General features: G+C 39.8%; 294 protein-coding genes, 4 tRNA genes, 2 other RNA genes and 6 pseudogenes (2 of these 306 cut by a window edge). 166 read left to right on the plus strand and 140 right to left on the minus strand.

Features of this window, described 5'->3' with window-relative positions:
- A protein-coding gene (locus tag QZL88_RS14910; RefSeq protein ID WP_296942350.1) for a GNAT family N-acetyltransferase crosses the window boundary here: on the minus strand, nt 1–12 show its 5' portion. Its footprint begins 255 nt before the window's first position; 12 of the gene's 267 nt are visible here — the first part of the coding sequence; its start codon is at nt 10–12; its stop codon lies beyond the left edge, outside the window.
- A gap of 201 nt (nt 13–213) precedes the next feature.
- Here QZL88_RS14910 and QZL88_RS14915 point away from each other — a divergent pair.
- Nucleotides 214–441 (plus strand): annotated as a pseudogene (locus QZL88_RS14915) (DUF4372 domain-containing protein); the annotation flags it as partial.
- 235 nt (nt 442–676) lie between these two features.
- Here the strand turns inward: QZL88_RS14915 and mobV are convergent.
- The 8 genes from mobV to QZL88_RS14955 all read right to left on the minus strand — a co-directional run bounded on the left by mobV (nt 677) and on the right by QZL88_RS14955 (nt 10,784).
- Entirely contained in the window at nt 677–2,095 is a 1,419-nt protein-coding gene (gene mobV, locus QZL88_RS14920; RefSeq protein ID WP_296942352.1) for a MobV family relaxase, read from the minus strand.
- Between the two features lie 202 nt (nt 2,096–2,297).
- Nucleotides 2,298–3,209 (minus strand): toprim domain-containing protein, encoded by a 912-nt coding sequence (locus QZL88_RS14925; RefSeq protein WP_296942354.1) that lies wholly within the window; start codon nt 3,207–3,209, stop codon nt 2,298–2,300.
- Between the two features lie 231 nt (nt 3,210–3,440).
- Nucleotides 3,441–4,643 carry a primase-helicase family protein gene (locus QZL88_RS14930; RefSeq protein WP_296942356.1) on the minus strand — a complete coding sequence of 401 codons (1,203 nt, stop codon included), beginning with the start codon at nt 4,641–4,643 and terminating at the stop codon, nt 3,441–3,443.
- Between the two features lie 12 nt (nt 4,644–4,655).
- Nucleotides 4,656–4,994, minus strand: coding sequence for a helix-turn-helix domain-containing protein (locus tag QZL88_RS14935; RefSeq protein ID WP_296942358.1), 339 nt, complete (start codon nt 4,992–4,994; stop codon nt 4,656–4,658).
- 278 nt (nt 4,995–5,272) lie between these two features.
- Nucleotides 5,273–5,689, minus strand: a complete 417-nt coding sequence (locus QZL88_RS14940) for a hypothetical protein (RefSeq protein ID WP_296942361.1) — start codon at nt 5,687–5,689, stop codon at nt 5,273–5,275.
- A 17-nt stretch (nt 5,690–5,706) separates the two neighbouring features.
- Entirely contained in the window at nt 5,707–7,203 is a 1,497-nt protein-coding gene (locus QZL88_RS14945) for an RNA-binding domain-containing protein (RefSeq protein WP_296942363.1), read from the minus strand.
- Nucleotides 7,204–7,235: 32 nt separating this feature from the next.
- Nucleotides 7,236–8,468 (minus strand): site-specific integrase, encoded by a 1,233-nt coding sequence (locus QZL88_RS14950; RefSeq protein ID WP_296942365.1) that lies wholly within the window; start codon nt 8,466–8,468, stop codon nt 7,236–7,238.
- A 453-nt stretch (nt 8,469–8,921) separates the two neighbouring features.
- Nucleotides 8,922–10,784 carry an alpha-L-fucosidase gene (locus tag QZL88_RS14955; RefSeq protein WP_296942367.1) on the minus strand — a complete coding sequence of 621 codons (1,863 nt, stop codon included), beginning with the start codon at nt 10,782–10,784 and terminating at the stop codon, nt 8,922–8,924.
- Between the two features lie 1,118 nt (nt 10,785–11,902).
- Here QZL88_RS14955 and QZL88_RS14960 point away from each other — a divergent pair.
- The 11 genes from QZL88_RS14960 to QZL88_RS15010 all read left to right on the plus strand — a co-directional run bounded on the left by QZL88_RS14960 (nt 11,903) and on the right by QZL88_RS15010 (nt 23,312).
- Complete coding sequence (locus QZL88_RS14960; RefSeq protein ID WP_296942369.1) at nt 11,903–12,982, plus strand: substrate-binding domain-containing protein; 1,080 nt, start codon at nt 11,903–11,905, stop codon at nt 12,980–12,982.
- Nucleotides 12,983–13,080: 98 nt separating this feature from the next.
- The gene (locus QZL88_RS14965; protein ID WP_296942371.1) at nt 13,081–13,896 is read left to right on the plus strand and encodes an SDR family oxidoreductase; all 816 of its coding nucleotides are present in this window, start codon (nt 13,081–13,083) and stop codon (nt 13,894–13,896) included.
- A gap of 89 nt (nt 13,897–13,985) precedes the next feature.
- Nucleotides 13,986–15,161, plus strand: coding sequence for a mannonate dehydratase (gene uxuA / locus QZL88_RS14970; RefSeq protein ID WP_296942373.1), 1,176 nt, complete (start codon nt 13,986–13,988; stop codon nt 15,159–15,161).
- Nucleotides 15,162–15,255: 94 nt separating this feature from the next.
- The gene (gene uxaC / locus QZL88_RS14975) at nt 15,256–16,662 is read left to right on the plus strand and encodes a glucuronate isomerase (protein WP_296942374.1); all 1,407 of its coding nucleotides are present in this window, start codon (nt 15,256–15,258) and stop codon (nt 16,660–16,662) included.
- 110 nt (nt 16,663–16,772) lie between these two features.
- The gene (gene kduI / locus QZL88_RS14980) at nt 16,773–17,615 is read left to right on the plus strand and encodes a 5-dehydro-4-deoxy-D-glucuronate isomerase (protein ID WP_296942376.1); all 843 of its coding nucleotides are present in this window, start codon (nt 16,773–16,775) and stop codon (nt 17,613–17,615) included.
- A 27-nt stretch (nt 17,616–17,642) separates the two neighbouring features.
- Nucleotides 17,643–18,794: a DUF4861 domain-containing protein gene (locus QZL88_RS14985; protein ID WP_296942378.1), complete on the plus strand. Its 1,152-nt coding sequence runs from the start codon at nt 17,643–17,645 to the stop codon at nt 18,792–18,794.
- A gap of 19 nt (nt 18,795–18,813) precedes the next feature.
- Nucleotides 18,814–19,851, plus strand: coding sequence for a sugar kinase (locus QZL88_RS14990; protein ID WP_296942380.1), 1,038 nt, complete (start codon nt 18,814–18,816; stop codon nt 19,849–19,851).
- Nucleotides 19,852–19,939: 88 nt separating this feature from the next.
- A complete protein-coding gene (locus QZL88_RS14995) occupies nt 19,940–20,734 on the plus strand; it encodes a gluconate 5-dehydrogenase (RefSeq protein WP_296942382.1) in 795 nt (264 codons plus the stop codon).
- Between the two features lie 33 nt (nt 20,735–20,767).
- Entirely contained in the window at nt 20,768–21,136 is a 369-nt protein-coding gene (locus QZL88_RS15000; RefSeq protein WP_296942384.1) for a four helix bundle protein, read from the plus strand.
- 55 nt (nt 21,137–21,191) lie between these two features.
- On the plus strand, nt 21,192–21,860 hold the full coding sequence (locus tag QZL88_RS15005; RefSeq protein WP_296942386.1) for a bifunctional 4-hydroxy-2-oxoglutarate aldolase/2-dehydro-3-deoxy-phosphogluconate aldolase: 669 nt from the start codon (nt 21,192–21,194) through the stop codon (nt 21,858–21,860).
- A gap of 21 nt (nt 21,861–21,881) precedes the next feature.
- Entirely contained in the window at nt 21,882–23,312 is a 1,431-nt protein-coding gene (locus QZL88_RS15010) for an MFS transporter (RefSeq protein WP_296942388.1), read from the plus strand.
- A 93-nt stretch (nt 23,313–23,405) separates the two neighbouring features.
- Here QZL88_RS15010 and xylE read toward each other — a convergent pair whose 3' ends face one another.
- The 9 genes from xylE to proS all read right to left on the minus strand — a co-directional run bounded on the left by xylE (nt 23,406) and on the right by proS (nt 34,333).
- Nucleotides 23,406–24,962 (minus strand): D-xylose transporter XylE, encoded by a 1,557-nt coding sequence (xylE, locus tag QZL88_RS15015; RefSeq protein ID WP_296942389.1) that lies wholly within the window; start codon nt 24,960–24,962, stop codon nt 23,406–23,408.
- 86 nt (nt 24,963–25,048) lie between these two features.
- Nucleotides 25,049–26,377 (minus strand): xylose isomerase, encoded by a 1,329-nt coding sequence (xylA, locus tag QZL88_RS15020; protein WP_296942391.1) that lies wholly within the window; start codon nt 26,375–26,377, stop codon nt 25,049–25,051.
- 43 nt (nt 26,378–26,420) lie between these two features.
- Nucleotides 26,421–27,836, minus strand: coding sequence for a glycoside hydrolase family 30 protein (locus QZL88_RS15025; RefSeq protein ID WP_296942393.1), 1,416 nt, complete (start codon nt 27,834–27,836; stop codon nt 26,421–26,423).
- Between the two features lie 124 nt (nt 27,837–27,960).
- The gene (locus QZL88_RS15030; protein ID WP_296942396.1) at nt 27,961–29,439 is read right to left on the minus strand and encodes an FGGY family carbohydrate kinase; all 1,479 of its coding nucleotides are present in this window, start codon (nt 29,437–29,439) and stop codon (nt 27,961–27,963) included.
- An 80-nt stretch (nt 29,440–29,519) separates the two neighbouring features.
- Complete coding sequence (locus QZL88_RS15035; protein ID WP_296942398.1) at nt 29,520–30,236, minus strand: NUDIX domain-containing protein; 717 nt, start codon at nt 30,234–30,236, stop codon at nt 29,520–29,522.
- Nucleotides 30,237–30,484: 248 nt separating this feature from the next.
- On the minus strand, nt 30,485–31,327 hold the full coding sequence (locus QZL88_RS15040) for a patatin family protein (protein WP_296942400.1): 843 nt from the start codon (nt 31,325–31,327) through the stop codon (nt 30,485–30,487).
- A gap of 126 nt (nt 31,328–31,453) precedes the next feature.
- Nucleotides 31,454–31,900, minus strand: coding sequence for a DUF3836 domain-containing protein (locus QZL88_RS15045; protein ID WP_296942402.1), 447 nt, complete (start codon nt 31,898–31,900; stop codon nt 31,454–31,456).
- Nucleotides 31,901–32,202: 302 nt separating this feature from the next.
- Nucleotides 32,203–32,607 carry a DUF3836 domain-containing protein gene (locus QZL88_RS15050; protein ID WP_296945091.1) on the minus strand — a complete coding sequence of 135 codons (405 nt, stop codon included), beginning with the start codon at nt 32,605–32,607 and terminating at the stop codon, nt 32,203–32,205.
- A gap of 244 nt (nt 32,608–32,851) precedes the next feature.
- Nucleotides 32,852–34,333: a proline--tRNA ligase gene (proS, locus tag QZL88_RS15055; protein ID WP_296942404.1), complete on the minus strand. Its 1,482-nt coding sequence runs from the start codon at nt 34,331–34,333 to the stop codon at nt 32,852–32,854.
- A 1,021-nt stretch (nt 34,334–35,354) separates the two neighbouring features.
- On the opposite strand from proS, the gene QZL88_RS15060 reads away from it, so the two are divergent.
- Nucleotides 35,355–37,256 (plus strand): family 43 glycosylhydrolase, encoded by a 1,902-nt coding sequence (locus QZL88_RS15060; RefSeq protein ID WP_296942406.1) that lies wholly within the window; start codon nt 35,355–35,357, stop codon nt 37,254–37,256.
- A 182-nt stretch (nt 37,257–37,438) separates the two neighbouring features.
- Here QZL88_RS15060 and QZL88_RS15065 read toward each other — a convergent pair whose 3' ends face one another.
- Nucleotides 37,439–41,506, minus strand: a complete 4,068-nt coding sequence (locus QZL88_RS15065; protein ID WP_296942408.1) for a hybrid sensor histidine kinase/response regulator transcription factor — start codon at nt 41,504–41,506, stop codon at nt 37,439–37,441.
- 281 nt (nt 41,507–41,787) lie between these two features.
- On the opposite strand from QZL88_RS15065, the gene QZL88_RS15070 reads away from it, so the two are divergent.
- The 10 genes from QZL88_RS15070 to queF all read left to right on the plus strand — a co-directional run bounded on the left by QZL88_RS15070 (nt 41,788) and on the right by queF (nt 58,100).
- Nucleotides 41,788–44,892 (plus strand): glycoside hydrolase family 2 TIM barrel-domain containing protein, encoded by a 3,105-nt coding sequence (locus tag QZL88_RS15070; RefSeq protein ID WP_296942411.1) that lies wholly within the window; start codon nt 41,788–41,790, stop codon nt 44,890–44,892.
- A gap of 287 nt (nt 44,893–45,179) precedes the next feature.
- Entirely contained in the window at nt 45,180–46,235 is a 1,056-nt protein-coding gene (locus QZL88_RS15075) for a glycoside hydrolase family 88 protein (protein WP_296945093.1), read from the plus strand.
- A gap of 11 nt (nt 46,236–46,246) precedes the next feature.
- A complete protein-coding gene (locus QZL88_RS15080; protein ID WP_296942413.1) occupies nt 46,247–47,503 on the plus strand; it encodes a DUF2264 domain-containing protein in 1,257 nt (418 codons plus the stop codon).
- A 294-nt stretch (nt 47,504–47,797) separates the two neighbouring features.
- Complete coding sequence (locus tag QZL88_RS15085) at nt 47,798–47,980, plus strand: hypothetical protein (protein WP_296942415.1); 183 nt, start codon at nt 47,798–47,800, stop codon at nt 47,978–47,980.
- A gap of 124 nt (nt 47,981–48,104) precedes the next feature.
- A complete protein-coding gene (locus tag QZL88_RS15090) occupies nt 48,105–51,410 on the plus strand; it encodes a SusC/RagA family TonB-linked outer membrane protein (protein WP_296942416.1) in 3,306 nt (1,101 codons plus the stop codon).
- A gap of 13 nt (nt 51,411–51,423) precedes the next feature.
- Nucleotides 51,424–53,427, plus strand: coding sequence for a RagB/SusD family nutrient uptake outer membrane protein (locus QZL88_RS15095; protein ID WP_296942417.1), 2,004 nt, complete (start codon nt 51,424–51,426; stop codon nt 53,425–53,427).
- Between the two features lie 80 nt (nt 53,428–53,507).
- Nucleotides 53,508–55,472, plus strand: a complete 1,965-nt coding sequence (locus tag QZL88_RS15100) for a family 43 glycosylhydrolase (RefSeq protein ID WP_296942419.1) — start codon at nt 53,508–53,510, stop codon at nt 55,470–55,472.
- Nucleotides 55,473–55,493: 21 nt separating this feature from the next.
- Nucleotides 55,494–56,786, plus strand: a complete 1,293-nt coding sequence (locus QZL88_RS15105) for a BNR repeat-containing protein (protein ID WP_296942421.1) — start codon at nt 55,494–55,496, stop codon at nt 56,784–56,786.
- A gap of 190 nt (nt 56,787–56,976) precedes the next feature.
- Nucleotides 56,977–57,633, plus strand: a complete 657-nt coding sequence (gene queC, locus QZL88_RS15110; protein WP_296942423.1) for a 7-cyano-7-deazaguanine synthase QueC — start codon at nt 56,977–56,979, stop codon at nt 57,631–57,633.
- Nucleotides 57,633–58,100, plus strand: coding sequence for a preQ(1) synthase (gene queF / locus QZL88_RS15115; RefSeq protein ID WP_006799893.1), 468 nt, complete (start codon nt 57,633–57,635; stop codon nt 58,098–58,100). Before queC ends, queF begins: the two co-directional genes overlap by 1 nt.
- A 68-nt stretch (nt 58,101–58,168) precedes the next feature.
- Here queF and QZL88_RS15120 read toward each other — a convergent pair whose 3' ends face one another.
- From QZL88_RS15120 to QZL88_RS15130, 3 genes are all read right to left on the minus strand, one after another.
- A complete protein-coding gene (locus QZL88_RS15120; protein ID WP_296942425.1) occupies nt 58,169–59,542 on the minus strand; it encodes an MATE family efflux transporter in 1,374 nt (457 codons plus the stop codon).
- A 26-nt stretch (nt 59,543–59,568) separates the two neighbouring features.
- A complete protein-coding gene (locus QZL88_RS15125; protein ID WP_296942426.1) occupies nt 59,569–60,888 on the minus strand; it encodes a YihY/virulence factor BrkB family protein in 1,320 nt (439 codons plus the stop codon).
- A 346-nt stretch (nt 60,889–61,234) separates the two neighbouring features.
- On the minus strand, nt 61,235–61,909 hold the full coding sequence (locus QZL88_RS15130; RefSeq protein ID WP_296942428.1) for a phBC6A51 family helix-turn-helix protein: 675 nt from the start codon (nt 61,907–61,909) through the stop codon (nt 61,235–61,237).
- Nucleotides 61,910–62,052: 143 nt separating this feature from the next.
- On the opposite strand from QZL88_RS15130, the gene QZL88_RS15135 reads away from it, so the two are divergent.
- Both QZL88_RS15135 and QZL88_RS15140 read left to right on the plus strand, forming a co-directional pair.
- The gene (locus QZL88_RS15135) at nt 62,053–62,547 is read left to right on the plus strand and encodes a hypothetical protein (RefSeq protein WP_296942430.1); all 495 of its coding nucleotides are present in this window, start codon (nt 62,053–62,055) and stop codon (nt 62,545–62,547) included.
- Between the two features lie 99 nt (nt 62,548–62,646).
- A complete protein-coding gene (locus QZL88_RS15140) occupies nt 62,647–63,270 on the plus strand; it encodes an energy transducer TonB (RefSeq protein ID WP_296942432.1) in 624 nt (207 codons plus the stop codon).
- Nucleotides 63,271–63,273: 3 nt separating this feature from the next.
- On the opposite strand, the gene rnpB is transcribed toward QZL88_RS15140, so the two are convergent.
- Nucleotides 63,274–63,633, minus strand: an RNA gene (gene rnpB / locus QZL88_RS15145) — RNase P RNA component class A.
- Nucleotides 63,634–63,789: 156 nt separating this feature from the next.
- Between rnpB and QZL88_RS15150 the strand changes: the two genes are divergently transcribed.
- The 4 genes from QZL88_RS15150 to ung all read left to right on the plus strand — a co-directional run bounded on the left by QZL88_RS15150 (nt 63,790) and on the right by ung (nt 67,155).
- Nucleotides 63,790–64,101, plus strand: a complete 312-nt coding sequence (locus QZL88_RS15150; RefSeq protein ID WP_296942434.1) for a hypothetical protein — start codon at nt 63,790–63,792, stop codon at nt 64,099–64,101.
- A gap of 198 nt (nt 64,102–64,299) precedes the next feature.
- Nucleotides 64,300–64,980, plus strand: a complete 681-nt coding sequence (locus QZL88_RS15155; RefSeq protein ID WP_296942436.1) for a response regulator transcription factor — start codon at nt 64,300–64,302, stop codon at nt 64,978–64,980.
- Nucleotides 64,977–66,254: a HAMP domain-containing sensor histidine kinase gene (locus QZL88_RS15160; RefSeq protein ID WP_296942438.1), complete on the plus strand. Its 1,278-nt coding sequence runs from the start codon at nt 64,977–64,979 to the stop codon at nt 66,252–66,254. The genes QZL88_RS15155 and QZL88_RS15160 overlap by 4 nt, the downstream gene beginning before the upstream one ends.
- Before the next feature lie 238 nt (nt 66,255–66,492).
- Nucleotides 66,493–67,155 (plus strand): uracil-DNA glycosylase, encoded by a 663-nt coding sequence (gene ung, locus QZL88_RS15165; RefSeq protein WP_296942440.1) that lies wholly within the window; start codon nt 66,493–66,495, stop codon nt 67,153–67,155.
- A 276-nt stretch (nt 67,156–67,431) separates the two neighbouring features.
- Here the strand turns inward: ung and QZL88_RS15170 are convergent, their stop codons facing one another.
- From QZL88_RS15170 to QZL88_RS15220, 11 genes are all read right to left on the minus strand, one after another.
- A complete protein-coding gene (locus tag QZL88_RS15170) occupies nt 67,432–69,699 on the minus strand; it encodes a GH92 family glycosyl hydrolase (protein WP_296942442.1) in 2,268 nt (755 codons plus the stop codon).
- Between the two features lie 297 nt (nt 69,700–69,996).
- The gene (locus QZL88_RS15175) at nt 69,997–71,694 is read right to left on the minus strand and encodes a hypothetical protein (RefSeq protein WP_296942444.1); all 1,698 of its coding nucleotides are present in this window, start codon (nt 71,692–71,694) and stop codon (nt 69,997–69,999) included.
- A gap of 120 nt (nt 71,695–71,814) precedes the next feature.
- Nucleotides 71,815–73,401: a RagB/SusD family nutrient uptake outer membrane protein gene (locus QZL88_RS15180; protein WP_296942447.1), complete on the minus strand. Its 1,587-nt coding sequence runs from the start codon at nt 73,399–73,401 to the stop codon at nt 71,815–71,817.
- 26 nt (nt 73,402–73,427) lie between these two features.
- Complete coding sequence (locus QZL88_RS15185) at nt 73,428–76,763, minus strand: TonB-dependent receptor (protein ID WP_296942449.1); 3,336 nt, start codon at nt 76,761–76,763, stop codon at nt 73,428–73,430.
- Nucleotides 76,764–77,125: 362 nt separating this feature from the next.
- Complete coding sequence (locus QZL88_RS15190) at nt 77,126–78,091, minus strand: FecR domain-containing protein (protein WP_296942451.1); 966 nt, start codon at nt 78,089–78,091, stop codon at nt 77,126–77,128.
- A gap of 81 nt (nt 78,092–78,172) precedes the next feature.
- Complete coding sequence (locus QZL88_RS15195) at nt 78,173–78,736, minus strand: RNA polymerase sigma-70 factor (protein ID WP_296942453.1); 564 nt, start codon at nt 78,734–78,736, stop codon at nt 78,173–78,175.
- A gap of 151 nt (nt 78,737–78,887) precedes the next feature.
- Nucleotides 78,888–79,202 (minus strand): hypothetical protein, encoded by a 315-nt coding sequence (locus tag QZL88_RS15200; protein WP_296942455.1) that lies wholly within the window; start codon nt 79,200–79,202, stop codon nt 78,888–78,890.
- A gap of 249 nt (nt 79,203–79,451) precedes the next feature.
- Nucleotides 79,452–80,474 carry a peptidoglycan DD-metalloendopeptidase family protein gene (locus QZL88_RS15205; RefSeq protein WP_296942457.1) on the minus strand — a complete coding sequence of 341 codons (1,023 nt, stop codon included), beginning with the start codon at nt 80,472–80,474 and terminating at the stop codon, nt 79,452–79,454.
- 8 nt (nt 80,475–80,482) lie between these two features.
- Nucleotides 80,483–80,944: a nucleoside-diphosphate kinase gene (gene ndk / locus QZL88_RS15210; protein ID WP_296942459.1), complete on the minus strand. Its 462-nt coding sequence runs from the start codon at nt 80,942–80,944 to the stop codon at nt 80,483–80,485.
- A 409-nt stretch (nt 80,945–81,353) separates the two neighbouring features.
- Nucleotides 81,354–82,661 carry a solute carrier family 23 protein gene (locus QZL88_RS15215; protein WP_296942461.1) on the minus strand — a complete coding sequence of 436 codons (1,308 nt, stop codon included), beginning with the start codon at nt 82,659–82,661 and terminating at the stop codon, nt 81,354–81,356.
- 437 nt (nt 82,662–83,098) lie between these two features.
- Entirely contained in the window at nt 83,099–83,410 is a 312-nt protein-coding gene (locus QZL88_RS15220; protein ID WP_296942463.1) for a hypothetical protein, read from the minus strand.
- 442 nt (nt 83,411–83,852) lie between these two features.
- Here QZL88_RS15220 and QZL88_RS15225 point away from each other — a divergent pair, with 442 nt between their 5' ends.
- The 7 genes from QZL88_RS15225 (at nt 83,853) to mazG (ending at nt 92,219) form a co-directional block, all read left to right on the plus strand.
- A complete protein-coding gene (locus QZL88_RS15225; protein WP_296942465.1) occupies nt 83,853–84,395 on the plus strand; it encodes a hypothetical protein in 543 nt (180 codons plus the stop codon).
- On the plus strand, nt 84,334–85,242 hold the full coding sequence (locus QZL88_RS15230; RefSeq protein WP_296942467.1) for an Mfa1 family fimbria major subunit: 909 nt from the start codon (nt 84,334–84,336) through the stop codon (nt 85,240–85,242). Before QZL88_RS15225 ends, QZL88_RS15230 begins: the two co-directional genes overlap by 62 nt.
- 84 nt (nt 85,243–85,326) lie before the next feature.
- Nucleotides 85,327–86,259, plus strand: a complete 933-nt coding sequence (locus QZL88_RS15235; RefSeq protein ID WP_296942469.1) for a FimB/Mfa2 family fimbrial subunit — start codon at nt 85,327–85,329, stop codon at nt 86,257–86,259.
- Nucleotides 86,260–86,278: 19 nt separating this feature from the next.
- The gene (locus tag QZL88_RS15240) at nt 86,279–88,066 is read left to right on the plus strand and encodes a fimbrial protein (protein WP_296942471.1); all 1,788 of its coding nucleotides are present in this window, start codon (nt 86,279–86,281) and stop codon (nt 88,064–88,066) included.
- A 7-nt stretch (nt 88,067–88,073) separates the two neighbouring features.
- On the plus strand, nt 88,074–89,057 hold the full coding sequence (locus tag QZL88_RS15245) for a hypothetical protein (RefSeq protein WP_296942473.1): 984 nt from the start codon (nt 88,074–88,076) through the stop codon (nt 89,055–89,057).
- 295 nt (nt 89,058–89,352) lie between these two features.
- On the plus strand, nt 89,353–91,380 hold the full coding sequence (locus QZL88_RS15250) for a cytochrome c biogenesis protein CcdA (RefSeq protein ID WP_296942475.1): 2,028 nt from the start codon (nt 89,353–89,355) through the stop codon (nt 91,378–91,380).
- Nucleotides 91,381–91,436: 56 nt separating this feature from the next.
- A complete protein-coding gene (mazG, locus tag QZL88_RS15255) occupies nt 91,437–92,219 on the plus strand; it encodes a nucleoside triphosphate pyrophosphohydrolase (RefSeq protein ID WP_296942477.1) in 783 nt (260 codons plus the stop codon).
- Between the two features lie 56 nt (nt 92,220–92,275).
- Here the strand turns inward: mazG and QZL88_RS15260 are convergent, their stop codons facing one another.
- The 9 genes from QZL88_RS15260 to QZL88_RS15300 all read right to left on the minus strand — a co-directional run bounded on the left by QZL88_RS15260 (nt 92,276) and on the right by QZL88_RS15300 (nt 98,621).
- A complete protein-coding gene (locus tag QZL88_RS15260; RefSeq protein ID WP_296942479.1) occupies nt 92,276–92,857 on the minus strand; it encodes a hypothetical protein in 582 nt (193 codons plus the stop codon).
- 135 nt (nt 92,858–92,992) lie between these two features.
- Nucleotides 92,993–94,468: a hypothetical protein gene (locus QZL88_RS15265; RefSeq protein ID WP_296942481.1), complete on the minus strand. Its 1,476-nt coding sequence runs from the start codon at nt 94,466–94,468 to the stop codon at nt 92,993–92,995.
- Between the two features lie 382 nt (nt 94,469–94,850).
- A complete protein-coding gene (locus tag QZL88_RS15270) occupies nt 94,851–95,687 on the minus strand; it encodes a hypothetical protein (RefSeq protein WP_296942483.1) in 837 nt (278 codons plus the stop codon).
- 13 nt (nt 95,688–95,700) lie between these two features.
- On the minus strand, nt 95,701–96,183 hold the full coding sequence (locus QZL88_RS15275) for a hypothetical protein (protein WP_296942485.1): 483 nt from the start codon (nt 96,181–96,183) through the stop codon (nt 95,701–95,703).
- Between the two features lie 11 nt (nt 96,184–96,194).
- Nucleotides 96,195–96,620: a hypothetical protein gene (locus QZL88_RS15280; RefSeq protein ID WP_296942487.1), complete on the minus strand. Its 426-nt coding sequence runs from the start codon at nt 96,618–96,620 to the stop codon at nt 96,195–96,197.
- A 4-nt stretch (nt 96,621–96,624) separates the two neighbouring features.
- Nucleotides 96,625–97,125, minus strand: coding sequence for a sigma-70 family RNA polymerase sigma factor (locus tag QZL88_RS15285; protein ID WP_296942489.1), 501 nt, complete (start codon nt 97,123–97,125; stop codon nt 96,625–96,627).
- Nucleotides 97,126–97,421: 296 nt separating this feature from the next.
- The gene (locus QZL88_RS15290; protein WP_296942491.1) at nt 97,422–97,988 is read right to left on the minus strand and encodes an RNA polymerase sigma factor; all 567 of its coding nucleotides are present in this window, start codon (nt 97,986–97,988) and stop codon (nt 97,422–97,424) included.
- Between the two features lie 6 nt (nt 97,989–97,994).
- The gene (locus QZL88_RS15295) at nt 97,995–98,378 is read right to left on the minus strand and encodes a hypothetical protein (RefSeq protein ID WP_296942493.1); all 384 of its coding nucleotides are present in this window, start codon (nt 98,376–98,378) and stop codon (nt 97,995–97,997) included.
- Between the two features lie 21 nt (nt 98,379–98,399).
- A complete protein-coding gene (locus tag QZL88_RS15300) occupies nt 98,400–98,621 on the minus strand; it encodes a 4Fe-4S binding protein (RefSeq protein WP_296942495.1) in 222 nt (73 codons plus the stop codon).
- Between the two features lie 417 nt (nt 98,622–99,038).
- Between QZL88_RS15300 and QZL88_RS15305 the strand changes: the two genes are divergently transcribed.
- Entirely contained in the window at nt 99,039–102,545 is a 3,507-nt protein-coding gene (locus tag QZL88_RS15305; protein ID WP_296942498.1) for a bifunctional proline dehydrogenase/L-glutamate gamma-semialdehyde dehydrogenase, read from the plus strand.
- 122 nt (nt 102,546–102,667) lie between these two features.
- On the plus strand, nt 102,668–103,573 hold the full coding sequence (locus QZL88_RS15310) for a nucleotidyltransferase (protein ID WP_296942500.1): 906 nt from the start codon (nt 102,668–102,670) through the stop codon (nt 103,571–103,573).
- Nucleotides 103,574–103,658: 85 nt separating this feature from the next.
- Here the strand turns inward: QZL88_RS15310 and QZL88_RS15315 are convergent, their stop codons facing one another.
- The 7 genes from QZL88_RS15315 to QZL88_RS15345 all read right to left on the minus strand — a co-directional run bounded on the left by QZL88_RS15315 (nt 103,659) and on the right by QZL88_RS15345 (nt 111,443).
- Nucleotides 103,659–104,096: a PepSY-like domain-containing protein gene (locus tag QZL88_RS15315; RefSeq protein ID WP_296942502.1), complete on the minus strand. Its 438-nt coding sequence runs from the start codon at nt 104,094–104,096 to the stop codon at nt 103,659–103,661.
- Nucleotides 104,097–104,204: 108 nt separating this feature from the next.
- Nucleotides 104,205–105,125 (minus strand): hypothetical protein, encoded by a 921-nt coding sequence (locus QZL88_RS15320; RefSeq protein ID WP_296942504.1) that lies wholly within the window; start codon nt 105,123–105,125, stop codon nt 104,205–104,207.
- 237 nt (nt 105,126–105,362) lie between these two features.
- Nucleotides 105,363–106,691, minus strand: coding sequence for a TolC family protein (locus QZL88_RS15325; protein ID WP_296942506.1), 1,329 nt, complete (start codon nt 106,689–106,691; stop codon nt 105,363–105,365).
- A 9-nt stretch (nt 106,692–106,700) separates the two neighbouring features.
- The gene (locus QZL88_RS15330; protein WP_296942508.1) at nt 106,701–107,825 is read right to left on the minus strand and encodes an efflux RND transporter periplasmic adaptor subunit; all 1,125 of its coding nucleotides are present in this window, start codon (nt 107,823–107,825) and stop codon (nt 106,701–106,703) included.
- A 199-nt stretch (nt 107,826–108,024) separates the two neighbouring features.
- Nucleotides 108,025–109,281 (minus strand): ABC transporter permease, encoded by a 1,257-nt coding sequence (locus tag QZL88_RS15335; protein WP_296942510.1) that lies wholly within the window; start codon nt 109,279–109,281, stop codon nt 108,025–108,027.
- A 104-nt stretch (nt 109,282–109,385) separates the two neighbouring features.
- Nucleotides 109,386–110,642, minus strand: a complete 1,257-nt coding sequence (locus QZL88_RS15340; protein WP_296942513.1) for an ABC transporter permease — start codon at nt 110,640–110,642, stop codon at nt 109,386–109,388.
- 105 nt (nt 110,643–110,747) lie between these two features.
- The gene (locus QZL88_RS15345) at nt 110,748–111,443 is read right to left on the minus strand and encodes an ABC transporter ATP-binding protein (RefSeq protein ID WP_296942515.1); all 696 of its coding nucleotides are present in this window, start codon (nt 111,441–111,443) and stop codon (nt 110,748–110,750) included.
- Between the two features lie 478 nt (nt 111,444–111,921).
- Between QZL88_RS15345 and QZL88_RS15350 the strand changes: the two genes are divergently transcribed.
- Nucleotides 111,922–113,388: a PCMD domain-containing protein gene (locus QZL88_RS15350; protein WP_296942517.1), complete on the plus strand. Its 1,467-nt coding sequence runs from the start codon at nt 111,922–111,924 to the stop codon at nt 113,386–113,388.
- Nucleotides 113,389–113,459: 71 nt separating this feature from the next.
- Here the strand turns inward: QZL88_RS15350 and QZL88_RS15355 are convergent, their stop codons facing one another.
- The 3 genes from QZL88_RS15355 to QZL88_RS15365 all read right to left on the minus strand — a co-directional run bounded on the left by QZL88_RS15355 (nt 113,460) and on the right by QZL88_RS15365 (nt 118,099).
- A complete protein-coding gene (locus tag QZL88_RS15355; RefSeq protein WP_296942519.1) occupies nt 113,460–114,653 on the minus strand; it encodes a pyridoxal phosphate-dependent aminotransferase in 1,194 nt (397 codons plus the stop codon).
- Between the two features lie 36 nt (nt 114,654–114,689).
- Nucleotides 114,690–115,907: a bifunctional 3,4-dihydroxy-2-butanone-4-phosphate synthase/GTP cyclohydrolase II gene (locus QZL88_RS15360; protein WP_296942521.1), complete on the minus strand. Its 1,218-nt coding sequence runs from the start codon at nt 115,905–115,907 to the stop codon at nt 114,690–114,692.
- Nucleotides 115,908–116,035: 128 nt separating this feature from the next.
- The gene (locus QZL88_RS15365; RefSeq protein ID WP_296942523.1) at nt 116,036–118,099 is read right to left on the minus strand and encodes an LptF/LptG family permease; all 2,064 of its coding nucleotides are present in this window, start codon (nt 118,097–118,099) and stop codon (nt 116,036–116,038) included.
- Between the two features lie 379 nt (nt 118,100–118,478).
- On the opposite strand from QZL88_RS15365, the gene QZL88_RS15370 reads away from it, so the two are divergent.
- Nucleotides 118,479–118,552, plus strand: a tRNA-Met gene (locus QZL88_RS15370).
- 341 nt (nt 118,553–118,893) lie between these two features.
- Here QZL88_RS15370 and QZL88_RS15375 read toward each other — a convergent pair.
- Nucleotides 118,894–119,193, minus strand: a complete 300-nt coding sequence (locus tag QZL88_RS15375) for a helix-turn-helix domain-containing protein (protein WP_296942525.1) — start codon at nt 119,191–119,193, stop codon at nt 118,894–118,896.
- 590 nt (nt 119,194–119,783) lie between these two features.
- Here QZL88_RS15375 and istA point away from each other — a divergent pair.
- Nucleotides 119,784–121,304: an IS21 family transposase gene (gene istA, locus QZL88_RS15380; protein ID WP_296938926.1), complete on the plus strand. Its 1,521-nt coding sequence runs from the start codon at nt 119,784–119,786 to the stop codon at nt 121,302–121,304.
- Between the two features lie 22 nt (nt 121,305–121,326).
- A complete protein-coding gene (istB, locus tag QZL88_RS15385; RefSeq protein WP_296938925.1) occupies nt 121,327–122,073 on the plus strand; it encodes an IS21-like element helper ATPase IstB in 747 nt (248 codons plus the stop codon).
- Between the two features lie 117 nt (nt 122,074–122,190).
- Here the strand turns inward: istB and QZL88_RS15390 are convergent, their stop codons facing one another.
- The gene (locus QZL88_RS15390) at nt 122,191–124,710 is read right to left on the minus strand and encodes a SusC/RagA family TonB-linked outer membrane protein (protein ID WP_363927650.1); all 2,520 of its coding nucleotides are present in this window, start codon (nt 124,708–124,710) and stop codon (nt 122,191–122,193) included.
- A gap of 528 nt (nt 124,711–125,238) precedes the next feature.
- On the opposite strand from QZL88_RS15390, the gene QZL88_RS15395 reads away from it, so the two are divergent.
- The 8 genes from QZL88_RS15395 to QZL88_RS15430 all read left to right on the plus strand — a co-directional run bounded on the left by QZL88_RS15395 (nt 125,239) and on the right by QZL88_RS15430 (nt 142,360).
- Nucleotides 125,239–125,907, plus strand: a complete 669-nt coding sequence (locus QZL88_RS15395; RefSeq protein ID WP_296942527.1) for a helix-turn-helix domain-containing protein — start codon at nt 125,239–125,241, stop codon at nt 125,905–125,907.
- A gap of 240 nt (nt 125,908–126,147) precedes the next feature.
- The gene (locus QZL88_RS15400; RefSeq protein WP_296942529.1) at nt 126,148–128,874 is read left to right on the plus strand and encodes a two-component regulator propeller domain-containing protein; all 2,727 of its coding nucleotides are present in this window, start codon (nt 126,148–126,150) and stop codon (nt 128,872–128,874) included.
- A 303-nt stretch (nt 128,875–129,177) separates the two neighbouring features.
- Nucleotides 129,178–131,727, plus strand: a complete 2,550-nt coding sequence (locus tag QZL88_RS15405) for a hypothetical protein (RefSeq protein ID WP_296942531.1) — start codon at nt 129,178–129,180, stop codon at nt 131,725–131,727.
- A 184-nt stretch (nt 131,728–131,911) separates the two neighbouring features.
- Nucleotides 131,912–134,182: a GH92 family glycosyl hydrolase gene (locus QZL88_RS15410; RefSeq protein WP_296942533.1), complete on the plus strand. Its 2,271-nt coding sequence runs from the start codon at nt 131,912–131,914 to the stop codon at nt 134,180–134,182.
- A 29-nt stretch (nt 134,183–134,211) separates the two neighbouring features.
- Nucleotides 134,212–135,855 carry a glycoside hydrolase family 76 protein gene (locus tag QZL88_RS15415; protein ID WP_296942535.1) on the plus strand — a complete coding sequence of 548 codons (1,644 nt, stop codon included), beginning with the start codon at nt 134,212–134,214 and terminating at the stop codon, nt 135,853–135,855.
- A gap of 23 nt (nt 135,856–135,878) precedes the next feature.
- A complete protein-coding gene (locus QZL88_RS15420; protein WP_296942537.1) occupies nt 135,879–138,995 on the plus strand; it encodes a TonB-dependent receptor in 3,117 nt (1,038 codons plus the stop codon).
- Between the two features lie 11 nt (nt 138,996–139,006).
- Nucleotides 139,007–140,914, plus strand: coding sequence for a RagB/SusD family nutrient uptake outer membrane protein (locus QZL88_RS15425; protein ID WP_296942539.1), 1,908 nt, complete (start codon nt 139,007–139,009; stop codon nt 140,912–140,914).
- Between the two features lie 33 nt (nt 140,915–140,947).
- Nucleotides 140,948–142,360 (plus strand): DUF4972 domain-containing protein, encoded by a 1,413-nt coding sequence (locus QZL88_RS15430; protein WP_296942541.1) that lies wholly within the window; start codon nt 140,948–140,950, stop codon nt 142,358–142,360.
- A 138-nt stretch (nt 142,361–142,498) separates the two neighbouring features.
- Here QZL88_RS15430 and QZL88_RS15435 read toward each other — a convergent pair whose 3' ends face one another.
- Complete coding sequence (locus tag QZL88_RS15435) at nt 142,499–145,231, minus strand: substrate-binding domain-containing protein (RefSeq protein WP_296942542.1); 2,733 nt, start codon at nt 145,229–145,231, stop codon at nt 142,499–142,501.
- Nucleotides 145,232–145,534: 303 nt separating this feature from the next.
- Here QZL88_RS15435 and QZL88_RS15440 point away from each other — a divergent pair, with 303 nt between their 5' ends.
- The 21 genes from QZL88_RS15440 (at nt 145,535) to QZL88_RS15540 (ending at nt 181,078) form a co-directional block, all read left to right on the plus strand.
- A complete protein-coding gene (locus QZL88_RS15440) occupies nt 145,535–147,181 on the plus strand; it encodes a GH32 C-terminal domain-containing protein (protein ID WP_296942544.1) in 1,647 nt (548 codons plus the stop codon).
- A 127-nt stretch (nt 147,182–147,308) separates the two neighbouring features.
- Nucleotides 147,309–148,646 carry a sugar porter family MFS transporter gene (locus QZL88_RS15445; RefSeq protein WP_296942546.1) on the plus strand — a complete coding sequence of 446 codons (1,338 nt, stop codon included), beginning with the start codon at nt 147,309–147,311 and terminating at the stop codon, nt 148,644–148,646.
- An 11-nt stretch (nt 148,647–148,657) separates the two neighbouring features.
- The gene (locus QZL88_RS15450; RefSeq protein ID WP_296942548.1) at nt 148,658–149,509 is read left to right on the plus strand and encodes a carbohydrate kinase; all 852 of its coding nucleotides are present in this window, start codon (nt 148,658–148,660) and stop codon (nt 149,507–149,509) included.
- Nucleotides 149,510–149,539: 30 nt separating this feature from the next.
- Nucleotides 149,540–151,633, plus strand: a complete 2,094-nt coding sequence (locus QZL88_RS15455; RefSeq protein ID WP_296942551.1) for a glycoside hydrolase family 172 protein — start codon at nt 149,540–149,542, stop codon at nt 151,631–151,633.
- Nucleotides 151,634–151,858: 225 nt separating this feature from the next.
- Entirely contained in the window at nt 151,859–153,130 is a 1,272-nt protein-coding gene (locus tag QZL88_RS15460) for an IPT/TIG domain-containing protein (protein WP_296942553.1), read from the plus strand.
- Nucleotides 153,131–153,178: 48 nt separating this feature from the next.
- Nucleotides 153,179–156,253 (plus strand): TonB-dependent receptor, encoded by a 3,075-nt coding sequence (locus QZL88_RS15465; RefSeq protein ID WP_296942555.1) that lies wholly within the window; start codon nt 153,179–153,181, stop codon nt 156,251–156,253.
- Between the two features lie 13 nt (nt 156,254–156,266).
- Nucleotides 156,267–158,252, plus strand: a complete 1,986-nt coding sequence (locus QZL88_RS15470) for a RagB/SusD family nutrient uptake outer membrane protein (RefSeq protein WP_296942558.1) — start codon at nt 156,267–156,269, stop codon at nt 158,250–158,252.
- A 24-nt stretch (nt 158,253–158,276) separates the two neighbouring features.
- Nucleotides 158,277–159,185: a DUF4361 domain-containing protein gene (locus QZL88_RS15475; protein WP_296942560.1), complete on the plus strand. Its 909-nt coding sequence runs from the start codon at nt 158,277–158,279 to the stop codon at nt 159,183–159,185.
- A gap of 618 nt (nt 159,186–159,803) precedes the next feature.
- The gene (locus QZL88_RS15480; RefSeq protein ID WP_296942562.1) at nt 159,804–160,412 is read left to right on the plus strand and encodes an RNA polymerase sigma-70 factor; all 609 of its coding nucleotides are present in this window, start codon (nt 159,804–159,806) and stop codon (nt 160,410–160,412) included.
- A gap of 51 nt (nt 160,413–160,463) precedes the next feature.
- Nucleotides 160,464–161,507 (plus strand): FecR family protein, encoded by a 1,044-nt coding sequence (locus QZL88_RS15485; RefSeq protein ID WP_296942564.1) that lies wholly within the window; start codon nt 160,464–160,466, stop codon nt 161,505–161,507.
- Between the two features lie 170 nt (nt 161,508–161,677).
- Nucleotides 161,678–165,031 (plus strand): TonB-dependent receptor, encoded by a 3,354-nt coding sequence (locus QZL88_RS15490; protein WP_296942566.1) that lies wholly within the window; start codon nt 161,678–161,680, stop codon nt 165,029–165,031.
- A gap of 14 nt (nt 165,032–165,045) precedes the next feature.
- Complete coding sequence (locus tag QZL88_RS15495; protein WP_296942568.1) at nt 165,046–166,827, plus strand: RagB/SusD family nutrient uptake outer membrane protein; 1,782 nt, start codon at nt 165,046–165,048, stop codon at nt 166,825–166,827.
- A gap of 21 nt (nt 166,828–166,848) precedes the next feature.
- Nucleotides 166,849–167,625 carry an endonuclease/exonuclease/phosphatase family protein gene (locus tag QZL88_RS15500; RefSeq protein WP_296942570.1) on the plus strand — a complete coding sequence of 259 codons (777 nt, stop codon included), beginning with the start codon at nt 166,849–166,851 and terminating at the stop codon, nt 167,623–167,625.
- Nucleotides 167,626–167,632: 7 nt separating this feature from the next.
- Nucleotides 167,633–168,421, plus strand: a complete 789-nt coding sequence (locus QZL88_RS15505; RefSeq protein ID WP_296942572.1) for a hypothetical protein — start codon at nt 167,633–167,635, stop codon at nt 168,419–168,421.
- A gap of 8 nt (nt 168,422–168,429) precedes the next feature.
- Nucleotides 168,430–169,221 (plus strand): endonuclease/exonuclease/phosphatase family protein, encoded by a 792-nt coding sequence (locus QZL88_RS15510; RefSeq protein ID WP_296942574.1) that lies wholly within the window; start codon nt 168,430–168,432, stop codon nt 169,219–169,221.
- A gap of 19 nt (nt 169,222–169,240) precedes the next feature.
- Entirely contained in the window at nt 169,241–170,818 is a 1,578-nt protein-coding gene (locus tag QZL88_RS15515) for a hypothetical protein (protein ID WP_296942576.1), read from the plus strand.
- Between the two features lie 274 nt (nt 170,819–171,092).
- Nucleotides 171,093–172,349 (plus strand): Gfo/Idh/MocA family oxidoreductase, encoded by a 1,257-nt coding sequence (locus QZL88_RS15520; RefSeq protein ID WP_296942578.1) that lies wholly within the window; start codon nt 171,093–171,095, stop codon nt 172,347–172,349.
- A 24-nt stretch (nt 172,350–172,373) separates the two neighbouring features.
- A complete protein-coding gene (locus QZL88_RS15525) occupies nt 172,374–175,181 on the plus strand; it encodes a family 16 glycoside hydrolase (RefSeq protein ID WP_296942581.1) in 2,808 nt (935 codons plus the stop codon).
- A 7-nt stretch (nt 175,182–175,188) separates the two neighbouring features.
- A complete protein-coding gene (locus QZL88_RS15530) occupies nt 175,189–176,481 on the plus strand; it encodes an SLC13 family permease (protein WP_296942583.1) in 1,293 nt (430 codons plus the stop codon).
- Between the two features lie 879 nt (nt 176,482–177,360).
- Nucleotides 177,361–178,509 (plus strand): glycerate kinase, encoded by a 1,149-nt coding sequence (locus tag QZL88_RS15535; protein ID WP_296942585.1) that lies wholly within the window; start codon nt 177,361–177,363, stop codon nt 178,507–178,509.
- A 541-nt stretch (nt 178,510–179,050) separates the two neighbouring features.
- Nucleotides 179,051–181,078, plus strand: coding sequence for a glycoside hydrolase family 97 protein (locus QZL88_RS15540; RefSeq protein WP_296942587.1), 2,028 nt, complete (start codon nt 179,051–179,053; stop codon nt 181,076–181,078).
- A gap of 47 nt (nt 181,079–181,125) precedes the next feature.
- On the opposite strand, the gene QZL88_RS15545 is transcribed toward QZL88_RS15540, so the two are convergent.
- Together QZL88_RS15545 and QZL88_RS15550 are read right to left on the minus strand one after the other, a co-directional pair.
- Nucleotides 181,126–183,195, minus strand: coding sequence for a UvrD-helicase domain-containing protein (locus tag QZL88_RS15545; protein WP_296942589.1), 2,070 nt, complete (start codon nt 183,193–183,195; stop codon nt 181,126–181,128).
- A gap of 198 nt (nt 183,196–183,393) precedes the next feature.
- The gene (locus tag QZL88_RS15550; RefSeq protein ID WP_296942591.1) at nt 183,394–184,158 is read right to left on the minus strand and encodes a LuxR C-terminal-related transcriptional regulator; all 765 of its coding nucleotides are present in this window, start codon (nt 184,156–184,158) and stop codon (nt 183,394–183,396) included.
- 708 nt (nt 184,159–184,866) lie between these two features.
- On the opposite strand from QZL88_RS15550, the gene QZL88_RS15555 reads away from it, so the two are divergent.
- From QZL88_RS15555 to ccsA, 7 genes are all read left to right on the plus strand, one after another.
- The gene (locus tag QZL88_RS15555) at nt 184,867–186,168 is read left to right on the plus strand and encodes a hypothetical protein (protein ID WP_296942593.1); all 1,302 of its coding nucleotides are present in this window, start codon (nt 184,867–184,869) and stop codon (nt 186,166–186,168) included.
- Nucleotides 186,169–186,224: 56 nt separating this feature from the next.
- A complete protein-coding gene (locus QZL88_RS15560; RefSeq protein WP_296942595.1) occupies nt 186,225–187,385 on the plus strand; it encodes an imelysin family protein in 1,161 nt (386 codons plus the stop codon).
- Between the two features lie 130 nt (nt 187,386–187,515).
- Nucleotides 187,516–188,904: a di-heme oxidoredictase family protein gene (locus QZL88_RS15565; RefSeq protein WP_296945095.1), complete on the plus strand. Its 1,389-nt coding sequence runs from the start codon at nt 187,516–187,518 to the stop codon at nt 188,902–188,904.
- A gap of 25 nt (nt 188,905–188,929) precedes the next feature.
- A complete protein-coding gene (locus tag QZL88_RS15570) occupies nt 188,930–190,150 on the plus strand; it encodes a porin (RefSeq protein WP_296942597.1) in 1,221 nt (406 codons plus the stop codon).
- 11 nt (nt 190,151–190,161) lie between these two features.
- Entirely contained in the window at nt 190,162–190,887 is a 726-nt protein-coding gene (locus QZL88_RS15575) for a hypothetical protein (RefSeq protein ID WP_296942599.1), read from the plus strand.
- Between the two features lie 12 nt (nt 190,888–190,899).
- Nucleotides 190,900–192,045, plus strand: coding sequence for a Rid family hydrolase (locus QZL88_RS15580; RefSeq protein WP_296942601.1), 1,146 nt, complete (start codon nt 190,900–190,902; stop codon nt 192,043–192,045).
- Between the two features lie 9 nt (nt 192,046–192,054).
- Complete coding sequence (ccsA, locus tag QZL88_RS15585) at nt 192,055–194,427, plus strand: cytochrome c biogenesis protein CcsA (protein WP_296942603.1); 2,373 nt, start codon at nt 192,055–192,057, stop codon at nt 194,425–194,427.
- Nucleotides 194,428–194,536: 109 nt separating this feature from the next.
- Here ccsA and QZL88_RS15590 read toward each other — a convergent pair whose 3' ends face one another.
- Both QZL88_RS15590 and QZL88_RS15595 read right to left on the minus strand, forming a co-directional pair.
- Nucleotides 194,537–199,039 (minus strand): hypothetical protein, encoded by a 4,503-nt coding sequence (locus tag QZL88_RS15590; RefSeq protein WP_296942605.1) that lies wholly within the window; start codon nt 199,037–199,039, stop codon nt 194,537–194,539.
- Between the two features lie 93 nt (nt 199,040–199,132).
- The gene (locus tag QZL88_RS15595) at nt 199,133–199,807 is read right to left on the minus strand and encodes a hypothetical protein (protein ID WP_296942607.1); all 675 of its coding nucleotides are present in this window, start codon (nt 199,805–199,807) and stop codon (nt 199,133–199,135) included.
- A 513-nt stretch (nt 199,808–200,320) separates the two neighbouring features.
- Between QZL88_RS15595 and ssrA the strand changes: the two genes are divergently transcribed.
- Nucleotides 200,321–200,717: a transfer-messenger RNA gene (gene ssrA, locus QZL88_RS15600) on the plus strand.
- Between the two features lie 195 nt (nt 200,718–200,912).
- On the opposite strand, the gene QZL88_RS15605 is transcribed toward ssrA, so the two are convergent.
- The 14 genes from QZL88_RS15605 to QZL88_RS15670 all read right to left on the minus strand — a co-directional run bounded on the left by QZL88_RS15605 (nt 200,913) and on the right by QZL88_RS15670 (nt 225,883).
- Nucleotides 200,913–201,707 carry an endonuclease/exonuclease/phosphatase family protein gene (locus QZL88_RS15605; protein WP_296942609.1) on the minus strand — a complete coding sequence of 265 codons (795 nt, stop codon included), beginning with the start codon at nt 201,705–201,707 and terminating at the stop codon, nt 200,913–200,915.
- Nucleotides 201,708–201,866: 159 nt separating this feature from the next.
- On the minus strand, nt 201,867–203,543 hold the full coding sequence (locus tag QZL88_RS15610; protein ID WP_296942611.1) for a hypothetical protein: 1,677 nt from the start codon (nt 203,541–203,543) through the stop codon (nt 201,867–201,869).
- A 25-nt stretch (nt 203,544–203,568) separates the two neighbouring features.
- Nucleotides 203,569–204,552, minus strand: a complete 984-nt coding sequence (locus QZL88_RS15615; RefSeq protein WP_296942613.1) for a DUF4466 family protein — start codon at nt 204,550–204,552, stop codon at nt 203,569–203,571.
- Nucleotides 204,553–204,572: 20 nt separating this feature from the next.
- Nucleotides 204,573–204,977 carry a hypothetical protein gene (locus QZL88_RS15620; RefSeq protein WP_296942616.1) on the minus strand — a complete coding sequence of 135 codons (405 nt, stop codon included), beginning with the start codon at nt 204,975–204,977 and terminating at the stop codon, nt 204,573–204,575.
- A 109-nt stretch (nt 204,978–205,086) separates the two neighbouring features.
- Nucleotides 205,087–206,823, minus strand: coding sequence for a RagB/SusD family nutrient uptake outer membrane protein (locus QZL88_RS15625; protein WP_296942618.1), 1,737 nt, complete (start codon nt 206,821–206,823; stop codon nt 205,087–205,089).
- Nucleotides 206,824–206,837: 14 nt separating this feature from the next.
- Nucleotides 206,838–209,963: a TonB-dependent receptor gene (locus QZL88_RS15630; RefSeq protein WP_296942620.1), complete on the minus strand. Its 3,126-nt coding sequence runs from the start codon at nt 209,961–209,963 to the stop codon at nt 206,838–206,840.
- A gap of 141 nt (nt 209,964–210,104) precedes the next feature.
- Nucleotides 210,105–212,063 carry a glycoside hydrolase family 97 protein gene (locus tag QZL88_RS15635; RefSeq protein WP_296942622.1) on the minus strand — a complete coding sequence of 653 codons (1,959 nt, stop codon included), beginning with the start codon at nt 212,061–212,063 and terminating at the stop codon, nt 210,105–210,107.
- A gap of 571 nt (nt 212,064–212,634) precedes the next feature.
- Nucleotides 212,635–213,633: an aldose epimerase family protein gene (locus tag QZL88_RS15640; RefSeq protein ID WP_296942624.1), complete on the minus strand. Its 999-nt coding sequence runs from the start codon at nt 213,631–213,633 to the stop codon at nt 212,635–212,637.
- Between the two features lie 92 nt (nt 213,634–213,725).
- On the minus strand, nt 213,726–217,067 hold the full coding sequence (locus QZL88_RS15645) for a DUF5107 domain-containing protein (RefSeq protein ID WP_296942626.1): 3,342 nt from the start codon (nt 217,065–217,067) through the stop codon (nt 213,726–213,728).
- Nucleotides 217,068–217,215: 148 nt separating this feature from the next.
- Entirely contained in the window at nt 217,216–219,357 is a 2,142-nt protein-coding gene (locus QZL88_RS15650) for a TIM-barrel domain-containing protein (protein ID WP_296942629.1), read from the minus strand.
- 14 nt (nt 219,358–219,371) lie between these two features.
- A complete protein-coding gene (locus QZL88_RS15655) occupies nt 219,372–221,282 on the minus strand; it encodes a heparinase II/III family protein (RefSeq protein WP_296942631.1) in 1,911 nt (636 codons plus the stop codon).
- Nucleotides 221,283–221,401: 119 nt separating this feature from the next.
- A complete protein-coding gene (locus QZL88_RS15660) occupies nt 221,402–222,598 on the minus strand; it encodes a glycoside hydrolase family 88 protein (protein ID WP_296942633.1) in 1,197 nt (398 codons plus the stop codon).
- A 7-nt stretch (nt 222,599–222,605) separates the two neighbouring features.
- Nucleotides 222,606–224,471, minus strand: a complete 1,866-nt coding sequence (locus tag QZL88_RS15665; RefSeq protein ID WP_296942635.1) for a glycoside hydrolase family 97 protein — start codon at nt 224,469–224,471, stop codon at nt 222,606–222,608.
- A gap of 35 nt (nt 224,472–224,506) precedes the next feature.
- Nucleotides 224,507–225,883, minus strand: a complete 1,377-nt coding sequence (locus QZL88_RS15670; protein WP_296942637.1) for a sugar porter family MFS transporter — start codon at nt 225,881–225,883, stop codon at nt 224,507–224,509.
- Between the two features lie 146 nt (nt 225,884–226,029).
- Between QZL88_RS15670 and QZL88_RS15675 the strand changes: the two genes are divergently transcribed.
- Together QZL88_RS15675 and QZL88_RS15680 are read left to right on the plus strand one after the other, a co-directional pair.
- Nucleotides 226,030–226,935 carry an AraC family transcriptional regulator gene (locus QZL88_RS15675; RefSeq protein WP_296942639.1) on the plus strand — a complete coding sequence of 302 codons (906 nt, stop codon included), beginning with the start codon at nt 226,030–226,032 and terminating at the stop codon, nt 226,933–226,935.
- 76 nt (nt 226,936–227,011) lie between these two features.
- Nucleotides 227,012–227,200 carry a hypothetical protein gene (locus QZL88_RS15680; RefSeq protein ID WP_296942641.1) on the plus strand — a complete coding sequence of 63 codons (189 nt, stop codon included), beginning with the start codon at nt 227,012–227,014 and terminating at the stop codon, nt 227,198–227,200.
- An 88-nt stretch (nt 227,201–227,288) separates the two neighbouring features.
- On the opposite strand, the gene QZL88_RS15685 is transcribed toward QZL88_RS15680, so the two are convergent.
- Genes QZL88_RS15685 through QZL88_RS15695 form a run of 3 tightly spaced genes read right to left on the minus strand, consistent with a single transcriptional unit; the run spans nt 227,289 to nt 230,200 of the window.
- The gene (locus QZL88_RS15685) at nt 227,289–228,758 is read right to left on the minus strand and encodes a DUF3868 domain-containing protein (RefSeq protein WP_296942643.1); all 1,470 of its coding nucleotides are present in this window, start codon (nt 228,756–228,758) and stop codon (nt 227,289–227,291) included.
- Between the two features lie 13 nt (nt 228,759–228,771).
- Nucleotides 228,772–229,326 (minus strand): DUF3575 domain-containing protein, encoded by a 555-nt coding sequence (locus tag QZL88_RS15690; protein WP_296942645.1) that lies wholly within the window; start codon nt 229,324–229,326, stop codon nt 228,772–228,774.
- Nucleotides 229,327–229,357: 31 nt separating this feature from the next.
- Nucleotides 229,358–230,200, minus strand: coding sequence for a hypothetical protein (locus tag QZL88_RS15695; RefSeq protein ID WP_296942647.1), 843 nt, complete (start codon nt 230,198–230,200; stop codon nt 229,358–229,360).
- Between the two features lie 564 nt (nt 230,201–230,764).
- Between QZL88_RS15695 and ltrA the strand changes: the two genes are divergently transcribed.
- Entirely contained in the window at nt 230,765–232,447 is a 1,683-nt protein-coding gene (gene ltrA, locus QZL88_RS15700) for a group II intron reverse transcriptase/maturase (RefSeq protein ID WP_296937713.1), read from the plus strand.
- Nucleotides 232,431–232,550: pseudogene (locus QZL88_RS15705) on the plus strand (conjugal transfer protein TraI); the annotation flags it as partial. The gene ltrA and the pseudogene QZL88_RS15705, both read left to right, overlap by 17 nt.
- Here QZL88_RS15705 and QZL88_RS15710 read toward each other — a convergent pair.
- From QZL88_RS15710 to QZL88_RS15745, 8 genes and pseudogenes are all read right to left on the minus strand, one after another.
- The gene (locus QZL88_RS15710; protein ID WP_296942649.1) at nt 232,533–233,318 is read right to left on the minus strand and encodes a hypothetical protein; all 786 of its coding nucleotides are present in this window, start codon (nt 233,316–233,318) and stop codon (nt 232,533–232,535) included. The pseudogene QZL88_RS15705 and the gene QZL88_RS15710 sit on opposite strands and share 18 nt — an antisense overlap.
- A 22-nt stretch (nt 233,319–233,340) precedes the next feature.
- Nucleotides 233,341–234,384: a hypothetical protein gene (locus tag QZL88_RS15715; RefSeq protein ID WP_296942651.1), complete on the minus strand. Its 1,044-nt coding sequence runs from the start codon at nt 234,382–234,384 to the stop codon at nt 233,341–233,343.
- 73 nt (nt 234,385–234,457) lie between these two features.
- Nucleotides 234,458–235,051, minus strand: a pseudogene (locus QZL88_RS15720) (hypothetical protein); the annotation flags it as partial.
- 503 nt (nt 235,052–235,554) lie between these two features.
- On the minus strand, nt 235,555–236,613 hold the full coding sequence (locus QZL88_RS15725; RefSeq protein ID WP_296942653.1) for a FimB/Mfa2 family fimbrial subunit: 1,059 nt from the start codon (nt 236,611–236,613) through the stop codon (nt 235,555–235,557).
- Nucleotides 236,614–236,672: 59 nt separating this feature from the next.
- On the minus strand, nt 236,673–237,092 hold the full coding sequence (locus QZL88_RS15730) for a hypothetical protein (RefSeq protein ID WP_296942656.1): 420 nt from the start codon (nt 237,090–237,092) through the stop codon (nt 236,673–236,675).
- A gap of 38 nt (nt 237,093–237,130) precedes the next feature.
- Complete coding sequence (locus QZL88_RS15735) at nt 237,131–237,550, minus strand: hypothetical protein (RefSeq protein WP_296942658.1); 420 nt, start codon at nt 237,548–237,550, stop codon at nt 237,131–237,133.
- A gap of 508 nt (nt 237,551–238,058) precedes the next feature.
- Nucleotides 238,059–238,850, minus strand: a complete 792-nt coding sequence (locus tag QZL88_RS15740) for a TetR/AcrR family transcriptional regulator (protein ID WP_296942660.1) — start codon at nt 238,848–238,850, stop codon at nt 238,059–238,061.
- Nucleotides 238,851–239,180: 330 nt separating this feature from the next.
- Entirely contained in the window at nt 239,181–243,206 is a 4,026-nt protein-coding gene (locus QZL88_RS15745) for a hybrid sensor histidine kinase/response regulator transcription factor (protein WP_296942662.1), read from the minus strand.
- A gap of 275 nt (nt 243,207–243,481) precedes the next feature.
- Between QZL88_RS15745 and QZL88_RS15750 the strand changes: the two genes are divergently transcribed.
- From QZL88_RS15750 to QZL88_RS15820, 15 genes and pseudogenes are all read left to right on the plus strand, one after another.
- Nucleotides 243,482–244,438 carry a glycoside hydrolase family 43 protein gene (locus QZL88_RS15750; RefSeq protein WP_296942664.1) on the plus strand — a complete coding sequence of 319 codons (957 nt, stop codon included), beginning with the start codon at nt 243,482–243,484 and terminating at the stop codon, nt 244,436–244,438.
- Between the two features lie 689 nt (nt 244,439–245,127).
- Nucleotides 245,128–248,340 carry a SusC/RagA family TonB-linked outer membrane protein gene (locus QZL88_RS15755; protein WP_296942666.1) on the plus strand — a complete coding sequence of 1,071 codons (3,213 nt, stop codon included), beginning with the start codon at nt 245,128–245,130 and terminating at the stop codon, nt 248,338–248,340.
- Between the two features lie 19 nt (nt 248,341–248,359).
- A complete protein-coding gene (locus QZL88_RS15760) occupies nt 248,360–250,363 on the plus strand; it encodes a RagB/SusD family nutrient uptake outer membrane protein (RefSeq protein ID WP_296942668.1) in 2,004 nt (667 codons plus the stop codon).
- A gap of 94 nt (nt 250,364–250,457) precedes the next feature.
- Nucleotides 250,458–251,612: a glycoside hydrolase family 88 protein gene (locus QZL88_RS15765; RefSeq protein WP_296942670.1), complete on the plus strand. Its 1,155-nt coding sequence runs from the start codon at nt 250,458–250,460 to the stop codon at nt 251,610–251,612.
- Nucleotides 251,613–251,695: 83 nt separating this feature from the next.
- Entirely contained in the window at nt 251,696–252,976 is a 1,281-nt protein-coding gene (locus QZL88_RS15770) for a Gfo/Idh/MocA family oxidoreductase (RefSeq protein ID WP_296942672.1), read from the plus strand.
- 19 nt (nt 252,977–252,995) lie between these two features.
- Nucleotides 252,996–253,238, plus strand: coding sequence for a hypothetical protein (locus QZL88_RS15775; protein WP_296942675.1), 243 nt, complete (start codon nt 252,996–252,998; stop codon nt 253,236–253,238).
- Between the two features lie 10 nt (nt 253,239–253,248).
- The gene (locus tag QZL88_RS15780) at nt 253,249–254,079 is read left to right on the plus strand and encodes an FAD:protein FMN transferase (RefSeq protein ID WP_296942677.1); all 831 of its coding nucleotides are present in this window, start codon (nt 253,249–253,251) and stop codon (nt 254,077–254,079) included.
- Nucleotides 254,080–254,119: 40 nt separating this feature from the next.
- Nucleotides 254,120–255,547, plus strand: a complete 1,428-nt coding sequence (locus tag QZL88_RS15785) for a Gfo/Idh/MocA family oxidoreductase (protein WP_296942679.1) — start codon at nt 254,120–254,122, stop codon at nt 255,545–255,547.
- Nucleotides 255,548–255,742: 195 nt separating this feature from the next.
- Nucleotides 255,743–256,393, plus strand: a pseudogene (locus QZL88_RS15790) (DUF1080 domain-containing protein); the annotation flags it as partial.
- Nucleotides 256,394–257,055: 662 nt separating this feature from the next.
- Nucleotides 257,056–259,071 carry a hypothetical protein gene (locus tag QZL88_RS15795; RefSeq protein WP_296942681.1) on the plus strand — a complete coding sequence of 672 codons (2,016 nt, stop codon included), beginning with the start codon at nt 257,056–257,058 and terminating at the stop codon, nt 259,069–259,071.
- Between the two features lie 412 nt (nt 259,072–259,483).
- On the plus strand, nt 259,484–260,125 hold the full coding sequence (locus tag QZL88_RS15800; protein ID WP_296942683.1) for a hypothetical protein: 642 nt from the start codon (nt 259,484–259,486) through the stop codon (nt 260,123–260,125).
- The gene (locus QZL88_RS15805; RefSeq protein ID WP_296942685.1) at nt 260,122–260,838 is read left to right on the plus strand and encodes a hypothetical protein; all 717 of its coding nucleotides are present in this window, start codon (nt 260,122–260,124) and stop codon (nt 260,836–260,838) included. Before QZL88_RS15800 ends, QZL88_RS15805 begins: the two co-directional genes overlap by 4 nt.
- Before the next feature lie 27 nt (nt 260,839–260,865).
- Entirely contained in the window at nt 260,866–262,401 is a 1,536-nt protein-coding gene (locus tag QZL88_RS15810) for a PKD domain-containing protein (RefSeq protein ID WP_296942687.1), read from the plus strand.
- Nucleotides 262,402–262,414: 13 nt separating this feature from the next.
- On the plus strand, nt 262,415–263,203 hold the full coding sequence (locus QZL88_RS15815; protein ID WP_296942689.1) for a hypothetical protein: 789 nt from the start codon (nt 262,415–262,417) through the stop codon (nt 263,201–263,203).
- Nucleotides 263,204–263,205: 2 nt separating this feature from the next.
- Nucleotides 263,206–264,687 carry a PKD domain-containing protein gene (locus QZL88_RS15820; RefSeq protein WP_296942691.1) on the plus strand — a complete coding sequence of 494 codons (1,482 nt, stop codon included), beginning with the start codon at nt 263,206–263,208 and terminating at the stop codon, nt 264,685–264,687.
- 89 nt (nt 264,688–264,776) lie between these two features.
- Here QZL88_RS15820 and QZL88_RS15825 read toward each other — a convergent pair whose 3' ends face one another.
- Nucleotides 264,777–265,799, minus strand: coding sequence for a FecR domain-containing protein (locus tag QZL88_RS15825; RefSeq protein WP_296945097.1), 1,023 nt, complete (start codon nt 265,797–265,799; stop codon nt 264,777–264,779).
- A gap of 72 nt (nt 265,800–265,871) precedes the next feature.
- Nucleotides 265,872–266,450: an RNA polymerase sigma-70 factor gene (locus QZL88_RS15830; RefSeq protein ID WP_296942693.1), complete on the minus strand. Its 579-nt coding sequence runs from the start codon at nt 266,448–266,450 to the stop codon at nt 265,872–265,874.
- A 470-nt stretch (nt 266,451–266,920) separates the two neighbouring features.
- On the opposite strand from QZL88_RS15830, the gene QZL88_RS15835 reads away from it, so the two are divergent.
- From QZL88_RS15835 to QZL88_RS15920, 18 genes are all read left to right on the plus strand, one after another.
- Entirely contained in the window at nt 266,921–270,289 is a 3,369-nt protein-coding gene (locus QZL88_RS15835) for a SusC/RagA family TonB-linked outer membrane protein (RefSeq protein WP_296942695.1), read from the plus strand.
- A 24-nt stretch (nt 270,290–270,313) separates the two neighbouring features.
- Nucleotides 270,314–271,957, plus strand: a complete 1,644-nt coding sequence (locus QZL88_RS15840; protein ID WP_296942697.1) for a RagB/SusD family nutrient uptake outer membrane protein — start codon at nt 270,314–270,316, stop codon at nt 271,955–271,957.
- Nucleotides 271,958–272,002: 45 nt separating this feature from the next.
- Complete coding sequence (locus QZL88_RS15845) at nt 272,003–272,995, plus strand: glycosyl hydrolase family 32 (RefSeq protein WP_296942700.1); 993 nt, start codon at nt 272,003–272,005, stop codon at nt 272,993–272,995.
- Between the two features lie 28 nt (nt 272,996–273,023).
- On the plus strand, nt 273,024–275,111 hold the full coding sequence (locus QZL88_RS15850) for a beta-galactosidase (protein WP_296945099.1): 2,088 nt from the start codon (nt 273,024–273,026) through the stop codon (nt 275,109–275,111).
- A gap of 32 nt (nt 275,112–275,143) precedes the next feature.
- Nucleotides 275,144–276,529 carry a DUF5125 domain-containing protein gene (locus QZL88_RS15855; protein ID WP_296942702.1) on the plus strand — a complete coding sequence of 462 codons (1,386 nt, stop codon included), beginning with the start codon at nt 275,144–275,146 and terminating at the stop codon, nt 276,527–276,529.
- Between the two features lie 385 nt (nt 276,530–276,914).
- A complete protein-coding gene (locus QZL88_RS15860) occupies nt 276,915–277,118 on the plus strand; it encodes a hypothetical protein (protein ID WP_296942704.1) in 204 nt (67 codons plus the stop codon).
- Nucleotides 277,119–277,710: 592 nt separating this feature from the next.
- Nucleotides 277,711–278,646: a hypothetical protein gene (locus tag QZL88_RS15865; protein WP_296942706.1), complete on the plus strand. Its 936-nt coding sequence runs from the start codon at nt 277,711–277,713 to the stop codon at nt 278,644–278,646.
- Between the two features lie 85 nt (nt 278,647–278,731).
- A complete protein-coding gene (locus QZL88_RS15870; RefSeq protein ID WP_296942708.1) occupies nt 278,732–281,917 on the plus strand; it encodes a TonB-dependent receptor in 3,186 nt (1,061 codons plus the stop codon).
- 128 nt (nt 281,918–282,045) lie between these two features.
- Nucleotides 282,046–283,527 carry a RagB/SusD family nutrient uptake outer membrane protein gene (locus QZL88_RS15875; RefSeq protein ID WP_296942712.1) on the plus strand — a complete coding sequence of 494 codons (1,482 nt, stop codon included), beginning with the start codon at nt 282,046–282,048 and terminating at the stop codon, nt 283,525–283,527.
- A gap of 2 nt (nt 283,528–283,529) precedes the next feature.
- Nucleotides 283,530–284,516: a TlpA disulfide reductase family protein gene (locus tag QZL88_RS15880; protein WP_296942714.1), complete on the plus strand. Its 987-nt coding sequence runs from the start codon at nt 283,530–283,532 to the stop codon at nt 284,514–284,516.
- 18 nt (nt 284,517–284,534) lie between these two features.
- On the plus strand, nt 284,535–287,078 hold the full coding sequence (locus tag QZL88_RS15885; protein ID WP_296942716.1) for a M14 family zinc carboxypeptidase: 2,544 nt from the start codon (nt 284,535–284,537) through the stop codon (nt 287,076–287,078).
- A gap of 41 nt (nt 287,079–287,119) precedes the next feature.
- Complete coding sequence (locus tag QZL88_RS15890) at nt 287,120–288,577, plus strand: amidohydrolase (protein ID WP_296942718.1); 1,458 nt, start codon at nt 287,120–287,122, stop codon at nt 288,575–288,577.
- Between the two features lie 49 nt (nt 288,578–288,626).
- Nucleotides 288,627–289,808 (plus strand): cation:dicarboxylase symporter family transporter, encoded by a 1,182-nt coding sequence (locus QZL88_RS15895; RefSeq protein ID WP_296942720.1) that lies wholly within the window; start codon nt 288,627–288,629, stop codon nt 289,806–289,808.
- A 416-nt stretch (nt 289,809–290,224) separates the two neighbouring features.
- Nucleotides 290,225–293,329 (plus strand): TonB-dependent receptor, encoded by a 3,105-nt coding sequence (locus QZL88_RS15900; RefSeq protein ID WP_296942722.1) that lies wholly within the window; start codon nt 290,225–290,227, stop codon nt 293,327–293,329.
- 34 nt (nt 293,330–293,363) lie between these two features.
- Nucleotides 293,364–294,911: a RagB/SusD family nutrient uptake outer membrane protein gene (locus tag QZL88_RS15905; protein WP_296942724.1), complete on the plus strand. Its 1,548-nt coding sequence runs from the start codon at nt 293,364–293,366 to the stop codon at nt 294,909–294,911.
- A 37-nt stretch (nt 294,912–294,948) separates the two neighbouring features.
- Nucleotides 294,949–296,205, plus strand: a complete 1,257-nt coding sequence (locus tag QZL88_RS15910) for an OsmC family protein (protein WP_296942726.1) — start codon at nt 294,949–294,951, stop codon at nt 296,203–296,205.
- Nucleotides 296,206–296,279: 74 nt separating this feature from the next.
- On the plus strand, nt 296,280–298,325 hold the full coding sequence (locus QZL88_RS15915; RefSeq protein WP_296942728.1) for a S9 family peptidase: 2,046 nt from the start codon (nt 296,280–296,282) through the stop codon (nt 298,323–298,325).
- A 132-nt stretch (nt 298,326–298,457) separates the two neighbouring features.
- Nucleotides 298,458–299,672 (plus strand): PLP-dependent aspartate aminotransferase family protein, encoded by a 1,215-nt coding sequence (locus QZL88_RS15920; protein WP_296942730.1) that lies wholly within the window; start codon nt 298,458–298,460, stop codon nt 299,670–299,672.
- Between the two features lie 255 nt (nt 299,673–299,927).
- Here the strand turns inward: QZL88_RS15920 and QZL88_RS15925 are convergent, their stop codons facing one another.
- From QZL88_RS15925 to QZL88_RS15945, 5 genes are all read right to left on the minus strand, one after another.
- Entirely contained in the window at nt 299,928–301,223 is a 1,296-nt protein-coding gene (locus tag QZL88_RS15925) for a histidine-type phosphatase (protein WP_296942732.1), read from the minus strand.
- Between the two features lie 35 nt (nt 301,224–301,258).
- Nucleotides 301,259–302,668: a glycosyl hydrolase family 28 protein gene (locus QZL88_RS15930; protein WP_296942733.1), complete on the minus strand. Its 1,410-nt coding sequence runs from the start codon at nt 302,666–302,668 to the stop codon at nt 301,259–301,261.
- 21 nt (nt 302,669–302,689) lie between these two features.
- On the minus strand, nt 302,690–304,144 hold the full coding sequence (locus QZL88_RS15935; RefSeq protein ID WP_296942734.1) for a glycoside hydrolase family 28 protein: 1,455 nt from the start codon (nt 304,142–304,144) through the stop codon (nt 302,690–302,692).
- 21 nt (nt 304,145–304,165) lie between these two features.
- A complete protein-coding gene (locus QZL88_RS15940) occupies nt 304,166–306,496 on the minus strand; it encodes a GH92 family glycosyl hydrolase (RefSeq protein ID WP_296942735.1) in 2,331 nt (776 codons plus the stop codon).
- Nucleotides 306,497–306,833: 337 nt separating this feature from the next.
- The gene (locus QZL88_RS15945) at nt 306,834–311,009 is read right to left on the minus strand and encodes a two-component regulator propeller domain-containing protein (protein ID WP_296942736.1); all 4,176 of its coding nucleotides are present in this window, start codon (nt 311,007–311,009) and stop codon (nt 306,834–306,836) included.
- A gap of 474 nt (nt 311,010–311,483) precedes the next feature.
- On the opposite strand from QZL88_RS15945, the gene QZL88_RS15950 reads away from it, so the two are divergent.
- On the plus strand, nt 311,484–314,555 hold the full coding sequence (locus tag QZL88_RS15950; protein WP_296942738.1) for a TonB-dependent receptor: 3,072 nt from the start codon (nt 311,484–311,486) through the stop codon (nt 314,553–314,555).
- A 12-nt stretch (nt 314,556–314,567) separates the two neighbouring features.
- The gene (locus tag QZL88_RS15955; RefSeq protein ID WP_296942739.1) at nt 314,568–316,172 is read left to right on the plus strand and encodes a RagB/SusD family nutrient uptake outer membrane protein; all 1,605 of its coding nucleotides are present in this window, start codon (nt 314,568–314,570) and stop codon (nt 316,170–316,172) included.
- A gap of 284 nt (nt 316,173–316,456) precedes the next feature.
- On the opposite strand, the gene QZL88_RS15960 is transcribed toward QZL88_RS15955, so the two are convergent.
- Complete coding sequence (locus tag QZL88_RS15960; RefSeq protein ID WP_296942740.1) at nt 316,457–316,759, minus strand: hypothetical protein; 303 nt, start codon at nt 316,757–316,759, stop codon at nt 316,457–316,459.
- Between the two features lie 228 nt (nt 316,760–316,987).
- Between QZL88_RS15960 and QZL88_RS15965 the strand changes: the two genes are divergently transcribed.
- Nucleotides 316,988–318,175 carry an anaerobic sulfatase-maturation protein gene (locus QZL88_RS15965; protein WP_296945101.1) on the plus strand — a complete coding sequence of 396 codons (1,188 nt, stop codon included), beginning with the start codon at nt 316,988–316,990 and terminating at the stop codon, nt 318,173–318,175.
- Between the two features lie 244 nt (nt 318,176–318,419).
- Here the strand turns inward: QZL88_RS15965 and QZL88_RS15970 are convergent.
- Nucleotides 318,420–318,492 (minus strand) — tRNA-Lys (locus QZL88_RS15970).
- Nucleotides 318,493–318,700: 208 nt separating this feature from the next.
- On the opposite strand from QZL88_RS15970, the gene QZL88_RS15975 reads away from it, so the two are divergent.
- The 5 genes from QZL88_RS15975 to QZL88_RS15995 all read left to right on the plus strand — a co-directional run bounded on the left by QZL88_RS15975 (nt 318,701) and on the right by QZL88_RS15995 (nt 328,796).
- Complete coding sequence (locus QZL88_RS15975) at nt 318,701–321,571, plus strand: sugar-binding domain-containing protein (protein WP_296942741.1); 2,871 nt, start codon at nt 318,701–318,703, stop codon at nt 321,569–321,571.
- 4 nt (nt 321,572–321,575) lie between these two features.
- Nucleotides 321,576–324,362: a glycosyl hydrolase gene (locus QZL88_RS15980; protein WP_296942742.1), complete on the plus strand. Its 2,787-nt coding sequence runs from the start codon at nt 321,576–321,578 to the stop codon at nt 324,360–324,362.
- Nucleotides 324,359–326,431, plus strand: a complete 2,073-nt coding sequence (locus QZL88_RS15985; protein WP_296942743.1) for a beta-galactosidase — start codon at nt 324,359–324,361, stop codon at nt 326,429–326,431. Before QZL88_RS15980 ends, QZL88_RS15985 begins: the two co-directional genes overlap by 4 nt.
- Nucleotides 326,432–326,464: 33 nt before the next feature.
- Nucleotides 326,465–327,217, plus strand: coding sequence for a rhamnogalacturonan acetylesterase (locus QZL88_RS15990; protein WP_296942744.1), 753 nt, complete (start codon nt 326,465–326,467; stop codon nt 327,215–327,217).
- Nucleotides 327,218–327,845: 628 nt separating this feature from the next.
- Complete coding sequence (locus QZL88_RS15995) at nt 327,846–328,796, plus strand: glycoside hydrolase family 43 protein (protein WP_296942746.1); 951 nt, start codon at nt 327,846–327,848, stop codon at nt 328,794–328,796.
- A 300-nt stretch (nt 328,797–329,096) separates the two neighbouring features.
- Here the strand turns inward: QZL88_RS15995 and QZL88_RS16000 are convergent, their stop codons facing one another.
- Nucleotides 329,097–333,422 (minus strand): two-component regulator propeller domain-containing protein, encoded by a 4,326-nt coding sequence (locus QZL88_RS16000; RefSeq protein WP_296942748.1) that lies wholly within the window; start codon nt 333,420–333,422, stop codon nt 329,097–329,099.
- A 410-nt stretch (nt 333,423–333,832) separates the two neighbouring features.
- Here QZL88_RS16000 and QZL88_RS16005 point away from each other — a divergent pair, with 410 nt between their 5' ends.
- The 14 genes and pseudogenes from QZL88_RS16005 (at nt 333,833) to QZL88_RS16070 (ending at nt 353,502) form a co-directional block, all read left to right on the plus strand.
- Nucleotides 333,833–336,913 (plus strand): TonB-dependent receptor, encoded by a 3,081-nt coding sequence (locus QZL88_RS16005; protein WP_296945104.1) that lies wholly within the window; start codon nt 333,833–333,835, stop codon nt 336,911–336,913.
- 18 nt (nt 336,914–336,931) lie between these two features.
- A complete protein-coding gene (locus tag QZL88_RS16010; RefSeq protein ID WP_296942750.1) occupies nt 336,932–338,998 on the plus strand; it encodes a RagB/SusD family nutrient uptake outer membrane protein in 2,067 nt (688 codons plus the stop codon).
- A 91-nt stretch (nt 338,999–339,089) separates the two neighbouring features.
- Nucleotides 339,090–341,120 carry a rhamnogalacturonan lyase gene (locus QZL88_RS16015; protein ID WP_296942752.1) on the plus strand — a complete coding sequence of 677 codons (2,031 nt, stop codon included), beginning with the start codon at nt 339,090–339,092 and terminating at the stop codon, nt 341,118–341,120.
- Nucleotides 341,120–342,349 carry an oligogalacturonate lyase family protein gene (locus tag QZL88_RS16020; RefSeq protein ID WP_296942755.1) on the plus strand — a complete coding sequence of 410 codons (1,230 nt, stop codon included), beginning with the start codon at nt 341,120–341,122 and terminating at the stop codon, nt 342,347–342,349. Before QZL88_RS16015 ends, QZL88_RS16020 begins: the two co-directional genes overlap by 1 nt.
- An 88-nt stretch (nt 342,350–342,437) precedes the next feature.
- Nucleotides 342,438–343,835, plus strand: a pseudogene (locus tag QZL88_RS16025) (glycoside hydrolase family 88 protein); the annotation flags it as partial.
- Nucleotides 343,836–343,892: 57 nt separating this feature from the next.
- Nucleotides 343,893–344,591, plus strand: a complete 699-nt coding sequence (locus tag QZL88_RS16030; protein WP_296945107.1) for a rhamnogalacturonan acetylesterase — start codon at nt 343,893–343,895, stop codon at nt 344,589–344,591.
- Nucleotides 344,588–345,133, plus strand: coding sequence for a hypothetical protein (locus tag QZL88_RS16035; protein WP_296942757.1), 546 nt, complete (start codon nt 344,588–344,590; stop codon nt 345,131–345,133). Before QZL88_RS16030 ends, QZL88_RS16035 begins: the two co-directional genes overlap by 4 nt.
- 3 nt (nt 345,134–345,136) lie before the next feature.
- A complete protein-coding gene (locus QZL88_RS16040; RefSeq protein ID WP_296942759.1) occupies nt 345,137–345,601 on the plus strand; it encodes a hypothetical protein in 465 nt (154 codons plus the stop codon).
- 96 nt (nt 345,602–345,697) lie between these two features.
- Entirely contained in the window at nt 345,698–346,012 is a 315-nt protein-coding gene (rhaM, locus tag QZL88_RS16045) for an L-rhamnose mutarotase (RefSeq protein WP_296942761.1), read from the plus strand.
- A 12-nt stretch (nt 346,013–346,024) separates the two neighbouring features.
- Nucleotides 346,025–347,293, plus strand: coding sequence for a rhamnogalacturonan acetylesterase (locus tag QZL88_RS16050; RefSeq protein WP_296942763.1), 1,269 nt, complete (start codon nt 346,025–346,027; stop codon nt 347,291–347,293).
- A 25-nt stretch (nt 347,294–347,318) separates the two neighbouring features.
- Nucleotides 347,319–348,581 (plus strand): glycoside hydrolase family 88 protein, encoded by a 1,263-nt coding sequence (locus QZL88_RS16055; RefSeq protein ID WP_296942765.1) that lies wholly within the window; start codon nt 347,319–347,321, stop codon nt 348,579–348,581.
- A 508-nt stretch (nt 348,582–349,089) separates the two neighbouring features.
- Nucleotides 349,090–351,189 (plus strand): DUF4450 domain-containing protein, encoded by a 2,100-nt coding sequence (locus QZL88_RS16060; RefSeq protein ID WP_296942766.1) that lies wholly within the window; start codon nt 349,090–349,092, stop codon nt 351,187–351,189.
- Between the two features lies 1 nt (nt 351,190).
- Nucleotides 351,191–352,015, plus strand: coding sequence for a hypothetical protein (locus QZL88_RS16065; RefSeq protein ID WP_296942769.1), 825 nt, complete (start codon nt 351,191–351,193; stop codon nt 352,013–352,015).
- Nucleotides 352,016–352,020: 5 nt separating this feature from the next.
- Entirely contained in the window at nt 352,021–353,502 is a 1,482-nt protein-coding gene (locus QZL88_RS16070) for a glycoside hydrolase family 28 protein (protein WP_296942771.1), read from the plus strand.
- Here the strand turns inward: QZL88_RS16070 and QZL88_RS16075 are convergent.
- The 11 genes from QZL88_RS16075 to QZL88_RS16125 form a co-directional block, all read right to left on the minus strand.
- Nucleotides 353,499–354,500 (minus strand): alpha/beta hydrolase, encoded by a 1,002-nt coding sequence (locus tag QZL88_RS16075; RefSeq protein WP_296942773.1) that lies wholly within the window; start codon nt 354,498–354,500, stop codon nt 353,499–353,501. The two genes, QZL88_RS16070 and QZL88_RS16075, sit on opposite strands and share 4 nt — an antisense overlap.
- Before the next feature lie 90 nt (nt 354,501–354,590).
- Nucleotides 354,591–356,222: a glycoside hydrolase 43 family protein gene (locus QZL88_RS16080; protein ID WP_296942775.1), complete on the minus strand. Its 1,632-nt coding sequence runs from the start codon at nt 356,220–356,222 to the stop codon at nt 354,591–354,593.
- Nucleotides 356,222–357,001: a rhamnogalacturonan acetylesterase gene (locus QZL88_RS16085; RefSeq protein ID WP_296942777.1), complete on the minus strand. Its 780-nt coding sequence runs from the start codon at nt 356,999–357,001 to the stop codon at nt 356,222–356,224. Before QZL88_RS16085 ends, QZL88_RS16080 begins: the two co-directional genes overlap by 1 nt.
- Nucleotides 357,002–357,008: 7 nt before the next feature.
- Nucleotides 357,009–358,559: a glycoside hydrolase family 28 protein gene (locus QZL88_RS16090; protein ID WP_296942780.1), complete on the minus strand. Its 1,551-nt coding sequence runs from the start codon at nt 358,557–358,559 to the stop codon at nt 357,009–357,011.
- Nucleotides 358,560–358,571: 12 nt separating this feature from the next.
- Nucleotides 358,572–359,522, minus strand: a complete 951-nt coding sequence (locus QZL88_RS16095; RefSeq protein WP_296942782.1) for a pectinesterase family protein — start codon at nt 359,520–359,522, stop codon at nt 358,572–358,574.
- 9 nt (nt 359,523–359,531) lie between these two features.
- Entirely contained in the window at nt 359,532–360,905 is a 1,374-nt protein-coding gene (locus QZL88_RS16100) for a pectate lyase (RefSeq protein ID WP_296942784.1), read from the minus strand.
- 8 nt (nt 360,906–360,913) lie between these two features.
- Complete coding sequence (locus tag QZL88_RS16105; RefSeq protein WP_296942786.1) at nt 360,914–362,080, minus strand: glycoside hydrolase family 88 protein; 1,167 nt, start codon at nt 362,078–362,080, stop codon at nt 360,914–360,916.
- Between the two features lie 9 nt (nt 362,081–362,089).
- Nucleotides 362,090–363,706: a glycoside hydrolase family 28 protein gene (locus tag QZL88_RS16110; protein WP_296945110.1), complete on the minus strand. Its 1,617-nt coding sequence runs from the start codon at nt 363,704–363,706 to the stop codon at nt 362,090–362,092.
- A gap of 208 nt (nt 363,707–363,914) precedes the next feature.
- A complete protein-coding gene (locus tag QZL88_RS16115) occupies nt 363,915–365,468 on the minus strand; it encodes a DUF5123 domain-containing protein (RefSeq protein WP_296942788.1) in 1,554 nt (517 codons plus the stop codon).
- 26 nt (nt 365,469–365,494) lie between these two features.
- Nucleotides 365,495–367,273: a RagB/SusD family nutrient uptake outer membrane protein gene (locus QZL88_RS16120; protein WP_296942790.1), complete on the minus strand. Its 1,779-nt coding sequence runs from the start codon at nt 367,271–367,273 to the stop codon at nt 365,495–365,497.
- 21 nt (nt 367,274–367,294) lie between these two features.
- Nucleotides 367,295–370,504 (minus strand): TonB-dependent receptor, encoded by a 3,210-nt coding sequence (locus QZL88_RS16125; RefSeq protein ID WP_296942791.1) that lies wholly within the window; start codon nt 370,502–370,504, stop codon nt 367,295–367,297.
- 390 nt (nt 370,505–370,894) lie between these two features.
- Between QZL88_RS16125 and QZL88_RS16130 the strand changes: the two genes are divergently transcribed.
- The 6 genes from QZL88_RS16130 to QZL88_RS16155 all read left to right on the plus strand — a co-directional run bounded on the left by QZL88_RS16130 (nt 370,895) and on the right by QZL88_RS16155 (nt 380,535).
- Nucleotides 370,895–375,316: a hybrid sensor histidine kinase/response regulator transcription factor gene (locus tag QZL88_RS16130; RefSeq protein WP_296942794.1), complete on the plus strand. Its 4,422-nt coding sequence runs from the start codon at nt 370,895–370,897 to the stop codon at nt 375,314–375,316.
- A gap of 143 nt (nt 375,317–375,459) precedes the next feature.
- Nucleotides 375,460–376,683 (plus strand): DUF4861 family protein, encoded by a 1,224-nt coding sequence (locus QZL88_RS16135; RefSeq protein ID WP_296942796.1) that lies wholly within the window; start codon nt 375,460–375,462, stop codon nt 376,681–376,683.
- A 26-nt stretch (nt 376,684–376,709) separates the two neighbouring features.
- Nucleotides 376,710–378,152: a tagaturonate reductase gene (locus tag QZL88_RS16140; RefSeq protein ID WP_296942798.1), complete on the plus strand. Its 1,443-nt coding sequence runs from the start codon at nt 376,710–376,712 to the stop codon at nt 378,150–378,152.
- A 13-nt stretch (nt 378,153–378,165) separates the two neighbouring features.
- On the plus strand, nt 378,166–378,528 hold the full coding sequence (locus tag QZL88_RS16145) for a nuclear transport factor 2 family protein (protein WP_296942800.1): 363 nt from the start codon (nt 378,166–378,168) through the stop codon (nt 378,526–378,528).
- 38 nt (nt 378,529–378,566) lie between these two features.
- Nucleotides 378,567–378,986 (plus strand): HIT family protein, encoded by a 420-nt coding sequence (locus QZL88_RS16150; RefSeq protein ID WP_296942802.1) that lies wholly within the window; start codon nt 378,567–378,569, stop codon nt 378,984–378,986.
- A gap of 61 nt (nt 378,987–379,047) precedes the next feature.
- A complete protein-coding gene (locus QZL88_RS16155) occupies nt 379,048–380,535 on the plus strand; it encodes an altronate dehydratase family protein (RefSeq protein ID WP_296942804.1) in 1,488 nt (495 codons plus the stop codon).
- Between the two features lie 144 nt (nt 380,536–380,679).
- Here the strand turns inward: QZL88_RS16155 and QZL88_RS16160 are convergent, their stop codons facing one another.
- From QZL88_RS16160 to QZL88_RS16255, 20 genes and pseudogenes are all read right to left on the minus strand, one after another.
- Nucleotides 380,680–382,122 (minus strand): transglutaminase domain-containing protein, encoded by a 1,443-nt coding sequence (locus tag QZL88_RS16160; protein ID WP_296942806.1) that lies wholly within the window; start codon nt 382,120–382,122, stop codon nt 380,680–380,682.
- Between the two features lie 774 nt (nt 382,123–382,896).
- Nucleotides 382,897–384,042, minus strand: a complete 1,146-nt coding sequence (locus tag QZL88_RS16165) for a dipeptide epimerase (protein ID WP_296942808.1) — start codon at nt 384,040–384,042, stop codon at nt 382,897–382,899.
- Between the two features lie 128 nt (nt 384,043–384,170).
- Nucleotides 384,171–385,376: a C40 family peptidase gene (locus QZL88_RS16170; protein ID WP_296942810.1), complete on the minus strand. Its 1,206-nt coding sequence runs from the start codon at nt 385,374–385,376 to the stop codon at nt 384,171–384,173.
- 239 nt (nt 385,377–385,615) lie between these two features.
- The gene (locus QZL88_RS16175) at nt 385,616–388,621 is read right to left on the minus strand and encodes a xanthan lyase (RefSeq protein ID WP_296942811.1); all 3,006 of its coding nucleotides are present in this window, start codon (nt 388,619–388,621) and stop codon (nt 385,616–385,618) included.
- Between the two features lie 22 nt (nt 388,622–388,643).
- Nucleotides 388,644–390,515: a PQQ-binding-like beta-propeller repeat protein gene (locus tag QZL88_RS16180; RefSeq protein WP_296942812.1), complete on the minus strand. Its 1,872-nt coding sequence runs from the start codon at nt 390,513–390,515 to the stop codon at nt 388,644–388,646.
- 15 nt (nt 390,516–390,530) lie between these two features.
- Nucleotides 390,531–391,715: pseudogene (locus QZL88_RS16185) on the minus strand (serine hydrolase); the annotation flags it as partial.
- A gap of 235 nt (nt 391,716–391,950) precedes the next feature.
- Nucleotides 391,951–392,772, minus strand: a complete 822-nt coding sequence (gene murQ / locus QZL88_RS16190) for an N-acetylmuramic acid 6-phosphate etherase (RefSeq protein ID WP_296942813.1) — start codon at nt 392,770–392,772, stop codon at nt 391,951–391,953.
- Nucleotides 392,773–392,813: 41 nt separating this feature from the next.
- Entirely contained in the window at nt 392,814–393,677 is an 864-nt protein-coding gene (locus QZL88_RS16195) for an ATPase (RefSeq protein WP_296942815.1), read from the minus strand.
- A 36-nt stretch (nt 393,678–393,713) separates the two neighbouring features.
- On the minus strand, nt 393,714–395,177 hold the full coding sequence (locus tag QZL88_RS16200) for a sodium:solute symporter (protein ID WP_296942817.1): 1,464 nt from the start codon (nt 395,175–395,177) through the stop codon (nt 393,714–393,716).
- Between the two features lie 43 nt (nt 395,178–395,220).
- Nucleotides 395,221–396,387, minus strand: a complete 1,167-nt coding sequence (locus QZL88_RS16205) for a DUF1343 domain-containing protein (protein WP_296942819.1) — start codon at nt 396,385–396,387, stop codon at nt 395,221–395,223.
- Nucleotides 396,388–396,525: 138 nt separating this feature from the next.
- Entirely contained in the window at nt 396,526–398,349 is a 1,824-nt protein-coding gene (locus QZL88_RS16210; protein WP_296942821.1) for a SusD/RagB family nutrient-binding outer membrane lipoprotein, read from the minus strand.
- A gap of 46 nt (nt 398,350–398,395) precedes the next feature.
- On the minus strand, nt 398,396–401,632 hold the full coding sequence (locus QZL88_RS16215; protein ID WP_296942822.1) for a SusC/RagA family TonB-linked outer membrane protein: 3,237 nt from the start codon (nt 401,630–401,632) through the stop codon (nt 398,396–398,398).
- Between the two features lie 637 nt (nt 401,633–402,269).
- Nucleotides 402,270–404,144, minus strand: coding sequence for a RagB/SusD family nutrient uptake outer membrane protein (locus tag QZL88_RS16220; protein WP_296942823.1), 1,875 nt, complete (start codon nt 404,142–404,144; stop codon nt 402,270–402,272).
- Between the two features lie 113 nt (nt 404,145–404,257).
- Nucleotides 404,258–407,599 carry a TonB-dependent receptor gene (locus QZL88_RS16225; protein WP_296942824.1) on the minus strand — a complete coding sequence of 1,114 codons (3,342 nt, stop codon included), beginning with the start codon at nt 407,597–407,599 and terminating at the stop codon, nt 404,258–404,260.
- Between the two features lie 381 nt (nt 407,600–407,980).
- Complete coding sequence (locus tag QZL88_RS16230; RefSeq protein ID WP_296942825.1) at nt 407,981–408,826, minus strand: hypothetical protein; 846 nt, start codon at nt 408,824–408,826, stop codon at nt 407,981–407,983.
- Between the two features lie 296 nt (nt 408,827–409,122).
- The gene (locus QZL88_RS16235; protein ID WP_296942826.1) at nt 409,123–410,424 is read right to left on the minus strand and encodes an NAD(P)/FAD-dependent oxidoreductase; all 1,302 of its coding nucleotides are present in this window, start codon (nt 410,422–410,424) and stop codon (nt 409,123–409,125) included.
- A 104-nt stretch (nt 410,425–410,528) separates the two neighbouring features.
- Nucleotides 410,529–411,209, minus strand: coding sequence for a DedA family protein (locus QZL88_RS16240; RefSeq protein ID WP_006799833.1), 681 nt, complete (start codon nt 411,207–411,209; stop codon nt 410,529–410,531).
- Nucleotides 411,210–411,276: 67 nt separating this feature from the next.
- Nucleotides 411,277–411,819: a DJ-1 family glyoxalase III gene (locus QZL88_RS16245; RefSeq protein ID WP_296942827.1), complete on the minus strand. Its 543-nt coding sequence runs from the start codon at nt 411,817–411,819 to the stop codon at nt 411,277–411,279.
- A gap of 6 nt (nt 411,820–411,825) precedes the next feature.
- Nucleotides 411,826–412,668, minus strand: a complete 843-nt coding sequence (locus tag QZL88_RS16250) for an energy transducer TonB (protein WP_296942828.1) — start codon at nt 412,666–412,668, stop codon at nt 411,826–411,828.
- Nucleotides 412,669–412,692: 24 nt separating this feature from the next.
- Complete coding sequence (locus QZL88_RS16255) at nt 412,693–413,427, minus strand: pyridoxine 5'-phosphate synthase (RefSeq protein WP_044216017.1); 735 nt, start codon at nt 413,425–413,427, stop codon at nt 412,693–412,695.
- A gap of 458 nt (nt 413,428–413,885) precedes the next feature.
- Between QZL88_RS16255 and QZL88_RS16260 the strand changes: the two genes are divergently transcribed.
- The gene (locus QZL88_RS16260) at nt 413,886–414,755 is read left to right on the plus strand and encodes an NAD kinase (protein ID WP_296942829.1); all 870 of its coding nucleotides are present in this window, start codon (nt 413,886–413,888) and stop codon (nt 414,753–414,755) included.
- Nucleotides 414,756–415,006: 251 nt separating this feature from the next.
- On the opposite strand, the gene QZL88_RS16265 is transcribed toward QZL88_RS16260, so the two are convergent.
- The 6 genes from QZL88_RS16265 to QZL88_RS16290 all read right to left on the minus strand — a co-directional run bounded on the left by QZL88_RS16265 (nt 415,007) and on the right by QZL88_RS16290 (nt 421,498).
- Nucleotides 415,007–415,543: a DUF4251 domain-containing protein gene (locus QZL88_RS16265; RefSeq protein WP_296942830.1), complete on the minus strand. Its 537-nt coding sequence runs from the start codon at nt 415,541–415,543 to the stop codon at nt 415,007–415,009.
- A gap of 97 nt (nt 415,544–415,640) precedes the next feature.
- Entirely contained in the window at nt 415,641–416,993 is a 1,353-nt protein-coding gene (gene lpdA / locus QZL88_RS16270) for a dihydrolipoyl dehydrogenase (RefSeq protein ID WP_296942831.1), read from the minus strand.
- Nucleotides 416,994–417,034: 41 nt separating this feature from the next.
- Complete coding sequence (locus QZL88_RS16275; protein WP_296942832.1) at nt 417,035–418,252, minus strand: carcinine hydrolase/isopenicillin-N N-acyltransferase family protein; 1,218 nt, start codon at nt 418,250–418,252, stop codon at nt 417,035–417,037.
- Nucleotides 418,253–418,739: 487 nt separating this feature from the next.
- Entirely contained in the window at nt 418,740–419,459 is a 720-nt protein-coding gene (locus QZL88_RS16280) for a phBC6A51 family helix-turn-helix protein (RefSeq protein WP_296942833.1), read from the minus strand.
- A gap of 290 nt (nt 419,460–419,749) precedes the next feature.
- Complete coding sequence (locus tag QZL88_RS16285) at nt 419,750–420,508, minus strand: SDR family oxidoreductase (protein WP_296942834.1); 759 nt, start codon at nt 420,506–420,508, stop codon at nt 419,750–419,752.
- A gap of 12 nt (nt 420,509–420,520) precedes the next feature.
- Nucleotides 420,521–421,498 (minus strand): adenosine kinase, encoded by a 978-nt coding sequence (locus QZL88_RS16290; RefSeq protein WP_296942835.1) that lies wholly within the window; start codon nt 421,496–421,498, stop codon nt 420,521–420,523.
- An 81-nt stretch (nt 421,499–421,579) separates the two neighbouring features.
- Here QZL88_RS16290 and QZL88_RS16295 point away from each other — a divergent pair.
- Together QZL88_RS16295 and QZL88_RS16300 are read left to right on the plus strand one after the other, a co-directional pair.
- Nucleotides 421,580–421,653: transfer RNA gene (locus QZL88_RS16295), tRNA-Asn, on the plus strand.
- A 35-nt stretch (nt 421,654–421,688) separates the two neighbouring features.
- Nucleotides 421,689–421,762 (plus strand) — tRNA-Asn (locus QZL88_RS16300).
- A gap of 171 nt (nt 421,763–421,933) precedes the next feature.
- Here the strand turns inward: QZL88_RS16300 and QZL88_RS16305 are convergent.
- From QZL88_RS16305 to QZL88_RS16320, 4 genes are all read right to left on the minus strand, one after another.
- The gene (locus tag QZL88_RS16305; protein WP_296942836.1) at nt 421,934–423,202 is read right to left on the minus strand and encodes a histidine-type phosphatase; all 1,269 of its coding nucleotides are present in this window, start codon (nt 423,200–423,202) and stop codon (nt 421,934–421,936) included.
- A 101-nt stretch (nt 423,203–423,303) separates the two neighbouring features.
- Complete coding sequence (locus QZL88_RS16310) at nt 423,304–424,989, minus strand: RagB/SusD family nutrient uptake outer membrane protein (protein WP_296942837.1); 1,686 nt, start codon at nt 424,987–424,989, stop codon at nt 423,304–423,306.
- Between the two features lie 132 nt (nt 424,990–425,121).
- Nucleotides 425,122–428,061, minus strand: coding sequence for a TonB-dependent receptor (locus QZL88_RS16315; RefSeq protein WP_296942838.1), 2,940 nt, complete (start codon nt 428,059–428,061; stop codon nt 425,122–425,124).
- A 259-nt stretch (nt 428,062–428,320) separates the two neighbouring features.
- Nucleotides 428,321–429,940, minus strand: coding sequence for a DUF6377 domain-containing protein (locus QZL88_RS16320; protein ID WP_296942839.1), 1,620 nt, complete (start codon nt 429,938–429,940; stop codon nt 428,321–428,323).
- Nucleotides 429,941–430,362: 422 nt separating this feature from the next.
- On the opposite strand from QZL88_RS16320, the gene QZL88_RS16325 reads away from it, so the two are divergent.
- The 12 genes from QZL88_RS16325 to QZL88_RS16380 all read left to right on the plus strand — a co-directional run bounded on the left by QZL88_RS16325 (nt 430,363) and on the right by QZL88_RS16380 (nt 448,385).
- The gene (locus QZL88_RS16325) at nt 430,363–431,841 is read left to right on the plus strand and encodes a hypothetical protein (protein ID WP_296942840.1); all 1,479 of its coding nucleotides are present in this window, start codon (nt 430,363–430,365) and stop codon (nt 431,839–431,841) included.
- A gap of 672 nt (nt 431,842–432,513) precedes the next feature.
- Nucleotides 432,514–435,720, plus strand: a complete 3,207-nt coding sequence (locus QZL88_RS16330) for a TonB-dependent receptor (protein WP_296942841.1) — start codon at nt 432,514–432,516, stop codon at nt 435,718–435,720.
- An 11-nt stretch (nt 435,721–435,731) separates the two neighbouring features.
- Nucleotides 435,732–437,651 (plus strand): RagB/SusD family nutrient uptake outer membrane protein, encoded by a 1,920-nt coding sequence (locus QZL88_RS16335; protein WP_296942843.1) that lies wholly within the window; start codon nt 435,732–435,734, stop codon nt 437,649–437,651.
- A gap of 25 nt (nt 437,652–437,676) precedes the next feature.
- Nucleotides 437,677–438,810 (plus strand): SusF/SusE family outer membrane protein, encoded by a 1,134-nt coding sequence (locus tag QZL88_RS16340; RefSeq protein WP_296942845.1) that lies wholly within the window; start codon nt 437,677–437,679, stop codon nt 438,808–438,810.
- 6 nt (nt 438,811–438,816) lie between these two features.
- Nucleotides 438,817–440,376, plus strand: a complete 1,560-nt coding sequence (locus QZL88_RS16345; protein ID WP_296942847.1) for a SusE domain-containing protein — start codon at nt 438,817–438,819, stop codon at nt 440,374–440,376.
- A gap of 24 nt (nt 440,377–440,400) precedes the next feature.
- Nucleotides 440,401–441,510, plus strand: a complete 1,110-nt coding sequence (locus QZL88_RS16350; RefSeq protein ID WP_296942849.1) for a SusF/SusE family outer membrane protein — start codon at nt 440,401–440,403, stop codon at nt 441,508–441,510.
- 75 nt (nt 441,511–441,585) lie between these two features.
- Complete coding sequence (locus QZL88_RS16355; protein WP_296945115.1) at nt 441,586–442,254, plus strand: DUF1080 domain-containing protein; 669 nt, start codon at nt 441,586–441,588, stop codon at nt 442,252–442,254.
- Between the two features lie 17 nt (nt 442,255–442,271).
- Nucleotides 442,272–443,579 (plus strand): Gfo/Idh/MocA family oxidoreductase, encoded by a 1,308-nt coding sequence (locus QZL88_RS16360; protein WP_296942851.1) that lies wholly within the window; start codon nt 442,272–442,274, stop codon nt 443,577–443,579.
- 95 nt (nt 443,580–443,674) lie between these two features.
- Nucleotides 443,675–445,309 carry a glycoside hydrolase gene (locus QZL88_RS16365; protein ID WP_296942853.1) on the plus strand — a complete coding sequence of 545 codons (1,635 nt, stop codon included), beginning with the start codon at nt 443,675–443,677 and terminating at the stop codon, nt 445,307–445,309.
- A 51-nt stretch (nt 445,310–445,360) separates the two neighbouring features.
- Nucleotides 445,361–446,281, plus strand: coding sequence for a ribokinase (gene rbsK, locus QZL88_RS16370; RefSeq protein WP_296942856.1), 921 nt, complete (start codon nt 445,361–445,363; stop codon nt 446,279–446,281).
- A 6-nt stretch (nt 446,282–446,287) separates the two neighbouring features.
- On the plus strand, nt 446,288–447,298 hold the full coding sequence (locus tag QZL88_RS16375; RefSeq protein ID WP_296942858.1) for a GRP family sugar transporter: 1,011 nt from the start codon (nt 446,288–446,290) through the stop codon (nt 447,296–447,298).
- A 37-nt stretch (nt 447,299–447,335) separates the two neighbouring features.
- The gene (locus tag QZL88_RS16380; protein ID WP_296942861.1) at nt 447,336–448,385 is read left to right on the plus strand and encodes a nucleoside hydrolase; all 1,050 of its coding nucleotides are present in this window, start codon (nt 447,336–447,338) and stop codon (nt 448,383–448,385) included.
- Between the two features lie 127 nt (nt 448,386–448,512).
- On the opposite strand, the gene QZL88_RS16385 is transcribed toward QZL88_RS16380, so the two are convergent.
- From QZL88_RS16385 to QZL88_RS16400, 4 genes are all read right to left on the minus strand, one after another.
- Nucleotides 448,513–449,523, minus strand: a complete 1,011-nt coding sequence (locus QZL88_RS16385; RefSeq protein WP_296942863.1) for a Gfo/Idh/MocA family oxidoreductase — start codon at nt 449,521–449,523, stop codon at nt 448,513–448,515.
- Nucleotides 449,524–449,580: 57 nt separating this feature from the next.
- Complete coding sequence (locus QZL88_RS16390; RefSeq protein WP_296942866.1) at nt 449,581–450,339, minus strand: glucosamine-6-phosphate deaminase; 759 nt, start codon at nt 450,337–450,339, stop codon at nt 449,581–449,583.
- The gene (gene nagA, locus QZL88_RS16395; protein WP_296942868.1) at nt 450,336–451,541 is read right to left on the minus strand and encodes an N-acetylglucosamine-6-phosphate deacetylase; all 1,206 of its coding nucleotides are present in this window, start codon (nt 451,539–451,541) and stop codon (nt 450,336–450,338) included. Before nagA ends, QZL88_RS16390 begins: the two co-directional genes overlap by 4 nt.
- Before the next feature lie 601 nt (nt 451,542–452,142).
- The gene (locus tag QZL88_RS16400; RefSeq protein WP_296942870.1) at nt 452,143–453,297 is read right to left on the minus strand and encodes a DNA-binding transcriptional regulator; all 1,155 of its coding nucleotides are present in this window, start codon (nt 453,295–453,297) and stop codon (nt 452,143–452,145) included.
- 870 nt (nt 453,298–454,167) lie between these two features.
- Between QZL88_RS16400 and QZL88_RS16405 the strand changes: the two genes are divergently transcribed.
- The 7 genes in view from QZL88_RS16405 to QZL88_RS16435 are tightly spaced (at most 58 nt apart) and all read left to right on the plus strand, a layout consistent with a single transcriptional unit that may run on beyond the window.
- Nucleotides 454,168–455,508, plus strand: a complete 1,341-nt coding sequence (locus QZL88_RS16405; RefSeq protein WP_296942872.1) for a Gfo/Idh/MocA family oxidoreductase — start codon at nt 454,168–454,170, stop codon at nt 455,506–455,508.
- Between the two features lie 58 nt (nt 455,509–455,566).
- Complete coding sequence (locus QZL88_RS16410; protein ID WP_296942874.1) at nt 455,567–456,901, plus strand: sugar MFS transporter; 1,335 nt, start codon at nt 455,567–455,569, stop codon at nt 456,899–456,901.
- A 1-nt stretch (nt 456,902) separates the two neighbouring features.
- Complete coding sequence (locus QZL88_RS16415) at nt 456,903–458,306, plus strand: putative oxidoreductase C-terminal domain-containing protein (protein WP_296942877.1); 1,404 nt, start codon at nt 456,903–456,905, stop codon at nt 458,304–458,306.
- 38 nt (nt 458,307–458,344) lie between these two features.
- A complete protein-coding gene (locus QZL88_RS16420) occupies nt 458,345–459,649 on the plus strand; it encodes a Gfo/Idh/MocA family oxidoreductase (protein WP_296942879.1) in 1,305 nt (434 codons plus the stop codon).
- Nucleotides 459,650–459,660: 11 nt separating this feature from the next.
- A complete protein-coding gene (locus tag QZL88_RS16425) occupies nt 459,661–459,927 on the plus strand; it encodes a hypothetical protein (protein WP_296942881.1) in 267 nt (88 codons plus the stop codon).
- Nucleotides 459,924–461,117 (plus strand): hypothetical protein, encoded by a 1,194-nt coding sequence (locus tag QZL88_RS16430; RefSeq protein ID WP_296942883.1) that lies wholly within the window; start codon nt 459,924–459,926, stop codon nt 461,115–461,117. The genes QZL88_RS16425 and QZL88_RS16430 overlap by 4 nt, the downstream gene beginning before the upstream one ends.
- Before the next feature lie 19 nt (nt 461,118–461,136).
- Nucleotides 461,137–461,373: the beginning of an epimerase gene (locus QZL88_RS16435; RefSeq protein WP_296942885.1), read on the plus strand. 792 nt of this gene lie beyond the right edge of the window; the window shows 237 of its 1,029 coding nt (coding positions 1–237); the start codon lies at nt 461,137–461,139; its stop codon lies beyond the right edge, outside the window.

Here is a 461,373-nt window from a genome sequence, read left to right on the forward strand (position 1 = left end):
ATGCTCAATCATATTTTCCTGTTCATCGCCCAAGAGTAATAAACCAAAAACTCTTTCTTATTTTCCGAGATTTGTTTAATAGTCATTTTCATTGCTGTCCCATTAAAATCTAAAATCGCTCTTTGATATATTTGAAATTTAGTTAGTTACATCGGTTTTTTCGAGCACGACGATTTCAATTTATACGTTCGTAGCTGATAATAATCGGCTGCGATGAATAAAGATAAATATGTGTTTGCTCAATTAATCTCATTTCTGAATGAAGATAAATTTAGGCGTATAGTCAACAAGTATCAGGGTAATCGTTATGTAAAACACTTCACTTGTTGGAATCAACTGCTTGCCTTGATGTTTGGTCAACTATCCAATCGTGTAAGTCTTCGAGATTTGATTGTCGCTCTTACTGCTCACCATTCCAAGTGTTATCATTTAGAAATGGGTAATGGCGGTACAGGCAATGGTACAGCTAAGTAAGGAGAATTATTCAATTAATTATTAATCACTAATATAAACGACAATCGTTATCAACTACTGAGATGTAATTTCTAACTTGTATCAATAAAAACGACGGCTTTACCTGCTGAATACATTGGTAATTAGCCGTCGTTTTTTATTATTTTACACAAACTGCTTTCAGCTTCAGATAATTATAAAGTTATTGAGGATGTGCTTGTGTTTAGTTTAACTTGCGGGTATTAGTTTTCTGATTGATATTAATTCCGATACTCTGCTGAAACTCCCTGTACTTCTGTCTGAACCAGTTGGTATCACTCACCTCGTCAATGGTAAGTTGCAGACGGTCTTTTTCTGTCGGGTGCGGCTTTATTTCCGCTATGGATCGCTCCGTTTCAAAATTCCGTTTGTATTCGGCAGAATATAGTTTTCCTTTAAATCCTACCGGCTTCATATCCAGTATCATTTTTGTTAGTTCATCTGAAAATCCTAAATGGTTGCAGAGATTTTCGATACGCAGCAATTCTTTGACTTTTGGGAATAAGTCATGGATTTTAGCCAGTTCATCCTTTAGTTTGTCAACAATGGTTTGATGCTCCTTTTGTATGGTCTGCATGTCATGCGTTAGCTTGTTGACTTCCTTTGTCAAGTGGTCTTTATCGGTTTTCAGTGCTTCTATCTCCTGTTGCTGCCGTTTGACTTTGGATGTACCCACCAATGAGCCTATTCCCTCCATGATAGTAGAACCTACATCGGCGGCTTTACTTTTCAGTTCCTCGGTTTTGAGCTGCCCTTTTACCTGATTAAGGGTATCTTCGGTATCTTTCAGGTCCAATTCCTTTTGCACTTTGAGTTTATCGGCTTGTTCGTATTGCTCTTTTGCCTCCTGCTCCTGCTGTTTAAGTTGTTCAATACTTAATCTTTTGGCATCTTCCATAGCAAGAAGTAAACCTATGTTTTCCTGTATATTCTCACATTTAAGGGATTGCTCGCGATAAAATTCTGTTAAGGTTATATGCCGCGCATCCGAACCTTTTATTCCGCGCTGCAAATCGTACTTTGCCATCGCTTCGGCGTAACCGTCCTGATAGGCTGTCAGTTTATCCCGCGCCATCACATCATCAGCGCAAAGGCGTGGCTGGTTTGCGTCTTTCTTCCTATACTTCTTTTTTGTTGGTTGCTCGGGCCGCTCCTTATTGGTTTTCTTTTTTCGCCGTTCTCCCTGAACAATAGGAACAACAGAAGCATGAATGTGGGGCGTAGTTTCATCCATGTGTAGGGTGGCGGCTACCAGATTCTCTTCACCGTATGTCTTTTTTAGCCAGTCGATATTATCTCTGCACCATTCATCCAATCGTCCTTCCGATTCAATCCGTTGCATATCTTCCTGACTGCCGGAAAGCATGATGCGAATTACCTGCACCTGGTTTTTCCCTACTTTACGTTTTAGTCCGGCTGTTTCTATTCTGTGACGGATAGCTTCTGTGCGGTCGGCTACTTCATCAGGAAGTTCAACCAGCTCCCTGTTCAGATGCGTCCGGGTTGGATCTGCATTCGAGGGTATTACATTACGCTTGATGTGGTCTGTCATCGCTGCTTCATTTCCGGGCGATTTATCTAAATGGAGAACAACATATCCCATGATTATTTATATTAAAAGTTGTTTGAAATTTTACTTGATAGTCGCTTTAGCGACTGCGGTCGCAAGAACGCTCGGGAGGATTCCAAAGGGGGAAAACCTTTGGCTTATTGGGGAATTTTTAGTGCAGATTTATCGGAGCGTGAAGAAAATTCCCTAATAAGCTATGGCTTTTTCAAAAGCCTGTTAGCGTAGCTGACGAAAATCACATTCTGAAACCTCGCAAAGGTTTACGGGGTAGCTGCGATTTGGGGAGTTGCTTCACTTGTTTCGTTGCAACCAAATAGTCGTTCAGGTCTTTGTATTTGGCATAGCTTGCAGACTGATCCTGTACGAATTTACAGACTGCCCTAATTTCGTCGGTCGCTTTTCTTCCTGCTTCATCGTTATCCAGATATATGTATATTTTCGGATAAGATTGGGTAAACTTCAACGCTTTGGACAGATTGCCCACTGAGTTAAGGACTATAACATTTTGCTTTGCCGTTTGGATATTTTTCAAGGTCAGGAAAGAAAGGTAGTCAATAAAGCCTTCGAATACCAAACAGGCTTCTTTATCTTCCGACCGATGGATAGTAATATCTTTCGAGGTGCAACCTTTGAAATATTTATTGCGTAGCTCATAACCATTTGAATTATTTTCAAAACCAATGGCAAAATATTCTTTGTTATTAGCTGAATAGTGTATTTCTCGACAATGCTGCTTGGCAATGTCTATATTTATGCTTCGTTCTTTTAGATAATCAATCAGGGCAGAATTAGATAAAGAACCTACATTTAAAATATTGATACCATGAAAAGAAAAAGAATTTTGCTGACGTACTGTTGTATTGACGTGCTGATTTACTGAAGTCAAGCTATACTTTTTTAGCTCATTAATGGCCTGAGTAAACGGACAATTATTTATCCGCATCACAAGGTCTATCATTGTTCCGCCTTCGTTACTACCGAAATCTATCCAAAGGTTTTTATTATAATCTACCTTCATACTGGCATCTTTATCTTCCCTGAATGGGGAATGATACATTCCGTAATAGCCTCTGTCCTTTACTGGATGTATTCCTTTGTTTGCCAAATAGGCTTTTATTGAGATTTTATTTAACTCTCTTATATCCATGATTATACGTTTTTTAGATTGTTTTTTCTTTCAAGGTAAATACCGGAGAAAGCCTTGTTATTTTGTAAGATTGTAAGAAAATAAGGGTAAGGGCAATTGAATCAATCGCTTATACGTATTACATTTTTCTTACAGTATTTGAGATATGTAAGAACTGTTAGTTTGTCAGAGATTTGTAAGTATTTTGTAAGAAGTATAGAGTGTTAGTAATATATTACTTAGCTTCTTTTTCTAACATTCCAACATTAATCTGTCTAACAGTTCCTTACTTATGGTATATATCCTCGATGTTTTTTTCTTTTCAAGGATTTCATCATCAAATGCTATGTAGTAGGCAGTATAGTAGGTTGGAGCTTCCGGCTGTAACTCCCATTTGTTTTGCAATATCTTCCGGATTTGCCCACCTTCTGTCTTTAGTTGCCTTAATGCCAGCATATTAATTATGTTTCCTATGCAAAACCGAAATTTGTCGAGTTCCTTTATCTGCATTATTTCGGATACGATATTCAGTATTTCGATTTCTACTTTGCTACGGTTATACAGGATAATCTTCCGTAATGCATCTGTTACAAGTAATTCGTGCCTGAACCACATTCGGGATTCGCTCTTTGTTGATAGTTCCCGATGTTGCAAATAATACAGGAATTGAGGCATCTCGGATTTAAGCAAGTCTAATATCCGATTGTTCTCTTTTTCCAATGAATTTACCTTGCGCACCCAATAGCGTGTTTCTCCCTGATCAATGATAATAGGATTGTTTTCGTTATTGGAGCAAAGGATAAACTTGGCAAAGAACTCCACTTCGCTACGGTCTTTTCCTTTGGCTTCGGCTTTATAGGAGATTGCAGTACTCAGGTTCTTTATCCGTTCCGAATCTTCCCTGCGGTCTAATAATACTTCATCAACAGCAACAATCAATTTATTTGCCCAATCAGAATTAAATTGACTACGGAAATCTTCATTGGTATTGAAAGTCATATTCCCAGCAAAGATGGCTTTGAGGAAATTAAGGAAGGTAGTCTTTCCTGTATTGCGTTCCTTCGATACCAATAACAGGATTGGAAGCCTTGTCAAAGGTTTTAGGTAAAGCAATTGGAGATAATCCAACCCTAGTTCTATCTGTTCGCCAAAGATATGGGTAAGGAAATTCAATATAACGGGACATTCTCCGGATTGGGGTAAATAATTGACCGGATCGTATTGGTTCAGAAACTTACCGATACTTCGCTGATAATTGACATGGCCGGGAACGGAGCAAAAGCCATCGAACTTTTCTATTTGTGAAATAAAGTCTTTAGAATGGTCTTGGCGGAGTGTATCGTAATTCCAGACCCGGCGTTCCTCTATAAAGTCCCCGCTCATTAACGGGCGTTTGACTATCTTATAGAGAGTGGTGCCGACTCGAAGATATTTTTCTTCTATTTCTTCTTTCATGACAAACTTCCTTTACCTTTTACGCCTTGCACTACGCGCAAGTGTTAAAGTTATCTCCGCACTATTATCTTTCGGCTTGGTCTGACTTTCAGCCCATGAAAGAATATCTTTCCGGGAGAAAACCAGTTTCTGCCCAAACTTGCGGCAGGGTATATTACCTGATGCGGTAAGTTTATACAATTTGGCTTTTGACATGGGATAGCCGTATTCACTAAGTAAGGCGAGAGTCTTTGTTAGTGTGAGCGTATCAATTTCAACTTTAACCTCCTGCTTTGCAGAAAATAGTTTGGAGACTTCTTCTTGCACAATACTGCGAAGTTTATCTTCTTCGGCTACGATAATATTAGTCATAATCTTTGTGATTTTAAATGAAACAATAGGCTATCGTCATAGCCGGAAATTGTTCGAACAGCACAAAGATATAAACAGGGATATCTATTTATAAAATACTTAATTACTTAACATTAGGTGGACAAGAGGCGACATAGACAGACAAATCATACCAACCCGAAGACAGGCTAAGGACAATAGAAAGATACTTTTAGGACAATCGAAGACAATTGATGGACAGTTGCCTGCCATTGCTTCGTTGTGTTAAGTAATTAATTGGGGATAGTATTTTTTTGTATTTATTTCTCGGAATGGGCGTTTTTGTATTCCTGAAGTTCTTTTAATACGGTATCCGTATTAAAGGTTTCGGTATGCTTTAAGTATTTTGACTGCAAGGGAGTGATAAAGCCTTTGTTTATCCATCCGGTTAAAGTTTGACGAGATATGCCGAGCATTTTGGCTAATTGTATCCGGCTTATAAATTGCTCATTCTGAAATGTTTTTATAAAGTTTTTATTGGCAGTAACGTATCTTTTAAGATGGGTTATTGCTTTATCTACATCTTTAATACTAGCTTCAAAACTATCATAAACGGTAAGGGTTAAGGAAGAAAGGTCTTTATCGGCATAATCGGGGTGCTCTTTCAGTTCTTTGAGTAAGAGCGGATAGATATTCAACTTCGTTATATCAATAATATTCTTCTTCCGGCGCGCCATAGATATAAAATTTCTTCTTACGATAAATAAGAATTTTCCTTAAGAAAATATTTGCCTGTTTTCGCTGCTCCCTTATACTCTATCAAACCTATGTCCTTGAGTATTTTTAAATACCGATCAACCGATGCGGATGATTTATTAATCCGAAAAATTATTTCTTTTGCAGCAATTCCTCCTTTATTATCATTAATAACTCGTAATGTATCTACAACAGCACTAAGAATAGTATCACTTAATTTGTCTATTATGCCTTTATTTACAGCATCATTTACAGCATCATTTACAGCATCATTTACAGCATCATTCGATTTAATAATACTCCCTTGGGCAGATATATGATTATTTTTGACAAGAGGAATTATCATTCGGAAAATATCACCTTCTATAAAACTGGCCTCTCCTCCACTTGTGTATTCTTTAACAAGTTTGGAAACATTAAGTACTCCAGAACCAAGTTCTTCTACTCTTCCCAATTGAATGAAAAATTTGGCGATTGTCGGGTTTTTAGGAAATGGAGCAAAATTTGTGGGGTCAATTTTTCCGTGTCCTCTCGGATTGTTGGCATTTTCCGTTTCAACCCGATCCGAAAATATAGTAAATTTGCATGGATAAGCGTTTGTATATTCACGATGTACTATTAAGTTAGCAACAACCTCCCTAAATATTGTGGTTCGCAAACTTATCCGTTGTGCACCTAACATATAAAACTTATCCGGTAAGTGTTTTGCAACAAAATCCATTAAATCGTCATAGGCTTCAATAAGGTTTGTCTGAATATATTCCCTGTCATCATAACGTTCAATATTTTCAACCCTTACCATTGCATCTATTTTATAGTGAGGGATGATTTGTCGGATAACTTCGTCTTTTCCGAACAATAGTGCAGCTGCAAGCGTATATCCTTCCTGGCCGGTTTGATAGTCTTTTTTCCAAAGTCCGGAAATTTCTAACATTTGCTTGTCGTTTAATGCTAACCAAGGGTGATCCGGATTATTACTTTTTATCAGGTTTCTTACTTTCGGAAATAATTCCGGTTTGAAATCTTCGAAACTTAATGCCGGATATATAATGCTTTCTGTATAATAATTTCGTTTTCTATTGTGCAACTCTGCTATTTGATGGGGCTGAGTTACCCTAAAATCACCATCATTACTCCTGTCATATATAATTCCGGCTGACTTGTGTACTTGCGAACTGGATGGGACTTGAATATGAATAATCCATTTTTCGTCAACTTGATATTCCTGCGGAAATAATATAAATGGAGGTTCAAGTTTTTGCGGATTATTAGACAGATTCGTTAAATTGGTCATTATGGCGGGAAGAGAATTCTCCTCAATCCCAGTAACTTCCCCATTATCCGCTACTCCAAGTAAGATATCACCACCTTCACGATTCAGCATCGCGCATATTGACTCAAATAGATTTTTAGGCAAATCATTTTTTGCTTCTTTGAATTCAAGACGTATATTTTCTTTGTTTTTTAGTAAATCTTTTATCCGTTCTATATTCATGGTTATTTTCTTCCTTTTAGTAATACAGATAATTATTCTTCAAAGTTAGTAAGAAATGCGGCATTTTTTATCCTTTCTTCTTTTTCAAAGGATGCTAAATAATTTTCAGTAGTCTTGATATCGCTATGTCCTAAACTCTCTGATATATAGGCGATGTTAGCTCCACTTCGTTTTAATACACTGGCATATGAATGCCTTGCAGTATATGTGCTCAGACCTGAAATACCAATTGCTTCTCCTATTTTTCGTAAGCGTTTATTTATCCTATGGGTCACATCTTGTATTTTTCTTTTTTGCTCTAAAGGAGTTTCCTCTCCTGTCAAGAAGGGAAAGATATAATTATTCGGATTATTATTTGAATTTCCCCATTTGGAAATGATTTGCTTCATTTCGGAAGTGATTAAAGCCTCTATTTCTTTTTTCTCTTTGGAAGTGTGGATTGTTTTAGAACGATAGAAATGTATTTCATCACCATCGATATTAGAATACTTTAACTTTAGCATATCATTGACATTGATGCCATTGCATAAATAAGAGAAGAACCATAGATCTCGATATCGTTCTGTTGCTTCTGTTCCATCAGAATAAGTAATAATTAGCTTTATCTGAGCCAGGGATAAAGCTAGTTTTCTTCCTTTGCCTGATGGTACTTCGTACTTACCTCTCCCAAATGGATATTGAGCTTCTTTAATTATTCCGATAGATTTAGCCTCATTAAAAATTGCTCTAATACATCGGATGTACATTGATATTGTAGTGTAACTTTTTCCTTCATCCAACATTGCTTTTTCATATTTCTTTAACCAATCAATAGTTACTGACTCAAAAGACAGATTATTCCCTGCATATTTTTCCAAATGTTTGTAGGCGCAAGTGTACACATCTGAATTTCCAATATTGCCAGATTCCAGAAGCATTTCTATCTTGGTTTTAAATGCGGCATTAACTGAGTCTCCCGTGCATCTTCCTAAATAAATATTTAAAGCATCAAAAGAAAAGTTGCCATTCTCTGATAATAGACGCACTGCATTTTCAATTTTATCAAAAGAATTTTTAATATCTGACCGGATAGAAATGAGATTTTTGCTTTTAGTTTCATGCAACTTTTCCCAATCGGCATGAGTTAATTCTTTCCCTGTCGGATAATATCTTTGTTTTCTATTGTGAACAACTTGTATCTTTATAGGGTATAAACCAGACTGTTTTGGCCGTCTATTGTCAAAAGTAGTTAGTATTGAAATGCCGTCTTTAGCGTATTTAAACATGGTTTTTCGAATTCTGCATGCAAATTTATTGTACATGCAATTTGCATGCAAATATAGCGATTTAAAGAAAATAATCAAATATTATAAGATAATTAAGTTTTAATAAATGATTGATAATCAGTAAACGTATAAACATTTATTAAAAGAAGAAAACAGGAGAAACGCTTTTCATTATGCTTTGGGAGCAGGGGGTCCCAGGTTCGAATCCTGGTATCCCGACAAGATAAGCTAGTAATCACTGATTATTAGCTTATTTTTTATACATATATATAATTTTGTATAGCATATTCTTTTTTTAGACCAATCATTCGCCGGAATTACCTTGCTTTTTATTATCTGTTATTCTCATTTTATTAAGTTTATTTATATTATGAGTTTATTTGTTACCTATACCATATAATATTTGCGCTACTGTACAGCAGAAAATTATATTCTGAAATCTTTCAATATCAACTAGAGGATAACATCAATTGTACAGTAAGTATATCCATCATCATTACTCTCAGTTAATACTATAGGTTCTATTTTTATAAATTTTGCACGAACAGCTGTCGGAAACAAAACTTCCTGAGTCATCGGATTGTTCTTAATGTTATTAAATATACCGTTGGTAATAACAGTTTTCCACTCCATCCCGTTAAAGCTATAGTAACAATTATATCTTTGAATTGTGCCTTTCTGTCCGGATATATCCGGTGTAAACTTCAATCCTCGGATTAAGCTCTCTCTATCCATTTCAATAATAATGGGCTTTTCCTTCTTTTCTGTATAAAGAATTGTCCCGTCTTTCTTCTTTGTAGTAACAATATCTTTCGATGGCTTGATGACAAATTTCACATCTTTTCTACTAGTTTGTTTTTCTCCTTCGGCTATAGATGAAATATTTTCAGGGGCATTGTATACCTCCAGATTATTGAGTAATGGTTCGGCCAAAGATTTGGAAATGTCGATCTTTATCTTTGAAGACGAAACCTGAGGTGTGCATAAGATTCTTTTATATCCTATTGTCGTGGCACTGGTTAAATCATTCCATATCTGCTCCTTGTCGTTCCAGTATTTTACGTCAAATTCAGCTATTCTTTGTCCGAGGGCTATATATTCTTGCAGTAATATTCTATTAAACACGACTGTTTTCCCGAAGTCAACTTCTATCGAGGCTGTTTTTATACCATCATCAGTTGCCCAATATGTACTTTTGTCTCCATCGAACAGGTTCGAGGTCGAATATTTATCCGAATTTCCTCGGGTATTACTTGCAGTGGCTTTCACATCTTTAGCAAGATTTATTTTAAGAGCCTTCTCCCGCGCTTCTTTAAATTCCATGAGGCGAATCGAATCGTTTGCATGTATTTGTCCTCTTCTGTCAGGTGGAACATTAAGGAGCAGGTTGCCGTTTCTTCCTACCGATGAGTAATATATATCCATCAGGTGAGATACAGATTTTACCTTGTCGTCTGTAGCCGGGCTGTAGAACCAACCGGGACGGATAGATACATCTACTTCGGCAGGGATCCAGTCTTTACCATCAGGCAATCCTTCGTTCAGTGTTTTTATATCCGGAGCATTTGCTCCGGGAGTGTATCCCTCTGCATTTATCATCGACCAGTTTGTTTCACCGGCATATCCTCTCTCATTTCCGACCCAGCGGCATCCGGGACCCACATCACTGAATATTATGGCATGCGGATGCTTTTCGAAAACTGTTTTGTGGAACAGGTCCCAATCATATACCTGTTTGGATGTTCCATCATTTGCACCATCGAACCATTGTTCGAATATATCACCATAGTTGGAATGTACTTCGTTCAGGGTATTTGCAAATATCTGATTATACTCAGGGGTATTGTAAGCCGGATGATTCTGATCCCATGGAGAAAGATAAACACCTAAAAGTAATCCGTATTTTTTGCACGATTCGGCCAAATCCTTTAAGATGTCACCTTTTCCATCTTTCCATTTGCTTTCACGTACTGTGTGGGTGCTGTATTCACTTGGCCACAGGCAAAAACCATCATGGTGTTTGGCGGTTATTATGATTGCTTTCATTCCTGCCGCTTTAGCTGTAGCAGCCCATTGGTCTGTATTTAGGTTGGTAGGATTGAATACTTCAGGGCTTTCCTTCCCGTCTCCCCATTCTACATCAGTAAAGGTATTCGGGCCAAAGTGGATAAACATATAATATTCCAGCTCTTGCCATTTTAGCTGTTGCTCGGTAGGTAATGCCCCATAAGCCGTAGGCTCTTTTACTTCGGTTTTGCAGGAAAATAAAGTGATCAATACAAGCATGATGCTCATTAATCCGGTCTTCTTTTTCATTTCTATGTGTCTTAAATGGTTATGAATAAAGCTTATAATAATATCGTTTTTTAAGGGTATTTAAATTAAGAACTTTGGGTCTTGTAATTCTTGCAAAGCCTCAAAAGGTAACACTTTTCATAGTAAGCATAGAATAACTAATACCTCCTTTACCTGTAACTGTTCTTAAACAAAGGTAACAGTTTTCAGTGAACAGTTAGTCGTCATCAGACAATAGTATTCTCTCACCCAGATGCTAAGGTTTAAAAAAGTAACAAAAGTAACAGCTTTTGCATTATTTTGTAGGGGGCGGAATATCTTCCGCCCCCTACAGTTTTCCCCAAAAAGTAACAAAGGTAACACGGAAAACAATTAATAATTAAGAATGAATAATTAGCTTGTCATGCTGAGTGGAGCGAAGCATCTCGTCAGTTATCAGTTAACAACTTGTATCTCGTGTCTTGTCTACTCGTATCTCATATAACTTTCAACTTAGTACTTAAAACTTGCTACTTCTTAAAAGGTAACAAAGGTAACACATATACCAGTCATCAGTTAACAACTTGTATCTCGTGTCTTGTCTACTCGTATCTCATATAACTTTTAAAACTTATTACTTTTTACCCTCTCTGTAGCCTCCCCTCGGGGAGAAACAACGTTCGACGGAACGAAGTGTAGTCAATGGAGGGGCCATCAATCTTTCAAAGAACTAATAGCTATCAGCTAACGGCTAAAAGCTATACATATAGATAAAGCAATATAAAGAAAGTAATACTCTTTTTTTACATCTAATTTGTATTGAATTTGGTCAGGGTTTCTCAGACTTCATATCATCATGATAGTATAAACTTACTTTGATTCCTCTCTTTGGGGGCAAATCTCTTCGGAATGCGATATTTTGGCTCTCGATATAACAAAAAGTAAAAAAAGAAGCATGCTACTGTATTATTGAATATACAGACATTAAAATATGCCCTACAACATATTCTTCTTTCCGTAAATATCTTAATATGTTAAATGTAAACGTTTTAATGTATTTTGTAAAAAATATGTGTGCGCACACATATTGTGTAATTAATAAAAATACTTACTTTTGTAAAAATGTGTGTGCGCACACAATTAAGTTCTTTCTGCAAAAAATGAAAAAAGATAATAGTAATATACGAATTGTAGATATCGCTAAACTTGCAGGTGTCTCAACGGGTACTGTAGACCGTGTTCTGCATAATAGGGGACGAGTGTCGGAAGAAAAACGTATCAAAGTAGAAGCTATTCTGAAAGAAATTAATTACGAGCCTAATCTGGTAGCACGTTTTCTTGCATCGAAACGTAGTTATAAGTTCGCCGTTATCGCACCCACCTATTCGGAAGGCGATTATTGGGAGCTTGTTTGCGACGGTATAAATCGTGCAGGAGATGAGATGAGGAAATTCAATATTAGTGTCGAATATTTTCATTTCAACCAGTACGACCGTTTTTCTTTTCTGAAAGCAGCTGACAAGTTTAAAGAAAAAGATTTTGATGGTGTGCTGCTGGCCACTCTTTTCGGTGAACTGGTTGTAAACCTGTCCAAAGAACTCGATGAAAAAGGCATTCCATATATATACATTGATTCGGACATTCAAAAACAAAAAGACCTCGCATACTTTGGCGGCGATTCCTTAGGTAGTGGAAATATAGCCGCAAAACTACTCCTGAAGGAAATTGGTCTCGATGCCGATATTTTCATCGCGCATGTACGATTCAAGTATAAAGAGATATCTGTGCAAATGAAAACCCGCGAACAAGGTTTTATGAAGTGCCTTTCCCAGTCTGATTATAAAGGTAAGATACATCATGTCGAAATCGATCCGGACAACCATCCTGCCGGACTGGAAAAACTTGAGGACATCCTTTCTCAAAGCGATACTCTGGTCGGCGGCATAGTATTAAACTCCCGGATATATGAACTGATCGCCCTTCTGGAAAAAGCTAAACCGGCTTTACGCGAAAGAGTCCGGTTGGTGGGCCATGATGCCATAGAACGTAACATAAGGGCACTCAAAAACGGACAGATTTCATTTATCCTTTCTCAACGCCCCGAATTGCAGGGATATGATGCTATCAAGGCATTGGCAAATTATTTTCTGTTTAAACAAGAACCGGAGAAAACCAACTTTATGCCTATAGATATACTCATAAAAGAAAATGTAGATTATTATAACAACTATAAATTATAAACATGAAACGAAACATGATTTTTATAAAATCTCCAAAATCAGCGATAACAAAAATCATGTGAGTTCCATATGGCAACTAAAATTAAAATTATTATCATATGAAAAACAGCTTGTTCAATATCGACGGAAAAGTAGTCCTCATCACAGGAGGATATGGCATTTTAGGTTCGCAGATGTCAGAATATCTGGCATCGGAAGGAGCTAAAATAGTTATACTTGGTCGTTCGAAAGAAAAAGGTGAGGCTTTGGCCGCTAAGATTAAAGCCAAAGGAGACGAAGCAATGTTCCTTGTATCAGATGCCATGAATGAAGAAAATCTGGTGCAAAACAGAGAGGAAATACTTAAAGCATATGGAAAGATCGATGTACTTATAAATGCTGCCGGAGGAAATATGCCGGGAGCAACCATTCCTCCGGACAAAACAATATTCGATGTCAAGGTAGATGCATTCAAAGATGTAATCGATCTTAACCTCTTCGGTACGGTTATCCCTACCCTTGTATTTGCAAAAGCAATGGTAGACAATGGGAAAGGAAATATAATAAATATAGCATCCATGTCATCTTTCCGCCCGCTGACCCGTGTTATGGGTTACGGTGTGGCAAAATCGGCTGTGGCCAATTTTACAGAATACATGGCAGGGGAATTGTCCACGAAATTCGGTGAAGGCTTCCGCGTAAATGCTTTGGCGCCCGGTTTCTTTATCACAGAGCAAAACAGAAACCTGATGCTCAATCCCGATGGTTCATATACCGACCGTGCAAAATCGGTTATCGCACACACGCCATTCCGCCGCTTTGGTGAATCGGAAGAACTTCTGGGGGCTATCCATTATCTGGTAAGTGATGCTTCCAGTTTTGTGAATGGTTCGATACTGGTTGTCGACGGAGGATTTAATACATTCTCAATCTAATTAGCGAATTAGCATATTCGGGAATTTGATAATTATTTCTATAAGAATTTGCTAATCTGCATATTTACTAATTTACGAATTGTTTATATATGATATTAAGTGAACAAACATGGCGCTGGTACGGGCCAAACGACCCTGTATCATTAGCAGATATAAGACAGGCCGGAGCAACCGGTATTGTAAATGCGCTACACCACATCAAAAACGGTGAAGTATGGACTGTCGAAGAAATACAAAAACGCAAAGACATTATTGAAAAGGCCGGACTGACCTGGTCTGTGGTAGAAAGTATTCCTGTACACGAACATATCAAGACACAGGAAGGAAACTACAAAGAATATATTGAAAATTACAAGGAAAGCATCCGTAATCTGGCAAAGTGCGGAGTGAAGATCATCACATACAACTTTATGCCGGTACTAGACTGGACACGGACCGATTTGGCTTATACCATGCCCGACGGGTCTAAGGCCCTGCGTTTCGAGCGTGCTGCGTTTATGGCCTTCGAGTTATTCATACTGAAACGTCCGGGTGCGGAAAAAGAATATTCAGCCGGAGATATCGCTAAAGCGAAAGCTCGCTATGAAAGCATGTCTCAGGAAGAAAAAGACCTTTTGGTACGTAATATGATAGCCGGACTGCCGGGTGCTGAAGAGAGTTTTACACTTCAGGAATTTCAGGCTCAACTCGACAGATATAACGGTATAGATGCGGAGACATTAAGGAAAAACCTGATATACTTTGTTAGTCAGATCGCACCTGTAGCCGATGAAGTGGATGCCGTTCTTGCTATTCACCCCGACGATCCGCCCTATCCGATCCTCGGTCTTCCTCGTATATTAAGCACCGAATCGGATTTTAATAAACTGGTAGAGGCCGTACCAAACAAATCGAACGGGCTATGCTTCTGCACAGGCTCATTCGGTGTAAGAGCTGATAATGACCTGCCGAACATGATAAAACGTCTTGGTGACAGGATAAACTTTGTTCATCTGCGCTCTACCCAACGCGACAGGGAAGGTAATTTCTACGAAGCAAACCATCTGGAAGGCGATGTGGATATGTACAGCGTAATGAAAGGATTTCTGGAAGTACAGCAAAAACGCAACATTTCCATCCCTTTCCGTCCCGACCACGGACATCAGATGATCGACGACCTGAACAAAAAAACAAATCCGGGTTACTCCTGTATCGGCCGTCTAAGAGGATTGGCCGAACTCAGGGGACTGGAATTGGGTATAGCAAAAACATTATATATAATATAAATAATAGATTTTAGCTACTAGCTGTTAGCCATTAGCCTATTAATGATGGCTAAAAGCTAAAAGCTAACGGCTAAAAGCTAAAAGCTTCTTCATCATGAAACAATTTTTAGACGATAACTTCGTATTACAAAACGAAACGGCAGAATATCTGTATCATCAGCATGCAAAACATCTGCCTATTATAGATTATCACTGCCATCTGGACCCGAAGCTGGTTGCTGAAGATTATCAGTTCGACAATCTGGGTGAAATATGGCTGGGCGGCGACCATTACAAATGGCGTGCAATGCGTACCAACGGTGTGGATGAACGCTACTGCACAGGAAAAGATACCACCGATTGGGAAAAGTTTGAGAAATGGGCAGAAACCGTGCCTTATACAATGCGTAATCCGCTCTACCACTGGACGCATCTGGAACTGAAAACAGCATTCGGTGTAACAAAAATATTAAAACCCGAAACAGCTAAAGAGATTTTTGACGAATGTACTGCCAAACTGCGCACTCCTCAATTCTCGGCTCGCGGACTGATGAAGCACTACAACGTGGAGGCTGTTTGTACGACAGACGACCCTATCGATTCGCTTCAATATCATCTGGCTTTAAAGAATGAGGGATTCTCTATCAAGGTGCTTCCTACATGGCGTCCCGATAAGGCTATGGCCGTTGAGATACCCGATGTATTCAGAGGGTATGTAGAGAAACTATCGGAAGTATCGGGCGTGGCTATCAGCAATTTTAGCGACCTGATTACTGCATTGCGCAAACGTCACGACTTCTTCGCCGGTGTAGGCTGTAAACTATCCGACCACGGTATCGAAGAATTCTATGCCGAAGATTATACACAAAGCGAAATCGATGCCATTTTCAATAAAGTATATGGAGGCAAAGAACTTACACACGAAGAAATCATCAAGTTTAAGTCCGCTATGCTTGTCGAAGGTGCGATCATGGACTGGGAAAAAGGGTGGACACAACAGTTCCACTATGGTGCAATCCGCAACAATAACACACGCCTGTTTAAACAATTAGGCCCTGATACAGGTTTTGATTCTATCGGGGACTTCACAATCGCAAAAGCCATGTCGAAATTCCTCAATAGGCTGGATACAGACAACAAACTGGCGAAAACAATCATCTACAATCTGAATCCACGCGACAATGATCTGATTGCTACCATGATAGGAAACTTTCAGGATGGTTCGGTTGCCGGAAAGATACAATTCGGTTCGGGATGGTGGTTCCTCGATCAGAAAACAGGGATGGAAGCGCAGATGAACTCATTGTCTAACTTAGGATTGCTTAGCCGCTTTGTAGGTATGTTGACCGACTCGCGCAGCTTCCTGTCATATCCGCGTCACGAATATTTCCGCCGCATCTTGTGTAATCTGATAGGAACAGATGTAGAACAAGGTTTACTGCCTTCATCCGAACTGGATTTTCTGGGTAAACTGGTCGAAAATGTATCATACTATAATGCGAAGGAATTTTTTAAATTTTAAACCTGTAGACAAGTTAACGAGTAGACAAGATACAAGTTATAATATCTTTGAGAATACAACTTGTTTACTCGTATCTCGTTCACTTGTCAACTAAAAAATATTAAAACAATATGAAAACAGTAATTGAAGAACGTTGGGGAACACATCCCGACGACGTAAAACATTACGACACCGCGCAATTGCGTAAAGAGTTTCTGGTAGAAAAATTATTTGAAGCCGACAGTGTATTAATGACTTATACACACAACGACCGCCTGATCATCGGCGGAGCCTTGCCTGTAAAAGAGGCTCTGAAACTGGAAACAGTAGACCTTATCCGTTCTGAATATTTCTGTGAACGCCGCGAACTGGGTATTATCTGTATCGAAGGTGAAGGCGTGGTTACAGTGGATGGAAAAGATTATAGTATGGGATTCAAGGATGCAGTATATGTAGGGCGTGGCTCCAGAGAAGTTATCTTCAAAAGCAATGATGCTGCCAAACCTGCAAAATATTACTTCGCATCTTCTCCTGCACATAAAGAATACCCTACTGCTCAGATCACATCAGCTATGCGCCGTACAAGGGATCTCGGTGTGCCTGCCACATCTAACGAACGTTTGCTGAACCAGATTATATTGAGCGAAATTGTTCCTTGCTGTCAGTTACAGATGGGTATGACCGAAATTAAGGAAGGAAGTGTTTGGAACACAATGCCTCCTCATACCCACTCGCGCCGTATGGAAGCATATTTCTATTTCAAAGTACCTGCACAGCAGGCTGTATGCCACTTTATGGGGCAACCTCAGGAAACGCGCCATATCTTTATGGGTGATGAGCAGGCTGTTATTTCCCCGTCATGGTCTATCCATTCGGCAGCAGGAACCAGTAACTATACGTTCATCTGGGCTATGTGTGGTGAAAATCTCGATTATGACGATATGGATACCTTCACTGCTGATAAACTGCGTTAAGCCATATATTATCAAAAAATAAATAATATGAAAAAAATATTTAGTTTCTTTCTTTCCGTTATATTTCTTTTCTCTTGTTCCTCAAACAAGGAAATGAATATAACAGTAGAAAATACAAGCGACTTTGATCGTGTAGCCGATGTGGTAGAAATCCCGTTAGACAGCATAAAAGCGAAAGTAACATTGACTGATAGTGCTGTTTATGTAGTAAAAAATAGTGCCGGAGAGATTATCCCGTCTCAGATAACATATGATAGAAAACTTATCTTCCAGCCGGAACTAAAGGCCAAAGAGTCAAAAAGTTTTGTTATCACTACCGATATAAACCAGGCTTATGAAGCAAAAACATATGGCCGCTTTATCACTGAGCGTAAAGACGACTTTGCATGGGAAAACGACCGTGTGGCATTCCGTATCTATGGTCCTGCTCTGATAGAATCAGACGGTCCGAGCAATGGTATCGATGCATGGTACAAGCGTACAAACAACCTGATTATCGACAAATGGTATAAAGCCGACCTCGCCGGAGAAGCATCATATCACGAAGACCATGGCGAAGGACAGGACGACTACAAAGTGGGGCGTACACTGGGCGCAGGAGCAATGGCTCCGTATGTGAATGATAAATTGTGGCTAAACGAAAACTTTGCTTCACAAGAATTATTGGATAATGGCCCTCTTCGTACAACATTCAAGCTGACATACAAAAATTTGGATGTAGATGGAAAATCCGTAGCTGAAAACCGGACTATCTCAATCGATGCAGGTTCTCAATTTTCTAAGATTGTGCAGGCTTATACTATAAAAGAGCCTATGACGGTAGCAGCCGGAATAGTAAAGAGAGAGAAAAACGATTCTATTATCTCTTCAGATAAATATGTCGTGTATGCCGAACCTAAGAGTGATATGGTAGACAATGTATATCTGGCATTGGTTTTACCTCAGGGAATAGATAAATCAATTGTCGACACATACACCGTTGACAATCCAAAAACAAAGAAGAAAGACACATATTCGCATGTACTGGCAATAACTACCCAGCAACCACACATCCCTGTAATTTATTACAGTGGCTACGGATGGTCTAAATTCGGGTTTGCGACAGTTACCGATTTCGAAAACTATGTGAAAGAATTCTCAGAAGGGTTGAATAATCCGCTAGTTGTAACATATAAATAGATAAATTCCAAAACACACTATGAAGAAAGTAGTAACATTCGGTGAAATTATGTTGCGTCTTGCAACTCCCGGATACCAGAGATTTATACAATCTAATAATTTGAACGCCACATTCGGTGGTGGTGAGGCTAATGTGGCCGTATCGCTATCTAATTACGGTATTCCTACCGATTTTGTAACTCGTCTGCCGAAAAACGACATCGCAGAATGGTGTATTTCCGACCTTCGTAAATACAATGTTGGCGTAAATAATATCATCCGTGGCGGCGACCGCGTAGGTATCTATTTCCTAGAAACGGGAGCTGTAGCACGTGCATCGAAAGTAGTTTATGACAGAGCCAATTCAGCCATTGCCGACATCAAGCCGGGGATGGTAGACTGGAAAGAAGTATTCAAAGACGCGCAATGGTTTCACTGGACAGGTATCACTCCTGCTATTTCGCAGGGTGCAGCAGACGCATGTCTGGAAGCTATCAAGGTAGCGAACGAAATGGGAGTAACTGTTTCCACAGACCTCAACTATCGTAAGAACTTATGGAAGTACGGCAAAACCGTATCGGAAGTTATGCCTGCACTGGTAGAAGGTTGTGATGTGATACTGGGCAATGAAGAGGATGCAGAGAAAGTATTCGGCATCAAACCGGAAGGCTTCGATGTAGCTCATACAGGCGGAGAAGTGAATGCCGCTGAGTTTGAGTCGGTATGTACACAAATGATGAAACGCTTCCCTCGCGCCAAGAAAGTGATTATCACACTTCGCGGTTCTATCAATGCAAATCATAATACATGGGGAGGATGCCTGTATTCAGATAAGTTGTATCAATCGAAACGTTACGACATCACACATATAGTAGACCGTGTAGGCGGTGGCGACTCATTTATGGGCGGGCTTATATACGGGCTTATCTCTTATCCGAATGACGACCAGAAAGCACTGGAATTTGCAGTAGCTGCCTCTTGTCTGAAACATACCGTATATGGAGATTTCAACCTCGTTACTGTACCGGAAGTGGAGAACCTGATCAAAGGTGACGGTTCGGGACGTGTGTCAAGATAAATAAACAGATACGAGTAGACAAGATACAAGAAAACGAGTTGACTCGTGTCTCGTATCTTGTTAACTCGTCAACTAATAAAATAAAAATATGCAAAATCAATTTTCATTAAACGGAAAAATAGCTTTAGTTACCGGAGCATCTTACGGTATAGGCTTTGCTATTGCTTCTGCATTGGCAAAAGCAGGTGCAACTATCGTCTTCAATGACCTGAAACAAGAATTTGTTGATAAAGGTCTGGCTTCATACAAAGAAGCAGGAATCAATGCCAAAGGTTATGTATGTGATGTAACCAATGAAGATCAGGTAAATGCAATGGTTGCACAGATAGAAAAAGAAGTGGGTGTTATCGATATCCTCGTAAATAATGCAGGTATCATCAAACGTATCCCGATGATAGAAATGAGTGCTGCTGAATTCCGTCAGGTAATCGATGTGGATTTGAATGCTCCGTTTATCGTTGCAAAAGCAGTTATACCCGGCATGATCAAAAAAGGTCATGGTAAGGTAATCAATATATGCTCTATGATGAGCGAACTCGGTCGTGAGACTGTATCGGCATACGCTGCAGCCAAAGGAGGTCTGAAGATGCTTACACGCAATATCGCATCCGAATACGGAGAATATAACATTCAGTGCAATGGTATAGGGCCGGGTTATATTGCAACACCTCAGACAGCTCCTCTACGTGAGAAACAGGCTGATGGTTCACGTCATCCGTTCGATTCATTTATCATTGCTAAAACTCCTGCTGCACGCTGGGGAACACCCGAAGACCTGGAAGGCCCGGCTGTATTCCTTGCATCACATGCCTCGGATTTCGTAAACGGACATGTATTGTATGTGGACGGAGGTATATTGGCTTATATTGGCAAGCAACCGTAAAATGAATTAAGAATGAATAATTAAGAATTAAGAATGGGAAAAGGAGCAGACTCTATACTAAATACTAAAAGCTATGCTTTTGCTATTCGTATAGTAAAACTATCTCAATTTTTACAAAAAGATAGATCCGAATATATTCTGTCAAAACAAATCCTGCGTAGTGGCACAGCTATTGGTGCTTTAATCAGGGAGTCTGAATTCGGGCAAAGCAAATCGGATTTTATACACAAGTTGAGTATTGCTCTTAAAGAAGCAAATGAAACTGACTATTGGATTTCATTATTGTATGATACAGAATATATTGACAAAAGCCAATATACGTCTATACAGGCAGATTGCAATGAATTAATCTCATTGCTGGTAGCTTCAATTAAAACGCTCAAAACAAATCTTAATTCTTAATTATTCATTTTTTTGTTTTCAATTCTTAATTATTCATTCTTCATTCTTAATTAATATGGCGCGATTTAGTAGAATAAAAGCCTGCCAGGTAATGGCAGAAACCGGAATGGTACCGGTATTTTACCATAGCGACCTGGAAACATCCAAGCAAGTACTGAAAGCTTGTTATGAAGGTGGAGTACGGGCTTTCGAGTTCACCAACCGTGGAGATTTTGCACACGAAATATTCGGCGAACTCAATAAATGGGCAGCAAAAGAATGTCCGGAAATGATACTCGGTATCGGCTCAGTTGTTGACGCAGGTACCGCTTCTTTGTTTTTACAACTTGGGGCTAACTTTGTGGTAGGTCCGCTGCTTAACCCGGATATTTTCAAAGTATGTAATCGCCGTCAGGTAGCTTATATACCGGGCTGTGGATCTGTATCGGAGGTAGGGTATGCCCAGGAATTGGGAGCTGAAGTTGTAAAAGTATTTCCTGGCGATGTTGTAGGACCGGGTTTTGTAAAAGGGCTGAAAGCGCCTATGCCATGGTCTAACGTGATGGTCACCGGAGGTGTTACCCCTACGGAAGAAAATCTGGCTAAGTGGTTCAGTGCTGGCGTTACTGCCGTAGGTATGGGCTCAAACCTGTTCCCTAAAGATGTAATTGCTGCAAAAGACTGGAGCAAGATAACGGAAATGTGTAAAGAAGCTCTGGCTATAATAGCTAAAATCAGGAAATAACATAACTCTTAAAACGATTCCATGAATAAACAAAAAATGACAAATTACAGGTGGACGATCTGTGCAATGCTTTTCTTCGCCACGACGGTTAACTACCTCGACAGGCAGGTATTGTCGCTCACCTGGGACGAATTTATTAAACCGGAGTTCCATTGGGATGAGTCTCATTATGGAACTATTACTGCTACCTTTTCGATAGTATATGCTGCATGTATGCTATTTGCAGGTCGCTTCGTCGACTGGATGGGTAGTAAAAAAGGATTCCTTTGGGCTATCGGGGTATGGTCGGTAGGTGCTTGTCTTCATGCTGTCTGCGGCGTATTTACCGAAGCCTATGTAGGAATGCACAGTGCTGCTGAACTGGCCGCAGCAACAGGAGATGTCGCAGTTGTGATCGCTACTGTGAGTATGTATGCCTTCTTGTTTGCCCGTTGTGTGCTTGCATTGGGTGAAGCCGGAAACTTCCCTGCAGCCATAAAGGTTACGGCAGAATATTTCCCGAAAAAAGACCGTGCTTATGCCACTTCAATATTTAATGCCGGTGCTTCAATTGGTGCCTTGATTGCACCTTTGAGCATACCCGTATTAGCGAAATTCTGGGGATGGGAAATGGCCTTTATTGTTATTGGTGCTCTAGGCTTCATCTGGATGGGATTCTGGGTATTCCTCTATGACTCCCCTGCCAAAAGCAAGCATGTGAATAAAGCAGAACTTGAGTACATTGAGCAAGATAAGCATGAAAATGGAACTGTAGATAGCGGAAAAGAGGAAGAAGAAAAAAAGATTCCTTTCTGGAAATGTTTCTCCTATAAGCAGACATGGTCTTTCGCTATCGGTAAATTTATGACCGATGGCGTGTGGTGGTTCTTCCTTTTCTGGACTCCATCTTACCTGAATACACAGTTCGGCATTAAAACTTCCGAAGGACTCGGTATTGCATTGATTTTTACATTGTATGCAATTACCATGTTATCGATCTTCGGCGGAAAATTACCGACTATTATCATGAACAAAACTGGAATGGATCCATATGCTGCCCGCATGAAAGCGATGCTAATATTTGCTTTCTTCCCATTGGTGGTATTATTTGCTCAACCGCTGGGTACAATTTCTCCTTGGCTGCCTGTGATAATGATAGGTATCGGGGGAGCTGCCCACCAGTCATGGTCGGCCAACATATTCTCTACAGTAGGCGATATGTTCCCTAAAGGAGCTATTGCGTCCATTACCGGTATTGGAGGTATGGCCGGAGGTATCGGTTCCATGATATTACAGAAGTCGGCAGGTAATTTGTTCGTATATGCAGATGAGACCCAAATGACATTTATGGGATTTGAAGGTAAGCCTGCGGGTTACTTTATCATTTTCTGTGTGTGTGCTGTTGCTTATCTTATAGGCTGGACTATAATGAAGTCACTAGTTCCTAAGTATAAACCAATCGACAATATATAATCAGATACGATAATATATAAAAGAAAAAGCAGAAGAAACTAAAATGTATTCTTCTGCTTTTTTTATTGACTACAAAGATTAAATCTTATATCCTTATTTCTTCCACAGTTTTTCCATATCCTCCAAAGTCTTCCCCTTGGTTTCGGGCAGACGCTTCCATACAAACAATGCTGCAAGGATAGCCAATGCACCGTAAACCCAGTATGAGAATCCGTGATTGAACATACCGACCAATGTATCGTTCTTGTCCATGATAGGGAATGTCCACGAAATGAGGAAATTCGATACCCACTGTGCAGCTACGGCAATAGACATCACACTGGAGCGAACCGAGTTAGGGAATATCTCTGCCAGCATTACCCAGCATACAGGCCCCCATGACATAGCAAAGCCTGCTGTATAAGTGAGCATGAATACAAGTTTCAGACCACCCGGAAGTCCCTGAGAGAAGGATGTTCCCAAGCCCAGCATAGATACGGCCATCACTAAAGCGCCTGTTATCAGCAACGGTTTACGTCCGAATTTATCGACTGTCAGGATAGCCAATACGGTAAACGACAGATTGATAATACCTACAATAATAGTCTGCAACAATGCCGAGTCAGTGCCCGAACCCATACTCTTGAATATTTCAGGGGCGTAATATAGAACCACGTTGATACCTACAAACTGCTGGAATGCAGATAGTAAAACGCCTGTCATAATAATAAGGAAGCCGTATGACTTGATAGGGACGTATAGTGCTATAAGGAAACTCACAATCATGGATATTTCCAATGCACTGGAAACTCCCGCCAATGAAAGAGATATGATGCCGACAACAAACAATATGAGCCATGTCATCATAAACCGGTAGTAAGGCTTTAGGGATACAGGTTCTTCTTTATCGAAGCTATCCTGTATTTCCTTTATCTCAGTTTTTGCCATTACGCTGCCCACAAGCTTATTGAGGATACCCTCCGCTTGTTGTATACGTCCTTTCATTACCAGCCAACGCGGAGTTTCAGGAGCCATGAACAGCAACAAAAAGAAAATAGCAGATGGAATTGCCAATGAGGCAAACATATACCTCCAGCCTGTAGTATGCAACCACTCCGTATCGCCTTGTTTAGCAATGAAGTAATTGACAAAATATACGACAAGCATACCAAAGATGATGGCAAACTGATTAAGACCTACCAGACTTCCACGTTTATCAGGTGGAGCAATCTCGGCGATGTACATAGGTGATACCATTGAGGCTATACCTACTCCTATTCCGCCTATTATACGGTAAAATACAAAATGATATACAAAAGAGTGGTCACTTTCGCTAGGCATACGGAAACCGATTTCGGGCCATGCCGAACCGACAGCTGCCAATAAGAATAAAATAGCCGCAGCAAACAACGCTTTTCTACGGCCAAAAGTCTGACTTACCCAGCCAGCCATTGCTGCACCGAAGATACAACCTATCAGTGCGCTGCTTATTACAAACCCCTCCATTGCATTTGCTTCGTTGAGAGGCAATCCCATAGGGTCTATAAAAAAATGCCTCAGTGACTCCACAGTACCCGATATTACCGCCGTATCGTATCCGAATAGCAGCCCTCCGAGGGTAGCAATGAGCGTGAGTTTTATGGTATATGATTTACTTACTTCGTTATTCATTGGTTCTTTATTAGTTAACAAGTTGACAAGACACGAGATACAAGCCTTACTCGTTTACTTGTATCTCGTTTACTTGTATCTGTATTTTAAATATACATGTTTACAATAGCTTCATACAGTTCTTGCTTACCACTTATCTGTTGCGGTTCGCCAACTTTGTGAGCAATTGTGCGTAAATCTTCAAGAGTCAGTTTACCATCTTCGAATGCTTTACCATCTCCATTATCGAAAGACGCATAACGAGTCTGACGAAGTTTCTTATAATCAGATTTTTCAAGGATATCGGCAGCGATCAAAAGACCACGGGCAAATACATCCATTCCTGAAATGTGAGCGATGAACAGATCATCCCTGTCTGTTGAATTACGACGGATCTTAGCATCGAAGTTTACACCGCCATTGCCAAGACCTCCTGCCGGAAGTAATACCAACCAAGCCTGAGCCAGATCGTACAGGTCGATAGGGAACTGGTCTGTATCCCATCCGTTCTGATAGTCGCCACGGTTAGCATCGATACTACCCAAAAGCCCTGCATCGACGGCAGCCTGCAATTCGTGTTCGAATGTATGACCTGCCAGTGTAGCATGGTTAACCTCTATATTTACTTTGAAATCTTTATCCAAACCATAGTTACGGAGGAATCCTATAACAGTTTCAGTATCATAATCATACTGATGCTTAGTCGGCTCCATTGGCTTAGGTTCAATCAGGAATGTACCGGTAAAACCTTGTTTGCGGGCATAGTCGCGAGACATTGACAGGAAGCGTGCAAGGTGATCTTTTTCACGTTTCATATCTGTATTCAGCAAGCTCATATAACCTTCACGGCCACCCCAGAACACATAGTTAGAACCACCCAAAGCGATAGTAGCGTCGATTGCGTTTTTTACCTGAGTAGCTGCGCATGCAACAACATTAAAGTCAGGATTTGTAGAAGCTCCGTTCATATAACGCTCGTGGCTGAATACGTTAGCTGTACCCCACAGGAGTTTAATACCTGATGCCGCTTGTTTTTCTTTAGCAAAATCTACGATAGTTTGCAGATTCTTTTCATACTCAGTCCATGAATTGCCTGCATCGACCAAGTCTACATCGTGGAAGCAATAGTATGGTATTCCCATTTTAGTCATGAATTCGAAAGCAGCATCCATTTTATATTTGGCATTACTGATAGCATCATTGCCGATATTCCACGGATGGTGAATAGTTGCTCCGCCGAACGGATCACCGCCGTTAGCACACAATGTATGCCAGTAAGCCATAGCAAAGCGCATCCAGTCTTTCATGCTCTTGCCCATTACCACTTTATTTTCATCGTAGAAACGATAAGCTAACGGGTTTTTGCTTTCTTTTCCTTCAAATTTGATTTTTCCTATTCCCGGAAAGAATTCTTTTGTACCTTTTAAAATTTCCATAATTAAATTTGTTATTTAAAATGATTGATAATAATATTATAATTTACTTCTTTGCTTCTACCAGGAATGTGTTTATAGACTTCATCTTTATATCCACAGTCATCATCTGCTCATTCACCTTAATCTTCAAAATCTGATTGGCATCACCTTCATTCGCAGCTACCACCACAATCGAATTGTCAGGATTGAGAAATGCAAGCATGTTATCATAACTACCTGCGGTAGAAAGACGCTTTGCCCCCGGTTTTACAAAATGGCTGAACTGTTTCATCAGATAGTATTCAGGGTTGTATTTATATGTCTTATTCTCCTGATCTACTGAAATCAATGAGTTTTGTGGCCATTGCCAACGATTGTTCGCAGGGTCTTTATCAAGCGAGATATTCCAGTACATATAAGCGGATATACCATTATTGAAGTAATGCTTCATCAGGTTCCAGATATAGAAACATTGATCCCATGAATTCTTTCCGTCGCCACACTCGCTTTCGGTCTGCATCAGTTTCATATCAGGATATGTTTCGTGTATTTTGGCAATAGATTCTTTCCCGGCCCATTGGAACCCGATTTGGGAAATATATTGTCCACTCTTATTCTGCATGATGGTATCAACTAATAAGGCATTTCCTCTTTCCATAGTGCCAAACATCATATCCACTCCCATTTCTTTCATCTGCGGCCCCAGATAATCGCCTATAAATGTACTGAGCCCTGCGGCTGTCCATGTGCATGACGGAAATATCTGGCATGAATTAAATTCATTCTGAGGGGCGACCATGCCTATATTTATACCTTCATTCTTATATGCTTCTATAAATTTCTTGAAATATAGAGCATAGGCCTTGAAATATTCAGGCTCTTGAATAAACATATTTGTTCCTTCCAGATCCTGAGTAGGGCTTCCTTTCAGGTCATTTACTTTCGGGTTCGGCTTACATGCATAATGCTTATTATACTTCATCCACGAAGGCGGACACCAAGGAGATGCCCAGATTTTCACATCGGGGTTTATTTTTTGAGCAGCTTTTATGAAAGGTATCAGTGTTTCCTTGTCATTGTCGATAGAAAAGTTTTTCATTTCGAAATCCTTATCTGTTTCGTTGTACGAATACCAGTCCCGGGAAAAGTCATTCGCTCCCAAGGGCATACGGTTCAGGGTGAAATTCATCCCGTCCTCGCTGAACAGGTCTTTTATAACTGCGTCACGGTCTGCCTCGTTCAATGCTGACAGAGTGGTCCATCCCAGTTCATTGAAGCATCCGCCAAAACCATCTACGGTTTGCAGAGGTTTATCCGTCAATATTGTTACATCAACTTCAGCAGTTGCCTCTGTCATGGTTATTGAAAGATTTTCTACAAAACAGGAATCGGGTGTTGTACTCACCCATTTCACCTGCTGTGGTTGTGAACATGAACAAACTAAACCGACAAGTCCAATTATACACAATACTTTTTTCATAATTTCTGTTTCTAAGGTCGCAGACCTATTTATTACTTTGTTAAGTACAGATACAACAATCAGTTAGATTGAAATAATGTATTATTAAATGCTGTCTTTGACTTCATTAGTTAACTATTAAATATTATTTCGTCACAAGACTTTTCCAACGCTCATACGCTTCCCTGTATTCCGCCCTATGAGCTGTATCCGGCTCTATCACCGACAATTTCTCAAGCGAAGCAAAGGCTTCTTTATTAGATGCGTACAGTCCGATGCCGATACCTGCGCCTTTTGCGGCTCCGGCAGCGCCATCTGTATTATAGAGTTCTATTGTAGCACCGCTTACACTAGCCAATGTTTGAGCAAAAATCGGACTAAGGAACATATTGGCATATCCTGCTTTAATCGTGTGGATATTCATACCCATTTCGCGCATTATCTCCATTCCGTATTCGTATGAGAACACGATGCCTTCCTGAGCGGCACGGAGTACATCCTTCTTGTCATGTATATTGAAATTGATACCATGTATAGAACAGTTTACATCCTGATTTTCGAGTACACGCTCTGCTCCGTTACCAAATGGGATTATGCTTAATCCTTTGGCTCCGATAGGTGATTGGGCTACCAGATCATTCATATCTGCATACGAAAGTCCTTCCAATGCCAGATTGCGTTTCAGCCACGAATTGAGGATTCCTGTACCGTTGATACATAGTAGAACTCCAAGACGAGTCAGGTCAGTAGTATAATTTACATGCGCAAATGTATTTACACGAGACAGTTTATCATAATTGAGCTGATCCAAAACTCCGTATACAACCCCCGATGTACCGGCCGTAGATGCAATTTCACCCGGTTCGAATACGTTCAGAGACAGGGCATTGTTAGGCTGGTCGCCTGCACGGTACGAAACTGGAGTACCTTCTTTCAGTCCCAGTTCCTTTGCTGCCTCAGCCGACACATTGCCTTGTACACCGAATATCGGTTTTATCTCAGGGAAAAAGCTTTTTGGTATTCCATAATAGTTGAGTACATCTTCCGATAATGCATTTGTCTTGAAATCCCAGAAAATACCTTCCGACATACCTTCGATAGTTACCACAATATCTCCTGTAAGTTTCATGCCGATATAGTCGCCGGGAAGCATCAGTTTATCTATCTTTTCAAATACTTGCGGTTCGTTTTCTTTTACCCATGCCAGTTTAGATGCTGTAAAATTACCTGGAGAATTGAGCAGATGAGAAAGACATTTTTCTTCACCAATCGCTTTAAAAGCCTTTTCTCCATACGGCACGGCACGGCTATCGCACCAGATAATGGAAGGACGCAGTACATTCTTGTCCTTATCTACCAATACCAATCCATGCATCTGCCATGTAATACCTATTGCCTGAATATCTTCTCCTTTAGCTTCGGCTTTTTGCATCACCGATTGATGGGCCAGTTTGAGGTTTGTCCACCAGTTGGCAGGGTCTTGCTCTGCCCAACCTGATTTTACGGCTGTGATTTTCATTTCTTCTTTCGGGAAGAAGTCCGAAGCAACAATCTCGCCTGTATCTGCTTTTACCAAACAGGCTTTTACAGACGAACTGCCTATGTCGTAACCTAATAAATACATGTTTTTCAGTTATAAGTTTAAATTATGAATTATGAGCTATTTACTGTTGACTGCTAACTGCTAACGCTAGCTGCTAACTGTCAGATACTAGTCTTTCTTTTATTATATTCCTTCTTATCGAATTTATAGAAGCGGGCAGCCCGATGGGAAACATCTTTCTGCCGTTCTTCCAATGCCACAACATAAGGCATCGCGGCAACTTTTTTGTGAAAGTTGCGTATATCTATCGCTTTATTGTAGATAGCCTCATATAGTTTATGTAACTGGCTTATTGTAAATTTCTGAGGAAGTAATTCGAAAACAATTGCGGGATCGAACTCTATCCACTGACGTATCTCGGTGAGGGATTCTTTCACAATCTGATTGTGATCGAACGGCATTTGCGGCAACTTGTTGATAGGACACCACTCTGTCAGCTTATACTTCGATATGTTGTTGAGCTTCCGGTCCACCTTGCAAAGGGAGAGATAAGCTACGGTTATCAGCCTGTTTATATTGGGCTGATAGGCTACGTCGAGCCATTTCACATCGTTCGGATTCTTTGCGCGATCGGGTGAGGCAAAACAGCGGAACTGTTTTAATGACATGCGTTTGATCCCGGTCAATTCGAAGAGAACCCTGTGAGCGGCATCGTCTACATCTTCTTCGTTGTATATAAGGCTTCCGGGTAATTTCAGATCCTTCACCCCTTTTTTGTCAGCGCCACGCTGAACAAGGAGAATGTTTAGCTGATCGTCTTCAAAGCCAAAGACAACACAGTCTACTGATACATATGTATGGATAAAATTTGTTTTCATGGTATCTTAATCATAGAATGTGATACACGAAATTACGAATAATATTTTCATTTCAAAGGATTTTAAAATAAAATATTATTGTAAATAATTGTAATACTGGCATTTAAATATCGTGTGTTGTACAATAAGAATAACTAACATATTGTATCTTATACATTAAGTATTCTTTTGCACAAAAGGGGTTGCAAGTGACAATGCGACTTGTATATATATGTTAAAAAAAACAATAAGGTAAGCGTATTTTTTATTTAAATATTCATTGTATAGATATCCTTTGCGCATTCATATCCCTGTTCGTATAAAGAAGTCAGTTTATCCACATCTTTTTCGATACGGTCTACCAATATCGGTTCTTTCGGACGAATGACGAATATTTGCCCCTCTTCTTCCAGTTTATCAACCAAATTGAGCTGGGCATTATACAAGCTGTTCCGGTTGCTTAATGCCTCACGCATAGCCGGATATTTCCGATATATGAAAGATGGTACTTTTATATCCTTACCTTCCTTGCGATAGCCTTTGTTGCGGGTAAGCACGACTACGTTTTTGCTGTATCCTTGTTCCATTGCCCGGGCAACCGGCACGGAATCGCAGATACCGCCATCGAGCATCGGGATATCGTCTACATATGTGACAGGGCATAACAGAGGCAGGCTGCTTGAGGCCTTAACTATATCTATAACGCGTTCCTTATTGCTTTTTTCTTCGTAATATTCCGCTTTTCCCGTCAGGCAATTGGATGTCACCATTTCGAAACGGGCAGGAGAAGTGAAATAGGCTTCATAATCGTAGGGAATAATATTATCGGGGAACTCATGGAATAATAAGTCAAAATCCATGATATTGCGCTTCTTGATATAATGCTTGAATCCTATATATTTATATTTGGCCAGCAAGTCGATATTACTGTATTTGGCACGGCCCCGCTGTTTCGACATGTAAGACAGCCCGTTGCAAGCACCGGCAGATACCCCGATCGCATATGGAAACGTAATATCATTATCCATAAAATAGTCGAGCACACCACAAGTAAAAACTCCGCGCATACCGCCGCCTTCCAGTACTAGTCCTATATTCGTTGTGTCAGTCATCAGTTATAACATTGATATAATCTCTAAAATTACATATTTTTTCGGATAACAGAAAGGGAAAAGCCCTGCCCCCATCATTCATCCGGGGAGCAGAGCTTTTATATATAAAGAAAGAGTGTATATTTCTTATTTCTGGGACATAAGATAGGTGCTGTCGTTGTTGATATGTATCTGCTTTGTTGCAAGTAGTTCCCCTTCGGTGTCGTATATATGAACCAGCTGTTCCGAATGGCAAGACCAGGTATTCAATTTATCGTTCCACTCTGTATAGATAAGATTTATAATTTTTCCGTCACCATTACATTCATAGTCATATTTCTGGCTACCTATCCACCCGGCATTGCTATCCCATTTATAGAGAGTCTTTTTCTGAAGAAGTCCGTCCGGAGTATAATGATATATAGCCTTGTCTATTGGGCAACCCAATTTTGTATCGTACGAGATAAGTTCTTTAACGACTCCTGTTGCAGAGATTTCTTCATTGCTATAAACTCTTGTTTTAGGTTCACCTGCATAAAGACTTGTTACTGATAAAAAAGCTGTAAGGACTGAAGTTAAAATAATTGTTTTCATGATTGTATCTTTTATAGTTATTGTTATTTATTTCTTTTCGATTTTTAATCGTTTTCTATTAATATGACGCAACCGGCATGATAATAGTTACAGATTATTTCAATAAAATATTTCATTTAACAATATTTAAATCACTAATAATCAAATGTAATATACAATACATAATAAAATACATATAACAATACTATGTTATACATACTACATAAAATAAAAAATATATTCTGAACAGATAATCACCGGAAAATCAAAACCTTTGACAGCGTGTTCCCATAACTACCAAAGGTTGTGACTTCTCTTTATTATCATTTTATAGCAACTAATTCGCCTGCGGAGTTATAAGTATGAATGAATTCTTTGACATTAGCTGACCAGCTCTTTGATTTTTTGTTCCAGTCGGCACGAACTATTTTAGCCACCAGCCCATTATTGTTGTATTCGTAAGTATATTGCTGGAAGTTAATCCATCCGAAATCACTATCCCACCTGTAAATTGTCTTATTGAACAGCTTATCTGATTTGTCGTAACTGCAAACTTCTTTCTTGACAGCTTGCAGACCGCTGTTATCAAAATAAGTATATTCTTTCAATGTACCCCACTCTGTAGGTTCTACATTCGTAAATACTTTCGGTTCGGGTTCGCCTGCATATAGATTTGTTACAGAGAATAACACAGCTAATATAATAGAAAAAAATATCGTTTTCATGATTACACTCTTTTTGGGTTAAAATTTCCTTTTACTGAATTTTATAGAAGCGCTTTCTATTATATATGACGCATATAAAAGTGAAACGTTACAGCTTTTCGAAAAAAAACAAGGAAATCTTTTAAAAGAGGGAATTCAATCCGCGTTGCTTAATGTTTGATTGGGCATTTCATGAAAATAAATAAAACAAAAGCCTTTGAAATTCTGCTGTCAGAATCTCAAAGGCCTGAATAAGTTATATAATTGCCTAATATGCGCGTGCAAATACCACCCGCTGAGCCGATGGCTTACCTGTCACCATACACTTGCCCGGAGTCTTATCCCCTTCGAGTGGAATACAGCGGATTGTCGCCTTTGTTTCAGCTTTTACCTTTTCTTCTGTTTCGGCTGTTCCATCCCAATGGGCAAGGATGAAGACGCCTTCTTCTATCTTTTCTTTGAATTCATCATAAGAATCGACAGTGATGGTCTGTGCAGCCCTAAGGTCAAAGGCCTTTTTGTATATATTCGCCTGAATTTCATCGAGCAAATTTTTAATGTATATATCAAGGCCGTCGCACGACACTGTCTCCTTTGTCAATGTATCGCGGCGGGCAACTTCTACGGTATTGTTTTCCATATCGCGCGCACCCATTGCCAGACGTACAGGCACACCCTTCAATTCATATTCCGAAAATTTCCACCCCGGTTTCTTATTATCGGCATTGTCATATTTAACACTGATGCCTAAAGCTTTCAGAGACTTAACAATACTACCAACCTTTTCATTGATCAGAGCCAATTGCTCATCTCCTTTATAGATGGGAACAATTACAACCTGAAATGGCGCCAGCTTTGGAGGAAGCACCAGACCGTTATCGTCCGAATGCGCCATTATCAGAGCACCTATCAGACGGGTAGAAACTCCCCACGATGTAGCCCATACATAGTCCATCTTGCCTTCCTTATCAGCAAACCTCACATCGAAAGCTTTGGCGAAATTTTGGCCTAAAAAGTGTGATGTACCCGATTGCAAGGCTTTACCATCCTGCATCATAGCTTCGATAGTATATGTGTCGATAGCTCCCGCAAAGCGTTCGGACGCAGATTTTACCCCTTTAATAACAGGCATCGCCATATATTCTTCGGCAAATTGTGCATACACATTCAGCATCTGTATAGTTTCCGCCTCTGCTTCTTCTCTGGTTGCATGAGCGGTATGCCCTTCCTGCCAAAGAAATTCTGCTGTACGGAGAAACAGGCGTGTGCGCATTTCCCAACGGACAACATTTGCCCACTGGTTCACCAGAATAGGCAAATCACGATAAGACTGTATCCAGTTGCGGTAAGTATTCCATATAATAGTCTCTGATGTAGGACGTACAATCAGTTCCTCTTCCAGTTTTGCTTCAGGGTCTACAATTACACCCTTCCCGTCCGGATCGTTCTTCAGACGGTAATGAGTTACTACAGCACACTCTTTTGCAAAACCTTCCACGTGGTCGGCCTCTTTGCTAAGAAATGATTTGGGGATAAAAAGCGGGAAATAAGCATTCACATGCCCTGTTTCTTTAAACATATCGTCCAGTTGTCTCTGGATCTTTTCCCAAATAGCATAACCATATGGTTTGATCACCATACAACCACGCACTGCGGAGTTTTCCGCCAAGTCTGCTTTCAATACCAAATCGAGGTACCACTGACTGTAATCCTTACTTCTAGAAGTCAGTTCTTTTAGTTCTTTTGCCATATTTTATTGAATTTCTCAAAATCGCTACAAAGTTAACAAAAGGCATTAATTATACTATATGCAGTAAACAGATTTATCAAACTAATAGGTGAACTCATAATGCTTATGTGGGTGATAAGTCATCATTATATTACTTTATTATTATTCTTGTAGAGTTTAGAGAATTTGAAAACTTTATCTATATGTATAAGCTTTTAGCCATTAGCTGATAGCTATTAGTTCTTTGAAAGATTGAGGGCCCCTCCATTGACTACACTTCGTTCCGTCGAACGTTGTTTCTCCCCAAAGGGCAGGGCTGTTAAGTTCTCTACTTTGTTCTGTTATTTTCTGCTGTCATCCTGAGAGGAACGAAGGATCCCGACCCTGAAAAATGAGATGTTTCACTCCGTTCAACATGACACAGAGGGTAAAAAAATAGAACTTAACAGCCCTGCCCCAAAGGGAGGCTACAGAGAGGGTAAAAAGTAATAAGTTTTAAAAAGTTATATGAGATACGAGTAGACAAGACACGAGATACAAGTTGTTAACTGATGGCTGTTAACTGTAAAGTCACTTATGCGATAGCTAAAGCTAACGGCTAATAGCTATCAGCTAAAAGCTGAAACATGTGTTACCTTTGTTACCTTTTTGGTGTAACTGTAGGGGCGGAATATTTTCCGCCCGAAATCGAAAAAGGTCTGTGTGCGGAAAATATTCCGCCCCTACAAAAACCATAAAACCTGTTACCTTTGTTACCTTTTAACAGTTACAAGTAAACAGGATACGAGATACAAGATACGAGTAGACGAGATATAAGATGCAAGTTGCTGCCTGCGAGCTGACTATATGCTTCGCTCTGCTCAGCATGACAAGGAAATTATTAATTATTCATTCTTAATTATTAATTGTTTCATGTGTTACCTTTTTTTATATTAGCTTATTTACAGTCTTTATTTGAACGATTTTTCACCCCTGATTATGGGATATATTATAGATATTTGAACTTGAATTAAAACATCATTTTATTACGCGAATGAAAACCATGAAATCTAAATTTTTAATTTGTCTTTTTATTTCAGTTCTGTTTATACCCTCTTATGCTCAGGAGTACAAATCGGGAGCTGTGGAAAAAGACTATGTAGCTTATCTGTTTGCTTATTTTACAGGAAATAAGGTAGAAGAAGAGGCGATCCATTTTGCCATCAGTGCGGATGGATATAATTATAAATCGTTGAATGGCAATAAGCCGGTAATTGATTCCAAAATAATCAGTTCGACAGGAGGTGTCCGCGATCCGCATATATTGAGATGTGAGGATGGAAAGACCTTTTATATGGTGGTGACGGATATGACATCGTCGAAAGGCTGGGATTCGAACCGGGCAATGATCCTTTTGAAGTCGACGGATCTGGTAAACTGGTCGTCGAACATCGTAAATATTCAAAATAAATATACGGGACAGGAAGACCTGAAACGGGTATGGGCACCGCAAACCATTTATGATCCTGAAGCAAAGAAATATATGGTTTACTGGTCTATGAAGCATGGCGACGGACAGGATATTATATATTATGCCTATGCAAATGCAGGCTTTACCGATTTTGAGGGAGAACCGAAACAGTTGTTCTTTCCTGAGAACGGAAAGTCGTGTATAGACGGGGATATTATCCTGAAAGACGGTACTTTCTATATGTTTTACAAAACTGAAGGACACGGCAATGGTATAAAACTGGCTACGACCAACTCGCTGACTTCCGGCAAATGGGCGGAGCATGAAGGTTATAAGCAACAGACTACCGATGCAGTAGAAGGCTCAAGTGTGTTCAGGCTGATAAATACAGATACTTATATATTGATGTATGACGTATATATGAAAGGCAAATATCAGTTCTGTGAAAGTACTGATCTGGAGAATTTCAGTATTATAGACCATGAGATATCGATGGATTTCCATCCCCGCCATGGTTCGGTTATTCCTGTGACACGTCACGAACTAAAGGCATTGACTGCTAAATGGGGCATGCCGGAAGGTTTTCCCTCGATAGGAAATAATCCGGTGCTTACGGGCTACTATGCCGACCCTGATATTATATATTCTAACAAAACAAAGAAATACTATATCTATCCTACCAGCGACGGATTCGATGGCTGGGGTGGTTACTACTTTAAGACATTCTCTTCTGACAACCTGAAAGATTGGAAAGATGAAGGTGTAATACTCGACCTGAAAAAAGATGTTTCGTGGGCCAACAGGAATGCATGGGCTCCGTGTATTGAGGAGAAGAAGGTAGATGGTAAATATAAATATTACTATTATTTCACTGCCGCGCAGAAGATCGGGGTGGCTGTTGCCGATGATCCGGCAGGTCCGTTTGTAGATTCGGGTAAAGCATTGATCGATTTCAGGCCGGAAGGGGTGAAAGGCGGGCAGGAGATAGACCCCGATGTATTTACCGATCCGAAGACGGGCAAGAGTTATCTCTATTGGGGTAATGGATATATGGCTGTGGCAGAACTGAACAAAGATATGGTATCTGTAAAGAAGGAAACTGTTCAGGTACGCACCCCTGATAAGACATTCCGTGAGGCTATCTCGGTCTTTTATAGAAAGGGGACGTATTACTTCCTTTGGTCGGAAGACGATACCCGGAGCGAAAATTACCGGGTAAGGTATGGTACTTCCACATCACCTACAGGAGTTATCACTATCCCCGAAAATAATCTGATCCTGGCAAAAGATGCAGCTAAAGGTATTTATGGAACGGGTCATAATTCGGTACTGCAAATACCGGGAAAGGATGAGTGGTATATCGTATATCATCGTTTCAACCGTCCGAACGGGATAAAGATGGGCGATGCGGCAGGTTTTCACAGGGAAGTATGTATCGATAAAATGGAATTTAATGCGGACGGCAGTATCAAAGCGGTAGTCCCGACGTTATAAAATTTCAAGATTTGGCTTACGCCGATTTTTAAGTCAAGTTTTAAGATTTCAAAATAATGAAAATCAATGACTTGAAATTTTGAAATCTGAAATTATACTATAGGTTTTTCTGGTTTTTAGGCTTTTAAGGTAAAGGCCGGATAGCATGATTGGGTTACGTGCTATTCCGGCCTTTTGGTTTATTACCCTGCATTTCGTTGGAAATCGCTAGGCGTTAGATTGAATTCCAGTTTGAAGCACGATGTGAAGTACTTAGGGTCTGAGAAGCCTACCGAATAGGCGACCTCGGATATGGATATGGACTTGTCCTTCAACATCTGGCAGGCATGCTTCAGCCTGATATTGCGGATAAACTCGATAGGTGCAAGCCCAGTCATCGTCTTTATTTTACGGTACAGGGAAGACTTAGACATGTTGAGATGCTCGGCAAATGTATTGACATCGAACTCGGGTTCGGACAGATGCTCCTCTATTATCTTTATTGCATTATTGAGGAACTGCTCATCTATAGACGGGTATTCGAGCGTAGAGATGTTTATCTCCACATCTGTCTTGAATTCTTTTTGCTTGTCCTTCTTGTTTGTAAGGAAATTATTGATGCGGGCTTCCAATACTTTAAGTTCAAAAGGTTTAGATATATATCCGTCCGCACCGGCATTATAGCATTCTATGCGGTCGTCCGCGCTGTTTTTGGCAGTTAGTAATATTACTGGAATATGGCTGGTTTCGAGATCTTTCTTCAATCTGCGGCAAAGTTCCAACCCGTCCATACGGGGCATCATGACGTCGCTGATTACAATGTCTATATTGTTGTCTTTCACACGGTCCAATGCTTCCACGCCATTGGGCGCAGTGAGTACATGATAGTGTTTTGACAGTATATTGCCGATAAGGGTCAGTAATTCTTCGTTGTCCTCTACCAGTAATACGGTCGTACGTTCTTTAATTTCCTGATTGCTTGTATTTATATCCTCACCGGAAGGTTCATCCAATGACATCAGGTCTATATTCTTTTCATATACAATGACCTGATCCGATTTACCCATCTCCGAATCGTTATAGCTTTCTTTGTCTATCGGGATATCTATTGTGAATGTAGTTCCGACATCTATTTCACTTTCTACACTTATAGTTCCGTGATGCAGGTCTACAAGATCTTTCGTAAGAGATAACCCTATGCCGTTTGTGTCGCTGGCTTCAGTCATCTTGTTGGTATAGAAGCGGGTGAATATATCCGCCTGGTCTTCTTTGGCTATTCCTACTCCGGTATCACTTATCCTTATTTGCAGGTATGGGTGATTGTTCCTCTGGTATTTGTTCAGGCTTATTTCTACCTTTCCGTTTCGGGGGGTGTATTTATATGCATTGGATAACATATTGAATACTACTTTATCTATCTTATCCGCATCGAAGTATCCCTGTATATGGTTCGGCTGGGAACTGAAAGAGAACTCGATATCTTTTTTCTTCATCAGCGGAAGGAAATTAGTATAACATATATCCCGTATAAATGTAACAACCTCTCCCTGTGATATCTTGAGTTTCATATTTCCACTTTCCACTTTCCTGAAGTCTAGCACTTGCTGTAAAAGCCGTCTCAGACGGTTTACGCTCGATCGCATCGTGTCGAACTGTGTGATCTTACTTTTGTATGTGATTTCCGCATCGTCAATTAGGCAGGATATAATGGTCAATGGCGTGAGGAAATCATGCGAGATGTTGGTAAAGTAACGGAGCTTGGTTTGTGTGAGCTCTTCGGACTTATCTTTTTCTATCTGCGCTATTTTCAGTTCATTGCGAAGCCTTATCCTGTTCTTTATAATTCTGTATGTCCAGTAGATCGCAGCGAGTAATAAGATAAGGTATATGGTGTATGCCCACCATGTTTCATAGAATGCAGGGCGTTTATATATCTTAAGTTGTGTGACTTCGCTGCTCCAGAGCCTGTTTTCATCTGTGGCTTTGATATAGAATGTATGCGAACCTTTACTGAGTTGGTTATATATTGCAAACTGGCGGTCATTTTCCGTATAAACCCAGTCGTCGTCTACTCCTTCCATCTTATAGGCGTACTGTATCTTAGAAGGGAATGTGTAATCGAGGGATGAAAAATCAATCTCGATATTCTTATCGTCAGGCTCGAAAGTCAGGGATTGCGAAATTATGTTGAATCGCAGATTCTTATTTCCCTGAAAAACAGAAGAGTTGTTGATCTTTATATCAGTAATGAAAGTCCGGGTTTGTTTAGCTTGTTCGGATAAAGTTTCGGATGGAGTAAATACCGAAATCCCCTTATTTCCTCCAAAGAATATTTTACCATCTTTATTCTTGAAATAAGAATTGATGAGGAATGAATTGACAATAACCCCGTCGGTACCGGAATAATTCTTAGAGGCTCCGTTTTCAGGATTGTACTCGGTAACACGCTTATTGGTAGATACCCATACGTGCCCGAAGTTGTCGGTGACAATATTAAGTATAGCTTCGCCGGTCATCTTCAGCGATTCGGATACATCTTTGAATTGCTGACTGATGAGATCATAGGCAATGATACTGCCCTCTTTGGTACCCAGCCATACTTTACCGTTTATATCGGCACAGATGGATTCTATGTTATTGCTCGGCAGATTGTTTCCTTCTTTGTTGAAATTCTTTATCTGGAGCTTTCCGGCCTGATAGTTTCCGGTCATCGGTATTTGAGATATTCCGGAGTTTTTGCTACTGATCCAGATCGTACCTCTTGTGTCTTCGGTTATTCCCGAAATAGTACCGAGGGAAAAGTTTACCGCTTCTATATTTTCTTTATTATACGGCTTAATAAGAAGACCTGTAGAGGTTACTATCCAGATATTATTATTCCGGTCTTCGAAAAATATACGGGGGTTGCCTGCGTCTGAAGCAATGGTTGATAAGTCGATACTTCTGGAAATGATAATATTGTCTTTATCCTTCTTCATACAGTAAATCCTTGCTTCGTTTTCAGGCCCTACCCATATTTCTTCCGGAATGGAGCGAAACTGAGAGATGCAACTAACATTACTCAGTATCGGAAGATTTTTCAATTGGGGGTAATCCGAATATAAACGTATGCTGTTCTTTTCAGGATTGAATATCCCTAAGCCCCATCGGTTCTGATTTACCCAAATGTCTCCATCTCCATCTCCATAGATAGCAGTTATGTTTGGTGTTATTCCTGTTCGTTCCTTGATAGATAAGATAGAGTAGTTTTTAATGACAGGGCGGTCGAAATTGATTGTAAGCACCCCTTCGCTAAATGTTGCTATCCATAAGTTGCCTGTCCGGTCTTTTATTATCTCGCTGTATATATTATTAGATTCCTTGAAGAGGTAAGATACATCAATGTTTTTTAGTTTGCCATCCTTATCATATTCGAAAGCATGCAGTCCTGAAATAGACATCACCCAGACGTATCCGTATTTGTCGTCCTGTACAATGCTGAAAAATGTATCTTCAGCCAGTTGCCTTTCCTTGTTGAAAACCTCTTGCCGGACATACATCTCATCTCCTTCTTTCTCAGGATTGAACAGATATAATCCATTGCCCCATGTACAAACCCAATATTGCTTCCTGTTATCCTGATATATTCTGAAGGGGTTGTTCCCGCTTCCAATCTGAGGATAATGTTTGAATGTATCATCTTTAGGATTGTATCTGTATATGCCATTCCTCCATAGTGCTACCCACAGAGTACCGTCGGGGGCTTCGTAGATAGAATTGATGTTTGTAGATGGGAGTTCATTATTGTATTTCTTCTTTAGTGTTAAATCCGGATTATAGCATAAGACAGTACTTCGTGTTCCTACCCATATATGGCCGTCGGATGTGACCAGAATTGTTTCTATATTTTGATTCCGGACTTCCTTATCTTCCAGTGGCGTAATTATATATGTCTTTTTATCCAGAATGTTTATCCCGCTGCGTGTTCCTATCCACAAGCGGTTGTTTTTATCTTCAGCCAGACAGGAAATATCATTGCTCGCGATTAAATTGGGGTTGTTCAGGTTGGAACGGAAGGTCAGTATGCGATATCCATCATATCTGCATAGTCCGTCTAGTGTACCAAACCACATAAAGCCCTCTTTGTCCTGATGTATTCTGCGGACAGAATTGGATGGTAATTGGCTTATTAAAGGAATTGGCTTTACGGATATTTGTTTTGCCTCTATGTTCAGAAAAACAAAAGCAAATAATAATAAATATAGCCGGTGTCGTTTTAAGCAGTAAAACATGTTTAATTTCGGTATTAGGTTTTAGTAAATACAATATTAAAAAGAATAATTGTTATTTTTACACCAATAAATAGTTAAAAGTGCTTTTTTTGAGAAAATGGAACTATTTTTACCCTATATGAATGATTTGTATACCTTCGTGCGGTTCTGTTTTCATTATATTTGTAGAATATAAGATGCGCCTCGGCTACTCAAAGTAAACTTTGACTCTACCCCCGGCTTTCTCTATATTTGTGGCATTGCAAGATAATCTCTTATATATAACAATCAAAAGCTAAAACATGAAAAAAACACTCTTTTTACTTTCAGTGTTTCTGTGCTCAGGTCTTTTTGCCCAGAATAACATCCCTGATTGGGAAAATCCGGAAGTTTTTGCAGTAAATAAGGAAGAAACGCGTGCGACATCGCTACCTTATCCATCCGATCAATTGGCATTGACAGATGATTATGCGGCTTCGCCTTATTATCAGTTGCTCGATGGCATGTGGAAATTCTATTGGGTGCCAAAGGTTGCTGAGGTTCCCGAAGGATTTTATAAAGAAAATTACGATGCCAGCAAATGGGTTAACATGCCTGTGCCGGGTAACTGGGAATTTAACGGTTATGGTATACCAATGTACGTAAATACCGGATTCGGTTTTCCAAAGAATCCTCCCCATATAGATAGAGAAGATTCTCCGACAGGAGCTTACCGTCACGAATTTAATATCCCTGATAATTGGGATGGACGTAAAGTGTTCATTCACTTCGAAGGAGGAACAAATTCGATGTATGTATGGGTAAACGGGCAAAAAGTAGGTTATACCGAAAATTCTAAAAGCCCGGCAGAATTCGATATAACAAAATACATACGCAAAGGAAAAAATATACTGGCTTGCGAAGTACATAAATTCAGTGATGGATCGTATATCGAAGATCAGGATATGTGGCGTCTGGGGGGGATCAATAGGAGTGTATATCTGTATACTACTGCTCAAACCCGCATCTGGGATTTCTTTGCGCATCCCGATTTGGATAAGAATTATAAGAATGGGGTATTCAGTGTCGATGTGAAATTGAAAAACTATACAAATACAGCGCAAGCGCAGACTGTAGATGTTACAATCGTTGATAACGCCGGCAAAAAGGTATTTGCAAAATCGCAGAAAGCAACTATTCCGGCAGAGAATACTAGCGACCTTTTATTCTCAGGAAATGTATCAAATCCGTTGAAATGGACAGCCGAAACACCGAACCTTTATACTATGCTGATTACATTGAAGGATAGTAAAGGCAATGTGGTGGAGGCAACTTCACACAAAATAGGATTCCGTAAGATTGAAATAAAAGACGGACAACTTTTTGTCAACGGTAAAAAAGTGTTCTTTAAAGGAGTGAATCTGCATGAGTTCAACACAAATACGGGACAGGTCGTTACCCACAAAGAAATGATGCGTAACCTGCAACTGATGAAAGAACTGAATATAAATGCAGTGCGCACATCCCATTATCCGCAACAACCGCTTTGGTACAAGCTTTGCGATGAGTATGGTATTTATCTGGTGGACGAAGCTAATCTAGAATCACATGGTCTGGGTTATGGGCCGGATAATGTATCGAACTTCCCCGAATGGCATGCCACACATATGGATCGTATCATCCGTGCAGTAGAACGAGACAAGAATCATGCTTCGGTAATCTTCTGGTCGCTAGGAAACGAAGCCAGCAACGGCAAAGCGTTCTTCGATATGTATGATTGGGCTAAAGCCAGGGATAACAGCCGTCCGGTACAATATGAACAAGCATATCAGAAAGATCGCAATACTGATATTATATGCCATATGTACCCATCTTGGGAAAATATGAAGCGAGACGCAGCCAAAGATTTGGGTCGTCCGTATATCATGTGCGAGTATGCGCATGCAATGGGTAATAGTATGGGTAACTTTCAGGAATATTGGGATTTGATGCGTTCAAGCAAAAATATGCAGGGTGGTTTTATCTGGGAATGGTACAATCACGGATATCCGGCTAAGGATGAGCAGGATCGTTTCTATTGGGCATACGGTGGCGATCTGAAAGGATACAATAAGATGAACGACGGTAACTTTGTGGCAGATGGTATTATCAGTCCCGATCAGAACTATATACCACATACCCACATTGTCAAGAAAGTATATCAGAATATCTTATTCGAAGCTAAAGATTTAGATAATGGAGTAATCACCATAATCAACGATTTCAAATTTACCGACCTTACCAATAAGAATTATACGTATAAATGGGTATTGCTGAAAAATGGAGAAAATGCAGGAGAGGGAACATTCGATATCGTTGTACCTGCCGATACACGTAAAGATTTAAAACTGAGCATCCCTGCGATAACTGCAGAAGCCGGAACAGAATACTATCTTCAGTTATTTGCATATAGCAAAGAAGATACTCCTTTTATTAAAGCCGGATTTGAAGTAGCTAAAGGTGAATTTGCTTTTGCTTCGAATAATTATTTTGCTAAGTCGTCTGATGCTTCGGGATCGTTGTCTATAGATAAGAAAGACGATAAAATCATCGTAACATCGGGACCTCTGGCTTATGAATTCTCTTCTAAGGACGGCCGCAGCTTGCTCTCTATGACTAATGACGGAAAGAAAGTATTCAACGAACTTCCTCGTTTGAACTTCTGGCGTGCTCCTACCGATAACGATTTCGGTGAATGGGTACAGTACAACCTTCGTTTGTGGGATGCTGCCGGACATAATATTATATATACGTTCAAAGGGTCGCAAGAGGTTAATGGCGGTATTACAGTTAATTACGAAGCTAAGCTGAAAGGTATTGAAGCAAAAGTGGATTTGATATATACCGTAAATAAAGATGGAAGCCTTACTACAACGGCTAATTATAAAGCTTTGGCAGACGATCTTCCCGAAATGGTGCGTTTTGGCATGATTATGACTCTACCTAAGCAAGTGGATGACTTTACATGGTATGGACGTGGGCCGTGGGAAAATTATATAGACCGTAACCACGATACATTCATGGGTGTCTGGAATGGCAAGGTTGAAGAACAGGCCTTTGCATATTACCGTCCGCAAGAGACAGGAAATAAGACAGATGTTCGTTGGCTGACATTGAAGAATAAAGATGGTAAAGGTATTAAAGTTACGGGTGCGCAGCCGCTATCGGTAAGTGCGACCAACAACAAGCCGGAAGATCTGGATCCGGGCATGACCAAGAAACAACAACATGCTTCCGATATTCTACCGCGTAACGAGACTGTATTGTGTGTCGATTTATTCCAGCGTGGAGTAGCCGGATTGAATTCATGGGGTGCAAGTCCGCTGTCACCATACAGATTCTTTGATAAAGAATACACATATAGCTATACAATCAGCGTTCTGAAATAAATAGATTAGAGTAATAGATAACAGACCTTGCCCGAAATTCTTTTCAGGCAAGGTTTTTTTATGGGTGATTTTTAATTCTGAACCAAATATCCCCCCTTTTTGACCTAATTGAATCCTCTTAGTTAGAATATTCTTAGACACTTTTGTACTAATGAAATGTGTGAAAAATCTAAGTATATAATTACACCATGAAAAGAAAACTATACCTCTTGTTGCCATTCTTTTTTATATATGCATCATGCGTGGGGAATGCCAATAAAATAAATGAGAGTACTTCTGACAATACAATGACTAAAACGGAAGTCGTAGAATTAATCAAGAAAGTAAACAATCATTGGCAGTCTACTCATCCCGGGCATGAAAATTCTTTCTGGCACAGGGCGGCATACCATACAGGAAATATGGCTGCCTATGAAATCACCGGTATAGAAGAATATAAAGCGTATTCAAAAGCATGGTCGGAGAAAAATGAATGGAAGGGTGCAAAATCCGATAATAAACCGGAATGGAAATACTCTTACGGAGAAACGGATGAGTATGTACTGTTCGGAGACTTTCAGACTTGTTTTCAGGTGTACATAGATTTATATAATCTGGATGAAGTAAAAGATGAGATGAAAATAGCCCGTGCTAAAGAAGTGATGAAATACCAGATGTCTACACCTCATGTAGATTACTGGTGGTGGGCCGACGGATTGTATATGGTAATGCCTGTGATGACACGGCTATATAAGATAACGGGAGATCAGCAATATCTGGATAAGTTATACGAATATTTTGCATATGCCCGCGACTTAATGTATGACAAAGAAAGCTCCCTGTTTTACCGTGATGCCAAATATATCTTTCCGAAGCATAAGACAAACAAAGGATTGAAAGATTTTTGGGCAAGGGGTAACGGATGGGTTTTTGCAGCTATCCCCAGAGTGCTGGCAGACTTACCGCACGACAATCCGCACAGAGGCGAATATATACAGATCTATCAAGATATGGCAAAGGCTATAGCTGCCTGTCAGCAGAAAGAAGGTTTCTGGAGCCGTAGCATGCTTGATCAGGAACAAGCGCCTGGATATGAAACCAGTGGAACAGCATTTTTTGCCTATGGTTTTCTATGGGGAGTGAACAATAAAATATTGGATGAGAATACTTATAAACCGATAATTGATCAGAGTTGGAAATATCTGACAGAAACAGCTTTGCAACCTAATGGCTCGATAGGATATGTACAACCTATAGGTGAAAGGGCCGACCAGCATAAAAATGTAGGGCCTGATACAACAGCCGATTTCGGAGTAGGGGCATTCCTTCTGGCTGCTACAGAGATGGCCAAATACTTAAAATAAATTTTATACTTATGAAAAACAAAATATATACACTACTGATACTTACAATCCTCTTTTCTTTACCATCATATGCAAATATGAATCGGAAAGAAGAGGTGCCAAATGACCGTACTTACTGGACAGATATGCTTTACAAAATAGCCTCGCCTGTTCTTAGTAATATGAGCAAAGGTGAGTTGTCTAAGAATATGGAACTGGAATTAAGCCCTACATGGGATGGGCGCGACAAACGTGTTTCATACATGGAATGCTTTGGTCGTCTGATGTCCGGATTGGCGCCATGGCTTAGCTTGCCGGATGATGATACTGCTGAAGGTAAGCAGCGGAAACAATTACGCGAATGGGCGCTTAAAAGTTATGCGCAGGCTGTAGATCCTGCCAGCCCGGATTATCTATTGTGGCGCAATGAAGGACAACCATTGGTAGATGCTGCATATATCGCTTCCAGTTTTTTGCGTGCACCTAAGCAGCTATGGGAGCCTTTGGATGACTTGACGAAGAAAAGATATATTGAAGAATTTCAGCAATTGCGCCGTATCGACCCTCCTTATACAAACTGGCTTTTGTTTTCGGCAATGGTAGAATCATTCTTACTCTCGGTAGATGCGCAATGCGATATGTACCGTATCCACAGTGCTATACGCAAGATTGAAGAATGGTATGTGGGAGATGGCTGGTACTCGGATGGCTCACATTTTGCATTCGACTATTACAACAGTTTTGTAATCCAGCCTATGTATGTACAGGTACTGGAAGTACTTGTTGACCGTCAGATCAGGTTGCGCGACAAGAATCTGGCTGTAGTGCAAAAGAATCTCGACACGGCAAAAAAACGCATGCAACGTTTTGGCATCATACTCGAACGTTTTATTTCGCCAGAAGCTACATTCCCTGCGTTTGGCCGCTCTATGACTTACCGTATGGGTGCGTTTCAACCACTGGCTTTATTGTCATGGAAAGAATATTTGCCGGAAGAGTTACCTGAGGGTCAAGTGCGTAATGCGTTAACATGTGTTATGAAGCGTATGTTCTCTATGGAAGGAAACTTCAATAAGGGAGGTTTCTTGCAGTTGGGTTTTGCGGGACATCAACCCGATTTGGCCGATTGGTATACCAATAATGGAAGTTTATATCTGACGACAGAAGTATTTCTTCCTCTGGGTTTGCCGGCCAGCCATTCTTTCTGGACTTCCCCGGCTCAGGACTGGACAGAAAAGAAAGCATGGAGCGGACAATCATTCCCTAAAGACCATGCAATAAGGGATTAAAAATGTAGAAAAGAACCAAATTTCATCCTTTTTGAATGAAATTACCCTTATGGAAACCTTTATTAATTATCAATTTTGCTATTGCTTACTTAACTATTATCTAAACCACCATGGGAAAAATAATTCACAACAAAAGTCCAGTCTGATTAAAGCCGGATGAATTACGATATTCTGTTTAGAATTCAGAAAATACCATAAATTAATAATACTCTTAATGTAAAACACAATTCTGATTTTATGTATTGTAAAACCAAAAATATAACAACAAATTATCCCATTTTTTCTTCTGAAAATTTGGATATTAACTGTGTTTTGCTAGAGAGAGAGAGAGAGAGAGAGAGAGAGAGAGAGAGAGAGAGAGAGAGAGAGAGAGAATATAATAAAAATAAACGAATTTATAGTCCGGAGCAACAATTCTTCTCAGGATTATCACATCTTATTATATTATTTGATACAGGAAACTCTTATTCCGGATAGGGAAAAATATCCGGAATAGGGGTTTCCTGTATTTTTTTAGTCATACTGGTTTCATATGAATACTATAGCAGATCAATCGTAAGAGAAAAAACTAACCTATTACTTATTTAATTACTTAATTACTATGGGAAAATATACTTATTTAAAAAAGCAAAGTGAGGTATGCGGAAAGGCAATACCAAAATCTTTCTTCTCATTTTTCTTGTTGTTTGCATTAATAACCTTTTCATCCGGAATATTTGCTCAAAATAGAACGGTGCAAGGTACAGTATCTGATGCAAATACAGGTGAAGCCCTTATCGGCGTATCTGTCGTGGTCAAAGGCACGACTGTAGGTACTGTAACCGATATCGACGGGAAATTTACACTGCCGGCTGCGGCTAATTCTACACTTGTAATATCTTATGTAGGGTATATCAAACAGGAAGTAAATGTTGAAAATCAAACGAGTTTTCTAATAAAGCTGGAAGAAGATTCCAAGATGTTGGATGAGGTCGTAGTTATCGGTTACGGGACAATGCGAAAGAAAGACCTGACAGGTTCTATCGTACAGGTTCGTCCTGACAGACTGGCGAACGAAAATCCAAAGACAGTTCAGGACATTCTTCGTGGAACCCCAGGTCTGTCAGTCGGCTATAGTGCCGATGCCAAAGGTGGAGGTTCTATGCAGATACGTGGTCAGCGTTCGGTAACTACCGGAGGTGGGCACAATGACCCATTGATTATCCTCGACGGAATGATGTTCTATGGTGAATTATCGGAAATCAACCCAGATGATATAGGACAGATCGATGTATTGAAAGATGCTTCGGCGGCTTCCGTATATGGAGCAAGAGCTGCAAGTGGAGTTATTATCATCACTACCAAAAAAGGGCAGATGGGTAAGCCTGTAGTAAACGTAAGTGCAAACTTCGGTGTTACTACCAAGAGCGATTACCGTAAGGTGTTTAGTCCTGATGGTTATATGCAATACCGGGAAGACTGGTACAAAACCGGTACTTATGGCGTAAATTCCGAAACGGGTAACTATGAAGCTTATCAGACAGGTACTACTAAAGGAAAATATGGATATTATGATAATCCTAAAAATTTAGCCCAATATGGTGTTTCGCTCGATACCTGGCGCGGATATACGACCAATGCAACGGGTGAATCCGATGCCAGTATATACGGCAGGCGCTTAAACTTGAGTGATATTGTGCTTCAGAACTATATCGATGGAAATACCTTCGACTGGTACGACCATACTTTCCGTACGGGTATCAATCAGGATTATAATGCGAGCGTGTCGGGAGCCAGTGAACGGATGAATTATTATATGTCTCTTGGTTACCTTAAAAATGAAGGAGCTGTTGTTGGTAATGAGTATCAATCTGTCCGCGCCAATCTGAAGCTTACAGGAACAGTAACCAAATGGCTGGAAATAAGCGCGAATGTAAATTTCCAGGATCGTAGCGATGGCGATATTCAGCCGGGACTAGGTCATAATTACTGGGATGCCAATCAGGTGCGTCTTAGCCCATACGCATCTTACCGCGACAGTGATGGCAACTTAGTGTATCGCCCTATGGGAGCGAGTCAGAATTATGGATGGAACTATGACTACAACCGTCAGTATATGGAGTTGGAAAAAGGCTATCAGGTATTGAACAGTATTTTTACTGCAAAAGTGAAATTACCTTTCAATATTACTTATTCCTTTAATGGTGCACCTCGTTATCAGTATTTCTTCGATCGCTACTTCGAGTCTTCTCAACATCCTGATTGGGTAAGTACCGGTGGTCTGGTAAATCGTGAGCAGGCAAAACGCTTCGACTGGTCTATTAACAATACAATCAATTGGGACTACACTTTTGCTCAAAAACATAAAGTAAATCTTACTCTGGTTCAGGAAGCTGAAGAACAAAGATATTGGAAAGACAGAATAGAAGCACGCAATATTTTACCATCAGATGCATTGGGCTTCCATAATACAAAGGACGGTGATAAAACAAAAAGTTCTTATTCGTCAGAAGATACGCATTATACGGCAGATGCTCTCTTAGCTCGTTTATTCTATTCGTATGATGACAAGTATATGCTAACAACTTCGGTTCGCCGCGATGGATACTCTGCATTCGGACAGAATTATCCTCATGCCACTTTCCCTTCAGTAGCACTTGCCTGGTCATTTGTGAATGAAGACTTTTTCAAATGGAAACCAATGAGCACCGGAAAACTACGTGCCTCGTGGGGTAAAAATGGTAATCGCCAGCTTGAAAATCCATATATATCAATAGCCAATCTTGTGACAGACAAAAAACAAGGATATTTGGATGCTTCCGGTAATTTGGTCAACATGAACTATTTACGTATCGATCGTATGGCTAATCCAAATCTGCAGTGGGAAAAGACAGAGGCATGGAACTTCGGATTGGATTATGGTTTCCTAAATGATCGCATCTCTGGTAACCTTGAGTATTATACAATGACTACGCACGATATGATAATGACTCAGCGTCTGCCCGGATTTACAGGATTTACAGGTATAGGTACCAATCTGGGTGAGGTGCAGAACAGAGGTGTGGAGTTTGCTGTAAACTCTCTTAACATGAAGAATGACAATTTTGAATGGAGAACAACCTTTGGCTTTTCTTATAACAAGAATGAAATCAAGCATCTCTATTATCAATATGAAGATGTCCTTGATGCTTCAGGAAAAGTTGTAGGGACAAAAGAAATGGACGATAAAACAAACGGTTGGTTTATCGGGCAGGCTATCGGTACAATCTGGGATTATAAAGTAACTGGAATCTGGCAGGCAAATGAAGTTGAAGAAGCAGCCAGATATGGACAGAAACCCGGCGACCCTAAAGTGGAAAATTCTTATACTGCCGATGATAAAGTAAATGCCGATGGCTCTATTACACCGGTATATAATGATAATGATAAACAATTCTTAGGAAAAACATCTCCTCCTATTCATTGGTCAATCCGTAATGATTTTACTTTATGGAAGAACCTGAGCCTGTCATTCAGCATATATTCTTATATGGGGCATAAGTCGCTTGAAACATATTATTTGAATCAGGATAATGCCGGTTCGTTAATCACTAATGGATTGAATACATATGCTAAAGAATACTGGACAATAGATAATCCGACGAATAAATATGGACGCTTAAATGCACAAGGGCCTACAGGTGCGGTTACAGCCGGTAGACTTCACGACCGCTCGTTTATCCGTCTCGAAAATATATCGGTAGGCTATACATTGCCTAAAGCGTGGCTGCAAAGGTTCGACGTGCAGAATGTGAAAATCTTTGGTTCGGTTCGCAATGTAGCCGTATGGAAAAAAGACTGGGAATATGGTGATCCTGAAACAGGAGCCAACAACAATGGAGGTTTGGCATCCCGCATTTATTCGCTTGGTTTAAACTTAACCTTCTAAATTGTAATAAAACATGAAAAAGATATATAAGAATATGAAGAACAGATTATCGGCAATAGGGCTGGTAACCGCAATGTGCAGTTCGTTATTTTTAGGCAGTTGTTCCGATGATTTTTTGGAGCCTGATCCACTGTCGTTTTACGAGCCGGAGATTACATTTACAACTGAATCGGGGATGCAGGCAGTATTGGCTCAGGCCGATCGTCACCTTCGTTCCTATTGGACAAGCTACGAGAACAGAAATATATCCGTGCCAATCGGTACAGAATACTTATTTTCAGAACTATCCGTAGCCAGTAAGACTGATGACTCGGCACTATTTTCTGATGTCGCTAATCAGATGACACCTACAAGTGGTGCCGGATACGATGCCGGTGACTGGAGAAGTTACTTTTGGGACGAGACCTATAATGGTATAAAATATGCAAATACCATTACTTCCTTTATCAATAATGTACAGGGATTGAGCGATGCAACCAAAAATGCCTATATCGGCAGATCATACTTCCACCGTTCGTTCCGCTATTTGTCTTTAGTTTTCCAATTTGGCGATGTACCATTGGTAACTAAAATCCTTTCAGTGCCTAAACAGAATTATCGTTCTACAAAGAAAGAAGCAATTCTGGATATGATAACAAAGGATATGGAATTTGCTGTGGAATGGGTGCCTGATCAAAGTGAAATGACATATAAAGGGATGGTAAATAAAGGTGCTTGCCGTATGTTACTTATCAAATGTTATCTGGCTACAGGACAGTTTCAAAAAGCGAAAGACCAGGCAGATATCTTGATTAACAGCTCCGGCTACTCATTGATGCAGGATAATTTCGGTTCTTTTGTAGATACTTATTCTCCTCAAACATGGAAAGTGACCCGTAATGTAATATGGGATCTGCACCGCCCTGAAAATAAGCTTGCCGGTACTAACAAAGAAGTGATAATGGGTATGGTAAATCGTGGCGCAACTGCCGAGTCGATGATCGAATTCCTTACAATGCGTATTTTCGGCCCTAGCTACACGAGTGGATCAGACTTGAAAACGCCTGATGGAAAACAAGCAGTAGTGAATTATGCCCGTAATAATACAAATTACCGAGCTAATTATGATTATATCAGATCTATTGGACGTGGTATTGCCACATGGCGTCTGACTTGGTTTGCTTCCAACGGAGTGTGGAAAGTAAATGGTGTAGATGATAAAGGTGATTTGCGTCATAACAGTACGGTTGGTAACTGGGGAAGAATGGACTCTATTAAATATAATGATCCATCATCTACATGGTTTGGTGAAAATCTTATGTTCAAGCATCCGGATACAGGAGAGTTATTATGTACAGACTCCCTTCGTGTTTGGTTCGACTGGCCTCAATACAAAATTTATTTGAACGATGTAGTGGCAGAAGCCAATCAGGGTGCTAACCAGTTCAATGGTGCAAGTAACGGAGGTATTGCTGACTGGTACTTATACCGCTTGGCAGAAGCATATCTACTTAGAGCAGAAGCGAAGTTCTATCTTGGTGATCCTGCAGGTGCAGCGTCAGATGTAAACGAAGTGAGGAAGAGAGCGAAATGTACCGAATTATACACAACAGTGACTATCGGTGACATTATGGATGAACGCGCTCGTGAGTTATATCTCGAAGAATGGCGCAATGTGGAATTGAAACGTGTTTCGTATTGCCTTGCCCTGAGCGGAAAACCTGATGAGTGGGGTAGTACTTATGATGTAAATACATTATATAAAGAATCCGGTACAGACTTGAATGGTGGTAGTTACTGGTATAAGAGGGTAACTCGATATGGTATGTATAATCAGGGGCCAAGAAGTGTTCGCCCTAATACATTCAATTATCAGATGGACAAATGTAACTTCCTGTGGCCTATCCCGAATGCTGCAATTACAGCGAATAATAAAGGAGAGCTTAGCCAGAACTACGGTTATGATGGTTATGATGCTGCAACTCCTAAATGGGATTCATGGCAGGATGCTGTAGCCGATGAAGATAAAACAAATTAAGATTCATTGTAAATAAATAGATTGCCAGGATAGGAGCTCTGTCGAAAGATCTCCTATCTTGGTGTTTTAAGACGATAATAATGAAAAATATATATAGAAGTATTTATAGTCTTTTACTGACAGGCCTATTAATGCTATCGGGTCTTTCCTGTTTTTCGCAACAAAAGATAGAGCAGGTTATCCGTCCCGGTCAGCTTTGGCCCGATGATAAGGGTGTTCATGTCAACGCACATGGAGGAGGTATTCTCTATCACAATGGAAAGTACTATTGGTTTGGAGAACACAAAGGAGGAAAGTCCAACTCTGCATTTGTTGGTGTCACATGTTACTCATCCGATGACTTGTATAACTGGAAGAATGAGGGCGTAGCTCTGCCTGTTTCGGAGGATCGGAATAGTCCTATCGTAAAAGGCTGCATAATAGAACGTCCCAAAGTTATATATAATGAGAATACTAAAAAGTTTATAATGTATTTTCATCTCGAACTCAAAGGCAAAGGTTATGCCGCTGCCAATGTCGGCATCGCTGTAAGTGATAATGCGACAGGCCCCTACCAATTTATTCAGAATAGTAGAGTGAATGCCGGTAAATGGCCTTTGAATATGACTGCGGAGCAGCAAACTTCAGCAATAAAATCTACCGACTTTAAAGACTGGTGGACACCCGATTGGCATAAAGCTGTGGATGACGGATTATTCGTTCGTCGCGATTTTGCCGGAGGGCAAATGTCCCGTGATATGACTTTATATGTAGATGATGACGGAAAGGCCTATCATATCTATGCATCAGAAGAAAACCTTACTCTTCAGATAGCCGAACTTACAGACGATTACTTAGGTTATACGGGAAAATACATCCGTATAGAACCGGGTGGTCATAACGAAGCCCCGGCTGTGTTCAAGAAAGATGGACTCTATTTTATGATAACATCAGGATGTACAGGCTGGGCGCCGAATGCTGCCCGTTTGCTCACAGCCGATAATATCTGGGGACCATGGACATTGCATCCGAATCCCTGTGTAGGGAAAGATGCGGAACTTACATTCCATTCGCAGAGTACCTATATATTGCCGGTTGCCGGAAAGAAAGACGCCTTTATTTTTATGGGAGACAGATGGACTCCTAAGGACCCTATCGACGGGAGATATATCTGGCTTCCGATACTCTTCGAAAACGGTATGCCTGTATTGAAATGGATGGATGAATGGAACCTGAATATCTTCGATCATATAAATGCAGACAATACTATTCCCAAAGATATACAAGGCTGGGATCTTGTCTGGAACGATGAGTTCGACAAAGATGGTAAGCCTGATGCCAATGTCTGGAGTTACGAAAATGGCTTTGTAAGGAATCAGGAACTGCAATGGTATCAGCCGGACAATGCGGTATGTCAGAACGGAGTGCTCAATATACAGGGTAGGAGAGAGCAAGTAAAGAACCCTGCTTATGAATCGGGAAGTTCCGATTGGAGGAGGAACCGTGAATATGCCGGTTATACTTCATCTTCCATAAAAACGGTAGGGAAAAAAGAATTCCGGTACGGACGTTTCGAAATCAGGGCGAAGATACCCACCGCAACAGGTTCCTGGCCTGCCATCTGGACACTGGGTACTTCTATGGAATGGCCGTCGAACGGAGAAATAGACTTGATGGAATATTATCTGGTAGGAGGCAAGCCTCACATATTGGCCAATACAGCATGGGGAACAGATAAAAGATACGATGCAAAATGGGACTCGGAGATAATACCATTCACCAACTTTACAGATAAAGACCCCTTTTGGGCAGATAAGTTCCATATCTGGCGTATGGACTGGGATGAGGATGCCATCCGTCTGTATATAGACGATGTGATGGTAAACGAAACTTTGCTCAAAGATACTCAGAATGGCTCGATAGGTCAAAATCAGAATCCTTTTAGGCAGCCTCATTATATTTTACTAAATTTGGCTATCGGGGGAAATGGCGGCACACCGGATGATGATGCCTTTCCTTTGACCTATGAAATCGACTATGTACGCGTTTATCAAAAATCCAAATAGGCCGGACTGAAAATTATAACCATGAAAATAAAGAAGTACCTATTATTAAGTATTATACTATTCTCCTTATCAGCTCATGCTCAGAAGTTGATCCCTGTAGCACCGGGCTGGTCAAACAATTCTGTGAATGTGACTGTATTTCGCAAAAATTCGCTTGTTACCCATAACAATGTCCAGTTTATAGCCTATTACGATCCCGACGGTTTCCTTACATTAGGTAAACGCAATATTGGAGAGGATAGCTGGACTATAAGCAAGACTCAATATAAAGGTAATGTATCCGATGCTCACAATTCTATCAGTATTATGGCTGACGGAGATGGTTATCTGCATGTTTCATGGGATCATCACGGGCACCCGTTGCGTTATGCAAAAGGGGTAACACCTTATTCCCTCGAACTGGGAGATAAGCAGCCTATGACCGGAAGCCTTGAAACGAATGTCACCTATCCCGAGTTTCTGAAAATGCCGAATGGAGATTTGATATTCATGTATCGCGACGGACAATCGGGTAGGGGTAACCTCGTTATGAACAGGTATGACCTGAAATCAAAGACTTGGGCTCAAATACAGAAGAACTTTATTGATGGTGAAAATCAGCGGAATGCTTATTGGCAATCCTGCATAGACGATAGAGGGACTATTCACCTGTCGTGGGTATGGCGTGAAACTGCCGATGTTGCCACCAATCACGACTTGTGTTATGCGAGGTCTTCCGATGGAGGTGTGTCATGGGAAAATTCGAGAGGTGAAAAGTACAGTTTGCCTATTACTGCGGCAAAATCGGAAATAGCCTGCCCTATACCACAAAATAGTGAGCTGATCAATCAGACGTCGATGGTTACCGATGCTAAAGGTAATCCCTATATAGCGACATACTGGAGAGAACAGAATTCAGATATTCCTCAATACCATATTGTTTACTATACAGGTAAGAAATGGAACAACTTAAATCTTGGTTTCCGTAAAACGCCATTTTCACTGAAAGGTGTGGGGACGAAACGTATCCCAATATCCCGTCCGCAGGTAGTTGCAAAAGTGAAAGGTAAATCGACCGAATTATGCCTGCTTTTCCGCGATGAAGAGAGGGGAGAAAGAGCCTCAATTGCCATTTGTAAGGACATAAAGAAGAACAAATGGGAGATCAGAGACTTGACCGATTTTTCCCTTGGTTCATGGGAACCGTCCTTCGATACCGAACTATGGCGTGAGAAAGGCCTCTTACATGTATTCATCCAGAAAGTAGAGCAGGTAGACGGCGAAGGTAAAGCTGATGTAGAACCTCAGATGGTAAATGTGCTGGAAGTAGAATAAGCGCATAGACTATTAATGATTACAAAAGAGTTGCAGTTATCTATTGTAGCTCTTTCTGTTTTATACAGATACATCATTCTTTCTTTCCTTTTTTTGAATTAATTCCTATTAAAAATTACTACTTTTGTAATTGAAAGGCTTTCGCCTGTCCGTGTAGCTTAGGAACAACCACGTAAAAAACAAAGAATTAATGAATAAAAAAGAACCAGCATTGGTCTTGTTCTCAGGTGGACAGGACTCTACAACATGCCTTTACTGGGCAATTAAAAACTTTTCTTCCGTTCGCACTCTATGCTTTACTTACGGTCAACGCCACTCTAAAGAGGTAGAGGTGGCACAGTCAATTGCCGGACATGCAGGTGTGCCCTTCCAGTTGTTGGATGCATCCATTATCAGCCAGTTGTCTGTAAACTCTTTGACAAGTGATATTGTAATGGATCAGGAAAAACCGACCGATTCGTACCCGAATACATTTGTTCCGGGACGTAATCTCTTGTTTCTGACTTTCGCAGCTGTCATAGCCCGTTCGCACGGTATCCGTCACATTGTGACAGGTGTATCCGAAGCCGATTACAGCGGTTATCCCGATTGCAGGGATACGTTTATACTATCGGCAAATGCTTCGATCAATCTGGCGATGGATGAGCATTTCCAGATTCATACACCGTTGATGTGGCGAGACAAGACTGCTGTATGGCAGTTAGCCGACCAATTGGGCGTTTTCGATGTTGTGCGCACTCAAACCCTGACCTGTTACAATGGTATTATAGCTGATGGTTGTGGACATTGTCCCGCCTGTAAGCTTCGTAAGCAAGGTTTAGAAAATTATTTAAAAATAAAAGAATAATGGGAATAGAAGGATTGAGCCATCTCGGCGCTAAAACAGAGTACAAAGATGATTATGCTCCTGAAGTACTGGAAGCATTCGAAAACAAACATCAGGGAAACGATTACTGGGTAACATTCAATTGTCCCGAATTTACAAGTTTATGCCCGATTACCGGACAACCCGATTTTGCAACTATCCACATCAATTATATCCCTGATGTAAAAATGGTGGAAAGTAAAAGTCTTAAATTATATATGTTTAGCTTTCGCAATCATGGGGCTTTTCACGAAGATTGTGTAAACATCATAATGAAGGACCTTGTAAATCTGATGAACCCGAAATACATTGAAGTGGTAGGTATCTTTACCCCACGTGGAGGAATCAGTATCTATCCTTTTTGCAATTACGGACGTCCCGGTACTAAATATGAAATGGCTGCCAAAGAACGCTTGTTGAAACATAACCCTCAACAAATATATAGATAAGGTGCAAGTGTAAAACAAAGAATGAAGAATCGGAAGCTGTCTGACTGTTAACTGATTACTGTTGACTGCTAACTGACCTTAGGCTTCTTTTTCTTTATCCTTCTGTAAACAATTGCAAACCATGTAGGTAATATGATCCCTTTGCAAATGGTGGAAATAGCAATTGCCCACCAGACACCCGTTATACCCATTTGCGCCGCCAGATAGTAGGCTAGCGGAATACGCAGCGCATTGAATGTAATACTGATAATGGCGGGTTCTATGGTGCGTCCGATCCCGTTGAACATTCCCTGTGTGGTAAGCTCAAACATCATAAATATCTGAACCAGTCCCATTACGAACAGATACTGTGCCCCTGCTTTCATCGCATTCTCTTCGGGGACGATGATACCGAATATCTGCGCTCCGAAAAGGACAAAGCAGATACTCACAACAATACCCAGCGTAAGCATTACCCGTATAGTATAGTAATAGGCTTTCTTGCCTCTTTCGAGCTTATTAGCGGCATAGTTCTGAGCCACAAAAGCACTGAGAGCTGTAGAAAATCCCTGCGACGTATTCCATGTCACAGCTTCTATCTGCCCGCCTGTGGTTTGGGTCATCAGTCCCAGGTGCCCGCCATGAATAGATGCCACCCGCGCCAGATTCATATTGATAATGGCATAGAGCGAATTCATAATAGACACAGGCGCCCCAAGGAAGAATATACGTTTCAGATAGATCGCTTTAGGCTTTATAAAGAAAGAGAAGTTGCCCAGAATCCGGCTTCCGAATTTTATCTGATAGAAGAATAGCGAGAATACGAACAACTGTGCTACAACTGTACCTATAGCTGCCCCATGCAGTCCCATTCCCATCCAGAACATAAGTATAGGGTCGAGAATCATATTCAGGACAAGACCCGCAGCATTGTTTCGGAAAGGCACAACACTACGTCCCGCCCCATTGTATATCCCGGTAAAATTGTAGGACAAGAACTGAAATGGAAGGCTCATAGTAAGTATGCGAAGATAGAGTACTGCATCTTCCGTAATATCGGCTTCCAATTCAAAGAAAGATAGTATCTGATTGGCAAATATAAATAAGATGGCAATCCATATCACACCCAGTATTATCGAGGTAGTGGTAGAATGGGAGGCATAGATGGCGGCACGCTTCATCTTCTTAGCGCCTATGGATTGGCCGACAGCCACTTCCGAACCTATCATAGCCAGATAAGCGACCGATGCAGTCAGCCACAGGAGCATACCTATGGCGCCTATTGCTGCCTCCGACTTAGTAGCGATTTCGGGATGCGATACAGTCCCCAGTCGTCCCACCCACGACATAGCCATCAGTGTATAAGCCATTTGCAGGAAACTTGTGCCCATCAGAGGGAGCGCAAGACGTATCAGGGTAGAAAATATTTTCCCTTCCGTTAGATTTTGTATGCCTGATTTCATCTAGTTGCAGTGTTCTGATACATTATTTACAAATCTTTCAATAATTTATTACTGCAACTATTGCTTTCTGCTTCCCGCATGGATAGTATAGTCTCCCATTCGCTGCGAAATAATATATCGGTATCGATAACGAAGTCTTCCGAGCCATGCAGGTCTATTTTTTCGAAGAGGTAGCACACCGTTATCTGGTTAATATCTATTGCGGGGATATAAGCGGGGACAAGAGTGTTTGCCGACGGGGTTTCTACGATAAGGCCTATTTCTTGCAGATAGAAAAGGCTATCGTTGGTCAGCTTGGTCGGTATTTTGTAATATTCCGACAGTTCGTCCGCAGTGTAAGGCGTATGGCCTTTTTCGAAACGTTTAACTATAAGTGTCATTATCAGTAGCAGGACAAAATCTTTGTATCTGCGGCTTATATTCGATGTTTCGTGTTCGAAACTGAATTTATTCACGTTCTGATAGGCAAAGGATAACTGTACTCCGAATAAAACGAAGAACCATGTGAGCTGCAGCCATAGCAATAATAACGGCAAGGCGGCAAAACTACCGTAAATGGCATTGTACTTCGATATCCATATCTGCCCGCTGATATATAACATCTGAAATACCTGAAAGGCAATACCTGTGAAAATACCACCAAACAGGGCGCTGGTAAACTTCACCTTGGTATTGGGTATATAGATATATAATATTGTAAACAATAGGATTGTAATCAGGAATGGAATGACCTTCATCATCGGACTTATTACCAACCCCAGCAGATATTGCTGTTCGGCCGTCGAATTCAGCAAAATCGTGATACCGGCATTACAGATCAGGAATACAGGGGCGATTATTATAAGGGCCAGGTAGTCGGTAAACATACGGAAATATGACCGTCCTGTTTTTACCTGCCACATCTTGTTGAAGTTGTCCTCAATGTTAGATAACAGGTTGATAACCGTATACAGCAACAATATCACACCAATGCCCAGAAATACACCACCCTGAGCATATTCGATAGACTTATCTATAAATGCAGTAGCCTTATTCAATAGTTCTTCCTGTCCGGCAAAGTAACTGAACAACTGGCTCTTTACTATATTCTGAAACCCGAACCCGCGGGCTATGGCAAACAATACAGCAAGCAATGGCACTATAGACAACAGGGTGCTGTAAGTAAGGGCCGATGCACGCGTGAAAAGTTGCGCCCCGTCGATATTACGGATAGCCAGAATAAAAGATTTGATTATATTGTAGAATCCTATTTTCCGTGACGACCTGTCTTTCTTATTGATTCGCCAGATGTCGTAGGAAAGAAAACGGATAACCCTTTTTACAAAATTCGTTATTTTTTCAATCATATAATATCCAAAATATTGACAAAGATAGTTTGTTCTTTTAATAGGGAACGCATGAATGCGGTATATTGTTGTGAAAAAGTAACAAAGGTAACAGGTTTTATGGTTTTTGTAGGGGCGGAATATTTTCCGCCCACAGACCTTTTTCCATTTCGGGCGGAAAATATTCCGCCCCTACAGTTATACCCAAAAGGTGACAAAGGTAACACTGAAAACAATTAATAATTAAGAATGAATAATTAATAATTAGCTTGTTGAGCAGAGCGAAGCATCTCGTCGGTGAACAGCCAACAACTTGTATCTCGTGTAATTTTTCGTTCTTCACTTATTACCTACTACTTTCTCTCCCTCAATCTGTTCTCGATGTATATCCCGGAGGCAGAAACGGATAAGGATTCGGTTTGGGCTTTTGCACCTGAGCGGCAATCGGCTGCACCTGCAATTTATCCTGTTCATTTTTTAATTCTTCACTTTTCACTTTCCGTTCTTCTTCCAGTTTACTGTCTACGGCCGCCACTACCTCCCGATTGAGCGAACCGCCCGAACAAAAGTCATTCTCCTGTAATATCATCAGTTGCCGCTTAGTTTCCTCGTCCTGTACTTCGATGACCAGCGGACGGCGCTGCGAGGCCAGTAACTGGTCTTTGTCTTTTTTTCTTTCCTCACGGTCGAGTACATACTTTATAGCGCGGATGCTTGGCGGACAGAATTTCTTTTCCACCACACGGCATTTTTCTACTTCTTCCGCCGAATTGTTTTTATCGGGGACATAGGTGATCTTTTCTTTCTTCTGCACATAGCCTTCCAGCAATTGTTTCAACCCGATGCGTGCCGAGGCTATCATTACATCTTCGCGGTGGTCGATGGCTTCTTCTACTGCTTCGCCGAACTCGGGTTTTGCCTTTTTCCATTTATAAAATGTCTTACGGCTGATCTTTAGTGATTTACATATTTCGGAAATGCTACACAAGTCCTGTTCTATCATTTCTACGATGCGTCCGGCTAATTTGTTCGTGTATTTCATACTGTAATTTTGTTTTTGTGATGGATTATTAATTAACTTGCGATAACTTTCTTGTATAGATAAATTAAATCTAATATGATCACAATCCCGTGAAAGAATTTAAGTTTTGGGCGATACCATATTCGATAAAGCAGATTCTTCTTATGGCTGCTCCTATCTGGATACTATATATTCCGGCTTTCTTCTATTTCAGAATAGAATATATCCATTATTTCATCTTTGCTACATGGGCATTATCTATATGCTTTGTTTTCATATTTGTGAGGCGGGTGAAAATAACCTTTAGTCCGGCTAATGAAATAAATATCTTTTTTAATGGCAATCTGAAGTATTCCGGCAGTTCTGTCAATTTGGAATATGTGCGGGGAGCAAATATCGTAAAAGAGCGGTCTAATACTGTATTACACTTTTCATTCAATGATAAGAAGTTTATATTTAATATATTAGAAAATACAAATTCATTTGCTTCCGGTGCTACCAAACAGGTTGAACTGTTGAGATATATGGTAACGGTATTCAATCTGAGAACAGAATATTATAAGGATAGCATGCAGGGCAGGATATTTACATATTGGAATCCTGTATATAAAGAATCCCTTCGACCGAAAGAATATAATAAAAGTGAACGTTTTCGTTAAGCAATGAAGGCAGAATCAAATTTATTTGAATTATGCCATTGCGAGAAAACGACTAATGAAATTGAACGCTGACACTACATATAATTAAACTTTAACACTATGGCCTATCAAAAAAAAACAGACAATTATGACAAAAACGACAATAGCGGTAAAAAAGCAGACAACAGTTCTTTTGCAATAAAAGCCCTGAGCGTACTTTTTATTGCTGTTGCAGCTTTCGCTGTATTTTATTTCTATAATGATAAACCCGAAGATTCTTCCGGGACTAAAAAGAAGAAAAAAAGTGAGGTTATCCGGGAGAGTAAAGCAGCAACATTAGATGCAGCAACCGTTGACGAAATAACTGAAGTAGCACCCACAGTTGAGTTTACACCACCTGTAATTGAAGAAGATACAGATTCTTCAAACCCGTTTGTCACAGTAGAGCAGATGCCCCGGTTTCCGGGAGGCGAAGCTGCCATGCATAAATTTATCGGAGATAATTTAAAGTATCCTGTATCGGCACAAGACGCAGGGATACAAGGACGCGTAACTGTTCGTTTCGTAGTGTCGAAAACAGGAAAAGTATCTGATGTGAAAATTATAAGAGGGATTGATCCTGCCTGCGATAAGGAAGTTGTCCGCATAATTAAGGCAATGCCAAACTGGATACCGGGAGAACAGCATGGAATTGCTGTACCTGTCTATTTTACAATACCTGTAGTTTTCAGATTGAATAGTTAATAAAAATACAGCAGGCCTGTAAGCCGGGTTCTGTTCCTTGCCAGGCAAGGTGTTTGCCATTTATCTACGCCAGCCGTCACCGGCAGGCTCTAGCGACCTACCCCCCGGCATCGGGCGAGCAGCCCTACATGCGCCGGTATACATGGTCTTACAACTCGCAAGTGGTACGGCCCCGATACATTGCTGCACGGGCGGTGGGCTCTTACCCCGCCTTTTCACCCTTACCCCCGAAGGGGCGGTTATTCTCTGTTACCTTCAACTCTGCCCTCACAAGCAGCTTCCCATTAAGAAGTACGATGCTCTGTGTTGCCCGGACTTTCCTCTTTCCGCCTTACGGCAGCCAGCGGCAAACCGGCCTACTGTACAGGGTGCAAAGATAGGCGTTTTATTTGTGATGTTGTATATTTAGGCGACTACTTAAATATTGAAAAATATTTTATGCTACAGAATCTCTACAGATTCGTTATATATGTTTGTTAAAGAAGCCGGAAGCAAATAGTATTTACAAAATTTACGGAGATGAAAAAAATAGCGCTTTTAGTATGTATGATAATCAGTATTGGTTCTGTTTCTGCAATCGGTGCGAATGTGAAGGAGTATGGCTGCGGATATCCGCATCAGACATATTACAAGGGGAATGTTTCACCGGAGCAGTTACCCGAAACTATAAAGAAATACCTTGATAAGAATTATCCCGATCATACGGTTATGGTATCAAAAAGAAAAGGTAACGGTAAATATTTTATAAAAATCAAGTTTGGAGGGAATGGTTATCATTCATACTACAGGAGTTTGGTTTTTGACCATAAGGGAAGTCTGATAAAAGGATGATACAACTATTTTTTTCATGGGAATGCCTGTACATTATTTGTGCAGGCATTCTGTTTGGAGGTAAATTAAAATATAATTTAGTAGATTTGTAATTCTAAGAATCTGTTTCTTATTGAGGTGACTGAAACTGCAGTGATTAGCTGTGATTTGATAGTATATCTTTAAATTTTTCTACTACTTAACTGTTGATAAAACCGGATGAATCTGTTAATAATAGAAGATGAAATAGACCTACTGGAGTCGATTACCGAATTTCTTGTTTCGGAATCTTTCTCGGTCCAATCCGTTACTACTTACGCTATGGCTGAGGAGAAGGTGGGGTTATATGATTATGACTGTGTGGTAGTAGATATAAACCTGCCCGGAGGAAGCGGACTGGATATTATACGGAAACTGAAAAGTAAGAATAAAGATGCGGGTGTGATTATCATTTCGGCAAAAAACTCTCTGGACGATAAACTTACGGGACTGGATATAGGAGCCGATGATTATCTGACAAAGCCTTTCCATCTGTCGGAACTGAATGCACGTATCAAATCCATTATTCGTCGCAGAGGACTTAAAGGGAGTAATGAAAAGAAATTCAATGAACTGACCGTTCAGTTCGACAACCGCCGGCTCTTTGTGAATGAGAAGGAAGTAGTGCTTACCCGAAAAGAATACGATTTGCTTCTTTACTTTATAATGAATGAGGATAAGGTATTGAGTAAAGAAGATATAGCCGAACACTTGTGGGGTGATGATATGAGCCTGACAGCCGACTCGTTCGATTTCATATACAATCATATCAAAAACCTGAGAAAGAAACTGATCGACAATGGGTGTAAAGATTATATAAAGACGGTTTACGGTATCGGATATAAATTCTCGGAAGAATGACTCTGATAAAATTGATACGGAAATATCTCTTTATCTCCATACTTGTAGTACTGGTTATAGGAGCTGTCTCTCATTTCTTTATCTTCCGCTTTTTTATTCATTACTCCAGCGATCAGATGCTGAATGATCAGAAGAAAAGGATAGAGCAGTTTGTCGCCCGGAACGATACATTGCCTCTGGCGGCGACACTCGTCCTTAAACCGGCCAGAATAGAAGAGAAACGAATCGCAGATCCGGGCATATTCCCCAAGGAAGTTTTCAAAGATACAATTATGTACAGTGAGGAGACAGGTACATTCACCCCTTACCGCCAACTCTATTTCACAGTATCGTATAAGGATGAGCATCACCTGATCAATATCAACCAGCCTACAATGATATCGAACGATTTGTTCTATGCGATCGTATCATCCCTCCTTATATTGTTTATCCTGCTTATATCATTTACATATGTAGTAGAACATCTGCTGAAAAGGAATATATGGAAACCGCTTGATGACAATCTCCGGAAACTGCACGAATACGACCTGAAGGCAAATACTGTTCTCAATCTGAAGAATCCGGGCATCAAGGAGTTTGACGAGGTCAATGATGTTATTATGCGGATGGTGGATAAGATCAATGAAGACTACGAAAACTCCCGCATTTTCACTGAAGACGCTTCGCATGAAATGCAAACGCCGCTGTCCATCATAAAATCGAAGCTGGATTTACTTATGCAGAACAGAAGTTTGATGGAAAACGAAGAACAGGCTAAGTCCGTAAGGGCTATATCGAGAGCTGTATCGCGGTTGTCGAAATTAAATAAATCACTCCTGCTGATTACCAAAATAAATAATAATCAGTATGAGGAAAAGAAAGAAGTGGATATGAACAAACTCCTTTCTCTCTACCTTTCAGATTTGGAAGAACTGTTTGATGCAAAGAACCTTTTTGTTACCATCAGGATAGAGTCTTGTACACTTTTTATGAACCCTACATTAGCGGAAATATTATTATCCAACCTACTGAGTAATGCAGTAAGGCATAATATCACAGATGGACGGATAGATATATACCTCGATCAATCGCAACTGGTCATAAGTAATAGTTGCGCAGAAGGGGGTATATCCGCTAATCTGTTCAATAGGATGGCTTTTCATCGCAAATCGGAAGATTCATCGGGGCTTGGCCTTAATATAGTAAAGTCTATCTGTGATAAGAATAACTTCGAAGCCCGGTATGATTATACCGAAGAAAATACTTTTCGTATAGAAATTACTTTTGGTATTTAATAAATATACTACATCACTTATTTTATAGTAGAGACTTTACTTTTTTACCTAGAAGTTTTCTTAGAGCCTTAGTGTGAATACCATTGCAAATGGTATAAGTTAAATCACATCAAAAGAGTTCGCCCTAATCCATAATTTATTTTTATCGGACTACATCACAAAAATTGTATCTTTATACCCGGCAATTTGTTAATTTAAACAGTTACTTAGTATCTAACATAAAACTAACCTACGAATTATGGATGTAAAAATAGAGGAAAGCTGGAAAGAACAGTTGAAAGATGAATTCGATAAAGACTACTTCGTAAAACTAACCGGTTTTGTAAGAGAGGAATACCGTACAAAACAAATATTCCCTCCTGCCAAATTAATTTTCAATGCTTTCGAACACACTCCATTCGATAAGGTAAAGGTGGTAATTCTCGGGCAAGACCCGTATCATAACGACGGTCAGGCACACGGCTTGTCCTTTTCAGTACCTGACGGTATGCCCGCCCCGCCCTCTCTGGTAAACATCTTCAAAGAAATAAACCGCGACATGGGAATCCCTGTTCCCAAATCGGGTAATCTGACGCGCTGGGCAAATCAGGGTGTATTGCTGCTCAACGCTACACTGACCGTACAAGCGCATATGGCGGGTTCTCACCAGAAAAAAGGCTGGGAAGCGTTTACCGACGCTGCTATACATAAGTTGGCAGAAGGGCGTGAAAATATCGTATTTATCCTATGGGGTGCTTACGCACAGAAAAAGGCAGCATTCATAGATACAAATAAACATCTGGTATTAAGATCGGTACACCCGTCTCCATTATCTGCACACAACGGATTTTTTGGGAACAATCATTTCAGTGGAGCGAATAAATATCTGGTATCGAAAGGTATTGAACCAATTGAGTGGTAGACAAGCCCTCCCAATCACCGCAAAGGGCAGGGCTGTTAAGTTCTCCACTTTGTTCTTTTATTTTCGGTTGTCATCCTGAGTGGAACGAAGGATCTCTTGCGATTAAAGAGATGTTTCACTCCGCTCAACATAACAAAGAGTATATAAGAATTCAGAACTTAACAGTCCTGCCCCCTTCACGGGATAGGGGGTTCAAAAATCAAAGCCGCGAGAATCACTTCTGGCGGCTTCACCCTTAATAAAAATCCCTATGATGTGTAAAAGGGACTTTATATCTTAAATCTCACCTTTTGTACCCCAGGTTTCGGACGGTTTATCCCCCATCACAAACTCCAATGTACCACCGGCTTCTATATCTTTAAAGTCTATATAAAACTTATCGTAGTCTTTGCCGTTAAGCGTCACGCTCTGTATGTATTTATTAGCAACACTATTATCTTTTGCTACAATTCTGAAAGTCTTTCCGTCTTTCACTTTCACGGTTGCTTCATTTATAACGGGACTTCCGAAAATATATTTTCCTCCGGCCGGTTCAACCTGATAAAATCCCAGAGCAGATAATACATACCATGCCGACATCTGGCCTACATCCTCATTGCCCGAAAGTCCGGCCGGTTGGTCGTGATAAAGTTCCGACATTACCTGACGTACCTTATCGGCAGTCTTCCATGGTTGACCGATGTAAGGATATATATACAGAATATGATGGCTAGGCTCGTTTCCGTGAGCATATTGGCCTATCAGTCCGCTGATATCCGGAGATGCATGCTCTCCCAGCGAACCCTCTACCACAAACAGGGAATCCAGTTTCTGAACAAATGCGTCTTTGCTGCCGAACAGGTCTACAAGCCCTTTTATATCGTGCGGCACCAACCATGTATACTGCCATGCATTACCCTCTGTATAATCGTTGTCGCGGTGAACAGATTCGAATGGATTAAACGGAGTCCTGAACTTACCGTCGGACGACAGGCCTCTCATGAATCCTACCGATTTATCGAAATAGTGTGTATAAGCTTTACTGCGTTTCAGGAAGTAATCATAATCTTCTGTCTTGCCCATCTTTTGCGCAACCTGTGCAATAGCCCAGTCGGCGATAGCATATTCCATACATTTTGACAAGCCTTCGCTCTCTCCTTTATCGTAAGGGATATAACCATATTCTTTCAGGTATTTCAGGCCTCTTTCGTCCAGCATAGCTGAATTTTTCATAGCCTCAAATGCCAGCTCCTTATCAAATCCGTCATATCCTTTCATTATAGCGTCAGCTACAACCGAAATGCCCGGATTACCCACCATACAGTCAGTCTCGCAGCCCATCAGATGCCATACTGGCAATTTACCTTGCTGCTTATATATTGTCAGCATTGTATTCACAATATCGCTCATCTTTTCCGGATGTATAATAGTCATCAACGGATGAGCAGCACGATAAGTATCCCACAGCGAGAATGTCGTATAATTCTTAAACGCGCCCTTCTCATGCATTTGCCCGTCAGAACCTCTGTAATCGTTATTCACGTCACAGAATTCGGAAGGTGCTATCATTGTATGATAAAGTGCCGTATAGAATGTACGCTTGGTTTGTTCGTTGTCCGTTGTAATTATGATTTTGTTCAGTTCTTCATTCCATGCTTTGTCTGCATCGGCAATAGTCTTCTCAAAATCCCAGCCTGAAAGTTCTGCCTGCATATTCAGTTTGGCATTATCGATACTTACCGGAGATAAGGCTACTTTTACAAATATATTCTCTTTATCCTTTGTATCGAATAGCACTTGTCCGTATGCTCTTGTCGCTTTTATGCTATTCCCTTCCTGCACAGCAGTAGTATCTGATACAATAAAGCCTTTCATCGGTTTGGAGAAAACGGCTGTAAAGAAAACCTTTTGGTCGTTAGCCCAGCCTTTCGAATAGCGGTAACCTGATATGACAGAATCATTCTCCTGTGTCAGATAACCTTCCACGGGAGCATCCCAGCCTATGCCATGTTGCAGGTCGATAATCACTTTCGAAGAGTCGGACTGAGGGAACGTATATTTATGAAAACCGACCCTTTTAGTAGCTGTCAGTTCCACGTCGACATTAAATCTGTCGAGATGTACTGCATAATAACCGGGTTTCACTTTTTCGGTCTCCCTTCTGAATAATGAGTAAATTCCCGACTTAGGATCTTTCAGATTTCCCCGTGTAAGCTTTACATCGCCGGTAGCCGGCATAAAGCCAATATCACCCAGATCTCCTATTCCCGTGCCACTCAGGTGCATATGTCCGAATCCGATAATTGTGGAATCGGTAATATGATAACCCGAACACCAGTCCCAGCCCTGAGAATAGTTTGTAGGGCCTAGCTGTACCAATCCGAACGGAACGTCGGCCCCTACAAATACATGCCCATGGTCGCCGGTCCCGATATAAGGATCGACATACTGGGTAAGATTTACAAGTTCCGAGTCTTTTTCGGGCTCATTACATGAATAAAACAAAGTGCCTGAGATAATACCCAAACAGATCGTTTTTGCAATGCGATTAAAATTCGATCTCATTGTCTATTTTTTTTATTATAATTAGTATTGTTTATATTCGATTTATAGTTTCCGGGCTCACTCTACGATATCTGAAGGCATTATTATATTCAGAATTTATTAGAATTTCTCAGGCAACAATTACAATTATGACAAATTTACATAATAAACTAAAACAAAAAGACTTTTGTCAATCATTTAATAATTTATAACAGATAAAGAACAGGGCTGTCCATCAGGATAGCCCCTCCTTTACCGTTTATAGATTTTTATTAAAGCATATAGTCTTTCATCTTTAATTTTGGATTGCAAAATATTTTAGTTCCTGTTTACCCTGGTTTTATAAATATTACCTTTTTTCATATCCACATCAAAATATTTAGAGTAAGTATAAATATCTCCTGACTGCTTATGTACTAACTCAAAAAATACATATAATTTGCATTTAGGACCTGTAGCCTCATCCCATGAATAGTACGGATATGGTGAGTTATAAAACTTAGAATAAAATGCCGTATGATTGAATGTATAATATTTATTATTATCAAAAAAAGAAAAAGGTGTGGAATTTAACAGACTTGGTATCATATGGCTATAGCTTCCATTTATAACCAGCACATATTTTGGATTTCTTATATTAAACTCTGCTGAAACCTCAGGATTCAAAATAATTTCTTGGTTATTCAGCAATCCATAATTGTAATGATAATTATAGTTTATCGGATAGGAGCTATATTGGTTTTCATACGTCTCTGTTGAAAAAATATTCACCAGCATGCTCGGTGTTTCTTTCAAATTCCAAATCCCTAAAGGCTTATTATATAGGCTGCTATTAGAGGTGCCCGGAACGGGAAGATACCTGTCAGCCCAGCCGACCATCATCTGTTCACTTTCCATTTCTATCTTTGAATCTAACTTAACGGATAGTTCAACCTTGCTAATCGTTTGCTGTGCGCCTCCTCCCACTAAAGAATTTAGCAATCCTCCTAAAGCGTCGGCTGCAACAGAAGTGCCTTGCGACATAATGGCTTCAATCCCTTTTTTTACCCCGGCTTCTAATCCGGAAGAAAGCCACTTTGAGGCATTCTCTTTGACATTACCCCACAACCCTTTAAAAAAAGAATCATTTTTCTTAATACCATCATCTATTTTATTCCCAAGACCATTTACCACAGCCCCATTGCCTATCTGAACAGATTTATCTGTATTAGAATTGTTAAACATATTCTGAAAGTTCAAATTAACATTCGAGCTAGGACTATTTCCTACAATAGTACCGTCAATATTACCAATTGTCGATATATCACCTGTATATTTGGTAAAATTCACAGCTCTTCCCATTAATATAAAATTAGTTGAACTTCCTGTTAATTTGTCATCATAAGCGCACTCCACTTCAAAAGCATACCATATAGCATTATTCAAACCCATTTTAGTAGAGAATTTTCCATCCGAAAATGAACCTTGAGCTGTTGTTATATATGCAGGGGACGGATCTTTAGATGATTCTTCCAGGCCTCTTGCTGATGTTTTCGTAAAATGCAATAATGAGGTTGATTTATTCACACTTAATCCCCACATAGAACTGCTTGATCCTTGATTACCCGGTTCGGCAAATATATATACAAAAAAACGGAGTATTCCTGTATACCTATTGTATAAACCGATATATTTATATGGGTCATTTTGCATTACATTGCTATATACAAGTTCCCATCCTTTCTGTCTTGTATACAGTCTTTCCGAATATGGACCACTTATATTGCCATCAAGCCATTCTTCCGGCACACCTGCGATTGTCGCTCCCAATTGCCAGGGTACAGGAAAGTCTTTTATTATGTTTCCTTTAAGATCTTTGATATCAAAAGACTCTTTCTCAAAATCAAAATAATTATCATATGCACCTGCTTTTAAAACTCCATTTTGTAATTCTTCAGAAACAGGAATTTCCTCCATGTCATAAGAACATGCATTAACAAATAAACAAATTAATATTGCAAAAAATAAATTCTTCATAATACTACTTTTTTTATAGTTGTAAAACAATAAGCTTAATGTAGTTTAAAATAATACATGAGTAATAAAAATAGGTTACTGCAGGGGTATCCACTCCTGCAGTAACCATAAGATGCTATATCAATTTATAGGTTCTTGCATCAGATTAGGATTACGTTGTATTTCCGAGTTAGGGTAGGGATACAATAAATCTTTTTCCTGGAATGTTGCACTATAAGGAGTCTTAGCTCCAATTACGGGGACGAATGAAATATTCGGAGTAGATATATCCGGATACATTCTTGTGCGGGTTACATCATTCCATATTTTACATTCAAACATCAATTCACGGATTCTTTCCTTCCATACTTCCTGCACAAATTCATCTTTAGACAATGTGGTCAATGTTGCCTTTATCTGATCTTTTGTTTTATTCAGGGAAGCTCTAGCCTGTATTGTTGCCAAAGCGTCAACGGCCTCATCACCAACAGTACCTTTACTCATCACGTCGGCTTCGGCGAATGTCAAATACATCTCTGCTGTGCGGTACATTACCCTGTCTTTGCTGGACAACGCTGTAGATTCAAGAGCTTCTTCTTCTACAAAAAAGTGAGGATATCTGGAACCCTTATCATCCAATGCTATTCCTTTATAACTTGTATGGAAATACTGTCCTTCCTGGATACGCAAGTCGTCATTTGCATCATATATTTTCAGCAAACCTGCATTCGGATTATAAGTGGAACATGTAATAGAATACTTTATTACCCCCGGGTTATTGGCAACCCATCCCATAGGGAAGGCATATGTCGGATACCAGCCACCCTGAGTAATACTTCCTTCAAATTCCATTTGATAAAGATATTCTTTTTCCGCATCGGAAGTGCGTAAGATATTATATACACTTTTAGTTCCTTTATCTGTACTTTGTATGAGCGCGTATGCACTATTGTCCTTTATCATTTTAGCATATTGGGCGGCTTCAGCATATTTTGATGCATCATTGAGCGGATAGCCTGCCATATTGAGGTTTACGTCAGCCAATAGAGCCAGAACACTGCCTTTTGTTACCCTTAATGCGTTATCCGGCATCGATTTGTCCAGCAATCCGCCATCGTTCAATGCTGAGTTCAGATCAGTCAGAATAAATTCATATACCGCTTTCACCGATGAACGACGCGGATAAATATCATCATTCAATGATACCATAGGTTTATCTACAATTGGGACAGCTCCAAAGTTCTTCACAAGGTAGAAATAGTTAAGTGCCCTAAAGAATTTAGCTTCGGCCATCAACTGAGCACGTTCTGTATCTGACAGACCTGGACAAATAGGAATTCCTACAAGAGCAAAATTTGCAAACCGGGTTATTTCCTGATATGCCTGACGCCACAGGTTAACCAATTCTCCGTCATTTACACTACTGTCGATAGTCATACTATAAATGTTGGAGTTAAATAAATGCTGCCCGGCATATTGATTGTCAAACAAACCTGTACGATAACCTCCGTAAAACAGATAGGGGGCGATATAGGCGCTTCCTGCGTTGAAATAATTGGATACCCCATTTCTGTAAAGCATGTTTACAGCCGCGAATCCATCATCTTTTGACTGAAAAGCACTTTCGATATCCTTGCTTGATTGTTGTTTTTCTTCCAGGAAATCATTACAAGAAGAATATAAACCAATAAGGAAAAATGCTATAACTATATATAATATTTTTTTCATAATATTTTCTCTTTATTATTACCTGATTAAAAACTAACATTTAGCCCAAAGGAGAATGTTCTGGCTGTAGGATACTGATAGAAGAATACATTCTGTCCAAACCGGTTGGTGTTTGAAGATGCTTCCGGGTCGTATCCCTTGAAATCGGATGAACAAATCAGGAATGCATTGTTTACACTTGCATTCACTCTCAGGCTGCTCACTTTTAGTTTTTTCAATACCGATGGTCCGAACGTATAACCTAACTGAATCAGATTTCCTCTTATATAGGAGCCATCCGCTACCCAGTGCGAGTCACTTACAGAGTTCTGGTCTGCATAGTTTGCCTGACGGATTTGTTGTACCATTGTATTCTGACGGTCTGGTCTCCATGCATCATACAATGAAGATTTCAATGTGTTTGCAATACCAGTACGGTCTTCTGCCGAGTGGAAGAAGTCTTGTCTTACGTCTACACCCGATACAAATTGCAAGTCTACAGTCAGGTCAAAGTTTTTATAATAGAATCTATTAATGAAACTACCGGTAAGGTCAGGCAATCCCTTTCCTAAGATTTTCTTGTCTTTCGAACGCTTTGCTTCTCCCGGTTTTGCATTTACCTTGGCTGCCTCTGCTGCCTCGTCGGTACTCCATGTACCAAGGCGTTCATAGCCCCAAAATGAGCCGAGAGACTCACCTACGCGAAGAATTACCTGTCCATCGAGGAAGTTAGGGTCGGTCAGTATATCTTCATTGTTTGCTCCCAGTTTCTTGATTTCATTTTTATTATAGTTCATATTGAATGTAGTTTCCCAACGGAAATCTTTAGTGTTGATATTCACTGTATTCAACATAAAGTCTATACCTTGGTTATCTACCCTGCCTATATTATCCATCACACTGGTATAACCTGTTGTATAGGGTAGAGGGCGAGCCAATAACAGGTTGTTAGTTTTCTTATAGTAATAAGAAGCTTCTACATTAATTCTGTTGTTGAGCAGGCCAAAGTCTATACCGATATCGAACTGGTCTGTTCTTTCCCATTTCAAGTCAGGGTTTGGCATACCACCCGGATAGATAGAAGGAACACGTCCCCCATTTAAGAGTGCTGTACCCGAAACAAGCGCCGGTTTTGTGAGATATGGATCGATTTCAGTATTACCTGTAGCTCCGTAGCTAGTATGAAGCTTTAGGTTTGATAACCAGGTCTGATCTTTCATGAAGCTTTCTTCCGAAAGCATCCATCCCAGCCCCATTGAAGGGAACCAAGCATATTTATTATTCTTACCGAAGCGTGAAGAACCATCGACGCGCAAAGTCGCAGTTGCCATATACCTGTCTTTGAATGTATAACTGGCACGGGCAAAATATGAATTCATAGACCAGCGAGACCAACTGGAAGTAGGAGCCGATGGAGTTGTACCAGCTTCAAGATTATCAAAACCAAAGAAGTTATCGCTGAATCCTTTTACATTTCCGGTTCCATCTCTTTCATCTTCATTCTGTGACCAGCTAAGTCCCAGAGTAGCATTCAGGCGATGATTTTCATTAAATGCCCTGCTGTATGTAAGGTATGTTTCTTCTTGCCAGTATAGAGAATTGAAATGGTTTATAGAAGCCTCTCCCAACGGTTTTGATATATTTTCCAGATCGTTTGGGAAATAATTCTTTGATGTCCTGAAATTGGCATCAACCCCGATTTGTGTGCGCAGGTCCAGCCCCGGTAAAATATGAAATACAGCTGCAAAGTTTCCGAATACTTTTGTTTTATATCTTCTTCTTTTTGACGTTTCCAGTTCATGCACAGGATTAGACATACCTTCGAGGCCGAAGTTAGTGCCTCCCTGTGTAGTGCTAGACCAGCTTCCATCAGGCCATTTTACCGGATAGATTGGTGGCATTTCCCAAATTGTTCTGCGGGCTGTTTGTCCCCCACTGCTGTCGTTTATAGTATTACCCCATACATGGTTTACCAGTATATTAGCATCAATAGACAGCCAGTCTTGTACCTTAGTGTCATATGTGAACTTAGCATTCAGACGTTTCGAATAGTTATTAAGTAAAAGGCCCTGTTGATCAGTAAAGTTAAGGAATACACCCGTAGATGATCTATCACCCTGAGTCTGAATGCTTAACTGGTGATTATGAGAAAAGGCATCCCTGGTGGCTTCTTTCTGCCAATTGGTATCATAAAGTGGATTTCCGTTAGCATCGAACAGCAACTTTGATGATGTATCCGGAGTCAGATTCGGTCTGTCCGGTTTATAATAGCTGATATTAGACATACCTATACGCTGAACTTGCATAAACTCGTCGGAATTCAGTAATTCTACTTCTTTCGAAAGAGTGGATACGCTCATCCATCCGGCATAGGACACCTTTGATCCCTTAGCTCCTGTTGCACCTCTTTTTGTGGTAACAAGGATAACACCGTTTGCACCACGGGCCCCGTAAATAGCCGTGGCAGAAGCATCTTTCAGTACTTCCATTCGCTCGATATCATTCGGATTAAGGAATTGAATGTCGCTCATCTGCACGCCATCCACAACATATAATGGATTTGTACTTGTATTAATAGAGTTGACACCACGAATAATAACCCGTTGTTGCCCCCCGTTGTTATCATCGCTACCCATTGGATTGCCTGTCGTGTTAAAGATTGTTACCCCCGATGCTTTTCCTTTCAATCCCTGCAACGCATTATATGAGGGTGCCTGAAGGAGTTGATCAGCTGTAGCAACACTTATCGAACCCACAACATCCGATTTGCGTTGCACTCCATATCCTACTACAACTATTTCGTCTAATATTTTTATATCTTCTGATAGAGTAACATTTACGGTAGTTTGTCCCTTCAAGTCTACTTCTTGAGAAAGGAATCCGATAAATGAAAATACAAGGGCCGAATTGGGATTCGGAACTCTTATCGAGAATGATCCGTCAATATCTGTTATTGTTCCTGTAGTAGTACCTTTTACTGCAACACTTACCCCGACAAGTGGTTCTCCGTTAGCATCCAGAACCTTACCGGTAATTGTTTTCCCTTCTTGTAAAGGAGTATTTACAGAAGATGCTTCCTGTTCATTTCTGTTCGACAAGATGATGTGTGAACCCTCCATCGAATAGCTGACATTCGTTTCTTTAAACAAATCGTTTAATACTTGGTAAACAGGCTTAGTATTAGCCTTTACCGACACTCTTTGATCTGTTTCTACTTTATCATTATAAATAAAAAGATAATCGGTCTGCTTCTCTATTTCTGTCAGTACCTTATCGAGCCTGATATTTTTTTCATTGATTGTAACTCTTGCTTTTTGCGAATAAGAGTCTTCAGCATAAATAGAGAGGATTCCGACGAATAATAACAACGTCGTGATTTTCATGATTCTAAAAAAATGTTTAATTTTTTCATTTTTCAACAAAAAGCGGTCGTGAAAAACTTTATTTTCCATAGATTTACGATGTTTTTGATTAATACGGTCTAAAAAATTGTATTGATTTCCTAGCCAATAAGTGTTGCCGCACTTATTGGCTTTTTCGTTTACACGATAAAAGCGTTTTTAAATGTTTCCCATAGGCGGTCTTTTTTTATAAGGTTAAACTAAACAATGATTGTATCTACTTATTAAATAAATTACAGAAGACAAATTTTAATACTATATTCTTTTCCTTGTGCGATTATATGTCTTTTCATGATATAAACCGATCCACTACACATCTATTTTTGTACACTACTTATTAATATCTACTTTATATATATAATATGTTTTTCGGTATCCCTTTCGTATTTGAATTTAACATCTTTCTGCAATACGCGTAAAGCATACCCTACGCCATCGATAACACGGAATTTGCCAGTGTATATAAGATTGCCAACCTTAGGGTTTTCGATTACGATTTTTATATCATATATCTTCTCAAACGATTTCATTATTTGGGCAAATGATTCATTCTTGAAGCTAATCAGTCCATCCTTCCATTCATAAGCACTAAAGTCGTCTACATATGCGGTTTCTAGTTTTCCATTCTTCAGATACGCCTTGTTGCCGGGCGTCAATATCATCGACTGCGAGGAATCACATGCAGCCTTCACCTTTACGCTTCCTTCCATCAGCACTGTTTCGAAACTACGACTGTCTGTATAAGCCATTACGTCAAACTTTGTACCCAATGCCTGAATTATTCCATCACGCGTTTTCACAAGAAAAGGGACTTCTTTGTTTCTTGCCACATCAAAATAAGCCTGTCCGTCCAATAGTATCAAGCGTTCCTTTTCGTTAAAAGATACCGGATATTTTATCGTTGTTTTGGCATTCAGCCACACATCGGTGCCATCGGGTAATACTATGTTCAGACGCTGCCCGGCAGGCACCGAAATAGTCTGCATTGCGAGCAGCTTATTACTCTTATTTATGTGGATAAAATAGTACCAGCTCCCCAACAACGTAATAGCCACAATAGCTGCTATTTTTATAAACTCCCTGAAGTAAATAGATATACGGGGGCGACTTCCGGATAGTGCAGATTGTAGCTCCATATCCTCTTTAATATCTGCCTCTTTCGTATTAAGCAGCACAGCATCGAACATTTTACGCTCTTCGAAAAAATGTTTTTCATTTTCCGGAGAATCCGTTACCCACTGTCTTATTGTCTCATCTTCCTCCTGAGTTGTAAGACCCTCAAAAAACTTATATAGTAATTTAAAATCCATTTTTTAATAACCTCTATATAAACAACAGATGAGCAACAAACATCCCTAGTGAAAAAAATAGTTTTTTTTTAAAAATTACTTCTATATGGAGAAAAATGCCAGGAATACAGACATATAGTCTTTAAGATTGGAACGAAGCTGTGTCAAGGCTTTTGTGATATGGAACTCAACACCTTTCGTTGTAATATTCAACGCTTCCGCAATCTCTTTATGTGTTTTATTTTCGTATCTGCTCATCTTAAACACTACCAGTGTTCTTTCCGGTAAAGCGGTTAATGTCTGATTTATGATCTTTTCTATCTCCGCCGAAAAAAGCTCTTCCGGATTGCATGCCGAAAGGGTTGTTATGCGTACATTAAGTTCCCAATGAGCTATATCCTGAATATTATCCAAAGTCTTAACCTGCATTTTTTTATGTTGAAGATGGTTGAGGCATTTATTTTTTATAATAGTCAATACATAAGCCCTTACATTGGAATCTGAATCCAGGTTAGCCCTGTTTTCCCAAAAGGTCATAAATGCTTCGGTTGTAATGTCTTCAGCAATGGAAATATCTCTCACATAGGTATTTGCAAAACGAATAAAACGCGGATGATAATCCGTGTAAAATTTATTGAACGATTTCAGATCAAAAGGCTCTAGCATATTATTGCAGTTTTATATGTGCAGGAGAAGTATTATAAATCATAAACATAAATACATATAAGGTCCTATCGTTTTTTATTTTAATTCGATAATACACATGAAGACTTTAGCCTGATTAATAAATCAGACTAAATTATATACTGGTGTACAATCAAATTCTCTCTCTCTCTCTCTCTCTCTCTCTCTCTCTCTCTCTCTCTCTCTCTCTCTCTCTCTCTCTCTCTCTCTCTCTCTCTCTCTCTCTCTCTCTCTCTCTCTCTCTCTCTCTCTCTCTCTCTCTCTCTCTCTCTCTCTCTCTCTCTCTCTCTCTCTCTCTCTCTCTCTCTCTCTCTCTCTCTCTCTCTCTCTCTCTCTCTCTCTCTCTCTCTCTCTCTCTCTCTCTCTCTCGTAAAATAATGTTAACTCCCAAATATTCAGGAGAAAAATAAATACAATAAGATGTTATTTTCTGTATTTTTTTTTGCATAGACACTACTTCTTCTTATTCCATAGTAACCGGTTACATTACTCCACACCTTATCCGGCTCATAACACAAAGTTCTAAAAAAATATTAAAACAAAAGAATTATTCCTCAATTAACTAATCTAAGCTAATGAAGAAAAACAATTTGCTAACAAAACAGATGTTTGCTCTCTATTTATATATTAAATAACAAAGGCTGCAAGAATTAGTTCTTACAGCCTTATATTTATACATAAATTAACTTAATTATAATCAGGATACCCTCAGTGATTTTCCCAGACGCAATGTCGTTTTTGCAGTAATACTATTCAATGAACAGATTTTACTTACTGTTGTCCCATACTTACGGGCTATTGCTCCTAATGTATCACCAGATTTTATACGGTGGTAATTAACATTACCTGAAGCGTATTTATTTTTTACATTTGCTTTCGAACGGGTACTGCTAGATGCTAATGTGTTTACATTTACTCCTTTCGAACTTCTGCTATAGCTATCAGCTGTCACCAGATAAGTATCCTTATGGCATACTTTATTTTCGAAATCGACTATTTTTATAGGATTAATCGGATTCCCCAGGAAACGGATTTCGAAATGGAGATGCGACCCTGTAGAGCGACCGGTATTTCCACCTAACGCAATAGGATCACCTGATTTGACAACATCGTCTTCTTCTACCAAAAATTTAGATAAATGCCCATATACAGTTTCTAATCCATTTGGGTGACGAAGAGCCAGATAGTAGCCATATCCGCGACGCTCGTACTGCTTCACACGTACTTTTCCATCAAATGCCGCATAAATAGTATCGCCGGTCTGCACCTTCAAATCTATACCATAGTGCATTCTGCGACGACGAGGACCGAAGTTGGATGTTATATGCCCCATAGTAGGCATTGTAAAATTGGCCAGGTTTACAGTAAATGTATCGGGTATATTTTCTATCGAGCGGTAAGCATTTACGTAACGGTTGTTCCAGATGCCACTATAAAGGTCTTCGGCCGGTATTTCATCTGCAGCAAGCACGCGCTCTTCCTGAACTTCTTTCAATATAGAAAGATCTCTTTTAATCTTTATACCATCAGCATAAAGATTATTCGCGTTCATCCGGCTGTGACGTTGTTTATACTTTAATTCGGCTCTGTCTGCATTAGATTCTGAGGTGTTACCAGTGTGTTGGGCGAAACTACTCATAGGTAGTAAAAACATAGCTGCTAAAGGTAGTAGTCTCAGTTTTTTTAAGCCCTCGGTCAAACTGTTTTTCTTTTCTTGCATAATATAATTTAAATCTCGTCACATGCATACAAGTGTGCGTGTGTAGATAGTTTATAATCAAAAATCTCGTTATCTGCGAAAAATCTTTTTAATTCTATTCTTGCCGACTCTGCAGAATCGGAAGCATGTACAATATTTTCCTGGGCACTCACCGAAAAGTCGCCTCTGACTGTACCTGCTGCTGCCTCACGTCCGTTGGTCACACCAATTAGGGACCGGACTACTTTAGCCGCATCTATTCCTTCCCAACATTGAACTACAACGGGGCATATTTGCATAGAATCTTTTACTCGTTGAAAGAACGGACGTTCTTTCAGATGTGCATAATGTTCGTTCAAAATAGTGTCGGTCAACTGCATCATCTTCATCCCGGCCAATCGTAAACCTTTCTTTTCGAAGCGGGAGATAACCTCTCCCATCAACGCTCGTTGAACGCATGAAGGTTTAAGAATTACAAGGGTTTTCTCCATAATTTATGTTTCGAAATGAATACGATTTAGTTTATATAACCGTCAAATATAAAACTATTTTCAAAAGCTCGCAACCTCATGCCATGCAAAAAAGGACTATTTAACAGCATTTTCCACATGTTTTACAGCATACTTTTGGGTAAACCTCTTAAAAATAGGAAGATAACAAACGAACCGATAATCCCGACTGTTAACTTATTATAACATGGTGAAAATACGGCATTTATTGTTTTTTTATACTTCGACAGGAAGGTAAGACAAGGTGTAAAATTGTGCAGGGGATAACAAGGTGATCGTTATATAAAGTACTGTGTGCAGGATTAACCGGGTTTTCGGAAATAAAGAAGTAAATGAGTTATGGATTATATGATTTATAATTATAATCCATAACTCAAAATTAGTCATATGCTTAATCTTTAAACATTTCGTCGAAATCTACAACTTGCTTACCCGGCAATACTTGATTCAAAACGACACCGATGATAGACGCCAGAGCCATCCCCTCCAGCGAAAACATTTTTCCGATATGAATAGCTGCACCACCAATACCTATAACCAGAATAACTGACGATATGATAAGGTTGCGCTTACGGCTGAAATCCACTTTATTCTCCACTAGCATACGCAATCCACTGGAAGCGATAATACCAAACAATAAGATAGATACTCCTCCCATTACCGGAGTTGGAATTGTGGTAAGCAAGGCTGCTATTTTACCGCAAAAACCAAATAGAATCGCAAATATAGCAGCACCGACAAAAAGATAGATACTGAATGCACGTGTAATAGCTAATACACCGATATTCTCACCATATGTTGTTACCGGAGGTCCACCAATAGAGGCTGCTATCATCGTAGCAACACCATCTCCGAGCATAGACTTATCAAGACCGGGATCTTTTATCAGGTCTTTGTTTACAACTTTACTAAGTACTAACTGATGGCCAATGTGCTCGGCAATAGGAACAATGGCTACAGGAACCATCATTAGGAATATTCTCCATGTAAATGACGGTGTATAATGAACGAAAGGTACTTCGAATGGAGGTAGTTGAATCCATTTGGCATCTATTACAGCCTGCAAATCGACAATACCCAGAATTATAGAGAATATATATCCCCCTACGATACCTACAAGTACAGGTATTACGCTTAGGAAACCACGGGTAAATATTGCAGTAAGAATGGTTATAGTAAGAGTTACCAATCCAACCATAACATAAGTAAGATCATAATCTCCGGCCGGATTATTAGTAGACATATTCACCGCTGTTGCCGAAAGCCCCAGCCCAATAACCATAATAACAGGCCCAACAACTACAGGCGGTAATAATTTCATGAGCCATTTTGTTCCCGCCCTTGTAATAATCAAAGCAACAACGGAGTAAGTAACTCCGACAAGGAAACTGCCTACAAGAAAACTACCCATGCCTACTCCCGATGCAGGGTCAAGTTCCAAAGCTTTTACTGCGATAATAGGGTTGATAAAGGCAAATGAAGATCCTAGATAAGAAGGTACCTTCCCCTTCGTTATCGCAATAAATACAAGTGTGCCTATACCGCTGGAAATCAATGCTACTGCAGGGCTCATTCCTGTCAGAGCGGGAACTAAAACCGTAGCGCCAAACATAGCAAACAAATGCTGAATACTCAATAGCAGCCATTGTGCCGGCCTGGGCTTCTCTTTAATTCCTAATACTACTTTTTTCTCTTCCATTCTTAAAATTGTTTTTCACATTACCAATTAAGCATAAAAAAAGCCGAAAACTAAATATCGGCTCTGTATTTAAAGATCTATTCTTCTAGATTTTTTTCTCTTTATCATAATGTATGCACCCACTCCAAGTATCAATATCAGATAATCTCCCCGTAGATATTGCAGCGGTCCGCTACGTGCCTCCGTCTTTTTCTCTTTTGAGGAGTATCTCACCCCATTGAGGAGCCTCATGCTCTCTGTGCTTGTTTGCGCACCAAGACTTGCTTGCATTCCCATTATTACAAACAGAAATATTATTAATAATAACCGTTTCATTTTGTGTAGTCTCTTCTTCTAGTTAGTCTGTGTTATGTAAATCAGGCGCAAATGTAATAATTATTTACAAAATTCCGATATATGCCACTAAATATTATCACTACATAAAATTCCGGGTTCAATCACTGTTCAATATCCGGTACTATTGAAAGTAATTCCTTTCCATCGGAACTGTATGTCTTTTGTACAGGAACACCAATATTCACATTTTCATACAAAGACTTATTTACCTCATAGTTGCAATCATCAATTATCAGGTAATACTTTTCTTCGGGTTCCATCTCCTGTGCCCATGTATTGAGAAATGTTTCTCCTAGTATTGGGTCGATTACGGCTGCATTATTCTGTTTATAATCCGGTAATACCTCTTTACTTTGTAATGTTTCCACTATTACAAGAACTTTAGATCCGGCTGTTTTGTTTATTGATTTCATGGCTCCAGTTTTTAATAATTACAAACAGGGTTCTTGACAACAAGGTTTTAAATATCATAAAGTTACAACTTATTTTTTTAAGATATATGCCTTTAGGCTTAATGTAAACAGGGTGCGATAGTTAAAGCCGTAATAAAATATCGTAATTAAAAACTTTTCAGAAACTCTAGCGTTATAGTAAAAAAGAGAACAACTGCATAAAACGAAAAGTAGTAGATTATAAATGAATTAGAGTGTAAAAACTTAAAAACTCCGGTTTTAAAATAAAATCATAGAACGTAATAAAGAACCATTTTTTTATTGCAAATATATCTCACGGATCCAGATGATATATTCAGCAATGAAGGTGATAGTCTTGTGCGCAAATGTAAGTATTCTCAAATTATATTTTGAATAAATGACAAATAATAAATATTTGGTAATTAATTAATTAAATCGTGTTATGAATCTTAAAAAGTATTTTTTGGCATCTTTCATAGCGCTTGGCTTTATAGCCTGTAGCAGTGATGATATTGATGATGCAAATGGAGGCGAGCCCCAAGGCACACCCACCTATGTAAATTTAGCCGTTTCCCTCCCTAATGGGACAACAAAAGCTCTTCCCGGAGACTACAATCCCGATGGTGATTATGAAGGAATGGACGGCGTAATAACGCTTGATGTTTATATGATAGGTGCTGATAAGACAGTAGAAGCAAAAAGGTTTTCCGGTTCCGATCTATCCTCTACCGGTACTGTAGTTTCTCCTAGCCAACCGTTCAGAACTACATCAGGAAGCAAAGTCCTATATGTTGTGATCAATAGCCCTGAGCCGTTAAGAACAACTGCCCCTCTTGATAATGACCTGGTAGCTATACAAGGTCTGGCCAAGATCGTAAGAGAAGATAATGTTGACTATGATGTTATTATGATGACCGGCAAGAGTGCTTCTACATTTATTTATTGCACCGGATATCACAGCGCAGGCTGTATCAAATGGTGCTAATAGGATCAAGGTACAGGCAACGCGTATTGCTTCACGGGTAATAGTAACTTCAACTGCTGCTGCCGATATGGTAGATGAAAACAATGTGAAAATAGGAACTGTATCTAATGTGACTTATTCTGTAGCACAAGGTACTAATCAAGTCTATTTTACAAGTCAACCTGATTATCTGACATGGGGTACTTCTTATGTTCCTGCTCTGGGTGATTACGCCACAGAAGCAACTAAGTATTATGACTATTCGGATTTGTCAACACCGACAGCCGTTCCTGCAAAACCGACAGCTGCCGATGGCTATAAATCACTCGCTGGTAAATTCTTGTTTGAAAATACACACACAGAAGGAGATGTAAAAACATCCCAGTATAAAAAAGGGAATACAGCTTATGTACTCGTAAAAGCTAAATTTACACCGGAAGCATCTGCTATTGCTGACGGAGGAACTCTTACCAATGGCACATTCTATGTAGGAGGAACCGATGGGAAAATATATTCCAGCAAAGAAGCAGCACAAGCAGCTGTACAAAACCAGAAAGTTGCCTTGTATGAAGGTGGTAAAATGCTTCAGTACGCATGGCTCAACCCTGATGATTTATCAAAACCTATGAACTCTCCTGTTGTGAGAAATAATGTTTATCATATAAATATTACTGCATTCAAGAAAATAGGTTATAACTGGAACCCGCTGGATCCTAAACCAGACAATCCGGATCCTAAGCCAGGTAATCCAGACGAACCGGAACCACCGATTGATCCGATAGATCCGCTTTCTCCTGAAGAAACCCACATGTCTGTAGACATATCTGTTCTGAACTGGACCGTACACTCTTATGATATAGAGTTATAATAAATAATATTCCCAATATCCTTTGGGGACTAACATGCCCCAAAGGATATAATTACAAACTTGTACTGCTAATTAAAATAAAAAATGAATTTAAGTAGTAAACCAATTCTATTGATAAGCGTGATTATCCTATCACTTTTGTCGGGATGTATCAAAGATGATTACAAAGATTGTGTGCAAGGAATAAATGTAACCTTTTATTCTAAAACATCATGTGATATTGATGCCAGCTATCCCGAACAAATAAAGAATATCACGATGGGTGTATTTGATAAGAATGGTATATTGGTTTCTTCCAGGCAGGCAAATGATACGAAATTACAAAAAGACTTTCGTCAAACCATAGAAACTGAAAGTGGTCTTTATACAGTTATAGCATGGTCAGGGCTCGACGCAGACCATTATGATATCTCAACTCTTAAAATAGGATCAACAACAAAGAATGATCTCCTTTTTCGCTTAAAACGAGCTGCACAACAGGCTTCCAGTATTGATGGTACAAGTGTCTATTATGGAGAAAGCCCTGCAGTATATGTGCCGCAAGCAGATAATTCAGAGACAATCTTTGAAAATACTGCTATTAATATGCAGGAAATTACCAATCGTATAACAATTTCGGTCGAAGGTCTCTTAAGAGCTGATGAATATGAAATTGAGATAGAATCGGATAATGGTTCTATGAATGTAAACGGAAGTATTGCTCCCGACGAAGTGATAGAACATTCCGCAGAACATGTAGTAAGAGCTGGGGTTATGGAAGCCCGCTTTACTCTCCTTAAACTTGAAACAGGACATAATAACAATATAGTAATAAAAAGCAAGATAAACGGGACTGAGTTATACAGAGGTAGTCTGCTAGGCACTCTGTTGTTAAAGAACCCGGATGTAAATTTGTCTTGCGACCACGATTTTACTATCAGATTCACGACTAAAGACCAATGTAGCTGCGGAACATATACCATCATGGAAATATGGGTAAACAACTGGCTGGTACATAGCTATGATACTGATATGTAATTATAAGAATTAAGATAAAATGAGACTGGTTAGTAACATAATAAAAAAGATAGGATATTTTGCTATTCTTTCTTCTGCCTTATTTCTTGTTACAAGTTGTAGCAATGATGATCAGGGAAAGGGCTCGGATAATAAAGACGAAGCCATCATTTCGCTGTCGTTAAAAGCTGCATCCTCTAGCATAAATGAAGATAAACTTAAATGGGAAGATCGAGTCGACGAACTTCGGATGATTGTATTTAATACATCTGATGGAAAGGTTGTTTTCAACCAAAAATTATATTTCCCGAATGGCTTTGCCAATAGCAGTAAAAGTGTTGTCATACGTCCCGGGAATTATGATTTTTACTTTATAGCAAATGAGTCTGTTTACTCTACCGATTTTGTATCGGCACTCATGGCTATTGGAGATAAATCACAATTTTCTACAGATGCCAGATTCCGCAATTTACAATACAATCCGGATTTCATTCCGAGCGAAACGGGCAGTAACGGACGCTTTGTCATGTCTGCCATATATAATAATATTTCGGTTACAAGTGGTGGTACGGAGGAAAATCCGGTTCCATTGGCAGTTCCTACAGGAAAGGTTGAGTTGATAAGGCCTCTGGCTAAAGTCGACGTCATCTTCAGAAAAAAAGTTGCCGGAAGTACTATCCCTGCTAATACAATTACTTCTGTTCAGTTGTCAAACGTAGCGGCAAACCTGTCTGTTCCTCCTGTAGATAATTACTACAGCGGACAAACAACGGCATCAAAGCTGGCTGATATTTCCGGTCTCAATTATGATAATGATAGTATCGGGGCTGTTACATTTTTTATACCAGAATTCCTTATTCAGGAAAACGGTACTGATTTTACAGAATTGCATATCAATAATAAAGTTTTTCCGATAGAAACTGACAATAGTAAAACCGGAGTTGCCTTACAAAGACGTAATATCCCATCCATATCTTCAAATAGTGTAATACGCAATTATCACTATATAGTCAATGCTTACATCAACGCTCAGGGCGGCATCCAGATTAAAGCATATATTGAGCCATGGAATAAGGATGAATACCGGTATGTTTTTCAAGGGGATAAGACAATTGTTGTCCCTCCTGTAACCCCTACCGATTCGAGTGTTATTATCATTCCTGTTTTGTGCGAAGGTTCGAGTAAGATTGAAATACTGAACAGAGAGGAAATTTTGCCTCAAGGATTACAGGGTGCATACGGCGATGTGGTTAATTATTGGGATCCCGTTATACAAGGGCCATCAATAACAAAAGGAAAACCTCCTTATTATTGCGAAAAGAAATACGGCCCAGGCTGGCGACTGATTAATTCATGTGAACTTATGTCTTTCCTCGCCTTATTCGATCAGACATACCGGATATGGCAATCAAATACATGGGAAGGTGTAAATAACAATCTGCCATTTTACCCCTTACCTTTCAGGCAGGAAGCACAAGCTCTATTGCAAAACTTAACGGGTATAGATCTGTCCGGTATAGTACTTTCTGATAATGGTAAAGACAATCTGGGCGATGTAAAACTAGACGTTATAGACCGCTTTTTCACACCAGGCGATCTCTTGCTGAGGGAGTCTGACTATCCCGGTGGATGGCCTTACTCAAGCTCACCAAACAATAGTGGTTTAAAATGGTATTACAGTGAAGTAGTAGTTCAAGTTAAAGCATATTGGTATCCGGGCTATCTGGATCTCAGCATTCCTGGAAATAAAGAAAAAGTTCTTTATCAGGAGTTTCAGAGATATGATTTTAGTAGTACAGTGTCTCGTTGTGTAAGGGTTGTAGAATAAAATAGATATGCATAAAATATATTATTACATATTATCGGTAATGTTGCTGCTTTTATATTCAAGTTGCAGCGAAGATACGGACGGCTATTCGGAAAATAAGCCCAAAAGCGTATCAATAAAACTTGTACAGCAAACAGGGTTTAGCACCAAAGTTGTGGATGAGGATAATCTGTTAAGTGAACAAACTGTGAAAAATCTCAGTGTATTTTTCACAGAACCATCATCAAATGTGATTGCATATAAGTATGTATATTCAGGGTTCTCCTCTGTCGATGATTACAAATTGATAACTTTGCCATTAGACCCGGCTGCGGTACTTACAAAAGATATCTATATTGTTGCCAATTATGATAATGTAAGTGCCCTCAATTCTGTGTCAACACTCGATGACCTGAAAGCTCTCACAACTCCGGCTGTAAACAAGACAAACAATCTGGTTCCCGAAAATGGATTTTGCATGTATGGTTCTACCCTCGATTTCAATTTTAATGATGGGACTAACAGTCCGGCAATAGTCAATTTAATAAGGTCTTGTGCAAAAATAAGAATAAACGTTACTTTCCCGGAAAACCCGACATTAAGTACAAATAATAGTTTTCTGATACAGAATGCTGCTAAATACACATATGTTATTGGCAGGACCGAAAATAATCTCGCAGCCGCAGATTATTTCACATATGCCGCCCCTATTGCTCTTGTAGATAACGGAGCTCATGTATATACGCAGACAACTTATGTTTACGAAGCCGATAATGTTCCTAAATTATATATTTATACCTACATGAATGGAACATCTACTATGCAGGAATTTTCTACTAACCTGCCAAGGCCTATTCGTAACCATTTATTTGATATATCTATCGAGGTTTATTCGGGTGATGTGCCTTCCGGGACCAAGAGTGCAAACGAAAACAAAATCGGACAGTCTGCTTATACATATAAAAGTACAATAAATGTATATGACGAGAAAGGCCGGAAAGTCGAATATTAAATAATGATTTGAAGAAATAACGTAAGCTAATAATAAATTGTAATATTTCGAGAATCGCTCTAAAGACATACTTGTTTTGAGCGATTCTCTTGTCATTTATCCGTACCGGATTTACAGGCTGTCGTCCTTGCCATGAAGGCATTATTATAGGGAAAATATATTCTTACAAGAACAATTTAAAGTATATTACCCAAATAATCTAAAAAAGAGATTGTCATTCTGTTATTGTGCACTCTTTTTTTTAACTTTGTCATTCTTATAAATAATATAATAACCATCGATATAGATGTTGTTTATGAAAAAAACATTATTATTTCTGATTTTATCAGTTATATCCACAATTGGAATATATGCCCAGGATCCGGCAACATGGACAGTAAAGCTAGTAGATAAAGGAAACGGTGAAGTGGAATTAACCGCAAACTTTAAGATAGATCCTACGTGGCACCTTTATGATATCCATATCCCTGAAGGAGGTCCTATGCCAACCAGTCTGGCTATAGACAACCTGAAAGGAGCGACTAAAGTAGGTGAGTTTAAAGCTGTCAACTCAAAATTGAAAAAGAGTTACGACGAAATATTCCAGATGGAAATCGGCTATTACGAAAATCAGGCCACATTCGTTCAACGCCTGAAAGTAACCGACAAAGCTGCATTCGTACTAGAAGGTGATTTGCGTTCACAGGTATGTAGCGAAGTAGACGGACAATGTATTCCTATAAAGATAGACCTGAGCTTCAAATCCAAAGATTTGCCGGCGACACTGGTTCCCGCCAGCGGAACATCTGCGGATACTACAGACGAAGCCTCGTCCGTAGACACGGCTTCATCAGATACATTGAGCCAAACTTCAACTACGCCGGCCAGCAGCAGCGACCTTTGGAAACCTGTAATAGAAGAAGTGAAAGCTTATGGAGCAGCCGGAGACACTTCCGACCAGTCCTTGTTCTGGATATTTCTCGGAGGTTTTGGTGGTGGGCTTGTGGCCTTACTTACTCCTTGTGTGTGGCCGATGATACCTATGACTGTAAGTTTTTTTCTGAAACGGAATAAAAAGAATAAAGGTAAAGCTATTAAGGATGCTATGACTTATGGCTTAGGCATCATCATTATATATGTTGCATTAGGACTACTTATCACAGCTATATTCGGAGCAAGTGCTTTGAATGATCTGGCAACCAGCGCTATCTTCAATCTCATATTCTTTGCCTTATTAGTTGTTTTCGCCATATCATTTTTCGGAGCATTCGAGTTGGTTTTACCTTCTTCCTGGACAAATAAGATGGATCAGAAAGCCGATTCTACCACAGGTATTATCAGTATCTTTTTTATGGCATTCACACTGGCTTTAGTTTCATTCTCTTGTACAGGGCCTATCATCGGGACATTGCTTGTACAGGCTGCCGGTTCGGGTTCTATTGTCGCCCCTGCCATAGGAATGTCCGGCTTTGCATTGGCTCTGGCTATACCATTCTCATTATTTGCCATATTTCCGTCATGGCTCGAAAGCATGCCTAAATCGGGAGGCTGGCTCAACTCCGTAAAGGTGGTACTAGGTTTTCTGGAGTTGGCTTTAGCCTTGAAATTCTTCTCTGTAGCCGATTTGGCTTACGGATGGGGAATTCTCGACCGCGAAGTATTCCTTGTATTGTGGATTGCTATTTTTGCATTACTAGGCGTTTATCTGTTGGGCAAGCTTAAATTACCGCACGATAGCGACCTGAAGCATGTATCTGTGCCCCGCCTCTTTTTAGCTATCATCTCATTTGCATTTGCTATCTATATGATACCGGGCTTGTGGGGTGCACCATTAAAATCAATAAGTGCTTTCTCTCCCCCGTTATTCACTCAGGATTTCAACCTGTATAAGGGAGAGGTGCATGCCAAGTTTGACGACTATGAAGCGGGTATGGATTATGCGCGCAAAAACAACAAACCGGTGATGATAGACTTTTCCGGTTACGGGTGTGTAAACTGTCGTAAGATGGAGGCCTCGGTATGGACAGATGCCCGTGTGAAAGATCTTCTCGAAAAAGATTATGTGCTGATAACACTCATGGTAGACGACAAAAAGAAACTGCCGGAGGTAATAGAAGTGGAAGAGAACGGAAAAACGACCAAGCTAAAAACCATTGGAGATAAATGGAGTTACCTGCAACGGCATAAATTCGGTACTAATTCTCAACCGTACTATGTATTGCTTGATCATGCGGGTAAGCCTATCGGCCCTTCATACGCATATAATGAAGATGTGCCTGAATACATTAAGTTCCTGAATACAGGATTGGATAACTTCAAGAAAATAAAAGAGGAAACAAAATAAAGAAGAAAAGGCAGGTTTGAAAGAATCTGCTTTTTCGCTAAATAATATAAGCGACGATGCATACAAAAGAACAAAAGCTGGAAGCATTTGGCAGGCTTCTCGACATCATGGACGAACTGCGGGTAAAATGTCCATGGGATGCCAAGCAGACAAATGAAAGTCTACGTACAAACACAATCGAGGAAGTATACGAACTTTGTGAGGCTATCATCAAAAATAATGATAACGAGATTAAAAAAGAATTGGGAGATGTGCTTCTGCACGTTGTATTCTATGCCAAAATAGGAGAAGAGAAAGAGGTGTACGACGTTGCCGATGTATGCAATGCCCTATGCGATAAACTCATATTCCGCCATCCCCATGTATTTGGAGATGATGCTGCCAAAACAGCTGGTGACGTAGAGAAATCGTGGGAGCAACTCAAACTGAAAGAAAAAGGCGGGAACAAAACTATCCTCGAAGGAGTACCAGCCTCCCTGCCATCAATCGCTAAAGCTCACCGCATACAGGACAAAGCTCGTAATGCCGGATTTGACTGGAAAAAGAAGGAAGACGTTTGGGAAAAGGTTTCGGAAGAGCTTACCGAACTGAAAGACGAAATATCGAGTATGGACGCTGATAAGACCGAAGCAGAGTTTGGAGACATGTTTTTCAGCCTGATTAATGCCGCGCGCCTGTATAAAGTCAATCCTGATAACGCATTGGAGCGTACCAACCAAAAGTTTATCCGTAGGTTTAATTATATAGAACAGGAAGCAAAAAAGCAGGGGAAAATCCTGAAAGATATGACCCTGTCAGAGATGGATGTACTATGGGAAGAGGCTAAGAAAGCTGAATAAATAAAATGAGACTGTAGATATTACAGTCTCGTTTCCACCAAAACAATCTTTATTACCTACTTTCTGTTACTGCCATTCTGTTGGGTAGCCCGTTCGGGACTTCTCTGGCTATTATTATCCTGTGTTTTATTATTCCTGTTATTATTGCTTTTGCTCTCAGTACTGTTACTGCCTGTATTGCCTGACCTGCTATCTGAACGATTGGTATTTACCCAGCTATTAGTATTATTCTTGCTGTTGTTATACTTAGTATTGTTGCTGTAACGGATAGGCTCTTGCGTTTTATCTCCTTTGTACTGCGAGTAATTCTTCTTATGGGCTTTGTTCTGCAACCATGGCTGCTTATCATTTACTACAACCTTATACATGCTATACAGATCATATTTGCGGTATTTATCCGGCAGGTATTGGGCTGAGATCCATTTACTTCCCGTCAGGTAATAGAACAGTGCGTTCGTAATATCATAGTAAACATTGATGTCGGGCATATAGTAATATCCGGCATAATCATATCCTGTAGGCCCCCAAGCCGGCTGCTTATCTACATTGACATTTACATTAATATTTACCTGAGCAGATAAAGGGTTGAATACCCCTACTGCAAATAGTATACTTATTGCGATTATCAGCTTTTTCATTATGTTCATGTTTTAGTTGTTTACAATCTAAAAGTATGAACTGATTATACATGTTACAATGATAATCGACAAAGAGGATTATCTAATCGACAGAATGTTAAAATATATCGGCCAAAGATATTTCACATTATTTCTTCAAAAGCAAACTGCCACGCCCAGATTCACTGCGCTATTCCCATAATTCGCCCTTACCTTATTGCCGATGGAATACGGTGTATAATGATATTCGAGATAAAGTCCTACTTTTTTATACCGTATATTCACACCGCCAAAAACATCCAATGTTTCAAAGCTATGCCATTTGCTTTCTCCATCATCGTAATACTCTTTCTCCAGATCGGTCTGAACAGAAATGACTCCGGCTCCGGCATAAGTCGTCCAATAAACATTTTTGGCTGCTTCCTGTTGATAACGGAAGCGGGCATTAACATTTACAACTATATCGGCTTTTGTAGCATAGGGGTCTTTATGGTAATAAAAATCGAAGAACTCCCGGCTTACAGGAAAAGCTACCTGAAAACCGATATCTACTGCCATTATTTTCTTTATGGGATAACCCACATAAGCACCAATGGATGGAGCTGCTTTATACGCATTCCTCAAACTGCCTATTGGAAACCAGCTTCCGGCACGGATCTCGACAAGGTTTACAAGATACTCTTTCTCTTCAGGCTCTTGCCTATGGTTTTCCTCAAACTGAGGTATATCGAACTGGTTGTATGCCGACTCGGGTAATACAGGAATACTCATCACTTCCTGCAAAAGGGGGGCCAACTCATAATCATTCCTGTTGTATCCGTAGTTACTCAACACACAACTTATATATCTCCCTCTCACCTCCTGAACTATATAATAGACAATCAGCGGGTCTGTTCTCCGTCCAAATCCTGACTTTTGTTTATATACCACACGGTGGGCAAGCGAAGGAAGGCCTTCAAAGACAACCTCTATGTCATCCTCGGCCAGTATACTTATATTCTCATTTATATTGGCATCTATACGTGTATTGATATCCAGATTTGCACTTTCGAATGATGAAAACTCCGACCAGCTCATTTGTCCGCCTTTACAATTTACATTATGCGGGCTCATCCAGTTACATGCCGAACCGAGGTTTATTTCCCGGCCGGCGAACGAAATCGAATTAGCCGCCCTTTCATCTGAAATATAATATGTAAGTCCGTTCTCAAGAAATACCCTGATAACTTCCTCTTCTAATACGATATCACGTTGATTAAGTGTATTAAAGGAGACTACATCGACCTCTTTATCTGATTTTTCGAATATATAACATACCTGACTTAGCTTTACCTTTGGCCGGTCTTTTATCTTCGATTCAGATTCTATTATCTTATTTGCTCTCAGTGTCCCTGGTTCGGAATACTCGGCCAAAATCGTTTCCAGATTGTACTTCTTCGTAATAGCATTTAGTGTCTTATCATTATCTATCTGCCCTTTAATAGTTGAAATGGAGATCTCATATCCGCTCAATTCCAACATTACTTCACCTTTCTCATTCCTCAATCCTTGCATACCGGTAAGGTCATACGCCTGAGAGAATAGTGATACAGAGAACAGAATAAAAAAGCTGAATGACAGGATGTATTTCATGTTTATACTTGCTAGTTATGCGCCAAATATAGGTCTTTTTATTAAAACTCAGTTATTCATCTTTTATTATTTCAGACAATGCAGAGATGTATCCGGCAACTACTGATAATTTATGTACAACTTTCTCCCAATTTAGTATTTAGAATCAGCAGTAATTATTTAGCGTTCTATTTTTGTAATGCGCCTGCCAGCTTGTATTTGGCTTCGCCGATTTACCCTTTGCTCCGATTCATTTTGTGTTGATGCAAAACCAAACAAAAAATCAAGGCTATATTCCTCAGAGTTCCCAAAACGCAAAAGAGACATAAGTAATCATTGATTGCATGTAAATGAAAAAATGAACGTTAAATTAAAACAATAATCACTTTACAAATTTAATTACTTAAATACCAATCATAACACCTATGGTATATGTCTTCAGATCAGGCCCTTTATCTTTACTAAACATAGAGAATGGAGCATAATAAGCATAAACTCCTACATCGTTTATCCCCATCTGAAGTCTGAATCTCATATCTATAGGGCGGATATTTAAGTCCTGTCCCATACTTACCTTATGCGTACCTTCTTCATCTTTAAATTTCACCTGAGATTTGGAGTAATATTTTAAGAAGCCTACGACGCCCCCCGATATATGAAAATTGGAAGTCTGGTATTCCAGTAAGAGAGGAATAGTGACATAATAAGCAATTAATTGAGTCGCTTTATAATTAACTCCTTCCGGCGCAGGCTCAAAAACCGTGATTCCATTTCTCTTTGTGAGCGCAGAATTATCATCGAAATGATAACGTGACCATTCGCTCCCGATACCGCTAACCAATAGCCAATTGGAGTTTTTTATCTGTTTATGGAAATCGACTAAATTTACAGTAAAGTTATGCGATGTACTCATTTTCAGCCTGCCGTTGGGGATATCGTCATAATTCATAAAACCCATCCCTATACCGGTCCAGTGCGGACTGAGTCGTTTCTTCTTTTTCCACGAAAAGATGAAATTGTAAGACGACCCGTCATACATCACCGAACTTTCGGGTTCGATGACTGTGGGAATTATCTTTTCCGTTTCGGTACGGGTTGTGGTCACCAGTCCGGTAATGGTATCAGTAACAGTTTCGGTTACCACCGTTCTGATGATTGTATCTTGCGGTTGTTTTATATCATCGGCAAAGACCGATATTGCTGATAGGGAAAATACAAGTATAATTATAAGTTGTTTCATAATATATTAGGGTTTATTGTAATTTGATACGTTTATTGTTGACATAAATAAAGAGGTCTTTCAGCTTTTTAAGTTCGGCATCCAGATGTCCTGACGGGAAATTCCCTTTCAGATAAACAAGAGTGATCTTCCGTCCTTTATTCTTATACAGGATAAATTCATTATTATTTGTTTTATCTTTTCCCAGATAATAAGAACCCGATTCTATTACGCCGTCTTTCTTCACTTCCGAGATTGTTAACTTTCCGCGGGTATCGGTTTTCAGTGCTTCTGCTATATCTATTCTGTTCTGGGTATTTTCGTCCAGAATAAGACTTTTGTAGGACGTGATGTTGCTTCCTTGTGAAAGGACATCGGACGACAATTGGAGGAATACAGAACCTTCGCGTTTGCCATATTTGTCGAATATGTCTTTAATTTTCAGACCGTCCTGAGCCGAAGCCGTGATTGTGACTGTCAGCAGAAGGAGGGCTAATATAAATGTTTTATGTTTCATAATCTGTCGTTTTATTCTGTGAAAGAATCCAGTATTCCTATCTGCGAATTGATGACATCGGCATCTACCTCCGATACATTCTCTATCGATATCAGCGCTTCGGAATTGATTGTTTGTATATTCGTTATTTTCTTTCCGTCGATATACAACATGGATTTAGCGGTTTCGTTTTCCATATCCGTATGGACGGATTTTATGGTAAGAAGTATCAGTATACTCGCCGCTATGCTCACCCATGCATATACAGGCATTTTCTTTTTCTTCTTTTCAATAACGGCTTCCTTCCGTTCCTGTGAAAAGAAATTGAACATGGACGCATACATTTTGTGCCGCTCTTCAATCTCCGGCTGCCGGAAATACTGCCGCAGTATCTTTTCTTCTTCGAGAGATGTTTCTCCGTCAAAGTATTTTTCTAATATTTGATCAATATCATTCATATTGTTATATTGCTTTATTGATACTTATAAATTTATCCCGAACCGTCTTTCTCGCTCTGGAGAGATTTACTCTCACCGTGGCGGCCTCGGCTCCCATAATTTCCGCTATTTCGTCCAACTCATAACCTTCCACATCACGCATCAGCATTATTCTCCGCTGGGTTTCGGGTAACGTGTCTATAATTTTTCGAATGACAGTCACACTATCGTTTTGTTCGGTATATGTATATGGAGTAACGGCATTAGTACTTAGAGCCACATTGTCGATAGTGACATCGTAGCGTTCACTTCTTAATCTGTCGATACATATATTTTTCAATGTTTGCATTGCGAAGCCTCCAATATTGGGATGCGTACTGAGCTGACTACGCACATTCCATAGCCTCAAGAATGTTTCCTGAACGGCATCTTCCGCGTCAATATCATTCCTCAGTATACCTTTTGCGCAAATCTGCAGTTTTTCGCGTAGGGGTATTACTGTCGATTTAAATTTCTCTAATTCCATTTTAAGGTCGCAGACCTATTGTTATTTATATATGTATATAATAGCAACAGTAAGGCATAGTTAAATATTATCACATTAAATCCATCCTGTTACTAATATGATAACGGGAGGGACTGAAAATTGTAACATCGGATATAATCTTTTTTTATAAAAGTAGTAAAGTCTTATGTAGATTGCAGTATCGATGTGTTTATTTTTTATAGATACCTGTTGTGGGCAAGAGATGTATATATAGATAAAAGGAATGAGATGGAGGTAGTTGTAGCTAAAAGGATGGAAAAAACGAAAGTTGATTATTAACTGTAGAGTAACTCGTCATACAGGTCTTTTAATCGCTCGCGCAGATGCAATACTGCATAGCGTTTGCGGGAGATAAGTGTGTTGACCGTTATTCCCGTTGCTTCGGATATTTCCTTGAAAGAGCAACCTTCCAGTTCGGTGAGTTCAAAAACTTCACGTTGTTCTACAGGTAGTTCGGCTAGTGCTGCTTCCAGTTCTACCCAAACCAGAGAGCGTAAATATTCCGTCTCAGGAGATGAATCTTCATCGAGTAATAATCCTGTAACTTCGGCAAGGAAAAGTTCCTCACCATTGTCGGAGACAACGGTTTTCATCTCCTCTTCCCTGTGTTTACGGCTACGGTCTATTATCTGGTTATTGGCAACCGAATAGAGCCATGCCGAAACCTGTTCGATAGGCTTTTCTATCAGGTCGATCTTCGAAAGCTGGTAGAAGACATTCTGCAAGATGTCTTCCCCGTCTTCTTTAGAAAATACCCGTTTGGATATATAATTTCGGAGTTGTGTCCGGTATTTTTTGAAAATACCCGAAGCATCCTGCTCTTGTGGCAAGTCTGTTGTCATATTTGCTTATTCAGGCTTATTGCCGGATTGGAAATTTTCTCTGTTTTCTTTAAATTGTTCTCCGAAGGAATGTGCAGTTCTCATATGTTCGCGGATATAGTCGCGACGTTCGTCCCGCGACATGCCTTTCATACGTTCTCTCATGTCGTGAAAGTGGCGATGATCGTGATGGCCCCGTCCTCTGAAAAAATGACCTTTCCCAAATCGTCCGAATCCTCCGAGCAAGAGACGGCACAATATCATCAAGCCTGCGGCCTGCCAGTAATTTATTGTGGTCCAACCTATGATAGATGGTATCAGAATATTCCAAAGTAACATGACTATGGCTATGGACGCGGCGAACACCGCTATAAATATCAATATACCTAAAAACTTCTTTTTCTTATTCATCTTATTATTTATTATCTGTTATTATGCTGTTATTAATTCTATTGCATCCGAAGGGCATACAAACTCACACTTCCTGCATCCGGCACATCTTTCGGGATATTCCACTGTTGCATAACTGTGTCCGTCTTTGTATGTCATGCCGATAACTTTACGGCGGCATTTTTCCACACAATTTTCGCAGCCCGTGCATTTTCGTTCGAATATTTGTAAAGATATGACTTCACGGTTTCTTCTGTTAAACATTTCGTACTTGTTTTTATTTTCATACTCATTTTTATAAGTAAGATGCATCTCTATAAATTATGACGAATGGGGAGAAAAAATATTTTAAATTATTTATTTTTTATCTGTTAAGTATGGGTTGATTAATGTTCCGTATGGGGTAAGGTATTTTATATTAGATTGTTATCGGTTGTTTGTTGTTGGGTGTTTGACTGACAAAAAGTAAATAGATCGCTCTAAATAATATAAAAGATGCAGATACCATAACATACTTTCGTAAAATAACCGGTATTGGCAACAATATGAATTTATTATTTGTTAATTCTTGTGCGCAAGTATAACGATTCTTGTTATTTTTTTGTCTCAAATCATCTTTATTTTCACACTTTTATTTTAACTTAGAACAAAAAAATAATACAGTTAATACTTAATGCGCTAATGGAAAAAATCACATCAACAGAAGTCCTCGAATGGGCAAAACAATTTCTCGACAAAGCAGAAAAAGAGTTAACTCCGCAGGAAGTAAAAGAGCAGAAGAAATATGCTTCACTTATACAGACTCCCGCTAATAAAACATTGTTATCCAAAATGTTGGATGAGTCTTCTCAGGTAAGGGATAATAAGAAGTTGGCGAAGCGTATGAAGCTCTTAATCGAAGAGTACGGCGTGCCTGATTTTTTTAGTCCGTTCGACCGTTTTCAGCTAAGGCTGTTTACAAGCATCGGCTATCTGTTCGATGGTATTTCTATTCCCCTGTTTAAAGAAAGACTGCGTAAAGAAACAGATAAAATAATCATTTCGGAAGAACGTCCCGCCCTTACCGGTCACCTGTCCGGCAGATGGAAAAGTAAGATAGGGCAGAATGTGAATTTGCTGGGTGAAGTTGTGCTTGGAGATGGAGAAGCCAATCATCGCTACCTGCATTATCTGGAGGCGCTGAAAGAGCCGGATATCAATTATATTTCTATTAAGTTATCTGGTATTTATGCGCAGATACATCCGTTAAGCTACGAACAGAATAAAAAAGAACTGTGTAAACTGGTAGCCACAATATATCAGCAGGCAATAGATTATCCGTATACAGATCAGGACGGTGTTACCAAACCGAAGTTCGTAAATCTGGATATGGAAGAATATAAAGATACTGAGCTTACCCTCGATGTATTCGAAGAAGTATTGAGCATGCCGCAGTTCAAAAATTACAATGCGGGCATCGTGGTACAGGCTTATCTTCCTGATGCAGGCCTGTTTCAGGAACGTTTGTTGAAATTTGCAAAGAAACGTTATGCAGAAGGAGGCGCGCCTCTGAAAATGCGTCTGGTAAAAGGAGCGAATCTGCAAATGGAAAGTATTATTTCATCGTTGAAAGGATGGACAAACCCTGTATTACCTACCAAAGTAGATGTAGATGCGAATTATATGCACATACTCGATGTTGCTTTACAGCCCGAAAATGCCGAAGCAATGCACATAGGTGTAGCTTCCCACAACTTTTTCAGTATTGCCTATGCTTATTTGTTGAGCGAAAAATATGGAACATCCGAATACGTAACCTTCGAAATGTTGGAAGGTATGGCGAACAACCTACCGCGTGTGATGCGTAATTTCGGGAAACAGATCATACTATATACACCGGTTGTGAAAAAGGAACATTTCCTCAATGCTGTGTCTTATTTGGTGCGCCGGTTGGATGAAAATACAGGAAAGGATAATTTCCTTAGCTATTCGTTCAATCTGAAACTGGATAGCCCGCAATGGAACTTTCTTGCCAACCAGTTTGTAGAGGCGTATAAAGAGAAAGACAATGTGCAGCCAAAATCGTTCCGTTCGCAAAACCGGAAAGAAAAACCTGTTCCGGTAAAAGATATCAATGTATTCCATAATGAGCCTGATACCGATCTTGACTTGCATGAGAATCGTGAATGGGCTTTGGAATCGCTTCGCAAATGGGGAACGCTGGTGAATGACAAGAACTTCATTGTGCCTGTGCAGATAGGAGATAGGGAAGAAATAACCGGGCATAAGAAAAAATATTACGATCGCAGCCGAAATGATGAGGTCTGCTTCTGTGAAGCCAATCTTTCCTCATTGGAACAGATAAAGGAAATAATCGCCATTGCCGGAGAAGACAAACCGGAGTGGAGAAAGACCTCTGTAAATAGACGGAACGAAATACTTCATCAGGTAGCCGACAACCTGAGTGCCAGACGTGGCGACCTTATAGGCTGTATGTCTGCTATTACTGGCAAGACCTTTATGGAAGGAGATGTGGAGGTGTCGGAAGCTATCGATTTCTGTCGCTTCTATCCCATCACAATGACGCATTTCGATGAACTGAAAACAGTAGAGAATACACCAAAAGGCATAATCCTTGTTATCCCGCCTTGGAATTTCCCTCTGGCTATCCCTGTCGGGGGAGTAGCTGCTGCATTGGCAGGGGGGAATGCCGTGATACTGAAGCCCGCTACTGTCGCTTTACCTATTGCCTGGGAATTTGCTAAATGTTTCTGGGATGCAGGTGTGCCGAAAGAGACATTGCAGGTAGTATGCAGCGCCGACCGTTCGTCGTTGAACTATCTGACGGCGCACCCATCTATCAAGCACGTAATACTTACAGGTGGGACGGATACTGCATTCCGCTTATTGGAAAACAGTCCGAAGACACCGCTTTCAGCTGAAACAGGGGGGAAGAATGCTATCATACTTACAGGCAACGGCGATCAGGATCATGCGATATTAAATATAGTGTCTTCAGCATTTAGCAATGCAGGACAAAAATGTTCGGCATGTTCGCTCTTATTGCTTGATAAGAAGACATACAATGATGAAAATTTCAAATCGAAGTTGAGGGATGCGGTGACCAGTATGCGTACTGGTAGTGTTTGGGACACAATGAATATGGTGGGGCCGATGATAACCAACGACAACGATAAACTCTTGCATGCAATAGAAAACCTTGAAGAAGGAGAATCGTGGCTTGTGGCACCGGAATTTCTCGATGAGAAGAAGTATATACTCAAACCGACTGTAAAATGGGGTGTGAAGCCAACCAGTTTTACCTTTAAGAATGAATTGTTCGCTCCACTACTGTCTGTTGTTTGTATAGACGATTTGGAGCAGGGTATCGAATTTGCCAATTCGTCTGAATATGGGCTTACGGCAGGATTACAAAGTCTGGATGAAGAAGAGCAATTGCTGTGGAGGAACAGTATCGAGGCCGGAAACCTATATATAAACAGAGGAATTACGGGTGCAATCGTAAACCGTCAGCCATTTGGAGGAATGAAACGTTCTGCTTTTGGCGGTGGGATCAAAGCCGGAGGACCTAATTATGTGTCCTGCTTTGTAGAGTTTACAGAGAATGAAGTTCCTGCAACCTCTGTCAGATCACAGTTGAGCGATCTGGTAGATACCGATAAAGATAAAAACCGCTTGAATTATGCAGCGGAAAGCTACAAAAATGCCTGGGGGACAGAATTTTCTTTAGAAAGGGATGTAAATCATATCTATGGCGAAGAAAATATATTCCGTTACCTGCCGCTTAAGAGTATAGGTCTGCGTGTTCAGGAAAATGATAACCTCTGTGATATTTTGCTGATTCTTTTGGCTGCAACAACCACTAAGACTCCGATTACATTAAGTATATCAGGTTCTGACAGCAAATTGCAGGCTATTGAAAAAGCAGCTCTGACTTTATTAGGAATCGTTATCAAAATGCAGGACGAAGACAGGTTTGTGGAAGAGATGGATACCTATGAACGTATCCGCATCTGTTCTCCGGCGGCGTCTGATGCCATATATCTGAAAGCTGCGAAACTTGGAAAACATATCGCAAATAACAAGCCGCTAGTGGAAGGACGTCTCGAAATGCTCCATTATCTGAAGGAACAAAGCATTGCTTACGAGTATCACCGATACGGAAGTATATTTGGAGATGATAAATAATATGGCAGCTTTGATAAATTTTAGCTATATTTGTGGTTACCTCTTTTTTTTGAGGACAATTCCGGATTAATGTAATCCGGAAGGAATACAAATCCAAATATAACATTCAAACAAAGGAAAAGATGAAACCTACATTGTTTATTTTGGCGGCCGGAATTGGTAGCCGCTACGGAGGCCTCAAACAGCTTGACGGACTAGGCCCTCATGGGGAGACCATCATGGATTACTCTGTGTATGATGCTATACAGGCAGGTTTTGGCAAAATAGTATTTGTTATCAGACACTCTTTTGAGAAAGAATTCAGAGAAAAAGTGATATCGAAATATGAGGACAAAATATCTGTAGAGGTCGTTTTTCAGGAATTAGACTATATTCCTACAGGGTTTGTACCGAATCCCGAAAGAGAAAAACCATGGGGAACAAACCATGCCTTGCTGATGGGAAAAGATGTTATTAAGGAGCCTTTTGGTATTATTAATGCCGATGATTTTTATGGTCGTTCCAGTTTTCAGATTTTAGCAGGTATGCTCAAGACTATGGGGGATAAGACCCGTAGCTATTGCATGATAGGCTATCTGTTAGGTAATACCCTCTCCGAAAGCGGAACAGTGGCGCGTGGTATATGTCAGCTCGATGATGAAAATTATCTGACCAAGGTTGTGGAACGGACTCAGATAGAAAGAATTGATGGCGTTCCTTGCTACAAAGATGAGGATGGTACATGGAAAAAACTCACAGATACAACTCCTGTATCGATGAATATGTGGGGTTTCACACCCGACTATTTCGACTTGTCCGAAAAAAGTTTCGAGAACTTCCTCAAAGAAAACCAGAACAACCTCAAGGCGGAATTTCTTATCCCTACCGTAGTCAATGATTTGGTAGAGAAGAAAGAAGTAAAAGTGAAACTGATAAATACACCATCGGTTTGGTTTGGCATTACATATGCAACCGATCGTCCAGAAGTGGCCTTGCGCATACAGGAATTGGTAGATGACAGGATTTATCCGGAGAAGCTTTTTGGATAATCTTATACTTTATATATAAAAAAGGGAAAGTCTTGTTTACCGATGCTTTCCCTTTTTGCGTATATAGTAGGTCTGGAAGATTTCTTTAGTGAGATACCTTAATTAAATTACCTGTCTGATTGAAATTCAATTCGGCTGCATCGGCCAATTTTACTCTATATCCATACGATTTATGTTTCACCTTCACAATAGCTTTCTGTGGGTGGTTTTTAGCTATATAGGCAATTGCAGGCTTAGGTAATATATCAATAATGCTCTTGGGTAGGGGAGTATAGTCACTTTCTATTTCTTCCCAGTCGCCTTTTCCGTTAAACTGAACCTTAATTCCATTTTTATATTTTACTTTACATTCTCCGTCTTTTGTATCATACTTTAGTTTATCTATTTCATATTTACTGAAATGCCTGTCCAGAAATGCCTGTATCTTTTCAGGCATATTATTCCCGTACTGCAAAGAATGAAAAGCACTAACCGTCGTTGTACAGCTCAATAATAATATGGACAGAACTAAGTATATTCTCATAATAATCTTTGTTTATTTTAAGTAAAGCAGAGTACCCTTTATAGATGGTACCCTGCTATCATTGCGGTTTTGTAAAGGCTATAAAAGTTTGGGTCGAACTATAATAACTTAATATTTCTCATTATTTTCGTACCATCGGAGAACTATGACTCCCAGGCCTGATGTAGAGTTGATATGAAAACCTCCTCCACTCAGCTTGCCTTGTACTTTAGTTCTCGAATTAGTTCCTTTAAAATTAGAACTATTAAGTATATATGCATTTATATTTGTAGACGACTGCAAGTCCAGAGAAGCTTTAGTCCCTTTGGGTAATACCAGTTGAATATTCCCTTTGGATAATTTTGTATTCATGGATTCCGAAGCACTCGTATTAATCATTCCTATATATCCGGATTCAGATTCCATTGTAAAATTCCTGCCCGACGAATCAGTATATTTGATTGTGCCGGATATGGAATTGGCTATATGCTTGTTTCCGCTTATGTTTTTTACTATGATACTACCTTTGACTATACTTAGAGCTGTGGATACGCTTTCAGGTGTGAAAATCTTGATAGAGACCCTTAGCTTACGGTAGTCTGTACCTTGTATTACGTCACTCTTTTCAGAAACATTGGCTACTATTTCAGTATCGTTGGCATATGACTCTATATTGTAATATTTTTCCAGTAGTGCTTTTGCTTGTTCATCAGATAAGTCTATGCTTTCGTTGTCAGCCTTTGCATAGATATATATGGCTGTCTGTTCTTTATAACCGCCGAATACAGCTATATGCCCATTTTGAGTGGTGGAAGCAGATACCTTTTTTATCGGGTGAGTGCTTAGCGCATATGTCCTCATATATCTGATTGAATCCCCCAAATAAGCCGCATCTGTAGGAATGCTTAAAACATCGTTCTTTGATGGACCCTCGATTACATCTACAATATTATTGTCTATTATATCATCTTCATCAGAACTGCAAGCTGGTGTAATCAGAAGAAGTAGCCCTGTGATTAAGCTAGCTGCAAGATTGAAGTACTGTTTCATAATGTTGTCTTTTATTAATAATGGTTTGTGTATAGCTTATATTATAATTACAGACGCAAAGCTAAATGAAGAACCTGTAGAAAATCTGTAGAGGGGGGTAGAACAGACTTAAACTTTCTGTCAGATGTGATCTTTTGTCTGTTTGAGTATTCATATCAATGCAAAAAAAGCCCTGTGATTTTATATATCACAGGGCTTTAATCATTATGGAAGGCGCTTCACTAAACTACTATATCTTTATTCTATATCGATTTCTTTACCTTGATAGAAATCCAGAATCTTTGCTCTGAATATGAAATCGTATTTCGCTTGTATACGTTCCGATTTACTGGTCAGCAATTTTGTTTGGGCTTCGTTAAATTCAAATACAGTCGATTTACCAATGTCATAACGTTCACGGGCATATTTGAACGATTCGTCAGCGGCTTCATAAGCCTTGCTTGCCGAATTATATTTGGCCTGGGACGAAACTGCACTCTGGTATGCTTGCTGAATCTCTTTGTATAATGCAAGTTTCACATTGTCAAGCGCTAAATTCTGGTTCTCGATACTAAGACGTGCGCTTCGCACTCTGTTTCTTGTTTCGAAACGGTTAAAGATAGGAATACTTAAGCTAAAACTCAAATATTCGGAGCCGAAATCTCGGATTTGTTTACTAAAACTTACATTGTTTTGTCCTGATACACTCTGGTATGAAGTACTATAACCTGCACTGAATCCAAGAGTAGGCCAATAACCTGCCTGAGCTACTTTCAAGGTCTTCTTGCTGCTCTCAAGTTTATATTCAGCTTCCTTTATATGAGGTTTAATACCCAGAGCCATCTGATAGACCTGATTTGGCGGAAGTACGCTCCCCAGATTATTATCTACTATATTGTCTACTTTCGGCTCTTCAATATCGAAAGCGTCGCTCGAAGCAAGATTCAGGGCCTGAGACAAATTCAGGAGCGACAAAGCCAGATCATTGTCGGCCATTGTCACATTCGATTCATCTTTTGCCAACTGTGCCTTTATATCATACAATTGGGATGCTGGCACCTTGCCCGATTCAACCAGCATACTGGTGCGATCTACCTGCTGTTTGCTCAATCCTGCCTGTTCCTGATACGCTTTGAGGATTTCTTTTTTGAACAATACATCGAGGTATAAGGATACCACTTGCAATTCCAGATTCTCCTGAGCCTTTTTCAACCCTTCCATCGCTGCATGTAAAGTCAGCTCGTCAGCCTTTATCTGGTTTGGAATCCTGAAGCCTGTAAATATAGGAACAGAGGTTGATACACTGAATGACGACCGGGATGAGTTTACCGCTTCGGAGACGTTTGTCCCTAAGGTAGACCGTCCGAAGTTGAAACTTTGCCCTAGACTGGCATTCAGGTCGGGCAGACGGCTATTTTTACTGGTGCTCAGGTTTATTTCCGAGTTTTTTACATCCAGCGATTGCTGTTTCAGTTCTATATTATTCTCGACGGCATAATCGACACATTGTCTTAGTGTCCATTTGTTCTGAGCCTGAGAACATAGACAAACAAGTAATAAACTGCACGATATTATATATTTTTTCATATGCGTCTCTTAATTTTTAGGAGCTTCTTTTGGCTTGTCCGAAACTTCATTGCCTCTGACTTTCTGGCCTTTGCTGAGTCCTTCTTTTACTTCTACTTTTATCCCGTCCGACAGCCCTACTTTTACTAACTTCTTGTCAAATACCTGTTTTTGGTCGATAGTGTCGGTCAGTATATAAACGAAAGATGAGTCGTTGCTGAATGTGATTGTACTTTCTGGTATAGTCAATATTTTTTCCACTTTAGCCAATACGATTTCAGCGTTGGCGCTATATCCCGCTCTCACCATCACTGTGTCAGGGATGCGGGCAGCAGCTTTGATCTCAAACAGTATAGCTCCGTTTTCCTCTACTCCTTTAGGTGCGATATACTCTAATATTGCATCAAATTTTTTACCTTCAATAGCCCCTACCGACAGTTTGATCGGCATACCTGTATGTACGCGGCCTACTTCAGTTTCGTCTATCTTTCCTATGAATATCATATCATTCATGTTTGCTACAGTGGCGATAGTGGTACCATCGTTGAAGGTGTTGGCTTGTATTACCGAGTTACCGGCTTTTACCGGTACATCCAATATCATACCTGTGATGGTAGAACGGATTTGTGTGTTGCTATATTGTGCCGTTTTTTTAGATATACCGGTTTTTACGATATCCAGATTGTCTTTCGAATTTTCCAGTTCCTCGATAGCCTTTTTGTAATCGGCATCCGATTTGTCCATTTCTTCTTTGGCTATCACTCCCTTCGAAAACAGGTCTTTTTGCCGTTCATGTTCAGCTCTTACCTGTGTAAGGTTAATCTGTGCTACATTTACACGTGATTCGGCAGAGTTTAATTGAGCAACTTCGGGTATAACCTTTACAGTGGCAATAATATCTCCTTGTTTTACAAAATCACCCGCTTCTTTAAGAACCTCCGATATAATACCGGATATTTGCGGCTTTATTAAAATTTCGTCACGAGGCGATACCTTACCTGTTGCTACTGAGGTGTTTTCTACATTTCCTTCTTCAACGGTAGCGATTTCGTATCTAACTTCTTTAGGCTGCGATTTTTTCCAAAGGAAAAAGAATGTGCCAAGGACCACTAATCCTATAATCACAAACAGTGCTATTCTGAGAACCTTTTTCATATAATATATAGTTTACAATTTTTTTTCTGTTATACTCTAAAATTATTTTTTACAAAACTTGACAAACTTGACACTTTTTCAGTTTTTCCACAGGACTTAAAATTCTAAAAGGTAACAAAGGTGACACTTTCTGTATATACCTTATTTCTGTTACTTTCTATCTTCAGGCTTCAAACCTATCATATATTTATAGATAAATTTATTCGTCCCTGATAGCATCTATAGCTTTTACACTGAGTGCCCGCATGGCAGGCATGAGGCCTGATATTATACCTGCTATTATCAATACAATCATAGCTTTGACCGCTGTCCAGAAAGAAACAAATGGTGGTATTAAAAATACATCGTCACTCATGTTCTGACTCATACCGAAACTGATAAGCTCTACTAATACAATACCTGAAAGGAAACCCAGGAATCCGGCTATGGCTGTGAGAACAAAACTTTCGCTCAATATTTGTTTCACTATTGTGATTGGCTTAGCTCCGAGTGCACGCCGGACACCGATTTCACGGGTACGTTCCCTTACTGTTACCAACATAATATTACTGATACCGATTATCCCCGATAAAAGAGCACCTCCTCCGACAAACCAGATTAGAACATTTATCCCTGTGAATAGGTTGTTAAATATTTGGAATTCCTTTTCTATATTGAAACTCCTTACTGCTTTTTCATCTGTAGGTGCTATGTCGTGCGCTGATTTAAGAATATTCTTTACTTCTTCTTCTACAATCGAACCGGTATATCCCGATTTTGTTGTACAAGCAAGAAAGTGTATAATGTCTCCTTGATTAAAGGCGCGTTGCATGGTAGTAAAAGGAATGAATACAGTAGATTCTACATCACCTCCGATAGATGCCCGCGATTTGGGGCGAATAACCCCGATAACCTGAAAGTAAATTCCGTTAACGCGGATATATCGGCCTTGTGGGTCTTCACCCGGTTGGAAAAGAGTTTCATAGACTTCTTGTCCTATCACACACACTTTTCTGTATCCGTCAATATCCAGATCATTAAATAAACGTCCTGCAAGAACATGCTGTTGTTCTATTTTGAAATGAGCGGGATAAACTCCACGTGTTCCGTAGGAGCCTGTCTTCTGTCCGTTTACTACGTTCTTATCTCCGCTGTTGCCAAAAAGTACAGGTGATATAAGTTCTACAGAGCGGGCTTTTTGTTGGATCAGCACCAAGTCCCGGTTATTCATATTCCACCAACGTCCTTTTCGGTATCCCTTGAAAGCTTCACTGGTACGGTCGGTAAAAAAGAAACACGAGTTGGAGGCAAAACCATTTACATTCTTCATTAAGCCACCTTCAAAGGAATTACCGATACCTACAAGGATGATTAACATAAAGAGCCCCCATGAAACTCCTAGTCCGGTAAGAATGCTTCGGAATTTATTACGGGTTATCGTAGCCCATATTTCTTGCCAATTGTCTAAATCAAACATGCTTTATTCGTTCTGTTTAAGCAACGGATCGGATCTGATGATACATTCTCCGTATCGTAGCTTATTATTGTTGTTTCACTTACCAAAATTATATATAGACGACCTTATTCGGCTCTCATTGCTTCTATCGGACTTACTTTGGTCGCTTTCAGTGCCGGGATCAATCCTGCTACGGTGCCTGCTATTACCAAAGCTATGGTTGCTATTATTACTGTTGTCAGATCCACCGTAGGGTCCCTGAATATATTGGGTCCGTCACTGGATGCAGCTCCTTCCATCATTTTATTTATTCCTTCTGTTATTGCTATACCGAAGACCATCCCCATATAGCCGGCAACAGAAGTAATTAATATAGACTCAAAGATGATCAGTTTCAGCACAGAAAGTGGTGTCGCTCCTATTGCCTTACGGATTCCTATCTCGCGGGTACGCTCTTTCACTGTGATCAACATAATATTTCCTACACCTACTATCCCCGCCAATAAGGATGATGCACCGATAACGATAATGAATAAGGTGATTACGGAAAAGATACTTTCAGCTTCCAGCATATCTTCGGCAGTGTTTCTTACATATAAAGCGGATCTGTCAGCCGGATCAAAATTGTGCATCTTGCCCATCCTATTGCGTAAACGCTCTATAAATTTCTCATTCTTCTCTTTTGTGTCTAAGCCTTTAACGGTGAAGTCTATACTCCGGAATCCCCATCCTTTGTTATATAACATCTGTGCTGTGGTGAATGGAATATAAGCCGGAGGATTGTTACTAAAAGTATTTGAGTCGTCGTAGACTCCGATTACCTGATATGCAGTCGTGTTGTCAGCTGTAATGTATTTGCCGATAGGATCCTGATCTTTGAAAAGAACTTTTTTTATATCGGGGCTGATTACCACAACCTTCCGGCGATTGATAACGTCCATTCTGTTAAGGAAACGTCCATCACCGCTTCTTACTTCTATGTTATTGATATATGCAGCATCTTCGGTAACTCCTACTAAAGACCATGAACCATACTCTTTTTCATATGCAATAGTTGCATTCTGATTTACACGGACCGACACATATTCTACTTCCGGAATTTTATTTCTTATCAGATCATAATCTTTATGATCAAACTTGATATTCCTGTTAGATGGCAATCCGTTATAGGGCATAGATGTCCAGCCCGGCCATAAGGTGACCGAATTTTTTGCCCGGTGCGAAAAGTTGGACGTTACACCGTTTCTTAACCCGTTGCCTGCTCCCAGTAGTATAATGAGCATGAATATACCCCATGCTACTGCTACTCCTGTAAGCGCAGTCCGCAGCTTATTTTTACTGATGGTTGAGAGTATTTCCCGTAGCGAGTCAAAATCAAACATAGAAAAAGGTGTTATTTAAAGGAATGGACAGTATTTAAATATTATATATCGAAACTCTTACTCATTCCCGATTGTTACTTACCGGATAATAAAGGGCTTGCAGCCTTACATCTCTATTACAGGATTCTCATTTATCTCTATCGAACCTATTATACCGTCTTTTATATGTATTACGCGGTCGGTGGCATTGGCTACAGCCTGTTCGTGTGTTACAATAAGCATTGTAATGCCGTCATTCGTATTTATCTCTCTCAACAATTGCATTACGTCTCTTGACGTTGTACTATCTAATGCTCCGGTAGGTTCGTCGGCCAGTATTACCTGAGGTTGTGCAATAAGAGCACGCGCAATGGCAACACGTTGCTTCTGTCCTCCGGATAATTCGTTGGGCAAATGGTCGGCATGGCTTGCTAGTCCCATCTTATCGAGGTATTCCATTGCCAGCTTATTCCGCTTCTTTCGGTTTATTCCTTGATAATAGAGAGGTAACGCGACATTTTCCATTGCGTTTTTGAATGAAATAAGGTTGAAAGACTGGAAGATAAAACCTATTTTCCTGTTTCTCAATTCGGCTGCATACGTCTCGCTCGGTTTGTTTATCAAAACATTGTCGAGATAATACTGACCCGTATCGTAATTGTCGAGTATACCGAGAATGTTCAATAGAGTGGATTTACCCGAACCGGAAGCTCCCATGATGGAAACCAGCTCTCCTTTCTCAACTTCCAGATTGATACCCTTCAAAACGTGCAAAGGAGCGCCGTTATAGTAGGTCTTGTTCAAGTTATTAATTCTTATCACGCTTATTAACTGTTAGATATGCAAAATATGAATACGCAAATATAGATTTTATTATAAAGTGTTAGCGTTCGAGCCAGAACTTTTATACTTATATGTCGCAAAAAAAATAAAAAGGTTACAATCTTTTTGTTTTTTAACATTTTTATATTCACATTGCCACATTAAACAGTGGAAAGTGTAAATGTAAAAAAAGTGCAAACACAGATACTATACACAAATATGAGTAATAATTATGTTATGGATAACACTTGCTCTTTAATAATTTATTAATTAGTAAAATTTAATAAAAGTACCCTCTCCAAAACCGTGATAATGTTAAAATAGTCTTAAAAAAGGTGTGCTATGCAACCTTTTTAGCAAATAAACCTTCATTTTACAATATACACTTCCTACTTTTGCAGGAACTTAAGAAAAATTAGAAAACAACACTTTATTAACACACTAACCTAAAAGAAAGATTAAATATTAATTAGCAGACATGAAAACTTTATTGAAATTATTTTGGATATTAGGGGTTTCCCTGATAGCCCTGTCCTTTTCCGCATGTAGTGATGACGATGATGATCCTAAGAGTACCGAATCGGCCCTTTTGGAAATGAAATTCGACGATGATATTGTCACTGTACAACCTATCATTACAGGCACCGACATTAAATTCTTTGTGGCACATGATGCAACAGAGCAAGACCTTAAAGAAATGGTTCCTGCCATCACAGTATCTAACAAAGCAACTGTTAGTCCGGCTCCGGGCAGTAAAGTCGATTTCTCGGGTGATCCGGTGAAATTTACTGTAACAGCCGAAGATGGTGTGACTAAGACGATGTATACGGTGACTTGTGAAAAGGGAGAAAGCCCTGAAGCGGAAATAATTAGTGTAACATTCAGTGCTCCTATTGTAGTTGAACAACCTACTATCGATGGAACAAATATCCGTTTCTTTGTTGCGGCTGATGCAGCAGACGAAGATTTGAAAAAGCTGACTCCTGTCATTGAAATTTCTGTCGGAGCAACAATAGACCCTGCATCGGGAAGCCCTGTCGATTTCTCTAATGGTGCAGTTGAATTTACTGTAACTTCGCAGGATAAAGCTAATACTACTGTCTATACTGTATCTTATCAGAGAATAGGTAAATATAACTTTGAGGAGTGGATAGAAGAAGGAATTGCAAGTAGTATTATTGGTGGATTGAAGATTCCATATTATGCCCCTGTAGGTGGCTGGAGTTCTAGTAATAAAGGAGCCGGTTTATTAGTACTTATGGGAAAGGTTAAGCAGGTAGTGGTTACAAAAACGGATGATGCTCACAGTGGTAGTGGTGCTGCTAAGATAGAAACTATTTTATCAAATAATGTGAATGGAACTGGATCTGCGTTATATCCAGTAGTAACTACTGGGTCACTTTTTTTAGGGGAGTTTATAACAAATACAAGTAATACTTTATTGAGTACTAAATTCGGCATTCCATATACTAAAAGACCGATTGCAATAAAAGGTTATTATAAATATACTCCCGGCTCTGATTTTTATAGGTGCGACATTATTAATACAACATACAATAAAGTAACCTTAGAAGAAGGTACAACAGACAATTGTAGTATAAATGCTATACTTTACGAATATGAAAATGATCTTCCAGAAAACCCAACTACTCCACAGAAGGAAGAATATTATGCACAGTTTATTACAGGAGTTGATACTTATAGTTTCGAAGAGAATAAGAAACTTGTTGCTGTCGCAAAACTGACAGACGGAACAGCGAAAGCTGAATATACAGCTTTTCAAATTGAATTTAAGGATAAAGATGGTAATACTACATATGCATACGATCCTACTAAAAAATACCGTATGTCAATTATTTGTTCATCCAGTGCAGAAGGTGATACATTTAGTGGTGCCCCTGGTAGTGTACTCTTTGTAGATGATATTGAAGTTATCTCGGAATAACTAATATTATAAAAAAATAAAGGCTGACTATAATAAAATAGTCAGCCTTTATTTTTTTATAGATTGTTAAGTTACTTCAACTTCGCCAATGTCTCCTTCACTCGTCTCATAGCCTCTACAATATTCTCGTCAGAAGTAGCATATGAAAAACGGATATAGTCCGGTGCTTCGAATGCAAGCCCGCCCACACAAGCCACATGGCCTTCTTCGAGCAGGAACATTGCGAGGTCTGCCGATGTATTGATCTGCCGTCCATTGTACGACTTGCCAAGATAATAACTGCATTCAGGGAACAGATAGAAAGCACCTTCCGGCTTATTCACTTTAAATCCTTCTATCTCAGAAGCCAGCTTCACAATCAGATCGCGACGGCGTTGGAATGCGAGTCGCATATCTTCCACACATTGCTGATTGCCCAGATAAGCTGCTTCGGCAGCTTTCTGAGCAATAGATGAAGCTCCCGAAGTATATTGTCCCTGCAACTTGTTACAGGCCGACGCAAGCCACTGAGGTGCGGCTACCCATCCCAGACGCCAGCCTGTCATGGCATATGCTTTGGATACTCCGTTGATAATGGCCACACGGTCTTTAATATTTTCGAACTGGGCAATGCTCTCATGTTTTCCCAGATAGTTGATATGTTCGTATATCTCGTCTGCAATGATGATGATATTCGGATGCTTAGCCAATACATTCGCTATTGCCTCTAGTTCAGCTTTAGAATAGATACTGCCTGTAGGGTTTGACGGTGAGCATAATATAATAGCTCTTGTCTTTGGCGTAATGGCTGCTTCCAGTTGTGCAGGAGTCATTTTGAAATCCTGTTCGATACCTGTGCGGATTACTACACTTTTACCTTCAGCCAGTTTTACCATTTCTACATAACTAACCCAGCATGGAGCAGGGATAATCACTTCATCTCCCGGATTGACAACACAAAGTACCACATTACACACATCCTGCTTTGCTCCATTGGAACAAATAATCTGTTCGGGCTTATAGCTAAGTCCGTTTTCGGTTTCCAGCTTTTTACATATTGCCTGCCGGAGCGACAGATAGCCGGGCACAGGTGTATAGAAAGAGAAGTTATCGTCGATAGCTTTTTTTGCAGCTTCTTTTACATGGGCGGGGGTGAAGAAATCGGGTTCCCCTACACTCAGGTTGATGACATTAATGCCCTGAGCTTTTAGCTCATTGCTTTTCTGAGACATAGCCAAAGTCTCCGATACTGCAAGACTTGCTATACGCGCTGATACTTGTGACATAGTTGTTTATTATTTTAGGTTGTTAGCCTTTTTTGATTAATCTACATTATGTAAATCGTGCCCCATACGCTCTTTTTTTGTATGCATATAGAACTCGTTATATTTGTTAGGTGTAACTTCGATAGGCACATTGCCTACTACAGTCAGTCCGAAAGATTCTAATCCCTTTCGCTTGACAGGGTTATTGGTTAATAATCGCATCTTACTGACACCTAATTCTCTAAGGATGGCTGCCCCTACGCCATAGTCGCGTTCGTCGGCACGGTAACCCAGATGGAGGTTTGCGTCTACAGTATCGTATCCTTCTTCCTGAAGTTTGTAGGCTTCCATTTTTGCCATAAGTCCGATTCCGCGTCCTTCCTGATTGAGATATACGATTACCCCTTTTCCTTCTTTCTGGATCATCTCCATTGATTTGTGCAACTGTTCTCCACACTCGCAACGCTTAGAGCCGAATATGTCGCCTGTAACGCATGATGAGTGTACGCGGACAAGGATAGGGTCGTCTTTCTCCCATGTTCCTTTTATAAGTGCTACATGTTCCAGTCCTGTCGATTTTTGTTTGAAAGGAATCAGATGAAAATGCCCGTACTCGGTAGGCATATTTACTTCCGCCCCTTTTTCGATCAGTGATTCTCTTTCCAGTCTGTATTTTATAAGGTCGGCTACAGAAATTAATTTCAGATTATACTTGTCGGCCATTTCGCGTAATTCAGGTAAGCGCGCCATTTCTCCGTCTTCTTTCTTTATCTCTATCAGAACTCCTGCGGGATATAATCCGGCAAGGCGGGCTAGGTCTACGGCTGCTTCTGTATGACCGATACGGCTAAGTACTCCTTTGTCTTTGGCACGTAGAGGGAAAATATGTCCGGGACGGCCAAAGTCTTCAGGCTTGGTGTCTTTACGGGTCAGGGCAAGGATTGTTTGCGCCCTGTCGTAAGCCGAGATTCCGGTGGTCACACCATTCTTGAGTAAATCTATAGATACTGTAAAAGGTGTGGCATGAGTTGCAGTGTTGTGAGTAACCATCATTGGTAAATCAAGTTCTTCGCAACGTTCTGCTGTAATGGGTGCACAAATAAGGCCTCTGGCATGTGTCTCCATAAAGTTTACCTTTTCCGGAGTGATGGCCTCCGCAGCAATGATGAGGTCTCCTTCATTTTCGCGGTCTTCATCGTCGACAACAATAACGAAGTTGCCATTTCTTATTTCTTCTATGGCTTCTTCTACTGTATCCAGTTTTATTTTTTCCATATTATTATGGGTATATATATTGTTAATTTGTTTAATCTAAGGTCTCAGACCTAATTATTACTTTTTTACTCTTTAACAGCAACAGTTAGTCCCGACAAAATAATGTTGCATTAAATACTTTCTTATATTCAGATAATAGCCCGTTCTTTTAATTCTTTCAGGTTCTTCTCCATATCTTTCTTTATATACCAGTATGTCAGAGGATATGCTGCAAATGAAGCTATGGAGACAACGATGTGATATATTTTCGATTTTTTTTTGGCACTTGCATAAAACATAGAATAGTATGTTAATGAGCGTACAAAAAGGATCAAATATGAAACATATATAAAGATGGATAGTCCCGGAACATTTATTATGAGAAATATAATAGCCAATAGATAACCGATTCCAGTCAGTACCGAACTCTTACAGAAGTTCTTATAATCCATGCCGGCCGCTTCATAGCTCTGATTGTCAACGATACTGTTAATGTCTGCGCCTCTGGCTTTGAGAATGATTAATGTTGCCAGTTGCATATTCTTGGCATAACCATACTGTGTGTAATTTTTATTAATATCCCTGAGATGTTCCTCATCCATTGCCTGAAGGTTGTCTATTGTTTCTCCATCAAGGCCGAGGTTTGATATTTCCGATATACCCGGTATATTATTTATAATAACAGTGCGATCCTCTTCACTTATTTTCTGAGGCACTTTAATAAAGAATATTTTACGGAAGAACTTGCCATATGCTTCAGGGTTGAACAGAGCCGAGTCATTCATCGCTTTATATGTAAGGAATACGCCTAACGGGAAAAGTGCAAATGAGCTGAGCCACATGCCTTGCCAAGCCTCCCAGACTCCGTCGCGAGCCATTTTGTAACCAATGTTGTCTATAATATAGTAGACTATAAATAACGCGACAGACACAACTACAGGCATTCCTAATCCACCTTTGCGTATAATTGCGCCCAAAGGAGCGCCAATGAAGAAGAAGATAAGACAGGCAAAGGATAGGGTGAATTTGCGATGTCTTTCTACTTCGTGAAACCTGATGTTTTTTTGAAGTCCTGCTTTTTGGTTAGACTCCAGCATGTTGTAACGGCTATTCTCGGCTTCGCTGGCAGCAGACATTAAATGTTGTGCCATTTCGTCTCTGCTGTATGAATTCAGTAAGGAATCGAAATCAATTTTTGCCGGTTGTTCCTTTTTTTGTAAGGCTTTGGGTTTCTCCACTTTGAGCGAATCGGCTTCTTTAAGCCTGTTTTGGTAGGCTTCAGTATTCCGGTATGAGAAATATGTGTGCTGGCCGATTATTTTTCGGTCCCTGATATTTACACTATCCAGCCGGGCACTCATGGAATCGATGGAGTGGGAGAGCTGAACGATATTTTTGGATATCTGCGTTCCTTCCAGATTGGATTCGTCCATGCGGTCAAATCCTGTATTGAATGGAATTATAACTTCTTTTTCTTTGAAATTCTCCCGGCTATAGGGCACAAATTGATTGTTGCTTCTGCTACTAGTGCTATTGATATCGGCTTGCCGGAAATTAGCGAACTGCTGCCCGTGATACAGGTTTAATAAAAGAAAGGTTTTGTCTTCCGAACCTCTCATCAGGGCGGAATCGCAAACTATAACCGCCATGTTGTCGAAACCTTTGGATGTATCATATATCATCACTTCGTGCAACATCTTGGTTTCGCGATTTTTTTTCTTCACATACAGGTTATAGTTTGGTATGTCGCTATAAAAAGAGCCTTCCGGAATATCCAATTCTGGTGATTTTTGCTTAATTGACCATAATAATGCCCTTAATTTAACCTGAATACGGGGCATTGCCTCATTCTGAAAAAAGAATGCACCAATGGAAATGAATGCGACAAGTATTATCAGGGGTTTCATCGCTTTGAGCAGTGAGACTCCGGACGCTTTGATGGAAAGTAATTCGAGCCGCTCGCCCAGATTGCCGAATGCCATAAGTGAAGCCAATAGCAGAGACAAAGGCAGGGCCATTGGTATCAACTGGAAGGCGGCATATAGAAAGAGTTCGGCTAAGACAGAAATGTCAAGCCCTTTACCAACAAGGTCTTCGACATAACGCCACAAGAATTGCATCAGTACAATAAACAAACATATCACAAATGTCATAGCAAAGACAGGTAGGAATGTTTGGATGACGAATGTATATAGTCGTTTAATTTTTAGCATTAACTACAGATACTCAAATTGAGTACAAAAGTAGTAAAAAGAAAAATGTTAAGGCAAATATTATGATGAAAGATATTGTTCTTAATCTTTATTAGTGAATTTATACAGGCTTATAAGCTTCATTTAATGATAGGGTGGAAATATTTTTGTTATTTTCTAGCCGGAAGTTTGTATTATATAAAATAATCTTCTATTTTTGCACCCGCTAACATAAAGTTGGCGGGATAGCTCAGATGGTTAGAGCGCATGATTCATAAAAGTGAGCTTTCTGTCGATTTTGACAGTCGTAACGTTCTTTAAATTAGACAATTAAGTAGTGTAAAAATAGAGGTGAAATTCACTTGCACCACAATTTTGCACCACAACTAAAAAATACCTTGGCGGGATAGCTCAGATGGTTAGAGCGCATGATTCATAATCATGAGGTCCCGAGTTCAATTCTCGGTCCCGCTACTTGAAAATCAGCATTTTACGATGCTGATTTTTTTTATTTAAAAACATTCTGCACCACACGAAAACAATCATCTTTTATCACATTTTGCTGTTTATTAATGATTTAATATTAACTATCGTGTGGTGCAAGTAAATTATAAAATAGAGCAATTAAGTTGAATCAAATTTACTTTCATCGTGTTAAGATTCATAGAATCCTTAATATTCGAACAGAACAAACTAGAACATCTTCCCCCCCAATAATAGAGTAGTAATTACAATCATTGTCCATATTGACATTGGAATAATCTAAATAAAAACCCACAGCGTAAACTGCGGGCTTATTTTTATCTATACTTGAGTTATACTAATTGTGAACTGCCTGGGGGCTTCCCTTTCTTTTTCATGAATTGTTCAATTTCCGATGCTTTGTAATATACCCTGCCATCATCATATGTATAATATGGAAGCAACTTTTTCTGGCGATATCTGGCAATGGTCCTTTTAGTAACTCCCAGAAGTTTACATAAATCGTGATTGTCTAGGAGTGTATCACCATCAAAGCATTCCTTCAGCTTATTCATCCGTTCAAGTGTCTTGTCTATTTTATCAAAACGACCTAACAAAATCTGCATCCATTCTTCAAAACTTTTATTATCCATATGACCTGAGAATAATGTTACGATACAAAGGTCGGAAGAAGGAAAATACCAAATTCACAAGTAGTACCTAACTCGGGTGTTTTTTTCTGAAAAATAAATTATATATTATTGAATACAAGCGACATAAGTTCAGTTTAGAATCTATCATCAAATATTTGAATTAAAACAGGGTTCTTTTTCTGCCGTTTATCGGGCAAAATAACGCCGAAAATGCCATGAAAAGCAAAACACCCAACTCGGGTGTTAGTCAGGTGTTTTCAAAGTCTTCTCATTTTTTTTCTTTCCTACACTACAAAACAGGTATCCTTGCAAAATCGGTATTTGAAAAATATTTATAGATATCGTTTTATACTTTGTATCATAAAAATGATGCTAAACTTGGAAAAATTTGCTAAAGTTGACCCCATCTCGCCAATCCAAATTGACCCCCATGTAACAATCTAAACTGACCCCCTGGCTGCAGTTTAAATTGACCCCGGTAAAGAAGAGTAAAACAGAAGCTTGTCAGTTTTGTTTTAAAGTGTTAAAATTTTTGTTACTTAAAAGCTGAGCAACAAAAATTTATCATCATGTCTAACAAAACCATTAGTATGTTAAAACTACGACAAGTAATCCGTCTTTATAATCAGGGCAAAGGCACCAAAGCCATTGCCGGAATGTTGTTTATCTCACGCAATACCATTAAGAAGTACCTGCACATATTCCTTAGTTCAGGTCTTAGTTACGAAGCCTTTTCAGGGATGAGCGATCTGGAGTTATCCCAGAAGTTTCTGGTTGCCGCCCATCCTGAGAAGAGCCAGCGTCAAGTAGATCTGGAGGCTCTGCTTCCGGGTATATGCAGGGAACTCAAGCGTAAGGGCGTTACTAAAGAGATGCTCTACAGGCAGTATATAGAGAAGTACCCTGAAGGTTACGGCATCTCCCGCTTTTGCGGTTTTATCCGGTTGTATTTAGCCCAGCATCGTCCTGTTATGCACATCGAACATAAAGCCGGCGACAAGATGTATATCGACTTTACAGGTCAAAAGCTACATCTGGATAATGGAGACGGGACCAAGACAGAGACGGAAGTCTTTGTTGCTATTCTGGGATGTAGCCAACTCACTTATGTGGAAGCAGTAGCCAGCCAGAAGAAAGAAGACCTGATACGGGCCTGTGAGAACGCTCTGATCTATTTTGAGGGCGCACCTTTGGTGGTTGTACCCGATAACTTGAGAGCAGCCGTAACCAAGGGCAGTAAATACGAAGCGGTGTTGAACGAGTCCTTCGCCTGCTTTGCGGAGCATTACTCGATGACAGTCCTTCCGGCAAGGGCTTACAAACCACGGGACAAGTCCCTGGTGGAAGGTGCGGTAAAACTGGTATATAAAACAATCTTTACCAAGCTGGACAAGCGTATCTTCTATGACCTGTCTTCATTGAACGCTGCTATCCGGGTCGCCCTGGAGATACACAACAACACACCTATGTATAAACGGGAGTACAGCCGCAGACAACAGTTCGAAGAGATTGAGCGTGATGTGTTGCAGGACCTGAACCCGATCCGCTATGAGCTGAAAGAACAGGCTCAGCTTACTGTCTGGAAGAACGGATATATACGCTTAGGAGTGGATACCCATTATTACAGCGTCCCCTATAAATATATCGGAAAAACAGTCAAAGTCCTTTATACTTCGCAGTCAGTAGAGGTTTACTACCGGCATGAACTCATTGCCCAACATGTGCGTAACAGACGTAAATACCAATATACGACCAACACGGAACATCTGGCCTCCCAACACCAGTTCCTGACCGAGTGGTCTGCCGAGAAGTTTATATCCCAGGCTATGGATATACATGAGGATGTGGCTGAGTATATAGCCAAAGTGCTGGAGGAAAAAACATACCCTGAGCAGGCCTACAAGTCTTGTTCAGGCATACTAAGTTTCTCCAGGCGGGTGGGTAACGAACGCCTGATAGATGCCTGCCGCTGTGCCCAAGCCTTCGGGCAATACGGATACAGGGTAATAGAAGAGATCCTGAACAAGCGTCTGGATAAGCTAAAACTGGAGGATGAAGCTGCACGCATACCCAATCATAAAAATATCAGGGGCAAAGACTATTATCAGTAAACATTTAAACCAAGAATAAATCATGAACAATCAAACATTGGACAAGTTACGCCAGATGCGCTTATTTGGCATGTATGAAGCTTTTAAGACCAACCTGGAAGGCTCCATTAAAGAGACATTAACACCTGATCAGTTTATCGCTATGCTGGTAAACAGTGAATGGGATGACCGTAAGAATAAGTCCATAGCCAGGCTTATTAAACTGGCCAACTTCCGTTACAAGGCATCATTGGAACAACTGGACTACTCTGTAGAAAGGGGGCTGGATAAGAATGAAGTACACAGGCTGGCTTCTTTAGACTTTATCAAGGAACACAAGGATCTGTTTATTACAGGTAGTACGGGGACAGGCAAGAGCTATCTGGCATCTGCATTAGGCTTTCATGCCTGTCAGATGGGATACAGGGTGCTATACGCTTCAACAGCTAAATTGATGGGCCAGCTTAAACTGGCTAAAGCCAAAGGTACCAACCTGACTGAACTCAAGAGGATAGAAAGGACAGACCTGCTTATTTTGGATGATTTTGGATTGCAACCTTTTGACTCACAGGCAAGAGTTACATTGCTGGATATCATAGAAGACAGGCACGGGAAAAGGTCTACGCTGATTACATCCCAGATACCTGTCAAGGAATGGTATGACATTATAGGAGAGAAAACCATTGCGGATGCTGTATTGGACAGGATAGTACATCAATCACTGAGGGTTGAACTACATGGTGAATCACTCAGAAGAAAAAAATCTAATCAGGAATGTTTATATTTGTAAAAATTAATTAGTAAAAACCGACAAAAATGATGGCTTTTTACAAACAAAAAATGACTGCTTTTTTTACTCCTAAACAAAAACTTTCCAAGGGGTCAATTTAGATTGGCGGATGGGGGTCTATTTTAGTGTTATTTCCACTTGGCCAAGAGCGGCATCTCCTCCATTGTCTGTCAGCTTGGTATTAGCATAAGTATATGTTGCGCCCAGATTGTAGCGTACATTGCCAATCTTGTCTGACCAGGTAAAACTGCCCTCGAATCCATTCCCCTTAAATTTACCCGCATTATGTTGAGGCGCTTCGTCTCCTAATATTGAAGGATAAGCATTTCTAACAAGCATATTGTTATTCTTTTTCCAGAAATATTCGACGGTACCATTCAATCTTCCGCCGAAGAAGCCGAAGTCCAGCCCGATATTATAATTGTGTATTCTTTCCCATGTACGGTCCTGGCTAACTAACTTACCATTAGTGTCTATATAAGTAACTTTCCCATTCCCGATTAATGCTCCGGAACCCGAATATGCATTATATAGCTGTACTCCGTCATAAAGATCGATTCCGCTTTGATTTCCCACGTTTCCGTATGAAGCTCTCAGTTTCAAATTACTAACATAATTGCTTAGATCTTGCATGAATGCTTCCTCCGATATACGCCATCCGGCAGAGGCTCCCCAAAATGCAGCCCAACGGTTATCCGATTGGAATTTGGAAGAACCGTCGTAACGGAACTGACCTTCCAGCATATATTTACTTTGAAAAGTATAATTGATCCTTCCAAAATATGACATGATGGCCTCCTGATTCTTTTTGGCCCTGTCATCCTTATTATCAGGATTTATTATCCATGATGTTCCTTCTCCATTCGGAATTTCCAATCCCGGCATCACATTATCAGTACGGCTGTATGAGTATTCATACTCTTTCATATTATATTGTGCACCCCCCATAACTTTTATGTCATGATCTTTTGCAAAAATACGGCTCCATTCCAGATATCCCGACAGAGAGTAAAAGTCTGTTCTGGAATTTGTTTTTGTATAGAAGCTTTTATCTTGAGTGGGGGCAGTTCGTATAACACGTGTCCCGGCATAATTATACCAATCAATTGATTTTGATACAATATCGCGTGTGGATGTTGATGTATTATAGCCTAGTGTTGCAACTGCTTTTAAATCTTTTGTTAAAGAATAGTTGAATGATTCGCTTATATTGATAGCTGAAACTTTCAGTTTGTTTTCTCCTCCAAGTTCTGCATACCAGTTAGGAGCACCCCATGTACCCCATGCATACGGTTTTCCATCGACGGTAGATGACGGGAATCCCGGCTGCTGGATGGACGTAGCTAAAACGGAACCAACTTGGGACGGGGCCACCTGGTCCTGCCGATTATATGCTATAACCGATTCGAGCGAAAGGGCATTCGTCAATTTGAACGAATTGCTCAGGCGGAAGTTGTACCGATTATTATTGTTTTCTCCCCATTTCAGGTTACTATCATCGTACATATAACCCAAAGACGCGCGATATGTGGCTTTATCACCTCCGCCTGATATGCTCAGCTCATGTTGTGTAGAAGCTGCTGTCCCCCACATAATATCGTTCCAATTGGTATCGAAAAATACATAATCGGCTACATCGGTGAAAGCTCCGGATATAGGGTTACTTGCATGATCGAGGTTGATATAGCTTCCTTTATTGGCTAAAGCCAGTTTTGCATATCGCATCCATACATCATCGTTATTATAACCATCGTTAGTCCGTGCCTGTACTACAGCGTCAGCCCATTGGGAGAGACTCATCATTTCCGGCATTAATCCTACAAATTTTGCAGAGACTGAGCCGTTATATTCTACCCGGGTTTTACCTCCTTTGGCTTTTTTTGTTTGCACCAATACAACACCTCCGGCAGCCTTACTACCATATATAGCCGCAGACGCATCTTTAAGGAAGTTGATAGATTCTATATCCGATGGATTTAACAGGCGAAGTTCATTGGCACTCTCATATTCTATTCCATCGATGATGATCAAAGGCGATGTCGCATTTCTGGATACAGCTCCACGAAGGCTCATACTCCAGCTTTCGTCACCGGGAGCCGATGAGGAGCGAGTAATAATAACACCGGGAACTTGTCCTTGCAAAGCCTGTAAAGGACTTGACAAGGTACCTTTGTTTTCCATGGCTTTTCCGTCTACCACGGCAACAGAACCTGTTAGTGTTTCTTTCTTTTGGGTACCATATCCAACTACCACTACTTCGTCCAAGAGTTGATTATCCTCTTCTAACACGATGTCGATATTTGTTTTGTTTTGGATACTGACGATTTGTTCTTTGAAGCCAATAAAGCTAAATCTTAGCTGTGTAGCTCCCTGAGGCATATTTATTGTATATGCTCCGTCGATGTCAGTCATCGCGCCCACGGTGGTTCCTGTGGCAGTTACAGAGACACCGATAAGAGGGTCACCAACTTTATCGGTAACTTTTCCTTTGATCGTCCGGTTTGTCTGATTTACGGACAGATTCTCATTCGAATAATTAGCATGTAGGAAAGAATTGCATATACTGCATAGCATAAAGGCAGCGGTGAATAATGCAATTTTGTTTTTCCGGAATTTAGAATTAGGTTTTACATTCATATTTCCATGTATTTATTATTTAATTATTATGATTTATCAGATTACTATATCAAGATAGTAAACAGGGGAGTCATTTTTTATGGTATCATTCAGGTTAACTTTTTCTATATATTTATATTCATATTTTTCGTTAGGGATCTTTCATGATAGTTTATGGTTTATTCTGTTTTGAGTATTTGTTAACGAAACAAAAATACTCAGAGTAAATTTTATTTTGTCTTTTTTGAAGGGCTTAATAAGTCCTGAAAAAATATTTCGGATTTGATTGTATGAGTGCAAAATTATTTATGGACTCCTTTTTGCATGCTGTTTTCATCATAATCTAAGAAGCTGTTTGAGTTATGACGGAGTATTTGACTATTACAAGTGAAGTGTTTCAGTGCAGCCGACGGAAGGAGGCGACCACAGCGCGAAGCTACTATCACTTACTTCTAAAATGTTAAAATTTTGTATGAATAGAAATTCCGTTTATCTATAAAGAAACTAATTAGCCAATTAGCGAATTGGCAAAGTAATAAATTAATTATTATGGCAAAGTACAGTACGGAATTGACAGAAAAGATTGTAAGCCTGCTTGAAGACGAATTTTTCACCGTGTCGCAGGTATGTAAGGCAACAGGCATCAGCCGTGAGACATATTATTGCTGGATGAATACCAGAGGCGATTTCCGCAGCGAAGTGGAACAGGCGGTAGCGCGCCGCGAAGCGGAACTGATGACGGTGATGCATTCTTCGCTGAAAAAGAAACTTGAAGGCTATTACACCACGGTAGAAAAAGATATCTATGTCCCCAATGGGCATACAGGCGAACTTGTTTTCAAGCAAAAGACAGTTACAAAAAAGGAATGCCCGCCCGACCTTCGCACAATAAAGATGCTGCTTGACAGACAGGATAAGGATAGCCCCTCCCGACCTCCCCAGAGGCAGGAGAAAGCTGCTAAAGAATGCACAATGAAGGATGAAGTCGGAACTCTGGAAAAAATAGAAGAAGCAGATAATAGTATAGATCAAAAACCGGCGGAAGAAATATTGGAAACCTGCGCGGAGGCCATCACAGAGTTTCCCCCGAAAAACGAACATATAAAAAAGGGTATGCAAGTACTTACATCTTCTCAAAAAAGAAAGGGCGAACACAAAAAGAAGAAAAATATGACAACCGAAAAAATTAAGAAAACTGTCAGATGTGTCAGGTTTTAACCAAAACAGATAAGTGGTATAATTAAAACAGCTTCTTAAAAACCGACTGTAAATATTGTAATCAGTGAAATATTTCTTACTTTAGATTTTTATTTTACAACGAGAGTATTATTGTTTTTTAAGAAGAAATAATAAAGAAGGTAAGTCTGAGAAGCGAAATTTAGTCTGCTGTATCTGCTATTATTAATAACTTAGATAAAGTCTAATAGAATTTGATGTTAATTTCCCGCTAATTTGAGAATGAAGAATTTATTTCTTATAGTTTTTGTATTTTTATCTGGTTTGTCCTTATTTGCTGCAGATGGTTATTCTTTCAGAAACCTTACTGTAGAACAAGGACTAACAAGTAATACAATAAATTGTATACACAGGGATTATAAGAACTTCATCTGGTTGGGGACTGCAAACGGGCTTAATAGGTTTGACGGCACTACAATCTTATTTTTTGACGAATTCAAAGATAAATCGATAGTCTCAATTATCGAACCTGATACTACAAGTCTGTATATACTTTCCGAAAGAGAATTGTATAAATATGATCGGAGACTAAGAAAGAACATACGTTTATCGTTTACTAACGATGATAATGTTTCTTTTAAAAAACTTGCTTTTGATAAGAATAAGAATGTATATATATTGAGTGATAAGGGGGTATATCTTTTGAGGGAAAATAGCCTTATAGCTTCTCTTCTGAAAAATCCTTCATTCGAAAAAAAAATAATAACGGATATACATGTAGATGACAAAAATAACTGTTGGCTTACTTGTTTGGGAGCGCTTATCAAATATAATCCGGATTCGAACCAAACTCTGAATTTTGAAAATCCCTCCGATAGCAAGTTCTCATGTTTGATTGGTGTGAACAATAAATTGTATATCGGTACTCAAAGCAGTAAGGTTATATCCTTCGATACAAATTCTGATACATTTACAGATGTGGCCTCAGTAGAAACATCTTATATACAGACCATAGCCTATCATAATGATCACTTATATATAGGAACCAATGGAAATGGCCTGAAGGTGTTAAATCTTAAGGATAAAAATATATCGACAATAGCACAAAATACTTCACAAAAGAATACATTAAGTTCCAACGCCATATATTCTTTATTGATTGAAGATAATATGTTTTGGGTAGGGACTTTCTCCGGTGGATTGAATTATGTGCCTTCCCATGAGAATAATTTTAAAACGTTAGATAACCGATATTTTAACTCTTCTTTTCTGAATATCAGATCTTTCCATATTGATAATTATGGTTTGGGAGTTTATGGCGCCCGCAACGGATTTATTTATAACCAAAACGGAGAATTTCAATGGTTTACTATTGATAATACCCCGGATCTAAAATCAAATATAATTTTATCGATCTTACCGTTCAATGGCGACTATCTTATAGGCACTTACGGAGGCGGCCTTAATTTCTTCGAAACCAGGACAAAGTCGATAAAAAGATTCGATAACAGTCCTGTTTTTTCAGAGGCATCGTTCTATTCTATTATTAAAGGAGACGATAGCACTTTATGGTTTGGCACCTTATCAGGTCTGATAAAATATGAATTTGACAATAAGAAATATACTGTTTATAATACTCAGAATTCGGATATCATATCCAACGATATATATAGTTTATTGAAAGACTCTTCGGGGAGAATATGGATCGCGACAAGAGCAGGGATATGCTATTTTCAGGATGGCGTTTTCAAGCAACCTGCCTCTATCGACCTGTCTTTTATTGGGATAGTCCGCACTCTGTTTCAGGATTCTGATGATAATATATGGTTAGGGTGTGAGAACCAGGGTGCTATTAAAATATCTCGTGATTTAAGTTCTTATAAGAACTACACCATACATGATATCTTACCGGATAATTATGTTTCTTCTATAATAGAAGGGGCGCGTGGTAAGATATGGATGGCTACCCCGAAAGGAATAGTCTTATATGATAACAATTCGTCCGGTTATAGAATATATTCTTTGCATGACGGCATTTCCAGCTATGCTTTCAATGATGGAGCCGTGCAAAAAACAGAGAACAATGTATTATGGTGGGGTAACGAGAAAGGGCTTCTGTCTTTAGATTCTATTAATGTAAAAGATGATTATAAGAATAACATCCTCATCACTAAAGTTGTAATTGATGGTTTCCCCGAAGATTATGAAATACGAAAATTATCCGAAGCTCCGGAATATAGTAGGACAATAGAATTGCCTTCTTCACAAAAGAATCTTATATTCAAATTTTCTGACTTCAAATATGATTATCCTTCCTCTATTGTTTATGAATATAAGTTGGAAAACTTAAAGGATAGTGCATGGCATAAAACCATAGCCGGAAATGAGATTCTGATACCGGATATTCCGAGTGGCTCTTATATCCTGAAAATCAGAAAAGCCGGAGATCATTCGTCCGAAAAGATGTTTGTGGTTTATAAAGATAAATCATATCTGATTTATTGGGTTTTGTTTATAATAGTAATTATAGCTTTCTTGTTTATTTACACCTATAAATGGTTTATACGAAAACTAAGGAATTATAAAAATGCGGCAAAAAACAGGGATGACACAACTAAAGCAAAATACCAGAACCAGAAAATAGAAAAAGATGAATTGGAGAATATAAAATTACTGCTCATACAGTATATGGAAGATGAAAAACCATATCTTAATCCGGAACTTAAACTTGACGATATTGCGCAAGCTATCAATTGTCCGAAAACGAAAATATCGCAGGTCTTAAATCAATACCTGGATACTAATTTTTCTAATTTCATTTCTAAATACAGGATCGAAATGTTTAAGGAAAAGGCTGCGGAAGGACTACTTCATCAATATACACTCAGCGCTTTAGCAAAGGAATGCGGATTTAGTTCGAGGAGTTCATTCTTTCATACGATGAAGAAACTTACAGGACAGACCCCTTCTGAATTTTTGAAGGATACCGGCATAAATATCAAGGATTAATGCAGGCGTGTATATGTAGAAGGATTATTTGATTTTTCATTATTCGTGGAGTGCCGGGCTCAAGCTCTTACAAGAGGGGGATTTATAGGAGTTTCTTCTTTTTAATGGGATCTGTATTGAATAGGACACAAAATTATCAATATTTAAGGGTTTAGTTCCCGGATTATATAAGCTTTCTTTTGGTCAGTCCAATTACATTTATCACATAAAAATGAAAAGGATTGCTATTATAAATATGAAAAAGTTAATTAAGTATCTTAACATTGTAGATTATACCCGATTCATTACTTTTGCCATTAAGAAATGAGAAAAGCTCGTGTATATTTACTGTTAATACTACTTCTCGCATGTAATTCTATAGGATATAAAGCTTACGCCAAGGAATTGCAGGGAGGGCTTTATTTCCAATCACATACAGTGATACCAGAAGAACGGACATCATTGAACCTGACACTGGACAAAGCCTCACAACTTAAAGATGGTTTAATCCTGGATTTTGAAGTGCTTCTGAGAAAAGAAGAACATAACTATGGCTATATAACCCGTATTATAATCAATGATACACTCAATGTCGACCTCTTGGGAAACAATGGGTGGGGCAATAACCAACTTTCGCTGATAAAAGGCAATCAGCATATAATAGATTTGCAGAATCTGGAGCTGGTCTCCAAATATTCTGCGGCAGATTGGTTAAATGTAAGGTTGGTCATTAACCATAAGGAACAAAGAATTCAATGGTTCTTGAATGGTAAGGAAGATCGAGCAATGGTCGTTTTACCTCAAGTAAACAATGTCCAGATCGTTTTTGGGTTAAGTTCCCTAAAACAATTTAAGAGTACTGATGTGGCCCCTATGAGCCTTCGTAATATTACAATAAAAAATATAAAAGAGAGGCTTATAAGAGATTGGAGTTTACAGAAGCATGGCGAAGGGGAAACTTTCGATGAAGTAGAAAACGCGCGAGCTGTAGTCAAAAATGGAATTTGGTCTATTGATGACCATATAAGGTGGAAAAAGCTCGTGTCTTTTTCTCTACCCCAAGGTAATGGGCAGATAACACCATATCAGAAAGCTGATGATATGGGGCTTTTTGCAATACAGAAAGATACAATCTATCAGTATTCTATAACAAACAACGGATTGAGTAAAATACATGTAAGAGGAGGTATTCCCTACAATGCTACCATACCGAGTTTAATTTATGATAATGTCGATAATATCCTGATTTCATATACACTAGAAGATGAAAATTTCAATGTTTTCAATTTTCATACAAAAGAATGGGATAAGAGTAAATCAGATATACTTCTTTCATATCTTCAACATGCAAATTGTTATATCGAAGACAGGCAAGAGTTGGTCGTATTTGGAGGATATGGTTTCTATAAGTACAATGCAATCTTACAGATACATCGTAAAGACACTTCTGGCTGGGAGAAAAAAGATTTATCTCAATTTATTGAGCCTCGGTATATGAGCAGTATGGGCTATATGGGAGATGGGAAAATACTATTGATGGGTGGTTATGGCAGTAAATCGGGTAAACAAGAAGAAACCCCTCAGAGTTATTACGATCTTCATTTGATTGATTTGGATCGAATGTCTGTTAAAAAAATATGGGATTTTTCGAATGAAAAACTGGAAGTATTTGGGAGTTCAATAATAGTAGATGATGATAAAAAATCATTTTATACCCTATCTTTTGCCAATGATAGAGCTCATACATTTCTCAAACTTAATAAGTTTGACCTTAATGCTCCAAACAGGGTGTTGCTGGCAGACTCCATTCCTTTCCTTTTTCACGATACAAAGTCATATAGCAGACTGTTTTATGATAAATCTAACTCACAGTTTTTCGTAGCCCTTATCAGTCAAAATGGAAACAGTGAATCTCGAGTAGAATTATATGCATTAAAATATCCGGCTTTTCAAACTGCGGATGTGATTCAAATTCCCCAAGTGACAGCAAAAAGTAATGCTAGCTCAAAAATACCTATTGTAGCCATTGTTTTTATTCTTGCCATTTTAATGACTTTAGGTACTTGGCTGTTATTCAGACGCAGAAAATTACAAAGGATGGACAAAAAAGTCTCTCAGCCGGTACTTCATGAAGAACAGAAAAAATCGACAATACAACTTCTGGGCAGATTTCAGGTTGTAAATGCTAAAGGAGAAGATATCACATTACATTTTTCGCAAATATTACGAAATCTGCTTTTGTATATACTACTCTATTCGTGTAGAGATGGTAGTGGTGTGACATCGGAGCGATTAACTGATATTTTCTGGGCTGGAATGAACAAGAGTAATGCGATGAACAATCGGAATGTCAATCTTAGTAAACTCCGTCTGTTGTTGAAAGAAATAGGAGATATAAGCATATCTCATAAAAATGGTTATTGGCAGTTAACGATGGATGATAATATCTCTTGCGACTATATTGAGATTTTAGATCTGTTAGGGAAAATAAAATCCAAGAGAACTATTTCCTTAGATACATTGAATCGAATTTCGGAATTGGGCCGAAAAGGAGATTTGCTTCCTGATATAACAGAAGAATGGATTGAGAAATTCAGATCAGAATATTCTATACTTATATCCGATGTTCTTTTAACTGCAGTCGAGTATCCGGAGGTGAAAAAAGATTTTATTCTACTGTTGAATCTTGCCGAAACAATGCTCAGTTTAGATTCAATTGATGAAACTGCAATACAATGCAAATGCTATGCCCTCTATCACCTCGGAAAAAAAGGTATGGCGAAACAAGTATATGAATCCTTCTGTGATGATTACATGCGTATACTTGGAACTAAGCCTGATTTTCTCTATTCAGAGATCATTGATAAAAAATAACTCTATTTTTATTGTATTTATTTTTGTTTGAGTATATGCCTTAATGTCAGACTTATATGCTTTGCTGGTATTGATAAATAATGAAAGATTAATTCCTATTAAGTCATGGTTAAGCCCCGGTTAATAGGGTGAGGCTACCTTTAGCCTATACTAATTTATGAGAACAAATTATTAGTCTTTCACTATGAAAAATAACCTTCAAAAGATAGTCCTTACAGAACTGTTATTTCTTGCAACGATTCAGATAAGCTGTAGTCAAAACAACTTCCACCAAGAAATAGAGCCAGTAAACTATGTTAATCCTTATATAGGAAACATCAGCCATCTATTAGTCCCTACCTATCCGACAATACATCTGCCGAATGCCATGCTTCGAATATATCCCGAGCGGGCAGACCTGACAGCAGACCAGCTTCATGGCTTGCCTATGACTGTTACCAGCCATCGCGGTGCATCGGCTTTTAATTTAAGCCCAATACAAGTGAATAACTCAAATCTCAGTCCCGTACTGGACTATTCATACGATTTGGAGGAAATAACTCCGTACTGCTATAATGTGTTTTTAGATGAAATGAATATTGCTGTAAAATTTGCGCCTTCATATCAGGCGGCTGTGTATTCATTTGTTTATGAGGATAAAGGAGATGATAATTCTTTGATTATAAATTCTAGAAACGGCTATGTCGCAGCAGAAGCTAATACAATAGAAGGCTGTCAACATCTTGATGACAAAACTACAATATACTTTTTTGCAGAATTAGATAATATTCCTCATAGGATAAACAAGGTAGATGGCAAAAAAGGGAATAGAGCAGACGGAGAAAATGCCGCTCTTATACTAAACTTTGGAGCAAGAGATACAATTTCTATTCGCTATGGAATTTCTTTTATTAGCGTAGAACAATCCAAACAGAATCTTGCAAGAGAAATACATACATATGATGTAAATAATGTGGCCTTAGCCGGGCGAAAAATTTGGAACGAGACTCTGGATAAGATCCAGATCAAAGGCGGTACTGAAGATCAAAAGATTGTATTTTACACTTCTCTCTATCGCACTTATGAACGAATGATCAATATATCGGAAGATGGACAATATTTTAGCGCATTTGATGGGCAAGTACATAACGACCAAGGTATTCCTTTCTATACTGACGACTGGATATGGGATACTTATAGGGCGACTCATCCCTTGCGAATATTGATAGAGCCTGAAAAAGAACAAAATATGATCCGTTCATTTATTCGTATGGCAGAACAATCTCCTAAACAATGGATGCCAACATTTCCGGAAGTTACAGGTGACAGTCACCGCATGAATGGGAATCATGCTGTAGCTACAATATGGGATGCTTATTGTAAAGGACTAACTGATTTCGACCTGGAGCAAGCATATATTTCATGCAAAGGAGCTATAACTGAAAAAAGCCTTCTGCCATGGACCAAAACAAGCCTCACGGAGTTAGATTTATTTTATCAGCAAAAAGGTTATTTTCCGGCTCTTAATGAAAATGAACCGGAAACATGTACGCAAGTACATGGCTATGAAAAACGTCAATCCATATCTGTAATACTTGGTAATAGTTACGATAATTGGTGCTTGGCCCAGATTGCAAAAACGTTAGGATATGAAGATGAATATGCACAATTCATGAAGATGGCTTATTCGTATCGCAATGTATATAACAAAGAAACCGGTTTCTTTCATCCTCGACATATCGACGGCAATTTTATAGAACCTTTCGATTATCGATTTTCCGGAGGTCAGGGAGCTCGTGCTTATTATGGTGAAAACAACGGATGGATTTATCGTTGGGATGTACAGCACAATCCTGCAGACCTTATTGACTTGATGGGAGGACGAATGAATTTTATAAAGAATCTGAATCAAACCTTTCGGGAACCAATAGGAAAGGCAAAATTTGAATTCTACTCTACTTTACCGGATCATACCGGAAATGTTGGCCAGTTCTCCATGGCAAACGAACCTTGCTTACATATTCCATATCTCTACAATTATGCAGGGCAACCATGGATGACCCAAAAACGGATTCGAACACTACTTAATCAATGGTTTAGAAATGATTTGATGGGAATGCCCGGCGATGAAGATGGCGGAGGTATGACTGCATTTGTTGTCTTCTCTGCTATGGGATTCTATCCGGTTACTCCGGGTCTTCCGATTTATAATATTGGTTCACCTCTATTTGAAAATATAAAAATTGATCTCGGTAATGATAATTTTTTTGAAATTATGGCTATAAATGCTTCAGACAAAAACAAATATATCCAATCAGCTGCACTAAATGGTAAACCATGGAATAAGCCCTGGTTCAGTCACCATGATATAAAAAATGGAGGAAAATTAGAATTAATAATGAGTGATAAGGCATCTATGGAATGGGGAACAGGTGAAAAGGATGTCCCTCCGTCTGCGGAACCTTTGATTAAATAAAATTTATTGTTTAACCTAACCAAAATAAAATGAAAAAAATTAGACTTTGGGCTATTTTAGTCATAACAGCCCTGATAAGCTGTTCTTCTACAGATCCTGTATTTGTTGCGGAAGGCTCCCTCGCTCCGGAACTCATATCAGGAGCTGTTTATCGAATTACTCCATATTTGGATGAAAGTAAAAGTATTTCTGTTAAAGATGCATCTTTTTCTGATGCCACGGGCATTGTAGCATGGACAGAAACAAATGTTAATTCACAGCGATGGAGGCTAAACAAAGATGAAAGTGGAAACTTCTACTATCTAACTAATGTGTATACCGGCAAATCAATGCACATTGATTCTCCGGCTTCTTTAGGCGCAAATGTAAAACAATACACAAAAGAGAATACGTACAATTACAAATGGATAATATCGGAAACGGAAGAAAGTGGAGTTTATTTTCTCAACACAGCATTATTAGCGAGTGAAAATAAACTGTATCTGGAAATTTCTAAAAACTCGGACGGGAGCAATATTGAAGAAGGTGTAGCTGTGAAAACATTTATCAAAAGAAACGGAGAAGATGCATCTTTACAAAAATGGAAATTAGAACGAGTTTCGGAAGTTCCTAACCGTTTTACATCGGCAATGAGAGATGAAATGGTCAGAGCCTGGAAGGCGCAATATTACCGGAAAGCACAAAACGTCGGGTATACGCTGAGTGATGCAAACCGTTTGGCAAATGAGAGTCATGTATGGCAAGACTCCGAAATCTTTGAAATTGTGTTGGATGCTTATGAAACTACAGCAGATGCATCGTTCAAAGATATGTTTGATCAGCTCTATCGAAATTTTATTTACGAAAATGGAAGCAACTGGTTATATAATCCGTTCAATGATGATATTACCTGGATGGTTATAGCTTGCGTGCGAGCACATCTTCTTTTTGGTAATCAGGAATACCTGAATGTTGCAGTCGAAAACTTTACACAAATGTATGACAGAGCTCTAATGCCAGAAGGCTGTCTAAGATGGTGCGAAAAAGAGGAAGAACGTATCAAGACCAATTCATGTATCAATTCTCCGGCTATAGTGGCTGCATGTTACCTGGCTCAGGCTACAGGAGATGTATCATATTATGAAAAAGCAAAAGGAGTGTATGATAAACAAGCTCAGTATCTCTACGATGTGGCTACAGGTATGGTCTATGATTGTGTGACAACAGACCATTTCAATCCGTGGAAATGGGCTTCAACTTACAATCAGGGAACGTTTTTAGGTGCGTCTATGATGCTTTATGAATATTATGGAGATAATACATATAAAGAAAATATGCAGAAAACAGCAGAGTATACAATACAGCACTTTAGCGATAATAATAATATTTTATTTACTCCTGATGAAAATGGAGCTAATGATCGTCCGGGATTCAAAGGCATCCTGATGAGGTACATGAGACAATTTATCAATAACTATGAAATACCCGGATATGCAGACTGGATGGAAGCTTGCGCATTGCAAGCATATAACAATAAGAATACGAAAGGATTGGTTTGGACAGACTGGACTAAAAAAGCGACGGAAAACATGGTCTATGAAAGCGCAAATACAACAGAATACTATGCAACTGACCCATGGGGCACTTCTACAGCGGTATCTATAGCTGTAAATCTTCCATTAATTCAGAAGTAAAAAGGACCTTAAATTTTCAAAAAATGAACAAAATAACAAAACTGATTCTAATATTAGCATTATTCTGCTTTGATATCACAATCTATGCTCAATCAGGAGAAACAATAACCGGACGTGTTATAGACGAAAAAGGCGAATTGTTGATCGGTGTAACTGTAAAAGAAGTTGGTACAACAAATGGAATAATTACCGATGTTAATGGAGTATATACGTTGAAAGTTACGAGTAAACGTTCCACACTTAATTTTTCTTACGTAGGATTCGATTCACAGGATATTTTGCTAGGGAATAGCGGCAATGTAATAGACGTGGTTATGAAAGAATCTAAAACGGAATTGGATGAGGTTGTTGTTGTCGGATACGGCACACAACGCCGTATTAGCACAATAGGGGCACAAGCGAATGTGAAACTTACAGATATAAAACAACCTACGGCAAGTTTGAGTACATCATTAGTAGGTCGATTGGCAGGAATCGTAGCTGTTCAACGTACAGGAGAACCGGGAAAGGATAATGCGGATATCTGGATTCGAGGTATTTCAACTATGGGTAATTCAAATCCATTGGTATTGGTTGATGGGGTTGAGCGTTCATTCAACAATATTGATCCTGAAGATGTTGAATCCCTTACTGTATTGAAAGATGCCTCTGCAACAGCAGTTTATGGAGTAAGGGGTGCTAACGGTGTTATCCTTATAAAAACAAAACCAGGGATTTCGGGAAAAACATCCGTTTCGGTCGACTATTATGAAGGTATTACACGATTGACCAAAATACCTAAATTGGCAAGTGGCACCACTTATATGCAAGCTGTAAATGAAGCATTACGTAATGGCGGAAATGCTCCGAAATATTCCGAAACTGAAATATTAAATACTAGTTTGGGAACAGATCCATTGTTGTATCCGAATGTAAACTGGATGGATGAGGTATTTAATGATATAGGTCACAACCGTAGAGCAAATATCAACGTACGGGGGGGAGGGCAGACTTCTAATTATTATGCTTCTGTCAGTTATTACGACGAGCAGGGGCTGATCAAAAGAGACAAGTCTGAGTCGTATAATTCACAAATAGGGTATTCCCGATATAATTTTACAACAAATTTAAATATAAATGTAACCCCCACTACCAAATTGGATGTTGGTGCTTCAGGCTATTTGGGTGAAGGACGAAGTCCTCACGAATCTACCAATGTAATATTCAGAGAGGCTATGACAACATCTCCTGTAGATTTACCGGTAATGTTTACAATAAATGGTAAAGATTATATCCCATATACTCAGCCAAACTCGGGATTCAACAATCCATATGTAGGTGCTACGAAACGAGGCTTTAAAACAGTCACAAACAGTCAGATATACTCGAATTTGAGATTGACCCAAGACTTGAAATTTATTACCGAGGGTTTAAACTTATCAGGAATGTTTGCTTTTGATACGTACAATTCCCGTACAGTAGATCAGGGTAAAGCAGAGTCGACTTATTATTGGGCCGATAAAAGCAACCCGTATGACCGGTATGGGAATCCGATATTAGTACAAACATATGAGGGATCTAAAACTCTTGGCTATGAGGTCAACAGCGAGGGGAATAGAAAAAGTTATCTGGAGGCATCATTAAATTATTCCCGTGCATTCGGAGAACATCGTGTGAGTGCATTATTCCTTTACAACCAAGAGGATAAAGTAGAGACATTTAAGAATACAAGCATTATGCAAGGGCTTCCTTACAGATCGAGAGGACTTGCAGGACGCCTGACATACTCATGGAATGATAAATATTTTGGAGAGTTTAATATTGGATATAACGGATCGGAGAATTTCTCTCCGAACAAACGTTATGGAACTTTCCCTGCATTCGGTATCGGTTGGGTTCCATCCAATGAGGCATTTTGGAAACCAATTAGCAATGTGGTTTCTTTCTTCAAAGTCCGTTATACAAATGGTTTTATAGGGAATCAAGCTACCCCCAAACGCTTTTTGTATCTGGAATCGTTGGAGTATAGCGGAGGCAGAGGTTATACATGGGGTAACGACAGGCGGGAGGTTGATGGCTATAACGTGTTGAATGAAGCTGTAGATGTGACATGGGAAAGATCCCATAAACAAGATCTCGGTTTCGATATAAAATTGCTGAAAGATGATATTTCAATTGTTGTAGATCTATACAAAGAACGTCGCAAAGGCATTTTCTTAGATAGAGGGGCAGTTCCTGGTTTTATTGGTCTTACAGCAACACCTGTAGGTAATTTAGGTATTGTCGACAATAAGGGGCTGGAACTAGATTTAGAATATAATAAAAAGTTGGGTAAAGATCTGTTTGTAACCCTTCGGGGCAATTTTACCTATTCCAAAAACAAGGTTATAGAGAATGACCAGCCGGAACAGATGTATCCATGGATGGATAAAAGAGGTCACAACACATTAGCCCGGTGGGGATTAATTGCTGATGGATTATACACACAAGATGAAATTAATCAGATTAATGCATGGGAGGCTTTATCAGATGCAGAAAAGGCTAATACTTCCCGCCCTTTTCCAACTCAATTTGGAGCAGTACAGGCTGGAGATATTAAATATAGGGACTTGAATGGAGATGGTCAGATTGATACTTATGATGAAACTAAGATAGGTAGGGGAGATGTGCCTGCCATTGTCTATGGTTTTGGATTTAATATTCAGTATAAGAATTTCTCCGTAAGTACCTTGTTTCAAGGAACTGCACAGGCGGATAGATGCCTTACAGGTCTGGGTATTCAACCATTCTCCGGATCGGGAGGAGAGGGTAATTTGTTTTCTAATATTACAGATCGTTGGAGTGAGGATAATCCTAGTCAGGATGTATTTTATCCACGGCTGGCATATGGTGCCGATAAGAATGAAAACAATTTCAAGACTAGTACATGGTGGCAAAAAGATGTTAGTTTTTTACGATTAAAATCTTTACAAATAACATATAGGTTGCCGAAGAAATGGACTAATTCTGTCTTACTAAACAATGCATCTGTTTATGCCATGGGAACCAATCTATTTACTATCAGTGATTTTAAATTGTGGGATCCCGAACTGAATACAAATAATGGGACTCTCTATCCTAATATTTCAACATACACGATTGGTATAAACTTTAACTTCTAAACTAAAATATCATGAAGAAATATATCATATTTGCCCTATCGGCAGCTCTTTCTTTGGCTTCATGTTCTGATTTTTTTGATCAAATGCCAACAGACAGAATGACTTATAAAGATCTTTTCGAGAACAAAGCCTCAACAGAAAAAGCTTTAGCCACGGTATATTCATATATTCCCGACGAATTTCGTCAACGTTTTGCCTCGCAGGATAACGGAACTTCAGGAGCATGGACTGCCGGTTCGGATGAAGCGGAATATTATTGGAGTTTTCCGGCTTCACAACTGATAAACAACAATACTGTTACCCCTAAAACATCAATGGTGGAAGCATATTGGAAAAAATATTATGCTGGTATCAGTGCGGCATCTCAATTTATAGAAGGTGCTCCTGCATGTAAGGATATGGAAGCCAATTTGCTAGCCCAGTGGATCGAAGAGGCAAGAGCAGTTCGGGCAATGTATTATTTTTATTTATTCCGTATCTACGGGCCTATTCCTATTTTAAAGGAAACCCCCATAAATGTAGATGCTCCATTGGCCGAAGTTCAGCTTCCAAGGAATACAGTGGAAGAGTGTGTCGATTATATTGTTTCAGAGTTTGATAAGGTGCTGAATAGCCAGTGTTTGCCCGATAAGTCGGCTGAAAAAAATGCAGGGAGAATAGATAATGCTATTGTAATGGCTTTCAGGGCAGAAGTGCTACAATTTGCCGCAAGTGACTTATTTAACGGGAAGAATTCTTTCTATTCGGCATTAGAGAATAGAGATGGGACGAAACTATTTCCTACCGATACCTCAGATGCTACTATAAGAAATAAATGGGAAAAAGCGGCAAAAGCATCTAAAGCTTTTATAGACAAATTCGTCCCTGCTGATTTTGATCTCCATAGAGTATATGTTGGGGGAAAGATAAATGCATATCAGTCTTACCGGGACGCAGTGATGGTTGAGGACTTTTCCTCTAATAAAGAGATGATTTTTTATCGCATTGGTACATCAGCATCGCTGATGCAATATGATCGTACACCTCGTCATAGTGGTGCTCCAAGTAGTAATTATAGAGCTTCTGGAGGTTTGGGTGCATCACAACAAATTGTAGATGCCTATTTCATGGCAAATGGAAAATGTCCTATACTCGGTTATGAATCTGACGGAATAACTCCTATTATCAATGATGATTCAGGCTATAAAGCAATATACGAAAGCGAATTCACAGGAGAAATATATTACGATCCCAATACTGGAATAGAATTAGCTCCAAAAGGAATATTAAAGGCGTGGGCAAATAGGGAACCTCGTTTCTATGCAGATATTACATTTAACGGGCAGAAATGGCTAAATCTGGAAGAAGGTGCGTTCTTTACTGATTTCACATACGATGGCAACTCCGGAGCACACAATGGAGAATATCCCCCAACGGGTTATAGTGTCAGGAAAAATGCACCGAAAGGGGCTTGGAGCAGTGGAAATACTATTTGCGTACTTCTACGTCTGGCACAGGTATATCTGAACTATGCAGAAGCTCTAAATGAGTACGACCCTTTTAATACAGAAATATTGTTATATCTTAATCTGATAAGAGAACGAGCCGGGATACCGACCTATGGAACAGGAGCCGGGCAATTACCTATACCGGCTACTCAAGAAGAAATGAGAAAGGCTATCAGAGCTGAAAGACGGGTGGAGTTGGCTTTCGAAAACAGCCGGTACTTTGATGTGCGCCGTTGGTGTATAGCCGAGAGTACCGAAAATATGCCCTTGGTAGGTATGAATGTAAATAAAAATGGCAATGATTTTTATAAGCGCACATGGCGTGAAAACCGCATTTTCGAAAAGAAAATGTATCTTTTACCAATACCACAGAAAGATATTGATATAGATGCAGAGTTAGTGCAAAATACTGGATGGAGTACAATTCAATAACCTTATAATAAATATGAGAACATGAAAAAAACGATGAAACAATTTAGCCTCTTGTTGACTTTATTATGTTGTATATTTAACGCAACATTTTATAGCTGTTCGGATGATGACAAAACAGACAATAGTCTGTATGTATCCCAGCTGAATGCAAAAAAAGGAGAAGTGGAATACCTTTTACAAAATTCTGAATATGGAACTGCTCCGGGGACCTACCCGGAATTTAGTAAGACTATTCTGGAAAATTCAATAAAAGGACTGAATACGCTCATATCTAAACTAGATGAAGGCGAAAATACTTCTCAAGAGACTGTAAATACCTGGCTGGCAAAAGCGGATGCCGCAATGAAAGATTTTAAAGATACTGTATTGGTCGATGTTACGGAAGACCAACGAAATCTTCAACAGCTCAAAAATAAACGGACAGAGTTAGAAATTCTGTTAGGTACATCTGATTATGGAACAACACCGGGAACCTATCCGGAGGAAAGCAAAGGGATATTGAATACTGCTATTGTGGATCTGAACATATTGATTGAAGGTGTTATATCCGGAACAATCGGTGAGTTAACAAAAGAAATGACAGATAGTGCTATCAAAACAGCGAATGAGGCGATCGAGGCCTTCCAGAATACTCAAAACCTAGAAGATAAAATTTATAATCTTTATGTAGACGGGAATAATGGTGGATATATCGACTTTGGATATCATCAGGAATTTGCGAACTTTGGAACAAATCAAAATGCGGCATTCTCTGTCGAATTATGGATTAAAATAGATGAATATTGCAATGCCGGAGGTGAAGATAATAGTACCTATCTTTCGGCTTGCAGTGATAATCCGTGGGGAGGCTGGAGAGTTCAATCACGTTTCCATAATGGAAATGATGGAGACCTCATAAGAGTTTCTTTACCTTTAGACAAGACTGCAGATGGGCAGGGTATTTCGTTGGAAGAACCAAATTATGGAATCGCTAAAGCTGGATATAAAAAATGGATGCATTATGGATTTGTGTATTCCGAAAATGGCGTTCCCGGAGAAGATCTGGATGAAAGATTCAGAATGTTCTATAATGGAGAAAAGAAGGGGGGAAGCATCCGTATAGGGCAAGAAAAACGAATCTGGACATATACTTATAATTCGTTTATCAATGATCGTATCCCAATGACTGCTTTCTGCCGGATGAATGCTAACGGTGATAGGTTAGAATATTTCTCAGGTAGTATCAAATACATCAGAATCTGGAAAACTGCCCGTACTTCTTCCGATTTTGCAAAATCAGCATCAGGAGATGTAACGGTAGATACGAATGATCCAAATTTGGTTTGTGCTTGGGATTTTGTGGTATCAAGCGCTGACTTGGATCCGGATAAGACTGAATTCAAAGATTTGACAGGTAAATATACGGCAACTATTAAGGGGGCTCATTCCTGGAAAGAAGTAGAATAATAGTAAGTGATATTTTTGATAGGAAGGCAATATGAAAATAGTTTGTCAAAAAGAATACTTTGGCAAACTATTTTTTCTATTGAAAAATTATACCGAAGCTAATTAAATACTTCATTAATTATTCGAAGAGCAAACTAATTAACTGATCTCGGACGGATTTTTGTGAAAGAATTCTTTGAAACATTTGGTGAAATAAGCCGGTGATGTGAATCCTACTTCGTAGGCAACTTCAGATACATTTTTCCCTGTTCTGAGTATCTCTACAGATTTGTTTAGCCTTATAGCCCGGATGAATTCGTTGGGTCCCTGATTTGTTATAGCCTTCATTTTTCGGTAGAACTGTGCTCTGGAAAGTCCAAATTCACTGCTAATGTCTTCTACATTTAAATTCGTATCAGAAATTCGTTCAAGAATATAATTTTTAAGTTTTAAAATCAAAGCGTCATCCAAGGTGTTTATATTTAGTGTATTATAGCTTTCGGTGAGGATGTTTCCTGACAGGTGTTTTTTTATTTTTTGCCTGTTTTCGAGCATCTTTTGTATCCTTACCTCCAATATGCGGGGATTAAATGGTTTGGAGATATATGCATCGGCACCACTTTCAAAACCCTTGATACGTTGTTCATCCAACGAACATGCCGTTAGCAATACTACAGGAATGTGGCAAACTCTTATATCTTCTTTTATTTTTGTACATAGCTCTACACCGTCTATTTTGGGCATCATCACATCGCTAATAATGATATCTATATTGTTTTCGTAAGCTAAATGCAAGCCTTCTTCACCGTCGGAAGCCTCAATGATATGATATTTATTTTTAAATATTGAACGGATATAATAACGAATTTCTTCATTATCATCCACAATGAGCAATGTATAGTTGCTATCTATCTCTGTACTGGAGTCAGGCTGCTGAATAGTTAATTTATCGTCATAATGTACCTGCTCTAAAGAAGTAATTCTAGTATCTGCCTTATCTATTGTTTGCCTGGAGACTATATATGGTAATTTGACTATAAACGTAGTTAGATCATTCTTACTGATGGCGGCAATACAGCCTTCGTGTAGTTCTACCAATGCTTTGACTAAAGCTAAGCCGATACCAGAGCCTGTGACATGCGATTCAACCCTATAGAATCTTTCGAAAATATTATTTATATCATCGTCAGATAGTCCCTGTCCTGTGTTAGATATCGTTATCTGAATATAGGCTTGCTCTTCTTCAACTATTCTGGATAAAAGAACAGAAATACTGCCTTCTCTACCCGTAAATTTAAATGCATTGGATAGGAGATTAAAATATATACGCTCCACTTTTTCAAGATCAAACATACACATATGTTCAAAATATTCGGACTGATAGCTGAATTCGATTTTATTTTTCTGGATCATTTGTAAAAACAATAAGTTCCAGTCTTTAAGGTAACTATCGATGTTATTCGGGGATAAACTTAATTTTGCATTATTTGTTTCTATACTCCTGAATTCTATAATTTGATTTACCAGACGTAAAAGTATATCTACATTTTTCTTTATTATTTTCAGCCATTTGTATCCTTCTTTATGAGGTTCCGAAGTCTCTAATAATAAATCTACAGGTCCCGAAATAAGAGTGAGAGGCGTGCGAAAATCATGTGATATATCTGTGAAGAAAGCGAGTTTTGCGTGAGTAGCCTCTTCCAGCTGTTTAGATAATGCTAATAGTTGTAACTGATGGGCTTCCAATTCATTCTTTTGTTTTATAATTTCCAGATTGCTATCATGAAGTTTATTATTTAGTTTCTTTTTCGCATGATATGCTTTGAGTAAACCAATCAATAAAATACAGAAAAGGATAGCCAGTACACTAATCAGGTAGGTTATATTCCGCTGTGCAATATATTTTTCCAGCTGTTTGTTGATACGTTGATTCAATAATACAATTTTGCTTTGTTGTTCAACGATCTGGTCTGTTTGCAGTTTTAGTATTTTCGCATTGGTTTTGTCTATAACCGAAGTCGGTAATATATTTTCTTTCTTGAAGTATTTCTTCTCCAGTATATCAGTCGCTAACTGAATTGTTTTATCCCCCCCTGTCGGATAAAGGAATGTCGCTTCCAGTTTATTTTGCAATACCATATCTATCCCTTCTCCCGGGCCGGGAAGTCCATCGATTCCAAGGAAATAGATGTTTTTAGCCCGGTCTTCTTTTGTTGCTTCTTCAAAAGCGCCTTTAGCCATCCGGTCATTCTGTACAAAAACCAGGTCAATAGAGTCGGTGGAGTTTAATGCTTTTCGCATTTGTAAGGCTCCTTCGGTTTTAAACCAGCCGGCGTCGCCTTCAAATACTATTTTCATATTGGGATATTTTTCTACTATGTCATAGAATCCCCGGTGCCTCTCTATTGCCGAACTTGATCCTGTCAGACCTTTTATCTCTACAATATTTCCTTTCCCATTCAGAAGATTTACTGCATAGCGTCCTACCTCTGTTCCAATTTGATAATTGTCGGCTCCGATAAAAGCAGTGAACTTATCCGAGTCTATTTTGCGATCGACCAAAATAACAGGTGTTCCGCTGTCGTAAATGTTTTCGATAATCGGGGTCATCGGCGCTATTTCATTTGGCGTCAATATCAATAAATCTACTTTCTGATCTATTAAATATTTTATATCGGATATCTGTTTCTTTGTATCATCATTGGAAGAGAGGATGATAAGTTCTATGTTTTGGGATAGTGCAGCCTCATTCAGCATTTCCATATTCATTTTGTCCCGCCATTCATCTACGCTGCATTGCGAAACACCAATAACATATTTGCTTTTTTGTTGGCAGGAGTAATAGCTGACGCTTATTAAGATCAAAAATACGCTTTGAATAAATAATCTCATTTTCTGTGTTTTTCAGGATCGATACAAATATACTATTCGATTTTGATTTTTTCTATATGATTGTTTCCTGATTATTTTATGACTTTTTAGCTTAATGTATTGTTATGCAATGTGTTGTTGTAATAGGGGGACAGAGGATGCAACATTTTTATAAGAATTTGCAACATTTTTTATCAATATAAAAAAATGTAAGTCCTATGTTTGCAGTACGAAATGTTATAACCATGAACGGAAAAACAATGACCTTGAATAATTCGATATCATGATATACTTAAATGAATTTTTAATACTAAAAAATACCAGATGAAATCACTAGCATTAAAGGCTCTGATTACAAGCCTTTTTATTTTTATGAGTCTTTCCTTATCAGCCGGGGAAATCAAAATCAAAGTCAATAAGAAATATCTGAATTTTCCTGTGTCGCATAAGCAGGACAGAGCCAGAATGATATTTAAGACAGATGGTAAGGATGATTTGTCTGTTGTCATTCGTTTAGCGCCCGAAGAAGCCGATTATTGGGTATTTAAAGATGTCTCCGACCTGAAAGGTAAAACTATCACAATAAATTATGCTGGTAGTGATAAGGCTTTAAGCAAAATATATCAGGATGATATTATTGCCGGGCAGGATAGTCTCTATAAAGAAAAGAATCGTCCGCAATTCCATTTCACAACCCGTCGCGGATGGATTAATGATCCGAACGGACTGATATATTATGATGGAGAATATCACCTTTTCTATCAGCATAACCCATACGAAAGGGACTGGGAAAATATGCATTGGGGGCATGCTGTAAGTAAGGATCTTATACATTGGGAAGAACTTCCCAGTGCTTTGTATCCCGATCATCTTGGAGGAATGTTTTCAGGGTCGGCAGTTATAGATTACGATAATACTGCAGGCTATAATAAGGGAAAGAATCCGGCTATGATTGTGGCTTATACTGCTGCCGGTCCTGAAAAACAGGTTCAGGCTATTGCTTACAGTTTGGATAAGGGACGTACTTTTACCAAATATGAAGGGAACCCGGTTATTGACTCCAAACATATATGGAATAGTCAGGATACTCGCGACCCGAAAGTATTCTGGTACACGCCGGGTAAACATTGGGTAATGGTACTCAACGAACGTGATGGACACTCTATATATACTTCTGCAAATCTTAAAGATTGGAAATATGAAAGCCATGTTGCCGGATTTTGGGAATGTCCCGAACTCTTCGAGCTTGCAATAGATGATAATCCGGAAAATACCAAATGGGTTATGTACGGAGCGTCAGGGACATATATGCTGGGTTCGTTTGACGGAAAAGTATTTACTCCCGAAAAAGGAAAATATTTATATTGTGCCGGATCAATATATGCAGCGCAAACTATTACCAATATGACAGATGGACGGCGTGTGCAGATTGGCTGGGGACGGATAAGTCATTCGGGTATGCCATTTAATGGAATGATGCTTCTGCCTACTGAACTGAAGTTAAAGAATACAAAAGATGGTCCCAGATTATTTAATATGCCTGTAAGGGAAGCCGAACAGCTTTTCGCTCCGGCTCGTAAATGGAATAATCTGACATCGGGAAAAGCAAACGAGTTGCTCAAAGAGTTTTATTCGGCAGATTGCTTAAGAGTAAAGGCTAAAATAAAACTGTCTCATGCAACAAGTGCAGGCTTTAATCTCTTCGGACAAAGGATTATAGATTATGATCTGAACTCTACCAAAATCAACGGAGTATTCTATTCTCCTGAGGATATGACAAGTATGGAATTGTCGGCTGACATATATATCGATAAAACATCTATAGAAGTATTTATCGATGGAGGTGCATATTCTTACTCAATGGAAAAAAGGCCCGATATAAACAATAAGGAAGGACTCCATTTCTGGGGTAATAACATTGAAATAAAAGATCTGGAGGTATTCAATGTAAAATCTATCTGGATGCAATAAATCCCGGCTATCCTGCAGGCTGAGATTTCGATACTCGACCTGCAGATAACTTATTATAATATAAACGTATAACATAAGATAAAAATCTTAAGTCATATTCTATTCAGACTTAAAATTAATTGTAGATATGAATAATAAATATTTGTATTGGATAACCTTTGTGGCCATTAACGGCGGATTACTCTTCGGTTTGAACATGGCCGGAATCTCAGGAGCTAACGATCTTATTGCAGACAAATTTAGCTTAAGTGTAAGTAAATTGGGTACTGTTGCTGGCTTCCTTATGATAGGTTGTCTGATCGGTGCTCTTTTTACAGGAAACTTTACTGATCGATATGGGCGGAAAAAAGTAATGATAGCAACGGCTGTATTATATATAATTTCCTCACTTGGATGTTCGCTTGCCACAGGTTTTACGATGTTGACTATTTTCAGGATATTGTCAGGGCTTGCAGTTGGGGCAACTTCTGTAGTAGGCCCAATGTATATATCTGAAATATCCCCGGCTAATAAAAGGGGGATGTTGGTTTCATTCAATCAGTTTGCCATTACTATAGGTATTTTACTGGCCTATATCTTCGATTATTTTTTACTCGGTTTATCTGCCGAAAGCTGGCGTTATATGCTTGCAGTACCAACTGTATTTGGATTCTTATATCTGATTTTTCTGTCTACCTCATTTCCCGAGAGTCCAAGATGGTTATTGTCGAAAGGATACAAAGACAAAGCACTATACGTATTGAATAAGATAAACGGAAATATATCTGTATCCGATGAACTGAAAGAGATAGAAGAATCTCTTATTCTCGAGAAAAATAAAGATAAAGCTTCCTTTATGGAGCTATTTAAAGGAAGAACAGGTAAAATCGTTCTTATAGGGACATTATTAGCTGCCTTTCAGCAGATCACAGGTATAAATGCTGTTATTATATTTGCTCCCGATATTTTAAAGTCAGCCGGAGTGGGAGGAGACACAGCCTTACTGCAATCGATGTTGGTAGGATTAGTAAATGTATTAATGACCATGGTCGCACTCTGGTTGGTAGATCGCAAAGGTCGCAAAACATTGCTTCTTTGGGGTGCGGTAGGCATGCTGTTAGCATTGGCTTATCTGACTTATGCGTTTGCAGGGGAAGCGATGAGCAATATTGGAGTCTTACTAGCCTTACTTGTATATATATCTTTTTTTGCAGCTTCATATGCACCTGTAATGTGGGTTATCATTTCTGAGATTTATCCGACAAAAATAAAAGGTCTGGCTATGTCGTTCTCCACGGCTATAAGCTGGGGATGTACATTCCTTACGGTTTATTTCGCTCCCATTATCCGTTCCGAACTGGGTGATGAATATCTCTTTGCTATCTTCGGAGGCTTCACTCTGCTGGCATTTATATTCGTTAAAGTGTGGATACCGGAAACTAAAGGAAAAACATTGGAACAAATAGAGAAAGAACTGAAATTATAAAAGAAACAATAATGAAAAAGATTGTAGGTATAGGTGAATTATTGTGGGATTTGTTACCGGAGGGTAGAAAAGCCGGAGGTGCGCCAGTCAACTTTGCTTTTCATGCATCTCAGGCCGGGGCAGACGCCTATGCAATAAGTGCTATTGGAAATGACACGTTGGGAGATGAGTTATTATATGAATTAGATAAAAACCAAATAAAATATCTGATAGAAAGGGTAGGCTATCCCACAGGAACAGTAGAGGTAACTTTAAATAATGGTATGCCTCAATATACTATTAATGAACAAGTAGCGTGGGATTATATCCCTCTTACAGAGAATATGAAGCAATTGGTATCGGAAGCTGATGCCATTTGCTATGGTACTTTAGCCCAGCGGAGCAATGTTTCGAGGGATACAACAGAAGAATTGCTTAAGTTGGTTAAGGAGGATGCATATAAACTGTATGATATTAATTTACGGCAACATTTCTATTCAAAAGAATTGATAGATAAATCATTATCTTTCGCTAATTCTTTTAAAGTAAATGACGAGGAAATAGAGATAATGAAAGCTATGTTTGGATTGAATATGGACAATGAGCAAGCTTGCCGTTGGTTTATTTCCCAATTCAATTTGAAACTGGTAATTCTCACTGCAGGCGGATTATATAGTTGCCTTTTTACTCCTGATGAATATTCTGTAATAGAAACACCAAAAGTTATCGTGGCCGACACAGTTGGGGCCGGAGATTGCTTTTCCGGAGTATTAATCGCTTCATTGCTAAACGGAGATAGTTTGGCGCAATCACATACCAAAGCTGTTGATGCCGCAGCCCATGTTTGTTCTTATTCGGGAGCATGGGTGACACACAGAACATGATAACCACTCGATAACCAAAGTCTAATATTTATGAAACCGATCAAGTACATTCTACTGCTTGCCTTTCTGACTATATTTTTTATAAGCACCCTTAGTTGTGATCAACGGAAAATTACTATTACGTTGGAATCGCTTCTTGAAGAAATGGTTTCCATCGAGGAATTATCCCGGTTTCCTGAGCCATACTATACTTGTCTTCAAAAAAGTAGCTACGATAGGCGTTCTGTATCACCTGATGATCCTCATTGGTTTGCTAACAACGATGGTTTTGGTATTGAACGAACAGACTCAGTGGAAGGAAGGATAGAAAAGGTAATGTTTGATGAAACAGGACCGGGAGTCATTACCCGTATATGGATTACTACAATAGATAAAAGAGGAACATGGCGTTTCTATTTCGATGGCTCATCTATACCGGGATGGACTATTTCGGGTTACGATCTTATGAATATAAATATTCCGGGCATAGGACGTGGCTTGCTTCAGCCACATACCAGTTATACACCGGAGGGAAAAGGTGGTAATACCCTGTTCTTGCCTATACCCTATGCTAAAAGCTGTAGAATAACTTTTGAGGACGAGCCTGGTATAAATCCGACTCCTAAATATTATGGGATCAATTACAGAAAATATCCTGACAATACTATTATTGAGACCTTTTCGGCTAACGTAATAAAAAGGGCTGAGAAAAAAATAGCAGAAGTAGACAATCTTTTGTTAAATCCGGTTCTTTCTAAAAACGGCAGGATACTGACCGGAAATAAAAACTTATCTCCATCAGATTCTCTGGTTATACAACTTCCTGCAGGTGAAAATGCCGTATATGAGATCAAATTCAAAACGTGTATAAAAGACAGTGCCCGTTTTGAACAGCTGATGAGAGAAGTTATATTTTGTGCTCAATTTGATGGAAAGCAAACAATATGGGTGCCTTTGAGTGACTATTCGGGCGGAGGTATGGGCGCACCTTATGTAAAAAGCTGGTATCTCGATTCGGACGGGAAAGGAAATGTTATCAGCCGTTGGTTGATGCCATACAAGAAAAGTGGAGTTTTGAAACTTCTAAATATCTCCGACTCTCCTATTGATGTAAAATTAGAAGTAAATGTTTCTTCACTACAATGGGACGACCGTTCTCTTTATTTTCATAGTTCGTGGCGCCAACAGAGAGGAATTTATATTCATGACAATCCGGATGAAGCAGATAAATGTATAGACTGGAATTTTGCGACAATAACGGGGAAAGGCGTATATAAGGGGGATCTCTTATCCTTGTTTAATCATGCTCCTCGTTGGTATGGGGAAGGAGATGAAAAAATATGGGTAGATAATGATACTTTTCCTTCACATTTCGGCACTGGTACCGAGGACTATTACAATAGTTCATGGGCTCCTGTAATACCATTTTATACACCATTTGGTGGAGCACCCCGTGCCGATATGGTAAGTTCGCATGGCTATAACGCTTTTTTTCGTACACGTAATCTGGATGGTATCCCGTTTAAAGAAAAACTCAAATTTGATATTGAAATGATCGGTTGGCAGAGCGGCTATGTCGATTATGCTACTACTACATACTGGTATGGTGATTACAAGTCGCAGGCTATAGGAATATCCGGCATTGATGAGGCCAAAAGAAAATTAGTTTCGGCACCGGAAAATCCGGCAAACTATAGAATAGTCAATAGTATAGAATTCGAAGCATTGAAAGCAACTCACAAAACTCCTTCTTTACAATTGGAAAAACAGGATGTATCAGATTCATGGGAAGGAAAATGGAGTCGGGCTGCGCATTTATTGTCTCCAAATGGAAGGGTAGGAGATTACGTCGAATTTGAATTAGATGATTTGAGAGAGAATAAATATAAAATGATATTATATGCTACCCAATCCTTTGATTACGGTATTATTAAATTTGTAATAAATGGTAAACCTTTAAATCTAAATTTTGACGGCTACAGTAAAACTGTGAAACATGCGGAACCACTAAATCTAGGAATATTTGCTCCTGTAGATGGTAAAATAAAATTACGCATCGAAATAGTAGGAACAAATAAACTATCCCAAGGGGCCAGGTATATGTTTGGACTGGATTATATTCAATTAATTCCATCTAATCGATGATCATTTATGTAATGTAAGGTATTGATTATTAAAGTAAAAAAGATGGGTTGGTGGCTTTTGTGAAAAGTTACCAAGGCCCATGTTATCTCTTAATTTCTGATTCGACAACTAACAGACCATATATAATATTTTCTTAAAACTGATAACAAGCAATTTATAGAAAAACACAAAGTCCTATTGTTGTCATTAAGAATAAATACTAAATCTAATTTAACTTAATTGCTTATGAAAAAAACAATTTTAGCAATCTTAATTATCTATCTGGGTCTAAATGTATCTTGTAAAGATGATAATGCAGATCCCGGAAAAATCTATGATCCTAACAAGGAAATGAGAATTAGTTCTTTCGTTCCCGATTCGGGAGGGGCTCGTACCCAGATTGTTATCGATGGTATCAATTTTGGAAGCGATACGTCTCTGATTCGTGTCGAGTTTAGTGACAAGAGGATTCCGGCTACAGTTATTGGAGCCAATGGAAGTTCTATTTATTGTCTTGTTCCTCCCGGACAACCGGATGGAAAGAATGATATATATGTAAAAATTGGAAATCAGGAATCGCATCTTTCTGATAAAAAATTTCGCTATGTTGTAAAAGAACAGGTATCCCTTGTTACGGGACAGCCCGATAAAGGAGGTGATACGGATGGTTCTCTGTCTACTGCTCTTTTTAGAAGAATGTTTGCCGTATTTTGTGTCGATGGGGGCAGTCTCATTACATTCGGAGATGGTAACCCCCGTCTTATTTCACTTAAAGATAATACAGTTGTCACCTTACAAAACGGTGTGAGAATACTGAACGGATGTATGAGCAAAGATCGTAAAACTGTGTATGGAGTCACCTTAAGCTATCCTCATGCTTTGTATAAGTATAGGAAAGAAGCTTTATGGAGACCTGAATTGGTAACCTCTACCATTAATATAGATAAAGATTTGTTTGCCTGTACTCTCGATGATACTGAAGAGTGGATATATTTCTATGTAACATTGAATGCCGAGGTGTGGAAAATGAAACTCGACGATCCTTCTAATATTAAAAAAGTATGTAGTGTCGGAAGTTCTGTAGGATATTGGGGTGGTATAACTTATAGCCATTTTGAAGATTGCTTTTATATCGGAGGATTTGACTTATCAGGTATTTATCGGATAAGTAAAGATGGAAGTAAGGTTGATAATTATGCGGGATTCCATGGCTTTAACTATAATGATGGCCTGGCTAAAGATGCAGGTATACCTCATCCTGCCGGTATAACCACAGATAAAGAAGGCAATATTTATTTCACTGATGTGCGGGCAGGTACTGTTAGACGTATCGACTACAAAACAAAAATTGTAACAACCATAGCAGGCCAACCTGATGTTCATGGAGATAAAGATGGCTTGCCTAAAGAAGCTACATTCAGGGATACTTATGGGATAAATATGGATGAAGAAGGAAACTTTTATGTGACAAGTTCTGCGGATTCTTTCGGTACAATCCGCAAAATAGCAATAGAGTAATTCGATTAATTACCAAATTTTTAATAAACCTATTGAATATAGCATAATATGAAATATTATATATTAATAATTATATTAATAGTCGGAGGTATGTTCTTTTCTCCGCTATCATCGCAAAATCAATCATCAAATAATCAAATACAAATTGATGGTATACTTATGGATGAACATGGTGAACCCTTGATTGGGGCAACCGTTTTACTTAAAGATAATCCTAATGTAGGAGTAACTACTGATGTAGATGGGCGTTTTTCTTTTGGAAATATTCCAGCAAATTCAGACATCATTTTTCGCTACACTGGTTATGAAGACTTAGTGCGAACATTTTCCAAGTCGGAATCGAGATTACGCATAGGGCTTAAGGTAAAGACAACCTTAATGAATGATGTGGTGATTACTGGCCGTGGAACTGCCCGGAAAGTTTCTGTAACAGGCTCTATTACTACAGTTGAGGTTGATGATCTGCAGGTCCCGAATGTATCATTGACTAATATGTTGGCAGGACGTGTTCCCGGTATTATCGCGGTACAGCGTAGTGGACAACCCGGACGTGGCTCTAATTCTGAATTCTGGGTAAATGGTATAAGTACATTCGGTGCCAATGCCAGTGCCTTGGTACTTATTGATGGTGTAGAAGGCGATCTTAACGATGTTGATCCTGCAGATATAGAAAGCTTCTCGGTATTGAAAGATGCCTCGGCAACTGCTGTATACGGTGTGCGAGGAGCCAATGGAGTAGTAGTAGTAACTACCAAAAGAGGGAAAGCTGGTGAGTTGAAAATAAACTTTAAAGCAAATCTTACGATGTCTCAAAGTGCCCGAGAACAAAAATATGTAGGAGCTGCGGATTATGCACGATTAGCTAATGAAGCATGTTTTAATAGAGATTTAACACCAATATACACCAATGCGCAAATCCGATTATTCGAAACCGGACTTGACCCTGATCTATACCCGGATGTAAATTGGGCGGATGAAATATTAAAAGACAGGACCTATAACAGTCAGCAGTTTTTGAGTGTATCGGGTGGTGGTGAAAATTCACGTTATTACCTGAGTATCGGGCATACAAATCAGACCGGGATATTTAAGCAGGATAAATCTGCAAATAAATATGATTCCAACCTCGACTGGCACAAATATAATTTCAGAGCTAATGTTGATGCCAATCTGACTAAGTCTACCTTACTGGGGTTGAATATAGAAACGATAATGACTACAGATTATGGACCTAATATCGGAGATTCAAATGACCTATGGAAACAACAGGCGATGTTGCCTCCGGGACTTATCCCTGTTAGATTTTCGACAGGGGAACTGAGCGGCATTGGAATTCAGGCCGATCAAATGACTCCTTATGTATTGTTAAATCATAGCGGATATAAAAAACAGAAAGATGTAAGATCGAAAGTTGTGCTAAGTCTGAACCAGAAACTGGATATGCTGACCGAAGGTCTATCATTTACTGCATTGTATTCTATCACACATTATAATGCAGTAATAGAGACACGTGAAAAAAGACCTGAATTATACCGTTCGAACGGACGGAACAACGATGGCTCTTTACGATTGGTTCGAACTGCGGATCTGGTTCAACCCAAACCGGGAAAAAGCTCGGCGACGTGGCGTTCCGATTATATGGAAGCATCGTTGCATTACAATCGCCTTTTTGGAGATCATCGTATAGGCGGACTTTTACACGCATACAGGCAGGAAGATACTAACAGCGATAACAATGGGAACTTTGATGCCGTAATTCCAGTTCGTTATCAAACAATCTCAGGGCGGGTAACATATGGATTTAAAGATACATATCTTGCCGAATTCAATATTGGGTATTCAGGTTCCGAAAATTTCAAACCCGGACATCAGTATGGATGGTTTCCAGCTCCGTCTATAGGTTGGATACCGACAAATTATGAATTTATGAAAGAAAATGTTCCGTTCTTATCTTTTTTGAAACTAAGGGCATCATACGGGATTGTAGGAAACTCAAAAATAGAAAATCGCAGGTTTCCTTATCTAAGTGTCATCCAGTCAGGCTCCAGTTCTTGGGGATCTTCATGGATAGAAGGGACTGCAAGTTCTGATAATATTACCTGGGAAAAGACCAAGAAGACCAATTTGGGGTTGGATGCGAAATTACTGAATGAAAGTATAGATATTACCGCGGACTTTTTCAGATCGAAAGTAGAAGGAATATTCCAGGAACGCCAAAACATTCCGAATGAAGTCGGTGCCGGTGTACCCATGGGAAATGTTGGTTCTATGAAGTCGTGGGGTATGAGTGGAAATATAGCATGGACTCAGACTATCAATAAAGATATGTTTTTTACATTAAGGAGCAATCTGACTTTTTCCCGAAATGAGGTTACACATTACGAGCAAGCGGGAGTTAATTACCCTTACCAGTCATTTGTGGGTTATCCATGGGATGTTAAAAGAGGGTTGGTTGCGCTGGGCTTATTTAAGGATGAAGATGATATTCGCAGTAGTCCGAAGCAGGAGTTTGGCTCGGAAATCAGACCGGGAGATATTAAGTATCAAGATGTAAATGGAGATGGTATTATCAATAACGAAGACCAGGTTCCTTTGTCTTACGCAAATGTGCCGCAACTACAATATGGCTTTGCAGCTTCTTATACATGGAAGAACCTTTCTGTAAGCGCATTTTTTAACGGAGTGAGTCGTGTAAACTTCTTCTACGGAGGCCCCGGTTATTATCCTTTCGAATCCGGAGATAGAGGAAATGTATTAACCATTGTCAACAATCAGAATGATCGTTGGATACCTTCCGAATATTCGGGTAACCCTTCAACCGAAAATCCAAATGCGCGTTTCCCGAGGTTAACTTATGGGCGAAATGATAATAATAACAGGGCTTCGACATTTTGGTTGGCAGATGGACGATATCTGCGTCTGAAGAATGTTGAAGTAAGCTATTCATTGCCGTCTAAGTGGTTGAAAAACATATATGTAAAGTCGGCTACAATTAGCCTGATTGGAGATAATCTGGCCGTTTGGGATAAGGTGAAACTATGGGATCCTGAAACAGCATCTGGAAATGGAACCGCGTACCCACTGCAGCGGACTTATACTATACAATTGAATCTTAATTTTTAAAGTATCGGAACAAATGAAAAATATAAAAAAGTCTTTCGGAATAGCGATCATAAGCCTATTTCTTTTACTGACTGTAAACTCATGTAACGATTATCTGGATATCGACGAATACATATATGATTTACCAACATTAGATACTGCGTTTAACAGTAAAAAGAATCTTATAAGTTTTGTAAATGGTGCGGCGACATGGCTGCCAAATGAAAATACATTCTATTACAGTCCGGACGATTTGCGGGCAAGAGCACTTCCTTTTCAAGGTGCCTCTGATGAGAACTTCTCTTCATGGAATGACGCGGCACATCCTTTCATGCCATTTCTTTTGGGATTTGAAACACAATACACGGAAAGTAGCAACAGATATGTGGATATGTATAAAGGTATACGCGCGGCTAATCTTATACTGCAACGCATAAATGAAGTGCCTGACCTTACAGATATTGATATCCGTAATTATACAGGTGAAGCTTATTTTCTGAGAGGCTATTATTATTTTATGCTCTTTCTGCAATACGGGCCAATTCCAATTCTATCTGAAACACCGCTGGACATAAATGGTAGTGCAGAATCCCTCACATATGAAAGAAGTAGCTATGATGATTGTGTAGAAGCAATATGCAGTGATATGGAAAAAGCTTCAGCTTATCTTCCTCAAGACTTTAGCACCACACAGCCATACCGGCCTACTTCAGGAGCGGCTTTAGCTGTTATGTCTCGCTTGAGATTAATAGCAGCCAGCCCCTGGTATAACGGAAATACCAGATATTCTAACTGGCGACGGTCGGATGGTACACACTTTATATCGCAAACAAACGACAATAGAAAATGGGCAGTAGCTGCTGTTGCGGCTTTACGGATTATCGAGTCGAAACGTTATAGTATTTATACATACAAAAAACTGGCGGATTCACCGGTGCTAGACCCTTCTGTATCCAAGCAGGATTACCCTGATGGTGCAGGGGATATAGACATCTTTCGTTCTTATTCCGACCTGTTTACAGGAGAAGTACCTCTTATGAATAATAAAGAATCGATTTGGGCTGAAGCCAACAGTGACTGGACAAGTAAAGAGGCAACCCCCGTATTCTTGGGAGGACACAACAGCTTGAATATTACACAAGGTGGCGTGGATGCTTTCAGAAGGAAAGATGGAACAGATCCGCGGACGGATGTTAGCAGTCCGTATTATATACCAGCTGATCAAGTATCAGAGCCCATTGGATATGAACAGGAATTTAGTGGATATGCACTGAAGTCCGCAGCGCCTAAAATGTATAATAATATGGAGATGCGTTTTTATGCTTCAGTCGGTTTTTGTCATCGTTTTTGGAAATGTTTGGGTTATCAGGGCTCGGGAGGCTATAAGAATGTTGAAGTAACTTATTACTCAGACGGAAATGCCTATCCTCACGAATCTCAGAAATTAAATTTCAATTATAGCGGATATACACTTGTCAAATATATAAATCCGTCAGACAGTAGAATAAGCGGGACAGTAATTGTGCCCAAAACATTCTCAAAATATCGTTATGCCGAAGTATTATTGAATTATGCAGAGGCGCTTAATGAAATTAACGAAACACATACTATTGATATAGATAATAAGCAATACACGATATCCAGAAATTTAGCTGAAATAAAGTCGGCTCTAAATCAGATACGATACCGTTCAGGCCTTCCGGGACTAAAAGATTCCGATATTGCCGATCAGACTGCTGCCCGTAAAATTATTAAGCGGGAACGACAAGTCGAATTTTTCTGTGAAGGACGCCGTTATTTCGATTTGAGGCGATGGGGAGATGCACAGGATGCATACGATAAGAGAGTAACCGGAATGAATGTTTATCAGCCTTCATCCAATCGTAAAGAATTTTTTAAAGAAACAGAACTTATTACTCCATTGGCAGCAAGAAAATTTTCATTAAAAAATTACTTCTGGCCTATCCCTTACAGTGCAATGAAGCAGAACCCAAAATTAGTTCAAAATCCAGGTTGGTAAGACAACTGTTAAAAGAGTTAGAATATGAAAAAATTAAATATTTTATTAAGCTACTTGATTCTTATAATAATAGTGGTAGGGGGTACCGGCTGCGAACAAGAGAATCCGATTGATAAGGAGCAATATATGAAGCAGGTTTCTATCGTTGGTGCACAGCATAATAGCAATGGATATACAACTTTTGACCTTAATTGTAAAGATGAAGGCTATGCACAGGCGTTTATTTCAGTTGCTGTATCAGGCACTCTGCCTCCGGATAGAGATATAGTTGTAAAACTTACTGATGATATTCCCGGGGTTATAGACGAATATAACCGTGTATATGTATCTTCCAGTGCTATAAAAAATCGTCTTATGCCTTCTTCTTTTTATGAAATAAGTGATTTTACTACCACGATAAAAGCAGGGGGGACTTACGCACGATTACCCATTAATATTCGATCTGTCGACTTAGAATGTGACTCTATTTATGCACTGCCTTTCAAAATAATGTCTGTATCCGAGTACGATTACAGAAGAGTAGACACAGTGTTGATTATGGCTGTAAATTTGATCAATGAATATTCGGATAATTATAGATTCGATGCGTACCGGAGCACGGTGCAACCTGACGGTTCATTGACAGACAGTGTGGCTATGGGGAAAATATTGGCAGTAAAAGCCGTCAGCGAAAAGGTAGTTCGTTTCTTTGGAGAAGGTGTTACAGAAGAGAAAAATAATATTGCTGATTATTGTGTGACATTATCAGTAAAGGATGATAACACTTTGGATATAGGAGCATGGGATACTTCGAAACTAACAGTAAAAGATGGTAGTGGATATTACGATTCTAAAATGAGAATTTTCTATCTGAAATGGAATTATATCAGAGATGGAATTGAATATCAGGTAGGAGGGACTTTAGCTAATCAAAGAGGACAATCAGGAAATTAGAGGAAAATGCAATTGAAAGATTGATCGTTAGCTGATTATTAAAAAATCAAATTGAAAGAGGCTGAAAATTATAATTTTCAGCCTCTTTTTGTCTCATTATAAGAAACCTGGGTCTAATCGTTTTCTTCGTTTTATATGAATGCCTACCTTAAATTTTAATAGATGCCTACTAGTATATATTTACTTTATTTACCTATTGCATATACTGTGTGCAAAATAACAAGAGGCAGTATATATCAAGTTAAAGATAAAAGTAAAGTTTTTCTATTGAAGAAAAAAAACTAAATTTGAGACAATAAGCCAGAAGCCTGTTTCAATTTTATCCGGTTCAATTATTAGGAGCTATTTTATTTGACTTGTTTTTCTCTAAAGCAATAATTGTGAGTTGATTGGCTTTGCCAGTTTGGCAATTATGATGAACGAAAAACGAAGATTAGAAAAAAAAAAACGAAAAAGAGACTAAAAAGAAACTAAAAAGAAACGTCAAAAGATGGATAATGGAATACTTTTGCAGAGTCAAAAACAGGTACGAAGTAGATAAACCCAACGTGCAGTATCAGTCTCTTTTGTAAAAAACTATAACTAAGACAAGCTAAGCACAAAAGATATTTTTGCATCATGAATAAGGAGCAAGATCTGATAAAAGACTTAATTGCAGGAAAAGAGGATGCCTATAAGTATATATATGATCATCACTATCAAGCTTTATGTACATATGCTTATCAGTATGTGAAAGACGTTTATATAGCGGAAATGATTGTAGGGGATGTCATTTTCTCTATTTGGTCTAAACATGATAATCTGATAATCAATAGTTCTTTGCGCGGTTATCTGATGAGTGCAGTAAAGAACACGTCGATAAATTATCTGATAAGAGAGAAAAAAATGGAGATTATAAAATCAGAGATTCAGTCATCGATGGAAAAAAATACGGATGTACTGACTTATCTGGAAAATTCCCCATTAACAAAGCTGATAGAAAGAGAACTTGACCTGAAGATTAAGGATACCCTTGCAAATATGCCCGACTTAACCCGCAGGGTATTTGAGTTGAGTCGGTTTTCTGATATGAAGTATCATGAAATAGCACAGACTCTTGATGTTTCGGTAGATACTGTAAAATATCATATGAAGGCTGCATTGTCGCGTTTGCGAAACGATCTGAAAGACTATATAAATGTATTAATACCTTTCTTATTAATTTTAATGAAAAAAGATCTGTTTTGATTTACCCTTTTTTCATTTTGGTTTGTCTTTAATTATATAAGCAATATATAAATGGAAGAATACCACAATATAGACGAGCATAAGCTTACACTTATTATAGATTTTCTGGAAGGATCACTTTCGGAAAAAGATAATGATGAACTACAACTTTGGTTAGCAGAATCCGAACTCCATGCATCCTACTTTGAGGAAATAAAAAAAATATACTATTCATTTGAATATATTAAGGAGAGCCAAAAATATGATAAAGACAAGGCTTTCGATCTTTTTAAAGAGCGCATAGCAGTATCTTCAAATGATACCAAAGAAGAAGATGCGCGAGTAAATATAATTGCAGAGAAATCATATAATAGAAAAACACTCTTAACCGTAGCCGGTATTGCTGCAACTATTGCTTTGCTCATAGGCTTTTCTTTCTCTTTTCTTCAGATGAAGTCAACGACCTCTTTCCAAAAAGATGTTACGGTAGAATCGCCTCCGGGACAAAAGACAAAACTCTTTTTGCCGGATGGAACATTGGTCTGGTTAAATTCGGGTACAAGAATAACGTATAATACCGATTATGGTGTGGATAACCGGAATATAAAAATGGATGGAGAAGCTTTCTTCGATGTGACGAGGAATGTAGAATTAAGCTTTAAGGTGGTAATTAATGATATACAAGTGAGTGTGCTGGGGACTTCGTTCGATGTTGAAGCCTATCAACGGGACAAGGAGATGTCAGTCTCTGTTATGACCGGGCAAGTCTCTGTAGGAAAGATAAATGACAAGATATTCGGAGTATTGAAGCCTAATGAAAAAATAGTTATAAATAAAGATAATAATAATTTTAAAATCCAAGCTTGTGATCCGGATATAGATGGTATATGGCGGCACGGACAACTCAAAATTATAAACGATCCTATGCCGGTAGTCATATCTAAAATGGAGCGTTGGTATGGTGTAAATATTACGGTGGAAGGTAAAATTTCGCACGAACACTATTGGATGACTATAAAAACAGAATCGCTAACAGAAATACTCGAGTTAATAAATAAGATAACACCGATTAATTATAAAATAAAGGGAGAGGAGGTGATCATCAGATATAAGTAGAGAGGGGAAAAAACGGGCTAAGAAACCCCAAATTTCTTAACCCGATTCAAGCAACAATTCGATTATAATACCACGCATAAATTGCTAAGAATAAATTCTTAGTAAAAGGTTATTATTCGATTGTCTGTTGCAAAGATAATAGTTTATTCAAAAATTTAACAATCTAAACTATGATAAAAACGACTAGATTTATCGCAATTTTGTCTTTTTTCGTGTTTTCTCTTTGTTCATTATCTTCAGTAGCAAATACAAATCAAACCTTATCGAAAATCAGCCTTGCTGGAGAGATGACACTTAAAGAGTTGACAACTCAGATAGAAAAGAAAACGAATTATACATTTGTTTTCAATTCATCGATTGATATGAACCAGCAAATTGCTGCAAATTTCAAAAATGAAACAGTATCGGCCATTTTGCAAAAAGCATTTGATGGCAAAGGTATTAGTTTCGAAATATTGAACAGACAAATAATCCTGAAGCCAGGCTCACAGCAGGCTCCTGCAAATAAAAAGACGATAAAAGGGACTGTGACAGATACCGAGGGAGAACCTCTGATTGGGGCCACAGTGAAAATAGTAGGAACAACTACTGCCACCTTAACGGATATAGATGGGAAATTCTCTATCGAAGCATCTGTAGGAGCAGTTTTGGAAGTTTCTTACGTGAGCTACCAGACAGAGTCGATAAAGATCAGGAATGAGGCCGAATTTAATATTATATTACAGCCTTTGGATAAGCTGCTGGATGAAATAGTGGTAGTTGGATATGGTACACAAAAGAAAATTAACCTGACGGGTTCTGTCGGTGTGGTCACACCCGAAGAACTGAATAAACGCCCGATCACTAATGTATCTACAGGTCTGCAAGGCTTGGTACCGGGTATGACTGTTACAGCCAGCGCAAACGGAGGTTTGCCGGGACAGTCTAATGCGTCGATACAGATCAGGGGTATTGGTTCTGTGTCCAATAATAGTCCATTGATACTCATCGACGGAGCTGAAGGCGATATGAATATTATCAACCCGAACGATATAGAAAGTATTTCTGTATTGAAGGATGCTGCTTCGGCGGCGATATATGGAAACCGTGCTGCAAACGGGGTAATATTGATTACTACCAAAAGTGTAAAAGGCGGCGAACGTGCCCCTCATATCAATATCAATTCCTATATAGGAATACAGCAGCCAACCAAAATGCCTAAAATGGCGGACAGCCCAACTTTTATGGCTTGGGAAAATGAGGCTCAGGCAAATATCGGAGGTAATCAGAACTATACAGCTGCGGATATACAAAAAGTTCTTGACGGTTCAGACCCTAATTATTATGCTAACACCGATTGGATAGATGCCGTATTTAAATCTTCGGCGCCGCAATACAATTTTAATGCAAGTGTAGACGGCAAAGCAAAGAATATGGGCTATCTGATATCTTACGGTTATCTTGATCAGAAGGGCTTGACTGTAGGGAAGTCGACCAGTTCACAAAGGCACAATGTCCGTTTAAAACTGAATACAAAAGTAGCGGATATATTTAATATTACGGCCAATATGGGATATATCGAGAGAAACTTTACGGCACCTAATGCTTCTTTTGATCTCACAGCAGGATCTTTGTATAATGCAATGAGAACCCGCCCGTTAGTTCCGGTTCGTTTTACTGACGGAAAATGGGGATACGGAGGAGGACAAAGTAACCAGGTTGCATATCTTACAGATGGCGGTGGTCAGAACTTCAGATCGAATGAGTTTACCGGTAACTTTACAGTAGAAGCAGCTATAATGAAAGGCTGGACGGCCTCTGCAAATTATATCACCCGTCAATCTAACAGTTTCAGGAATCTTTTTAGTAAAACTATTAATTTCTACTATCCGGATTCAGATGAAATATGGTATACAACCAATACACCAAACTCTATAGAGAACCGCGATTACAGGACTCTTAGCCAGAACTTATTTATTCAGACAGACTATAGTCTGAAAATCAAGGATCATAGCTTCCAGGTAATGTTAGGTTATCAGCAGGAATGGCAAAGGAGTGATCAGTTTAATGCTTCGAGAAAAAATCTGATCACGGAAAAAGATCCTGTCCTTGAATTCGGATCTGCCGATACTCAGGCAAATTCGTCTGCTGCCAGCCATTGGTCTATGCGTTCAGGATTCGGGCGTTTAAACTATGATTATAAGAGCAAGTATCTATTGGAAGCGAATCTTCGTTACGATTTAACGTCCCGCTTCGATAAAAGTTATCGTGGAGAATGGTTCCCTTCTTTCTCTGCCGGATGGCGTATTTCCGAAGAGAATTTTATGGAAAATTTCAGAAGCTTCCTGGATCAGTTAAAATTGCGCGGGTCATGGGGTATACTTGGTAATCAATATTCTACAGGTTCAGACCTCTACCCTTATCTTTCCCGTATAGGTTATGTGTCGGTACCGGCATTAGGAGCAGTTCCAAATGACGGGTATGCTGAGACTTACATAGGTAATCCTATGTTGCTGTGGGAAATGGTGCATACTACCAATATTGGATTGGATATCAATGTGCTGAACAATAAACTATCTTTCTCGGGAGACTATTATTTGCGAAAAACAAAAAGAATAATGTATACCCGTGAGCAGCCTGCAGTCGGAGGATTCCTAAAAGATATGGATGAAAATGGTGGCGAAATGGAAAATAAGGGATGGGAAATACAGGTAGACTGGAGAGATAAAGTAGGATCTGATATCAACTACGGATTAAGGTTTACTCTGGCTGATGTGAAAAATAAAATCACAAACTGGGAATCGGAAAAAATCGGAACATACACTATAACCAGACAAGGAGAAACATACAATGCATTTTATGGCTTGGTAGCCGATGGTATAGCCATGCCTACCGATTTTGAATATTATGATGCGGCAAGGGGTAAATATATGAATCCGAAGTTCCCTATTATGTCGGGTGATGCAGGGTTGGTACAACCTGGAGATATAAAGTATAAAGATTTTAATGGAGATGGTGCCATTGATTTGGATAATGACAGAAAAGTTGTCGGAAGCTCTCTCCCTCGTTATACATTTAGCCTGAAAGGTGATATAGAATATAAAGGTATTGATTTCAGCTTCTTGCTTCAGGGAGTGGGTAAAGTAGACGGATATATTTACGGGCCTGCACGCCATGCCTTTACCGATCAGTCGACATATCCTCAGACTTTCCATCAGGATCGTTACCAGGCGTCTAATCCGAATCCGAATGCAAAATACCCTCGTTTCACATATAATCAGAGTTATAACCAACGTTTTTCTACATTCTGGATTGAAGATGCATCGTATCTGAGAATGAAAAATATACAGATTGGTTATACATTGCCGGCAAAGTGGACAAAACATGTGAGAATAGACAAGTGCCGTTTCTATGTGTCGGCAGATAATCTGTTTACAATTTCCGACTATTTCTCTTCCAGCGATCCGGAAACTCCTATTCAGGGTGGAGGTAATTATCCTCAGATAAAAACTTTCGTATTTGGTGTAAATATAAGTCTTCATTAAAAACACATTTGATTATGAAAAAGAATATTACATACATCTTTATATTCGTATTTTCAGCTATACTCTTTTCCTGTAATGATGACTTTCTGGAAAAGGCTCCGTTAGATGAACTTACCGATGCTAATTTTTGGGAATCGGAGCTGCAGGTCAAAAACGCGGCAAATGGCTGTTACTGGACTTTGATAGGAAAAGATATGATGATTAATATCTCGGAAGGGTTGAGTGATAATGCTTTATGGTATACTCTCAGTGGCTGGAGACAGGTAGGTAGCGGATTGTATGGTTCGGATTTTTCTACATTGGACGGTCGTTATAAAGATGCATACAAGCAATTGAGACGCTGTAATTATTTTCTGGCAAATTATAAACGGGCCGAAGGTATTGTAGACTCTAAAAAACTGGAGCAATATGCAGGAGAAGTACGATTCCTGAGGGCGTTTATTTATTATTATCTTACATGTTTCTGGGGCGATGTACCATTTATTACAGAACCGTTACCTCCGGGTGATGACAGATTGTTTGATGCCCGTACTTCCCGCAGTCAAATAGTAGATTTTATGTTGGAAGAGCTGGATGCAGCCGCAAAAACTTTACCGCGGTATATAGAGCCCGCAACTACCAGTTTTGGCCGAATTTCAGGTGCTGCTGCAAAAGCAATGGAATCACGTGTTGCATTGCAAAATGAAAGATGGACTGTAGCAAAAGCAGCTTGCGAAGCTCTTATGCCGGGTGGAGAATATGCTTATCACGAACTATATACAACCGGACGTCCGAATCAGGACTATTTCGACTTGTTTACATTCGAAGGTAGGGCATCCCGTAAAGCCGCTAATAAAGAAGCTATTTTGTCCTATGTCTATAATTTTGATTTGCCATCTCCGACAAGACATAATTTGAGTCGCGAATTACAGGTTCCTGACCAGATTATAAGATTTAATGCAACCAAATCTATGGTAGATAGTTACCTGTGTACCGATGGTTTGCCTATCGAGAAATCAAAACTGTACAAAGGTGATGGAACATATACTCCGGCTTATAGTGCATATGATAGTGTATTCGTTAACAGGGATCCTCGGTTGAAACAGTCTTTTGTTTACCCCGGATACGACAAATGGTACGGGAAAGTAGACGGCAGAGGTACGGCAAATGCTGCCGAAGACGCATCTAAAACAAATATTTTCCGTTCACCTAAGTTCAATAATGACGGTAAAGGAGCTGTGACTTATACAGGTTACTATATTCGTAAATATTGTGAGCCATCGAAGGTTCCTCTTTACAATCAGGATGATAATGATATAGTTTTTATCCGTTACGGAGAAGTGCTTCTTAACTATGCTGAAGCCATGTTCAACTTGAATTCTTTGGATCAGGATGTTATTGATAAAACGATCAATAAATTGAGAGACAGAGTAGGGATGAAGAAAATGATCCTTACAGAATTGCAAAGTAACGGACTGGATCTGAAAACGGAACTTCAGCGTGAGCGCCGTGTGGAACTATTTATGGAAGGGCATCGCTGGTATGACCTTATGAGATGGAAACAAGGATACGAATTGGGAGTAGATAAATCGGAAACGCCTGATCGTCAGGAAAAAGGAATTATGAAAGGTATCCGTAAGGACTATGCTTATGATCCGGCAGTATTTTCAGCAACTACCAAATTTGATGATAAAGGATTCCTTATATTTGACGATTCCCGTGTTTTCTCAAGTCCTAAAAATTATCTGTTCTCACTTCCATACCGGCAGATGGAGTTAAATCCGAATCTGAAACCTAATAATCCGGGATGGGAATGACAATTATCAAAATAAATGATTATGACGAACAAAATTAGATATTTAATTATTTGTGCTTTGTTAGGATTGCTGGCCAATGGTATGCTTATGGCGCAGACATCATTCAGGCTGATGAATTTCAACACCCGCATGTCGGGGCAGATGGTTAATTATTCAGCTAAACCATTTGCAACTTTGATCAAGAAGCATAATCCGGACTTTATCATCTTGCAGGAAGTGGATTACTTTACTGTAAGAAATGGAGGGAAAGATTTTACAACAGAGTTGGCTGCGGAGATGGGGATGTTTTCCGCTTTTGGCCCGGCCATAGTTTATCAACAGGGGGAATATGGGGTTGCTATTCTGTCAAAATATCCGATACAGAAAATATCCAATAACCCGTTGACTAGCAGTTCTGCCGATATGAAAGAAAAGCGAACCGTTCTCTATATTGATGTAATATTACCCGGAAGCAACGAAAAAGTGCGGGTGGCGGCGACTCATCTCGACCATTCAACGGATAATGTGCGTTTAGATATGGCGCGCCAGTTGGACTCATATGTCGGAAATTCATTTCCTACTATATTGGCAGGGGATTTTAATGCCAAACCCGGAGAAAATGCTATTGTGCAGGGAATGTCTAACTGGCAACGGATTTGTAATAATTTCCCGACTTTCCCGGCAATTCCTACAAGTAAGATCGATTATATTTTTGCTAAACCTACAGGAAAATGGACTGTAAAATCCTATGAAATATTGAAAGAAACAGGGATTTCTGATCATTGCGCCTTGGTAACAGATGTTGAATATAATAAATAACCCGGATATGAAAGATTTAATAAAACTGATAGGAATACTGTTATCGGTGCTATTGTTTGCTTGTTCTTCCGATAGTGGTGATGACGGAGGCGATGGTGGTGGAGGCGGAAAGGATGATGTATGGGATAAGAACAGGACCGCCAAGGTTTTGGTGATATCCGATTTATCAGCAGGAAACCTCTTTCCAAATGCGAATTATAGTTCCGTGGTAAATAAGATAAAGGCAACAGAGCAAAATGCAATCTTGCTGAACAATACGAATGTTTCTTTTTCGGCTACGGAGATGTTGAATCCTGCTGCGAAAGTTGCGTATCAGTCTCTTTATATGCCTTATTTTGTCCCTGGAGGAAAAACCGGTAGCGAGTATCTGGGAAATACGATACTTCTCGGGCTGGCATTAAGTGATATGCAACAAACGGTTTTGACCACTGATTGTTGGATGTTTCAGGCAGAGATTCCATTTACTTCGTCATTGAAGATGAGGTTCTCTTCTGCTACTTTCACTTCAGATGATCAGATCGCAGCAGCCGTCAGTTCCATAAAGAATAACTTATTTGTTTCCACGTTGGTTGTCGGTACTGTTAAGAGATCTCTCACATCTAAATTAGAGTCGTCGCTAAGTACTGCTTTAACAAAAGATTCTTATATGCTGAATATTATAGACAATGCAAATAAATCGAGCGAATATTGTATATATATTCTTGGATCATCAAAATGGAAACTGAGAGACATGAGTGAAACTGCCATATCAGGAGATATTAAAAGCTTTCTTGTTCAGATTGAATTACTTAAATGAAAAGACAAATGAAGAAAATATTTGACTTTCGTATATATATACTGATAATCCTTTCTTTTTCAGCAGTGAATTCCCTGGCACAGGATAAAGTTCAGCTTAAAGTGTTGTGTTATAATCTCCGTTTTGGAGAATTGGCTTCATTAGAAGAATTTGCTGAATTTATAAAGAAAGAAAATCCTGATATCGTTGCCTTACAGGAGGTGGATGTAAATACTTCGAGAACAAGGGTGCCGCACCAGAATGGTAAGAATTTCATATCGGAACTGGCCTTTCGTACAGGAATGCTATCCCTTTACGGTAGAACAATCGATTACGCCGGCGGATATTATGGTATTGGTATACTTAGTAAATATCCTATCAGTCAGTCGCAGCGTATATTCTTACCAATGCCGGAAGGAGCAAAAGAGCGGCGGGCGCTTTTAACGGGAGAAGTAGAATTATCTGAAGGAAAATCAATCACTTTTGCCTGTACCCATCTCGATTATACAACCTCGGCAGTGAGAAGGGCACAAGTAGATTTCATTAATCAACAATTGATGAAGATTGAAACACCGATCATACTATGTGGTGATTTTAATGCCAAACCTGATTCGGATGAAATTGCCACTGGTATGAAAAACTGGATGCAGGTGAGTGCAATGGATTTTACGATTCCGGCCAAGAGCCCAAAATCTAAGATCGATTATATATTTTGTTATCCGGCATCTAATGTCTGGAAAATTGTAGACTCCTACACCCCGGTTACCCAGTTATCAGATCATTTACCGATTATCACGACGTTAACTTTAGAGACTAATTAATGACTAAAAATGAATTAATATGAAAAGAAATCTATTATATATCAGATATAAGTTATTGTGTGTTTCGTTTATAGTAGCTGCCCTTTTTATGGCTTGCAGCGATGACGATAAAACGACCAATTATCTGGATGATAATGCTTATCCGCCTCCTACAGTAAGCCTGACAACTGAAACAGCGTATAGCGAAGTGGATATAAATACCAACAAAGTAGTAGAAGGTACTGTTACTGCCCCTAATGGATTACGGAATATTTATGGGACTCTTTTGCGTAAAACGGCAGACGGATATGAGGAGATAGATGCTAACAAAAGAGTGCATGTGAAGCTGGCTGAATTTCCTAACACTTATAGTTTCTCTATCGAAGTTCCTGTAAGTGCTGAAGATGCAGGTGGTATTGCGATTGTGGCTAATGATATTTATGTAAAACAAGTAATACAGAATATTCCTATTGAAAAGATAACAGGAATACCTCCGAAAATCACAACAGATCCGGCCGAGATCGAATCTGTAGAGTTAAATGGTACTGTTTCGTTGGAGGGGGTAGTATCTTCCATTGAGGGGCTTAAATCCTTGAGCTACGGTTTGGTTCAGAAATCACCGTATCTTGAACTTCAGGATGTAAAGAATATTGCTGTATCGAACGATAAAGAAAAATCATTCCAATTCTCTATTACAGTAGACGATGAAAGGGCTGACGCGGTTATGATTAAAGCTATCGATATCAGGAATGTGGAGAAAGTACACTTCGTGAATATTAAAGGGATAACAGGAATACCTCCGGGCAGAGCTTATATATTTGATAATGTGGAGATGGCTCCGGAATGGGAATGCTACTCTGGAGCAAACCCTCTTCCTGGTGCATCTCAACCGTATCTATTCTCAATAGAGGGAATAAACGTGGGAGGTTCAGTAAAAAATATCTTGTCTCTTTCTGATGTCATATCTGTTTCTTCAGGAAGTGTGGATTTTGCTTTTGTGAATATTTGGAGAAATACTAATATTACTGATGGTGGATTTCTTAATCGGGTAGGCAATAGAGGCTTTGCATATGTATCTGCTGATCGTCTTGACGGAGGTCCGGTAGGACGTCAATTAGATAAAGATTGGTTTACTACTGTAAATAGAAATAGAACTCAGTTCAAGATCATAACAACAGATCTCGTCACATCGATGAATTTGGATGATTTTTTTGAAACAACTACTGGGAACTGGGAGGCATATGAATTATTAAACCTACTTGCTGGTTATGTTCCGGTTTACAGTACTACTACAGATTTACGTTCTCTTCCACAGAGAACGAATTCTGGTACATCTGCCAGCCCTGCTGTTTTACAAATAACGAATGGAACTTATATTGCTTTTCGAACGGCAGAAAATAAATTCGGAGTTATGAAAGTAGTACAAGCAGGTGATGATTCGGATGTTTTATCTTCAAATAATAAGATAGAAGATGTAACGACGGGTCTGGGTGCAGGTATAGCCAATAAATCTCCGGAAGCATTCTACTCTGCTGCGGGACTGGCCGGATTCGATTATTCAGGGGTAACAAAACTCTATGGAAGAAAGTGTAAACTGAAAATTATCGTTCAACGGTAACGGAAATAATCTTATCTTTGAGGAAGTACAGATATAGAATCTGTACTTCCCTCTTTTCTCAATGATCGTTCCTATCTGATTATAGATAATATACTCAGATGTAGCAGGCTTTATATATTTTGTAGATATATGTATTAAATAGAGTTCAAAAAAGGAAGAGTCTACAGTCTACAAATTATTTAATGCAAGCAGTATTGAGAAACGGCTTATATTATAAATCTTGAAATCCTGGACCATGAAACACTAAAACCATGAAATATAATTAGCAGATATTATGAAAACTAACCGACGAAATTTTTTAAAAACTTTAGGGGCATTCACTGCTCTGACAATCATTCCCCGGCAAGTGCTGGGAAATGGCTATATAGCCCCCAGCGACCAACTGACTAAGGGCATAATTGGTACAGGAAATATGGGACGCGGGCATCTTAAATATGCTGGTACACGTTTAGTCGCAGTTTGCGATGTAGATAAGAAACACCTGGAATTAGGTAAAAACCTTGTCACAGACAAAATAGCGGCATATCATGATTTCAGGGATCTCATTATGGATAAAAATGTCGATATTGTCCATATAGCGACACCTCCGCACTGGCATGGTATCATGTCGGTAGAAGCTGCCAAAGCTGGAAAAGATATTTGGTGCGAAAAACCCATGACCCGTACTATAGGAGAGGGTAAAAGGGTGATGGAAGCTGTAAAACAATATGGAAACATGTTCCGGCTGAATACATGGTTTCGTTTCAAGGATAATTTTTATGGATTGGGAACCCCAGTCCAGCCATTAAAGAAGTTGGTACAGAGTGGTATGTTAGGCTGGCCGTTGAAAGTAACGATAAGTAAACATACAGGATTCGACTGGAAATTCTTTTGGGTAGGAAAGGAGTATCTCGAACCGCAACCTGTTCCTGAAGAACTGGATTATGACATGTGGCTCGGGCCCGCGCCGTACAAACCATATAACTCTCACCGTGTTCATAGTACATTCCGTGGTTATTGGGATTATGATGGCGGAGGATTAGGTGATATGGGACAGCATTACATAGACCCCGTTCAGTATTTTTTGGGTAAAGACCATACAAGCCCTGTGAAAGTGGAAGTAGATGCACCTCAGCAGCACCCCGATGCCATTGGAGTCTGGCGCTCTATAACTTATACCTACGATGATGGTTGCCAGATAGTATTGTGGGGAGGCGATTATGGAAACCCTGATACTCCTTATATATCAGGCCCTAAGGGAAATGTATACAAGAATTTCGTATGTGATATCCCTGATTGGGAGAAAAAACTGGCTGACTACCCTGAACCGGAAGCTCAGGTCACAGACTTTATAGAAAGTGTGAAAACCCGTAAAATATTTGCCCTCAACGAGCAAAACGGATTCAGGTCTGCAACTATTGTGAATATGGGACTTGTGGCATTAAGGTTAAACCGCACATTGCATTTCGATCCGGTGAAACTTGAGTTTATCAATGATGAAGCGGCAAACCGTCTGGTGGATCAGCCAATGCGCTCTCCGTGGAATATATAATGGTTTAATCTTAAAGTGATTTTTATGAAAAAGATATATTTATTATGTTTAGCTTATATATATTGTCTCATGGCTGTTTGCCAGACTCCGGTGGGGAGAACGGTTGAGACTATCGTTGCTGATGTTCTGGCACAGATGCCCGCTCAGAATGCGGAACAATACAATCTGCTGTTAAATGATCTGGCTTCGACAAAAGAAGAAGGTGTTTTTCAACTGATAAAAATGATAAACCCTCCCGGTAAAGGAAGCAATGCTCAGGTGGAATATGCCCTGAACGGGCTTTCCTACTATGTTTCTGCTGAGGGACAGGATGCAAATCGTATAACTGTTTCTAATGCTTATATAAAAGCATTGGATATGACTGATAATAAGGATGTCAAAGCCTTTATTATTCGTCAGCTCCAAATCGTAGGAAAAGATGAAGCTATAGAGAAGCTGTCGTCGTTTATTAGTGATGAATCTTTAAGTGGCCCGGCCTGCCGTGCATTGGTTTCGATCAAATCCGACGATGCGGCCAAGGCTCTGCTGAACGCTCTTACTACGGTGGCTAATCAAAAGACGAAAAAAGATATTATCGAAGCTATCGCTGAAATGCAAATAGCAGACGCGGAAGGAAAATTGCTTGCTATATTGAGCAATGATAAGGACGATGATATACGGAAAGCCACAATGTATGCTTTAAGCCGTTGCGGATCAAAGGCTTCTTTAAAAGATTTGTCCTTAGCTGCGGAGAAGGCGGGTTATGCGGTAGATAAATCAGGGGCGACAGAGGCTTACATCGCTCTGCTGAAAAGATTACTTGATAAGGGTGACACAAAAGATGTGACCAAGGCGGCGAATGATTTAATGAAAAAAGCTGAAAAAGCAGGTCAGAGACATACACGTGAAGCCGCTTTGCAAATACTGATGAGTGCCAATCCCGGCGATGCGTTAAAATTATTACAGGCTGCACTGAAAGAGGATGATAGGAATTATAGGTTTGCTGCTCTGAATTTTGCATCGGAATTTGCTTCCGGAAATATGTATAAAGAACTATTAAAGACGATGCAAAAAGCACAGCCGGCAGTAAAAACAGATATTACCAACTGGATTTTACAGGAGTGCGCAGATGAAAAGAAGAAAGCATTAATAGGTTCCTTCGCTACAGATATATTCATTGAGCAGTTAGGAAACAATGATATGGTACTGAAAAATGCGACGATAGATGTTTTGGTCAGAATCGGAGGGCATAAACCTATACTGGCTTTAGCGGATTTGCTGGCATCTGATGATAAAGAAGTTGTGTCGATGGCTAAAAATGGCCTGTTATCTACGAATGGAAATATCTCTGCTGCTATTGTTCCCGTAATGGATAAGGCGACCAATGACGGGAAAGTTGCCGCCTTGGAATTACTGGCAGCCCGAAAAGCATCGAAATATGGTGATATAGTATTCGGCTTATTGACATCGGATTCACAAGATGTAAAAGCGGCAGCCTATGCAGCGCTGAAAGATGTCAGTACCTCCGGTAACTTATCCGGTCTGTATGGATTGCTAGAGAAATCCGATGCATCTTTCGTTTCCCCGGTTCAGCAAGCTATAATAAATTCATTATCGGAATATCCTGCAGATAAGCAGGTGACTTTGGTTATTAACCAGATGGATAAAACTTCTTTAGATAAAAAATATCTGTATTATCCAGTCTTAGCCGCTACCGGAGATAAACAGGCTTTAAAAATAATATCCGAAGGCTTCAAAAATTCTACTGGCGAAGCTCAGGAAGTTGCTTTCCGTTCGTTGCTCGACTGGAAAGGTATTGAGGCTGCGAAAGACTTGTTGGCTATCTGTAAAGATTCCGGCTTGTCCGCTTATTTCGACCGTTCCTTGTCAGGATATATAGGGCTTGTCTCTAACCCTCAGATCAAGGCGGAAGAACGGTTTGGATATCTTAACAATGCCTTGTCGCTGGCCAGAACCACTGTGCAAAAGAAATCTATATTAACCCAGCTTGGTAAGACCAACGTATATCCCGCAATGCTGGCGGCAGGAAAATATCTAGATGACACGTCTGTGCAACAGGAAGCTGCCCAGGCTGTAATGACTATAGCTCTGGCCAATAAAGATTTTGCAGGGAAAAACGTAGAAGATTTATTAAATAAGGTCATCCTTGTTCTTAATAATCCGGATGCTGAATACCAGAAACAGGCTATTCGCGATCATCTGAGTAGTTTAGTTCCACCTAAACCTTTCCTACTACCGGATGAAGAAAAAAAGGAGGGGTATCTTATACTCTTTGACGGTACTACTATGGACCAGTGGACAGGTAATGTAACTGACTATATTTTGGAGAATGGTTGTATATCGCTGCATCCGAGCAGCGCTCACGGAGGAAATCTATATACGAAAGAAGAATTTTCCAACTTTATTTTCCGTTTCGAATTTCAGTTGACCCCTGGTGCCAATAATGGTTTGGGTATTCGTACCCCGATGGAAGGTGATGCCGCTTATGTGGGTATGGAACTACAAATTCTCGACAATGAAGCTCCTGTGTACAGCAATCTTGCCGTGTATCAGTACCATGGTTCGGTCTATGGTATTATTCCGGCCAAAAGAGGGTATCTGAAGCCTGTCGGAGAATGGAATTATCAGGAAGTTATCGCTAATGGCGACAACATAAAGATAACTCTTAACGGAACTGTTATCCTTGACGGAAATATAAGAGAAGCTACTAAAAACGGGATACCTGATAAGAAAAACCATCCGGGACTATTCAACAAAAAGGGGCATATAGGTTTTCTGGGACATGGTTCGCCTGTTAAGTTTAAAAACATAAGGATTAAGAATCTGAAATAAACTATATATGGAAGCAGCAACCATCGACTGGTATGGAGCCTTGATCGGTCTGGCGATAGCGATCATCCTGATTTTAAAAAAGCTGAATCCTGTTTATTCTTTATTTCTGGGTGCGATAATAGGATCCCTGATCGGCGGAGCGGATTTCCTGCAAACGACTACCATTATTATTAATGGAACGCAAAGCATTATCGGTATTGTAGTCAGGGTATTGGCAGCCGGGGTGCTGGCCGGGGTCATGATGGACTCAGGTGCTGCGGAAACCATCGCGCAGACTATCGTAAGGAAACTCGGAGGCAGTAAAGCCATTCTTGCCCTTGCCTTGGCGACTATGATAATCACGGCTGTAGGAGTATTTATCCCGGTAGCAGTGCTTATTGTTGCCCCGATTGGTTTGTCAGTAGCTAAAACAATGGGGTTTTCCAAGATAGCCCTTCTTTTAGCTCTTTCGGGCGGAGGGAAGGCTGGTAATGTAATATCTCCCAACCCGAATTCTATTGCTGTTGCCAATGGCTTTGGGGTAGAGTTGAGTGATGTCATGCTCTATGGCTTTATCCCTGCGGTTTTCGGATTGCTTGTGACTGTTTTTGTGGCTACAATGATTAAGAATAAAGGATCGGAGATAAAGGACAGTGATATAAAAATACCTGCCGATACCTCGGATTATCCCCCTTTTCGCAAAGCGATTGTAGCACCGGCTGTTGCGATATTACTGTTAATGATTAATCCTATTGGTTCTATCTTTGGGATACCTGCATTGCAAAGCCTGAAACTAGATGCGATGTATGTACTCCCTATAGCCGGGATAATAGGGTTAATGGCAATGGGAAAGGCAAAGAAAATACTCGATTATACAGCAAGTGGTATGAACCGTATGACGGCAACTGTGCTTATACTGATAGGTGCGGGAGCGATAGCCGGATTGATATCCGCATCGGATCTATCTGTAAGGATTGTGGCTCTTATCAATGAATCCGGAATTTCCGGAACGTTTCTTGCCCCTATTGCAGGTGTATTGATGGCGGCAGCAACCGCTTCAACATCCACAGGGGTGATATTAGCTTCGGGTTCTTTTGGTAAAGCTATTCTTGATATAGGGACGGCACCTATTGCAGCGGCGGTGATGGTGCACACAGGGGCAACGGTGATAGATCAGCTTCCTCAGGGGAATTATTTTCATGTAACGGCAGGTTCGATGTATATGTCGATTAAGGAGCGTATGAAAGTTGTTCCGTATGAAGCCATTATAGGTGGGGTTATGACAATTGTTTCTACAATTCTGTATGGGTTTATATTTTGAGGAATGAATAATGTTTATTGTTATATAGAATAGTTCAATTTCATTAGTCATTTTCTCGCAATGGCATAATTCAAATAAATTTGATTCTGCCTTCATTGCTTAACGAAAATGTTCTAATCTTCTCGACATAATTCTACTTTTAATTTATATTGGGAATTTTAGCTCAATCCTGCCGCGCCCTCCCGGGCTTATCCTCACTTTTGGCATTGCCCAAAAGTAAGCAAAAAGCTAGCGCTTCGTTCCTCGGCGACCCAAAACCGTTTTGCCGACTGAATCAAACACACGGGCTATCGCCCCGTTTGATTCTACGCCGTCTGCAACGGATTGGGTACCCCGCCTGCGGAACTAATGCGCGTCTGCTGACGCACGAATAAGGCGAAGCCCTTTGAGAAATTAAATATGCGTCAGCCTGGCGCCGTATGCTTCATGGACGGGTACCCGTCAGAAGAGAAAGGCTAAAAAACGAAAACGTGTTTGAGCTTATCCAAGTATACGGATTATACAAACCTTGGAGCGAGTTTTTTCGTTTAGTCGTCTCTGCTGTTAACGGGTCGGCCATTGAAGCGGGTGCTAAAGCATTTTTGGTTCCTTTTGGGGCTTTGGCCAAAAGGAACACAAGGAATTTTAATTCCGCGTAGAAAAAATGCATAGAATAATTGAACATTTTCGTTAAGCAATGAAGGCAGAATCAAATTTATTTGAATTATGCCATTGTGAGAAAATGACTAATGAAATTGAACGTTTTAAGTAGCGAGAGCAGAAGCAAAATTTATTTTGATTATGCCGAGTCACGAAAAATGACTAATGAAATTGAATATTTAATACCCCAATACAATCGCATACTTTATATAATTTAGTTTAAACAAATATTTATCATATATGAAAAATACCGTTTTTGTTCTCGCTCCCGATTCATTTAAAGGCTCGATGACTGCGAAGCAGGTTTGTGATGCCATGGAACGCGGAATAAAGAAAGTTTTACCCTATGCGGAATGTATAAAAGTACCCATGGCCGATGGGGGAGAAGGTACAATGCAGTCGCTGGTAGATGCTACAAACGGAACTATCTATGAACTGGATGTTACAGGCCCTTTGGGTAAACAAGTGAAAGCACGGTATGGAATTATGGGTAATGGCAAAACTGCTGCCATTGAGATGGCTTCTGCCAGCGGAATTCACTTTGTAGATGAGGATACGAAAAATCCACTCATTACCACGACTTATGGTACGGGGCAATTAGTCAAAGCGTGTCTCGACAGGGGTGTTCATAAAATTATTCTTGGAATAGGAGGGAGTGCTACCAATGATGGAGGAGCAGGCTTTGCTCAGGCACTCGGAGCGAAATTTCTGGATAAGGAAGGACGGGAACTTCCCCCGGGAGGGGCTGCACTAGCCAGATTGGACAGGATAGATATTTCTTCACTCGACCCGAGGTTGAAAGATGTGGATATTGAAGTTGCCTGTGATGTTACAAATCCGCTTTGCGGCAAGACCGGAGCGTCTTTTGTTTTTGGCCCGCAAAAAGGCGCAACTGCTGAAATGGTAACGATTCTGGATAATGCACTTGGACATTATGCAGGAATTGTATTCAAAGACTTGAAAAAAGATGTGAAAGATGTACCCGGTGCCGGAGCCGCAGGTGGTTTGGGAGCCGGATTATTGGCCTTTACCAATGCCCGTTTGGAAAAAGGGGTTGACATCATCATTAATTATACAAACCTGAAAGAAATCGTGCAAAAAGCGGATATAGTATTTACGGGTGAAGGTGGTATCGATTTTCAGACACAATACGGGAAAACACCTTTTGGGGTGGCACGGACTGCAAAAGCGGCAGATAAAACAGTGATAGCTATTGCCGGGTATATTGGAGAGGGAATCGAACAGTTGTACAGTATGGGGTTTGATGCTATTTTGGGGATTGTGCCCGGTGCAATGACTATCGGGGAAGCAATGAGGAAAGGTGCAGAAAATGTGGAGAGAACGGTTGAGAATATAGTAAGGTTATTAAATAGCCGCAGCAAGATATAGACAACCCGGAAGCAATTATAAAATATTTATATATATGATTTTTATACTTTGAATTTTGTAATAAATAATGAATTTAATTATCTGTATGTAAATGATTTGATGTGATATGTGAAAGATAAAAAGTTACTGTTGTAAAATGAGTAGAAACTGTAACCTTTGTTACTTTTTAACAAGTCGTAAGTTTTAAGTTATATAAGATACGAGTAGACAAGACACGAGATACAAGTTGATAACTGATGACTAATATATCTGTCACCTTTGTTACCTTTTTATGATATGTGCTTGAAAAATAAACGATTAATTAAAAGAGGAAATGTAGAGTTGAAAAAGTATGAAATGTATTATTAAGTAATCTAAAATATTTACTGTCGTATGTCATCCTGACCACAGGGAAGGATCTCGATTCTAAAGACACGAGATGCTTCGTTCCTCAGCATGGCAAATTACGACAACTAATTCTTCCAATTACTTAATTGCGATTAATTATTTAATTCAGCTTGTTTTCCAAATAATTATTTATAAATAAGAATATAATAAACCAATGAGAAATAATAAATATTTAATTCTATTGATAAGCTTAGTTCTTTGTCAGGTGAATATCCTGGCGCAGAAGCAATTTACGCTGAAATCACCTGATAGCAAGATTGAAGTTAATATATCTATAGGTAAAACCATAGGGTATTCAGTGTTTCATCAAGGAGATATGATGCTCGACAAATCTACTGCCACCATGACTCTAGGCGACGGATTTAATTATGGCGTCAATGCTAAATTGGAAAAATCATCGACACGGACAATAAATCAAACTATCGACGCCTTTATTTATAAAAAAAATAAGATCGAAGATCATTACAATGAACTTTCCTTAAAATTCAAGGGAGACTACAGTGTCATATTCAGGGCATATAATGATGGTATTGCTTATCGTTTTGTGTCTACGTCGAAGAAACCTTTTGTAGTTGTAAACGAACAAGCCGATTTCAATTTCCCTGGCGATACCAAAGCCTTTATTCCTTATGTGAGGGATAATCAGTCGAAGAGAGCCAAAACCGGCTATCAGAACACAACTTTTGAAATGCAGTTTTATAATTCGTTTGAAAATATATATGAACATAGTTTCTTATCTGAATGGACAAAAGGGCGTTTGGCTTTTTCACCATTGGTTGTTGAAGGTGCTAACGGAAAAAAGGTATGTTTGGCAGAGGCCGATTTAATGAATTATCCGGGTATGTACCTGTATAATATGACAGGAGGTAATACTCTCTCCGGCGTATTTGCCCCTTATCCGGATGAAATTAAGCAAGGTGGCCATAATATGTTACAGGGCGAAGTGCATTCCGTAAAACCTTATATTGCAAAATTTGACGGGGCTACAGAATTTCCGTGGCGTGCAGTAATCATCTCATCGGAAGATTATGAGCTGACCAATAACGATATGGTATATAAACTTGCGAGTCCTGCCCATGGAGATTATTCGTGGGTGAAGCCGGGAAAAGTAGCGTGGGACTGGTGGAATAGCTGGAATCTGCATGGTGTGGACTTTAAGACAGGAGTAAATAACGAAACTTACAAGTATTATATTGATTTCGCTTCAAAATCCGGGATTGAATATGTTATTCTGGATGAAGGATGGGCGGTGAACCTGCAGGCTGATCTAATGCAGGTTGTTCCGGAAATAAACCTGAAAGAACTGATAGATTATGCCGGCAAGAAAAATGTAGGGCTTATTTTATGGGCAGGATATTGGGCGCTCAATCGTGATATGGAGGGTATCTGTAAGCATTATTCCGAAATGGGAATAAAAGGATTCAAGGTGGATTTTATGGATAGAGACGATCAGCTGATGGTGGACTTTCATCACAGAGGAGCTCAGATTGCAGCGAAGTACAAAATGCTGATGGACTATCATGGTACATATAAACCGACGGGATTGCAACGCACTTACCCCAATGTTATCAATTTCGAGGGTGTGTTCGGACTGGAGCAGATGAAATGGGATGCAGATACAGATCAGGTAACTTATGATGTTACAATGCCGTTTATCCGTCAGGTTGCCGGCCCGGTAGACTATACTCAGGGAGCAATGCGTAACGCGACTAAGAGTAATTACAAGTCTGTGTATAGTGAAGCCATGAGTCAGGGTACGCGCTGCCGCCAACTTGCACAATATATCATATTCGAATCCCCTCTGAATATGCTTTGCGATAACCCATCCAATTATATGCAGGAGAAAGAATGCACAGAATATATCGCCTCAGTGCCAACTATTTGGGATAACACAATTTCATTGAACGGGGAAATAGGAAAATATATAAGTATTGCCCGTAAAAAAGGAGATGTATGGTATGTCGGCTCCATGACTAACTGGGATGCACGAAGCCTTGAACTGGATTTGTCTTTTCTGGGTGAAGGCAAGTTTAAAGGTGAAGTATTTAAGGATGGGGTAAATGCCGATAAAGCTGCCCGCGATTATAAGAAAGAGGTTATTGACATTCCCGTAGATCGTAAATTGCCTGTTTCGATGGCTCCGGGTGGGGGATATGTTATAAAGATATATCCTGTACTTTGATGACATCTGCATATGATAATCTAAAGGGGTTGAATTCATAAAGTTGTTTAATTGTGTAGGACATTACTAGGGAAGATACCATGGCAATAAGTCAATGTCAGTTTATGCATTGCTCTGGTAACAGCGATATAGAGCATACCCAGGCCGATTTCTGATTGATAATTTTCATTGTCGGCCTGAGGTATAATAACTTCATCAAATTCCAGTCCTTTTGCCATATGTGCCGAAGTGATGATGATGCCTTGTATAAAGGCTGAACTCTGATTTGAGAGGAAATATATATCGTTGCTATATACTTTGAGCTTTTCAGACATCTCTTTCGCCTGTAATTCTGTCTTACAGATTATACCAAGCGATTTGTATGCTGAATCTTTAAAAGTAGAAATCAAATCAGAGATATAGTGTATTTCTTCCTCTTGGTTCTCGAACTTTAGGATTTTTGGTTGTTCTCCGTGTCTTGCAGCCGTTTCCAATTCGTTATTGGTTCGTATGTTCTGTGCCAGATTGGTGATTTCACAGGTTGAACGGTAACTTTTACAAAGTTTCATTATTTCTCCAGCTGTCAGTACTTCCCTGATCATGTTTGCTGAAGATGAACCGTAAGGATTTACCGACTGGCCAGCATCTCCTAATATTGTTTTGCGGCAAGGGTAAAGCTTCTGTAAAATACGATATTGTATAGGTGAATAGTCCTGCATTTCATCTACCAGGAGATGTTTAACCCGGGATTGTGTATTGCATCCATTCAGAGCATTGCGAAGATATGCTAAAGGCGCAAGGTCGGAGTATTCCAATGTCCTGTTTTTACGCATTTTAAACATATCAGGGTTTCCTGTCCATTGAAAGAAGTCTTTGTAAAGTTGGATGTCGTTATTGCCGGCGAACATTTTACTTATCTCTTTTTTGAGTATATTTCGTTCTGCTGTGGTAATAGTAATCCGATATCGGACTTCCGATATTTCGACAATATAACTGGTCATTGCCCCGAACCTTCGGCGCATTGGATATCGACTGAATCTTCGGAATTGTTTATCTATAAAATCAGCAGGGATCGTAATCTGCTTTGTCAGTTTTACATCTGTAGCTTTAAAGTAAGAGTTCTCTATATGAAGGATAAAGCGGTCAAGCTGAGAGATAAAACCTAAAGTTGCTTTGTATCGTATTCGTTCGATATAACCGGGGACAGGCTCACAGAGTAATTCATTCACCTGTTCAAAAAAGGTTTGGTATTTATATTTGTTATCTAATACCTCCGATAATATCTGCTCCATACTGGTTTCAGGAACACTATCCTCTCCCAGCTCGGGAAGTACATTTGATATATAATCGGCAAAGACTTTGTTGGGAGAAATAATCAGTATGTCTTTTGATAAGATGTTCCCTTTCGTCGTGTATAGAAGATAAGCGATACGATGCAAGGCTATGGATGTTTTTCCTGATCCTGCTACCCCTTGTATTATAAGTGTTTGTGCTTCTTCATTGCGAATAATCCGATTTTGTTCCCGTTGAATCATTGCCACAATATTTCTCATCTTATCATCTGTGCCGGAGCGGAGTTCTCTCTGAAGAATATCATCATGGATGGTGAGGGAACTTTCAATCATAAACTCCATTCTTCCCTTCCGGATACGATATTGACGTTTGAGTGATATATCGCCCTCTATTTGTCCTGTCGGAGAATGGTAAACAGCTTCCCCTAATTCATAGTCGTAGAACATATTTGAAATAGGAGCCCGCCAGTCATATATAAGGTTTATTTCATTGATAGTATCATAAAATGTATGTATGCCGATATAGATAGGAGTTGGATTTTCACTCTCTCCTTTCTCTCTGAAATCTATTCTGCCAAAATAAGGAATATCTATTATTTTACCCAGACGCTTCCGTTTGTCAATAACACTCTCTCCAATAGCAAAATGATTTAGAATACTTTCTCTCATAGAACGGATTTCGTGAGGGTCGATATCCTTATTCGACCATAAATAATCCTTATACTCCTGCAATGTATCTACATGCTCCTTAACGGATGTATCTGTCTGGCTAATCATACGCTTTATTAAGGTTATAACCTTATTTAAATACTCCTGTTCCTGCTTTTCTGTTTTATTAAATACCATATTGTAACAATCTTTGGGGCGATAGTATAAGAAATTTCGGTGCTAAAAGGATTACAAAATTAGTATATTGTTTGCCTGTAATAAATAGCTATTTATAGCTATTAAGCCTGTAAATAATATAGTATGAACAAAGAAATTTACTATACAATCGCACCTCGCATGGCAGATATGAAATGGTTGAGTTCGTCTTGAATAAAGTTAACAGATAAGACCAAAATTCTTAGCGCAGTTAAGTGCCTCTATAGCATTATTAGCTCCCAGCTTCAACAGAATTTTTTTACGATGATTATTAATTGTGTAGATGCTAATTTTCAGCTTATCAGCTATCTCTTTACTTAGAAAACCTTTGCTGATTAATAGCAGGATTTCTTTTTCCCGACTAGTTAATTGTTTATCTGCAGATATAAAAGATGAAGTGATTATTTCTCCTGTTTTTCTATTTATAACTGTTCGTTTTACTTTATCGACAGGTATTTGATTCGGAGATATATCCATAACTCCCATAATAATCCATGCCTTGCCACACCTATCTTTCTGAATGACCTGCTGGCGGCTGATTACATTTATATATTCCTGTTTTGTATTTCGAATGCGAATCTGAAACATTTGCTGATAATCATTTCTGCATTCGGATGGAAGAGAATATATGAACTGTCCGTGTTCGATCTGAAAGTCTAACAACTGAGCTCTGTCATCAGGGTGGATTCGCTCTTCCAGTAAATCACCTTGCTTCCTGATCGATCTTATCTGCCCCGGATTATAGCCAAAGAGAAGAGCGAAATTTTCAGAAGCAAAGTCATATCTTTTCTTAAATACATCAACTGTAAAAATACAACTCGGGCTCATTAGCGAAAATTCCTGTATTGATTCTCTTTTCTTATTCCAAAAATCATAGTCTACATCAAGATTATTCATTTGCTGCCTTGACCATAATTCTTCGGGAGTAATTTTGTTGGAAATCATAATGTAAAGATAAATATTTTCATGTTATTGATAATTGTAATAAAAGACAACTCCGCTACTTTTCTTGAAATGATGTATCTGATTTATATATAGTATGTTATTTATTAAAAGGTAACAAAGGTAACAGATATATCAGTCATCAGTTAACAACTTGTATCTCGTGTCTTGTCTACTCGTATCTTATATAACTTAAAACTTACGACTTGTTAAAAGTAACAAAGGTAACACCTTTTGTAAGTTATCTTCGTTGTTACCTTTTCATCCGATAACACACTTGTCATCTGTATCGTATAGATAAAATTATGAAAGAAAAATAGCAGATTTCAACTGCTGATTAATATAATTCAGAGTATCATATTTTAAAAATATAAAGCAGGAAATTGTCATTGTTTTCTCTTCTCTTAAATATAAATTCTGTAGCTCACTATTTAGAGTTTGAATTCAAGGTACTCAAGAATGAGTTTATTATTTTAAAAAAAAGCCATTGTTGACTATTTTCTTTAATGACTCCTTTTGTTTATATTATATTGTTGTAAATCAACTATGTGTGTGTCATTTTGTCGTTTATTTGTTGATTTTAGTGACTAAATCGTAATTTATTGATACCTACATCTAGGTATGATTTCACTTAAATATAATAAAAAATAGTGATTGTTAGATAAAATTAACAACTATACATTTGTCGTCTATTAGAAATAGATAAAATTTATGAAAACCCAGATTACGTTATTAATGCTACTGTCAATCCTCTTCTGTAATAGCATTTTAGCCCAGCAAGAGGTTGTCCCGGAAAAAAGTGATACAGTTACTGCAGATACTCCTCCCGAATGGAATTACAATAAATATCGTTTTGGTGGATACGGAGAAATTCTTTTTCAGCAAATGGATTATGGTCCCGACAGATATAAAGATCCAGCAGGAGCACCAAGCGACAAACGCTCTTATATATCAATACCCAGAGCCGTATTTTCGTTCGAATATAAATTCAGGCCTGATATTATATTTTCCACAGAACTCGAAATAGAATATGGAGGTACAGGCTCTGCGATGGAACTTGAATATGAAGAAGGGGGTGAATATGAGACCGAGATAGAAAAAGGGGGTGAAATAGAACTGGAACAGTTCCATATAACCAAGCGATTTAGTAACGCCTTTAATATCAGGGTCGGACATATGATAGTTCCTGTCGGTATGACGAATGCGCATCATGAACCCATATTCTTTTTCGGTACAACCAGACCAGAGGGTGAATCCACTATCTTACCTTGTACATGGCATGAAACGGGAATATCAGTACTCGGTTATTTTTCCGGATTCAGATATGAACTAATGCTCGTTAACGGGCTTGACCCCAATGGATTCTCATCTGCCAATTGGATACAAGGCGGACGTCAAAGCATATTTGAGACTTCTACAATGACAAATCCTGCAGTTGCCGGAAGGGTAGAATATAAAGGAATCAAAAATTTGAGATTAAGCGCATCGGGATATTATGGAAACACAGCAAAGAATGCAAGCAAACCTCAAAAGATGACCGGAATAAAAGCTCCTGTCAGTATCATTTCGGCAGACGCCCAATACCTGTCCAAGAATCTGGCAGTTAGAGGTAATCTTGTTTATGGAAATCTCGGCGCATCGAAGAGAGTATCTCAAATAAATAAAAGTGTATCGAAGAATACAGGTTTCTCCCGCACACCTGTGGCAAAAAATGCTGTTACATATTCCATTGAGGCCGGATATAATATACTCTCCTTCTTCAAAACAAAAGAAAGGTTGATGCCTTTCGTAAGATATGAGTACTACAATAGTGCAGAGAATGTAGAAGAAGGTATGGCCGAAATGCCTATAAACAAGAGAAATGTATTCACATTTGGTGTAAACTATAACCTGTTACCTAATATGGTACTGAAAGCTGATTATTCGAACAGAAGGCTTGACGGGGGCAACTATAATGATGAGAATACATTCGGATTGGCTTTGGTGTATACCGGGTGGTTCTTCAAAAAATAAGAATATAAATTAATCCGAATCCTTTTAATATCAATTTTACATAATAACCAAAAATAATGAAAAAATTAAGCGTTTATTTTTTACTGTTGTTCTCTGCTTTATATTTCTTTTCTTCATGCGGTGAAGACAGTCCTGAAGGTGAATTTACAGATGATGGGTATGGATATGATTTTACCCAGGTGCTAAAGGTATATACAGATGATGTTATACTTCCTACGTATGCAGATATGAAAAATAAGGCATGGACTCTTTACGATGCGGTACAAACATTCAGTACCAGCACAGGAAGAACACAAGCAAATCTGAATGCAGTCTGTGCAGCCTGGCGTGCTACACGTATTCCTTGGGAGCAAAGTGAAAGTTGTTTATATGGGCCTGCCGATAAGTTGGGGCTTGATCCTTCTCTGGACTCGTGGCCTCTGAAAAAAGGAGATATAGATAAAATAATCAATTCAGGAAGTATTACAATCGATAAAATTATGGACCCGGGTGTTCATGGTTTTCACACAATCGAGTATCTGATATTCTCGGATGGAAATCCTAAAACGCTTTCTTCTACACCTCTTTCTGAATCAGAAATTCAATATTTAGTAATAGCAACCGAATATCTGAGAAATGACTGCATCATGTTGTGGGCTGCATGGAATGGAACTCAGAGTATCAGTGCAAAGGATCAGGCTGTAATCAATACATTTGAAGAAGATCCTACACAATACAATTTTGCGTATAATTTCAAGAATGCGATAACAAGCAGTGGTGTTGATCTTGCTACAATGGATGATGCCATTGATAATATAATTGAAGGATGTGCCGGAATCGCAGATGAAGTTGCTGCCCAGAAAATAGGAGCTCCGAGAGATTTGGCTCTGGATGGAAAAACCGACGAAGCGGTTCTCGAAGTGGAGTCATGGTATAGCTGGAACTCAATCGATGACTATGCAAACAATATCATTAGTATTCGCAACTCGTATTTCGGAGGATTGAATAAAACAACATCCAACAGAAGCCAACACAGCATGTCTGTTTTTGTAGAGTCTAAGAATGCAGCTTTAGATGCAGAAATTACTGCGGCAATCGATAAAGCATATAAAGCGATTAATGAAGGGATGCAACGTCCTTTCCGCAACAATCTGACCGGAATAAAAGTGGATGCGGCAATAGATGCTTGTACAGACTTACAATTGAGTTTCGAGAAAATTAAACAGTTGAAAGATTAAGAAATCTCTTTTCTCTATACTAAGTAATCAACTGATAGGAGAATTAAGAAAATAATAAGTTCTTAGATTCTGACAGATTTATGAAAAACTATTTATGTTAAGATATAAATTCTTAAAAGTTAGTGTCGTGATGTGTCTTTGCATCACGGCATTTACTGCTTGTAGCGACAACGACGATGATATCATTTACAAGCCCAATGGAAAAGTTGCGCATCCGGACGAATTATCGGCCGGAACATCTACCGTATTTATGTCCGGGATCAGGGCATATGATACTCCTGCGCCGTGGGTGAAGGGTGATATGTTGACTCGATTCAATCTGGGAGATCAACTTTATGATGATCCCCGGACAACAGATCAGTTCGATCCGAACAAAGGAGGTCTTGGTCCTCTCTATGCAGGTTATTCGTGCGGAAGTTGCCATAAGAATGCAGGGCGGACTTATCCCACTCTTTTTTCGGAAGGAGGTTCCGGTAAATATGGCTTCTCTTCTATGCTTGCTTATATTACACGAAAGAATGGAGCCTTTTTTCGTCAATATGGACGAGTCTTGCATGATCAATCTATTGTAGGGGTTGAGCCGGAGGGTAAGCTTAAGGTCACTTATGAAGAAAAAGAATATTCTTTCCCTGATGGGGAGAAGTACTCTCTCATCACTCCTCATTATTCTATATCGGAATGGTATGCCGATGAAATAAAACCTGAAGATCTGATTATTGATGTACGTATCCCTCTCCGGCATGTTGGTATGGGGCAGATAATGGCACTCGATCCCGATGAATTGAGAAGGTTGGCTGCACAAAGCAACTATCCCGAATACGGAATTTCGGGACGGCTTGCCGTCATACAGGAACGTAACAAAACTATGATAGGAGTGGGCGGGAATAAAGCACATCATGCAGACCTGACTGTAGAATTAGGTTTCTCGTCCGACCTGGGAGTTACAAACGACCGCTACCCGCTCGAAGTGAGCGAAGGACAGTCTCAGAACGTTGGTTACTCTCATTACGGTATCCAGATATCAACGCATGATATGGAGAATGTCGATCTGTATCTGAGCACATTGGGTGTCCCCGCACGACGGAATGTTACGCATGAACTGGTGAAAAAAGGCGAAGAGAACTTCTATAAAGCCAAATGTCATCTGTGTCATACCCCTACTTTACACACCCGGCAGGATGCGCCCGTTTTACTGAACGGGACACGCCTTCCGTGGCTGTGCAACCAAACGATACATCCATACAGCGATTTCCTTTTGCACGATATGGGACGTGAACTGGACAGCGGTTATAAAGCGGGAGCCGCCTATACCTATGAGTGGCGTACAACTCCGTTGTGGGGTATTGGTTTGCAAGAAACAGTAAACGGACATACGCATTTCTTACACGACGGGCGTGCCCGCAACCTTCTAGAGGCTATCATGTGGCACGGAGGCGAGGGCAGTGTGTCGCGGGAGTTGTTCAGTCGCATGTCGAAAGAAGACAGGGACGCTTTGCAGATATTCCTCAATTCACTTTAAACTAAATAGAAAAGAATACATTGATATGAAATTCAGATTTTTATTATTCGCAGGATTACTTCTATCCGTAAATTTATTAGCACAGGAGAGTGATAATAATGATAAATATATCGAAAGCGATGTTATCCCTCTTGCAGGAAAGAAAGGATTCAGCTTCGAAAGTAAGGCCGGGGACTTTGTTTTTAAACCCTTCGCTCTTGTACAGGCATCGGCCAAAATGAATTACTACGATGATGAGCAGATAGGCGCAGACGATCAGGACAATGTTGCCAATAGCGGCTTTGAGATAGGAAACGCATTGATCGGCTTTGCCGGAAAGGCTTTCGGAAAAGTAACGTTCAATCTTACATTGAATGCGGCCCAGTCGGGAGATGCCTTGCTTCAGCAGGCATGGGCAGACCTCAACCTGAAAGACGAATTGCGCTTCCGTGTGGGGAAATTTAAAACTCCTTTCAATCAGGCTTATCTTGTGACATTGGGGGAAACGCTTTTCCCATCGTTACCTGTTTCGCTCACTGCTCCGGTAAATATTCCATATTCTATAAATTCAGTCAATCCTAATTTTGCGACCGGATTCGATCTTGGTGTACAGGTACATGGCTTGATCAAGAATAAATGGGAATACAGAGTCGGCATTTTTAATGGAACAGGTATAACAGTGAATAGCGCGAAGAAGACTATCAGCGATGATCTGCACATTCCATCACTGTTATACTCGGGGCGTATTGCTTATATGCCTAAAGGTGTGATGCCTACTCATCAGGGAAGCCCCGATGATTTGAATAATAATAAATTTTTAGTTGCGCTTTCCACTTCTTACAATGTGGAAGCCAACTGGCAGGCAAGCAATGATTTTCGTGCAGGCCTGGAGTTTTCCTATTTATATAACCGATGGTATATTTCGGCAGAAGCCTATTATTTAAATATGGATTTTGTAGAAAGACAGCAGGTTTCTCATTCTTACGATTTTGTCGGCGGCTATATTCAGGGAGGGTATTTTATCAATCCAAAAATGCAATTGGCGGCGCGATATGATTTCTTCGACCGTAACTCATCTAAGACCGATGGTATCCTGAATGCTCCGGCAGTAGGGTTCAATTATTATATTGTCGGTTATAACCTGAAATTACAGGCTATGTATCAGTATCTGGGAAAATGGGGGCATGAAAACCAACTGGAGAGGGATAATGATGATTTAGGCCTAGCTCAACATTTTGCACAGGTAATGTTCCAATTTTCTTTCTGATAAATAAAATCATGGGAAAGAATAATTTGATAAAATTTTGGATATTGTTTGTCGTCTCATTGCCTGTCATTACTTCAGGTTGCGATAGCGGGGATATATATCCTAAAGATAAAACTTCGGGTGGAACGGATGTAGATGTTTCTGTCAGTTTCCAATTTACACACATCGATGCTTTTCCTGAAAGCTATAAGATAGTGTTCGGATCTTTCAACGATGATCTGGCGTATCCGATATCATCGAAAGTAATATCTAAACCCTCGGATAATGGAGTGGTTACGGTCTCGTTGGCTAATATTCCGGAGAATACAACATATCTGGCATTATACCTCGTACAAGAGCATAGTAACTATAAGATTTATCCTTTTTATACCTATCCGATAGTCAGTATGCCAAAGGAAGATTTTGAGATTCCACTTCAAAATATCGATTTGGCAATGTTTGGGCGGGTGCAAAAACAAGTGTTTTCTCAGTGCCTCCAGTGTCATGGGGGAAGCGGATTTGCCGCAGCAGGCCTGCATTTAACCGAAGGGAAGAGCCATGAAGACTTGGTAGGCATAACCGCATTGCACAATACGGATAAAAAGCGGGTTAGCCCGGGGAATATTCAGAATAGTTATCTGATGGATATATTGAAAGGCGAAGCCTTGCCCAATCAGCATTCGAGCCTGTCGTCACTCAAAGATGATGATATTGTGCTGGTCGAGCAGTGGATAAAAGGCGGGGCTAAAAGTGAATAATTATAAACAGAAATGAAATATATAAATATAGAATGGGACGACTTGTCCGTCAATATAAATTTAAGTTGCTTCTTACCCGAAGGCGGGGTGGCAGAATATCATGCCATTATTGAGCTAAATAATAAATATAACAATGCTGAAATTCAGTACAGAGATATAGAAGCTGCTTTGGAACGTTTGCAGCAGTCGGATATATTACGTGGCTCCGCATTGGTATTAAAGCGGTACTTTGTGAGTGATGCAGTCAATCAATCCCAATTTTTGAAGCGGAAGAACGAGGACGCTGCCGTTTCTGTTGTACAACAGCCTCCTCTGAATGGAACAAAAGTATCTGTGTGGGCATATTTTGTCGCTGATAGTAGAATATATACAGATGGTTATGGTACAACAATTTTGTCGCGCCCTCATTTTAAGCATATTTATAATACCCAATTGCAAAAATCATTGAAGGATGAGTATGCCGAGACGGAATGCATTTTCAATACATATCTAGAATCATTGTATCTGCATGGTTGCACGTTGAAGGATAATTGTATCCGCACCTGGATATATGTGCAGGGGGTAGATGTTCATTACTCAGAGATGGTAAAGGCCCGTATTGCCTGCTTCAACAGGGAAGGCCTGAATAAAGAGACTCACTATATTGCAAGCACGGGTATAGAAGGGCGATATACTGACGCTCAGACATTGGTATTGATGGATGCTTATGCTATTAAAGGTATTTCTCAGGAACAAGTCAAATATCTCCATGCCTCTACTCACCTGAATCCTACCCACGAATACGGGGTAACTTTTGAGCGGGGAACAACAGTGGATTATGGCGATCGCAGGCATATTTTCATATCAGGCACAGCCAGTATAGATAATAATGGGGAAATTGTACATCTTACCAACATTGAAAAACAGATAGAGCGGACAATAGAGAATATAGAAGTTCTGCTCGCTGAGGCGGATGCGGTAATAAATGATATTTCGAAAATGATTGTATATCTGCGCGATACGGCAGACTATCAGATAGTTTCCGATTATCTTGATAAATATTATAAAGAATTGCCTAAAGTAATCGTATGGGCTCCTGTCTGCCGTCCGGGATGGCTGATAGAAATAGAATGTATTGCAATCAAAGAAATAGAAGCGAATCAGTTTGAGAAATTCTGATCTTGACAGATGAAAAATAGATTGTTGGCATTATTCTCATTACAGAAGCTTCCTTTTTGGGGTGTTTTTGTCCTTTCCGTTATTATGGCTCTGGCAACCTTTGTGGAAAAGAGTCATGGTTCGGAATATACCTATTCTCATATATACGGCTCATGGTGGTTCTCCGCTTTGTGGGGATTATTAGTTATACTCAGCCTTACAGGAATTGTAAAAGGGCAGATGTACAGGAATTTGTCATTGCTATTAGTCCATATTTCCTTTATACTGATACTAGCCGGGGCTTTTTGTACAAAACTGTTTGCCGAACATGGCTATGTTATTCTCAATAAAGATACGGATTGTAGCAAAATGCAGGCTGACGCGGATACCGTTGAGCTACCTTTCCGGATGCGGCTGGATACTTTCTATGTTTCATACTATGCGGGGACGAATGCTCCGGCCGACTATATTTCGCATTTCTCTATAAAGGATAAACTGTCGGGTAAAACCACGATAGCAGAGGTGTCTATGAATAATATATTCAGTTACGATGGCTACCGCTTCTATCAGTCGTCTTTCGAAGACGATTGGCGAACGAGTATATTGAGTGTCAACCATGATAGTTGGGGAATTCCTCTGACCTATGCCGGTTATGCCTTATTCGTTTTAGCGATGATATGGTATTTATTCTCGCCTCAGAATGCTTTCCGGAAGTTGCTGAATCATCCCCTCCTGAAAAAAGCATTGATAATCATATTATTTATTATTCCGGTTTCCTGTTTTTCTCAGATTCTTACTAAGGATAGCTTATCCGTAAACAAAAAGCAAGCAAAGGAATTCTGTAAATTATGGATGCTGTACGATGGAAGAATAAGCCCTGTAGCAACCTTTGCCCATGATTTCACTTTGAAAATTACAGGGAAGACATCATTCAGTTATCTCGATGCAAATCAATTCCTGATGGGATTTCTCTTTTTTCCTGACAAATGGCAGCAGGTAGCATTGTTTGATGTAAAGGATGGAATACTGAAAAAAGAACTAAATGCCGAGACCGAAAAAGCTGCATTGATAGATTTCTATGATACGGAAGGTAACTATAAGCTAAGTAAGTATTGGAAAGATCTGAGCAGTAATTCGCCAAAAACGTCTTTGCTGAAAGAGGTGGAAAAGCTGGATGAAAAGATACAATTAATCAATATGCTTCATAACGGGAGTCTTTTACAGATATATCCGCAAAAGATCGATAATGATGTAAAGTGGTTTTACCCTACGCAAAACCTCAGAACTAAAGATGAACAGAAAAATATAAAACTGATAAGGAATTCTCTTTTGTCTTATTATCAGGCAATCTCAGACAATAGCGAAGGGAATGCGAAGCTTGCTCTTGAAATGATAAGTGATTATCAGAAAGCGAATGCAGAGGAAGTGCTTCCATCAGATCTGCATCGTGATATAGAGATCTTTTATACTAATGTGAATTTTACCTCGATCTTGTTTAAAATAAACCTTACTTTGGGATTATTGTCACTCTTATGTGTCTTTTTCCTGGCGGATAAGAGGGTTAAGCATGTAGATAAGATATTCTTCGGTATTCTTATTCTATCTTTTATTGTGCATTCCTTTTCTATTGGGATCAGAACGTATATAGGAGGACGCTTGCCGTTCAGTAACGGATTTGAAACGATGCTTCTTATTGCATGGTCAGCCATGTTGATCGCTGTTTTAGCAGGACGCAAAATGCCTCTGATAGTATCATTCGGCTACTTAATCTCGGGCTGTTCTCTTTTGGTCGCTCATTTGGGTATGATGAATCCCCGAATAACGCCATTGGTACCCGTCCTTTCCTCCCCACTGCTAAGCATTCACGTATCAGTGATTATGCTTGCCTATACATTATTGGCTTTTATTATGCTTAATAGTCTTATTTCATTGATACAAATAGTTCTATGTAAGAATAAAGATGTTGCAAATATTCTAAAGAAACTGGAGCAGAATAAAATCTACAGTCTGATCTGTCTCTATCCCAGTCTTTTATTCTTGGGCGCCGGTATTTTTATTGGTGCTGTATGGGCAAATATATCATGGGGACGTTATTGGGGATGGGACCCGAAAGAGGTATGGGCGCTGATAACATTTCTTGTGTATAGTCTGATTATTCACCAGAAAAATCTGAAGATATTTACTAATCTGTTTTTCTTTCATGCCTTTGGTTTACTATCATTTTCAACCGTGTTGATGACTTATTTTGGTGTGAACTACTTTCTCGGGGGAATGCATAGTTATGCGGGGGAGATGCAATTTGATTTTACTATTATTCTCATCATATTGATAAGTTTACTGATAGCGGGATTGTTGTGCATCTCTTATAAAAAGTATAAAAAAATAGCGGTGATTACCGATTAAAATATTTTACTCCCTTTTCGTTTTTCTATGGTACTTTTAATCAGCGTTCAGCTTTGATTTGAGCTGTGGACTAAAATAATAGGATTTCATAAGGTCACATTGTTAATGTTTAATTCCCCTTTGTTTTTAACATGATATGGGGATTGACGGGGACATAATTTTTTTCTCCTATATTCATCCTGTCTTTGGCTATACAGGTTCCGTTTGCCACACGCCATTCTAGTGTAGCAAAGTTGGTAGATGCAGAGAGTGTGACCTGAGTATTATAAAGAGTAGGGTCAGCTATTGTCACATCTCCTGATATTACAGTCCATTCACCCTGTTGATTCATTCCGGGTTGGTTACCTGCCATTGTGAATGTTTTGCCACTTTGATTGATATCCGGACCGGCATCGGCTAGTGGCATCTTGTCCAGACTGACATTTACTATCGCTCTTTGGGGACTTTCGCAACTAGATATAGTATCACTGAATGAAATATAATATGTCTTTTCAGTCATAATGGTCGAGGGATCCAGGGGTTCATTTGAGGTCTCAGTCTCATAAAAGAATAGTCTTATGTCTTCTGTATTTTCCAGAAAGTTAGTAGAGATCTCATCTAGTTCATAGACCAAATATGAAAGCTGTTTTAGATCTGTTTCACAATAGTTGACATTCAGTATATGAGGTTTATTTTCTGATGCCTCAGTAAAAGATCCTATGATAGGAGCATAATTCATCTTTATTTCATCTTCACTATAGCAAATAGGAAAAACTGTAGAATCATATACAACTTCTACTTTGTATGTACCATTGATGCCATATAATTTAGGATCAATCACCACAGTTGTCGAGTCTATGCCTAATCGTTTGAAATTCTCTTCATTATGATGTTTATAGTACCATTTGTAAGTAGATAAAGGCCCTCCATAGAACCCTTCGGCTGATATAAAATTATCTTCGTTTTCCACATCTTCTTGGTTAAAGGTTTTACATGTAAAATTATCGGGTAAACCCACAATTCCGGGAGCACCTTCCAGAAATACCACTTTCTCATTGTTAAGTCCATAATTCGAAGTATTAACATCGAACTCCAAATTTGCACCTGTAGCAATTATTCCTCCAATGTTTGTATAATCGTAGCGATTGTGATTGTTAGTTTTCAGATAATGGATTGTGGCAGTCGCTGATAGCTGAGTACCTCCTGTTTCGGTTCCTGCCCTTATAGTATTTAATGTACAAGGTGTACCATTTAGTATCAAATCTTCGGTAATGGTCTGTGTGGTGCCGGCACCGATATACAGGGTCAGCCCTTTAGGCATTAGAATTAATTTTCCAAATGTATTATTATCCAGTATCTGCCTCCCGTGATTCAGTATAACCTCATTGGCTGTTATACCACCTCTGATATACATGCTGGTAAGATTGTTATTATAGGTTGTAATCTTGTTATAAACATGCCCGGCCAATCCATAAAAGCTTTTACCAACTAAAATGTGACTATTGGCTGCGTTAAGGGTTATATCCGGATGTCCATAATATGAAAAAGCATCGGTAGTTGTAATGGTTGCGTTTTCTATATTGAGGTGACGGGGAAGACTGCTCGTATCACTTCCGGTACTAGATATTTTGCTGACCCTCATTGTTACTCCCGAGGCATTAATAATCCCTTTGATAAGTTCAAAGCTAGATCCATTCAGCGTTTTTAAATTTAGGTTCAGAATGCCTTCATGAACCAGAATATTCCCTCCGGTAAATGTAGTCATATTTATATCTACTTGTTTCGCAAGTGATTGCATGTAAGTGCCGGAGATTCTCATATCTCCAGAAAATTCCCACTGGGCATTGGTATTGCTGACTGTTAAGTTATTGAAGTAAGAATTTGATCTGTTTATTATTTTTCCATTACTCACATCGCCCATAAGATGACAGCGTTCGATATACATACCCTCGCCTAACTGTATAAAATTACCATAGCAATATGAATCGAAACCTGTAGTTGTAGCTGTTATTTTTATATTCACAGGAGCATTGTCGTGAGCAATGAAGTTGTTGAAATAAGCAGAATTTGTACCTAGCGAAATTATTTGTCCGTCTGATCCTGAGTAGCTATTAAAATGAACATTGTCAGACTGAGTAGGAACACAGCTGCTTTCCGATGGAGTGCCATCGTTATTGGTTGTCCAGTTACTTCCCGTATTCCATAAGCCATCGCCTGCAGTGCCAATCCAGTATAAATCTTTGGCTGTAACAGGTGTATAAATCCAATTGTCGCTATTACCTCCCTCATCGAGGCCATAATATGAAAACGTAGCGCCTCCGCTAGCTTGTACTCCCTTTAAACTTACATTGGGAATATGTATTACTCCTGTCGTTTTTATCAAATTGAAAGTGCTGGTTGATGAGGACGGAGCTATTTCCATCAGTCCGGAACAATCCGGAGTATTTGTAATAAAATCACCGATAACAGTTATTGTTTTACCACTAGCAACCGTTACTCCAATATTTGGACCCAGATCTATAACATTAGCCTGGATGTTATTGTTTATTGTCGCTTTTTTAGTATTTATTGTTAATTTGTTGAATGTAAGAATGTTAGATAGTTTGGCTGTTCCTATAGAAGTGGATTCTGGAATGAAGCTCACATCGTAATATATATGACTATTATTTGACGTGAATTCTGGATTATAGTCGGCACCTCCACGAGCTGTAATATGGCTGGTTCCGGCATCTAGGGTTCCTGAATATCGCCAAATGCTGCGGTACGATATTTTTGAACTACCTAATATCAACGTTCGTTGCCCTCCTAATGCTATGGAAGGCTCAAATGCAACATTCGAATTGAAGTTGACTCCCAGATATATATCCTTATCATTTGTATTGAAAGTTCCTCCTCTGAATTGTAAATCGCCAATGGTTCTAAGATCATCGGCCAATATCCATGTGCCTCCAGCACCTTCTGCTCCAATAAGATACATGATGTTAAATGTGGACCCATTGGACGTAATGGTTTCTATCTCGCCGGGATAAGAATAAAAGAGTACATTGGAATTGATGGTAATTCCCGCTTTCATATACCATGAACCGTAGCAATTCATGGAAGTAAGAATAAATGTAAGGTCGGTATTCGGCAAATCATCTTGGATATGGATATCGTGGAAATAAGCAGGATTAGTTGTGATTTTTATTTCAGACGATATAATTGAATTTTTGTCGAAAATCACATTATCTAATTTTGTCGGCAAGCAATAGCCTCCCGTTCCTCCTGAAGTGTCTGACCAATTATCCATGTTATTCCATTCATTATCATTTGCATCTCCTACCCAGTAAAGGTCTTTGCCTATCTGTTCTTTAAAATTCCACCCGCTGTTATATCCTCCGTCTATACCGTCAACGTTAAATATTGCTCCTCCCGTTGCATTGATTCTGCTTATCAGTGCGTTTGTGAGATTTACCGTACCTGATTCTTTCTTTATAGTAGCTGTTCCCCCCGGAGTGTCTGTCGTTATTCTATAATGTGGTTCACACTCAGGTGTTGTATCTATTATATCGTCTTGTACAATTACAGTACGGCCATTAAATATAATATTAGTTACAGAAGGAGCAAATGTCCATGTTCCTATTGTCAATGGTGTACCCACCACATAGAAACCAGCTCTCGTAGATGTTAATTCCTCTATAGTAGAGCTACCTTCTATTTGAGCATATTTAGTTACAGGATTAGTAAATCTAACTTTATAATAACTCTGACCATTCTTACTAAAAAAAGATCCATTGGTTATCTCAAACTCGGCTTTATTCGGATTAGGAGTTATATTTCCCAGAAAATTCCAGCTGGTAGCTTTTACTTTTGTTCCATCCGGTAAATTAATCGTACTATTTACATTTCCGTTATACATACTATAACCTATATCAAAAGTCTTGAGTGATGGTAAATCCCATGGAGTCAGCGAAGTGAGAGTCATCATATATACAGAAAGTGTTTCACATCGTGGCATCTTATAAACACCTGTACCCGAAATTGTCATTCCTCCCCCTGTTTTAGAGGTAAATGTAATCACGTTAGGCATATTTACAATACAGTCGTTTGTCGCACTTGTATCATATACGTAAAAACTAGAAGCATCATAGTTGACTATTCCTCCTTGAAAGTACATATTATATGACGAATTTACCTCACCTACGATATTCAGTGTTCCTGCACCCTTTTTAGTAAAACTGCTATACAATTGCGACCCGTTTAACGTCAATGTACTTGTTTCCCCCTCGGCAGGTTCCATGATTAGATTATGGGTGTTATAGAGAAGTATTTGTCCATAGGGCTGTAAAGTAACATCTCCATTTACTCTCAGGTTATAGTTGCCGCTACGAGTTATACGAGGCGAGGTTGTAGAAGTGAGATCATCGGCAAAAGTCAGAGATTTGATTGTGTGTTCGGTATTCAAAGTAATCAAACGGCTAGCCAGTGTTCCTCCCTTAAATCCAGAACCCGCATCTATTACTACATGTGTATCCCGTGTAGGAATAGACGAGGGCAGGCTACCTCCACCTCCCGGCTGGAAAGACCAGTGTGAAAGATCTTCCCAATTACCAGGACCTCCCACCCAATACATTGTTTGTTCTGTCTGTGCCACTATAGAAATCGGTAAAAAAAATGCAAGACAAATAAGTAAGACTATTAAGTTTTTATTGTTAATAGTTTGTTTCTTTTGTATTATCATTGTCTATTATTTGACCTTAAATGCGATATTCATAAAAGTCTTCTCGGATACTTCATAATCTGGTTTTATCCTATAGGACAATACTCCGCCATCATCTATTGTAACCTGTTCGAAGACATTATTGTCATAATATAAAACGAAGAATTCGAGTCGATTAGAATCATAAATTGGTAGAGTTGTAGCTGCTGGACTTTTGGTTGATGTGGTAAATTGTTCTTCGTATTTCTGATGCAACTGAATTTTGAAGAAGCCACTGGAGAAAGAGGGATCAGATTCGCTGAGTGGCAACATAATGGATGGCATGTAGAAAAATACATCGGTTTCAGGAATAAGGCGTACCCATTTTGAACCATTATTATAATAGAAGCCTTCAACGACATCTCCTTTAGGAGCTAAATTATACACAGTCATACCTTTTACGTGGGCTGATAGTGGAGTGCTTTCGTCTGTCGATTGTAGGTGTACACGAGGCATGAGTAATCCTTTGTTCGATGTTTCGTCTGCTTTGTTTTTCAGATCGAGTAAAGCTGATTCGTTTGGTGCTACATTACTTCCAATTGTGACCTGGGCAGATAATGTTGATAAAGCCTGAAGAAGTAAAAATAAGTTTAATAACAAAATTGGTGACAGCACTTTAGTATATAGCTTTGTTCTTATACTTTGATTTATTCTGTAAGTCATTTGTCTGTAAATAATGATGTTAGGTCTATTGTATCCTTGTGGGATAATATGCATTGTTTGTCTTTTTTTGTGGCCTAAAGTATTTCATTTCAATTAAATAAATTGAAATGTATAAAATGAAGCAATGTGATGAAATTAGTCTGATTGCAATTTTACTGATTATTCTGTAAGTGTAATTTTGTCAGTCAGCTTAACTGAGAATTCATCCTATTTCCAACTCTGTCCCTATTTTAATATATGTCTACATTATATTTATAGAGAGATACATAATTCGAGGTAAATATATCTTTTTTTATTAAAAGATTGTGTTAATAAGACGTGAAATATCAATAAATGATACTTGTTATTGTGTGTAAATGTTTGTTTTCGAGTTGGTTATGTTGTATTTTTTTTGATTATGGAGAGAGTATCTTATTTTTCAATAGGTGATATGCTTTATTTTAAGAATTGCTACTTTGACAAAGAAAATCACTATCTTTGCATTTATATATTGATTATATATTCTTTATCATCGGGGCTGACTGGCTTTGACAGCGAGATGAAATGGTTTGTAAGCATGCAGTGCATAGTCGGCTGGCACTATAATCTTAGACGTCACAAATTTAACTGGCAATAACAATTACGCTCTTGCTGCTTAATCGAAGTATAGTAGATATAGCTTAATCCTGGCACAGGTGCTAGGACAAGACATCACCCGGAAGCTGTGGCTTCGAAGCGTGCCGATAAGGTGGTGCAGGCAAATCGGAGATAGGATAGAGGAGGCTTCGGCCTTTATCTGAAATAAAGAAGCTAAGGTTTAGATTGGTGGCTTCGGTCTTGTCTACTCCCTACAATTAAAGCGAAGATAAGCATGTAGAAAGCAGATTAGTTCCTTGTTTGGACGAGGGTTCAATTCCCTCCAGCTCCACTTTAATGCTTTATTAATGAATGGTTGTAAATTAGTACTTTACAGCCATTTTTCAGTTTTTTTAGCGATTGCTTGCTTTTATTCTTAATGGCTAAAGCTTTTGCTGTTAAATTTTTTATATAGGTATTTGCAGTAGCTCCCTTGATTATAAAGTATTAATTCTTCACAAATTATCAATACTCTAACAAACCTTCAACCTTAGTCTTGATTTTCAAGTAACTCCAATGTTGCTATTACTGGTAAGTGATCTGATAATTGAATCACAGGCGTTTCAGCAGATATGATTTGCCATTTTGAATGGGGATAGCAGAAAATATAATCAATTTTTGATTTTGCATTCTTTGCGGGAGAGGTAAAATTCATGTTACTTACCTGTTTCCATTCTGACATGCATACACTTATTTCGTAAGAATCAGGTTTAGCATTGAAATCACCACACAGAACGATTGGATTTTTGTGTTTCAGCAAATCGCTGTTTAAAGAATCCACCTGAGCCAGACGGACTTCTGAGGTCGGGTAATCCAAGTGTGTAGAAACAAATGTAAATATATTGCCATCGGGCAATTCAATATCACTTACCAGATATGCTCGTTGCTCTTTTGAGCCTTCCGGCATTGGCAATAGAATTCGTTTAGCCGAAATATAGGGATATTTTGTTAATATACCGATTCCATAGTAACCTCCCATGTAAGGAATAGTTTTACCATACAGTGAGAGCATGCCTGTGCGAAAAGCCAGTTCGGAAATAAAGTTTTTCCCATTCTGATGTTGTGCACGTTCACGATATGTTTTCACATCGACTTCCTGAAGGGCGACGATATCCGGATTCTCTTTTTTTATGAATTCAGCCAGTTCTTCTAGCGATGCTAATTCGCCAAAACGAAGATTATAACTCATCACTTTTATTTGAGTCTGTTTCTGGGCGTTAACATTGTTAATATAGCCGTTCATTAAAATGAAACATACTAATAGAGTTTTGATTATTATATCCATTTTTATTTCACACTTAAATGTTTTATTGGATGTTCTTGTAATCTATTACAAATACAAAGTTATTGTAAATGTAGAGATTAAATATAACAAGCTGCCCCCAATAAGATTTTCACTAAACTTATCGGGGCAGCTATTATCTAACTTAAATAATTGACTTAATTATTGCAGAGGATAAGGACTATAAGGTATAATCTTAGAATCGTTATACATGGCACGTTGATCTTGCCGCGGGTAAATAATGTCGAGAGTCATTTCGTGATGTCCGTTCTCTTTGGTTACGACTTTCTTTATCCAACCAATTCCAAAGGCATAATTATCTACTACTGTAGGGGATGTTGTCGGGTGTGTATGATTGCCCCATCCGAATATAAATCCATCAATCTTACCGGGATTGAAGTTATCCCCAACCCTACGGCTTGCTTTTGGTATATTATAATTTTCTCCAACAATAATCGTTGTATATAAGTAAACTGTTATATCCGAATCATGTACTATCAAATCGATCTGACTTTTATTGAGGCTACCTCTGCGAGACGATAAAAACATATAGGTTAAAGTATTGAACCCCCATAAATAATCTTTCGACCTGTTGTAGTAATTAATGTCCGCTCCATAAGCATGCGGCGAAACCGGTTGTGCATTCGTATTATTTTTAGTCAAAACCCAGTCGATCCTATCCTGCTTAGTCTCTGCGATAGCCTTTCCGAATACAGGTATATCTTCATATAAAGCTATATAAGCGGAGTTGTCATCAGGGTCGGTTGACATAATCACATCGCGTAGTATGCGGGCTTTATAGTCAAAAGATTTAACAATAAACTCTTTAGAGACGGTAACCCCACCTTTGTTTTTAATTGTAAATTTGAAGGCCTGCAATTCGGTAGTCACAAACAAGTTCTGAGCGACAGAAGCTTCATTATATGTATCAGGTGGTAGGCTTACTGTAGTTTCTGCAGAATAGGTACCATTCGTCTTTGATGCAAAACTTACCGACTCCAGATCGGAGGCAGAGACTATCGATGCCAATACTTGATTTATTGCATCCTCTTTCAATTGTTCTGTCACAAAGGTTTCATCGTTGATAATGAAGTCAATAAAGTCAACATTCACAACATTATTAATTTTGTATGTCCTTTGTGAATATCCATTGTAAATATTCTTGACGCGTACAACAATAGAATCGAGTCCGTTCTCTACAGGGATCATTTGTGTGAAATTGATTTTCTGCTTATCAGTTTCCGCACCTACATTATATTCTATAGCTGCTTGTTCTGCGTTATTAATGAATTTGACAAATGAAATCGATTGAATATCACAATCATTAATAATCGTACCCCTCATCCTTAACGGTGTAGTTGTACTTACCGTATTACTATAATCAACATTACCATAAAAAGTTATTTCAGGTTTGTTTTTTATGTCTGTTACTTTGATTATTTGCTCAGCTGTCTTGGATATACCATTTATTGATACAATCTTAATAGCTGTTATATCATCCGAATTTATTAATACATCGACGTTGACCTCTAATGTTTTTGGTTGCCCCTCAACCGGAATCATGATGCGCTTATTCTTATCTATTTCAACATATCCTTTTTCTGTAGTTTTCAGCAATGTAATATATGCATCACGTATACCCGATTCAGATTCTATAGTTGCCTGCACCTTTGTTTCAGCACCTAATATTCCTACTAGATTATCAGCCGAAGCTAACTCTAGTGTAGGTGGAGGGAAAGCATTATCGTCCGAAAAATCTTTATCGTCATCACTACATCCCACCATTATCAGGATCGATAAGAAGGTGATCAATGCAAAATATATTGTATTCTTTTTCATAATTATAATATCCGTATTTATAAAACTAATATTTATACCTCTTAATACCTATGGTGGCACTTGCATTAGTTGACGGTAGCGCACTTATATAGATAAAAGCACAATATTTTCCGTCTTCTGTTTTCATAAATGCGCTACCGTCCTGGCGCAGATCCAGAATGAAATTGAGAGCGTTATCGAAACCTTTGGCTTGCATATCCAGATCATCTACATATATGTTTGTATTGACATCATTTTTTAACTGCCCGTCCCAAACATATAATTTCTTTTCCATCAGAGTCGAATTTTTCTTAGCCCAGGTTGCCGGAAGCGAAAATCCGTCAGGATAATAATTCACAGCCGCAGGAGAAAAGAATGCATGCTTATAATCATACGAAGTAGCGCCTACTGTCTTTTTAGCTGCATATGCATATATGAAGTCTATCTTAGAATATAAGTTCCCGGCTTCCACTTCGCTTATGGTATAGGCTTGCATATCTTCTATCGAAATATAGCGTTTATCATCATTACCTACTCCCAACACTATTTGCTTATTCATATCCATCTCGGATATCTTATAAGTTTCTGTGCGAAGTGAAGTTCGTTCATCTACACCCGATTCGCAGGTAAAGGTAAATGTAACTTCTTTCCCCCGCAGCTCTTCAGGTATTATATAGTGATAGCGAAGCGTTGTGGCTTGAGCATCAATAATGTGTGCAGAAGAAGTGTTGCCCTCTGTTTTACAATCACGTGCAACAATCGTTGAAATATTCTTGCCCGCCTCGGTTCGCCAGGTTACGTTTTCAAAACCGGTCCCGCTCATTCCGGCAACCGGAGCTTCGGCAATTGCCATTTTCAGTTTACCTTCTGTTGTTCCCATCGCGTAAGCAAATTCTATTGTTTCGCCTACAATTAACGGGCCGGTGGTTCTCTTAATATAATCATTCTTTAATGGGCTTTTATCATCAGAGCAGGAGGTCATGATTAGGAAAGCCATCAACAGTATATTTATAATAAATGCTTTTTTCATACTGATTCTTTTTTTTACTGTTATTCTTGTATTGTAACTGTAATCGTATACTCTTTTTTGATCTTACGATTTCCCGAGATCAGGGTAAATTTATGTGGAGTTGAAAAATCAATCCATTTTCCCATCGAAGGAGTTACTGTGATATCATCGGTTACACCACAATATGGCTTTACATGAGTGAGGTTCGTCCCATATTTCGCTACAGCCTTTACCGTACAATTTATTGTATCTATATCTCCATTAGAGTAGGTTGGAACTCTGACTAATACCGATTGGTTATCGGATCCCAACAGATTGAACGAACTCATATAGCATGTGGCTTTATCTGTAATCAAAAGTCCTTTATCATCTACCGGATAATCTTCGCAGGAAACCATTAGGATGGCAGATATTAAAGCGAACAGATATATAATTTTTGTTTTCATATCTATAATTGTTTTTTATTGAGGTCACAGACCTGTTTATTATTTTCGTATCTGAAACAGCAATGGTTAGTTATTACTAAATAATGCTGTCTTAAATACTTTCTTTTACTTATAGCCAGCAATCGTTTTGTTGCAATCTTGGATTTTTTGTTATTTCTCCGGTAGGTATCTGGAATATATAATAACGTAAGAAATCTCTATCCGTTGCATTCAGGAACTGGTTCGCACCCTGCTTTTCTCCCCATGTGTTTACATATTCAAACCCATTAGGTTGCGGCCATACTTCTTCTGCTATCTTCCATCTTCTAATATCAAAAAAACGATGCCCTTCTGCGATTAATTCAATAATCCGTTCTTGTTCGATCGCCTTAAAGAATGTATCCCGGGTATTGAATTTGGTTTTATCTAAATCGGGTAAAGCTGCTCTTCGTCTTATTTTATTTATAAGTTCGAAACATTCGTCGGTAGGTCCATTGTTGTATTCATTTACGGCTTCACAATACATTAACCAAAGATCAGGTAACCTCATCAGGTATGTATCCTGTTGTCCTTCTTCTCTCGGGCCAAAAGCATACTGGCGTACAAATTTTCTGAAAATATACCCTGAGTTTGCAGCCTGTGCATTTATATATGTGACATTATCACCTTGTTTATATTTGAAAATCATAGAATCCGGCCCTACTTTCATTCCATCATCCGAAAGTCGCAACATCTTCTGTCCATCCCACATTACAGTTGCAAACAATCTGTAATCGCGACCTTTATACGACTCTGGATTACAGGCACCACCAGAAAGAGTTTCATTAGAATTAGGAATGAGTGCAGGTGCGTAATCTCCGGTGTTGATCATTTGATATCGGTTTACTAGTCTCAGGTTGGGTGTTACATTTGAACCTCCGGCTCCGGTACTTCTTGTCCCGAAGTCATATATGTAAGTATCCCCTAAGCCTTGCCCGAAGTTTGGGCCGGCATTGCTGGTTGCAAAAATGATTTCTTCGCTATATTCATTTCTTCCATCAAATAAGTCATAGTAGAAGGGTGAGATCGATATGCCGGGAGCTCCATCTTTATACAATTTTCTTCCATACACAGGTTTCATAACTTCGGCAAAATCTATAGCTGCAGCTTTATAATATTGCTCTGCTTCAGTCAAATTCAAATCTTCAGGATACACGGGGTTTTTCTTCCAGCACGCCCAGTATAATTTTATTTTTCCCATATATCCATATACGGAAGCCCGAGAAGCACGTCCTCTTTCTCCCTCTGCTACAATAGGAGGAAGATAATCTTTAGCATAATCCAGATCTTTCAATATATTGTCCTTTATCTCACTTATCGGCGTTTGTGTCAAAGAATATGCTTCATTGTTGTCCTTAAGGATATGGGTATAATAAGGTATGTTTTTCCATAAATCAATCATTCTGAAATAAACAATTGCTCTTAAGAATATTATTTCGGATTTTATTCTCAACAATTGCTTCTGATCATTTTCAGCAGGGAATTTTTGAAGCATTTGTTCGATATGAAATAAGGCGTAATTAGCCCGATTTACGACAGTCCAGCCATTATTCCAATGTGCTCCATATGATGAACCAACGGAAGGAGTCGGGGTGGCCGAACGCGCCCACATAATATCGGAATGTCCATCCCATAGATAGCTTTTGTTAAAGAAAGTGCGTGTGCCCTGATAAACACCATACATGGCTTTTTCAGCATCATCTATATTATTCCAAAATAAAGTTGTGGGCAGTTCCGTTGCTGAGGGGCGATTCAGCAAATCATCTACGCAGGATGTTGATCCTAACATCGCGACGCATAGAAATAATGTAAATATTTTATTTTTCATAATTGTTTTCATAATTAAAATCCGACATTAATACCAAAAGACATTGATTTCATCAGAGGAAATGGATTGTCTCTTTTCGATTCGGTTCCATCTTCATATCTGGCTTTTTCCGGATCTACTCCGTCCCATCCGGTTATTGTAAACAGATTTTCGGCAGAAACGAATATCCGGCATTTGCTAAGAGTTAGTTTATTCAGCACTTTCCTTGGTATATTATAACCGATCTGTAAGTTTTTTAAGCGCAGATAGTCCATGCTTTGCAACCAGTATGATGATTCTTTTCTGTTTCCGGGAGCATTACTCGGGCTTGTATTCGTCCCTACTACACGAGGCAGTTCCGAATAGCGGTTCTCGAGTGTCCATGTACTATAAAGATGTTCATCCAGAAAGGCAACCCGTTGGTCTGCCACATTGGTGGCATACATTACATCTAACCAATAATTCTTGCGTCCGGTGGCAGCTTGAAATAAAGCATTCAGATCGAAGCCATTCCATTCTGCGAAAAGATTTAAACCATAATTGGTATTCGGGCGATGCTCACTAATCTTAGGATAAGCCTTTTTATCGGCTCCAGTAATTTGACCATCTCCATTTAAATCTTCATATAAGATATCACCGGGAGATAAGTTATTATCGTTATGATAAGGTGCATTTAATATTTCTTCCCAAGTCTGGGCAATACCTGTCGATGGCATTACATAATTGAAATAATAAGGCATTCCTATAAATATTTTACTAGGATTTCTTAGTTCATTGTACGATTCTAATTTATTTCTATTGAATGCCATATTAAACGAAGCTCCGTATCTGAATTTATTTATAGAGTTTTCCCATCTGATATTTAATTCGATCCCTTTATTTCGCATATTCCCCATATTGAATCGGGGCGCTGATATCCCTGACAAGAAGGTAGAGAGATCAGAAGGTCGTAGCATGCCTTTAGTAAGTCGGTCATAGTAATCCATCTCTATGTTCAATCTGTTATCAAAGAATCCCAGATCTAGTCCGATATTCAATATATTCGTTTTTTCCCATGAAAGATCATCATTTATCATCTTACGATAACTGAATCCGTGTACAAGGTTGTTACCATTGATCGCATATGGCGTATACAAAAGTATATCCTGCTGTTCTGTGCGGGCTACATCGTTGTTTCCCAATGTTCCGTATGAGAATCTTAGTTTTCCTGAACTTACATATTTCTTGAGTGGTTCATAAAAGCTTTCTTCCGAAAAACGCCAGCCTATAGATCCTGAAGGAAGGAAACTATATTGATGCCCGGGCAGGAATCTTGAAGATCCGTCGACACGGAAACTCAATTCAAGTAAATATTTACTCCATGCCGAATAGTTTATGCGGCCTACATACGAACGAAGTCCTTCGGTTGCTAAAGAGCCGCTTGTTCCCTGCGTTGTTCTCAGTGCACCGTCAATCTCTGTAATTATCGGATGTATACGGTCGTTTCTGCTGGCTGAGAAATTTCGTTCGTGCCAATATTCTTCAGCAAAAACCCCCATTACAGACAGATCATGATTTTTAAATAGCTCTTTCTGGTACTGTAATTTAAATTGTACAAGTTGTTTTCGGCCTTGATCACTTCTGTTTGAAATCCCGGCAGATTCGGGAATGAAGGTTTGAACTGCATTTTCTGTCTGGAAATTATATAGTGATACGCCTGTTGGAGTCTGGTATGATTTCTGAAACTGATTATAGTACCTCAGGCTAAAATCAACCCGAGCTGTCAATCCTTTAATCGGTTCATATTCAGCGTATATGTTGCCATTGAATTCCTGCCTTTCACGTTCGTTACGTCTGGTGTCATAATCGGCAAACAGATTCATTGCATTATTTGCTTCTCCGTATGCCATGACACCTCCATACTGATTCGTTTCATAATTATAAGGGGTTATACCCGTAATGGCTACAGCCAAAGGATTGTTCCCCGAATTCCGGTCCCATAGTCCATCTTCATATGCAAAAGTTGTATTAGTCCACTGGCCATCTACTCTTAAGCCGACTCTGAGATCTTTTCGTAATCTATAATCCAGATTTGCTCTGAAGTTGTACCGTTTATGATCGTTGCGTATCATAAAACCTTCTTCATCCATCATGCCTACTCCTATATAGTAGTTGTTCTTATCACTGGATCCGGTTGCCGATATATGATGTGATGAAATATGGCCAGTACGGGTAACCCAATCGAACTGGTCGGTATTTGGAAAACGAATAGGATCTATTAATCCCATCGAGAGCCATTCGTCAACCGTTCCTGTATAGAAAGGAGATGTGTTTCGTCCGGCAGCGGTAGTTTTCTGCTGCCAATCTAAAGCCTTTGCATAATTATTAAATACATTGTAAAAATTGGTAGGTTTCGAAAAAGAATAAGAGCCATTATAGCTGATCTGCGTTTTCTCTGCATTTGCACCAGACTTAGTTGTGATCAGAATTACACCATTTGCAGCTCTTGATCCATACACCGAAGCCGATGATGCGTCTTTGAGAACAGATATACTGCTGACATCATTCATGTCAATCCTGTTGATATCAACATCGGGCATACCGTCTACCACAATCAATGGGGAGGTTTTATTCACACTGCCCAGCCCCCTGATAAGCAATGAAGCGGAGTTGTTTCCAGCCATACCAGAGGTTTGTTGTACTGCCAAACCCGGGATGAGTCCCGAAAGAGCTGAAGATACATTGCTGATAGAACGGCTCGACATTTTATCATCAATGTTGACCATTCCTACAGCTCCGGTCATATTGACCTTTTTCTGTATGCCGTAACCGACTACAACATACTCGTCAAGTTCGATTATAGACGAAGCTAGGCCAACATCGAGGGTAGTACGTCCATTTACTGCCAGTGTTACTTTTTCATAGCCTATGGACGTGAATTCCAGATTTGCATTGGATGGTACGGTAATGGAATATTTCCCGTCCACATCAGTCATTACAGCATGAGTGCTTCCTTTCTGAACTACGGTGGTTCCAGGTAAAGGCTCTTTGGTCTTATTGTCGAAAATAAGGCCTGATACAGTGATATTTTGCGCAATCATCGATATACAGGATAACGTGAATACACAAATGAAAGAAATAATCTTCCTTCTACATTTTAGACTTTTAAAATGCTTTCTCATAGATAAGATTGTTTTTTGGATTGGTATTAATTTCGGAGAATCAATTGATGAGCAATAGCTCTTAAAAATGACGCCAGAGGGTCATTTACACGATATAATTAGGTTTCATTTTCTATTGTTAGTGTTTTGTCGTATTGGTATTTATTTAAAGATTTTGGCAACCCATCCTCCTCCGGGTGCAAAATTTATTTCAGCCATATCTCCTTTCACGTATTTGCGTATTTCTCTTTTATAGTCTGTGGCACGTATGTCGGAATTTGCTCCATCTTTGAATATTTCAGCCATATATTCGGTGTCATTATCGAGAAAGTCGAGTTTCAGTTCCATTTTTCTAGGCGTCCAATCTGTTATTGCTGCAACATACCATGTAGAACCTTTTCTCCGGGCAAGAGCTATATAATCCCCGACTTTTCCTTTCAGAGGAACTATTTCATCCCATTCTACCGGTATCTGAGTCAGAAATGTGGTACATTCTCTTTCTCTGTAATAGTCGGATTGTGCATCAGGCAACATTTGCATCGGGCTTTCCGTTATTACAGCCAAAGCCATGGAGTGTGCCCGTGTTCCTTGGCCCATAGGACGGTTGCCATCCATTCTGAAGCCATTTTTGGTGCCATTATTCATTGTGCCGGGAATATAATCCATTGGTCCTGCAACATTCCGGATGAACGGGAGAGTACAATGATGATCCGGATCGTCCTTTATGCTTGCCCCCGAATATTCAAATTCGATCAGGGCTTCACGTGTTAAGACATTCGGATATACCCGTCTTAAGCCATCGGGACGATAGGCGCCATGATAGTCAATCACCATATTGTATTTGGCACATTGTTCGGCTGATCGCCAGTAAAAGTCAACCGCTTCCTGATCAGATCTATTTATAAAATCGATTTTTATACCCTTTATTCCCCATTTTTGAAATTGTTGCAATGCTGCTTCCATCTGGCTGTCGAATAAGTCAAAAGTCACCCATAGCATTACATCCACATTTTTCGAATTAGCATATTTCACCACTTCGTCCATATTGAGTCCGTCAATGGTACGAGTAAGATCTTCTTTATACGTCCATCCATCGTCGAAGAGAAAATAGCGAATGCCAAAATCGGCAGCAAAATCAATCATATATTTTGCAGTCTGATCATTTATGCCGGCTTTGAAATCTACACCATATAAGCCCCGACGTGCCCACCAGTCGAATGTTACCCAGCCCGGCTTGATCCACGATGGATCTTTTATTTGGCATTCGGGAGCTAAAAGGTATACCAGTTGGTTAGTAAGTAGATCGGTATCTTGTTCACCAATAGCAAAGACTCGCCAAGGGAAGTCACGTGCACCATCGGTTTTAGCGATATAGTCGTGTGTAGAAACAATACTTCTCCGGTTCTTCGAATTACCATCCGCTCTATATTCTTTGGGATAATTCCAAAAGTGAGCCTCCAAATTCGATTCTCCTTGTTTCAACCAAAGACAAGGATAGTTTTTGAGATTTGACTCGAGGAACAATACATTTTTCGAAGAAGGTGTTTTTACTAATGCGGGAAGATTACCCATAGACTGATTAGTGAGTTCGTCGATCTTTTTTCGTATATAGGGTGCTTCATAGTCGCTGTTGATATTTGTATCTTGCTGATAAATTATTTCCGAAGCTTTATCGAAGATGAACTCTGCATGCTCACTATTTATGGTAATAATACCATCTGTAGCTGTTATAAAACGATATGCAATTCCATCATTATATACTCTGAATTGTAATTTACTTTTATCTTTGAATGTAATAATGAGCTCATTGTATTTCTCTGCAATTTCAGCGTATTTTTCTTTTATTTCGGGGGCAATCATCCGATTCACTGCATTTCGCTTAATGTTAGCTATTTGGGGGTTTCGGTTTGGGAAAAAACCTTTGTCGGTATCGAGCATTACGTCTCTCACTTCAAACAATAATTCATTGCCTGTTTCTACTCTAAAACTAACATCATGGTCAACAGATACAGTAAGACTGATACTCCTATGAGGAGAACTGATATCTATATCTTTTGCATAGACCAAGCACGTAGATAAGAAAAAGATAATAGTACAGATTGCTTTAATTTGTTTTTTCATAGAATAATACTTTTAATATATAATGCAGTACTTTATTTACTGGGGTAAACATTTATTTTCCCTCAAAATGAGTTAATAATGAACTGGTATATAATTCGAGCGTGTATTTCAGATTCGTAAAGCTATTTTTTGCTTTTTTACCTACAAGGTTTGTTTATAAATATGGAATGTCATATTTATGGCTATAATTACAGATTGGCACAATACCTCCTAAAATGATAAATTATTCTTGAGGTTAATTGTCAAATAATTATCGTTGATCTATGAGCAAGTCCTGTAATAATCTCAGCTTTTTACTTTAAGTTGAGACTTATTTTTGCGCGTTTTATACAAAAAACAATAATCAACGATAAATATGTCACAAAAGGGCTTTAAATAGGCGTAATCTGATTTTTGATAAATAATTATTTTATTTTAAAAGCTTACTTTAGTTATAACTTGAAAGCAGGTAATCTATATAAACAAAATTAAGGATTAGTCCATTAAAAAAAATGTAATATACTTCGTAAAACATGTAAAATACAATTATTTATCCTGTAAAATAAACATGGATAATAATAATGATTATTGTTCAGCCGAATTTGTATTCTATTATGTCATTTCTTTCAACATCAGGCTCTAAAATACAAGTATCGAAATGAGGATAATTAAGCCCATCGGGATGGTATTGTGCTTCAAAACAAATTCCGGAAAAAGGAATAAATGGAATCGACAAATATCCGCCTGTATACAGTAACACTCCCGGCATAGATGTATATACATCTAAAGTACGTCCTGATTTTTTTTCCCGAAGAGAGGCTATTGGTTTAGGTGTTTTTTTATTTTGGAGAAAGAATGTATTATAACCTTTCATTGCATCTTTTTTCGGATATATCGTATCTTCAATCACTTTGAAGTGATTAAAATCAAAAGCTGAATCTGTAGTTTCCAATATTGAGCCTGTAGGTAAAAAGCCATCATTCATCTCGAGATACATCAGGGCATCAATCTGTAATTCACAATTTAAGCAAGGGGCTTTGGTGGCTGCAAGATTAAAGTAAGTATGGTTGGTTAGATTTATTGGGGTTTTCTTATCTGAAATGGACTTATATTCTATATTCAAAACATTTTCATTGGAAAAAGAATAGATCACATTGATATTTAAATTTCCGGGAAATCCCCCTTCTCCATGAGGGCTAAAGAGTGAAAAAACGATCTTCTCTTTCCATATTTTATAATCAAATACCTTTTTGTTGAGACCGGAAAATCCGCCATGGATTGAATGTATTCCATCGTTCTTATCCAAACTGTATGTATTTTTATCCAGTGTGAATTGTGCATTGGAAATGCGGTTGGCATAACGTCCGATTGTACAACCTATGTAATAAGGGTCTGTGAAATATTCTTCAAGGGAATCGTAGTGTAACACAATATTTGCATAATTTCCATCTTTATCCGGAACAACTATTGCAGTTATAGTTGCTCCATAGTTAGTCACTTCTATGTATGCTCCGGTTGAATTAGTCAGGCGCAAAAGAATAACCTCTTTATTTTGATGAAGAACTGTTTTTAGCTTAGTTACTGTGTTCATGGCAAGTTCTTGGATTAACGTGTGAAAGAAACAGCCCCATTTGATAATATATAAATAACATGGGGCTTCTGTATTTCTCTCGTTACTTTTTATTATTTTATCGATTCTAGCATAAGCAGTCCATCCTGATGATGGGGATCGAGTGTATGCACCTTGGTCAGGTATTTTTTTGCTTCAGCAACATTGCCTAAGCCTAGATTACCTAATCCCATCACATAATAGCAATGTATCTGATTTCGTGTGTTCAGATTATCTTCCCAAATAGCCAGATCGGGTAGTGAAACTGCAAAATAATCGATCCGGCAGTTGTCGAACAGATGCTTCTTCCCGTGATCTATAAGCTTATAATAACAACCTTTAGCTCTATCCTTATCGCCTATTGCATCCCAAGCTAATCCCTGATAATATATTTTATCCGGTTGCTGATCGTTATAGTAAAAAGCCTGCTTTGGTTCGCCGGAGCCTTTTGTCGCTTTTTTGAAATATAATAAAGCTTTTTCTTCATTACCTGCTCCCCTGTAAGCTAATCCTTTATAATAGTCTATATCGTTTTCTTCAGCATTGCAGAGTTTTCCTTCACCTAAATTGTGAGGATATGAATCTGTTTCATGTAATAACCCGATTGCCTCGGCATATTTTCCGTTCTTCATGGCTTGTTTAGCTAATTCAATGCGACAGATCATATATTGTTTGGTGATCTTCCCTTCGCCACCTTCCCATGGATGAAATGTACGGATATCAATCAGGTCTTTTGCTTCTTTGTATTTACCCAGTTGATTTAGCAATGTGATACGTTCGATACATAAATCGTCACGTTCCTCTACCAGATGGGGGTATTTTTCCATAAAGGCAATTCGAATTTTGGCTGACAATCCTATTTTTTTATATAACTGATCCAGTTCCATGAATATACGTGAATCTGTAGTATCTAATTCAAATGCTTTTTCGAGGAGCTCTCGAGCCTCTTCTTTCCGGTCAAATTTATTATAATAAGCCAAAGCCAGGTTTCGCAACACTGTGGGATATTTGTCGTTCAATTGTTTTGATTTCTCCCAACAGGTCAATGCTTCCCTGTACTGGCGGGCAGCATACCAGAAATTACCCAAATAATAAGGAGCAAACGAATCTCCGGGGTTTAACAGTATCGCATCTTGCAAAATGTTTACCTCTTCTATACGATTTGGAAAACATTTTTCGGGAGGCATTTTCGCACCCATCTGATAGTATTTGTGTGCTTTTTCTTTTTCGCCTTCCATTGATGATAAGTAGCCCAGAATGTAATATATCATAGGATAAACCTTATTCTTGTCTTTTATCGCATTGGACAATAAGGCTGAGGCCTCATTATATAATCCTGCCGAGGCAAAATCTAGTGCGTACTCTATATAAGAGTGAACAGCTTCCCGCATCATTGTCTTCATCTCGTCCAGATCGCTCGGGTTCTGCGTAAGTAGATATTTCTCAAAACGGGCACCCATATTGAATTTATCTATTCTGAGAGATTCCTCTACTAATGATATAGCTTCCTCTTTTCTACCCAGTTTACGAAGAATCGATATTTTTAATTGGCGGCCTTTGTGATTGTGCCAGTTGCGGATCAAACTGCGGTCTATCCGGTCTAATGCCGTACCCCACAAGCCTCTTATGCAATCTATTTGTGCCAGCGCATAGTAACCGGAATCCTGCCATGCTGCATTCCACGTTGCTTTGAAAAAAGCATCGTATGCTTCATCGAGTTTTCCTTGCATCTTTAAACTCCAGCCTAGGTTATAGTAAGGCTCTCCATCATATGGATTAGGATTACGTTCAGTCAGTGTTGCTATTGACTTTTCGAAGAAAGGCGTTGCTTTGGCAAACTGTCCGCGACGGATCAATAACAGACCCACTGCATTATTGCAACGGATATCACCTTCGTCGCGCCTCAGTGCTTCCATGTAATAATCCATCGGATTGTATGTCGCATGCCGGTACTGCTCTAAATGTAATCCTGTGAGATATAATTGTTCTATTAAGCCTATTTCCTTTGGCTCTTTGGCTTCCTTTGCAGGTTCAGGAGTCGGCTTTATTTCGGGCTTTTCAGGTTGATAGGTAAGTATAACTTCACCATCTGCCTTGTGGATAGAAAGTTCCAGATTACTTTCTTCGATATTCCTCGTTTTCAGAATTTTAGAAAAAACATTTGCTGGAGATATATTTGCCTTTTCATCCAGATAAACTATACCCGAAATATCTTTCAGGACGATACGTAGATTATCATACTCACCCGTTGTATATACGATAACTTCTGCTGTTTCGGATGTTAGCTCTATATTGGCTATTACATCCTTATTGGCATTCTTTACATAGCCTACTTCGGTGTATGGCATAAAGTATTGTACCCATGATTTTTCCTCATTTGGCTGTAACCATGTGAAATCAGGTTGGTTATCAGTATATACACCTGTCATTAACTCAATATAAGGGCCATCTTCATCTGTGAGGTTTCTGTCCCATGCCATACCAAAATCTCCGTTTCCCCATGTCCATTGCTTTTTACCGGGCGAAATATGATGATCTGCCACATGTAACAATCCGGCTTCCAGATCTTTTTCGTAACCTCCGACAAAATCAAATTTGGACTGGATAGCCATATATGATGTGGGTACAGGGATATTTTTATACTTTGATATGTCAACCCCTGCCGAATAGTTTTGTTTGTAATATACACCTGTGGCTATCGGAAAATTAGATACATCTCGTTTTCCATGATCGAATACTGCATGTACATCAGGTGGAAAGACCGAGTGATAACCATCATTTACTACTACAGCCGGATTGGCCCACCACAGAAATGTCTGGGGAAAAGGAGTACGATTGTATACTTTTACTTTTATTTCTATATAAGCTTTGCCCGGATAAAGGGTAAAACCCTGCATTCCTTTGAGCCTGAACATACGTTCGACTTCGTTGCACCAAACGGTAATACTACCATCTGCATTCTGTTCGATACAGTAATCCGTTCCCAAATAAGTGCTTGGGCGGTGATGTTGCGGCCAGTTAAATTCAATACCTCCCGAAATCCATGGACCGGTAAGTCCTACCAAAGCAGGCTTAATCACCTGATTGTAATATACAAAATGTCGTTTTTTTACTTTATCGTAAGCCATCTGTATACGTCCCCCCAATTCGGGCAGAACCATTACTTTGAGATATTCGTTTTCTATAAACAGGGCTATATAAGCTTTATTCTTTTTTTTATCAGTCACTGTCTCTATCACCGGATAGGGATAAACTACCCCGGAACTGCCTTGATAGACCCGCTTCTCCAAAAACATCGGATTTTTTTCTTCTTTGCCGGTTTCATAAGTTGGTAATTGAATAATTTCCTTCCATGCTTTCACAACACCTTTTTCATTCACTTTAGGTTGAATAAGGTAATTTGTTATTTCTTCCATATAATTATCTTATTTCATCATTCTTTACTAGTTCAGTTTTTCATATTTTTACATGCATAAAGTTATAGTAGCAACTATAAATAAAAATGTATATTTCTTCGCAAAGCATGTAATATATTCCTATTTTGGGGTTAAACCGGACAGACTCTCATTTTATGAAAATCCAATCCTGTATTTTATATCTACTTTTCTTATATGTGCCTTCCTTATCCATTTTTCTTTTTCCATTCTCTAGACTAAGCGTTATTGTATTAAATTCATTCTTCTTATAATTATAAGTCAGACCATCATCTTCAAATAAAGTTGCGGGATTGGCATTCTGTCCATAAACTATCGGTGTGATCTCAAATACCGTATTATCCGCCACATATTGTATTACTTTCGATAATGGCAGAATAGCACCTTCTTTTACAAAAATGGGCATTTGACTGAATGTGGCTATTATGTCGTATTCCTTCCCTCCTTCATACTTTTCGTTAGTATTGAAATTGTACCAATTACAGCCGGATGGAAAATATACTTTTCGTGAATGTGACTTTTCAAACAAGGGGGTAACTAGGATCGCAGCACCCATCATATACTGATGATCGATTATTGCAGCCTTCTTGTCTGTCGGAAAATCCATTACTAATGGGCGAAATGGCGGTATGCCTTTCTGGTAGTAGTTTGCAAATGCATCGTACAGATAGGGGATTAATTGCATGCGAATATTCACCAGCTTACGTACATTATCCTCCATTTCCCGGGCATTAGGTAAGAATTCGTTATTATTATTCTTTTCTTTATCGTATTGTAACCAAGGTGGATTCTCGAGAAACCAGTTATCGTTAACAGCAATCGGAGACAATAGAGCCGTCTGGAAACGATGAAAAAAATCATAATCGGAATCAGACCGTCTTACTTCCGGTGACCAGAGTAGTCCTCCGAAAGCTGAAGTACACATCATTTGTACATAGTCTTTGTGTCCGTAAATATCACTGTATAATACGGCCGGGATAGAAGACATAAATACTCCGGATGCACGATAGTCCTGATATGTTCTTGTATTTTGTTCGACATAGATATCATTCAATGTTTTTGCATATAGGCTTCCGAAGATTTGGTGCATCTGTTCTCCGTCCATTCCAGAAGGGAACAGGGTCATATCAGGAAATCCCCAATTAGCACTGCCATTATATACATTTGAATTATCGCATTCATCCAATTTGAATCCGCTCACACCTTCGGCTATGAGTGTTTTATGATAGTCTTTGAATATTCTTTTTGTTTCTGCTAAAGTAAAATCAGGTACCAGACCTCCCCAAACCATAAAATCGCCTGAATAAGGCTTTAGCTGTTCCCAGATAGGAGATGTAGGATGTACATAGGCATGCTCCCAAAGGTTGAGGCGGATATGTTTACTCTCCAATTCGGATATCATTGCCTTATGATCAGGGAAACGGTCTTCATTCCACACATATGAGCATGAATAGGATGCCGTTTGCCATCCCGGTTCTAGACCGAATACATCGCACGGAATTTGTTTTTCCCGCAGATAATCCAATGCGCGTAAAACTTTCTCTTGCGTAAAATCCGTTTTTGTCCTGTATTTAAAGCCGAGTCCCCAAAGAGGAGGCATAGCTCCGCCTCCTGAAAACAAATTGTAGCGTTGAACGACATTTAATAGATTTGTTCCTGAAAAAACAAATATCTCTACCCCTTGGGTGTTGGGTATATCAATGTATACAAAGTCTCCCGATTTTTCATTCTTGTATAATTCCTGTTCCGATGTGAAAACTTCTCCTGTAGGTTTTGAACTTGGTACTTTAATGGCTTTTTGCTTACTGTTTGTTCCACAAAGAAAAGTTGTGTAACGTGTTGTATTAACAAGTATTCCATATCCTCTATCTGATACATAGAATGTTTGAGGAGCATGAGATGCCCCTAACGAGTTTTGAGGATGATCATTTACAATCGGTTTCTTTTTTAAGCCTCTTTGTCCGAAGGAATTGGTTTGCATCCCGAAACCATACAGTTGCTCATCTTTAAATAATGGTATTTCGATCTGGCATCCGCGCTTGTTGACAATTATATTTATATCTTCTAATGAAAATGGAATATGCCCCTCGTCCAGTTTTTCTATATTTTCATATAGAGGTTTAACATCTAGCAGGGAGTACGGAGTATATTTCTCCGGTATTCCACAAGTTAACTTAATTACTCCCTTCGCAACTGTTTCCTTCTTTATTTCGTTCTGAGCCACCAAAGCCGAACTTAGTAAAATACAAACAGACAATATTATTTTCTTCATTTTAATTTGCTCTTTTAATTTATGAACTGCCATATAGTCTCAATATGCATATTTTTGCCTTTCACGCGAATAAACAGAGGATAAGCATCCTTTCCTTGTCGAGTTCCTGTGGGCGGTATTCCGGGAGCTTTTCCCAAAATGATTTCAAAATCGCCGTTTACTTTTATTTTTACCTTTGCATTTCTTAGTTGGAATTCGAAACTATTTTTCATCTGTTTATACTTCGCCTCACTCACTCGACTATAATTTTCTATTATTCGTGCATTTTCCTCCCCGTTGAAGTGAATGGGTTCTGTTAAGATAAGAGTGTAATCGTAAGTGTGCTCCGTTTCGGAAGTACATACAAATAAATCTTTCAGTGTATTATTTTCAAACTTAAGTTTACGGCTCATATTTACACCATTATAAGCATTATTGGCATCGGCTTCTATCATTCCACTCTCCTTTGTTGCATTGAACCGCTTGATTGTACAATCAGCCTTTTTTTGATTTTCACCATCTACGGTAACAGTATTGTGAGCAAATGTTTTTTGATACCAGAGCTGGCAGTCGGGCACTCCATAAGCCGTGGTTCCCAGATCGGGCAGTATTTCCGATTTGCCATCATGGATACTGATCGACAGCTTATCAGGATGACCATGTAAACCTCCATATGGACCATTCTTCATTACTATTGTCTTTCCATTGTATCTCAGGATTGCAACACCTAAATTATCAAAATTGAAAGATGGTAATTTAAGAGGAGTAACTTCGGCCTGATAATTATTGCCATTGACTAACGCTTCGGGCGAAAGTCTTTCTATCTGTTTGTAGCACTGCTGTAGCAAACTTTTATATAATGGGTTGTTATCCCGGATTGCCATTATTTCATATAGGCTCACTTGTTCGGTCAATGATATTCCATACCAGCCATCATTTTGTGACGGGAAGGTTAAATCGGGATAAAGCATATTGACCGGAGCGGAAAACATATTCAGTAATTTCTGGTCATAGAGATTTATGTTACGGCAACGAACGGCTTCGGCGGTCAGAAGAATTGCTCGCAAAGGATAGAAATGATAGACTACAGACCCTTCGTTCCACCAACCATCAGGGTATACATTTTTGGACATCATATCCCAATAACCATAATCCTTTTTGTTGAGTGCGATATCAATGATACTATCATTTCTTAAAGCAACACCCATAGCAGCAATTGCTCCGTTGTGCCACACTTGCCAATTGTTTGTCGACCGTTGTTGTAAATGTAAGTCGAGAGAAGGTTTAAATAGATTCTCGCATATTGTCTGTTGTTCTTCGATAGTCAAAGTCAGTTCTATAACTGAATATACACGTGCGACATCGATGAACCAAACCGATTCGTCGAGGCTTTGAGCAAACATTTTACCGCCAAAATTCTTAACATTTAAACGCCGTTCACGGTCATGGATTTTATAATGCGGATATTTTGAAGCTAAATCCAATAACATATTTTTAGCCATATTCGGATATTGTTTATCTCCTTTTGCCAAGAAAAGGTACGCACAGGCTTTCAAATAGTTGAGATTACTGGCATGAACGAAATTTACCCAGGCCCAATCGTATTTATCTACGCCTACCCATTTCTTGCCGCACTGCGAACAATAATGGCCATTAGGACTGTCCCAATCGAATACGAATTGGGTGTTATGCACGGGACAAAAATAGTCGTGCCCATGTCCTCCTTCCATCGATGGTATTGACAGCGGATGCGTAAGTCTTTCTGCAACTGTCTTTTCCAACTTTTTTATTATTTTATCACCCCACTGTGTGTTTGCCGAATTCTTTATCCTATTTATTTCTCCGGAAGTGTAAAAGCTAAAGTCGGGCTTTTGCTGTGCAGAAATATAGTCTCCTCTTCCCCAGAACAGGAGGCTAATAATACTAAACATAATTATTTTTGACATAAGATCTAAATTATCAGAATACTAACTAAGAGATGGATACGGAACGGCAATACATTTCTGAACGGCAATTAATTATTGCTGTTATTAGACATAAATAAAAGAAGGGTAGGAGTGAGTCTCTAAAAGAGCTTCCCTGTTTCGTTCAACTGTTTTAGCCGGATTAATGCTTCGATATAATAATAATCGGCGTAAATAATAGAAGCTTCAATTTCCGAATTGTTCGGTTTATGTCCGGTCGCATGCAAGAGGAACGCATTGTTTTTATCGCGACTTTGATATTCGGCTGACGAAAGTGATTCAATTATTTTCATAGCCTTTTGCATATAATTATCTTTCTCTTTCGGATCATCAACATATTGCGACAATTCGATCAATGCAGAACAAGTTACAGCCGCCGCCGAAGCGTCACGCGGAGCGTTGGGGATGGCCGGGTCATCGTAATCCCAGTAAGGAATGTAATCTTCCGGAATATCTCTAAAGAAACGTTCGGTAGCTTTTTGGGCAGTTTTCAGAAATTCAGGATCTTTTGTCTCGCGATAACACATTGTGAATCCATATATCGCCCACGATTGTCCGCGTGCCCACATTGAACTATCGGAATAACCCTGATGGGTGACGCCTGCAACTTTCTTTCCGGTAATTGTATCGTAAGCAATTACATGGTAGGTGCTGAAATCTTCCCGAAAATGGTTATTCATTGTTATTTCTGCGTGATGGGTTGCAATCTTCGCTAATTTAGGGGAACCTCCGTTTTTAGCAGCCCAATACAGTATTTCGAGGTTAAGCATATTGTCTATTATTGTATTGTGATGCCAATTCATTTTTTTATTGAATCCCGGCCACGAATTGATTGTTCCTACTTTTGGGTTATACAAAACAGCTAGTGAATCGGCGCCCCGAAGAAGTATTTCTTTATATTGATGATTTTGTGTTAAACGATAACCGTTTCCCAAACTGCAATAAAGCATAAATCCCAGATCGTGGTTGTCGGCTTTATAATTCACAATAGGATATAAGGCTTCGGAGAAGCGCTCTGCTTCTTTCAGAATAGTAGTATCTTTTGCCGATTCGTACGTATACCATAGGATGCCCGGCCAAAAGCCACTGGTCCAGTCTCGTATGCCTGTGCAATGCCAACTTTTTATCGTATCGGAGATTATGTTTCGGGGCATCATATCCGATTTTTCCAGATGAGGAAGACTTTTTTCTACCTGCTGCTTGCAGTATGCCAGGTTTGTATCTACATTAAACTTATTTTCTGTTTTACATGCCACCAGAAGGATAAGAGATAAGATTAATAAGGTTAGATTCTTCATAGAGAGATTATTTTTCTTTAATAATCATGGCAACACCTCCACGAGGAAGCATATCCAGTTTTATTTGTGTTTTTGTATTTACCTGTTTAGTTTCAACAGCCACATGTGTGCGTGTTTTTACTTTTTCCCCGCCATCGGTATACAGTGTCATCTCATATTTTTTTGCAGGATCTAAGAAGTCCAGTGCTAATGTTTGTTTGCGAGCATCGTTATTGGTGATACAGCCAACAAACCACACGCCATCTTTTTTACGGGCTATGGATATATTTTCTCCTATTTCGCCGTTCAGTACCTTTGTGTCATCCCATACCGTTGGCAATTGGTCGAAGAATGCAATCTCGGGCACTCCGTAAACATCTTCAGGCGAATCGTACCAGTAGATAAACTGCAACGGACTATATTCGATAATGGAAAGAGCTAACTGATGGCAAGCTGTGCTTTCGAGTGAGCGGGCATTCAAAGGTAACTTCTCCTTTAATTCTCTGCGATGAAAATAGCAGATCGTTGCATCTCCAGCTCCACAAATGAATCGGGTGAACGGTAATGTGGTCGTTGTATTGCCATCGGGGAACTCTTCGTTTCCGCATATCCCTTCCTGAGTAAGAAGATTAGGGTATGTACGGCTAAAGCCTGTAGGACGATATTCGTCGTGGATGTCGACCATCAGATTATGTGCAGCACATTTCTTTACCGCTTCGTGTAACCAATACGTCCATTTTACATTACCTACATGTACAAATCCAAATTTAATTCCGGCAATACCCCACGATTGGTAAAGTGGCAGAATTTCGTCCAGATACATATCCAGTGCACGCTGGTTCACATATAGCCATACTCCTATCCCCTTTGTTTTTGCATATGCCGTTACTTCGGGAATATTCAGATCATTTACATCGCAACGTGCCGGATCGACATCCGATTTACGCGGGTCGGAATCTCGTGATGTTTCCGAGCCGTACCAACCGGCATCGAAATGTACATATTCTATACTGCGCTCTGCCGCAAAATCAATACATTTTTTGGCGGCTTCGGTAGTTAGTCGGGTGATCCGGAAAATCTTCCCCGGTTTAATCCATGATGTATCTTTTATCTTATTCGGGGCATTTAAGTTCAATATAATATCGTTATTTGCCAATAATTCTGCAGGTTTTTCGGCTACCATTATTACGCGCCAGGGGGTTGCAAAAGGAGCAATGTCTTCAATGTTTTCATACATTTTGCATCGAATGATATTTTCTTCTCCCTTATTTACTACAAATTTAGTCCTGCAATAATTCACCATTTCAGCTTCAGCCAGACATGTATATAATCCGTTTTTGAGTTTCATTGTCAGTGGACGCTCCGATTCACCGGGCCAATCTCTGATGGGTAAGTAGGTATAGCGCGATTGGGCAAAAGGGGCAAACCAACAATAGGTCTCGGGAGGAGTCACAAATGTCGTATTTTCCGACTTTATCGTTTGATAACCATTTCCAGCATTCACATACCTGAAAGCAATGCCTTCGTTGTATGCTCTTACTTCGATATTAAGCTTGTCGCCTCTCCCTGTCTTTTTTACTATGAATGTTTTCTGATTGTAGTGGTCGCGTACTTCTGCCCGTTCGCCGTACACTTGTTTCCAAACTTCATCGTTTGTAGTATCCTTTATCTTTTCCAACTCCAGCTTATTCTCCCATCCGCTTATCCCCATCGAAGACAATAATATTACCGGCTGGTCTTTATATTTTATTTCATATGCCAGTTCCCCATTTGGCCGTTCGTCTTGTAAGTAAAAGCACAGATTACCATTCGGGGATAATAGTTTGTACTCTTTAGCTGTAAGATTCAGGATGACAATAAGTAATAATAAGAGAGTGATCGTATTTTTCTTCATTTCTATTATATTTTAGCTGTATTAAATCGACTATTCTATTTCGTAAGTTCTTGTTCTATTCTTTCCAGAGATTTTCCTTTTGTTTCGGGCAACATCTTTTTTACAAAGAAGAAGCCTATCAGGCAAATAATACCATATAACCAGAAAGTCCCATAAGCACCTAAAGTATTATTGAGTAGAGGGAATGTGTATGTAAGGATAAAGCACGCTGTCCAAAGTGAGAATGTAGATACAGCCATTGCCATTGCCCTGATCCGGGTTGGAAATATTTCGGATAAAACTACCCAGGTAATAGGTGCTAAAGTCATAGCATAACACCCAATAGCTAGCATTACCAATATTAAGACAAATATACCCGATATATGAGTGTAATAACATGTACCGAGAATGGTATATATGCATGCCAGACCAATTGCACCGAGTAATAGTAATGATCTGCGACCCAGTTTGTCGACAGTGTACATCCCTACGATAGTGAATACGACATTGGTTACACCGGTGATAACAATATTGAACAGAATATCGGACACCCCATAACCCGCAGCCGCAAATATTTCTTGTGCATAATTAAATATTACATTTATTCCGCACCATTGCTGAAAAGCAGCTATAACAATTCCTATGATAAGAATCTTGGGCATCTTCCCTTTAAATAAAAATTTGATATTTGTTTTTTCTTTTATCTGAGAGTTCGCGTCTTTAATCGATTCAAATTCTTTATCAGCATATTCTTGACCTCCAATTTTTGCTAATATGTCCCTTGATTTCTTGAACTGCATTTTTGTGCATAACCAGCGTGGGCTTTCAGGTATGATAAATACCAGAATGAAAAAGAAAATAGCAGGTATTGCCCCGGCCCAGAACATCCAGCGCCAGCCTATTTGTCCATTCCACGATTCTGCTAAATTCTCTCCTGTAATAATGGGCTCAGCTATGAGCCAGTTGACTATTTGTGCGGAAAGTATGCCGATCACGACAGTCAATTGGTTTAAAGATACGAATTTGCCTCGTACATTAGCCGGTGAAACTTCGGCTATATACATAGGGGACAGGTTTGATGCGATTCCAATACCTACACCTCCAAGTATACGATAAAAAATAAACCAGGAAAGTGTATCTGAAATACCTGTACCTATAGCTGCTATTATGAAAATGGATGCAGCAATAATCATTAATGGTTTTCGTCCATAGCGATCAGAAAAACTCCCTGAAACCATAACGCCGAGTAGGCAGCCTAATATAGCGCTTCCCATAACAAATCCTTGTGCCGAGGGAGAATCCTGGATGTTGAAATATAACTCATAAAAAGGCTTGGCTCCACCAATTACAACCCAATCATAGCCAAAGAGAAGGCCTCCCATTGCAGATACGAATGTGATGAGGAGTAAATAGGAATTTGTATGTATTTTCATTGTGATATTAGATAAATAAGATTCTTAACATATAGATTGTAAAGGTAGCATTGTTTTTTACAAAGAAAATGTAAGTTCTTTTTGAAAACATGTAAAATATTACTATTTTAGTAATGTATTTCAAGTGTTAATAAATACTTATCAATATGGAAAACACAGAAACCGTAGCTGATGGCTTTAAGGGAGAAAAGGCCATAGTGACACCTTATAATATAAGAGAATACCAGGAACACAATAAAATAACCAAACAACTATATTTGACACATATAGGATATTATCCCAATGCAAAATTTCATTTTCGGGAAAGAGATAATGGAGCTAACGAAAATATATTGATTTATTGCACAAGTGGTAGAGGCTGGATAGAACATAATGATGTGAGGTATACTTTATCTCAAAATCAGGCTTATATAATGCCAGCTAATGAGAAACACATCTATGGCGCTGATAAAAGGGATCCCTGGAGTATTTACTGGTTGCATTTCAAAGGCCAGAATGTGAGTATGTTCGAATCTATTATCGGAAAAGTTGTCTTTGTAAAAGAGTCGGACAGTAGCAGATACGATGATCGGATTATGCTTTTTGAAGATATGTACCAGAATCTGGAAATGGGATATAATCCTGAGAATTTAGAATACATAAGTTTTTGCTTAATGCATTTTCTTGCATCTCTTAAATATATAACTCAATATAGGGAGGTAAAGAATGTGAAGATCGACAACGTTATTCAGCAATGTATTCATTATATGAAAGATAACCTTGAAAATAAAGTCACATTGGATACTATAGCAAAAGCTGTCGGGTATTCGAGTTCTCATCTGAATACTCTCTTTTCTCAAAAAACATCTTATTCTCCAATGGTATACTACAATCAGCTCAGGATACAGCGTGCGTGTTCATTTCTCCAGTTCTCGGAATTAAAAATTAAAGAAATAGCTTTCAGATTGGGCTATTATGATCCTTTTCACTTCTCTAAGGCTTTCTTTAACGAAATGGAAATTACACCTAAGGAATATAGACGAAGATATAGGGAAAGTAAAGGGGGGGATTGATCTAATTTAAAGATGATTTTATATTTCTAAAAATAATGTCAGTCAGTAGTTGAAACTCTCTCTCTATATATATTGTATGGATATTCTTGATCTTTTCTGCGACATGCAATCAAATATTGCTTGTATTATTTCTTTTGGATCACTTCGCTTTGCCGAACGTTGTTTTCCAAGTGAAAAAGTAATCAGAAATGCTTTGGCTTCCCGTACTTTTAGCTTACAGCATGGTTTGCGTACGACAAAACAGTCTCCTATCATTGTAGTATGATTAAAGTGAAAAAAAAGAGGATGCATCCGAATCCTCTTAATTAGATTATTATATTATTTGTGGCGGTGGAGTGAGTTGATATATAGATTTATTTCTGATTTATTATTCTCTGCTCATAGTTTTCTAACAACTTTACTTTCTCTAAATTTTCAGAGGCTTCAGATGAGCCGTTAATCTGAGCTTTTAGAAAAAATTCTTTCGCTTTATCCATGTTTCCTTCAAGTGCATATAAGATTCCCAAATTATTCCACGAATCAGAGATGTCTTGATATTTATCCAGATAACGGTGAGCGGCAGCAGTGTCTCCTTTTTCCAATTCAATGGCAGCAGCGTTTATATTGGCAATAACATCTTTCGGGTACACTCGGACAGCTATATCGAATAATTCTTTAAATTCGTTACTCCCTTTTTCGTAGCTGTTTGCAACGAGAAACATCTCGTTGAGACTCATCTGTCCGGGTTTGGTTTTTACAATTTCTTTGCCTTCTTCAATACTAAATGCTCGCACTATATAGTCTAGTTTATAATCTACTCTGCGCAATGCCGGGAAATGTTCATTGAGAAGCGTTCTGTAAGAAGCCTGAGTCTTTAATTTTTGTTCTTTGGCATCTTCGGATAAAGTTGAGTTAATTATTTCCATTAGTTTATCCTTATCCGGCAGATATGACTCTTCAACAATTTTTTTCAGTCCAGCCCAGTCCTCTGCTACAGAATTGGTATTAAATAAGCTGTTGTCAAAGTTATATCTATTTTGAAGATAATTTTTCAAGGCTTGAGTTCTTGAGGCCGATAGGCGGTTGTTTAATTCATAGCTTCCTTCTGGAGATGCATATCCACATAAATTTATGGATGTTATAGTGGCATTTTTATCATTTTTCAATTGACCTAGAATATCGTCGATTTTACTTAGTTCTTTGAAATTATTTCGAAAATCCGGAATGATTACAGATTTTCCAACTTGAAAATCAAGAAAGGCAGAACCCTCATAATCACGGTTCTTTACAGCTTCTGTCTTGGGTGCTATGTAAGAAATAGTAAATCTGATTTCAGGCTTGCTTATGTTTGGTTGCTCCACAATAATTCCATCTCCTATACTATCCCAATCTTCATTCTTTTTGCACTCCGCACAGCCAATGAGCTCTTGTTTGATAGTAAATGTGGCTGTTCTCATCCATTCTTCAAAAGAGAGGGTCTGAGTATAGCTGATTTTTGATGATTCAGATTTCTTTAGTAAGATGATATTATTGTCGGTGTTTTTTTTATCAAAGAATCGCGCCCTGTTGTCGGCCTTATATCTGGTACTTCCTTTGATAACAATCTTTGGTAATTCCATTATATTGTTATCGGCTTTGATCGCAGGAGTCAATATGATTGCTTCGTTTGGTTGTAAGTTCGCTTTGCTGCCGTCTACAGCCATTTCTATAGACAATTTGTTCCCGGTTTGCCATGCCTTAGCATCATTCACATATATGTTGTTGTGGATACGTTGGGCTATAATGATATTATTGGTGAAAAATAATATCGCCAGCATGCAGAGGAAAATATTTTTCTTTTTCATAAACAATACATAATTAAAATATGAAATAAATAAAGCTGATGCTTGCCTTTGTCGGACCCCAATAATCTTTAGTGTCACTTTTGATTATCGTACCACATTCGGCACATGGGTATTTGTCGTATTTGAAATGTGCATATCCAAGTCCAATGGCAGCTTCGATTCCCCATCGGTTATTTAATATCCATTGGTAACCATAACTTATTCCACCTCCATAAAAGTTTCCCTGATAGTTCCCGTTTTTCATCTTTTCCGAGAAATTTATACCACTGAAGTTATACTGCCCGGCATGTGCATGCAGCCCAAGAAAATGTCCATTTAGTCTTTCACAAAACCAATACCGGAATTCGGGTTGAACCAACCAAAGCTTCATTCTTTTCACATCCGAAAATTCCCATGGATTATATGCTCCGGATATATCGAGAGATGTTTTTTTGCTTAATCCAATCTCAGCACCCAGACTAAATGTACCCGTTACATCATATAGGACATTCGTCTTGAGTCCCATCGTTTGCCCCGAAAGAGATAATGTTACAATGCATAACAAGACTATATTTATAATATGTTTCATAGAATAATTTATTTCTTTTTACAAACGATTATCAATATTGTGTTGGTGGATTAGGATTCCAGCCTCCGCTGACTGATAGGTTATCTATACCAAGTAATGGCAGATTGACAGGTACGGATACTTCTATTGCTTTAATCGGACTTAGCAATGACAGTACTAAAGAATTAACTAACGGCCTTAATATATCTCCGATGATAGGAATGGATAGCAAGCCATTCAACGCAGTGGTGAGTGTGGTAGTCAGGATATTATCTATATTGGCTATATCTCCTATTTTCACGGTCAGAGTAAGGCGATGTGCCCCGTCGGTCTGTTGTGTGTAGCTCTTCAGACCCAACGCAGCAAGAGAATACTGAGACTGATATCGTCTGTTGCTTTTAGATCCGGTTATCTGTATAGGATCATTGATATCGACAAAAGCTCCCGGTAATAGAAATTCATCGATCACCTGATCTACAACTACTCCCGAAATAAGCCCGACTCCTACTACATTTATTTTCCTAACATCGTATACATCATTAAATCCTTTAATGGTTATATATCTGTTTTTGTTTATAGCCTCGGTATTAAATCCGTATTGGAATCTTTGAACTCCGGTATAAGATTCTTTTACGGTAAGTCCAAAATCTATCGATTTAGGAAAGTTATTTATAGATACTACCGCATTTCTGGCCAAAGCATCGTTCCAAGGGTTTAGGATTACTCCGAGATATGTGACCAGGGCTGTCTTATCCGAGTTTCCGAGCAGGGCTATCCCTATCTGATCTACCAGTCTCTGCAGTAGAAGATTATATAAGAGATCGGTCAGAGGTTCCACCAATACTGTGACTAAGGGGTGCGACGAGAAGTTGCATAAGTAATTGTTTAACAACAAGATTAAACCTATTGTTTCGTCAATAGTAGCCTAAGGATACGTGCATTATGAGTAATTGTTTTGTACGAAGCTATCCTGAGAAAGTAACCCTTCCGAAAGGAGGAGTCGGAACCGTGAGGGAAAGACAACGAGCGTAAGCATTATATGCTCTGGGGGCGAGGCTGAATGGTATGGCTAACAAATGTGAACTGTCAATAAACATCGTTACGAAAAGAACAAGCTAAAGAATGCTGATAAGCTTGAACCAAAAGGTACGCAGCCAGGATAATCCTCTCCCTTGTGGGATTACACGAATATGAGAGCTGCCGGTGGATAGACAGAGCCTAACCCGTTCGTGTTACTTATGCAGAACTCGGAAAACCCGTACTTCTCCTATTTACTTAGGAAAGTGAGCCGTAAGGCAAGCTGATAGAGGTGCGGATATGGGATAGTAGAAAAAGCGAATGCCACTTTGTAATGAAGTGGATAGAGGTTTAAACGTTACCTCACACGAAAGTGGGCAGACTTCTACATAAGGTAATTCTTTACAAGAAACTTTTAGAACTTTTTAAAGTAGAAAAGCAAATGAACGAAAGTAAAACATCGTGTGCATCAACTGACCGAACAAAATCAATCGCATGGGAATCCATTGAATGGAATAAGTGTGAACGTGAGGTTAAGAAGCTACAAGCACGTATTGTAAAGGCTCAAAAGGAAAGTAAACACAATAAGGTGAAAGCCTTACAGTGGGTGCTTACTCACTCTTTTTATGCTAAAGCATTGGCTGTAAAAAGAGTGTCTTCTAATAAAGGAAAAGCTACGGCTGGGGTAGATGGTAAAATTTTGAATACCCCAATAGCCAAGGCAAATGCGATTACTGAATTGAAAAGACGGGGATATTCTCCGCAACCATTAAGAAGAGTACATATTAAAAAGAGTAATGGAAAACTACGCCCGTTAGGAATTCCAACAATGAAAGACAGAGCAATGCAAGCATTATATCTCATGGCATTAGACCCTGTGGCTGAAACAACTGCTGATAACCATTCGTATGGTTTCCGCAAAGGAAGAAGCACGCAGGATGCTATGAAACAATGTTTTATTGATTTGGCAAAAGATTATTGTCCTAAGTGGATATTGGAAGGAGATATAAAAGGTTGTTTTGACCATATCAGCCATGAATGGCTTCTGGAAAATATCCCAATGGATAAGGTTATGCTAAAGAAATGGTTAAAAGCAGGATTTGTCTTTAATAAAATGTTGTTCCCGACAGACGAGGGTACGCCACAAGGTGGTATCATATCTCCAACACTTGCTAATATGACCTTAGATGGTCTACAAGAACTACTTGCACAGAAGTATAAAGCAAGAAGAATCAAAGGTGAAAGGAATAAAAAATATCACCCAAAGGTCAATCTTGTTCGATATGCTGATGACTTCATCATAACAAGCGAAGACAGAAGTGTATTGGAATCTGAAATCATGCCATTATTAAAAGAGTTTCTCGCAGTAAGGGGACTTACCCTATCTGAAGAGAAAACGAAGATTACTCATATTGATGATGGTTTTGATTTTCTTGGATTCAACTTCAGAAAGTATAACGGAACAATGCTTGTGAGACCATCAAAAGAAAAGGTAAAAGTCTTTTTGGATAAGGTTCGACATATTATTGAAACAAATAAAATGGCGAAACAAGAGACAATTATAAGACTTTTAAACCCGATGCTTATAGGTTGGGCTAACTATTATAAATATAGTATAGCATCAGAAATATTCGGTAGAGCAGATTTTGAAATTTTCAGAAAACTATGGAGGTGGTCGAAAAGACGACATAATGCTAAAGGAAAATATTGGGTTGCCAATAAATACTATCATAGGGTAAATGGTAGAAGCTGGACTTTTTCAGTAAGTGATAGTCGTAAAAAGAATGGTGAGTACTTCTCGTTAAAGCGACTAACCAATACAAAAACAGAATCCTATGTGAAGATTAGATCAGAGGCTAATCCATATGACTCAGAGTGGGCTGAATATTTTGATAAAAGAGAAACTTATCAGATGCTCAACACCCTTAAAGGCAGAAGGTCACTCCTATATATCTGGGAAAAACAAAACCGTATTTGTCCAATTTGCGAGAATTTAATAAACAGAGAGAAAGAATGGAGTATCATGGAACAAACCATAGAAAACCATATCAAAAGAACTCTAGTACATGATAGTTGTCGCAGAAGTGTATTACTTAAAAATAGAAGAAATGAGCCGGTTTCATAATAGAAATTTTGAATTGCTTGAGCCGTATGAGGGGAAACTCTCACGTACGGTTCTTAGAGGGGAAAGGGGCAGTAATGCCCCCGACCTACTCGACATTTACCAGACTATCTACATAGGCAGCCAGACCAGCTACAGCGTTACCTAGTATGGGGCCAATAACGGCTCGCAATAGCCCGGGCAATGCCCCTTGTACAGTTGTTCGTATTATATTTTTGTAACCTATTTGGGTTACTATATTGTTCACTAACTGATTCAATGCATCCTGACCATCGAGAAATACACGCTCTAGTTTAGCTGCTCCGATGATACGTTGCAATAATATATTTGGATTTGGATTGGTATCCGAAAAAGCCACATTAGCCCAGTAGTATTCTGTTCTGTCCGTGAATTCGGCTGGCGGCAGTATGATGCGTGCATCGCTATAGCTACCCTTATAGTTGGTCAGCACCTCTGCATAGTTCTGCGAAGAGCTACTTGTCGAATATGGGAATAATGTTTTCTCTATATTGCCCAAAAATACAACGGAATAATTTCCTTTAGGTAAAGTGTCCCTTACTACGGCAAGAGGCCATGTTGGGATGCCCTGTGCCGGTGATAATACTATTTTTTCTTTTACATATTCTCCAGTCGATTTGTAAATTATATATCGGATGTGTTGCACCCTTCCGTCGGGACCGCTTACTGCAGCTTTTGTTTGTATATCAAAGGTTGATGTTACGAAGTTGACTACAAAATGGCCTTCAGGAACCTTACTGTTTGATGTTGGGGTTTCTTTTTTATCTATATCTATTAAGTCATCCGTTTCCCTGTTATCGCAGCTTACCAGAAGAATCAATGTTAATATACTGTATAGTAATATATTTGTTTTCATATGCTACTTTATTTTATTCGGGTTATTGTATGCCGTCCCAGTTGTTATCGTCCAGATTTATGCTATAGCTAAGAACAAACCCGATATTTATGTTCGAGTAATTTCCGGATATTTTTACAACATGATTAGGTGAAAATATGATGCTATTTCCGGACGATACTCCGCTTGTATCGGGTACTTTAATAATATATCTCTCTGTGAAAACGCCATATTTCACATCCAGATAAAGTTTAGTTTTATTTAGATCCAGTGTCGGTAGAAGGTAGTGATTGAAACTCACCTTTGCCGAAGCCGGGATTTGTGTCGAAAATGTTTTAAGGTTGTCTGCATCGCTAGCCAATTGGACAACGGTTGCGATAGTGCTGACAGGCTGTATACCCTTTACTAGCTTTTCTGCAACTAAAGTGATAGAAGTAACATAGGTAGGGATATTTGTTATTTCTATGTTAAGGCCGCTTACGAGGCGAGTTAAGTTGCCTTTTAATGTTTTTATCTGCGAGGGCTTAAAGTATTCTCCGATAATGTTTGTGTTGTTGTAGGATTGACATGTTGCAATGAAAAATTCAGGCACAGAGGCCGCTGATTTTGTAAGTAATTGTATATTGTTCAATAGGGTAGGGTTGTTTACAGATCCTATGCTGAATTTGTTATTTACGTTGCTTTGGTCGTTGAAATTATAATCATTCTGGTTGTATCCTATTACCAGTATTTTATAAGTAGAGTTGGCTGACAGGCTCAGCATTGTCATATATGAAGTCAGAGCGCTTACATTAACCTGTCTGGCTGCTGTATAGTCAGGTGCAAAATTGCTCTCGTTGTTGGCAGATATACTCTCATCTATTTTTTTGAAAGGGAGCAGTAATACTCTATTGACTGTATATGGCTGTGTCTCTATCGATTTTTCCTTATTAGTTTGCAAGCCGGTTATTTCGACAGGTACAGATATTATCTGTCGGTCTGGTTCTTCAGCAATTTCATTCTGAGAGCATCCTGAGAGCATTAAAATTGCAATGCTACACAGTAAGCACTGCCATTTTGCATATTTGAAACAGATATTATTATTCATAACGGCTTTGTCGTTTTTATGGGGCTGCCCAAAAAGCAGATGTTCCTTTCGGGCAGCCTCATTTATTTATTGTTTATTGTATTGTTAACGGATGTATTGTATTCCAAGCTGGATCTATAGTGATTGTTATAGTCTGGTCTTGTAATAAGTCAATAGCATCGTCGTCATCTCCCGGATCGCCAGGGTCTGATCCTGTTGTGGTTCCCGGTTTATGTTTTACTCCTAATGAATAGAAGTGGTTGGCTGTAATGTTAAATGTGCTGGAAGCACCATCTCTTACCGACCATGTTTTGATCACGGCATTGGCGGCATCATACAAACCAAGGGTTAATGTAACTCCACTTACCGGGATCATGTATGCTCCGCTTAATTGAGAATTTGGCAATTTGACAATTCCGGCAGAAGATAAATCGTTTCCGGAATACATTTCATTTGCAACACTTTGGGTGCTTAGGTCAATATTGATAATATTGTAGGTGGTTGCTGCTGTAGAACCGATTCCAGATCCCAGATTTACGACTTTATTTCCTGCGCTGGCAGACAGACGGAGGTATCTTACTGTTTTACCATCCAGCATCTGTGGTACATTTTTGAAGTATCCCAAAATACCAGCTATTTTGCGGGTCATAGTGAGGCTGACGCGTGTACCTTGTGATAATACTTGTGCCTGANAATTTGTTATTTACGTTGCTTTGGTCGTTGAAATTATAATCATTCTGGTTGTATCCTATTACCAGTATTTTATAAGTAGAGTTGGCTGACAGGCTCAGCATTGTCATATATGAAGTCAGAGCGCTTACATTAACCTGTCTGGCTGCTGTATAGTCAGGTGCAAAATTGCTCTCGTTGTTGGCAGATATACTCTCATCTATTTTTTTGAAAGGGAGCAGTAATACTCTATTGACTGTATATGGCTGTGTCTCTATCGATTTTTCCTTATTAGTTTGCAAGCCGGTTATTTCGACAGGTACAGATATTATCTGTCGGTCTGGTTCTTCAGCAATTTCATTCTGAGAGCATCCTGAGAGCATTAAAATTGCAATGCTACACAGTAAGCACTGCCATTTTGCATATTTGAAACAGATATTATTATTCATAACGGCTTTGTCGTTTTTATGGGGCTGCCCAAAAAGCAGATGTTCCTTTCGGGCAGCCTCATTTATTTATTGTTTATTGTATTGTTAACGGATGTATTGTATTCCAAGCTGGATCTATAGTGATTGTTATAGTCTGGTCTTGTAATAAGTCAATAGCATCGTCGTCATCTCCCGGATCGCCAGGGTCTGATCCTGTTGTGGTTCCCGGTTTATGTTTTACTCCTAATGAATAGAAGTGGTTGGCTGTAATGTTAAATGTGCTGGAAGCACCATCTCTTACCGACCATGTTTTGATCACGGCATTGGCGGCATCATACAAACCAAGGGTTAATGTAACTCCACTTACCGGGATCATGTATGCTCCGCTTAATTGAGAATTTGGCAATTTGACAATTCCGGCAGAAGATAAATCGTTTCCGGAATACATTTCATTTGCAACACTTTGGGTGCTTAGGTCAATATTGATAATATTGTAGGTGGTTGCTGCTGTAGAACCGATTCCAGATCCCAGATTTACGACTTTATTTCCTGCGCTGGCAGACAGACGGAGGTATCTTACTGTTTTACCATCCAGCATCTGTGGTACATTTTTGAAGTATCCCAAAATACCAGCTATTTTGCGGGTCATAGTGAGGCTGACGCGTGTACCTTGTGATAATACTTGTGCCTGAACCATTCCTGCAAAAATTTCGGATTCGTCGCCTGATGCTGCGATAGTTGCTGTTACATCTTCTATTTTGGTGGTGGAGCTCAATGTTGGCAACTGGTATAAATCTGATGCATCGCGTCCTATTGCAAGGAACTTGTAATCGCCGGCGTCTAATTTGTCCCCGATCGGCACAGCGTAGCGTTTGAATGTAGAACCTACAGTCCAGTCGGAGATATCGTATGTTTTTACATAGAGATAGTCTGTACCATTACTTTTGAAGGCGTGAACAGATACACGTGTAACACTTTGTGATGCATCCTGGCTATATACAGGGGTTCCGGCTTTTGTTGTAGTAAGCTGTGTCTTTGCAGCAATTTCAAACACTAAGCCTTCGGGGTCTTGCCCATTGTCTATAGCTTGTTCGTCACTAGAGCAAGCAAAAAAAGCGATGCTTGCAAAAAGCAGAAAAAAAGTCTTTTTCATAACAATAAAAAATTAAAAATTAAAAATTAAACCTAATAAATAACTAATTGTATGTGATCTTATATTTCGATTTCACTTATATTCAGTCTTTTTACAAGGGTCCATTCACTATCAATGTAGACCCATATTTCGATTTCGTCTTGTGTGGAATTATAATTGACTGTGACTTCTGTTATTTCATTTCTGTTGATTTCCAGATCTATAGATGGCAGAGTCAGTGTTGGAGAGGAATTTTCTGTTGTATAAAAAGAGATGGTTAATTTTGATGTTTCGCCGTTAACCGTAGGGGCCAGATATGAAGATATTTTATCTAATACTTGTGTGCTTTTCCTAAATGTGCTTTTCACATCGGCCATATCCCGATATAATCGCTGCGCATTTATATATTTGTATATATTTGAAATATTTTGATCGATTTTAATAATCGATTCAGGAAGATTGTTCATTTTTACTAATAGCTTGCCCTTTGTTCGGTCCATTCCTAAAACAGTGTCCTGTGCTAGTCCGTTTATGATATTCAATGTGGCAGCACCGATATATATATATCAGTACTTTCTGTATTATCACTATGTAGAGACAGAGTTTCTATCATAGATTCGTTCACATTCCCCCATACAGTCAGTAGGTATTGCCCGTCGGGCATATGGTCCAGAATTATATTAGTGTTTTTATCATCACCTAATATTTTATTTATAGGCGACTTTTTATCTGTTTTGCCTGTTTTTACATTCTCTAATGTATAGTATATATTAGATATATACTGATTGAAAGGCAGGTTTTCGTCAACAATATTTCCTTCTGTTCCCGAATTGTTGAGATAATTTTTATCCTTTACAACTAGCTGTATGCTATACTGATAAGGGCATTCCGGGAGAGACTCTCTGACACATGAAGTAAGAAGTGAAATGGAAAACAGTAAGCATATTGTTATTCTCATCGTACAAGTTTTTAGGTTGTGAATATCTTATACTTTTTATTACCTATTAACATCAATTGTGTTTAATTTGTTTATTTATAAATATATAAAAAAATGTGACTATTGTGTTCTAATATTACGTGAATATATAATTGTATATATATTATATTATCTACAGATATCTGTAGAACCATTTTGTTGTTATAATATGTTATAAAACAGTTGTTTGATTTTTTTATTTAAAATGTATATTTTGAGGATGGATATTAGTATTGGAATATTGTAGATAGTATTATATATATAATTGATTATATATAATTTTATTCTATTTATTCGATAGCCAATAGATGAATTTAGTTGAAAGGATTTTTTTTCTAGAATGTAAGATTTTTATCCATTTGTGTTAATGGATTTATGGAGATGAAGATACAGTTTGTTGAAGGAAGCTTATTTTTGAATTTTCTACAGCTGACTAAACTGATACATACATAGTTTTGTGATATGTGGTTTCTGTGTAGGAAGTGATAGTCTAATGATTCTTATAAAGTTTTTCTAATATATTATCACTTAAGCCTGTCGATGCTTTTATAATATCATATTCGACATTATTTTTTATTAGTTTTTTTGCAATGCTTACAGCTTGTTGTTTTGATGGAGGAATATCTGCAGATGGTAATTCCTCTTCATAATCATCAAATATTTTGAGTATTATTTTTTCTATATTTAATTTTAGCTCTGCAATATTCTTTTGTTCGGTATAATCTATAGAATTAAATGTACCTGCTTCTCTATGTAATATCAGAAATATTACTCCACCTATAATAAGTGAGGATGCATGTGAGAAATTAATGTCGCAGTTCTTAAACTTTTCGTCAAAAAAACTCATAATATGCTTAGAGCTAATATCCCTGTTTTGTGCAGTTCGCTGGGTGATATAATTTTTTTCACTTATTTCCCATGCTATTAGTCTTTGCATACAAGTATCATTTAATAGCGATTCAGTAATCGCATTTATGGTCGCGTGGGCGTTTGCTACCGGATGAAGATTATCCTGATTGAAATTTATATTATCATTTAGCCAATAGTCATAGTTACGAACAAATTTTTCCAGAAAGTCGTTCATATCTTTGTACCTGTTGTAAAATACAGGTGGATCAATTTTGGCTTCCTGGGTAAGAGCCTTGACTGTTAGGTTGTTAAAACCTATGTTTTCTATTGATGTAATAGCAGCATCGAACAAGGATTGTTCAATGTCTTTTTTAGTTCTACGGTACCTTTTCTGTACAGAGTCAGCTACGTTCTCTCTTGCCTTATTGCTCATACGTGCAGTATTATGACAATCTAAATTAGTATAACATTAAATTGTAAATGCTACGGAAACAGTATTGCAGCATTTGTTCTTCGTACAAATGCCAAAAGGTAAATTATTTAATGGGTCGTCTTATTTACAATATACAGTTGCAAAAATAGTATTAATTTTGATAAGTCAATAATTACACAATGGTAGATTTTCGTAATAATATGTATACTAACTTTTATTTTGTTAAATTATCAGCTAAAATACTCCTACGATAAGCATCAGGCGTATTCCTGCAATCCGGCTTTTAGATAATATTAGGTTGTAGAGTTTATCTTCTTGTATTATAGTGTATTATATCTTTTCCCTATCTTCATTCAAATGTTTATTTACAAATTCTTTAGGTAACATATTGTAATTTTTCTGAAAGACTTTCGTAAAATAAGATGGAGAGTTGAAACCTATGCTATAAGCAACCTCATTGATTCGCATATCTGTTTCAATCAGTAACTTGCAAGCCTTTCTTAGGCGGTAGTTTCGTAGATAATCGCCGGGAGTTACACCACTTATTGTTTTCAGTTTTCGTTGCAGGTTGGAACGGCTGATATTGAGTATACCAGTCAGTGATTCCACAGAAAAATTTTCTTCCGATATGTGTTTCTCTATTTCTTCATTTAGTTTGTTGAGGAATATTTCGTCATTTTTGTTGGAGACAAGAACTGAATATGACGTTAATGGAGAACGGTTGAACGCTTCCAGCATTGCTTTGCGATTTTCGAGCAGGCTTAGAATTTGAGCCTTGAGGTAAGAGGTAGAGAACGGCTTCTCTATAAATACATCAGCTCCGGAAAGCAAACCTTCTATCTTTACTGCATTTTCCGTTTTGGCAGATAATAATATTAGAGGAATATGGCTGTAGCTAATATCTGATTTCAGTTTCTTTGTAAAAGAAATTCCATCGATGCCCGGCATCATTATATCTGAAATAATGATATCGTAACTTTTTTCTTCAAGTAGAGATAATGCTACTGTGGCATCTGGAGCAGAATCGACTATGTACTCACTAAGTAAGGTCTTCTTTATAAATAAGGCCATCTCGGGATTATCTTCAACAATCAGGATTGAATATTGAAATCCTACTTCTGTATGTGGTGTGTTTTCAGTCGTAAGAGTTATGGATTGATCAGGTAATAGAGTTGGTGTTTTGTCGAATGATGGTTCTATATCGGAAAATTGGAAAATGAATACCGTTCCACCATCCTTCCTGTCGGCTACATCGATAGTTCCCCCCAGAATATCAGTCAGATTTTTTACTAAAGCCAATCCCAGGCCCGTCCCTATATTACGATCGTCCGTCTGTACTTGGAAAAACGGATCGAATATCAGCGATTTATGGTCGTCAGATATTCCTCTTCCGTTATCTTCGACAGTTATGATATATGATTTATCACTGTTGCAGGCTAAAGATAATATAATTTGGTTCTTGGTGTACTTCAATGCATTTGTCAGTAGGTTACCGATTATTTTTGTCAAAGCATCGACATCGGAATTTATCCTGATTTCTTTATCCTGAGGTAAATTTAATATAAAGTCTATTTCTTTTCGCTGAGCTGTTTTTTTGAAGCGTTCGTATAGTTCATAAACAAATTCTTTGAGGTTTATGTCTCCCGGATTTACAACATATACAGTTGAGTCCATCTTTCTGAAATCGAGCAATTGATTGATAAGAACGGTCAACCGGTTACAGTTTTTTTCTATTATGAGAAGGTTTTGTTTTGTCTCACTATTATCTTCGTTTGTATTAATAACTTCCTCCAATGGCGCTGTAATAAGGCTTAGCGGAGTTCTTACCTCATGAGCTATGGTTGTAAAGAAGTCTATTTTCGACTTGAAGGCCAGAGTTTCCTGCTCTGTTTTATATGCTTCCAGTTGTTGTTGCCGTTTCTTTCTGTCTTTCGCCCAATAATAAGACATAATAACGTATACTAAAGATATAAGTATTATGAAGTATAATGCCTTTGCAGGTAATGAAAGCCAGAATGGGGGTAGTATTTCTATTTCTATTTTAGCCCCGGTTTCGTTCCATAAACCATCATTATTTGTTGCTTTTATCCAGAAGCAATATTTCCCGTAAGGCAGATTGACGTATGTCACACTCTTATTGTTCCCTGTGTAATTCCAATCTGTATCTGCACCTTCTAATTTATATGCATATTGATTTTTTGTTTGAGTGACATAACTCAGGCTTACGTATGATATCGTAAAGGATGACTTATTGTATGGAAGTGTAATTTTTTGTCCCTTGTTTAATTTGATCTGTATCTCGTCTTCTATTTCGGTATCAGAATTACTGAATAGGCTTATTCCGGTAATCTCTACAGGTGGTACTACTATATTCTTGTTTGCATTGAGGTCTTGGGGATAAAAGGAATTAAAACCGTTTATACCGCCAAAATAGAATTTTCCGTTCTTGGTCTTGTAGCTTGACTTATAATTAAACTGATTGCTCTGTAGTCCATCCTCTTTGTTGTATAGTATTGAATTCTGAGGTGCTGACAGGTTGAAACAAGCTAATCCTTTGTTACAGCTGATCCATAGATTTCCAAAAGGGTCATCGAGAATGCCGTAAACGACGTTGTTAGGCAAGCCATCGGATTCAGATATATTTGTGAAATTGTCTTTTTTTGCATCATAAATAAAAAGGCCCTTTCCTTCGCTAGAGAAAAGAATTCTTCTCTGGCTATCTATATACACACTGGTCAACTTACTTTTTACGATGGGATTCTTGCTATCTAGTATGGCGTCATAATATATCCATTTGTTTGTTTTAATGTCCAGCTTTATAGCACCGTTGCCATATGTTGCCAGCCACAAGTTTCCGGAATGATCTTCTTTTATGTCGTAGATAAAACCGTCAATGGCTTCTATAGGTGTAAAACTATTGGTCGTCTTATTATATTTATTTAATCCTACCGGGGTGCCGGCATAAATATCTCCGTTACTGGTTTTATATAATGAAAAAACACAATTGTCATTTAATGTATTTTTGTTTCCGCTTATACTATTATAGTTAGTCAAAGATCTGGTTTTGGTATTATATACATCTATGCCTCTCGAAAATGTACCTATCCATAAATTATCTCCATCTAATAGCAATGCATGCGTGTTGTGATAGGATGTTGTTATTGGCTGGCTGATACTTTTGGTTACAGAGTTGAAATAATTGATGCCTCCGTCTTCGGTCGCAATCCATAAATTTCCGAACCGATCTTCACAAAACTGACTGATCGCTTTCCCCGATAAAGTTCCGGGACGACGGTCCGGATAATAAGTCTCAATATTCAATTGAGATGGATTCAGATAGTTTACGCCTCCGAAATAGGTTCCTATCCATATTCCGTTTTCTTTGTCCTTATAGATCGAATATACATTCTGATCGCTGAGGCTATGCTGTAGTTGGGGCATATCTACTCTCTTGGCTTTTTTTGTCTCCAAATCGAATAGGTACAATCCGTCATCCGATCCAATATATAGGGATCTGTCATCATATTGGAAAATAGCTCTGATATGTGTTACGTACTGAAATATATCGTTCCGGCCCAGGTACGATATGTGGCTGTTCGATTGTTTGTCGTACAGGCAAAGCCCGTTGGACCAGGTGCCCAACCACAAGTTGCCTTTATTGTCTTCCATGATGGATAAGGTTTCATAAGAGAAGTTTTCAGAGAAACCAAACATGGACTCTATAGGATCTAGTTTGTTTGTTTCCTTGTTATATCTAAGTAAGCCAAGACGGGTTCCCACCCAAATATTACCCGATAAGTCTCCATATATCGCCCAGCTGGCATTGTTATCCAAATTGTATCTTGAAAGTTCTATTCTCGAAAGTTTCTTTTGTTTAGGGTTATATTTGAATATGCCCTGATTCATAGATGCTATCCAGATATCACCGGATTGATCCTGGTAGAGGGCATTGATAGCAGATGTCAAATAAATTTTTTCACTATTTGTTGTTCCGGTAACTTTTTTAAATGTTTCTTCCATCGGATCCATTATATATAGTCCTGCATCGGTGCCAATATAAAGATTCCGGTCATTTCCTTCTATGAGGCATCGAATGAAATTATTTCCTATTGAATTTATCTTTTCTTCACTATGACGAAAAACACGAAAGTTATTACCATCAAACCGATTCAGCCCGTCTTTTGTCCCAAACCACATAAATCCTTTCGAATCTTGTAGTATACAATAAACCGCATTCTCAGACAATCCTTCATCAACTTGTATTTTTTTGAAATGAAAATCCGATTCTATCTGGGAGTACAAATATAAATTGGTTATGAGAAATAGTGATAGTACGATATATTTAACGATGCTCATATGTATGCAAACATTTTTTGATAAGTAAAATTACTTTATATATGAATCGGTAATATAAGTGGCCGAGCATATTTGTGATAAAAAATAACCAATGTATGATAATTTTCGGTCAAACGGGCTTTGTTGACCGATTTTTACTCTTTTTATTTTAAAAGTGTTCTCAGGCATATTTTGCTCTTACTAAATTTGTGTATAGTTTTTTCTACCTGAATTAAAGATATCTGCAAAGAGAAAATTATTAAACAATATTGAAAAACGAAGAAAGATCTGATAAAATGAAAATACTCAATTTTCTAATAGCCGCATTGTTTAGCTTTGGTTTTGCATCTTGCCAAAATAATGGAAATGTCAAACAAGATAAGATAGAGGCAATCTCTCTAGGAGACCCATTTATTATGTTACATGAAAACATTTACTATGCATATGGTACACAAGCCAAAGAAGGTATAGAGGTGTATACATCTGCCGATTTGGTACATTGGAAAAAAGCTGGATCACTGGCTTTGCATCAGAAGGATTCCTGGGGTGAACGTTGGTTTTGGGCACCTGAGGTATATTATATAAAAGAAAAGAATAAGTTTTTCATGTATTACTCGGCTGACGAACATATTTGTGTGGCTGTAGCCGATTCTCCTTTTGGTCCTTTTGTACAGGATGAGAAACAACCGATGATTGCTGATGAAAAATGTATAGATAATTCCTTGTTTATCGACGATGATGGCAAGCCTTATTTGTATTTCGACCGCTTTAACGACGGACTTAATATCTGGGTGGCTGAATTAGAGGATGATCTTAAAACTATCAAGCTCCCAACTTTAACAAAATGTATTAATGTTTCTCAATCATGGGAGGAAGTACATCCACGTGTCAATGAAGGTGCTTTTGTTACCAAACATGAGGGTGTATATTATCTGACTTATTCGGGAAATAGTTACGAAAGTCCTTTCTACGGAGTAGGTTATGCTACGGCCACTTCTCCGATGGGGCCTTGGACGAAATATGACAAAAATCCAATTCTTCAAAAGCCGGACAGTCTTGTTGGTGTAGGACATAGTGCTATGTTTAAAGATAAAGAAGGGCAGTTGAGAATTGTATTTCATGCCCATAACAATCAGGAAAAGATCCACCCAAGACACATGTATATTGCTTCTGTTCGGTTTACAAATGAAGCAACGCCGGTTATGCAGGTGTACGGTGATATTTTAAAGCCGGTAGTAGTGACCTTAGAATGATCTGTCTATATCAGGAATGTAAAAAATAAAATAAAAAATGGTGTTTTTTAGTCAACGAGGATGTGTTGACCGGAATTTCTCTTTTAATGCACAGGTTATTTTGCTTGTTTGATACAGAATTCTTTTCCTTTGAAACTTCATTTAAAGAATACCAAAAAGAAGAACCTTTATACTTATAATATATGCTCCATATAATACAAAATACAATGATTGTGAATGACATTTTTTTGCTTGAAAATTTGTCTGTTAACAGTATTTTGTTAGAGAGAGAGAATGTTATAATCTTAATAAAAAAAGGGCGAAAAAACAACAGACCGGATGTCGTAAATACAATCCGGCCAGTTATTTCAGTTTTAAGAAAACCTTCTTCCGTGGAACAAGTCTGTTCCCGGAAGAAGGTTTTTGTGTTTACTGGTAATCATAGTATCATGAAATAAAGATGAAAATCATCTATTTATATACTTAAAAATTAATTAGATAACCCCAAAGTTTATGCCTATGGAAAATCAATGAAATGACAGGGATTAATGAATTCGTTCAATTAATCTTTCTGATAATTTGAGGATTAATAATTAGAGATAAATCTATTATACCTAACGAAACCCAATTATTTATACCTATGAAATATATCAATTGTAAATAGTTAAACCATAAATCTGTATTGTATGATTTCAAAAATTAGATTTTGTATGCTGATTCTATACAGCATGTTTTTATGCATTCATCTGAATGCGCAGACGAGTAATAAAAATATTACAGGGAAAGTGCTGGATGATCAGCGAGAGCCTGTAATTGGAGCCACAGTTGCGGTAAAAGGCACTACTCTGGGAACTATGACGGATGTGGACGGTAAGTTTAAGCTGAGTGTCCCTTCTAAAGGTACGCTTGTAATTTCTTATATTGGATATACTACTCAGGAGCTGGAAATAACAGAGAGTTCCAATTATGAAATAGTAATGAGTGAAGGTGCTCTTAATCTTGAAGAAGTTGTAGTAGTAGGATATGGTACTATGAGAAAAAAGGACCTGACGGGGTCCGTCATCCAAATCCGACCTGATAATCTTGCTATGGAAAACCCTAAAACTGTTCAGGATATCTTACGCGGTACACCGGGGTTGCAGGTCGGCTATGACGCGTCAGCCAAAGGTGGAGGCAATATGGAAATCCGTGGACAGCGTTCTCTTTATACAGATGGAGGGCATAATAATCCTCTACTTATTCTGGATGGAATGCAATTCTATGGTGAATTATCTGAAATTAATCCTGATGATATTGCTCAGATAGATATACTCAAAGATGCTTCAGCCGCCGCCGTTTATGGTTCTAAAGCGGCAAGTGGAGTAATTATTATTACTACCAAAAAAGGGAAGCAAGGAAAGCCTGTTATAAACGTCAGCGCTAACTTTGGCCTTTCGGACAGAAGTGACTATCGTGAACGATTTGGTACAGGAGATTATATGCAACATCGTCAGGATTGGTATACAAAGAATACTTACGGAGTGAATCCTCAAACTGGAGACTATGAAGCATACCAGTCAGGTGTTTATGCTGATAAATCAGGATATTTCACTCGTCCTGATCAGCTCCCATCAGGTGTTTCTCTAGATAGCTGGAGAGGCTATACATCTAACGATGATGGAGAGTCTGATCTGAGTATATGGGCTAAACGATTAGGATTTTCAGGTAATGCGTTAGAAAATTATCTTGCAGGTAGAACTGTAGATTGGGCTAAACATACCTTTCGTACAGGATTCAATCAAGACTATAATGCTAGTGTAAGTGGAGCCGGAGAAAAGGCAAACTATTATTTTTCAATGGGATATCTGAAGAATGAGGGAATAATACGAAGTGATGGATATACGTCTGTACGAGCTAATATGAAGGTTGATACGAAGATAACTAACTGGTTCGAAATCGGAGCTAATGTGAATTTTCAGGATCGTTCTGATGGGAATATTGATATGGATCAAGATCAAACATTACGAAATAGCCCTTATGCTGATTATGCTGACGAGTATGGAAATCCTGTGCAGTATCCTCTCAGTTCGGAATATAGCCAAAGGGGGTACAATTATGACTTTCAGAAACAATATTTAGAATTGGAGAAAGGTTATACTACTCTCAACAGTATTTTCAATGCAAAAATAAAGTTACCTTTTAATATTACTTATTCGTTCAATGCTTCGCCGCGCTATCAGTTTTTTTACGATCGTTATTTTATGTCGGCAGATCTGCCGGGTTCGGATCCTAAGTCGCGCGGTGCAAACCGTGAGCAGACCAAACGTTTCGACTGGTCACTCAATAATAACATTACTTGGGATTACACTTTTAATCAAAAACATCATGTGATACTCACACTCGTACAAGAAGCTGAAGAACAACAATCATGGAAAGACCGTATCGAAGCCCGCAATATTCTGCCTTCAGATGCCTTGGGATTCCACAATACTAAGAATGGTACCAAAGAGAACAGCAGTTATTCGTCTAGTGATGGACACCAAACGGCTGACGCATTGTTTGCGCGTTTGTTTTATTCCTATGATGACCGCTATATGCTCACCGGAACTGTTCGCAGAGATGGGTATTCAGGATTTGGTGCCTCTAATAAGTATGCTACTTTTCCATCTATAGGAACAGCCTGGACATTCACAAACGAAAAGTTCTTCAAATGGAGCAACATTATGAATAACGGTAAGTTGCGTATGTCTTATGGTAAAAATGGTAACCGATCGCTGAGCGACCCTTATCAGGCACTGGCCAATCTTTATGAAGGAGCCGGAAAAACGCAAGGTTATATCAACGCTAATGGAGAGCTGGATCAATTACGTTACCTGATGGCTGACCGCATGGCAAATCCGAATCTACAATGGGAAAAAACCGCATCGTGGAACTTTGGACTTGATTTTGGATTCCTGAATGATCGGATATCAGGTACTCTCGAATATTATAACATGCAAACCACTGATATGATTATGAGGCAACGCCTTTTGGTACTTACCGCATTTCCTTATATTACAACCAATCTAGGACAGGTAGACAATAGCGGAGTCGAGATTTCGGTTAACACCCTTAATATTGATAATGAAAATTTTAAGTGGACCACTACACTGGGCTTTTCGTATAATAAGAATGTTATTAAGCATACCGACTACCGACGTGAAGACGTCTTGGATGCGGAAGGAAATGTGATAGGATCGAAGGAAGCAGATGATAAAACAAACAAATGGTTTATAGGAAAGGCTATTAGTGAAATTTGGGATTATCGCGTTACCGGAATCTGGCAGAAAGATGAGGTAGAAGAGGCTGCAAGATATGGACAAAAGCCGGGCGATCCCAAAGTGGCAAACAGCTATACTGCCGACGATATAGTAAATGCTGATGGCTCTGTTACGCCTGTATATAACGATAACGATAAAGAATTTCTCGGACAAACTTCCCCCCCGTTCCACTGGTCTTTACGCAACGAGTTTACATTATGGAAAGACTTTAGTGTTTCTTTCAACATCTATTCTTATATGGGACACAAAAGTTTGTCAGGTAACTACCTTAACAATGATGATGATGGTGGACGTATGGCTTACGCTTTGGCAAATTTACCTGCGAAAAAATACTGGACTTTAGACAATCCAACTAACAAATATGGACGTATTGAAGCTAAAGGACCTACAGGCGCTGAAGGTGCGCAAATGCTGTACGATCGTTCTTTTATCCGCCTCGAAAATATTTCAGTCGGATATACTATCCCTAAAAAATGGACTTCTAAATATGCTTTAGAACGTGTAAAGGTTTATGCATCTGTTCGCAACGTAGCCACATGGGCTAAAGATTGGGAGTACGGCGATCCTGAAACAGGAAGTTGGGCTTCGCGTGTTTACACTTTGGGATTGAATTTTACGTTTTAACCTCTAATAGCAGAAAAAAATGAAAAAAATAATTCATAAAATAAATCATATATATATTGCCATATTTATGGGTGGTATGATCTTATTTAACGGATGTTCAAAAGACTTCTTGGATTCCGATCCACTGTCGTTTTACGAGCCCGGAGCCACTTTTACTACCGAGTCGGGTCTGAAATCGGCAATGGCCATATGCGACCGCCATCTCAAATTATACTGGATGACTGACCATAACGAAATGCTTACACTGGGAACAGAGTATATTTTTTCCGACATGATGGTTGCTGCAGCTACAGACAAACGATCTATGCTGTGTGATGTTGCCAATATGCTTACACCTATCAGTGATGAAAATACTACGAATAATCTTGACAGGACGAATAGTATCTATTCCTTTTGGGAAGACACATATAAGGGTGTCATGTATGCTAATACCGTTATTCAGTATGTAGACGGAGTTGAATCTTTGGACGAAAAAACAAAGAATATGTATAAAGGTAGAGGATATTTCCATCGTGCCTTTCGTTACATGGCGTTGATATTTCAATACGGTGATGTACCTCTTGTTACAAGAGTAGTGGAAGTACCAAAACAGAATTATCGCAGTACTAAACGCGATGCCATATTGGAAATGATAACTAAGGATATGGAATTTGCTGTGGAATGGGTACCTGATCAAAAAGATATGTCCCTGATCGGCATGGTAAATAAAGGAGCTTGCCGTATGTTGCTAGCCAAATGCTATTTGGCATTAGGCGAATTTAAAAAGGCCAAAGATCAGACAGATATATTAATTGAAAGTTCCGGCTATTCGCTTATGCAGGATAATTTTGGTACATTCAACGATGGCGGAGAACCTTTGACCTGGCCTATTACCCGTAATGTAATCTGGGATATGCATCGCCCGGAAAATAAACTTATCGGAGCTAATAAAGAAGTTATTATGGGGATGCCTAATCGCGGTTCTGATGCAGAGTCATTTGTGAAGATGCTTACTATGCGTATTTTGTATCCGTTCCTTTTCGATGGCCGTGTAAAAACAAAAGATGGGAAACAGGCATTGATGAACATAAGACGTAATAGCGGTGATTATAATTCAAAGTATGATTATATGCGCGCATTTGGTCGCGGTATTGCCACATTTCGCCCTACTTATTTTTCTACGCATACCCTCTGGAAGGTTAACGGAAAAATGGATGCAACAGACTTGCGTCATAGTTCGGAAGTAGGCAACTGGGTACGCATGGAAGATTATCGTGTCAATAATAAAGCGTCCTCCGAGTTTGGAAACCCTGTTACACTTTTCGATGATGCCGGAAAACTCTTATGCAGTGACACTATTCGTCGCTGGTTCGATGTTCCTCACTACAAACTATATTTGGATGACCCTGTGAATGATGCTAACGTTAGTGGTTCTGACGGGTTGAGAGGTGCTACTAATGGCGGTAATGCAGATTGGTATCTTTATCGCTTGGCAGAAGCATATTTACTGCGTGCAGAAGCTAAGTTCTACTTAGGTGATGCAACAGCAAAAGATGACGTGAATGAAGTGAGAAAAAGAGCAAAATGTTCCGAACTTTACAATAGTGCTGTTACTATCGGGGACATTATAAACGAACGTGCCCGCGAATTGTATTGGGAAGAATGGCGCAACGTGGAGTTGACCCGTGTGTCCCTATGCCTTGCCCGCAGTGGTAAACCTGACGAATGGGGTAACACATATAAGTTGGATACCTTCGACAAGCAAAGTGGTACGGATGCTAGCGGTGGTAGCTATTGGTATCAACGTATCAATCACTACAGTATGTATAATAAGGGTCCTATATCTATTGATGCCACAGGCAATAGCAATCCTAACTATACCATGGATAAGAAAAATATTTATTGGCCGATTCCTAATAAGGAAATTACTGCCAACAATAAAGGGCAACTGGCACAAAATTATGGCTATAGCGGCTATGATCCTAATGCGCCTAAATGGGATAACTGGGAAGATGCTGTAGCAGACGAATATAAAACAGAGTAAATTAGAGTCTGTGTACCTAAATGCTATTAACCGGTGAAATTGCAATTTAGCCGGTTAATAGTATTAGTTTATTTAAAAAACAAAAAAGAGCTTTATGTATAAAAAAATATTTGTATTATTATTTGTTTTCTCTACTCAACTATCATTTGCCCAAAGCTATGATTTGAAAAATTTTCCTGAAGGGTGTGAACCTGAATTTATCGGTAAAAAGCTTACAGAGAGATACCTGCAGACACCGCATTCACATTGGGGTAACATCAATTCTGAACATAAAGTAACATTTGTGACCTATCCTGATGTGTGCGCATGGCTTGGGGCTTTATGGTTTACCCAATCTGTAAAAGATGAAAACCTGTACAACAAACTGGTCGACAGATTCGATCCGTTATTCACCACCGAAAAGGATTTTTTACCCACTCTGCGCCCTACCGCGCATAATGTTGTAGACTGGTATGTATTTGGGGCTGTACCGCTAGAGATATATAAGAAGAAAAAAGAACAGAAATACTTCGATCTTGGGATGAAATATGCAGACGGTCAATGGATATTGCCGGAGAATCCTAAAGATTATGAAAAAGAATGGCACGATAAAGGTTACTCTTGGCAAACCCGCCTCTGGATCGACGACATGTTTATGATAACAGCAGTTCAGGATCAGGCGTATCTGGTTACAGGAGATAAAAAATATATAGATAGATCAGCCAATGAGATGGTTTTATATCTTGATCGTATACAACGCGAAAACGGACTGTTCTATCATGCACCGGAAGCTCCTTTCTTCTGGGGACGCGGGAATGGCTGGATGGCTGTGGGAATGGCAGAGTTGTTAAGGATACTTCCCAAGGATAATCCTCATAATGAGAAAATAAAAGAAGCTTATAAAAAGATGATGAAAACCCTATTGCGATACCAGGGATATGATGGTATGTGGGGACAACTTATCGACGATCCTAACTCGTGGAGAGAAACATCCGGTACGGCAATGTTTACATATGCAATGATTGTAGGTGTAAAAAATGGCTGGCTGGATAAGAAAACATATGGGGCAGCAGCACGTAAAGGCTGGCTAGCATTACTTACATACCTGAATGAAGATTATAACCTAAGGAATGTATGTGAAGGTACCGGCACAAAAAATGACTATAATCATTATATCAATCGCAAACGCCTGATCGGAGATATGCATGGACAAGCTGCGCTTATGTGGTGCGCATATGGCTTAGCCAGTGATGATGTAAAAAGAAAATGATTTAGTTATTGATATAGAAATCATTAATGGTAATAGGCAGGCATCGGAATATTGTCTGTCTATTACTGATTAAAATAAATCTTATGGAAGATATTTCTTTAGACAGGCGATATTTCTTAAAAAAGATGGGTATGGCAGGAGCATCAGCTTTGTTTGTATCCAGTCCCTGGCTCTCTGTATTCTCAGAGGTGAAACATACTGAAAAGTCTGTTATAAAGGTGGGGATAGTAGGGCCTGGTTCGCGCGGACGCCATCTGATGAGTTTTTTGGTCAATAATCCGAAAGCAGATATAGTCGCTTTATGTGATATATATCAGCCATCGCTGGATGAGGCTTTAAAAATGGTGCCTAAAGCCAAAACTTATACAGATTATCGCCGTATGCTCGAAGATAAGAGTATAGATGCCATTGTTATTGCTACACCACTCAATACCCATTGCCAGATAGCACTGGATGCATTTGATGCGGGGAAACATGTTTTCTGCGAAAAGTCCATCGGCTTTACAATAGAAGAATGTCTGGCGATGTATGATAGACATAAGTCTTCCGGCAGGATATTTTTCTCCGGTCAGCAGCGACTTTTCGACCCACGGTATATAAAGGCGATGGAAATGGTGCATGCCGGTACTTTTGGAGAAATAGAGGCTATCAGGACATTCTGGTTCCGCAATGGCGACTGGCGAAGAAATGTACCGTCCCCGGAGCTGGAACGGCAGATTAACTGGCGTCTTTACCGTGAATACTCGAAAGGTTTGATGACTGAATTGGCCTGCCACCAACTGCAGATAGGTAGCTGGGCTTTACAGTCCATACCCAATAAAGTAATGGGGCATGGTGCTATCACTTATTGGAAAGACGGGAGGGAAGTTTATGACAATGTAAGTTGCATTTATGTTTTTGACAATGGAGTTAAACTGACATTCGATTCGGTTATTTCAAACCAGTTTTACGGACTGGAAGAGCAGATACTCGGGCATCTGGGGACTATTGAGCCGGAAAAAGGTAAATATTATTTCGAAAGTGTTGCTCCTGCACCGGGTTTCCTCCGGATGATAAATGATATTGAAAATAGTTTGTTCGATACATTACCGTTTGCCGGAACAAGCTGGGCTCCTGAGACAGCAAAAGAAAATACAGGTGAATATATACTGGGAGATAAACCCAAGGGAGACGGCACAGACCTTATGATGAATGCCTTTGTGGAAGCTGTAATAACAGAAAAACAGCCGGCCCGCGTTGCTGAGGAAGGATATTATGCAAGTGCCCTTACGCTATTGGGTGATATGGCTCTCGAAAGAGGTGAAATGCTGACTTTTCCGGATGAATTCAAACTCGATTATTTAAATCATCGCCGCAATAAGTAAATATTTAATGCCATACATCATGAAGAATACTACTATAACAGCAAAGCGAAAAGAAACAGAAATAATTACGTGGCTGGTTTGCTTCCTTATAGCTAATCTGGCAAATCTGTATGCCGTTATCACGTATGATAATACATCTTTTATGGAACTTCTGACATCGTTGGGATATGTATTTATAGCATCTCTGGCTTTATATTTTTCGTGGAGTGCTGTCCGTATCCTATTTTATGTATTAAGGAGTTTATTTAATTCGAAAAAATAATATTAAGAATATGCTGCCTGTACAATTCATATCTAAACAAATCGGGATAGACAAGGATGTTGTCTACTCCTGGTTTAGTTGTATGAATACAAGGGTAGATATTATACTTTGCGACAAAAAGGAAGGGAAATCGAAAGAAATAATAGAAACTATATACTGGCGGTTGAAGGACTTTGAAAAAATGGGTAATTATTTTGACCCATTGAGTGAATTAGCTGCAATAAATACGTCCGGTTGCAATGCACCGGTAATCGTAAATAAGGATTTGTTTAGGATGATAAAGATGTGCGTCGGTTATCATAAGCTATCAGGAGGTTACTTCGATATTTCTGTGAATTCCGATAAACATACAATAGATACTCTTCAATATGTCCACTTTTCGGAAGAGGATTCGGCAATAACTCTGGGAAAGGAGGGTGTAAGATTAGACCTTTCAGGTTTTATTAAAGGATATTCCTTAGATAAGATAAGGGATATACTTCAGGAAAACGGTGTGGAAAATGCCCTTGTAAATATGGGAAACAGTTCTGTGCTGGCATTAGGTAATCATCCTGTAGGAGAAGGTTGGAAAATCGGTATCGACTTTCCGGCAATACCGGAGCATCTGAAAGAAATAGTGCTCAGGGACAAGTGTCTTACAACATCAGGAAATCAGTATTACGGACGTAAACATATAAAGTCTCCATACACGGGACAATATATAGAGGGAATAAAGGGTGTTTCCGTAATAACGGATACTGCCACTGAGGGGGAGGCTTTATCTACGGCATTATTTGCTGCAGAACCTGAAAATAAACATGAAATTTTGAAGCACTTTGAAGCAACAACATATACTTTCTGATAATTATTATTGAAAAGAAATATAAGAAAATAAGATAAAAATGGTAACACGAAGAAATTTTCTAAAGAAGGCGGGAATAGCCACCGCAGGACTTGCTATAAGCAGTATCGGTTCTGTGAGCGCTTTGAGCGAGGATAGCCTGAAACGGGTGAATGGTGCGAACGGAAAAATCAATCTTGCCTGCGTCGGTATCGGATATCGTGGCAGCGATATAATCAAGGAATTTGAGAAAACAGGTTTGGCAAATGTAGTCGCCCTGTGTGATGTGGATATGGGGGCTAAACATACTCAGGAAATCATGGGTAAGTTTCCTAAAGCGAAACGGTTCAAAGATTTCCGGGAAATGTTCGACAAGATGGGTAATGAGATAGAGGCAGTATCGGTAGGTACTCCGGATCACTCCCATTTTCCTATCTGTATGATGGCTATGGCCTACGGAAAGCATGTATATGTAGAGAAACCGATGGGACGTACCTTCTACGAAGCTGAATTGATGATGCAGGCCGCTAAGAAATATCCGAATGTAGTTACGCAGGTAGGTAATCAGGGACATTCCGAAGCAAATTATTTCCAGTTTAAGGCTTGGAAAGAAGCAGGTATCATAAAGGATGTGACTGAAGTGGTGGCTCATATGAATTCTCCCCGCAGATGGCACGGCTGGGATACAAATATTTATAAATTACCTGAAGGGCAGCCGATACCGCAAGGTATGGACTGGAATACATGGCTGATGGCTATCCCTTATCACGACTACAGCGATAAGTATCATTATGGGAACTGGCGCTGCTGGTACGATTTCGGTATGGGTGCGTTAGGCGACTGGGGTGCACATATCTTAGATACGGTACATGAATTTCTTGATCTCGGATTGCCTTACGAAATCAATCCGGTGATGCTGGAAGGACATAACGATTATTTCTTCCCGATGTCTTCCACCATACAGTTCCGTTTTCCACGACGTGGCGATATGCCGCCGTTAGATATTACATGGTACGATGGTATAAATAATCAGCCAAAATTACCGAATGGATATGGGGCCTCCGAATTAGACCCTAATATACCGACTGTAGCCGGTGGTAAAATGGAAGCGAGAAAACTGAATCCCGGAAAAATAATCTATTCGAAAGACTTGATTTTCAAAGGGGGTTCGCACGGTAGTACATTATCTATCATACCCGAAGAGAAGGCTAAAGAAATGGCTTCGAGATTGCCTGAAGTACCTGAGAGTACATCGAATCACTTTGCTAATTTCCTTTTGGCCTGTCAGGGTAAAGAGAAAACACGCTCACCATTCGAAGTATTCGGTCCGCTTAGCCAGGTATTCTCATTAGGGGTAATGGCTCAGAGGCTGAATGTTCCGATCAAATTTGACCGGAATACGAAAGTTGTCACCAATAATGCGTTCGCAAATGATATGCTGGCAGGAGTGCCGCCTCGTAAGGGTTGGGAGGACTTTTATAAAGTATAATCAGGGTTTCAGACTTGTTTATTACTTAAGTAAGCAAAACAACAAGACTTAATTATAATACGAATACATCATTAAATTCTATCTATTATTTAAAATATTAAAGACATGAAAAAATTATTATTACTGATATCAGTCTCTTTATTTACTATTAGCCTGTTGGCTCAGAATGAGAAACCGAATGTACTGACCGAAACAGAAATACGCGAAGGATGGAAATTGCTATGGGATGGAAAAACCACCGATGGCTGGAGAGGAGCTAAACTCGATGCTTTTCCTCAAAAAGGATGGAGTATAAAAGATGGCGTACTCCGGGTTCATAAGAGTGGCGGTGCTGAGGCTGCTAATGGAGGGGATATCGTTACTGTAAGAAAATATAAGAATTTTATACTGAAAGTTGATTTCAAGATTACCAAGGGGGCAAACAGCGGCGTAAAATATTTTGTTGATTCTGACCTGAATAAAGGTGAAGGGTCTGCTATTGGTTGTGAATTCCAGATATTAGATGACGATAATCATCCGGATGCTAAGCTAGGGGTAAAAGGTAACAGAACACTGGGTTCATTGTATGACCTTATACCATCGCAAAGAGGCGCTTCATTTAAGTTTGATATAAATGACTTTAATACGGCAACAGTAATTGTGAAAGGTAATAAAGTAGAACATTGGTTAAACGGGGTGAAGGTCGTGGAATATGAACGCAATAGCCAGATGTTTAATGCTCTTGTTGCTTATAGTAAATATAAGAACTGGCCGAATTTCGGAAATCTTACCGAAGGCAATATCTTATTGCAGGATCATGGCGATGAGGTATTCTTTAAGAATATAAAAATAAAAGAACTGGAATAAGAAGTTAAAAGTTGAGAAGTATTTAATGTGAATCAATAGTTGAGAATAACTGTAACTTTTTTATGTGATTTTATCTATACATAGCAGATAACAAGCGTGTGTCGGATGAAAAGGTAACAACGAAGATAACATGCAAAAGGTGTTACCTTTGTTACCTTTTAACAAGTAGTAAGTTTTAAGTAATAAGTAAAGAGGTACGAGATACAAGTTGTTAACTGACGACTATTCACTGACGGGATATTTCGCTCTGCTCTGTATGACAAGTTAATTGTTAATTTTTTATTCTTAATTATTAATTGTTTTCCGTGTTACTTTTGTTACCTTTTTTACTTGATAGCTCAAAACAGGAGGCAATTAGGTTATGAAATATCGTTGTTGACTAATAACTGCTAGCTGTTGACCAATAAGTGCTAATTGCTAACTGAAATAACTGTTACATTTACATACTAGAACTTGTGCAGATTTCCAGCCTGTGTGTTGCGTGGTAAGGCCTTTAGCTCTATTGGGCAAGGCACAGATTCAAGTCTGCACCAGCGGGTGAAATAACTGTTACTTTTGTTACTTTTTTGAAAAAGTTACAACTAAACGAGGTTTTATTGTTAGCTGAAAATTGTTAACTGTTTTAACCGCTGATTCACTTTACAAATAAATTATACTAAAATATGAAGAAGAAAGTATTATTGTTTATTACTGCTATAGCATCTGTTCTTTGCCTAAATGCGAATTCTATAGACAAACAGTTGTCAAGTAATATTTCGATAAAGGTTCCCGGCAATAAATCAGTAACATATAAGCTGACTGCCGATAATAATGGTAATTTGGAGTCGGAATCGGATTTGCCTTTGCAGATAAGTAGGAAACTAACATCAGATGGCGATATGGTCCGTATCACAGTTAGCATTAAAGCAAAAGAAAGGGCTTATTACAATTTTAGCCAGGCATATCTGCTCCCTGAAATGAAACATAGCGATTGCCAGTTCTATATGCCGGGATTCTGGTATCACCGCAATATGCGCTCCCCTAAGGAAGCCCCGTCTTTCCATACGAGCGATAGCTGGCAGGTAAGGGAGGATCGGCTGAGTACTCCTCTAACAGGAATCTATAATGAAAAATCAGGCGATTACTATACTATATTGAGGATCGATGAGTTTGCGGACGAGACTATTGCTCAACATGCTTCGGGAGAGGTCATCTTGTCAGGGAAAACTTCAATTGGTTATACAGGTTTCCGGAATATTGACGAGAATTCGACTTTGGTATTTGGCTTTCCTTATCACGAAGCGCCAAAGGCATATGTCCGCAAACTCACATTGATCCCACCTGTACAGGCTTTCGAAAAACTGGAAAAAGGTGAAACGCGCGATCTTGTATGGGAAGTAAGAAAAGGAAATGTGAAAGATTATTCTGCTTTCGTCTCCGATGTATGGGCGTATTCATATGACAGATTCAAGCCTCAGACAGTTGAAACCGGTTATAATGCGGAGTCGGCAAAAAAGGTAATGACCAATTTCTTTTCAGAGAGTTACGTGGATAAGTATGACCTGAAATATTTTTCCGGTGTACATCTACGTACCGATGATTGCAAAAGCACAGGGTCTGCAGAAGTCGGATTTGTGGGACGTGTTCTGATTAATGCATTCAATGCATTGGAATATGGAGAACAGAATAATCGCCCCGATTTAGTACAGAAGGCGAATGCAGTACTTAATAGTTATTTGACAAACGGGTTTACTCCCAATGGGTTCTTCCGCGAATTTGTAGACTATACACATAATGACGAGCCTAATGTTTACAGTATTCGCCGCCAGTCGGAAGGAGTGTTCTCTATTCTGAACTATCTCCGATACGAGAAGAAAAAAGGACGTTCGCACCCTGAGTGGGAGAGCCGGATTAAAAACATACTGGGGAATTTCCTTAAACTGCAAGGAGCAGACGGAAGTTTTCCGCGTAAGTTTAATGATAATTTTAATATTACAGATGCCTCGGGAGGGAGTACACCATCGGCAACATTGCCACTGACTATGGCTTATAGCTATTTCAAGGATAACAACTATCTGGAAAGTGCGCGGAAAACCGCTGTCTATCTCGAAAAAGAATTAATCTCCAAATCGGATTATTTTTCATCCACACTCGATGCTAACTGTGAAGATAAAGAAGCCTCGCTTTATGCTTCTACAGCTATGTATTATCTGTCTTTTGTAACTAAAGGGAAAGAGCGCGAACACTATATCGACCTGTGTAAGGAGTCGGCTTACTTCTGCCTTTCGTGGTACTACATGTGGGATGTGCCGTTTGCCCAGGGACAAATGCTGGGTGATGTAGGTTTCAAGTCGAGAGGCTGGGGTAATGTTTCAGTAGAGAATAACCATATCGATGTATTTATCTTTGAATTTGCCACTATTCTCGATTGGCTGGCAGTGGAACGGAAAGAGCCTCGTTTCTCTGAATTTTCGTCTGTTATAAAAAGCTCTATGCTGCAATTAATGCCTGTAGAGGGACATATGTTCGATATAGGTAAGGTTGGCTATTATCCCGAAGTTGTACAACATACTCATTGGGATTACGGGAAAAATGGCAAAGGTTTTTACAATGATATTTTTGCTCCCGGCTGGACTGTTGCATCTCTTTGGCAGATGCTGAGTCCGGAGAGAGTTTCTGGTTATTTTGATAAGAAATAATCGTCAATAAAGGGTATTAGGAGGTAATTGGCAATTTGGCTATTTACCTCCTGATATTCGTTTATGTCTATAAGTGTTGAGGGAAAAATGAAATGAAGGCTATAAGAGTTAGCTTAAAAGCTACAACGGGAATTGCGGATTAGTATATTTTTTTTGATGTAAAATGTCGAATAGTGCAGTTTTGTCTGATAAATATGTATTTTTGTCCATCTTTGCCGCTTCTGTGGAGTTGGTATACGATGGTATATACGAACTTAAAAAAATATTCTATCAATAGTGCACATTTCTTCAAGTCATATGAATTTTCTTTGTCTGTACAAAAATGAGAGAGCAAAAATAAGCTTGCAATTAAAGCAATCAAAGGGGTGGAAGTTATATATCCTACTCAAATAAACAAACTTACAAAACAGTCATGCTTTTTACTCAGAATAATGCAAAATATAATTATACTTTTTCTCCTGAATATTTGGGGGTTAGCATTATTTTACTAGAGAGAGAGAGAGAGAGAGAGAGAGAGAGAGAGAGAGAGAGAGAGAGAGAGAGAGTAAAATATCCTAATCCTAATTTATTTTATACCAATTTATTACCTCTGGCATTCCCCACGCTTATTGAGGTAAAAACAGTATATCCTTGCGTACAATATTATCCCGCATGTATAATCGCATATGCGTGGATTCTACGTATTTTTTTTAGAAAAAACAAATTAATCGGATTTTTCGGTATTAATTCTCGGGCAGCATACTCTGCTTTGTTTTTATCTGAAGAGAAGGACTTAATCTGCACTATAACTATTGGAAAGAACAAGGCTGCAAGAAGGATGTATTTCTTTTACGTATGTTCTTCTTCTATCATTTATACTAAGTATTTGTCTTCATACTTGTCTTTTATAGCTTTCTATCTGTTTGTGAAAATAGATTTATTAAGTGCCTTATATAGAATGAAAGATTTATGCAGCTTTGTTTTTACCCAATACGATGTTATATACTCATTAGCTTACCGGAAAGAAAAAATGCAAACAAACAAAAGATACTCACAAAATATTGAATCGTTATGATTAAGACTTTTATTCTGACAGCCACACTTCTGATATCTTTATTCCCTTTATCCATATTGGCACAGGTTTCTATAGGGGATATTACTCTGCCTGAGAAAGCGATGCTGCTTGAAGTTAAAAGTAATCCGGCTAATGCGGACAATGTAACTTCCGACAAGGGAGGTCTGTTGTTGCCACGTGTAATGCTCCAATACAATAATACCCTGCAGCCTTTTATCAATCCCATGGATGAAGCGTGGAATAGTACTAATCAGTCGATGACTAAGACTAAGCATACAGGACTTATGGTGTACAACCTATCCACTACTGCCGATGGCTTGAAGCCTGGAGTCTATATTTGGAACGGTAGTTTGTGGAATCCTGCCGGTTCGGGAGAGAGTATTCGTTATTTCTACCCTCCTGCATTCAATCTACCACTTGATATAACACAGGAGCCAAATACCTTCGATTTGTATGGTGAATACGAACAACAGTACCTCGAGACAAAGAATACCTCAAACTGGGTTACGACTAATAGCAGTCTTGCGGGTGTCCCTTCACCCGAATCCGGAATACTTTATCAACGGAAGGAACTCGATTATGTAGTGGTATATTATGACACCGAAATTATCGAGATAACAGACATTGATGAGGAGGGTGTGATGACCTACAAGGTAAAAACTGACAGACCTGCAGCATCATCGTTCCTAAACCTTGTATTTGTTATAAAATAAGATACATAAACGCAGACATACAAACATATGAAAAAGATATTTATTATAATGTTCTTGCTTGCCTGTTGGCAATGCATGTCGGCACAGAAAGAAACTTATTGGTGGACGTTCGGTAATCAGAACAGCTTCAACTTTAATCTTCCTGTTACGGTGAATGACAGTAAGGGAAAGGAAACTACAGGTATGCCTACAGTCGGCACCTCTGAGCTGACTAATACGGAAGGATGTTTTACCTTATCTAACTCAAAAGGCGAATTGATGATGTATGGCAATGGCAGAACAATATGGGATAGAACACATACTCCAATGCCAAACGGTATTACCGGAATTGATTTCGAAACTTATACTGAAGGAACTCAATCCGGTATTATCGTACCTTATCCGGGAAGTCCCGGAAAGTACTATGTACTTTCTATCGGGCATAAAGGTGTAACCGAATCCTGGAATATAGAAGAGGGGTTAATTTCTTATTCAGTTGTAGATATGAGTCTGAACGGAGGTACTGGAGATGTGATACCTGCCCTTAAAGATCAGATATTATGGACTACAGAAAATGATGAGTTTAACAATAATATTGCAGCTATCAAAAAAAAAGGATCAGATAATTATTGGATAATACACAGGCATCTTGCAGCACCCGCTTATACTAATGCTATTATGACAATGACCGTATGGGAACTAACACCTGCCGGATTCTCAGCACCTGTCACATACGATCTGGATACGGGTGATTGGGGGCAACGTTCTAGTTTAGGTTATTTAAAATTTTCATCGGATGGCCGACGTTTTATAAGTCTCGGAACTGATAATTCGTCCATAACGTATGTTTTCTCCGGAGAGTTTGACCCTGAAACGGGGTTGGTGTCTGATATGAAAGCGACTTATATGTATAAGTGCCTTCCTTATGGTATCGAGTTTTCTTTATCTGGAGAGGAGTTATTCATTTCTTATCTTCCAAGTGCAGCTATTGCAACTAAAAGATACCTCGGACATTTCACATGGGATAAACTCCGCAGTCTTGGTACTGTTTCCGATGAGCTCGTACCAACTCCATTTGCCAGTAACCATTATGTTGTCTGTATCCAGATGCATTCCGACGGTCGGATATATGGGATAGAAGCAAATACAAGGAATGTCTATGTCATTATGGATCCTGAAGAAGGAGCCGCAGCAGAAATCAGGGTGTTTAAAAACTATCTACTGAAAGATCATGTAGCCAATTATGGCTTACCTACTTTTGCTGCTACATTTATGGCTATGGAAGGGGATCTTCTCTTTTGTACAAATACCTCCGGTGAATTTACAATGGCTATTTCTTCTTATATAGGCGCTATGGAGGTAGCTTATACTCAATGGGATTTTGGTGATGGAAGTGCGCCTATAAGAGTAACAGGTAGTGGAACCCAAAAACAGTCGCATGTTTATACCCACCCGGGAAAATATACTGTCACGGTATCAGCATTTAGTGCTGCTGATAATCTCTTACAGTCGAAAACGCTCGATCTAAAAGTGCATCCTTGCATACTGCCGGTCAACCCCAATGTACATCTGAGTAATAACTAAAAAACTTTATGATATGAAACTACAAACATTAAGAGTGCTGCATTCTGGCTTCCTGGCTATTTTAGCGGGCTTCTTTTTCACAATGCAGGCACAGGTAACCATAGGCTCGGGACTTCCTCCGGCTAAAGCAGCTCTGCTGGAACTGAAGGATACAGAACAAACGCCGTCGGGGATAACCGATGCTACTAATGTAACAGCAGACCGTGGCGGGCTGGGGCTTCCCAGAGTAGAACTGGAGAATGAAGCCACCCTGCAACCCTTTATCAAACTCATGGATGAAGAATGGGACAGTAGTAATCAAGATTTAACCAAAATCAGACATACCGGATTAATGGTCTATAACCTTGCCACTACTTCCGATGGATTGGAACCGGGAGTCTATGTATGGGACGGAGATAAATGGACTACAATGGGAGGAGGTAGTGCCCAACGATACTTTCATATCCCTTCATTTAATATCCCTCTGGCGGGTAAAACTATCGGAGACGAAATAGAAACTGATCTATATCAGGAATACGCCGGACAATTTTCGAGTCTGGGTAATTCATCTTTCGTTAGTAGCAACAGCTCTTTAACTATTATACCCTCTACACCTGACGGTACTCTCTATGGCCGTGGCGACCTCGACTATGTAATTACCTATTACGATCCATTGATAATAGATGCCTCTAGTATAAGTATCAACGATGGTAGTGTAACAGCGGCAGATCGTGGCAAGCTCACCTTCAGACTATTGGCAGACCCTGTCGAAATTTCGTCATCCTCGTTTATCAATATTGTTTTTGTAATTAAAGAGAATTGATTATGAAAAGAGTTATATTGATAGCAGGTCTGTTAATGGCCTTAGCTTTACATGTGTTGGCGCAGAAAGAAACTTATTGGTGGCACTTACCTCCTCAGAATAGTCTGGATTTCAATATTCCCCTGACAGTAAAAGACAGCCAAGGGCGTGAAACTAAAGGTATGCCCACAGTGGGTACAGGAGAATTGACAAATATGGCGGGATGTTTTACTCTTTCCTCCCCACAAGGTGAGTTAATGATGTATTTCGATGGAAAAACCATATGGGATCGTACCGGAAATCCGATGCCCAACGGTACGGGGCTCCTTGGATCTGAGACTTCTACTCTGTCTGGTATTGTGATCCCTTATCCCGGTAGTCCAGGGAAATATTATGCCATATCGAAGAAATTTCCGGTAGATGTCGAACCCATCGGAATTACCTATTCGGTTGTAGATATGAGTTTGAGAAACGGTTTAGGTGACGTCGTGGCTGGAGAGAAAAACAAGCCTCTGCTATTACAGGAATGGTCTGATGAAAATATAGCAGCCGTAAAAAAAACAAATTCGGATAATTATTGGCTGATACACAGGACTATGTCGTTGGATTATACTGAAGATAAAATGAGGTTTTATGTATGGGAGCTGACTCCCTCAGGATTTTCGGCTCCGGTTGTCTACGAATATGATTTTGAGCATCCTGGTGATGATATGTCTACGGGATATCTGAAGTTTTCATCCGATGGTACACGTTTTGTTGCATGTGTAGGTATTGAAGAAAGTGTTACTTTATGTTTTGGCGATTTTGATCCTAAGACCGGAGAAATATCAAATATGCAAGTTAGACATGATTATTATACCCCGCGCATCGGCGGTATATACGGTATGGAATTCTCTATGTCAGGAGAAAATCTTTTCTTTTCAACTAATAATACATCTAATTCAAAGCTCTATCATATCACTTGGGCCGATTTGCGTGATCCGGCAAAACGTCCCGCTTTAGTTCCCGGCATATCTTTGACTAACATTCAGATGCATTCAGATGGACGTATCTATGGAATTGAATGGGGGAGTCGAAAACTGGTAGTAATAATGGATCCCGAAAATGGATTATCTGTCGATATTAGAACATTTAACGATTATCTGAAAAATTCGGTGCAATTGGGTTTGGCCACTTTCGCGGCTACTTTTATGGACTTGGAAGGCAATACGGATTTCTGCATGGGTTTTCCCCAGAAATTTTCGACATCCGTATCTGATTATTTAGCAACTAAGCAGGTAGGGTACACCTTATGGGATTTTGGCGATGGTAGCACTCCTGTACAGGTGATGGGGAGCGGTTTACAGGAAGTCTATCATACTTATATCCGTAGAGGAGATTATACTATTGCAATCTCGGCATACGATGCTACAGATAATCTTTTACAGTCGAATACGATGAAAATACGGGTTAACTCATGCAGTTTGCCTGTTAATCATAATATGAGTCATATGGGGATCGATTAAAATGTGAGAGATAAGAAATACAACCTCTCCGAAAGTAAGATAACAGCTTAGGAGAGGTTGTTCTATTATAATCTGTATATACAAATTGCTTATTTCTGAAATACTTCAATCTTTTGTTTCTCGTAGTAATCGTCCTTATTTCTTCTGTCGCTCACTTCTTTATATTTGATAGGAGCACTCATCTCCAGCAGACGGAGAATTTCATCAAGTGACTCACCCTCGAATGTTGCCCTATAAAGATACCCCGCCGTTTTATGGTCTTTGATTATGAAATCGACATTGTATACTTGTCCCAGACGTTTAAATACATATTCGAGAGGGTCGTCCCTGAATACCATTACACCGTCTTTCCATGCACACCATTTATATGTATTCGTATCGTATATGTTATATACTGCTTTTTGTTTATTATAATCCAACTTCTGTTCAGGTGCCAGTTTTACTGATCTGTTATCAACTGTAAGTATATTGACAATACCTTCTACCAGAGTAACAGCTGCCATACTGTCTTTCTCATATGCTTCAACATTGAAAGCAGTACCTGTCGCTTTAACTTCAAGCGAAGACGTTTTTACAATGAAAGGATTCTTTTTATCCGATTCTACTTCAAAATATGCTTCTCCCGACAATGAGACTTTCCTCTCATTATCACTGAATATCGCGGGAAACTTGATAGAACTTCCTGCATTGAGCCAAACTTTCGATCCATCAGGCAGATCGACAATGGAACGAGTGCCATATGGTGCTATAACTTCTTGTTCGGCTATTTTTATCTCCTGCTGAGGCTTAAGATACAGATATATGGAGATTGCCAGCAAAGGTATGATCAGGATGGCGGCAATGCGTTGCCAGTAATAGAATAGCGAATGCTGTGCTTTTTCCTGTTTTATTTGTTGCATAACCAGACTACGTGCACCTTCCATATCCAGTTCATCAGGATCGAACGCAGGATTAGACACCTCCCATATATTCCTCATTTGCATGAAGTGTCGGGAATTCTCATCACTTAGTTTTATCCATGCCGAAAGTTGCTCCACTTCTTCCTGCGTAGCTTCCCCCTCCAGATATTTGGTAATGATGGTATCTATATATTCGCTGTCGTATGTCATAATAAAATGTTTATGGCTTGTTTACCATATTATATATATAAGACGTTTATCTCAAAAAAAGTCACATTATTAATTTCAGAAAAATGTAAGAAATATAATAAAATAATCTTTTAATAATACCTTCAACTGTTTCACAGCCTTGCTTACACGTACCTCTACGGTCCTTTCCGAAACATCCAGTTTTTTTGCTATCTCATAGTATTTCAGTTTCTCGAACCTGCTCAACTCGAAGGCTTCCCTGTCTTTTTCGGGAAGTTTGGATAGTGCCAATTGAAGGTTATCATACAAATCGGAATACAGAATATAATTTTCCGTGTCATAATTATCCAATACGTTCGACCTATAGGAATAAGCAACATGTTCCCCGACTACATTCTGATGGCGGATTTCATCCAGACAGCTATTCCGTACCGATTTTAGTAAGTAAGATTTTAATGATGTTCCTATTTCGAGGTTACTTCTGTTATCCCATAGTTTGAGGAAGATATTTTGCACTGTATCTTCACAGGCCGCTTTATCTTTAATAAAGTTACCGGCAAACAAAACGAGGTCTTTATAATAAATAGCGAAAATGGAAGAAAAAGCGTTCTCTTTTCCTTTCCTTAATCCGGCTAATAGCTCTTGCTCGTTTATGCTTTTATCGTTTTTAGACATCACGAAAAATCGATCTGTGAAGAAATTATTTAGCTTACCTGTAATGCAAATATATATGATTGAATGATAAGAATAGCAAATATTTCTGAGATAATAGAAACTTGAAAAGTTAAAAACGATTTCTGAAACACTTATTAGGAAAGGATTTAAGAAAAAGAATCGGTTATAAGTAAAAATAAAATGTAAATTGGATGTGTTTTTTTTTTCGAGAAACGTCATTAATATAAACACTCCAAAGTTATTAACCATTTAAATATGATACTATGCCATAAACAACATGAATAAATCAGTACTCTAATAAAGACTAAAAAGGGAAAGTCTGGTCCACTTCCCCTTTGTTTCTAGCTTAGTCAAATCAATTAAAGTGTTATCAATCACTCAGTAAAATAACTAAACCATGTAAAAGTATGAAACCTATTTCATTTGGAAAAGTTAAACGGCGAATATTTTCGTCAAAAATATTTATTACCATGAAGATCTGTTTTTTGCTACTCTTTTGCTTTGCGGTACAGGCTTTCAGTTCCAATTCTTACTCACAGACGACGAACCTGACGCTCAATATGGAGAATGTTTCTGTAGAAGAGGTGTTAAATCAAATTGAGAGACAAACCGAATTTCGCTTTCTTTACAATAAGAACCTTGTTGATGTTAACCGGAAAGTCAGTGTCTCTCTCAACAGGAAGAATATAACTGAAGTATTGTCACAACTGTTTCGTAACTCGAATACCAGCTATACGATCAAAGATCGTCAGATAGTACTGTCTCATTCCGATACGGTAAATGATTTCCCTCAACAGGATGTAATTCCTGTTACCGGGATAATTCATGACCAGGACGGCATGCCGCTTCCCGGTGTTAGTATTGTTCTCAAAGGTACTACCAACGGTACTATGAGTGACCCTGACGGCAGGTTCTCTATAAATGCACCGGCAAATAGTACTTTGCTTATTACATATGTAGGGTTTGTTCCTCAGGAGATAAAAGTGAACAATAAAAAAGAGATCAATATTGTATTGAATGAGGATACAAAACTGCTCGAAGAGGTAGTCGTTGTGGGATATGGTACAGTTCTGCGCAAGAATCTGACTACATCTATCTCTTCTGTAAAAACGGATGATATATCGAAAGCTGCGAATAGCAATATGTCGCAGCTATTGCTTGGGCGCGCTGCGGGATTGCAGGCTACTATAGCCAGTCCTCAGCCGGGGGGGAATGTTAATCTTTCTATTCGCGGAGCCGGTGATCCTATCTATATAGTAGACGGGGTAATGATGCCGGCAGGCTCCCTTGAAGTAGGTGCAGGAAAGACAGGCCTACCCAGTTCGGTTAACCGTGCCGGATTAGCAGGTCTCAATCCGAGTGATATAGAATCTGTGGAAATACTGAAAGATGCATCGGCATCAATTTATGGTATAGGGGCGTCTAATGGGGTTGTATTGATCACTACCAAAAAAGGAAAAGAGGGAAAACCTAGGATTGTATATGAAGGTAATTTCTCCGTTGTGAAAAATCGTTCTTATCTGAATGTTCTCGATGCACAGGAATATATGAATCTGGCTAATGTATTCAATAAGGAGAATTATCTGTACAATAAAAATATGTATCCGTACGGAGAGAATACTTTCGATAATAATTGGACTCCGGTATTTACTCCTCAACAAATACAAGCGGCCCAGACCACCGATTGGAAAGATTATGTGTTGAAAACAGGAAGTATATGGAATCAGAATATTACTATAAATGGGGGTACGGATGCCCTAAGGTACTATCTGGGCGGTAATTATTATAAATATGATGGATCGGTGGCAAATGCAGGTATGGAAAGATATGCGCTGAGGACAAATATTTCGTCTCAGCTTCTGCCATTCTTAAAACTGACAGCCATTGTGAATGTCAATCAGAATAATTATACCAACTCCTCGGTAGGAGCAGATAGTGGTAATCAGGGAGATCATGGTTCGGGGGCTTTACAGGCAGCATTGTCGTACCCGTCTAATATGCCATTGAAGGATGAAAACGGAAAATATTCTATTTATCAGAATATTCCTAATCCTCAGGCAATGCTCGATATAAACGACCGTACTAAAACAAATGGGTTCTATACAAACTTTGCCATTGATGTGGATGTCATTAAGAATATGCTGGCTGTCAAATTACTATACGGTATAAACAAAGAAAATGCCGATCGTTCTACTTATATCCCTTCCGATCTCTATTTTGGACAAATGTATAAATCACGGGGACATCTGGGATATAGTAAAAGACAAAACGAGACATTGGAAGCAACTTTATCTTTCCAAAAACAATTTGGAGAACTCATGCGGGTCGATGCGGTTGTGGGTATGGGAAAATATCTCGAAAACTTTAGTGGTATGGATATTTCTTATGAAAATGCGAACGACCAGATTAACAATGATAATATAGGTGCTGCCGACGGCCCGTTTTATCCAAGTTCATTCAGAGGAAAAAATGAGAAGCGTTCTCAATTTGCCCGAGCCAGTGTCGATTTATTAGACAGATATGTTCTTGCCGGGACATTGCGACGCGACGGAACCGATAAGTTCTTTCCGGATAAGAAGTACTCTTATTTCCCATCTGTTTCTTTGGCTTGGAAGCTCTCGAACGAATCGTTTATGAAAGGGCTTTCGTTTGTCAATCTCTTAAAAATAAGGGGTAGCTATGGGCAAACCGGTAGTGATAATCTCGGTACGGCATTATATGGCCTTTTCAGCCCTTCTGAGAATCATATCAAGTTTGGAGGCAACTCTATCACTTATATACCTTACTTAATGATCGGTGCAGACTATCCGGATGTAAGTTGGGAAAAAACAAAGATGAAGAATATAGGACTAGACTTTTCTCTTTTCAGAGATCGGGTATGGGGAAGTTTCGATATCTTTCGCAACGATGTTACACGCCTCTTGGGTGAAGCTCCTACTGCACCGCTTGGTATGCTGGGTGTGAGGCCGATAAATGGAGGCCATTATAAAAGGGTAGGCTGGGATGCTTCTGTCAATACAAATAATATGCAGACGCCTCAATTTAAATGGACATCATTGATTACTCTATCCAAATATAATATTCTGTGGGTAGAACGTATGCCTAACTACGATTATCAGGTATATCAGAAAAGAAAGAACGAGCCGATGAATGCTTATTACTACTATAATGTAACAGGCATTATCAATATGGATAGAAGTAATATGCCTGAGTCTCAAAAAACATTGCCGCTGGATGCCCAAAAGCCCGGATATCCAATCATTGAAGACCGTAATGGCGATGGGCGTATAACTACCGAAGACATTCATATGGAAAATGCAGTACCTGATATTTATGTGGGATTCGGGAATACATTTACTTATAAGGATTTCGATCTCGATATATTCATGTACGGACAGTTTGGACTAAAAAAATACAATTATGCTTATGCCTGGGCTTTACCCGGAGAGTTATCGAAACTGAATCCGCCAAATTCGAATGAATATGCATATACCATATGGAACTCCCAGACAAATCCTAATGGAGCACGTGCCGGTATAGCTTCGATGAAAACCGTATCATTGCCGGGAAATGCCCAGACAAACACTGATATACAGAATGCATCATTTCTGCGGGTGAGGAATATAACATTCGGCTACAATCTGAATGGACGCAAACTGGGCGATCTGGGTAAATATGTAACTAATATCAGGCTGTTTGCCGATGTGCAAAATCCCTTCCTGTTCACCAATTATGATGGTTTCGACCCGGAAATCAACACAGGAGGAGGTTCTTCTAAAGCAAAAGCTGAATATCCCCAGACTGTAACCTATTCTTTTGGGGCAAAAATCACTTTTTAAATCACTCACATCAATTAAACAGATATGAAAAAGAACAAAATATTTCAGATATTGATTGGGGTAACACTCCTTTTTAGCAGTTGTGAGAACGACTTCGACCCACATATTTATGGTGCGCTCATTCCCGAAAATTACCCTTCCACCGAGGCTGAGTACGAGTCATATGCAATGACTTGTTACACACCTTTCACCACCACATGGGTATATAATATCGGGTCGGGAGGGAATCAGCATGGCTTCTATATTCCCGAAGGTGGGGTATTAAGAATGTTTGAAGCTACCAGTGATGCTATGGCCCCCTGGAAAACGGGCTGGGGTGGACAGTGGCTGCAATTATCGATGGCTAATTTTACCGATTGTGTGTATTATTGGCGAGGCGGAGTAGGGGATAATAACCCGAATCATTTTCAAAAACTGGCTGAGATAACCCGATTTACCCAGATAATAGGAACATTGGAAAAGGCTGCCGAAGATGTAATGACAGAAACCAAAAAAAATAACCTGCTCGGAGAAGCTCGACTATGCCGAGGACTGATGATGTACTACATGCTTCATATTTATGGGCCTCTGCCTGCAATATTAAATCCTGACGATGTATTCGATGATAGCAAGCTCGAGGGGATGGAGCGTCCTACTTTGCAGCAAATGACAGAGTGGATTACTTCCGATATGGAATTTGCAGTAGCCAATATGGCTGAAAGTACAGCTGAAAAAGGCCGCTATACAAGAGATTATGCCCGTGTGTGTCTGATGAGGCATTATTTGAACGAAGGCAGTTACATGCAAGGATATTACCAGAAAGCACTGGACCTTTACCAGCAACTGAAAGGTGGGGGATATAAATTATATACACAGGGGGATATTCCTTACATCGATTTGTTTAAAAATGCCAATAAATTCAACTCAGAGATTATAATGGCTGTTAGTTGTAGCGAAACTGCCGACGGTTCGCCAAAAAGCGGAAACTTCAACCCTTTGATGATGCTTGCCGTACCGAGTGATGCTGCCAGGCTAGACGAGAATGGACAGTCAACCCCATTCAACCTCCAAGGCGGAGGCTGGGGACAGAACTTCAATGTTGCACCTAAATTCTATGATACATATGATTCTGCTGATGACCGGAAGAAGGTGATCCTTGCAGACTATTGGTCTACAAAAGGCTATCGTGTCAGCGCTTCCAATCTGGGTAGCAACTGGGATGGATATATTATCAATAAATTTCCGGTAGAAACGGCTACTCCGTTTCAGGGGACAGATATTCCGTTAGCGAGGTGGGCAGATGTATTACTTATGTTTGCCGAAGCGGAAGTTCGGAATTCGAATGGGGTACCATCTACAGATGCAGTAGCGGCAGTGAATGAAGTTCGCCATCGTGCCGGATTGGGAGATTTGCCAGCTGCATCGATTTCAAGTGCAGAAGCTTTTTTGGATGCTATTCTTATCGAACGCGGCCACGAGTTCTTATACGAAGGATTGCGTAAGATAGATTTGATACGTTTCAATAAATATGCCCGTATGACTTTCAAATCGAAGGGCGTATCTCCCAGCCATCAATATATGCCATTACCTAATTATGCAATTGATCAGGCAAAAACATATGGTAAAAATCTGGTTCAGACTTTCGAACGTGAAGGCTGGAAGACCGATCTCAATTCGGTAGGAATGTAATTTTTTAATAACGGGATTCTTTATAGAATTAAAATATAGAATATTATGAAACATTTTCTCAATTATATTATACTATTAGTCTTATTTGTCAACTGTAATGGTTGTTCTTCAAATGATGATAATATAGAAAATCCAGGCAAAGGAGGGTATTTATTTGCCCATATGAAAGATGCTGATTACGGAGGTTTTTATTATTCCGTAAGTGAAGATGGCATAAACTGGACAACACTCAATTCAGGGAGCAAAATAAATGAATACCGTGGACATCCCGATTTTTGTCTTGGTCGCGACGGCAGATATTATATGATTGGAATAGAAGCCGGTACAGGACAGCCCCTGTTGTGGGAAACCCGCAATCTTATCGGATGGGGAGTAGAAAAACAAATACCGAAATCGGCTTTCGATCTGAGTGCATTGGGACATAGTACAGAACAGGTATGGTACGGTGCACCTAAAATGTATTACGATAAAGATTCCGACCAGTATATCATAACATGGCATGCAGCTAAAGAAGGGCTGACAACCAATGGAAATGAAGAACATGATAAACCATATTGGAGAAGTATCCGCACATTTTATATACTGACATCCGATTTCAAAACATATACCGAGCCTAAACGCCTGTTTAATTTCACGGGTGAACACGAAGATATGCCCACAATGGATGCTATTATTCGTAAGATAGACGGGAAATATTATTCATTCATCAAAGACGAGCGTTGGCCCGAAGATATATCTGAAGGATCGAAAGCAATCCGTATGACAAAAGCGGATAACCTCACAGGACCGTATGAAAATCCGGGTGCGGCAATCACTACTAACTGGCGCGAAGCTCAGACATTAGTACCTAAACCTGAAAATAACGGCTGGTATCTTTTTGTAGAACATTATCCGCTCGAATATGATCTTTACGAGGCATCTTCCATAGAAGGACCATGGACTCATAAAGAGATAAAATCTCCCGATGCGCGCCATGGTTCTATGATATGGGTAGATGGAGCTACTTATCAGGCGATAGTAAGAGCGTATAAAAATTAAAAAAGGAAGGATTATGCAATCATATAAAATTAAAAGTATTCTTTTTCTGCTTATATTATTCGTATCACTGAATGGTTTCTCCCAAACGGCTGAACGCTTTTTTGAAAAGAAGGATCTGATGCTTTTCGGAACATATTATTATCCTGAGCAATGGCCGGAAGAGCAATGGGAACGCGATATAAAGAACATGGCGGATATAGGGTTCGATTTTACCCATTATGCTGAATTTGCTTGGAGCAGCCTCGAACCGGAAGAAGGTAAATATGACTTCAGCTGGTTGGACAAATCTGTGGCGCTGGCCCAAGAGTATGGTTTAAAAGTAGTTATGTGTACACCTACCCCCACACCTCCGGCATGGCTTACAGCCAAGCATCCCGATATATTGATTGTGAACGATATGGGGACAACTATTCAGCACGGGACACGCCAGCATGCATCGTGGTCAAGCGATATTTACTGGCAATACATAGAGAAAATAATTACCCAACTGGCAAAACGGTATGGAAATAATGAAACAGTTATCGGTTGGCAGATAGACAACGAGCCGTCTCATTATGGAATTTACGATTATAGTAAAAATGCACAAGAGAAGTTCAGACGTTGGCTGGAGAATAAATATAAATCGATAGATAGCCTGAACTCTACTTGGGGCAATGCATTCTGGAGTCAGAGTTACAACGATTTCGGACAAATCCTGATTCCCAATCAACGGGAACTCCCAGTGAAAGCCAATCCCCATGCGATACTTGATTTTCAGCGGTTCTGCGCCGATGAAGTAGCATCCTTCGTGAATGGGCAGAACGATATCTTGCGTAAATACATCTCAAAGGGGCAGTGGATTACGACTAATACGATGCCAAATCATCACCCTGTGGATCCATACCGTATGGATAAACTCGATTTTCACACTTATACACGCTATCTGGTTACAGGTATGGATGACGGACATGGTGAACAAGGTTTCAGAATGGGGTCGAGTCATATTCTTGGATTCAATAACGATACTTATCGCAACTATCCTGGCAAGGTATATGGTGTGATGGAGTTACAGCCCGGACAAGTAAACTGGGGGAATTACGATCCGCAAACATACCCGGGAGCTATTCGTCTGTGGCTGTATCATGTCCTGGCAGGAGGAAGTAAATTTGTGTGTAATTATCGTTTCCGCCAGCCATTGAAAGGCAGTGAGCAATATCATTACGGGATGATTCAGACCGATGGAGTTACGCCAAGTGTCGGTGGAGAGCAATATAAGCAGACTATAAAGGAAATGGATATTCTGAAAGCAAATTATGATAAAAATGCAAGAATGCCGGGAGATGTTGCGAAAAAACGCACGGCTATCCTTTATGGGATAGATAATGACTGGGAAATGCAGTTTCAGCCTCAGACCATTCAATGGAATACACAGCAGCATATACTGCGTTATTATAAGCCGCTGAAATCTTTTGGTGCATCAGTAGATATCATTGATGAAAGTTCCGACTTTTTTGATTTTCCTGTACTCATAGCTCCTGCATACGAATTGCTTGATTATTCATTGATTGACAGATGGAAAACCTATGCAGAACAAGGCGGGCATCTGATACTCACATGCAGGACAGGGCAGAAAAACAGAGAGGCTCAGCTATGGGAAGATAAGTTTGCAAGGCCTGTTTATGACCTTATTGGTGCAGAGTTTCTATACTTCGATCATTTGCCGCCAAACAAGTGGGCAACCGTAAAAGTAGACGGTCAATCATATAAGTGGAACAACTGGGGAGATATCGTTACCCCCAAACAGGATACCGAACTGTGGGGGATTTACGACGATCAGTTCTATAATGGGAAAGCGGCAGTCCTGCACCGGAAAACAGGAAAAGGCTCAGTTACCTATATCGGGGTAGACTCAGATGACGGAAAGCTGGAAGAAGCCGTACTCAGAAAGGTGTATTCTGAGGCTGGGATTGATATAATGAATTTGCCGGAAGGCGTAAGCATAGAATGGCGTGATGGCTTCTATATCGGATTGAACTATTCGTCCGAAAGGCAGACTATACCAGTGAAAAGTGACGCAAAAGTATTGATTGGTTCATCAGAACTGCCTCCTGCCGGAGTTATTGTCTGGAAACAATAATTGTTTGTTTGAATCATTAAAATTTAGAAAACATGAAAACATCGAATAAATATATCATAACACTTCTTTTATCTGTACTCATCTTTGTTTCGTGTACAGATGATATTGACAAACCCGGTTCGTGGCCTGAATGGCCAACGCCATCGCAACCCAAAATTGAGAATGCAAGATTAACTGGTCTTAAAGGGGAAAATACGATAATGGCCGGAGATTTAGTAAAGTTTGTGGCAAAGGCGAGTGATGAATTTAATAATCTGACTTCTTATGAGTTGACTATAACCATTGCCGGGCAAACAGTTTTTAGCAAAAATGAAAAGCTGGAAGGCAAAACGGGAGATATCAATATTGAGACAAAGATTCCTTTTGTAGCTAACTTTGAAGGCAATACTTATCCTGAAGTAATACTGAAAGTAGTAAATGATTTAGCAGCCGGGACATCGGAAGTGAAGTTGGAAGAAGCGAGTAATATACTTATTAATCGCCCTGCAACCCCGGACAAACTCTATATAGTGGATAATGCCGGTCAGGTATTCGAACTGAATACTTTGGATGATGTAGATTATGGCTTCCAAACAATGGGAGACCTCTCTGCTATCGGTATGAGTTACAAAATAGCGGAAAAGCTAACTGTTGACAATCAGATTGATTACAGTGGTTTGGTATGGGGTACTAAAGATAACAAAGTCACTGTAATAGAAAAAGAAAGCGATGCATCTATCTCGATATCCGTACCCGAAGGAGATATGCTGGAAAGCATATCCTTCAATATGTTCACTTTTGCGGCAAACCCACTTTTGGCAAATCCAGTCGATGTGGTATTCGTTTCATCGTCATTGCCTGGCTATATGGAAGCTACGGTTTCTATATCAGAAGGGCAGGTCGTTGAATTTAAGAATATAGAAAATGGTATAGAGAATCTGTTAAGACCAGACTTCTTTACCAATGCTTCGGGAAACAAAGCCAAATTTGCAGGTCCGGCTGGTCTGTATAAATTATACTATAATACCTCTGACAAGTTTATTTATATAGAAAATACAAACCTTGTCTATCCTGATGGTCTGTGGATATGTGGATTAGGATTGGGATTCCCGCAAGAGCCTTTCAAAGCTACTTTGCAATGGAACTGGTGGTTGCCTCACGAATATATTTTCTGTAAGAAAACGGCTGATAATATATTTGAAACAACAGCTTATTTCGAAAAAGGTTTCTTATTCAAATTCTTCCGCCAACGGAATTGGGGCGCAGAGGAAACAGCGCATAGTTATACGATGGAACCGGCCAATTGGCTTGTAAATGCCAAGAACGAGTGGGGCGACCTTGCCGGAGACTTTGGCTCTGGAGAGCAGTTTACTTCAGGAGTATATAAAATTGAGATTAATATGAATACGAAAATTGTAAGGTTAACCAAAGTCAATTGATTTGAATCAATAGCATCAATGGGAAATCTGCGAAAACAGAAGAGGACGTAAGGAAAATAATGGATAAAGAAATTTTAAAATGAGTAAGTTCTGTCGATTTTTCTAACTACGGATTCGTATTATTTATAAGCAAGTAAGTATACTTTATCTTTGTATGAAGATTTGTATACTTACTTGTTCGCTTTCTGACGGATTAAGATCCAGGTATTGCAATTGATTCTTTTGATTAATACCTTATGTGAAATTGCACCTTTATTTCGTGGTTTATATTATTTATTATAAGCTAGTTATGTTGTTTTGTTCCAAATGTTCATAACTCTATCGATTACAATTTGATAAACAATTACAATAGTCTTATTTTTGTGTATTGTAAGTTTATAGCATAATGACCTCAAAACATTTTATAAAAGATCACTGGTATTCAGCCCGGTATGAAAGCGGATTTAGTATAATATTTCAAGTTGTTGACTCCGATATAGAGAACTTCACCTTACGCCGTAAAGATGGAGTGATTGTAAATTCGATACCAAACGGCTATGATGAAATCATTTCATATGGTATTATTGAACCGGAATATGAATATCTCTGAATTTTATAACAATTAATGGCTATTGATTATCAGATACGGACTTAAAATAATTTGCATCTTTAAATATTTTATAGCAGCTGAAATGATCTTTTTTTGCCACTCTTCCCAATATATACTTCTTATAACATAAAAAATATGGTCTTTTCATTTGCTGTTTTGTGATATATACCTAATGCATGGTATGAAAATACCATCATCATGGTATTTTATATAATGCGAGTGAATCATAATTTTGTTTCATGAAAATCAAATAACAAAAAGATTTTAAATTTCTAAAAAATAACAAAATGAAAAGATTTACTAAGCGACAGAAAGGTTGGAAGTTTGATTCTTCTGCGATATATAACCTTCTGACTATTATTTCTACTTATTCTGCACCTTCTACACCTTTTACTATCTCTGGCATGCGAATGTCTATGTGTTGTTGCTAACCCTTCATTATAGCTCCCGCTATATCTTTTAGTTTTTCTTTATTTTCAAAAATTAAAATCTTCCTATTGCCCCGGGCAACCCAATAATATAACCTAGATTAAGGTACAGGATTTTATATATTCTGGTATAAAAGCATATAAAACAATAATATATAATAAATATGAAAACAATAAAGCTTTTCAAATCAATATTGGTCGTTCTCCTGATCTCCTCCCCAATATTTGCTCAAAATGATGTAGACGAAACCATATATATCAAAAGCTCCCGCTTTGCATCTCCCCTGATTGAAAAATGGATTAGCGAATATACCAAAGTGAATCCTCAGGCACAGATCAGGTTGGCAGATAATAGTGTAAAGGCAGAAAATATTTCCCTGAAAGTAGTGGTGTCTGACAATAGTAAAAACGGATTACAGATTGGAGAACAAGTACTGTTCTTCGGTCGGTATGCGATCTTACCTGTCATTGGAAAGGATAATCCTTTACTCGCTGAATTTTCTAAGAAGAAGTTAAATGATAAAAGGATTAAAGATCTGTTCTTTGAAAAGGATATACTTAGCGAAGATACAAATTCTTCAAAACCTGATTATGATGTAACTGTATATTCGGGAAATAACAATGAATCTGTAGCACATAGCTTCGCTTCATATTTCGGTTATACTTCTTCAAGCCTGAAAGGTAAAAAAATATCCGGAGATGATGCCTTTCTTATAAATGCCATACAGAAAGATAAAACAGGTATCACATTCAATGCGTTGGGTAATATATTCGATATTAATACCCGTGGGTTAAAAGACAAAATCACCATTCTTCCGTTGGATGTAAAGAAAGAATACCGCGACTATTTTACAGAATCTGTCAATATAGATAACGTGATTCAGTTATTGGAGTCGGAGCCTATCGATTTGATTCCTGTAGATAATATCGGGTTTGCATATTCTCCCGGAAATAAGGCGGTGAAAGAGTTTCTTGTATGGGTTTTGACAGAAGGTAAAACATTCAACCATAGTTATGGTATTCTAAATCCCGATGAGAAAGTACTTACATACCAGAAAAAAGAACTGGAAAAAGTGCTATATACGATGAATCTGAAATAATAGTTTAAATGTAAGAGAAAGTGCTTCTCCTTCCAATTGCAGCCGGATAAAGAAGCACTTAATATTCTAAAATAGGTATTAGAACATGACAAATATACAATTTAATAAGGGTAAAAGATTACTCTTACAGGAGAAAAAATATCTCTTTCTATCTTTGTTTTTCCTGCTTTTCTTTTCTTTCTCGGTAAAGGGACAAACAGTAATTAGAGGAAAAGTATTGGATGAGCGCAGCGGAATTCCCGTATCAGGGGCTCTGATAAAAGTGAAGTCGACGAATAATGCTGTTCAGGCAGATTATGATGGTAAATTTCAGTTATCGGAGAATAAGCCGTTCCCAATCACCCTTCTTGTTTCATTTCTGGGCTTTAAAACGCAGGAAATAGATGTCTATGAATCCGGTGAAGAAATTACAATCTCACTCTCGGAAAATAGAAATGTGCTGGATGAAGTTGTAGTTGTCGGTTACGGAACAGCTAAAAAATCCAGTTATACTGGGGCTGTTGCTGTTATTGGTAACAAAGATATAGGGAAATTACAGATAACGAATATCAGTAAGGCTTTGCAAGGGTCTATTCCCGGACTTCAATCCGTATCGTCGGCCGGACAGCCCGGAAGCGATGCAGCTATCTTTTTGCGGGGAGTAGGATCCGTTAATGCATCCAGTACCCCATTGTATGTAGTGGACGGGGCGCCGTTTGCAGGTAGTATAAGTGCTATTAATGCAAATGATATACAGTCTATATCGGTACTGAAGGATGCTACGGCGAGTGCGTTATATGGTTCCCGTGGGGCAAATGGTGTCATTATCATAAGTACTAAACAAGGTGCATCTAACCAGAAGCCGACGGTTGCATTCTCATCCTCTATCGGATTTACCTCAAGGGCGATTAAGGATTACAAAACGCTTACAACTAAAGAATACTATGAACTGCAATGGGAGGCTATTCGCAATAACCAGTTGGATCAAGGCAAGTCGGCAGAAAATGCAGCTATATACGCATCAGCCGAACTGGTAGGTTCATTGAAGATAAACCCCTTCGGCTCACAATATTCGCAGCCGGTAGGTACGGATGGGAAAATAGTGGCCGGGGCTGAACCATTATGGAACGATAGTTGGGCTGACGCTTTGTCCCGTACAGGTATACGTCAGCAGTATGATTTGAGTGTGAACGGTGGGAGCGATAATTCTAAATACTTCGTTTCGGGAGGCTATCTGAATGAAAAAGGTTTTATAATAGGCTCCGATTTCGAGCGGTTCAATACCCGCGCAAATGTAACATCTACAGTAAACAAATGGTTGGAGACCGGCTTCGGAATTTCTGCTTCTACCAGTAAACAGAGTGCTCCTCCCCAAACAGATAGCAGTCAGGGTAACTTTGCCAATTTTCAACGCTTAGTAGCGGATATATATCCGATCTATGAACGCAATGCAGATGGGTCGTATGTCCTTGATGCGAAGGGCGATAAAATATACGATTATGGAAACTATCGTCCAAGTTCGGCCGCTACAGGAAACAATCTTTTAGGCAGCTCCAAATATAATAAATATGACAACAAACAGGATATAGTTTCAGTCAGGGCAAATGCAACTATTACATTTCTGGAAGGTTTAAAGTGGAAAAATAGTGTTAATGCTGATTACAATGCACGTACCAATCATTCATATACCAATCCCGCTTATGGCTCCGGCATCAGTAACGGAGGTTCTGTAAGCAAAGGTTCCAGCAGGGCTATCGGCTATACGGTGAATAGTTTTCTGGATTATACATTCAATGTCAAAGACAAACATTTTATAAATATACTTGCCGGCCCCGAAGTATATGTTTATAACGTATCCTCTTTGTCGGGAAGCCGTAGTAACTTCGGTTTTCTCGATAAGGAAGAACCTGCAGCCGCTTCATTATTGAACAGCTTTACGGGTGCAGCGGATAATTATAAATTAGCCAGTTATTTAGGTAAAATAGATTATGATTATCTGCATCGTTACTATTTATCAGCCAGCTTTCGCCGCGATGGTTCGTCCAGATTTAGCGAAGATTCGCGCTGGGGTAACTTCTGGTCGGTAGGTGCTTCGTGGAACGCAAAATCAGAAGATTTCCTGGCTCCTGTAAAATGGATAGACAATCTGACTCTCCGTACCAGTTATGGAGCTCAAGGGAATGATAATCTCGGAACCTATTACGCCTATCAGGATTTATATTCTATTTACAATAGTTTAGGACAAGCGGGGTTGATCAGCTCGAGACTTCCAACTCCGAACTTGAAATGGGAAACAAACCTAAATCTCAATTTTGGTGTTGATTTTGCTGCGTTTGATAACAGGCTGGTGGCATCAGTAGATGTATATGAACGCAAGTCGAAGGATCTTTTATTTAGCCGGCCGCTTGCTCCATCGCAGGGATTTGGACAAATAGATGCAAATATCGGAGCATTACGCAATAGGGGGATTGAGGGGCAAATACAAGTTGTTCCTGTACGAAACAAAGATCTCAGATGGGACGTGAGCCTTAATCTCGCACATTATAAGAATAAAATAACAGAACTTCCTCAAAAAGAAATTATTGCAGGAACTGTCGGACAGTTGGGATCTACCAAAAAGATGGTTGTCGGTGGCTCTGTCTATGATTTCTTTATCCGCGAATGGGCAGGTGTTAATCCCGAAAATGGCGATGCACTGTGGTATAAGAATGAATATACAAAGGATGCGAATGGGAATGAGGTGATATCGGGACGTACTACAACGAATGTGTATGCGGATGCCGATCAATATTTTCAGGGAAGTTCATTGCCGGATATATATGGCGGTATAACGAATACATTGACATACAAACAATTCGAACTGTCTTTCCTTCTTTCATACAGCATTGGAGGTAAAGTACTCGATCTCGACGAAGTGATGATTGCCCATACAGGGAACAATCAGGGCCGGACATGGACACAAGAAGCTTTGACCAGATGGACGCCTGAGAACCGAAATACCAATTACCCCCGTCTTACGACTACGACTACAAACTGGAACTCGATTTCCTCACGCTTCTTATATGATGCTACATATGCACGTCTGAAGAATCTGAATCTTACTTACAATCTTCCTGCATCTGTGTTGTCACATGCAAAACTGAAACAGGTGAAACTGAGAGCTAATGCAGAGAACCTTCTGACATTTTTCGGACATAAAGGAATGGACCCGGAACAGGCCGTAGATGGTGTTACATTTTACCGTTATCCTGCTCAAAAATCATTTTCGTTCGGGATAGATATAACGTTTTAATGCATAACAATAATAAGTAACAGAAGATATTTAAAGATAGATTTTAGAACGGTAACTTACATTATTTGTTATACTTACCACAGTGACAAATAGGTCTGAGACCTTAATCAGTAAAATAAAGGACAATTATGAAATCAAAATTGATTATATATATATTATCTGTTTCATCGGTACTATTTGTTTCCTGCAGCGACAGTTTTTTTGAAACTTCGCCGTCGGGAGACCTCACCGGGAGTGAAGCCTATTCTACAACCTCTAATATTAATGCAGTTGTCAATGGTACTTTGCGTTATCTGATGGAGAATGCCACATCGCAGGATAATCCGGGGTATGGCGCAATTCTGCTCACACAGGAAGTAATGGGTGAAGATGCTATAGCGCGTGACGGAGTTTACGGATACAGGGATTCTTATCCTTATCGCGATCCGTATGATAATACGACACGCCGTGCCCTTTTCTTCTGGACATTGCAATATAAAATAATTGATAATGCAAACAATATTATTGCAAAAGTAGATGCAGCACAAGGTACGGATGAAGAGAAGAAGTATTTGAAGGGACAAGCTTACGCACTGCGTGCTTTTGTTTACCTCAACCTCGTTCGTCAGTATCAGTTCACATACTTGAAGGATAAGAACGCTAAAGCAGTCCCTATATATACAGAACCGACTGTGCCAAGTTCCGTTCCTAATCCTAAATCTACGGTAGAGCAGGTTTACGAACGTGTAATTTCCGATCTCACAGAAGCAGAGAAATTACTCACCGGATTCAAGCGTTCGGTAAAAAACCGCCCTGATATTAATGTAGTAAAAGGTCTTTTTGCAAGAACCTATCTCACGACAGGGCAATGGGAGCTGGCTGCCAAATATGCGGCTGAAGCCCGAAACGGCTATCCGGTAATGGAAGCGGGCCAATATACCCAGGGTTTCAATGATGTAAGTAATGTGGAATGGATATGGGGACATCCCCAAACAGCCGATCAGAATTTGGGAGGAGCCTCATATTTTGCATATCTCGATGTGACGCCTACTACCGGCTACCGGAGTATTATGCCTGATCCTAATTTCAGGAAACTGTTTAGCCCCCAAGATATACGATTCTCGTTGTTTGAACTGGTTACAAAAGAAACAGATCCGATGTATCGCTGGTATAAATACAAGAAATTTATCAATAAATCAGATCAGTCCGGTCATATTCCTTTAATGCGTTCATCGGAAATGGTACTTGTAGAAGCCGAAGGGAAAGCCCGTAACCATGATCTTACCGGAGCTGCAAAAGCATTGAACGAATTACGCGTGAAAAGAAATCTGGAAGAGGTTTCCGCTTCGGATTATACAGAGAGTCAATTGATAGACGAGATTCTGGTCGAACGTCGCCGCGAACTTTGGGGCGAAGGATTTCGTCTACCTGATATTCTACGCCTACAGATAGCTCCCGATAGAAAAGAATCAACGGAAACATATACGTTGCCTTCAGGACAAACAATAACCATAAAGGGACACTACGTGTGGACATTCCCTGATAAGACGGCATTGGTTCCGAATAGTCTGTATTATCTGTTTCCTGTTCCCGTAAATGAAATAAACAATAATCCCAACTTAAATAATTGAAAATGAAAAAGTATATTCTATCAATATTAATATCTCTGGTTGTATTCTCTTGTGGAACCCGAGAGCCAGAGGGACTATCCTTGAACGGTAGTGTAGAAGGGATTTCGGAGGGAAAAGTATATTTGCAGAAGTTTGAAAATAAAATGTATCGTGTAATAGATTCTGCTGAAGTTATAAATGGACAATTCAGCTTTTCTAAAAATGTACAATTACCGGAAATATATGGATTGACATTAGATACGGCCAAAGGCTCATTACTCCTGTTCCTCGACAAAGATCCTGTGGTTGTAAAATTGGATTCATCATCCTATTATCGTAATAGTGTAGTCACGGGTTCCGCACTTCAGGACTTGTTTGTCGCTTATAAAAAAGAGAGAGGGGTAAAGATAGATGAATTTATTAAAGCGAATCCTAAATCGCTGGTTTCAGCTTATGCTCTGTATCGGGATTTTTCGTACAGATTATCTCCTGATGAGATCAAGGCGAATATCCAGTTGCTCGATTCTTCATTGTGGAAAACTCCGTATGTGCAAGTGCTCGAAGAGCTGACGAAAACATTGGAGACAGTTTCTGTCGGAAAACAGGCTCCGGACTTTACAGCTAAAGATCCTGATGGGAATTCGGTAAAACTATCCGATCATTTGGGAAAAGGATATCTTCTTATCGATTTTTGGGCATCTTGGTGCGGCCCTTGCCGGAGAGAAAACCCGAATATTGTAAAAGTGTATAATGAATATAAGGGTAAAGGCTTTGATGTTTTTGCCGTTTCACTGGATAAAAGTAAAGAAGCTTGGGTAGCAGCTATAAAAAAAGATAACCTGACATGGACACATGTTTCAGACCTTCTGTATTGGGATAGTGAGCCCGCTAAGTTGTACGGTGTAAGGGCAATCCCATCTAATCTGCTTGTAGATAAGGATGGGGTGATAGTAGCTAAAAATATAAGAGGTGAAGAATTGGGACAGACATTAAAAGATTTACTGAATTAATCAGAATAAAGGAGTATTATGAAGACCATTATAATCAGTTTTTTTTCTTTATTTTTATTTGCTGTAACAAGTGTCAAAGCTGAAAAAATCACATATTTTTTCGATCCGTCCATTCAGTTCGATAGCAAAATACCTTCTCCTGAAGAATTTCTCGGATATGAAATAGGTAGTCGTATAACAGAGCATTATAAGATAAATGCTTATTTTGAGAAACTCGCTTCTCTTTCCGACCGTGTTTCGCTGGTGGAGATAGGCCGGACACACGAAAACCGCAAATTGTATGTTTTGATTGTTTCTTCTCCTGAGAATATCCGGAATATAGACAAATACAAAGAGACGCGTCAGCAAGCCCGAAAAGGGGAGAAGCCGGATACTCCGTTAATTGTTTTTCTGGGAAGTACCGTTCATGGGAATGAGGCTTCGGGCTCGGAGGCAGCTTTGTTGTCTGCATATTATTATGTGGCTGCTCAAAACGATTTTGTAAAAGAACAGCTCGAAAATGGAATTTACTTTATTGATCCGGTGCGCAATCCTGACGGACAGGAGCGTTTTGTATCTTGGGTAAATTCGAATACAAGTATAACCAATTATAATACATCGCAGTATGACAGGGAACATACTGAAGGATGGCCACGCGGAAGAGGGAACCACTATTGGTTCGACCTGAACCGCGACTGGGTTAATATTGTCCATCCCGAAAGCAAAGCCCGGGTTGCACATTATCAGGATTGGTTACCGCATATACAGGCCGATCATCATGAGATGGGTACAAACAGTACATTCTTTTTCGAACCCACTGATCCGGACGGAAATGAGAGCCGCTTTGTTCCGCAGACCACTTATAAGTTGAACCGTTTATTTGCTGATTATTACTCAAAGGCTTTGGATAAAATCGGTTCGTTTTACTATACGAAAGAGTCTTACGATAATAAGAATCCAACCTTCGGGTCTACATACCCTGATTACAACGGTGCAGTGGGCATTTTATTCGAACAAGGTTCTTCGAGAGGTATACATCAGGAATCTGAAAATGGGATCGTTACATTTGCTTTTACTGTACGCAACCAACTGGTATCGAGTATTGCTACAGTGGATGCCGCTAATGCTAACAAAAACGGCTTATTCGACTTGCAGAAAGAATTTTTCGATGTGTCGCGTACAGGAAAAGACAGTTCCAAGTCATTTATAGTAGGAGATGCTTATGATATTTCGCGTTTGCGTAAGTTTGTTCAGTTGTTACTTGACCATCGTATCGAAGTATATGAAAATCAGGAGGGCATAACGGTGGATAAGGTAAAATACGAAAAAGGGAAATCATACATTGTTCCACTCGGACAACCCAACAGTACGTTGGTCAATATCATATTTGACGAAACCAAAGATTATACCGATCCGTCCAAACTGGGTTATGGCGCGGGATTTTCGGTTGCTTACTCATCCGGCCTGTCGCATGCTTCCATAACAAAAGCTGTTCGCGGAGCCAGGGTTGAGAAACTGGAGAAATCTGCAAATAGATCATTCTCTACATCACAGTATGCCTATATAGTAGATTACAGGGATTCGCATAGTCAGCATCTGCTTTTCCAATTATTAGCAAAAAACATTCTCGTAAAGACATCATTCAGTCCTTTTTCCGTACAAACTGAGAATGGAACTAAAGACTTCTCCTATGGAAGCCTGCTTATTCCTGTCAGCAACCAGACTATAAGCCCGGATGAATTATATGCCACATTACAGAAATTGGCGGTTGCTTCAGACGTGGAAATAATACCCGTCTCTACCGGCTATAGTGTAAAAGGAGTGGATCTGGGCAGTAGTGCTTTCCGCACAGTGGAACAACCGAAGGTACTGGTTATCACCGGAGGCAATATATCTTCTACCGAAGCCGGAGAAGTATGGCATCTCTTCGACCAGAAACTGAATTATCAGTTAACCCGTGCTGATTACAACGTATTTCCCAGAATTCCATTGAACAGCTTTAACCGGATTGTATTGGCAGGTGGCGATTATTCATTTCTCGGGAAACAGGGAATTCAGGATTTGCAAAACTGGGTGCGCAACGGAGGAACATTGATTACAATCAACTCTGCTTCGAGATGGGCGGTAAATAATGGAATAAGTGCAGCACAATTACAGAAATTGAAGACCGATTCTCTCCAGCAAAAACAATCAGAACAACAATTTCCACAGGAGAGAGACAGAATTCCGACATCGGTATTCGAAACAAAGATAAATCTGAAGCATCCTTTAGCGTTTGGGTTAACGAATGAGTCTTTACCTGTTACCCGCGAGAGTAGCCTCTTTCTGGCTCCGTCGAAGAATCCGTCGGCTACGGTATCAGCCTATTCAGATAATCCGTTACTGAATGGATATATCTCCGCTTCACAGTTAAGCAATCTGAAAGGATCGGCTTCGATAATAGCGGAAAGACAAGGCTCCGGAAATATTGTATTATTCGCTGAAGACCCGCTTTTCAGAGGTATTTGGGATGCCACTACCCGTACTTTTGTTAACGCTGTTGTTTTCGGGAATAATATAAACGCATACAATAGCTTCAGATAAAACAGATCAGACCTATATTGATATAAAACGAAAGAAATAAAATGAAAAAAGTATTGTTGGTAATCGCTCTGACAACATTAGCTGTCACTGTATCTGCACAGAAAAATAAAAAGAATATCCCATTAAACAATGTGTCCATCAACTATCTGGACAAGTCTTTCTCTGTATATGATAAATTACAGAAAACGATATGGCGTAATCCTGAACTGGGTTTTCTCGAAACGGAGAGTTCTGCTTTGCTCCAAAACCATCTCAAAGAAAATGAATTTACAGTTGAGGCGGGAGTTGCGGGCATGCCTACCGCATTTGTCGCCACTTACGGATCAGGGCATCCTGTGATAGCTGTACTGGCCGAATTCGATGCTTTGCCCGGTTTATCGCAGGATACAGTCCCCTATCGTAAACCTTTGGTTGAAGGAGGGAGCGGCCACGGTTGCGGTCACAATACATTTGGAGTAGGAGCAGTGGCAGGGGCTGTCGCTATAAAACAATGGCTCGATACGGAAAAACACACAGGTACAATCAAAGTATTCGGTACACCTGCTGAAGAAGGAGGAGGCGGTAAAGTTTATATGGTACGGGACGGGCTATTTAATGACGTAGATGTCGTCCTTGACTGGCATCCTTCTACCGGGAATGGTGTTACAACCGATACAGGAACAGCCATAGAAATGATAGACTACAGCTTCTTTGGAGTGGCGGCCCATGCCGCGGCAAGTCCTGATAAGGGCCGGTCTGCCTTAGACGGCGTAGAAGCACTCAATTATATGGTCAATCTTTTGCGCGAACATGTACCGATGTCGTCCCGTATACATTACGTTATAGCCGATGGGGGTGAAGCGCCGAATGTAGTGCCCGATTATGCAAGGGTTTCCTATTACATACGGAGTCCGAAAAGGGAGATTCTCAAAGACCTTGTGGAATGGATAGGGCAGGCAGCCGAAGGTGCAGCCTTAGGGACACAGACAAAAGTTAAGTCTGAAATTGTATCCGGTTTTTATGAGCGTCTGAATAACCGCAAGCTGTCGGAACTGGTACAGCGTAAACTCGAAATAGTGGGTGGCGTGCATTATGACGCACGTGAAAAGGCCTTTGCCGAGGAAATAGTAAAGGGACTGAATAAAGATATCAGCATACTGAAAGATGCCGGATCGGTGAAGCCTCTGGAAGAAGAAAAACCTTCGCTGGGAGGTGGCTCGTCGGATGTGGGTGACGTTAGCTGGGTAGTACCTACCGTAAGTTTCAATACGGCGACCTTTGTACCGGGAAGTGCAGGGCATAGCTGGCAAAATGTAGCGGCAGGAGGTTCTACTATAGGAACAAAATCGCTGATAAATACAGCTAAAGTATTCAGCCTTTCGGCTATAGAATTATACACAAATCCGGGATTGGTAAAGGAGATAAAAGATGAATTCGATACCCGCAGGGGAGCTGGCTTCAAGTATGTACCACTACTTGGAGACCGGAAGCCGGCACTCGATTACAGAGTGAAGAAATAATTATGATCTGTAATATTTTAAAAGAATAAATTACTCAAACTGTATCTGCATGAGAAAATTATTGTCAAACACCACCCTGAGACTTTTGCTGGGTGTTCTGGGGGGTGTAGTACTCGGACTCTTTGCTTCTGAATCTTTAATCGCGGTTGTATTACCAGTCAAACATATTCTTGGGCAAGTTATCTTCTTCCTTATACCTCTTATCATTTTCGGATTTATTACCCCATCTATAACTCGTCTCAAGAAGAACGCGTCGAGGTTACTCGGGAGTTCTTTGTTGCTGGCCTATGTGTCGTGTATCGGAAGTGCTTCACTGGCTGCCTTTGTGGGGTATAAGATAATTCCGCTACTCGATATAGTTCCGGTTAAAGAAGCGACAAACAGCCTTCCCGAGATGCTTTTTCGCCTGGATATACCTCCTTTGATGCCCGTATTAAGCGCTTTGGTATTTGCTTTTTTATTGGGGTTGTCTGTCATATGGACCAAAGCTGTGAAAATAGAAGCGGCCTTATACGAATTTCAGGATCTGATCTTTGCGATGGTCAAGAAAATCCTGATTCCGATACTACCTTTCTTTATTGCCGCTAATTTCAGTATTCTGGCATACGAAGGTGCATTGGCATCCAGACTGCCTGTATTCCTTGCTATATTGGTGATAACTGTGCTTTGTCACCTGATATGGATAAGTTTTCTTTATATTTCTTCGGGGCTGTATGCCCGTGTAAATCCCTGGAAAGTACTCAAATATTACGGACCGGTGGCATTGACTGCATTGGGTACACAGTCATCGGCGGCCAGTCTGGGAGTCGCCATAGAGCAAACAAAGAAATGTCCAGAGTTGAAACCGGAGATAAGAGATTTTGCCATACCACTGTTTGGTAATATCCACTTTCCGGGTTCTATACTGGATGTTGTATTCCTGTCCCTTGCTGTTTCTCAATTATTATACGGAACTATGCCGGATATAACTCAGATACTCATTTTTATTCCGCTACTTGGCATTTTCGCGATAGCTGCTCCGGGGTTGCCCGGAGGAACACTTATCACTTCTTTAGGTCTGATACATGCAGTCTTAGGGATAGATGATGCCGGAGCCGCTCTGATGATAACGATTTTTGCTCTTCTCGATAGTTTCGGGACTACCCATAATATAACCAGCGACGGAGCTCTTACACTTGCCTTATCAACTTACACCGATAAAAAGAATCTTAGTCCGGATTTACCGGAATAAGCACCTCTATATAAGAATGAGGTTATTCAAGTATTAACTAATATAAAAAGACTCTATGAAAAATTTTATTACCATTAAGGCCTCCTCCATACCCGGAGGAGAACATGAGGAACAAAGAAATTTGTCCCGGTTTTATTCTCTACACATATCATCATCCATAGATCAATGCCCAACTTCTTGTTTTCACATGCGAATGTGTTGTTAACCTATATTTAACTATTCCGAAAATAAACCCGTCGGTTTATTTCCCCTGATTGATATCCGCATATTCCGGGGTAGTCCGAACTGTACTATAGAGGTTCTGAACCCCTGAACTAATAAATGTGCAAGATATTATCCTTCAATTAAGCAATCTATAAACAAACACTTCTTGTAGCCTTCTATGCATGGCTATAATAGATATTCATTAAAAAATTATGGCAAAAACAATTAGCTCTTTTAGCGATAAGAGAGACCGGCATCGTGTAAATAAGTATTATTACATTTTCGTATTCTTTCTATTGCTATCAGGTAGTATGATAGGGCAAACAGTAATAAAAGGTACAGTTGTAGACGAAAAAAACAGGGAGCCTCTGGTGGGAGCCTCTGTCGCATTGGTTTCTACCACACAGGGTAGTCTCACTGATATAGACGGGTCCTTTTCTCTCCCTGTTTCGGGACAACTGCCTGTTACTATCAAGGTGGCTCTTGTGGGTTTCAAATCACAGGAATTGGATGTATATGAAAATAACGGGCCGATCATTATTCCCTTAACGGAAGATTTAAATTATCTGAATGAAGTAATCGTGGTCGGATATGGTACCCAAAAGCGTAAAGAACTTACCGGGGCTATTTCTTCGGTTTCAAAAGATGCGTTATCGCAATTATCTACTTCATTCGATGGATTACTGGGGGGAGCCGTTTCCGGCTTGAATGTATCCCAAAACTCCGGTCAGCCCGGAACTACTTCCAACATTCGCATACGTGGAGGAAACTCTATAAACGGAGGGAATGAGCCTTTGTATGTGATAGACGGGGTTATAATATATAACGACAATTCGTCGGCCAATATCGGGATAAGCCGTGCTGCCGGGGCATTGAATCCGTTAGCTGCATTGAATCCCGGTGATATTGAATCCATAGAGGTGCTGAAAGATGTGTCCGCTTCGGCCATCTATGGTTCGCGTGGAGCAAATGGTGTAATTATTATTACTACCAAGAGTGGGAAAAAAGGGAAGACGAATATTGAATATCAATATTCTATCGGCTGGCAGCAAGCCCGTAAAAAGCTCGATCTGATGAATGCGCGCGAATGGGGTGAGCTTTATCTGGAAATCGCATCTGCCGAAAATATCAGTGAAACCGGTCTTACTGCTGAAAAAGTGGCGCAATTGGGTGAAGGTACAAACTGGCAGGATGCAGCCCTGCGCACAGCGACAACCCAGAACCATCAGCTTTCGATAAGCGGCGGAGATGATAAGACGAGGTTTCTCTTATCTGGTAATTACAGCGATCAGGATGGTATCTTGCTGAACACGGGCTTTAAGCGTTATAGCGGACGGTTCAACTTTGAAAGGGATTTATTCTCTAATCTGACCGTAGGTTTGAACGTTACAGCCAGTAAAATGGATCAAAGCGGATTGAGCAGCTATAACGGACTGTATGTGAACGGTGTTTCAAACTCGCTCGATTATGTATTGAGGATACCGCAGGTAGTTTCTATATATAATCAGGATGGAAGCTATAATTACAATAACCTTTTCGAAAAAGGGGATTTACGATTTGGCGACCGTACCGTAAATGCCATATCGGATCTGGTTAATACGACATCGCAGACAAAAAATAATACTCTCATCGGAAACTTTTTCGCTAAATATACTATCATCCCCTCGTTGGTGGCTAAGGTTAGTGCAGGAACCAATCTGAGTAATACGACCCTCAATTTTTTCGCGCCTTCCAGCGCTGCGGCAGGTTTTCTGGCTAAAGGGTATGGAAGTATCGGAAACAAGCGGTTCGATTCGTGGCAATATGAATATACGCTCAATTACACAAAGAAGCTGAATAAAGACCATTATGTGGATATATTGGCCGGTTATACGACCCAGACCACCGATATAGAATACTCGATAGCATCGGCCAGTAATTTCGCTAACGAACAATTGTCTTACCATAACCTGCAGGGAGGCGCCACTCTCTTGTCTCCAAGTTCGGGCGGTTCGGAATCTATCCTCAATTCGGTACTGGGAAGGGTCAACTATTCTTTCCTCGGCAGGTACAATCTTACCGGGACATTCAGGGCGGATGGTTCTTCCCGGTTTGCAAAAAATCATAAATGGGGTTATTTTCCGTCCATCGGTTTGTCATGGAACGTTAGCGAAGAACCTTTCCTGAAAAATAATAAGGTCATCAATGATCTTAAACTGAGGGGAAGTTTCGGGGTTGTCGGCAATCAGGAGATAGGCGACTACCGATATGAAGCGACATACGCTACAAAGGTATATTCTTTCAATAACCAGCTCGTTACGGCTTACGGCAGGGCTAATGCTGAAAACCCCGACCTGAAATGGGAAGAAACATCGCAATATAATCTGGGTTTTGATCTGAATCTGCTTAACCGCAGACTAGGCATTATAGCCGATGTTTATTATAAAAAGACAAGCGACCTGCTGCTGGATGTGCCTGTGGAAATAACAACAGGATTCAGCACCATGCTTATGAATGTGGGCAATGTTACAAATAAAGGAGTGGAATTCGCATTGACAGGCAGCATTATAGATCAGAAAGACCTGCAATGGAATCTGTCTGCCAATATTGCTAAAAATGTAAATGAAGTCACCAATATCGGTAATCTGGATTATTTCCTGTCCGGTAATACGATCATAAAGAAAGGAGAATCTTTAGGCTCTTTTTATGGTGTTGTCTTCGATGGAATAGTACAAACCGGAACAGATATTTCGAAAGTACCTGCGCCGAGCTGGAAAACGAGTGTTGAGCCCGGTGATGTAAAATATGTCGATCAAAACAACGACGGCAAAGTTACTCAGGATGAGGACAGAGTTGTCTTAGGTTCTATTCAGCCTGATTTCACTTACGGATTTTCTACCACACTGAGATATAAATCATTGAGCTTATTTGCAGCTTTTCAGGGTAGTAAAGGTAATCAGCTATACAATCAGCTCCGGCAGGAGCTGGAATCACCATCCACCAGCTACAATGTATTAGCTACACTCCGTGACAGATGGACGCCGCAGAATCCGTCCAACACAATTGCTAAAGCATCTGTAACTTCTGCCACATGGCTCGATAGCCGCTATATCGAAGATGCCTCTTTTCTACGTCTGAAAAATATAACTCTGAGTTATGTCCTTCCTGTGAAAATAACAAAGGCTCCTCAGACAAAATTCAGAATTTTTGCAACGGGACAAAACTTATTGACCTTTACCAAATATAAAGGATACGACCCTGAAGTTTCCAGCGGTATAGATTCCGGAGCATACCCCACAGCGAAGACAATATCTTTTGGTGTGAATATATCTTATTAAACAGTTTACTATAAAATAATTAAATCAGAAAGAGATGAAGAAGTTATTATATACCTTAATATTATCGGTGACAATTCTTTCATGCAGCGATAGTCTTGATGTGACGCCCATAGGCAAACTGATGGGCGGAAACTTTCCCGTAACGGATGAGGACGCCATAGCCCTTACCAACGGGATTTATGCGCCTAACGTTGGTATTAGCACTTCGCTGGCGTATATGATAGATCTTACCACCGAAACCACTGTTTCGGGGGAGAATCCGAATAGTGGCGGAGGATTATTGGGTTTGATACAGTGGGAGCCGACCAATAGTTATGTGACATCGGTATGGACCGCGTTTTATGTAGGTATTACAAGCGCAAACGATGTTATCGATAAATTATCGGAATCCAAAACCGTTTCCGAATCCATTAAGAAACGCTCTATCGGCGAAGCCAGATTCCTGCGGGCATATTACTATTATTATGCAGTGCAGTTTTGGGGAGAAGTGCCGTTAGTCTTACATAATGTTGATGGAAAAAACACGACCCGCGCGTCGATAGATGAGGTGTATGCACAGATCGAAGACGACCTGAAAAGTGCCGCAGATAATTTACCCAATGCGAGCAGTTACGCAGACAGCGATAAAGGCAGGGCAAGCAAAGGCGCCGCTTATGCATTATTGTCAAAAGTATATCTGGTATGGGCGCAAACATCTGAAAGCGGAGGCGACACAGCCCGCAAAGACAGATTCCGGAAATCTGTAGACGCAGCTAATAGTGTAACAGGATACGAACTGGAAGAAGTTTTTTTGGATAACTGGAACGTAAACCATAAAAACGGTAAAGAAAATATTTTCTCTACCCAACATGCCTCTGGTACTGCAACAGATGGTAGTGGAGGTAATCACTTAGCACACTGTGCTTTTTCGAGTGGTTTCAGCAATACTACCCCTCATGTACTAGTCTCGGATAATAAATACTATGACGCTTTCGACGACCGTGACCAAAGAAAAAGCGGAACATATGCCAAAGAGTTATATAATCCTGCTACAAATTCGGTCTTTACATTCACGCGGCCACGCTTTCGCAAATATATTGACGCCAGCGACCCGTTGGGTTCGGCCAGTAACCGCAATATCAACAGGTCTATCATACGCTATGCCGATATTTTGCTGGTAAAAGCCGAAGCAATCAATGAACTGAATAACGGACCGACAACAGATGCTTATGACGCAATAAACCAGGTGCGGAGAAGAGCTTTCGAACATTTCCCTCTAAATCAAACATCTCCGGACGATTTGCCGGCAGGACTTGATTACAACGGCTTCAAAAAAGCGGTTCAGCAGGAAAGGATGTTTGAACTTACCTATGAGCAAAGCCACTGGCTCGATCTGGTAAGATGGAGAGTTTATGTTAAGACCTTAAAGGAATCGGGATTAGACGAGAGTTACAAGAAAAGTTCCGTAAGCCTCAAAAACTACCGTTTTCCTATACCTCAATCCCAACGGAATATAAATCCCGAAGGTTTATGGCAGAACTGGGGATATGACGGTTATAACGAATCGAAGACCGGTGCAAATCCTTATGCCGGCTTCGAATAAATAAATTATATAATAGAAACCCATTAAAAAGAGCAATATGAAAATCTATTCACAGGATACAAAAAAACGGATAAGTATATTGGCTATTATTATACTTTCCGTATTTGGAACAACATCAGTTGATGCACAGACCGATAATGCTAATACAGGCCCCAATTCTGTATTTGTAAAAGATGCGGTTAAAAAGGCATTTGAACAGAATGCCAGTCCATTGCGCAACTATCTTTTCAGCAGGCGGGAAGCACTCATTAAATTGCAAAGCCTGCCAAGTGAGGAATTACAGGCTGTAACATTAGAAGCCCGTACCACAGCAGAGCAGAGGTCGGGCTTACGGAGAATGCGTATCCGCGGCTTCCAGATCATAAGCGATAGCGGAACGGACTTTGCGGGTTACAATGTAGGACCGGGTTCACCCGAATCGCAGGTTGCGATCATAGCCAGTGATTTAGCGGATAGCTATCTTAATCAGGCAGCTCTGAGAAATATACCTATCGATTCATTAAGAATCGAAATCATAAATCGTCCGGATGCCGCTCCTACAAATAAGGTGAGTTATCCCCGTAACTTCCTCTATACTGCATATATAAAATCGTCAGCGGATGATAAGCAACTGGAAGAATTACGGAAGGCCGCGGAAGCAAATTCTCCGATATTCAATTTTATCCTAAAGCCGCAGGTAGTGACCGGGGAAATTGATTATACCCGGACTCCCGATAAGCTGGTGATACCGGAAGGAGGGCAGCCCGGACTCCGAGAATATCTGAAATATAAGCGTGCCGCGTACTTACATCTTCAGGAAGAAGGCAAGAAACGGGAAGAAGAGAGAAAGAAGAATCCATCGCTGGCGAATAACGAGAACCGTAATCCTCTGGTGGTTACGGTAAACAATAACGGTGTCCGCCAGCTTCAAATCCGCCAGTTCCGTATATTGCACGACAATCCTGCATATCTGGGAGGAAGCGACCTCGGACCTACCTCTCAGGAACATCAGTTAGGTGTGTTGACAAGCTGCCTTACTCATATTTTCCTGATTCAGGCTGCTGCCCGCCAGGTTCCGCTCGATTCGCTGGAAGTGAATGTAAAAGCCACCTCCGATATTCGTGCCGGGCGCAGTGGTTTTGAGACTGTCCCCGGCTATCCGTATGATATTCATTATACCGTGCATGTGAAATCTCCGGCAACATACGAACAAATCGAAGTGTTGCGGGATGCCGTAGAAGCAGTTTGTCCGATATATAACTTATTGAAGGATGAACAAACAATAGAAGGCCGTATAGTTAAAATAGGTAATTAGGTAAATCCAGATTGTGGATTTGTTGGAAGTGCTTCTTGCAGGCACTTCCAATTTTTATAGTTAATTCGAAAAATATGAATAGAATTTATACCATTATATTACTGACTGTTTTTCTTTTTCCTATTTATACAGGTTACGGATATTCAGCCTATGGCAAAGAGCCGGTTGGTATCGACTTTTTTACGAAAGTTAGGAGCATTTCTAATCTGAAAGAAAATAAAGGGGATATATTCTTTATCCTTCGACAGCCCGATTTAGAGGGAGACACATACCGAAGTGACTTATATCAGCTGGTGGATGGAAGGGAGTTAAGACTGACATCTTCAGAAAATGTCTCCGATTACTTTTTTCTTGACGATACTATTATTTTCAAAAGTATACGCGATGAAAAGGACAAAGAAAGACTAAAGAAAGGAGAGCGGCTTACAATATTTCAGAAATTGACCAAAGGTTATCAGGAAGCAACAGAATGGTTGCGGTTGCCTTATGCTGTAAAAGATATCCGGCTAATAGACGGAAACCGTTTCTTTTTTACAGCTTCTTATCGGTTGGCTCCGAAAGAAGAATCCCGGACGGAGGTGCTGAAAGACATAAAAGAAAATGGAAGGTATCGTATCTTCGATGAATTACCCTTTTGGTCGAATGGTCAGGGTGATATCAGTGGAACCCGTACCCACCTTTATTATTATGATAAAGGAAAAATCACCGACCTTTCAGATTCTCTGGAAACGGTTTCCGACATAGAACTTAGTCCCGATAAGAAGCATCTGGCTTATATCCGTAAAACATACCGGAGGAAGGCTTCACAAGATAACAGTCTGGTATCATTGAATACCGGAACATTGGAGAAAAAAGAATGGAATTTGTTCAATAAAGCCGTTTACTCCCAAATCCAGTTTGCGGATAACAATGAATTTGTTGTTCTGGTCAATCGCAGCTTAGAACGCAATAAACAGGAGAATCCTGAATTTTATCGTCTGAATTTGTCATCAGGGAATATTAAAGGAATATATGATGGAGATTTGTATGCGATAGGCAATAGTATCGGTTCTGATATCAAGTCGGGGGGCCGTAGCAAAATTACATTTGATAAAGATGGGTTTAATTTTGTTTCAACTGTGATAGATCAGGCTCCACTTATCCACATAAATTACAAAGGCACCTCTATATCTGTTCGTTCGCCGAAAAATATCTCTATAAACGATTATGTACCCTATAAGGATGGCTTTCTGGTTGTAGCCATGGCAGAGCAACAGGGAGAAGAAGTGTATTTTCTCAACAGTAAAGGAGAGATTTCCCTTTTGAGTTCCATTAATACGGCCCTGTTTGAGAACCATAATGTTGTGAAACCTATAGAAATAAAATTCAGAAATGAAGATGGACGGGAACTAAACGGCTATATTCTGCCTCCGGCCAATTATAAGAAGAACGAAAAATATCCGGCTATATTAAATATACATGGAGGCCCGAAAGCAACTTATGGGACAGTATTCTTTCACGAGATGCAGTATTGGGCAAATCAGGGTTATGCCGTTCTATATACCAATCCCACAGGCAGTAATGGGAGGGGAAACGCATTTACTGATCTGCGGGGTAAATTCGGCTCTGTAGATTATAATGATCTCATGGCTTTTGTGGATGCAGCGATAGAACAGGTTTCGTTTATTGACAGAGGACGTTTGGGGGTTACCGGCGGATCTTACGGCGGATATATGACCAACTGGATAATCGGACATACCAATAGATTTAAAGCGGCGGCTTCGCAACGGAGCATCTCTTCATGGATTTCCTTCAGCAACACGAGTGATATCGGACATACTTTTACCGAATCATACATCGGTCATAATCTATGGACAAACAGTGAGCTGTTATGGGAACAGTCTCCCCTGAAATATGCAGATCAGGTAAATACACCAACGTTGTTCCTCCATAGCGATCAGGACTACAGATGCTGGTTGGTTGAAGGTGTGCAGATGTATTACGCCCTTCAATATTTTGAAGTCCCGACCCGCCTGATAATATTCAACAATGAAAACCATGAATTATCCCGGTCAGGGAAACCTAGAAACCGGATCAAACGCTTGGACGAAATTACCCGGTGGTTTCAGAAATATTTATAGACAGAGATTTTTGTTCTCATTTGGAAAATACCATGTTAGTGGTATTTTTCTTTTTTTATAAAGGATATAACTTCGCTGGTATTAAAGTCATCCGGAAAATAGAGTACGGAGTAACATAAAAGAGAAGAAAATATGTCTAAAGAATCTGATTTTTTACTGAATGCGGGAGAGCAAACCAAAGCAATTCATGGAGGGGAATTTCCCGATCCTGTGACTAAAGCTTCTTCCCCGAATCTAATAATGTCCACAACTTTTATTACAGATGCCGACGCCGGATTTTCCGTTGAAGGTCTTGACGAAAATGATTCATGGCTTTATTCCCGTTGGGGTAATCCTACCGTTCATCAGCTGGAGGAAAAACTGGCTATTTGCGAGGGAGCCGAAACGGCTGTTGCCTTTGCAAGCGGGATGGGTGCTATCGTCGCATTACTTTTCCATTTACTGAAGGCCGGAGACCATGCGATTGTAAGTGATGTAGCCTATGCAGCCCTTGCTGAATTGACGAATGAAATGATTCCCGGGTTAGACATTGAAATCACAAAAGTGAATACCTCCGACCTGAAGTCTCTGAAAGAGGCTGTCAAATCAAATACCCGCCTGATATATATAGAGACTCCCTGCAATCCCCTGCTACGCCTTACAGATATCGCCGCCGTGGCGGAAATTGCACAGGAAGCGGGTGCGAAGTTGGCTGTAGATTCAACATTCGCGACACCTGCCGCTACGAAACCTTTGGCACTGGGTGCCGATTTTGTGATACATTCACTTACCAAGTATTTAGGCGGACATGGTGATGCTTTGGGCGGAGTCATTCTGGGTAGTAAAGAAAATCTGGTTCCTTTACGAAAAAAGACAGCCATCCGTTTTGGCGGAGTATTGAGCCCGTTTAACGCATGGCTGATATTAAGAGGCTTAGCTACATTTCCTCTTCGTATGCGGGTTCATCAGGAGAATGCTCTCAAAATTGCAGCATATCTGGAAAAACATCCGAAAGTTAAGCGTGTATTTTATCCGGGCTTGCCGTCACATCCTCAGTATGAACTGGCAAAGCGGCAAATGAAAAATTACTCGGGAATTATTACGTTCCAGATAGATAACGGAAGGTCACAGGCCCGCAAATTTGTGGAGAGATTACAAATAATTCATTATGCAGTTTCGCTCGGTCATCATCGTTCTTTGATCTTTTATCTGGATAGCAATGAATTATTAAAAACTTCGTTTAAATTCTCAACTCCTCAGCAACTGGAATCATGGAATGATTTTGCAGGAGACGGACTTTTTAGATTATCTGTAGGGCTGGAAGATGCCGAAGACTTAATTAGCGATCTGGAGAGGGCGCTTGTCTGAAAAATATTGCCAAAGCGAATTAGATATTAAAAACTTTATCTATGTATATAGCTGATAGCCTTTAGCCGCCGGCTGATAGTTCTTTGACAGATTGGAATGGCCCCTCCATTGACTACACTTCGTTCCGTCGAACGTTGTTTCTCCCCAAAGGGAGGCTACAGAGAGGCTAAAAAGTAATAGGTAGAAAAAGTGTTACCTTTGTTACCTTTTAGCGGATAAAAGCTAATTAAGATGGATAACCTCACACCCGTTGCTCTAGTAGTCTGTATCTTCAGAGAGCGGACTATGGGTAGCCGGATGTATTTCGGTTTCGTCCTGTTTTAATTGCTCTTTAAAGAATGCCTTAACTGTCTCCCACGGATAGTAGGGGCCGGTATGGCTCTCTAAAGGTAAATTTACTTCATTTTCATTTAAAAGAAGTTTTACCAGTATCTCATTCTTCTTATTACGGAAGAAGATAAGTTGCAGATTGGCTCCCATAGGAGAAACCCGGTAATCCTGCCAGGCGAGATGGAATTTCTCCATGTCGGTTTCCTTATTATTGCATCCTTCTACCTGCATTAGTGTAAGCAGGCGGATGAGGTGCGTATCATGTCCGAAACGAAGATCGGCCGCGGGAGTTCCTTCTTTTATAGCGATTTCCGCACTTTCCACTATATTGCGTAGTAAAGGTATGGCGCAACGGGGCATCAAACCGCCATTAAGCGGAGCATTGGCATTGCAGACATACATGCGTGCATTTACCGTTTTCCAAATGCCGACTAGTTCTTCATATTGGAAGATGTCATATAAAGTTACATCTATGTCTACATTCTGCATATCGGCTGCAATCCAGTAGATTCCACGCATAAGGGCATCCTGATTTGTTATTGCATCGGGATTTACAAACAGTGAAGCCATCAGGCGTTCCGGGCGAACGTTTTTCTTCTCAAAATCACGAAAAGTACGTCTCCATGGAGCTGGTCTTTTTTCAGAAGAAAACTTTTCTCCTTCCGGTGAGGTATAGGCTATATATTCCATATATCGCTGGTAAGCCCTCCGGTCTACATGCAATGCAGGATTCAGTTCTTTCAGGCCTTCTGTGAAATAACTCATACTCATGGCACAGCGCAGCGAGGTAGATGAACGGGCATCAATAGATGCATCTCCACGGAATACCTGAGGGAAATTATGGTACATCCGTCCGGCTATTTCATGTTGCTGCCGTTCGCCCAGAGGGGTGATATTGCCGCTCTTGCCCCGGGCGTCTTCCCATACTTGTTGCAGGCGTTTACGGACATCTATGCCGAGTGGAGTCAATTCGGAACGCTGATAAAGCGAATCGAAAACGTGTAGGACTTCTGTATAACGTTCGTCCGATGTCATCCAGCGGGAACCATGACGGCCATAGTGACTGATGTAGAAGGGTTCGTATCCTTCAGGCGCCGGAGTGTAAACCTCAGGAGGAGCAGGGTAAGCGTAATAGATACTTCCGGTTTGCTCTAGTGTCGGTTGAGAGCGGACTGAAAGTCCGCACAGTAAAAGTATAGTGAATATAATGTATTGTCTCATAAGCCTTATCTTACGGTAATAGACCTGTTTGCTACTTAATTGTTGATCTTTAAATTGCGGACATTCTTTTGTTTGATGCCTTCAGCCGCGTGATCAGGGCGAATGTCACCCCACGTAATGTTACAGTCATCGAGTCTGATATCAGATGCCGTATCTATATAGAAGCTGTAAGTCTTATCACGGATGAACCCTTCACCGTCGCACGGACGCTTGTCGTATATGCCGCCTTCGTATGCAGTACGTTTCTGTAATAGCAGGTCTACATCCTTGAAATAGATATGGTTCACTTTGTCGGGAATATCTCCACCTATAAAGATACCGTTCTCACTGGTACATTTGATATTCGAGAAATAGATACGGCTTACTTCTCCGCATCGGCCTTCGGTGGCTCCTTTCGGGAAACGCCAGCCTGCATCTTTGTGATTGCCTATGGCACGCGGGTAAGACGTGATGTAAATCGGTTCGGCTTTTCCCCACCATACATCGGAGAAGAACATGCAGTCCACGATCATATTTGAGAATATCACATTGGTGACGGTTCCTTCGTCGCGGTTCTGGATGCCTATGCCCCGGTTGCTGTTCTTGATAATGCAGTTATTGAACAGCACATTATTGATCTTATCCATATTCTCCGACCCTATCTTGATGGCACACGAACGGGAGACCATGGTACAGTTTGTTACAACAATGTCTTCGCAAGAACCGTATTCTTCGAACTCCCGCCGGTTTTTCAGGCATATGCAATCATCTCCGGACTCGATATGGCAGTTGGCAATGCGTACATTCTTGGAATGGTCTATGTCAATGCCGTCACCATTGCGTATTTTCAGGTCGTTCAGTATGGTGATGCCATCGATGGAAGCATCGTTGCAGCCGATAAGGTGAACAGTCCAATAGGCACTGTTGCGGATGGTAATATCCCTAATCACAGTTTTTTCCACATTGATGAGAGTCAATACATGTGGGCGGGGATCAAAGTCGGTCACGGGCTTCAATTCATAAGAGTCTTCCAACTCTTTTCCCATGAATGCGACGCCGTTCCCGTCGATTGTGCCGGTTCCGGTAATGGAAATCTCTTTCAGATCTTTCCCATGTATCCACATCATGCCTTCGCCCCGGTTGTCGCGGAAAGCACTTTGTGTATATACCGTCTCATCAGGATTTGCGAGCAGGCGGGAATTGGATTCCAACCGGAGTTCGACATATGAAGCCAACTCAAAGGGACTGCACATAAAAGTATGCCCAGCGGGGATAAGTACTGTGCCTCCACCCGATTGAGAGCATGCATTAATCGCTGCCTGTATTGCTGCGGCATCATCGGTTTTTCCGTCTCCTTTAGCACCATAATCTATAATATTATAGGTGCTCTCGCCTGCCTTCGGGCTATTGCAGGCACCTAACAGGAAGATGGCGTATAAGGTAAACAAAAGTGCTTTAATTTTCATAAATATAGCTTTTCTGATTAATTACTTGTCTATGGTTACTCTTTCGCAGCCTTCGTACCTGAAAGCTTCATAATGACTATCCGGCGCTTTCTCACCTTTGACCCTGATAAGGGTCAAATCGTTGATTTCCCGGAAAAGGTAAGCGCTTTCCCAGAGCTTCTCCGGTTTATCTTTGTTCCAGCATACAAGACAATCGACAAGAGATAGCTCATCTACGCCATGAAACAGGAATCCGTTACGGGATCTTTTATCAATAGCGTCTTCAGGTTCCATAAATAGCTGTACGTCACGGAGGCGGATATTTCTCATACGGTTGCTGAAGCCTTCCATCCGGATACCGCTTTGTCCGGAGGCAATGATGTTATTAAGTACTATGTTTTCTATGCTTCCGGCTGATGGAATGTTCCCGCGCTTCTGTATCGTGAACCAGACAGGATCGCCATTTCCCCACCAGAATGTTTCTTTGCGTACAGTATTGATAGTCATATTCGAGAAGATCACATTGCGCACGGTGCCTCCGTCGCGGACTATGATGTTTAGTCCTCGGTTAGCCCCGTTAATTACACAATTGGAAGCAGTGATATATTCAAAATTGCTGTGTGACTCTGTTCCTATTTTCAAGGCTGCTGAAGAGGAGGTCAAAATGCAATTGCTGATGGTGATATATTGGCAGGGTTGAGTTCTCCCATTCTGACGGGTTGTTTTCAGGCACAGGGCATCATCACCCGTATCTATCCGGCAATTACTGACCGTTACATTGCTGCAACCGTCAATATCCAGACCATCCGCGTTAACGCCATTGTGAGGATCGGACATTATGTATATGCCGTCAACAGATACTCTGTCGCACCATTGTAGGTGTACCGACCAGAAAGAAGATTCAACAACCTGTATGTCCCGGATACGAATATTTGTACATCCCGTGAAGTTGATCGCTCCCGGACAAGGCGGTACTTTCTTGAACTTGCTCTGGTAGTCTACTCCATATAGCCCGGCATTGACAATTTCTCGCGCGGTTATAGAGTCTGTAACTTCAGTTTTTGGCTCTCTCCGGTATCCGATACGTTCTGCCTGGCAATGTAACGTACCTTGTCCTGTGATGGAAATATCCCGGGCATTGACTGCGCCGATCAGCATCTCGGCCTCGGCATTATCGGCTGCGCCGATCTCTCTGGTGAAATTACTGAAGTCTTCGCTTCTTCTGCTGGCATAGAGCGTAGCGCCTGCTTCAATATGCAGGTTGACAAAGCTTTTTAGCTGAATTGTACCACTGAGATAATTACCGGGCGGAACCAATACCATACCTCCTCCATGAGCAGCACAATCATCCACTGCTTTTTGTATGGCCTTTGTAGAGAGTTGTGTAGTATCGGGAACAGCCCCATAGTCTATGATGTTATAAACTGATTGAGACCATGCCACAGAGCTGCAAAGGGCAAGCAGGGATAGTATAGTAATTCTTAGAGATGTTATCATGTATATCCTTTCTTTATATCTTTACTTCATCATATCAGGCGGACAATCCTCCGGTTTGGTTCCCCATTCACAGTTAGGCTTGTTGCCCATAAGAAATTCGATTGTTCCGCCATTCATTATATCCTGATGCATAATGTAATTATGCGTATAAGGTTTTCCGTTTAGTGTTGCCGATTGTATGTAGATGTTCTCTCCGGATGTATTCGGAGCCTTTACTGTAAAGGTCTTTCCATTTTCCAGATGCAGGGTAAGACTGGGGAAGGAAGGGCTGGCAAGCATGTAATATGGCGTACCCGGGCAGACAGGATAAAATCCCATAGCTGCAAACATGTACCATGCCGACATCTGTCCCGCATCATCATTACCCGAAAGTCCACCCGGTGTATTCATATACTCCGTTGCCATAATGTGGCGTACGGTACGTTGGGTTTTCCACGGTTCTCCTGCATAGTTAAACATAAAGGCAATCTGATGGCATGGCTCGTTTCCGTGCCAATAGCGCTGTTCGCTGAACATGGAATCTAACTTCGCTATATAGTTTGTTTTACCACCCATACACTCCATCAGTCCGTATGGGTCGTGAGGAGCATACCATGTATAGTGACAGGGAGCGCCTTCGGTAATGAATTTGGCAAAGTCGAAAGCATTATCTTCATTCAGGAAAGTACCATCGGCATGACGTCCCTGAGCGTATCCTGTGCGGGGATCAATGACGTTCCGGTAATTAGTCGCACGTGATATCAATTCCTGGTAATCTTTCGTTTTGCCCAAAGATTTAGCCATCTGTGCGAGTACGAAGTCATCATAGGCATATTCTAAAGTCCGCGAAGTTTGCTCATTGGTATGAAATGCATCCGGTACGGCATCCTCTAGGGGGATATAACCATATTTGAGATAAGATGTCAGCGCACGGCGTCCCATGCCATTTCTATATTCATCCGGATTGGCAGGAGTCTCAAAAGCATTTTTTCTCATCCCTTCGTAAGCTTTTTCAATGTCGAAGTTGCGGATACCTTTGCTATAAGCATCGCCGATAGCGGCAATAGAATGGTCGCCTATCATGGCGGCAGTATAGCTGTTCCAGCAAGGAAAGATAGGTAGCCAGCCACCTTGTTCGTATTTATGAACAAGCGATTGCATCATATTTCCGCCTTTGGTAGGGAAAAGGATGTTAATCAGAGGATGTAGTGCACGGTAAGTGTCCCACATGCTGTAATCCTCATAGTACGTTTCCCCCTCGGGTAATTGACGTATCGGAAGGCCTTTGGCAAAAGACGGATAACGTCCATCCACATCGTTGAACGTACGTGGCAGGAAAGAGGCACGGTAGAAGGCGCCGTAAAACTTTTCTTTATCCATAAGGTTCTCTGTTTCCACCTGTATTGTGGAAAGATGTTTCTCCCATATCTTGTTTAGCTCTGTCCTTGTGCGGTCAAAGTCCCAATGAGGAATTTCAGCTTCCAGATTATGCATAGCTCCTTCTTTGCTGACAAAAGATGAAGCGGCCTTTATCAAGACCTCTTCCCCTTCCTTCACATCGAATTCTAAATATAAGCCTATTTGTTTAGCATTTTCTATTTGTGCGGTATGCGAAAATAAGGAGTCCCCCTTGTATGTCCCATAGCCTGTTATTTTCTTCTTGAACCGGATAACAAAATGACCACTGTATCCGGCAGGTTCTCCCCAGCCCTGATAGATGCGGTGAACAGGATTATATCCGTAAATCAGATTGTTGAATGTATCGATGGAGATGGATCCCTGGCCTTCGTCGCTGTTAGGATTGACTATCAAATATCCCTTCCCTGCTTTCTTATACGTAAAACGGTAAATAGCCGAACGGGAACGGGCAGTCATCTCGGTATAAATATTCTCGTCGGGTAGGAGAGTGGCATAATAAGACGGGGTTGCTTTTTCTGTCTGGTGCGAAAAACGGGTTGCCCGTGATTCAGGCTGGCAGCGCAGAGTTCCGTAAAGAGGCATAAGCGTCATTGAACCATAATCCTGAGTACAGCCGCCAACAATCCAGTGAGAGTTGCGGAACCCTTGCAGCAATGTGTCTGCATAATAATAAGGAGCGATACACTTCTGTTCTGTATCGCGCGTTTGGGGAGTCCAGAAATTCATGCCATTCGGTTCGAGTACCGCAGGAAGTGTTTGTCCGTATTCCTCCGTATTCTTTCCGAATTTACCTGCCGTATGAGTTGTGCTTGCAGCAGTGCCGATACGGGTATCAATGTATTTTATCCGCGAATCCTCGATAGTATTGCGGTAGCCGCCGGAGCACGACATTGTAGACAGTAACGATATCATAGCCAGCAGTGCGAAGCAATATGTGTAAATGGTTTGTTTCATTTATATGTTATTAATATCCTATTCCGGAAATGAGGGGTGAAGTGATGCTTGTCAAGATTTTCGAATCAGCAATAGTCCTGTTGTTTGACCGGCAGGAAGCAGGCAAAATGAGTAAATAGAACTTAGACTCCATCTTCATAGTATCCATTGTTTAGGGTGATATACAAAATTAGTGGCTTATCTTTTATGAAAAGAGGAAAATAAGAAAGATTGGGCGGAAAATAGTAAAGTGGAGATTTTACACTTTACTATTTATCTTCAGTTTATATCTTATCAAAGTGTTTATTTAATACCAACGGAAGCCATATATGAATATGGCTTGGCATTTTAAAAATACCTATTTCTTATTAAGTTTAGAACTTGGCAAATATCCGAAAAACTCCTTGAAGCATTTTGTGAAATATTTTGGATCATTGAATCCTACTGCATAAGCTATTTCGGAGACATTTATATCTCCCGGACCTTCTTGTAGCATTCTTTGCGATACATTTAACCGGTAATTCTTCATGAATTGTCCGATAGGTTGCCCTGTCAAATCCTGCATTTTCTTGTTTACTAATGTCTTGCTGTATCCCATGTCACGTACAAAACATTCCAGATTATATTCCGGATCAGCATAATTTTCTTTCATCAGGTTCACGGCGTTAGTAATAAAAGTCTTATCCCTCGATTCTTCCTGTACATGTAATTCTTCTACCTTGCTGCTTGCTGAGAACATCTTTTTATATTTATTCCTCAAGTTGAGAATATTACGGATACGGAGTCGTAGTACCTCTTCATCGAAAGGCTTACAGAGGTATTCATCTACACCGATTTCAAAACTTCTTTTTTCCTGAAGTTCCGAACGGACTGCTGTAAGCATGAGGACAGGAATATGTGAAGTCGCCAGATTCTCTTTGATGTGCCGTGATAGTTCCATGCCATCCATTACAGGCATCATGAGATCGCAAACAATGAGGTCAATGGTGTGCTTCTGTACAATATGCAAGGCTTCTTCTCCATCTTCGGCCTCGAACAGACGATAATCACCCTTAAGTAGCATATGGATATATGAACGCATATCCTTATTGTCTTCTACAATAAGAATCGTTTCTTTCTTACCCCCGTCAATCGGTTGCGATATATCCAGCCGGTAATTGTTTACCGGTGTTTTCCGCTCTTCTTCCGCAGTTAGTACTATATCTCCCGCAGGAATTAGTGGCATCAGTATGCGGAACGAGGCTCCCCGATCCGGATTATTGCGCGCCCATATTTCGCCGCTATGCAGCTCTACGATTTTCCAGCAAAGGAAAAGCCCGATACCAGTGCTGCTTTGACCATAAACAGGGTATTTCTGCACTTTTTTAGATTGATAAAAGCGGTCAAATATCTTTTTCATGTCTTCTGTTACAATACCATGTCCTGTATCGCGTACATTTATATAAAGAGCTTTTTCCCCGTCGTGTCTTTTTACTGATGCTATAAATATGCTGATACGTCCATTGTCCGGTGTAAATTTAATGGCATTCGAAATCAGATTTACCATTACTTTGCGCATATACGCGGCATCGATAATCAGGAAAGGATTATCCAGACGAAAGTAGGTTTGTATATCTATATGTCTTTCTTTTGCAAAGACTCTGAAAGGCAGAAGTAATTCGGACAAGAAATCTACAAAGTCCTCTGGTCGCTTATCCAATATAACCTTATCCATTTCCAGCTTTCGGAAGTCCATTAGTTCATTAACCAGAGAGAGTAAGTAGCGGGAGTTTCGTTCGGCAATCTCCAATTGTGCTTTTACACCTTCGTCTTTCGTTTCTTTCAGGGCATGTTCGATAGGACCATGAATAAGCGTGACGGGTGTACGGAACTCATGGGTAATATTGGTAAAGAAAGATATCTTTTCTTCCGTAATCTCCCTTATGTGTTGTGTCATAGCTTCCAACTGTTTGTTCTGGACTGCCAGTTCTTGTGTACGTTGTTTGACTTTTCTTTCCAGTCGTATTTTCTGTTCACGATAAGTCCGGATTTTTCTCTTATACAATAAATAGACTGACAGACAGGTGATTCCAATAAGTAGCAGATAGAACCAGCCGGACTTATAGAAATAAGGAGTAATATCGACTTCTATTTCTGTAATCTTATCCGACCAGCGCCCTAGTTCATCTGTTGCACGCACCTGTAATGTATAGTTTCCGGAAGGTATGGAAGTATATCGTGCCAGATGCTCTCCGGGTTGCGTTTCGTTCCATTCTTCCTCATATCCTTTCAGCCGGTATGCGAATCGGATACGGCTACTGTTCCCATAATCCTGTGTAGTAAAGCCGATGGAGAAACGATTATCTTTTTCATGTAGAAAGATTTTAGAAGCAGAAGTTATATCTGTCTCGAGATAATTACCACTGGATGGATAAATAGTGTTTCCCCCAATTGCCAGAGATGAGAATTTTACTTGCGAATCGGCAGGTAATAAAGTTTCACTTTCGGGATGGATAATGACCAGGCCGTCTATAGTAGCCATGTATATAAAATCATGTATTGCCGAATAATGGATGCCATTCTGATAGAACTGAGTGGCAGGTAACCCGTCGGCTTGAGTATAATTACTGAACGTCATCGCCTGGATTTTCAATCGTGAAATTCCGTCATTGGTTGCCAGCCATAAGTTTCCCTGTCCGTCTTCTGTCATACCGATAATGGTATTGTTAGGTAGTCCGTGTCTTGTTGTATAATTTTTGAAGATGAAATGATTATTCTTGTCACTTGTCAGTTGGTATAATCCGCTTCCATTACCACCCAGCCAGATTGTACCGTCTTTGTCCTCCATTATACTGTTTATCTTTTCCAGTTGTGTTGACTCCGGATTGTCCAGTTTATACTTCAGATATTTATAATCGAATCGTTTATTGGATCTGGCAAAAGATGGCAGGTCGACGATAAAGACTCCTTGAGTTGTTCCTACCCACAAACGTTTCTTCCGGTCGATTAAAAGCGCATGTATAGCTTCGAATTCGTTATCAGACTGGTCAAATAATACTCTGGTGAAAGTGTTTTTCCGTTTGTCGTAAAAATGAACTCCACGGGTGGATCCAAACCAGATTCCATGATTAATCTTATCTTCACATGCACTATTTATGAAATCGCCTTCCAACTCGGGTATGATTTCACGCGTATAGCGCTTGAAGGTACGGTTGTTTGGAATATTCAGGTTCAGTCCATTTATACCGACTCCCCAGGTATATGCCCATAAATAGTTGTCAGAGTCTATCAGGATTCCATTAATCGTATTATTGCTGATGGAAGTGATATCATTGGGTGAAAAAAGATAATGTGTACACGCCTTATTTTCTTTACTCCACTTCATTAACCCACGCTCTACCATTCCCATCCAAAGATTACCCTCCTTATCTTCATCCACCGCATTTACGGGTGTTGGAATATCTATATTTATAGAAGAAGTTGCACCCGGCCATAACTCGGTTTGCAGACGTTTTGGAGAGAGCACATTGATTCCTCCGGTTTCTGTGCCCAGCCAGATTATCTCCCCGTCCGTGAGCAAGCAGTTAATAGCATTACAGTTGATCGTAGTGCCATTTTGTTCGCTCGTCTGGCGGATGAACGAGAAAGTATCTGTATCTCTGTGATAGACATTCAGCCCGTTAAGTGTAGATACAATCAAGTGTTCCTTGTCGGTCAGTTTAATGTCTGTTATATATGCCTGGCTCAACATGCCGGATCGATGTGTAGAGTAACGGTATCTTTTCAGGCTGTGTTCTGTATGATTATACTTGAATACCCCTCGGTTCGAACCAATCCACAGATATTCACCGTCAGCCTGCATGCATGAAATGCGCCAGTCTTCACTAAAGGAAGTCAGGCTGTCGGATAGTATTTTCGTTTTCAGGAGATTGCCTGGTCGTTTCTCTACACAGCATACTTCATTGTCTATACCTGCGCAGATAGTCCATCCTATATCAAGGATAGCATGCACAGGCGAAGCGGAAGCATTCTTCAGGCAATAATAGGTTTTGATATCTCCTTTCTCATTCAGTTCTATACACCACAGGTCTTTGCTGCCGGAAATCCATAAGTCACCTTGTTTGTCTTTGTAAATCGTGCTGACATATTCATTCATTAGTCGTTTTAATGGGCTGTCGGGGGATAGATTAAGTTCGATGGAAGAATAAGTATTGAGGTCAATAATATCAATCCCTCCTTCGGTGGCAATCCAGAGTCGTTTATAATTGTCTTCACATATTTTGTGTACAAAGTTGTTCTTTAGATGTATAGGCGTAGATTGTGTGTCGTAATTCAAAAAGTCATAACCATCATATCGCCCTATCCCATGATGTGTTGCAACCCAGATATATCCTTCCGAATCCTTGAAAATATCACTAACGAAACTGTAAGGTAGCCCTTTGCTCTCTGTTATGAACTTAAAGTTGTATTGATCAAAAAAACGATCGGAGTTTTGAGCGAAAAGCGCCAATACTTGTATTAACCAAGTGAAGGCTAGTGATATATGTCGTTTCATGATAATTCCCGGCTTTAGTATTCTATTCGTTAGGTGCGATTAGTGCGGAAAAGGTACAACTTTATTTTTTAATTTTAATACCCTCTCCGGGTATCCGGAATGTTAACTTCACTATTTTCCTCTTCTTTTGCATCATTTTCCCCCTGTTTATTTTTTTGTTGGCTTAACTTTGTTGTAGTTAAAATCTAGAATACTATGGAAGCAAAGACATTTTCGTTTTTCACTTCAACTAATACTTATTATGAAGGACAGTAAAGATACTGCGTACCTTTTGCATTACTTTTTGTTAGTAATGTTCTGTGAAAACTATTTGTCTAACTCTTCAATTTAAATAGCTGATCAAATAACTGTAATTTGTGTTGTAACATTTGGGAATATACCGGTATATAGGTAAATCATATTTCTGCAATTGGAACAATACTTATAAGATCTATAGAAAAATAGGAACTGAATTTCTAACTAAAACTTTATTTTATGCTGAATGTGCAAATAAAAAGAAAAAGAACATTTACGCGAGGAATGCTCTTTGTTGTGCTCTTGCTAAGTAGTACCTTGGCATTTGCCCAGAACAAGGTGACCGGTACAGTGACAGATAAGACGGGAGAACCCCTGACTGGTGCCAATGTAGTGGTGGCTGGCACTACAATTGGTTATATTACTGACGTAGACGGTAAATATACAATAGAAGCGGAAAAAGGGCAAACCCTTATCTTTTCCTTCATTGGCTTTACCAAACAAGAAGTAAAGGTTACTCAGAATGTAATCAATGTCACATTGGAAGATGATGCCAAGACTCTCGATGAAGTTGTGGTGGTTGGTTATGGTGTCATGACACGTAAAGATGTGACCAGTTCCATCACTACCGTAGGTGCCGATAAGCTCAATGTCGGAGTTTATTCGGATCCGGCACAGTTACTGCAAGGTAAGGTACCCGGACTGACAATTACCCAAAGTAGCAACCCGAATGCTAATCCTTCCATTACATTACGTGGTGCTTCCACATTGCGTACAGGAGCAGCTATGGAACCTTACTATGTAATTGATGGTATCCCGGGGATGTCTTTATCCCTGATTTCACCGGACGATATTGAAAGTATCGATGTTCTCCGTGATGCCACGGCAACTGCTATCTATGGTTCGAAAGCGGCTAACGGTGTTATTATTGTGACTACCAAGAAAGGTAAGGCCGGACATACAAACATCACTTACAGTGCTTATGTCGCAGTTGATAATGTGATGAAGAATTATGATGTGATGAATGCTGCGCAACTTCGTAGTTATGCACAATCGGGAGGTATCGAGCTGGTAAACGATTTAGGGGCAGATACCAAATGGCAGGATGAAGTGCAACGCACAGGTTTCAGTCACAACCATAATGTCTCTATTAGTGGAGGTACCGAACAGACTTCTTATAATACCAGTATCAACTATATGGAACGTCAGGGTGTGATCAGAGGTACAGATATGGATCGCCTGATAGGACGTGCATTTGTTCAGTCCAAGGGTTTGAAAGACCGCCTTACTCTGTCATTCAATATCAATGCGAGTGTAACCAATAATCATACTGTTCCGATGGACACTCAGGGGAAGAGTGTATTAGATGCCATGTATTATTACTCTCCATTGGTACCTGTTCGCAATGATAATGGCAGTTGGTACGAAAATAGTGGTATTTCCCAAAACTATAATCCGGTAGCTCTGATCAATGAAAATATATATGATACAGAAAGCAAACGTATTCAGGGAAATGGTAAGGCTTCACTGAAACTCATAGATGGTCTGGTTTATAATTTGAGTCTGGCCTATCAGAATGAGCAGAATATTTATAGCAATTATAATTCTACCAAATCATTGATAGCTAATGGTATGGATGGCAAGGCAGAACGTTCTTCTGTAACCAATAAAAAGAAAGTTTTTGAAACATACCTGAACTATGACAAAACATTCAAAGATGTTCATAAACTTGGTTTAATGGGTGGTTATTCATGGGAAGAATCAAATGATAATGATGGATTCCAATTGACGACTTATGATTATTATAACGATGATCTAACTTACCACAATATGGGAATGGCAAATAAGATTGATAAGAATGGTCTGGGCGGCTGGGCACTTTCTACCTTGCGTATGATTTCGTTCTATGGTCGTTTTAATTACTCTTATGCTAGTAAATATTTATTCCAGGCAACAGTTAGGCGTGACGGATCGTCAGCTTTTGGTAATAACAACCGATGGGCAACTTTTCCTTCTTTTTCCGGAGCATGGCGTATTTCGGAAGAAAGCTTCATCAAAGATCTTAATCTGTTTGATGACCTGAAACTACGTGTGGGCTATGGTGTTAGCGGTAATTCATTAGGATTCGACGTATTTACAGCTACTCAGATTTATGGAGCGACCGGATGGTACGACCATCTGACTTCAACCGGGGAATCGGAGCAGGTTCATATACTTGGTGCTACCCGTAACGCTAATCCGGACTTGAAATGGGAACGTACTGGCATGTTCAATATCGGTCTGGACTTTGGTTTCTTCAATAATCGCTTGGGGGGTACTATCGAGTACTATGATAAGCGTACGAAAGACCTTATTGCCGACTATGCAGTTTCAACTACTAAATATCAATATAACTGGTTGACTACCAATGTTGGCGAAATAAGTAATAAAGGTATTGAGTTAACGATCAATGCAATGCCGGTAAAAACAAATGACTTCACATGGGAAACTTCATTAAACCTTTCTCACAATAAAAATAAGGTTGTTAAATTGTCCAACAGTATGTATTCTGTCGACTATTTCGACAAAGCGAATGTTGATGCCGGAGGTTTTGCGACAGCAACCAACCAGCGTGTGATGGAAGGCTCTCCTATCGGCCAGTTCTATCTTTGGAAATGGGCCGGAGTTAAAGATGGAGTTTCTAACTTTTATGTATATAGTGAAAGCAGTCTGACTGAAGTTTACAAAGATCAGGGAGGTTTTGAAGGCAAAGTAACAAAGCAAGAAGACGGACGCTATATCGATAATGAAACCGGAGAATATGTGACTACCAGCAAACCTTTATACGACGACCGTGCTAAAGCAGGTTCAGCTCAACCGAAACTAAATGCGGGATGGAGTAACACATTCACCTATAAAAACTGGACAATGACTGCATTCTTCCAAGGTGTATTCGGTAATAAGATACTGAATGCTTCGCGCGCCTACCTGAGCAATATCGGTAACGTGACAGCAGGTAAGAATGTATTGGCTTCTATCGCGGACGAGAATCCGGTAACTGATAATAATTCTCATGCTCCGTCTGATCGTTATTTGGAAAATGGTAGCTACGTGCGTCTCTCATCACTTACTTTGGGCTATAACTTTGGCCGAATGAATGATTACATAAAAGGGCTTCGTGTTTATGCAACTTGTAACAATGTATTTACTATTACAGGTTACAAAGGCCTTGATCCGGAAGTGAATCTGGGCGGTATCGAACCGGGTATCGACAATCGTCAGACTTATCCACGTACGCGTACCTTTATGTTCGGAGTTAATGTCAATTTCTAAAATGCTATGAATATGAAAGTTAAATATATAAAATCATTTATGACAGTTGCTCTGCTGGTTTTGGCAGCGAGCTGTACGGATCTCGATGTAGACATCAAATCACAGTATACGGAATTTCCTGATTCGGAGACTGCTGCTGAGGCTAAAGCGGCGAATGCTTATTTTGCTATGCGTGGTCCGTTGGGACGTGACTATAATCACGCTCAGACTTTGTCTTCGGACGAAACGATGTCATACTCCTTTAATGGTTCTGACTATTATGACAATGGTCGCTATAATCACATGGCTTTGCACAACTGGACGCCGGATGATGCTACAATCGGCTATTGGGAAAATTTCACTCAGGGTATTACGACCTGTAATGGGCTGATTGCGGAAATGGGTGGTGATGAGGCTGCTGTAACCGCGCCTATCCGTGCTGTCCGTGCCTATTACCTATGGGTATTGATGGATAGCTATGGTGATGTCCCATTACTGAATCGTATTTTGGCCGAAGACGAGGCTATAGATCGCTCACCTCGTGCTGAAATAGCTCAGTTTATAGAATCAGAGTTGTTAGCTGTAATTGATTTATTATCGACAAATGTCGATATCTCGACATATGGAAAGCCTACACGCTGGATGGCCGATGCCCTGTTAGCAAAACTTTATCTGAACTGGGCCGTTTATACTTGCGGCGATGTTGCTACTTATACTCCGACAATGGCTAACAGCAAGCTAAATGATGTCGTAAAATTCTGTGATGACATTATTGCTTCCGGTAAATTTGATTTGACAGATAGCTATATGTCTAAATTTAATTCGGAAAACGGATCACATATCAAAGATTTCATCTATGCTATGCCTTTCGACCGCGAAACTCAGCAAGGCATGACATACGCCCGCTTTTGGACGCATCGTAATGGAAATAAGGAATTCTATGGCGTAGATTTACCTAGTAGTGTGGGCGGTTGTTTTGCCGTTAACTCTGAATTTGCAGATAAATTCAATCTGGCAGGAGATGATCGGAACGAACAGATTATCGGCGGACCATTATATATACGCTCTGCGAGTACTTACAAAGCAACAACTACTCCATGGATGGTTGACGGAAAACAAGTGACGCTGACAAAAAATATTACACTGAACAAATTGGATGAAACTATGCCGGTTGATAATACAGCCCATGGGGGCCGTTCGCAGGGTTATCGTTCCATCAAGTTCTATATGGACCTGAAAACGACAGCCTCTCAGAGCCGTAATCAGAGTAATGATGTGCCTATCTTCCGATTTGCAGATGTCTTATTGATGAAAGCTGAAGCTATTTTACGTGGAGCTACCGCTACTAATGGGGATTCACCCATGTCTCTGATGAACCAGATCCGTGATTATGTTCATGCTCCGAAGGTTACGTCAAATCCGACATTGGATGAACTCCTTGATGAACGTGCCCGCGAGTTTGCCGATGAGAACTGGCGTCGTAATGATCTGATTCGTTTCGGTAAGTTTGAAAATGACTGGGGTTATAAACACATCATCAATCCGAGTGCTAAAACAGAACTCTATCGTCGTATCTTCCCTGTTCCAAAATATATTCTGAACACCAATACCAATTGGTCCCAAAACAAAGGATATTAAGATCGCTTTCTTTTAGCATCTTTAGTTGAAAATCTTGCATTACAGTTGAATATCTGTAATGCAAGACTTTTTTTAAGCCAGCCTTGTTTTGTCAAAGTACGAAAGATCTACTATGTAAAATAGAGGATACTATGAGTCCTTCCCTGTGTCGTAAAAAAGTAAGTGCGTAAATTTCAATTACCAAATCTAATTTAGATATATTCTGTTTAAGTGTTTTGATCTGTTATCCTGTTGTATCGTATCATAAACCTGAACAAATACTCCTTATATTGGAATTGAAACGGCTAGTGGATTTTTTTAGTAGAAACAGCAGGAATATCTGCTTTCTCTTTTTCAATTGAATTCGGTACCTCAAATTTGAGATACTTCACGTCTTTCTTGTATATAGTAAATACCTTCGGCAACCGTTCTTTTATCTGAAACTTAATTCCGGCTGAATTATTGGTGAAAATTTTATCTGTTTCTGCTCCATTTAATATTTCAAGATTTGAATATGTCTTACCTTCACACATTTCAAAAGTTGTTTGTGGGTAGTCGAAAGAGGCCCCAAAGAATATAGATAAAGGAAGTGATAAAGATTTTTTCATGATATTTAGATTTAAAAGTAAAATAAAAACTTCTCGCTTACAAAATAAAGCCACAAGAAGTCAACCCATAGAGGAACTTTTAGTCATTTTAGGAAAATCCTTTGATTTTGGTATAGATATAATTAGGTTATTAATTCATTATAGCTATTTTTGAAGCCTATATTAAGTCTATCTTCATCATTTTACCTCCTTTCGAGATATAGACTTTTAATTAGTCAAACTATAACGATAAATACCATGTATAAATTTGCGTCACCTTTTTCTCGACCACTATACGTCATGCTCAAACCAATAGGTGCAGTATGCAATTTGAGATGTAAGTACTGTTATTATCTGGAAAAAAAAGATCTGTATCCGGACGATAGAAATTTCACTATGTCAGATCAGGTATTGGAAGAATTCATTGAACAGTATATGAATTCTCAAACTATGCAACAAGTTCTGTTCACATGGCATGGCGGGGAAACACTAATGCGTCCACTTTCTTTCTATAAGAAAGCCCTGGAATTACAGAGAAAATATGCACGTGGCAGACAAATTGATAATTGTTTACAAACAAATGGAACTCTTTTAAATGACGATTGGTGTAAATTTTTTAAGGAAAATAATTTTTTAATAGGAATATCTGTTGACGGACCACAGCATTGCCACGATAAATACAGAAAGACAAAAGATAACCGCCCGTCTTTTGTCAGTGTGATGAAAGGAATATCCTTATTAAAAAAACACGGTGTTGAGTTTAATATTATGGGAGTTGTGAATGACTACAATGTAGATCATCCTCTCGAATTCTACAATTTTTTCAAAGAAATTGATTGCTATTATATTCAATTTGCGCCGATTGTCGAGCAAATTGATGGAAAACCCGCTCCGTGGAGTGTTCCCAGTGAAAAATGGGGCGATTTTCTGATTGCTATCTTCAATGAGTGGGTAAAAAAAGACGTTGGTACATTCTTTATTCAATATTTCGATTCGACATTAGCAAACTGGGTTGGAGAAAAACCAAGTGTCTGCACTCTCGCTAAAACTTGCGGACATGCCGGCGTTATGGAGTTTAATGGCGATGTATATAGCTGTGACCATTTTGTATATCCAAAATATAAATTAGGTAATATCAGAAAGCAGACCCTTACCGAAATGATGTATTCACCGCAGCAACTGAAATTTGGTGCCGATAAGTTTGATACACTCCCTACACAATGTCAAACTTGTGAGTATTTATTTGCATGTTATGGAGAATGTCCCAAAAACCGAATAATTAAGACAAAAACAGGTGAAGATGGATTAAATTATTTATGTAAGGGATATTATAAATTCTTTAATCATGTTGCCCCTTATATGGAATTTATGAAGACTGAATTGGAAAACGAACGTCCACCTTCAAACATAATGGATCGCAATCTTGTGAGATGTTAAAAGTCTGAATAGAAAATAGCCCCGTGTTGACTAAAAGTTCCCCTCTATTGATCTTATCTTCGTTTACTTTGCGATACAGATAACTATAATCAATACAAATTATAATTAAATAGGCTATGAGATTTTTTTAACATTGGTACTCTCATTATTGAGCATCGTTACTTTTGGTCAGTCTTCTATTGAGAACACAAAGAAAAAGTCACTAAATCAGTGACTTTTAATTCTCTTCTCTTTTTCAGAATTGTGACCCCGGAGGGGCTCGAACCCTCGACCCATTGATTAAGAGTCAATTGCTCTACCAGCTGAGCTACGGAGTCTTTTTGGTAGGTGCAAAAGTATAATAATTATTCTTTTTAAGGAAATTAATCTCTAAAAAATATTCTCCATATGGATTATTTATCCTGGTTTTGTCAAAATATATAGGTATTTGAATGAAATTACATACCTGTTTATGCCCTTAAGCGGTATTTTTGTATCATGTAATAGTATGAATTTACCTTAAAATATAAAACCGGAAGAATAACCATGAAATACATTTTCATTTTACTCAGCGCATTATTTTTATTAATCGGCTCGATAACTCAGGCTCAGAATAAAACAATAAATCTAGAAGGGCAGTGGCGGTTTCAGATAGATCGGTCTGATATAGGTGAGAAAGAAAAGTGGTTTAGTAAAAAGCTTAACGATAATATCTATCTGCCCGGTTCCATGACCGAGAATTACAAAGGGGACGATGTTACCCTCACTACCGAATGGACAGCCAGTATATACGACAGTTCGTTTTTCTTCAATCCGAGATTAGAAAAATTCCGTAAACCGGATAACCTTAAACTTCCGTTTTGGCTTACTCCTGTAAAATATTATGTGGGGGCGGCATGGTATCAGAAAGATGTGATTATTCCGGCAGATTGGAAGGGAGAACGGATTACTTTGTTTTTAGAGCGTCCACATACTGAATCTCGCCTCTGGATCAACGAAAAGGAAGTAGGTATGGATAATTCTCTTTCCGTTCCTCATATTTTTGATATCAGTAGTTTTCTTAAGATAGGAAGTAATACGATTACTTTATGCATCGACAATCGTACAAAAGATATAGATGTAGGCAAAGATTCACATAGTATAACCGACCAGACACAAGGAAACTGGAACGGAATAGTAGGCAAACTGGAACTGCAATCCACTCCTGTCACTTATATAGATGATGTACAAATATATCCTGATCTGAAGAATAAAAAGGCATTGGTAAAACTCACCATTATAGGTCAGTCATCAGGTCAGATAACACTTAAAGCGCAAAGTTACAACGGAGAGAAAGTACATACAGTAGAGCCGGTTCGGCAAAATTATACAGCTAAAAGTAAAACTACAAAGATAGATTTAGAACTGTTGATAGGTAATGAAATGCTTACTTGGAACGAGTTTCATCCTAATTTATATAAATTATCAGTATCATTAAAAACTTCGAAAGGAACAGATACAAAAGAAGTTCGCTTTGGTATGCGTGAGTTTACGATAGAGGAGAAATACTTCTATGTAAATGGTCAGAAAACCATGCTTCGCGGGACTGTAGAAAATTGTGTATTCCCACTTACGGGCTATGCACCTATGAATGTGGATTCTTGGGAAAGAGTTTTCCGTATTTGCCGCAGTTTCGGGCTTAATCATATGCGCTTTCATTCATTTTGTCCCCCCGAAGCAGCAATGGAAGCTGCCGATTTAACCGGCTTTTATTTGCAGCCCGAAGGTCCCAGTTGGCCTAATCATGGATCGTCTTTAGGCGACGGTCGTCCGGTAGATGATTATTTGTGGAAAGAGGCCGAGCGTATAGTGAAGCAATATGGTAATTATCCCTCATTCTGCATGTTCGCTATTGGCAATGAACCTCGCGGACGTTGGGTGCCATGGGTAAGTAAGTTTGTCGATTATTGGAAAGAAACGGATACGAGACGTGTTTATACAGGTGCTTCGGTGGGGAATAGCTGGGCTTGGCAACCTCGCAATCAGTTTCATGTGAAAGCGGGAGCCAGAGGGCTTGCATGGGATAATCAACCGGAATCGAATTCGGATTACTTGTCGCGTATAGACACCGTAAAACAGCCCTATGTATCGCACGAAACAGGACAATGGTGCGTATTCCCCGATTTCTCGGAGATAAAAAAATATACAGGGGTGATGCGCGCCCGTAATTTTGAATTATTCCGTGAAGATTTGGCCGACAGGCATATGGGGGATTTAGCCCATGATTTCCTGATGGCTTCGGGTAAATTACAGGCATTATGTTATAAACACGAAATAGAAAAGACATTGCGTACTCCCGAATATGCAGGATTCCAATTATTGAGTCTGAATGATTATTCGGGGCAGGGTACTGCGTTGGTTGGCGTATTAAATGCTTTCTGGGAGGAGAAAGGATATATAGATGCCGCCGAATTCCGTAAGTTTTGTGCACCTACCGTCTTATTATCTCGCATGGATAAATTTACATTTAGAAATGACGAGACAATGACAGCCCGTATCGAGGTCGCTCATTTTGGAGAGGATGTATTGAGACAGCAAGCAACCAAATGGCGGATAACAGATACTTACGGAAAAATACTGACAAAAGGACAACTTTCCCCTAAAGACATTCAGATAGGCAAATGTCAGCAGTTGGGCACGGTATCTTTTGCGCTCCAATCGATAAATAAAGCACAAAAGCTAAATCTTGAAATATCGTTCGATAGTACGGATGTTTCCAACAACTGGGATTTCTGGGTATATCCGGCGCAGTTACCGGAAGTGGATACTTCGGATATATACATAACTAACCGGATAGACGAGCAAACAAAAAACGTATTGGACAAAGGCGGTAAAGTGCTTCTGCTTTTAGCCGGAGAGGTAGAACAGGGCAAAGATGTCGTACAATATATGACCCCTTCGTTTTGGAATACTTCATGGTTCAAAATGCGCCCGCCGCATACAGAGGGTTCATTAATAAATAATTATCATCCTGTTTTTAAAGATTTTCCTACCGACTTCTATACAGGAGTGCAATGGTGGGAGCTGGTGCAAAAAGGGCAGGTGATGGAGATGAATAATTTCCCTGCCGGTTTCCAGCCGATCATTCAGCCTATCGATACATGGTTTATCAACCGTAAATTAGGAACATTGTTTGAAGCCAATGTGGGAAATGGTAAAATAATGGTATGCAGTGCCGATATTATGACCGAACCAAATAAACGTATTGTGGCAAGGCAGCTATATTATTCGATAATAAACTATATGAATACAATTCATTTCGTACCCGAAAATTCAGTCCAACTATCAGTGATAGAAGACTTGTTGAGGAATGAAGGCGAACGTATTAATACACATACAACAGATGCCCCGGATGAGTTGAAAAATATTATAAGATAATAACATGAAGAAAATATTAGCGGCCGTTTTACTATTGACAACATTCATCAACTGTACTCAGGATAAAGTCATAACCGACTGGCCCGAAGTAACAAAAGAAGCAAAACCGTGGACTCGCTGGTGGTGGATGGGGAGCGATGTCGATTCTGCGAATCTGACTTACAATCTGGAGGAGATGAGCAGAGCTGGAATCGGGGGTGTGGAAATTACCCCAATCTATGGAGTTAAAGGGCGCGAAGCTCATTATATCGATTATCTGACTCCAAAATGGATGCAAATGTTAGCCTTTACCGAATCGGAAGCCAGCCGTTTGGGGATGGCGGTAGATATGAATATGGGCACGGGATGGCCATTCGGAGGGCCTGAAATTACAATGGAGGATGCCGCAACCAAAGCAATCTTTCAGCAATATGAGCTAAAAGGAGGACAGGAACTGAAAGAATCTGTTCAGATAAAGGATGAGAAACAAAAAGAAGTTGCTTATCTGAGCAAACTGATCGCTTATTCTTCGAAAGGAGATAAATTGGATATAACTGATAAAGTAGGTACTGACGGAAAACTGATGTGGATAGCGCCTGCAGGAGACGATTACAAACTGGTTGCTTTGTTTATAGGAAAAACATTCCAACAGGTAAAACGTGCCGCACCCGGCGGGCAGGGTTATGTTCTTAACCACTTCGATGCAGATGCGGTACAACGCTATTTTGGTAAGTTTGGTAAGGCTTTTACTGATAATAAGGTCTCTTTTCCGCATAGCTTCTTCAACGATTCGTATGAAGTATATGGCGCGGATTGGACTGCCGATTTACTCGATCAGTTCGAGCGCAGACGAGGATATAAACTACAGGATTATTTCCCCGAATTATTGGCAGATGGTGCGACCGATATTTCTGCACGTGTCATTTGCGATTACCGTGAAACTGTAGGTGACATGTTGCGGGAAAACTTTACTCAGGCATGGACTACCTGGGCACATTCACGCAATACGACTACTAAGAATCAGGCTCACGGGTCACCTGCGAACTTGCTGGATTTGTATGCCGCGGTGGATATTCCCGAATGTGAATCTTTCGGTATCACCGATTTTGATATTCCTTATCTGCGAAAAGATTCCATACGTAAACAGAACGATGGAGATCCTACCACACTGAAGTACGCGTCTTCGGCTGCTCATATAACAGGAAAGAAATACACTTCTTCCGAAACATTTACCTGGCTGACAGAGCATTTTCGCACAACCTTATCGCAGTGTAAGCCGGAGATCGACCAGATGTTTACATCAGGTGTAAACCATGTATACTTTCATGGCTCTACCTATTCGCCGAAAGATGCGGCATGGCCGGGCTGGAAATTTTACGCTTCGGTAGATATGTCTCCGACAAATTCCATCTGGCGCGACGCTCCTGCATTTTTTAGTTATATAACTAGGGTGCAATCGTTTTTACAGGAGGGAATTTCGGACAACGATTTCTTGTTATATTTTCCAATGTATGATATATGGGAAGAGCAACGCGGAGATTACTTTACTACCTTTGCCATACATGGAATGCGTGATCGTCTTCCTGAATTTTGCGGGGCAGTGGAACAAATAATGGCTAAAGGCTATGATCTGGACTATATTTCGGATCGTTTTATACAAACAACCACCATAGAAAACGGCTTGTTGAAAACTGAGGGCGGAGCCACTTACAAGGCTCTTATACTTCCGGCGGCAAAACTAATCCCGCTTGAAACACTGATCCGGATTCAGAAACTGGCAGAACAAGGTGCTACGGTTATTTTCGCCGAACAATATCCTTCCGATGTTCCGGGATTATCCAATCTGGAAGAGAGAAGAGCGAAGTTTACTTCGGTAATGAAATTATTTCCGGCTACAAATTCATTCGATAAAGTTTCGGTGAATACATTAGGGAAAGGGAAAATTTTTACAGGAAATGACTATGGGGAAATATTGACTGAATGCCATGTTAACAAAGAAATGTTTGTATCTGAGCTTGGCGGGCAACTTATTCGCCGCAAGAACGCTACCGGATATCACTATTTCTTTACTATGCTGAAAAATAAACCTGTAGATGGCTGGGTAACTTTAGGTGTAGATGCCGAAAGTGCTATGTTCTTTGATCCGATGACGAGACAAAAGGGCAAAGCGGCTATAAGAATGCGGGATGGAAAAACAGAAGTTTATATGCAATTGCAACCGGGTGAATCCATTATCCTGAAAACATTTACCAATACCAAAATAACAACGGATAACTGGGATTATTATCAACCGACAGGAAATCAAATGGAACTGAAAGACGGATGGGAGATGGACTTTATAGAAAGTGAGCCGGCCATTGATGAAACTTTTAAATTACAGACCCTAGACTCATGGACAGAACTCAATAATGACGAGCTTAAAAGGAATATGGGGACTGCCCGCTACACGATAAAATTCGATTTTAAGAAACTTGCAGATGAAGAGTATCGTTTGTGTTTAGGCGATGTCCGCGAAAGTGCAAGAGTACGTGTGAACGGGAAAGATGCAGGCACACTGTTCGCTGTGCCATTCGAGACAAATATCGGGCAATTGCTTATCAACGGAGAGAATACATTGGAGATCGAAGTTACTAATTTGCCTGCCAACCGCATTGCCGACTATGATAAGCGCGGCGTTGAATGGCGTATATTTCACGAGATCAACTTTGTGAGCATCACGTATAAAGATGTGCGTTTCGATACGTGGAACCCAGTTCCGTCAGGCTTATTAGGCCCTGTAATAATAAAAGAATTAAGAAAAATACAACCATGAAAAAAACATTTTTATTGACCGTCCTTTTAGCCTTTGGATTTGGGCTTACCGCCCAAAATCCTGACAGGTTTAATCCGAAAGACCTTACCATAGTAGGAACTTACTATTATCCCGAACATTGGGACGAATCGCAATGGGAGCGCGACCTGAAACAAATAAAAAAACTCGGCTTCGACTTTGTGCATTATGCCGAATTTGCATGGGCGCAGCTTGAGCCGAAGGAAGGTGTATATGATTTTGCATGGCTCGACAGAGCAGTAGATATTGCCGACAAAAACGGCTTGAAAGTGATTATGTGTACGTCTACCGCTACCCCTCCCGTATGGCTTGTACGCCAGCATCCCGATGTGCTGATAGAACATGAAGACGGTACGAAAATGGATCACGGTGCACGTCAGCACCCCTCGGTATCCAATAACTTCTATCGGGAATATTCGATGAAGATGATAGAGAAACTGGCACAGCATTACGGGAATGACAAACGTATAATGGGTTGGCAACTCGACAACGAACCACGTCCGGCACAGGATTACGGAAAAGATGCGCAGCAACGGTTCTGTGATTATGTGAAAGCTAAATATCAGACAATAGACGCCGTTAATAAGGCTTGGGGAACAGCATTCTGGAGTCAGATATATTCCGATTTTTCGGAGATAAATATTCCCCGTCTATCCCAGATGTTTATGAATACCCATCAGATACTCGACTATCATCGTTTTACAACTGACGAGATGGCAAGTTTCTTAGATGAGCAGACGGTACTTATACGCAAATATGCGAGTCCGCAACAATGGATTACTACTAACTACATCCCCGAATATAGTGACGGGCATTTAAGAAAAAGCAATGAGCTGGATTTCCACTCCTATACCCGCTATATGGTATTCGGTGAAGATTATGGTATCGGGCGCAAAGGTTATCGCTTAGGGCCGGTGGAAAGAATAGCGAAGGCGAATGACTTTTTCCGCACCATAGACGGGGTGTATGGAGTGATGGAGTTGCAACCCGGACAGGTGAACTGGGGCAAAATAAATTCGCAACCGCTACCCGGTGCAGTCAGGTTGTGGTTGTGGCATGTATTCGCAGGAGGAAGCAAGTTTACATGTACTTACCGTTACCGTCAGCCGATATATGGAACGGAACTTTACCACTATGGCATTGTTGGCCCGGATGGAGTAACACCTACAAAAAGTGGACTGGAATATTCCCAATTTATCAAAGAGATTGCACAGTTGCGCAAAGAATATAAAGGGGATACGAAAAATCCGGATAATTATGAGAAACGTCGTACCGCTATTCTTTACAACCATGAAAATGCGTGGGAGATGCAGCGTAATAGGCAGACAACGGAATGGAATACAGAAAAGCATATAGACAAGTATTACAATGCATTGAAGAACTTCGGCGCACCTGTCGATTTTATAGATGAACGAAACGACTTTTCGAAATATAATGTGATGATTGCTCCGGCATACGAGATGCTGGATAGGGAACTGGTGCAACGCTGGCGGAACTATGTGGAGCAAGGTGGAAATCTGGTATTAACGAGCCGCACAGGCCACAAAACACGCAACGGACAATTGTTTGAAGCTCCTTTTGGTGAACCTATCTATTCTTTGATAGGAGCGAAGATAGATTTTTATGATCTGTTGCAACCCCGCACTCCCGATCAGATAGCATTTAATGGTCAGAAATATGACTGGACCAGTTGGGGCGAAATATTAATACCCGAAGCAAATACTGAAACATGGGCTACATATGAGGGCGATTTTTATGAAGGAAGTCCTGCAATAATTTTTCATCGTTTGGGCAAAGGCACGGTTACTTATGTAGGTGTGGATTCTCAAAAAGGGGAGATGGAAAAGGATGTTTTGAAAAAACTGTATGGCATTCTAAATATCCCATTAGCGGATTTGCCAGAGGGATTGCATATCGAATATCGTGACGGCTTTGGAATCGCAGTGAATTACGCGGACAAGACATATTCGCTGCCTTTGCCTGCAAACACAAAATATGTGATTGGCGGTAAGGATATTCCTACGGCAGGAGTCTCTGTCTGGAAGGAATAATGCAATAATTTACTCTGAATATAAAATGGAAATATGAAAAAATATCTATTAGTCTTCTTTATTATAGTTTCAGTTTTAGGTTTTAAATCAGCGGACAGACCAATAACTATATTTATAGCGGGAGATTCTACTGCGCAGACCTATAATGAAGAGAAAGATGGCCTGATAAAAGGATGGGGACAGATGTTGCCTTTGTTTTTCTCAGAAAATGTAAGGGTTGTAAATCATGCTATGGGAGGCCGCAGCACCAAGACATTTATAAGTGAAGGCCGCTGGGACAGGTTATTGGCTGAGGTAAAAGCCGGGGATTATGTTTTTATCCAGTTTGGACATAATGATGCTTCTACCCGTCCGGATCGGCATGCATCGTATGATGACTATCGGAAGAATCTCGTTAGGATGATTGAGGATGTAAAAGCTAAGGGTGGAAATCCTGTATTGCTGACATCGGTTGTAATGCGTACTTTTAAAGACGGCTCGCTGATTGATGACCGATTGAAAGGATATCCTGTGATTACACGTCGTATAGCTAAAGAATATGATGTGCCGATGATAGATATAAATCTCAAGACACGTGATTTTGTTACGATGCTGGGAGATGAGGAATCTAAATCTTATTATCGTTGGGTAGAAGCCGGAGTAGATCATGCGAAGCCTGAAGGGTTGAAGGATGATACGCATATGATGGAAAAAGGGGCGAAGCAGGTTGCCTGTTTTGTGGCAGAGGGTATAACGGAATTGAATCTGCAGGGATTGAGTGAATATGTGAGATTGAATAATGAATAAAATGATATATTTAAAGTTCTATTGTTTTAAGCATAATTACTATCTTAGTTTATTTTCGAAAATTTTAATTCATTACTGCCGCGCCCTCCCGGGCTTGTCCTTCCTTTTGGCATTGCCCAAAAGGAAGCAAAAAGCTAGCGCTAAGTCCCTCGGCGACCCACAACCGATTTGCCGGCTGAAAGGGACAAACGGGCTATAGCCCCGTCCCTTTCTACGCCGTCTGCACCGTGTGGGTACCCCGCCTGCGGAACTAATGCGCGTCCGCTGACGCACGTGGAACTAAAACCTAAAAAGGTTTTCTTGTTGTCGCATCGCGATTCCGGCCTCGTTCCGTAGGCGGGGTACCCAATCCGTAAAGCGAAGGTGTAGAGCAAAATATGGTGGCTGCTATACTTAATTGAAAGTTAAGCTATGAATGATTCCGTATTATTTTGCTCCACCGCAGCTACGGTTTTGGGTCGCCGAGGGAGGAAGCCTTGATTTTTTGTTTCGTTTTGCATCAAGGCAAAATGAAAAACAAGCTTAATGGCGCGTTAGTAAAACACTATATAAATTAATAGAACAATTTCATACAACAATTTCATACAACAATAATTTCATTAAATAATAAAAAAAGAACAAAGACAAAATGAAGAAACTAATTAACCTTATTCTATTATCAGTACTCCTTTTCTCCTGTGGAGGAAAGCAACAAACTGCAGAAGTAGAAGTAGCAAAACCTGTATATTTATTCTCGTATTTCAAGGGAAATGGAGATGGCTTACATTTGGCATATAGTAGAGACGGGTTGAAATGGAAAGCTCTGAATAACGATTCCATTTATCTGGAACCTGAGATAGGAAAAGATAAACTGATGCGTGACCCCAGTATTGTTCAGGATGAAGAAGGAACCTTCCATATGGTGTGGACTTCGGGCTGGTGGGATCAGGGCATTGGTTATGCATCGTCCAAAGACCTGAAAACGTGGTCGCAACAAATGAATATTCCGGTTATGGAAAAGTTTGAAGGAACGAGGAATACATGGGCACCGGAACTATTTTATGATAAGGAGGACGAGACTTTTTATATTTTCTGGGCTTCGACTATACCCGGTGCATTTCCGGATCTACCTACTTCTGAAAGCGAGAAGGGGTTGAACCACAGGCAATATTATGTAACGACTAAGGATTTCAAAACGTTCAGCGATACCAAGCTGTTCTTTGAACCGGGATTCAGTGTTATCGATGGTGCGATACTGGATAAGGACGGGCTTTATTATCTCTTTGTAAAGAATGAGAATTCAAGTCCGGCGGAGAAGAATATCCGTATAGTATCCAATGATAAACCTTACGGTTTTCCTGTTATGGTGTCAAAGCCTATTACGGGAGACTATTGGGCGGAAGGTCCTGCGCCGCTACAAGTTGGCGAATATATTTATGTGTATTTTGATAAATACAGGGATCATAAATATGGGGCGGTAAGGTCGAAAGATATGAAAGTATGGGAGGATGTTTCCGATTCGATTGTTTTTCCTGCAGGAGTGCGACATGGTACGGCTTTTACTGTTTCTGAAGATATACTGAATGGTTTATTAGAGTAATTATATTATATAACTTTATCTATGTTATTAGCCGATAGCCTTTTGCTGTTAGCTGATAGTTCTTTGAAAAAATTAATTAGCAGATTGGTAAATTAGTATATTAGCAAATGAGTGAAAAGGTGTAACCTTTGTTACCTTTTGTGAACTGTAGGGGCGTAAAATCTTACGCCCGATACATTGCAGACGAATATTTATTCGCCCCTACAAAAGCACATAAAAGTGTTACTTTTTATACAGAAAGAGACAACGATAAAATAGTGTGAAAAGTGTCAAGTTTGTCAACTTTTAGGATTTATAAGTTTACTCTTTTGAATTTATGGGCTGACCATATTTCGATGGTGAACATTTATATTGGGCTTTGAAACATTTGCTGAAATAGAACGGGTCGTCAAAGCCTACCTTATAAGATATTTCGGATACAGTAAGGTCTCCCTGTAGCAGCAGCTCGGCAGCGCGTTTCAACCTCTTTATCTTTATGAGTTCGTTGGGCGAAAGTCCGGTTATGCCTTTCACCTTTTTATAAAAGATAGTACGTCTTTGTTTCGCTAATTCGGCGAACTTATCTACAGAAAACTCTGTGTCGGCAAGATGTTCTTCCAGTATTTTATCTATCAGGTTGAAGAATTCTTTATCCTTGTCTGTAGATGTAATCAGGTTACCATCGAGTACATACTCATTCGAGAAACGTTTTTTCAGTTGTTCCCGTTGTTCTATGAGTTTAAACACTCTGGTTACAAGGTATTTAAGGCTGAATGGCTTCATTATATATGCATCCGCCCCGCTTTGAATCCCTTCCAGTTGATGTTCTATCGACGAATGCGCCGTTAACAGTATGATAGGAATATGGCAGGTCTGGAAATCCTCTTTCAGTCTTCGTGTCACTTCAAATCCATCCATGGCAGGCATCATCACATCGCAGATAATAAGGTCAGGGTTTATTTCTATAGCTTTCTGTAAACCTTTTTGTCCGTCTTCGGCAACTTCAACCATAAAGTATTTGCTGAATTCATCGATCAGGAAATTGCGGATATCATCGTTGTCGTCAATTATCAGCATCTTATAATTGGAGAGTGTGGAATCGTCTATATCCGGTAATTGAATGTTTTCGGTACTGTCGGATGGGTATAGTATCTTGTTGTTGTCTACAGGGAGAATGCCGGAATGAGCTTGAGTGATGAAATTCTCGCCTTTGTAAGTATCCTTGTTTGCCGATATCTCGACATTGAATATAGAGCCTTGTTCTTCATTATTTTCGTACCAGATTTTGCCCTTATGCACATCGACAAACTCTTTTACCAGAGACAGGCCTACACCTGTTCCGGACGATGAAAAGTTGATTTGCATAAAACGGCTGAAGAGCATATGCTGTTTGTCTTTGTCGACACCTATACCGTTATCTTTCACCTTGAAAAGGCATACTTGTTTTTGCTGGTCGATAGAAATTAGAAGGTCTATTTGTCCCCCGTTAGGAGTAAACTTGAATGCGTTGGATAGTAGGTTATACAAGATCTTATCTACCTTGCGGCGGTCGATAAACATCTGGTATGAGTTAGTATCACTGATGAATGAGTACTCTATTTTCTTCTGATTGGCAGCTTCCTGAAAACTGGAATATATGTCTTTGGAGAAGTCTATGATATCGGTATCTTCCAAATCGAGTGTCAATACATTGTTCTGTAGTTTCCGGAACTCTAACAACTGGTCGATAAGCCGGGTGAGTATGACGGAGTTTCTCCCCAGAATATTTATCTGTTTTATTGCATGCGGAGACACTCCTGTTTGTTCATTCAGGTTCTCCACAGCCCCTCTGATCAGTGTCAACGGGGTTCTGAACTCGTGGGATATATTGGTAAAGAAACGGAGCTTATGGTTTGTCAGCTCTTTTTCTAACTTTACGTTATTATTCAGCATATTAAACTTATAGATAAGCCTGAATGCGATGTATAAGAGGAGTATTACTAATAGACCATAAATAATATAGGCGTACCACGATTTCCAGAAAGGGGGTGCAATAATGATTTCAATCTGTGTAACCTCCTCATTCCAGATTCCGTCACTGTTCGTCCCTCTTACTTTGAATTTATATTTCCCCGGTGAAAGGTTCTTGTAGGTGGCTGTATTATAATGGCTTATTGCACTCCATTGCTTGTCATAGTTTTCCAGCATATAGACGTACCTGTTTTTTGCCGGGTCTTTTAATACTAAGGAGGCAAATTCGATGGTAAATGTATTCTGCTTATAGTTTAGGCTTATTTTGTCGGAATAGCTTATCGATTGTTTCAGGGGGGAGCCTTTCTTTCCGGCCTCAACTTTGACATCATAAATGAAAAAGTCCGTCAACGTAACAGGCGGGGTATTTTGGTCGGGCACGAACGATTCGGGATTGAAAACGATTAGTCCATCGAGGCTACCCCACAGCATATTACCGTTTTTATAGTGGATATTTGCATTCTCATTGAAATGATTGCCGTATGTTTTCTCAGAAAACTGATAGATTATGAATGTGTTTGTATGCTTATTAAACTTGGTTATCCCACTTTCTGTGCTGATCCACAGATTATGCTCTTTGTCTTCTTGTATACCTGATACAAAATCTCCGGACAAACCGTTTGCAGTAGTATAGGCTATAAAATGTTCATCATATTCTGCGGTAGCCGGAACAAACTTATTTAGTCCGCCTCCGGCAGTACCTATCCAGATGATGCCCTCCCCGTCTTCAAATATCGTCTTTATATCATTGCAGTTAATACCGTTTTTCTTATTCAGATTCATACGGTACGTTTTATAGGCTTTGGGATTCTTTATCAATTCTTCCGGATTGAATAAAATGATGCCATCACTACTTCCCGCCCATATACGGTACTTACTATCCAGATATATATACCTGATATAACTACGATTGCCGTCGTCGAAGAAGAAGCGTTTGAACTTAATACCGCCGGGTGTATCTTCGGCAAGGTTTATCCCTCCTCCGAAAGTACCTATCCACATACGGTTTTTATTGTCTTTGCATATATTGAAAATGGTATTGTAGCTTAGCGAATTGGCATCTGTTTCTATATTCGTATAGTGAGCGGTTTCTTTGTATGTGGCCAGATCTATAATATATAAGCCCTTCCCTTTAGTCCCTACCCACATTCTTTTTTTGGAGTCTTCGGTCAAAGTATAAGGATTCATGTCTTTATATATGCATTTTCCGGCTTCCAGGATGTCTTCATATACATATAAGCTGCCATTCTTTGTTCCTACCCATGTTTTGTCGAATGCGTCTGCGTATATTGTGCGCACATTGTTATTCTTCCCAATCGAAGTCTCTATCTCAGGGCGGACAACCTGTATGTCGTAATTGGGTTTAGTAACTTTGATGATACCGGCATATTCGCTTCCAATCCAGATATTACCATACCTGTCTTCCGTGATAGACAGGAGATAATCGGATGCCGGACTGTTCTTGTCGGCACTATACTTATAGTTCTGTAGAGACTCAGTTTCAGGATTGTAATAAAATAGTCCGTTCCCGTATGTTGTAATCCAGATGAAACCTTTAGAATCTATAAATACATTGTATCTCTCCAAATCGATGATTTGAGCAATGGCCGGTGGTATTAGTTCCATCTTTTTTACCTTTCGGCTGTTTTGATTATAATGCCAGACTATACCTGAATGATTATACATCCAGATACCCTGACTCTTATCGATTATAAACTCGATATTACCTGCGAGTTGCGGGTCTTTTGCCCAACCAGGCTTGTCAAATAGGTTGGTACTTATGTTATATGAAATAAGCCCTGAGGATTTTGTTGATATTAATAGTTCATTATCTGAGAGTCTGGTCACATCGGAATAAACGTCATTAAGTGAAGTATTGGCTGTTTCTTCAAAAGACTTTCGTTTAATATCGTATTCGATGATACCCGACTTTTCAGTTATGAAGTATATTCTATTATTAAGTTCTATTGCTTTAGTAAAAGAATGTTTATTGTGAAAGAGAGTGTCTGTCTTATCTCCCGATATCATGAAAAGGCCGGATTCGCCGCCAACCCATATGTTAGCTTTGGAGTCTTCGAAGAGAAACTTGCAATCTTTCTTGTTTTCTGCACTTTTCCCGGTAAGAAATGGTTTTGTTGAGAATCTATTTCCTGTTTTGCGTATTCGCAGGCAACCGTTGGTATTTCCCCATAGCCAGATAGTGCCATCCGTAGCTTCATAATAGTTTATATAATATGCGTTGCTTTCATGAGAGTGATCCTGTGGTGAATAATAGTTTATGAAGGAGTCGGAGACAGGATTGTAACAGCTAAACTCGTTCTTATATGTTTTGATCCATAGATATCCGTCTTTGTCCTGGAAAACATCTTTTATACGATGATCTATCAGCGAATTCGGATTATCTAGCTGAGGTTTGTAAGCGATAAGGTTATAGCCATCATATCTATTCAGACCGTCTAAAGTTCCTGCCCAGATGAAACCTTTTTTATCTTCAAGAATTGCACGAACAGTATTTTGGGACAGTCCGTCTTTTGTGCTGATTTGTGTAAACTGTAAGTTGTTGTCTTTTACCGAGTACAATTTTACAGGTAAAATGACGAAGAGAATAATAAAGGTTATAGATTTCAATAGATTCATATGGCTAACAATATTTGAAACTCTTTTCAAATGTACGAAAACTAATGTTTATTCGAAATCGGGTGACTAATAATCTATAAGATTGAACGATTTTACAGTCGTTGCATCTGCTCGTTCTGCGTAATGAGGATTTCTTCCGTTAAATCGTTTCCTGTAGCCAGTTTGTGAAGTTCGTTTTTATCGTGTTCTTTCTTGTTTTATCGTGACAAAAATGAATTTCCATAACTATGAACAAAAATACATTTTCCTAAAAATATGTTAATCTTAGTTTTGTCGTTGATAAATCGAATATGAAAAACATTAGTTCTGGAAATTAAAGTAAAAGAATTAAACACACGAAACTCAATTACCATTTTAAATTAATATTTATGAGGAATTACCATGGAAAACGGCTTTTAAGAGCCAGAGGTATGTTGACATTGATTCTCGTTTTTATGTCAACATTAGTTTTTGCACAGACGAAGACAGTGACCGGTACGGTTGTCGATGATCTGGGAGACGGTGTAATCGGTGCTGTAGTAACAGTAAAAGGATCAACAAAAGGAACTGTAACTGATCATGATGGAAATTTTACTGTTGTGGCAGGTGCTCAGGACGTACTCAATATAAAGCTCATCGGCTATATTGAGCAGAATATTACGGTAGGATCACAAACTCACATTAAAATTGTACTTCAGGAAGATACACAAATGCTGGATGAAGTAGTTGTAGTCGGATATGGCACAATGAAAAAAAGTGATGTGACCGGAGCAATGGCTCGTGTAGGAGAAAAAGAGATGAAAGCGATGCCTGTCAAAGATGCACTACAGGCTATGCAGGGAAAGACAGCCGGTGTGGATATTACATCAAATCAGCGTCCCGGACAAACAGGAAGTATAAGGGTGCGGGGTGTTCGTTCGTTGAATGCAGACCAAGGCCCTTTATATGTAGTAGATGGTATGGTCATTCAATCTGGAGGAATAGATAATATAAACCCAAGTGATATTGAGGCTATTGATATATTGAAAGATGCTTCAGCTACAGCAATTTATGGTTCTCGTGGAGCAAACGGGGTGATATTGGTTTCTACTAAACGAGGAAAGAGCGGTTCCCTGTCTGTAAACTATTCGGGTTCTGTAACATTTGAGAAAATGTATGATGTAACAGAAAATATGAGCGCATCTGAATGGCTCGATTATGCCCGTCTGGCAAAATACAATATGGGTACATATAAATCGGCTACACCATCTTATGAAGCCGATTATGCAACATGGGGTTCGGTTGCTGCTTCATGGGCTAATATTGCTGCCGGTTGGACAAACAATAATACCGTTTGGGATGGAAGTAAAGTTGGTAGTTACGACTGGGCTAGCCATGGCAAACAAAATGCTGTCTCTACAGAACATACAATCAGTATATCCGGTGGTGGTGAGAAGTCGCAGGGTTATGGATCGTTTGGTTATTTGAGCCAGGAAGGGACTCAGCCGGGGCAAAAATATGAACGCTTCACAGCAAAAGTAAATTTTGATGCTTCACCCACAAAATGGTTTAAGATGGGGACATCAATTAATGCTTCATGGGGAGATCAGGATTATGGCTATAATTTCGCAAAATCAGTAACAGGAGCCGGAGATTTTTATTCGGCATTACGCGGTATGTTAGCATGGACAACGCCTTACGACGAGAATGGCAGCTATATACGAAATCCTGCTGCAGGTGATGTGAATATTATTAATCCGATAAATGAGCTAAAATATACGGTAAATAATAGACAGACCTTTATTGCAAACGGAAGTTTTTACGGACAACTTGACTTTGGTGAAATGTTTGATCCATTGAAAGGCTTAAAATATCGTGTTCAATTTGGACCTGAATTTAAGTACTACCGTACGGGTTCTTTTTATGATGCAGAAGGTATAAATGGTGATGGAAACAATACAGCCTCATACAATAACTATCAGACACGTGCATGGACACTTGATAATCTCGTTTATTATGATCGCAATATCGGTATAGATCATAAACTGGGACTTACTTTGATGCAATCGGCATCTGCCTATCATTACGAATATGGTACGATGAAAGCTACAGATGTAGCATCATCTTCCGAATTGTGGTATAATCTTTATTCTGGTGGGGCGCTAAGCTCTTTTGGAACAGGTCTGACAGAGACTCAGATGACTTCTTATATGGTGCGTGGAAATTATAGTCTTAAAGATAAATATTTGCTGACAGCTTCTATCCGTTGGGACGGTGCATCTCAATTAGCAGAAGGACATAAATGGGCCTCTTTCCCTTCTATGGCGTTAGGCTGGCGTATGGAACAAGAGAAGTTTATGCAGAATCTGGATTTTATCAATGCATTGAAACTTCGTTTTGGTGTAGGAACTACCGGTAACTCAGCAATTGGGGCTTATGCTACCAAAGGAGCTATAAATCAGTTGTATTATAATTGGGGTACTACTACTTCTTCTCCGGGCTATGTGGCGTCAGACCCATCTCTCAAAGATCCATCAAAAATGGCCAATTCAGAACTGGGCTGGGAAAGAACTACTCAGTACAACTGGGGGCTGGATTATAGTTTTCTGAATAGCAGGATTAATGGTAGTATTGATATTTACTCTACTAAAACCAAAGACTTGTTGATGGCGATGTCTATCCCTTCTCTTACCGGTTATACATCAACTTATGCAAATGTCGGAGAAACTGAAGGATGGGGTATTGATCTTCAATTGAATACTATAAATGTTCAGACTAAAGATTTTACATGGGCGACTAATATTACATGGTCGAAAGATAAAAGTAAGATTAAAGCGCTTGCAAACGGTAGAATTCAGGATTTGAGCAATGCATGGTTTGTAGGAGAAGAAATCGGAGTCTATTATGACTACGTATACGATGGTATATGGAAAACATCGGAAGCCGAAGAAGCTGCTAAATATGGCCGTAAGCCGGGACAAATAAAGGTGAAGGATCTGAATGACGATGGTGCTATCGATGCTAATAACGATAGGCAGATTGTAGGTACTACACGTCCGGAATGGTCGGGAGGTATAATGAATACATTTAATTATAAAAACTTCGAATTGTCTTTCTTCGTTTATTCACGTTGGGGTTTTACATTCAGAAGCGGAGCCGTAACTCTTGATGGACGTTACCAGATGCGTAAAATAGATTATTGGGTGAAAGATACAAATGAGAATGCAAGGTATTATTCTCCGGGATCAAATGGTGAAGCCGCTGATGCTTATAATTCGTCAATGAATTATGAAGATGGTTCATTTATAAAAATGAGAAATATAAGTTTCGGATACAACTTTGCTCCAAAACATCTGAAGAAGCTGGGAATAAATAATCTGAAAGTTTATGGACAACTTATGAATCCATTTACGATATATTCTAAATGCGATTATCTGGACACAGATCTTTCCAGTTATGACAATAATACGACTTCTACAGGTTCGGCAACGACGATAAAAGGGCTTGTATTCGGTGTTAATATTGGTTTTTAATAAAAAAAGAAGAATAAAATGAAAATAAATAAGATATTAATGGCTTCAGCTATAGTAGGTACATTAGGCCTGTCAAGCCTGCCTTCATGTAGTGAAAGTTTTTTGGATGAAGAATTAACGACGCAGTATAGTACCGATTATTTCAAAACACAGGAAGGACTCGACGCATTGGTTACCGGGGCTTATTCCAAATTGAAATTCAAATTCAATTATGTTTGGGGAATTAACATGTTCAATTTAGGAGTGGACGAATTTACAGATGCGAATAACTCTATTCCTAGTTACAATTGTTATAGTTTAGACCTGAGTTCCTCGGAAGGTGAATCTCTTTCCCCATTATGGGATAATATGTATGGTGGCATAGAATCTGCTAATACAATTATTCAGAATATGCCGCTTTATTACAATCAGAGCAGCGCAACTTACAATACCCGTCTGGGCGAAGGATATTTTATGCGGGGTTATTTCTATTTACAATTAGTAGTTCAGTTTGGAGGCGTGCCATTGAAGTTGGCCCCGTCTACATCTGTTGAGACTTACTTTACTCGTGCATCTGAAGCAGATTGTTTTGCTCAGGTTATTTCCGATCTTAAAGCTGCGTACGATATATTACCTACAACCCCGTCAGAAACAGGACGCATTACAAAATGGGCTGCTGCGCACTATCTGGCAAAAGCTCATCTGACACGTGCCAGTGAATTGTATTCTTCATGGAACTCTTCTCTGGTCTCTGCGGATCTCGACGCTGTAATAAAATATGGCGGAGAAGTAGTTGCTGCTCATCCTTTGTGTAATGATTTTGTTGAATTGTGGGATTACCAGAAAGCAAACAGTGCAAACGAAAAAGCTACAGAGGTAGTTTTGGCTGCACAGTTTTCTGATGATCAGGCTACATGGGGACGTTATGGAAATCAGATGCATCTGTATTATCCATCCGTGTATCAGGATATTGCAGGTACTGCACGTGATATTTCCGGAGGACGTGAATTCTCGTATGCGCGGGCAACAAACTATGCATTGGATGTATTTGACCGAGTAAACGATTCCCGTTTCTGGAAATCTTTTATTACTAATTATGGCTGTAACACTACAGCAGCAGCGCCAACATGGACTGAAGAAAATGCTAAACTGGGCCCTGCTGGTACAGTAGCCGGTGCTAAACGTTTTGTAGGAGGTGAATTAGCAATTAAATATATTGTAAATAATGCCGGCGATACCCGTTACCAAGCTGTAGCTAATGATGCAACAGGGGTACTGAAAAATGGAGTAATGGAAAATACACATACTTTTGTTCGTTACTTTAAAGGGGAACCTCAGCAATGGGTTGGAATTCATGGTAATAATGGTTATTATGGAGTGCAAAAACGATCGGTGGCCCTATCTAAATATCGTGACGGGTACCGCATCAGCATTGCATCACAATTTGGAACACGCGATGCCATTATGGCTCGTTCGGCAGAAGATGTACTGATGATTGCAGAAGCATATATCCGTAAGGGTGAATCAAATTATTCGAATGCAATAACCTGGATAAATAAACTACGTGACCGTGCAGCATATAAGAGTGGCGAAGACCGTACAAAACATGTTGATGGTGGTCAATCTTATAAGAATAACTCTTATTGTAACGGTAAAGGTGGAGGTTATTCTGCCGATGGCGCAATTTATTGGGATAAAAATACGTATTACGAATCTAACAATATTGCGTCAACTACAGCCGAAACAAAATCAACCTTGCTTATAAACTCTGTCAGCGATATATATAATTCGACAATAGACACTCCTATTTATGAAAAATTGGGTTGTACTTCCAATGCAGATAAGATGATGTGCTTCTTATTAAATGAGCGTACTCGTGAACTTTGTGGCGAAACGTACAGATGGGAGGATCTGGCACGTACCAAGACTTTAGAAGCCCGCTGGAAAGCATTTAATGACGGATATGTCAGGGGTAATACAGCCTTTAAAGCTACAACACACTATTACCGCCCGATACCTCAATCTTTTCTGGACGGTATAACAAATGAGAGCGGAGCAGCTTTAACTTCAGAGGAGAAGCAACAAATACAAAATCCGGGCTATTAATTATAGCATAGATTCAATAATGAAAAGTCAGGTCCGGTTAATCGCTTTATTAGCCGGACTTATTTAGCCATCCTGTAAATAATTGCTGTTTATGAAATATTATATATTACTTACCTTGTTGTTACTTATTACAACATATCTTGTCTCCCAACCCAATTATGACTACTCTAAGCTTAAAAGGGAAAAGTTGGGACGAGGACTCGTTGCGGTAAAGAAGAATAATAGCACAAATTCTATAAGCTGGCGTTATCTTTCATCGGATGCTTTAGATGCATCTTTTAATATATACAGAAACGGGGAAAAGATAAATGCAGAACCTGTTTTGGGTAAAACATACTTTGAAGATAAAATACAATCAGATGCAGCCGTTACTTACCAGTTAAAACAAATACGAAAAGGGAAAGAAGTCGATGAACAATCTTACGTATTACCTGCTGATGCACCTATCGGTTGCTTAAATATTCCATTAGACATACTTTCGTCAGGCATAACTCCCGACGGACAAACATATACCTATGCACCCAACGACGCTTCGATAGGAGATGTCGATGGTGACGGAGAATATGAAATAATATTGAAGTGGGACCCTTCAAATGCCCACGACAATTCACATAACGGTTATACAGGAAATGTATATATAGACTGCTATAAATTGAGTGGCGAAAAACTATGGCGCATAGACCTCGGACGGAATATCCGTGCAGGCGCGCATTACACACAATTTATGGTCTACGATCTGGACAATGACGGCAAAGCCGAGATTGTTATGAAAACAGCAGACGGGACTATAGACGGAAAAGGAAATATCATAGGTAAGGCTGATGCCGACTACCGAAATAAATACGGTTTTATAATAGAAGGACCTGAATATCTTACAGTCTTCAACGGGCAAACCGGCGAAGCAATGTCTACAATCGACTATATCCCGCAACGCGGCGATGTAAGCGCATGGGGCGATTCCCGAGGCAATAGAGTAGACCGTTTTCTCGCTTGTGTCGCTTATCTCGATGGAGAGTATCCGAGTGTGGTTATGTGTCGCGGATATTATACACGTACTGTTCTCGCTGCCTTCGATTGGCGGAACGGTAAACTTACGAACCGCTGGATATTTGACTCCGACCAGCCCGGAAACGAAAAATATGCCGGACAGGGCAATCACAACCTCAGGGTAGGAGATGTGGACGGAGACGGGTGTGACGAAATTATATACGGTTCGTGTGCTATAGACCACGATGGGAAAGGCCTGTACAACACACAGATGGGGCATGGCGATGCAATACATATGACAGTGTTCGATCCTCGCAGAAAAGGGATGCAGGTATGGGATTGTCACGAAAATAGGCGCGATGGCTCCAGTTACCGTGATGCTGCAACAGGAGAAGTCCTTTTCCAGATAAAATCAACCGAAGATGTAGGGCGCTGTATGGCTGCTGATATTGATCCTGAGCATTTCGGAGTGGAGATGTGGTCGCATTTCAGCAATGGTATTTACAATGTGGACGGGCAATGTATTAATCCTTCTATAGAAAATGTATCGGTAAATATGGCTTGCTGGTGGGATGGCGACTTGCTGAGAGAGTTATTGGATAAAGTAAGTATTACAAAATACGATTATAAAAATAAGACATCGAATGTCATATTCTCTGCCGATGAATGTCTTTCTAACAGTGGTACAAAGGCTACTCCGTGCCTGCAAGGCGATATTATCGGGGATTGGCGCGAAGAGGTGCTTTTCAGAACTCAAGATAATAAGAATCTGAGATTATACGTGTCTACTCATGATACCGATTACAGATTCCATACATTTCTCGAAGACCCTGTTTATCGGATTAGTATCGCCACGCAGAATGTGGCTTATAACCAGCCTGCTCAACCCGGATTTTATTTCGGAGCTGATTTGGGCAAATGTTTCCCCGTAAAGGATATTATTGTAGATAAAGATTACATAGAACTGGATGCCGGAATGAACTATGACACATATAGCTGGTCGGTAGGAGGAAATGAAAGAATAAGAAAGATAACAACAAAAGATATCCCTGTAGGTAAGAAAACAAAAGTTGAACTGACTGTTACTTATCGCGGATACGAGTTTAAAGACCATATCAATATCACTTTTAAATAATGAATAGATACATCACTCTATTAATACTATTCCTTTGCTATTCACTTTTAGCTCAGGCTTCGGATATCGGCAAGCGTTTTCTTTCCGAGAAATTCGTGATGGTGGATACCCGCACAGGATATACAATCACGGCACTTACAAACGGCACGTATAGCGATGCCAAATTATACCAGACACATCCGCAATGGACATCGGACGGGAAGTATATTGTTTTCAGGTCCTCAGACCGTTCGGTGGATAAGCATTCACAGGCATTTGCCGTATCGGAAGCAACCGGAGAGATTATTCAACTGACAGACGGTGAGGGCACTGGCACAGGCAGTCTGAATGTGGCGCGCCTTTCCAATAAATTATATTATTTCAGAACAGGGAATAATGTAAAAACACTGATAGAACTAAACCTCGATTCATTACTTAACGATAGTTACAGAAATACCATAAAGCAAAAAGAAGCATACGAGCGAGCTATTACAATATTACCTTCCCACCTGGCAGAGTCGGGTGGTTTTACACTCGATGCTGATGAAACAAAAGCATATGTTGGTGTACGGCTTGTAGGTGCTAAAGCAGAAAAGATAGAAACAGATAACGAATTCCGTATAGCACAGGTACCCTCAGGTATAAGGGCTATCGATTTGAAAACAGGAGATATATCTACTGTTATAGATGTACCTTTTACAATGGGACATGTACAGGCAAATCCTTTTCTAGCAGGAGAGATCCTATATTGTCAGGAAACTGGAGGAGATGCTCCGCAACGTATGTGGATAACAAAAGCAGATGGTTCGGATAACCGTCCCCTATTTGCAGAAGATGCTAATGATTGGGTAACTCACGAAACATGGGTAGACAAGGATCATGTATATTTCAATGTCATGGGACATTTACCCCGTTTGAGAAAAAGACCAACAGGATTATTCCGCATTAATGTCCGCACAGATGAAGTTCAGCTACTCGGACAACTGGATTATGGCTCAGGGTTCTGGCATTGCGGAGGTACTTCGGATGGAAAGTGGGGCGCATCGGATAACTTCGAAGGGGAAGTTTATCTTATAAACAGTATGACCGGAAAACGGAAATTGCTGACTGCAAATCACCGGATGAAGCCGGATCATACACATCCGTCCTTCAGTCCGGACAATACCCGGATATTGATTCAATCCGGTTACCTTACCGATGGCAAGAAGCTAAGCCTTATGGTGATTAATATCTCCCAAGCCGTGAAATAAGCCGGTTAGACCGAAATTTCTATTTATTTGAATGATTTTACATATATTAATTCCATAAGAAAACCTTTATTTGTAATAAAAAAATACCATGAAGAAACAGGGAATTCTACTCACTTTAAGTTTGATCTTTTTAATCAATAATTTTAATCTCTTTGCTCAAAAGAAGCAGGAAAAAGTAAATGATTTCAATACCCCATTGCATCTCTTAACTCCCGATTATAATACTCCATATAGAGAACTCACCGAAAAGGACATAAAAGAATCCTTAGATCGGGTCTTGAAATATCTGGATGAGGCGACACCCGCACGTGTCGTAAATAAAGATAGCCATAAGGCAATTACCGATTTATCCAAAGTGGATAAGAATGCTATTCTGGAACGGGGTAACTTCCGTCTTGCAAGCTATGAATGGGGAGTAACTTATTCTGGAATGCTTGAAGTGGCAAAGGCTACCGGCGATAAAGCATATTACAAGTATGTGGACGACAGATTCAGACTTCTGTCGGACGCCGCTCCGCACTTCAAACGACTGATGAATGATTACGGGGTTATCGACCCCCAGATGAAACAAATGCTTACCCCTCATGCGCTCGACGATGCAGGTGCGATGTGTGCTGCGATGATAAAGCTGCAACAGGACAAACCTGACTATGAGCTGAGGAGCATTATAGACAATTACATGAACTACATCATGTACAAGGAATACCGCCTGAGCGATGGTACATTTGCCCGCAAACGTCCACAAATGAACACACTTTGGCTCGACGATATGTATATGAGTATCCCTGCTATAGTACAAATGGGAAAACTGACAGGAGAGGCCAAGTATTTTAATGAAGCAGCTAAGCAGGTCAAACAATTCACAGAACGTATGTTTGTAAAAGAAAAAGGATTGTATATGCATGGCTGGATAGAATCTATGACAGACCATCCTGCGTTTTTCTGGGGACGTGCCAACGGATGGGCAGTGCTGACTATGACCGAAGTACTGGATGTATTACCCGAAAACCATCCCGAAAGGCAACGCATTTTGGAACAACTGCGTGCGCATATCAAAGGGATAGCCTCGTATCAGTCGGGAGAAGGGTTCTGGCATCAGTTGCTGGACAGAAACGATTCGTATCCGGAGACTTCGGCTACAGCAATATATGTATATTGTATCGCCCGTGCTATCAACAAAGGCTGGATAGATCCATTGGCTTATGGTCCGGTGGCACAACTAGGCTGGAACGCGGTTTCTACCAAGATAAACAATATAGGTGAAGTAGAAGGTACTTGCGTAGGTACAGGTATGGCATTCGATCCGGCATTCTATTACTATCGTCCGGTGAATGTATATGCGGCGCATGGTTACGGACCAGTATTACTGGCAGGAGCAGAAATGATAAACCTGTTGAAGAATTTCTATCCGCGTATGAATGACAGTGCCATACAGTATTACACTTCTCCGCAGACAACCAAGTCCCCTATATTCGGAATAGAAGATTCTACGCGTCCCGATGCAGTTGCATCAGGTAGTTCTCGCATAAATGATAAAGCTCCTGTGATATTCCTTATCGGTGATTCTACCGTGAAGAACGGCAAAGGTAAAGGTGATGGCGGTCAATGGGGTTGGGGCAGCTTCTTTCAGCAATTTTTCGATACAACACGTATCTCAGTAGAAAACCATGCATTAGGCGGACGCAGTAGCCGGACATTCTTTACCGAAGACCTTTGGAATAAGGTATTGCCCGGCATCCGCAAAGGTGATTACTTGTTTATTCAGTTCGGGCATAATGATGGCGGCCCTCTGAATACAGGACGTGCGCGTGCTTCACTCAATGGTACGGGAGATGAGTCTCAGGTGGTAATAATGGAACGTAACGGCGGCCCCGAAGAGGTATTCACTTTTGGCCACTACCTGCGTATCTATATCCGTCAGGCAAAAGCGATCGGAGCCATCCCTGTTATTCTATCGCCGACACCCGGCAACAGATGGACAAACGGAAAGATGAACCGTATGTCCGAAACATATACCAAATGGGCAAAAGAAGTGGCACAGCAGGAAGGCGTAGAATTTATCGACCTGAATGATCGTGCAGCTGCTAAATGCGATGCAATGGGTGAAGAAAAAGGGAAGCAGCTGTTTGTCGACAGTGTGCATACAACATCTGACGGAGCTATCCTGAATGGGCAGTCGGTGATAGAAGGATTACAAAGTCTGAACGGTTTTTCGTTGAACCAGTATATTTTGAAGAAATGAAGGAGAATAAAGCAATTGTATTGATACTGTATTTGTTGCTATCTGCCTCCCTGTGCGGACAGGGTGGAAATATATCCGGTAAAAAGATTGCATCAAAACCTTTGTACAGAGATACCCAATATGACGGAGCTGCCGATCCTGTAGTTGTCTGGAATCAGAAAGAACAACGCTGGTTTATGTTCTATACCAACCGCCGGGCAAATATGCAACAGACAAACGGTGTAGATTGGGTGCATGGTACGCCGATAGGAATTGCCGAATCTACTGATGGGGGAGCCAGTTGGCAATACAGATGTGATGCGAATATAGGCTATGGCGAAACGGATTATACCTTCTGGGCCCCTGATGTAATTGAATATAAAGGTAAATATCATATGTACCTTACCGTGGTGCCGGGCACATTTACCGATTGGAAGCATCCACGCGATATTGTACACCTGACCAGTGATAATCTGATAGACTGGACTTTCGAATCGAAACTTAATCTGGCTTCTGATAAGGTAATAGATGCCTGTGTATTCAATGCAAAAGACGGATGGTAGTATATGTATTACAATAATGAGAAGGACAGAAAATCTATCTATGCCGCCCGCAGTACAAATCTGTACAATTGGGAAAATGTAGGCAAAGTAACTGATGACAAAGCCGGAGAAGGTCCAAAAGTTTTTTATTGGAAAAAGCAGTATTTTATGATTGTTGACAATTGGAACGGACAGGGAGTTTATTCCTCAAAAGACCTGAAAAACTGGACACGTCAGAAAGAAAATATTTTACAGATACCTGGCAAAGGGCAGGATGACGGAACAAATGGCTTACATGCCGATGTCCTGATTAATAAGGATAAAGCTTATATCTTTTATTTCACCCATCCGGGGAGGACAGACGAAAACAAACAAAATAATTCTTATGAAACGCGCCGAAGTTCCATTCAGGTGGCAGAAGTAGAATATAAGGATGGGGTAATTGTTTGCGACAGGGATAAACCTGTATATATAAACTTAAAGAAATAACATATTATGAAAACGAGCATGAATAGCAATCCTCCAAAGACGATGATAATTTAGTCATGTGAGTTTCCATACAACCTTTTAAAATAAAATTATCGTATGAAAAGACAAGCATTTAAAATGTACCTGAAACCGGGGTTCGAAGCAGAGTATGAAAAAAGGCATAATGCCATCTGGCCTGAACTGAGACAATTACTGAAAGATACGGGCGTATCCGATTATACGATTTTCTGGGATAAGGAAACAAACGTGTTGTTTGGTTATCAGGTAATTGATGGAGATAGTTCGTCTCAGGACTTAGGTGGTAATCCGATTGTGCAGAAATGGTGGGCTTATATGGCCGATATTATGGATACGAATCCGGATAACTCACCTATATCCATACCGTTGCAGGAAGTCTTTCATATGGATTAAATATAGCACCGAATGAGAAAAACGTATTACATCTTTCTGCTTCTTTTAAGTTCGATAACTGTCTTCGGACAACAGACGGCCTATAAATTCAATTTTACGGATAAACCTGAAAAAGGCTATGTTTCTGTGCCGTCGAATATTGTCTATGGCGAGAATACGGTATATGGCTATGATTTTAATACAAATCCGACAAACGGGAATCCGTTTTTCTTTTCCGTAGATGTACCGGAAGGGAATTATAAAGTAACGGTTATATTAGGCAGTGATAAAGGTGAAAGCAATACAACCGTGAAAGCCGAGTCGCGCAGGCTGATGCTTGCCAATATCAAAACCTCAAAAGGTAAATATTCGACTCATGCTTTTACTGTGAATATTCGTAATACAAAAATAGGAGATACGGATTCGGTACGAATAAAGAAACGCGAAATAGGAAAACTCATTTGGGACGATAAACTCACGTTGGAGTTTAACGGGAAGAATCCGGCAGTAGCAAAGATCGAAATAGAAAGAGCTGATAATATTCCGACCATATTTCTTGCAGGAAATTCTACAGTGGTAGATGAAGCCGAAGAACCTTGGTGCGGCTGGGGGCAGATTTTCCCTAGTTTCTTTACTTCCGATATTGCGATAGCCAATTATGCAGAATCGGGTGAAGCAGCTAACACATTCGTTGCCACGAAAAGATTTGCCAAACTCCTTTCTAAAATGAGAAAAGGTGATTACCTGTTCATCGAATTCGGGCATAACGACCAGAAACAGAAAGGAGAGGGTAAAGGCCCCTATACAAGCTATAAAAGTGATTTGAAATATCTGGCGGATAAGGCCCGCGAAAAAGGAGCGATTCCGGTATTGATAACATCCATGCACCGCCGCTTTTTTGATGATAACGGAAAAGTGAAAAATACGCATGGCGATTATCCCGACGCTGTAAGGCAACTGGCAAAAGAAGAAAATATTATACTCATCGACCTCAATAATATGAGCGCGACATTATATGAAGCATGGGGTGTGGAAGGGTCGAAACGGGCTTTTGTCCATTATCCCGCAGGTACTTTCCCGAATCAGAAAGAACCTCTGGCTGATAATACACACTTCAATCCTTATGGAGGAACAGAAATAGCCAAGTGCATACTAAAAGGCATTATCGATAATAACCTGCCTGTAAAAAAATACATAAGAAAAGATGTCCAGCCCTTCGATCCGGCTCATCCTGACGACCCTGATAAATTCGATATTTCGGCCACACCATTCTCTTCGATGGTAAAACCGGATGGTAATTAAGGTAAAACTGAATAAAAAAAATTATATGAAACGAACTGCATCAATCATTCTCGGAGCATTCTCTTTATTATCCATTTCGGTATTCGGACAACAGCGTACCGATGAAGAATGTATAAGGGCTGTAGCCGATAATATATTGAAACAACCCGTAACTCAGTTTGTAGGTGTCACCTCCGGAGTTACATACAACAGCACAAAGGAAATACCAAAAGGTGAAGACGTCAGGTTTAAAAGTCCGCTTACAGAGTGGCATTATTCCAATGGGGTGCTGGATATGAGTATGATGCATCTGGGTGAATACCTCAATGAGCCGAAATATACGGACTATGCGAAAAATCATGTCGCTTTTGGCTTTGCCAATTACGGGTATTTCAAAAATACATTCCGTAACGACCGCAAACATTGGCACTGGCCATTCGGGCAATTATGGAATACAAAGGAACTGGATGATTGTGGGGCAATGGGAGCGGCTGTGATTGATGTATATATGCTGGATAAGAAAACGGAATATAAGACATATATAGAAACGGCTGCCAATCATATAATGAACGGGCAGGTACGCTTATCGGACGGTACGCTTTGCCGGACATTTCCCCGTGAGATGACGGTCTGGGCTGACGACGTTTATATGAGTGTTTCCTTTTTGTCGCAAATGGCAAAAATGACGAGGGAAGCGAAGTATTACGATGAGGCTGCACGACAGATTATCAATATTTCCGATTACTTGTGGTGCCCCGAAAAGCAACTGTTTTACCATTGCTATTATACTGATATGAAACGCAATGGTGTGGCATTCTGGGGACGGGCAAACGGTTGGATAACTGTCTCTTTAGTAATGCTTCTGGATGTAATGCCGGAGACTCACCCGAGACGCGGGGAGTTGATCGCCCTACTCGAAAAGCAAATTATCGGCGCATCCCGTTATCAGAATGCGAATGGCATGTGGAACCAGTTACTGGATAAACCCGAATCGTATGACGAATCATCTGTTACAGCCATGTATATCTATGGTATTGCTAAGGCAGTGAACAATAAATGGATAGATCCGGCTTATACAGCTATGGCCCGGATTGCCTGGAAGGCTTTGAAGGAAACACAGATAACAGAGGAAGGACATTTCAAAAATGTATGTGTAGGAACAGGAATCACTGATGATCTGCCTTTCTATTACAACCGTCCGGTAGGCGAGAATGAAAAGCACGGGCTAGGGCTTATCATCGATACAGGTATAGAAATGATGAAACTGGAAAAGTCTCAGAGCGGGAAAAATAGTGTGATCGGGAAATAATAATTTTATCTATATAGTATTGTCAAGGTGTTGATAATGAGTGAAAGATTGCAGGATTTAAAATGTATAATATGTGTTACTTTTGTTACCTTTTAACAGTTACAAGTTACGAGTTACGAGTAAACAAGATACGAGATACAAGATACAAGTTGTTAACTGATGACTGTTCACTGTTAACTGTAAAGGTTGTTACCTTTGTTACTTTTTAACAAGTTACGAGTTACTTCGCCCTAGGGCAGTTACAAGTTACGGAAAAGGCAGCCTGTTTATTTTGTTTCACGCAAAGAGGTAAAGGCGCAAAGGTTTTTTACATCTTACGAGTTGTTCACTGTTCACTGTAAAAGTTGTTACATGTGTTACCTTTTTAGCGCTGCTCCTTTTGGGAAGCCACAAAGAGAATACAGCTGTATTAAAAGTTCCCCCTACGGGGGCTAGGGGGCTAAAAAAAATAATTATGATAAATAGTATCCGTTTTTTTATTTTAATAATCTGTTTATATGTGACTTGCATGGCTTATGCAAGCCGTATCCCCGAATTGAGCTGGGTAGAGAAAACGGGTGCGAGAAATTTACCGAAAAGTAACAGGTCGTATAATGTAGCGGACTATGGTGCGGTGGCCGATGGCGTTACCATGAATACAAAAGCGATTCAGAAGGCCATCGACGAATGTGCCGGGAATGGTGGCGGTACTGTTACCTTTTCTCCCGGGAAATACCTTACGGGCTCTGTTTATCTGAAAGATGGTGTTCATTTTATTATTCCTAAGCGCACTACTCTACTTGGCAGTACCGATCTGAAAGATTATCCCGAGATGGATACACGGGTTGCGGGGATAGAGATGCCGTGGCCATCGGCATTAATCAATGTGATGGGACAAAAGAATGTGATGGTAAGCGGCGAAGGAGTGGTACATGCACAAGGTAAAGTATTTTGGGCTTCCTACTGGGCGATGCGCAAGGATTACGAAGCTAAGGGGTTAAGGTGGATTGTGGATTACGATTGTAAACGCCCGCGTACACTTTTGGTTTCCGAATCGTCGGATATAACGGTAAAGGGACTTACTTTTCGTCAGGCGGGATTCTGGACTATACAGATTCTCTATTCGTCTTATTGCACTGTAGACGGGGTTATTATCCAAAACAACGTGGGAGGGCATGGGCCGAGTACGGATGGGGTGGATATAGATTCATCATCCTATATATTAGTAGAAAACTGCGATATAGATTGTAATGATGATAATTTTTGTCTCAAATCGGGGCGTGATGCCGATGGTCTGCGGGTAAACCGTCCTACCGAATATATCGTGATACGCAATTGTATATCGCGTGCAGGCGGAGGATTACTGACATGCGGCAGTGAGACTTCGGGCGGTATCCGTCACGTGCTTGCCGAAGGCTTGAAAGCGAAGGGGACAACGGTAGGTATCCGCCTTAAATCAGCGATGAACAGGGGTGGCACTACCGAGCATATCTATATAAGGAATGTAGAAATGGATAATGTGAGAACGGTGTTTGAAGCGACAATGAACTGGAATCCATCATATAGTTATTCTACTTTGCCCAAAGAATATGCAAACAAAGAAATACCTGAACACTGGAGGAAAATGCTTGAAGAAGTGGAACCGGACAAAGGGATGCCCTACTTCAATGATATATATCTATCCGGTTTTAAGGTACGGAATTCGAAAACGTTTATGAGTGTGGAAGGGAGTGAAACTTCTCTGATGAAGAATTTCAACTTCAGTGATATAGATGCCAATGTAGACAGGATAGGTGATGTCAGATATGCAAGAGACTGGAAATTTGACAATATAAATATAAAAGCGAAGAACCGGGAGCCTGTTGTAATCGAAAACAGTGAGAATGTTCATTTCCCGTCAGATGTTGTGGCTATAGAAACGGATTTTCCTTATGCCCTAAATGGAGTAAGTAAAGAGGCGAAAATAAAAGGCGCCGCACATCCCGAATTTTCCTTTCTTTTACCCGAAATGGCCGGAAATTTAAAGTTCGGAGTTGTGCAAGGTAAGAGCAGCAAATGGCTGAGGGATTTCAAAGTGAAAAATGTAAAGCAGTCCCGCAGGCAATTGACATACAGACTTTCCGATCCGGTATTGGAAGGAGGCGAGATTACTGTAAATGCGGTCGCGTTGAGCTCTTCGGACGGACTTATCATAGAAATCTCCGCAGTAAAGATACCGGATGATATTTCCCTGTTCTGGTCGTACGGAGGAGCTTGTGGAAAAGTGTTGGAAAAGACAGATAATGGTAGTTTAAAGCCTGTTTATTGTAAGTACAATGTGTTCAGCGTGGAGTGGACAGCCTTTACTTTGTATTACGGGCAAAGTATGAAGCTGAAAACAATCAATGCGGTTATGCCGGTTTCTTCCGAAATCCGTTTGTCGGATGCCTATATGCAACAGTCTCCACTCTCTTTCTTCGAATCGGGGAAAAAGACGGATGCTCCGGCTTTAGCGGCTGTTTTGCCTCTGAAAAGCGGACAGAAAGAGTACTTCTGTATATACAGGCAAAACGAAAAGGCTGATTATAACCATTATATGTTACCCGCACTCTTTCAGAAAGAGAAGGCAGACATAACTAAAAGTGAATGATATGAAAAAGAGTATTACTGTATTTATACTCTTCATGCAATATATGTTTATCGGTCCTCTATGGGGGCAAACCGATACGATATTCAGTGTCTTTTGTTTTCCGTCAGACAAAATTCCCCAAATAGACGGAAACACCGATGATTGGGATATTGTACCCGATAGCTATACTATCGGTATGGAATCTATGACTGAGGACGAAGGAAAGCACAGTCGTCCCGATGAGACCAATCTGGATATAAAAGTGAAAGTAGGATGGGTGCAGGGGCAGAACAGGTTATACTTCCTCTACGAAGCTTATGATGATTACTGGTCTTTTACGCGCGACGATCTTATGGTCGATATATTCGAAGTTGTAATAGACGGCGACCGGTCGGGTGGCCCCTTTATCGATAAGTTTTATCCGTTTGGGGATGTAAGTAAAGAAGATGCCTGGCAGTTGTTTCATGGGCGACATGCTCAGAATTACCATATATACACCCCGGCTAAAAACGGGGACTGGTGCATGTATTGGGGGCCGCAGCAATGGCTCAAAGAGAAACCTTATTCCGATTATGCATACAACTATAATTTCAAAGAGGGCGAAAGCGGTAAGCTTATACTTGAGTTTTATATAACCCCGTTCGATTATGCTTCATCCAAAGGAGCCAATTATTCAGTTGCATCCGAATTTTGGGAGAATAAGCTGATCGGTCTTTGCTGGGCTGTTATTGATTATGATAATAATCAGGGAAAAGAGAAAGACGGATTCTGGAATCTGTCGAGACATCATACAATGTACGGGAATGCTTCCGAGTTGCGGACATTTCGTTTAATGCCGTTAGAATGAATGTTATGAAAAATATATGTTTAGTATTGTTGGTTATCAGTTCTTTGAGCTTGAATGCGTCCGTTTTTTATAATGTAAAAGATTACGGGGCGAAGGGAGATGGGGCGCAAATAGATTCACCGGCTATAAACCGGGCTATTGAAGACGCTACAAAGAACGGAGGAGGGACAATTTTCTTTCCGGCAGGTACATACCTGAGTTATTCGGTTCGTCTGCAAAGCAATATAACGCTTTATCTGGATGCGGGGTCTGTATTATTGGCCGCTTATCCCGAAGAAGCATCAGGATATGATCTCGCAGAGGATAATGCACATAATCAGTTTCAGGATTTCGGCCATAGCCACTGGAAGAATAGCCTGATATGGGGTATAGAACTTGAGAATATAACAGTTTGCGGTCAGGGTATGATAGACGGACGCGGACTTACCCGCGAAGAAAGCCGACTGCCCGGAGTGGGGAATAAGGCGTTGAGCTTGAAACTATGCCGCAATGTAATCCTTAAAGACGTGACGATGGTCAACTGCGGACATTTTGCGCTATTGGCAACAGGCGTGGATAATATGACCATCCACAATGTAAAAGTGGATACAAACAGGGATGGCTTCGATATAGATTGCTGCCGCAATGTCCGTATATCGGATTGTTCGGTAAATTCACCGTGGGATGATGCCATCGTACTGAAGAGCAGCTATGGTTTAGGATTCTTTCGGGATACGGAGAATATAACTATAACGAACTGCTATGTAAGCGGATACGACAAGGGTTCGGTAATAGACGGTACATTCCGGCGGGATGAGCCGCAAGCCCCTGATCAGGGTTATGTAACCGGACGTATAAAGCTGGGCACGGAGTCGAGCGGAGGATTCAGGAATATCAGCATATCCAATTGTGTATTCGAACGTTGTCGTGGCCTTGCCCTCGAAACAGTAGACGGAGGTTTTCTGGAAGATATCGTTATCAGCAATATTACGATGCGGGATATAGTGAATGCTCCTATCTTTCTTCGTCTGGGTTCGCGTATGAGAAGTCCGAAGGGTACTCCTATGGGGCGTATGTCGAGGATAGCGATCAGTAATGTGAATGTATATAATGCCGATTCGCGCTATGCCTCTATTATTAGTGGCGTGCCTGATTACCATATAGAGGATGTGACCTTGTCGAATATTCGTATATTATATAAGGGTGGCGGCACGGCAGAAGATGCGAAGCTTACTCCACCCGAAAATGAAAGCATATATCCGGAGCCGTGGATGTTCGGTACCATACCCGCATCAGGATTCTTTATCCGCCATGCCCGTAATGTGGAACTGAATAACGTGCAGATAGATTTTATGACGCCGGATTACCGTCCTTCCCTTTGGTTGAAAGATGTGGATGGTTGCCGTTTGATTAACTACCGGACAAGAGTGGCAAAGGGTGTAGAGCCTTATGTATTGTCGGATGTAAAGGGTTTTAAAACTGAATTGGCTGAGATCTCGGAGTTTTAAAAGTCATTGGTTTTACTCTTGAATGTCTGATCCAGGAAGTTAACCATATAGCGTAATGTGGTGTTGAACCATGGATGGAATAGCCAGAAAGGGTGTGGGGTATCTTCCAAGGTATGTACTTCGGTATAAATATTAAGGGTAGACAGCTTCTCTATAATCTCGTCTCGTCCGCCATGAAAGCGAGGAATAGAGCTGTTGATAAAGCATACAGGAGGAGATTGATTCGTTACATGGTGAATAGGGGAGGCGGCTTCCCAGACTTCTTTATCCTCTTCATAGGTGCTTCCCAGCCATTTGACTGATGCCGGGGTCTTGTTTTTAGAAAGGGATATGCGTGATGCCGCCAGTTCATCACCTGAGAAGTCGGATATGCCGTCTATGTTTATGATAGCATGGACTTTACTTGAATATTGGTGATATTCCTTCGGATTCTCATATGCAGCCTGACCATTGGTTATTCCTGTAAGCATTGCCAGATGGCCTCCGGCCGAGCAACCAGAGATAGCTATCTTGCAAGTGTCTATGCCATATGTATCTGCGTTTGCGCGTATCCATCTGATAGCTGTTTTCAAGTCAAATAGAGCCGCCGGATAGATCGCTTCGGGGGATAACCTGTATTCTACAGGGATGGTTACATAGCCTTTTGTTGCTATCTGTTGTGCCATTGGTATTTGTAGAGACAGATCACCTGAACTCCATCCGCCACCGTGTACCATAAGTAGGACAGGGTACTTGCTGTTATCTTTCGGGCGATATATGTTGAGATGCAATTCTCTGCTTTCTGTAGGGTTGGAATATACCAGATGTTCTATTGCCTGTACGGATTCTGGTAGACTGGACAAGGCTTTTTTTATTTGAGGATATTGTTTAAGAGCCTTTGTATATGCACTATGAAGAGTGAACAACGTATCTCTGGGGATTCCATCTATCATAACCGTCTGCGCTTGCGTAATAGCAGATATACACAGGAAGAATATAAATGTACAGTAAAATCTCATAACTACTTCATTTATATCAGGAGGGAGAGGCAATGAGTAGTAGTTGCCCCACCTCCCAATAAAACCTAAAAACAATCTAAACTGAAAGTATTACTCAGTAACCCTGAACCAATCTATATCTACCCTTCCGCCATCGTTTTTCTGGATAGGACGGGTGCAAAACGTACCTATTTTGGCTCCTATCCATTTTCCTTCTTTGGCTTTAAAGTCTTTGCCTAACCTGGTATATTTCTTATCATCGGTGCTATAGCTGAACGAACTGGTTCCGTCCCGGGATAATTTAACCCGGAGGAAGATAGTTCCATCTTTTAAAGTGACCGATTCATTTATAGATTCTGTACTACCTTTTTCAGCATTAATGCATTCATTCTGCGACAATCGGAATCCGTCTTTCGTATTTTCGAAAGAAAGTAAGGCATAGTCTATTCCCATTACTACCAGTCCTGTACGTTCACCGTAGAAGCGCGCATCCGGCTTGAATGTAAGTTTCATAGTTGTGGTGAAAGCAGGCGCAGGTATTTTCTGAAGTAGTAAGTTCGGCACATCCCACAGGTTCTTATAATCGTCAGCCACGGGAACCGAATACAGGCTCAGATAACCTTTTTCCTGATTGGTGAAGTACCACCACGACAAAGGATTGGCATGCCATTGCCATTGCAAACCTAATTCATTCGTAATGAATTCATCACTTTCTACAGGAGTGACTATCGGATATGTCTTTCCTACATTCGGCTTCTTATATGTCAGTACCGGATTGCCGCAGCTGTCACCGTCTCTGTCTTCGCCAATTATAGGCCAGCCATTTTTCCATATCATCGGCTGCAAATGCATGACACGTCCCAAGGCACCTACATCCTGAAAGTGAAGAAACCAGTCTTCTCCAGTCTGCGTATCTACCCATGCTCCCTGATGAGGACCGTTTATTACAGTTTCACCCTGTTCCATAACTATCTTTCGTTCGTATGGTCCGAATATATCTCTCGAACGCATGGCTAATTGCCATCCGGTAGCAACACCTCCCGCAGGTGCGAATATGTAATAATAGCCATTTCTTTTATAGAACTTGGGACCTTCTATCGTAGGGTCTATATCGTGTCCATCGTATATTATCTTCGATTCGCCTACGGCTTTTTTACCATCGGAAGTCAGGCGTGTAACAGCTAATAGACTTTTGATCCCAGCTCTACTGCCTGCATAGCCATGAGCCAGATAAACATTGCCATCATCATCGAACAGCGGACAGGAGTCTATAAGTCCTTTGCCTTCTTTTACCAGTGTCACTGGTTCCCATTCTCCGGCAGGGTCTTTAGCTTTGGTCATAAATATACCTAAATCGGGGTCGCCATAGTAGATATAGAATTCTCCGTTGTGGAAGCGTATAGCCGGTGCCCACACACTACCGCCATGATTGACACCTTCTCCGAATGAAGCGTTTTCAGGCATCCGGTCAATGGCATAACCGATAATTGTCCAGTTTACTAAATCTTTGGAATGCAGTATAGGTAGTCCCGGTATGCAGTTGAAACTGGATGCGGTCATATAATAATCATCTCCTACACGACAAGCATCAGGGTCGGAGTAATCGGCATATAAAACGGGATTCTTATAGTTGCCATTTCCTAAATCCGATACCCATACTTTAGATACATAATCTTGCGCCGGGATGCCAAGAGGTATGATACAAAACAAAAAAACAATAATCGTTTTCTTTATTATATTCATTACTTCAATTCTTCTACTAAATCCTCTATGTTTTGTTCTTTAAGTCCTTCCACAAACAAGGCTGCCATTGCTGTGGCTCCTTTTTCGTTGAAGTGTGTATTGTCAGTATTGCCTTTCGGGAAGTTTCTGTTTTCTCCCGGTTTCAGGTGTAGGAATAATGGCTTGGAATCTTCATCTCCCAGGCCGGTGACCAATACTTTGCTCTTTTCATACATATCTATCATGGGTATTTTTTCATTCTTAGCTACACCACGAGCCAGATCGAGATATTCACCATGCGAATCCTGAAATGTTCCATTCTTTTCGAACCGCCGTCTTACTACCGAAGTACATATGATGGGCTTTGCACCTTTAGCTTTGGCTTCCTCCACAAATAGGGTAAAGTTCCTCACATATTCTTCCGGAGTTGTATAACGGTCTTTCTTTTCGATAGAAGCGTCATTATGCCCGAATTGTATAATGAGATAATCACCTTCACTAATATTATCAATAACTTGTTGCCAAAGTCCTTCTGCAATAAAAGAGCGTGAACTACGACCGTTCTTTGCATAATTCTTTATCTCAATATTATTATTGAAAAAGGTAGGCAAAAGTTGCCCCCATCCCTTCTCCGGAAAAGGTTCACAAATGGAATCGCCCGATATGCTGTCGGGTACTGTTTTGAATAAAACCTTATCAGCCATAGTCGAGTCACCGATCATAAAAATACGTTTCTGTGCATTGGACGGTAGGCTTAACAGGCACAAGGTAATTGTCAGAAGTATAAATATTTTATTCATGGTTAAATTATTCTTCAATTTTTTGAGTCTTTACATTACCTAAAAAGTTATTGCCCCAGATAATATTGCTTGCTTTCGATTTACAGAATAGATCAGCAGACGCTATTTGAAAACAGTTGTTGATAAGTATGTTATCTGTGTTATGTAGTTCTATAATGGCTTGTCCGCTCAAAGGAGCTTTCGATCTTACGTTGTCAAGGACTATATTTTTACATTCTGTGAATGAGTATGATGCACCTTTGGTTACAGCCAGATCTACATTCTGGAATTGTATATTTGTGGCTGTTTTTGCAGTGAATCCCTCCGTAGCAGTCATATTTATATTAGAGAATGAAATTTCATTAACCGGCATCTCGTTTATTCCGGTTATATAACCAACTTTTTTGATGTTACTTCCTGTAATATTGCTAAGATGGATATTCCTGAAGACAGGTGTGCGTTCACTAACCGGTTCATCTTTCGATCCTTTATCATAGAACAGATCGAAGATAAATGCATTCTTCTGAATGTTATTCATTACAATGTTGTCGACTCTTATCTCTTCGACAATACCGCCGCGTCCTCTTGAAGATTTGAGCCGGACTCCGGCATCTGTACCATCAAAAACACAGTTGGATATTGTAACTTTTTTTACACCTCCCGACATTTCACTCCCGATAACAACTCCGCCGTGCCCTGCTAACATGATGCAATTCGTTATTGTCAGGTTTTCACACGGGCGTCCGTAATTACGGCCATCTTCATCACGTCCTGACTTGATTGTTATACAATCATCTCCTACACTGATAAAGCAATCGGATATGCGAACATTACGGCATGAAGAGGGGTTGATACCGTCAGTATTGTGTCCTTTGGGATTGCCTGATGGATTATTTATTGTTACTCCGGTTATTACAACATCGTCACAACCAATAGGATTAATCGTCCAGAATGGGGAATTTACGATTGTGATTCCTTCTATCAGTATATTTTTACATTCAAGGAACTGAATGAATGGCGGGCGGAAAAACTTACGTTCCAATGTTTTTTCATAATAAGGATATACATTAACACCGTTGTTAGCATCCAGCCATTTCTGTTGCAGGTCGTTTGTCGATAATGTTTTGCCATTATCTTTTATTTCCTGTATAATGCGTCTCGATTCGGCCCACCATTTATGTCCCTGTCCATCTATCTTACCTCGCCCTTTTATTGCAATGTTTTCAGCATTTTTAGCGTAGAATAAAGGGGACAGGCTTTGCATAAAGACACCCTCCCAGCGAACTTTCACGAAGGGCAGATAATCTTCGAATTTATCGGAAAATGACAATGTAGCACCCGATTCCAGTTCTATTGTAATATTGCTCTGCAAATGTATAGCCGCCGTAAGGTAGTTTCCTGCCGGGAAATAAATAGTGCCGCCACCTTCTGCTGCGGCTTTTTTTATAGTCAGATTGATTAATTCAGTGCATGCTTGCCGGCCGGTATTATCTGCCCCCAGGTCCTGTATATTATATATTCTTGCATAAGAGGATAAGAATGCCCACGTTAGTATAGTAAATAAAATCAATCTTTTCATTGAGATATATGTTTATTGATTTGAAGGATTCCAGTTGTCGCAGCCGCTCAATACATTTGCTATTGTGTATTCTTTAGCTTCGCCGGAAGATAAAATTTTAGCCCATTTTACACGGGCTGATGTATTTGCTCCCTCGCCTTTGTTGTTGTATTCCATATAGCGGGCTGTTTTTTCATTGTCGGCATTGCGCCAGTTGTCCCAGCCTTCGGCTTTGATACCTTTCGGCAATGTACAGTTCATAAACAATGTCATGGAGTATGCGCGCCACGGGCGTCCCAGATACATTGCATCTACCTCTTTGGCTACTGTTATGTTGCAATTGTTGAATATATATCCGTATTTGATATTTTCAGGGGTATTGGCAGCTGTTATATAAGAGTTCTTTTTGCAATGGATAGTACATCCTTCGAACCAGGCAGTGGATGGGCCGAAAATGAAATCGGTAGTACCTTCTATATAACAATTCTCGAAATATTGCCTTGCTCCATCTCTACCCGCATACAGCGTATCCTGATGGCCGATCAGACGGCAATTGCGGAGTACAACACGGTCACCTTCGATGTGCAGGGCGACAGCCTGTCCGAGTTCTGCGGAAGAGTTTTCTATTGTGAGGTTTTCTAAAGTGATATCATTTCCACTCAGAAGGAAAGTATATGTTTTGAAAGTACCCATCTTGTTAATATTGGCATGATCGTCATGATTGATAACGGTTTTATCTTTGTCTTCTCCGATCAAGCGTATATTGGTGATATGCGGAGGTATGATTAATTTCTCTTTATACACTCCGTTCTTTATAAATATGGTTATTATCCCTCTGGGATCGGCTGTGCGGACAGAATTAATTGCTTCCTGTATGTTCCTGAAATCACCGTTTCCGTTGCGGTCGACGGTTATTTCGGTTTTCTCCTGAGCATAAAAGCCCGTGGAAAATAATAATAAACAGGTTAGAATTATATTTTTCATTCTTATTCTTTATTTTATTAAAAGGCTATTCAAGTAAACTTCAAGATAGGTATATCCTTCTCCATTTATATCGTTTGCCAATTTGCCCGGATGATATTTCTCCAACCACCCGTCAGGAATGCCATCTATGTTTAAATCCACGGGCACGGTTGCCGGATCATAGGTATATGTTTCCCATCCGCCCACATCATTTTGTGAATCGATCAGGCCAGGTTTGGTTCCAACGTTCCCTGAGGCCCTGACAGGAGTTAGTCCTCTGGCAGTTTCGTTCACAATTCTAGCATCTGTTTTATCGCGTTTGTAACTTGCTCCGGCATTTGCCAATACTTTTTTGTAAGCATCCTTGGCATTATCAGTTGATATATATGGTACATCGAAGGGTTTGTCTACCACGATATCCTTAATATCCTTAGATGACGGGTTGGGCTGTAAGCCTATCAGATTGTTTCTGGATACTTTTTTACTTTCAGGGAAATAATTACCGTCAATGAAAAATTTTCCCCACGTACCTTTAGTCTGCTTATTTGTTCCGTCATCGGCATTGGGAGAGAATATCCGGTCAGGATTTGAGGACGTAGGAGAGGGTTTATAGTAGTTGTTGGCAAAATTATACCTGCCGCCTTCTCCTGCATATCCGCTGTTACTTCCCCAGTTATATATTACATTATTCCTGAAATCTACCAGTTCCAGCTCAGGCTGGTTACTGTAACGGCTTCCGCACATACGCGGATTGCGGCTGTCGTGATGTGCCAGCAGATTGTGATGATACGATGCTTTTTTTCCGCCCCATATTGCTCCATAGCCATGACTTCCTTTCTGATGAACCGACCCCCGCAAACTTTCGGAGATGATACACCATTGCATGGTGAAATTCTCGTTGTCATAAAAAGATGAGCATTCATCCGTACTCCAACTCATAGAACAGTGGTCTATGATAATATCCTTGTTGCGGAAGCCATACAGTGCATCATCTTGTACTTTTTGTAAGTCACCAAGCCGGAAGCGGATATAGCGTATTATAATATTATTACCTTCTACTCTTACCGGATAATCTGCAATACAGATACCGTCACCGGGTGCGCTCTGTCCCGCGATAGTGGTGCTGTCGGATATTTGCAGCTTCGATTTTAAATGGATAATACCTGCGACTTTGAAAAGGATTGTTTTTGCCCCCGGCCTTTTCAAGCACCAGCGAAGTGTACCTTCCTGAGTTTTTTTATTACCCGTTATTGTATCTTCAAGAGAGTTAACGTAATATACTTTGCCTCCCCTGCCTCCTGATGTATACATACCTCCACCTTCTGCACCAGGGAATGCGGGTGTTTGAGAAATTAATGATATGGTGCATAATATTCCGGTTAGATACAATAATAATATTTTCATTCAAAAGTTTATTTATTGAGTAAGATACTAAGCATAATAAATGGCCCTACAGCTTTAGGGTCGTTATCCCTTACGGGTTCATTTATATAGTATTCGTAGCTTCCGTCGCGATAGTTTTTTTCTCCGCCAAGTCCGGCAACACTACAACCATCTGTGAGTGAAATAGTACCGTCTCCGTTATCCTTTATAAACCTTTTTACAAACTGGTCATAGGCAACTTCCCCTTTTTCGAAATAACTATTATCCAGATATCCTTTCTGTGCGCCTTTCACCCATGTATAGATAAACATAGCCGATGCACTCGATTCTATATAGTTACCTTTGCGCCCCATCTGGTCGGTTACCTGATACCACATTCCGGTCTTTTCATCCCTGTATTTTTCGATAGCGGATGACAAGTCTTGCAGTAATTTGATTATATCGCCACGCTTTTCATGGTTTTCAGGGAGGTAATCAAGTACATCTACTATTGCCATCATGTACCAGCCGATACTTCTCGACCAGAAATTAGGAGACAGTCCTGTTTTTTTGTCAGCCCATCGTTGCTCCCTGCTTTCATCCCAGCCATGATAATAAAGACCGGTTTTGGCATCATACATGTATTTATGTACATCCAGTATTTGAACAACAACATCGTCAAACAATTCGAGTTCATTAAAAGTTTTAGCATATTCTGCCAGAAAGGGTCCTGCCATATACAGTCCGTCCAGCCATACCTGATGGGGGTATATTTTCTTATGCCAGAAACTGCCGTCGGCAGTACGCGGATGTGTCCGCATCTGGTCTCGCATCAGATCAAGAGCTTTTCTGAAACGCTCCTGTTTGGTAAGCGCATACATAGGGAAGAGAAATTTACCGGAATTTACCCGGTCTATATTGTATTCCAGAGGTTTGTAGGTCTTGATTTGTCCATCAGGTTCTATCATGAGGTCGGCAAAACTATATACATAGTCGTAATATGTTTGATCGAAAGTTTTTTGCCATGTTTGGAATATGGCTTGCAGTTCCAATCCATGACAATAGTTCCATTTGGGAGCTTTGACAAAGTCGAGCATCCACGATTCGGGGTTTCGTTTGATTTCCGAATCCGTCAGACGGACATAATATTTTGTCTGAGCTTCCATTGCGAATATGGAAGCTATAGACAATAAAGATATAAGTAGTTTAGCCTTCATACCATCCTTTTATTTTGTTTCGTTGATAAGAGTTTTATCTATCGTTTTTGGTAAATGTATATCTTTATTGCTTCCGCTGATATTTACTACCTCTTTCAATGTCAGCGGATATTCAAATCCGGATATGTGTACATTTTCTACGTTTTTCAGAATCAATGCAGCTCCTTCTTTCGGGTTGATTTTCACATTCCTGAAGTGAATGCCTTTCGATTCTACAAGCTCTGCACCGATTATTGAAGTGATAGTAACATCTTCCACATTTATATTTTCAATTTTCATTTCCGGCAGGCCGTTAAAATACATGGCCCGGCGCGCATTTCGCGATATAAGATTTTTTACATAAATATTTTTGAATGCAGGAGTTGTTTCGTCTACAGCAGGAATAGTAGATGTAACAGGTATGGTATCACCATCTTCAAGCGACTCTACTGCCGATTTGCCACCATAATAAAGATCGAACAGGAACGACTCGGTTGCAATGTCAAACATATTTATGTCTCTAATATAAATATTTTCCACTACACCACCACGGCCTCTGCAACTTTTGAATCTCAGACCTACGTCTGTGCCCAGAAACTGACAGTTGGATACCGATATATTCCTGACGCTACCCGACATTTCACTGCCTACAACAAATCCTCCATGTCCCTGGAATACTTTGCAGTTATCTATCAATACGTTTTCGGTAGGTCGGTTGCGTCGGCGACCATCTTCATCTTTTCCCGATTTTATACAGATAGCATCGTCACCAACATCAAAAATACTATTTACTATAATCGAATTTTTGCATGACTCCAGATCCAGCCCATCTCCATTTTGGGCATATCCCGGATTGCGTACCATTACATTGTCTAAAATGACATTCTCGCACATTAGAGGGTGTATGTTCCAGCTTGGAGAATTCTCGAATAATACGTCTTCCAGTAATACGTTTTTGCACTCTATGAAGCTCACCATTACCGGGCGGAGAAAGTCTTTGATCTCCATCCATTCGGCCTCGGTCAAATCACGACGGGGAACATTCATGTCACTTATTTCAAGTCCTTTCAGAGAGCCTGCTGATGGGAACCAGTAATTACCATCTTTGACTACTCCCCCGGAGTTAATTACTTTTTTCCAATGGATTTCTGTTACTTTACTCTTTTTCAGAGGTCGCCACGCTTCACCGGAACCATTAATGGATCCTTCTCCGGTTATAGCTATATTTTCAAGGTTACGCCCTGATATAGGCGATTGGCAACGGCGTGTGTCCAGTCCTTCAAATACCGTGTTGACAAGTGGGTACAAAGAGAAATCGGCAGAGAACAATATTAAAGCACCTTTTTCTAAATGTAGATTTATATTTGATTTGAAAACAATGGGACCTGTATACCATACTCCGGAAGGTACGAGCAGAGTTCCGCCCCCATTATTCGACAGGGCGTCCATTGCTTTTGCGAATGCGGCTGTATTTAAGCTAATCCCATCGGGTATTCCGCCAAAGTCGGTAATCGATACCTTATTGTCCGGGAATATCGGACGTTGAATGACCGGCATCTCGAATGGAAGTTTTTTATAAAGATATTCATATTTGTATCCATTTCCCTGTGCATATCCATTCTGTGTCAAGAGATACAAAAATAGCATGGTAAGGTAGTGGATTGTTTTCATTTTTCTCATTGTTTAGAGTATTACAATTTGCAAGTTTTTGATCTGTTCAAATCTTTCCGGAAAATATCGATTATTCCCGGTAAAGTACAGAAGATGGGGAAATCTTCAGTTTTTCTTTGAATATTTTGAGCATTTATTTAAATTATTGCAGGGTATCGGAGACCCTGCAATAATTTTATATAGTTTATGGAAGCCAGCGAGGGTCTCCCGCATTTACCACAATGCTTTGTACGGTAAAGTCTCCATTTGCAGGGTCTTTGAACTGAGGGTCTGCTTCACTTGCCGAACATTGCGACGGATTGGTATATAGACCTACCCACAGATTCGGACAGTTGTAATAAATATTATTGTTGTAAGATGCTGTTGCTTTCATATTGCTGGCTTGTCTACACCAATTTCCTGAGGCAACATTTGTAGGGGTCGATACTCCGGTTTCATTAAATAAGCAATTGCTTACCTGGAACGTACTGCCATCTGCTATTCTGAATAAACCATGGTTGTTACTGTTATCTAAATTAGATATTTTGTAGAATGTACAGTTTGTAAATGAAATCGCCCCAGCTTTGGCTTGCATGCGCACAAATGTACGGAATCCGTTGTAGAATGTAGTATTTTCTACTTTCATAGAGCCTAATGTTCCTCCACGGAAATCAATTCCATCACCTCCACTACCTTCAATATGGTGGATAAGGCTATTAGAGATGGTAAAATTACCAATTGAGCCAGCTACATTATTGTATATTAATTGATTTAAGTAATTACTTATATCACAATCGATAATCGAGAGATTTTTTATATCACAACCCGACAATAGATTAAAGAATTGTCCTAACATAACAGCATCTCCATCTCCTCTGAATGTGAGAGACCTTAATTCCAATACATCAATAGCTGATCCACAAGTAATCTGACCATAGATGATCTGCTGGTCATTTGATTCATAACCGCTTATCTTGAGAGACTTTGTAACTTCGTATGCCCCTAAGTTGTATGTTCCCGGGAAAAGTACAAATTCATCTCCGTCTTCAGCTTCGTCCAGAATTGCTTTTAGATCATCTTCCGGATAAACGCCAGTTGCATCACCTAGATCTATTTTAGTTGTAAAAGCGAGTGTTCCACGCGTTTTAACTCCATTTTTTAACGTTGCCGTATAATCCGTTTTACCTGTAAGCTCTGTTATAGTTGCCGCGCCTGCTGCTTTTTCATCAGCAGTAATAGGATGTGTGATATCTCCCGGAGTGAGGATAATTTCAGTCACTTCCTGACCCGCAGGCCAACGAAGAGTTACTTTTGTAGCTAACAATTCTTCCGGATCGATAGGAAGGAAAATTTGTTCCGGATTGGTTTTTATAGTGCCACTCGCCCATTTTGAATCCGGAATGGAGGTTCCTACAGCCTTAATTTGTACCGAATAATCAGCCTCTCCATCCAATCCCTGTATCATGAAAGGATCGGTAAGAGTCCCATTTTTAACAATATCCTTAAAGGTCAGGATGGGTGTTCCCTCGAAATTAGAGCTACCATTAAATACTTCGATAACATAGCTGTCTGCATCCTTTACTGCATTCCACATTACTACGATACTCGTTCTGTTAGCGATTTGTAGCTTCAACTCGGTTGGAGAAAACAGACGGTCATAATTAATGTTCGTTATTTCGTCATCCTGATCCGAACAACTTGGTAAGATCATCAGAAATGATAATCCCATTAAATATATAAGGTTTTTCAACTTATTCATAATTTGTATATTGATGTTGTTGAATATTAATTGTTTGTCAGTGTTCCGTTACTATTGTCAATAAATGTTTGCCAAATAGGCCAGTATTGACTTGTATTAGGATCTTTTTGATATAATGCATTAATTAATGCATCGGTAAGTTTATCCTCTTTTATCCAGATTACACTTTCATATCCTTCGTTATCAGCAAGAGCTTGTCCTTCTACATCAGTTTCTCCGTAATTCAGGCCATAGACAATTAATGTTTCACTATCTGCAGCTGTTTTATAATAAAGTTTTTCAGGAAGATTTGCATAAGGGCCTTCGCGTCTTGCCAGTTGCGACATTTTAGCTTTGGCCTCATCCAATTTGTCTTTCAGTTTATTCCAACGTATTAGGTCGGCCTTTCTTAAACTCTCTCCTGCAAATTCCAAAGCCCGCTGGTCCATAATTGCATTGAAGAATGCAGTTTTACTGGCTGTTGCAGTAGTCATATATGCAGCAACCTTTTCAGTCGGTAATGCACGGTCGAGAATCGGTTGCAGGTAATCAGCTGCATTTCCCGGACCTTCCAATTCATTGATAGCTTCTGCTGCCATCAGATAGACATCGGCCAAACGCATATATTGCCAGTTTACACCATCGTCATTGGTTGATGTAACTATACGTTTCATCCATTCGTAACGAAGTTTCCCGAAACACCACGATTTAAGCGTACGCAGTTGTTGTTTACTTCTGGTATCTTTCGACCACTCATAAGGTACGCAGGTGATATCCCGGCGTACATCTTCTACGTCATAATCATAGAACAGATAAGGTAGAGGACCGTTTACACCACCTTTAGCCTGTTTTGTATATTGGTCTTCCGATTGATGTTGTACACCAAAGGTATAAAGAACACGTCCACGTCCGTCAGCAAATGGTATTTCCCATAGAGACTCGGCTCCGGCGGTCACCACATCCTGACAAAGATTTCTGAAGTTGCTTTCAAAAGATCCTAACTTGTTGGAACCCTTAGTAATGATTGCGACACATTCCTCTTTGGCGATTTTATACATTTCAGCCCTGCTCAATTCCGGATCATTACTAAGACGTACTCCATCGGTACGCTGGCTATATCCTCCTGCATATAATGCAATGCGTGCCCTTAGTCCTTTTATAAACGCCTTATTTACCCGTTCGGTAGTCATTGTTTGAGTCGATTCATTTGGCCAGGCAACCATAGATTCAGCTTCTTTGAGGTCGGCAAGGAGGCGTTTATAGATCACATCCCTATCGGATCTTGGTACATATACAGTTTCTGTAGTAATAGGCTCGAAGCGGGCAGGAACATCTCCCCATCCTTTTACTAAATCGAGATAAATAACTGCTCTTAGGGTGAGGGCTTCGCCGAGCAGGTGTGCCATATCTACATCATTTTCTACATTTCCGTGAGTACGCAGACCGTCTATACACATATTTGCACGTTCGATACCTTCATAAAATTTGGCCCAGGCGTTATTCGCTGTGTTCATCTCCGTATTTGTAGGTGTAGGGGCATATCCTGTAAGCGTATATTTGGGATCTGTTGCGATCTTGGTCGCATCCATGTTGTTGATCCACTCCACATCCGAATTGATTCCGTAATAAGGAAGGAACCGTCCACGATATGAATTCGTCTCTCCGAACGACTGGTGTATTCCCATCACTGCTTTTTCTGCGAGTCCGTATATGGTGAAAACGGATTCCGGTTCGGCAGCTGATTTAGGGTCCGATTCAAGATCGCAGGCAGTCATGACACCCATCAGAGACAAAGCCAATATTGATTTATATATAAATTTTTTCATTACTTATCCTATTTTATCAGTTTAGAAATTTAAGTTAACACCGAAAACAAACTGGCGGCTTTTTGGGTATGCAGAGTAGTCTACGCCCGGAGTCAGATTTGTCTTGCGTATTGTAGAAACTTCAGGATCATAACCTGAATAATTTGTTATACAGAATACATTATAAGCAGTAGCATAAAGCCGAAGGTTCTGTATCTTGGCTTTGCCCATAATGGATCTAGGGAATGTATAGCCCAGAGTCAGTGTGTTGAGGCGAAGGAAAGATCCATCTTCCACAGCCCAATCGCTGAATACCATACGGTCGGTGTATGGAGACCACATTGAGGTGTTTTTGTTCATTTCAGTCAATTCTGCACCGTCGTTCGATATTGTTCCGTCGGGACGTAGGTTTGTCCAGCGGCTTCCTCCGGCCATTTCCGTAGTCATATTACGGTATTGGTATTTACCGGTTTCGGTGAATTCTATTTTATTGGCATTGTAAATATCGTTTCCTACACTCCAGTTGAAGTTTGCTGTAAGGTCAAAGCCATATAAGCGTCCACTGATACTGAAGCCTCCTGTATGGGTAGGGTTGGCGTCTCCGATAATCTCACGGTCGTTTACGTCTATTATGCCGTCTCCGTTCAGGTCTTTCAACTTCATTGTTCCCGGACGTACTGTTCCTACAACACCTGATGCATCCGGTGCAACGCTCTTATCTATTTCCCATTTTTCTGTTGTTGAATTATAGCCGGTAAAGTCACTTACTTCGTATCTGCCGTCAGAGCGGTATCCGTACATTTTTCCGACAGCTCCACCTGTAGCAATCCAGTAGTCATATCCGATTTCGGTAGAAGCCCATTCGGTAGAAGCTCCAAAGTCATTCATTATACCAAGCGATTTAATTTTGTTCTTATTAAATCCGATATTTGCACTGAAACTCAAACCAAAATCTTTTTTATCAATAGCTATCCAATTAATTGTAGCTTCAAATCCTGAGTTCTGAGTTTTACCCATGTTTCTGTATTGGTAATCGTATCCTGTACCTGATATAGGGAACTCAATCAATAGATCGTCTGTAGTATTTATATATCCTTCAAGTGTACCGTTAAGCTTACCTCCTAGTAATGTATAGTCTATCCCCAGATTTCGGGTAATTGTTGTTTCCCATTTCAGGTCAGGATTGGCCATGTATTTGGATGGTGCCCAATAGTTACCAAAACCGTTAATCCATTCGGTAGTTTTAGATTCGTACATCTGTACAATGTTTCCTGAAGGAATATTATTGTTACCTGCTGTACCGTAGCTAATACGCAATTTCAGGTCGTCCAACCACGTTTTTGTATTTTCCATAAAAGATTCTGATGATACACGCCAAGCCAATGCCGCAGAAGGAAAATATCCCCATTTGTTACCTTCGCCGAATTTGGAAGAACCATCGGCGCGGAAAGTAGCGCTAAACAGATATCTGCTTTGAAAATCGTAATTTACACGACCGAAAAATGATAATAGCTTATCATCCGGTCTGTAGTAATTTTCTATAGAATTGGCATCACCCTCTGTAGAATATTTCCATGCTTCGTCAGCTGTAAATGTTTTAGGAAATCCGTGTACAACATTGGTCTGAATATTTGTTTTTTCGATAATATATTCGTGGCCGGCCATTGCTGTCAAATGATGATTGTCGCCTAATAGCTTCTTAAAATCATAATTCAGTGTATTGGTACTACGGAATGTTTTACGAGAAGTGTTTTCCAGTTGTATTGCCGGTTTTCCCTGGTTTGAAGATGACGGAACGTTCTTGATATAATATGTGGTCAGGCCCCAATAGCGTTTGTCATTGTTTCTGTAATCATCTAGGCCTAATTCAGCTCTAGCGGTGAAGTTATCAAATACTTCCCAGCCTGCACTTCCTGTCATATTCAGAGTCTTGCGCTCTTTCATACGAGCATTGTCTGAGATTGCAGTCAATGGGTGGTAAAGATTTCCTAAGTCGTCATCGGCACTACCAGCCTCGGCTGTCAGATTAGATAGTGGTATCGGTGTATAAAGTACCGAGTACTTTAATCGCTTATCAGAGTCGTACTTGCTGTCTACATCATTTGCTCCACCACCATTGATATCTGTATCCGAATAGCGGATAGATAAATCGAGGGTAACTCTTTTTACCGGATTTGTATTCAATTTCAGACTGAAATTATCGCGTTTGAAACTGGAATCTTCCATGATCGCTTTATCATTCATATGAGAATAGCTGAAAGCATAGCGGACTTTGTCAGAACCTCCGGTAATACTCAGACTATGGTTGAATGTATGTCCTGTACGGCCGAATGTAAGATCTTGCCAGTCGTTATTGGGGATATTGTTATACAGATCGATATCTTCATAATTACCGAAATAATCGGTATATGTATCCATCTTCTTCTTATCTTTTAGCGTTGCCAGTTCATATTGCCATGTCGCATAATCTTTTGGAGAAAGTACATCTAATGTTTTGGCTATTTTTTTCCAGCTATAATAAGCGTTGTATGATATATTTACTTTACCTTCTTTACCCGATTTTGTAGTAACCAATATAACTCCATTAGCTCCACGCGATCCATAGATTGCAGTAGAAGAAGCATCTTTCAGTACATCGATAGATTCTATATCGGATGGGGCAATATCACTGATTGATTGTACAGGGAATCCGTCTACAATAAACAGCGGACTATTATCTCCTGTAATGGAACCACCGCCACGAACACGAATCTTCATTTCGGCATCGGGTGAACCTTCTGTTGTTGTTATCTGTACGCCGGCAAGTTTACCTGTAATAGCTTCTGTTACATTTGCTACGGGAACGGCCTGGATAGCATCACCCTTAACGGAAGAAACCGAACCGGTCAGGTCTTTTCTTTTAACCGTTCCGTAACCGATAACGACTACTTCGTCTAGTTCGGAACTAAGGTCTTCCATTACAAAATCAATTACATTTCCGGTAATCGGTTTTTCGCTCGGTTTCATACCAATGTATGATGCTGAAAGGGTTTTGTCAGTATTACCGACAGAAAGAGTGTACTTGCCATCGATATCAGTCATTGTACCTTTGGTTGTACCTTTGATTGAAACTGTAACACCCACCAGAGGTTCACCCTGAGTATCGGTAACAGTACCTTTTATCTCACGTTGCTGGGCGTATACGTTTTGTCCGCATACCAGAAACATTGAGATACAAATAAGAGACAAAATTCTTTTGATTGTCTTTCGCATGGTTGTTTAGATTTATGATTTGTATTTCTTTTAATAAATTTATCCTAAAGGACGAGGTTCGTTTTGTCAGTTTAGATTTTTCTTTTTAAATTTAGTTATACTTTTCTTTACGGTAATAGATAGTTTATATGTTTTTAGTCATTAATAAATGTTTTGTTTTTTATTTAATAAATGTTATTAGATTTCGAATGCAATGTATGTATCATTTTTGATGCGTAGGGGTGTTAAAATATTTTTTTAAGGGGGATGAATTGACTAGATCCATTATCTTACAGCATTTTATTTAAACCTGATTGTATTTACAGAATACAGGATGCGCCTCATGCAAGTTCGAATAAATTCGACTCGCTTCTCAGTTTTTACTATATTTGTACAAAACCTTTTAGTACCATGATTTTGAATCGTTTCTATTGTTTTTTGTTTATTCTGGTAGTCTATATATCTGCTACCGGGCAGCAAAAATGTTTTTTTGAACATTACGGGCCTGAAGACGGATTACCGCAGCATACCATAATGAGTATTGTACAGGATAAAAAAGGTTTTATGTGGTTTTCTACATGGAATGGGCTTTGTCGTTTCGATGGGTACAATTTCTATACATACAGGATTCAGCAGGGGGATAAATATCATATGCGCAGTAATCGCATAGATAATATATACGAAGACAAATACGGGTATATATGGACGCTCCCCTATGACCGGGAGCCTCACCGATTCGACCCCCATACCGAAACTTTTATGGGAATAAGGTCGGTCAAAGGATATGAAAATCTTACTTTTATCGCTACCAAGATAGAAACAATGCAATCGGGTAAGGTCTGGCTGTTGTCTGATAACATGGGCTGTGTTTGTGTTACCGATTCAACATTTGCTATAGAGACTTTTAATAAGGAAAATGGCAAATTGAACAGCAATAAAATATATGAAGTATATGAAGATACAGACCTGAATAGCTGGATACTTACCGATAACGGGCTCTATCTCTTGTCTAAAGATAATAAGATAACCAGTTTTTTTTCGGATAAAGCTTATATAGAATCCAAACCCGCTCAGAATTTTTATTCTGTAATGGAGCTGGAGGGCAGGATATGGTTTGGCTCTGATAACGGAAAAATATGGATTTACAATAAGGGAAATGGACAATCCGATTTATTACAGACCGAAACCGATTCATATGTTAGTCATATCCGGAATATTGATAATAATCAAATACTGATTGCTACAAGGAGCGACGGTTTCTTTATTTATGACCGTACATCTAAGGATTTAAAGAAGTATGATACATCGACTTTGGCAGGGATGCCTACTAATCATATAATATCATGTTACATTGACCGGTTGAAGAATATATGGATTGAATCAGATCAGGCAGGAGTTTCTAAATTTAGCCTGGAAACGGGGATTATGAAGCACTTCCGGATGAAAATAGAAAGCGTTGTGTCGAATGTATTCCCTTCTAATTTTTTTATTTTCGAGGATATAGAAAACCGTTTATGGGTACACCCCCGGGGAGGAGGTTTCTCTAGTTACGATTCCCAAAAAGATGGACTGATCCCGTTCTTTAATGAGCCCTATTCTCCAACCTGGAGATTTTCGAATATGATGCATACCGCTTTTTCCGACAAGCAGGGAAACCTTTGGCTGAGTACGCGTTCTCACGGATTGGATAAAGTAATATTTAATGATGAAGTATTTAAGACAATTGTAGTTGATCCCAACATTCATTCGACTATAAATAATGACATTCGCAGTGTTTTTGAGGATAGTAACCGGAATTTGTGGGTATCTACAAAGGGAGGGAAAATATTTGTCTATGACCAGTCATTAGCACAACAGGGATATATATGCAGCAACGGAAAGATAGAATATGGTAAGCCTCTGGAAGGTGTGACATACTGTATGATGGAAGATGCTGCTAAGAATATCTGGATAGGAACAAAGGGCGAGGGCGTATACAAACTTACCCCGGTAAATAATACATACAAAATAACGCAATACAAACATTCCGATGATAATATATACAGCCTGAGCAACAACAGTGTATATGCTATATTTCAGGATAATAAGATGCGAATCTGGGTCGGAACGTACGGTGGCGGACTTAACTTATTGGATGAAGGAAAAAATCACTTCCTGAATCATAGGAACGACCTTAAGGATTATCCGTTTCAGTATGGTTCACAGGTCAGGGCAATGAGTGCCGATAAATACGGTAATATATGTGTGGGCACAACATTGGGACTTATTATGTTTTCATCTGATTTCGGATCGGTAAATACTATCGATTATAAGTTCTATACACGGATACCAGAGGATAATGAAAGCATTAGCGAAAACGACGTCTACGATATTTATACGACCCGGAAAGGGGAAACTTATTTCGCAACTTTCGGTGGCGGTGTAAATGAGATTAAGGCTGTAGATGAAAATGGTTTTCCTTCCAAATTCTTATCATACACAACCAAAGACGGGCTTCCCTCAGATGTCGTATTGACTCTTACAGAAGATAAGAAAGGGAATCTTTGGGTTACATCGGAGGGTAATGTCACCAAGTTCGATCCGGAAAGAAAATCGTTCGAAACCTATAGTGAGATAAACAGACAGATAGAAGGACAGAATTTTTCGGAAGGAGCAAGGTGTACCGCTCAGTCGGGAATCGTATATGTCGGTTATTCGAAGGGTGTACTGTCTGTCGATCCGGAGAATATTAATAAAAGCACATTTACTCCGTATGTTGCATTAACTAAATTCCAGATTGCCAATAAAGATGTTCCTATCGGAGAAGATTCTCCTCTGAAAGCGAATATCGATGACTTGGATTATATAAAGTTGAATCACAAACAAAATTTTATCAATATTGAGTTTGTCGCTCTCGACTATATAGAACCCAGAAGGATCAATTATGCTTACAAACTGGAAGGTTTTGATCAGGATTGGATCATTACTTCCAAACAACGCATAGCCAATTATACGAATTTGTCACCGGGAAATTATGTTTTTCGGGTGAGATCAACAAATAGCGACGGTATATGGATGGATAATGAGCATGTATTAAATATAGAAATAACGCCGTCTTTCTGGCAGACAGGCTGGGCATATCTCCTGTATGTTATTCTCATCATTGCAGTTCTGTACGCTATATTGCGCACTCTGTTTGTGTTTTACCGTTTGCGGGACAAAGTGAAGCTGGAGCACGAAGAAACCGAAATGAAGACCCGATTCTTTACCGATATTTCACATGAAATACGTACTCCGTTAACTATGATTGTATCTCCGGTGGAGAATATAATAGAGAATGAAGGTACTCCGGGCGAAATAAAATCACAATTGCAACTGGTATTAAAGAACTCCAACAGGATGTTGCGTATGGTGAATCAGATATTGGACTTCAGAAAAATACAGAAAATGAAGCTCAATATTCAGGAGACACAGTTTGGGGATTATGTATCTGATATTTGTAATAATTTCTCAAAGACGGCCGAATATCAGAATATAAGGCTGGAATTTAATAACTGGGCCGGAGATGAAAGAATCTGGATAGACCGTGATAATGTAGAAAAGCTAATATTTAATTTGTTGTCCAATGCCTTTAAATATACATCTGATGATAAAACGATAGAAGTCAATGTCTTTAGTAATAAAAAAGATAATACTGTTGCCATCCAGGTGAAAGATGAGGGAGGGGGGATGACTAAGGATGTACTGAATAAACTGTTTACCCGTTTTGCGTCCTTTAATAAGGATAAAAATAAACCGAGTACAGGTATCGGCCTGTCCATTGTTAAAGAAGTGGCAGACAAGCATCATGCTAAGATTGTAGTAGATAGCGAAGAGAATGAAGGCTCCGTCTTTACCGTTTTCTTTCCTACAGGGATTGAACATTTGAAAGATGATGCAAATGTTTCTTTTACTTTTGTTACAAAAGATGTTGTTGCTGAAAAACATGAATCCGATGTTGCCAAAGAAAAAGCTGCAGGAGAAATTATGCCCGAAAAACCCGATGGAGGGATAGAGAAAGAAAATCCGAAAGAGACTATACTGGTCGTAGAAGATGATTCCGATTTGAGACGCTTTATTGTTTCTATATTGGAGCCTCATTATAATGTATTGGATGCTGCGGATGGGAAAGACGGCTATGATAAGGCTGTGGCAAATGTTCCGGATTTTATAGTAAGTGATATTATGATGCCGGAGATGGATGGTACCGAACTCTTACAAAAGATACGTTCTACGACCGAAATAAGTCATATTCCAGTTATCCTGCTTACAGCAAAGACCGATATGGAAACTAAACTGGATAGTCTCGATTACGGTGCCGATGATTATATCACCAAACCATTCAGTGTAAAATACCTGCGTGCCAGAATCGAAAATATCATTCGCCAGCGTAAGCGCCTTTACGATGTTTATTCTGCGGGCAGGATTTTGGATGTTACCGAACCGGACAAAGAAGAAGAATCGGGACACAAGATTACTCCTCAGGACGAAGCATTTATCAGGAAGATAAAAGAAGTGGTGGAAGGGAATATCGATAACAGTGATTTTGTGGTGGATGATCTTGCAAATGCTATTGCTATGAGCCGGACAGTATTCTTTAAGAAATTGAAAAGCCTGACCGGACTTTCGCCTATCGAATTTATCCGTGATATAAAAATAAAGCATGCAGCTAAGTTGATAGAAACGCAGCAATATACAATAAAAGAAGTTTCGTTTATGATAGGCATATCAGACACAAAATACTTTTCGCAATGTTTCAAAAACGTTTACGGGATGACTCCAAGCGAGTATAAGAACCTGAAAAATCGTTCATAATAATGTAAATATACGGGGTGAAACTAATTAAGTCAAAAATACCCCTTTATATTTGATTCGTTACTCCTATATTTGCTATAGGTGCAGAATAATGTTTACTTTTATGCAATTTTTCCAGTCACTCTAACCTTAAAAAAAGACCAATGAACAATTATTCTATTATGTATAAAAAGTCATTTTTTATTTGTCTGTTTTTGTTCTTACAGATAAACGTTTTCTTGTCGGCACAAAGCATTTCTGTAAAAAATAATTCGGGACAAGCAGTTGTTGATTATACCTTGGAGATCCCGGCGAATGAACTTAATCTCTCCTTAGGTAATTACATGGCGACTATAAATAATACGGATGTTCCCGTTGAAATAATTACGGATGCAAAAGGAAGGCAGCTGGCAATACTGCCTGTTGATAAAATAGAGGCTAATAGTGAAATTCTGATTTCATTAAGACCGGGTACAGCTGATGCTTACCCCAAACGTAGCTATGCTGAACTATCGCATAAAATAGGCGGACAATTCGAAGGTCATAAATATGTAGGTGGTTACTCATGGGTGAAGCCCAACTATATCAGCCTCCCCGGAACATTCAGAGATCATTCTTATTATATCAAATACGAGGGTCCGGGTTGGGAGAGCGATAAAGTTGCTTTCCGGTTCTATTTGGATAATCGCAATGCAATAGACGTATTTGGAAAAAAGACTTCCGATATCGTCCTTCCTGCTGTGGGTGTTGATGGTTTTGATAACTATCACAATATGGCAGACTGGGGAATGGATAATATGAAAGTAGGAACTGCTCTGGGAATTGGAACTATCGCTGTCTGGAACGGACAAAAAGCTGTCCGTGTAGAAAAGAAAGATAGTATGACCTGTTTTATTCCTGCTGATGGTAAAATACGGTCGCAAGTAAAAACAATTTATTACGGATGGGATGCGAATGGTATAAAATGTGATCTTACTTCGCTGATATCCATTGATGCAGGTAGCCGCGCTTCACGTATGGAGTTGCTTGTGGATAAAAAGATTAATATTGCTACAGGGATTATAAAAATAAAAGAAGCGGAACTTATCGTTAGCAATAGTAAGGACCGTAAATGGTCTTACATAGCTACTTTTGGTAAGCAAAGCCTGAATAACGATATGCAGGGCCTTGTTGTGTTTGCGCACACACGGCAAATTAAGGAGATAACAAGCGATGAACTGAATCATGTATTGGTCCTTGAACCGGAGGATGGCTATGTGGAATATTATTTTATGCCTACATGGGAGCTGGATAAGGAACCGGTTGTAACCAAAGACGATTTTATGAAATGTATAGATGAAGTACTGGCTCGCTTGAATAATCCGATAACATATACTATGAAGAATTAAAGTCAACTACAATAAAAACTTATATCATGAAACAACTTAATAAAACAACAGTAGAGAAAAAAGATTTACCTGTAAAAATACTTCAATTCGGCGAAGGTAATTTCCTTCGGGCCTTTGTAGACTGGATGATCGACAAGGCAAACAACGCAGGAGTAATGAATCACGGTATCATTGCCGTACAACCGATAGGCGGTGGTGAAAATATGGTAAAGATGTTCCGGGATCAGGATAGTATGTACCACGTTTACCTTGAGGGTATAAAAGACAAAAAGCCTGTGAAAGAAGTTGCTTTGGTAAAAAGCATCATGGATATTATGAATCCTTACAATCAGTATGCGGAATACGAAAAACTGTTTCTGAGCGAAGGACTCGAGATGATAATTTCCAATACTACAGAGGCGGGTATCCGCTACGAAGAGGGTGATGACCTGAATGCACTGCCACCGAAATCATTCCCTGCAAAGATGACAGCATTATTACACAAACGCTATCAGAAATATAATGGAGCAAAAGATAAAGGTCTTCTTATTATCTGCTGCGAACTGATCGAAGATAATGGCTCCACACTTCGCGAATATGTACTAAAACATGCAATACACAATAATCTGGAAGCGGGCTTTATTGACTGGGTAAATACATCTTGTCATTTCTATGATACTTTAGTAGACCGTATTGTGCCGGGATTCCCGCGTGAAAATATCAATGAGATCAAAGCTGAGATCGGGTTTGATGATAATCTGGTAGTCAAAGGTGAATATTTTCATGTTTGGGCTATAGGTGGCGATAGTGTCATTAAGGAGAAATTCCCATTAGATAAAGCCGGTTTGAATGTTCTCTTTATGGACGATATCAAGGCTTTCCGTGCCAAGAAAGTACGCATCCTTAACGGCTCGCATACCGCTATGGTCCCTGTGGCCCTCCAGCTTGGCTGCGAAACGGTAATGGATGCATTCAATACACCCGAAGTAGAAAAGTACATCAATAAGATGGTGGCCGAAGAAGTATTGCCATGTATAGATGAAGATCCGAAAGAACTGAAAGCCTTTGCCGCTAAAATTCTAGAACGCTTCTATAATCCGTATCTGAAACATTACCTGAAAGATATTTCTTTAAATTCCATCTCAAAATGGGAGACACGCGATTACCCTACGGTATATGACTGCTGTAAGAAACTGGATAAGGATGCAAAACTGACTACTTTCTCTTTTGCCGCTTTACTGGTGCTTTACACAGGACAATCAGCGGCAAAGAACTTCACACCGAATGATACCCCTGAATTTATCGAGTTTATACAGAAAACATACAATAAGAATGATATCAAAGGCTGGGTGAGAGGCATTGTGAACAATAAAGAGATGTGGAAGGAAAACTTCTCGGAAGTACCTCAGTTTATCGATGAAGTATCTAAGGATGTGGAATCGATATTGAATAAAGGTATGTTGACAGCATTGAAAGAGGTAATGGCTTGAAAAAGAAATAACAATGAAACAAGAAATAATCCAATGTGAAGAAAAGTTTCTGCAGGCTTTTAGGTCTTCGGATTTAAAAACGCTGGAGGAAATTATGCATGATAAGCTGATTTATAACAACGCTTACGGAAAGCTTCTGAATAAAGAGATGGATTTTGAAGACTTCAGGTCTGCCAATCCTGTAATAGAAACCGTAGAGTCTCTCGAACAGGAAATAGAATTGTTTGATGATACAGCCATTGTTTCTACAGTGGTTTACCTCAAAGGCCTGTTTATGAACCATGAAGTGGAAGACAAAATAAGGTTTCTCCGCGTATGGAAAAAGTTTGGAGAAAGCTGGAAGGTTATTGGGGCAGCAAGTGTAGGTATTAAATAGTGCAGATTCCTGAAATATAGTAAAAATTAGAAACGATTATGAATAACGATTGTTTATACTGCAATAAGAATCAGACACAACACGACCTGATGATTGAAATTTGCAAACTGAATGTATCTACCGTATACCTTTTCAGGGAGCAAACCTATCTGGGACGCTGTATTGTTGCTTACGAAGGTCATGCAAAGGAGTTATACGAACTGGACGATAATGCACTTTTGTCATATATGCAGGATGTCAATAAAGTAGCAAAGGCATTGAAAGATATATTCTCCCCTGCTAAAATTAATTACGGCGCTTACTCTGACAAATTGCCGCACCTACATATGCACTTAGTGCCTAAATATACCGATGGCCCGGATTTTGGTTCTACTTTTACGATGAATCCGCAGAAGGCTTATTTATCGGATGAAGAATATATGGACATACTGGCATCTATCAGGAGCAAGTTGATGTAAAACGACAGGCTTTAACAGGAAAGATGTCAACTATCAATAGAAAAAAAAGGAGAAAACTAAAATGAACAAATATCTTAAAATAGCCCCTACAGACAATGTCTGTGTGGCAATAGAAGACCTGAACGAAGGAGACATTCTGGATATAGAAGGCAAAAAAGTCACCATCAGGAATGCTATCCCTACAGGCCATAAATTTGCGATAGACGAGATAAAAGAAAACGAAGACGTTATCAAATACGGTTATCCGATAGGACATGCTACAACTGATATTCATATCGGAGAGCATGTACATACCCAGAATGTGAAGACCAATTTGCATGATGATCTCCAATACACTTATGTCCCGGTTCATCCGAAACTGGATATAAAGAAGAGTAACCTTACTATAAACGGTTATCTGCGCTACAATGGCGAAATGGGTATCCGCAACGAACTGTGGATAGTTCCTACCGTAGGTTGTGTCAACGGACAGGCACAGGCTATCATCAACCGTATAAAAAGCGAACTCGATGTTTCCCATATAGACGATATACGTGTATATACCCATAACTATGGTTGTTCCCAGCTTGGGGACGATCATGTAAATACCCAGAAAGCATTAGCGGCACTGGCCAAACATCCTAATGCAGGAGGTGTACTGGTAATGAGTCTTGGTTGTGAAAACAATCAACAGAAGGACTTCAAGAAGGTAATGGGAGAATGGGATGATAAGCGGGTTAAATTTCTTATCGCACAAGAAGTACAGGATGAAATTGAAACAGGCTTTCAGCTGATGAAGGAACTGGTAGAGAATATGCGTAACGACAAACGCGAACCGCTTCCATTATCGAAATTGAAAGTAGGACTGAAGTGTGGTGGTAGCGACGGCTTTTCCGGCATTACAGCCAATCCGTTGGTAGGGCAGTTCTCCGACTGGCTGATAGCACAGGGAGGGACAAGCATCCTTACCGAAGTGCCCGAAATGTTCGGAGCCGAAACTATCCTGATGAACCGTGCCGAGACAAAAAAAGTCTTTGATGATACAGTATTGTTAATCAATAACTTCAAGCATTACTTCCGTAAGTTCGATCAACCTATATACGAAAATCCCTCACCGGGTAATAAAGCTGGGGGTATTACTACCCTAGAGGATAAATCGTTGGGTTGTACCCAAAAGGGTGGCAACTCAGAAGTTGTGGATGTGCTGGATTATGGCCAGCCGGTAGTAAAACATGGCCTTAACCTGCTTAATGCACCGGGTAACGACCTTGTTGCTGCATCGGCACTAGCTATGTCCGGTTGTCAGATAGTACTGTTTACAACAGGTCGCGGTACTCCATTCGGAGCTTTTGTCCCTACAATGAAAATATCTACCAACAGCAAGTTGTATAATTTCAAGCAGAACTGGATAGACTTCAATGCCGGAGCTTTACTCGAAGGAAAGAGTATGGAAACCGTACTGAATGATTTCATCAACTTTACGGTCGAAGTCTGTGATGGCAAGCACCTGAAACATGAGGAGACCGGCTTTAAGGAGATAGCCATATTTAAGTCAGGTGTGACGCTGTGAAATCTTTAAACAGCTTCTAAACAAGATGTCAAAGAACCAATAGATAGAAAGGCTTTAGTCTGACCTGTACAGGTATATGGCTAAAGCCTTTTCTGTGAGAACCCTTAAAAATAACGTTAGTTTCAATTAGTGATAACCTCCCGGTTAGTTATTAGTATATGTGACATCAAAGTCCCAGCTCCATTTATCAAAGTATAAGTTTCCTCCCTTCCATTCCAACTCGCCACGCTGAAAATCTACTGTTTCGCTTCGTGGGTAAATCTTTTCGGGAAACAGAGGTTGGGAATAATCGTTATTGACTATCCAGCGGTACGCGTCCATCCCGTTAGAATATATGTACCTGACTTTTTCATCATCCGTAAACCTGTTGATGCCGAAAGACTGGTCCATCGGTATCCATCCCATACCTTCTATATAGAATTCGCTCCAGTCGTGCAGGTTCAGTCCGTCCGGATGCATCATAAATCCGCTTTGCCAGCGTGCAGGAATGCCATTGTAGCGAGCCAGCGTTATGAATAACAATGTTACCTGCCCGCAGTCGCCATGATTGTTTGCCAGTACGTAAGCCGGTATATTGTCTATTGTCGAATATTCCCGTGCGCCCGCCCAAGGGAAATTTTCATCTATCCAGGTGAATATCTTTTTCACCTTCTGGTAAGGGTCTGTTTCATTGCCAATGATACGTTCCGATATGGCTTTGATAGAATCACTGAAAACGATATGGGGAGCACGTTCGGAAGTATATGTCTTATACAGGTCGCTGTTCGTATCAAATGGTTTGACCTCTTTGCCCTCAAGATTGAACCATTCCGCCGCCGATTTATAAGAGAACTCTATCTCGAACTTCAACGGTTCATCTTTCTTTACGGTTTTCTCCATATATAATGTACGGTGTGCATATTTTGAAGGGGATATAATATAATTATCGTCATTTACCGACAACAACTTTATTTCCGATTGTCTGCGCTCATCCTCTCTCGGGTACGGAAGCCAGCATCTTACAACTTCACCTTCGGGTACTGCATTCGGTTTCAGCGTCACTTCATATTTTACTCTCATTGCAACGAGGGGCATTTGGGTTTTTCCTGTTTTTCCCAATACAGATACTATTTCCGGCAGATGTACTTTCAGGGTCTCTTCTTTTGCGTCTGTACTTGGCTTATCCACCTCCTTCTTCTTTGCGATAGCATTTTTATCCAGACGGAACAGGTTGCTCGCTCCACGGCTGAAATATTTTTTTTGCCCATCGATGACCATATGTTCCAGTGAATTGTCAGCCTCCCATTTGGCTAACATATCATCGTTTACTTCAGGATAATATTTTTGGATATATTCCATCACTTGTTCCTTATCTTTATTGAAGTCCAGAGCTATGCGATGCATTTTATCCTTTCTCCAGTTGAGGTCATAGATTGTATCGCCAGAAGGTTTATTCTCGGCAATATACAGGTCAATCAGATAGGACGCTTTCGTAAAGTTTCCGGCCTTTTCTTCCGTATCTATTTGCTCTAGACTCACAGATTTGGGCTGTTGGGTATTGCATCCCCATATTGCCAGTGCGATTATTATAAAATATAAGTGTTTCATAGGTATTGTTTTTTTTAAATTATTTATAGTAAAAATAATGGTAATCAGCCCCCTAACCCCCGGAGGGGGAATGCTAACGCGTCAGCTAAGCCTCCACGAGGAGAGGTTGGATGGACTAAAAAGGTGACAAAGGTAACACCTTTTCAATGCTTTTTTACTTGCGTCCTTTGAGTAACTCTTTGTGTCCTTTGCGGTAAAATCCTTTTCGTTACACTGAGGACTTTGTTAAAACCTGACACATCTGACACTTTTATATTGTTTTTCATTGTTACTTTTTTACTAAAACTCCTGTTACTCTTTTTACTCTGTAGAGTTTATATCGAATAAGATTATATGCATGTTGTTATCAGTGCTTTAATCGCCTCCACTTTTAAGTGGAGGAATAATAGTAACAATTGGTGAAGGGCTTTAGCCAAAAGATATTCGACTAAAGTCGTATTCATTTTCATCCTATATCCACGACTTAAAAGTCGTGGCAATTTAAAAAACTAAGAATTAGATATCTATACTTTTATTCGATATAAACTCTGTGTTTAAATAAAAAAGGTAACAAAAGTAACAGCTTTATTCTCTTTTGTAGGGGCGAATAAATATTCGCCCATTGTTAATTCGAAGGTATGTTAAAAAGTAACAAAGGTTACACTTTTTCATTCATTTGCTAATCAGTTTTTCAAAGAGCTATAAGCAAGCAGCTAAAGCTGGTAGCTTACTATATAGATAAATTTTTCTCAAATAAATTATTTTCATTACTCATTACTTGAAACTTATTACTTACTATTTCCCTATCCCTATTCCCGGCAAATCATTCAATATCAATTTCCCATCGACAACGGTCGTCCCTTTATAAATATCGTTACTTATCAACAAGTTTCCATCCAAGTCTGCCCAATCTACAGCAGGTGATAATTGAGATGCTGCTGAGATAGCGCAGGAAGTTTCCGTCATGCAACCTATCATTACCTGCATATTGGCTGCGCGGGCTACCGTCAGTATCTTCCATGCTTCTCGCATTCCCGTACATTTCATCAGTTTGATATTTACACCCGTAAAAGCGCCTTTGAGCCGCAATACATCATTCAAACGTTGGAAAGATTCATCCGCAAAGACGGGTAGGGGACTCCTTTCTGTTACCCAGGCCGAATCGTCGAGGTTGTATTTCGGCATCGGCTGTTCTATCATTACTATCCCTTTTTCTTTCAGCCAGTATATCATATCCAGTGCATGATGTTTGTCTTTCCAGCCCTGATTGGCGTCTATGGCAATAGGCTTGTCGGTCACTGTACGGATAGCTTCTATCATCTCCTTGTCATTGTCGCGTCCCAGCTTTACTTTCAGAATATTGTAAAGCGGCGCGGCTTCCCTGGTCTTCTCTTTCACCACATCGGCGGTGTCTATGCCTATAGTGAAAGTTGTGGACGGTGCTTTCGACTTATCCAGCCCCCATATTTTATACCACGGTTGTCCCATGATCTTACCCACAAGATCATGCAGGGCTATATCCACAGATGCTTTTGCCGCCGTGTTGTTTTCCGCTATTTTATCTACATAGGTGAGTATATCATCGAGCTCGAACGGACTGGAAAACTGGCTCAGGTCTATTTTTTTTAGGAAGTCCATAACAGATGCCTGCGTTTCTCCCAGATAGGGCGGGAGAGAGGCCTCCCCGTATCCGGTAATACCGTCATATTCGATCTCCGTCAATACAACAGGGGTTGTTGTACGCGAAAAATTAGCGATAGTAAATACATGTCTCAATTGCAGGTCGAAAGGTCTGAAGCTGAATTTCATTTTTCCTTTGCTGCCTGTAACCTTGTCTTTACCTTTCTGTGCGAATATGCTCAATGGGGAGCCGGCAGCCAGACCGGCACCAAGAGAGGCCAATGCTGTCTTTCTCAGAAAATCACGTCTTGATTGTGCCATATATTATTAAATTAAAAGTGAAAAACGAAAAATAAAAAATAATTAGCAGGTTCGGATATTAGCATATTAGCAAATGATATTGCCGCTTGCGCTCCATTTGCTGATTTTCAAATATGCTAATTCGCTAATTATCTCTGCTCCTTATATAACGGACTATTATTTATACTCCAGATTCCTTTAGTATCCACAGCACCGATAACTCGCGACGCCCGTACAAACTCGCGGGTATTTAGTTCGTCATAATTTGCTTTGGTCGAATCCAGACTGTTTATCCTTATATATCCCGAAGCGTGGATAAACTCTTTATCACCTTTGTAAAAGGCAACATGGCGTATCCGTTCTTTTTTTCCCTCCTGCGCTTTTTTTCCGAAGAACATCAGGTCACCCGGACGCAGGTTTTCGTAACCATTGCTTATATCCACAGGAATGCCGGTCTTTACCTGCTGGGAAGCATCCCGCATAAGAATAATTCCATGCATCAGCATCACTGTTTTGGTAAATCCGCTGCAATCCATGCCTTTGACGGATGTTCCGCCCCACGTATATGGGATGCCTTTAAGTGAAAGAGCCTTTTCCAAAATACTTTCTTCGGTTAGTTTTACAGACGTCAACCATTCTTCGTAAGGTTTGCTCTGGCTTTTCAATACATAAGCGATACGGCCGTCAGGATAAGATACCTTATAGAAGCGTCCGTTGTCGGCTTCCAGTTTCAGCATATTGCCGAATGCAAGGTCGGATACCCTTTGCTTCTTTTCATCAGGGTTTTCATATCCGAAGCCGTAATCACCTGTGAAAATGATTTTCTTTGCAGTTATCCATTTGTTGAAATCATCTTTTGTCATCCTTACAAATGAACCGCCGGTCGTCCATGCCACATAGCCTTCCGCGCTCTTTATCCGCCACCAGTCGTCGTGTTGCAAAACCTGTACAGGCGCACCCAGTAATAACTGGGTTCCCATTTCAGCGGCATAACTTGCACCCATGCGTGCATCTGCTACCGAAACGTTAATCACTCCATATGTTTTTTCTCCGACCGTTTCATCAGGTAATACACTGATGCTGTCTATTGCCGCCGGATTACTTTTCCGGATCTGTTCCAGCAAATCGACTTTAGCTTCGTTCAAAGAAGTCACCCCTTTTATGACAGGCTTACCTTCATTCTCCACCACTTTGATATCATATACATTGTCCCGCCTATCCGGTACATATTTCATTCTGACACTGTCTACGAGAGCATTAAGCTCAGGATAAGGTGTCTTTTCTTCTTTATTCTGACAGGCAGATAAGAAAATTAATGTTGCTGTAACTAGTTTTGTTATATTGTTGATTCTCATATTAGTTATTATTAAATAAAAGCGTTTATTGATATATTTTGGCTGTGGGAGGCTGTCTCAAAAGTATTTTTCACTTTCTCTTTGTCATGTTGAACGGAGTGAAACATCTCGTTTCTCAGAGTCGAGATCCTTCGTTTCTCTCAGGATGACAAAGAGAGTAACACTTTGATCGTGTAGTTTTACTTTTGAAACACCCTCCTATAAAACAAATGCGACAATAAATATTATTCATTACTAAATCATTTCTTATTAAACATAAAATTCAGAATGTTTTTCATCAGTTGGTCACGCAAAGGTGTTTCCCTGATTGTCTCGAAAGGGAAACCCAATACGCAGGTCTTATAATTATCATCAGAAGCTATCCCCGCGCTCAGGTTATTTTCGCTATACCTGAAAACAGTAAAGCTGTTTGCATCCGCAGGCTCTATGGCGTCGGGTGATTCTACCGCGTAACAATCCGAATTCAGTTCATTGTAGAAACTGTATGTTCCTGTGAGTTGTGTGAAAGGTGAAGCCACGCTTTTTACGTTACCTGTTACTGCTGCCTGCCCTGTCCGCCACTTATATTTCAATACCTTTTGCACGAATTCTTTATCTTCATTCTTTACAAATTCATTGTCCCAAAGGTCTGTACCCACATAGGCACCACTGATAAATATGTTTCCTCCCTTGTTGCAATAATCTGTTATTTTCGACTGTAATCCGTCAGGGAAAGTTTTAAACCGTGGGGGAAATGCACCCCGCCCGATTTTTGTTTGTTTCTGCTTCCCTAATATAAGATCTGTCAGTTTATAATTGTTCATATCGGCCAGACCGTTCATTACGGCTTCCGTATTAGCAGACACGAAAGAGTAGCCTGCATTTACGATGGATGTGCCGTGTACAAACGGATAATCGAATGTGTTGCCTGCGATTACAGTCGTTTCATAATTGGAATTGCTAGCCCCGAATCCGGCTGCGTCGTCGTCCATCCACGGTATCTTACGGCGAAACTCATACTGGCTTCCTATAAGGTTATACTGGCTCTTATCGGGTACTCCGTGGTCTTTATAGCTTAAGAATCCGGCAATGCTGTCGCTGCTGGCAAAGCTGTCGGGTGCAGATATACGTTGAAACCCGTTGACAATAAAAACCGTTCCTTTCTCATTCGATTTCCTGCAAACGGATAATATTTCGGACGGAAAACTTTCACCGCCTTCGTTTACCGCCGTTACTTTAAAACTATATATCTTATCTTTCTCTATATCAATGGTCGTCTGATTCCCCTTTACTAAGACACCATTATCGAAATCGTTGTTATCCGTACGGGTATAAACGATATAACTATTTGGTGTCGCGGTCGGTTCTGACGGGTCGTTTACCGGCAGCCATTGCAGTTTCACCTGAGTATCTCCTGAAAATTCGGTGCTGAATGATTTTATCGGCAACGGCGTCACTACATAATCGAAGTTGTACTGATAAGCGATGAATTTAAGTATGCCCTTATAAATAGCTCTGCTCGCCGTAAATTGGAAAGCCGGGTCGAGTCCGTAGCGCATATCGGCAAAATTCTGATGGGAGAGCAACTCCAGCAACATAGTCGGCACCTCCGGCATGCGCGCTTCGCTGTAATTGCGGTTCCATATATGGCGGCGTGTCCAGTTCGGCTCATATTCGGTGCGTATGTCTTTCACTATTTCGTCCATGATGAGGGAAGTAAGGTCACGGGAAGCGATTCGCGGAATGCCGTTCGCGAATATCTCATCGTTTATATGCGTCATGCAGATGGTCAGCGTGCCTATAATAGAATCATTGTAGGTTGTGCCCGCATCGCTATGGAAAGCCATTGCCATATCCAGAGGGATATTCAATCCTTTCCCCTTCGGGATAACAGGAGATCCTCCCGCCATATAATTTACCCATAAGCCACGGCTCTGATAATCGTCTGTATAATCGCTTTTTCCTTTCGTCCATCTGTACACACTGTCGGGAACACCCGCCCATTGCAGCCAGTAACGCGCACCTTCCGTGTAGCGGGGGTGATTGCTGGTTTCCAGTTCGTACTTTATCGGCGGAAATTTAGAAACAGTCGTATCATCCGGTTGTTTCAGGTTTTCGGGATCGGTGGTACGTGCGATATTTCCCATACCTCCCCCTATTTTTATAGCATCGGCAGTAATTATCTGCCCGCTTTTCGCACTTTTGTTGGATAAGGTGATCTTACAATTCTCATTTTTACCTTTGTCGAAGGAAAAGAATCCGAGAAATATCCATGTACCGCCCCCCATAGTTTGATTGATGCTGAACTCCGTTTTTCCTCCGGAGTGATACACGGTATAGCGGGCATCTTCGCTGCTGTTTTTCAGGCTGGCATAAGATATATACACTCCGTATTTTCCTTTTTCCGGAATGTCGGGCAACCATTCGCAAACGCTTTCATTGCCTTTACTTATGGTTTTCACCTGCCGGTATGTACCATCCCGGAATGGATTTTCCAAGTCCAGATAAACTTCTTTCAGCTGGGCGAATCCGGCGCTATCCCCCTTTGTCCATGCTTCTTTTCCTGCTGTTTCTTTGTAAACAGAATTGTTGAGAGATTTATCGTTATCTACAATTATTTCATGTTTTTGTGTATCCCGTTCGCGTGGCAGGAAAACATTTGCTCCCGCGTTCTCGAGCATAGGAACAAGGTATGGCAAAACATAACCTTGTGTGAACAAATCCTCTACAGTCTGAAAGACCCGTGCACGCTGCCATTCCCAGCGGGATAGCTTTTGCTCGTAGTACCAGCCGTGACTTTGCCACATGGCGATATGGCGGTTCTGAAGGCCTTTGCTGCTCTTTACAGGATGAGACAGGCGTGTTATTAACGGCTTATCAACTTTGTTGGTAAATTTTTCTTTCCTGACGAGCGGAATATAGTCTTCTATTTTGTACTTGTCGGAAAAAAGTTCGACCTGATAATTTTTCATATTATCCGGCAGATATTCCTTCACTCCCGCATATATGTTGTCTACCAGTTGCCTGTCGAATCCCCCAAAGGATAGATTAACATTGGCAAACAACTGAATCTTCTTTTTCTGTATATCAACAGAGTCAATCGTTACAGGGCGTATACGCGTTTGCTGATTAATGGTCTTGGTGAGGTATTCACCGATCTTATCAGTCGCATCTTTTGTTATTTCCTGCGCCCTTATCCCGGTGGATGTAAGAGACAGGATAAAGGAGAAAAATATAAATAAGAACGTTATCTTACGGCTTCCCATAATTTTGAGTTTTATATATTATCTATTTTTCGTAACGAAGCAACCCTAGCAGCCCTTCGCCACTTGTATAAATACATTCTTTACCGTTTAACGGATAAACGGTGTTGATTATAGAATTTCCAATTTTGTGTTTCCAGAGCAGTTTGCTCGTTTTTCCTTCGATAGCGAAGATGATTCCGTTTTTGGTGCTTCCAAATACTACACCATCTTTTTCGACAGGCATAGAAGGTGCATGATCGTATCCATAACCTACATTTGTCGCCCAGATTTGTTGTGGTTTACTACTTGTAGCGGAGTAACAGACAACACTGTCCTGCATCGTTTTACTGTATAATCGCTCTTTATCTTCTGATAAGCCGATGGTTTCCCTGACTTTCCAGTCGGACATCCTCCATATAGTTTCTCCCGTATTGGCATCAACAGCGGTCATAACACGGTCGGGAGCTGTGAAGAATACTTTGTCGTGCGCAGCGACAGGCCATACTGCAGCCGGAGAATAAAGGATTCCTTTCCTGCCTTCTGCCCATTTCCAAAGCAATCGGCCTGTATGTTTGTCCAAAGCGTACATTGTTTCATCCCATGCACCGAAAAAGATTTTGTCTTTGTAGATCAACGGGCGTGTTTCAATATATCCTTTTACTTCAGGGAATTCCCATGCCAATTTTCCTGTTTTAATATCGATGGCCCTGAATGTATTATCGCTGGCTCCAATGTAAACAATGCCATTGTCGATGCCGGCAGAACCTAATACAGCTTTATCTACGCTATACTTCCACCGCAGGATTCCTTTTTTAGCATCTAGGCAATATATGTTCTTATCGGCAGAGCCAAATACGACAACATCCTTGTTAACTGCGGCAGTGCCCACGATACGGTTTACGGAAGTGAAACTCCAGTCTTTAGTACCATCTTTTACGGAATAGCATGAGAATATGCCGGAATCATCGCCGGCATACACTTTGTCTCCTGATATTACAGGAGATGTATAGAATGCGGACCCGTTCGATGTTGTCCAAATTTCTTTTACCTGTGGATATTCATTATTAACGGAGAGGTCATGACCTGAACAGGTTTTATTATCCGCCGTATAATATTCCTTTGTCAGAGAATAAGCACCCCACCTGACAGGTTCTTGTTTTATCTTTCGTTCATATACGATAATGGAATCAGAGGTGACATTGAATATAGAATATCCTCCGATATTGTCTTGTTTGTCCCGCAAATTGGAGCGACAGATAAAAGCCGGAATTCCGTCGTATGAAAATAACCTGTTGCTATGGTAATGCCCGCCGATAAAGGATTTGATGTTATAGCTACGGACAGCGTTGGTCAGGTCGCACCAGTTATCTACATCGCTGTCGAGCAAAGGATAGTGGGTGACCAGAATCACAGGCTGTCCGGATGGCATGGCAGCTAGTTCCTGTTTCAGCCAGCTAATGTCCTGTGGGGCTATGTGCCCGTCCATCATACGGATGATAGGACCTGTATTGAACCCGAAAAAACGGATACCTCCATACTCAAAATCGAAGCGTTCCGAGCCGAATATATGTCCGAAATCGGTAGCTCCCGACTCGCTCCATTTGGTTTCGTGGTTGCCGGATATGGCGTAGTATTTTACGTTTAGCCGGTCCAGTATATCTTTTGCTTTTCGCAAAGATTGGTAATCTCCCGATTCGCTGATGTCTCCCGTTACCAGAACAAACCTTATATCTTTGTTTGTATTAATATCGTTGACCGTATTTATCAGGTCCTCTTCCGGGAGCGGATTGTTGCGGTTGAGATGAATATCGGTTACTACGGCAAAACGAAAGTCCTGTCCTCTGAAAACTATGGATATTAGCAATAACAGAGAAAAGGTAATATACTTTTTTACTATGTGTGCTGAAATATTCATTTACTTAACCTTTATAATAGATGCAGCTACAACATTTGCTACTATTTCACGAAGACGTGATACAGCGCCTTTATCATCGGGATGTACCCTGTTGGTAAGCAGTATAACCGCAGTACCGGAGTCGGGGTCTATAGTAATAGATGTTCCCGTATAGCCTGTATGTCCGTATGCGGATACATCGAATAAATCTCCGTCGCTGGCATAGCCGGAATATACATCCCATCCCAGTGAGCGGCCGAATTCCTCAAACCCTTTCGGTACGGAGCGCATGGCACGGACAGTTAAAGGGCTTAATATGCGTATACCGTCAATCTCTCCGTCATTCAGCAGCATTGCGGCAAGTATGGCAATATCTTCCGCATTGGAGAATACGCCTGCATTACCCGAAACCCCACCATTCATTATATTTGCCAGCGGGTCGTGTACTTTTCCTTTCAGTACCGAACCGTCAGCCTGCTTTTCGGTCGGAGCCGTCCATTCGAGTGTTTCGCCCGTAGGATTGTAATCGGTATGTTTCATCCCCAGCGGACTGAATATATTTTGTCTGGCGAAGTTTTGCAGGCTCATGCCGGATATATTTTCTATGATACGCTGGAGGGTTATAAAGTTGAGGCAACTGTAATCAAATACTTTTGTTGGCTCATTATTACGTTTCACATTCGATATATAGGTAATTAATCCATCGGGATTCGGAACAGTATATTGTTTCTTTAATTCTTCTACGGGAGCATAGGGTGGAAGCCCTGAGGTATGGGTTAATAAATCGATAATCCTTATATTCCTTTTTCGTCCTGTTATAGTATCTGTCCATGGCTGGAATCCGGGAATATACATAGCTACCTGGTCCCTTAGCCTCAACTGTCCCCGTTCCAGCAGTATCATTGTAGATATTGCCGTAGATACAGATTTGCTTAACGATGCGAGGTCAAAAACAGTATTTGTAGTCATTGCTACTGTTTCAGGATAAACTTGTTTATTACCATAGGCTTTCAGATAGGCGAGTTTTTTATGTCTTACCACAGCTAGTACAGCTCCGGGGATATCCCCATCCTGAACAGACTGGTTGATCGTATTATCTACATATATCAATTTCGACTTATCCATACCTGCTTTTTCAGGGTTAACCAATGGCAGAGACTGGGCGAAAAGTGTGCTGCATGCCAAGGTTAATAATATGGAGAGAATTATTATTCTTTTCATTATGTCAGACTTATTTTAGTTATATGTGAGGTTGTATCAAAAGCCAATCTGCACTATCAAAGTGTTACCCTCCTTGTCATTCTGAATGTAATGAAGAATCCCGACCCTCCAGATACGAGATGTTTCACTCCGTTCAACATGACAGAAAGACCGTGAGAATTACTTCTGACACACTCTCACAACAGAAATTATGAAATATTTTTTCCATTACTTAATACAGATCTCTAAAAGTCAATCACTGATGCTCAGCTTTATAAGCATCCACTGCCTTTTTTACCGACCCGTGCAATAACAAGAGCCGTTGCGCCTGCTCGTAGTCCAGTCCCAACTCGTCTATAATCATACGGGTTCCTCTGTCTACAAGCTTGTCGTTGGATAGTTGCATGTTTACCATGCGGTTTCCTTTTACCCGTCCCAGTTTAATCATGGTAGAGGTAGTAATCATATTTAATATCATCTTTTGGCCTGTACCCGATTTCATACGCGAACTACCCGTTACAAATTCGGGGCCTACAATCATTTCTATCGGAACATCCGCCTCCTGAGACAGAGGTGAACCGGGGTTGCTGGAAATAGAGCCTGTGAGGATTCTGTTTTTCCGGGCTTCGCGCAAAGCCCCTATAACATAAGGGGTTGTACCCGATGCCGCAATGCCTATTACCGTATCTTTTTCGTTGATGTTATATGCCTGTAAGTCGCGCCATCCCGCATCCAGATTATCTTCTGCTTTTTCTACCGGATTTCGCAAAGCTGTATCTCCTCCTGCGATGAGGCCTATCACAAGTGTATTAGGCATACCGAATGTAGGCGGTATCTCTGATGCATCCAATACCCCCAGTCTTCCGCTTGTACCCGCTCCCATATAAAATATGCGTCCACCCTGTTGCATACGGGGAATGATCTGTGATACGAGTTTTTCTATCTGAGGTATGGCTCTTTCTACAGCTAAAGCAACTTTCTGGTCTTCCTTGTTTATATCTGTGAGAAGTTCGAGGACAGATTTGTTTTCCAGATTGTCGTATAATGATGGTTGTTCTGTTATTTTTATAAAGGACATTTTTAATTAAGAATTAAGAATTAAGAATTAAGAATTAAGAATTAAGAATTAAATGCACCTACCGCCTGTTGGCTACTATAATATGTGATGAGTCCTTCCATCGGGGACTGGGTAATTTTGCCGATTTTCAGACCTAAATCTTCACCCGCCTTTCTCAGTATTAGTTGATAGTGAAACGCAACTGATCCTGTGAGGTGTACATCATAATCTTTATGTTCATACTGCATTACATTTTTGATGAAGAAGTCTTTAAATGCATTATATACCAGATTATATACCGTACTGTCATTGATATTCCCGAGAATGAATGGAGACAAACTGGCCAGAAATCTGTTTGGTGTGGGCTGACGGTATACCTTTTCGAGAATAACGGCCGGAGTCAGATTGTATTGACTAAGAAAATTTTCTTTTATTCCCGGAGTCAGTTGATTTTTAAGACATGCGCCTATAAACAAACGGCCTAACACAGCACCACTTCCTTCATCACCCAGAATATAACCTAATGGCGAAACATTTGAAATAATGTTTTCCCCATCATAAAAACAAGAATTTGATCCTGTTCCAATAATGCAGGCTATACCGCTGTTGTGACCACATAATCCTCTGGCTGCGGCAAGTAAGTCACTACCTACTTCTATATTTTCCACTTTGAAATTATCGGCAATAGCAGCCCTTACTATTTCATTCTTTTCGGGGAAGGCACAGCCCGCTCCGTAAAAGTATATGGCTTCTATTTTATAGCCGGACATATCCGGAGCGAGCGAAATTCTTAGTTCTTCGCTGATTTCTTCGCGTGTGCAGAAGAATGGATTTGCTCCTTTTGTGAAAATTTGTTTTACCAGTTGACCTTTGTTTATTAAACACCAGTCAACCTTAGTCGAACCGCCATCTGCTAATAAAATCATATCTATCGTTCTTTACGTTATCGTTATCTTAATGCTCTAATTCTTTTTTACCTTTGTCTTCTTTGTTAATAATAACAAACCTATGAATGTAAATGCCGCATTCATTATCAGTAGTTCATAACTGAAGGAATATCCGTTGAGCCATTTCTCAGAGTTCAGGTCTATTATAAGACAAAGTAGTGGAGATAGGATTGCTACAAGTGGGATGTATTTATCTTTCACTGTCAGTTTGGTAAATATACCAAAAGCAAACATCCCCAATATCGGCCCGTAAGTGTAGCTTGCTAATACATAGACTGCATTTATTACCGACGTATTATTTAATAAATTAATAACAATAATAACTATTCCCATAACAATGGCCATCGCCATGTGTACTTTTTTTCTTTTGTTGGCTGTTGTGCTATCCGACCCTTTTTTAGAACTGCCTAATATGTCGACAGTGAAAGATGTGGTCAGGGAAGTCAATGCCGAGCCGGCAGCTGCGTAGGCCGCCGAAATAAGTCCGATGATAAACAGTATTCCTACTATTACAGGAAAATATCCACCTGTGGCCAGCATAGGGAATAGTTCATCGCTCTTTTCCGGAATAGCTATACTGTTGCTCGCTGCAAACATATACAAAAGTACTCCAAGCATTAAAAATAGTAAAATAATGACAATCTGAAGAATACCACTTACGATAAGATTCTTTTGGGAGTCTTTCGGATTCTTGCAACTAAGGTTTTTTTGCATAAAGTCTTGATCTAGTCCGGTCATTGCAATCACCGTAAACACTCCCGCGAGAAACTGTTTGAAGAAATATCTTTTGTCATTTATATCGTCAAAGAAAAATATTTGCGAATAATTATTGTCATTGATCGCCGACAACATACTGCCAAAACCGAAACCCATATCGGAAGCGATGTAATAGATACACATAATCACCGAAACGATGAGGCATAATGTTTTGAAAGAATCGGTCCATATCAGCGTTTTTACACCACCCTTGTATGTATATAACCAAACCAGCGCAATAGATACGGCCACATTAAGAATAAATGGTAACCCGAATGGTTCGAATACGAGAAACTGAAGTACGGCACACACTAAGAATAAACGCACTGCTGCTCCAAGCATTTTGGAGATGAAGAAGAACCATGCCCCTGTCTTATATGAGGATATCCCAAAACGGTTTTCGAGGTACTCATATATTGAAGTCAGGTTCATCTTATAGAATAAGGGAATCAGTACGAATGCGATAATGAATTGCCCTACTGCGAAACCTATAACCATTTGCAAATAAGCAAAATTGTTTACGGCTACCATACCGGGTACAGATACAAACGTAACGCCTGATATAGCTGATCCGATCATGGCAAAAGCGACGATGTACCATGATGATTTCCGGTTGCCTACAAAGAAACTTTCGTTATCGGCCTTACGGCTCGTTATATACGATATGCCGAACAGAACGATAAAGTAGGCTATAATGGTAATAAGTATTAATATTGGATCCATGTTTTTAGTTATGGGTTATGAGTTATAAGTCAGATTGCATGATTCATTCGGCATATAAAAGGTATGGCTTGCGTTGTTCCCTGAATTTTTCGACATCATCTTTCCACATTGCTTTTATTTCATCGGCCGATCGTCCTTCCATTATCATTTTCCGTATGTAAGATACTCCTACAAGCTTTTCGAAAAACGGGCGGAAGAAATGGTCGTCCAAATTTAAGTTTTTATAAGCATCTATGATGTATGACAGGTCAAAACCTTTCTTAAATATTTCTTCATCCGGTATATTTCTCAGGTCTACGCCGAAACATTCACGGTCGAGTTGAGGTGGATTTTTTGCACCCGGAATACTTCGGGGTGTGAATGAAAATGAATATCCTTTCATATTAGGATGCCCGTATACCTGAAACGGGAATTGAGTGCCTCTTCCCAAACTCACAGGTGTGGCTTCGAACAGGCATGTGGATGGGTAAAGATATATTGACTTCATATTCGGTAAATTGGGAGATGGAGGGACTGGCAACCGGTACAATGTCTGATGTGTATAGTTCTTGCATTTGATAACAGTCACATCACAGACACGGGATTGAGGCAACCATCTTTCTCCGTTTATCATCAGGGCGAGTTCGCCTAATGTCATGCCATGTACTACAGGTATAGGTAGCCATCCCACACCGGATTTATGTTTCATATCCAGAATAGGGCCATCTATATAGTGTCCGTTCGGATTGGGACGATCCAGAACGATTACTTTTTTATTATATTCGGCGCATGCATCCATAAGCCGGGCCATGGTGATATAGTATGTGTAGAATCTCAACCCTACATCCTGTATATCAATGATAAGGACATCGAAAGAGTCCATTGTTTCCGGACTTGGTTTTTGATCCTTTCCGTCATACAATGAGCGTATCGCTATGCCGGTCTTTTCATCGACAGAACTCGAAACATGTTCCCCGGCATCGGCATTTCCCCTGAACCCGTGTTCGGGAGACAGGATACATATCATATTGATCTTGTTTTTTACCAATATGTCTACTAAATGTTCTTTCCCTACCATGCCTGTATGATTGGACATTATCGCTACACGCTTGTTTTTCAGGATGGGGAAATATTCATTAGTAGATTCTGCACCTACTATAACCTTGTTGCTTTGAGAAAAGCAAGTAAGGGATAGGGATAACAGAAGAATTAATGATTTGAATACTTTCATTTTTTTGTTTGATATTCGGATTTATAATCAAAAATAATCAAGTGTTGAGTAAAAACAAGAGGTAAACATAGGCTGTTCACCCCTTGTTTTGATGTGTCATTACTAAATCTAGTAACGGGATCGTATGCTAAACAAATCTTAATCGGCAGTATCCCACCATACCGGAAGCGAATTTACTGTAGGCAACTTGGCCTCAGGGTTTGAAGCGGCATGGTTTTCGGAGTTGTAACCTGTTTCTATTGTACAATGCTGGAATCTTCGTATCCAGTAACGCTCATTCTTCGGATCGTCTGTAGGGAAATGGGTTTTGCTCGAACTGTTGAACTCATATGGGCGATCGAAATCGATATAAACAACTCCAAAATCCTTAATGTTCCCCGCACTGTAATTGAAGCGGCGCATGTCATTCCAGTTTTGTAGCGAATATGAGCAGGCAATGAACTTTTGCTGCATAATCTTAGCCATAGTCAGTTCGCCTGCACTTTGTGCAACAGCTGCACTTTTCAGAAAGTCATCGATGGCTGTGGCAGGTATCACCTGCTTGCCGAATACGGTCTGATCATAATCTTTTAATTTATCATTCATTAATTCCATATGTGCTCTGATACCGTCTTTGTAAGCTGTTAGAGCCCCTCCTTTGTCTCCTTTGCGGAAAAGAACTTCAGCTTTGATAAAGCACATTTCGGGATATGCCAGCAGATGGCCGGGAGCATCGGCACGGGTATAGAATGTACCTGTAGAGATGATCTGGGCTGTTTTTCCGTTATAGCGGTTAGCTATATAACGGTCATCTTTGGCATCGCCGGGTGAGGCTTTGATCCATGATAATAGTTCGGAATAGATAGGTGTGTATATAGAGTCACCTCTTCTGTCGACCAGTTGAGTGGCGTTGTACCAAATGTCTTTAGCCACAGGGAAAATATTCCCGTTCATATCCTGTGTTCTGGAATAAATATCAAAAGCTACAGGACCCGATTTGGTACGAATATCACTTTTTATAAAATCTACACCTGCGGCGCGTACATATTTCAATTCGTTATTTATCATATATTGTCCGTTGGGAACGAGCAGGTCGGTACGGGGGTCTACTACTCCGCTACCTCCTGTAAAGGTATTTGTCAACAGGTCGAGATACCATTTAGTAATACGCGAAGTTGTATTCGACAGGTTTGTATGTTGTAAAGCCCGTATACCGGATTCATCCTCATTTGCCGAGTTTACATAGCGCATTATTGTACTTTCACTGTTATTCTTCGGTGCTTTATCCAGAGCTGCTAATATTGCATCAGGATCATATGCATTCTTTTTTGAGAGGTTGTTTAGCCAGCGCGCTTTGAGACCGTAGGCGAGTTTCAACCATTTGTCTTTATCTCCGTTATTCCATAGGTCTCCGCTAGCGAAAGATGTCGCTGTTGAAGGCTGATCTTTCTGAAATTCGGCAATTGCCTCGTCCAGCATAGCCAGACATCCGTAGAATATAGTTTCTCCGTTATCGTACTTTGGAGTTATTACATTGGTAAGGGCTTCAGTATACGGCATTTCACCATATACATCAGTCATTGTCATAAATCCCCATGCGTGTATCAGCTTTGCTGCACCTACATATGACCATGCTCCTTCCGCTGTTGCCTTTTCAATCAGTGGTTTCAGATTGGCAGCTGTATATATGAACCATGCCTGATATGGCCATGTAGTAGAGGCTGATTGCGGATCCCATTTGATAAGATAATCATTGTATGCAGTTCCGTAAGATTTTCCGATGTTTCCGGTAAACCAGCAACCTCTGGTTCCGGATGATTCATAACTATCAACAAAATTCTGCATAATACCTCTTAACCGAAGATCGGGAGTAGGTACGGTATTGTTGGGGTTATCAGGATTATCGTTTATATCCAGATAATCATTACAGGCACTCATACCTATCAATAATAAGCCTAAACAGATATATATTATTTTTTTCATTGTATGTATTATTAAAGTATATAATAAGATGTATTCGGATATAAAATCAGAATGTTAAGTTAATACCGAAAGACATTCCTGCTGTTGCAGGTACACCATTATAGTCTATACCGACGCTGCTCGAACCGACTGCTCCGGATCCTGCTGCACTTGTTTCAGGGTCCATACCTTTATAGTTGGTAAATAGCAAGAGGTTTGTTCCTGTCACATTGATAGACATTCCTTTGATAAATTTAGTCTTATTGAGTAGCTTGCTAGGCATATAGTACGACAGAGACAATGATCTTAAACGCAACCAGTTGGTATTGGTCATGTAGTTTGCCGATTCATAGTTATAATATGTATCCCAATATTTCTGTATAATCTGATATCCACTTTCGGCTTTAGCTGTTCCACTGGAAACTTCCTGTCCTTTCAGATAGAATTTGTTTGCCTGGAAGGTGTATGTCTTTGATTCCAATTGTTGTGTGTCCGGATTTTTTGCCACACCTGATAATGTAAGTGACTCGCGATCCATACTTCTTTTGCTCATACCTATACCTGTCATGAAGTAATCTGTTCCGTTATAAATGTCTCCGCCGATTCTGAAATCGAGAAGGAAAGACAGTTCAAAATCCTTGTACCGGAATGTATTAGTAAAACCACCGGTCAGTTTAGGCTCACGGTTACCGATATCGTATATTTCTTTTCCGTCTGATGTAGGCATACCGCTTTCCCAATCGAGAATCATATTTCCGGCTTCATCTCTGTTATATTTAGATCCAGATATTCCCATGAAGTTACCACCATTGAATGAAGCTGCTTTTGCACTTCCTACCTGTACGTCAGTTACATAAAGTACGTCTATTCCCGGTAATAAATTATTTACTTTCCCTTTGTTTCTAGCTAAGTTGAGCATTGTGTTCCATGAGAAATCCCTGGTTTTTATCGGTTCGGCTTTAATAGATATTTCAAAGCCTTTATTTGTAATATCACCTGCATTTGTGGTCATAAATATATAACCTGTTGTCTGAGATGTTCTCGGACTTAGCAGCTGATTTATACTCTTGTTTGAATAATATGCCATATCAAAACCTAGTCTGCCGTTGAGAAATCCTAATTCGAGTCCAATTTCTGTCGATCTTGTTTTTTCTGGAACCAGAATATCGTTACCATGTGTCCATGCATCTTGTATCCCAGTACCACCAACGGTAGGGAATGGAGGGTCTATATATGTATTTGTTACATACGGGTCGGCATCTTTACCTACTTCGGCCCACGATGCTCTGATCTTTCCATAAGACAGGATGTCATTCTTAGGCATCACTTCAGTGAAAAGAAAACTTCCGCTGACTGAAGGGTAGAAGTAAGATCTGTTATCTATCGGTAGGGTCGATGTCCAGTCGTTACGTCCTGTAACAGTGGCATAAAGCATGTTCTTGTATCCCGCTCTGAATTCTCCATATGCTCCAATCAGTCTTTTTCTACTGTTTCCTTGAGCTATACGGCGGTCTTCATTCGCAGTATTGTTTATGTTGTAAAAGTTTTCAGTAACAAAGTTCCACGCTCTGTATCGGTTAGTTTTTACTTTGGTGTCTTCTACAGATTGTCCCAGTAATAAATTGAGGTCAAAATCTCCGAATTTCTTTGTGAAATTCATCATGAAGTTTGATGATAAATATTCATATGTCCTGTCATTTTCAGATAACATCCCTTTCTGATATATCAGGTCTACACCGCCATTTGCGCCGATTATTCTTTTGGTGTTGGTTGTGTATCGGTCTGTGCCTGCGATATATGCAATGTTGAACCATTCGGCAATATTCAATTTTGCGTTTATAGTTCCCGTAAAGCGGGTTGTTTTTTCTGTAATAGGATTTCTGTTTATAATCCAGTACGGATTATCTACGTCAGCAGCCGGAAGTTGGAGCCCTTCAAACATACGGTATCTGCTGCCGTCTTCGTTAAGCCAGTGTTTCATATCATCACTTCTTGCCCATCTGTAAACGGAAGATATAGCACCTGTTCCACCTGATCCTGTCAGCCCTGTACTGGTCAGAGCCTTGTCTGCCGATCCTACTGAATAGGCTACATTTGCACCTGTAGTGAGTATACCATATTTTTGTTCACCATTGAAGCGGAAGGTTGTTTTTTCAAATCCGGTTTCAGGAATAATACCTGTTTGGTCGTAACGGGAAGCGGAAAGGAAATAGTTGCTGTTTTTGCTACCCCCTGATATGCTTACATTGTTGTCCCATGTGCTACCGTTCTGAAAGAAATCTTCCATATTGTTATACACTTGCTCTCCTTCTTTGAATGCAGCTCCCCATGAGTTCATGGTATAATCATCCAAAGTTCCTGATTGGTTATAGTATCCTCTTTTGTAACGGTCTTGTTGTTCAGGATAACGATTCACCCAAGAAGTACTGAATTTTGAATTTACATTCACTTTTACTTGTCCTTCCTGCCCTTTTTTTGTTGTGATCACGATAACACCTGCTGCTGCACGCGAGCCGTAGAGGGCCGATGCCGCAGGACCTTTCAATACCGATACATTCTCTATATCTTCCGGATTTATGTCCATAATACGGTTGCTATTGGTCGAGTTAACGCGTGTGGCACCATCAAAAGCACTATTACCTCCGGCATCAGTAGAGTTGTCATATATCATTCCGTCTACTACGAAAAGTGGTTGGTTGTCACGTTCGAGCGATGTTCCCCCACGAATGATTATACTGGCTCCGGCTCCGGCTGCACCACTACTTTGTGTAACATTCAATCCGGCTATTTTGCCACTAAGAGAGTTGAGGATGTTTGTACTTTTGTTTTTCATTAGTTCATCGGCATTAATATCCTGCACGGAGTATCCTAATGCCTTTCTCTCTTTCTTTATACCCATTGCTGTTACAACAACTTCATCCATCATCTGGGCATCTTCTTCCATAGTGATATCAATCACACTGTTTTTTGCCGCAACAGAAAGGGGTTTAAATCCTATGTATGAAAAATTCAGTACCTGATTGTTGTCCCGTACTGTTATGGCATATTTGCCTGATCCATCAGTCATTGTACCAGTGATTGTTCCCCTTATAGTGACGCTTACGCCAGCCAGGGGTTCTCCATTTCTATCTACAACAGTTCCTGTTATAGTTTTTACCGTTTGTTGCAAATCTGTAGGATCTTCTGATTTTCCCGTGTTTGCCTGCACATCTATACTCCCTGCGGTAGATAATACTAACCCTGCAAAGAGGATACACAAAAGTTTCTGTATAAAACTTTTTCTGGCTTGTTTTAATGCGGTCATAGTAACATAGGTTTAATTTTAAAAAATAATTGAAAGCGCTTACTTAATAAGTTTGACTAAATAGTGTTTTTTATAGCAGAATTGCCTATAAAACAAGGTTCGTGATGTCAATATTATGCGTCGTTGCGGTATATCCGCTAATAGAATTATTAATATTTAGATACTTAAATTAGAATAAATTCACATTTAAGAATAAAGAGGATTTTTACTTCATTGCTAATTGCCTTATCAATAGAAGTAATTTAGAACTAAGTACTTTCTTTGTTTTTATGTTACAATTACTATAGGATATTGCACTAACAAATATAAATTAATATATTTAAATAAAATGCGTATTGTATAAAAAGAATTCAAGAATTAACTATTATTAAATGTCTTATACAAAAATTAGGTTATTTGCTGTAGGTTTGATGAGTTCTTAAATTATAGCTGAGAGATTGTCTTTCTGGATAAAATCCGTCGGGTATTGTGTTGCGGATAGTTTTTGTTTTCTTCTAAGATTTAGGGTGATAGGTTGCCAGGCGATATGTATGGTTGTTCATTCTGTATGTTCTCGTAATAGGTTGTTGGTAGATATTTCATTAAATAGAAAAAGCACGTCCTGTGATAGAACGTGCTTTTTATTTTATAGGGATATTTACCAGCCCGGATTCTGGGTTAAAGTATATCCTTTATCTTTATAGATTGTTATTTGAGCCGCCGGTATGGAGCGCAAATAATTTCTTTCTGACTTTATGTCTCCTTTTACAAAAGATCTTAATGGTGAAGTAATGCTGAAATAACTTATGTATCCCTTGGTCGGGGTTGCTGTCGGATTTTCAGGATCGAACAGTTTTACGGCTGTGGCTATTCCCGGATAATCCGCTTTGTCTATCCACGCACCAAGTACTGTTTTGTTAGGATTGTTAGAAGTACCAGTGTTCAGATATTCAAATTTTGCCCATCTGTTGAGATCATCGCTGCGTCTGCCTTCCATTATGAGCTCGGTGCGGCGCTCTCTTCGTATTTCCCATAATACAGGATCTACAGAAGGATCACGGTCGGGGTCGTTTATAACGATGTTGTTAACGGCTATGTTGTTCCCGCTAAGAGTGACATTCGGCATTTTTCTGCTTACGGCAGGGGTTTCTCCCCATTTGGTTAAGTTTCTTTTTCTTATTTCATTGATGGATTTGTCCAGATCTGCCTGACTGAATGCTTCTCCGCCTATTTTGCTTATTTCGTATCGTGCTTCAACGTAGTTGAGGAGTACTTCGGCGTAGCGTATTATGGGTGCATCTGCCGGGCTGAGGATTCCTGTAACATACGGAGATCCTCCCAGAAGCCAATCTTCGTTAAGGAATTTCTTAGAAGCGAATCCTGTTGGAGAGGCGGCGCTGAACAAACCGGAGTTTAAGATGCGGAGAGTGTCTACGAATGTATCATATATCCTAGGGTCACGATCTTTGAAAGAGTTTTTGATGCTAGGATCTGATTGTCCCTGATAGGACGGGGACTGTCCTATCGGAAGGCCGTCAAGACATAGATAACTGTCGATAGCATCGATGGTTGCCCCTCCTAATTTTTGGTCTTCTTTAGCATTATAGGCCATTAGTGCGTTACAGGCTATGCCTGTGGTGTATTCCCTGTAGAATATTATTTCAGGGTTGTCGGCCAGACTTTCGCTTGTAAATAGTGCGTTGTATGTATTACCTATCGAATAACTGTGTGATTCTATAACACTCTCTGCTCCATCAATAGCTCCTTTAAAGAATTTTGAAAGCTCGGTGTTGCTTACTGGCTGGGATGTCGGGCCAACGGTTGTACCATGATATTTCAGCCATGTAGCATGGTAAAGCATATTACGCGACATGAATGCTCCCACAACGGATTTGTTGACCTGGCGTACTCCGTCATTTGCTCTGATGTATTGCAAGGCATAGTTGTAGTCTTCCAATATCTTATTTACAACTGTAACTTGAGGGTCGCGGTCTTTATACAGGGTGTCGTAATCCTTGGCATCTACGACAGCCAGTTCTATATATGGTACATCTCCGTATGTCTTAACCAGGGTGCTGTAGGCTGTTGCTCTAAAGAAACGGGCAATAGCCATCCAGTGATTTTTAGCTTCGTCGGAAATGGTCATACCCGGAATTTTTTCGAGCATGACATTGGCTTTGCGAACAATCTTGTATTGATCTGTCCACAAGGCAGTGACACTATTGATTCCGGTTGTATTCGTAGTAGGGAAAAATAAGCGTTGATTTGTGTCACTCACATTGTCACTAGTGAGAAGGAAGTCATCGTTGTATGAGTCTCCTGAAAAATAGCCGCCAAAAGCCCTGTAATCTTGAGCATATCCAACAAAATAGGTTGAATAGAAATCTTGGGAATAGGCTCTTAAGCTTACTTCGTCTACCCAGTACGAGTCGTTTGCCAGCTTGTCCAAAGGAGCTTTGTCTAGGAAATCATCACAGCCGGAGTTGGTTGCGAGAGCTAATAAACATCCTATATATAATAAATATTTTTTCATACGATAATTTTGTTTTTAACGGATGTATGGAAACTCGCATAACAAAGTTGCCATGTGCTTTGATGAATTGTTGTTTATGCTCGTTTTCATAATTTCCAATTTTTAGCAATCAATTATAATGTAAGTTGTAATCCGAAAGAAAGGGTTCTCTGATAAGGGTAGCTACGGCCGAAATTTCGGGAGTCGGCTGCTGTTCCTACATAGCGGACATCTATCTCGGGATCGATATCCGGTTTTACATTATCAAATTCGAATAGGTTTTCTGCCGTAAAGTAAACTCTGAGGTTGTTTATGTAAGCTTTCTTCGTTAGAGCCCGAGGGAGTGTATAACCTACAGTCAGGGTTTTGCATCGCAAGTAAGCCATATTGAGTAGGTATCTGTCGTTTACCTGATAGTTGCCGGAGGCTACCTGGGAATAGTTCATCGGACGAGGGTAGAACGCATTCGTGTTTTCGGGACTCCAGTAATCTTCTGCTCCTTTATAATAAGGTTCACCAGCAGTATAGCCCGGTAATACCTGATTGCCCATTGCCCACAGTTTACGCCTTCCAACACCCTGGAAAAACATGCTGAAATCAAATCCTTTGTAATCAGCTCCTATGCTAAATCCGTATTCGAAGCGAGGCATCGCGTTTCCTATTACAGACATGTCTTTGGCGTCATCCACTCTTACGCCTTTTCTGATGTATCCGTCGCCATCCAGATCCTTATATAATACATCGCCCGGGGCAAATTTGTAATTTGCCGGAAATACTTCGGCCTGATTTGGTATGCCTGTTACGAGATTCCCGTTTGAGTCAAAATCACTTTCCTGAAGCAATCTGTCTACCTGTAATCCCCATATATCTCCCAGGATCATACCTTCTCTGTAGACTGCTACATCTGTAGACCATCCATTTCCGTTACCTCCATAAGTTGGTATGGTTGAGTTGTTCGACCATTTTTTTACTTTGGTCTTGTAGTCTGTAATCTGTCCGCCTAGTGTAATTGTCAGGCCGCTGGAGAATTTGTGATGGAAATCGGCGGATAATTCCCAGCCCGGGGTTTCGAGTTCTCCCATATTCTGATATGGGCTTGTTGCGCCTAATGTAGCAGGAAGAGCTTGGGAAGCAAGGACATCACTGGTTGTTCTCTTATACCAATCGAATGTGATGCCTAGTTTGTCGTCTATGAATCTGGAATCGAAGCCTATATCCACGGTTTTCACCTTCTCCCATGTCAGGGATTTGGATACAACTGTAGGTGCACTTACTGATGTTTGTCTTACGCCATTTATTACCCAGCTATCCAATTGTCCATCGAGTGTAGATATGAATCGGTTCAATCCTACATCCTGATTGCCGATAGTACCATATGATGCTCTTATTTTTAGAGATGAAAGTGCCGGGTAGAGTTTCTTCATAAAATCTTCTTCCGATATCCTGTATCCGGCAGAAACCGAAGGGAAAAATGCGAACCTGTCATCTCTCGGGAATCTTGACGATCCGTCATAGCGTCCATTTACCTCTAAAAGGTAACGGTCTTTGAAGGAGTAGTTGATTCGACCGAAGAAACCTGCAACAGCCCAATGTGTGTGTTCGGAGCTGGTGGTTGCGTCTCCTACGGCAAGGTTGAGTTCAGGCTTGGAGGCGCTTAATAAACCTTTCTTCTGTGCCCAGATGTACCGGTATTGGCTTTGTTCGATATTAGATCCGGCTATTACTTTGAAGTCATGATCTTTTATTTTCTTGGAATAGGTTGCTACAATGTTGTTTGTGAGGGTCTGAGTACGTCCTCTTTCTTCGTACACATAGTCATAGCTTGAAGAGATGTAGTTACCGTACGAATTCATTAATTTCTCCAGGGAATTATGTGCTGTGAAGATATCGTATGCATATACTTTATCTCCAAATTTCTTGTAACGTGATTCGATGGTGGTGTATACAAAATCAAAATCAACAGTTAGTCCATCCATTGGCTTTAGTGTCAATCCAGCACCCAGGCGCATATAGTCTTTCTTACGCCGGGTCATCGGGGCTTGTTGCAGCTCGGTTAAGGCGCTTCGGAATGGCTTTCCGTCCAATGTGCCGTATGGGTACATCGGTTGCCATCTGTACAGGTAGTACATGTGATCATATAAATCCGAGGCGTACATAAACGGTTTGTCTAGATCGGTTTTTGTATACATCGCATTTGCCCTGACAGTCATATATTTGCTAAGCTCAGTATTTAGTGTGATGTTTGTATTGTATCTGTCATACATATCCGGATTCACTTTGGTGAGTCCTTCCTGATGGATATATCCCAGCGTTAATCCATAACTTGTTCTTCCATTGCCTCCACTTATAGAGAGGTTGTGAGATTGTTGTGGCATCCAGTCTTTGATGTACATGTCGTACCAATCCCATGTTCTGTAATAATGTGCTCCGGCGGCATCTATTTCAAAGTCGCGGCCGTAAACCATCTCCAATCCCAGTCCTTTACCATCGCCGTATTGTTCTGCCCAGGCTTTCATTCCGTCTACTGTTTTCTGGTCTACTATCATATTGGCGACCACATTGTATGAATTTGCAGGAGAAGGAGCTACCTTCATGCCGGCCAGATTGATTTCGGCTTGCTGCCAACCCGGTAGTTGTTCAGGTTTCTTGGTAGGCGTTCTCCAGGCAAAGTTGTTGGAGTAGCTTATTGATAGTTTATCGTTTTGCTGTTTTGCCTTTGTGGTGATGAGTATAACGCCAAACGCGGCTCTGGCTCCATATATGGACGATGATGCTGCGTCTTTCAATACTGAAATGGATTCGATATCATCAGGGTTTATCAGAGTTATGTCTGAAATCTCTACATTGTCTACCAGGATCAGTGGATTGGCGCTTCCGTTAGGAGAGCCTACACCTCCTCTTATCTTAATTGTAGGGGCACCTCCGATTTCGCCTGATTTTGTAGATACAGTCAAGCCCGGTACGGCTCCTTGTAATGCCCGGCCTATATCTGCAATCGGGCGGCTTTCTACGGTTTTGCCTAAATCAACGGATGCTACAGCTCCAGTCAGGTTCTCTTTTTTCTGAACTCCGTATCCGACAACGACGATTTCGCTCATTATCTGAGAATCCTCTTCCATGATTACATCGATATTGGTTTGGTCGGCAAGGATAGATACAGGTTTGAATCCTACATACGAGAAGCTAAGTGTGTGGTTGGCTGCTGCGTTGATCGAATATTTCCCATCGATATCTGTTATTGTGCCGGTGGTTGTGCCTTTGATGGCGACGCTTACTCCTATTAAGGGGGCTCCGGTGTGGTCCTTAACTGATCCTTTTACGGTTCTGGTGGCTTGCTGTAAGTCTGATGGTTCATTTGATTTATCAGGGCTTGCTTGCACATTTATACTCCCCGCGGTGGATAGTATTAATCCTGCAAAGAGGATACACAAAAGTTTTTTTATAAAACTTTTTTCTGCTTGTTTTAATGCGGTCATAGTAACATAGGTTTAATTTAAGTAATAATTGAAAGAGAATTACTGGACTATAATGATCTAAATAGTGTTTTTATAGCATAATTGCTTATAAAACAAGGTTCGTGATATCGAATCAATATATTATTGCGGTATACCGCAGAAGGATTATTAATATTTAGATACTTAAATTAATATAAATTCACATATGTAAATAAGGAGAATTTACTTCAGTGATCTATGATCTTGTTTATGAAGTAACTGAGCACTAATACTTTCTTTACTTTTATCTCAACACTACTAATAATATTATGCTAACAAATATAAATTAATATATTTGAATAAATTAAAGGAAGGTGGAAAAGTTGCTTTTGTTTAACTTTTATTAATCGTTATATACATAAATTAGTATTTTAGGCTATTCCGGTGATATTGGATTAATCCTTCGACAGGATTCTCTGTAATGCTGTCGATAACTATACCCAAATCGGTTGAGACCTGCTTCAGCATACTTGAGTATTTTTTTGCAACAGATCCGCAGAAACGTACCGGATAATTCGGACAATCATACTGTAAAACATTTCTTTCGAAGAAAATTTTAAAACTGTTATAAACTAAATCGTAGACATAGGGATGGCCGAGGTTTTCGGAAAGGTAGAAAGAAAGGACAGCCAAAAGCCTGTTAGGGAAAGGTTTGCTGTAGACATAATCCAATATTTGCTCCGGATCTATCCCGTATTTTTTGTAGAAGGGCGTAACTAGTTCGTCCGGCGCCAATCCCTTTAGGCAATCTGAAAGAAATGTTTTTCCGAGAAAGGCCCCGCTGCCTTCATCTCCGAGTATGAAGCCCAGTGGACGGACGTTTTTAGTAATCTCTTCTCCGTCATAGAAGCAGGAGTTTGAACCCGTTCCCAGGATACAGGCTATTCCGGCTTGATCATTAAACAGAGAACGTGCAGCACCTAATAAATCGCTTTCGACAAATGCAGGAGTGCGGAACTGGGATTCGAGTGATGCCTTCACCACACTCTTTTTCTCGGCAGATGAGCATCCGGCACCATAAAAGTATATGGATTGGATTTTTGTTTTGAAAAATATTTCGGGTAACTGTAACCTGATAGTGTGGCTGATTTCTTTTCTCGATTCGAAATAAGGGTTTATCCCGTCAGTGAAGGAGTGTTCGGAAACAGTCGTTTTACTAACTAAACACCATTCGGTTTTAGTGGATCCGCTTTCAGCTAAAAGTATCATCGTCGTATAGTGTTTATGTGAAAAATGGAAACCTGTATTTTATCGAAATCTTCTTATATGCAAATATATAAATAATATAAAGAATTCGAATAGCCGGGATATGGTAATATATATGTATATTTTAAATAAACTTTATCTATATAGGGAAGCCGTGGTTTAGCGTTCTTTGACATGTTTGATAAAATTGTCCGGGCAGAAAGAAGAGTAACAGAGGCTAAAGAATATTTCTTTTTTAGCCTCTGTTACTTTTAATAATAAATATGAGATCTATAGAAGAGCTGTAATTCTTTTCAGGGTTACAGTTCTTCTTTGTACATTTTATTGAATTTTGGTTTGATAAACAGGCGTAAAGACACATCGTAGTTAAGATAGCTCCATACCCAGTCTATAAAGACAGATACTTTATTTCTCATACCTACAATCGACAAGATATGTACCCATAGCCACAGCCACCAGGCGAACCATCCTCCAAAGCGGAATTTCCCTAAATCAGCAACTGCGGCGTTGCGTCCAATGGTAGCCAATGAGCCTTTATCTACGTAGGTGAATTTTTCCCAATTATTACTATTGATTGTAGTGTTAAGGTTTTTTGCGAGGCGTTTTGCCATCTGCAAAGCTACCTGTGCTACCTGCGGATGCCCTTTAGGACTTTTGTCCGATATAAGAAGGGATGTATCGCCTATCGCAAATATGTTGTCATAGCCTTGCACCTGATTGTATTCGTTAACGGCAAGCCGACCACGGTTATATGCTGTTTCAGCCAGTCCTTTCAGGCTATTGGGTTTTACGCCTGCAACCCAGAGTACGTTGCGCGTGCGAATATTGGTGCCGTCGCTGAGTTCTACAAATGGCTTGTTATAAGATTTCACAGATATATCCTGATGAATGATTACCCCTCGGTTCTTTAAGGTGTCAGCCGCTTTTTCTGATGCTTGTTCCGACATGGCAAAGAGTAATCGGGGAGAGGCGTCTACCAGATGGATTTCCATCTTTTCGAAATCTATTTCGGGATAATCTTTAGGTAAAATGGATTTCTTCATATCAGCCAAGGCTCCGGCAAGCTCCACGCCGGTAGCACCCCCCCCGACGATGGTAAATGATAGGATTTCTTTCAACTCTTCCTCGTTATCGGTACTCAAAGCTTCTTCGAAGCTAAGTAATATTCTGTTTCTGAGCAGCAAGGATTCCGAAACAGATTTCAGGGCAAAAGTACTTTCTTTAAGGCTGTCGTTTCCGAAGTAATTGGTGTCGCATCCTGTCGATATAACCAGATAGTCGTATGTAATATCTCCTATATTTGTTCGTACTACTTTCTTTTCAGGGTCCACATTCTGTGCCTCACACATACGGAAGTGAAAATTCTTGTTCTTCTGGAAATTCTTACGGTGAGGGTAGGAGATAGAACTGGGCTCTAATCCTCCGGTAGCTACCTGATAAAACAAAGGCTGGAATTGGTAATAGTTGTTTTTATCGATTAAAACAACCTGATATTGTTTCTTGTCTATCTTTTTAGCCAGTTCCAGACCTGCAAATCCACCGCCGATAATGACCAGCCTCTTTTTTGTCCCCGTGTCGGGTATGTTTGCTATATTGTTCATACAATGTTAGTTTATGGTTTATTAAATAAAAAACCACTATCACGATAGGAGTATTTAGGCTCCTATCAGTGTCAGTGGTAATAGTTTAAGATATTATTATCTTTTTATCCTTTGGCTTTTGCCGCCTTTCTTGCTTCTAATTTAGCTTTTATTACCTCATATATTGCCGGTAGAATAGATACGATCACGATAAGAATAACTACTTTGTCGAGATTCTTTTCAACCCATTCTAAACGTCCGATAAGGGCTCCCAGGGTGCAGAATATAACAACCCATGCTATACCTCCTATAACATTATAAGAGAAGAAATGTTTATAACTCATCCTGCCCATACCTGCAACAAAAGGCGCAAATGTGCGCACTATCGGTACAAAACGTGCTAGTATAATGGTTTTTCCCCCATGCTTTGCATAAAATTGGTTTGTTTTTTCCAGATACTCTTGCTTGAATATTTTGGATTTCGGGTTGCTGAAAAGTTTTTGCCCGAAGAAACGTCCTATGGTATAATTAACTGCATCGCCAATGATTGCAGCAACTATAAGTATAGCTATGAGAAAATAAATGTGGAGAGGATTATCGGGGCGTACAGCTATCGCTCCTGCCAGGAATAATAAAGAATCGCCCGGGAGAAAAGGAGTGACAACTAATCCTGTTTCACAGAAAATAATCAAAAATAATATGGCGTAGACCCATACTCCATAGTCGGTTACCAGCATGTCAAGTGTGCCGCCGGTGTCTCTTAACAGATTGAGGAAGAAGTTCCATACTTCATGTAAAAATTCCATTTTCTAAGTTTGAGTTATATTTGAAATAATGAAAATGATGGAATATGCATCCCATCATTTCCTGTTTTTATTTTACTAATAGCCCGGCAGCTACGGCATCACGCTTTTCTTTCCCGGCCAGTTGTTCTACCAGATTCAGGGCAAAGTCAATTGTAAGTCCGGGACCTCGGCCTGTTGTGATATTTCCGTCTACAACCACGGCTTTATCCGTTTGCAGGGTAGCACCTTTCAGGTATTGTTCGAAGCCCGGATAACAGGTCGCATTTTTGCCATCAAGTAATCCCAAGCCGCCTAATACCATTGGCGAGGCGCATATAGCAGCAACTTTTTCGCCTTTATTGGCAAAAGCCAACAGTTCTTTTTTCATATTCTCATGCTCGTTAAACTTTACAGTTCCACCCGGTAATATCAGTAGCTCTGCTTCGGAGAAATCTACCTGGTCGAACATTAAGTCGGCTGTAACCAGTACCTGATGGCTGGTCATCACTTGCTTACTGTCGGTCAGAGATACCGATTTTACATTCAATTCAGCCCGGCGTAGGATATCGATTGTAGCAATAGCTTCAATATCTTCAAATCCGGTTGTGAGAAATATAAATATAGTCTTCATCCCAATTTAATTTAGATTAAACTTATATGTGATTGTTCCTTTCTGATTAATGACAGAAGATACTGCATTAAACTTTGTTCTCTTTGCCGCTCTTAAGGCTTCGTTGCGCAAGTTGGTATTCGGAGTATTGGTTCCTTTACCTATATTTACTTCTACAACATCGCCCTTGGCATTAACAACTATATCGACAACTACAGTACCATAGTCGTCGACCGAATAGTTGGGCTTAACAAGACCTCCGCCGCCAAGACTGCGTCCTCCCAGATCGAAAGAACCCCAGCCTCCCACGCCGGAAGTTTTGCCATAGCTGGCATTTCCTGTAGGTACGCCTTGCGTTCCTTCTCCCGTTCCTTCACCACGGCTGCCACTGCCTGTTCCATTACCAAACAGGCCTGCCATTTGGTTGTTTATCTGGCCTTTTTTAGCAGCTTCTTGTTGGGCGACACGTTCGGCCTCGGCCTTTCTATGTTGTTCGGCAGCCTCCTGTTGTTTCTTTTCTTCGGCTTTCCGTTTGGCTTCTTTTATAGCTACTGTTTCTTCAAAGTCCTGAGTGACGGCTGTCTTCTCTGTATTGGTTACAGTTGGCTTTGCTTTGACAGTGGTATTCTCTACCATGGGGATGGGATCCTCCACTACATTCGGAGAGGTTGCTTCTGCTGCACCCTGATTTCCATTGCCCCTGCCAAAGGGCTCATCATCACCACCTGCGTCGGCTACATTACCGAACATAACGGGCACTCCACCCAATTCGTCGGAATGACGTACGACCGGCGATGGTTTCAAATAGTAAAACAATAGGAACAGGATGATCAACAGATGAAAACCTGCCGTTCCTATTATACTTATCATTTTATCTTTTTGTGCCTCCATATTTTAATCCAATAATTCGGGAGTTTCTTTTAAACAGTTTTTATAAGCCTTTATCGTTTTTTCCAATCCCAGATATAAAGCATCACTGATAAGCGCATGCCCTATAGATACTTCGTCGAGCCAGGGAATGTTCTTGTATAAAAAGTGCAGGTTTTCCAGGCTCAGATCGTGCCCGGCATTTACGCCAAGGCCTAATTTCTTTGCATATTTAGCAGCTTCTATAAAAGAAGCAATTGCAGCTTCTTTATCTTTACTATAGTCACTTGCATAAGGCTCTGTGTATAACTCGATACGGTCTGTTCCTGTTTTAGCGGCAAATTCTATAATCTTCAGATCCGTTCCTGTGAAGATGGAAGTCCGTACACCGACAGCCTTAAATTCATCGACCAAGTCGGATAGCAATTGCTGATTTTCGATGGTGTCCCATCCCGCGTTGGATGTTATGGCATCCGGTTTGTCGGGAACAAGTGTTACTTGCGTGGGTCTGATTGTTGTAATCAGGTCTACGAACTTTTGAGAGGGATAGCCTTCTATATTCAGTTCGGTTTTTATTTTGGCTTTCAGGTCATACACATCTTTAAACCGGATATGCCTTTCATCCGGACGGGGGTGTACAGTAATTCCTTGTGCACCGAATTTTTCACAATCGAGGGCTACTTTCACTACATCAGGAATATTTCCACCACGCGCATTACGTAAAGTCGCTATTTTATTTATATTTACACTCAGCTTGGTCATAAAAACTATTAAGGTCACAGACCCATTTATTATTTATTAAGTAAAATAATGACAGTAAGTTATGATGCTAAATATTTCATCAAATTTTATATTTTACTTAAAATACGATCTCTCAAACATCAAATACTAAAATCTATCATTATTAAGTTAAAACTTTTTAGCAACTTTGCACAATGATACATCATGCAAATGTAATACGAATTGATGAAATAGTGTGTATCAGTTCCATTTTATTAACAGCTTGACTGTTTATTTATTTGGTATGAGTTTAACAAAATATTTATTGTTGTATTTTAATGTTGGATTCTTTTCTACTACGCGGAATTAAAATTCCTTGTGTTCGTTTTGGGCAATGCCAAAATGAACGTTCGAACGAAACGTAGTGAAGTAGAAAAGAATCCAACATTAAAATAAGACATTAATTTTTATTGATAACTTAGAGGTAAAATTATAAGATAATGAAGATTGCCATATTCGGAAGTAAGCATCAGAAGAAAGAGCAGATAGAAAAATTGTTCAAAATTCTATTGGATAATAAGACAGAGATATATCTTCAGGAGAAATTTTACAATTATCTTAAAGATGTACTCCATCTACAATACGATATTGCCGGTATCATTACCAATGACGAGTTCGATGCCGATCTGGTAATCAGTATTGGCGGTGACGGTACATTTCTCCGTACAGCCTCCATTATAGGAAAGAAAAATATTCCGATATTAGGTATTAATGCAGGACGTCTTGGTTTTCTTGCCGATGTAGGAGAAAAAGACCTGGAAGCTACATTTGCTGATGTATTCTCCGGGAATTACCGGATAGAGCATCGCAGCCAATTGCAGCTATCGACCGAACACAAGGATTACCTCGGGTTCAATTATGCATTGAATGAAATCGCGATATTGAAACAGGATACGGCATCTATGATAACTGTACATGCTTATATCAACGAAGAATACCTGACTTCATACGAAGCGGATGGGTTGATTGTCGCGACACCGACCGGCTCCACAGCTTATTCATTGAGTGTAGGTGGTCCGGTAATGACTCCGACAGCTGCTAATATTGTGATTGCTGCCGTTGCTCCCCACAGTCTTAGCAACAGGCCATTGGTGGTGACAGACGATTGTGTTCTTACGCTGGAAGTCGAAAGCCGTAACAAGAATTTCCTTATCTCACTGGATGGACGTTCCAACATATTTACTACGGGGACTAAGTTGGTTATAAAGAAAGCTGATTTTACACTGAGGGTTATAAAGCGCAAAGAGAATACTTTTTATAACACATTACGTAATAAGCTGATGTGGGGTGTTGATCCGCGACAAAGTTAGGATTTCTCATTTATTCGATATTCAGATTGTCAAAGAACTATATATAAAGTAAATAAAATAACACTTCTTCGTATTTTTTATTTGTCATTTTTTTATAAACGATTTAATCGCAGAAAGCTATTGACCGGTAGCTTTTCTATATAGATAAACCTATTTGATAATAATGACATTTTATGTGATAAAAAAGAAGGGATATTCTATATCCCTTCTTTTTTTATAAACACTATCTGAATAAATTCCACCTGTTATCCCTATAAAGACCTTCCCTTATATACATTCGAATCGGCTTCCTGATACAATTCTCCCCTAAAGTTTATTGTATTGCTGTTAAAGTTGGGGTTTATTGTGGCATTGCATTGATTGGTGCCATTGGTGAGACGCAAGGTAACAGTGGCTGATACAGCGGCTCCCTGTACTGTCATACTAAAGGTCACATTACCTTTCTTGTCTGTTTGTATTTTTACGTTCGAAGCTCTGCCGTCTACTGTTATACCACCTATTCCATTAGGCCCGGCATAGGGCGAATTGAAAGCCATTTGGATCGTTGCTTTGTCTCCATGCATAGAGATGAAATTTGTATTGGCCGTTACATAAGCAAAACGTCCGTTTCTGAAATCGATACGCTCTGCTTCTAATACAAATTCCCTGTCATTGAGTGCCTGAACTGCCTTTTCATACCACATTTTCTGTTCCGCTTCTTCGGCTGCGGCTTTGAGCGGATCTTGCTGAGTTTTGCATCCTGCAAAGATTAGCATAATTGATGTTAATAAAAATACAATTGCTTTCATAATCTTTTCTGTTTTTAGAATATAACAAAACCTACGGAAGAATAGTTTGCTTATTTAACGGAATTTTAACTCTTTAGATAACGTATTGGTAGTCAGGTTATATAAATAAGGTTTCGTGAATGATTTCTCCCACTGTAGGATGAGGAAATACAATTTTACGGAACTCTTCAACCGTAAACTCTTTCTCTATGGCTATACCTGCGATAACAATCAGCTCCGAAGCCGGATTGCCCAGCATATGGCAACCTATGATCTTTTCATCTTCACCGATTATTAATTTGCACATTCCATTGACTAATTCGTTCTCTGCCACAAAACGGCCTGAATATGCCATAGGAAGTTTCAATACGGTATGTTTTATACCTTTTGCTGTAAGTTCTTCTTCGGTTTGTCCTACTCCGGCTATTTCAGGATTGGTATATACTACTCCGGGAATCGCTTTATAACTCATTCTGTCCGCTTTGCCGAGAATATGGTTTACGGCCACTTCACCTTCACGCACAGCAGTATGGGCAAGCAGTGAATAGCCTGTAATATCTCCGCAGGCATATATGCGGGGATGCGATGTCTTCATAAATTCGTCCACTTTTATTCCGTTGCGGTACATCTCGATATTTAGCTTGTCAATGTTCAAGTTTGCTGTAACCGGACGTCTGCCCGTGCTTAACAGTATTTGCGCTGCTTCGACAGATGATTGCTCTCCGTCTTTTTCTATAATCACCTGACCATCTTTTACCTCCACAACTTTTGTGCCGAGATAGAAGCCGATGCCTTTTTTTGCATACTCAGTACGGAGCATGGCGGATAATTCCTTATCCATAGCGCCGAGTATTTCGGGCAACATTTCTATGACGCTGACTTTCACACCCAGGCTGTTAAAGAATGAGGCAAATTCCACACCGATAACTCCTCCGCCTATAATTGCCAGCGATTGGGGAACCTCTTTGTTGTCCAGCGCTTCTTTCGATGTCCAGTAGCCACTGGCGTCTAATCCTTTGATGGGCGGCACTATTGTTTCGGAACCTGTGCAGAGCAGGATATATTTAGCTGTATATGTTTCGTTATCATTGCCCAACAGTATATTCCCGCTGTTGTCTTCTCCTATAAGATGTACTTCCGCACTGATAATTTCCACTTCGTGGGCAGTCATTTTCTGTTTGATGCCGGCTACCAGTTTGCGAACGGTCTTTTGTTTGCGGGCGATTATTTTGCTTAAATCAAAGCCCGGCTGTCCTTCGACTGACACTCCATATTTTGCCGAATTTTTTATATTGTCTAATGCCTTGGCTGAATACAGCAGGGTCTTGGTCGGGATACATCCTTCGTTCAGGCAAACACCGCCTAATGCATTTCTTTCGAATAAAATAGTTTTTAAACCGTTTGCAGCGGCTCTTTCAGCGGCAGTATATCCGGCAGGGCCTCCACCGATAATGGCAATGTCGTACAGCATAGTAATTTAGGGAGTTAAAGAGTTATTTTTATTATGTTTTTTTATTTACGGATGGCGAATGTCATAAAGTACAGGTCTGAAACATATATATCTGTTTGATGGCAGAAATATTTCAAATCTTTCGGGTCATATCCATTAGTTCTCCATTTGCTAAGTAGCGCATCGGCATCATTCAGTATTCTGTTTTCATGAGATTGAACTTTTTGCATAATGCCATTCCCATCAGCAGAAATTAGTGCTGCAAGATTTATATAATCCGTACCCTCTCCGCGTGTGATCGGGAAAAGCTGTTTTTTCAGTTGGAGCGACCAGTCGCAAAGTTTTGCATTGCCTGTTTCGTCTGCCAGAAGTACGGACGGATATATATTCTCTTTATTCAGCCATACCGGTACTGCAACGGCTGTAAGCGGTGAACCCAGTATTGTCCACATTGTAGTAAGGGCGGGCGATTCTTTATCCTTTACACCCTGTACCACCATGACAGAGGATGTGCTATAGCGGGGGATAAAATCCCTGAAGGGTACGAATATCCGTTTGTTGGCATTCTCCGGCATCTGGTCATATAGGTTTACTCCTGTCAATCCGTGTGTAAGATGGCGGGATACATCTTGCAGGAGGAATCTGTAAGAGAGAGAATTTGATAATGACGCCTTGTAAAACAACGGCTCGGCAGCCTGATAGCGGCTTATGCCTTTATCGCGTTCCCTATCGCCGGAAAAAGAGTAGTTTGTGCGGACAATATATCCAAGGGGGGCGGTATTGGTATCGTTGGCGTCGAACTTTTTATAAGTATAATCTCCTGTTTCATAATAAGCTGCGCCACCTTGCGCGTCTATCACTCCGAAGTTGGCGCTCACATACATCGGCTTTGGCAATGAATCGAGCAGGCGTTCAAAGTCGGCCAGAGTGGCACAGCGTTGCAATGCCAGTTTCATAACCACGCCTTCGAGCTCGTCTTTACCGTCTTCATCGGGGTTGAGGTTGTAAGAAGCCGAATTCATTATGGCGAATCCGGTGGAGTTATAGCCTCCCCATACTTCTTTGCCTGCCTTGTCCGAACTGTTTACAATGCCTGTGTAGCTGTACTTGCCATCGGTGAAGTACATCAGTTTGTTTTGCAGGCTGCCTGTATCCCTGTGCTTGTAGAGTAACGGTCGGCCATCGGCAGTGTATTTACCCGAAATAATAGCAGTGGTACAGGCCAGTACAGGAAAAGATATGATGAAGGATAAGAGGAATATAAACAGAGTCCGCTTCATAGTTTCAAATTTTATCCTTTAAAGATAGGCTTTATTTTATGCTTATTAATTATGTATTGTTAAAAAGTAACAAAGGTAACAGATATATCAGTAAACAGTTATCAGTAAACAGTCAACAATTAGAACTCCTTTATACTTATTACTCAATACTTACGACTTTGAACAGGTAACAAAGGTTACAGTTTTTGCATTCTTTTGTAGGGGCGGAATATTTTCCGCCCGCAGACCTTTTTCTATTTCGGGCGGAAGATATTCCGCCCCTACAGTTTTCCCAAAAAGTAACAAAGGTAACACGGAAAGCAATTAATAATTAAGAATGAAAAATTAATAATTAGCTTGTCATACCGAGTGGAGCGAAGCATCTCGTCAGTAATCAGTTAATAACTTGTACCTCGTCTACTTGCAACTTTTCTTCAAAAGGTAACAAAGGTAACACTTGTTTCAGCTATCAGTTAACCGTCAATAACTCATACCTACCTGAAGAATATCAATAACCACGCAAAAGACTCCGGTAGCGCAGAGGCCTTTCTTTCAGGATGGCAGGTGGTTGAGGGGCGGGCGTCTGTTCCATAACTTGCCCTTGTTCCGCTTGCTCTTGCCCATTTTCCACTTTTAGTTCTTCACTTTTCACTTTTACATATGTTTCGCTCCTGTGACCGTTGGTTCGTTCTCTTTCCAGCTTCCTGTCCACAGCAGCTACTACCTCCGGATTGAGCGAGCCGCCCGAACGGAAGCCGTTCTCCTGCAAGATCATCAGCTCACGTTTGGTTTCCTCATCCTGTACTTCGATAATCAGCGGACGGCGTTCCGATGCCAGTAAGCGGTCTTTGTCTTTTTTCCTTTCTTCGCGGTCGAGTACATACTTTATCGCACGGATACTCGGCGGACAGAATTTCTTTTCCACCACACGGCATTTCTCCACATCATTCAGCGGATCGTTCTTATCGGGGACATAGGTGATTTTCTCTTTTTTCTGCACGTATCCCTCGAGCAGTTGTTTCAGTCCGATACGTGCCGAGGCTACCATCACCTCTTCCCTGTGGTCGATGGCTTCTTCCACCGCTTCACCGAAATCAGGTTTTGCCTTTTTCCATTCATAAAATGTTTTCCGGCTGATTTTAAATGTTTTGCAGATTTCGGAAATGCTACACAAGTCCTGTTCTATCATCCGGATAATCTCCGAGGCCGTTTTTTCTTTATACTTCATAAGATACTTAAATATTAATGTTTAATAATTAGTTTCTTATATAGATAAAGATATTTGGTTTTGATAAAACTCTGATTACAAAGTCGTATAGACTTTTTGAATCTGGTAACATTATAAAACAAATACCCTCTTTGTCATTTTGAACAGAGTGAAAAATCTCTTGAGAAACGAGATGCTTCCTATCGTCAGCATGACAAAAAGATAAGAAAATAAAAAGTCTAGACGACTTCTACAAGTAAGCAAGATATAAGATATGTGCGGACAGCCTTGCAATCCCTATACTTTGTATTTTATTCTTCATAGATCATCTTCTTAGTCATACCTCCGTCTATAATAATATTTTGCCCGTTGATAAAATTGTTTTCAGGCTGGCAGAGGTAGATGCACATACGTGCAATATCTTCAGGGGTACCCACCCTGTTGGATGGATGCTGTTCGTGATCTATCGGACGCAATTCTCCATAGTGTCCCGTGTCTATCCATCCCGGACTGATACAGTTCACCGTTATATTATATTTACTCAGTGAAATTGCCAGCGCATGAGTGAGCGATACGATTCCTCCTTTCGATGCCGCGTATGCCTCCGAATCGGGTTCACTCATCAGATAGCGGGTAGACGACATATTGATAATGCGTCCGTAATTATTTTTCGATCTGCTTTTTGATCGGTGTTTGGCTAATAATTTAGCGGTAATGAATACTGGCCGTAGGTTTGTCTTCAAAACCTTGTCGAATCCATTGACCGACATATCCAAAATGGAAGCAAACCGACTTACGCCCGCATTATTAATGATGATATCTATATCTCCCTTTTGACTGACGATAGAGGTGATGACATTTGCCAAAGCACCTTTATCCGATATGTCGGCTTTAGCAAATGTACATTTATAATCATTCAGTTCGTCACTGAGTTGTTTTCCCTCTTTTTCGTTTATATCGCAAAAGAATACATCTGCGCCGGCCTTACAGAAAGCGGTCACTATGGCCTTGCCGATTCCCAGCGCACCTCCGGTAACGAAGGTGACTTTGTTTTCCAGTGTATTCTTCATAATGCAATCGTTTTATATCAATTTTTTAATTTCCTCTTGTAGGCAACTCCATTTATTTTCTTCTATTTTGGCTCCGATAGCTTCTATTACATTTCCGGCGAGCAGTGTTCCTATTCGTCCGCAGGCAGAAAGCGGGCTGTTGTTTATCAGGCCGTAGATAAAACCTGCCGCATACAGGTCGCCTGCTCCTGTTGTGTCCACACAATTTACTTTAAGTGCGGGAACAAATACTTTTTCATCTCCCTGCTGAATCCACGAACCTTTTTCTCCTGTTTTCACAATTGCTATATCTACCTGTTTCGCTATTTCTGATACAGCTATTTCAGGTTCCAGATCGAACAGGGCTTTGGCTTCTTCTTCATTCGCAAAAACAATGTCCACATATAGAGGGATAATTTCGAGCAGAAAATCACGATTGGCTTCCACAACATTATAGCTGGCCATATCCAGAATAATTTTTGCCCCGGCTTCTTTTGCCAGTACGATAGCTTTCTTTATCAGGTCGTGGCTTTGTACCAGATACCCTTCGATGTAGAAATAATCATATCCTTTGAAATCATTTGCGTCCAATTCGTCGGCATGGAGCAATGCCGCCGCTCCCAGATAAGTGCCGAAAGTACGTTCTCCGTCTTTGGAGATGAATGTAGATGCCACACCCGAAGCTTCATTCACTTCGGTCAGATGAGATGTTACACGATGCTTCATTAGGTCCTCCTTGTAATATGTACCATAGAAGTCGGTACCTATGCGACCGAGAAACCCTGTTTCGACATTCAGGTTGGCAAGTCCTACGATTGTATTGGAAGCAGACCCGCCGGAAACAATACTTTTGTTAAGTTTATTAATTTCTTCAGAAATTATTTCCAGCTTCGTTTCGTCGATAAGTTGCATACTTCCTTTTGGTAATTGGAGGAGTTCCAGTATCTTATCGTTTTCTATTACTGCAAGAACATCTACAAGGGCGTTACCCATTCCTAATACTTTTGTCATTCTTCTTTAATTTTTTGTGTAAAGATATTGCATAATTCAGAAATAAGGCCTATTTTTGCGTCACTTTTGAGAGAAAAATACTCTTCCTTAGCTCAGTCGGTTAGAGCATCTGACTGTTAATCAGAGGGTCCTTGGTTCAAGTCCAAGAGGAAGAGCAAATCTGAAAGGATTCTTTCCCTCAAAAGTATATTCTTCCTTAGCTCAGTCGGTTAGAGCATCTGACTGTTAATCAGAGGGTCCTTGGTTCAAGTCCAAGAGGAAGAGCAAGAAAAGAGTTACAAGAAATTGTAACTCTTTTTTTGTGTTAATATACTCAGTCTGCTTCTTCATGCATATCTAAGGTTAACCAACAAGGGTGTGACTCTAAAATCACACCCTAATTATCAATATTAAAGTTAATCGATAGGCTTCGCAGCTTTTCTTTATGTTCTTTGATTATTTCAACAGCGATTCATAATAGGCTTTTATGTCAGTCCAATTATAAAAGGGAGCCTTATCTGTTTTGATGGGCGGCACTAGTATTTCCTTTTCGTGAAGAAGGAATTTAACCAGAACATCATCCGATTTAGGTTTGCGGTAGAATATGATCTGTATATTGCCCGCCATAGGTGCTACTTTAAAATCGCTCCATGCTTTATAATACTCATCAGGATTGGATACGCTGTTGTAACATCCATCCAGATGTAAAAGCATAGCTAGCGGGATGATGTTGCCGTCGTGGGCAAAGCGCAGGTCTGCCCCTTTTCCGTTAGTTGATATAATATGGCTGGCATTTTCCAATATATCTTTCAGAAGAGGTTTGCAGTTTTCAAACATCAGACCGCCATTTATTGCCCCATTAGCATCATTGACATATAATTTGTAATTCTTGCATTGCCAGAGATCAAAAAGTTCCTGTTTCTCAAATATATCGTAGAAAGACAGATCGGTTTCTATATTTTGCATTCCTCCTGCGATATAAAAGAGTTGCCACATAGTCTCTTCCGGATTTATATTTTTGTTGATATAGTCCTTATCCGAAAAAAGAGAATTGATCAAACGAGCCGGTTTTACATGTTCCTGTTGGAATTTGCGGTGTTGTTCACGCCATGTATATTTTGCCGAACGGAATTCAATAGCCTCTTTGGTATGATGATTCAGAAAACTTTGCCACTTCATACCCGAATTGCGCCCGATCTGTATAGAAGGGTTCAATTCTTTCAGCCGCTCGCAAAAGGCATCCATACTAAGGACGCAACGAACGATGGTAGTTGCACAAGCCGTATATCTTCCATCTTTGGAAAAAACCTGAGGGTTGGCTATGTACATGCGTTCGGCGATGCCTCTGTGTTCGCGTATGCCCAAAGGTGAAAGATCGCCTCCTCTGAGTTCGGCTTCCTGCCATACTTGCTGTAAGCGGGCATAAACATCTTTACCCAGATCAGTTAATACATTATTGTTATAGGCATCTTCAAATCGATCGAGCACATCCTTATAGTCGCTGTCGCTGATAAGATAGCGCGAACCATGACGTCCGAAATGGCTTATATAAAACGGTTCGTACCCTTTGGGTGGTGCTGTATAAGGTCTGATATCCTTCGCCGGATAAGCATAGTATACACCTGCGGTTTTCTCCGGAGTAGCAAACAGTTCTTCTTTCGATGTTTGGGAAAATGCAGAGATAAAGACTGCAAATGAGAGTAATAGTAGGTAAATTCGTTTCATTCTTTTTATGATTTTAGATAAAAGGTTGTCAACTCTTGGTCAGGCTAAATTATATCCTATTAAACGATAAGCTAACAACCTTTTTCATCTCTTTATATACTTTATTTATAATCAGGATTCTGCGTCAGATAAGGATTGACGGTGAATTCTTCCTGAGGGATAGGGAATAACTTATACTTATCATCCACATCTTTTCCTACATAGTTTCCTGCTTTACCGTCGCTGCCTTTCCAGTCCCAGTTATGATCTTTTGTAAATTTATTGAAGCGGATCAAGTCTGTACGACGAATCAGTTCTGTGTATAATTCGCGTCCTCTCTCATCTAATATAAAGTCTAAATTTAGTTCAGCCTCTGTAATCCTGCCTGAAGCATCGTTTCCGTAACTCCCCGACATATATGCCCTGTCTCTGATCTCATTTACATAGCCAAGAGCTTCGCTTTTGCTCCCGCCGCCACCTCTTAATATAGCTTCTGCGGCCATCAGATAAGCATCGGCTGTCCTAAACATAGGATAGTCAATCGAAGAATAGACTGTTCCGCCCTCAACAAGTTCCGAACCGTCAGCTTTCACATTTCGCCATTTGATGCATGCATATCCGTTCGTAAATGTTCCTTGAAAATCTTTTCCATCCACCCAGGTTTCTTTTGTATGTCCTACACTAAAGAATTGAGCTCTTTTATCTTTTTTATTATTTCCCCAGATATCGTTTATGTCGAATGTCTGGTCACCGCTTTCAAACAGGTTTACTAATTGGGTGGTCACGCGTGCATTCCCCCATCCTCTGGTTCCGACCCCCGTTTTCAGATAGCTGTTTATATTTCCATTCATCAGAGCTTTCACATAGAAATTAGTTCCTGCACTGCTTTGTGCATAATCAGCATCCTGTACCAGATGCCAGATGATTTCGGAGCATGTATTATTATCGGCCAGAAAGATATGGCGATAGTCTGATGCCAACGGGTACGCCTTGCTGTCTATCACCATTTTAGCGTATTTGTATGCTTTCTCATATTCTTTTTTGCCTACATACACTTCTGAGTTCAAATAGATACGTGCGAGTAAAAACCATCCGGCTACCTGATCTATACGTCCGTATTGGTTTGTTTTCGATGTTTTTAGCAATGGTAATACAGTTTCTAATTCATTTACTGCGTAATCATAAATTTCAGTTCTGGTTTTTTGGTGAGGCAGGCTTCCCACTACCATTGTTTCTTCAATGAACGGTCCGGACCCGTACAGATCACATATCATACTATAGCAATATGCCCTTATAAACCGGGCTTCAGCCACATAATACCGGTATTCGTCCTTCAGTTCGTCGTAAACGCCTCTTTCTTTCAGTTTATCCTCGGTACATTCACGTATAAATTCGTTACAGTAGTTTATAGTCATATATAACCGATAGTAAGGATACTTGATAATTGAGGTGGATGGATTCCAGTTTACATAGAGCAGATCCCGTGAGCCCTGACTGCTGCCTGCATGTAAGATAATTTCATCAGATACTGTCGTTTGCAGATAGAATAATGCACGCGTATATCCGCTATATCCCTCGTCGATACCACCTACATCTCCGTCACCGCCATCACCGCCTTTTTGTCCGGTCTGAATAAGCGATGCATAACATTTTGCTATTACTCCTTTGTATCCTGCCGCTGTTTCGTACACATCTTTTGCTACTAACTGGTTCTTATCCAGAGGCTGTGTGTCAAGGTCTCCCAGACAGGAAGAAAGCATGCTGCAACAGGCTATCAGAATTGATATGATTAATATATTTGATTTCATACTATGATTTTGTTTTTAATGGATGTATGGAAACTCGCATGACAAAATTATCCTGTACTTTTGGTGAATCGTGATTGGCTCTGCCGATTTTGCAATTCATGCTCGTTTTCATACAATAATTTTGTTTTTATATTAAAAGTTTAGGTTTAAACTGAAAGAATACATTCTCGGACGCTGGTATGAGTTGCGGTCTATACCCGAAAATATCTCAGGGTCGATGCCCGAATAGCCTGAAAAGAGAGCAACATTCTGTACATTAAATGCCAGTCGCAAAGAAGTTTTATCATTCCATAGTTTTGAGAAAGAATATCCCAGTGTGATATTGTCTATCTTGAAGAAATCTCCTTTTTCCAGAAAATAATCTGAGAATTTACGTGATTGTGTAAATCCTGTTTTCAGGGTTGAGCTCATAATGTTACCGGATGTATTGCCATCTGCACTATAGAGTTTGTCGAATGAATCTCTTGCTGACTGATAGTTGAAGACATAGTGTCCGAATCCTCCGTGTGCATTTGCTCCCAAATCCCAGTTTTTGTATGATATACGGGTTGATAGGCCGTAGAAATATGGCATATGCGAGCTCTTACCAGTCATGTATTTATTTACGTCTGATTCGCTTGTTACGATATCCCCGTTCGGAGCCACATATTTTCCGTCCAGAGGGTTGCCGTTATCATCATATGCTTGTTTCAGTAAGAAATAAGTATAAGGAGTTTCTCCTACTTTATGTCTTTGTACATAGTCCCTGTCACCAATGCTACCTGCATTTATTGAATTATCTTCACTGTCTATTGTATTCAGTTTTGTGATTTCCGACGCATTCCATGTAAAGTTTCCTCCTATCGACCATTCCCAATCACGGGTTTTGACCGGTATTGCCGATACTGCAAGTTCTATCCCTTTGTTTTTCATGTTTCCGATATTGGTATCTATTTTGTTTGTATAGTTACTGCCGGCCGGAACATCGATGAAATTCAACAGATTCTTTGTACGGCGGGTGTAAATATCGATACTACCCGATATGCGGTTATTAAGGAAACCATAATCTATCCCCAGATTGTATGTCGTGGTCGTTTCCCATTTGATAAGGGGATCGTAGCCATTAGGTCTGTAAAGCGTTATCCATTCATTGCCGAACATATATCTGGAAGCATCGTATGACGTAGTATAGGTGCCCAGGTGCTGGTAATACGAACCTATGTCTTGTTGCCCTGTTTGTCCGTAACTAAGTCGTAGTTTAAGGTCGGATAAAGCCTTGATATCTTTTAGGAAAGATTCTTCAGACAAACGGTATGCCAGTGCTGCAGAAGGGAAATATCCCCATCTGTTATTTTTCGCAAAGCGGGAAGAAGCATCGGCACGCAGAGTAGCTGTTAGAAGTATCTTTTGAGCATAGGAATAGTTAAGACGTCCATAAAAAGATAGTAGATATAATTCGGCTTCACCTGAAGTAGGGTCACCATATACTTCGCCCTTCGAATCATAGGTTGTAGCAGCATTTCTATACCAGAAGCGTTGCCAGCCATAACCACCCATTGCGCTGATGCTATGATCCGTATGGAAGTCTTTTTTGTAATTTGCGTACAAGTCTATCAGGTAATTCCTGTTTTCATTTTTTGAAGTATATGACTTTCCTGACCCGTCCTGCATATGTGAAACATACATAGATGGGGCATTATTGGGTATAGACTCGTCATAGTCATCTACACGGACATCATAACCAAGGTTTGCATGTAGAGTAAGATCTTCAAATCCATGTATTTTATAGTTTGCTGCCAGATTTCCTGTCGAACGTTTGTTTTTCTGTAATTTATCGGTCAGCATCAAATCCGCAACAGGGTTGCTGCCTGCTTTTGTAATCGGATTGCCATTCGCGTCCATCCACATGAAGTATCCCAGTCCGACATTGTTCGGGTAATTTGCATGTACAGGACGTGTAGGGTCAAATGAGGAAGCACTTCCTACTGTTCCGCTGGAAACAGGATTTTCATTTTCTATGCTGCCTTTAATGTTAATGTCGAGAGATAAGTGTTTGTTGAAAAATTGCGGGGCAAATCCTACCCCAAGACTGAGCCGTTCATAATTATTTTCTTTGATAACCCCATTCTGATTATAATAACCGAACGATATACGATAAGGGATATCAGCGACGGCTCCTGTAGCCGATAGATTATGGTCTGTACCGAAGGCTGTCCTGGATACTTCTTTCTGCCAATCTGTACTGACATCGCCAAGCATATAGCCATCAGGTACATTATTTGCATGTTCCTTGAATGCTTTTCTGTAAGTGTCGGCATCTAATACATCCAGATACTTTACTACCTGGCTGATAGTGAAACTTCCGCTATAATTCAGATTGACTTTTCCTTTTGTCTGGCTTCCTTTCTTTGTGGTAATAATAATCACTCCATTTGATGCCCGGGAACCATATATGGCAGTTGCGGAGGCATCTTTGAGTACTGTAAACGACTCTATGTCGGCCGGATTGATAGAACTGATAGATGTACTCCGTACAGGTACTCCATCTATAACCAGTAACGGATCGTTCGAGGCTGATAACGAAGCTCCCATCCGTATGCGTATAGTACCTTCGTCGCCCGGTGCACCGGAACCCGGTGTAACGCTAACTCCTGCAATTTTACCTACTAACGCATCTTTGGCCGTTAATACCTTTCCTTTGCTTAGTTCGTCCGGTTTGAATGTTGTCAGTGAACCTGTAACATCCCCTTTCTTTACTTGCCCATAGCCGATAACGACCACTTCATTGAGCATTTCCTGATTCTCGAGAAGGGTTATCGAAAAATTCTTTTGACCATTGACCGGAATTTCCTGGGCTTCGAAACCAATGAAGCTGACCGTTAAGATTGCATTCGATGGCACATTGAGCTTAAAATAACCGTCAACATCTGTAACTGTTCCGTTTGTGGTGCCCTTTACCAATATGCTTGCACCGATAACGGCTTCTCTCTGGTCATCGACCACCTTACCTTCTATAAGGATATTATTTGTTGTCTGTGCATAAATACTGGAATGAATCAGGATACTCAGGAGAAAGATGAATATCTCTTTCATCGGTTTTCTTTTAGATTTGCATTTCATGGTTCTTTAATAATAGATTTAGTTAAACATCTCAACTAAAGTATCTGTATCGATAGTATTGTTTTTAGCTGAGTTTACAAAAACAAAGCTATTATCCTTCGATCCATATTTTATATGTAGGGAGATGTGTAGAGTAGATTTTTGTGAGTTTTAATTTGTTTTGTGTCAGTATTTTAGGTCTATTTCGCGAAAGGAAAAAAGTAGATAAAAATAGAGGATAAAGGAGATTGTATTAGCCTATTTGTTGAATTAAATTAGCAAAATCGTCTTTTGATACAGCCAATTTATTATGTATTTTCAATTTGTAGTTATATACGGTTTGGGGTGAATAATGAAGGAAGCTTGCAATTTTGCTACTATCGTTAATGCCTAGTCTAATGAGAGCGAATACCCTGAGTTCGGGAGTCAGTATATCATCGCTTTTAGGGGTAATGCGCTCGTCCTCCTTCAATAGAGCATTGAATCCATCAACAAAATTAGGATAGAGGTTTAAGAAGATTATATCAAAATTACTGAAAAACTCTTTCAATTCGTCTGATACTAAAGATGTTGAGCTGGTAGTCTTTAATGCGTCATCTATTTTTCCTGTTTTTAATTTTCTGTTTACATTGATACGATAAGTTTCCATTTTGTCTATGTAACTGGAACACAGGTTGAAAACATAGCCAATATATTCTTCTTTGACCAGGTTAGATTCGGAAAGTTTTTTGTTGAGACCGTTAAGTTCTGTATTCATTTGCTTTACCTCTTCATACATATCTTTTATACGCTTTCGGGCTTGGGATAGCCTTGTTAGCTGTTTATATATGTATACCAGAGAAATGATAAGGACAACCGATAATATGGAAATAAGGACGAGATACTTCTTTAAGTTGCTTTTTTCCTGTGTTGCTTTCTTATCATATGCGGCTACTATGATTGGTAATGTTTCCGATATTTCTAATGTTCTGAAACGGGCTTTACTGAAAGTGGCATCTTCCATCGAACATTTAATGTATGAGTATGCCCTGTCCAGATCACCTTCCTTGTACAAGATTACGGCAAGTTTTCGCAACGAAATATAGCTTTTTACGGCCCTCCTAAGATCTGAAGTCGCTGAAATAATCAAATACTTTTTTTGCTGTTCGGTATTTCCTAATTTTTCATAGATGTCGGACAGTCCATAGGCCAAAGAACCCACGATTGATTCATTGTTTTTGTTCTCTTTATAACATTTTGTCATTAGCGATAAGGCTTCATCGTATCGTCCTAATTCGACCAGTTTGCCATTTTCGACCAGAAGGTATCCTATCGAATTAGGATCGTTTACCTGCAGAAGGGAATCTTTGTATTGGCTAACTAAATGTCCATAATGACTTTTTTCATTTTGTGCTAATGAATTTTCGAATAATAAAGAATAGGTAGAATGGTAAAAATGATAGTAATAAGGCATCTGATCTTCATCCAGACCATTTCTATTTATTTTATCTGCAATATTAAAAGCCTCTTTATACATACCCATAATGCCGAGAATCTCCGCGATATTCATACTTGCCGTATACTGATACTGTATATTTCCGATGCTCTGGGCTATGTCATACTTCTTAGTCGCCATAAAAAGAGCCGAATCCATATTGTAGTTCCTGTACTCTCTGTAAAGGCGGTGATAGATTTTATGAGACTCTTCGGCGTCGGACGCCTGAGCCAGCTTTGCTTTAAGGCTGTCTATTCTCAATTCCTTTATCATATTGTATTGGGGCCGGTTTTTTATGGTCAGATCCAGTTCATAGAGAAGAGAATCCAACTGGCTTTTTGCTCCGGATACAGATAAAATGGAAAAGAAGAATAATAACATTAGAAAGAAATGTCTCATGCTGTATAATTTATAGTCGTTGAATGCAAATTCGTCTATTCCGGCTCTTCATCTACCGGAATGATAAAATCGGTGTGAGTAAATGCAAAGTGTAATTTTATACAAATAATTATTTAGATCTTAGTAACTCATAAAAATAGTATTTATTCATTTTACATCAGTAAAATATTTTCATAATTTTTTATGGAGTTCTATTCTTTAATAAATTGTGATATGTTTTTATGTTATGATTTAAATTGAAAGAGAGATGATGGCAAAAAAATACCTGTTTTATCAGTTTGCTATATTACTCTGTTTATTCAAAAGATGAACAAGGTGTTAATAAATAGCAAATAAATACATTCTATGTTTAGTCTGTATAACTTTTTGTAATTTAGTGGTACAAATCGTCGTCCCCGAATAACCTGATAATCTAATAACATATGTCTAAAATAAACTCATTGATATTGTTAATAAAGTCTTTGTCCAAATCGGAAAAGAAGGCTGTTTATGTTCGATCCAATCTAAATAATGCTCCCAAAGAATATATTACACTCTTCAAATTTATAGATAAAGACAACATTAATGATACTGCAAAGCTGGCACAGTTACTGAAAGAAAAATACCCAAAAGCTTTCTTCCCGGCAATAACATCTTATCTGTATAGTTTTATATTGAAAATATTGGTTGATATAAAGCAGAACCAGGATGCTGTGTACAGTCTCTATAATAGTATTTCGGCTGCAAATATATTATACGAGAGAAATCTTTATTCCGATTATAGAGCTATGTTGGAGAAACTGATATGTAAAGCTAAGGACATAGAAAACTATTATCTGTTGCTCATATTGGAGCGAATGGAACTCAGTTTCTTTATCAAAGAGGGTTTTGACGGGCTCTCGGAAAAGGAAATATTAGACAAACAGCATAAGGTAAATGAAACATTGAAAACAATAAGGCAGATAAATGAGCAGTCGACACTATACGAACTGCTGAGGTTTTATCTTGAAAACAAGCCTACATCAAATAATCTGTCATCACGTCAGCTGTTTAATGATTTGGTAGTGAGTGAAATGAGCCTTGTGTCGAATCTGAAACATGATGTGTTTGAAATAAATAAATTGCATCAATTATTTCAGGCACACTATCTGATAAGTACAGGAGATTACAGATCGGCATTTAATTGTTTTATTGAATTGAATAATATGTTTGAACAGAACCGGCATCTGTGGAATAATCCGCCGGCATATTATATGTTTGTATTAGAAGGGGTTCTTGAGAGTTTGAGAGGTATTCGTAAATTTGATAAGATGCCTTATTTTCTGGACAAGCTAAAACAACTAACAGGCTATTCCATCTACTTTCAGGCAGAGCTGCAAAGTATCGATTTTATCTATAGTGTAGTGCCTTATACAGATACCAAAGATTATGCAAATAGTTTGTTGATAATAGAAGAGTATAAGGACTTCCTTTTCAGTAAAAGAGGGTTGCTTAATCCTCAGCGCGATTTGCAGATATCGTTGATTCTTTCTATCATTTATCTGATGACTAGAGATTATTCACTTGCAAAGAAACAATTAACCCATATCATCAGTGCCGATACTTACGAGAGTGTATGGCTTTTTCGACTGATACAATTGATCAATCTGCTTATATATTATGAATTGAATGATTTCGAATTTGTTACATCTTCTATTCGTGCGATAAAGAGACAAAATAGAATTAAAAATAGAAAATCGAAAATTGAGAAAGTTTTATTCCGTTTCCTTAATACTGATTTATTCTCATTGTCAAAGACAAAAAAGGAAGCTCTTTATAAAAAGTTTCAGGCCGAATTGGATAATATCGCATATGTAGATGATGACGCCATGTTGTTATCGAAGTTCGATTTTAAAGAGTGGATATTAGTCCATCTCAGATAAAGTATTGTTTTTAATATGTTAAATATTCGATGTTTTATCATGCTTGAATTTATTTAGAATTTTATTTTTATATCATTTTTTGTTGTTTATAATCCTTATTTGTATCTATTACTTGTAGATATGTCATTTTTGTAATTTTATTTTATAGTGTTTTATTGTTTCTTTATCTGTTAAGATATATATACATTCACAGTATCATTGTTTTTGAACCTGAATTTGAGAACTTAATTCTAGTAAGCTAACATTAAAATCTTTTATTATGAATAAAAAATTATTTCCCGGTAATTGATAATTACAATTTGTACTTTATCCTATATTCAATCAATCTTTTTTTTACTTGTATTTGGGATGTAAATAAACCTTGTATAATATATTAAGTGCCCCAAAAGTCTTTTGTTAAATGATTCATCTTCACACAAGAAAGAAGTTTTGATATAGGTATATCTGAATTTTTAGACAGTTGCTGTAAGCCTCTCTTTTAGCTACAGTATCTGCATTATGATAGCTTCTGGAAAATGGAGTAAGGCTTTTCACATGCCGAAAAATAGAAGATATTTTAATTTAACACCATAAAAAACGCCTATGAATAAATCTGATTCTGATCAAGTACTACTTAATCCAAAAAAATGTAGAACAACTACGAGTGTAATCATTTAAATCTTTTACAACTGTATGATGAAAACAACATGTTTTAGAAAGAAAAACACACAAATAAAGAAGACTTATAGAGTACTGAAACTGATAACCCTTTTATTATTGGTAGTCAGTATCTGTAGTGCAAATGATACTTTTACCGGAAAGGGAAAAAGTGAGTGGGCTCCGGACAAAACGAATCGGGCAGCAGAAAATACCGCTGACAATGAAATATCGGATAGCCAACAAAAAACTACTAAAAAGAGAATCTCAGGAACCGTAATAGATGAAAAAGGTGAACCATTGATCGGTGTAACAGTTGCAGTGAAAGGAACTACAATAGGTGTGGTTACTAATTTTGATGGAATGTACGTGATCGATGTTCCTCAAGGTGCAACTCTCACATTTTCGTATGTAGGATTTGTAAAGCAAGAGATTAAAGTAAACGGAGATCTTATAATAAACATAACCTTAATGGAAGATACCAATTCACTGAAGGAAGTGGTAGTCGTAGGTTTTGGTACTCAGAAAAAAGAGTCGATAGTAGGCTCTATTTCCACCGTTCAGCCCGAAAAACTCCGTGTGAGTTCCTCGCGTTCGGTTAGTAATGCACTGACAGGACAGATATCGGGTATAATCGGTGTGCAGCGATCAGGAGAGCCGGGGTATGACAATTCCAGTTTTTGGATTCGGGGAATCAGTACCTTTGCCGGAAACCGATCGCCGTTAGTATTAGTCGATGGGATAGAGCGTTCGTTGAATAATATCGAACCGCAGGAGATCGAATCCTTTTCTGTACTGAAAGATGCCGCCGCCAGTGCCGTTTATGGTGTGCGTGGTGCTAACGGTGTAATACTCATTAATACAAAACGCGGAAAAATAGGTAAGCCTACTGTTATGGTGAGAAGTGAATATGCAATGACTCAGCCCGTGAAGTTACCGGAATATTTAGGTGCCGCTGATTACCTGCAATTGATGGATGATATACGGATAGAAAACGGAGGTAAAGCTGTAAATACGGATCGAATACATAAAACAAGGACGGGATGGGACCCGGAACTATACCCTGATGTGGACTGGATGGATGCGATCACCAAAGATCACGCTTCTAATTTCAGAACTACAATTGATGTATCCGGTGGTAGTGAAAAGTTGCGTTATTCATTTGTTGCTGCATTCTATAATGAGAATGGGATATTGGAGAGGGATAAATCGAATGAGTGGGATTCTTCAATTAAGCTCCAACGGTACAATGTCCGTTCCAATGTAGACATGGATCTGACTCCTACAACCCTTCTGAGATTTAATATTGGTGGGTATATGCAAGATCGTAACTATCCGCCCGAGAGTATAGATAAGATATTTTCAGAAGCCTTTGTCAATCCACCGTTTGTTCATCCTACAAGATATTCGACAGGAGAAATACCCCGCATCATGGAGCGTACCAATCCTTGGGCGCTTGCAACCCAGCAGGGATACGAGCGGGGAAGCCAAAGTAAGATAGAATCCCTGTTTTCTATCGATCAGGATTTGAAAATGATATTGCCGGGACTCAGAATCAAAGGAATTTTCTCATTCGATAAATATAATACAACATCCGTCAAACGTAATAAAACACCGTATTATCATAATCCGGCATCGGGACGCGATGATGATGGAAATCTTACACTAACACTCTTATCGGGCGAAGGCCAGGACTTTCTACAATACTCTCAGGATTCGGAATGGGGCGATAAGAGTAATTACCTGGAAGGTAATATTTCATATTCCCAGACATTCAAAAAACATGCGGTGGATGCCATGTTTATGTACAATCAGCGCAACTATGACAATGGAGATAAACTACCTTTCCGTAATCAGGGAATTGCTGGTCGCTTGTCTTATATCTATAATTCGAGATATGTAGGGGAGTTCAATTTTGGATACAATGGTTCCGAAAATTTTGCTAAGGGTAAACGCTATGGATTTTTTCCTTCAATGGCATTAGGCTGGATTATTTCAGAAGAGGCATTTATGTCATCTATAAATAAGACCATGACTAAATTAAAATTGAGGGCATCGATAGGTAAAGCCGGGAACGATAGGCTTGACGGACGCCGCTTTGCATATTTGAGCACTATAGGATGGTACGAAAAAGCCTATTCGTGGGGCTCGAATAAAGAAGTATCCCGTGATGGGAGACAGGAAGGTGAAATCGGTGTTTCGGCGATGACATGGGAAACCGTAACAAAAACAAATCTCGGCTTGGAAGTAGGCCTGTGGAATAATGTTGTCGATTTTCAGGTTGATGTATTTAAAGAAAAGCGTAAAGACATTTTTATGATGCGTCGCTCATTGCCTTCAACTGTCGGCATTCCCGTTCAGCCGTGGGATAACTATGGAAAGGTGGATAACAGGGGTGTTGATATAACCTTAAACGTAAACAAGAGCATAACGAAAGACCTTTTCGTATCCTTATTGGGAACATTTACGTATGCAAAGAATGAAGTTGTAGAGATCGATGAGCCATTTACCGTTATTGGTACTAATCGTTCTCAGACAGGCCGTCCTGTAGGACAGATTTATGGATTGATAGCAGAAAGATTATTTATAGATGATGATTTCTCCGATGTGGAGAATGGCGTACTGAAGGACGGGATACCCCGTCAGAATTTTGCCAGTTCGATTCGTCCCGGTGATATAAAATATAAAGACGTAAACAATGATGGCGTAATAGATACAAATGATAATACGGCCATAGGCGGGACATTCGATCCGGAAATAGTATATGGATTCGGTCTGAATATCAAGTATAAAAGTCTCGATTTCGGTTTCCTTTTTCAGGGTAATGGTAGAACGTATCGTATTATAGGTTCAGGCAGCAGCTATTTTATTCCGGGTTCTGGTAATGGCGCTCTTGGCAATATCTTCGATAATGTAGATAGTCGATGGACGCCTGAAAATCCGAGGCAGGACGCTTTTTACCCAAGACTGCAAATGGGCTTTAATGCCAATAATAGCCAGGAGTCTACATGGTGGTTGAGAAATATGAGTATGCTGAGAATGAGGAATATAGAATTGGGATATACTTTGCCCCGCCATATTGCAAATAGTGTATATCTCAATAATGCACGCTTTTTTGTAAGGGGAAACAATTTGCTTACTTTCTCAGGATTTAAGTTATGGGACCCGGAGATAGATACTTCGACAGGTGCTAAATATCCTATGATGAAGACATTCTCATTCGGATTTGAAATCAACTTCTAAACAAGAATATTATGAATACAAGAATATTAAAATATATATTATTAAGCCTTGGACTTATATACTTTGGTTCGTGTTCCGATTATCTCGACAAGGATCCTGACGATGAACTGACTTTGGAAATGGTCTTTGGTGATAAGACCAGGACTGAAGAATGGCTGGCCAATGTCTACAACCAGGTAGAAGATCCTTATACTCTTTATGACCGGGTAGAGGCTATGGGAGACGATTTTGTTGTCAATCCCGGCTGGGAACAGTTTGGCATAACTATTATTTCCTACCAGACGGGCAACTGGAATCCGGCTAGTAACTGGACTCCGAATTATTGGAATATCTTACCTCAGAAAATCCGTGCTGCCCATATCTTTATCCAAAATGCGAAGCCGAATCCGGCACAGCTTTTCAGCCTGAAAGAAGTAAATTATATGAAGGCAGAAGCTAAATTTCTGATAGCTTATTATCATTATCTTTTACTCAGGTATTATGGTTCTATTCCTATTTTGGATAAGATAACGGATATTTATGGTTCCGAAGATGAAATAATGATAGGGCAAAGACCGTATGATGAAGTAGTGGACTGGATAGATCAACAACTCATTGATGCGGCAAAAGAATTACCTCCTATGTATGAAGAAACACAAAAGTATGGGCGTGCTACATCCATTATGTGTCATGCCATCAGAGCCAGAGTACTTCTGCTTGCTGCAAGTCCGCTTGTCAACGGAAATCAAGACCCGGCCTATCTTAATTATACAAACAATAAGGGAGAGAAAGTATTCAATTCTGTACCTCAGTTATCGAAATGGGAGAGGGCGGTAGAAGCTTACAGAACCTTGCTAAACCTTGCTCTGGATAATGGCCATAAGTTATATTACGAATATCTGAACGACGGTAGTATCGATCCGTTTATGTCTTATCAGAATGTATTTTTCAAGAAATTCAATGATGGGAATAAAGAGATTCTGTTTGCCCGTCCCGAGAATGCACATTCATTGTACGAATATGTGACACAACCTCGTGGAACCGGAGGTTCCGGCGCAGTAGGGGTAACTCAGTTGCTCGTCGACGATTTCTTTATGTCGAATGGTTTAAGGCCTATAACAGGGCATAATGCCAATGGATCACCTATTATAAACTCGGCATCGGGATATATCGAAAAAGGTTTTTCCTCAAAAACCGAATTCAGAAAAACAAAATGGATCGAGTCCAGGAATAGCACAACAGAGGGACAAGCATCGGAAGACTATAATCCCGTTACTTTAGCTGGTACTTTCAATATGTATTGTAATCGCGAGCCGCGCTTTTATATATCTGTCCTTTACAATGGATGCTGGTATAGGAGAGAGGCCAGGGAAACTAAATTCTATCTCGACTCGCCGGACGGGGGGCCTACACACGACTCACCGAGCAACGGTTATTTAGCCCGGAAGAAAGTACATCCCGATTGCGATCCACGTAATAATATAAGTCCTTATCGTCCGGCTATTCTGGTTCGCTTGGCAGAAGTTTATCTGAGTCTGGCGGAAGCTCTCAACGAAGTAAGCTATTCGGAAGAAGCCATAGGTTATCTTAATCTGATAAGGGAGAGAGCCGGAATTCCGAAATATGGAACCCAACAGGGTGAGATTACGCCTCCGGCCAATCAGGACCAGTTGCGGGAAGCTATACGCATCGAACGAAGAGTAGAACTGAACTGTGAAGCGGCACTTCGTTTCGATGATATCCGCCGCTGGAAGATAGCAGCAGGTATATTGAACAATAACTTCTGGGGAATGAATTTCTATGGAACTGAGAAAAGCGACGATGATAATAATCCGGATGCATTCTTTGTACGGAAAGTCTATCAAAAGCGTATGTTTAAAGGTTATTGGATGCCAATTCCTCAAACCGATACAGACAAAAATTCCAATTTGAGACAACTGCCAGGATGGTAAATAACGAAATTAAAAGAAGGAACATATGAAAGTCATATATCAAATAATAAAAGTAATTGTTTTAGTGGCGTTATCCGGTTGTTTCATCGCATGCGACGATGATGATAACGGAGACCTTTCCGGGGGGAATACTCTGGTCGTAGAATCTTCGGGAAGTGAAATCATGTTACTGGACGAAAAAGCGAATGATGTTGCGGTCACCTTCACTTGGAACGAAGGTAATAATCGGGGAGAAGGAACTTATCTTACCTACATGTTTAAGATGGATATAGCTGATAATAATTTTCAGTCATCCATACCTAAAGAGAAGATGGCGGAAGGTGTTTTTTCGAAGAGTTATACTCACGAAGAATTTAATGACCTTTTGCTCGATTACTGGAAAATAAAAGCCGGAGAAACGGTGGATATGGAAGCCAAGATAATTGCAGATGTAAACAACTCTTCGGTATATATGAAACCTGAAGTAGCTGTGGTTCCCTTTAGTGTAAAAACCTATGTTACTCCTTCCAAGCCCTTGTATCTGGTAGGCTCTGCTACCGAAGCAGGAATGGATCCGTCGAAAGGAATATTAATAAATGAGGTAATAAATGGCCGTACATACAACTGGAAGGGAAATCTGAAAGCAGGAGCTTTCAAACTTATTTCTTCTCAGGAAAGTATGTTGCCTTCCTTTAATAAAGGGGATGATGATAATTCTATTGTAGAGCGGTCAGACGAAAGCCAGCCGGATAATCTGTTTTCGGTAGAGGCAGACGGACTTTATGCCATGTCGTTCAATCGCAAGACAATGATATTTATCTACAAATATATGCCATACGAGAATGTATATATGGTTGGAAATGCTACACCGGCAGGATGGAATATAGGAACATCGACTACAATGGATTGGAATCCGGCAAATCCGACTGTTTTTACATATAAAGGCTGGTTGTATGCCGGAGAAATGAAGCTCCCTCTCGAAAATGGTACAGGCAACTGGAATTGCGACTATCTGATGCCACCTACCGGCAACGAATCTATCACAGGAGAATGGCAGAATGTTAAGTTTATACCGCAGGGAAATCCGGATAATAAATGGATTGTTGCTGCCGATCAGGCTGGTAATTATATTGTTACACTGGATACGGAAACTATGAAAATCAAATTCGAAAAACAGTAATAAGAGATGAGAAATATATATAAACTTGTATATGGATTCCTTTGTATAACGGTTGCAGGTCTGCTTTTCTCCTGCTCCGACGACGATAAATACAGAGTCGCTCCTGAGATAGAGGGAACATTTTCCCTCACTCTTACTTCTCCTCAGGCGAATGCAGAGGTAATACTGGATAAAGAGAAAGCGAATGAAACCGCCGTTACATTTGCTTGGAAAATGGCAAATGACAAGGGCGCTGATGCTACTACTTTCCATTATGATTTCGATATGGATATAGCCGGAAACAATTTCGAAACGGCTATAGATGTTGTAAATCTGGAGAGTAACTTATCGAAAAGCTTTACACACAAGGAACTGAGCGACCTGATAGTGAGTCATTGGGGAAAAACAACCGGCTCTGTCGTCGAATTGGAGGCACGTTTGAAGGCAACCAATACAGTTACAGGTGCAAAAACTAGGACAGTTTGGGCGACGGTTAAATTCAAGGTCTCGGATTTCGAAACCGAAGTTTTTGAAATAGTTGTTGAAAAGCCAGAAGAAGATGCACTCGTTTCTTTATCAATAATGAAAGATTTGGAAACAGCCATTGATTTTTCATGGAAGGCTGTGAATAATAAAGACGAAGAGGTTTCAGTGTTCAGTTATAGCTTTACGATGGATATTGCCGGAAATGAGTTTGCGGCAGCCATTCCGGTCGAAGATCTGGGACAAGTCGCTCAAAAGAGTTATACACATCGCCAATTAAGCGACCTTATTGGAATGCATTGGGGGAAGAATTTAGGTGATTTGGTTGAACTTGAGGCTAAAATAATAGCTACGAATAACGAGTTAATAGAAAACCCTATAGAAACAGTAATCAGATTCAACGTACAGAATAATTATCTGCTTCCCGAAAACCTCTATTTAACAGGAGAAGCCACTTCTGCCGGAAATAATCTTTCCAATGTATTAGTACTCGATAAATCAGAAGATGGAAAAGGTTTCTATTGGAGGGGGACGCTATCTACAAACGGAGGGTTTAAATTCCTTTATTCGAACGAAAGTATGTTGCCATCACTCAACAAAGGTGAAGGAGAGGCTTCTTTATCACCAAGGAGGGAAAACACCGAAGCTGATGCTCTATTCTCTGTTACAAAAAATGGAAATTATGCTATTGCGATCAATCTGGTAGAGATGAGTATAGCCTATAAGTTCGTTCCGTTAGAAAACCTTTATTTATTGGGTAATGCCGCACCAGCCGGATGGAATATCGATGATGCAGACGAAGTAGTCTGGCAACGCCAAAGCCCGAATATTTTTATATATGAAGGACAATTGAATACAGGAGAATTGAAAATGCCATCCGAGAGAGGCAATTGGTTATGCGATTTTCTGATGGCCTATGATCCTGCCGATCCGGATAAGACTTTGGTGCCTATAACCGGTGACTGGCAAGACGCTACGATTGTAAACGGAGCAGATGCCATGAATAATAACAATCTTGATAAAAAGTGGGAGATAACATCCGCCGGAGCTTACAAAGTGACGGTAGATATGAATAATATGAAGGTGAAGTTTGAAAAGAAATAATTATTAAACCAAATATAACTGAATATGGGAACAATTAAGCGACTGGTTATTATGTGTGTGGCATTTATTGGATTCTTCATTAGCATTGATGGAAAAAACAATCATGTTGACGGTGTAAAAGAGATAAAAGAAGTATTCGAAAATGTATATATGGTGGGCGACGCTTCCCCTGCCGGTTGGGATATAACAAACCCTTATCCAATGAGGAAAAGCAGCAGTGATCCGCATGTCTTTACTTATTCAGGTTTTCTGAATGCCGGTGAACTGAAGCTACCCCTCGAAAGTGGTACAGGTAATTGGGATTGTAATTATCTGATGCCTGTTCAGAATGGAGCCGGAATCAATAGTAAACATGTAATGTTCGTTTCGAAGGGGAATCCCGACAATAAGTGGGTCATTTCGAAAGCAGGTATCTATAGTGTAACCTTGAATACAGATAAGATGGAGATCAAATTTGAGAGAGGCGATCTTATTTGCGACAATATTTACATGATAGGCGATGCTACAGCTGCTGCATGGGATATTTCCAAACCTATGGCGATGAGGAAGAATCCCGCCAATCCGTATGAGTTTGTTTTTGCGGGACAATTGAATGCCGGCGAATTAAAACTGCCACTGGCTAAGGGAAACTGGGATTGCGATTATCTGATGCCAACAGAAAACGGAGCTGGTATGAAGAAAAAAGATTTAATGTATGTGTCTCAGGGTAAGATTGACAATAAGTGGATTTTGACCGAAAGCGGAGGTTATAGGATAACAGTAGACACAAAGAAAATGTCGGTAAAATTCGAAAGGGACGATTTTCCTTACGATGGAGTGTATATGATAGGAAGCGCGAGTCCTGCCGAATGGAACATTTCCAGCCCGACACCCATGGTTAAAGCTAAGACAGGTATTTATACTTACGAGGGGCATCTGAATGCCGGGGAGTTGAAATTCCCGTTAGAAACCGGGACTGCAAATTGGGATTGTGACTATCTGATGCCTATAGTAGGCGGAGCAGGTATTGAAGAAACAAGAATACAGTTGGTTGCAGGAGGAAACCCTGATAATAAATTTTGGATAAGGGAAGGCGGAGATTATAAAGTTACTCTCGATACCAAGGCGATGTCTATCAAATTTGAAAAGAAATAATTAAATAAAAGTATTATGAGAAATTTAGCACTATTAGTTATAGGAACTCTGTTCAGTATTAATTTGCTAGCTCAAATGAGTCCTGAACAAACAGAATGGTATACTCCGCAACCTCCGAAAGTAATTCCGGGAGCAGATAAGAATCAGCCGCCTTCCGATGCCGTTATTCTCTTCGATGGCACGGATCTTTCAATGTGGCAGGCCGAAAAAGGTGGAGCTGCTAAATGGAAAGTTCAGAATGGGGAAATGATCGTTGCTCCCGGTACCGGCTCTATAACAACAAAGAAATATTTTGGCGACTGCCAGCTGCATGTGGAGTTCAAGTCTCCTGCTCCGCAGCATTATAATGGACAAGATAGGGGGAATAGCGGTATTATTATCCAGACACGCTACGAAGTGCAGGTTCTCGATATCGACAATAATGAGACCTATGTTAACGGCATGACTGGCAGTATCTACAAGCAGCAGGCTCCGTTAGCCAATGCCTATACCAAAAATGGAGAATGGCAGGTGTATGATATCTATTGGAAAGCACCGAAGTTCGGGACAGGCGGGAAATTAGAGTCGCCTGCTATGATTACTGTTGTACTGAATGGCATAATGGTGCAGAATAACTATATACTGAAAGGAAATACACCATATATCGGATTCCCTGATTATAATGCTCATGGCCGTCTGCCTCTGATGTTGCAGGATCATGGAACTGAAGTAGCATTCCGCAATATCTGGATCAGGGATTTATAACCAAATATGTTGACATTATGAGTATTTCAAGACGATCGTTTCTCAAAACAGGTTCTATATTGGCTGCAGGTGCAATGATGCCATCCTTGGGACGGAGTAATTCACTCTTTAATAGTTCAGCAAATGATACGGTAAATGTAGCTCTTATAGGCTGCAAGAATATGGGGTGGGCCAATTTGTCGGACTTCTTGTTGCATAAAAATGTGCGGTGCTTAGCTCTGTGTGATGTAGATCAAAACATATTGGCGACCTGTTCCTCTCAGCTGGAAAGTAGTTTCGGGCAGAAAGCCGAACTATATAGCGACTATAGAAAAGTGCTCGGGCGTAAGGATATACACGCCGTTATTATCGGTACACCCGATCATTGGCACTGTTTGCAATTTGTAGATGCATGTGCTGCGGGAAAAGACGTATATGTAGAAAAACCGATAGCCAATAGTATCGCCGAGTGTGATGCAATGGTCAAGGCGGCAAAGAAATACAATACGGTAGTGCAGGTGGGGCAGCAGCAGCGTAGCAGCAAGCATTGGCAGCAAATGATAGAATATATACGTGCAGGGCGTTTGGGGAAAATAGGACAGGTAAAAGTATGGGGCAACTTTAATTATGCAGCTCTTCCCTCTCCTGTGACCGATAGTGCAATACCTGAGGGTGTTGATTTCGAAAGATGGTTGGGACCGATGCCTCTGTTACCTTTCAATCAGCAACGTTTTCATGGGACGTGGCGTATGTTCTGGAATTACGGTGGCGGCCTGATGACTGACTGGGGGGTGCACTTGCTGGATATGGGATTATGGGGTATGGATGTGAAAACGATGCCTGAATATACGATTGCATCGGGTGGTAAATTCTATTTTCCGGAAGGAGCACATCAGACGTTCGATTCTATGGAGGTTACGTATGGCTTCAAAGACTTCATCATGACGTGGTCTAACAGTGCTGGCGTAGAAAGTGGCCCATATGGAAAAAACTATGGAGTATTGTTTAAGGGTACAAATGGCACTTTAGTAGCCAATCGTGACGACTGGGAGGTATTTCCCGAAGGGAATAAGATTGGTAAGACCAGCATGAAAGCCGATTATCGGGATCATAAAGATCATATAACCAACTTCCTGGAATGCATGAAGACCCGAAATATGCAGACAGCATGTACTATAGAGAATGGAAGCCTGTGTGCTAAATATGCTCAATTGGGTAATATCTCGGCACGTATGGGAGGTGCAAGGCTTATCTATGACGATTATAGCAGGACATTTAATAATCCGGATGCGGACAAGTATCTGAAACCGGATTATCGCAGCCCTTGGGTATTTCCTGAACTATAGTATTTTTTAGAAGAGGATGCATCGATCATTTTTCTAAGTAGTACACCTTCGGTGCATCCTTTTGTTTATTATTCATATTTAATGAAAATGAAATAATGATAAATAGAACATCAATATTCTTACTACTGTTAATATTCTCTCATACATTTTCGTATGGTCAGGATATTTATGGCGCTAAAAGAAAATCATGGCTGGAAAAAGCCGAAGCGAATAAGCCGGTATTGATTGTAACGGAAAAGAAACCCCTGCAACAAGTAGAAATGGTGAAAGATCCGGACGCTTTTCAGGGATGGAAAGCAATGAGGATCGGGGCTATAGAAGACTTGTATAAAGAATCTTTTAAATCGAAGGTGATTGTAGACTTCGGAGAACATATTACCGGTTCGTTCAGTTTCTCGGTTGGTATACTGGCCAATACGCCCGATGCTCCTTTACGATTTAAACTGACATTCGGAGAAGTTCCGTCGGAGGTGGTAACTCCTTTCGACCCATTTCCTGCAGGAAGTCTCAGCCGGGCATGGCTACAGGATGAGGTTATGACAGTGATGACTTTTCCGGCTGTTGTTACCATTCCGCGCAGGGTATCGTTCCGTTATGTGAAGATAGAATTACTAGCCAACTCGTCTTACGATTTCAATATCTCAGGTATGAGTTGTAAAGCTGTAACTTCTGCCTCTTCTACACCCGAACCGTTGCTGAATACTACCCCTCAGATATTCAAAGATATAGACAGAGTAGGGTTGCATACACTCAAAGAATGTATGCAGACTGTATATGAGGATGGTCCGAAAAGAGATCAGCGATTGTGGCTTGGCGATTTGTACCTTGAGGCATTGGCCAACTATGAATCGTTCAGGCAAAATAATCTTACTAAACGATGCCTGTATCTGCTTGCAGCTTTGAGCCAGCCTGAGGGTTGGTTACACGGGACAGTATTTGAAGTGCCGGAACCACATCCACAGTCGGGACAAAAATTGTTGGATTATTCGTTCCTTTTTACAGTCTCGCTTAAAGATTATCTGAAAGCGACGAATGATCGGGAAACTGTGGATGATCTGTGGCCTGTAGCCAAAAAGCAGGTTGACATTGTGAAAAACTATTTACAGGACAATGGCTTGATGGACTTTAAGCGGGCAAACCGGGAATGGTGGATTTTCTTCGACTGGAAAGATAATTTTCACAGAGAGGTTTCTTTACAGGGGATTTCCATTTTTGCCCTTCGTGAGACTTATGAGCTTGCTAAGCAGTTGAACCGGGAAAGCGAAGTGGCTGAACTTCCTGCATTGATAAAGAAAATGACAAAAGCTGCCCAAAAGAATTATTATAATCCGAAGAGCGGGTTTTATACAGGTTTGCTAAACGATCAGATATCTTATGCTTCGCAGGTATGGATGGTATTGGGCGGCGTGCCAACAAAAGCACAGGCTCAACGCGCACTAAATGCTTTGCCTGTAACAGAAAATGTTTGTTATCCGGGTGGGCCATATATGTATCATTATTATGTCCAGGCATTGATAGACAGTGACCTGCCTGATGAAGCACGCAAGGTAGTTGAAAATTATTGGGGAGGTATGTTGAAAAAAGGTGCAGATACATTCTGGGAGGTATATGATCCTCAAGATGAATTCAGGTCACCCTACAATTTCTATCCAATGAATAGCTATTGCCATGCGTGGAGCTGTACCCCGGTCTATTTTATACGAAAATATCCAGAGATATTTCAGAAGTAAGATAGGTCAAAAAACAAAAACAATATTCGGTAATCTTTTAATATAATGTAGATGGACTCAAAAAAAATAGTAGTGTTAGGAAGTTGTAACACAGATATGGTCGTGAAATCGGATCGCTTGCCTGTTCCCGGAGAAACCATATTGGGTGGCACCTTCTTTATGAACCCCGGCGGAAAAGGAGCAAATCAGGCTATTGCCGCAGCACGTCTGGGAGGAAATGTGACTTTTATAGCAAAGACGGGTAACGATCTCTTCGGACGCCAATCGGTGAAGCAATACGAGGAGGAAGGACTCGATACCAGTTACATTCTTTCAGATCCCAACTTTCCGTCCGGCGTAGCTCTTATATCAGTAGACAGAAATGGTGAGAATTGCATAGTTGTGGCTTCGGGAGCAAATATGACTTTGTGTTCCGAGGATATAAACAATGCAGAGTCGGCTATAGGTTCAGCCGATATCTTATTGATGCAACTGGAAATACCAATAGAAACTGTAGAATATGTAGCAGAAATAGCTTCTGCCAAAGGTATTCGGGTTATTCTGAATCCTGCTCCGGCGCAGTCTTTGTCTAATTCTTTACTCAAGAATCTGTATATGCTTATTCCTAACAAGTCGGAGGCGGAGATACTATCGGGTATCAAAGTCGCGGATTGGGACAGTGCCCGCAAAGCTGCTCAGATAATAAGTGCTAAAGGAGTGGATAAGGTGGTGATTACACTTGGCTCGCAGGGAGCCTTACTTAAAGATGGCGATACTTTTCACGAAATACCTGCTCAGAAAGTTGATGCCGTGGATACGACTGCTGCGGGCGATACTTTCTGTGGTGCGATAACGGTAGCTATATCGGAAGGAGCCAAGCTTGTAGATGCCGTAAAGTTCGCATCGGAATGCGCCGCTATAACTGTGACAAAGATGGGCGCACAATCGTCCATACCTTTCAGAAAAGAAGTGGAATTCAAATCTAAAAATTAAAGTGATATGTTTATCGTAGATAGTTATTCTCTAGCAGTATTGTTCTGCTTTGTTACCATGCTCTGCTGGGGTTCGTGGGGTAATACCCAGAAGCTGGCAGGAAAGACATGGCGGTACGAATTGTTTTATTGGGATTATGCCATCGGTATGCTGATATTTGCGGTTGTCATGGCATTTACTTTGGGCAGCTTCGGCGACTCGGGACGAAGTTTTATAGACGACCTAAACCAGGCTGACACATCATTTCTGGTAAGTGCATTGATCGGTGGTGTTATTTTCAACGCATCTAACATCCTGTTAGCTGCGTCTACTTCCATTGCAGGATTGTCTGTTGCTTTCCCTCTGGGTGTGGGTTTGGCTTTAGTTCTGGGGGTGTTTATCAATTACTTCAGCACACCTAAAGGCGATCCTGTAACACTGTTCTTAGGGGTATTTCTTATCGTTATTGCTATTATCCTTAACGGAATAGCAGCCAGCAAGAAAACAGCAGGTAAGAAAACCGATAAGGATGCCAGGAAAGGAATCCTGTTAGCTGCACTGGCCGGAATCCTGATGTCGTTCTTTTATCGCTTTGTGGCAGCGGCAATGGATTTGGATAACTTTGACCAACCTACCGCTGGTATGATAACTCCTTATACAGCCTTCTTTATATTTGCACTAGGTGTACTTCTTAGCAATTTTGTATTTAATACGATTGTGATGAAGAAGCCGTTTGTAGGTTCTCCCGTTACTTATAAAGAGTATTTTTCCGGTTCATTCGGTACGCATATGGTTGGTATTCTGGGTGGCTGTATTTGGGCTTTAGGTACATTGTTCAGTTACATTGCAGCAGGAAAAGCCGGGGCTGCGATTTCGTATGCTCTGGGACAGGGTGCGCCTATGATTGCGGCAATATGGGGTATATTTATATGGAAAGAGTTTAAAGGTACGTCCAAAACTGTAAATACACTATTGACCCTGATGTTTATTCTCTTTATCTGTGGTTTGGGATTGATTATCCTAGCCGGACGTTCGTAATTGTCTGAATATCTTATTGAAACTTAAAATATATATTATGAAACAAACAATTCTATTCACAGCTATTATAGCATTTATCGTGGTTGGCTGTTCTGGTAAGAAAGCTGAAACATCGCAACAATCGGCCAATACAGAACCTATCAATATTATATTTGATACCGATATGGGTAACGATGTCGATGACGCTCTGGCATTAGATATGCTATATAAATACATAGAGGCGGGAAGAGTTAATCTACTGGCTATTCCTACAACCAAAGTTAGTCAGTATTGTGCTGAATATGTAGACGTAATGAATACATGGTATGGACATCCTGATATACCTGTTGGTACAGTTGTCAACGGAACCAGTATCGATAACGAAGACAATTTTGTGCGGGCGGTATGTCAGATGCAAGAGAATGGTAAGCCTGTATTTGAACGGACTGTAAAGGACTATGATTCATATCCTAAATCTGTAGCATTGTACCGCAAAGTACTGGCTGCTCAGCCTGATGCTTCTGTATACGTTGTTTCTGTAGGCTTTTCTACCAACCTTGCACAACTGCTTGATAGCCCTGCTGACGAGTATTCTCCGCTGACAGGGAAAGAGTTGGTGAAGAAGAAAGTGGTTCTGCTTTCTGCTATGTTGGGACATTTCACGGATCAGAACTTTCAGGAATTCAATGTGAAATGTGATATTCCGGCTGTGCAAAGAGTGATGAAAGAATGGCCAACACCTATTGTTGCTTCTCCTTACGAACTGGGTGATGCCATCCTCTATCCATCAAAGAGTATAGAGACTGATTTCAACTGGGGGATGGTAAATCCGCTAGTGGAAGGTTATAAAGCATATCTGCCAATGCCATACGACAGGCAGACTTGGGATTTGACCTCCTTACTTTATGTTGTGGAAAAAGACAAAGGCTACTTCGGTTCATCGGGACCGGGCAAGATAGAGATAGATGATAATGCAATCTCACGTTTTGTTCCGGATGCTGAAGGTATGCATAGTTATTTGACTGTAACTACTGAACAGGCTGAAGTCGTAAAGAAATATTTCATAGAACTTATAACTCAGAAACCGGCTAAGTATAGGACTAAGTAGTGAATCAAAGATGCGAAAGTATCTGTGTAAGATGAAACTGCCCGGCCGGGCAGTTTCATGTTTCATCTTTTCAGAAGTGTAACTACTCATTAAATAACTTCTACTTGTTTGCAATAGATGAAGAATATCAGTCTTTTAGATTTTTCAGGATGCGTTCCGCATCAAGTTTCCCTTTTTCCAAAATGCTTTCCATCAGTACCGGAGATCCGTTCTGCCGTTTACTTTCGTTCGATGCTTCCATGAATGTAAATATCTCGATCGTTTCTTCAGGGTCGATAGGTACTTCTTTTGTCTTAAAGAATTGCAGGATCTGATCTAGTAAAACCCCATAACCTTTATAGCCATCGGCCTGTACTACTTTTGAACTACAGAAAGCCGTACCTCCGAAGTAATTATGACCTGTGCGGATACTGCGGAATGTTCCTATCCTGCCGTCTGCCCATACACCTGTAACTACACTGAAATCCTTTGTAGATAAACGGCTGACCTCTGTGCATCCGGTTCCCATAACGGTGTACAACGTTTCCACGCCGTGGATGCCGTACCACGTGAAATCGGCATGGCTGGGTTCGTATGCATCGGGAGAATAGCAGTCCGCTCCAATTACTTTTCCGTGATTGCCTTTGCGTATTTCCTGATTTACGGGAGAATAGCGGAGGGCGGAAGAAGAAAATACAGGTACATTATATTTTTTTGCCAATTTGAATATTGCAATCGCTTCAGCCAGATTAGCGGCTACCGGCTTATCTATAAACACAGGCTTACCGGCTTTGAATACTTCAAGGGCCTGCTCCAGATGCAAATTACCATCATTGGTTTCGAGGAGTACACAGTCTACTTGTTTGAGCATTTCGGCAATCGAAGACGTTATCTTTACTCCATGATTCTCGGCCTCTTCAATATATCCGGGTATGCGTTTTGCACTGCTCTCTATCGTTTTCGATCCGTAAGGATAAGCTGCTACAATCTTGAATCCTCTGTACTGTTCAGGGGCATTTTTATCATTCAACAGTTTGATAAATGCCGGAGAGTGTGATGTATCCAGTCCTATAATTCCGAGTTTTATTACATCTTGGGAATACAATCCTGCTGATATAAACAGAAAGATGATTGATATTACTATAATTCTTGATTTCATATAGCGGTAATTATTATAAGGTTAAGGTCTGAGACCCATTTATTATTTTGGCTATCCTCACTGAACTAATAACGAGGCGCTATCCTTATCGAGATACAGGATAACATCATCCTCAGTCCTAAGTATAGATGCCGGACAAGCTTCTGAAATATCTCCGTTTATCATATTATAAACAGCCTGCGATTTGGATTTGAACGGAACTATACAGTACAGATACCGAGCTGATAACAAGGTGGGTATCGTCAATGTCAATGCTTGTTTCGGTACATCTTCTATTCTGGCAAAGCACTTGTCGTTTACCTGCTGCTGCCTGCACATTTCGTCCAGTGTAACGGCTTTAACCGTCTCTGTATCATTGAAATCTGCGACATGAGGATCATTGAATGCGATGTGTCCGTTTTCGCCTATGCCCAGACATACGATATCTGGTGGATAATTCTCCAGCAAGGCTGTATAACGTCTGCATTCTTCTTCAACCGGTTTATTTCCGTCAAGATAGTAAATATTGCGGAACGGTAATAGTCCGAATATCTCTTTTTTGAGGAAATTGCCAAATCTTTGTGGTGCATCGTCACTCAAATTAATATACTCATCGAGATGAAAAGCATTGATTCTACCCCAATCTATATCTTTATAGCTAACCAGTTCTTTTAGAAATTCAGACTGAGAAGGAGCTGCCGCAAAAATCATATTGATATGTTCTTTCTGGCTGAGAAGCTCTTTTATTTGCGTAGAAACATCCAACGCAGCATTGACTGACATTTCCTTGGTTGTGGTATATATCTTTACCGTCAACTTGTTCTTTTTAAAGATCATGATTTAAGATTATTGTTTTGTGTATAAATTACTTTACCTTTTACGATTGTTGTTTGTACCGAAATATCAGAATCGAAGATAATAATGTCGGCATCCTTTCCCGGTTCAAGTGAACCTTTTGTCTTATCCACTCCGAGGATACGGGCAGGGTTACGCGTTATCATCTTTATGGCATCGAATAAAGAAATTCCGGCAACTTCTATCATTGTGCGCACGAGCCGGTCGGCAGTAGCTACGCTTCCGGCAAAAGCACTGCGGTCGGTCAGTTTAGCCACACCGTCTTCAACGATTACCGTCTGTCCTTTGTCCTGGCTGCCTAATATATACTCCCCGTCAGGTATGCCGGCAGCTCTCATAGAATCGGTACATAATACAATATTATCGATGGACTTAAATTTACATACATACTGGAGTAGCGACTTAGGAAGGTGTATTCCGTCTGCAATAATTTCCACACTCATATCATCTATCATATAAGTGGCTTCGACGGCTCCTGCATAGCGGTAGGCGTTGCGGCGGGTGATTGTAGACATACAGGAATAGAGGTGGGTGACATGAGTGAACCCATTCTTGTATGCCTCGATAACCTCTTCATACAGTGCGTCAGTATGCCCGAGTGAGGCAAGAATACCTTTCGACCGTAACAAACGTCCCAATTCTAAAGCGCCATTCAGTTCAGGCGCCATACTCCAGCGGATAATGTGTTTCTCTCCGTGGGCTAATATCATGTTATATTCTTCCGGCTCAGGATTTCGCAGGTATTTAGGATCTTGAGCGCCCCGTTGATTATAGGCAAAATAAGGCCCTTCGAGATGCAATCCCAGTAAGTCTGCTCCATCTGTATTTTGCTCTTTTGCCTGTGCGTATACAGCAAATGTATCCAGCAATTCTTCTGTAGTGCTGGTCAGTGTAGTAGGAACAAGGCTTGTTGTTCCATACCGTGCATGTGTACGGGCCGATCCCAGATATGCCTCCACTGTATTGTCCATGAAATCATGTCCTCCTGCACCATGTGTATGCATATCTATAAATCCCGGAGAAACATAGTTACCTTTAGCATCGATAACTACATCAGAATCGCTGTATTCGTCAAAAGAACCTTCTCCTATCTGCGATATAATGCTGTCGGTGCATACGACAAAGCCGTTTTTTAGTATCCCTTCTGGTAGGATTAAAGCAGCATTTTCTATTATAGTTCTCATTTCAGGTTTTGATTTTAGTTATCGGTTAGGACTGATTAAACGATAGCTCAAAATTAAGCTTTTATATTTTCAGAATATGGTTTGTAATGCGAATGACTGTTCTCATAAGACGTCAAAGTTTCATTTGAAACATGAAATCCTGACCTTTTCACCAAACAGTATTCAGTTAAAGGGAAGGGCTTGCTGATGCATGTTATCAGCTACTATTAACTCAAAAAGGTAACAAAAGTAACAGATATATCAGCTTTTAGCTGATAGCTATTAGCCGTTAGCTTTTTAGTTCTGTAACTGCCCGCAGGGCAAAGTAACTCGCAACTGTTTTTCAAAAAGTAACAAAAATAACAGATATATCAGTCATCAGTCATCAGTGAACAACTCGTCTACTTGTGTCTTGTCTACTTGTATCTCATATTACTTTCAACTTATTACTCAATACTTACTACTTTGAAAAAGTAACAAAGGTAACACCTTTTCACTATTTCTTTACATCACAACCTGTTGCCCAATAACACGCTTGTTATCTGTGTTATATAGATAAATGTTTGAGAAAAAGTAACAGTTGTTTTTACTACTTCACGTCTTTGCGAGAGACGATCAATTTTTACTGCTTTTTATACAATTTCCTGTATTCAGCAGGCGATATGGATTTATACTTCCGGAATATCCGCGATACATTTTTGAAATCGTCGAATCCGGCTTGTATAGCAGCATCCGGTAAATGTTCGTCGGTGGTTAACAGTAGTTTGATAAAATGATTGATACGATGATCCAGTACACATTGGTATATAGATGTACCCACTAAGGCTTTAAATTTTTTCTCAAGCACCCTTCTCGACAAAGGAACAATGTCGACTATATCATTCACAGATATTTTGTTGCTGTAATTTTCACTGATATAATCCAGTATTGTCCTTATATGTTCGTCCGAAACAGCATATTTATCTGTCGACGACCTGTTTTCTATATACAGGGGTTTGACTACTATATTGAAGGCATCGTTTATCTCTCCTTTGATATATTTGTCGAGTAACCTGGCCGCCTGATAGCCGCCGTTTTCTACGTCGAGTACTATAGACGATAGAGTGGGAGTAGATAAGTTACATAATAATGTATCGTTGTCTACACCAAGGATGGCTACTTCGTCGGGTATATTGATATTATATATATTACAGGTTTCCGATATTTGCAGTGCATAATAATCATCGCAAGCGAAGAGGGCAGTAGGCTTAGGTAGCGACTGAAGCCACTTTCCCATATATTCTGTGTTGTAGAGCCATTCTTTGTTGTCGGGGTTTTTGTTTTCCAGTATCTTGCATTTATATCCGGCTTTTTCAATCCTGTCCTTATATCCTAATCCTCTCTCGCGAGACCAGATCGCATTCGGATATCCATAATATGCAAAATTACGATAGCCTTTTGCCAGAAAAAAATCCGCAGCCATAACCCCCGTTTCGTAGTAGTCTCCTGTCAGATTCGAAATGGATTTATTCCTGTCGCGATAGTTTTGTACGATAATAGGAATATCCAGAGTTTCGAATAACTCGAGATTAACGTCCCGCAATTGTGCTATTATAGCATTTGCCTTCCATTTCTTTGCAAAGTCTGCAACCCCCGCTTCCCCATACATCATTTGATAATACAGAGGCATTCGCAGGAATGACCATGGTCCTACTTCTCTCGAATAACGAATAATACCCTCCAACAGCCGACGGCTGTAGCCACTCGAAAAATCTGTCAATACAAGTATCTTTAGCATAGTTAGATAGGTTTAGTTTAAAACTTTTTTATTTAAGGTAGATAAGCTAATTGTACAATAGAACATATAAAATTTAAGCTGGTTCCAAATCTTAAAAATAATCTAAACATTGTTTAATCGCCCAAATATTCAAATTTAATTTTTATATTTCCAATCAGAAAGCTAAGTAAAGTTATTTATATACCTCAACCTGATATTTAAACTATAGTAACAAATACGAAACTATGGAACTCATCTTGACATTTTCAACACAGAGTAAAAAGAGAGAGAAAGAGTATTGTTTTATGTAAATAATGACTATTTGCTATTGATAATATATCCGTTTTTCTACATTAAAGTGAAAAACACCTTTTATTCTTTTTACTCTGTGGTAAAAAATAAAAAGTCAAGACGACTTCAGTAATAGAAAGTATTTGATGCAGCATTTTATAATCATAACTGGCTTTTGCTGTCGCAGGTAAAAAGTAATAAATAGGTCTGAGACCTGGCCTTGATATTGATACCATACTATTAATAGATTATTAACATAAAATTCAAAATACGAAAAAATAACGCTCTTAACTATTTATATATACCAACAAGTTTTGTAGTTAAATATATTGTAATTCAGGATGTTGGTAGCTTGTGGAGACAATCACCATATTTGCCGCTAAATTTAATATTATTTGTCTTAAATGCGAAAAACGGTATCCGTAATGATCAGAATATCTGGTTATATGTGGATAATAAAGGCCTTGGAGTGCTACAGGCTGATGTTGACGTTTTTTGAGCATACTAAGGCGTCATTTGAGTTCGGTTTTGGATCAAATAAGAGTTTCTTTGTATTTAGGTAACTAAGAATCAAATTTAACCTCTATAAAACACATTATCATGAGTACACGACGTGATTTCATAAAAAAAGCAATTGTGAGCACATCAGCCCTTTCATTTGGGGGAGTTTTAAACGGTTTAAGTGCAAAAAGTTATTCCAATATCAACGGGGCAAACGACAAAATACGGGTTGCCGCAATCGGAGTTAATTCGCGGGGCGGAGCTTTGGCTGCAAACTTTGCGAAACAAAAAGGTTGTGAGATAACCTATATATGTGACGTAGATAGCCGTGCTATTGCCAAATGTTCCGATGCTGTAGCTAAGATTCAGGGAAACAGACCGAAGGGTGAAAAGGACTTGCGCAAAGTCCTTGAGTCGAAGGATGTGGATGCGGTTATTATCGCTACACCCGACCACTGGCATGCTCCCGGTGCGTTGATGGCAATGCAGGCAGGCAAAGATGTGTATCTGGAAAAGCCGTGTAGCTATTGTCCCGAAGAAGGCGAAATATTGATCAATGCCGTAGCCAAATACAACCGTGTTGTGCAAATGGGTAACCAAAGACGTTCATGGCCAAACGTGCAGGAAGGTATACAGGCAATAAAAGAAGGCATTATCGGCAATGTTCACTTCGGGAAAGCATGGTATACCAACAACCGTCCGTCGATTGGTGTAGGCAAGGAAGTTGCCGTACCCGAATGGCTCGATTGGGACCTGTGGCAAGGACCTGCGCCACGTGTAGCTTATAAGGATAATATAGTACATTACAACTGGCACTGGATATGGCGCTGGGGAACAGCCGAATCGATGAATAACGGCACACATATGGTCGATATACTGCGTTGGGGTATGGAACTGGAATATCCTACGATGGTGAACTCAGCCGGAGGTCGTTATTTCTTCAAAGACGACTGGGAAACTCCGGATACTCAGGTAATAAATATGGAATTCGGCAAAAGCAAATCCATGACTTGGGAAGGCCGTAGCTGCAATGGACGTACCATAGAAGGAAGTAGTGTAGGCTCTATGTTCTACGGCGACAAGGGTAGCATGCTGATTACCGGAAGCGACGGTTACAGGATTTTCGATATGGATAACAAAGTAGTTAAACAACAGTATAGCAAGATTGAAATAGATCCGCGCAACCTGATGAATCCTGCCGAAAGCCTCGATGCACTGCATATAAACAATTTCTTTGATGGTATCAGAAAAGGAGAAAAACTAAATTCCGATATTGTTTCAGGACATAAGAGTACGGTACTGATGCAGGCAGGTAATATTGCCCAGCGCGTAGGTCGGTCGCTCAATATAGACCCGGCCAACGGGCGTATCGTACACGATGCCGATGCAATGAAATATTGGAGCCGCGATTATCAGCCGGGTTGGGAAATGAAACTGTAAACAAGCTCCTTAATCTTTAAATCCTGAAATCTTTAAATATTGAAACCCAAAAATACCCATGAGTCAAATAAACAATCAACAATTAAACAAACGTAATACAACCATTGCAATAGTTATTGTAGGTGCGATGTTCTTTATCTTCGGTTTGGTCTCATGGGTTAATGCGATCCTTATTCCATACTTTAAGATTGCGTGTGAGTTGACTCACTTCGAATCGTACTTCGTGGCTTTTGCCTTTTATATAGCTTATTTCTGTCTGTCTATTCCATCTGCCCATATATTAAATAAAGTGGGTTACAAACGGGGGATAATGTATGGCTTCTTCTGTATGGCCATAGGGGCGGCATTATTTATCCCTGCTGCTCTTACCCGTACATATGGAATATTCCTTGCCGGATTGTTTGTTATCGGCGCCGGGCTGACTATACTCCAGTCGGCAGCCAATCCGTATATAACCATTGTAGGGCCTATCGAGAGCGCAGCCAAGAGGATAAGTATGATGGGAATATTCAACAAATTTGCAGGTATAGTTTCTCCTCTTATTTTTGCCGCCGTCGTACTGAAGGTTACAGACAGTAGTTTGTTTACTCTATTAGAATCCGGCACATTGGACGAAGCATCCAAAAATATGATGCTCGATGATCTTATTCGCAGGGTAATAAAACCTTATGCTATCTTATCCGTACTATTATTCCTGTTTGGAGTGTTTGTTCGCTATTCTGTATTGCCGGAAATTGATCCGGCAGAAAATAATAAAGAAGAGGAGAATTGTACTCATAAGAGGACTTCCATCTTTCAGTTTCCATATCTTATTCTGGGTGCATTCGCTCTGTTCGTTCATGTAGGGACACAGATTATAGCCATCGACACCATTATCAGTTATGCAGGTTCAATGGGGATGAACCTTTTAGAGGCCAAGGCTTTCCCTTCCTATACTCTGACGGCGACAATAATCGGCTACATAATAGGAATTGTATTAATACCCAAATATGTTTCTCAAACGAGGGCATTGCAGGTTTGCTGTACACTCGGATTATTATTGTCTTTCGCTATTATCCTGGTAAGTAGGGAAGTGGTTATTCTCGGCCATGAAAGTACTCTTTCTATCTGGTTCTTATGTGCGCTCGGACTACCTAACGCCCTTATTTACGCAGGCATATGGCCGCTGTCGATAAAAGGATTAGGGCGGTTTACAAAGATAGGATCTTCACTGATGATTATGGGATTGAGCGGGAATGCGATCATGCCGATTGTCTATGGTACTTTTGCCGACCTCTGGGACTTGCAACATGCTTACTGGGTATTGATCCCATGCTACATATACCTGATATTCTTTGCTGTATACGGACATAAGATTCAATCATGGTCATTCAAACTCCAAAATAAGTTATAGTATGAAACAAATAAAATATATATTCTGTTTTCTTCCGGTTTTGATTCTAATGACAGCTTGTAATATGCAATCGAAAAGTAAGAAGTTTAACGGTTCGGAAGGTGAAGTACGCTTGATCACAGTAGCTCCTGCACACTTCCATGCGGCTTTATTGCAAAAATCGATGTTGAAACAACTCAACTACAACGTACAGGTATATGCTCCGAACGGGCCCGAACTGAATAGCTATGTGGATATGATTAATTCATATAACACCCGTGAGAATAATCCCACATATTGGAACCTTAAAGTATATACAGGGGATGATTTCTTCGAAAAAATGCTATCCGATAAGAGCGGGAACGTTGTAGTGCTGGCAGGAAATAACCAGTTGAAAACCGATTATATCCTGCGCTCCGTCGGTGCAGGATTGAATGTCCTTGCCGACAAACCGATGGCAATAGATAAAGCTTCTTTCGAGCAATTGAGGGATGCGTTCATCCTTTCTGCAAAGAATGATGTACTTTTGTATGATATCATGACCGAACGCTATAATTTTATCAATATTCTGAACCGTGTGCTGATGCAGGACAAAGAACTCTTTGGCGCTATTACCAAAGGTACGCCGGAAAATCCTGCCGTAGAAATGGAGAGCGTACACCATTTCTATAAAATCGTATCGGGAAATCCTCTTATCCGTCCTGCATGGTATTACGATGTGGAGCAGCAGGGCGAAGGGATTGTGGATGTTACCACGCATCTGATTGATATTGTCAACTGGAAGTGCTTCCCTGAGGTTGCGTTGGATTATAAGAAAGATGTAAAAATAACGGATGCCAGCCATTGGGCAACGCCTGTCACTTTAGAACAATTCCACCGTTCTACAAAGGCAGAGAAGTTTCCGGATTATTTGAATAAATATATAAAAGATTCTGTGTTATACGTCAATGCTAATGGTACGATCAGCTATCAGGTAAAGGGAGTGAATGTCGGAATAAAAGTAGTATGGGATTATCAGGCACCTGAAGGGACCGGAGATACGCATAAGACAATTATTAACGGGACCAAAGCGGTACTCTTAGTATTACAGGGAAAAGAGCAAGACTATAAATCCAGGCTTTATATCAAAAAAGGGGCAGAAACTACCGAAAGCGATTTCAGGAAGAATATTGAAAGAGCAATCAACGACCTGAAAAATATTTATCCCGTTTCCCTCAAAGAAGCATATGACGGCATGTTGGAGATAGAAATATCTCCGAGTATGGACGACGGGCATGAAGCACACTTTTCGAAAGTAGCGGAGAAGTATTTCAACTTTCTTATTACCCGTGAAATGCCTGATTGGGAAGTACCTAACATGTTGGTAAAATATTATATAACAACTACTGCCCTCGAACTTGCTAAAGAAAAAGATTCGGCGCATTGAGACAAAAAAGAGACGATATTAAAAAAACAATATAGACAATGAAAACACAAGATTTATCTCGCAGAGATTTCCTGAAGAATATGGGTGTAGTAGGAGGGGGAGGACTTCTGTTATCTTCTTTACCTTTCCTGCATGCATATGCCCAGAAAAAAGAAAAGGATGTGGCAGGTTCAAAAGCCCGGCTTGCAATTATCGGAACGGGTTCAAGAGGAATGTATCATATCAATCATCTATTACAGATTCCCCATGCTGAAATAGTGGCTATATGTGACATTTACCAGCCTCATCTGGATAATGCGGCAAAGCTATGCCCAAAAGCCAAGCAGTATAAAGATTACAATGAAGCCATTAATGCTGCCGATGTCGATGGTATCCTGATTTCTACTCCTCTCAATCAGCACGCTCCTATTTCCATTGCCGGACTTAAAGCAGGTAAGCACGTATTTTGCGAAAAGTCTATGGCCAGAACTCTGGACGAATGTAAGGAGATGTATGAAGTATATAAAGAGAGCGGCAAAGTATTGTATATTGGTCTGCAACGATTGTTCGACCCTAAATACCTGAAAGCTCTGGAACTCATACAAAACGGTACAATCGGCGAGATTGTAGGACTTCGTAATTTCTGGTATAGGAATAACGACTGGCGCAGGCCTGTACCTGAACCATCATTGGAGAAACAGATAAACTGGCGTTTATACAGGGAGTCTTCAGGTGGTTTGATGACTGAACTTGCATCACATCAACTACAGATGGGTACTTGGGTAAATAAATCCCTGCCTGACTATATTACAGGCTTCGGTGATATTCTTTTCTGGAAAGATGGTCGCGAAGTTTACGATAGTGTAAGCGTTATTTATCATTATTCCAACGGCTTGCGTATGACATTCGAATCCATTATCTCGAATAAGCATTACGGAATGGATGAGCAGGTACTCGGTCACAAGGGTACACTCGAACTTGCCCAGGGGTTGCTATATATGGAAAATCCAAAACCGGCTCCGGGAATACAGCAACTGATAAATCAGATAGAACATAAGGTATTCGACAGTATACCGTTTGCCGGCCCTAGCTGGGTGCCTGAAACTGCATCTAAGGCATTGGGCGAACCTATTTTAGACAACATTCAGACGCACGACGGCTCTAATACAACAGGTGCTGCTGTAGATGACGGTTCACTGGCACTCGTGTCGGCTTACTGTACCTCGGTCATCACCGGAGAATCAATGCCGATGCTTGTCGAAGAAGCATATTATGCATCTGTTTTGGCTCTGTTGGGAAATAAAGCGATGGAAGAACGTTCTGTAATTGAGTTCCCTAAAGAATACGAAATACCTTACTTATAATAGACACTAATATGAAAGATATTAAAATAAAAATAACAGCGAAAAGGCAACGGACAGAGTTAATCATATGGGGAGCCTGCTTTGTATTTGCTTTCTTATTGAATGTATATTCCATTATTGCCTTTGATACGGAGTGGAAAGAACTGTATACACAATTGTTATGGGTGTTGAGTTTGAGTATAGGCTTCTATTTCTTAATCCTGTTTTTCCGCTTGTTGTACTGGCTGATCCGTAGTATAATCCGTAAGAAATCAACTAATAAAACAGTAGAAAAATGAGACTGATATTGTTTGCATTTCTGATTTTTTCCTTTTATCCGGGTATCACATTTGCTCGGGAATCAAAGAATCTTGAAAATGGCGACAAATCCATTGTAGTCAAACCGGAAGATTTTGAAGGAAAGAATATATCCGAAAAAATTTCTAATGCGCTTGGCTTTCTGAAAGAGTGTAATGGTGGCACCATCTTGTTCAAAGATAATACTGTTTACCTTATCACGGAAGCTATCGCCCTGCCATCCAATACAACAATGGTAGTCGACGGATGTAAAATTAAACTGGCCGACCAGATTTTTGATAATATCATCCGTTCCGGTAATCTCGATATAGATGAGCAGAATCCGAATAGCTATGTAAAACAATTATTACCTGCCAAAAATATCAGGATTGTAGGTAAAAACGGAGCTGTAATCGAAGGTGCTGAGAATTTCTACGAAGGAGTCAATCCCAAAACAGGTGTTAAGGAAAAATGGCTGGGAGATTACTGGGGATGGAGAAATTTCACAATCTTGTTTTCTTATGTAGATGGTTTTGAAATATCCGGACTGAAAGTACAGAAAACCCATAGCTGGGGCATTGTATTGACCAACGGATGCAAGAATGGCCATGTCAGCAATCTCGAATTGCATACCACTGTGAAAAACGGGGACGGAGTCAGCATAATACAAGGGGGATCGGATATACTGATTGAGAACATCACAGGGGAAACATCCGACGACTCCATTATTCTGGCAGCTTTTGACGAATCGAGATGGAGCAATAACAAATATGTATTTCCTCTCTTGCCTGTCAGATATTCCGATTATTCTTATGGTGGAGACATACATGATATTACCTGCCGCAATATTGAAACATCGGGTATACACCATGTGATGATTCTCCTCCCTTCGCAACCAAAGATATATAATATTTATTGTTCCAATATCAGCGATGGACCCAAAGGCGGTAAGCGAAAAGTCATGCGTATTTACGGGAACGGACAATACGGACAAGGTTTCAAACCCGGGAATATGTATAATATCTATATGAACGATATTCTTTCTTATAAAGCAGATATAGCCCTGGAGTTTCTCGCTCCCGTTCATAATTCGCATTTTAATAAGATAACACAGCTTAAACCCGGAGGGAAAGATGTCCTGACCGACCCGGAGAATGTGAATGTAAGAATAACAAATACGGTAAAGAAGTAGACAAAAAACTGACGAATTTATGATAAACACACCACAAAATGAACGGGAGTTAAACGACTTAGTTTCTCAACCGTCCGGCCAGCTTATTGACTTTATTAAAACACTTTCCGGTGATATTTCTATATTGGGAGCAAACGGAAAGATAGGATTATCCTTATCCCTTATGGCAAAAAGAGCCATAGAAATGGCCAATGTAGATAAGAAAGTGTATGCTGTTTCCCGGTTTTTATCAGATGAGGGCAGACTGTTACTCGAA

The sequence above is a fragment of the uncultured Dysgonomonas sp. genome (genome assembly GCF_900079725.1).
Taxonomy (GTDB): Bacteria; Bacteroidota; Bacteroidia; order Bacteroidales; family Dysgonomonadaceae; genus Dysgonomonas.

Coding starts and splice junctions, on each gene's coding strand:
- QZL88_RS15075 (WP_296945093.1), top strand. CDS start 45,180: ATGACTAAAACGGAAGTCGTAGAATTAATCAAGAAAGTAAACAATCAT.
- QZL88_RS16150 (WP_296942802.1), top strand. CDS start 378,567: ATGAATAACGATTGTTTATACTGCAATAAGAATCAGACACAACACGAC.
- QZL88_RS15130 (WP_296942428.1), bottom strand. CDS start 61,909: ATGAAATACACGAACAAATTAGCCGGACGCATCGTAGAAATGATAGAA.
- QZL88_RS14995 (WP_296942382.1), top strand. CDS start 19,940: ATGCAAAATCAATTTTCATTAAACGGAAAAATAGCTTTAGTTACCGGA.
- QZL88_RS15290 (WP_296942491.1), bottom strand. CDS start 97,988: ATGACAACAGACTTGCCACAAGAGCAGGATGCTTCGGGTATTTTCAAA.
- QZL88_RS15215 (WP_296942461.1), bottom strand. CDS start 82,661: ATGGAAGAGAAAAAAGTAGTATTAGGAATTAAAGAGAAGCCCAGGCCG.
- queF (WP_006799893.1), top strand. CDS start 57,633: ATGGGAATAGAAGGATTGAGCCATCTCGGCGCTAAAACAGAGTACAAA.
- QZL88_RS16305 (WP_296942836.1), bottom strand. CDS start 423,202: ATGAAACGAATTTACCTACTATTACTCTCATTTGCAGTCTTTATCTCT.
- QZL88_RS16115 (WP_296942788.1), bottom strand. CDS start 365,468: ATGAATAAGTTGAAAAACCTTATATATTTAATGGGATTATCATTTCTG.
- murQ (WP_296942813.1), bottom strand. CDS start 392,772: ATGTCCTTTATAAAAATAACAGAACAACCATCATTATACGACAATCTG.
- QZL88_RS15885 (WP_296942716.1), top strand. CDS start 284,535: ATGAAGACCATTATAATCAGTTTTTTTTCTTTATTTTTATTTGCTGTA.
- QZL88_RS15150 (WP_296942434.1), top strand. CDS start 63,790: ATGAAAAAAATAGCGCTTTTAGTATGTATGATAATCAGTATTGGTTCT.
- QZL88_RS15305 (WP_296942498.1), top strand. CDS start 99,039: ATGGAAAAAATCACATCAACAGAAGTCCTCGAATGGGCAAAACAATTT.
- QZL88_RS15880 (WP_296942714.1), top strand. CDS start 283,530: ATGAAAAAGTATATTCTATCAATATTAATATCTCTGGTTGTATTCTCT.
- QZL88_RS15560 (WP_296942595.1), top strand. CDS start 186,225: ATGAAAAAATTAAGCGTTTATTTTTTACTGTTGTTCTCTGCTTTATAT.
- QZL88_RS15285 (WP_296942489.1), bottom strand. CDS start 97,125: ATGGAATTAGAGAAATTTAAATCGACAGTAATACCCCTACGCGAAAAA.
- QZL88_RS15270 (WP_296942483.1), bottom strand. CDS start 95,687: ATGAAACAACTTATAATTATACTTGTATTTTCCCTATCAGCAATATCG.
- QZL88_RS15025 (WP_296942393.1), bottom strand. CDS start 27,836: ATGAAAAAAGTATTGTGTATAATTGGACTTGTCGGTTTAGTTTGTTCA.
- QZL88_RS16350 (WP_296942849.1), top strand. CDS start 440,401: ATGGGAACAATTAAGCGACTGGTTATTATGTGTGTGGCATTTATTGGA.
- QZL88_RS16160 (WP_296942806.1), bottom strand. CDS start 382,122: ATGAAACACTTATATTTTATAATAATCGCACTGGCAATATGGGGATGC.
- QZL88_RS15360 (WP_296942521.1), bottom strand. CDS start 115,907: ATGGAAAAAATAAAACTGGATACAGTAGAAGAAGCCATAGAAGAAATA.
- QZL88_RS15010 (WP_296942388.1), top strand. CDS start 21,882: ATGAATAAACAAAAAATGACAAATTACAGGTGGACGATCTGTGCAATG.
- QZL88_RS15315 (WP_296942502.1), bottom strand. CDS start 104,096: ATGAGAATATACTTAGTTCTGTCCATATTATTATTGAGCTGTACAACG.
- QZL88_RS14945 (WP_296942363.1), bottom strand. CDS start 7,203: ATGAATATAGAACGGATAAAAGATTTACTAAAAAACAAAGAAAATATA.
- QZL88_RS16205 (WP_296942819.1), bottom strand. CDS start 396,387: ATGAAAGTATTCAAATCATTAATTCTTCTGTTATCCCTATCCCTTACT.
- QZL88_RS15945 (WP_296942736.1), bottom strand. CDS start 311,009: ATGAAACGACATATATCACTAGCCTTCACTTGGTTAATACAAGTATTG.
- QZL88_RS15350 (WP_296942517.1), top strand. CDS start 111,922: ATGAAAACTTTATTGAAATTATTTTGGATATTAGGGGTTTCCCTGATA.
- QZL88_RS16330 (WP_296942841.1), top strand. CDS start 432,514: ATGATGAAAACAACATGTTTTAGAAAGAAAAACACACAAATAAAGAAG.
- QZL88_RS15355 (WP_296942519.1), bottom strand. CDS start 114,653: ATGTCACAAGTATCAGCGCGTATAGCAAGTCTTGCAGTATCGGAGACT.
- QZL88_RS15625 (WP_296942618.1), bottom strand. CDS start 206,823: ATGAAAAATAAAATATTTACATTATTTCTATGCGTCGCGATGTTAGGA.
- QZL88_RS15910 (WP_296942726.1), top strand. CDS start 294,949: ATGAAAATCTATTCACAGGATACAAAAAAACGGATAAGTATATTGGCT.
- QZL88_RS15935 (WP_296942734.1), bottom strand. CDS start 304,144: ATGATAACATCTCTAAGAATTACTATACTATCCCTGCTTGCCCTTTGC.
- QZL88_RS16140 (WP_296942798.1), top strand. CDS start 376,710: ATGAAACAACTTAATAAAACAACAGTAGAGAAAAAAGATTTACCTGTA.
- QZL88_RS15930 (WP_296942733.1), bottom strand. CDS start 302,668: ATGAAAATTAAAGCACTTTTGTTTACCTTATACGCCATCTTCCTGTTA.
- QZL88_RS16060 (WP_296942766.1), top strand. CDS start 349,090: ATGGCTTATGCAAGCCGTATCCCCGAATTGAGCTGGGTAGAGAAAACG.
- proS (WP_296942404.1), bottom strand. CDS start 34,333: ATGGCAAAAGAACTAAAAGAACTGACTTCTAGAAGTAAGGATTACAGT.
- QZL88_RS15420 (WP_296942537.1), top strand. CDS start 135,879: ATGAACAAAATAACAAAACTGATTCTAATATTAGCATTATTCTGCTTT.
- ndk (WP_296942459.1), bottom strand. CDS start 80,944: ATGGAGAAAACCCTTGTAATTCTTAAACCTTCATGCGTTCAACGAGCG.
- QZL88_RS16015 (WP_296942752.1), top strand. CDS start 339,090: ATGAAATATTATATATTACTTACCTTGTTGTTACTTATTACAACATAT.
- ltrA (WP_296937713.1), top strand. CDS start 230,765: ATGAACGAAAGTAAAACATCGTGTGCATCAACTGACCGAACAAAATCA.
- QZL88_RS16235 (WP_296942826.1), bottom strand. CDS start 410,424: ATGAACAATATAGCAAACATACCCGACACGGGGACAAAAAAGAGGCTG.
- QZL88_RS14955 (WP_296942367.1), bottom strand. CDS start 10,784: ATGAAAAAGAAGACCGGATTAATGAGCATCATGCTTGTATTGATCACT.
- QZL88_RS15335 (WP_296942510.1), bottom strand. CDS start 109,281: ATGTTTGATTTAGACAATTGGCAAGAAATATGGGCTACGATAACCCGT.
- QZL88_RS16360 (WP_296942851.1), top strand. CDS start 442,272: ATGAGTATTTCAAGACGATCGTTTCTCAAAACAGGTTCTATATTGGCT.
- QZL88_RS15905 (WP_296942724.1), top strand. CDS start 293,364: ATGAAGAAGTTATTATATACCTTAATATTATCGGTGACAATTCTTTCA.
- QZL88_RS16275 (WP_296942832.1), bottom strand. CDS start 418,252: ATGAAGCGGACTCTGTTTATATTCCTCTTATCCTTCATCATATCTTTT.
- QZL88_RS15395 (WP_296942527.1), top strand. CDS start 125,239: ATGGCAAAGTACAGTACGGAATTGACAGAAAAGATTGTAAGCCTGCTT.
- QZL88_RS14965 (WP_296942371.1), top strand. CDS start 13,081: ATGAAAAACAGCTTGTTCAATATCGACGGAAAAGTAGTCCTCATCACA.
- QZL88_RS15450 (WP_296942548.1), top strand. CDS start 148,658: ATGAAAAAGATTGTAGGTATAGGTGAATTATTGTGGGATTTGTTACCG.
- QZL88_RS15550 (WP_296942591.1), bottom strand. CDS start 184,158: ATGATTTCCAACAAAATTACTCCCGAAGAATTATGGTCAAGGCAGCAA.
- uxuA (WP_296942373.1), top strand. CDS start 13,986: ATGATATTAAGTGAACAAACATGGCGCTGGTACGGGCCAAACGACCCT.
- QZL88_RS15185 (WP_296942449.1), bottom strand. CDS start 76,763: ATGAAAATCACGACGTTGTTATTATTCGTCGGAATCCTCTCTATTTAT.
- QZL88_RS16075 (WP_296942773.1), bottom strand. CDS start 354,500: ATGAGATTTTACTGTACATTTATATTCTTCCTGTGTATATCTGCTATT.
- QZL88_RS15670 (WP_296942637.1), bottom strand. CDS start 225,883: ATGAAAATACATACAAATTCCTATTTACTCCTCATCACATTCGTATCT.
- QZL88_RS15445 (WP_296942546.1), top strand. CDS start 147,309: ATGAATAATAAATATTTGTATTGGATAACCTTTGTGGCCATTAACGGC.
- QZL88_RS16405 (WP_296942872.1), top strand. CDS start 454,168: ATGAGTACACGACGTGATTTCATAAAAAAAGCAATTGTGAGCACATCA.
- QZL88_RS15510 (WP_296942574.1), top strand. CDS start 168,430: ATGAAGAAAATATTTGACTTTCGTATATATATACTGATAATCCTTTCT.
- mobV (WP_296942352.1), bottom strand. CDS start 2,095: ATGGGATATGTTGTTCTCCATTTAGATAAATCGCCCGGAAATGAAGCA.
- QZL88_RS15140 (WP_296942432.1), top strand. CDS start 62,647: ATGGCCTATCAAAAAAAAACAGACAATTATGACAAAAACGACAATAGC.
- QZL88_RS15330 (WP_296942508.1), bottom strand. CDS start 107,825: ATGAAAAAGGTTCTCAGAATAGCACTGTTTGTGATTATAGGATTAGTG.
- QZL88_RS15160 (WP_296942438.1), top strand. CDS start 64,977: ATGACTCTGATAAAATTGATACGGAAATATCTCTTTATCTCCATACTT.
- QZL88_RS15390 (WP_363927650.1), bottom strand. CDS start 124,710: ATGAATGTAAAACCTAATTCTAAATTCCGGAAAAACAAAATTGCATTA.
- QZL88_RS16240 (WP_006799833.1), bottom strand. CDS start 411,209: ATGGAATTTTTACATGAAGTATGGAACTTCTTCCTCAATCTGTTAAGA.
- QZL88_RS14960 (WP_296942369.1), top strand. CDS start 11,903: ATGAAAAAAGATAATAGTAATATACGAATTGTAGATATCGCTAAACTT.
- QZL88_RS14935 (WP_296942358.1), bottom strand. CDS start 4,994: ATGACTAATATTATCGTAGCCGAAGAAGATAAACTTCGCAGTATTGTG.
- QZL88_RS16400 (WP_296942870.1), bottom strand. CDS start 453,297: ATGCTAAAGATACTTGTATTGACAGATTTTTCGAGTGGCTACAGCCGT.
- QZL88_RS15405 (WP_296942531.1), top strand. CDS start 129,178: ATGAGAAAAGCTCGTGTATATTTACTGTTAATACTACTTCTCGCATGT.
- ccsA (WP_296942603.1), top strand. CDS start 192,055: ATGAAAAATAGATTGTTGGCATTATTCTCATTACAGAAGCTTCCTTTT.
- QZL88_RS16105 (WP_296942786.1), bottom strand. CDS start 362,080: ATGAAGGCTAAACTACTTATATCTTTATTGTCTATAGCTTCCATATTC.
- QZL88_RS15530 (WP_296942583.1), top strand. CDS start 175,189: ATGGAAGCAGCAACCATCGACTGGTATGGAGCCTTGATCGGTCTGGCG.
- QZL88_RS16260 (WP_296942829.1), top strand. CDS start 413,886: ATGAAGATTGCCATATTCGGAAGTAAGCATCAGAAGAAAGAGCAGATA.
- QZL88_RS14990 (WP_296942380.1), top strand. CDS start 18,814: ATGAAGAAAGTAGTAACATTCGGTGAAATTATGTTGCGTCTTGCAACT.
- QZL88_RS15770 (WP_296942672.1), top strand. CDS start 251,696: ATGGAAGATATTTCTTTAGACAGGCGATATTTCTTAAAAAAGATGGGT.
- QZL88_RS15975 (WP_296942741.1), top strand. CDS start 318,701: ATGAAATACATTTTCATTTTACTCAGCGCATTATTTTTATTAATCGGC.
- QZL88_RS15835 (WP_296942695.1), top strand. CDS start 266,921: ATGAAGATCTGTTTTTTGCTACTCTTTTGCTTTGCGGTACAGGCTTTC.
- QZL88_RS15310 (WP_296942500.1), top strand. CDS start 102,668: ATGAAACCTACATTGTTTATTTTGGCGGCCGGAATTGGTAGCCGCTAC.
- QZL88_RS15725 (WP_296942653.1), bottom strand. CDS start 236,613: ATGAAAAAGACTTTTTTTCTGCTTTTTGCAAGCATCGCTTTTTTTGCT.
- QZL88_RS15005 (WP_296942386.1), top strand. CDS start 21,192: ATGGCGCGATTTAGTAGAATAAAAGCCTGCCAGGTAATGGCAGAAACC.
- QZL88_RS15180 (WP_296942447.1), bottom strand. CDS start 73,401: ATGAAAAAAATATTATATATAGTTATAGCATTTTTCCTTATTGGTTTA.
- QZL88_RS16050 (WP_296942763.1), top strand. CDS start 346,025: ATGAGAAAAACGTATTACATCTTTCTGCTTCTTTTAAGTTCGATAACT.
- QZL88_RS16225 (WP_296942824.1), bottom strand. CDS start 407,599: ATGACCGCATTAAAACAAGCAGAAAAAAGTTTTATAAAAAAACTTTTG.
- QZL88_RS14940 (WP_296942361.1), bottom strand. CDS start 5,689: ATGGCGCGCCGGAAGAAGAATATTATTGATATAACGAAGTTGAATATC.
- QZL88_RS16265 (WP_296942830.1), bottom strand. CDS start 415,543: ATGAAAGCAATTGTATTTTTATTAACATCAATTATGCTAATCTTTGCA.
- QZL88_RS15985 (WP_296942743.1), top strand. CDS start 324,359: ATGAAAAAAACATTTTTATTGACCGTCCTTTTAGCCTTTGGATTTGGG.
- QZL88_RS15780 (WP_296942677.1), top strand. CDS start 253,249: ATGCTGCCTGTACAATTCATATCTAAACAAATCGGGATAGACAAGGAT.
- QZL88_RS16410 (WP_296942874.1), top strand. CDS start 455,567: ATGAGTCAAATAAACAATCAACAATTAAACAAACGTAATACAACCATT.
- QZL88_RS15815 (WP_296942689.1), top strand. CDS start 262,415: ATGAAACTACAAACATTAAGAGTGCTGCATTCTGGCTTCCTGGCTATT.
- QZL88_RS15100 (WP_296942419.1), top strand. CDS start 53,508: ATGAAAAATATATATAGAAGTATTTATAGTCTTTTACTGACAGGCCTA.
- istA (WP_296938926.1), top strand. CDS start 119,784: ATGTTAAAACTACGACAAGTAATCCGTCTTTATAATCAGGGCAAAGGC.
- queC (WP_296942423.1), top strand. CDS start 56,977: ATGAATAAAAAAGAACCAGCATTGGTCTTGTTCTCAGGTGGACAGGAC.
- QZL88_RS15775 (WP_296942675.1), top strand. CDS start 252,996: ATGAAGAATACTACTATAACAGCAAAGCGAAAAGAAACAGAAATAATT.
- QZL88_RS15565 (WP_296945095.1), top strand. CDS start 187,516: ATGTGTCTTTGCATCACGGCATTTACTGCTTGTAGCGACAACGACGAT.
- QZL88_RS15220 (WP_296942463.1), bottom strand. CDS start 83,410: ATGAAATCAATAAACAAAACAGCCGGATCTAAAGTTCTTGTAATAGTG.
- QZL88_RS16390 (WP_296942866.1), bottom strand. CDS start 450,339: ATGATCTTTAAAAAGAACAAGTTGACGGTAAAGATATATACCACAACC.
- QZL88_RS15605 (WP_296942609.1), bottom strand. CDS start 201,707: ATGGATATAATAATCAAAACTCTATTAGTATGTTTCATTTTAATGAAC.
- istB (WP_296938925.1), top strand. CDS start 121,327: ATGAACAATCAAACATTGGACAAGTTACGCCAGATGCGCTTATTTGGC.
- QZL88_RS15175 (WP_296942444.1), bottom strand. CDS start 71,694: ATGAAGAATTTATTTTTTGCAATATTAATTTGTTTATTTGTTAATGCA.
- QZL88_RS15990 (WP_296942744.1), top strand. CDS start 326,465: ATGAAAAAATATCTATTAGTCTTCTTTATTATAGTTTCAGTTTTAGGT.
- QZL88_RS16055 (WP_296942765.1), top strand. CDS start 347,319: ATGAAACGAACTGCATCAATCATTCTCGGAGCATTCTCTTTATTATCC.
- xylE (WP_296942389.1), bottom strand. CDS start 24,962: ATGAATAACGAAGTAAGTAAATCATATACCATAAAACTCACGCTCATT.
- QZL88_RS15105 (WP_296942421.1), top strand. CDS start 55,494: ATGAAAATAAAGAAGTACCTATTATTAAGTATTATACTATTCTCCTTA.
- QZL88_RS15535 (WP_296942585.1), top strand. CDS start 177,361: ATGAAAAATACCGTTTTTGTTCTCGCTCCCGATTCATTTAAAGGCTCG.
- QZL88_RS15465 (WP_296942555.1), top strand. CDS start 153,179: ATGAAATATTATATATTAATAATTATATTAATAGTCGGAGGTATGTTC.
- QZL88_RS15555 (WP_296942593.1), top strand. CDS start 184,867: ATGAAAACCCAGATTACGTTATTAATGCTACTGTCAATCCTCTTCTGT.
- QZL88_RS15095 (WP_296942417.1), top strand. CDS start 51,424: ATGAAAAAGATATATAAGAATATGAAGAACAGATTATCGGCAATAGGG.
- QZL88_RS16165 (WP_296942808.1), bottom strand. CDS start 384,042: ATGGCACAATCAAGACGTGATTTTCTGAGAAAGACAGCATTGGCCTCT.
- QZL88_RS15040 (WP_296942400.1), bottom strand. CDS start 31,327: ATGACTGACACAACGAATATAGGACTAGTACTGGAAGGCGGCGGTATG.
- QZL88_RS16285 (WP_296942834.1), bottom strand. CDS start 420,508: ATGAAGAATACACTGGAAAACAAAGTCACCTTCGTTACCGGAGGTGCG.
- QZL88_RS15415 (WP_296942535.1), top strand. CDS start 134,212: ATGAAAAAAATTAGACTTTGGGCTATTTTAGTCATAACAGCCCTGATA.
- QZL88_RS16125 (WP_296942791.1), bottom strand. CDS start 370,504: ATGCGAAAGACAATCAAAAGAATTTTGTCTCTTATTTGTATCTCAATG.
- QZL88_RS16375 (WP_296942858.1), top strand. CDS start 446,288: ATGTTTATCGTAGATAGTTATTCTCTAGCAGTATTGTTCTGCTTTGTT.
- QZL88_RS16355 (WP_296945115.1), top strand. CDS start 441,586: ATGAGTCCTGAACAAACAGAATGGTATACTCCGCAACCTCCGAAAGTA.
- QZL88_RS15635 (WP_296942622.1), bottom strand. CDS start 212,063: ATGAAAAAACAAATTAAAGCAATCTGTACTATTATCTTTTTCTTATCT.
- QZL88_RS15280 (WP_296942487.1), bottom strand. CDS start 96,620: ATGAATGATATTGATCAAATATTAGAAAAATACTTTGACGGAGAAACA.
- QZL88_RS16290 (WP_296942835.1), bottom strand. CDS start 421,498: ATGACAAAAGTATTAGGAATGGGTAACGCCCTTGTAGATGTTCTTGCA.
- QZL88_RS15320 (WP_296942504.1), bottom strand. CDS start 105,125: ATGAAACAGTACTTCAATCTTGCAGCTAGCTTAATCACAGGGCTACTT.
- QZL88_RS15620 (WP_296942616.1), bottom strand. CDS start 204,977: ATGAAAACAAAAATTATATATCTGTTCGCTTTAATATCTGCCATCCTA.
- QZL88_RS15195 (WP_296942453.1), bottom strand. CDS start 78,736: ATGCTAGAGCCTTTTGATCTGAAATCGTTCAATAAATTTTACACGGAT.
- QZL88_RS15750 (WP_296942664.1), top strand. CDS start 243,482: ATGAAAATACTCAATTTTCTAATAGCCGCATTGTTTAGCTTTGGTTTT.
- QZL88_RS15190 (WP_296942451.1), bottom strand. CDS start 78,091: ATGGATTTTAAATTACTATATAAGTTTTTTGAGGGTCTTACAACTCAG.
- QZL88_RS15495 (WP_296942568.1), top strand. CDS start 165,046: ATGAAAAAGAATATTACATACATCTTTATATTCGTATTTTCAGCTATA.
- QZL88_RS15080 (WP_296942413.1), top strand. CDS start 46,247: ATGAAAAACAAAATATATACACTACTGATACTTACAATCCTCTTTTCT.
- QZL88_RS16215 (WP_296942822.1), bottom strand. CDS start 401,632: ATGACCGCATTAAAACAAGCCAGAAAAAGTTTTATACAGAAACTTTTG.
- QZL88_RS15470 (WP_296942558.1), top strand. CDS start 156,267: ATGAAAAATATAAAAAAGTCTTTCGGAATAGCGATCATAAGCCTATTT.
- QZL88_RS16090 (WP_296942780.1), bottom strand. CDS start 358,559: ATGAAAAGATTGATTTTATTTACTATACTAACGTGGGCATTCTTATCC.
- QZL88_RS15830 (WP_296942693.1), bottom strand. CDS start 266,450: ATGTCTAAAAACGATAAAAGCATAAACGAGCAAGAGCTATTAGCCGGA.
- QZL88_RS15900 (WP_296942722.1), top strand. CDS start 290,225: ATGGCAAAAACAATTAGCTCTTTTAGCGATAAGAGAGACCGGCATCGT.
- QZL88_RS15800 (WP_296942683.1), top strand. CDS start 259,484: ATGCTTTTTACTCAGAATAATGCAAAATATAATTATACTTTTTCTCCT.
- QZL88_RS15070 (WP_296942411.1), top strand. CDS start 41,788: ATGAAAAAAACACTCTTTTTACTTTCAGTGTTTCTGTGCTCAGGTCTT.
- QZL88_RS15540 (WP_296942587.1), top strand. CDS start 179,051: ATGAGAAATAATAAATATTTAATTCTATTGATAAGCTTAGTTCTTTGT.
- QZL88_RS15325 (WP_296942506.1), bottom strand. CDS start 106,691: ATGAAAAAATATATAATATCGTGCAGTTTATTACTTGTTTGTCTATGT.
- QZL88_RS16175 (WP_296942811.1), bottom strand. CDS start 388,621: ATGGGAAGCCGTAAGATAACGTTCTTATTTATATTTTTCTCCTTTATC.
- QZL88_RS15715 (WP_296942651.1), bottom strand. CDS start 234,384: ATGAATAATAATATCTGTTTCAAATATGCAAAATGGCAGTGCTTACTG.
- QZL88_RS15475 (WP_296942560.1), top strand. CDS start 158,277: ATGAAAAAATTAAATATTTTATTAAGCTACTTGATTCTTATAATAATA.
- QZL88_RS15440 (WP_296942544.1), top strand. CDS start 145,535: ATGAAATCACTAGCATTAAAGGCTCTGATTACAAGCCTTTTTATTTTT.
- QZL88_RS15895 (WP_296942720.1), top strand. CDS start 288,627: ATGAGAAAATTATTGTCAAACACCACCCTGAGACTTTTGCTGGGTGTT.
- QZL88_RS15820 (WP_296942691.1), top strand. CDS start 263,206: ATGAAAAGAGTTATATTGATAGCAGGTCTGTTAATGGCCTTAGCTTTA.
- QZL88_RS15855 (WP_296942702.1), top strand. CDS start 275,144: ATGAAAACATCGAATAAATATATCATAACACTTCTTTTATCTGTACTC.
- rbsK (WP_296942856.1), top strand. CDS start 445,361: ATGGACTCAAAAAAAATAGTAGTGTTAGGAAGTTGTAACACAGATATG.
- QZL88_RS16420 (WP_296942879.1), top strand. CDS start 458,345: ATGAAAACACAAGATTTATCTCGCAGAGATTTCCTGAAGAATATGGGT.
- QZL88_RS15650 (WP_296942629.1), bottom strand. CDS start 219,357: ATGAAGAAAATAATATTGTCTGTTTGTATTTTACTAAGTTCGGCTTTG.
- QZL88_RS15950 (WP_296942738.1), top strand. CDS start 311,484: ATGCTGAATGTGCAAATAAAAAGAAAAAGAACATTTACGCGAGGAATG.
- QZL88_RS15295 (WP_296942493.1), bottom strand. CDS start 98,378: ATGAATAAGAAAAAGAAGTTTTTAGGTATATTGATATTTATAGCGGTG.
- QZL88_RS15240 (WP_296942471.1), top strand. CDS start 86,279: ATGAGACTGGTTAGTAACATAATAAAAAAGATAGGATATTTTGCTATT.
- QZL88_RS15810 (WP_296942687.1), top strand. CDS start 260,866: ATGAAAAAGATATTTATTATAATGTTCTTGCTTGCCTGTTGGCAATGC.
- QZL88_RS15865 (WP_296942706.1), top strand. CDS start 277,711: ATGAAAACAATAAAGCTTTTCAAATCAATATTGGTCGTTCTCCTGATC.
- QZL88_RS15205 (WP_296942457.1), bottom strand. CDS start 80,474: ATGCAAGAAAAGAAAAACAGTTTGACCGAGGGCTTAAAAAAACTGAGA.
- QZL88_RS15135 (WP_296942430.1), top strand. CDS start 62,053: ATGGCTGCTCCTATCTGGATACTATATATTCCGGCTTTCTTCTATTTC.
- xylA (WP_296942391.1), bottom strand. CDS start 26,377: ATGGAAATTTTAAAAGGTACAAAAGAATTCTTTCCGGGAATAGGAAAA.
- QZL88_RS15060 (WP_296942406.1), top strand. CDS start 35,355: ATGAAATCTAAATTTTTAATTTGTCTTTTTATTTCAGTTCTGTTTATA.
- QZL88_RS15660 (WP_296942633.1), bottom strand. CDS start 222,598: ATGAAGAATCTAACCTTATTAATCTTATCTCTTATCCTTCTGGTGGCA.
- QZL88_RS15940 (WP_296942735.1), bottom strand. CDS start 306,496: ATGAAACAAACCATTTACACATATTGCTTCGCACTGCTGGCTATGATA.
- QZL88_RS15595 (WP_296942607.1), bottom strand. CDS start 199,807: ATGACTTACAGAATAAATCAAAGTATAAGAACAAAGCTATATACTAAA.
- QZL88_RS15300 (WP_296942495.1), bottom strand. CDS start 98,621: ATGTTTAACAGAAGAAACCGTGAAGTCATATCTTTACAAATATTCGAA.
- QZL88_RS15170 (WP_296942442.1), bottom strand. CDS start 69,699: ATGAGATCGAATTTTAATCGCATTGCAAAAACGATCTGTTTGGGTATT.
- QZL88_RS15245 (WP_296942473.1), top strand. CDS start 88,074: ATGCATAAAATATATTATTACATATTATCGGTAATGTTGCTGCTTTTA.
- QZL88_RS16415 (WP_296942877.1), top strand. CDS start 456,903: ATGAAACAAATAAAATATATATTCTGTTTTCTTCCGGTTTTGATTCTA.
- QZL88_RS15035 (WP_296942398.1), bottom strand. CDS start 30,236: ATGAAAACAAATTTTATCCATACATATGTATCAGTAGACTGTGTTGTC.
- QZL88_RS16100 (WP_296942784.1), bottom strand. CDS start 360,905: ATGAAAATATTATTATTGTATCTAACCGGAATATTATGCACCATATCA.
- QZL88_RS15480 (WP_296942562.1), top strand. CDS start 159,804: ATGAATAAGGAGCAAGATCTGATAAAAGACTTAATTGCAGGAAAAGAG.
- QZL88_RS15655 (WP_296942631.1), bottom strand. CDS start 221,282: ATGTCAAAAATAATTATGTTTAGTATTATTAGCCTCCTGTTCTGGGGA.
- QZL88_RS16010 (WP_296942750.1), top strand. CDS start 336,932: ATGAAAATAAATAAGATATTAATGGCTTCAGCTATAGTAGGTACATTA.
- QZL88_RS15925 (WP_296942732.1), bottom strand. CDS start 301,223: ATGAGACAATACATTATATTCACTATACTTTTACTGTGCGGACTTTCA.
- QZL88_RS15125 (WP_296942426.1), bottom strand. CDS start 60,888: ATGATTGAAAAAATAACGAATTTTGTAAAAAGGGTTATCCGTTTTCTT.
- QZL88_RS15000 (WP_296942384.1), top strand. CDS start 20,768: ATGGGAAAAGGAGCAGACTCTATACTAAATACTAAAAGCTATGCTTTT.
- QZL88_RS16135 (WP_296942796.1), top strand. CDS start 375,460: ATGAACAATTATTCTATTATGTATAAAAAGTCATTTTTTATTTGTCTG.
- QZL88_RS15455 (WP_296942551.1), top strand. CDS start 149,540: ATGAAACCGATCAAGTACATTCTACTGCTTGCCTTTCTGACTATATTT.
- QZL88_RS15860 (WP_296942704.1), top strand. CDS start 276,915: ATGACCTCAAAACATTTTATAAAAGATCACTGGTATTCAGCCCGGTAT.
- QZL88_RS15155 (WP_296942436.1), top strand. CDS start 64,300: ATGAATCTGTTAATAATAGAAGATGAAATAGACCTACTGGAGTCGATT.
- QZL88_RS16220 (WP_296942823.1), bottom strand. CDS start 404,144: ATGAAAAAATATTTATTATATATAGGATGTTTATTAGCTCTCGCAACC.
- QZL88_RS15065 (WP_296942408.1), bottom strand. CDS start 41,506: ATGTTTTACTGCTTAAAACGACACCGGCTATATTTATTATTATTTGCT.
- QZL88_RS15425 (WP_296942539.1), top strand. CDS start 139,007: ATGAAGAAATATATCATATTTGCCCTATCGGCAGCTCTTTCTTTGGCT.
- QZL88_RS16210 (WP_296942821.1), bottom strand. CDS start 398,349: ATGAAAAAAATAATATATATCTGTTTAGGCTTATTATTGATAGGTATG.
- QZL88_RS16430 (WP_296942883.1), top strand. CDS start 459,924: ATGAGACTGATATTGTTTGCATTTCTGATTTTTTCCTTTTATCCGGGT.
- QZL88_RS15265 (WP_296942481.1), bottom strand. CDS start 94,468: ATGAAATACATCCTGTCATTCAGCTTTTTTATTCTGTTCTCTGTATCA.
- QZL88_RS14985 (WP_296942378.1), top strand. CDS start 17,643: ATGAAAAAAATATTTAGTTTCTTTCTTTCCGTTATATTTCTTTTCTCT.
- rhaM (WP_296942761.1), top strand. CDS start 345,698: ATGAAAAGACAAGCATTTAAAATGTACCTGAAACCGGGGTTCGAAGCA.
- QZL88_RS16145 (WP_296942800.1), top strand. CDS start 378,166: ATGAAACAAGAAATAATCCAATGTGAAGAAAAGTTTCTGCAGGCTTTT.
- QZL88_RS16245 (WP_296942827.1), bottom strand. CDS start 411,819: ATGAAGACTATATTTATATTTCTCACAACCGGATTTGAAGATATTGAA.
- QZL88_RS15365 (WP_296942523.1), bottom strand. CDS start 118,099: ATGCTAAAAATTAAACGACTATATACATTCGTCATCCAAACATTCCTA.
- QZL88_RS15875 (WP_296942712.1), top strand. CDS start 282,046: ATGAAATCAAAATTGATTATATATATATTATCTGTTTCATCGGTACTA.
- QZL88_RS15580 (WP_296942601.1), top strand. CDS start 190,900: ATGAAATATATAAATATAGAATGGGACGACTTGTCCGTCAATATAAAT.
- QZL88_RS15030 (WP_296942396.1), bottom strand. CDS start 29,439: ATGTATTTATTAGGTTACGACATAGGCAGTTCGTCTGTAAAAGCCTGT.
- QZL88_RS15340 (WP_296942513.1), bottom strand. CDS start 110,642: ATGTTTGATTTTGACTCGCTACGGGAAATACTCTCAACCATCAGTAAA.
- QZL88_RS15120 (WP_296942425.1), bottom strand. CDS start 59,542: ATGAAATCAGGCATACAAAATCTAACGGAAGGGAAAATATTTTCTACC.
- QZL88_RS15490 (WP_296942566.1), top strand. CDS start 161,678: ATGATAAAAACGACTAGATTTATCGCAATTTTGTCTTTTTTCGTGTTT.
- QZL88_RS15505 (WP_296942572.1), top strand. CDS start 167,633: ATGAAAGATTTAATAAAACTGATAGGAATACTGTTATCGGTGCTATTG.
- QZL88_RS15735 (WP_296942658.1), bottom strand. CDS start 237,550: ATGAGAATAACAATATGCTTACTGTTTTCCATTTCACTTCTTACTTCA.
- QZL88_RS16345 (WP_296942847.1), top strand. CDS start 438,817: ATGAGAAATATATATAAACTTGTATATGGATTCCTTTGTATAACGGTT.
- QZL88_RS16120 (WP_296942790.1), bottom strand. CDS start 367,273: ATGAAAAAATTTATATATAAATCAATATTGGCTTTGTCTCTGATGGGT.
- QZL88_RS15685 (WP_296942643.1), bottom strand. CDS start 228,758: ATGAAAAAGAAAAATATTTTCCTCTGCATGCTGGCGATATTATTTTTC.
- QZL88_RS15610 (WP_296942611.1), bottom strand. CDS start 203,543: ATGAAAAAGAATACAATATATTTTGCATTGATCACCTTCTTATCGATC.
- QZL88_RS15680 (WP_296942641.1), top strand. CDS start 227,012: ATGGATATTCTTGATCTTTTCTGCGACATGCAATCAAATATTGCTTGT.
- QZL88_RS15765 (WP_296942670.1), top strand. CDS start 250,458: ATGTATAAAAAAATATTTGTATTATTATTTGTTTTCTCTACTCAACTA.
- QZL88_RS15805 (WP_296942685.1), top strand. CDS start 260,122: ATGATTAAGACTTTTATTCTGACAGCCACACTTCTGATATCTTTATTC.
- QZL88_RS15410 (WP_296942533.1), top strand. CDS start 131,912: ATGAAAAATAACCTTCAAAAGATAGTCCTTACAGAACTGTTATTTCTT.
- QZL88_RS16385 (WP_296942863.1), bottom strand. CDS start 449,523: ATGAAATCAAGAATTATAGTAATATCAATCATCTTTCTGTTTATATCA.
- QZL88_RS15845 (WP_296942700.1), top strand. CDS start 272,003: ATGAAACATTTTCTCAATTATATTATACTATTAGTCTTATTTGTCAAC.
- QZL88_RS16020 (WP_296942755.1), top strand. CDS start 341,120: ATGAATAGATACATCACTCTATTAATACTATTCCTTTGCTATTCACTT.
- QZL88_RS15400 (WP_296942529.1), top strand. CDS start 126,148: ATGAAGAATTTATTTCTTATAGTTTTTGTATTTTTATCTGGTTTGTCC.
- QZL88_RS16310 (WP_296942837.1), bottom strand. CDS start 424,989: ATGAAATCAAATATATTAATCATATCAATTCTGATAGCCTGTTGCAGC.
- QZL88_RS15260 (WP_296942479.1), bottom strand. CDS start 92,857: ATGAAAAAGCTGATAATCGCAATAAGTATACTATTTGCAGTAGGGGTA.
- QZL88_RS15515 (WP_296942576.1), top strand. CDS start 169,241: ATGAAAAGAAATCTATTATATATCAGATATAAGTTATTGTGTGTTTCG.
- QZL88_RS15630 (WP_296942620.1), bottom strand. CDS start 209,963: ATGAGAAAGCATTTTAAAAGTCTAAAATGTAGAAGGAAGATTATTTCT.
- QZL88_RS16155 (WP_296942804.1), top strand. CDS start 379,048: ATGAACAAATATCTTAAAATAGCCCCTACAGACAATGTCTGTGTGGCA.
- QZL88_RS15665 (WP_296942635.1), bottom strand. CDS start 224,471: ATGAAGAAAAATACGATCACTCTCTTATTATTACTTATTGTCATCCTG.
- QZL88_RS15545 (WP_296942589.1), bottom strand. CDS start 183,195: ATGGTATTTAATAAAACAGAAAAGCAGGAACAGGAGTATTTAAATAAG.
- QZL88_RS16325 (WP_296942840.1), top strand. CDS start 430,363: ATGTCTAAAATAAACTCATTGATATTGTTAATAAAGTCTTTGTCCAAA.
- QZL88_RS15920 (WP_296942730.1), top strand. CDS start 298,458: ATGTCTAAAGAATCTGATTTTTTACTGAATGCGGGAGAGCAAACCAAA.
- QZL88_RS15675 (WP_296942639.1), top strand. CDS start 226,030: ATGGAAAACACAGAAACCGTAGCTGATGGCTTTAAGGGAGAAAAGGCC.
- QZL88_RS15640 (WP_296942624.1), bottom strand. CDS start 213,633: ATGAACACAGTAACTAAGCTAAAAACAGTTCTTCATCAAAATAAAGAG.
- QZL88_RS15645 (WP_296942626.1), bottom strand. CDS start 217,067: ATGGAAGAAATAACAAATTACCTTATTCAACCTAAAGTGAATGAAAAA.
- QZL88_RS15375 (WP_296942525.1), bottom strand. CDS start 119,193: ATGGATAATAAAAGTTTTGAAGAATGGATGCAGATTTTGTTAGGTCGT.
- QZL88_RS15730 (WP_296942656.1), bottom strand. CDS start 237,092: ATGGACCGAACAAAGGGCAAGCTATTAGTAAAAATGAACAATCTTCCT.
- QZL88_RS15045 (WP_296942402.1), bottom strand. CDS start 31,900: ATGAAAACAATTATTTTAACTTCAGTCCTTACAGCTTTTTTATCAGTA.
- uxaC (WP_296942374.1), top strand. CDS start 15,256: ATGAAACAATTTTTAGACGATAACTTCGTATTACAAAACGAAACGGCA.
- ung (WP_296942440.1), top strand. CDS start 66,493: ATGGATGTAAAAATAGAGGAAAGCTGGAAAGAACAGTTGAAAGATGAA.
- QZL88_RS16065 (WP_296942769.1), top strand. CDS start 351,191: ATGAAAAAGAGTATTACTGTATTTATACTCTTCATGCAATATATGTTT.
- QZL88_RS16035 (WP_296942757.1), top strand. CDS start 344,588: ATGAAGGAGAATAAAGCAATTGTATTGATACTGTATTTGTTGCTATCT.
- QZL88_RS16315 (WP_296942838.1), bottom strand. CDS start 428,061: ATGAAAGAGATATTCATCTTTCTCCTGAGTATCCTGATTCATTCCAGT.
- QZL88_RS14925 (WP_296942354.1), bottom strand. CDS start 3,209: ATGGATATAAGAGAGTTAAATAAAATCTCAATAAAAGCCTATTTGGCA.
- QZL88_RS15460 (WP_296942553.1), top strand. CDS start 151,859: ATGAAAAAAACAATTTTAGCAATCTTAATTATCTATCTGGGTCTAAAT.
- QZL88_RS16320 (WP_296942839.1), bottom strand. CDS start 429,940: ATGAGACATTTCTTTCTAATGTTATTATTCTTCTTTTCCATTTTATCT.
- QZL88_RS15870 (WP_296942708.1), top strand. CDS start 278,732: ATGACAAATATACAATTTAATAAGGGTAAAAGATTACTCTTACAGGAG.
- QZL88_RS16380 (WP_296942861.1), top strand. CDS start 447,336: ATGAAACAAACAATTCTATTCACAGCTATTATAGCATTTATCGTGGTT.
- QZL88_RS15275 (WP_296942485.1), bottom strand. CDS start 96,183: ATGAAACATAAAACATTTATATTAGCCCTCCTTCTGCTGACAGTCACA.
- QZL88_RS16425 (WP_296942881.1), top strand. CDS start 459,661: ATGAAAGATATTAAAATAAAAATAACAGCGAAAAGGCAACGGACAGAG.
- QZL88_RS15745 (WP_296942662.1), bottom strand. CDS start 243,206: ATGAGCATCGTTAAATATATCGTACTATCACTATTTCTCATAACCAAT.
- mazG (WP_296942477.1), top strand. CDS start 91,437: ATGCATACAAAAGAACAAAAGCTGGAAGCATTTGGCAGGCTTCTCGAC.
- QZL88_RS16040 (WP_296942759.1), top strand. CDS start 345,137: ATGTATTACAATAATGAGAAGGACAGAAAATCTATCTATGCCGCCCGC.
- QZL88_RS15785 (WP_296942679.1), top strand. CDS start 254,120: ATGGTAACACGAAGAAATTTTCTAAAGAAGGCGGGAATAGCCACCGCA.
- nagA (WP_296942868.1), bottom strand. CDS start 451,541: ATGAGAACTATAATAGAAAATGCTGCTTTAATCCTACCAGAAGGGATA.
- QZL88_RS16095 (WP_296942782.1), bottom strand. CDS start 359,522: ATGAAAAATATAATTCTAACCTGTTTATTATTATTTTCCACGGGCTTT.
- QZL88_RS16255 (WP_044216017.1), bottom strand. CDS start 413,427: ATGACCAAGCTGAGTGTAAATATAAATAAAATAGCGACTTTACGTAAT.
- QZL88_RS15840 (WP_296942697.1), top strand. CDS start 270,314: ATGAAAAAGAACAAAATATTTCAGATATTGATTGGGGTAACACTCCTT.
- QZL88_RS16005 (WP_296945104.1), top strand. CDS start 333,833: ATGTTGACATTGATTCTCGTTTTTATGTCAACATTAGTTTTTGCACAG.
- QZL88_RS16070 (WP_296942771.1), top strand. CDS start 352,021: ATGAAAAATATATGTTTAGTATTGTTGGTTATCAGTTCTTTGAGCTTG.
- QZL88_RS16335 (WP_296942843.1), top strand. CDS start 435,732: ATGAATACAAGAATATTAAAATATATATTATTAAGCCTTGGACTTATA.
- QZL88_RS15225 (WP_296942465.1), top strand. CDS start 83,853: ATGAATCTTAAAAAGTATTTTTTGGCATCTTTCATAGCGCTTGGCTTT.
- QZL88_RS14930 (WP_296942356.1), bottom strand. CDS start 4,643: ATGAAAGAAGAAATAGAAGAAAAATATCTTCGAGTCGGCACCACTCTC.
- QZL88_RS16195 (WP_296942815.1), bottom strand. CDS start 393,677: ATGATTTTATTAGCAGATGGCGGTTCGACTAAGGTTGACTGGTGTTTA.
- QZL88_RS15520 (WP_296942578.1), top strand. CDS start 171,093: ATGAAAACTAACCGACGAAATTTTTTAAAAACTTTAGGGGCATTCACT.
- QZL88_RS16000 (WP_296942748.1), bottom strand. CDS start 333,422: ATGAATCTATTGAAATCTATAACCTTTATTATTCTCTTCGTCATTTTA.
- QZL88_RS15250 (WP_296942475.1), top strand. CDS start 89,353: ATGAAAAAAACATTATTATTTCTGATTTTATCAGTTATATCCACAATT.
- lpdA (WP_296942831.1), bottom strand. CDS start 416,993: ATGCTGTACGACATTGCCATTATCGGTGGAGGCCCTGCCGGATATACT.
- QZL88_RS16230 (WP_296942825.1), bottom strand. CDS start 408,826: ATGATACTTTTAGCTGAAAGCGGATCCACTAAAACCGAATGGTGTTTA.
- QZL88_RS16085 (WP_296942777.1), bottom strand. CDS start 357,001: ATGAATAAAATATTTATACTTCTGACAATTACCTTGTGCCTGTTAAGC.
- QZL88_RS16180 (WP_296942812.1), bottom strand. CDS start 390,515: ATGAATATTTCAGCACACATAGTAAAAAAGTATATTACCTTTTCTCTG.
- QZL88_RS15570 (WP_296942597.1), top strand. CDS start 188,930: ATGAAATTCAGATTTTTATTATTCGCAGGATTACTTCTATCCGTAAAT.
- QZL88_RS14950 (WP_296942365.1), bottom strand. CDS start 8,468: ATGTTTAAATACGCTAAAGACGGCATTTCAATACTAACTACTTTTGAC.
- QZL88_RS15430 (WP_296942541.1), top strand. CDS start 140,948: ATGAAACAATTTAGCCTCTTGTTGACTTTATTATGTTGTATATTTAAC.
- kduI (WP_296942376.1), top strand. CDS start 16,773: ATGAAAACAGTAATTGAAGAACGTTGGGGAACACATCCCGACGACGTA.
- QZL88_RS16170 (WP_296942810.1), bottom strand. CDS start 385,376: ATGAGAATCAACAATATAACAAAACTAGTTACAGCAACATTAATTTTC.
- QZL88_RS15755 (WP_296942666.1), top strand. CDS start 245,128: ATGCTGATTCTATACAGCATGTTTTTATGCATTCATCTGAATGCGCAG.
- QZL88_RS15500 (WP_296942570.1), top strand. CDS start 166,849: ATGACGAACAAAATTAGATATTTAATTATTTGTGCTTTGTTAGGATTG.
- QZL88_RS15435 (WP_296942542.1), bottom strand. CDS start 145,231: ATGAGATTATTTATTCAAAGCGTATTTTTGATCTTAATAAGCGTCAGC.
- QZL88_RS16250 (WP_296942828.1), bottom strand. CDS start 412,668: ATGATAAGTATAATAGGAACGGCAGGTTTTCATCTGTTGATCATCCTG.
- QZL88_RS15575 (WP_296942599.1), top strand. CDS start 190,162: ATGGGAAAGAATAATTTGATAAAATTTTGGATATTGTTTGTCGTCTCA.
- QZL88_RS15960 (WP_296942740.1), bottom strand. CDS start 316,759: ATGAAAAAATCTTTATCACTTCCTTTATCTATATTCTTTGGGGCCTCT.
- QZL88_RS16280 (WP_296942833.1), bottom strand. CDS start 419,459: ATGAAGTATAAAGAAAAAACGGCCTCGGAGATTATCCGGATGATAGAA.
- QZL88_RS15980 (WP_296942742.1), top strand. CDS start 321,576: ATGAAGAAAATATTAGCGGCCGTTTTACTATTGACAACATTCATCAAC.
- QZL88_RS15795 (WP_296942681.1), top strand. CDS start 257,056: ATGAAGAAGAAAGTATTATTGTTTATTACTGCTATAGCATCTGTTCTT.
- QZL88_RS15485 (WP_296942564.1), top strand. CDS start 160,464: ATGGAAGAATACCACAATATAGACGAGCATAAGCTTACACTTATTATA.
- QZL88_RS15995 (WP_296942746.1), top strand. CDS start 327,846: ATGAAGAAACTAATTAACCTTATTCTATTATCAGTACTCCTTTTCTCC.
- QZL88_RS15955 (WP_296942739.1), top strand. CDS start 314,568: ATGAAAGTTAAATATATAAAATCATTTATGACAGTTGCTCTGCTGGTT.
- QZL88_RS16365 (WP_296942853.1), top strand. CDS start 443,675: ATGATAAATAGAACATCAATATTCTTACTACTGTTAATATTCTCTCAT.
- QZL88_RS16200 (WP_296942817.1), bottom strand. CDS start 395,177: ATGGATCCAATATTAATACTTATTACCATTATAGCCTACTTTATCGTT.
- QZL88_RS15740 (WP_296942660.1), bottom strand. CDS start 238,850: ATGAGCAATAAGGCAAGAGAGAACGTAGCTGACTCTGTACAGAAAAGG.
- QZL88_RS15690 (WP_296942645.1), bottom strand. CDS start 229,326: ATGAAACATATTATAAATATAGTCTTGTTATGCATTGTAACATTATCT.
- QZL88_RS15090 (WP_296942416.1), top strand. CDS start 48,105: ATGGGAAAATATACTTATTTAAAAAAGCAAAGTGAGGTATGCGGAAAG.
- QZL88_RS15200 (WP_296942455.1), bottom strand. CDS start 79,202: ATGCAAAAAAAAATACAGAAAATAACATCTTATTGTATTTATTTTTCT.
- QZL88_RS15235 (WP_296942469.1), top strand. CDS start 85,327: ATGAATTTAAGTAGTAAACCAATTCTATTGATAAGCGTGATTATCCTA.
- QZL88_RS15915 (WP_296942728.1), top strand. CDS start 296,280: ATGAATAGAATTTATACCATTATATTACTGACTGTTTTTCTTTTTCCT.
- QZL88_RS16080 (WP_296942775.1), bottom strand. CDS start 356,222: ATGAATATAATAAAGAAAACGATTATTGTTTTTTTGTTTTGTATCATA.
- QZL88_RS16110 (WP_296945110.1), bottom strand. CDS start 363,706: ATGCTATTTTTGTATCTCTTGACACAGAATGGATATGCACAGGGAAAT.
- QZL88_RS15890 (WP_296942718.1), top strand. CDS start 287,120: ATGAAAAAAGTATTGTTGGTAATCGCTCTGACAACATTAGCTGTCACT.
- QZL88_RS15615 (WP_296942613.1), bottom strand. CDS start 204,552: ATGAAAAAAGCATTTATTATAAATATACTGTTGATGGCTTTCCTAATC.
- QZL88_RS16340 (WP_296942845.1), top strand. CDS start 437,677: ATGAAAGTCATATATCAAATAATAAAAGTAATTGTTTTAGTGGCGTTA.
- QZL88_RS15525 (WP_296942581.1), top strand. CDS start 172,374: ATGAAAAAGATATATTTATTATGTTTAGCTTATATATATTGTCTCATG.
- QZL88_RS15710 (WP_296942649.1), bottom strand. CDS start 233,318: ATGAAAACAAATATATTACTATACAGTATATTAACATTGATTCTTCTG.
- QZL88_RS15760 (WP_296942668.1), top strand. CDS start 248,360: ATGAAAAAAATAATTCATAAAATAAATCATATATATATTGCCATATTT.
- QZL88_RS16130 (WP_296942794.1), top strand. CDS start 370,895: ATGATTTTGAATCGTTTCTATTGTTTTTTGTTTATTCTGGTAGTCTAT.